The sequence below is a fragment of the Ignavibacteriales bacterium genome (genome assembly GCA_026390575.1).
Taxonomy (GTDB): domain Bacteria; phylum Bacteroidota; class Ignavibacteria; order UBA10030; family UBA10030; genus Fen-1298.
This window is the reverse complement of sequence record JAPLFR010000016.1, coordinates 57,672-519,044: the sequence shown is the minus strand read 5'-3', so window position 1 is coordinate 519,044 and position 461,373 is coordinate 57,672. Positions and strand designations below refer to the sequence as shown.

Here is a 461,373-nt window from a genome sequence, read left to right as displayed (position 1 = left end):
TTACTGCAAATCTTACAGACCAAGGATACGACCCTTCCCATGAAAACAATATCAAATTAGAAAAAACATGTTTGTGAAGAAACACCGGATGAAATATACCGTATTCTGAAAACGAACTACTTGCAATCGTTTTCAGATGAATCCACGGCGAATCAATTGCCATAACTTCTTTACCTTATGAGGATTCAAATATTTTCTCATACTATATGCATCTGCTTGAAGATCAGGCACAACAAAGAGCGGGTGATGAACAGTATCGATACGTGATGTTGCGCGATTGGCAAGTGTGTGAAAATTATCAATCGTATGTGTTGCATTCACATCGAATCCAATATTAGAAACAAGGTTAACATTGGGAAGAATTGCTAATCCATTATTGATAGACACCGCATACTGCCATTGTACATCCCAGGTATCTTTTTTCTTTGTGTATACAAGCTCTATATTTTTCTGCCAATATTTCCTTATGGCCGGATCAGGAAATACAGTAGAAAGCAGATTTTGCTCGAGCAATTGCGGATAGGAAAAGAAATTCACATCATACTTGTCCCAGGCTCTTTTCCATGTTGCCCAACCCCATATATGATTGATTTTTGAAAAATAATAGGAACCGGTTCCGTGAACTTTGCCATCCTGAAGATTGATACCACCTATATGCATGATTCTTTCATCATTTCTATAATACCCAAGCAACGTCTCACAGAAATGAAAAAAGGATGAGTCTGGAAGACAGTCATCTTCAAGGATAATCCCATCGGAAACATGGCTGAAAAACCAATGAATACCGGAACTCACAGCGACACGACATCCCAAATTCTTTTCTGATAAATTTGTCTTGAGGTCGCACCTCCAGTCAATTCTTTTAATGATCTTTCGGGCCTCTACACATTTTTGCCGCTCGCCTATTTTGTCGGGTCGTGGTCCATCTGCTGAAATAAAAAGTTGGCGAGGCTGAATCTCACGGATTTTATCAAACACCTTTTCTGTCGTATCCGGACGATTGAAGATGAGAAAAAGAATTGGCGTGGTAAATGATTTATTTGTCATACGAGTATCGATTCTTAAGGAGTACGAGAAGGAAAAAATATTTTACGATTTTCCACAAAGAACTTGTCCAAAGAATCAACACATGAAATATCTTCCACGGCCAGGGACAAGCAAGCAAAATAAAATTAGAATAGTACACCGGGTGAAGAGCATATTTTTTTGAAAATAAATGTTTCAAAAAATCACTGTATGTATTCTCGTTTTTAAAATTCATAATACCTGTTGCCGATTCATTCGCATACAGCTTGAGATGTTCATCGACTATCAAGGCATATCCTTTATTATATGCACGGACAGTGAATTCATAGTCGGAAGCATAATGGGGCAGCAGACGCGGATAAAATCCTCCAATTTTTACGAAATCCGAAACGTACAAAAATAATCCGCGTGTGGATGCACAATTAATTTTGTCCGGATTTGTTTCAAGCGAAAATTTTAATCTTTTCCAATCGGCATGAATCCCGCCGTCAAAAAGTTGCCGGCTCACCTCTCCATACGCATTTGAAATCAATAATATATTCTGCCGCTCATGTAATATAGCTATTGCTGTTTGAAGATAATTTGCATCAAAGACGGTGTCATCGTTTATCATCAATACCATAGATGATGCTGGAATGTTTTGTGATTTTAGCCAGAGATATCCTTGATGTAATGAACCGCCCCACCACCAATCGCCGCGTCCTTGAAGAATAGTTAAAGATGAAATGTGTTCTTTGACCATGTCAGCGGTTCCGTCAGTGGAGCCGTCATCGATCAGCAGCACATGATAATCCTGAAAGGATTGCTGTTGGAGACATGCAATGATTCGTTGAGTGATCTGTTTCCGACTGTGAACCGGAAGCAGAATGTACAATTTTGGCGTCACTTCTTCCTCAAAACATTTTCTTTATGCCAGACCCTATCATCGCGTAATTCTTCAATGGCCATACCTTTTCAATCACACATCGGACAGTCTATTATTTAAGAATACTCTCATAGAGTCGTTTCGTTTCCTTTGCTGTTCGCCCCCAGGAAAAGGAATTCACTCGTTCCTGTCCTTTTTTACAGAGATCTTCCCTGAGTGCTTTATCTGAGAGAACCTGATTCACAGCATCAATAATCGAAGTCTTGTCTTTAGGATCAAAGCTCAAACAAGCGTTTCCAGCTATTTCTGGCAACGAACTTGTGTTACTTATGATGACCGGGCAATTGCAAGCAAATGCTTCTAGAATAGGTATTCCAAAACCCTCATAGAGAGATGGGAAAACAAATGCTAAAGCGTTTGTGTAAAGGGAAGTTAATATCGCATCGTTCACTGAAACGTAATGGAGTTTGTGTTTTACACCCCATGTGTGGAACAATAGTTTTTCAGCTTGAGTAAAATCTTTCCCGCCGGCACATATAAGAAAGAGAGTTTTGTCCTGCGATAAGAGGGGAAGGATTGATTCAACAAAGAAAAGAAAATTTTTATATAACGCTCTGTTGCCAACATACAACAAGTAACGCTCGGGAAATTCTAATTCCTCGGTTTTGCTGTGTTGTGTATCTGTTCTAATCTTGAGCGAACTTGCGAGGTAGACCACTTCGATTTTCTCGTTCGGTAGACGATATAATTTTATCAAATCCTTTTTTGTGGTTTCTGAAATAGCTATAATTTTTACTGCCTTATTTAAAAGAAGCGACTTGCCATCCAGGAATTTTTGTGTTGACGGATAATATTCTGGAAAAAGCTCATAAATCATATCATAGACTGTTAATACAAACGGTTTGTTGTGAAGAAAATCCAAGAAGTATGGATCATAGTACGTGGGATGGAAAATGTCATATTCTCCACGCCCAATGATTTTCTCAGAATATCTTCTGTTTTCGCTTTTCCGATAGTTGTTAATCTGTTTAACGATGATATTTCTTGCCGCATGGACAGGAAGTCCGAGGCTTACCTTATAAGGAATTCTTTTCAAAAAAGGACGAACATCGACATCCCATTCTGCATTTTTCAAATATTCATTATCCGTGTATTTAAGCGAGAGTCGGAACGCGACCTTGGTATCTTTAGAATAAGAGTTCAAAAGTTCAAAAAATATACGAGACACTCCGCCATAAGCAAAAGAGGAAAACGCCTGATGGTCATAGAGAATATTCATTGTTTTTTTGAACTCAGCATTGTTCGAAAGTCATCTTGCATTCTACTCTTCATTCTCCAGCGCACATAATGATGCAGTCCTAATTTCTGAAAGCGAAACATCCAGTGCAGTATCGAATCAGGAAGTTTATTCTTTGTGAAGAGATGAAAGAATCCATGTGTATAAAAGTGCAGGCCATTCTCGTTTGCTATGTATTGAAGACTCTCTTTTGAGTAAAACGAAATATGCTGTCCATGTTCGAATTGATAGTACCACCAATCTGATGACGGTACAGAAGTGGGTAGCAAAAAGGTTGAGAATAAAATATTATTTGATATGGCGAGCATCTTTTTCATTTCAGTTAACGGATCTGCAAAATGCTCAAAGCTTTCAAAGCTCGTCAAGAGTTCGCAGCTCGGTAAAGGATCACTATATTCAAATCCCCGTGCAAGTAAATTTTGTGTCATTGGATCATCCCAGAAGAAATTAAAACCGATATCTCTCATCAACCGCGTGAAAACACCAAAGCCGCCGGCGTAATCAAGAAACGTTCCATTTTTATCGAACAAAAAGAAAAGAAGGAGTGATGCCGTCTCGCTGAAAAAAATATTGCGAGAGAGAAGTCCGGTATCCTCTGTATTAATTGGATCTTTGTACGCTTCGCCAAGCCAATAAGGATCTTCTGTATGGAGAAAACCACAGTGCGGACAATGATAATAGCATACCTGATACTTACCAAGTACCACAGCTTTGAAAGCATATTCCATTTTTTGCTGACAAATTTTACAGGTCATTGTTTAGCCCAAATTCCCGTTGCTGTGTTGTTGATAAGCTTGATATATTGAATTGGTGACCAGATAGATCCGATAAAGAGGCAGATACAAGTTGCGGCGACCACTCCGGCACTACCCCAATGCAGATATTTTACCAGAGCATAGGCAAGAGGGATGTTGAGAATTCCAATAATTATTGAGCTGTAAAGCTGCAATCGAATTCTTCCCGTTCCATTCAAAAAGCTGACAAAGATACTGTTCCAATTGCTAATGGTCACATACAATGCCATTGCGAGAGAAAGGGCAAAAGGAACCGCCACTTTATTTCCAACCCAGAGTTGATAGATAGGCTGTGATACCGCCAGCATCAATACAGTGACTGCGGCAGCCAGAATCCAAATGCCAACTAATTTTCGCGTCGAACTTTTAATCCAGTCAAACTCTTTTTTATGAAATGCTTCCGTGAACGCCGACCAGAACGGCGCTATTGCAATGCCGAATATCATAGAAACAACACTAAAGTATTTGAAGGCGATATTATATGCTGTCACCTCAGCAGGACCTATAAAATTAGCGATTAAAATATTACTGGTAGAGAAAACTATTAAAGCAGTAATTTGAATGACAAAGAATTGGATACCGATATTCGCAAGCGGTTTTGCATATTTCAATTGAACGAGATGAACCGATGGGGCAACATGTCGGTATCTTTTTGAGAAAAACCACACTGATGCAATCGCCGGCACGAGTACTACGATGGAACTCAGAACGATACCAAAAGTCAAAAGTGAACTTGCAGTCAACTTTGTTAAGCTGAAGACTGCAGCGAGCGAAACAATATTGATAGATACTTCTATCATGCCAGCACGACCTGGCTCTTGATCTGCAGTGAGTATTGTGCCGATCAAACTAAAAACAAAACGCATGCAAAAAGCGACAACAACAATAAGAACGAGAAAATTAAGATCTTGTAAAGGAATAGAATATGCTCGAAGAATCTTTTGCCAATCCAGAAAATAATTAATTCCTCCAAAAATGATAAGTCCGCTGCTCACGATCAGTACAACGAGAAAATATGTTGTGCTGACATAAATACGAGCGAGGTGCGTATTACCAACAGCGAGTGCCTCGGCAAACCGGTTGCGCAATCCATTGCCAAGACCAACGTCAAAGTATACGATCCATGCGACAATAGAGCTGAGTGTCAGCCAAACACCATATTCTGTTGGACTTAAATAATCGAGTGTCAGGGGGACAATGAGAAGACCTGAAATAATACCGATCACCTTCATAATTCCAAGAAGAACGATGTTCTTTTTCACTTTGACCGATCGTTCATCCCCTGAATCTAAAAAGGAAATACCTTGTCGCCGAAGTTTTTGAAGAAAAGCAAGATTATCGACAAGGATAGGTGAAGTAAATTTCATGAGATAGCAGATAAAATTAGTGTCGAAAAAATTTTCGCCTGTAATAAACAATCACAGCTATAATCCCAACAGTATCCAATGATTCAACCGAAGTTGAATGAATGACACCGTCCGGTTACCGAGAAAAAAAGAGGTTCGATTGCACAGTCGAAGTTCTTCAAGGTTCGGATTATTGTAGGATTACTTTGTGATTGCAACTCCTTCTTTTTTAATCATGAACCGGCGAAGCAGAAACCCTATGATGCCACCAAGAACTATGAGATTTGTAATAAGGCTTATTGTCTTTCCAAGCGTGAAAGATGCCGGTTCAAATTTCATCTCTAACATATGTGTGCCTTGCGGAATGATTACTCCGCGGAACAAATAATTGAGCCTGTAGATTTCGGTTTCTTTTCCGTCAATATACGCTTTCCATCCTTTTGGATAGTATGTTTCACTGAGGAATAAAAGGTTATTGCCTGTGGCTGTCGCACGCACCTCGAAATCTTGAATTCCATATTGCACGAACGTCGCTTCTGTGCCTTGTACGGGAGGGTCAATGGTTGAAGGAAGAGCCTTCGAGAGATATGCAATATCGCGCGGATCGAATGACATTGCAGCTATTTTATTCAGCGTACTCACACTGTCACTCACCTCGCACCGGTTGACAAAGAACGCTCTGGGCAGCCAAGATCGGAATGCGTACACTTTTGTTTCCGGACTGTTATAGACTTCTACCAATCCGGGATTCGACTCGTCGCGATTGGTAATGAGATATTTGATATTCATGATCTGCCACACAAGCGGATTTCCAAGCCCGGCAATATCAACCATATCCTGATACGCGCGCATTTTTGCTCCCTGATATCCATAAGCGTTCTGGATACGCCAGTAGGCAAGTGAGTTATCATAGACGGGCTGACCATCAATCATTTTCAATACGCGAAATTGTGTTGTGTCCTGTTCCAATACTTTTACAAAATTCGGTGTTGTCATTGATTGTATAGTTTCCTGTTGACTTTTCGGGTCGGATGGTTTCCACGCCACCCGCCAGAGATCAAAGAGGACTGCAACAATAAGCAAGCCGTACAGGGTTACTGGTTTCAACTTTCCTTTTTGATAATAATAGAAAGCTCCAAAAACCAGGAGTAATAAAATAAATCCAACCAATATATCTGCTAAAACAGACGACACAATAAAATCATAGAACATTCCAATAACGGTTGGATTGAGTTTACCGTAGGAACGTGAAAGCGTTTGTCCAACATCTTGAAGAGGCATGAATGAAGAATACAAATCCTTGATTAAACTTGCTCCAAGGAGCGACACACCGACACCGAGACCAAGTCCTCCAAGAATATATTTCCATTTCTTCTCTTGAGCGGGACTGAGCGTTTTATTCCGTTCATTCATGAAAGATACAATTCCGTATCCGGCAAGAATTGGAGTAAAGAATTGTACAAGGATAAGAATCATCAACGGAATGCGAAATTTATTGAACATCGGAAAAAACCGGTACATAGCGTCGTACACAAACGGAAACTCCTTTCCGAATGCGATAAGTAATGAAACTGCAATCGTAATTCCCATGAATTGAACAAACGGTTCTTTTCGATTCTTAATAAATCCGACGAGAGCAAGCACGACAACTACCACGCCCATATATTGCGGACCATCTACAAAAGGCTGTGGGCCGAAATATGTATTCAGCTTCACTTCTTGATTTTGTGTCAATGGACCTTGATACGGATGAGGACCGAACCCGTACCACGACGGTACAAAAAACGTCATCAATTCACCGGGGCTGAATGACCAGCTCGTTGCATAATCGTAATCAAGACCACCTTCTATGGTTTTTGTCTGATGTGATGAAGAGGTATGAACAATCGGATTTGCACCCCGCATGGAATATGGATTATATTCAAGAGTTGAGAAATATTGGTCTGCGCCCATAAGAAATGCAATAATGGATGCAAGAATTAATGTTGCTCCGCTCGCAAGAATATTTCGCCAATTTTCTTTTTTGATCAATGCGCGCACAAAGAAATACAGCAAATAAAACCCCAGGGATAAATAGAAATAAAATATGAACTGTATGTGCAGCGGTTCAAATAAGAGCCGTATGACAAGAATAAGAATAAGTGCCAGGAATAAATCGAACTTTTCCCGCAGTTTATCAACAATTAAAAAGACAAAGGGAAACCACGCCAAGACGGCAAGCTTTGTCATATGGCCCATCATGATCAGAAGTGCAACGTAGGTTGCATACATGGCCATCAACGACACAATGACTGCAACAGATTTATTCTTGAGTTTCTGAAAGGCGAATAAGTAGATACCAATCCCATACACGAAATAGTACAACAACCAGGTGCCTGATTTACTGCCATCATCAAAAAAGAAATAAGTAAGAATCCGGCGGGCGCCCTGTTCCCAGACGAACGTGGTGATGTCAAACGTTCTTTGCACGGCAAATGTGACACTCGCATATCCGGGCATACCGCAGAAAATATAGGGATTCCAAAGCGGAAAAATCCCTTCCGTATGTGCATCCTTATAGAGAGTTTCCCAGCTATGCGATGCAATGGTATCTGCGGATTGGTACGTTTTGCCGTCAAAAATAATGGAGTGAAAAAATATCAACAGACTAATAAAAATAAGAACAATTGCAGCAAGATGTTGATATTTTGGCGGGATGATAGGATGTTCAACGTGTGCGGTCTTTGAAGTGCGGACTTGTTCCCTTACATTCTTTGCCATAAAATTTTCGAATCCTCATGAAAATTGAGAATAATATATCAGGCGATCAGTGGTTTTTCTGATTCACGACCGAAGATATAATAAAGAGAAAAGGAATCACATTCAATAAATTCATCGCTTCGAACAACGTTACGCTTTCTTCGCCAGCACATTCAATCCAGTACCTGTGTTGTTCTCGCCATGATAATCCAGCCACATCATCGGCAGCATGAGCGGCAAAGCAAGTATGTAGTAGAAGGGAAGCACGACAAAGAAAATCTTGGAGATATTTAGCAGTTGCATCGGAACCTTGATACCGAGCTTCCAATATCGGTTACCCCAGGTGCCGTACGTGTAGTGAATTGATTCTACTTTGAACCCTGCCGATTCCAATTTTTTCTGAATCTCTTCTGCGCCATATCCGTTGCGGGCATGCTCACCGATAAAACTTTCTTCTGTATCGGAATGTGCGTCCGAGCCGCCAAGGTTTGACGGTGTGTTGATGAACAGTGTTCCACCAGATTTTAGTGCATGAAAGAAATTGCTGAAAACGCCGATGTCGTCGGGGATATGTTCCATCACATCTACAGAAAGGATAAAGTCGAATTTATTCGAATGCTGAATTTGCGTGAGATCCTCAACGGCAAATGAACATCGGGCTAGTCCGACGGAGTGAAAAAAAACATTACAGTCGTTCACTTGTTCTTCCTTTAAGTCGATTCCGAAAATGGTTGCGAGCGGAAATTGTTTAGCGATATAATAAGAGTATTGCCCAAAACCACTGCCGGCATCATAGAGAGTAAAAGGATCAATCCGGCTGACAAGCTGATTTCGGAGTTCTCGTTTTACGTACCATTCACGGAGAAACATAACTCCGAGCAGCTTATAAAAAAAAATTCTCAGCCGCGGATTTTTGCGGATAATATCACCAAAAACTTTTTTAATGGGATCGTAATGCATTAAAGTCAAAATTAAAAAGTAAAAATGAAAAAGTGAACCAGCGTGAAAAAATGTAAAATTAAAAATGAACCTACCGAATCATACCCTGATTAGTTATGGCACGTTGGCCTTGATAAGTGAATAAATCTGTTCTGGCGTGATGGAGTTCATGCAATTCGGATTGAAATTGCAGCGCGGTTTGTAGCAGACGAGACAGTCGAGATTCGCCTGCACTTTAACAATCTGCCCGTTGTAGGAATCAATCTCTGTCGCTGATGTTGGACCGAAGAACGCTATAACTTGTTTCTTCAACGCTGTCGCGGCGTGGAGCGCAAGTGTATCACCGGTAAGAAATATATCGCATAATGTCACAAGTGCAAAAAATTGCCGCAGAGAATTATCTGTTCCTGTATTCACAACCCGTGTCGGATGAAGTCTGGAAAGATGCTCATTGCGCTCTTTTTCCGATGGACCGCCGTAGAGAAGAATCGATGCATGTGTTCGTTCAAGGAGCAGTTCGATGAGTTTCTCGAATCCTTCCAGCGTCCATTGTTTAAACTGCCACCTGCCGCTGGCGCCAGTGTTCATACCGATCTTCAATGAATGATAATCGAGAGCAAACTTTTCTGCAAAAGAATGTGCGAATTTCAATTCTTCTTCAGACAACTCCATGATAATATCTTTCTTCGTAGTTTTCAAACAACAAATATCGAGCATCAAGTCTTGGAATGATCGTGTATTCTTCTTCTTCACGTCATCGAAAGCGCCCATCTCGAGCCATGGTATTGCCTCGCTATTGAATGGGAAGACATTACCCCGCACATCGAAACCGTACCCAAATTTCTCTTTGCCTTTTACTGTCGATGCCAGCACCGCACTATCTGGTGCGGAATCAAGATTGATGACAACATCAAATTCCTCAATCATGGCGTGCAGGATTGTTTCTGTCGACTCATAAGCGAAGATGCGATCTACCAACTTGTTGTTTTCAAAGAGTGGCACAGCACTTTTGCACGAAATCCATGTGATCTCACTCTTTGGGTATTTTTCTTTCATTCCGTGAAGAATGCATGTCGTCCGCAGTACATCGCCAATAGCTTCTAACTTGATGATTAATATACGCGTCTGTTCAGTTTCGTAATAAGGACAAACATCGCACTTCATACCTTCGCGCTTATTAAATGCACACGGACGATCGCCGGGGAAATATTTGCAGTCACTCTTGAGAATCATTAAGATATTGTCGATTTAGTGATTTAAAGATTTTGTGATATTAGGATTTCAAATCCTTTTGAATTTCGTCGAACACTTTTCGAATATTGTTGAAGCTATTTTCTTGCCGCTTCGTTTCAATGGTGTGAGAAAAGTCCTGTTCGCGATTCTCTTTGAAGTATCGAATGATAGAATCGGCAAGTTTCGGAATATCATGCGGGGGCACGATGAATCCGGTTTTGCCATCATCTACCAATTCTGCTAAACCACCGACATCCGTTATTACGACGGGCTTCGCAAAGCCATAGGCAATGCTGAGAATGCCGCTTTGAGTCGCTTCATTATACGGAAGAACTGCAAGATTCGCCGCTGTAAAATAGAGATGCACAGCTTCATTTGCAACATACTCATTGAGGATGGTGATATTATCACCGAGATCGAGTCGTTTGATTGTGTCGAGATAAGGTTGAGGATTGTCGTAGAATTCACCGACCACCAGAAGATGTGCGTTGTTCACTTGTTTACGAATCAAGGGCAACGCCTCTATGATGTTCATCAATCCTTTGTATTGCCGAATATAGCCGAAGAACAAAATCACACTCTTCCCTTCTAAACCAAGCTGTTGTTGAGCTTGTTGTTGTGTCCGGTGTTCCGGCGTTTGATAACAATCATAAATTGGGAGCGAAGAACGAAAGACTTTTATCCGCGGATATAATTTTTTAATTCCTTCTTCAACAACTTTTGAGAGAACAAGAAATCTGTCGGCAGTTTGTAATGCGATCTTTGTAAGGAATACATCGATCCATCTGCCTTCGTGTGATATGACATTTTCAGCTACGATGAGAACCGGTTTCTTAACACGTCGCTTGAATGCTGAAGCAATTGTTCTGACAATGACACCGAAGAATGGATTCCACCATGTAAAGACAAGCATGTCGGGATTTATCGATGCGGCGAAACGTGCAGTTTTCCACCAAGTGAACGGATTTAAGCAATCAATGATTGGGGATGATGGATGCTTTTTGAGAGCAACACTACTAATATCTGTTTGACGAACGCCGGGAAATAAAAATCCCGGATATAAGCGTGAATAAGAAATAACCTGCACCTCGTTTGTTGCTGCCAATGATTCATAGAGGTGTGCAACAAAGAGCGCGTTGCCGCCTCGGATTGGATATGCCGGACCGATGAGCACAATTTTCATCGGCTGGATTCCTTGTGTACTGCACTTTTGTCGGATATCGCATTGTAGTTAATGCGGAAAACATAACTTGGATAATGTGAACCTTCTTGGTGCCCCATTTCAAACATGAGCGGATACTTTTCTGCGACCAGCTGAACGTACCGGCGCAACGTGGATGTCCACTGGAAGTCGTCGTAAAGAAGATGTGTCATGTTGAGTGACTTCCACTTTGCAATAATTGAATCTGGATTTGTCTGATCAATTTTATAAGTACCGTAAACGTTGTAATTTCCGGCATAGAGAAGAAACAACTCCGGCTTCCTGCAGATGATTCCAGTCGATTGCATCGGTAAATGTGCTTTGATCCATAGCGATGCTCGAATGTAGTTTGTCCAATCCTCAGTAAAACCGGCTAACTCATTGCCGCCAATATTAGCTTTAAGAATTGGATAGTTTTCGTCAATCGATTGTTTCGCTCCAACTATATTTGCAAATGTCAGTCCGATGACTGCAATAAAAATAAGTGTCTTGGCACGAGTAGAGACTGCCTCTGCATCCTTTACTTTTGCCCAGCGGTTGCCGAGAATGCTGAATCCTTCGAGCGTTCCAATAATAAGATAAGGGATAATAGGGATAAGCATACGCGGCGTAGCAAAAATATTTTGCAAGGCAACCGAGATAAAAACCACATACGCTACGACGAAGAAACCAAGAAATGCCAGCATCGATTTGGGTTTACTTACGATTGGCACAATACACCCTGCCAATAAAATGATAGAAACGAGGATACCGAAAAAGGCTGATGCATTAGGTATGAACTGACCATTAGCAACAGATAATTCTTGGGGCATCGGAATACCGAGTGTTGAAGGAAGCTGATAGTTTGCATGATTAAAAATGTTATTTATAAAACGATCAATAAAACCGCTTACAGTTTCCGACCCTTCAGTTGTATTGTAAGGATTTTTTAGCATGAGAACAGAGGCTTGTCCGAAAGCAGAAGAGCCTGATGTCAATTCATATATTTTCATTGGGCTGTAAAGCGCGGCACATAAAATCAAATAAACAACAAGTTGTTTCCAATGCCGTTGGTAAGCAAAGAAGAGTAAGGCAACACCAGCAATTGTAGCACCAGCTGTGCGAACATAGAAACATGCCATTGTTATGATACCTGCAATAAGTACATATTTCGTCGCTTTTCTCTCGTTCGCAAGAAGTATAAAATGAATTGCCCAAACAAGTAAAAGAGTGAAAAGAATCTCGCTGAAAGTTTGATGCGAGTATTTTAGCATGAACGGGTTGATTGCAACCAGCAACAGGAGTGAAGAAAGTAATATCGGTTGAAGGCGATTTCTGAACACGTAGAATAACGAAACGATTATACAAAGGAAGAAAAGGAGTGAGGTAGCTTTTAACATTACGAGGTTCACACCGAACATCCAGATAAATAATGATAGAACGATCGGGTAACCCGGTGTTCGGAATCCAAGTGGTAATTGTCCGGAATGAACAATCCTCATTGCCGAGAGCACATACGATGTATCATCGCCATCGACACTTGGTTTAATATCGAATGATAAGATGCTTGCGATTAATCCTATGGCTAGCATTCCGACAAGCCATCGATAGTTGTTTTTTTCAAACCAACGGTTCAACCGATCGTACGCTGTATTCCTGGTTTGGTTTTTCTCTTTCATATTTTTTGATTTGTGAGGTGTAGCCATGGAAGAGATGTACCTTAAACAAATTTCAGCCGGCGCGCTGCAACTCCTACCATCTTCAGGAGCAGCAATCCATGCCGCCAGCGTTGAATGTTAGTTTCGCCGTATGTGCGTTCCGCATAACGGATGGGCATTTCGACAATTTTTAAATTTTGTTTTGCAGCGCCGAAGATAAGATCAAAATCACCGAACGGATCAAATTCGCCGAAGTATGAACGATTCGCTGCAAGTTTTTCGTAATCCGATTTGAAGAGCACTTTTGTTCCGCAGAGAGTGTCTTTGAATTTTTGATCAAGCAAGTACGTGAACATCATACTAAAGAATTTATTACCAAGCAGGTTCAGAAAACGCATCGCCTGCTTTTCCATTGGATAGACAAGCCGGCTGCCGTTCACAAACTCTCCGCGGTTTGCGGTAAGGGCATTATAAAATTTCGGCAGGTCCTCCGGTGCAACTGTCAAGTCGGCATCTAAAATCATCAGGATGTCGCCGGTTGCACGGGCGAAACCTTCGCGGACAGCATTTGCTTTGCCGGTGCCACTTTGTATACAGAAGCTGATTGTGCGTTTTTTCTTATACGTTTTCACAACGCGTTTGATTTCATCAAGAGTTCCATCTTTTGAGCCACCTTCAACAAAAATAATTTCTGTTTTCCTTCCCATCTTTGGAATGCGCTGCACAGCTGTTTCAATGTTGCCGCGTTCGTTGCGCGCAGGAATTATAATGGAAACAAAAAACTGTTGAGGTTGTGATACTTGGACACGCGGTCGTGCTACGATAAAACGAACGATGCAGAATTTTCGCAGAAAAGGAAGTTGTGACAGATATTTGTTGAAGAGCCAAGAGACAATTGGAATGTTCTTGGGCAGTAACAGACGATAGCCACTCCGGATGATTTCAAAATTTGCTAGGTCGAGCAAATTATGTAAATCATGTGTGTTGACCCAGTTCTGGTGCGGCTGCGGAGTTTTCAACCAAAGTTTTTCCGCTAGAAGCAGGATTGGTTCCCATATAAAATTGTAATAGGTGATAATGAGGCGTGAACGCTGCGTCATCACCATGTGCGATTTTTCAAGTGCTTGTTGAATGTCATGCAAATGACCGACAAGATCGGACATCACTACATATTCAAACTTTTGCTCAAGCGATAACTGTTCAGCGTTCATCGTGTGAAATGTAAGGTGAGGATATTTATTCTGTGCACGCTGAACCATTTTAGAACTAATGTCTATACCAACACCAACGAATGGTTGCACGGCATGAAGGAGATCGCCGGTAGCACAACCGAGTTCAAGCACAGACGCATGATGGGGAATAAGGAATTGAAGCAGTTGTTTTACGTTTTGGTGGTAGTACTGATTGCGTTCTTGCCAGCGATCCCAACGTTCAGCAATTGAGTCGAAGTACTCTGTGAGGAGAAGCAACGTGTCTGTGTTCTGTCTCATGCCGGGGTCAGCCCTACTAAACAACGTGCTGCAAACAATGACGGGACATGTGAAAGCATTGAATCCATTTTTTGTAAAAGGGGCAGAGCAGTTTCAGGATATATTGCCGGTTTGCTGTATCCGCCTGAAAGCAAATAACTGAAACAGACAACCGGCCGTTTATGAAATACTTTCCAACCTTTCAGCCATGTTTCGGTTTCGAGACGGAAAAAAAGGCGTGTAGCATTTCCCTGTGCTGCATAATAGCGATCTTCCGCTGGTGAGTCGTCCGAATAATTAATGGATGCGTTCCATGCGACCGGTTCGTGGTGCAGAAGTCCATACACCGCCATCGATGATGCGCTGATGTAAGGCTCAAAGATTATAACACGTCCGTCATGGGTCAAGACACGCCCCGCTTCTTTGAAAAAAGCATTCGGACGTTCAAGGTGATGGAATACATCAAAGAGCACAAGATGCGAAACTGAACCGTTCTCGAAAGGCATCGCATATGCACTGCATACAGCGTCGAGCCATGGATTTGGAAAAAGATCGGTACAAATTGCATGAGGAATAGCAGATTTCAAATTCCCAACTCCTGAACCAAGCTCTACAATTTTTCCCTGTAACACCGGGTCAATAAGCGCGACGATCTGACGGTAGAATGAATTGTATATAGTACGCAGCAATCGTTTTGATTCCCATGCATGTTTATTCCGCAGAATTTCAATCTGATGCTGTTCGATGTCCATCATTCCGCCATCCCGACTGGAATGATCCAGTTCATGCTGAAGATATGGGAATTGGAGAAAGAAGATTGGTTTGGCACGGAATCTTACTTCAAACTTTCGCGGATGGAGTACGTCTCTTCGTTGCGCTCGTGCCGCGAAATCATCTCGCCTAATAAACCAAGAGAAATGAATTGAACGCCGATAATGATAAAGAGAAACCCGACAAGGAAGAGCGGACGATTGCTGATGGCAGTCAAACCCAAGAACCATTCAATGGAGAGATATCCGTCGATTGCGGCACCGATGAAAAACGAAACGATTCCCCAAACGCCAAAGAGATGAAGCGGGCGGCGGATATATTTTGCTGTGAAGAGAATCGTCAGTAAATCAAGAAAGCCGCGGTAAAATTTTCCTACGGTATATTTTGAATGACCAAACTTTCGTGGATGATGCTGAACAATTTTTTCTCCGACTCGAAATCCTGCTTGATGCGCTAATATAGGAATATAGCGATAGAGATCGCCGTAAATTTTTAATTCCTTCGCTACTATTTTACGATATACTTTCAACCCGCAATTTAAATCATGAATGCGCAGCCCTGTTATTTTACTTGTGACGGTATTGGCGATTTGCGATGGTACTGTGAAAATAATTGAATCATGCCTTTTCTTCTTCCATCCCGACACGAGATCGTAAGAATCACCAAGTGTTTCAATAAGCAATGGAATTTCATTTGGGTCGTCTTGTAAGTCTGCATCCATTGTGATGATGTATTCGCCCTGCGCTTCTTTGAAACCTGCCGAAAGTGCTGCAGATTTCCCAAAATTACGTCGGAAACGAATCACTTTTATAATTTTCGGATATTCAATATGCAGTGCAGTGAGAACTTCAAACGATTTGTCAGTACTGCCGTCATCCACAAAGATGATTTCATAGGACATCTTGATCCGCCGCATCGTCTCATCAATGAGCGTGAATAATTCGCGCAGAGATTCTTCTTCATTAAGGAGAGGAATAACAACAGAAACTTGCGGAATATTGGTTGTGACAGATTGTTTTGTGTTCAGTTTTGGCATCGGTAAGTTCGCCGGTGTTCATTTTTGTTCATCAAAATTAAAGTAACGGAAAAACGAGCAATATGCAAGGTAGAGAAAAAAAGAAGGATAACAGGAGGGAATTACTTTCCAACTCGTGGACCCGTCCGCTGTTCGAGTTCAACGCGCTCTTTATCTTGGGTATATGCCATCATAAATACTGTTTCTAATTTTACAAAGTCTACGCCGGGTTCAATGGTGATAGATTTGAAAAGAGAACCTGGTTGTTCGCGCACTTCGCTGACGAGACCAATACGAATATCAGATGGAAACGTATTGCTGTATTCAGAGGTCGTAACAACATCGCCTACTTTGACATCACGCATTTTTGGAACATTCTTAAGGGCAAGATTTTTTCCATCCCACATAACAATTCCGTCAATACGGCTGCGCTGCACTTTGCCGCTTACCCGAAATTCTGTATTTAAAAGAATATTGATGATAGAATAATGTTTGGTCACGGTTGTGACGATGCCGATTAATCCTCCGTCGCTTACGACCGGCATATATTGCTGTACGCTGTCATTTGAGCCAACATCGACTGTAATTGTATTCCGTAAAAGTGTAAGATTTTTGTTGACAAGGTGGGCTGCAATCAGTTTGTAAGGCAGTTGAACTTTTAATCCAAGTAATTGCCGCAGACGGAGGTTTTCGAGTTTCGCTTCACGGAGCCGCTGTGCTTCATCAGCAAGTTCAATATTGATGTGATGAAGAAGTTCGTTCTCTGCTTTCAGTCCAAAGTACGTGGGAATAAAACTCAGTTGTTCTTGTACTCCACCGAACAGAACTGTCGAAATAGCTCTGACCTGTTTGATCTGAGAATTGTCATTCATCGCCATCAAAATGAAGGATGCAACAATGAAAACAGAGAGGATAGCATATTCTCGGAATTCGTACAAAAAGTCGTATAGTCGTTGGAGCATCTTTTAATTTCGAATTCCGAATTTATAATCGCGAAATGGAAATTTCATATTGATCAAGATCTCAGAATAAAAATTGCCAATTAAAGTCCTTATGATTTCCTTTTAGCGGTTTTACCTGAAGCCGTAAAAATCGCTGTTAGTTCCTTTGCCTCTTTAAGTAGTGGATCAATTGCCGTTGGCTTACTTTTTCCAAGTTCCAATAAAAGCTCAAGCCAATATTGACATTCATCTGCCTCTTCTTCAACAATTGTGATCTTTGAGATAAAATCAGCTTTAGAACGCGCCTTGTAGCCGAACGGTAATTTGCTCCTATTGAAGTGGCAGACCTGATTAATTGCTTCCCGATAATATCAGATGTCCGATTGGAGGGTATTGAATCAACCATGTGAATAATGTCAATAGCAAATTGTTTGGTCCTATTTTGCAATACATTTGAATCCATCTTGTCGTTTCTCAGTTCACATCTGACAAGTCACACTTTATAATTCGCAATTTACAATTAACAATTCGAAATTATCAATATCTCTTTCCCTTCAACAAGACCTTGGAATATTTGTCCATGTTCTCCATAACCTTACCGGTACCGCGCACAACGGCGAGCAATGGCTCTTCGGCAACGTGAACGGGAAGATTTGTTTCAAGTCGAAGACGCTCGTCAAGACCCTTCAACAATGCACCGCCACCGGTGAGCATAATGCCGCGGTCAAGAATGTCGGCGGAAAGTTCCGGCGGAGTCCGCTCTAATGTGACCTTGACGCCTTCGACAATTTGAGCGATCGGTTCATTCAACGCTTCGCGAATTTCCACAGAACTGACTTCCGTTGTCTTCGGTACACCGTTCACGAGATCACGTCCCTTTACTTGAATCGTGATTTCTTCTTTCAACGGCATCGCAGAACCGACCTCGCACTTAATTGCTTCCGCTGTCCGTTCGCCAATAAGGATATTGTGATTACGTTTAAAGAATTGAATGATAGCGTTGTTCATTTCGTCACCCGCCACGCGCCGCGACTCTTCGTTCACGATGCCGGACAATGCAATGACTGCGATTTCCGTTGTGCCGCCGCCGATATCGACAACCATATTTCCCACCGGTGCATCAACATCAAGTCCAATACCGATTGCCGCAGCCATTGGCTCGGCAAGGAGATGAACTTCTTTCGCGCCGGCGTGTTCTGCTGAATCGCGCACAGCGCGCTTTTCCACTTCCGTAATTCCGGATGGCACTGACACGATAATACGTCTGCTTGGTACCCAGCCTGCGCTTATTTTTTTTATGAATTCACGCAGCATACCTTCCGCGATTTCAAAATCCGCAATCACGCCATCCTTCATAGGACGGATGGTGCGGATGTCTTTATGCGTACGGCCGAGCATGGCACGCGCTTCATTGCCGATGGCGATAATGCGCTTCGTGTTCCGGTCGAACGCGACGATAGAGGGTTCGTTCAGGATGATTCCTTTGCCCTTCATCCAGATAACGGTGTTTGCCGTGCCAAGGTCGATGGCAAGGTCGGCAGAAAACATTGAAAAGAGTCCCATGAGTATCCAATGACAAAATTATGAATGAAAAATTAAAAATGAATTATTTTAATGCCTAAAATGTCTAATACCGGTGAACACCATTGCGACACCATTTTCGTCCGCCGCTTTGATAACTTCTTCATCGCGCACAGAGCCGCCTGGCTGAATGACTGCTGTTGCGCCTACCTTCACCGCTTCTAACAATCCATCTGCAAAAGGGAAGAACGCGTCGGAAGAAACTGCGCAGCCATGCAAATCAAATCCGGCTTCTGCTGCTTTCATTGCTGCAATTTTGGAGGAATCGACACGTGACATTTGACCGGCGCCGATACCGAGTGTTCGGTCACCCAGTGTGTACACAATCGCATTCGATTTCACGTGTTTTGCGATCCGCCACGCAAACAACAGAGCCTGCATCTCTTCATCGGTGGGTTGACGTTTTGTGACGATTCGTAGATCACTTGGATGAATCCTGTGCTGATCCGGTTCTTGTACTAAAACGCCGCCAACAACTTTTCGTACATCTAACTCCCACAATTTTCGCAGGTTTGATGTCTGTTTGATCAAACGACGATCCCGTTTCTTTGTCAGAAATTCCAGCACGCCGTGTTCATATTCGGGTGCGATAATCACTTCAGTAAAAATTTCGTTGATGGCTTCTGCAGCCGCTCTATCCAGCGGACGATTCACACAGACGATTCCACCATATGCAGATTTTGTATCTGTTGCAAAGGCTTTTCGGTATGCTTCAACAAGTGTTGTGTCGGTAGCGACGCCGCAAGGATTATTATGTTTGACGATAACAACGGTTGGCTCGTTAAACTCCGTGCAGAGTAATGCCGCTGCGTTGATGTCGAGAATATTATTGTAAGAAAGTTCTTTGCCGTGCAGTTTCTGAAAATGATTGCCGAATGTTCCGTACAGCGCCGCCGCTTGATGAGGATTTTCACCATAGCGCATGGGTTGTTCTTTTTTCAGTGAAAGAGTGATGGAATCCGGCAGAGTCTTTTGCGGTGCGAGTCCGCTCAGATATGAAGCTATCACTGAATCATAATGTGATGTGTGTTGAAATGCACGGCATGCAAGATTGAATCGAGTTTGCATTGTGAGTGCGCCGTTGTGCTCGCGCATTTCTTCAATGACGATACCATAGAGATCTGGATTGACGACAACAGCGGTGTGCCGGAAATTCTTTGATGATGAACGCACCATCGCCGGTCCGCCTATATCGATTTGCTCGATCGCTTCATCTAACTTCACATTTTCAACAGCGATAGTTTGTTCAAAAGGATAAAGATTGACAACAACAAGATCGATCGGTTCTATGTCGTGCTTCTGTAATTGCTCACGATGCGCAGGATTATCCATAACAGCAAGGATGCCTGCGTGAATGGCCGGATGAAGAGTTTTGACGCGGCCATCAAGAATTTCGGGAAAGCCGGTAACATCTGAGACTGATTTCACTTCAATGCCGGCGTTGTTCAATGCGGTAAATGTTCCGCCCGTGGAAATAATCTCTACACCAAATTCTCGCAGTGCCTTTGAAAATTCGACAATTCCCTTTTTATCCGATACACTAATCAACGCGCGCTTAATGATGAGCGGTGCGTCACTCTCCGGTGAAGTTGATTTTGAGAACGGATCTATAACTATGACGTTATCCAAGCTTTTCTTCCTTCGATCTTTACCCGCCCTTCAGCGAATGCTTTCAGCACGAGCGGGAAAATCTCATGTTCAATCTTTAATACTTTTGCTGCGAGCGAATCTGGTGTATCATCGGAAACGATGGTGACAGTCTTTTGCAATAGTATTGGGCCGCGATCATACTCTTCGTCCACCAAATGCACCGTTGCGCCGGAGACTTTTACGCCGCTTGCCAGTACCGCTTCATGGACACGACGACCGTACATTCCTTCACCGCCAAATGATGGCAGCAGTGCCGGATGAATATTCACGATCCGGTTCCGATATTGTTGAATCACATGCGCTGGTATTTTTTTCATATATCCGGCCAGCGCAATGAATTCTGCGTGTTCTTTTTCTAATATTTCCAGCATCGCATCCGCGAGCGCCTCTTCCGACGAAAACATTTTTTGAGAAAGATGTTGTGTCGAAATATTATATGCGCGCGCAATCTCTATCGCGCCTGCATCGAACTTGTTGCTGATAAGTACAACGATCCTCGCCGGAAGCAGTCCAGCGTCGATTGCATGAAGAATTGCTTGGAAATTTGAGCCGCGCCCTGAGGCGAAGACCGCGATGTTCATTCCACTATTGCCAGAGTTTTTACCCTACGATAATGTGGAAATGTAATGAGAAGTTGAAGGAGAATCAACGAAAAGCGTGCGTTTTTCATGATTATATTTAAATATAACAGGAGAGTATCTCGTTTCACTAGAGAGAATGTCGTTCCTGATGTGAATAAGTCCTTTCTTTTGTGGAGTTCAATCCTCGATCGGGAGCCTAAGGTGTGAGAATTCGTTGTTCACCGGTGTTGAGAATAAGAACGCGATCTTCCAAATGGCGTTCAGTAATAAGCCGTTTCATCTGGTCTTGTGCGAATGTCAGCGAAGAATCTAATCCTTGTACAAACGTACGATGATGAATAGGAATCATGATTTTCGCATGCACGTCATTAAAAATTTGAAGGGCTTCTTCTGGATCGGCGTGCACAAGTTTCATGAAATCGTGCGGTTCAATCGGTGCAATGGGAAGAAAGGCAACGTCAACGGCAAATTTTCTGCCGATCTCCTTGAACTTTTCAGGATCATATCCTGTATCGCCCGCAAAGAAAACTGTTGTACCTTGATACTCGATCACATAACCGGTGTACGTGTTATGATTCAACCAACCGCCATCGAATCCGTACCGTCCATTAAAATGTTTGACAGGAACAGCAGTAATTCTCACGCCATCTGCTTCGAATGTTGTCCACGGGCCCATCTCACGATACGTAGAAAAACCAAACTCCGGCGTGTACTCCGCACTGCCAACAGGCAGAATCATCACTGCAGATTTGGGCAGCATGGATAAACTTCCATAACTCAAATGATCAAAATGAATATGGGATATGAGAATATAATCCAGTTTATCAATGGAAGACGGCAGAATTCCCGGCTCAATTCTGCGTTTGGATATCATACCCGCCGTCTCAGTAAAAATCGGATCAGTAAGAAATATTTTATCACCGATTTGAATGAGACACGTTGCATGACCAACCCATAACACCGACAGTCCAACATTCCGAAAAATTGGATGCGTTATTTTTGCGGCGACAGTGTCGGGCGAACCCGGAAGATTCTCAAAAGATTTTGTAATGAATCGGGTGACAAAAGAACTGCAGCCAGTAGTAATGAATGAGCTGTGAAAGGAAATAAGTGAAAAAAGAATGAAACGAAGCAAATGCTTTTTATCGTTCATAACAGCGCATCAGAAGAAACGAAATTCGATTGCATGCATCCAAATTGCATCGGCAGGACTGTACTTAATATTATAATGAAGAAAACCAAACAGTGTCGAACATCCTCCAACAAAATAGTTTGAAGATATACCGGCGATGTTGTATCGTGCAACGCCAAGATTCAGTCCGAGATATTCACCGTGTTCCACGAGCGGCAGATGTGCCAACAGTTGTCCGGAAAATCCCCAATGGCTTGATCCGACTTTGCTCGTGTAAAGCTGTGTGGAGATATTGAATTCGACCGAACCTGCAAACCGTTCGGGTTGAGTTACGAAGAAAAAGTGCAACGGCGGATCGAGCTTCGTCATTCCCCACGTATACAAGAGAGGCGTTGCTTCCCATTCAAAAGAAAAGTGAGTTTGTGCCGGAAAGCATGTCCATGAAATACTTGGCACCGCCTGCATAACGAGCCATGAAGTAGGAATTCCACTTCTCTGCTTAAGCTCTTGTGCGGTCGCCTTCTGCCAACTTGTAAGAAAAAGTATTCCTATGAGAAGAACGGAACCTCTGCGCCATGTTGTTCGTTGTAGTACCATTGTTGCTGAATGTAAGGAATATTCCCAGTTGAAAAAAGTGTGCTCTATTTTTTCACATGTATTGATTGCATCGACAGATTGTTCTTCATACATTTTAATTATAAATATTAAATTCACTAAATGAGGTCTGTATGAAACATGTTCTCTTGAAGTATAGTTTCGTGTCTTTTGTTGTCGTAGTGATTTTGGCGGGCTGTTCAACTCAGCAGGCAACGAGAAGCGATATGTCGCGTCATATCGATCTCGAAAAAGTTCAAGCCGGACAGTATGATACAGGCAAAATGTGGACGTTCGATTTCCCGCCCGTAGATTATTTTGCCAAGACATATAACTTTACTCCGTCAAAAGAGTGGTTTGATAAGGCGCGCTTATCTGCACTGCGTCTTCCAAATTGCACGGCATCATTCGTTTCGGAAGACGGTTTGGTCATGACAAATCATCATTGCGCCCGTTCTGCTTTGGATAGTGTGAATAGAGAAGGTGAACGGTTAACGGAAGCTGGATTCTACGCAGCTACATTGAATGACGAAAGGAAAGCATCCAACATCTTTATCGACCAATTGCTTGTGATGGAAGATGTTACGAAAGAAGTACAAGAAGCGTTTGACAGCGGTGCAACAGAAAACGCCAAGGTAGAAAATCGCATGGCAAAGATGCAGGAAATCCAGAAACGGTATGCAGCAAACTATAAAACGAGTGCCCCGCAAGATTCGATGGTGTTTAGTGTCGTTTCGTTCTACAATGGCGGGCGCTATTCACTGTATGGATACAAACGGTACACAGACGTACGTCTCGTGTACGCGCCGGAAGAGATGATGGCATTCTTCGGCGGTGATCCGGATAATTTCACCTATCCTCGGTATGATTTTGATTGCGCATTCTTCCGCGTTTATGATAACGGCACACCATTGAAGACTGCAAACTTTTTTCGATTCAGTCAGGATGGTGCGCAAGAAGGGGAAGCAGTGTTCGTGATCGGAAATCCCGGCAGAACGAACCGTTTGAAAACGGTGGCACAGTTAGAATATCTGCGTGATGTTTTGTATCCGACAAATATCGAGACGTATGAGAAGGTCGGAACAATCTATTCATCGTATATTGCAGCACATCCTGAAGCAAAATTGAAATATCTCAACACAATCTTTGGATTAGAAAATTCGCGGAAAGCTGTTACAGGATATTTGAGCGGTCTGCAGGACCCTGTGATGATGGCGAAGAAAAAAGATTTTGAAAAGAAGTTTCACAATGCAACGCTTGACAGACCGGCACTCAACAAGAAGTACGGCGATCCGTGGAGCGATATTAAGCAGTATCAATCCGAGCTGACAGAGCTCTATCCGGAATTCGACGCGCTGAGGTTACGCGGACGTAACTTCCCCAAGTATTTATCATTGACAGCGGATCTTGTAAATGTAGCGAATCAGTCTAAGGATTTGATTGCAGATTCGACAAGAACTAAATTCTATCCCTCTAAATTAACGCCGGAAGTTGAGAAACGGCTGCTCGCATTCCGATTAGGTATTATGGCGCGTGCGTTAGTGGGGAAAGATAAGGCGTTTGACAAACTGATGGCGGGACGCACACCCGAACAAGCAGCAGAAGATTTAAGCGCAAATTCAATCATTGCATCGAAAGAAAAAACACAAGCGCTGCTTGCCGAAACACCGGATGCTATTCTCAAGTCAAACGATCCTTTGATAGCGTTTGTTGTTGCCGAACGAATGCACATCAATGAACTTCAAAAGGGATATAGCAACATCAATGAAAAACTTCAAGCATGTGAACAAATGCTTGGCAATGCAATGTACGAAGTCTATGGAACGCAAATTCCACCGGATGCTACATTCACGCTTCGCATTGCTGATGGCATAGTAAAACGATACGAATACAATGGCACGATCGCTCCGCCTGTAACGACGTTCTATGGATTGTACGATCGGTACTATTCGTTTGGTATGAAAGATCCATGGAAGTTGTCGGAGCGCTGGATGAATCCACCTGCAGCGTTTCATATGAATACACCGATGAACTTCGTCTCAACGAACGACATTACCGGCGGTAATTCCGGCAGCCCGTTGATCAACAAGAATTTGGAAGTGGTTGGCTTGGCGTTCGACGGTAACATCGAAAGTCTGCCGGGTGATATCATCTTTGATGACACGAAAAATAGGACTGTCTCCGTTCACTCTGCTGGATTGCTCGAAGGATTGGAGAAAATCTATAAAACTGAAAGAATTGTAAAAGAATTACGCGCAGGGAGGATTGTGCAGTAAAAGAACAAGTTTCTCTTGCGAAGGGTACTTCGTGCAGCTTTTGATATCCTTCGCAAGAGTGAAAAACGCGTATTTCCTTATCCGCGCGGGTGAAATGTGCGGTGAACTTCTTTCAAATACTCGCGGTCGATGTGTGTATAAATTTGCGTTGTAGAGATGTCGGCATGGCCGAGCATTTCCTGTACAGCTCGGAGATCAGCACCTCCTTCCAACAAATGTGTTGCGAACGAATGACGGAATGTATGCGGGTGAACTTTCTTTCCGATGCCTGCCGCTAACGAATATTTTTCCACTAATTTCCGAATCATATCACGCGTTAACTTTGTGCCGCGCACATTCAAAAAGAGAACATCCTGCGACGTGCCCGTTTTAACAAGATGCACGCGAGATTGTTTCTGATATTCTTCGATCCATTGCCTTGCCGAACGTCCAATGGGGACTAACCGTTCTTTTGATCCTTTACCATAGACAAGCACCAGGCCGTCTTCAATCATAAGGTTTGACTGTTTCAGATTCACTAATTCTGAAACTCGAATGCCTGTCGCGTAGAGTGTCTCGAGCATGGCGCGGTCGCGGATACCAAGCCGGTGGGACGTATCCGGTTGTTTTAATATTTCATCCACTTCAAAAATATTTAATACATCCGGCAGATTTTTTTCCTGCTTGGGTGAATCAATAATCTGTGTCGGATCGTCCCTCACCTCTTCCTCGCCAAGAAGGTAGCGGTGAAATCCGCGGATGGTAGAGAGTGTGCGTGCCACACTTCGCGGCGAAAGCTTCTCCCGATGCAGCACAGCTAAAAATTTACTGATATGCTCTTCCGATACGTCGGATGCTGTCTGAATTCCGATAGTAATAAGAAAACCGCGGTACTTGGTAAAATCGAACTTATACGATGTCAAAGTATTTCGCGAAAGGTTTTTTTCGAGACGAAGGAAATCTAAATAGTTGCGAATTTGGCGGTCAAGATTTGTCGTGATAAGTTTTTGTTCTGACGCTTGTTTCACTATGGATGATCTTGTTTTCACGAAGCATGCTTAATCCGACAATGACCAATGCAAATTACATTGATTCCGATGAAGGTGCAAGATGGATATGAAGAGAAAAAAAATAGCAGAATGTATGAACAGTACATCAGCATTCCGTCGTGCGCAGAAAGCGAAATGAGGATTATCCTTTTGCTGCTTTCGCCAAAGTATCAAAAATCTGAAACGTGCGGTCGAGGTGGGAAATTTTGAGAAGGGAAAGGACTTTCTTTTGTACACCAACCAGTTTTACTATGCCGTTATTCTCGCGCATCTGGCGTTCGGCGATGAGCAAAGCGCTCAAGCCGGTGCTGTCGCAGAACTCAACATCGGAGAGGTCTATCACCAATTCCTTCAGCTGCGGTTTGCACAGCATCAGGAATTTTCCTTTGAGTTCCGGTGAAGTAGTCGCATCAAGCTTTCGCTCTTGGACTTTGAGGATCGTTGCATTTCCCTTTTTCTTGGTTTCAAAACGCATAAGCAGACTCCAACAAAAACATTAGAACATATCGAGACATTTCAGGAGACTCCGATAAGAGTATTTATTACTATTTCCTCTGGTTTTAACTTGGAAATTGTAAAAATGATCGCTATTCTTTTTTACAAAACTGATGCGTAAAGGCGCTTGAGAAGCTTTGCAAAGAAACGCGCTCGTGAGAGAAAAATTTAAGTTGAGATCCAACGCAACATCGAAATTATTGTTTTCCATTCTTTGAAGCAGTTCACGGCGAGGCACAAACCACTTGTTAATATCGCGCACTGAATATGTGAGGGTTTTCAGCGGCGGGGCAGATGCCATCGCAAAAAGTTGATCATCTCGGATCACTACCATCATTCTTTCTGAAGAAAATTTTCGAAGCAGATACCGAAGAAAAGATGAAGCCAATTCACCATCGAGTGATGATTCTGGAAATATAACCAATGCACGCCGTGACCGTCTAAACGCGTCGGTGAAATTCATTATCCGGTCATGGTTATGACGAAAATGCAGCCGCGAGTATGTAAGCCCTACTTTGAGTCGAAAACCCTCCAGCATTGTTATTCTGCACTGCAGATATTATTTATTGCGTCTCGATCGCTCACGTTGAGCCTCAAGAAGTTTCGTTATAAAAGCCGAATCAAACAAATAATATCGGACTTGAATGCTCGCCCGCATAAAACTGTCATTGTTAGAAATATTTTTAATTCCTCCAGCACTGCCTGCATAATATGCAGAATTTGTAAGCACATATTCACCCATCAAACTGGCAGACCAGAATTCGCTAAAAAAGTAGTCGATACTTAATCCACCCATCATCTGAAAATCAAAATTTGACACCGGGATTGCTCCAACATAAGCGCGCTTTCCATTGTCATCTCTTGGATCAAATATCGCCACTCCCCCTCCGATAAAGGGAAAAATATTGAAAGTACTATTCGGCATTAAATCTGAACCGGCATAAAGATTAAGGGACATCATGTCGGTTGTAAAGGTAGTCGGTGTACCGCCTTTCCACGTAATAGGAGAGTAACAAAATTTACCACGTAACCCGAAATATTGCATCACAGAATAACTTAGACTTACTCCTCCTCCAACTGCTGGTGAAGGATTTGTGGCCCCTGCACCAAGCATGTATTGTATCGACGCGTCAACACCAACGCCGAGTTTTCCAACGCGTGTTTGACTAACTCCTGGAATACTCATGACCAGTATAAGAATCAGTATTATAAAATAACTGAACGAAAATTTCGACATAGGACCCTCACAATTTAGTAGGTGATGGTGAATTGCTACTCGTTCTGTAACATGTTAACAAACTTCTTTTCATCAATCAACTGGATGCCGTGCGTTTGCGCTTTCTCTAATTTTGAACCGGCATCGGTTCCAACGACAACGAAATCAGTGTTTTTACTGACACTGGCAACTACTTTTCCTCCGAGGGATTCGATTTTTTGTTTCGCCTCATCACGCGTCATCGTAGCCAGTGCTCCGGTAAGGACAAATCTTTTTCCGGAGAATTTTTGCACAGAATGAACCAGCTTTTTGACCGCTGCCATTTGAACACCAGCAGTTTGCAGCCGAGCAACAATTCGCCGGTTGTGCTTAACCTCAAAGAATCGAACAACGCTTTCAGCAATCTGCGGGCCAATGCCTTGCAGAGATTGCAATTCGGTTTCTGTTGCCGCCATAAGTTGCTCAATTGTTTTGAAATTATCAACTAAAAGTTGTGCAATACTTGCACCAATGTGACGCAGGCCAAGTGCATAGATTACTCTACTAAAGGGGCGTGTTTTACTTTCTTCAATGGCATCTAACAAATTTTGAGTACTTTTCTTTCCCCATCGATTAAGCGAAAGAATGGTTTCTTGACGGGTGTGAAGATCGTATAGTTCGGAACAATTCTTCAGTAAGCCGACATGGACAAACTGATCTACCACCGATTCCCCAAGTCCTTCAATATCCATTGCTCCGCGGCTTGCGAAATGTTCGATCCGTCCTTTCACTTGAGCAGGACACTCGCTGTTCTCACAGTAGTAATTCGCTTCGCCTTCAGAACGGAATATTTTAGAATGACATTCGGGACATTGATTTGCAAACCGGAAAGTTTTTGCACTCGCTTGCCGTTTTTCAATATGAATACCACTGACTTTGGGAATGACATCGCCCCCTTTTTCTACAACCACCATGTCACCAAGGCGAATATCTAACTCACGGATATAATCTTCGTTATGGAGTGTTGCCCGGGAAACAGTACTGCCGCCAAGAAATACCGGCTCTAATTCCGCTACAGGCGTGATAGTCCCGAGTCGTCCGACTTGGAGTCGTATGGCTTTCAACCGTGTCTCTGCTTGACGGGAAGCAAACTTAAATGCTACTGCCCATCGTGGGCTTTTCGCAACAGCGCCAAGCCGTTCCTGTTGTTGAAGAGAATTAACTTTTACAACAATACCATCTATATCAAAGGGGAGCTCGTCGCGGCGGCGCTCCCATTCTTTCCAATACTCAATCACGTTCTCTATAGACGGGCATATCGTTGTATGTTCACTGGTCGGGAAACCGAGTTCGCGGAGGAGTTGCAGGTTTTCGTGTTGACTTTTCAATTCGATGTCGTCCGTGCGTAGGAAGTAAGAGACAAAATTCAACGGCCGTTGTGCAACGAGTTTTGGATCTTGGAGTTTTAATGTTCCCGCTGCTGAATTACGCGGATTAACAAATATTTTTTCATCGGCAAGCTGGCGCTCCTCATTCATGCGTTGGAAATCTGCTCGCTTCATAAACGCTTCGCCGCGTACCTCCAATGTGCGCGGTCCATTTCGGACAGAACGAAGTCGGAGGGGAATCGAACGGATTGTTTTTAGGTTTTGTGTGATGTCGTCCCCCTGCGTTCCATCGCCGCGTGTGGCGCCTTGCACGAAAACGCCGTCCTCGTACCGCAGACTAATTGCGATGCCGTCGAATTTCAATTCGCATACGTATCGATACGTATCATTTTCCAATGTTTCCTGCACGCGCCGGTCGAAGTCACGTACCTCGCTTTCGCTGTAAGAATTGGAAAGACTCAGCATTGGCACAGCATGAGTTACCGTGGAAAATTCTTTTGTGATTTGACCGCCTACGCGCTGCGTGGGAGAATCGGGTGTGGCCAGTGCGGGATACTGCCGCTCGAGTTCCTGCAAGCGGCGCATTAATCTATCATATTCTTCATCCGATATTATTGGCTGGGCAAGGATATAGTACCGGTAATCGTGGTTGAGGATTTTCCGGCTCAGTGTTTCAATTTCTTTTTGGATAGATGAATTCATACCAGCTTTACCATGCCGGTGATCAATTCTTAAGGTTGGCTTCGGAAATGACAGCGTTGCGGACGACAGCTCCCCGTCTGCCGAGAGAACCAATATCTTTGCCGTTTAATTGAAACGTTGCGCTGCCCGCATTTCCCATTGTTACGACAAAGCGCTCTTTTGCAGCCCATGCTCGTTTTCTTTTTGGTCCAAAAAGATATGTTCCGCCGGTCTTGCCGTCAATAAGAATATTAATCCAAACCGAATCTCGGGTGGTCATCTCCAATCGCAAACTATCGGGTTGGTGTGTCATGGCAATCGGAGCAGAATCAGCAGCGGCAACGGGCTGTAGAATTGATGCGGCTTCACTTTCACGCACGACGCGATCGAATGGAACTTCTTCTACAGAATTACCGGAGCTCGACCTTCTATTCATATTTGCCAGAATGGCAACCAAGCCAATAGCTGCAGCAATGAAAATTCCGAAGGCAATATTACGTTGAAGAGGTGAAAGCGAAAACGGTTTTTTCTCGCTGTCCTCCTCAAGTGTCTTTTCTGGAAGAGAATTTTGCCGGGGCACGGCAGTTTCCGATTTTCGAGAGGAAGATTCCCGCCGAGCAGATTCATATCGTTCCATAACATCGTTCGGATCAAGACCGGTCATCAAGGCATATTCACGAAGAAACGCGCGTACATACGTCTGAGGAAGAGTCTGAAGCTGTCCACGCTCAATCGCATCGAGAAATTGTACACTGATGCGCGTCTCGGCAGAAATATCCATCAACGATAATTCTTTTTCCAGGCGAGCCTTTTTCAGCTCTTCACCAAATTGTTCAAGGTTCATACGGGAAAGCCCATGCTACGTGCCGCTTCATAGAATGCAGGTTCTACGTTGTCAAAATAGTAGCAATTATTCCAACCACTTTCAAGAAAAGACTTTTTTTTCTCGTCAACAAAGAAATGGGTAACAATTAAAAATTTCAGGATAGTGTTTTTTAGAAAAGGTTTCTTCGAATTTCATTTACGAAACTGGAAGGGACAGCTATTCCAAGTTGCATTGCTTTTTGGCAGTGATCCCATGCCGATGTATATTGACTGGCTTCATAATAGAGAAATGAAAGGTTAAGATGTGCATTGCCCATTGCAGGATCTATTCGCAAGGCGTCTTGCCATGCTTTTTCGGCTTTGCTTCGCATGTCGGCACTGTAATAGAGGATACCAAGATTATAGGGAATGGCTGCATCTTGTAGCTTACCTCGCATCGCAGTAAAAAAATTCTCTTCGGATGAAAGCAATAATCCCCGCGCAAAGTATGCGACAGCGAGAGCATGATGCAATTCTGGATCCTGAGGATTTGATTTTAGTTCGTCTCTTACATTATCAATGATTTTCCCTAATTCTTCTTTCGTCACCGATGTGTACTTGATTTCTCGTGATTGCGATGCATCTTGTATTGTGCGTATTTCAGAGTCAAGCTTTTTAGGAATATTCATTCTTGTAATATCATAATACCGTCTTGGATCGTTCGGTGATGTAGCGGCATCGTATTCGCTCAGCGCAAGAGAGTTCTTGAAATCGAAGGTGTGCGCATAACTGAGCCAGCTGAAAACACAAATGATTACCATGGCAGCGTATGGAATGATTCGTGTGAGGAATTGTTCTCTGTGTGAAAAAGAAAAGGAAAGGAGCACAAAAAGGATTCCTATCAATGGAACATATATTCGGTGCTCATAAAATTTTAGCGGCATGCGAACGGTTATATCATAATAGAATGTCGGAATGAGGAATGCAACAAACCACACCACACCAAAAATGATCAGCTTCCAATCTCTTCGTTCAGACAGGAGGAGGGCGAGGGAAAGCAATCCGGTAGAAATAATTCCGGCAGTGATGTGGATGTCGCTTGAGATAGGAGCAAAAGCAAGATGGATTGGCCAGAAAACATTTCCACAGTAGTGAAGTGCAATAGGCAGACTTGATAACACCAACGCAGCAGCTTGAAACTTGTCTCCTACAGGTGTGATCATTGCAGCAGACCGCAATATGTGCCAGTTGAACAGGACAATTCCCCATCCGACAACGAAGAGAATTGTTGTGATGGAGATTATTTCTTTTCCCTTTCGACAATAAAAAAACAGCAAGGCAAGAGCTGGAAACACAACACTCGTTTCCTTTGTGAACATGGCAAGCAGGAAAAAAAGAAGATGAAAAAAATACCATTTTAGACAAGAGGTTGAAAGGAATTTTATGAATGATATAAAACAGAGCAGAATAAAAACAGCAAGGAGAGAATCGTTCCGCCCTGGAATCCATGCAACTGCTTGCGTTAATGCAGGGTGAACGCAAAACACAAGCGATCCGAAAAATGATATTGATCTTTTAAAACCCATCATCTGAAAAGTAACAAAAAGAAGACAGCAGCTTATGCAATGCAGAATGATGTCAATCAAATGGTAGCCAAAGGGCATTATTCCACTGATTTGTGCACTGAGCATGAACGAGATAGTCAATAAAGGGCGGTATAAGTTACCCCCTTGTCCCTGATGACTCACATCTTCTAAAAAAGCATGACCTATATCAGAAAGCTTGTTGATATGTGAAAAGCTTCCGACTATGAGATAGTAATCATCATGATGAGTGTATTCAGAGAATGTAAGAATCTGCACATAAAGTAAAGAAGCGATAAGTACAAGCCAGAAGTAAGGATGCCACGAGCGTAGGAATATATCGCTCATAACAAAGTGTTTTTCTGGTGAATTCATTTACAGTTCTCTGATCTGAGTTTGATTGTAGGCAATGGAGGACATTCTCGGTATTACATCAAGCAACACTCAATACAGTATTCAACGAGATGTTTTTTCTCTATCACGGTTTAAGGTAAGGCGCATTATTTTGGAAAGTTCTTCAATCTGATACGGCTTTTGTAGGAATGTATCGCCTGCGGCCTTTCCGAGAGAAGCATCTATTACTCGGTCCCCATAACCAGTGGAAATAACGACACGGATATTTGGGTCGATTTTCTTCAACTTTATGAAAGTTTCCTTTCCGCTCATCTTAGGCATATTGAGATCGAGAACAACAACGTCGAACCGTTTTTTCTTTTTGTACAAGTTGATTGCTTTCTGTCCGCTATCAACATGCGTTACTTGATATCCGAGACTATCTAACATTCCGCTAATAATGTCTGCAACATCTTTTTCGTCGTCAATCACCAGTACCCGTTCAGTACCATTTTCGATTTTTGAAGGTCGCACATACTGTTGAAAATTTTCCGCTGCGGGTATAATGGGAAAATACATAGTAAATTCGGCGCCATGACCTAGTTCGCTCTGAACAGTAACGAAACCATTATGGGAATTGACAACACCGTACACGACAGAAAGTCCTAATCCTGTTCCTTTTCCTATATCTTTCGTCGTGAAAAATGGCTCAAAGATATGTTGTTGAGTTTTTTTATCCATCCCAACACCTGTATCGGTAATGGATACGGCGACATAGAGTCCTTTACGTATCTCGGGCGTGGCGGTTGTGTCCTCTTCAATCGACTTGCGTTTGCTGTGGATAGTGATAGTTCCTCCATCAGGCATGGCATCCCGAGCGTTGATGAGCAGGTTGAGAAACGCTTGCTGAAGCTGTCCGTCATCTCCATGAATGATGCACACTTCATCTGTCAATTTTTTCTCAACAAGAATCGTTTTATCGGTGCTGCGTTCGAAAAGCCGCAATGTTTCTTCGATGATATCGTTCACGACTATTGGCCGGAATTGCACATTGCTCTTGCGTGCGAACGTTAACAGCTGTCGTGTTAAACTGGCACCGCGCCGAGCGGCGGTTTCAATGATGTCAGCGAAGCGATACCAGCGGTCGTCTTGTTTCATCTTTCGCTTCATAATTGAGGTGGAGCCAAGGATTGAGGTGAGGATATTGTTAAAGTCATGAGCAATTCCTCCCGCAAGATTTCCAATGCTGTCGATACGTTGAGCGTGAATAATCTTCGCCTCGAATTTTTTTTGCTCTGTGATGTCGCGTGCCACTGCGCGGACCAACGGCTGTCCATTTTCATCCAGAATGATAGAAGCATTGATACTTACATCAATTAACTCTTCGTTTTTTGATGTAAATTTTTCCTCTATTCCCTTGATTTCTTTATTCCGATCAAAAATATCAAAAATATTGCGTTGAGCTTCTTTGTGGTATTCCGGTGGATAGAGTTTCAGAATAGACTTGCCGACTAATTCCTCTTTATTATATCCCAATCGTGTTGCTTCTGTTTGGTTGCAGCTGATGATGATGCCATCTTTATTAAAGATATGGGACATATCAGGCGAGTTTTCAAAGAGATCGATGTAGCGTTCTTCCGATTTGCGGACTCGCTCAAAGAGCATTGCATTTTCCATTGCAATGCCGATTTCGTTGGCGAATGCCATGATCAAAGCAATTTGTTTGTTGGAGAAGGCCTCTCGATTTCTGCTTGCTAAAACAATCAGTCCACACAGCTGGTCCTTCATCATAATCGGTACTGATGTTAATGATTCAATAACACCATACGCCCATGGAGAGTCCTTCCTTGAATCAGATTTCTTTGGCCGTTTTACAATACGAGGAGAATGAATCCAATTCATTTTTTCGTGATGAATTCCCAGAGAGGTATCCACGACAGAGACATTCAATTCTTCAGTTCCACGGAGAGCTTTGAGCACAAGTTGATTGTTTTCTACGTTGAATATCCATCCGTACTCTACCTCCAGTAAACGTTTCATTTCGGAAAGAGCATTGTGGAGAAGAAATTGAACACCGATAGCACGATTGACAGATTCCGCAAATGAATTTAATGCAAGCAATTCTTGTTTTTGCGCTTCAAGCAGGCGTCCATATCTTAGTGTGAAGAAAACAATAATAAATCCAAATACACCAACGGCGAGAACGCTCCCGAATAATAACAATTCAAGTGTGTGACCGCTCGTTATTCGTACAACGACAATTGTTACGAGGGTTACTACCACAGCAGTAGAGGCTACAATCTGTGCTTGTTCAACAGGTCCAAGAGATGCGCGGAATTTTAAAAAGTTACGGAAGTTTGCCATTCTTATAACTGGATCTTTATATTCGGACGGTCTATGTTTGACAAACAGAATTATGGTACTGCAGGCTTCTTAAAACTAGAAAAATGCATTTGAGGAATCATTCAAATATTCTTTCCCTCACCGCAAACCATGTAACATCACCATGTTCATGAAAGTAACTATTTTCTATCGTATTTTTCAGATGAAATGGGTAAATGCCTCGAAAGAACGGAACTCACTTCGTCTTCATTGAACGGCTTTATCAAATAGTCAACTGCGCCAAGCGTGCGTGCAACCTTGCGGGCATCATAATCATCGATGGCAGAGAAGAATATCACTGGAGTTGAAGAAGTCAAAGGATTGCGTTTCAAGTTATCTACGAGTTCGAAACCATTCATATCCGGCATACGTACATCACTAAAAATTAAATCCGGTCTAAAAGTTTTTAATGCTCTTAACGCTTCTGCGCCACTTCCAGCGGTCAGAACGTCATACCCATGGCCTCGGAGTATATGAGAAGTAATCTTCAGCCAAGCTGGTTCGTCGTCTATAACGAGTATATTTTTTTTTCTTTTAACAGGCAACTCAGGCTCTGGAGTATTATTTCCAAGATACAAAGGAGGAGAATAGAAAGCAAACCTGATTTGAGAATGCAAAATAATTGATAAAATGAAGATAAATCGTGTTTGAAAACTCACACGGAGTATGAAACTCAGCGTTCGTAAAATTTGTCGTTGTGTCAAAGAACATGATGAAATCCCGAATTGGCTCCATGGCTACCCATGCTGCTGATTTCGTATTGGATTTCTCGGACTCGTGGGTCATTGACATGCAACCGGTGAATCATTTCAGAAACATCTGATGAAATCTTTCCATGGCATCAAACTCATAAAGCCTTGGTAAAAACGGTTGAGTGTGAAGCTAAGATTGTGCATATTCTGTCTGAAATATTGGCAAGAATTGATGAAGAATTGCGCGGCAGTTTAATTGACGATAAGCCAGCAAGCGTTATTTCTGATACTTCAAAGATAAAGAGATTCGTCCAAGGATTTACCGCTGTCGTCCATTTCACCATGGTATACGAAGAACTCTTGAATGGTTTGAATCAAATTCTGCGAGAAGAATCAAATGACCGAATGTATAAGATTGTCAAACCATATGAGAAAGCCCTCAATCTCTACAAACTATAAATTTGATTTCATAAGGCATTATTAAAATTATTAACAATATATGAGGATTGACATATGCTTCGAGATATTGGTTCTATTAAAACGTTGCCTATTGTTATTATTGTTTTTTGCTTTCAGCTCAACAGTCAATCTATTACTCTGAAAAAAGAAATCTTTCAACCGCTTTCTTATGAGTCAGCCGATATAAAGGCTGACTCTGTGTTGGCACTCATGACGCTGAATGAAAAAATTGATTTGGTCGGAGGTGATAGATCGTTTTTTATCAGGCCGTTGCCAAGATTAAATCTTCCCGAAGTGTATATGGCTGACGCAACGCAAGGTGTGCACATACGGGAAAAATTCAGAGATATAGACCTGACGAAATATCAATTGGAAAAATCAACAGCTTTTCCCTGTCCAATTTCATTGGCGGCTACTTGGAATCCTGGACTTTCCTACAATTACGCCGAGGCTGTTGGTGAAGAGTGTCGAGCAGGCGGCATTGGCATTTTACTCGGGCCCGGCATTAATAGTTATCGACAATCTCAGTGCGGTCGAAATTTTGAATATTTTGGAGAAGATCCTTTTTTAAGAGCACGAATGGTTGAAGAATATGTAAAAGGAGTGCAAAGTACTGGAACAATAGCGACATTAAAACATTTCGTCGCAAATAATACAGAATATTTTAGGAGAAAGAGTAATTCCCTCATCGATGAGAGAACGTTACATGAAATTTATTTGCCCCCATTTCAAGCTGGAATTGATGCTGGCGCCAAAGCGGTCATGACTTCTTACAATTTGTTAAATGGAGAATGGTGCGGACAAAGCGAGTATGTCATTAATAACATCCTGAGAAAACAATTGAGCTTTCAGTGGTTGGTCATGACAGATTGGAGGTCGGTGTACAACGGCGAAAAACTTGCGAAATCCGGTCAGGATTTGGAAATGCCACATGCAATCGCTTTAAAGGATGCTCAGCAGTTTCTTCAAGAAGGGAAAGTAAAAGTCGAGGATCTTAATCGAATGGCAAAAAGTGTGTTAAGAACATATTTTGCCATGAAATTCGATGAACGAAGAATGAATATTCATAATACTGCGCAGTATGAAAATCATGAACTTGTCGCTTTGCAGACAGCATGCGAAGGAATTGTCCTTCTCAAAAATGAAAAGAATATCCTCCCTCTTCAAGAAGATATAAAAACTATTTTGTTAACAGGTGAGTACGTGGAAAAACTGGCTAAGGGAGGCGGAGCTGCGGAGGTGAAGGGATATAACAATAGACTGATGCTTGATGAATTGAAAAGTGAATTCGGCGACAGGTTGACCTATGAGAAAAATCCAGGTCTCAGCCAAATTAAATCTGCGGATGTCGTTTTATGTAATATCGGAACGGGGGACAGTGAAGGATGGGATCGTCCATTTGAATTGCCGGAAGACCAGGAGAGAAAAGTAGAAGAGTGTGTGAGTAATAATCCCAATACTGTTGTCATCGTTACATCCGGGAGCGGCATCAGAATGACGGGGTGGAACAATAAAGCGAGAGCAGTTATCTATGCTTGGTATGGCGGTCAAATCGGGAATAAAGCATTGGCGGAAATTCTTGCCGGAAAAATTAATCCCTCAGGAAAACTCCCTATAACAATTGAAAGAGAATTCAAAGATTCACCGGCCTATGGATATGTTCCTGAACATGAATCGTTGTATCATACTTGGAGTGATAATGAGGAGAAAAATCATTCTATATACGATGTTCGATATTCAGAAGGAATATTTGTTGGGTACAGATGGTACGAAAAGAAAAACATCGAGACGCTCTATCCGTTCGGACATGGTTTATCTTATACAACCTTTGCATACAGTGATCTTACAATAACAAACGACAAATTTCGTGAGAATGGCGTTGTGAACGTACGCTTTACGGTGAAAAATGTAGGAACGAAAACAGGATTGGAAACAGCTCAATTGTATATTCAGGATGTTGAATCTACCGTTCCTCGGCCGGTAAAAGAACTCAAGGGATTTAAAAAAGTGGAATTGGAACCGGGTCAAAGTAAGACTGTTGTGATAGAATTACATAAGAAGGATTTTTCTTTTTGGAATCCGGAATCAAAAGGTTGGTTTTTCGAGAAAGGTACATTCATTATTCATATAGGCGCATCCTCAAAAGATATTCGGTTACAAAAACAAATGGAATTATAACGACTTTTTCAGCTCGTATTCTTGAATAAACCGAATATTTTGTGGATGAGATTCTGTCAGCATGCAGATTCAGTCGCAACAATCTTTTCTGCAGCCATGTATTTTGGAATAATGATTCTTAAATTGACAATGAATTTTTCAATTGAACCAGGAATCATAAAACAGGTGTAATATGATGATCTATGCTCCAGAGATAAAGAGATATGATGAAATGAAGTATACCCGATGCGGTCGAAGCGGGCTAAAGTTACCGGCCATTTCTCTGGGATTGTGGCACAACTTCGGAAGTGTTGACAGTATTGGTACTGCCCGAGCAATGATTCGATGTGCTTTTGATTTGGGGATAACTCATTTTGATCTAGCAAATAATTATGGTCCTTCTCCCGGATCTGCAGAAGAAAACTTCGGAAAGATTTTGAAGAAAGATCTTTCATTGTATAGAGACGAATTGATTATATCAACAAAAGCCGGTTATCTCATGTGGCCTGGCCCGTATGGAGAATGGGGATCACGGAAATATTTAATCGCAAGTTTGGATCAAAGCTTACATCGCATGGGAATAAATTATGTAGATATCTTTTATCATCACCGGCCGGATCCTGAAACTCCATTGGAAGAAACGATGCAGGCTCTCGATCAGATCGTCCGCAGCGGTAAAGCGCTCTATGCTGGAATCTCGAATTATCCACCGGAACTTACCGCCAAGGCAGCAAAGATATTAAAATCCCTTGGAACGCCGTGTCTTATCCATCAAGCAAAGTATAGTATGTTCAATCGGTGGGTGGAAAATGGTTTATTGCACACTCTTAAGAAAGAAGGAATCGGCTGTATTGCATTTTCACCGCTGGCGCAGGGATTGCTCACTAATAGATATTTGGACGGCATTCCCGTCGATTCTCGTGCAGCAAAGCCGCATGGTTTCTTAAAAAGAGAAGAAGTCGAAAATGAAAAAATTTTGAAAGTACGTACACTGAATACCATCGCTATTCGGAGGGGGCAAACCATGGCGCAAATGGCGCTCGCGTGGGTTCTTCGCCATCCGGAAATGACATCTGTTGTTATCGGAGCCAGCCGTGTATCTCAGATCGAAGATGCAGTTGGTACTTTGCAGCATCTCTCTTTTTCGAAGGAAGAATTAAAAGAGATTGAAGTTGTCTTAGCAGGTACAGAGGAGAATCGGCAGGGAATGCCGAAGCTCTAAAACCTGCCCGATACTGCCAGTGTGTAGTAAAGCTTGCGCTTGACCTATTCCGAGAACGTATTTTATCGACACAATCACAACAGGAGATTTCAATGGTAACTGTCTCTCAAAAACTTACATTCAAAGAAAAGATTGGATATGGATTTGGTGATTTAGCTTCGTGCCTTTTTTGGGCAACGATTATGTCGCAGCTCCTTTTCTTTTATACTGACATTTTTGGCCTGACTGGAAAAGCTGCCGGCATCATGTTTTTTATTTCAAGAATCCTCGATGCTTTTTTTGATGTGGTGATCGGAATGACCGCGGATCGTACGAAAAGCCGATGGGGAAAATTCCGGCCATATATTTTATTTGGAGCAGTTCCATTGGCGATTGCTGCTGTCTTAGCATTTTCTACACCTCAATTCAGTGATGTAGGAAAACTTGTCTATGCGTACTGTACGTTTATCCTTTTTATGTTTCTCTATTCGGCAATCAATATTCCTTACACAGCATTGTTAGGTGTTATTAGCGGTGATCCGGTCGAACGAACGAGCGCGTCATCGTTTAAATTTACGGGAGCATATTTAGGCGGTATTATTGTCTCCGCCACGGTCCTTCCCTTAGCATCGTATTTCGGACAAGGCGATGCAGCAAAAGGCTGGCAAATGACCATGGGGTTGTATGGAGTTGCAGCAATTTTGTTCTTTATGATTACGTTCCTTTCAACACGCGAACGTGTTCAACCCATTGCAAAAGAACGAACCTCCGTGAAGGATGATTTAAAAGATTTATCGAAGAATTTTCCCTGGATGATGTTATTCATCGTAACAATTCTTTTTATCCTCTTTGTTTGTATCCGGTTAAGTGTCACAACGCATTATTTTAAATATTATATCGGTGAACAGGCAAGCCCCTTGCTGGCGCATATATCGAATTTCTTTATCCAGTTCCTTCTCAATCCTATCAATGGAATTTTAGGAAAGGAACAGATCGTGCTGTTGGATGTGACGCACAAATTCGGCTTTGAAGTGCTGACATCAGTGTTTAATACATTAGGCCAGGGATTATCGCTCGTCGGCGTTCTTATTGTTCCATGGGTTGCAAAAAATTTAGGCAGAAAAGGAAGCGTTATAATTCTTTTCATTGCAGCATTAATCTTTACCGGATCGTTTTATTTCATCCAACCAGAGAACGTTCTCTTGATACTGGTTCTCCAATTTTTTGGATCGATTACGGGCGGACCTATTTCCGCATTGTTGTGGGTCCTCTATGCCGATACTGCTGACTATTCCGAATGGAAAACTGGAAGAAGAGCCACGGGCCTTGTCTTCTCTGCATCCATTATGTCCAACAAGATTGGCTGGGCGATAGGTAGTATGGTCGCTGCTTTTATTCTGGATCAAACTGGTTTTGTCGCCAATGCTCTACAAAACATAGATGTGAAACATGGGTTGAGGGATATGATGAGTATCATACCGGTTGCAGTGGGAACGGCCGCTCTCCTTATCTTGGCATTCTTTTACAAATTAGATGAAACGACAATGAAAAAAGTGAAAGAAGAACTGGATGTAAGACGGAAAGCGAGCGAGGCAGAACCAACAACCGTGTAATACATCCGTTCAAAATTTTAAAAGGAGAAGGTAACAATGCAGTTCGGATATTTTGATGACAAAAATAAAGAGTACGTCATTACACGGCCTGATACACCAAAATCGTGGAGTAATTATTTAGGATCAACCGAATACGGTGCGATCATTACCAACAATGCAGGTGGATATAGCTTTGTGAAATCTGCTGCCCAGGGCCGCTTTACTCGTCTCCGCTTCAATGTCATTCCTATGGACCAGCCGGGACGATATCTCTACGTACGAGACAAAGACAGCAAAGACTATTGGTCTGCATCGTGGCAGCCCGTTGGAAAATCTCTCAAGCAATATAAATCAGAATGCCGTCATGGCTCTGCGTACACAAAAATTTCATCTGACTATTCTTCCATTAAAACGGAAACAGTGTACTTTGTTCCGCTTGGCAAAATGTACGAATGCTGGCTATTGAAAGTGAAAAACACGGGGAAGAAAAAAAGAAGATTGAGTGTCTTTACATTTGTCGAGTATGCAAATAATTGGAATCTTTCTCAGGACATGAACAATCTTCAATATTCACAGTACATCATGAAAATGGATGTCGTTGGAAATATCATCGATCATGGAACCAATGTCTTTATGCCTTCGCTGCCAGATAAATTCGAAGACGATGGGCAAGGACGTCATACGTTTCTGGCAGTTTCCGGTGCGAAGGTAAAAGGATTTGATACTGATAGAGAAATATTTATCGGACCCTATCGTACATACGCGAATCCCCTCGTTGTTGAGAAAGGAAAATGCAAAAATTCAAAGGCGGTTGGAGATAATGCCTGTGGAACGTTGCAAGTCGACATCGATTTGAAACCGGGAGAATCAAAAGAGTTGGTTGTCCTTATGGGTATCGGTGCAGCCGGTGTTGAAGGAAAACAAGCCGTACGAGAAATGGGAAATCCGGATAAAGTCCGAGAGGAATTTACAAAACTGAAAGAATACTGGCATGCAAGAATTGCAGGGATGACCGCCGAGACACCGGATAGTGAATTCAATAGTATGTTCAACACATGGAATCCGTACAACAACTTAATGACATTTGCCTGGTCGCGTGCGGCGAGTTTAGTGTACTCTGGTGAAAGAGACGGACTCGGGTATCGTGATACGGTTCAGGATATGCTGGGCATTCTTCATTCGATACCGGTTGAAGTGAAAGAGCGGCTTGAACTCATGATCACCGGACAAGTCTTCAGCGGCGGCGCGATGCCTGTCGTAAAACCATTTGCACACACACCTGGAAAGGAAAAAGCGCCTGACGAAAAAGACTTTCGCTCAGACGATTGTATGTGGCTCTTTAACACTATCCCGGCATATGTAAAAGAGAGTGGAGATATTTCATTCTATCTTAAAGTCCTTCCGTACGCCGATAAGGGAGAAGATACAGTACTTGGGCATCTTCGCCGTGCAATACAATTCAATCTTGATCATTCAGGCAAGCATGGATTTCCGTGTGGCCTCTCGGCTGATTGGAATGATTGCTTAGCTCTGGGGCAAGATGGCGAAACAACGTTCGTCGCATTTCAACTTCGCTACGCGTTAAAAACGTACATGGAAATTACGACGATGCTGAATAAACCGGAAGAAACAACATGGGCAGCGGATCATTTGAGTACTCTTGATGAAAATCTTAAAAAATATGCATGGGATGGTGAATGGTATTTGCGGGCCTATAGGGCTGATGGTTTGAAATTTGGTTCAAAGGATAATGAAGAAGCATCAATTTTTATTGAACCGCAGCCATGGGCGGTCATGAGCGGTCATACGGCCAAGGAACATTCTGAGAAATTATTGAATGTCGTACGAAAGCGCCTCTCAACTGATTATGGCCTGATGCTCAACGATCCGCCTGTCGAAAAAACCGATCCGCATGTCATCAAAGCAAGATTGTTTAATAAAGGCATGAAGGAAAACGCTTCGATATTTCAGCATACACAGAGCTGGGTTGTTGCCGCTGAAGCGATGATCGGCAGAGGAAATATTGCGTATGAATATTATAGAAAATTTATGCCTTCCGCCTACAACAAAAAAGCGGAATTGCGTGAAACCGAACCGTATGTCTATTGTCAATTCACCCACAGCAAACACAGTCCGCGGTATGGTGCTTCTCGATTACCGTGGTTGAGTGGAACGGCGTCTTGGGCTTATTATACAGCTGCGCAATACATTCTTGGCATTCAACCTGATTATTCCGGATTACGAATTGATCCATGCATTCCCTCGAAGTGGAAGGAAGTAAAGATTACACGAAGATTTCGGAATAAAAATTTTACTATTGTCATTAAAAATAAAAATGGAATTCAAAAAGGTGTGAAAAAGATACTATTGAACGGTGAAATTATTGACGGGAATCTAATTCCTGCTGATAGAATGATGGAGAGCAACGAAGTTCTTGTTGAAATGTAGGAATTGAAAAATATAAGTTTGTCAAATGTAATACGCTACGCCGCGGGTTTGTAAAAGGGGCGAGAACCGATCGGGTCTTGCCCCTTCACATTTATTGTACTTTATATACTGCATACATTATTCCAGGTACCTCAATTTTCAGTGTCTTCTCATTTTTTGTCACTTTAATTTCTTTTCCTGCTAACAGTTGCAGTTTCTTGTAAGGCATATTGACTTGAAACTCAGCAGTTACCGTCTTTTCAGCAGGATTGAGAATAATCAACATTTCATCTTTTCCATTGGCTCTAGCATACACAAGGGGATATGTGTTTTCTTTTGCATAGAGCGGAACAAATTCAGCAAAAGCAGCTAATGCAGGTTCGGTATGCTTTAATTCAATCAGCTTCTTAACGCGGCTCAGTAACGAATTCGGATCCTGTTGTTCTGTCTCGACATTTGGTGCGTCGTTGCTCGTATCTATTGGTAGATAGAGTTTGGAGAAATCAGCAGTAGAAAATCCTCGATTCTTTCCTGGTGTCCACTGCATAGGTGTGCGCGCACCGGCGCGCGGCTTATATGCCCCTTCTATTTGAGGCATGTCATATAATTCCCGCATACCAATTTCATTACCATAATAAATGAAGGGAATTCCTGGCATGGTTATACCAAAGGCCATAATCATTTCAAGTTCATCATCCGTTCGGTTCACATTCATTCTGGCATTATCATGGTTTCCAAGAGGCAGCAAAATATATCCCTTGGTTTTTGTTTCATTGTATTGCTCCATGTATTTCGATAGGAAATAAGCAATATTCCCTTTGCCTTCCTTATCGAAAAAGCTGTGTCCTTCAGAGTAGCCGTTCAAAATACGCCAGCTTTCTTTTTGTGCTAAATCGTTGTACCCGTCGAACCAATGGAAGAAATCAGCGTGAAATAATCCGTCAAGAGCATCTTTTGGATATGACCATTCTGATACCATAAATGCCTGCGGATATTTTTTCTGAACGATCTGGCGAATTTCTTTCCAGAATTTCTTTGTGTCGCCATTGACATCGTTTCCCTTGACAAGAGCTCCCGCCATATCTGCGCGAATGCCGTCAGCTCCCAAATCCATCCAATAGCAGAATATTCTTTTTAATTCTTCACGCATTGCAAGAACATCAGGATGGTTCGTTGGCATCTGCCATTTTTTATTTGTATCAGGTTGACCGAAGCCGAAATTCAATGCAGGCTGTGACCAATAAAAATTCCGCATGAAATTTCCGTTCCGCTGTCCGTATCCCTGAATGAACCTGTTGGCAAATTCACCTTCTTCCATTTTCCAGACATTATCATTCCAGACATACCAGTTTGTATATTTATTGGGCTTCTGTTTACAGGATTCAACAAACCACGGATGATCTATGGCAGTATAAGTGATGACATAGTCGAAGATCACCTTCATTCCTCGTTTATGCGCTTCTTCGAATAAGCGCTTTGCATCTTCGTTGGTGCCGTATCGAGGTGCGACTTTATAGTAATCCCGAATATCATATCCGGCATCGTTGAATGGCGAATCGAAGAACGGATTGAGCCAAATGGCATTCACACCTAAACTTTTGACATAATCCAATTTTTGAATGATACCAATAAGATCGCCAATACCATCTCCATTGGAATCGTAGAACGTTTGGGGATAGATCTGATAGAATACGGCATCGCGAATCCATTCTGGTCCATCAGGGATGGTACACTTGCCGGTTATCTCTCGTGCTTGTCCAAGCATAAGTGACAAACCTACGGAGAGAAAAAGTCCTGTAGTGACGAGTCTCTTGATCATAGTATGTTCCTTTTCCTAAAGGGAATGTTTAGCGAAAAGAAGATGCTTAATATATTGGTGAAATTGTTTTTCATTATCTTCGTTCATGAATTGCGAAATGATAAAAATACCTCACTGAAGTATCCCGAACTTCAGTGAGGCGAAAAACGAATGATGCAGGACACCCTGCTGAAGTTTAATGTACAATACCCAACGGCGAGAAATAAACAAACACAGCGACGATGAAAACGAGAACAATCAACGAGAGAACAAGATCCGTTATATTCCAGCTGGCGCGAGATTTTGCCTTATCCGCTGCAACGGTTGTCGCATACGTTAGCCCGTTCAACTGTACGTCAGACGGTTTTGCTGTGAGCAGACTTACGACAATCAAGAGACATACAGAAAAGACGAAAAGGAAAATGCAGAAATAAAGAAAGTTAAGTGTTGCAAATGCATACAGGAACCCGCTCAGATTATCTTTGATGAGTTCAAGAAAGATACGAAGAAGGCCGATGATGAATCCGACAACCATCGTGGTTAAAGCACCTGTACCGTTGATCCGTTTGAAAAATACGCCAAGGAGAAAAACGCTTGCGATAGGCGGAGCAAGATACGATTGAACACTCTGTAGATATTGATACAGAACGGGGGAAATTCCTTTCATCATTGGAATCCAGACCATTCCTAAAACAACGACGGCAGCAGTGGTTATACGTCCTACTTTGACCAATTCTTTATCAGTGGTCTGTGGTTTAATTTTTTTATAAATATCCAGTGTGAATAATGTTGAGCAAGCGTTATATACTGAAGCGAGAGAGCTCATTAGTGCTGCGAGAATACCGCCGGCAAGAATGCCGCGTAATCCTACGGGTAGTAATGTCTTTACCAATGTAGGAAATGCCTGGTTGGAATCAGCAAGCTGAATTTTGCCGCTGTTGACTAACGCGTATGCTATTAATCCAGGAATCAAAAATATGAAAAAAGGAAGGAGTTTTAAGTATGCAGCAAAAATTGTTCCTCTCCGTGCTTGTTGTTCATCGCGTCCTGCAAGGCACCGCTGCACAATGTGCTGGTCTGTGCACCAGTACCAGATACCAACAATGGGAGAAGCGAAGATAATTCCTAACCATGGAAAATCCGGATCTGATAACGGGCGAAACATATTGAGATGATCGGATGTTACTGAGTGCACAAGAGTGTTCCATCCGCCAACTTGAATAAGGCCGGATATGGTTAGAATGATTGAACCGCCTAAAAGAATAATTGCTTGCAGGGCTTCTGTGTACATAACGGCATGAAGCCCGCCAAAGATTGTATAAATTCCGGTAATGACAATGAGAACTATGGCACCAGTCCAAAAATCTACTCCCAAAAACGATTCGAATACAACGGCACCTGCGAAGATGGTCACAGAAACCTTTGCGATGACATAACTCAGCATTTGTACAATAGAGAGCAGCCAGCGAGTCTTCTCGTTATATCGTCGTTCCAAGAATTCCGGCATGGTAAAGACCTGGCTTCGCATATAGAAAGGGACAAACACCCATCCCAGCATGAGAACAATCCAAGAATGGAGTTCATAATGTCCCATCGCTAATCCGGATTTTGCTCCTGTACCGGCTAATCCTACAATGTGTTCCGAACCAACATTGGATGCAAGAATAGAAGCGCCAATAACAAACCAACCAAGATTGCGATTAGCTAAAAAATAATCAGTTGGAGAATCTTTCTTTCGCCTGATCGACCATACCGATATACCGCCGATAAGAAGAAAATAGAGTCCAACGACAACCCAATCGATGAAACCAAGAATTTCCATGCGCGTTCCTTTCCTGTCATTATTTGGTTGAGAATTGATACATTGTTGTTTGATGATATATATCGTTTGCTTTTAAAACAACAGACGGGAATTCAGGTCTGTTTGGAGAATCAGGAGGGCATTGAGCTTCCAAACAAAGCCCCGTTCTGTTTTCATAGATAAAACCGTCTTTTCCTCTTACCGCTCCTTTCAGAAAATTCCCGGAATAAAATTGAAGCCCCGGTTGATCCGTGAAAACAGATAATAAGCGTCCGCTTCGTTGTTCATAAACTTCCGCAACTTTTCGAACCTTGCCGTTGTAGTTTCTTAAAACCCAATTGTGATCATATCCGTTTCCGAGCAGCAGTTGCTGATCACGCTCATTGATGTGCAGCCCAACAGCAGTAGGAATGCGAAAATCCATTGGTGTATTCTTCACCTCAAGGCATTCGCCAGTTGGAATGAGTCCATGGTCCACCATTGTGATTGCATCAGCTTCGATGCTGAGCGCGTGATCGAGTATCGTATTTCTGCAAGAACCGGACAAATTAAAATAGGAATGATGCGTTGGATTGAGTATGGTTGTTTGATCAGTTGTTCCACGGTACTCAATGCGTAATTCATTTTTCTCTGTGAGTGTATACGTAACCGTGAGAGTAACTGTTCCGGGGTAACCCTCTTCTTTATCAGGACTGATGTATGTTAACGCAAGAGACGGTTCACTTCGCTCTTCAACGATTTTCCCTGTCCAAAGTTTTTTATTAAATCCATCGATTCCTCCATGGAGGTGGTTCTTTCCATCGTTGATTGTCAACTGAAAACGATTTCCATTCAACTGAAATTGGCCTTTCGCAATACGGTTTCCATAGCGACCGACGATTGCACCAAAACAACAGTGATCACTCACATAACTTTGCAGGGAGTCATAGTTTAATATAACATTCTCAAACCTGCCATTCCGATCTGGCACAATGATCGAAGTGACTATCGCTCCATAGTTGATGATCTTAATACAGATTCCAGTGCTGTTTTTCAAGGTATATTGGTTCACTTCTCGGCCGTCCGTAAGTGTACCAAACAGTGTTTTTTCAATCATAGTACGGACCTATGGGATTAATGCTGAATATAAAAACCTAGTTGAACATCAGCGGAATAATAATAAATAATTTTTCTTGTTTAAATATAGTCGTTGATAAAGGTCTCAAATAATTCTTGTTTGCCGCTTATCTGTTTTGGTTCTCCATTGGCAATTGCTATGTTGCGAAGGTTTTCGAGAGTAAGTTTGCCTTTTTCATAATCGGCACCTTTTCCTGAATTGAATGAAGCATAACGTTCAGCACGCATTTTCTTATATGGCGACTTGGTAAGCACGTCGTTGGTGACCAATAAAGCGCGTGCAAAAGCATCCATACTTGCAATATGAGCTATGAAAATATCTTCCAAATCGGTAGAGTTACGACGGGTTTTAGCATCGAAATTGATACCACCGGTTTTAAAACCACCTGCTTCAACAATGACAAGCATAGCTTCTACCAATTCGTATATATTGATAGGGAATTGGTCGGTATCCCAACCGTTCTGATAGTCTCCACGGTTAGCATCAATACTTCCAAGTAAACCGGCATCTGCGCATACCTGTAGGTCATGCTGGAATGTATGTCCAGCTAAGGTTGCATGGTTCACTTCAATATTCAATTTGAAATCTTTATCCAAGCCATATTGTTTTAAGAAAGCAATGACCGTAGCTGCATCAAAGTCATATTGATGTTTGGTTGGTTCCATTGGTTTGGGTTCAATGTAGAAACAGCCTTTGAAACCATTTTTGCGACCGTAGTCACGGGCAATGGTTAAAAATTTTCCAAGATGTTCAACTTCACGTTTCATGTTCGTATTCAAAAGGCTCATATAACCTTCACGACCACCCCAGAATACATACCCTTCGCCACCTAATTTAATAGTAGCATCAATTGCATTTTTAACCTGTGTACCTGCATAACAAAGTACATGAAAATCAGGATTAGTAGAAGCACCATTCATATAGCGCGGATTTGAGAAAACATTTGCTGTTCCCCAAAGTAGTTTAACTCCTGTAGCTTTTTGTTTTTCTTTAGCATAATCTGTGATAGTGTTAAGGTTCTTTTCGTATTCAGCAATACTGTTGCCTTCATCAATTAAATCTAGATCATGAAAGCAATAGAAAGGAATACCGATTTTCGTAAGAAATTCAAAAGCAGCATCCATCTTATTTTTTCCACGGCTTAAAATATCACTGCCTTCACACCAGGGAAAATTCTTTGTACCGGGACCAAAAGGATCGCCACCTGTTCCACACAGTGTGTGCCAGTAAGCCATTGCAAAACGAAAATATTCTTTCATCGTTTTTCCGGCTACCTTCTTATTTTCATCGTAGTACTTAAATGCCATCGGATTTTTTGAATCAGATCCTTCAAAGAATATCTTGCCGATTTTCGGAAAGTATTCTTTGCTGCCGATTGTCATTTTTGTGCTCATGACTATTGTCCTTTAGATTGTAAAGTTCGTTGTAAGGCAGATGACCAGTGTTGATAGTATTCTTGGTATGCTGCCGAACGGGAATTTTGCGGTTCTATGATTTTTAGGCGTTCAAGTCCTTTAAATGCTTCTTGTCTGGATGTAAAATGTTTTACTCCTAAGGCGGCTCCACGCGCTGCGCCTTGCGCACCGTTTGTACTGTACAGCTCAATACTCACTTCTGCTGTTTGCGCCAGGGTATCAGCGAAGATTGAATTGAGGAAAAGATTAGCAAAACCGGCGCGAATAACTTTTGGTTTTATTTTCATACCGTGCATAATGTCGATTCCGTAGTTGAAGGCAAAAGCAATTCCTTCCTGCACGGCACGCACAAGATGAGCCTGAGAGTGAATATTAAAATGGAGATTGAATATGCGCGCCCCGATATCGCGATTCTCCAGCATGCGTTCTGCACCATTGCCGAAAGGCAAGACGATGACTCCGCCGGATCCAACGGGAGCAGTCGAGGCTAGTTCATTCAGTTGAGAATACTCTAAAGATTGTTGCCCTGTCATACGACGAATCCAACTGTTCGCGATTCCTGTTCCGTTGATACACAATAATACTCCGATACGTTGTGCATCTGAAGAGTGGTTGACATGAGCAAATGAGTTTACACGTGATGCCGGATCGTACTTACGTGTCTCACTGACGCCGTACACAACACCGGATGTCCCTGCCGTTGCAGCGATTTCGCCCGGTTCCATCACGTTCAACGAGAGTGCATTATTGGGTTGGTCACCTGCACGGTACGTGACAGGAATTCCTTCCGGCAAGCCAAGTTCTTGCGATGCCGTGCGGTTGAGACGGCCCTGTTCTCCAAATGTTGGTACAAGGTGTGGAATCAAATCGGATGCTATACCGTATTCTCGAAGTAAAAAAGATGCGATGGAGTTCGATTTAAAATCCCAAAGAATTCCCTCGGATAAACCAGAAAGTGTTGTCACAGCTTCGCCGGTCAACTGTAGTGCTATGTAATCGCCCGGTAACATAAATTTGTCAATTCTATCATAGAGCTTGGGCTCATGTTCTTTTACCCAGCGAAGTTTGGAGGCCGTGAAATTACCGGGTGAATTCATCAGTGAACTAAGGCATTTTTTTGCGCCGATTTTTTTGAATGCTTTTTTACCGATTTCCACAGCTCTACTGTCGCACCATATAATAGAGGGACGTATCACCTGTTTATTCTTATCGACTATGACAAGTCCATGCATTTGATAAGAAATGCCGATTGCAATAATTCCCTCTTTTTGGATGTGGGAAGTAGAGAGAATCTCAAATGTAGCAAGCTTTAAATTTTCCCACCACATCAGTGGTTCTTGTTCGGCCCAACCGATACGATGGGCTGTTATAAGCATTTCGTTTTTTGGAGAGAAGGCACTGGCGACAACTTTGCCTGTCTCTAAATTGAGGAGGGTCGCTTTGACAGATGAACTGCCAACGTCATAACCGAGAGTATACATCTTTTTTCACTATTAATTTAATAAATATTATTGAGTGCCCATGATAAAAAAAGGATAGTCCAGAATTATTTTAGTGATTCATGCTCGCAATTCTTTTGTGAGAAGATTAACTTTAGGTTAAGTGCTTTTCTTTCATTGGATTTGCGTTTAACGGCTGCAACGCCATTGTCGATTGTCGCACGATGAATTCGGCATCAAAAACTACATTTTCAATCGGCAAAGTCATAGATGATTCTATATTCTTGATTAAAATTTCGGTTGCTTTTCTGCCTAATTCCAGCATAGGGGCACGAATAGTTGTTAGTGGTACAGGAATGTACTTTGAAAACGGAATATCGTCATTACCGACGATAGAAATTTCATCCGGTATCTTGATGTGCATTTCATTCAACGCTGATATAACACCGAGAGCAACAAGATCGTTGTAACAAACAATTGCTGTCGGATACTCTTTTCGACTTCTGTCCTTGAAATATGCAAAACATTGTTTATACCCATCGATAAGATGCGCTCCAGTCGAAATGATCATATCGCTGTTGAATACAAAATGGCTTTCACTATATGCCCGGCGAAATCCATCAATTCTTTCGTACGTATGAGAAGCATGGGTGGGTCCAGCGAAGTGCACGATCTTTGAATGCCCGTTGTTCATCAAATATTTGATGGCTTCTTTCATCGCCTTTATATTGTCTATGCTTACAACATTCGCTTGAATGCCTTTGACATTTTCTAAAAGCACGAATGGAAAATTGATCATCTTTAAAGTGAAGAGATGCTCAATCTCAGCCGTCCCTTCTAACACGGGTGCAATAATAGCGCCTTTAATGTCTTTTCCTGAAAAACCTTTGATAATTTTTTCTTCAAAGGTGTGATCACCTTCCGAACTGGCAATGCTGACTAAATACCCTTTGCTTCTTGCATATTCAATGACACCCAATGCAATTGCTGTATAAAACGGATTATCCAATTCGCGGATGAGGAGGCCGATACTGTCTGAATACGTATCTGCGTTTTTTAAATTTCGGGCGCTTCCATGAGGTCGGTAATTCAATTCCTTCATTGCGTTCAGAACAAGTTTTCTTGTTTCTGGCTTGACGGTATTCTTTTCATTCAGTACTGCCGATACTGTCCCTATGGAGACTTCGGCTCGTTTAGCAACGTCACCGATTGTCACTTTGTCCACCAATAACCTCCGAAATTGATTGCCAGATTTTCAATAAAAAGAACTTGACTTTTTTTAAAAAAACTATTTATATTGGATTGAAACAATTCAATCTATTTTCAAACGATACAATTTATTTCAAAAATATTTTAAAGTCAAGAAATCAAGTTATAGTTTTAAGCTTTGTTATTGTATCAAAAGAAAGATATACAGATGTTGCTCACGCTCGACACGGATAAAGAGAAAAAGAAAGGAAAACAACATACACGTTGCGAATAGTTGTTGTCCATTTCGAGTGAAGTCTTAATTTCCAGTCCGGTGTGATCACCTGTGTACCTGTCCATGCTTTCCTAAAAAAACATTTGAACGCAGGATCGAATTTCTAAACTGTGAAGATAGATATTGTTCCTTACCACAGATGTTTGAGACAATTGATGCAATTCTTTCCAAAAAGAATCATGTGTGTTTCGTCTCTCTAAGTTCTTATAAATATTTTTAGATAAGTATTTTCTTATGACTTTCTAAGGTTAATCACTTAGGGCTTGTATTTGAGGAATCAAAAAGGAATTCTCATTCGATTATTTTTAAGAGCACCCCGTTTTAAATGCACAGAAAACCCTCGCCTTGAGGCAAGAGCAGTATACTAAACCGTAAGGAGAAATAGGATATGAAACAACTGAAGAAGGAGATCGCATACATTCTTCTGCTGACAATTGTATTGACATCTCTGCTATGGTCAGGAACAACAGGAAAGATCGCGGGCACGATAACGGATAAGGCAAATGGGGAATCCCTGATTGGAGCGAATGTTGTTGTTGTCGGGACATCGTTCGGTGCGGCGGCAGATATCAATGGTCAGTATTCCATTTTATCTGTTCCGCCGGGTACGTATAAGGTTCAAATCTCTTTCATCGGATATGAAACGACCGTCATCAATGATGTACGCGTCTATATAGATCAAACTGCACGGATAGATGTTGCTTTGGGACAGCAAACAATTAATGCAGACGAGGTCGTTGTTGTAGCCGAAAGAACCACCATTAAGCCAGATGTCGCCACCAGCGTTTCAGCGGTATCGGGCAAAGAAATTGAAAGCTTGCCTGTGAGTAACGTTGTGAGTGCTATTGGCTTGCAAGCTGGTGTTCGTGGAGGTTGGAGTTCCAACCCTATTGGCGCGGCGCAACCGACATTCGCCCGAAGCTCAAGTAGCGGAAGAGTGAGTGTTCAAGGGGGATTAAGTATCCGCGGCGGTGGAGGCGATAATATTCTTTTCATGGTGGATGGTGTTACCATGCGAGACCCCAGAAACAATGAACCAACAACTGAAGTATCGTTGAGTTCTGTGAAAGAAATTTCTGTGGAACGAGGTGGATTCAGTGCGGAATACGGTCAAGTTCGATCCGGTGTTATCAATGTCGTCACTCGAGAAGGAGCTAGACAAGGTTATTTCGGAAGTGTTCAGACACGGGTCAGTCCACCCGCACCGAAGTACTATCGAGGTACAGGGATTTTGGATATTCTCGATCCTAATTCTTTCGTCCTGCGTCCCTATTTCGATCCTGCCGTATGCTGGACAGGGACAGACAACGGAGCTTGGGATGAATGGACTAAAAAAAAGTATCCTTCGTTTGATGGTTGGAACAATATCTCGCAGCAGCTAAACTCGGATAATAATCCGAATAACGATTTAACACCTATGGGAGCGCAGCGGGCTTTTGAATACGAAATTCGTAAAAGACAACCTAACAATCAGCCGGATTATGACATCGATGGCGGGTTTGGCGGTCCGATTCCTTTCGTCAGTGAAGTACTTGGAAACCTTCGATTTTTCACTTCCTATCGTAGTACTCGCGAGATGCTGCTGTTCCCCCTAACGAGACCGGATTACAGTGATTACGATTGGTCGCTGCAAGTTAATTCTGATATTACATCTTCGATGAAACTTCGAGTTTCTGCCACTCTTGGAAAACAGTATACCATCGAAAATAACTGGGATTATAACGGTTCTTATTTTTATCCACGTACACCGGGTGATATTGCCGGTGTTGTTGGTAATAATTTGATGGCAATATTCTCCGATTACAACTTCTGTCTGGCTGATATCGGGAAACGATCTCTTTCTGCTAAACTGACGAATGCTATTAATTCCCGTACCTTCTATGAAATATCTTTAGAAAATTTCAGACGTGATTACAATGTACGCCCAACTGCATTACGAAATACATCGCAGATTGACCAGATTCTCCCGGGTTTTACCGAGAATGGGAATCCATTTGGTTATTATCCGATTAACGACTACACAGATGGTGTTTATATAAAGGGAGGTTCGCAATTCTCCAGAGTGCGAGATTTTACTGTTGTCAATTCGACTACTTTGAAAGCAGATATAAGTAGTCAAATCAATTTTCAAAACTTAGTAAAAGCCGGAGTTGAGTTTCTCTATAATGATCTCAACTTCGATTATGGACAAATAGCAGATGCCGGACAGCCTGCTGAAAAATACATAAACAGGGTTCAGATGCGTGCTTTCCCTGTCCAAGCATCTGTTTACTTGCAGGACAAACTTGAATTTAAAGAGTTTACTGTAAACGCCGGATTGCGTTTGGATTATATCAATTCAAATACCGATTGGTGGAATGTTGATCCTTATAGCTCTTTCTTTGCCGATACTGTGATGTCGACGTCATTTTCTAAAACAAAATCCACGGCACAGTGGCAATTAAGTCCTCGTTTGGGCATTTCACATCCCATATCAGAGAATGCAAAATTGTTTTTTAATTACGGCCATTTTAAACAAGTTCCTCAATATGAAAGCATATTCCGAATTCAGCGGAAAAATTTCCAACAAATGACGAGTTTTGGTAATCCCAATATTATTCTTGCTAAAACCATCTCTTATGAGTTGGGATTTGATTACGTCGTGTTTAATGATTACTTGATACAAATGGCTGGTTTTTACAACGATATAACGAACCAACAAGGTTTTACAACGTATACTGGCTCTGCTGGATTTTCTTATACCGAAGCTACTTCCAATAATTATCAAGATGTCCGCGGATTTGAATTGACCATTCGTAAAACTACCGGGCGCTGGTGGTCTGGTTTTGTCAATTACACTTATCAGGTTTCCACCTCAGGACATTTCGGTAGTGCACAGCAGTTTGACGATATAGGGCTACAAAAAAGCTATGACGAAACAACAGTCAATATATATCAAGATCGTCCACTTCCGCAACCTTATGCAAGAGCAAATCTTAATCTATTTTCACCGCAGGATTTTGGTCCAACAATATTTGGACACAATATTTTGGGTAGTATCGGATTAAATATTGTATTGGATTGGCAAGACGGTCCTTGGACCACTTGGAATCCCGGTGATCTCTCCTATGTAGCGTACAACGTAAAGGCAGTGGATTATTTCAATACAACTTTACGAGTGGATAAAACGGTGAGCATTGGAAAATTTAGAATTCAACTCTTTATGGATGTAAACAATCTCTTCAATACGCTCCGGCTAAGTAATAACCCTGGTGGAGACCAAGATTATATGAAATCATTGCATTTTCCAAAGAGTAAAGATTATCCCAATATGGTTGGAGATGATAAGGTAGGCGACTACCGTACGCTGGGCGTAGAGTTTCAACCTATGCAAAATGGCGTTCCCTTTGGCTCGGCTGGAAAAGCGCGATTAATATATTATGATAATAACGATAGAAGTCAAACATATGGTAAGTATTTTGAATACATGAACAATCAATGGTCCCAGGTCGACCAAAATCGGATCGATAAGATCATTTCAGATAAAGCTTACATTGATATGCCGAATGCTTCTACCTATTGGTTCTTGGATCCGCGAAAAATATATTTTGGTCTGAAACTATCTTTTGACTTCACCGATTAGCAAACGAATAGAGGCATTTATGAAAGAGCGAAAAATGAGAAATCGATTTTTTGTCATCACAGCGTGTTGCTTGATCTTTTGCAGTTTTCACACGATGAATGCTCAGCAAATCAAATGGCTGCGTGTCGGTGATTTGCAATCGCCTATTAGTGAATTAGGCATGGAGTATGAAGTTGAATGGAACGTCACAAATACGAGCAGCAATTTTTTTTCGTGGCCCGTTCAATATAATTTTGATCAAACTGTAATGCGACACAGAGGTTTGATGATTGGCTGCAAGAATTTTAGCGATCCGGTAGAAAAGAAAGTGAAAAGTGTAAAGGTGATTTCCACCGGTTTTAAAGGTCCTGCCGACCCCACTCAAATCTTTCCACAGGAACTCAAACTGATCGGGAAGAGCTCTCATCCAAAAGTATTTGTTGACGGCCAGCGTGCAACGGTTCTCGATACCTATGATGTTTTGGATGAAGTGGATCCATATCTCCCATGTGATCGTATGGTATTGGTGAAATATAATACTTCTATGGGAATCTCAGTAACAAAAAAGGTTATGTCATTTGCCAATTCAAAGCACGGCAATTACTTTATCTACGACTATGTCTTCAAGAATACAGGTATTATTGACGGCGCAGGTACTATTCAACAACCGAGGCAGACGATGGATAGTGTTTGGATATATTTCGAGTATCGGTATGCATTTGCCGGCGTGACTGTTGGTGGATCTGGTGCAACGTGGGGGGCATTTGAATCTGATTGGGGACAAAATACACTGAATCACGCTTTTGGAGAGGATCCGGGCGCCACTGAGTTTAATGATCCGACTTCTCCTCTTTATCAATTGAGAGGTTTCTATTCTTATTATGGTCCATGGGGTACTTCCCCTCGGACGTCTGTATATGAAGAAGATTGGGGATGCCCTAAGTTAACTGATCCTGGAAGCGGCACACTGGGTTCAGCTAAATATGCAGGTTGTGCAACTTTGCATGCGGACTTAACTCCACAGAATCAGACAGATGATCCCAACCAACCAAGAACGACATGGTATATTAGTGGTGATTACAATCCTCTAGGGAACACTACCCCGAGCCAGTATGATGAAACATTTATGAGTCTTCGATATGCCGTGATGACTGAAGGACATCCACCAGTACAACATGATGACATGCTGGGTAACGCTTACCCGGATAATTATAGGGAACCAAAAAGAAACGAGGGTGGCGGTGTTGCTATGGGTCAGGGATTTGGTCCTTATAACGGACTTGCCCCGGACTCTAGTATTCACATCGTTTTTGTTGAAGGAGTATCCGGACTCTCTTGGGAAAAGGGTCGAGAGGTTGGTGCGAACTGGCTGCAATGGCATAATAATACCGGTGCACCGCAACTTGTCATGCCAAACGGATCCACCACGACAGATGAAGACTTATACAAACGCAGATGGTGTGAAACGGGAAAGGATAACATACTGCAAACTTATCGGAACGCAAAACAAAATTATGATGCTGGTTATGTCGTTCCTCAGCCTCCTTCTCCACCAAGTCAGTTTACGGTTACTTCTGGTAGTGATAAGATTATGCTTGATTGGACTAACAACGCTGAGGGTGCAGCACACTTTGGCGGCTATGTAATCTACCGATCTGTAGGGACCGTCTTGCAGTGGACAACAAATTATGAAAAAATCTTTGAATGTAATAAATCCAATGCCGTCAATCATTTTGATGATGTCACTGCAAAAAGAGGATTTGACTATTACTATTACATCCAGTCGAAAGATGACGGCACACAGGTACCCAATGAGATTCTTTACAGCAGTCTGTTTTGGACGGTGACCAGCCGGCAAGCGAATCTGCAGCGACCGGTTATACCTCCAAATTTTCCTCCAGATGTTAATACTAGTTTTTGGAAATTAATAGTAGAATATAAAGGAGCTTGGGTGAGTGGCACTAATTATAGCAGCAATACTCATGATGTTGTATCCTATCAAAGTTCGTTTTATATTTGCAAACTTCTTATTTCTGATACGACAAGACCAACGCTTGATAATACTCATTGGCAATTGCTGACATCTCAAGGAGATTCGGTTGCATTTAATAAAGGATCATGGATTTCTAGTTCTGGCTATGCTGATACTACACATGATATTGTATCCTATAATGGTTCGAGTTATCTTTGCATTAGCAGAATTACTCATGGCGTGATAACTCCAGATATTGATAAGACTCATTGGCAGTCGATGGCATCTCGAGGAGACTGGGTCTCTGGTTCTCATTATAGCGCTCATGATGTTGCTTCCTTTAGCGGTTCAAGTTTTGTTACCTTATTTGCAATTGCCAGTGGTCATGGGTTGGATTTAGTTCGAGTTGTTCCGAATCCTTATGATATTCGTGCTCGGTTCTTGCAGTTTGGCGACCAATCTCAATATGACCGATTAGCCTTTTACGGATTACCGGGTGTATGTAAACTGAAAATCTTCACTGAGCGCGGCGACCTTATTTGGGAGAAAAATCATACGAACGGTACGGGTGATGAACTTTGGGATTCGAAGACTTCGTCAGGGCAGATTATTGCCAGTGGTATTTATATTCTCTATGTTGAAACGACCGATCTTGGATCAGTATTTCGCAAGTTTGTTATCATCAGGTAAGGAGATGATCAATGAAAAATAAGGTATGTGCATTATTCGTAGGTGTTCTGATGGGAAGTCTGTTGTTGACCAGCGGGTATGCTCAAGACAATCAAAAATTAGCCCAGACAGGCTTTCAATTTCTCAGCGTGGTATCGGACGCGCGGTCGGCTGCAATGGCAGATGCGTTGACGAGTCTTCAGCTGAATTCCAGCGCGTTATTTTCCAATCCTGCAGGTATGTCAGGGATGGAGAAATTTTTTGATATGTCGGCTAGCATCAATCAATGGATAGCGGATATAAAACACTACACATTTAGTGTGGCTATCAGTCCGGCAAAAGGAAATTATGGAGTTATTGGTTTTAGTGTCCAGAGCGTGGATTACGGAGAATTTTATGGTACGCGTGTGAATAGATCTGTTCCTCTGGGATATGATGATACGGGCATGTTCAAGTTGAGCTCCTTAGCTCTTGGTGTCGGGTATGCCAAACAATTAACGGATCGTTTTGGCGTAGGGGCTCATGTTCGTTGGGTACATCAAGATTTAGGAGAATCAATGATCGCTGTGAATATCCGGACCGACACAACTGATCCTACCGGTCAACGTCGTATTGCAGATACCTCTCTTGTAACAAATAAACTTTCGCCGTTGGTTTTCGATTTTGGAACACAATTTAAAACAGGTTTTAAAAGTCTCGTGTTTGGTATGTCAGTGCGTAATTTTTCCGGAGAAGTGAAATATGCAGAAGAAAGTTTTCAAGCTCCTTTGGTATTCACTCTTGGAATATCGATGGATCTGATGGATCTTATTGGTACGGGCCTATTGGATCAGTCGCTTATTCTGAGTATTGATGCAAGCCATTACAATGATCATCCTGAGCAACTTAAAATAGGTGTCGAATATCGAATCATGCAAATACTTTTCCTGCGTGGTGGTTATGCGAATGACAATGGTGGAAATGGACTTTCGTTTGGATTGGGTGTTTCCCAATTTGGCTTTGCTGTTGATTATGCCTATACACCGTTTGGTGTATTCGATAAGGTGCAGCGAATGACCGCCAGAATTTCTATGTGAAAATGGAAGGAAAGAAAGTATGAATATGAATATCTTTTATATACGAACAACTGTTATAGCATCACTCTTACTGGCGATGGCTAGCGGATGTAAGTATGATGTTGCCGAGCCTTTGTGGGATAGTCCTCCAGTGGCATCCACAGAGGTTACTATTACGAGCATCGATCCAGCGCAGGAGGCAGCCCCTGGTGTGAATTTCATTACGATCCATGGAACCGGATTCAAAGGCGCACTAGATACAACAGTCATTCATCTTTTAAATGGAGATACAACGAACATCTATAAGGGCGTCTATTTTGACAATATAGCTGCAAATATTATCGAATGTACACCAACTGCAATAAAAATGCTAAGACCAAATTTGTCCGGTGATTCGATTAGAATAAAAATAGTTTCGGATGCGGCATTAGTTGCTGCAAAATCTGATCCTTACAAAATTGATCCGGTGATGCAACGATTCGGTTCTTTTAATGATAATTTTCAAATAAATGCTATTGCCGTTGATAAAGATGAAAACGTGTACGTATTGAAAGGGACAACTCCTTTTAGCGTGTTTAAAATAACACCGGCTGGTGGAAAAACGATAGTAGGAACTGCAACGAAAGAGCCGTCGGATGCAATAATTGGCACTGACGGAAAACTCTATTACCTAAACAGTATCTTCCCAAACACAAAAGAAATTCATATGGTGGACTTACAAACGGGAATAGATTCTACTTGGTACACTTTTGCTCCTGTTAAAAATGTTATTTGCGGTGACTTTGACGCCAACGGTTATTTATACACAGCCGGTCGAAAAAGTGGTATTCAAGTAATACGTCCGAATCGATCAAGAAGAGATGACGGCTATTATGCAACTGATTCGGTTTTAAGTATGCGCGTGTTCAACGGATATGTTTATGCTGCGACTAGAAAGGCAATATATCGCCATTCGATTACTGATTCAAGTAAGATAGGCAGCCCGGAATTAGTACTCGACTTAACTAATACTGCATTCGGTCCCATTCCATTAAAGGCATTTTCCTTTTCTGCAGATGGAAGTAAGATGTACATTGGAACAAATTCACAGTATTCAATCCTGATTGTTGATGCAACGAGTACACCAATATCACCTAATCAAGTGGATATTCTTTACAAAGCTATTCTGCCGCCCTATTGCAAACAGTTTTGCTTTGGAGATAAACTCTATATGATAAGTGGAAACGTGACCCCAGCAGTAAATTGGATTGTCTATAAGGTTGATGTAGGAACATCCGGAGCGCCAAATTATTGAGAGAATATTGAATCATTCCAATGAGGCGAAGGAAACTTATGATGATTTAAAATGATAAATGATTCTGAAAAATATTCTGAATTAAAAGGGTCGGTTCAGCTTCTCTTAAACCGACCTTTTTGTTCTTTGTCTGGTTATTCAGATTTGAAATGAACATATCTTTCCATATATAAAATCCTCAATATGGTTTACTAAAAACATTGTCACTCAAAAGTTAGGTGATGATCAGCATTGACTCAAAGTGAAATTAACTGTAGAATAGTTTAGTTAAAGTTCTTATCCAGAGGAGTCTGAAAATGAAAATTCGGTACTTAATGAATATGTGTTTTATCGTTCCAGTTTTAACTCTCCCTTTATTCGGCCAGACCGGAGGTATTACACATGTTGGTAAACTCTCCAAGCTGTCGGCTGATAGTATTGCAGCTGACACAACAGGGATGGGTACTTTGACCTCTGTTGAATTGGCTAAAGCGATGATTCCGGGATGGAATGTTGGTAATTCATTAGATGCTATAGGCGGCGAAACATCATGGGGAAATCCTATGATATCTCAAAGCCTCATCGATTCAATAAAAGCGGCTGGGTTTCATTCAGTCCGTATTCCTGTTGCGTGGAGCAGCCATTTTTCTGATGCATCGACATTTACAATTGATCCAGCGTGGTTGGACCGTGTTGAACAGGTTGTCAGCTATGTGTTAGACGACGGTATGTTCGCAATTATTAATGAACACTATGACGGCGGTTGGATACAGCCGACGTATGCACAGCAAGCATACGTAAATGATCGTTTAGCAGCTATGTGGCGTCAGATTGCGATCCGTTTTCGTGATTATGGTGGTCATCTCCTGTTCGCAGGCATGAATGAAATCCATATTACAGACGTCTATTCAGGACCAACAGTTGAGAACTATACCGTTCAAAATAGTTTTAACCAGACCTTTGTCACTACAGTACGTTCAACGGGTGGGTGTAATGTATATCGTTATTTAGCTGTACAAGGCTATAATACAAATATTGATTATACTTATAATTATTTTGCAATACCTACGGATGTAACACCAAACAGGTTAATGGTAGAAGTTCATTATTACGATCCATATGATTTTACATTAAACACTAGTAGTACAATTACTCAGTGGGGGAAGAATGCCACCGACCCTAGTAAAACCGAGACATGGGCAAATGAATCATACGCTGATGGTCAGTTCCAGAAAATGAAAACCAAGTTTATCGATAAGGGCTATGCTGTAATATTGGGCGAGTATGGTCCTATGGCCCGTTTAACTCTAGGAAGCGATGCTCTCAATGCTGAACACGCAAGATATCGTCTCTATTATATGGAATATATTACACGGTCTCTTGATAGGCATGGTTTAGTACCTATTTATTGGGATAATGGGTATACCGGTGATACCGGTGAGGGTATTTTTGACCGTTCGACAGGAGCTCAGGTATATCCTGATATCATAAAAGCTATGATCGATACGCTTATTACAACCACTGGCGGCAGCACAGGCGTAAATATCCTTAATGTTAACCCAAACCCGGCAATATTTTTCTTAAACCAGAATTATCCAAATCCATTCAACCCAAGCACAAAGATTGCTTATGCATTAAAGAGAAGCGGTCCTGTCCGTCTTTCAGTGTTTGATGTATTGGGTCGGGAAGTAGGGGTTCTTGTACATGGTGTTCAAACTGCCGGAGATCATCAAGTTATATTTTCTGGCAGGGATGTAACGAGCGGTATTTATATATACAAGTTGCAAGCAGACGATGAAGTACAGCTAAAGAAGATGGCGCTCGTAAAATAAATAGTAAGACTTCTGAATAATATGCTTCTATGATTATATTTAACATTTGTGGAATAACTCTTCAAAAGTGGTTTTAAAAACGGAAAGGAAGCGCACCTGATGATCCGATTTTATATTTTCTCTTTCGTTTTATGGATTCCGAGCCTTTTCGCGCAGCAAGCACCGTATGGTGGAACTCCGCACTCTATTCCGGGAATAATTGAAGCTGAGGAATATGATCTGGGGGGTGAAGGAATAGCGTATCACGATCTTGACACGGCGAATCAAGGGGGACAATTCCGATTGAGCGAGGGTGTTGATGTTGAGACTTGTTCTGCAGGTGGGTACAGCGTTGGTTGGATGAGTACGGGGGAGTGGATTGAGTATACGGTCTCTGTTACAAAGGCGGGAAATTACACTCTGCGAATCCAGTTGGCTTCGGCTTTAACCGGAGGTACCGGCCACATCTCATTCAATGATAAGGATGTAACAGGTATTCAGACTGTGCCGAACACAGGGGGGTGGCAACAATGGGTATTGGTTGAAATTCCGCATATTCAACTTGACTCCGGCCTACAAGTCATGAAGCTTACTGTTGATAATGCAGGTTATAATATTTCGTACTTCCAATTTAAGGAAGAAATCGATTACGGGGAACTTCCAGATATGCCGCATTATTCTGCAGAACATGGATTCTTTACGTCGCCCTTTGATCTTACGATATCAAGTGATTCTATAGGATCGGTTATCCGCTATACATTAAACGGATCTGATCCGCGAGAAGATACGGGCGCGATTGAAATAGCCTCACCGGCAACGATTCGAATCGATCCGGCTCTTACGCAAAATCGAACATCTACGCCAGCGGTTGTTGTGCGTGCATATGCCACGATCAATGGGGTTCCGGTAACGAACGTTGGATCTCAAACCTATATTTTTATTGACCAGGTAAGGAATCAGGCAAATCCGGGCGGTGCATGGCCTCAAACATCATTTGGCACGACACCTGTGGATTACGAAATGGACCCTGATATAGTGAATTCCGGGGCCTATAATTATTTGATCGATGACGCATTGTTACAGATTCCGACGATTTGTATCAATACCGATATTGGAAATCTTTTCGATGCAAGTACTGGGATTTATAATCACCCAACAGGGAGGGGCATTGAGTGGGAGCGTCCAGCTTCTGTCGAACTGATTGATCCACATAAAAAAGAACCTGGTTTTCAAATAAGCTGCGGATTGCGTCTGCGGGGCGGGTACAGCCGAATCGGTGCACAGCCCAAGCATGCCTTCCGGTTCTTCTTCCGGAAAGAATACGGCAAAGGGAATTTGGAATATCCGCTGTTCGGAGATGAAGGAGTGTCAAAGTTTGATTGCGTGGATCTCAGAACGGCACAGAATTATTCCTGGAGTTATCAAGGCAGCCATATTGCTATTTTTACAAGGGATTTGTTTTCCCGCGACTGCCAGCGCGACATGGGACAGCCGTACACACGAAGCCGTCAATATCATCTTTATCTTAATGGTATGTATTGGGGTTTGTATCAGACTCAAGAAAGATCAGAAGCATCGTATGCGGAATCGTATTTCGGTGGTGATAAGAGCGGTTATGATGTGGTAAAAGTGGACATGAATAATGGATATAGTATTGAAGCAACGGATGGAACTCTCGATATCTATAATCAGCTTTGGTCGGCTTCGAGTTCGGGGTTCGTATCAAACGAGGCATATTTTAAAGTGCAAGGAAGGAACATGGATGGTTCGGTGAATATCAATTATCCTGTTCTTGCTAACATAGATAATTTGATAGACTACTTGCTCATAATTTATTACACCGGAAATTTCGATGCACCATTAAGCGCGTTTATGGGTAATCAGCGACCGAATAACTTTTACGGTATATATGACCGGCTTGGCCGTAACGGGTTTCTGTTTTTTATACACGATGCGGAACATACTTTGATGGATCAACGATACAGCGAGAACAGTGATTATGGACTTGACCGCACAGGACCGTATTTCGGTACGAGTATCGACCAAACGTATTTCAACCCGCAGTTTCTCCATGAAAAACTTTCCAAAAACATCGAGTATCAAGTGTTATTCTCAGACCATATCTATCGTCATTTTTTCAATCACGGGGCACTGACGCCGCTGGCCTCTCAGCAGCGAATGGCTGCACGGAGCAGTGAGATCGATACGGCGGTGATCGCAGAATCTGCACGTTGGGGAGATACAAAAGTGCATCCTGCGCGCACCAAAGATGATGATTGGGTACCGGCGGTATCATGGCTCATGAATTCTTATTTCCCAACTCGCACAGGGGTCGTTCTTCAACAGCTTAAGAACGACATCCTCTATCCATCAATTGATCCGCCAGTGTTCATGTCTGGTACTCTAGAAATACAGGATAACATTTTGGCTCTTCATGCAGGTGGCAAAGTCCGCTTAGTGAACAACAATTCATCTCAGGTAGGCTCCATTTTCTACACACTCGATGGTACCGATCCGCGCGCCATAGGAGGATCTCCAAGTCCGTCGGCTACAGATGCGGGAGACGAAATTGAATTGTCAATCAATTTTAATATGGTAATAAAGGCTCGCGTGAAAAATGGCACTACATGGAGTGCTTTACATGAAATTTTACTCAACACCGGAGAGGCTTTGAGTGGAGTAAGAATCACAGAAATTCATTATAATCCGCTCGCTGAAGGAGATATCAGTAGTACCGAGTTTGAATTTATTGAATTGAAAAATATTGGATCAACATCTCTATCCCTTGCAGGTGCACACTTTGTACAAGGCATTGAATACACTTTCCCCAATGGGCCCGTACTTTTACCGAACAACTTCATTGTACTGGCTTCGAACGCCGGTATGTTCCAGAAGCGATATGGATTCGCTCCCACCGGTGAATATAACCAACAGTTAGATAATAGCGGAGAGCGTCTGACGTTGGTCGACGTGGCAGGCGATACACTTTTCACTGTTCGTTACAACGATAAAGCGCCCTGGCCTGATGCGGCGGATGGCAGCGGGTATTCGATAGTGGCTAAAAATATTAACGGTTTTGGAAACCCTGATTCAGCTGATTATTGGAGAGCTTCTTTATACATTCATGGATCACCGGGGAGAGATGATATAGTCACTGGTATAGAGGATGCATCAAGCCGGCCGCCTGGTAAATTTCAACTCAATCAAAATTTTCCGAATCCATTTAATCCAACAACAACGATCGGTTATCAGCTGATGGCAAACAGTTCTGTCAGGATCACCGTGTGCGATTTGCTCGGGCGGGAAGTTGCCGTGCTGGTAAATCAAGAACAATCTGCCGGAAGTCATTCAATTGAATGGGATGCAACAAAATATTCAAGCGGGGTTTATTTTTATCGTTTACAAGCTCACGAAAAATCTGGTGGGCAGATCGGTTCTTTCATCGATACGAAAAAACTCGTGATAGTAAAATAGTGCGCTCTTGTTTCACATTATTCGTTTTCTGTGTTCAAATAATTGTCGATGGTTCTTGATACTATCTCTGTCGGAAAAATTATGAAGAAATGGTTATGGATTTTATTTCTGAGCATGCTCATTCATACTTCTCTCATTGCTCAATCACTTACAAGCATTGTCCTTCCGCAATACATTCAGGGAAACACCGGAACGAACGCTAACCGCATTCCGTTCGCGTATCGAGCGAGATTATCCGGATTATCGGCAAATGCCATATATCGCTATTACAATCAAGTCGTCATTTCGACAGATGCAGCTACCGCAAATGGTGCAGGAAACTGTATTTTTGCTTCGAAGACAGGTAGTTTTGTTAGAACAACAAATCCAGGTCTTAAAACAGCAGGAACCTACGATTCACTCACAACAGATGGTACAGGTGCATATGAAGGATGGTTTATTATTGAACCCACTGGAAGCGGTAAGTTTGTGCCTGGGAAGTACATTTTTATGCGTATCATTCTGAATGATGGCGCTGCTGGATCAACAGCAGTGACACGAATTACGACCACCGACTCAGTACGGGTAGTAAAACTTGATCCTGCCGTCAGTGACAGCACCGGAACGTGTCTCCGAGGCACAAGTTCTGCAAGTCCAAAGGATTTTATCTTTACGTATGACAATACAACCGGCACCGGTCGCCCCATTTCTGGGTCATTTGTGGAGAGCGATGGAACAGACAATACGACCGCTAAAAGCTATGCGTCTTTTTACGGTTCCAACGTAAATGGTGTAAATGGTGCCTTTGGAGTTGTCCTGCCAAATGCGCTGGCGAATGGTGTCCGACGAATTGAGCAGCGTTCTCTATTGACAGGTTCTATCATTGCTGCTGCAACCGATGCAGATGGTATCTGGCCGAGTGGTGTAAACACCGTAAACCCTGCTGGAGGAACGACTGAAATTGTCCTTGCACCAACAGACGTGCAATTAACAACTGATGTACAACACATGAGCAGCAAACCTGAAGACTTCGCATTATTCCAAAACTATCCGAATCCGTTTAATCCTTCAACAATGATCAAATACCAGCTGCCTCAGATGAGCAATGTTACGTTGCTGGTATATGATATCCTCGGACGAGAGGTGACCACGTTGGTCCATGAAACAAAAAAAGCAGGGTATTATTCCGTCGAGTTCAATGCTGCTTCATTGCCGAGTGGAATCTATTTCTATAAATTAACTGCCGGCAAATCTGCACAGACAAAACAAATGATTCTTGTGAGATAAATAATTAAGGGAAGATATAAGGACGCTTCGAATGTATAATTTAAGATTATTCTTTTTTATCGGAATGATGCTTACGGTTCATTGCAATAGTTTTGCACAGCATTCCAGTCTGTACATCAATGAATTCATGGCTTCTAATATACTTGCCTATGAAAATACAAATGGAGATTACGAGGATTGGATCGAAATATATAATTCCAGTGCATCGTCGATAGATATTGCCGGTTTTTATTTAACTGACAATCTTGGAAGTAACAATCATTGGCAAATTCCGTCCGGGCAACAGACGAAGACGACTATCCCTGCGTATGGATATTTGGTCTTGTATGCAGACGAACTTCCTGGACTTGGAGCAAATCACCTAAGTTTCAAATTGTCTGGTGCCAGAGGGCAGATTGTATTACTCGGCACAGATAACACGACAATTCTTGATAGCATTTCTTATGAGTCACAGTTCAGAGACATTTCTTACGGTCGTTCTCCTGATGGCAGTGGGCAGTGGATGTTCATAACGGACTTTACTCCTGGGAGGACAAATAAACCGGGTTATAAGACATTCGTTTTACCACCAACAATAGATCAAACAGCGGGTTTCTACCAGAGTCTTACTGTTACAGTTCAACCTGCTGCGATTGGGGACACTATCCGCTTTACGCTCGATGGTTCTGATCCTACGGGAGCTTCAACTCAGTACACAATACCAGTGGAGATAACTCAGACTTCAATATTCAAAGCTCGATCATTCAAATCAGGTACACTGCCAAGTCAAATAACGACTAAAGCATTCTTTGTTGCACATCACGATTTGCCGGTTCTTGCTCTGATGACCGATCCTAAGAATTTGTACGATCCTGCGACTGGTATTTATGTGAATGACAAGGATGGCCGTGCATGGGAGCGGTACGGTGAGATGGAATATTTCGAGAATCAATCTCTTGCATTTCATATTCCATTGGGATTGCGGATTCAGGGCAATACCGGTCCTACGGATTACCATAAAAAATCGTTTCGTACATACTTTCGAAAAGGGTACGGCAATGAGAGGTTGGTATATCCGCTGATCCCCGATAATCCTGTCACTTCATTCTCGGAAATTGTACTTCGCTCCGGGTACGATGATAATATGGAACCGGTACCATATAAGGGGACACTTGTACGGGACCCGCTGGTCGGAAAGCTTTGGCGAACAATGGGTGCACTTTCTCCTTACGATCGTCTCGCTGTTCTTTATCTCAACAACAGTTACAATGGTATCTACGATCTCAAAGAAAGTATTAACGATGCATACATCAGTGATCACAAAGGATATTCTGATATAGATATGTTTCGAACGCGATGGGATTCTCTCGAGACCCAATACGGCAACAGGGTCAAATGGGATGAGTTGGTAAGATTCTTCAGCAGCAACTCGTTTGTCAGCGACACAAAAATTGCGGAAGCTTCCCGACTTCTTGATCTCGATAATTACACCGACCTTCTGGCACTGACTCATGCCACCGAGTATAAATCATATGCATATGGCACATTTGCCTTCCGTCAGAAAACCGATAATGCACGATGGGAATGGACGATATGGGATACTGATCGCACATACACAGAGGTTACCTGGAATGGGTTTACCACGCGATATAATCCCATCGATGTATATCTCGACACACTCATCACAAAAAAATTACTGCAGAATCAATCGTACCGGGTTAAGTTCATTAACAGGATCGCTGATTTATTGAATACCACATTCCGACCTGAGAACGTAACGATGATCATCGATTCTTTAGTCGGGATTATTGAATCTGAAATCCCGGCGGATGTTGCTAAGTGGAACAACACAGTTGCTCAATGGAACATAAATGTAGAATCCGTAAAGAGTTTTGCCAACCAGCGGCCTGCCATCCTCCGGCAGCAGATTCAGACATATTTCGGTCTTTCCGGAGAAGCGAATCTTACTGTTAACATTTCCGGGAGCGGCAAGATCCTTGTCAATACCGTTACAATAGCAACTTCTCCATGGTCGGGAAAATACTTCTGCGGAATACCAGTTACGGTAACAGCACTTCCTGATCCAGGATATCAATTCTCCGGCTGGGGAAGTACTTCGCAAACAGCGAATAAGACGGTCAACGTGAATCTTACTAGTGATACAACCATTTCTGCTGTATTTACTCCAATTGGATCTGCGAATGCAGAACTTATCGCTCCGAAACGAATAAAGCCAGGGCAATATCTTCCTTTTGTAGTGCGGATTCGAGATGCAAACGGAGAAATTAATCCGATTGAGCAAACGCCGATGAATATAATATTCAATGGTGCTCATACGGATACTGTGATAGCGATAAAGCGGGGAGCTGGGACGGGCTATGTTCAATTCAATGCGAGTTCTTCTTTTATGTTAAGCGTGCAAAATGCTCATGTTTCTGCTGCAGGAAAACAAATCGAGATCTCAACAGTCCCTACTCTCTCGTATTCTGGTAATCTTCCAGCGGGAGAAGTAATCTGGGATAATACTGCGGACAGACTTCTTGAAGGAGATATTACAATTCCCGTTGGTTGTCATTTGATTGTTCATCCTGGAACATGGATCATTGTGAAAAAGTATGTCAATTTCTATGTCCGAGGAGAATTCACAGTTCAAGGAAGCGCAGAGGAGCCAGTTGTTATCACTTCAGAAAATCGATCAGAACCTTGGGGCGGGATGGAATATGATAATGCAAATGCGACATTTGAGTATTGTATGATATTCAATGGTGGGGGAGATCTTTCAAAAGGATATCCAACCAATGACGGATGGCATACGGGACACCAGCATATATTCTTCGGGAAAAATAATTCGGCATTCACATTCAACCAGTGTTTCTTTCTCTATTCACCGGGAAAGGTCTTCGGTATGCAGGATGGCACAGCAACCGTACAAAATTCCGTCTCTTCATTCGTCTGGCACGGTGGAGAATTTCATAGAGTGCTGTTGCGATACACCAATAGCCATCTTATGAATATGCCTGACGACAACAATGCAAGTTATACCGAAGACATCGATACCGATGGTTTTCACATCGATTATGTAAATCCAAAATATCCACAATATTCCATCATCGATCGATGTTATTTTATTACGGGTAAGGATGATGCCATCGATCAACATAGTTCACGATTGAAAGTTTCCAACTGTTGGTTAGAAGATTTTGTTCATGAAGGTGTTGCTGCTTCTGGTGGCGATACGATCATGGTCTTTAATACGGTTGCGTTGAAAAATGATCAAGGATTTGAAGCCGGCTGGACGGACAATGGAGTAAGCAAGGGGCCATTTTTGTTTGTCGATCACTGTGTTGCCGTTGATAATCGAATCGATGGACTGCGTGTTGGCGATAATTACACCGGTACAAATTATAAGGATTTCTTAAAAGTAACCAACACCATCGTCTATCATAACAGGGATCACAACGTTTGGAATTACCTCTACGGTACGAATGCACCGGTTGCAGGCGCTTTGAATATTTCATACTCGATGACCAATGATTCTGTTTATGATGCTTCGCCGTCTTGTATAACTGGAGTACCGCAATTCGATCCTTATTATTATCTCCTTCCGGGTTCACCTGGAGTACATATGGGGATGCGTGGAACAAATATGGGGAGAGCGGATTCAACAGCGCTGACTATCGGTTCTATCGTGGTGAACGAGATTATGTACAACGCACCGACGAACATGGACTCAAAAGATTGGATTGAATTATACAATCCACAGTCGACGGATCAAGATATTTCAAGGTGGATTATCAAAGACGAGGATAATGCACATGCTTTCAGTCTTCCTGATGGTACTATAATTCCTGCTCAGGGGTACTGGATATTATGTGGCGATACTGCAGCATTCAAATTGGTATACCCGGATGTGATTACTTTTTCGGGAAATATTCCATTTGGATTTGGAGGAAAAGACCAGGTTCGTCTCTTCACTCCGAACAGTATGCTCGTCGATAGTGTTGCATACACAAATCAATCTCCATGGCCTCTCGAAGCAGATGGTCAAGGATATAGTCTCATTTTATTGGATCCTGAAAAAGGACATACACTTCCGGAAAATTGGAACAGATCAGGGCAATATGGTGGTTCGCCCGGAAGACAAAACTATGTAACAGGCGTGGAAGAACAAACAGAACGAATTCATCCGACCACCTATGTATTGGAACAAAATTACCCCAATCCCTTCAATCCGACAACATGTATTACATTTTGCATACCGGACAAAAAAATGGTAACATTAAAAATATTTGATTTACTTGGACGCGAAATAGCATTATTGGTCAATGAACAAAAACAGGCCGGCGTTCATTCTGTTTATTGGAATGCCGTTGGATTTCCCAGCGGTATTTACTTTTATCGCTTGCAAGCAGGTTCCTTTATTGAAACCAAAAAACTCGTTTTATTGAAATAAAGGGATTCTCTTATAAGGATCAAATAAGTCAGGAATATTCCAGGACAAGTATCTTTCAAGAATAACAAAAAAATAAAAGAATTTCTTTTACACAATTTAACCGTATTGATAAGCTGTAAAATATAACATTCAGTTCAATATATACTCAACGCTGCTCTTTATAATTACAGATTCCAATAATCATACAGTTCTATTACGATGCTTAAAAAAAGATCAAAAAATAGTATCTATGTTAGTTCTCTTGCAGTAAGTCTCCTTCTTGTACTCATCATGTTTGAAGTAAAAGTTCCTCATAGTATACGTACATATTTTGAGGTGCAGCCCATTCAAAAATGGGTGTTGGCCAAAGGCGTAGAAGGCCAGATCGTATCCAGTGTCATTCATTTCAAATCTGGTGCTTCTAACAACATCTCTGTTGTTCAGTTTGAACGCGGGGAATCGATGAACTTTAATTTCGTCCCTTCTATAGAATCAAAAACCTCTCTTATGGCTGGTGATACAGTTGGTATTGTCTATTCGAGCCGATTACATGAACGCCTCACACAATTGAGAGGCATCATCTTAATAGCACAAGCAGATTTAGTTGCGAAGAGTACAGGTGAAAAACAAGCTTTGATAGATGAAGCGAAGAAAAAAATAAAATACTCTGAAGCAAAAACTCAAGAAAAGACTCTGTTATTTGAAAGAACAAAAGAACTTTTTAAAAAGGAATATATCTCAAAAGAAGAATATGATGCTGCACTCTGGGAACTGAGACAAGCTGAAATTGAAAATGAAATTGATAGGGCGCAGCTTGAAGTATATTTAACAGGTAGTAAAAATGAAGATATCAAGGTATTGAAGACGACGATAGATTCGTACCTTGGCGAGATAGAACTTCTCAAGAAAAGACTTAAAGATTTTGTGCTCACGTCGCCTATCTCCGGAGATATTCTCAGGGAATACTCGAAGGATACTTTACTTGTTGTTAACAATACAACAAAGCTTATCCTCTACGCTCCTGTCCGATTTGAAAACGCACAGTATTTAAGAGAAGGTGAACAAGTACAAATTGAGCTCAGAAATGTTCCAGACGAAGTGACGGGAGTTTTACATTCCCTTTCAAAGGAAGTCAAAATTCTTAATGGCGTACAGATTCTTTATGCACGCATCATTATCGATCCACAAAAATTAAATATGGTGCCCGGTCTCTTGATTGGAGGCGAGATTATCCTTCCCAAAGTGACTATCACACAATACTTGATTTCGCTTTTAGAGAATTGATAACACTTTCCTTGATACTACTCGTTACAATTGCTTAAGAAGATAGTGTTGAAAAAATGAAAAACAGGTTGGAATACAAATATCTTGTTCCACTGCGTTCAATGGATCATTTGCGTAACGATTTGTTAAAATATCTCGATTATGACGCATATGCGACAGCGCGTCCGGAAAAGGAATATACCGTGCGCAGTATTTATCTCGATACGCATGACTATAAATGCTATTATGAAAAATTGGACGGCCTCCACACGCGAAAGAAATTCAGAATTAGGGGGTACAATACTCAGGATGAAAACAATCAGATATTTTTTGAAATAAAGCGTAAACATGATAACTTTATTTCGAAAAGTCGGGCAGGAATGTATTATCATGATTTGCATGAAGTGTTAAAGAATACGCAGAATGTTCCAAACCTTATAGAAAGAGGCGAGGATGACTTCGAATATTTTTATTATTATTATCAATTGAGGCATCTTGAACCTAAGGTATTGGTTGTCTATGACCGTGAACCATTTGAGTGTAAATTTGGCTCACAATTGAGAATAACATTTGATAAAAATTTGCGGAGTAAGTCGGTTAATAACTATTTAGAACTCTATGATGAAAGCAACCTGAGAAATGTTTACAGAACGGAATTTGTTTTTGAAGTGAAGTTTTTTCAAGTATTACCTCAATGGATTAACCGTGTACTTGGAAAATATGATTTGACACGTTTGGCAGTATCAAAATATACATCCTCGATTGACAGGCAAGATTCATCGACTGTCAAGATGAATACATTCGTTCGCAATGAGTATTAACAAAGGAATAGAGTACCATGCAGAATCTTCAAGGAATTGACCTTTTTTCCCCGACACTGTCGCAGATTATAATCAGTTTCACTATAAGCCTGCTCTGCAGTTTGATTATCTCGATGGTGTATCGTTTGACGTATAGAGGACCCGGGTACTCAAACAGTTTTGTCATTTCCATTATAGCCCTTTCTCTTATTACTTCGCTTGTCCTGATGGTCATTGGAAATAATCTCGCACGGGCATTTGGATTGGTCGGGGCACTCTCCATCATCCGTTTTAGAACGGCAGTGAAAGATACGATCGACATTGTGTACATTTTCTTTGGACTTGCCGTCGGGATGGCTGCTGGTGTGGGCTATTTTAAAATTGCAGTCGCGGGGACGGTATTCATTTCTTTTGTCCTGTATCTCCTGTCAAAAATTAACATGGATATGTTCCGGGGCGAACAATTTTTACTCCAGCTTCAATATTCCGACGACGATGTGTCAACGATCAAGAATATTATGCATACATACTGTTCCTCGTTCGAACTCATTAATATTAAAAGTCCGTCAGGCGGTGTTTCAAAAGAATTTTCTTACTATGTCAGCCTCAAGCGAAATAAGGATTATCTTGAATTCGTGAAAGACCTCAAGAGTGTCAGTGCTGTTCAATACATTAATCTTTTTAGAGATGAAGAGCATATTTAAGGCGCCTCAATTTTTATTTTCCCTACTCTTCCTTGGAATGATAGGTGTCTCTTGCAAAAAGAGCAATTCTTTGGAAACGAATTTTCCACAAAAAGAATTACAGTTGCTTGCAGAAATTACCCTTCCGTTTGCTGAACCATCAGGAATCGCTTTTTCAGAAACGCTGCAAAAAATGTGGGTTGTCAGTGGAGGCGATCAGCACGTCTATATGCTCGATACTGCCGGAAAGGTCGAAAGGAAATTACTCTATACTGGAATTGATCTGGAGGGAATTGCGTTTGATGTTACAGACTCAACGCTATGGATAGTAGATGAATACACAAAAGAAATTGTGCATCTGGATCTTAATGGAAACGTGTTATTTCGTAAAGCAGAATCATATTCCTCAAAGTCAAACAAAGGTCCGGAAGGAATTACAATAGGTAAAGATCACATCATTTATATTATCAATGAACGTGATCCATCGGTATTGTTTGAATTGGATAGCACATACGCTATTGCGCAGTCCTATCCATTGAATTTTGCGCTCGATTATTCAGATGTTTCGTACGATCAGTTAACCGACACATTTTGGATTTTAAGCGATGAGACCAATGCATTTTTTAGCTGGAGTAAACAGCATGGTGTAATAATTAAATATCTGCTCCCCAATGCAAAGAATGAAGGTATTGCTTTCGATAGAGCGAGAAACATATTCTACATTGTGAACAATGATACAGCGAAGCTCTATTTTTATAGATAACAAAAATTCCTCTCGTATTCCCTGACATCAATTATTGTTACCGAAAATCAGATCATCGACAAACGTCGATGAGGGATGAATGTGCCCGATTTATACACTATTCGTGCTGTGACATCGAATTGATAAAAGACGAACAAACCAAACAACGAAAATGGTAACGGTCGATTATCTCGCGATTATTTTATTCCATTGTCCGATCATACATGTGCGTTTCATCAAGATTCTATTTTGCCGTAATAATAATTGAGGTCTCTCGTACTCCGTCCGACGTTGCATGCACAGTTATTGTACCATGCTTTTCATTTGACTGCACAACGGCCAAACAAAGGCCATGAAAAGCCTTTCGTTCACTTGCTTTGAAAGATTCCATGCTTGTTTGAAGTCCGTTATCGGTACCAATCAGCCTACCCTCGCCTGAAACATTAAATTTAATGAGGTTATCAGCCAATGGTACTATTGTACCTTGTTCATCGAGAATTTTGACTGTAACAAACGCAAGATCTGTTCCGTCGGCAGTAATGATGTTTCTATCGGCTTCAAGTATGATTTTTGCCGGAGTTCCGGCCGTCTTGATTTCCTGAGTGAGAATTTCTTTCTCTCCAGTGCGGCCGATGGCTTTCAAGATGCCCGGTGTGTAAGGCAACCGCCACATACGATGAAGATCATCGCCAATCTTTTTCTTGGCTCCAAGCGATTTTCCATTCAGCATTAATTCAACTTCTTCGCAATTAGAGTATACCCATACTTCAACAGTGTCGCCCGCTTTCCAATTCCAATGTGGAAATACATGCAGCACCGGTTGATTCGTCCATTCGCTTTGATACAAGTAGTATGCGTCTTTTGGGAAGCCTGCCAAATCCACAATGCCGAAATAGGAACTACGGGCGGGCCATGGATAGGGTGTTGGTTCACCGAGATAATCGAAACCCGTCCAGATATATTGGCCTGAAATGAAATTAAGCTTTTTCATCAGTTTCCACGTTTCTTCATGTGTCGAACCCCATGGTGCGCTACAATTATCATAGGAGGAGCATGTCAGATCTGCATTTCCGGTTATCAGTACAGAATCCCAGCGAACAGGCCATCGTCGTATGCTGTCTGACGGTATATCGTAGCAGCCGCGTGAGTTTAATGATGAAACAGTTTCAGAACCAATGAGTTTTTTCCCGGGGAACCTTGTATGAAAATTTTCATACGCATTTTGATTATAACTATATCCGATTAAATCGAGAGCATCAGAACGAATCACCGGATTCAACGAATCGATGGAATTGCAATTGGCCGTGATGGGGCGGCTCCTATCAAGCTTTCGAATTGAAGAGCACAATTCTTTCGCAATGATTGTACCGCTGCTATCCTTTTGATCCCATTGTTCGGACACTTCGTTACCAATACTCCAGATGAAAATGCTCGGATGATTGCGATCGCGCAGCACCATGTTCTGAATATCTCGTTCATGCCACTCATCCCAATTCAATGAATAATCGAATTTTGTCTTTCCTTTTTTCCACATGTCGAACGCCTCGTCCATCACGATGAATCCCATTTGATCGCAAAGATCCAGCAGTTCCGGAGCCGGCGGATTATGGGATGTGCGAATGCCGTTCACGCCCATTCCTTTCATGATTTCCAACTGGCGCTCCAGCGCACGTCGATTTATTGCGGCCCCGAGACAGCCAAGGTCATGATGAGTGCATACTCCGTTGATTTTAACATGTTTTCCATTCAGGAAGAAACCTTGTGCTCTATCGAATTCAAATGTACGAATACCGAGCGTGGTCTCGTATTGATCTTGTTCTTTTCCGTTGATGAGGACGGTCGAGAGGACTTTATACAGATAGGGATTTTCAATAGACCATCGGATAGGATGAGTAACAACAAGATGATGTTCTATATTTTCAGCAGATGCTTTAGGGAGAGAGTGTTTTGTTTCGACGGCAGTAATTTTCTTCCCACTGTTATCTACAATCGTAGTTTTTAAAGTAATTGCCTGGTACTTTGTTGAAACATTTCTTACTTCCGTTTGAACAACGATTCTAGCCGATTGTTCGTTGACTTCCGGTGTTGTAACATAGGTTCCCCAATGATCCACAAATATTTTTTCTGTCGTTACCAACCACACATTTCGATAAATTCCCGATCCGGAATACCATCGTGAATTCGGTTGTTGTGAATTATCGACTTTTACAGCAAGCAGATTTAATTCTTTCCCATATTTCAAATAAGGAGTTAATTCATAACGGAAGGAGCTATATCCGTAAGGCCGTTTGCCAAGATAGTGGCCATTAATCCACACTTCACTGTTTCGGTAGACACCATCGAAGTCGATAAATGTCAATTTCTCATTTGCACTGAGAGGGAGGGAGAAAGCTTTTCTGTACCAACCAATACCTCCCGGTAATGCACCACCGCCCGGAGTTGCCGGATTATCAATACTGAATTTTCCTTCGATACTCCAATCGTGAGGGATGTCCTGCAGGCGCCATTGCGAATCGTCGAGATTCGCTTCTTGTCCATTCTGGACGTCCCCAAGGTTAAATTTCCAGCTCTTGCCAAAGTTTTCAATCTTTCGAGGTCCCGATGAAAAAGCTGTGGATGCAAGAAAGAGAATGAAGAGAGAAACAAAGCAAAAATGGAAATACCTTTTTCTGGTTTTTTCAGTTGCTGTGTTCATCGTCGGTGTTCCTTCCGATAAAGATTTTATATGATTCAAATAAAGAGTTCTGTAAGTACTTCACGAAATTCCATTCGCAGTCATCCGTACATTATTTGTTGTTTTTATATGCAATCACATGGATCTGATTTTTCCCGGGCATGAGTTCTATGTGCTCCCAAATGATTTTGTGAATATCGGAATTCATGCTCTTTTTCGATATCAAAGAACCATTGATGAACAATTCTACTGTTTTTCGATCCGTCTGAACTCTCGCGAGGTTTGTTGGACAGTACGTGATTTAATATTATCAAACTTCATTAGATACGCTGGAGACTTTCATCTAATTCAATTGATTCATTTGGTTTCATCTGTAGTGCAATAATATGTTCTCCGTAACGCACTTTACAGGCGGTACCCGAAATATTTTTGATTGTTGCCTTCAAAAGTTGTGCTTGCTTCCATTCAATGTCCACCTCGAAACCGCCTCGGGCTCGTAATCCTTTTACACTGCCTTCGGACCATGCTTTTGGAAGAGCGGGGAGGAGTTGGATTTCACCCGTATGTGACTGGAGAAGCATTTCGGCGATCCCTGCGGTTCCTCCAAAATTACCGTCGATTTGAAATGGAGGATGAGTATCGAAGAGATTATTCAATGTGGATTTTTGAAGTAATGCTACAAGATTCTCATATGCTTTTTCACCGTCTTCAAGCCGTGCAAAAAAATTAATAATCCATGCGCGGCTCCACCCAGTGTGTCCGCCGCCATGAGCGAGCCGGTAATCGATTGTCTTTCGTGCTGCTTGTGCCAGATCGGGAGTCTGACGCATAGTGATCTGTTTACCGGGATGCAAACCGAAAAGATGAGAAATATGACGATGTCCCGGCTCCGCTTCTTTAAATTCCTCAGTCCATTCCATCAACCGACCGTCGCTTCCGACTCGTAAAGGACTTAAATGAGAGCGAAGTTGCATCAACTGATTTCTGAATTCTTCATCAGTTCCAAGTATTTTTGAAGACTCAATGGTATTCGTAAGTAAATCCCAAATAATTTCCATGTCCATTGTTGGACCCATGGTAATGTTGGAGGTATCACCATCTTTGGTGATAAATTTATTTTCCGGGGAACTTGACGGCCCTGAAACCAAGTATCCAGTCCTTGGATCTTTTATAAGGTAATCGACAAAAAACAATGACGCTTCTTTTAAAATAGGGTAAGCATATTCGAGAAATTTCTTGTCGCCGCTGAATGCGTAATGTTCCCACAAATGCTGGCAGCTCCACGCGGCACCCATCGGCCACATGCCCCATTCAGCTTTGCCAGTGGCAGTTGTCCAATACCATGCATCGGTACTGAAATGTGCTGCGAATCCGCGGCTGTTATACATGTGTCTTGCTGTTTCTCTTCCACTTCTTCTAAGACTATCCACGAATGCAATGAAAGGGAGATGACATTCGGCAAGATTGGTCACTTCAGCAGGCCAATAATTCATTTGAATGTTGATGTTGATATGATAATCGGCATTCCATGGTGTCGTTAATCCATCTGCCCAAATACCTTGAAGGTTTGCCGGTAAATCACCTGGGCGAGAACTACAAATGAGGAGATACCGTCCGTACTGGAAATAGAGACTGAGCAATTGAGGATCGTTGGCGCCCTTTTTCAAATCCTCTAATCTTTCATCCGTTGGTAAAGTAGAATTATCGCTGGAACCTAAGTCAATCTTGACACGATTAAACAGTCGTTGGTGCTCTGCAATGTGATCCTTAATAATTAATTCATATTTCTTTCCCGCAAGCAGCTTTAGATTTTGTTCGCAAACCGCATGTGGATCTTTTCCCCAATAATCCGTCGCCGCTACAAAATGGAGGGTAATCGTATCGGCATTTCGAATGATAAGGCTATCACCGCTGATAGAAATATTTCCGCCATCATTATGAACGGTCAATTGGGCTTCATAGTGCACACCCGGATTCAATCCGATGACATTGACATCACCTGCCGTTACTTGTCCATTCATAACTATGGAATGATTGGAAGCAACGATCTTGGCATCTTTTACCCGCACCAGACGCGCTGATAGATTTAACGCTCCTGGTTTACTGCACGTGAATCGAATCACTATTCCCTGGTCAACAGGTGTTGAGAAATATTCCCTTTGATAATTGACATCACCGGATTTGTAAGAAACACGCGCGAGTGCCTCACTAATATTTAATTCTCGCCGGTACTCCGAAATAGTTCCCGGGTGATCAACCTTCAGAAATAAATTTCCCAACGATTGGTACATATTCCAGGTGCCTTCAGTCATCATATCGTGTTCGGTGATTCTTTGCGCTTCAGCATATTTCCCTTCAAACAATAACCGTCTTACTTCCGGCAAATATGTATAAGCATCTGGCTTGTCGGTAACAGTTCTACTGCCCGACCAGAGAGATTCTTCATTCAGTTGAATGCGTTCGTAGTCGATCCCACCAAACACCATTCCACCCAATCGACCGTTACCAATCGGAAGCGCCTCAACCCATTCACTGGCAGGCTGTTTGTACCATAGTACATTCAGACTGAACTGACTCGATTGTGTATCATCAGAACATCCTGTACAAAGGAGGCTGTAGGGTGAAATACAAAGAAACGCTGCCGTGATATATCGGAAGATCGGCTGCAAACCTGAATGTTGATTCATATATTTTATTTTTCTCAATGAAAAAGAAAATCTGTTGAAATAATTTGCTTTTGTAACCTGGAACCTTCAATACTTACGTCGAATGCTTTCCCTCCACCGGCTTGGAAAAATCCAACCTTGATTTGATGATAGCCGGCTTTCAAAACAGCTGTACCGGACTGCTCCACTGGTGCATGCTGACCGTCATTATCTACAACCAAATTATCGTCAATCACCAATTCGGTGCCGTCGTCAGAATTGATATAAAATGTATACAATCCATCGACCGGGATCTTAATATATCCATTGTAACGGACTGCAAAATTTTCTCCAGAATTGTTTTCTGGAATGACGAATTGATCAATGATTCCGGACCATTTTGCAGGTAATCCATTAAAAGCCGGAAGATTCTTCCAATATCCTTCATAGTAATCGTAATGGATTCCTGGTTTTGGATTTTTGAGTTCCAGGGAAGAAGAAAGCTCGTATGTTCCTTCCAACTCAAGCACCACAACAGACATCGGTGGAAGAGAGACTGTTAATCCGCTTTTACTTAATTTGTAACCAGTGAAATTTTGAGGCACGACAACATCTGGCTCTTCGAAAGAGTTGTGAGCATTCATTATCTTCGCAGTTAAAATTTGTCCGGCTACAGATTGTGGCATATATTTCTTTAATTCACAAGTCACTTGTTGTGACGACTTTGGATCGATATTGCAGAGCGAAATATGCAGTTTTCCATTTGCATCGATAGAAGCGGAGCTGCTGACTGCTGGAAGTTTTTCATTGTTATATACATAATCGGGAGATTGCAATGTCGTTTTAACCCATAATGCATTTTGGTGAACTTTGAAAAGGTCGAATACATGATAGGTGGGGGTCAGAATCATTTTATCTTCTTTTGTTAAAATCATCGCCTGCAACACATTCACCATCTGTGCTATATTTGCCATCCGGACACGATCGCAATGGTTATTGAAGATATTAAGATTGCAGGCGGCGGAAATTGCATCGCGCATGGTGTTCTGCTGAAAAAGAAATCCCGGATTGGTGCCGGGTTCTACTTTGTACCACGTACCCCACTCATCCACCATAAGCGCAACTTTTTTATTCGGATCATATGCATCCATCACGGCACTGTGCTTGGTGACATATTCTTCCATCATAAGAGTATTTTTCATCATGGCAAACCAACCGCCTTCGTCGAAGTCTGCAGCAATCTTACCGTCATTAAAAGCGTAGTGGTGGAGCGAAAGACCTGACATATACCCAAGAGCGTTTTTCATCATGACTTCGGTCCATTGATAATCACCGCTGGCAGCGCCGCACGCTATCTTAAACAGCTTGTTCTGGCCGTATTCTCGCATGTACGTTCCGTAACGCCTCGTTTGGTCAGCACAAAATTCTGGCCGCATATTCCCGCCGCATCCCCAGCTCTCGTTTCCGATTCCCCAATACTTCACTCCCCACGATTTCTCACGGCCGTTCTGCTTTCGGAGTTCGGTCATTGGACTCACATTGTCAGAGTTGACATATTCAACCCATTGTGATAATTCCTGCACAGTGCCGCTGCCGACATTGCCGCTAAAATAAGGTTCGCAGCCGATTTGCCGGCATAATTCTAAAAACTCATGCGTGCCAAAACTGTTATCTTCTGTCACGCCACCCCAATTGGTGTTAATCATGGTTGGGCGCTTATCTCGAGGGCCGATACCATCCTTCCAGTGATATTCGTCAGCAAAACATCCGCCTGGCCAGCGCAATACTGGAACTTTAATATGCTTCAACGCCTCTACCACATCATTCCGGATTCCATTTGTGTTGGGAATTTTAGAACTTTCTCCAACCCAGATACCGCCGTAGATACAGTTTCCCAAATGTTCTGAGAATTGACCGTAGATATTCTTATTAATTTTGAGCCGGAGGTTCGAAGCATCAACCACTAATGTGGTTGTTTGGGACAGTGCTGCAGCAGAAAGTATGAGTGAAGATAATAATATTGCAAGAAACTTCTTCATACTCTAACCTCTTCAAACTAAGTGGAATATTTGTTATTGAACTATTAATGTATCGCGAACCACATCCAGAGAATTTTTTCCAACCATAATTTCATACGCACCTGCCGGAACGATCCGTTTCATGTCAAATCCGATGGCGGCTAGTTTATCGAGAGTGAGAGTGAATCTCATAGTTCGGAGTTCACCCGGTTTGAGATGTATTCTGGTGAAGTCCTTTAACTCTTTAACTGGTCGTGTAGGAAGACTGATGATGGCATGGATGTACAGTTGAACTATTTCATCTCCTTCCACGGCCCCGCTATTTTGGACATCTATCGAAACTTCAACTGTTCCGTTTGTTTGTATGTTCTTCGGTGCAATGCGTAGATTGGAATACTCGAAGTGCGTGTAGCTCAATCCGAAGCCAAACGGATAGAGCGGCGAGGAATCGGATAATACATAACTTCGGAAGCGAGACGGCTTATGATCGTAATAACAAGGCAATTGTCCAACGGAGCGGGGGAACGTGACCGTAAGTTTGCCGGAAGGATTGACCTTTCCGAAAATTACATCAGCAACAGCATGGCCGGTCTCCTGTCCGAGATACCAGCATTCAATAATTGCTGGTGCTTTTTTATGTATTTCATTGATGGTGATTGGTCTACCGTTAATCAGGAGAACTACAACCGGTTTTCCGGTTTGCAGAATTGCATCTGCCAAATCGTTTTGTCGCCCAACAAGGTCCAGATTATCGCGATCGCCTAAATGATTTTCCGACCAAGCTTCGCGGCATATCAATTCATTCTCACCTAATACAAGCACCACGGCATCGCTCTTTTGTGCCGTCTTCACTGCTTCAGATATTAACTTTTTGTCATTCTCTGGATCGCCCAATATTGGATTTTCATTTACCTGCCAATGACATTCTTTATTCAAAGTTAACTTGCATCCTTCGGCATATTGTACCTCGAATTTTCCTTTGGCAAAATCCTTTATACCCTGTAATACACTGACGCCTTTCATGGGAATAGCAGAATAGCCGCCAAGATGAATGTCTGCAGCATTAGGACCTATTACAGCAAGTTTTTTGATCTTTGTCTGATCAAATGGAAGAGTTTTTTCATTTTTCAGCAGCACCATAGCTTCATTTGCGGCTTTTAAGGCCAGGGCCTTATGTTCCTTGGAATTAGTGACACGCTCCATTAAATCAACATCTGCATAGGGTGCTTCAAATAAACCGCATTCAAATTTCACTCGCAGCACATTAGCTGCTGCACGGCGGATGGCTGACTCATTGACTTTTCCTTTTTTAACCTGCTCAGCAAGACCTGCAAAGCAGGTACCTCTGCCGAGTTCGTAATCAAGGCCGGCATTGAGTGAGAGAATTCCCGATTCAATCGAATCTGAGGCCGCATGATGCTCACGATAGGTTACATCCATTCCGCCGCCGTCACTCATAACATATCCGTTGAAACCCCATTCTCCGCGCAGGATATCGGTAAGCAGCTTGTGATTGACGTGATTCGGGACTCCATCCCATTCATTATAGGAAGCCATCAGGGAACGAGCATGGGCTTTCGTCACCGCCATTTCAAAAGGGTAGAGATGATTCTCGCGGAATTCCCGGTCAGAAAAACTCACCGGCGCTATATTGCGGCCTCCTTCAGACTGCCCATGTCCGGCAAAATGTTTGAGTGTGACAGCAACATGATGATTGTCAATAATTGAATCGCGTCCCTGAAAACCAAATACAGCAGCCATTCCGAGCCGGGAGACTAAATACGGATCCTCACCATAACATTCTTCCGTGCGTCCCCAGCGGGGGTCGCGTGCCAGGTCGACAACGGGAGATAAGACCTGCCTGGTTCCGCGGGAGCTGGCTTCAAGTGCCGCAGCAGTGAACAATTGCTCGATCAACACAGTATCCCATGTACATCCTAATGCAATTGCCTGGGGAAAAGAAGTAGCCCCGTCGGCCATGAAGCCATGAAGCGATTCACCGAATGTGAATATTGGAATCCCGAGCCTGGTTTTTTCCATCATATATCGCTGGATTCCGTTGAAGCACTGAACCCGGCGTCTGAGAGAACGTTCACGCCACAATGACCAGGTTCCCAAACTGCCCGCACCATGATTAATAATTGCCGTATCAAGAGTGCTGACAAAATTTCCATATTTGTCGAAAGCAGCCGTATCCCTGGAGAAAATAGAAAATAGCTGAGCTGCTTGCTCTTCTATGGTCATTCTCTGAAGAAGATCGTTTACCCGAACTTCAATTGGCAGGGAAGAATTTTTATACGCTTGCTGTTGACAGTAAGCTGTGTTTACTATCAGAACGATGATGAGAATACTAAAGTATTTTATCATACTGTTCAATCCCCTTTCTTTATTTCATCTTAATCGATTGCTTAGTACCGTTGTATATAATTTGAGCATCAGGTTTCGATTGGAAATCAAGCCCGGACGGCTTTTGTTCTCCAATGAAAACAATTTCAAATGTGCGCTTCTTTAACATACCGGCGAATGAACCTTGAAGTTTCCCGATTGTAAATTCTTTTTTCTTCTCGTTGTAACTCAGTGGAATAGTTGCAAATTTCCCTTTTTCGTAGTTGTAGTTCACATTTTCATCTTCATACAAAGTAAAGGAACCATCGGAGCCGGTATAGACAAACAAGCGAATTGGATCTGCCGGTTTCTCAGTTGTGTGTTGAATCTCCGGACCACATGGAATGATAGAACCTGCTTTAATATAGAGAGGGATTTCCGTATACGGTGCATCAGCTTGAATAGTTTGCCCACCTGCAAAATATTTTCCAGTCTTAAATTCATACCAGCCGCTCCCGGAAGGAAGATACACCGCTCGCGAACGCGACTTGTATTCTGATACTGGGTTCACCATCAATGCCGGACCAAACATGAATTGATCGTTTATATTGAGCACGTTCTTGTCCGTACTAAAATCCATCACCAATCCACGCATAATTGTATAATCCTGCTGTGTAACCATGCCTGTCATGGAGTAGATATAGGGCATTAAACGGTATCGCAGTTTGTTATACGCCAGCATCGATTGATATGCGGGATGATCCTCAGGAGCGATATTATAAATTTCACGCAATGGAAATTGTCCGTGGACACGGAAGATTGGACAGAAGGATCCAAATTGATACCATCGAGTATTCAGCTCACGCCATTCGTCAAGATCTGCTTCCGTCGGATGTTCATAGCGGGATTCCACAGAAAAACCACCGATGTCCATCGACCAGTAGGGAATGCCGGAGAGAGTAAAATTCATCCCGGACGAAATCTGTGCTTTGAGATCGTACCATCGGGAGGCAATATCACCGCTCCAAGTTGTTGCGGCGTACCGTTGCTGCCCAGCAAATGCAGAGCGGGTAAGTATGTAGACGCGCTGATTATTGTTTATCGACCGTTGACCTTCGTAGACAGCTTTTGCATTCATCAACGAATAAGCATTCAGGCAGCGATTGGCAGAACCCAATGCAGTTGGATTTTGTCGCAGGATCGTTTCGGTTCTGGAGAGATTGGAACAAATATCCGGCTCTGTGCAATCTAACCACCAAGCATCCATACCGATACTGAAGAGTTTTTCATTCATCAATTTCCAGAAGAGCTTTCGTGCGTCACCATTATACGCATCATAAAATGTGGAGATATAACCTGGTCCGACCCAGTCCTTCTGTCTTTTCTCGACATTGCGCTTATAGAGCCACCCCTTCTCACTGAACAGGTCAAAATGCTTTATTCCTTCATAGAATTTTGGCCAGACGGAGATCATAATCTGCGTATGATAATCATTGTGCAGCGATAGTATCATACCTTTTGGATCGGTATATCGCGTAGGATCGAATTCGTGGCTGCCCCACTGATCTTCTTTCCAGTAAAACCAATCCTGAACAATGTTATCAAGTGGGATGTGACGTTTTCGGAATTCCTTCACCGTGGAAAGAATATCATCCTGTGAATTGTAATGTTCGCGCGACTGCCAAAAACCCATCGCCCATTTCGGCATCATCGGCGCTTTGCCGGTGATAGTACGATAGCCGCTTATAATTTCATCAAGATTATCCCCATGAACGAAATAATAATCGATCTGGTCAGCCACCTCAGAATAGAGGGAAAGCTTGCCCTTCGTTTCTTCGCTCTCCGGCGTTAAACATTTCAACCCGATGTAGCCGTCGGAATGAATCCATTCCAATTTGATCTGATATTTTTTCCCGGCTATCATATCCAATGCAGGTAACTGAATCCATGGATTCCAGTTTTGCCGCCACGAGTCTACAACGAGTTTCCCATCCAGCCAGAGTTTCGTATATCCGGAAGAATATAATTTAAACTTGTGCACACCGGTCTCTTTGCTTTCTATCTCACCGCTCCACCGGACTGCAGCGACATTATGAGCGAAGCCAACAGGGAATTCATCATTGACATCGATGAACTCATGTTCGATTCTCGATTCCTTACGAGAAATGAAAAGGGAATCAAATTGTGCATCCTTGAAATATTCTGCGGTAAGATTTCCCTGGATGCTGTCTTTATCATATAGTTTCAGTGTCGAAAGTGATTGAAACTCTCGAATGTCACCGAATTTTGAATGTGAAGTGTTGTCCCAAAGGATTCCATAGTTCTTAGTAGAGACAAAGAAGGGGATAGATACCACCATATTATGCTGCCAGAGATCCACATCATGGCCTTTGTAATTCATAATTGAATTCTGATGGCCGCCAAGTCCATAAAACGCTTCATCATCCGGCGAATTAAAAAGCTGCTGCACATGAAATGTCTTCTCTTCCATGACTTCGGCAGGTGTAATAATCTTTCCGCCTCCACCGATTTCTTGTAGAAGCGCTTGTCCTTTGGAATCAAAGAAAGATGTTTCACCGGTTTTCGAATGAACACGAACTGTAACTAACGATGTGGATATCTCTGTCCAATCACTTTTTTCTTTTAATGTCCATTTGACCGGCTTCCAGGATTTTCTCTCTACGATGAGACTCGGTCGAGAGGGAAAAGATTTTTCCGGAGATGCAATCACCCGGATAATATTTTCAGTGCAGACCTGGATCTTCATCCATTGAGGATCGGTTTCTTTTTGCTTCTTGAGTTCAAAAAGAACACCGTCTGATTGTTTTTCAATAGCAAAAGAAAGCATGGAACATAGGAGAAAAGAGCAAATGATCGCCAACGTATGCCAACGATATAAATTCATAGGGTGAACCTTTCGTGCAATATGTAGCTTATGAAAAATGAAATATAAACTCTATTCTGAGAACTTTACTACAAAGCCGCCATTTCCATTTAAGGCAACGAAAAATGGTTTCTCTGGTGTGACAGTGATAGACTTTGTTGTGAATGATCGGTTCGTGTTACCATCGGAAATTTGAATGCCGTTTGTTACTTTCGTTAAAAATGGAAGTACTATCTGAATCTGTTTCTCGATTTGCTTGCCATTGATTCCGGCAACGTACCAAGTGTTCCCAGATCGTCGGGCAAGGAGAACAAATTTTCCTGGATAGCCAGCGATGAAGCGAGTCTCTTCCCACGCCGGAGGAATTCGTTAAGTGGAATACCCGCCGATGGGCGATATAGGAACACGATCAGCTAAGAATTTTATATGTATCTGTTACTACTTCGATACGGGAAGTCGAATCCAGCTTAAGGCCTTGAGAAAAATCATTATCTCCTCGAATGAGCCCTAGTTTTGATTCCGTAAAATGACAGTTCCAGTATATTCTATTCTATATACTACACTTTGATTAGATGCTAGATTGATAGAAACAGAGATATTCTTGTCGGGACTCTGAACAGCATCATCAGATTCCGCATGAAGAACATGAATGGCAAGAGTAAAAAATAGAAGTAAGGAAAATAAGTTCTTCACAGATATCTCATTTTATTATCGTTACTGGATGAGGGTTTGGCATCAATTTCATTGTTCCAAAATAATCTGCATTCTTCCAATGATCATTATAGGCTGCTGCCGGAACCCAGACTGATCCAAAAAATTTATCGCGGACTTTGGGCTCTTTCTTGGGATGATCATTATCGCAATAGGCGAGTGTTAACCCCATCACCTTGCCGGCTTTTAATTGCGATCGAGCCGCATCGTTATTGCTTATTGTATCATTGTAGGTGTCATTGTAAACGATCAAAGAAAATTCCCAGACTGCTTTTGTTCCTGTTCTGCGTAAAGCGAATTCGGGTATATGAGATGAGTAATTAACCCTTCTGATGTCCGACCAGCTTGTTCCGGCTATATCACCTGCAAAATGTTCTGTTGTTACCTTATCTTCCTTAGGAAAAGGTGCATAGATGTGATAAGAAAAAGCATTCTCGGCATTTGTTCCCAATTCAATGCTAATGCTGTCTTTTGCATCGAACACATGGAGTCCACCGGATTTGTTCTCATCGATGAATACTTCGATGATATCATAATTAAATACTTCGGCAGTTTTATTAGGTATGAAACCATCGATGAATACATTATCGGTCACTTCAACGAGGAAATAGAGAAGATTGGTTGTAGAAGACCATACAACTTTATATCGTCCTGAAAAATCACTCGAATCTATTTTCGCTCCGTAAGGAATCCACACTTGAGCAATACTCTGCCATGATGCATCCTGCCAGCCGGAGTCATCTTTCTTTCCATCAACGATAGGAGGGATGGGGGCGTCAAAGACAAGTACGGTATCATCCTGCACAGCGGTTTGTTGAGAAACCGCTCGAAAAGTAATAAGAAAATGTAAGGAAACGATAAGCAGAAAAAGCCTAGAGTGATGTTGATACATTCTCATGCAAATAGACTTTCGGTTGATAAGGGTATGAATAAGTTGTACTATGAAGCATGGATTGTAGAGAGATCACTTCATAGAAAAATATACTTCGTGCATGAATGTCCTCCACAAAATACTTGGATAATAGCAATATTGCAATCATTCCTGCAAACGTTTGTATGGAAAAAAAAGTATTCTGTATGATAGAAATATGTAGTTTTTTTTATAATTATAATTTCTTCCTGAAGTATTGATGATATCTTGAGATGTGACTGTAAGGGAAAGTTAAAATAGCGATAACGGCACGAAGCAATATTGGTTTTCATCAAATCAAAAAGTCTCATCTGTTGGGAATCTTTCTGTAGGAAGAGTTTGATAACAGGGGCATCGCAGATGATAAGGATGATTAATAAAAAGAATCCATTGATTTTCTTAATTGATTCACAAAGGTAGCGTCCACAACAATATATTTTATTATTTCAGAAGGAAAATAGAATGGAAGCGATAGGACTCACTCTGATAGATTGGATTATCATCTTCATCTATTTTGCTTTTGTGCTTGGTATCGGTTTGTATCTTCGGCGATATACGAAAAGTCAAGAAGATTTCTTTCTTGCAGGAAGAAAAAATTCTGCTTGGGTTGCCGGTCTTGCATTCCTTTCAGCAAACCTGGGGGCGCTTGAATTACTCGGTATGACCGGGAATACGTTCAAGTATGGAATGTATGTTGCCCATTTCTATTGGATAGGTGCCATTCCTGCTATGCTTTTTCTTGGCATTTATATGATGCCTTTCTATTACAGCAGTAAAATCAATTCTATCCCCGGATATCTCAAACTCCGTTTTGATGAAAAGACAAGAGTACTCAACGGTATTTCCTTTGCTATCATGACACTCCTTGTTTCTGGCATCAATCTCTACGCTATGGCTCTTGTTCTTCATACATTCCTGGGTTGGAATTGGGATTACAGCATGTGGGCATCGGCCATTACGGTGGCAGGATATGTCACCTTGAGCGGCTTGCTGTCGGCGATCTTCACAGAAATCATTCAGTTCTTTTTGATTTGGTTTGGATTATTTCTTGTTTCGGTTCTTGGGATCATCGAGATTGGAAGTCTCAGCGAAATTTTGGCACGGATAAATGCGGATCCAATTTACGGACATATATCTTTTACTACTCTTTGGTCGACCTCCTCAAACCCGAACCTGAACGGTATGCTCGTTCATTGGGGCGGTATCGTCCTTGGTCTTGGATTCGTCTTATCCTTTGGCTATTGGACAACAGATTTTCTTGTTGTTCAACGTGCGTTTTCTGCAAAAGATTTACGTTCGGCACGCATAACTCCGATACTTGCATCATTTTTTAAGATGGCATTGCCCTTTATTGTGATTCTTGCAGGATTGATTGCCATCGCTCTTTCGATCGATCCAAAAAGCGGATTCAAATTACTGCAAGATGGAGGACAGGCGAATTACGACTCTGCGCTGCCGCTGTTGATAGCACGATACTATCCGCCGGGATTAGTTGGCTTAGGAGTGACAGCATTGCTGGCTGGATTTATGGCAGGACAGGCAGGGAACATCAGTGCTTTTAATACAGTATGGACCTATGATATCTATAAATCCGTGTTGAACAGAAAAGCATCCGACGCACACCTTCTCTGGATGGGACGGGCATCAACAATTGTCGGTGTCATTCTTTCTCTGGTGACTGCGTACTGGGCAAAAGGTTTTCCCAGTATTATGGATTATATGCAGGCAATCTTCTCGTGGGTGAATGCACCGCTGTTTGCAACCATGCTGCTTGGAATGTTTCTCTGGTGGATAACACCGGATGGTGCTTTTTGGGGACTCATCGCTGGTATGTCTTCATCATTCTTTATGTACATGGCAGTAAAATTCCATTGGTTTGCAGAAAGTATCATTACCCTGTCGAGTGTGCAGAGCGACATGGCAGCAAACTTCTGGCGTGCATGGTGGGCTTGGCTGATTTGCGCTGTTGTAACAATTCTCGTAAGCCTGTTTACAAAAAAGAGACCGAAAGAAGAACTCGTCGGATTGGTGAAAGGATTAACCAAGGAGAAACTCGATCAGGATATCCCGTTCATGAAGAGGCCGGAATTCTATGCGATTATTTCTTTGATCGTCTTTATTTTATTGAATATTTGGTTTTGGTAATCAAGGAGAAACACTATGTCTGAGCAAGGAATGAAACCCATTTGGTATTTTGTCGGATTGATAATCCTGGTGATCGGAGGATTGGTCTTTTGCAGCGGGATCTACATTTTTTTTAATCCCCCTGCTGTCAAAACAGTATTGGCTGAGACGCATCCCAATTTATGGTGGGGAGGCCTTATGATTCTTTTTGGAGGCGGTCTGTATTTTAAAATGAGAAAACAAACAAGGTAAGAAAATCATGAGCCTTGCAAAATCTGTCGAATCCGTCTTTCAGCAAAAGTTCAAGGAACAACCCATGCTGTTTCGTTCACCGGGAAGAGTAAATCTTATCGGTGAACATACGGATTATAACAAAGGGTATGTTCTTCCGGCGGCTGTTGACAAATCCATTTATTTTGCGATTGCTCCACGAAAAGATCGGCGCTGTATTGTGGTTGCCATGGACATGAACGATGAGCACGAGTTTTCGATCGATGCTCTTCCATCCTCACCAAAGGGTTGGCCGAACTATTTGATGGGTGTCGTGGATCAACTTATCCAGGCGCAGTGTGCTATCCAAGGATTTAACTGTGTCTTTGGAGGAGATATTCCCATAGGTGCAGGAATGTCGTCTTCAGCCGCTCTCGAAGCAGGTTTGGCGTTTGCCCTCAACTCTATATTCAAATTGCGAATTGATAACCTTGCATTGGTAAAATTTGCCCAGAAAGCAGAGAATGTATTTGTGGGTGTTCAGTGCGGCATTATGGACCAATACATAAACATTTTTGGTAAGCAGGACAATGTTCTTCGTATTGACTGCCGCTCGTTAGAATATAAATATTATCCATTCGCTTTTCACAATATCTCTATTGTTCTTTTTGATACGCGTGTCTCGCATTCGTTAGCATCGTCAGAATATAATCGAAGAAGAGAAGAGTGCAATGAAGGAGTCGTAATTATAAAAACAAAAAATCCGGAAGTGGATTCTTTGCGAGATGTCTCTGTAGAAATGCTCCAGAAATGCAAAGACAAGATGGATGCAACGATCTATCGAAGGTGCAAATATGTTGTAGAAGAGAATGACCGGGTTCTTCATGCATGTCAGGAGTTGGAACAGGGAGATTTAAAAGCTTTTGGAAAGTACATGATAAAAACTCATGAAGGATTAAGCCGCGACTACGAGGTAAGCTGCAAGGAACTCGACTTTTTGGTGGAACTGGTCCAGAACGATCCGCAAGTCTATGGTTCGCGGATGATGGGAGGTGGATTTGGGGGATGTACGATTAACCTCATTGAAAATAATCATGTTGAAGAAGTAAGTAGCATGCTGACTGAACGGTATAAACAGCAATTCAATATAGATCTCAAAACCTATATAACATCGATCGGTTCCGGGACGAATATCATCAAAGTGTAGGACATGAATCAGCCAGAATTATCTCAAATTCCTCATCGCAGAAAAAATATCCTTACCGGGGAATGGGTGTTAGTTTCTCCCCATAGGACGAATCGTCCTTGGCAGGGGGAAATTTCACTTTCGGCCAACGAGAAAAGAAAACCATACGTACCGGATTGTTATTTATGCCCCGGAAACAAACGGGCAAATGGTGCTATCAATCCTCAATATGCAGGTACATTTGTTTTCACGAATGATTTTTCTGCTTTGCTGGAAGATGTTCCCTCTGGTAAATCGATAAAAAATAATTTGCTTTTTATGAAGTCTGAAAGAGGCATTTGCAGAGTTGTGAATTTTTCACCTCGCCACGATTTGACTCTTGCGGAAATGCAGGAAGGTGAAATAGAAGAAGTCATCACTGCCTGGCAAAATGAATTCAGTTCGTTAGGTTCTCATCCGCGAATTAACTATGTGCAGATATTTGAGAATAAGGGTTCTCTCATGGGGAACAGTAATCCTCATCCTCATGGGCAAATCTGGGCACAGGAAAGTATTCCGATGGAGCCGATGAAAGAGCTGAAGCAATTTAAATCGTATTACACGAAAAAAAAGGGCAGCCTTCTATCGGATTATCTCAAGCTGGAATTGAAGGTGAAAGAAAGAATTGTCTATGAAAACGGTTCGTTTGTTGTGCTGGTTCCATTTTGGGCAATCTGGCCGTACGAAACCATCATCATTTCTAAAAGAAGGATTTCTAACATTCTTCAATTGAAGAATACGGAAAAGAAGAATTTTGCCAATGCATTGAGTGTGTTGACAATAAAGTATGATAATCTTTTTAAAACATCGTTCCCCTATTCTGCAGGGCTGCATCAGGCACCGACTGATGGAAAAGACCACGCTGAGTGGCATTTTCATATGCATTTCTATCCGCCGCTGTTACGTTCTGCAAGTATTAAAAAATTTATGGTCGGATATGAAATGCTTGCGGAACCCCAAAGAGATATTACTCCAGAGTATAGTGCGGGTATACTGAAAGAACTATCTTCGATCCGCTATTAAATTATCAAAAAGATTTCGAACCGGGTCGACGAAAACAATTGGGATTAAGAAAATAGATATTGGAAGAAAACGATATTTGTTCTATGAGTTTTTAGTACGCTAAGAGTGGATTTGGGCTGAATATCTTCGTTTTGCATAACCTTTCATTTATTCTCCTGCAAAATATACTTTGTAGTACAGGCTATGCTAAGACGGTAAATGCGATGTAATGATGGAATCATCAAGAATAATGAGCAATTCATAAGGGATTATAGTATGTCAGAAGTTTTAAAAAGGATTGGCGAAATACGATTGGTGCCTGTCGTTATTTTGGAAGATGCAAAAAATGCCGAACCGCTAGCAGAAGCTCTGATTGCCGGCGGATTGCCTTGCGCTGAAGTAACGTTCCGGACTGCCGCAGCGGCAGAATCGATTAAGCGTATTTCAACGTATAAAGAAATTTGTCTTGGAGCAGGAACTGTTCTTTCGGTCGATCAAGTAAAATTAGCCATCGATTCTGGTGCAACGTTTATTGTGTCTCCCGGTCTCAATCCAAAAGTTGTAATGTATTGCGTCGATAATAAAATTCCGATTACCCCTGGAATTTGTACTCCAACAGAAATTGAAATAGGTCTTGAGCACGGCTTGAATATTTTTAAGTTTTTCCCTGCAGAAGCCTACGGCGGCTTGAAAACATTGAAAGCAATCAGTGCACCTTATGGCATGATTAAATTTATTCCCACAGGCGGCATTGGTCCGAAGAATGTCCGTGATTATCTTTCCTTGAAACAAGTATTTGCTTGTGGAGGAAGCTGGATGGTGACAAAAGAGATGATCTCGAACGGCCAATTCAAGGAAATTACTGCTCTTGTAAAAGAAGCTGCAAACTTGATCAAAGGAATCTAAAATTCAGGCCAAACAATGATTGCCGACCTGACTGAGAAAATCTCAAACTCTCAGCTAACCAGATCGATGCATAGTGGCACTGTCAAGCTGGAGTTCTTTTTCGATAAAGGAATTACCACTTTGCAATAGTAGGTTTATATTAAGTATAAGTATTTCCGAAAATATTCGGATGTACAAATCCAATCCGCTTAAATCCTTCTTCAACGATCATTCTTATCAGCACCGGCATCATACCAAAGTGCGTAGTCGATTACTGTTCCTTGGTTGAGGAGAAATCGACCAGTCCATCTGCCTTACTCAGTTTAGGCCAGTAGTAGGCATATAAAGTGATTATTGCGAAGCAGAAAAGCGGGACGATAAAACCACGAGACATGCCGTATTGGTCGGCAATGTGCCCCATCAATTTAGGCAGGATGGCACCGCCCATGATTGCCATGACGATGAAGGAGGATGCTTTCTTCGCCCGAGTACCAAGACCGAAGATGCCAAGTGCAAAGATGGTTGGGAACATAATCGACATGAAAAAGTAGCACAAGAACACGCACACCACAGAGAGCCAGCCCAGCTTCAAGAAAATCAAGAAACATATCACCACGTTAAAAATTCCATACAAGCCAAGCACTTTATGAGCAGAGAATTTTTTAAGAATAGCAGCGCCAGAAAACCGTCCTGCGAGGAAGAAGAAAAAACCTAACGACGCCAGGTTGGCAGCACCTTGGTTGCTGAAATGATAAATGCCGTCTTTGATTTCAAACCAATTCTGCATCCATCCCGATGTCAAGGATTCAGGAAGAGCGGGGACTTCTGATGTCATGTAATTGATCAAGAAACTGAAAATGCCTGCCTGGGCGGCGACGTAGAAAAATTGTGCAAGCGTTGCCGATGAAAAGTGCGGATGTGACCAGATGCTGTGATGCGAAATCTTTTTTGCAGTTTGGATAAGCACCGCGGCAGCGATGATGAGCGACGCACTACATCCAATCCATAGTGTGCTACTCATGACAGATTCACTTGCACCGAAAGTTCCGAGTAACACCCAGAGGATCATTCCGAAAACGCCGATAAGCACAGCAACATTGAGCAGCAGCAAGAAATAAATAAGTCCGCGGTTGACTTGTCTTTCGGGAATCCTTGCAGCACCGGTATGAGCATCTTTGTCGTCTAAGTGGTAATCATCCTCGCTCTTGATGTCAGGAACATTGGCAAAGTAGAAAATGATTGCCAGAACAATAACTACTCCAGCAACAGCAGCATAAGGAATCCACAGTGTCTGACTTCCGGTGCTTTGCCCTGCTTCGTTCTTGGAATAAAAGAATAAGCCTCCGGCAATCGGACCAAGAATCCAACCGATGCCATTGCAGGACTGGGCAAGATTAATACGCGTGGCTCCGTATTGCTTCGGTCCAAGTACGGTCGTATAGGGATTAGCTATGGTCTCGAGAAATGTAAGACCGGAAGCAATAATGCAAACACCTATCAAGAACGCCCAGAACGACGCTATATGCGTTGCGGGAATAAACCACAGACCGCCCACAGCAACCATGAGCAAACCGGTAATGATACCTCCCTTGTAACCTAACTTTACCGCCAGCCATCCGGCGGGCATCGACATTAAAAAGTAGCCCAAATAGTGCGCGAATTGCACCCAGGTAGATTGAGATAAGGTCAAGTGTAACTCTTCCTGGAAGTGCTTATCCATAACGTCAATCATTCCATTACAGATACCCCACAACAAGAACAGTGTGCTTACAAGTGCAAACGTAAAGAAATAGTTTTTACCGTCTTCCGTCTTAAATAATTTCGAAAAATTCATTAAGATTTCCTTTTACCATTCTGTACTTGTAGATACCTATATAGTACATTCATGAAAAAACTATTCCTATTCTCATGCTCACGAACAATTTATATTTCAGAAAATATTAACTTTAGACCCAATTCGGTGTGTTCGGTAAGCACGTGTTGAATTCTTCAATCAACTTTTTCTCATACGTACCTGCAAACGAACCTTTAATAAAGCGGTCGATGCCTTCTTTGTATAATTGTTCCCAAGAATCCTCTTCATGTCCAGGATTGATCGGATAGAACAGCGCACCATTTGATTTTGCCGCCTGCATATCTCCTGGAGCATCACCGACCATCAATACTTTATCATCGGGATATTTTCCTTTTGCGGCGTATTGAATATGCTCGGACTTTGTGCCATACTCCTGCCCGCAAATAATTTTAACATATTTATCGATGTTATGTTCTACCCACTCACGATTCAGCGCCTCGCCTGGAGTTTGAGAAACAACTATGACATCAGCATGTTCATTAAACTTCACAAGGGATTCACGAACCCATGGAAAGGGAGGAATGCCATAGACTATTTCACTGATTGATTTGTTGACTCCATTCGACCATGCAAGGGCTCTATCGATAATTGGATTATTTACTTCTTTTGCATAGCGCGCGAGTGCGGGATTACCAAGTTTTGTTTCTTTCTTTACCCATTCAATCAAAGGAGTAACATCCGGAAGTTTTGCACCGCGTGCCCTTACCTCCTTTCGTTCAGCAAGCAAACGAAGCGATTCTATAACTGCATGGAACCGGTTGCATCCTCTCGTCTGAGAGTACAAATTCACAAAATCCCATGCCTCACGCGCATACTTAGAAATATTCTGTAATTCCCAATACCTAATAAAGTTTGGGCAAAAACATTCTTTATGTTTTATTTCCATCGTATCGAATACACAACCGTCGGAATCTATTCCCACAAAGAAATCCATTGTGGGCTTAATATCTTTAAGAGTGTGGTGTGGATCTTGAGTCATTGTATTGTCTATCCTAATATTAATAATAGTCAGTTTTTGTAAGCTAGAAAAGAAAGCATCCCCGTAGATGTATCATCCTAAAAAAGTTAACATATAATAATACAAATTTCTTTTTGAATAATCGGCATATATTGATAACACAATTATGGCGCATATTGCATCGAAGGTGTCAGAGACCTAAACGCAAGTGTAGTCTCACGTTATTGTACGTCTCGATTGCTTCTTGAGCCGTACGCTGGGCATCGTGCACTGCTTGCAACATTTCGTTTTATAGAAACCCGGTCTTGAGAATTCCGTTAACCTGTTCTGCAAGAGCATTATCATACGAATTGGCTGTTTCTTTCATGCTCAACCGCACACCAGGTTGGTGCATCAGTTACACAGAGACCACGTAACAATCGTGAACACCGCGATCCGAATGATAGATCAGTCCTTCATACCATGCAGCACCATCGGAGCAATTCGTACCGTGTCATCCCTTCGACATTCTTCGGATCGGTTTTGGAGGAAAGTGTGGTAAGGATGGAGTGTTTTTGAAAGTTCATACGAGTTGTATGTTCAAATTAGTTTTCATTACCTGAAATTGAACACAACTAAAGTACATACTTCTTAAGCGATCTGCAATCAAAGCCGAGGGAGGAAAAATAATTGTTTAAAATGATATATCCCGTTTGAACAACGCAGTATATGAAAGAAGAAAAACTAAGAACTAATTTATTTCCATACGCCGAATATCAATCCCATGACGGTAAATGAGACGACCCAATAGAAACCATTTATTAGAATCCATGTCCAGCTTTTCAACTCAAACATTGCGACGACACCGAATGCCGGTAACACCCAGCCAAAGCCGGTAAGAAATCCATAGAGCGTTCCGTTCACAGCATTGATAGACGGATCAGCGAGAAAGAAGCCAAGATTGACGGCAGCGAAGAAAGTCAAAAGAAATGATACACCAAAGATTTTTGCCTTGTTGCCCGCACGAATCTGATTATCAGTCAGGTTATTTACCTTTGCCCATACCTTGCCAAATAGTACCGGCGAATACCAAAGCGCCCCTATGATAAATGAACTGATAGTGGAAACTAGAACTGCAAGCCAATTAACGTTTGCTGGATTCATAATTTGCTCCTCTTTTTACGGAATGTTGTTGGGCTTATATGTGAATCCGAACAACTGGCACTGTGAAATTGTTCCTGTTATCGATTCTTGAAATCTCTCGTCTCACATCAACCATCCTTTACCTTAGAGAACCCCACTTTCTATCACTTCAATCCGGTTACGCTGGGAGTCGAGCATTGCTTGAAGTCCAATTGGCACCGTCAGTTTGCGGGGAACATGGCCGTATTGAAAATTAGCAATGACGGGACATATTATTTTCTCGGCATATTCTTTTTGTATCTGCGTGAGAGTAAGATGCGGCTCGGAAGGGTTGCTCGGATTGCAATCTGTGAATTTTCCAAACACCAATCCAGCAAGTTCCTGCAAAATTCCGGCGTTGAGCAACTGCGCTAACATTCGATCAATACGATGCGGCGCTTCTTCTACATCTTCAAGAAATAGAATTGAACCGCGCAATTCCGGCAAAAATTGTGTTCCCATAAGGCACGCAGTCAGTGAAAAATTACCGCCGAGCAATCGTCCATGTGCTTTACCGTGTTTCAGTATGTTCAAAGGTTCATCGCTCGGATTTTTCATTATGCCAATCTTTTTTATTGATGTGAGCAGCCGCCAAAAATGTTCTTCGGTGTAAGGGTCAAAATCCTTCCACATATCTGTGCCAGTCATCGGTCCGGAAAATGTTACCAATCCAATCTTGCGGAAGATGGCAAGGTGCATGGCCGTAATATCGCTGTATCCGACAATTATTTTGGGATTTTGTTTCAGCGAACGGTAATCAATCGTTTGAAGAATGCGTGGTGTGCCGTATCCGCCGCGAATAGCAAAAATGGCGTTCACATCTTTATCTCGTACCATTGTGTTGAAGTCTGCGGTCCGCTCTTCATCCGTTCCGGCAAGATAGCCATGCGTATTGCGAATGTGTTCGCCAAACTTCACGCGATAACCGAGCTGCTCAAGATAGGCGGCGCCTTTCTCAATCTTCTCTTCCGATGAAGGAGTACTTGCCGGCGCAATGAGACCAATAGTGCCGCCCTTACGTAACCTCGGTGGTTTGATAATAGTCATGTCTTTCTCCGAACAATGGTACTATGCATAACTTTCGTGTGCGCAATTTTATAACTATAAACAGCAATTTAGGAAGAAAGAAGAAGAAATCAATTGGTAATTTAATTACGCATTACTCCATGCTCATATATTAATAAAGGACCCGTTGTTCGCCGATCTCCAGTCTGACAATCCGATTGGAAATTCCTTGATTTGCTGCAGCTGCACGAAGCAGCTCAAGCGGATTTTCCGGATTTGCAGTGGATCCAAAAAGCATTGTGCCGAAATGGATTGGCATCATAAACGTAGCACCGACATCTTTGAAAATTGCCAATGCCCCAAGTGGACCAACATGCACTCGTGATCCGACACCGTTACCCGAACTCGGAGCAATGGGAATAATTGCCAGATCGATTTTGAAACGGCGGCCAATTTCTTTGAAGAGTTCGGGGTTGTACCCGGTATCCCCCGCGAAGAAAACAGCTATGCCTCGGTATTCGATAACATATCCAGTGTACCCGATGTCTCCCATCCAATCACGATCAAAACCGTATCTGCCTGTAAAGTGCTGTGCCGGAACTGCGGTGATGTGGACGCTATCGCTCTCGATGACATCCCATGGTTTCAGTTCGTTAATTTTATTAAAACCAAAATCCGGAACGTAACGGGCAATGCCATCCGGGAACACGAGTGTTCCGTTTTTAGGAAGAACATCAAGACTGCCATAACTGAGATGATCAAAATGCATATGAGAAATAAGTGTGAAGTCCATTTTTGTGAGGAGCGACGGATCGAGCCCGGGTTTGACAAAACGTTTTACGACCATGCCAATGGTATTTGTAAAAAGCGGATCAGTGATAATAAGCTTATCGTAAATCTGAATAAGAACCGTTGCATGCCCGACCCAGGACACACTCAGCTTCACGTTTTGAAGTATCGGTGTTGTGATCATATGAGGAGCAGGAGGGATTGGCTCACCGATTCTTGTGAGCGACTGCCATACGGTGCGTTGAACATACGAATTGCAGCCGCATAACACAAGTGGTATCATGAAAAATTGGAGAATAAAATATCGATGCTTCATGAGAAGAAGGTACGCATTTCTCGCAATCCTTTCCATTTAAAGCTTGATTTTGTATTCAGGGAACTGTCATGAGGGAAACAAATCATTGAGCTATGTCACGCATGTAAATTGTTCAATGTTGTTTTAAGTTTATCTGCGGATGCGCGGAATCCTTCCTGCTCTTCAGTATTCATCGGCAACGCCAATATTTCTTCAACGCCGTTTTCTCCAACCACGGAGGGAATGCTGAGGCAAATATCATGTACACCGTACTGTCCGGTCATCAATGTGGAAATGGAAAGCACGGAACGGTAATTGCCGAGAATTGATTCAACGATGGAAAGCAATCCAAGCCCGATGGCATAGTAGCTCGCGCCTTTTCGTCTGATGATTTCGTATGCAGCATCCCGTACGCTGATGAAGAGCTTGTTCATTTCAGCTTGATCATATTGTTTATTCTTCAGCGGGGCAAATTCTTGTAAACGTACGCCGCCGATGTTTGCCATACTCCACAAAGGTATCTCACTATCGCCATGCTCGCCTACGATGTACGCATGCACGCTGCGCGTATCAACTTCATAGTATTGTCCCAGCAAAAACCGGAAGCGCGAGGTGTCAAGAATAGTTCCGGAGCCGATGAGTTTTGCAGGCGGCAGATTCGATTCTTTCAACGAAATGTGTGTGAGAATGTCGACCGGATTCGTTGTGATGAGAATAATACCGTTGGGATTATATTTCACCACTTGCGGAATAATGGAACGAAAGATGGCAGCATTTCTAGAGAGAAGATCAAGGCGGGTTTCTCCGGGTTTTTGAGAAGCGCCTGCGGTGATAACGACAACCTTTGCACCGGACAGATCAGAATAATTCCCTGCTGTAATTTTCATCGGTTTAGTAAAAGAAAGTCCATGGTTCAAGTCCATCATTTCACCAATTGCTTTATCTGCGTTTGCATCAATGAGCACCAGCTCTGAAGCAATACCGCGATGCATCAATGCATACGCAAATGATGAACCGACGAATCCCGTTCCAACCAATCCCACTTTTTGTGAATGATTATTTTCTGCGATCATAGATGTATTCCCTGATTATCTGCCGAACAAACGGCACTATTTCACATCGTCGTTATATTTCAAACGTGAAATACTGCTTGATGGTTCCAATTCGGGATAATCTTACTCGGAGGGTTCGTTGCATCGCGAATGATTTCTTTGTACATTTCTTACGGTTGCTGAACAGAGTGCCGCCGAGCCGCCCGCAGGTTCATTTTTGAATTTGTCGCGTGGCTCGATTCGTTTTCGTAAGAATTTATGGGAACAGATGAAGTCTTTTCTTCGTCTGTATTAAGTTAAGAATTTGTCAATTATGCTGGAGGAAAAAAGCGTGGATATCAAAACCATCAACGAAATGATTCAGCGCGAAAGCGCATTTGTCGAATCGCTGACATCGGAAGTCGGCAAAGTTATCGTCGGCCAAAAACATATGGTGGATCGATTGCTCATTGGCTTGCTGTGCAACGGCCATGTTCTGTTGGAAGGCGTGCCCGGACTGGCGAAAACACTTGCCATTAAAACGCTGGCGGCAGCAATCAATGCAAAATTTCAGCGTGTGCAATTCACGCCGGATTTACTGCCTGCCGATCTTATCGGGACGATGATTTACAATCAAAAAGATGGAAAATTCTTTACGCGCAAAGGGCCTATCTTTGCAAATTTCATTCTTGCCGATGAAATCAACCGTGCACCCGCGAAAGTGCAAAGTGCTTTGCTCGAAGCGATGCAGGAACGTCAAATAACAATTAGCGAAGAGACGTATAAATTAGAAGAACCATTCCTCGTACTTGCGACCCAAAATCCCATTGAACAAGAAGGGACCTATCCACTTCCCGAAGCGCAAGTCGATCGATTTATGCTGAAAATAAAAATCGGTTACCCATCACGCGAGGAAGAATTGAAAATTATGCGGCAGAATATAGCCGGCGACGATAAAGTCGTGAAGCATGTTGTATCCACCAAAGATATTCTCTCCGCACGCGAAGTGGTAAAACAAGTGTATATGGACGAGAAGATTGAACGGTACATTCTTGATATCGTCTTTGCGACCCGTGAACCGAAGAATTTTAAATTAGATAAACTCGCACCGTTGATTAGTTATGGTGCATCGCCGCGTGCGTCCATCAATTTGGCGCTTGCATCAAAAGCGCATGCGTTTATCAAGCGGCGTGGCTACGTCATCCCTGAAGATGTGCGTGCGATCTGCCCCGATGTCATGCGTCACCGTATTGCTGTCACCTACGAAGCTGAAGCGGAAGAAATTACGCCGGAGCAAGTGGTAATGGAAATTTTAAATCATGTGGAAGTTCCATAGACAATTTTGTGATTTTCTGCGTCAAAGGCGCATCCGCTTTCGCGGAGAATGAGTGATTTGTTGATTGAAAAACGTTTTGACATTCTATCGATGGACTGATAACTGATAACTGATAACTGACAACTGATAGCTACATGGAAACGAAAGAGCTTCTTAAAAAAGTCAGACAACTGGAAATTCGAACACGGGGACTGGTGAACCAGGTCTTCTCCGGTGAGTACCATTCCGTCTTTAAAGGACGCGGCATGGAATTTTCAGAAGTACGCGAGTACCAGTTTGGTGATGACATGCGAATGATTGATTGGAATGTGACTGCGCGGTTCAATCATCCGTTCGTCAAGATTTTTGAGGAAGAACGTGAACTGACAGTGATGTTAGTGGTCGATATGAGCGGCTCGCAGTTTTTCGGTTCGCAATCTGCGTTGAAACGGGACACAGCTCTTGAGCTGAGTGCTATCCTTGCATTTTCCGCAATGAAAAATAATGATAAAGTTGGATTGATCCTTTTCACCGACCGGATTGAAAAATTTGTGCCGCCGCGCAAAGGCCGCGGCCATGCCCTGCGAATTGTCCGCGAACTGTTATCGTTTGAACCTGCACGCCCGGCAACAAGCATCAAAACAGCGTTGGAATATCTTAATCATGTCCAGAAAAAACGCAGTATCGTATTTGTTCTTTCCGATTTTATGGATACTCATTATGAAGCGGCTCTGCGTATCGCCGGTAAGCGTCACGATCTCATCGGCGTTGTTTTACAAGATCCGCGCGAGAATGAACTGCCCAATGTTGGTCTTATTGATTTGCGTGATGCCGAATCCGGCGCGACCAGACTTGTGAATACATCCGATGCACAAGTTCGATTTCTCTATAAACAGTTAGGTGAACGGACACAGGAAGCACGTAAGTCGCTGTTTGTCAAATCACGCTTAGACGATGTCCTCATTCGGCTTGATCAACCTTATATCAAACCGTTGGCAGACTTTTTCAAATTAAGGGAAAGAAGAAGTTGATGGTGAGAAAAGCACTCTTTTGTTTCTTTCTTCTTTCAAGCACGGTGTTTGCCCAGCCACTCCGCCTGACTGCTAAAATAGAAGTGGATACTTTTCGGCTTGGCAGTTGGATCGATGTGCACGTGGAAGGTAAGTGTGATACGCCGATCGATACAATTGCGCCTGTAGTGAAAGACAGTATCGGCTTATTTGAAGTTGTAACAGTAGAACGGAAAGGGACAGAACCAACGTGGTTAATTCGATTAACGACGATTGACTCTGGAAAAGTATTTCTGCCGCCCATCGAGTTTAGTTACAAAGTGAAAGGGGACACCGGCACACAAAAGGCGTTTACCAATTCGCTGATGTTGAATATCACAGGTGTTGCGATCGATCCTAAAGGCGACATCAAAGATATCAAACCGCCGATGAGTGCGCCTTGGCTGTTTGAAGATTTTTTGCCCTATCTTATCGCGTTTCTTGTTCTTGCAGCGCTTGCCGGTGGATTCTATTATTACCGGCGGAAGAAAAAACAACAACAGGATTTGCTTGCAACTATCAAAGTAATAATTCCGCCGCACCGTGAAGCGCTGACAGCGCTGCGTGTGCTCGAAGAAAAGAAACTTTGGCAGCAGGGAATGGTAAAACAATACTATTCGGAAGTAACTGAAATTATTCGGTACTTCTTTGAGCGGCGATGGGACATCATCGCGTTGGAGTTGACGACAGACGAAATTCTTACTCAGATGAAACACATTCCGGATGCATTGAAGGTGTGGAAAGAAATGGAATCGTTCTTTATTACTGCGGATTTGGTAAAATTTGCAAAGTACGAACCTTCACCTGCCGAGCATGAAAATGAAATACGCTCGGCATACGAAATTGTACGGATGATGGTGCCAAAAGCGCCGGTTGCAACCGAGACGCGACTGCTGGAGGCCACTGCCGATGTTGGGTGATAAGTTTGCCAATCCGATGTTTCTGTGGCTCTTGCTGTTGTTGCCGGCAATCGGCTATTACCTTTGGTGGCGCCGTAAGAAATTCACTGTGACACTGCAATTCTCGTCGCTTCAGATTTTTAAAAACATTCCGCACACATGGCAAGTGCGATTGCGCCATGTTCCTCTTGCCCTGCGCTTGCTGGCAATTGCAGCTTTTATTATTGCGCTTGCGCGTCCGCAGTCAGTATCAGACAAACAGAATATTTCAACTGAGGGAATCGATATCGTACTGGAACTTGATCTTTCCGGCAGTATGTTAGCGGAAGATTTCAATCCGAACCGCATTGAAGCGGCAAAGCAAGTTGCATCGGAATTTATCGACGCACGTACAAATGATCGCATCGGACTTGTCGTGTTTTCCGCGGAAAGTTTCACGCAATGCCCGCTCACAACAGATTATCCTGTACTCAAAAACTTGTTGCGTGAAGTGAAGAACGGAATGATTGCCGATGGTACTGCCATCGGGCTCGCCATTGCCAACGGTGTGAATCGATTGAAAGACAGCAAAGCAAAAAGTAAAGTCATGATTTTGCTAACGGATGGTGTGAACAATCGCGGTGAGATTGATCCGATCACTGCGGCAAGGATTGCGGCAACGTACGGCATTCGAATTTATACGGTTGGCGTCGGTGCACAGGGTGAGGCGCCATACCCGGTGCAGACGCCATTTGGAATTCGCAGGCAATTAATCCCCGTCGATCTGGATGAAAAAGGACTGACGCAGGTTGCAGATATGACCGGTGGAAAATATTATCGAGCTACAGACAATCGAAAATTGAAAGCAATCTATAAAGAAATCGATCAGCTTGAACGAACAAAGATTGAAGTAACTGCCTACAAACGGTACTCAGAATTATACGGCGGATGGTTGTTGGCGGGATTGTTAGCAGTGCTGATCGAGGTTGGATTGAGCGTTACTGTGTTGAGGAGAAATCCATAAGAGCTGTCAGCCGTTGGCAATTGGCGATTAGCATGAGGAATCTGTAATTAAGAAAAACGCCTATGAAAGATTATAGGAATCTAGAGGTATGGAAACGGGCACACGAACTAGTTATAGAAGTATACAAAATTACATGTCAGTTTCCGAAAGAAGAAAAATTCGGGTTGACAAGTCAAATGCGAAGATCCAGTTCTTCTATTCCAACGAATATAGCTGAAGGATGTGGAAGAGCTGGTGACACAGAGTTTCATCGATTTCTTATTATCGCAATGGGTTCATCAAGTGAATTGGAATATCAAGTTTTACTATCTCATGATTTAGGTTATTTAAAAACACAACAGTATGAGGAACTGGAACAAGAAATTATTGTAGTGCGAAAAATGTTGAATGCTCTCATTCAAAAAGTAAAGCCAATAGCTAAACGCTAATTGCTAAATGCTTAGAACTGAACACTGACAACTGATAACTTTATGCTACGTTTCGAACATCCTGAATATCTTTGGTTCTTGCTTTTGATTCCAGCACTTGGCGTTGGATTCTTCTTTCTCAATCTATGGCAGAGGAAACAGCTGCGCCGGTTCGTTGGTGCAGTTCTCATTCCACAGCTTGCGCCCGAAGCAAGTCTGGCAATGCGCATCATAAAACAAACGCTCGTGTCGCTTGCGCTAGCATGTTTGATTCTTGCAGTCGCAAATCCGCAAGTTGGAACTCGTCTGGAAGAAGTAAAACGCGAAGGCATCGATCTGTTTGTCGCCTTGGATGTTTCTCTGAGTATGAAGTCAGAAGACATTCGTCCAAACAGATTAGAAAAAGCGAAGCGTGATGTATCGGAACTATTACGAAAACTTTCCGGTGATCGCGTCGGTATGGTCGTTTTTGCAGGTGATGCGTTTGTGCAATTTCCACTGACCGCTGATTACACTGCGGCGGATTTATTTCTCTCTGCTATCGATGTTGATGCAGTACCCGTACCTGGCACGATGATCGGCAGTGCTATAGAGGTTGCGCTAAAATCTTTTTCTAAAGATGTGCCCACGCAGAAAGCTATTGTGGTTGTTTCCGATGGTGAAAATACCGAAGGTGATGTCATGGGCGCAGTAGAAGACGCGAAAAAAGCCGGTGTGCGTGTGTATTCTATTGGCATGGGAACACCCGAGGGCGGACCAATTCCCGTTCTCAATCAAAACGGTGTTCGTGTTGATTATAAGCGCGATCAATCGGGAAGTATTGTCCTGTCGAAATTAGATGAAACAATGCTGCAGCAAATTGCGGCTGCGACCGGGGGATCCTATCACCGTGCGACAAGCGGCGGCAATGAGATTGAAGACATTTTTAAAGAATTAGCGTCGTTAGAAAAAGTAGAATTCGGAACAAAACAAATCACGGGATATGAAACGCGGTATCAATATCCATTAGCATTCGCGATTTTATTATTAATTTTCGAAATAATGCTTTCTGAAAGACGGACTAAACTGGCCAAATGGTTTAAAAAACTTCTGCCTGCTGCGGTAACAGTGTTGCTGTTTGCAGTTTTCTCGGCACCTGCGACAGCTCAGACGGTCCGTTCTCACATTAATGAAGGCAATCATATGTATGATAAAAGCAAATACACTGATGCTGAAGTCGATTACAAAAAAGCATTAGAGAAAAATCCGAAATCGAAAGAAGCGCAATTTAATCTGGGAAATTCGTATTATAAACAGCAGCGGTTCGATGAAGCGATGCGGGAATATGGCAACTCAGGTGTTTCGATGAAATCACCGGAAGAACGTGCCGCAATGTATTACAATACTGGAAACTCGTTCTATCAATCCAATAAATATCAGGAAGCGATCAATGCGTATAAGCAATCGCTTCGCTTGAATCCGAACGATGAAGACACACGCTACAACTTGCAAATGGCGCGCGCAAAATTAGCACAACAGCAGCAACAAAAACAACAGAATAAAGATCAAAAACAGGATCAGCAAAAACAAAACCAGCAGCAGGATCAGCAACAGAACCAACAGCAGAATCAAAAACAGAGCCAGCAGCAAAAGCAAGAAGAAGCAAAGCAAGATCAAACACGCCAACAAGTTCAGAAGAAGAATCAAATGCCGAAGCAGGAAGCTGATAGGATTTTGGATGCAATGCGCAATAACGAAAAGGAAGTTCAGAAGAATCTTCGCAAGCGGGAAGCAGTGCATGTGAAAGTGGAGAAAGATTGGTAGAAAAGTTATCAGTTATCAGTTGTCAGTATTCAGTGATCAGATAAAAAAAAGGACTGATAACTGGTGGCTAATAACTGAAAACTAACAGAGTATTTGTAAAAATGAATGATGTGAATAAGATTCTAATATTCTTTTTCGTGGTACTCTCTTTGAGCATTGGTATGTCCAAAGCCAGTGCACAAGACGGCACCTTCACAGCTTCGGCAGAGCCGTCGCAAATCGCAGCAGGTGAACAATTCCGAGTTACGTTCACATTCGATGGAAGCGATTACAACAGTGTGAAGGATTTTAAAGCCCCAGATTTCGGACAATTTGTTGTACTCTCCGGCCCAAACCAGTCAACAAATATGCAGTGGGTGAACGGCAAGATGTCGGCTTCTATTAGCTATACGTACATTCTCTATGCGCGCCAGGCTGGAAAAATGACAATTGGTTCAGCAACAATGGATTATAAAGGAAAGATACTAAAGTCTAATCCAATTCAAATTGAGGTCTCACAGGGAAAACCAAAACAACAGCAATCTCAATCTAACCAATCCACCCCTGATGCAGGCGACAATCTCATCATCAAAGCTTTTGCCGACAAACAACGTGTGCGGCAGGGCGAACAGTTGATCGTTACATTCAAATTATATACGCGTGTTTCTGTGACGGGATATGATTTAGCAAAAGCACCGACATTTGATGGGTTTTGGAGTGAAGATTTTGAAATGCCAAAGCAGCCGGCTCAAACATCGGAAACGTTGAACGGTAAACAATATCGTTCAGTGGTGATAAAGAAGACAGCGTTATTTGCGACACAGGCTGGAAATTTGAAAATTGCTCCACTCGAAGCCCGCTGTGCTGTACAGGTGCAGTCCAAGCGGCGCAGCAATGACCCCTTTGATCAGTTTTTCAATGACCCATTCTTCCAGCAAGTACAAACTGTGAATATGGATGTGAAATCTAATCCGCTGGCAATTATTGTTGATCCGATTCCATCGAATGTACCATCAGGATTTTCGGGGGCCATCGGACGATTCGCTTTCAATGCAAACGTAGACACGCGAAATGTGAAGGCAGGAGATCCCATTACGCTTCGTGTTTCAGTGCTTGGGTCCGGCAACATTAAGTTAGTGACACTGCCGAAACCGCAACTGCCAGCCGACATGGAATCGTACGAACCGAAAATTTCGGAGGAAATTTCGCGCGACGGAGGTATTATTCGAGGAAAGAAAACAGCAGAGTATCTTCTTATCCCGAGAAATGCAGGTCAACGGGTATTAGAGCCGATCCAGTTTGTGTATTTCGATCTTGATAAGAAAGAATACATCACTCTTCGTTCATCAAAATTTGAGTTCTCCATCGCGCCAGGCAAAGATTTTTCAAGTTCCGGTGTCAGTCTGGCTGCCAAAGAAGATGTGCGGATGCTTGGTGAAGATATAAGGTTCCTCAAACTCTCTCTCGGTCATCTGCAAAGTGCGGATGAAATCAAATCGTCACAGTGGTTTCTATTTGGAATTATTCTCCCGCCGTTCGTCTTTGCCGGTGCATGGCTCTACCGTAAACGCATGGAAAAAATTTACGGTGATATGCCGCTGCTCCTATTTGAGACGGCTGGACGCGAAGCATCGCGACGCTTGAAGAAGGCACGTGCCTTGCTTGAACAAGGGAACACCGAAAGTTATCACGCAGAAATTCTCAGAGCCCTGATGGAATATCTTGAACATAAACTTCGAACACCGAAAGCAAAATTTGTGATGGAAGAGGCAGTAGTACAGTTAAGGCAACAAGGCGTCCATGAAGATGTTCTTCAATCGTTGAAAACGTGTATGGAGCGGGCGGAATTTATCCGTTATGCGCCAGGATCAGATACAACAGATGCCCGTAAGGAATTGCTCGATACCGGTGCCAGTGCCATTAATAGTATCGAACAGTCGTTTGGCAAGAGAGGGAACGCATGAAACATGTACGCTGGATGTTGTTTGTGTGTGTCATTGCGTTCTTCCATAGCGTGGTGTTAGCGCAAACGCCGGATGATGCATTCAACCGCGGTAATGAGTCATACCGCGCCGGTAAGTATCAGGAAGCGGAAAGAGAATACGAAAGCATTGTGAAACAAAGTAAGTTCAGTGCCGAGTTATATTTCAATCTCGGCAACGCGTATTACCGTGATGGACAGCTTGCACGAGCAATCCTTTCGTATGAACGTGCCGCGCTGTTAGATCCAAATGATCCCGATATAAATCACAATTTAAAATTGTCGTATCTGAAAACAGTTGACCGCATTGAACCTGTACCGGAGATGTTTCTCGTTCAATGGATGCACGCCGTCGGATCACTGATGCCGCATGAAACTGTCCGCATTATTTTTATTCTTAGCTGGGTATTGCTCTTTGGTTCGCTCGCCACGATGTACTTGGTTCTCCAACCGGCTTTTCTTCGTACCGCACGCATGGTGTTCTTCATTTCTTGTATGTTTGCTGCGCTCTGTGCGGCTATGTTAGGTGTTCAATCGTTTCGGGATACAGCGCAGGACAAAGCCATCATCATTGTCCAGACGGTAACCGCAAAATCATCGCCGGACGCAAAAGCTGTTGATGCATTCGTTATTCATGAAGGTGTGAAAGTGAAATTGACTGATGCAGTCGGCGAGTGGGTGAAAGTAACACTCGTTGATGGAAAGATTGCATGGATTCGGGCTGACCAGTGTGAGCGGATTTAAATTATCGTCCTCAAAAGAATAGTTATTCCGCCTTATTCGATTTCCTTTGCTTGTATCGGACGTACCATGGCTGTGTCTTTTTCCAAAAACCAAATGTATCTGTCCATGGAAAAATCTGTGTGCGGCGAACCTCGAATAGATCTTCATAAAACTTCAACGGGCCACTGTTGGTCGCGATGCCAAATTTGTATCCTGTTTCGGCAGCGATATATTTCATGATTTCATTGACGGCACCATACGGATATGCAAGAGAAATAATTTTATTCCCTGTCAGTTGTTCCATCATGTGTTTTGATTCTGTAAGTTCAGACCTGATCTGTTCAGGTGAACATTGAGAAAGGTTTGGATGCGTAACGGTATGCGATCCGAACTCGATGCCCGCTGCCGACATTTCGCATATTTGTTCATTCGTCATCAATGGTACCTGTGGCTCGTCGGCATCCCAGAAATTCGTTCGCCGCGTTTCGTCGACAACAACGAAGATGACAGCCGGAAACCTAAATTTTTTCAATAACGGAAATGCATAGATGTAATTATCTTCGTATCCGTCGTCAAATGTGAGGATGATGGGTTTCTTTGGTAAGGCGATTTCACCATTGAGAAAAAGTTGGTACTGCTCAAAGGTCATGGGTGAATATCCGCGTTGTTTGAGCGAAAAAAGATTCTGTTCAAACGATTGTGCTGTGACCCATATACCATGGTGTGAATGTCTTGGAGCTTCTGGAATAACGCGATGATACATTAACACAGGAATAGTTGCGGGAGTTTTTGCAGCAGCGAGAGCGGATTGATACACTGCGTTGATTTTCGATTCGACGACTTTGATATCGCATGTTTCCTGCACACGTTTTCTTAATAGTTGTATATCTGTGGTCGTCTGAGGTTTGTTGAGAATCGCAGCCAGATCATCCACAACCAATTCAGCATTCATTGACTGCCGAATTCCTGTGTCGCCAAAATTTGTCCGGCGTGCTGCTTCATAATTATCCGGTGTAATGAATCCTTCATAATTACTTTCGCCAAAGGCAATAGTAGGTCTACCTGCCAAAAGTGATTCCATGACAACACGTCCAGATCCGATGACAACATTCGCAGCGCGTAGAAAAGGGACAAGATCGCTCCGAAATTCTCTGAGTACCACACTGGTAGTACCAAAACGTTCTTGCATGTGTTGAACACGCTGCGGAATATCTGCCGGAACATTTAATCCGCCGATGATTTGCAACGAGCAAGGCGCTTTCTTGATCAATTCAGGAAAAATTTCTGAGACAAGAAATCTCACAATATCGCCTTTTGGACCGGAGAATCTTCCTATAAAGAGAAGAATTGGAATCTCTGGAGATACTCCGAAAATACCTGAATCTGGCTGATGTAACGCCGCGCTTATCCAGCGTTGTGTTTCAAATCCATTTGGGATGGTGGTAATGTGTTTGGGATCCAGATGAAGCTCGCGAATGAGATGTTCTCTCAGGCTTTCACTGACCGTAATGATATTGGTTCCGTACACGCTCCAAGTTCTGCTGCTCACATGCAGATGCTGACGACCATGGATTGTGGAAACAAATGGAATGCCGGTGAAGAGTGCTGCAAGGTTGCACACCCAGCATGCCGCTCTCGAATGTCCATGCACAATGTGGATGTTTTTTTCTTTAATTAAACGTATAAGAAAGACGATATTCCGAAGTCGCTGAAGGTATGATCTTTTTCCGATGGGCTGCGAAATGAAACTGCCATCGAACGGTATATGAAGTGAATCAGAAGCGAGAGTGACAGAATGCCCGAGACGACGCTGTGCCGAAGCGAGTGTCACTGCATACACCTCCGCGCCAGTCACCTCGAACTGAGAGAGGACATGGAGAATATTCATGCAATTAAACGCTCTCCATTAGGCAAGTGCGTTTTTTACCGTTGCTTCTAATGATTCACGCGTGAATGGTTTTGCGAGATATGCTTTGACACCCATTTGTTTGGCACTTCGGACAAAGAACTCGTCTTCCAGAGAACTCACCAACACGTACGGAACAGATTTTAACTTTTCGCCGTATGTGCCGGCGACAATTTTTTCATAGAAAGTAAAGCCGCTCATCACGCCCACGCCCAGATTGACGTCGCTGATAATGAGAGACGGTGCTGCCTTCTGTATCTCCGGCAGAGCAGTCTCAGCGGAGGCTGCGGTGATAACAGTGTTGTATGTTTTTTTGAGGATGTGATCAATGTATTTGCGGATGGAGGGATCGTCGTCGATAACAACAATGACAGCTGTATCGTCCGCCATGCCCAATTCTTTTTTGACGCGTTTTGTAATAGAACCATGTTCGTCGTCTGATATTTTAAAAAACTGCTGGAGATTTTTGAGATGCATCAAATCTTCATCGGACGGACTACCGCTTTGCCAGAGTTTGCGTACCGCATCAATATAAGCGCTTACCTGTACCGAGCGCTCTGCGTCCATATGTTCCGTGTCACTGATCGAGAATGATATTTTGAGAGATTGCAACAGTGAAGACTGCATTTCCGCAGGAACAGCTAATTGCATCATCAATTTCATCAATGTTCGGTAAGAATCCAGTTCCTGCTGTTTCGTTTTTTCGCGTTCGCGCTCTAAAAGTGCATTTCGCTCTTCTTCCATCTGATGCATCAACTCGTCTTCTGCGCGTTTCTGTTCCTCTTTCAATTTGAGAAACGCCTCATCCTGAATTTTTTTCCGTTCTTCTTCAGCGATTCTATATTGTTGAAGTTTTGCTTCGTACTCTGCCCGGAGAGCATCAGCACCGGCTGTCGTACCTGCAGAATACGTTCCCGGTGCTGTTTGCTGGAATTGTGTAATCAATCTCTTTTCAAGCTCTTCAAATTTTCGCGCAGTATCTTTTTCAATAGCAGTAATATCTTTGTGTGCCACCTCTTGTACTTCATTCACAGAAGCTTGACGCGCACGATCTTCCAGAAGTTGTTCCGCTTTATCTTCTTGCTTGCGTTTGTGCGATTCAAGTTCCTGTTGTTTGTAGAATTCTTTAAGCCGCTTCTTGACCTCTTCATCCACTTGTTCTGCTGCTTGCTGCTTTGCCTCCCGCATTGTGGTTTCGCGATCTTTCTCCATCATCATTACAAAAATACGTTCTTCATACGCGCGGGCATAAATATTCTTTATATCGAACTCATATACTTTTCGAATACGATCCAGCGCTGCATCTAGGTTTTGTGCTTTCACATCTTCATCCACCTGGCGCAGTAAGGCGGATACACGGGCATTTCGTTCTTCAGGTTTCAGCGTCGGTAAAGGCATAAGAAATTCTCCTCTCTTAAAACTATTCATACGAAAGTAGACGAAAAAGCCAAAAGAGTCAACTTTCGCTTAAGAAAGTTCTATAAGTGATAGGTGGCTGATGTTGCCAAACAGTTTCTGAAGTGAGGACTAAATCGTAATACTGTACGCCTTCTGTCAATAACGTTCAAAATAGCGCAATTTGCACCACTCGTAGATGGTTACAATTGTTCGACGAAAAGCCGAATTCGTGATGAAGCATTGGCAAAGAGGTCCGATGGAGGCAGTAAACTAAGAACAATGCAGGACGTTTGCTTCATATCAAAAAAATGTCCTGGATGAACAAGAATATTCTGCTGTTGCAGTAATTCAATAGCGCAATCACCATCGTTGCGAATCTGCGGTAGCTGAAGAATTGCATACCATCCGCCTTCTATTTGAAATAGGGACGCGCTTGAGCCGGCAAATATTTGCTGCAACAATGTATAGTTCGTTTGAATTCTCAAACGAATTTGATTTTCGATATCTGAAGCATAGGAAAGAAGCATTGGAATTGCCGTTTGTACTGGTGTGTTGACAGAGAGAAATGTATCAGCGATGATATCGAGCCGGTTAAGTGCTTCGACAGTATGCAGAGAAGTACCGTTGATGACGATCCAGGAAAGTTTAAGCTGGGGAAGTCCCAAGAGTTTGGATATGCCGTTTAACGAGAACAACAATGCTGAAGATTTCAACGCCAAAACATTTGCACGGCGTGCGTCGGGAAAATATGAATACGGTTGAAATACTTCATCGGCAATGACAGCGCATTGATGTTCGTCGGCCATTGTACACACCTGCTCGAATTCATTTTGTTTGAGGTATGAACCGGTTGGATTATTCGGATGGACGAGAACAATGGCACGTGTGCGGCTGGTGAATGCTGATTGAAGCGATTCGAAATCAATATGCCACTCACCATCGTACACCAGGCGATATTGTCGGAGCGCGACATCGTTGAGTTGACAAAGGTATTCTAAGAGCGGATAACTTGGCTGAGGAACGATTACTTCATCACCTGCATTGCAGAGGAGTTTGAAAAGAAACGAATACGCTTCACTTGTGCTTGCCGTGAGCAGAATATGTTCCGGTGCTACTGATGCACCGAGCGTTGTGTAGTAATCTGCTATTGCTTTACGTGCAATGAGAAGTCCTCGTGGCTCTGGCTGATACAACAACGATGATGCGTCGGCAAGAGCAGCGATGATTTCTTTTTTAGGATACGAGATTCCACAACGCGTTGGATTTGATTCAGTGAGGTCAATAATGACTTCTCTGCGCTGTCGTTTTGCCGCAATCAAATCGGAGAGTTGATTGGGAGCCATATTCCAGTTTGTGCGGGAAGAGAACATATTAGAAGGAAATCAGGAGCCAGAGATCAGGATTTAAAACTTAGAAAATTGTATTTAAAAAAATTGAAAACAGTTCATGAACAATTTCACATGACCAATGAGTCTTAACCGGTTACCAGGTGATCAATCTTAATCGGGCAATTACTAAATTACTCATCCTCAATCTTCTATTGTTTCTGCTTTTTTCTTGGACATGCGATTGCGTTCGTTATGATCGAGATATTTTTTACGCAGACGCATAGACTTGGGCGTCACTTCCACGTATTCATCTTCGCCAATCCATTCGATTGCCTGTTCCAGTGTGAGATTCCGCGGCGGTTCCAGACGAACGGCTTCGTCCGAGCCGGAAGCACGCATATTGGTCAATTGTTTTGTCTTGCAGACATTGACCACCATATCGTACTCGCGGGAATTTTCACCCACAATCATGCCGGCATAAACACGCATACCAGGTTCGATGAAGAACGTAGAGCGTTCTTGCAACTTCCACATACCGTACGCGACCGATTCACCCTCTTCCATGACAATCAATGCGCCGCGTGTTCGATGGGACAGCTCGCCTTTGAACGGTTCGTAACCGTGAAAAATATGATGCATAATACCGGTACCTTTGGTTTGCGTCATTAATTCCGAACGGAATCCAATCAGTCCGCGTGAAGGCGCAAGAAATTCCAATCGCGTGTTACCCTGGCTCTGCATCATTTGCCGCATTTCGCCTTTACGTTTTCCAAGATTTTCTATCACTACACCGACGTGTTCATCGGGTACATCGATGATGACGTGCTCGATTGGTTCGCAAGTGACATCAGCAATACGTTTGAGTATTACTTCAGGGCGCGAGACCTGAAATTCATATCCTTCACGCCGCATAGTTTCGATAAGAATACCGAGATGCAGTTCACCTCTGCCGCTCACTTTGAATACATCCGGTGAGTCTGTCAATTCCACGCGCAAGCTGACGTTGGAACGAAGTTCTCTCGCCAGGCGATCGCCAAGATGACGCGTTGTGACATACTTGCCATCCAACCCGGCAAAAGGTGAGTTGTTGACTATAAAATTCATTGAAAGCGTCGGTTCTTCAATAGCAACAAAAGACAGCGGCGTCGGATCGGAAGCATCGGCAATCGTCTCTCCGATATCGACATCTTCCATACCGGCAACGGCTATGATTTCGCCTGTTCCGGCTTCATCAACTTCAGTACGTTTCAATCCCTGAAAAGTATAAATTTTTGTTACACGCGCATCTTCCACTATTCCATCGCGGTGAACAATTTTCATTGGAGAACCAAGCCGAATTTTTCCGCGCGAAACCCTTCCAATTCCAAGTCGACCTAAATAGTCGTTGTAATCGATGGTTGTTACCAGCATCTGGAACGGTCCTTGCGTATCGCCGCTGGGCGATGGGACATATTTTATAATTGCTTCAAAGAGCGGTTCAAGATCTGTGCCTACATCTTCTAATTCGTTTTTTGCGATTCCCTGCTTTGCAATGCTATAAATCGTCGGAAAATCTAATTGTTGATCGTGTGCGCCGAGTGACAGGAACAGTTCGAATACTTCATCTAACACTTGATGTGCTCGTGCATCCTTGCGGTCAATTTTGTTTATAACGACGATAGGAAGCAGGTTGAGATCGAGCGATTTTTTAAGAACGAACTTTGTTCCGGGCAACGGACCTTCGGCGGCATCCACCAACAAGAGAACGCCATCAACCATTTTTAATGTTCGTTCTACTTCACCGGCAAAATCGGAGTGACCGGGCGTATCCACAATATTAATTTTATAGATTTCACCGGTTTTGGGCTCTTTATACAGTACGGCAGTATTCTTTGCTAAAATTGTAATGCCGCGTTCGCGTTCTAAATCGTTGGAATCCATGACACGCGTGCCCATATCCTGGTTGGCACGGAAGGTTCCTGTTTGCCGAAGCATAAAATCTACAAGTGTTGTTTTGCCGTGATCAACATGCGCGATGATTGCGATGTTTCGTATATGTGTGACTTCTTGCATTGTGCCTTTCAATAAATGTAAAGATTCCCGATTTCTACCAAAGTTCTTACGGTGATAGAAATCGGGAATCCATCTAATAAAAAATGCCCCAGTCTCGACTTGCTCCCTGAGGCAATCATAAGATACGAAATTATTCCGAGAAAGGAAAATCGGTTCCCTGAGATAGATTCCCGATATCTATTTTATGTTTAACAGGATAAGATATCGGGAATCTAATACTTGTATAAAAAAAGCTGATCCTTGTGCAGGACCAGCTTTTTTATGAGATAAACAGAATTATTATTAGCGGATTGTAATACCAGCCCCAATGGCTATAACTGGATTTTTTGCAATGCTGTATTCTGCATGCACATTAACGATAAGCAACAATAATCGTGCGCCGACAGTGAAGCGGGATTTATTACTTCCCTTCACCTCAAATCCGGGAATCGTTACATTTTGTCCTAATTCAGCACTGTACCCCTGGAAATCAGCAAGGGTTAACGTTGAACTTTCCAGTTGGAATCCGCCGTAGAGAGTAAGAATAAAAAGCTTCTTGCTCACTTCAACTCCATAGGCAGTTCCAGAAGCAGAGAAGATATCTTTATCATCTTTCGATTTGAAATTCATCTTCTGTGTCATAAAGTGAGCGGCAATATCAACCGGGAACAACGGCAGCCATTGGCTGATACTGTACCGGAGACCGAAGCCCGAATAGTTAAATTTACCGACATCACCTGCCGAGATCGTTGGGACATAACGTAACATGAATTCCAAACCAAATGGCAAACCTAAATCAAGTTGAGGCATTGGTAATGGAACACCCAGTGTACCTAAATCAAACCCGCCGGGAAGCGTTAAAATTGGCTGATTGGCTGGGACAGATACGGGTTGATTGTTTAGTAGGGGATTAGAAGAACTAATATGTCCAACAGAATTACTATTAGTTTTAATTATAGTATTATCTTTTGCTCCGACAGCCGTATTCGCTGTTACGCTTGATGGATAATTAACGCCGGATGTAAGAACAACCTTAGTGCCAGTGGGTACAGGATAATTTGTGCCACCAACATTAATTGAGTTTATTCCCAGTGCCGATGGATCTACACTTATTGAAGGAATTCCCAATGAATATGTTTTATCTGCATCAACGAACCTTGACATCGCAACTTTAACTCCAACATCAAAACCAAGAACATCATGCAAGTCTGCGGAATAATACATCGCTGAGTTTAAATCGTTGCCCCATCCGGCTAAAATTGGAGTAACGTAACCAACTGCTGCGTCATGCCCCAATTTTTTTAATTGTTCTTGCAGATCCTGTGCTGCTGCAAGGCTGCCTAACAGTGCAACAACACATGCAGCAATCAAAATGTATCGAACTATAGATTTCATATGAAACCTCCTGTGAGTGGTGGAAGAGAGTTATTAATAGATGAATTGTTTGTAATTCAAATTCATGATTTATTTCATTGAAATATATGAGAAGATTATCGAGAAGCAATACTCTTTTCTATTATTTACAGGTTTTGTGCGCTATTTCACATGGAAAACGGATAACTCACCACTCACCTCCCTTTTGAGTGCAATTGGATAATCCATTGTCCTGTTAGTGCCTTTTTTATTAGTCATGAGTTGCTTCATTTGCACAGATATCAAATCCCAGTTCCTTTGTCTCACCGAGCACAAGTTGAACGGGAATCCGCCGGCAAATCTGCATGGCCGTTTCACGATCAGTTGCCGTCATGATGCCGAATCCCTCACGACTCAGAAGTTCTCTGAGTTTTCGTAATCGTACGGTATCCGGATCGACAACTAAAATGAGTTCGTTCATCTTCGCTTGTATTGATTAAACAACTTGATTCATATAAAAAAGAATCAATCTCCGTACCATCTATATATGAGAGGAAAAGTCTGGAAATCGAGAAAAAAGGATGTATTCCTCAATGGTTGTCGTTAGATACAAACAAGATAATCAGGAAGAAAAGTCGGTGAAATGCGACAAAAAAAAGGGGAAGAAGCAGTTGAGTCGATGAGTCAACGAGGAGATAACCGGATAGTGGAACGCGGGTAAAGATACTGTTGAATAGTACACTCCTTCATCAATTCAATTCTATCCTGCGTTCACTCTACATATTTTTTAAAGAAGGGCAAAATGTTCTGCAAATCTTTCTTGAGCGATAGACGAAGTGCCTCGCCAAAGGAGCTCAATACGATGAGTGCATTGACATTGGCATCAAAACTCGAAGCATGTGAAAGCCGGTTCCACATTCCTTTGTTCACCGTGCCGACTTCCTTATAGATTTGTTCTAATCCCTCCATGCTCCAATCCGGTTCAAGACCTTTCTGCTTTCGGAAGTACTGTGCTACTAAATACATAGATACAGCGCGGAAAACAGTCTCTGTCGCTGTAGCAAACGGAAGGTGAAAACGTACCATCGGGCGAAGGTAGTCAAGAATCGGACAGTCGCTGGTCACCATATAAATGCCGAGAATGGCACTGAGGCTGTTTTGCACCGATGTATCTTGTGCGTAGGTGCGTTCTGCAGATTCCACTGTCACCCATGTCCTATCGAATGAAGTGGAAAATTTAAATTCATCAACGAGATGCGCTATACTCACCGCCACCGGACAGAACTCAACATCATCCTTCAACGGACAGTTCCTGCACTTATGAAATTTTAATTTTGTCCATTCAGGATTTTTTGCGAGCGGGGCTTGTTGAACACGCAAGGTCTGTGCATCGAGTGTCACATCGAACGATTTCTCCGATCCATCTTGTAAGAGAAACTTATATTGAAACATCAACATACCTGGCGACTTAGTTTCTGGCATAGAATATTCTCTGAGGAAGTGTCGGATATTGTTATGGTTGAATATCGAGTTGCGAGAGCAGTTTGTAAAAATGTGTTCGATTGATGCCGAGCATTTGTGCTGCCTCGGTATTCGATTTGGCTTTTCGCAAAGTCTTGATGATAAACCAACGACGGAACTCTGTCTCAGCATCCAAAAGGCTCTTCCCAAGTTTTATGGACGGTCCATCAGCTTGTTGAGCGAGCAGTTCCGGAGGCAGGTCCAATGGCTGAATCTCATTTGTTTTTACGAGAACAAGAGCACGTTGAATTACATTTTCCAGCTCGCGCACGTTGCCGGGCCATGAGTACTGTTCCAGAACATCGATCGATTCTTCTGATATGGTAAATGATTGTTCCGGCCCAGCGTACTTTGTTAAGAAATACTCCGCAAGATCGATAATATCTTCCCGACGTTCACGCAGCGGTGGAACGGTCAATTCGAATATTTTTAATCTATAGTATAAATCTTCACGGAACGAACCGGCACTGATCATTTCCTGGATGTTCCGATTCGTCGCCGCCAGAATACGTATATCCACTTTTTTTGTCTGGACGCTGCCGAGGCGTTCCAGTTCTTTCGTTTGAAGAACACGGAGGAGTTTCGCCTGCAGGTTTACACTCATCTCGCCGATCTCATCAAAGAAGACAGTTCCGCCGTCGGCGAGTTCGAGTTTGCCGGGTTTTGATCTCGTTGCCCCGGTGAATGCGCCGCTTTCGTATCCGAATAACTCCGACTCCAGTAAATCGGCTGGAATTGCACTGCAGTTAATAATCACGAACGGCTTACTGGCACGCCGGCTGTTTTGATGAATTGCTGTTGCCAGCAAATCTTTGCCTGTGCCATTCTCGCCCAGCAGTACTACGGAGGCATCCGTTGGAGCAATCTTTGAAGCGAGTTTGAGCAATTCAAAGAGTTTCTTGCTGGAGCCGATGATGTTCTCGCACTTGAACTCTTTCCGCAGGTCTTCAAATTTCATCGAAGCTTCGAGAATAAGTCTCTTCTCCAACGATGATATTTCCAGCGAGACTTCAAGGCCGCGCACAATTTGCTTTGCGAAGGACAGGAGAAAAATAAGATCGTTTTCAATGAACGGCTTCTCCCTGTTTCGACGGTCGAGATATACTGTGCCAAGCACGCGTCCCTTAGAGATCAACGGTACACACAGCGCCGCAGTAATACCGAGCCGGATAACACTCTGCTGTTTCGCAAAAGTCTCATCTGATTCTTCGGACAGATGTGTCGGTTTTGACTGCGAAATTGTTGTGCGGATAACGGTCATACTCATCTCCTTCGCTTCTGGTTCGTTCTCCGGATCCATATTGCGGGAGAAGATTGAATCAACTTCATCGTTGTTATTCACAAGAACAATGAATCCTGCGTCGGCAGAGAGTTCCTTGACAACGGTGTCGATGGCTTTCTCCATCAACGACCTCATTTCTGTCTCGGACGAAAAAAGAATGCCGGAGGCGTACAATACTTCAAGCCTTCGCCTTTCTTCGTTCAGACGCTCGTACTGTCGGTCCGTTTTTTCCAGATGATCAACGAGCGTGTTTATTTCTGCTGTTAACAAACGGCTGGAGTCTAACACTATGTGGAATAATTTGTCTACTTTGCGGGAGGCATCGGTAAGGGTTTCAGGTACCTTCAACTGTGCGCTGAGATCCATAAAGCCAGCCGAGAGCGTGCTCATCGAGTCGCCAATGAGTTTCTGCAGCCGTTGTTGAATTTCTATTGTTGAAGCCATTTACTTTTCCAAGATGGATGTTCCTAATGTAGCAACGAGAAACCGTAACAGCAATGAAAACTATGCATCATCAAATTCTACCATCGTCATCCTTGCGGGGTGTTCTATTGCGTCAGGTTAGCACCGTTTCTTCTATCGCTGTTCTTACTTCCTCTGCTGAGCCATATCGTTCATGTGGATTCTTCGCCAGGCATCTTGCCACAATCGAATCCCATGCAGACGTCACATCCGGCCGGAGAGTAGAAGGCGGCGGCGGAACAACATTGAAAATGGAATGTATAAGCGCGATCTCATTCTCACCTTTGAACGGCAGAGTATTGGTCAGGAGTTCGCTGATGATGACACCGAGAGAAAAAATGTCGGTACGCTGATCGACACTTTGATTCGTGATTTGTTCGGGTGCGACATAACCGAGTGTGCCAAGCACTGTGCCGAGCGAAGTCATCGTTGTCACCAACGGCGACTTTGATAATCCGAAATCCATAATCCTTATGATTCCACTGGAATCAAACATGATGTTGCCTGTCTTCAAATCGCGATGAACGATTCCGTGCCTGTGTACTTCCGATAACCCATTGCACACTTGTAGAAGCACGCGTTTTATCTCCGCCAGCGGCAGCGGATGCAAGCGCTCCAGCGTTTGTTTGAGAGTTCCGCCGGCGAGAAATTCCATTGCGATAAATCCGCCCGTACTGGTATCTGCCACTTCCAGTACATGGACAATGTGCGGATGCGAAAAAGAGTTCAGCAGTTGTCCTTCGCTCAGCAGTCGTTTTTTGTTCTCCGTGTCCTTGACAATTTCAGGATTGAGAACCTTGAGAGCCACCGTCTGTTTTGTGTTGATGTCTATGGCTTTGAAGACACGTCCCATCCCGCCCTGGCCGAGCAAACCGAGCAATTTGTAGTGTGATACATACTGAGCTTCATGTCTTCGAATAATCACCCGGGCAGCACCCACCGATACTCCTCCTCCAATGAGAAGCACGCCGAATGAGACAGCCGTCGAAAAGAATTGGCCGTCTATGATAGTGAAATGAAGAAGGACGAAATACGCAACAAGACCGGCAAGCGGGAAATACCAGCGGCGCGTGAATTTCCCCGCACCGACTTTTATTCCACCGCCAACCATCAACAGGACCAGGGCTATGACAGCCGCAAATTTTACCAGTTCTACAGGCAAGTCTATCATCTTCAGAGTTCGGCCGATAGATTTTGATGTAAGGATTGCGACTCGTGGAATGATAGATGATTCGATAAAGTCTAATCGGCTTCCGGCAAGTACTTCTTCTTTCGTTTGTTCTATGCCTGAAGGAAAAATCACTCGTAGAGTGTACCGCCTTCCCGGCTGAACACCGAAATGCACTTCGGAAACATCCTGCGGCACCATCGGATTAGAACCAATGCCGACAACACGAAGCTGCCGAATGGAAGGCTGCAACGGATCTTCGACAAATACCTTGGCGCCTATGGCCGCTCGATTGCTCCTATCGCCAAGGATATGAACTTTGATGAAATTATTGTCGTTTAAATTATTTCGGAAAAGTGCTGTTCGATCGCCCTTGCCAAGAGACCGCTCTGAACTGCCGATAAAGAGATCAAGGTCGCCGTCATTATCGATATCTGCGAATGAAGGGTGACCGGTGAATTGAATACCGGTTTGTTCGGATACTTCAATGAATCGTTCGCAATGCTGGTTCAGGAATAATTTTGAAGCAATAAAAACATCGATCCAGCCATCATTGTTCACATCGCCTGCTGCAATAGTTCCGTTTGTCGGGTCGGGCTGGAAGATCGGAGCGGAAAAACCGACCTCTGAAGAAAGTCTGCGGAAATGCGCGTGACCATCATTGAGCAGCAGCCACGGCAATGAACCTTGATTATGGACAAGAAGATCGAGGTTGCCATCGTTATTGAAGTCGGCTGCAATACACACAGTTGGAGCGGGATTTTCTTTTGAGACAAAGGTAGAATTAGGAGAAGCGTGAAATTTGAAGTTGCCGTCATTCAGAAAACAATCGATAAATCTCCCATCCTCACCTACGTAATAGGGGATAACGATATCGACTAGGCCGTCGTTGTTGAAATCGCCGAACGTTGCGCCGAACGAACGATGTTTCAGTAATTTTGTAATCCCGGATGAAAGAAAGACATTCACAAATTTTCCTGTGCCGTCGTTACGGAACAACATATCACTGCCGTCCTCATTGGAAGTATATGCGTCGAGGTTGCCGTCATTATCAAAGTCGACGAGTCGTACAGCGCTGCCGGAACCTGAGACATTCTCTTGAATTTGGACCCTCGTTCGATCGGTACTGTTGCGAAATCGTCCGCCTTCAGTTCCGAGGAACAGATGGTACTTCAGGCTGCTGCCAAGTTCCAAAATGTCGAGTGAACCGTCGTTGTTTACATCCCCAATGGCCATTGCCTGCCATTCACTAGCAACGCTTTCAAAACCGGATTCCAGAGTCGCATCTGAGTACACATTTTGTCCGTTGTTACGAAAGAGGAGACTTGGACCGCCGTCTCCGAGTATAAGCAAGTCGGGACAATTACCTCCTGTTCGATTGAAGAAAATACCGGATCTCCCGGTGCGTCTCAGCGCAGCTTGTAAAGTAATGTCTGTGAACGAGAATTCGAGCGATTGTGAATTTGTATATATTCCCCTATCGCCAATGACCCAAACATGAAACGTACCGGAAGAATCATAGGTAGCGTCCACGTCGGAAAAAGTATCATCGTAAGTTTTAATAGATTCATCGGTCATCCATGTCTTTCCATTGTACACAAGAAGTGTCGAGCCGGGTCCCACGATCCAAACGTGTGTCGAATCAACTGCCCTCACCGATGTCAATAACTGTTGCGTACCGAGCGGGACGGAATGCCATGCATTGCCGTCGAATTCCAATAGGGTTCCTTTATCTCCAACTATCCATCCGTGGCGCTCATCCGGCAGACTGATTTTGAAAAGATCGTTCTGTGTCGGAGAGTTGAAACGCTTCCACTGTCCTTGAACGCATTGCAGGATGACACCATCGCGTCCCACAGCCCAGCCGGATAAGGACGAAAGCATACAGACGTCATTAAGGTCTCCTTCGTATGCATTCGTACGTTCATCATGAATCAGCGGGCTTGGCGATTTTTTCCAATGATCGTCGTCAAGTGCAAGAATATGTCCCTGTTGACCTACCATCCACATACGCTTGTTAGGCAGTTGCGAGAGACTTTTAAACATTACATAATCGGTTTGATCCCACATCACTTTCGGAAGAGGGATTTCTTTTACGGTGCCGCTCCGCCATTCCTCGAGAACAGGGCGGCAGTTACCAGAATGAACAAGGTGATGAACAAGAAAAACCGTTGTTGTGTCTGCGGCAGAGATGAGAGGAGAATCAGAGTACGGATAGGTAAGAATGGGATCCCATTTACCGTTGGTGAAACGATACATACGTCCAGGTACTTCTGGGCCTCGTCCGCGCGATGACGCAAAGCCCGATACAGGTGTTAGCATCTGAATGTGAGCGCCCAGATCAACAACTGCCTGGCGAAACCATCCTCCGGAATGGTTCGGAGAAGGAACATGTACTGCCGCCGATTCGTCTTTACCAATGCACCCGTTTAACAAGCAAGCGGCAGTTGCAATGGATAGAACAATGGTTCGTATGGTGGTTGCACGGCTGTTCATCTAATGATATACATAGAATAATTGAAATCTACAAAAAAGCGATGCAAATTTCATTAGTTAAGCACATTGGAAATTCAGCGCTTTTCTTCTATCTTAATACCAAGCGGAAGGATGCTAAACTTTTATAGGATAGCAACCAGTACACCGCAAAATTATTATTCATTCTCTCATGATGTATTAAACAAAAGGAGTGTTGTATGCGGAAGCTCGTATGTGTTTTTATGTTGATTATTGCTGTCATGGTCTCGCAGACAATGTTTGCACAGGATAAACCCGTGGAGAAGAAAGTTGAAAAAGTTGTAAAGGTTAAAAAGAACGTGATGAAAGAATGCAAAGAGAAAATGGATTGCTGCAAAGACAAGAAATGCTGCGACAAATGCACAGGCGAAAAGTGCGACGGTAAGTGCTGTGCAAAGTGTGCAGAATGCAAGAAAGCATGCAAAGAGAAGTGTGAAAAAGGAAGCAAAGGAACCTGCCCAAAAGATACCACGGCAAAGTGTGAGAAGCAAAATATGAAGAAGCACATGGAAAAAATGGGCGAGAAGCATGATATGAAAAAACACATGGAAAAGAAGACTATGATGAAGGAAGAAGTAAAGACAGAAGAAAAAAAATAATCATCCTCAACTGTTCGATGTAGAGCCGTTCTGATCCGACCAATGCCGGGAAGAACGGCTTTTTTATTGAATTGTTTGAATGTCGCCCGACTTTTCGGTAGCTTTTAATCACCCTGACTGTCCGGAATTTCTGTGATGGTCGGGGTAAGGTGTTTTCTGGAAGAACAAAAACTGAAATTTTGTCGACAAAAAACAACTGATGAAGAATGATCAGTGCACAATGAAACAATATATTGTCGTTCTGAAAACCGACCGCCGAGTGCTGATAACTGAAAGATAGTTGTGTGATTGAACAAATTAGAAAACGAATTACCGATAGTGAGCCATTCCGGCAATTGTCAGCAGCGATGACGTCGCTTCAGCCGGGAAGTCCCATGCAATTGCAAGGCATCAGCGGCTCACTGATTGCATTTGCGGCGGCGCATCTCTTTGAATTGCGGAAAACACAGGTACTGCTTGTGGCAGCAGACAGAGACCGCGCAGAGCAACTCCGCGACGATTGCGCCATCATTCTTGGTGATGAGTACGTATGTTCGTACGTTTCAGGGCCGGCTCACGCTGCAATGAATCTTGATATGAGTGCACCCATTGCGCAAATGGAAACTCTTCGGTCGCTTTCGCGTTCCGAACGTGTGCTTATCGTTGCCTCCGCAGAAGCCTTGACAACAAAACTGCCGTCCACAAAGCAATTTGCCGAGCGTGCAGTCGAGTTAGAAGTCAGCAAAGAATATCCGTTTGAAGAATTGATACAGAAACTCACAGCTATGAGTTTTGTGAAAAAAGATTTCATAGAAGAATATGGCGATTTCGCAGTGCGAGGAGGAATTCTCGATATTTTTCCATTTGTTGGCGATAATCCAATCCGGTTCGAATTCTGGGGCGACACCGTGGAATCCATTCGAGAATTTGACGTGCTTTCTCAGCGTTCCATCCGCGAATTACAGACTGCACAGATAGTAGCAAGTCTCTTTCATGATGACGCTGATTCTGTAGCTGTATCACAGATACCAGATTTTGCAAATGAAAAAGAAATGCGCGTATCTGTATTTGACTATCTCTCAAGCGATGCGCTTCTTTTTTTTGATGAACCGGTGCTGATTGAAAAAGAAATTGAGGAACTGCAGCAAGAAGGATATTCGAATATTCTCAATTGGAAAATGATTGAAGAAAATGCAAATGGTTTCGTAAAATTTGATCATACTACACTTCAAAATTCCCAATCTAAAATTCATATAGATTTTCAGAGTCATCCGCAACCTCCAATTGCGGGGAGCATCAAGCGATTGATTGAACAGATTCGCAAGTATTCCAGCCAAGGTCATACGATCTATCTTGCCTGTGACACAAAGGAAGAAGGCGAACGTCTCGACGGATTAATTGAAGAGGAACTAACGGCACCGGATGAGTCAGGAGTCAAAGGTCAGAAATTAGAAACTATACGCCGGGAATTGGAAGAAAACTCTCAACAATGGGAGAACGTCGATAAAGAAGGAAGTCAGGATGAAGATACTCTTTACGCGATTGTCCAACCGCAAGTCTCTGCGCCGGAGGCGTATCCGCCTCTGGTGGAAAATCTCCCATCTCCCGTCACGTATCAACTTTTACCTGAGGCGCTTCATAAGGGTTTCATCTATTTCCCTGCAAATATCGCCATCTTCACCGAGCACGAAATTTTCGGCAGATTGAAACGGCGCGGTACGACAACACGGAAGAAGTTTAAAGGTTTTACGCAAAAGGAACTCCAGCAGCTCAAGCGCGGTGATTTTGTTGTGCATCAGGACTATGGTATCGGAAGGTTTGCGGGATTACAAAAGATAAAATTGCGCGGTGTCGAAGCGGAAGTGATGAAATTGGTATACGAAGAAAACGATGCTCTCTACGTTCACCTCAATTTCGTCGACCGCGTGCAAAAATACTCATCGCAGGAAGGACACACGCCAAAGCTCAGCAAACTTGGCGGTTCAGACTGGGATCGTCTCAAGTCGCGTGCGCGGAAGAAAATCAAGGATATTGCCCGCGATCTCATCAAGTTATATGCGCGGCGTAAACATGAGCAGGGTTTCACCTTTGCATCTGATACGCATTGGCAGAAAGAAATGGAAGCTTCGTTCCTCTATGAAGATACGCCCGATCAGGCAACGTCCACGCTCGACGTGAAGCAGGATATGGAACAGCCGTCGCCGATGGATCGTCTTATTTGCGGCGATGTTGGGTTTGGCAAAACGGAAGTTGCTGTACGCGCGGCGTTCAAAGCTGTGATGAATGGCAAACAGGTTGCCGTGCTTGTGCCGACAACGATTCTTGCGCACCAGCATTATCATACATTCCTCGATCGTATTGGACGGTATTCAGTGCGCGTCGAATCCCTCACACGATTTCGACCAAAGAACGAACAAAAGGAAGTGTTAGAAGGGCTCACAGAAGGGAAGGTCGATATTCTCATCGGTACACATCGATTACTCTCGAAGGATGTTGCGTTTAAAGATCTTGGTTTGCTCATTATCGACGAGGAACAGCGTTTCGGCGTAGCTTCAAAAGAAAAGCTGCGTCAGCTTCGCGCAAATGTCGATACATTAACATTAACTGCGACGCCGATCCCGCGCACACTACAATTTTCGCTGATGGGTGCGCGCGATTTGTCGCTCATGAATACTCCGCCTCGCAACCGTATTCCTATTCAAACAGAAATCGCACAATTTGATCTTCAACTGATTCACGAAGTTATTATGAAAGAATTGCATCGCGGCGGGCAGGTGTATTTCGTCCACGATCGCGTGCAGAACATTGACCTTATTCGAACAATGCTCGAAGAACAAGTACCAAAGGCACGCTTTCATGTTGCGCACGGACAGATGAAAGGGCATGAATTAGAACGAGCGATGATGGATTTCTTAGAGAAAAAGTACGATGTCTTATTGTGCACCAAGATTATCGAATCCGGTATAGACATTCCGAGTGTCAATACGATAATCATAAATCGTGCAGATCGATTTGGATTGGCGGAGTTGTACCAGTTGCGTGGGCGCGTTGGACGGTCAAACATTCAGGCGTACGCATACCTTCTTACACCGCCACTCTCCGTTCTGCCGCGTGTAACGTTGCGCCGTTTGCAGGCGATTCAGGAATTCACCGAGCTTGGATCCGGGTTCAATCTGGCAATGCGAGATTTGGAAATCCGCGGTGCCGGCAATTTGCTTGGCGGCGAACAATCCGGATTTATTTTAGAAATGGGATTTGAAATGTACCAACGCGTTGTGGAAGAAGCTGTTGCAGAATTGAAAGAGGAAGAATTTAACGATCTGGTAGAAAAGAAAATTGGAGATGGAGAAAAGAAAAAAACTGAGACAGTAATCGAAACCGATATCGAGGCACTCATTCCAGATATCTACATTGAACATGATGCAGAGCGATTGGATATTTACCGCCGTTTGTACAGGTGCGAATCGTTGGAAGATATCTCTATGATGCGCGCAGAATTGAAAGACAGATTCGGTGAATATCCGGAAGAAGTGGAATACTTGTTTCAGCAAATCGAGTTGAAAGTGATTGCAGCGAAAATAGGTTTTATCAAAGTAGAATTGGACGGTGATGTCCTTGTATTGCATTTTCCTCCGCCGGAAGAAAAAACTTTTTATGAAGATAAAGATGCACCATTCCAGAAAATTATTGAGCATATTCAGGAACTAAAACCGTTCCACCCACGCTTGAATCAAGACAACAAACAATTGAAATTAACCGCAAGAATTAAGCTCATTGGGAATCACAAAGAACGATTAGGTGCAGTAAGAGGTTTTTTAGAAAAATTAATGTTATTGTCACAGCCGCTGGTATTACCCTCATAGCAGTCATAATAGTCCGGGTGTATCCCGTTAAAAACACTTTGAAGATTACCCGAAATTATACAATATATCACGAACATAGGGGGCTCATACCTCATGTGAGCTTCTCGCGGGTTTTATTCATTGCCGACCTGATGAACATATCGGCGTTGACATTCCGTCAAAAAGGACGTATCATTTTACTAAAGGTCCATTTGATTCAAGAAACTCCTGTCCTAAACGAGGATATGCCTATGACAATCAAAGAAAAAATGCATGGTTCCATTGCTGTGATTAGTTTAAAAGGAAACCTGATTGGTGAACCGGATACAGACAACTTGCGGGATAAAATCTACAGCCTTTTGCAAGAAGGTTTTAGCAAGGTTGTAGTGGATATGAAAGGAGTCCGGTGGATTAGCAGCTCCGGTTTGGGAACGCTTATTGCCGCATTAACATCCGTCCGCAACAAATCCGGTGATTTACGTCTGGCAAATATTACTGAAAAAGTAGAAAGTTTGTTTGCGATTACTCAATTAGTTAAAGTATTTAAGACATACGAAACGGTTGATCGCGCTGTCGCAAGTTTTAAATAACATGTTTTTAAACACAAGAAACAAACGCAGATTTTACCGTAGAGTCAACTCGTCTGTATTTTTTGTGATACACGAATCATTACTTCTGCAATGGAACAATCCCCTCGGTAGAGGGGATATCTGTGGAAGCTTACCGCAGTTCTCAAACTGAAGCGTCGTTATTTCACGGCATTATTGTGTACTTAATCTTACCCATAGCGCTCACTGTTCTCATCCTTACGTGGATCCTACTGCGCAAGTTCACGCTCATCTGGATCGATAGGCCACCCTCTCTTACTGAATCCATTCTTGCGGGTTTTTCAGCTTGGCTGTTTCTTCTTTCAATTATAACATGGTTCGGCGGGATAGTTTTTTTGGTGTTAGATTTTTTGTCTTCGCATGACACACTCGAAATCTGGACGGTTGTTTTTTCTGCCTTGGTGACGGGATATGGCGCGGATTTTTATCTTCGATCAAAATCTGATTTTAGTACGAGAGATACGCAAGATTATTTAAAAGAGGCGATTCAATTTCGCCGTTCAGCACAAAGCCGGTTGGATCTTCTTGCATTGATACGGCAACGGCAAAAAGGGCGGATGAAGCCTGCCGCGGGAAACGACCCTGAATCTCTCCAGCGCGCACGTCTCCAGGTGAGCTTAAGCAAGGAAAAGAATCTGGATGCTCAACTCGCTTTGCTGCGGGAAGGAACGACGGTAGATATTAGTGAAATATGGTACATGCAACCAAAGATACATTCGCTCCATCCGTTCTATGAAAAAGTTCACGAAGCGCGAATTGAACCAAAGCGAAAACGATTTTCCATTATCATCGACTTTCCAGAATTCGAGGAAGCACAATTCAAAGACGAGATGGTGGTTTTGCGTTTCAATCGTCAGGTATATGATTTTTTCCAATCGATGAACACAGAGTCTTGGTTGAAACCATATGCCCCGTTCTTCGAAAGTTACTTTTTGATGTGCAGGGCTAAACGTTTGAGCAAAGATAACACGGAAGTGTTCTATCCCTTCATGAAAGCAGGAATGCCTATCTCTGAATTACACAAGTTAGAAGGTTTTTATTTCAATCCACGAAAGCTGTCCGAAATTGCAGCAATAGCCTTCAACCATGGTGCACCAGTATGAATGAAAATCCAATAAAACCGAATAATGGCCAGCAGTCATTTTCATTTGAATGGTACCATCGGGAAGAAATTCAAGTACTCGTGATCCTTGTTGGATTAATCGTATTCTTTGCTCGATCTTTATGGGTGTTGGGAACTCTGGCGGCATTAGTCGTTTGTTTTCTGTTTGTGCTGTATCTCATACGGGTCCTTGAAATATATTTGATGAAACGTGAACGGTATCCACGGCTTGTGCGGAGATATCATAATCTTAAAACAGCACTGCACGGCCATTCAGTAGAGCGTTCCCGCATTGCGATGGCGCTTTTAGCAGCCTGGGTTGTAGGTGTTCTGTTTTTACACCGAATTCATCTAGCAATGCTTGATCCCGAGTATAAGACGCCGACCGACATCTACTGGATTCTCTTTCTTGGTTGGTATGGTCTCATCTGTACAGTCACTGCGATGTACTTGATATGGTTGTGGAATACGTGGAGCCAGAACGAATCGAAGCATGTACCATTTCTTGACGGGCTTGTTGCAAGTCTTTTTTTCTATCGTGGGTTATCACGGAAGAACCGCATTGTAACATTCATTGCGACATTCTGGTTAGGCGGTTTGCCGTCGTACGTCGCTATCCGGCTGACGCCGGGAACCCCTTATGGCTTTTGGATTGCATGCGGTTTAATCATTCCAGTCATTGGACTTTTTCTAGGCGGTGCGTACTACACAATGCTGCATCTGGAGAATTCTTCTGCAAAGAATTCTTGACCAATCTTACTATATCTGATTTGACTCCAACTTGTTTGTTGTTCCGGCTATCAATGAGCTCACACATCTTGTGTATTATTATTTGCTTTGAGTCTACGAACGCACCACTCGAATTGAATCAATAGTACTGCCATTGAAGTCCTGACGAGGTTTGACTAAATTCTTCTGTTTGCTCATAACGTAATAAACAAGACACTCAAGAAATTTCATGAAGTCATTTTTGAAAATGGAGACAATATGAAGACAAGCACCCTCGTTTTTCTTATTCTCATCGGATTGATTGTTGTGACAATGGCTGCGTGTGTGCCGGGTGGCGGGGAATTCCATAGAGAAAATCCTGCTGGATTGTTTTTCGGAATATGGCACGGCTGGATTGCACCAATATCTTTAATAATCAGTTTCTTTAATTCTTCAGTCAGAATTTATGAAGTGAATAATACAGGATTTTGGTACGACTTTGGTTTCTACATTGCCATCATAAGCGGGTTTGGCGGAGTATCACTGACGCGCAACAAATGGAAATCAAATCATCAAAGTTAAGAGGTACGTTTCACTCTGTAACATAATATTTTTCATGGAAGCAAAATCCCGAACCAGCCATAATGACCATTACAGGATTTCTGTTTGTTTATCTTTCTACATCAATGAAAACAATAAACCGACTCCACCGAAGATCCATTCGTTTAAAAGAATACGATTACTCCCATTCAGATGAATATTTTGTAACCAATTCAGGCCTCCGGCTGCATAATCATATACACGGTATCATTGTAATCAACAATGAATCGCCAATTCTACTCGTAAGGACACACAGCTGTGCATCTTGCACCATTAAAGAGGAAAACGTACTTTAAACCATGAATAGTTGTCTTCATTAAAATGAAGAGGCAGGAAAAAATGATCATTGCTAAGGAATCCGGTTCTGTCTCCTTATCGAAAATAAAAGTTGGTCCATCGATTTTTTTCTTATAAAGGAGTTTCAAATGAAAAAGCACAATGGCAGTAAAATTACAGAGGAAAATTGTTCGAGAAGAAAATTTATAGGCGCGGTTGGTGCGACAGCAGCGGGTTTGCTTCTTGCTCCTTCGTTGAATTCAACAAAACTTTTTGGCCGCGGGCTAAAAGGTAAATCTTCGTACGTAACACAAGTTGCCGTCACTCAAGCAACGAGTTACGACAGAACATTGATTAAGCAGAAAGTGCAACATCTTTTTGATTCGATTGGAGGTATTGGGGATATTGTAAGTGCTGGAAAAAAGGTTGGTATCAAAGTTAATCTTACGGGTGGAAATACAGACACCGACCATATGTGTACTCATCCAGAGGTGTTACGAGCTGTTACTGAGTTAATCATTGCTGAGGGAGTCAGTAAATCAGATATCTATGTCGTTGAAGCACTGTGGGCAGATTGGCCGTCAAATTATAAGACGATACTTCTAGACCTTGGAGTCAATACGGTGGATTTGAACAAACCGGCTCCATCTGCAAGCTTTATAACGAGAAGTGTAGGTGATAAATATATTAATTTTGCTTCTTTCACCCAGAATAAAATTCTTTCTGATATCGACGTCTATGTCTCAATACCTAAATTGAAACAACATTATGAAGCCGGTTTTACCGGTTCTTTAAAGAATCAAATCGGCTCCACACCAAAACAATTATACACACTCTCGGATAATACAAGCTACAGATCTGCACTTCACCAAAAGGATAATGCACATCCTGCCATCCACACCTATCTTCCTGAAACTATTTGCGATCTTAATCTCGCCCGGCCTGTTCATCTTGCAGTTATTGATGGAGTAATGAATGCGCATGGATCGGAAGGCGATTGGAATCCGGTATGGATTGAAACTGAAGATAATATTCTATTTGCAGGGAAAGATCCTGTTGCAACCGACAGTATTGCTGCCCATTTTATGGGCCTTGATCCGGAAGCCGCCCAATTAAAACTTCCGGAACCCGTAGGCACAGATCGAGGTTATTGTGACAACCACTTATACTTGCTTCATGAAAGAGGAATGGGGACAAACCTTCTGAGTGAAATAGAAGTTGTCGGCGACGGCGCCCACCTTGTATCTGTACCTTCACAGAATGTGTCAGCAAATCCGGAATCTTATCAGTTATGTCAGAATTTTCCGAATCCATTTAATCCTTCAACCTCGATAAAATATTATGTTCCGCATTCGGGACAGGTAACGATACATATCTATAATATAATGGGTCAAAGAATTGAAACTCTTGTGGACACAAACATATCTGCAGGCACTCATGAACTTCACTGGGTTCCTCAGAATTTAGCAAGTGGCATCTATTTTTGTGAAATGCATGCAGGAAATTTTTCTAGCACAAAGAAATTGATCTATCAGAAATAAAATAAGATTGACGATTATACGTCGACTTTTTTTGACCTGGATGTAAGATAAGTTTTAATCTCTTCGTTGTTTGGAAGTTGTTCTTCCGGCAGAGGAGAATGTATAGCTTGTGCTCAATGTCGATATCTGGAATGTACCGATGCTTCAGTCTCCGATGATGTCGGTTATTCAAACCTGTCTGTTCGAACAGAATTACCGTATCTATCATTAATAGTTCGGCGGCATTGCATGTTTAAAATCTTAAGTTGAATCAAGAAATCTTCCGATCTTATTCCCCTCGATTTTTTTGGGTCCGACAGCGCGGTCGACAGAATACGATTGAACAGACTTCTTGATAAAAAATATTTCCAGACCAATACTCCCAAGGAGGAAAAAGTTATGCATCACATCGAAGAATGCAACAACAAAAACAATAATCTGTCCCGAAGAGGTTTTGTAAAATCTGGTCTATTAGGAGGTTTGGCTGCTGCAGCACTCCCGTCTCTATCGCTTACGGAGAAAGCCATTGCATCTCCTGCAACGCATGTCGACATTTCATCTTTTGAGTTGGAGGAAACAAGCATCTCCGAACTTGCGGAAGGGATGGCTTCGGGTAAATACACCGCGCGATCCATCGCGGAAAAATATTTAGCACGCATTGAAGCAATTGACCGGCAAGGTCCAACACTCAGGAGCGTGCTCGAATTGAATCCTGACGCTCTTGCAATTGCCGATGAACTCGATAAGGAGCGAAAAGAAAAAGGTGCACGCGGTCCATTGCATGGAATTCCAATTCTCATCAAAGATAATATCGATACTGCGGATCGGATGGCAACAACCGCCGGCTCTCTGGCATTGGTGGGCGCAAAGCCGCCGAAGGATTCATTCCTTGTTCAGCAACTGCGTACTGCAGGAGTGGTGATTTTTGGAAAAACCAACCTGAGCGAATGGGCAAACATACGTTCGAACCGTTCCACCAGCGGATGGAGCGGCAGGGGCGGACTGACGAAAAATCCCTACGCGTTAGATCGGAATACATCAGGTTCCAGTTCCGGATCGGGCGCGGCTGTCTCTGCCAATCTTTGCGCGGCTGCAGTTGGAACAGAGACAGATGGTTCCATTGTAAGTCCATCATCAATCAATGGAATTGTAGGCATCAAGCCGACTGTTGGACTTATTAGCCGCACGGGAGTGATTCCGATTTCACATACGCAGGATACTCCCGGTCCCATGGCACGCACGGTACGGGATGCGGCGATCCTCCTTGGTGCTCTCACTGGAATCGATTCAGAAGACAAGGCAACCAGTGACGGTCGGGGAAAATTCTCGATGGACTATACTCAATACCTCAATCCAAAGGGTTTGAAGGGGGCAAGAATTGGTGTTGTGCGAAAACATTTTGGCTTCCATCCCGGCGTCGATAAAGTCATCAACGAAGCATTGAATGTTCTCAAACAGCAGGGGGCAACACTGGTTGATCCTGCGGATATTCCGACAATAGGAAAATTTGATGATGCTGAACTGATCGTTTTGTTGTATGAACTCAAAGCGGATCTGAATGCATATCTTGCGCGACTCGGCGCAGGCGCACCCGTTCATTCGTTGAAAGAACTCATTGAGTATAACGAGAAAAACGCAAAATCAGAGATGCCGTATTTTGGCCAGGAGCTTTTCCTGAAAGCGGAAGCAAAGGGTCCGCTGACGAGTAAGGAATACATCGATGCATTGAAGTTGTGCCGCCGGATGTCCCGCAAAGACGGAATTGATGCAACGATGAAGAAATGTAAATTAGATGCGCTCGTTGCTCCAACCGACAGTCCTGCTTGGCTCACAGACTTGATCGATAGTGATCACTTTCTTGGCGGAAGTTCAACTATTGCCGCAGTTGCAGGATATCCGAGCATCACTGTTCCGGCAGGATTTGTTTTTGGTTTGCCTGTTGGGATCTCGTTTTTTGGCCGCGCATGGAGTGAACCGACACTTCTAAAGTTTGCGTACGCCTTCGAGCAAGCGACGCACTCGCGCAAACCGCCGAGATTTTTGCCAACAGCAGAAGTCTGAATATAATAAAGAAGAATATCTATTCTGTAAGGTTTGACCCATGTTCCGCAAAATCACAGAGTATCTCGCGCTTCAGAAAAATACAGCAGTCCTTTTACTGATGGTGGTTCTCGTCGGAATCGGTGAGCGAATAGCCGAACGATTTCTGCCTCTCTATTTGCTTGCTCTCGGCGGAGGAATCGTTTCCATCGGAATTTTTTCGGGCGCGAACAATCTCACGAATGCTCTGTACTCGTTTTTCGGCGGCTACGTTAGCGACCGCATTGGCTATAAACGTGCGCTTTTCCTTTTTAACGCCATGACTATTGCCGGGTACCTGATCGTCATTTTTTTCCCGTACTGGCAGGCTGTGATTATCGGTTCGTTTTTCTTCCTCTCCTGGACTGCGATTTCAATGCCCGCAACACTCGAGCTTGTTACGCGCAGTGTTCCGTCAAACAAACATGCCATGGGTGTGTCGCTCAATTCCCTCACACGCCGTGTGCCGATGATTCTTGGACCGCTGATTGGCGGGGCACTCGTTGAATGGTATGGTGAAACGGACGGCATCCGATATGCCTTTATCATTGCTACGGTTCTTGCTGTTGTTTCCACACTTATTCAACAGTGGCTCATCAGCACCCCGGCAGAAATTAAGAACCAAGCACAGGTAAATCCGGCTGCGCTTTGGAGGGAAATGTCTCCTGGGCTGAAACAGCTTCTTTTTTCAGACATTCTTATCCGCTTCTGCGAACAGATCCCGTATGCATTTGTTGTGCTCTGGTGTATAAAAGGAGTTGGTGTTACTCCGGTACAATTTGCGGAGTTGACAACCGTTGAAATGCTCACTGCACTTTTTATATATATTCCTGTTGCACACTTTGCAGATAAGACAACAAAGAAACCGTTCATCATTACGACATTCGTTTTCTTTACTGCATTTCCTGTTGTTCTTTTGATCTCGCATTCCTTTACAGTACTGGTATTTGCTTTTCTTATCCGCGGATTAAAGGAATTTGGCGAGCCGACACGCAAAGCGCTCATCATAGAACTCTGTCCGGAGAACAAGAAAGCCGGTATGTTCGGTTTCTATTATTTGTTGAGGGATAGTGTTGTAGCACTCGCTGCGTTTGCAGGTGCGTGGCTTTGGGGAATTTCTCCTTCTGTGAATCTTCTTTCTGCGTTCGCGTTCGGTATTGTCGGGACAGTATGGTTCGTTCTGAAAGGTAAAGAAAATACAATATGATAATGTGATGGATTCATTAACAATATTGGAGGTGTATGATGAAAACGCGAAAAATAAAAAAGGTTTTTAAGAGTCAATCCGTTCTTGAAGGAGCAGGTGTCCGCCTTAAGCGAGCAATGGGGAATAAGGAATTACCTCAATTCGATCCCTTCCTTCTTCTCGATGATTTTCGGTCCGATCATCCGAATGATTATCTTAAAGGATTCCCCTGGCATCCGCATCGCGGAATTGAGACAATTACATATGTGCTCAAGGGAACCGTAGAGCATAAAGACAGTATGGGGAATAGCGGGATTATTTCTGCGGGCGATGTTCAATGGATGACGGCAGGAAGCGGCATTATTCATCAAGAAATGCCGATGGGAGATAAAGCAGGAGCGATGTACGGGTTTCAACTTTGGGCAAATCTTCCAGCTTCACACAAGATGATGGATCCGCGCTATCAAGAAGTGAAACAATCTGACATTCCGGAAGTGGTTTTGGACAACGGAACGAAAATAAAACTTATATGCGGATCCATTAAAAATACAAAAGGGCCTGTGCGTGATATTGTTGTCGATCCTGAATATCTCGACATTACAGTACCGGCACACGCGGAATTTGTCCATAAAACCAAAAGAGGGTATACGGTCTTTGCCTATGTTATTGATGGGCAGGGATTTCTATGCAAAGAGAGAAAACCGTTTTCCTATGAAGCCGACGGGGAAAATTATTTTGATATCCAGCGCGAGCCGTATGCTTCCAACGGAACACTTGTACTGTTTGATGATGGCGATGAAGTATCGGTTCAGACAGAAAATCAAACGGTCAGATTTCTCCTGATATCCGGGAAACCAATTGGCGAACCGATTGCCTGGTACGGTCCTATCGTGATGAACACACAAAAAGAGCTGGAAATTGCTTTTCGGGAATATCAGAATAATACATTCATAAAGAAGAAATAAGCTATCATCGGGTATAGAATATTTGGAAAGTGACTATGCAATAAAATAAGAAGGGTATGATATGCAAAGTAATAATATTCTGAAAAATATTCTCTGTTTAGTCTTTATAATGGCAGGACTGAGTCCGGTAAGGGCAGAAGTAAAAGATTCTTCTGCTGTCGGATTCACAATCCAGGATAGTGTGATTATTGCGGCAGAACCGAACGACGTGTATCATTCTCTGGTGGCGGAAGTTGGTCGTTGGTGGGATTCGGCACATACATTCTCGGGAAATGCGAACAACCTCTCCATCGATGACAGAGCCGGAGGATGTTTCTGCGAGAAATTAGAAAATGGAGGAAGCGTTCGCCACCTCGAAATTGTGTTTGCTGATCCGGAGAAAACGCTCAGGATGATTGGAGGTCTTGGTCCTCTTCAAGCGATGGCGGTGACAGGTAGTATGACGTGGTCACTTTCTAAGACGGATACCGGCACAAATGTAAAAGTGACGTATAGTGTCGGAGGATATCGCCCCGGCGGTTTACAGAAAATGGCGCCGCTTGTAGATAAAGTTATGTTCGAACAACTCAAAAGGCTAAAAGAGTACATAGAAAAGAACGTATTGAAAAGATGATTTTGATCCAGAGACGTTTATTAATATTAATCGAGAGTTCATTAGCAATAAGTTCACTTTTTTTACGAAAGACAATATGAAAACAAAGTATCCAATCGGGCGATTCGTTGATACGCTTGAAGATCCGTCTACGATCCCGGAAAAGATTGCAAATGGAATTCGAAAAACAGTGGAGGATTTTGTAAAGCGCCTTGAAAATTTAGACGAAGCACAAGCTTCTCAAAAACCCCAACCGGACAAATGGTCAAGAAAAGAAATTCTGGGGCATTTAATAGATTCCGCCTCCAACAATCACCAACGGTTCGTTCGCGCACAGTATATGAAAGATTTGACCTTTCCTTCGTATGAACAAAACGAGTGGGTGCACATTCAACAATACGGCTTGCGCACGTGGAAAGAATTGTTGACACTCTGGAAGTCTTACAATTTCCACCTCGCTCACATGATCAGTCACATGCCGACAGAATGTTTGGAGAAATCGTGCATAATCGGTTTCAGCGAACCAATGACCATCGGGTATGTTGTTGTCGATTATCTCGGACATATGCAGCATCATATCCGGCAAATAGATCAGATGTGACGGAAAAGAACTTAAAAAAAGAATTCAAAACAACGATTTATGGCAGGATTCTTGCTAATCTTACTTAAACTCAGGCAATTCATCAATTATGAAGGATAATACTATGAAGAAGTTAACTCCAGGATTTTTTTGCAATGGGTTGATCCATCGTATTCTTGTTCTTGCGTTCATCAATGAGATACTCGTATCATTTGCGTTTTCACAATCGTCTCTTTTCCGGCTTGCTCCCCTCTTCCAGGACAATATGGTGATTCAGCAACAAACGGATGTCCCCGTTTGGGGAAAAGGAGATCCCGGCAGCTCGGTGACCATTCAAACATCCTGGGGAAAGAAGGCAGATGTCATAGTTCAATCAGATAGTACTTGGATGACGAAAGTGTCAACTCCCAAAGCAGGCGGACCGTTTCAAATGACATTCCGCCATGGAAAGTATGTGACGGTTGTGCGGAATATTTTAACCGGTGAAGTATGGCTTTGTTCCGGGCAGTCGAACATGGAAATGCCTCTGGAAGGCTGGCCGCCATCCGATACGATCGCAAACAGCGCGAGTGAAATCGAGAACGCACTCTATCCTTCCATCCGTATGTTCACAGTGATGCGTTCGTTCGAGCCGGCACCGATGACAAATTGTGTGGGAAGTTGGAACGAGTGTTCGCCGCTCGATATTCGGAGTTTCAGCGCGACGGCTTTTCATTTTGGAAAGATATTGCACAAGGCACTTAATGTCCCTATCGGGTTGATCAACTCAAGTTTCGGAGGAACATTTGTAGAAGCATGGATGGATAAAAAATCTTTGAGCGCATTTAAAGAATATGCCGGTACTTTGAAACAGCTTGATGAAAGCCGCGACAAATTCCAGTCGTTAGTGCAATGGATTACAAAACATCCAGCAATTCCAATAACAGAACAGGATCCGCTGCGCCGCTATGCGGGGCTAAACTTCAACGATGAACAATGTAGTAATAAAAACTTTAACGACAAAGCATGGCCTGAAATGAAACTGCCTACGCTATGGGAACAAACGGAAGTAGGTAATTTTGACGGTGTGGTATGGTTTCGAAAACTCGTCGACCTTCCATCTGCATGGAAGGGGCAAGATCTCACTTTGTGTCTCGGGCCAATTGATGATATAGACGAGACGTATGTGAACGGAAAAAAAGTGGGTGATCATACAAGTGATGGATTCTGGAGCGTTGATCGCGTGTATAAAATTCCGGGTTCGCTCGTGCAGGATTCACTGCTGCAAATTGCTGTGCGTGTGATTGATCTGCGCGGCGGCGGCGGCCTCTGGGGAAAAAATACGAAAATGGTTTTGATACTGGATTCATTGAACATGATTTCCCTCGAAACAAACTGGAAATACTTGCCGGTGGCAGAATTACGCTCGAACACATTTTATGTCTTTGGCGCTGATGGCAATGAATATGCAAACCGCCCGAAATATCCGCTTAACTTTTCGCAGGATACACCGACGTCACTTTTCAACGGAATGATCAATCCGTTAGTACCATTCGCTCTCAGAGGGGCAATCTGGTATCAAGGTGAAAACAATGTTTCTAATTCGTGGCTTTATTCGAAACTGTTAACTTCGCTCATTACCGGCTGGCGAACAGATTTTCACTGCGGCGAGTTTCCGTTTTACTACGTCCAAATTGCTCCGTATGATTATGGCAAGGATTCAAAATCACAGCTTCTGCGTGAAGCACAGCTGCAGACAATGTCTATCACGAACACGGGTATGGTTGTGATTATGGATATTGGCAATCCGAAGAATATTCATCCGGCAGATAAAGAAAATGTCGGCAAGCGGCTCGCAGCATGGGCGTTGGCAAAAACGTACGGCAAGAAAGTTCCATTCACCGGACCAATCTATAAATCGATGAAAGCCGAAAAAGGAAAGATTGTACTCGCGTTTGATTATGCTAATAAGGGCTTAATCATAAAGGAACGAAATAAGGAAAATAACTTCCTGATCGCCGGCGAAGATAGAGTGTTCAAGAAAGCTGTCGTTCAGGTACAAGGAAAGACTTTAATCATATCGAATGCGGATATTGCAAAACCAGTTGCAGTACGCTATGCATGGAGCAATATGGAAGAGGGTACACTCTATAATAAGGAGGGTTTGCCGGCCTCGTCGTTTAGAACAGATACTTGGCAGGAGTAATAGATTCTGAATGTGCGTATCATAAAATTATTTCCGGAGGTTGTCATGAAAAGATGGCTCATTGTCACTTTTTTCATCGGTGTTCTTTGTCAATTACTTGTTGCTCAGAAGTTCGAAGGATTGGCGTTAACGCCGCCTATGGGTTGGAATAGCTGGAATACATTCGCTTGTAATGTCGATGAAGCATTACTGCGGCAAGTGACGGATGCCATTGTATCGAGTGGCATGAAAGATGCCGGATATCAATATGTTGTTCTTGACGATTGCTGGGAAGCAATGGAAAGAGACAACGCAGGGAACCTTCTCGCCGATCCTAAAAAATTTCCTTCAGGTATGAAGGCGTTGGGTGATTATATCCATTCGAAAGGATTAAAATTTGGTATTCATAACTGTGCCGGTACCAAAACATGTGCTGGTTATCCGGGAGGCAGGGGACATGAATTTCAAGATGCCCTTCTCTATGCATCGTGGGGTGTCGATTTCCTAAAATACGATTGGTGTTCCCACGGGACTGCCAATTCGGAAGAAACATATAAAACAATGCGCGATGCGATTCGTGCTGCTGGTCGACCGATAGTGTACAGCATATGCGAATGGGGCGATACAAAGCCATGGGAGTGGGGTAAAGATGTCGGTCACCTTTGGCGTATCACCGGCGATATTACTGATTGCTTTGACTGTGAGATAAACCATGGTTCGTGGTCCTCATGGGGAATCGTCAAGACAATTGAAATGCGAAAAGGTATTCGACAGTATGCTGGTCCTGACCACTGGAATGATCCTGACATGATGGAAATCGGACGCGGGATGACACTGAATGAAGACCGCGCGCATTTTTCACTATGGGCGATGCTCGCTGCTCCTCTTATTGCAGGAAATGATCTTCGGAATATGAAGAAAGAGATTCTTGAAATACTCACTAACAAAGATGTTATAGCAGTTGATCAGGATTCTCTCGGAGTGCAAGGATTAAAATACAATGATAATGAGAGCGGTGTTGAAATTTGGATAAAACCTTTGAAGAACGGCGATTGGGCAATCTGTTTCTTCAACAAGTCCGAACAAAAACAAAAGATGAATTTTTGACTGGTCAAAAAACACTATTGCCGATGATATCTCAAAGAATACATTGAATACAAATGATGTTGCGTATTCAATAAAAGACCTGTGGACTAAAAAGAATCTTGGTACGACGAAAAAGAATTTGATTGCAGAAATACCTTTACACGATGTATTGATGGTGAGATTGATAAGACAATAAGCGCTGTTTTTTCCAAGATGTGTCGACTTCAAATAGTATAAGGAATCATACCCAAAAGATGGAAAACAGTAAAACGAACATGAATAAAATGTAGTTTTCATTTGTGAAAGGAGATTTCCTCCATGACAAACCGCGAGATAAAAGTTGTAATTGCAGTACCAACATTCGGATCGGCTTTTCAAATTTCTATGATCGCAAACTTCAGGAAGTTATTCAAACCGGAAGAGATGGCTTTGCGGTCTTCAACAGAAGATGCTGAAAAGCAAATGGAATGCCTGCACCAATTACTTATACAAAATAAACCCACTGCCTTGATTGCTATGGATATACGGCCGGATTTTGATACAATTTCAACCTATAGAGCTGCGAATGTACCTATCGTTATATTTGACGAAGAAGCGGCTGGTGTGTCCACGATCGCAACAGATAACTTCAAAGGCGGGCGAATAGCAGGAGAATATCTGATTTCAAAGGGCAGGAATAAAATCGCAATTGTGACCGGTAGAACTCAAGTGAAAGGCGGCTACAATGCAGTACTAAGACTCAAGGGGTTCCAACAGGCGCTCAAGGCGAAAGGACTTTCAATACCGCAAGGGTGCGTGATGGAGGTGATGCATTATTCTCGTGAGGATGGTGTTGAGGTAATGCCGAAGTTGTTGGCCCTAGGCGTGGATGCCGTTTTTTGTGCAGCGGGGGACAATTGCGCGCAAGGATTACTGAATGTAGCCAAAGATAAAGGAGTGCGGGTTCCCGAGGATGTCGCAATTGTTGGCTTTGACGATTTACTTATCGCGCGACTTTCGACCCCGACACTTACTACTATTCGGCAGCCTTTGATGGAAATGGCTGAAGCCGCGTACACTATGGTTGTAATCCAAAGAGACGAAATTCTCCGCAACCCTCAAAATGCTATATTTAACCCTGAGCTCATAATTCGCAAATCGGCATAACAGCAAAAGATATTATCTAACTGATGTTATGCAAAGCAATAAAAAGAAAGAGTAGTACATTGAGAAAGACCAGAGCGGAGAATATCAATGGATAAAACTCTTTTGGACATGTACAGCGATTACTTACTCAGTTCCTATAGCGCAACACCATCGACACGATTGTCTGCCCTTTTACAGGGCGCTATCAGCCATGACAAAATCACACGATTCTTGACGGAAGATATTCCTAAGTCCCGAGAGTTATGGCACATCGTCAAGTCTCACGTTCGAGCAGTCGAGTCTACCGATGGCGTTCTCATTATTGACGATAGCATCGAAGAAAAGCCCTACACGGATGAGAACGATATTGTCTGCTGGCATTATAATCATAGCACTTCTTAAAGAAGATTCGCAGAGCCAAATAAATCGGTTAATTGCTCATTGGCGCTCAATTGAAAGCCGCCGTTAAAATAAAAAACCTGCTGTCATCAAACCACAATTCTGATCAGCAGGCCTTCATGGCTCAAAGCAGAGGAATTATTTCTTCGTTGCCTCACTATTTCTTTTAATGAGTTGAATACGCTGATGCACACTTGATCCAGTCCGCAACCCATCCTCCGGTGTATGCAAGACATAGTCCAACAGTCGTTCCACTGTGGAAACAGCGACGTGCATACGTGTATCCGAAGAACCATAGTAAATAAATACCCTGCCATCAGATCGTTCCACCCAGCCATTGCTAAATGTTACATTGGATACATCACCGATTCGTTCTTCGCCTTCGGGGGCTAAGAAATAACCACCCGGCTTTGCTATAACTTTTGATGGATCTTTCAGATCAGTAAGAAACATAAATAAAACATAGCGGAGACCGGCGACTGTATTCCGAACACCATGCGCCAATTGCAGCCAGCCTTTTTCCGTTTTGATCGGTGCAGGTCCTAAACCATTTTTTACTTCTTTAATTGTATGATACTGCCTGTCGTCGATGATAATCTCGCTATCGATTTGTGCCGATTCCATGCTTTCTGAAAGACCCCAGCCAATACCGCCGCCAGAACCGGCCTCGATAAACCCATCTTGCGGTCTGGTGTAGAAGGCATATTTTCCTCTCATAAATTCCGGATGGAGAACAACATTCCGCTGCTGCGGTGATTTTGTGATGAGGTCGGGAAGTCTCTCCCAGTGGAGAAGATCCTTTGTCCGCACAATGCCGCATTGGGCAAGTGCTGAAGAAGTATCGGTTCGAGCAACATTTGTATCTTTGCGTTCGGTGCAGAATAATCCGTAGATCCATCCATCTTCGTGCTTCACGAGCCGCATATCATAGACGTTGATGTCCGGATCATTCGTTTCCTGCAGTTGAATGGGGTAATCCCAAAATCGAAAGTTATCAACTCCATTTGGTGATTCTGCAATTGCGAAAAAAGATTTCCGATCAACCCCTTCCACACGAACAGCCAAAACAATTTTTCCCTTGAATTCCATCGCTCCTGAGTTGAATGTTGCGTTCACTCCCAACCGTTCCATCAGGAATGGATTTGTCTTGAAATTGAGATCGTAGCGCCAGGGAATTGGCACATGGTCGGCAGTCAAGACAGGATTGATGTACCGTTGAAACACACCATTGGTTTTCTTTGAAGGAGTGTTCTTGTTCCGAAGTAATTTTTCTTGGTCCTTCAATAATTGCTGAACCTTTTTCTTGAAGACTAATTCTTTGGATATGTTCTTCTTCACTTGAATTGTTCCATATTATTTTGAGAATGAAATTGTTTCAGCAGCTGATGAAACCTGAGTCGTCGCCGAAGTCGTTCCTAAGACACGTTCGTCAAAATCCGCTGGTAAGATTTCCTTGCTCGCGGCATCGAGATTATTCCACCAAGTAAATTTGAGAATAATGGATGTCATCAATACTATACTTAAGGAAACTGTAAATATCAAATGCTCCTGAGTTACTAAAGCAATAGGGATAATAAAGACTGAAGTTTGCCAAATAATTCCGACAATTACATTAAAGAAATCTCGGGTAAAATTTGTATATTTTTCCATTCGTGCAGGTATCCTTGGGTTATCAACTTAATAATCCTTTACGGATTTAATAACCAAAATGAAGGAGTCTGAAAGAGTAAGACGAGAAAGTCCTGCATCAGCTTTATGAATACTGCTGAGAGTGATGTGAATGAATTTGTGCAAAGATTCACATTACCAGAGAGTGAGGGATTCTTCCGGCAACCAATGAGAGGAAATATGCGAAAAAAGATTTATGGATAATAAAAATTTTCAACCGGTAATTTCTATTCAACTGGAGAAATCCTATGATATATTCAATGAATTCTTAAAACGACTCAGAATTCTTCTTGATATAATCGATGAGTTCGTCGACTTGTGCAAAAGCAAGGGCAGTACAAGTATCGGCTGCACCGTAATAGATCGCGATTCTTCCGGTTTCTGAATCGTAAAGATTTGCACAAGGGAAAACAACATTAGGGACAAAACCCGTTGTCTCGTAAGGCTTTTCAGGCGTAAGAAGATAGTCACGCGTTCGATATAATACTCTACTGGGATTGTCAATATCGAGAATGACGGCTCCAAAACTATAGACAAATCCATTGCACGTTGTCGATACACCGTGATAAAATAATAACCACCCCTCGGTAGTTTCAATCGGAATCGGTCCAGCGCCAACTTTAACACCCTGCCACCATCCTTGTCCTCCTTTTCCCATGACAAATTTGTGATTTCCCCAATGGATGAGATCAGGACTTTCACTTAAAAATATATCGCCGAAGTGTGTATGTCCGCTGTCGCTTGGCCTGCTCAGGAGGAGGTATTTTCCATTTACTTTTCGAGGAAACAAGACTCCGTTCCTATTAAATGGCATCAGTGGATTTGACAAGCGCACAAAGGAACGAAAATCTTTTGTTTTCCCCAATCCTATGGATGCACCATGCATATCATCACACCAAACGATATAAAAATTATCATCAATGCGAACTAGGCGAGGATCATATGCGTAACTTGTTGGATCAGGTTTCCCATTTTCGTCTACCCATTGGATTGGATCGGGGCTGATCTCCCAGACGATGGCATCTTTACTTTTACCAGAAAACAATGTTGCTCTTCCATTTTTTTGATCAGCTCTAAAGATACCAACAAAAGCCCCCTCATGAGGCGAAACCGCACTGTTATAGATTCGGGCAGCTTTTGGAATTGGATTCCAGTCAAGAATCGGGTTTTTGCTATATCTCCAGACAGCATCACCACAGTTTGATGGTTTGTTTTCCCAAGGAATATTCCGCAATTCTTTGCCAATGATTGTTTTTTTCATATTTCTTTCCTCAAATAAGATTAATGTTCATACTTGGTGCAAGCAGTCATACGTCATTGATACGTGATGCATTCATTATTTTTTAATAAACTATATACCACTAGTGTCCAACTGTTGGTCTTTGTAGTAGCTGTAACGTAAATATAATAAATGTGTTAGAGAATAATATGACCGTTTTCGATTTGAAATCAAAACCGATAAAATGCTATCCTATGAAGGAATCAATCATTCATAAGGAAACATATGAATATCGGGCGGACAATATTTTCTCAAATAATGGATCATATACCTATACACGAATTTTACCGTTGCGTCGAACGATACCATGATTCATATAAAGTTCAACAGTTTTCCTGTTGGGATCATTTTCTTTGTATGGCATTTGCACAACTAACATATCGTGAAAGTCTCCGAGACATCGTCCATTGTTTGGGCGCTCAACAATCCAAGATGTATCATCTTGGATTTCATAGCCGTATAACAAAAAGGACTTTGTCGTATGCAAACAATAAACGCGATTGGCACATCTATGCAGACCTTGCTGCCGTATTAACCAAAACGGCAAAAGAACAGTATCATGATGAACCCTTTGCTGTTGATATTGCCAATGCCGTGTATGCTCTTGATTCTACAACCATGGATTTATGATATAGACACAATTGGGTGTTACTGATTTCTAAAGTCTGAAGATGCAGGGTCATGCCGGGTTATAAAAAAACCGATTTTCGAACGAATCGGTTTTTTATTGTCTCAGTTTAACTGGCCTCAGCTTTTGCCAGCACTCGTTTCCTGGTGTAAGGAATTAATCCACCCGCTTCAATAATTGCCTGCCGTGCTTTGGGCAGAGGAATAACAGGGAATGATTTGCCGGAGGTTGTATTCGTTACTGCGGTTGGTGTTATTTCAACACTATCGCCGTTGACCACTTCCAGAGTCGGACAGGTTATAGTCTGCAATCCCAGATTAATACTGTTTTGCAGGAAGATGCGGGCAAAATTCTTTGCAACAATGATCAGTTCGTAACCTTTCAGCGCGGAGACTGCTTGCTCGCGTGAAGAACCGCAGCCAAAATTTTTTCCACCTACGATAATGCTGCCCGCCGGAACCTGTTTCGACTTTAACAAGTCGTTCAAGTCTTTGATGTCGGCAAATGCAAATTGCGGCGTTTCAGTCGGTAAAACAGTTGCCATATAGCGGCCGGGATAAATGATGTCGGTGGAAATATCGTTGCCGAGTGTATAAATAACCTTTGCCATATTATTTTTTTCCTCCTTTCATTGTCCGCGGATCGGTAATGACACCCGTTATAGCCGACGCAGCTGCTACTGCCGGTGAACAGAGATAAACCTCGGATTTTGGATTGCCCATTCGTCCTTTGAAATTTCTATTCGTTGTTGAAAGAGCTACTTCACCATCTCCCAGCGCTCCTTCATGCACACCAAGGCATGGCCCGCAACCGGAATTCATCACGACGGCCCCAGCCTTCATAAACGTGCCCATGTATCCTTTCGCCAGCGCTTGATTGAAGATTCGCCCGGAAGCAGGGAAGATAAGCATGCGTGTTCCTTGAGCAACCTTTTTACCGCTCAGAATTTTTGCCGCAACAGCTAAATCATCCAATCGACCGTTGGTGCACGAACCGATAACGATCTGATTCACCTTCGTTCCAATTACTTCTTTGATCGGTTTAACATTGTCCACGGTGTGCGGACATGCTATCTGTGGTTCCAATCGAGAAACATCGATGTCAATGATCCGTACATACACTGCATCTTTATCCGGCTTGACCAATTCAATCTTTCCTTTAACTTTTGCTTCTTTGCGGAGATAACGATCAGTTTCCTTATCTGATGGAACGATGCCGCTTGTCGCCCCCGCTTCAACGGCCATATTGCAAATGACAAGCCGCCCTGACGTAGACATCTTCTTAATAGTCGGACCATGGAATTCGATCACCTTGAAATTTGCTCCTTCAGCGGTCAATATACCGATGATATCTAAAATAAGATCTTTAGGACCGACAAATTTCTTAAATGTACCGGTGACGTTGACTTTGATCGTTGCGGGGACTTCGACATTGAGCACTGTACCGAGCGCCCACACACTTGCCATTTCAGTAGCTCCGATTCCGAAAGCAAAGGCCCCCATTGCACCATGACTAGTCGTGTGGCTATCCGTTCCAACGACCACATTGCCAGGAAGCACATAGCCATTTTCCGGCAGCACCTGATGACAGATACCACCGACATCGCCACGGATATCGTGAAACTTTGCAATGGAATTCGCCTGGACAAACTCCCGAATCTTTTTTTGGTTGGTTGCTGTTTTGGGAGATTCGGCTGGAACGCGATGATCGAAAATAATGCCGATTTTTAACGAATCCCATAGCTTAGGCGCGATCCCTGTCCCCTGATAGATTTCCATGAATTGATTTATAACCAATGCAGCATTTTCATGCGACATGGCAAAATCTACTTTTGGCTCGACAACATCACCAGCTTTGACCGATTTCAGACCGGATGCACGTGCGAGAATCTTTTCAACAATAGTCATTCCCATTGACTACTCCTTTATTGTTTGATTTTCGTCTCTTCGGCTCCAATGTATCTTGAGAGTTACTGTCGTATTAACCATTCTTGGGCATCTGAAAAATCCTTTGCGATATAAAAATCTCTTCCAGTAAAAGTTTTCACAGCATAGAAAATTACCTTTTGCATTCCTGAGAGACCAACGAGAGCGCTCGCTTTGATATAGGGATTGTTGTGCTTTGCATACTCCTTTAATGTTTCAACAAAATCAGTATCGAATTTTGTATTTGTAGTATCAGTAATGATGAGAACTGATTTTGGAGGTTGTTTTTGGATTACTTCTCCAGCATGTGCGATATATTTTTTAAATTCTTCACGATCCTTTAATATAAGATAAGAGATATCCAATAAAAATATTTGTTTCCCTTTATAGCTGATAGTAGAGATACCTTTCATCTGTTACCTCCTTGTTTTATGTAAGTTGATGGTTAAATATTTGATTCCTTATTTTCAAAAGCCATTCTTTTTTTACTCGTAAATAATCTTATCCGACAATTTTCTTCATACCTTGATACTTATCATCAAGGCGGTTATTTGGAAGGAACTCATTTTCCATCAACCGGTATTCTTTTAATCCGACAAAGTCTGTATAATCTTCGAACGAAGATACCCATTGTGTTTGTCCGGGTAAAATGCCGCTCGGTGAATTCTTCAAAGTAGTAAAGAAGTTCATTAATGCTTTATGTGCGACCATAATAGACGCGACGGGAATTGATACACGCCCGACTTTCATCTTGGCGAGCTCGGGAATTGGAATGAGTTCGGTTTTCATTCCAGAAATTGCATCCATTAAATTAACAGAGAGAGGCCCTTTTACTTCTTTCACAGCCCGCTGAATATCGGCTTTCGTTTTAATACCGTCGATGAATGCGAGATCGGCACCGGCTTTGAGATAGAGATTACAGCGACGAATAGCTTCGTCTAATCCTTCGACAGCAAACACATCTGTACGCGCATTGATAACAAAATCCTTATCTCTGCGGTCTCTCAATCGAGCGCATGCACGAACTTTTCCCGCCATTTCTTCTGCTGGAATGACTTCTTTGCCTGACATATGTCCGCAGCGTTTCGGGAATACTTGATCTTCAATATTCATCCCAGCAACACCCATCTGAAGCAGACGTTCGGTAATCCATGCAGCGTTGACTGCATTGCCACCACCGGTATCAACATCTGCCATAACAGGAATGTTCACTGCCTGTGTAATATTCCAAGTTATATCGAGTACATCTTTCATCTGAACGAGGCCGACATCCGGTTTGCCGATAAGAGAACCTGCAATGCCATACCCTGATATCTGAATTGCCTCAAATCCACACAACTCGATGATTTTCGCGCTGAGTGCGTCATGTGCTCCGGGAACGACAACAGCACGTCGTTTCATAATTGCTTTTCGTAAAACAGTTGTTTTTTTCATATAATCTCCCATGAATTCATGTTACGGGTTTATAGATTGCTTACACGTTTTTTTAAACACATGTTTTGTTTGATGGTTCATTATAATAGTTCGGCAATTGCATGAGCCATATCGAGCGTACTAGCATTCCCACCCATGTCGTACGTTCGCACTTTGCCTTCTTTAATAACGACAGCAACGGCATCTTCCAATCGGCTGCCTTTTTCAGTCTCACCGAGCCAATCGAGCATCATTTTCACGGCAAGTATAGTTGCGATGGGATTCACTTTGTACTGACCGGCATATTTTGGGGCAGAACCATGCGTTGGCTCAAAAACAGCAAGCTTCGTTCCGATGTTGCCGGAACATCCAAATCCGAGTCCGCCTACCATCTGCGCACAAAGATCAGAAATAATATCGCCGTACAGATTCGGAGCTACAAGAACATCGTAATTGAACGGATTCTTCAACAGCCACATGGTCATTGCATCAATATTGGCATCATCCATCTGAATTTCTGGATACTGTTTTGCCACTTCCTTGGCAGCCTCGAAGAATAATCCATCGGTTGCACGCACGACGTTGGCTTTGTGAACGACCGTAACCTTTCTCCGTTTAAACTTCCGGGCAAAATCGAATGCTGCGCGAACGATCCGTTCACTTCCCGCTTTCGTGTTGATCTTGCACGACACAGCATATTGATCCAATGGAAGTTTTGCAAATGGAGCAAAGGGTTTCGAAATTTTGGTTAACACATCTGCAACTTCCTGCGGCACCGGATTAAATTCGACACCGGAATAGAGATCTTCAGTATTCTCGCGGAACACAACAAGGTTAATACCTTCCTTAAAATTCAGAGAATTGCCAGGATATGCCTTACAAGGACGTAAACAATTATACAAATCAAACATCTGCCGCATGCGAACGATGGGCGAGCGATAGATTAAGCCCTTAGACTGCAATTCCGGCACAAGCTCTGCCTGTGCTGCCTTGACAGGTTTGGAAGTGATCGCCCCAAAGAGTGCAGCGTCAACATTCTTCAGCAGGTTCACCGTCCGTTCCGGAAATGCATCTCCTTCCTTGCACCAGAATTCCCAGCCGATATCGCCGTGAATATATTCTGCATTCAGGTTGATTTTATCGAGAACGATCTTCGCTGCATCCAGCACATCGATCCCGACACCGTCGCCTGGCAGCCACGCAATCTGATATTTAGCCATAGTGCACCTTCCTTTTCTTATCTCACAATTTCTTTAAGGCAGCTGCGGATTATAGCAATGCCTTCGTCTACCTCTCTTGTCGAAATGTTCAAAGGCGGCCGGAAGCGGATGGTACGCTCGCCGCAGCCGATAAGAATCAATCCTTTTTCGTATGCTTTCGTTTTCAATTTCTCGCGGCGTTCCTTTGTATCGATATCAATTGCACAAAAAAGCCCGAGCCCGCGGGAATTGCTGATCAGTGATGGAAAATCCTTTTCCAGCTTTAACAGGTCCTCAAGCAAATAGGTACCAACGATTCTTGCATTCTCCACGAGATTTTCTTCCTGAATAATCTCCAGCATTCTCGTTGCGCGCACCATATCGACAAGATTACCGCCAAAGGTTGAATTGATGCGGCTTGGAACTTGAAAAACGTTCTCAGGTACTTCATCAACCCGCTTGCTGCAGACGAATCCGCAGACCTGCATCTTCTTCCCGAAAGACATCATATCGGGCTCGGTATAATATTCATGCGCCCACATTTTTCCGGTCATGCCGACACCGGTCTGAACTTCGTCGAAGATAAACATAATATCGTTCTCGCTGCAGATCGTGCGCAGTTCGACGAAGAATTCTTTCCGGAAAAAACAATCACCGCCTTCGGCCTGGATCGGCTCTATGATGAGCGCCGCAATATCATCCGGATTATCAACAATTGCCTGCTTAATTTGCCGGATCGCCAATGCTTCCTCCTTTTGTGCCTTTTCCAGATGTTCCGCCGTGAGAGGAAATGACAGGATTGGATTATGAATACGCGGCCAAGAAAATTTAGGGAAGTACCTGATCTTGACAGGGTCGGTGTTGGTCAACGAGAGCGTGTAACCGCTTCTTCCGTGAAATGCATTGCGAAAGTGTATCACCTGCAATCCGATTTCTCTTGAATATCCCTTTTTAAAATTTTTCTGAACTTTCCAATCGAAAGCGGTTTTGAGTGCATTCTCATTACCCAGCGTACCGCCATCGATGAAGAACGCATAGGGCAGGTACGACGGTTGTGCTGTGCGAGCAAATGTCTCGACAAACTCCGCCATCTCCACTGTGTAGGCATCGGAGTTCGACGTTTTGTTTACAGCAATCTTGCCTAACTTTTCAATAAATGCTGACTCTCTTAATTTTGGATGGTTCATTCCCAGCGCGCCTGATGCGAAAAAAGTAAAATAATCCAACAGCGTACGATTTGTTCGAGAGTCATAGACATACGTTCCATGGCTTTTTTCCAAATCAAATACTATCGCAAAACCATCTGCGAGCATATGGCTGCTGAGGACGGAGTGAACTTCAGACGGCGAGATCGTTACCGGATGGCATGTCCCGGATTTTTCATTCTTGTTCGTGAACATAGAACACCTCGAAATTCTTTTGTGAATGGATTATGGAAAACATCGTGCATTTCCATTCCCTCAGAAGAATTCCTGATGTTCATACAATGAAACGATATAGAGGCGGATTATAGACACAACTGCATTTCTTTCAACATAAGACGTATAAAATCAACGTTTGTTACCACTCATGATTCGGACGAATAATTATCGATTTGTGCACGCTGCAAACGGCCGCTGTAATCGATATAGACCGATTTCCATTCCGTAAAGAAATCGTACACTGCCCACCCGCCTTCGCGATGGCCATTGCCGGTTTGCTTGACTCCGCCAAACGGGAGATGGGCTTCGGCACCGATGGTCGGGACATTAATATATGTGATGCCTGCTTTGATATCGCGGATGGCAACGAATGCTTTATTCACATCACGCGTATAGATTGAAGATGACAAGCCGTAGAGCGAATCATTCAATATCATGATTGCATCTTCTAAGGAATGTGTACGAATAACGGAAAGCACCGGACCAAATATTTCTTCCCGGGCTATGCGCATAGAAGGGAGGACACCGTCAAATATTGTCGGTTCAAAGAACCAGCCCTTTGCTAAGTCTCCATGTGCGGCAATTCTTCCCCCGCAAAGAAGCTTTGCACCTTCGTTCATTCCGATCTCCACGTATGACTGTACAATTTTCCGCTGGCCTTCATTAATGCATGGTCCTACATCCGAAGTTTGAAGAAGGCCATCGCCTAAACGCAGCTTTTGAGTCCGGTCAACAAGCATGGTCAAAAATTTATCATAGATTTTTTCATGGAGAATAAGCCTGCTAGTTGCTGTGCATCGCTGGCCTGTTGTACCGAAAGCGCCCCAGAGAATGCCGTCGAGAGCCAGGTCAAGATCAGCATCGTCCATAACAATTTGTGCGTTTTTGCCTCCGAGTTCCAGTGAAACCCGTTTGAGCGTAGCACTCCCATCGCGCAAAATTTGTTTGCCGATTTCTGTCGAGCCGGTAAACAGTATCAGATCGACGTCCGGGTGAGTGACGATCGCAGTTCCAACATCCCTGCCGCTGCCGTACACAAGATTAATGACGCCTTTCGGTATGCCTGCTTCTATCATGATTTCAACGAGGCGAGATGCTGTTTTCGGTGTATCGCTTGCCGGTTTGAAAACGACAGTATTACCGGAAAGCAGTGCAGGGAAAATTCCCCACGTTGGAATTGCCATAGGAAAATTCCACGGTGTAATGATTCCCGCCACTCCGACTGGAACACGAATTGCCATTGCAAATTTATCCGGAAGTTCAGAAGGAACGGTGTGGCCGAAAAGGCGACGACCTTCCGTCGCTGCATAGTACGCAGTGTCAATGCCTTCTTGAACATCGCCGCGGGTTTCAGTAAGCACTTTGCCCATTTCCCGTGTCATTTCGCGGGCGATCTCTTCTTTATACTTTACCAGAAGATCACCGATCTTCCGCAACATGTCGCCGCGTGCGGGAGCAGGAATTAAGCGCCATTTCTCAAAGGCGATTCGTGCAGCGCTGACCGCCTCGTTAACATCTTCTTTCCCCGACTTTGGAAATATACCGATAACATCATTCCAATTTGCCGGATTTCTGTTTTCAAAAGTCTTGCCTGACTTTGCTTCAACCCATTTCCCATTAATAAAATTTTGAAATTGCTGCGGCATAATTTTTATTTTTTTTAGTAACTGTAAGAGCTACTTATTCTCTCTTTTATGTTACATGCATCTCCATCCAATGACATCCCGCTGTTTCTTGCTTTGTTATCGTTGATGGGAAAGATACTAGAAAAGATTCAAAAACAAAACCATATCGAAAAAATTGCGTCTGATTGTGTGTTTTTGACAAAAAAAGGGAACGGTTTCTGTGCTCTATATTCTAAATCCCGTTCACTCATCAATCAGCGGAGAGTTCGTACACAACACTTAGCGTAAACTTTAACCTGTCGGATACAGCGAAAAACGCCGACGCCTCCATAAAGGAGATACGTCGCTTATTTGTATCGGGGCCAGGAAATGTAACCTTGGGAAAGATTTCTACCATCGCTTTACGTGCTAACATAAAGGTCTCAAAATCGGAATTATCTCCATTTTTGCAAAATAATAGAGTTTCTTGACCGATCCGATTTCCAAAACCTTTTATATCAAATTTTCATTATTGAATTATTAAATATGTCCACGCCGCGTTTTCTTTGATATATTTTCCTTTTCATAAAATTTGGATCAAGGCAGATTGCATCTGCTCACATATCAAATATTGAGCCTCCTTGAGGATTAATTACTTTTTCATCCTTTCGGACGATTCCCGATTACATAAATCATGAGTATTCTGACTTAAAGTATACAGAGAAGAACCGGAATTATTCTATTCTCGAATGAAATATTCGTATTCAAGCTTGGAAGTTGAATCAATCGGATTGCGTCTGGGTAAGCCTCTGCGTTGAAAAAACTCAACCATAAAAGAAAGGATATGTGTTATGCTATATACCATCGCTGTTATTCTAGTCATATTGTGGCTGCTGGGAATAGTCTCTTCTTACACAATGGGTGGGTTCATTCACGTTCTTCTGGTGATCGCCATTGTGGTTATCTTGGTCAATGTTATGAGAGGGCGAAAACCCGCGTGACTTTATGTGGGAGTACAAGAAAAAAATATATTAGAATAGTTTCTATAATAATTAGGAGATTCCACCATGAAAAGACATAAGTCGTTTGTTATGAAAGTTGCGCTCTATTGCTCCATCGCCCTGATGGCTGGTTGCACATCATCCAAACTTGTCGACATTTGGAGCGACCCTTCATTTCAACCTCCATCTTTGAATAAGATGCTTGTTCTTTCCGTTAGCAAGAATCCTGTGCAGCGCCGTACTTGGGAAGATGCTTTCAGCGTCGAGCTTGCAAAACATAACGTTACAGTGACGCCTTCGTATCTTTTGTTTCCGGATGCGGTACCGGATACAAATCAGATTATTCAGATCATGCAATCAAATGGCTTTGATGGAATCCTGGTCTATCGCAGGCTACTTCCGGAAACGAAAACTAAGTACAAACAGGGATTTGGAATGAGCGAAAATAATACAGTATATGATCGATTCAGTAGAAGATTTGTAGCTTCCTATTTTCGAGATGTAGATTATGCTGCGCACGTCGATTCTCAAAAAGTCGACATGCGCGCTATTGACGTATGGACAACAAAGGACGAAGGACAGATAATATGGAGCGCCACGAGCGAGACTCCAGAACCGAATTCAGTACAGGAAGTCCGTCCAGAAATCGTCAAACTTGTTATGTCTGATTTGACAAAGCGGAGAATGATCGCTTCTAAGCGATAAAAGGATTTCTTTACCTTGCGCGGAAATGTCCGCCGCAACAGTTTTGCTCCAAAATATCATGAAGATAAAAAAGATATTCGGTATTGTAGAGAACATTTGAAAGAAAGAAACCAATGGAAATTTTAATTGCCATCATTCTGTATCTACTCGCAATTGTATTATCTATGACGCTGGGGAATATTTTCAAAAAAGCCGACGATTCAATGTCAAATGATATAATGAATAATAAAACCAAGAACAGGAGTCGATCCTATCATCCGGTACATAATATGTTCCGAGATTTGCGGCATTAGCGGTTATACCATGCTCTACAAGGAGATATTGAAAATGTACATTATGAAAGGATTACAATCATGAAAACAGCTGGCATCATCATTCTTATAGTAGGTCTGTTAATGACTATCTATACAGGTTTTACCTATGTCACTAAAGAGAAGGTTGTGGACTTGGGGGAACTCGAGATAACAAAGGATAACCATCACACTATAAACTGGCAACCGTACGCTGGAATCGGAATGATGGTAATTGGTGGTGCTGTTCTCATTCTTGGTAGAAAAAAATCACTGACCGCCTGATACGAATATGCAGCAGGTTATGGTTGAACAATGCGCTCACAAATGAAGTCAGAGATATGTTCAACAAACAAAACATTTATTGTGAAGGAACAATTTAGTTGCAACAGCGACGGAGTCGCGTCATGGTTAGCTTCTGCGTTGAAAAAATTAAACCAGAAAAGAAAGGATACTTGTTATGCTATTTACTATTGCTGTTATTCTTATCGTGTTATGGCTTCTTGGATTAGTCACTTCATATACGATGGGTGGTTTAATTCACATTCTTCTTGTTATCGCCATTGTGGTTGTTTTGCTAAGAGTCATTCGCGGACGAAATGTAGTGGACGGGACAAAGAATTGAGTTCGATATTTTGGGCATGCTCTGTATGGGCACTCTGACCGTAGGAAGAACATATACACGGCACCTTTTTGATAGAACATAAGATTAAAACTTACATACGCCATGTCATCAAGATTGTTTTATGGATATTTGCTGGCATGCTGTGTCTGATCATTCTCGCTGTGGTGGCGCTTCAGTTCCACGGGGTGCAGCACTATATTGCACAGAAGGTATTGTCATCGATATCGGAGAAGACACATACCCGCATCGAAGTTGGTTCGGTCACGATCGCTTTTACTCATTCGGTTGTTCTCCAAAATATATTCGTTGAAAGCCGACAGCGGGATACTTTGTTGTCTATTCAAACGCTGGCAGCGGACGTGAACCTGCTCAGACTTTTCTCGCACGACATCGTGTTGACTAATGTCCGGGTTGACTCGCTCGTTGCCCACATCACTCGCACTTTACCAGACAGCAGCTTCAATTTCGATTTCATTCTCAATACAATTAGTCCCCATCCGACTACTACTGATGTCAATCCTGATACAACTTCAGGTCCCGATTGGAGAATTCGGTTTGGCAGAGTAAGTCTCAACGGGTTCCATGGTACATACGATGATGAAGTGAGCGGATTAAAGCTGCGACTTCAGCTCGGCACTCTGAAGGCTTCGCTCGACAAGTTTGATATCAATAAAAAGCACTTCCATGCCGACGAATTATCTCTTGCGAATGCTACGGCGAGTGTCATACTGACAAAAGAATCACAACCCGATGAATCGCAATCTAAAGATATCGACCTTGGGGTCGAAGCCCTATCGCTGATAAAGGTTAATTTCATTTATGAAAACACCGTAACGGGAGAACACTACGGCGTTGACCTTGGAACGTCGACTCTCCTTGCAGAGAAGATTGATCTGCCATCGCATCATATCGCGGTCAAGAATCTCCTGCTCAAAAACACGATCGTTGTTATCGTACAGCCAAAAAGGAACGAATACAAAACAGAAAATTCTGGCGCTACTGGTTTGCCCTGGGTTATCAGTCTCGATCAATTAAATCTCAGCGGCAACGGCGCTCAATATGATGTTCAAGGAACGGCGAGGACCAAAGGAGTGGATCTGAATCATCTCCGACTTGACGGTTTGACAATGCGGGCAGAAAACTTATACTATAGTGAAAACCGCATGAGGGCAGACATCAGTCACACATCTTTTCGGGAGCAGTCCGGCCTTGAGTTGCGTGAACTATCGGGCGGATTCACGCTTGACTCTCTGCATGCGCAACTCACAGACTTCACAGTGGAAACTGCGGCAAGCCGCATTCACCAGAATATTCTCTTGGGTTACTCGTCGCTTGAGGCACTCAAAAACCTCCGGGGCACTGTAAACGTGAAAGCGACAATCGGTGATTCTCACCTTGCCGTTTCGGATTTGCTTTTTTTCCAGCCTTCTCTTCCGATAAAGAACAAACCGGGTGCGTCGATAAGATTCACCTCCCAACTCTCAGGGCTTGTAGGGGACTTACACGTGGAAGAGTTTCGGGCTACGGTGGGCGATTCCACCACAATCGATCTCACCGGTTCAATCCGCGGATTACCGGAGGCGGACACGGCGTATTATGACGTGAACCTTAGTCTATTGTCTTCCAGTCGAAATGACATTCAGGCTCTTATTGCAGATACGCTGTTGCCAAAGGGTATCGTTTTTCCTGCTTCCATCAGTGTGAGCGGAAACTTCAAAGGCACATTGAAGAATTTCTCTGTTTCAACTGATATCGCGACGAGCATCGGGAACGTGAAGGGAAATCTGGAATTAAACTCCAGTAATAGACCTGACTCAAAAACCGATCAATGGAAGACAAATGTTATCGTTGAGGAGTTCAATGTCGGTTTGCTTCTTAACGATCCGGGAACCTTCGGTCCTGTTTCATTGAAGGCATCCGCCGACGGAACGGGATTAAACATAAATGACATCAAAGCGAAGCTGAATGTACAAGTGGACAAAGCGGTTGTGAACGGGTATCCGTACAGGCGGATCTCGATCGATGGAACTGCAGGCCAGAAAATGTTCGAAGGGAAAGCTGAGATCCAGGATTCGAATCTCGCATTCATATTCAACGGCATCGTTAATGCAAACGGTGAAAAACCGACGTACAAATTCACATTCGATCTGAAAGGCGCCGATTTGCACCGGCTCAACTTTACCTCCGATGACATTCGGGTATCAGGTATGATAACATCCGATCTTATAGGACAGGGCGTAAACGATATCAATGGCAATATCGATGTTCGTCAAGTCGTGATCGTCAAAAACAACAAACGGTATGTCATCGATTCCCTTGTCTATGTATCGGTAAACATAGAAGCACAAACCCACATCAGTATCGCATCCACGATCTTCGCAGGGCAATTCGATGGCACAATTACACCGGGTCAATTGCCGGAAGTGTTGAAAGAACATTTTGATCATTATTTTACACTGCATGAAATGCAACGGAAAAGGAATCTTAAACCACAGTCTTTTTCGTTTCACATATCCATACGTGATCCATCCACTATCACGGACGTATTCTTTCCGGAACTCCGCCGGCTTTCGGCAGGAACCATTGAAGGCAATTTCGATAGCGACAAAAGAATCCTGAATACGTACATCGATATCCCCGGGATTGACTATAATGATATCACGGTCGACAGCCTCACTGTCAAGGTCACATCAGATCCCGATCTGCTACAGGCAACATTGAAGGTAGGATCTATAACTGATTCGACATTTCGGGTAACGAATCTTCAAGTTGCCGGAAAGGCCTGGCACGACAGCATTGATATTACATTGCAGAGTACTCGCGGAGATGGTTTCATGAAAATATTTCTTGCAGGAGTATTCAATAGTCTTCCGGATGAATACAAGTTTCGATTCAATACCAATGGAATTGTGTTTCAAAACCTTCCGTGGATTGTTCCTTCTGACAATTTCATGCTCTTTGACAAAAACAAATTTACCGCTCATGATGTCGTGTTGCGAGGCGCTGGGCAATCCCTCTCTCTCAAAAGCACGGATGAGAAGAACGAACGCTCACCGTTAAAGATTGAATTCAACGATTTTGATCTTGCCACGCTATCACAAGTTGTTGAGCGTGAGAGCGGTTTGCTCGGTGGAACTCTCAATGGAAATGTCGTTTTGCAGAATCTGGAAAAACAAATGGCATTCACGTCTGATCTGACCATCAAAGACTTTAGCTTCTATCAAAAGCATGTAGGTGATATCACTCTACGTGCAAACAACCAAACGCAAAATGTCTACGATGTCACCATGGATATTGCCGGTCATGGAAACCAAATTGCCATGCAAGGAAAATACCGGAGTGAAGTGGGCGGGAGTGCGCTGGATCTGAATTTTGATTTCATGAGAGTGAATCTTGCCAGTATTGAACCTTTTACATTCGGCAGTGTGAAGCGTCTGTCAGGAATAATGACGGGCGGATTACATATGACAGGTACAATGAAGAAACCTTCAGTGAACGGGGAGTTGAATTTTACCGATGCATCATTCAACCCGACATTCCTGGATACATACCTACATCTCAACAATGGCAAGATAGTGATTGATGCTCAAGGAGCAGAATTCATGTCTTTTGATCTTGTCGATACTCTCGGTAACATTGCTTCATTGAGCGGCCGTTTGTTTACCGAGGACTTCCGCAATTACAGTTACGATTTGCGAGTGCACACCGATAAGTTTCTTGTATTAAACAAGCCCGCAAGCAGTGACGCTCTTTACTATGGCACAGTGATCCTTGACAGTGATATATCCGCAAAAGGAGATCAGAAACGATTAATGGTCAGCATGCAGGCAGAACTGGATAAGGGAACCAATCTTGCAATAGTCTTGCCGGAATCAGAACTCGCTGTGGAGGAGCGTCGTGGAATTGTGAGATTCGTCGACTTGAACGCTCCGACAAACTCTATTATGTCACGGCAGAACCCCGGAATTGAAAAAGACACGACGGGATCGAAGTTTTCATCAATAGACCTCACATCAAATATCACCGTGAACAAGGATTCCAAGCTTCGGATATTGATCGATCCCATTGCGGGCGATTCACTGGTGATCCAGGGAGAAGCGACATTGAGCTTTACCATTGACCCGAGCGGAAAACTCACTCTCACAGGACGGTATGAAATTCTTAAAGGTTCGTACCAACTTACGTTTGGAGACATTATCAAGAAAGAATTCGCCATCGAAAAAGGAAGCAGCCTTACATGGTTTGGTTCGCCCTCTGAAGCTGACGTCGATATCACTGCGATGTACACAGTGAAAGCCGCAGTTCTGGAATTGGTTCAGGATCAATTATCCGGCATCAGTCAGGAAGAGCGGAACAAATACAAGCAGGTACTTCCCATTCAGGTCTACCTGATGATGAAGGGAAAACTTCTGAAGCCGGATATTCACTTCAAGCTCGATCTTCCTTCAGACCAACGAGGTGTGTTGAGCGGTACTGTTTACGCGAAACTGAATGAGTTGAATGGCCAGGAATCCGAACTCAATAAGCAGGTATTTGCACTTCTGGTATTGGGCAGGTTCATCGCAGAAAACCCACTTGCATCCGTGGGTGGAAACGGGGAGCTTTCCGATTTCGCCCGGTCAAGTGCCAGTCAAATTCTCTCCGCGCAGCTAAACCGTTTATCTGAACAATACATTGCCGGCGCGAATCTCAATGTGGGTTTGGATTCATATCAAGATTACTCTTCAGGTACTGCCGAAGGGCGGACTCAATTGAAACTGGCTCTCTCAAAACAACTCTTCGATGAACGTGTGACCGTTCAGGTGGGAGGGAATGTGGACCTTGAGGGGCGGCGAAGTCAGCAGAATTCGCTCAATAATTTTGCTGGCGATCTCAAAGTATTGTATAAACTTACCGAGGATGGCCGCTGGCAATTGCAGGTCTTCAGACAAAACTCATACGAGGGCGCCATTGATGGAGATATTATCAAGACGGGTGTTGGCGCCGTATTCATGATCGATTTCGACAAACTCTTCGGCATTACGCTCAAACCGGTTCCTGATAAGGAAGAGAAATAAATGCGAAGTGGATTCTCCATGACTGATTCTCTTGTGCTTCTTGTCGTTGCAGGCCTGCTCGCAGCATTCGCTACAGGTTGCAGCAACACAGCGTATCTGACGAAAGGTGAGAAGCTGTATACAGGCGCAGATGTGAATATCGAAGAGAAGGAAAGTATTCCGGACAAGGGTAATCTGAAAGGACAATTGGATCTGCTTGCCAAACCGGAACCGAATGGAAAATTCCTCTGGCTCTTCCACCTTAAGTTATGGTTGTACAACATCGGGTTTTTCAAAGAGACTTTCGGTGAACCGCCGGTGCTGTTACAATCTGTTGTACCCGATCGAGTTGCCGCGAGAATGCGCAACCTGTTGGAAGGCAAAGGATACTTCGGGGCGGACGTACAATACTCGGTACATGAACAGGAAACCACCGCAGACATTCAATATAATATTGCAATCCGATCACCATACAGAATCAATGGCATTACTGCAAAAAGCGACAACTCCACGCTGGTAGAAGCAATTCGTGCCACTATGGGAAAAACAGTTCTCACCGCAGGAGACCAATATGATCTTGTGAAACTGAAACAGGAGCGGGAACGCATTGATGTCTCGCTTAAAGAAAAAGGATATTTCTATTTCTCTCCCGACTTCATTGATTTTCAAGCGGATAGTACTGCCGGGAATAAGACGGTTGATCTTTCTCTTCAAGTCAAAGGTGATATACCCGTCGAAGCAACGCGCGTCTATACAATTGGCAATATCTACATCTATTCCGGTTATTCGCTGACACGTGACAGTGTTACCATATCTGTCGGCGATACAGTAAGGGTTGGTGGCTGTTACTATATTGATATCGATAAGAAGTTTGATCCTGACGTCATTGCCCGGTCGATTTTCTTTAGAAAAGGCACTGTATATAATAGAGACGACCACGATATCACATTGAACAGGCTCATGAATCTTGGTGTGTTCAAGTTCGTGAACATACGATTTATTGAGGCCGATTCGGCAGGCATCCCACTTTTAGATACCCATATATATCTGACGCCGCTGTCGATAAAAAACATTCGCTTTGAGTTACAAGGCGTTTCCAAATCTAACAACCTTGCAGGACCGGTTCTTAATTCCAGCTTCCGGAACAGGAATTTGTTCGGCGGGGCAGAACTCTTTACGCTGAGTGGTGAAGTTGGGTTTGAGTTGCCTGTTGGTGGAGGACAATCGGGAGGGAATTCGTATGTGATAGGAACGCGTGGAGAGTTAGATCTGCCGAAGTTCCTTGTTCCGTTCAAACTCACCAATGTATCGAGCCTCTTTGTGCCAAAGACACGCATTGTGCTTGGATTTAATTTGCTGAATCGATTATCATACTATCAGCTCTTCTCGGTAGATGCTTCGTTTGGATACAACTGGAAAGAATCCATCAGCAAGGAACACAATTTTAATCTGCTTTCGATTACGTCTGCGCATCTGGCAAATGCAACCCAGAAATTCAACGACTTGTTGAGTATAAATCCACTGTTGAAAAAGAGTTTCGAGCAACAGTTTATCATTGGACAGAATTATTCCTTTACATACAATGACCAGCTTGAGAAGGAGCATAAGAATCACATATATTTCAAAGGAAGCATAGACCTTTCGGGAAACCTGTTGCAGCTTGTGCAATCATTGTTTAACAAGCAACAAGCGACACCTGATACTCCCTATAAAATCTTCGGGACAGCATATTCAGAGTACTACAAATTTGATATCGACTTGCGGCATTACTACAATACTATGGATCAAAGAGCGTCACTTGCCAGCAGGTTGATCGCAGGAATAGGTGTCGCTTATGGCAACTCTGCGACTCTACCATACGTGAAACAGTTTTATATCGGGGGAAGCAATAGCGTGCGTGCCTTTGGTGCGCGCGCTCTTGGTCCCGGTTCGTACAAAATTCCTGATAGCCTCGCTGCAAAATCCTTCATTGATCAGGCCGGGGATATAAAGCTTGAAGCAAATACCGAGTACCGCTTTCCTATCATCAGTATTCTCAAAGGCGCACTCTTCGTTGATGCCGGTAATATCTGGCTGCTGCAGGAAGACCCTGGCCGACCCGGTGGTAAGTTCTCCGGCAAGACATTTCTCGATGAGATAGCGGTTGGAACAGGATTTGGCTTGCGGCTTGATCTGTCCTTTTTTATTCTTCGGATTGACCTTGCGTTCCCATTGCGCGTCCCATATCTGCCCCAAGGCGAGCGCTGGGTCATCAATAAGATCAATTTCGTCGATCCGTCGTGGAGAACGAACAATCTTGCATTCAATATTGCCATTGGATATCCGTACTGAGTTGTGTGAAAAATTGGGAATTCGGAATATTATCTCCATACGAGGAATATGTACATCTCCAGGCAGGATTAATTACTTTTTCATCCTTTCGGGCGATTCCCGAATATGTAAATCATGATTATTCTGTTATGAGAAGTACATAGAAGAAAGGGGATTTTTCCATTCTCTAAGGTGGATGAAATATGCGTATACATGCATGGAAGTGGATTCAATTAGATTTTAAGATGGACGCGATAGGATTGCCAAAGAGGAAGCCGAACGTGAAGTTGATGAGTATACTATCCACACCTCGACAACAATTGGGTTGCATCATAGTTTGCCACTGCGTTGAATACTAACCTAAGAAAGAAAGGATACGCGTTATGTCATACGTACTTTACGTCGTTGGATTTGTGATCGTAATCGTTGGATTGATTTACGGTGCCGTGCTGCTGCATGTACCAACACAGTGGATTGTAGTGGGTTCTGTCGTGCTCTTAGGCATCGCGATTTTGACGGGTGTCAAGGCTACACGACAAAAAGATCGGACTGAGTAATCGTTATATACGAATAGTCTCAGCGCTGTCATCAGTTGGTAAGCGAAAGGAATACAAACTTCAAACGCTCGTGTTGTTATGAAAACTTTTCACTGGAAAAATATCTGGCTGTTATTGAAGGATTCAGCAATTGCCTGGGATGATGACAATATCGGGCAGCAAGGTGCTGCGCTATCGTTCTTTACTATATTTTCTCTGTCGCCGCTGCTCATTCTCGTGATCGTTCTCTCAAGTTTCGGGTTCGGCCAGGAGGCGGCAAGCGGCCATCTCGTTGCTCAAATTCGCGGACTGATTGGCATTGAAGGAGCGCAATTTGTTCAAAGCCTGATCACAAACGTATATAAATCTCATTCTAATGTTCTGGCAACGATTTTCAGTGTGGTCATGTTTATGCTGGGTGCATCGGCTGTGTTCGTACAACTGCGCGATTCGCTTAATACAATCTGGCATGTTCAGCTAAAACCGATAGGCACGATTCATGCGTTCCTTCGAGTCCGGCTCCTCTCTATCGCCCTGATAATAGGAATCGGTTTCCTTCTGCTGGTATCTCTTATTCTCAGCGCAGTTCTCGCAGCACTGAGCAGTTACCTGCGTGACTTCTTTGTTATCCTTGCGAACCTGGTCAGCCTTCTTAATTTTATAATATCATTTGCGGGCATCACTGTTATCTTCGCACTTATGTTCAAGTTTGTTCCGGCCGTCATTCTGAAATGGAAAGATGTATGGGTTGGAGCGGCGGTAACTTCACTATTGTTTTCTGTCGGAAAGATAGTGATCGGATTGTATCTGGGTAATGGTTCCATAGGTTCAACATTTGGTGCTGCGAGTTCGCTTGTCATCTTCATGATGTGGACGTTCTACTCTTCGCAAATAATACTCTTCGGTGCTGAATTCACTCGCTTGTATGCAACAAGATTCGGTGCGAATATTGTCCCGAGAAAGAATGCAACTCATATCGTTATACAGAGAGTGGAACCCAAGGAAACATCAGTAAGCAAAGAGTGATTGGATAGTACTTATTGAGCGAAAATTCGAAGTCTTGGAGTATGACTTCATAAGTTTGTCAAATCTTTACAATCACTGCAATCTGGACATTGTATATATCATCACAGTTGTTGAAGAATCCGTCGACACTCGATATATATGCGCTTTGAGAAACCCTCATCCATTAAATTGTGTTTAGTGAATAATCATCATACCAACAAAGAGATAGAGCTATGAACCAGACAAGATCAACCAAGGTGAAAAAGAAAGAGGATGCTGTTGAATTCTTTAATCTCATTCAGCAGCTCCATCTGAATGGTCAAGAGAAAAAGGATCTTGTTGCGTTTCTGAGGCAATTGTGATCTGATGAACTGTCTGTCCACTATACCGGACAAACCATGATAGAAAAACTTCTTCCTGTTACGCATCACGCGGAAGATACACTTCGCAGATCTATTGTAAAAGCCATAAGTTACCGAGTGATTATTTTAATTCTCGTCTTCACTGCAATTTATCTGTTTACTGGAAAAATAAAAATTGCTTTGGGTTTTATGATTGTGAGTAATATCTATACTACACTGGGTTACTTTTTCCATGAGAGAATCTGGGATAAAATAAAGTGGGGGATAATAATTGATAAATGAAGAATTATGAAACGAACCAACTCCCTCCGGCTTTTTGGAGTATCTCTGTAATAGAGTTGCTCCAAAAGATTGAAACTACAAAAGATGGTTTGACAAGTAATGAAGCTAAACAACGGCTCGCGCGCTATGGCGCTAATCTCCTGAAGCCGCCTAGGCGGTCGGATGTTTTGACGCTTCTGCTTAACCAATTTAAAAGTCCGATCATCCTCATCCTCTTCTTTGCAACAGGATTATCATTTTTTCTCCATGATTCGATAGATGCCATTATCATTCTTTCCATCATTCTCATCAGCGGTCTGCTTGGATTTTGGCAGGAGCGCGGTGCTTCGAACGCCGTGGCGAAACTACTCTCCATCGTGCAGATTAAAGCAATGGTGTTGCGTGATGGAAATTCCAAAGAAATACCAGTTGAAGACATTGTGCTTGGTGATATTGTCATCCTGAACGCCGGTGATATTGTTCCTGGCGACGGGATGATTCAGGAATCCAAGGATCTTTTCGTGGATGAAGCAATGCTCACGGGTGAAACGTTCCCTGCGGAAAAATCGGCGGCAGTCTTGCCGGTAGAGACACTATTGGCCCAGCGGACAAATGCGGTTTGGATGGGAACACACATTGTGAGCGGTAGTGCAACAGCACTGATTGTCCGTACGGGCAAGGAAACTGAATTCGGTAAAGTGTCGGAACGGCTCAAACTGAGGCCTCAGGAAACAGATTTTGAGCATGGGATCCGGCGATTCGGATATTTTCTTATGGAGATTACAATGGTGTTGGTGGTTGCCATTTTTGCCATCAATGTATATTTAGCGCGTCCGGTATTGGACTCATTTCTTTTTTCGCTTGCGCTCGCTGTTGGATTAACACCGCAGCTGCTGCCGGCAATTATAAGCATCAACCTTGCCCATGGCGCTAAACGGATGGCTGAAAAGAAAGTCATTGTCAAACGGCTCGCTTCGATTGAGAACTTCGGTAGTATGAATGTGCTTTGTGCCGATAAAACCGGTACACTGACGGAAGGAACCGTACACGTACAATCCGCCAGTGATGTGGATGGCGCCTCGAACGATAAAGTTCTTTTTCATGCGTATCTCAATGCTTTTTATGAAACGGGATTTACCAACCCGATTGACGAAGCAATCCGCACCCATCGCCAATTTGATTTGTCTGGTTATCAGAAGCAGGATGAAATCCCATATGATTTTCTTCGTAAACGTTTGAGTATTCTGGTTTCGCATGATGAAAAGCATCTGATGGTGACCAAGGGCGCGATGCTGAATGTACTCGATGTCTGTTCATCAGCGGAATCTGGAAACGGGACTATCGTCGATATCGCAACCGTGCGGGACCGAATCCAGCAGCACTTTGAGGAATTCAGTAAAAAGGGATTTCGTACGCTGGGTATTGCTTACAAAAACATGGGATCAGAATCACGCATCAGTAAAGATCACGAAACGGGTATGACCTTTTCCGGATTCCTTGTTCTTTTCGATCCTCCGAAACCCAATATCGTAGAGACGATTACTAACCTCAAGAACCTCGGTGTTGCGCTTAAGATTATCACAGGCGACAATCACCTTGTTGCGTCCAACGTGAGTCAACAGATGGGATTGTCAGATACAAAAATTCTTACGGGTCAGGACATTCATCAACTGAGCGATGCTGCGCTGCTCAACCGTGTGTCGAATGTGGATGTCTTCGCTGAAATCGAACCCAATCAAAAAGAACGAATTATCCTTGCTCTCCGAAAAGCTGGAAACGTTGTGGGGTACATGGGTGATGGTATTAATGATGCCTCCGCACTTCATTCTGCCGATGTTGGTATATCCGTTGACAGCGCAGTGGATGTTGCCAAGGATGCGGCGGATATCGTCTTGCTCGAAAAGGATCTGGGCGTCTTAGTGCAGGGTGTGCGCGAAGGAAGGGCAACTTTTTCCAACACACTCAAATATGTCTTCATGGCAACCAGCGCTAATTTTGGAAACATGTTTAGCATGGCCGGAGTATCCCTCTTTCTGCCGTTCCTTCCATTGCTCCCCAAGCAGATTCTGCTTACGAATCTCATGACGGATTTCCCGGAGATGACTATTGCAACCGACAGCGTGGATAAAGAATTGATTGACTATCCGCGGCGCTGGGATATTAAGGCAATCCGTAAATTTATGATTACATTTGGCATTGTGAGTTCTGTGTTTGATTATCTCACGTTCGGCGCCCTTTTGCTCATTCTTCATGCAACTCAGATTCAATTCAGAACCGGCTGGTTTTTAGAATCCGTTGTCTCAGCGTCTTTGATAGTGCTCGTTATTCGAAGCCGGAGACCTTCCTTCAAGAGTCGACCTGGGAAATATCTTTTTATGGCAACTCTGTCAACTGTAGTCGTAACATTGATTGTTCCTTTCACGCCATTCGCCGGGATTTTCGGATTCAGCCCGCTGCCAATACCGTTTCTTTTGTTCATCGGGCTCATCGTATTGTTCTACATTATTGCGGCGGAAATGACGAAAAAGGTTTTCTACAAAAGGGTGAAATTATAACCAGAAAAATCAAAACACTGATATTCTCGGATCAATAATGTTCATGCTGACGAGCATCGCTGCCGTTGCATTGATATATTTTCAATTCAAGTAGAAAAATGTAATGACAAAGTCTCATTTCCATTTCGATTACTTTTCCATTTTGGAAAGTAAGCAATCAATCTTCCATTTGATCAAACAGCGTTTTATTTGTAAAAAGGATTAATCACTTTCTCATCCCTTTAGTCTATTGTTTAGTTTTACAGATGTTTCTATAATTCATTGAGGTAAAGAGTGTTTCTATGGTCAACAGGTGCAGTGAATAATAGACCAATGCAGGCCTTCCATGTTCACCGCAATACATTATAAACTATAAAGGGGCTCTCATGAAATATTCCAATTTTACAGGTACAGAATGTATTATGAAACTGATTATTCGGTTGTTTCAATATTCAGTTTTCATTATTACACTCACAGCATTGACGAGCACATACACGTGCGCGCAAGTGAACATTAAACTTGGCGGCGGATTCGGGGTCATGAGTCCGGCTGCAGATTTCGGCGGCTCGACCATTGAATACTATAACGGTTCACGTTATGGACTTAGTGGCGGCCTTAACATCCATGGAAAAGCGAAGATAGGATTTTTCGGATTTAATCTCGCCGGGGAAATTGATTACTCTTCGTTAAGTAACACAGGAAATTCTGAGCCGGGACAAGGACAAGTAGATATATCGCAAAAGATTGTGTCACTGAAAATTGGTCCTGAATTTCGTCTGAGCCTGCCTGTGTTACCCGTTACTCCGTACCTCGGTTTAAATGTAGCATTGAATTCGTTCAGCGGCGAGACAACGTTTCAAGGAGTTTCGAAAGTTCCGAGCGCAACGTATAGCGTGCAAAGTGCAACGCGGTTTGGTGTAGGATTCTATGCGGGAACGGAAGTGAGCATAGGTCCTTTCCTATCACTTGATTTTAATCTCTCATACAACTTGATGAATCTCTTCGGCAAACAATGGAACGACGTAAATCCGGGAGTAAATCAGCGTATCGATTCATATCTTTCTTTAAATGACCAAAGTGATCCTCTGTACGCTGCTGGAGACGATAAACATTTCGTGTCAAATTCACGAAGTATTAGTTCGATTCTGTTTACCGTCAGCATCTTGTTCGGTTTGTAGAAGTATCAAACGATTCAATAACCCGTCAATCAACAGAGCATTCCCTACTGTTTGAAGCTGCGGGTTAATCTTGAGGCCTTTTATAAAAAAAGGGGGGGCGAAACTTTTCAGAATCGGACTTTAGTTTAGCTGGGGCCACGCCTTCGCAGCACTCCGCTTGAACGTGAATCTTCCTGGTACTATAAAGAATGGAAACGCCCGGACAAGCCGGGCATTTCCATTCTTGTAGCGGGGGCAGGATCCCGCCTTCGGCGGGACTTCACAATCAACATTCAGCTTGAACTTCTGTCTACCCAATTACTAATAAAAACAAAAAATCCCAGACAAGCTGGGAATTTTTGTTTTTTGTAGCGGGGGCAGGACTTGAACCTGCAACCTTCGGGTTATGAGCCCGACGAGCTACCAATTGCTCCACCCCGCGATCATTGTATATCTAATATACGACCATTTAAGTGCCTAGTCAAGATTCTTTTTTTGGTGAACATGCCGGAGGGTTTGCCCAGAAATTATAATGAGTGTGCGATGTAACCTTTTTCATTTACATTTTTTAAATGTCTGACTTCTGCATCCTGCTTTTCGCCGCTTCAAACATCACGAGCGCGCCCGCCACAGATGCGTTGAGCGATTCAATCTTGCCATGCATTGGAATCTTCACCAAGAAGTCGCATTTCTCTTTAACGAGCCTGCGCATGCCTTTTCCTTCATTCCCAATAACGATGGCAAGCGAGCCGCTATAGTCGTGTTCATAGTAAAGTTTATCGCTTTCCATTTCGGTTCCAACAATCCATACCCCACCTTTTTTTAGCTCATCTAATGTCTGGGCAATGTTCGTTACCCGCGCAATTGGAAGATGCGCTGTTGCACCGGCTGACGTTTTTGCAACGGTAGAATTGACCGACGCGGAGTTGTGGAGCGGAATGATAATACCATGCATGCCGGCACATTCTGCAGAACGAATGAGCGCACCAAGATTATGCGGATCTTCAATTTCGTCAAGAATGAGAATGAACGGCGGCTCGTTTTTCTGTTGAGCAGCAGCAAGAATTTCCTCAATTTCTGCGTAACGATACGAGTCAATGATTGCGATAATTCCCTGTGTCATCGTGTCGCCGGCTAATTCAGCAAAACGTATTTTATCTGTTTCTTTTACAGGAATAGCAAGTTTCCGCGCAAGCTGTTTTGCTTGATCGATATGGCTTCCCGATGTGCCATGGAGAATTAAAATTCGTTCGATTGGCTGGCGTGATTTAAGCGCTTCCAATACCGGTTGTCTGCCAACGATAAGGTTATCCATGCTGCTGCCACTTTTATAAGTCGTATGAATGGATATAGTGCTTGTTCCTCGTTCAAATATTCTTGGACGCAAACACAGTGTGCTCTATTTACACCGGTACTATTTTGAAGGTGAAACTGTTGCGAACTTCCACCAGCCGAACAACCCAATTGCAATCAGAACACATGCAATGAGCTGCGCTTCACTCAATCCTAAAATAATTCTCGGATTGGGCCGGAGAAATTCAACGGCGAATCGTTCGATCCCTGCTAACATCAAGTACATCATAAAGAGCTTTCCGGTTGGTATGGTCTTCTTCCGAATACTCCAGAGGAACCAGCACATCAACGCACAGACAATGAATTCGTACACAGGCGTTGGATGGCACGGAATATTGTTGGGAACGATGCCGCCTGTGAAGTGGCTGGTGATTTCCGGAAAATCTTTGAATGCAACAGATGGCGGATACGTTCCGTTTGAATAATCTGTTCCCCAAGGAAGCGTTGTTGGAAAACCGTAATCGCCGTCTCCGGCAAGGTGACAGCCAAGACGCCCTATGCCGTAACCGAGCATCAAACCAGGGGCAATTGCATCACAAATCGTGAAAAACGTAATTCCTTTTCTTCTTCCGTACACATAAATAGAAAATGTGGCGAGCAGAAATCCACCGTAGAAAGTCAGTCCGCCGGGATTGAATGCCGTACCGACAGGGTCGAGGACAAAAGAAGACCAATTCTCAATCAGGTAAAGAATCTTAGAGCCAGCCACTCCAGCTCCGAGTGCAATGAGTGTGATATTATTTGCAATATTCGGATCCAATTTGCGGCGTTTGAATTCGCTGACAAGGAGATAACTGCCTGCAATGAAACCGAACGCAAGCATTAATCCATAACCGTATACAGTAAATGGTCCAATATGGAAAAGTCGAGGGCACATAGTTACTCAAGGGAAAAGTTAAAAGTGATAAGTAAAAAGATAAAAGTAATAAATGAATAATAATTATGTAAGATTCACCGGGTCGCTGGAGACAATGATGAATGTATCTCGCGATTTTCGTTTAATGTCGATTTTTTCAGGTGAAATTTGCACCAAGAATTCATTAACCGTTTTGTCCTGTTTCGTAACTCTTAATTTATAGAGTCCATCAAGATTTGTATAATCACACCGTCCTTGAGCAGGCCCGGTCTGCGGCATGAGCAGCTCCGGGACGTGCAATCCCGTGATGAGCAAATTGATGTTATGTTCGGTCAGTTCATGTTCCAATAAAATCTCATACCGGAAGCTGACAAAAATTTTTGTAGTCTGTACCAGAAAAATTACAACGTTTCGCTTGGTCTTCTCGTCGTAGTGGTGAAAAATATTAAGCGTATAATCAGGATCGCGTTTTTTTTTATTTGCCATGGTCACGAAGGTATTTCGATCTTATCGAGCAAGACAGTACTCTCTACGCCAGTCTGCATGTTTTTCAGTTTGGCGATTTTCGTTTTCAACTCCTGCTCTCCAACCACGATGACATACTGCGCCTGCTGACGGTTCGCTTCCCGCATTTGGGATTTGACGCTTCTGCCCAGATAATCAACCTCAGCACAGATGCCTTGCCGCCGCAATTCACTTGCTTTTGAAAACGTCCAGATGCGCGCGGTTTCATCCAATCCAACAAAGTAGATCACTGGAGCGGATGATGAGAATTTATTTTTATTGAGTTTTGCAAGGACAATGAGCAGCCGTTCGATGCCGGCAGCGAAACCAACGCCCGGTGTTTGTTTCCCGCCAAGTTCTTCTACCAACAAATCGTATCTGCCACCGCCGGCGAGCGCGTCTTGCGAACCAAGCGCAGTGCTCGTGATTTCAAATGCTGTCTTTGTATAATAATCTAATCCGCGGACGAGCCTTCCATCAACTTCGTAAGAAAAGTTGAGTGCATCGAGAAGTGAACGGACTGATGCAAAATGCACCGCACATTCCTCGCACAAATGTTCATTCATCAGCGGCATGCCGGCAGTCAATGCCCGATCTTTCTCATCTTTGGAATCGAGCACGCGGAGCGGATTTTGTTCGACACGTATCTGACTATCGTGAGAGAGCTGTGCAAATATTTTCCGTAATTCTGTTTGCAGGAGTTGTTTGTACGCAGGCCGACACTGTTCACATCCGACTGAATTGATTTTCAGCGAATACTGATCGATGCCAAGCTGTTTGTAAATTTCAATCGGCAGTACCATCATCTCAACGTCAAGCTGCGGTGATGATGCACCGATCGCTTCCGCGCCAAACTGGTGAAATTGGCGCATTCGTCCGGCTTGCGGGCGTTCCTGCCGGAACATCGGTCCGATGTAATACACTTTTGTGAGCGGTGATTGCTCGCCAAGATTGTTTTGGAGGTATGCCCGCAGTGTCGCAGCCGTCCCTTCAGGACGAAGCGTGATGCTTTCCTCACTACGATCGAGAAATGTGTACATCTCTTTGCTGACAATATCCGTCAGTTCACCGATGCTGCGGGCGAATAATCCTGTTTGTTCAAAGGCAGGTGTGCGGATTTCTTGATAATTGAAGTTCTGCATCACGCGGCGGATAATAGATTCCACGTACTGCCATCCGGCGGTTTCATCCGGTAGAATATCTTTCGTGCCTTTAATTGTACGGAATTTCACAATACAGTCCTTCTTGCTATGTCACCGTAAGTCGATGAGCAGGACATCAGAATAAAGGGTGGAAACACGCCTAACGAGTCTATCCTTCGGAAATTGTTGCCTCTTCCTGGCGAAAAATTTCTAGAATTTCTTTTGATGTTTCTGCCTCGAGAAGACGCTTCCGGAAATCTTCCTTGTTCATGAGACGCGAGATGCGGCTTAGGAGTTTGATGTGCGGACCAACCATATTATCGCGGCCTACGAGAAGAAACACGAGACGCACCGGTTGATCGTCAAGCGATTGATAATCGATGGGCTGGGCAGTAACCGCGAATGCTGCAACAATATCGTTGACGGCATCTGTTTTACCATGGGGGATCGCGAACCCAGAACCGACGCCGGTGGACATTATTTTTTCTCGCTCAAAAATTGCCGCACGCATGCGATCCTTGTCGGCAACCTGCTTTTGAGTGCCGGCAAGTTCAATCATCGCATTGATCACTTCTTCCTTTGTGGCGCCTGGAAGATTTGTTCGCACGACCGATTCATTTAAAATATCAGTAATTTTCATCAATGTCTCCAAATTGGCAGAGCCGCGTAGGAAGCGTCGACTCGTACTTCCAAGCGGCTTTCGTATCAAAGATTACAGAATTTCTCTCAAAATACAAATGAATTTACAACGCCTATTGCTGCTCGCCGTCAATCCATTTTTTAATTTTTGATTCGTATTCATCCGCAAGCCGTTGTGCCACAGCAACATCAATAGATTCTGCATTAATGTGGAATACAGGCCTCGCGCGATCAGGATTTAATAATATCGAGGTATGCCCGCCCATGTCAGCTGGATGCAGCTTTATTCCTTCAATCAAGTCGCGAGGAATTCCTTCGGATTCCTCTGTCAGCTTGCGCATAATTCGACCTTTGACATGCCATGGGCACGAAATATTTTTTTTAACGAAATGGAGCCGCGGAGTTTCGTTGTCGAGTTCGCCGATCCGCTTTTTTGTCTTGGCGATGCATTCAAGCAGCTTTGCAATTGAGTACATTGCATCGGAGGCAAAGAGGAAATCATTGAAAATGAATCCGCCTTTTGTACCTCCGACGAACTTGCTTTGTTTATCCCCTGCAGCATCCATCAGCGCGAGGTGACTGTCCCGCGTTTTCACAACCTTCAAATTGAACTCTGCTGCTATGATATCAACTTCGCCGCTTGCGGAAATCGGTACTGCAAATTTGGACATATCTTTATCGGCAAGAGCGATAAACTTCAACATGAGAGTCAGTAAGCGATCGCTATCGATAATGGAACCATGTTCATCAATAATAAACATTTTTTCTGCGCCGGCATCTAACATACAGCCGATATCATATTTTAATGAAGTGACCACATAAGCAAGCTGATGAAGCGATGCATCGAACTCTTCTTTTGTTCGTGTGTTTTTGCGGCTGTCCAGATAGGCGTTGAGTGCTACGACCTGCACGTCTAAATTTCCAAGGATGTTTGGGAAGATTGTGGATGCGATTCCATTGGAGTAATCAATCACCATTTTGAGTTTTGAAGAACGGATTGCCTGCGTGTCCAGCGTTTCTAAGAAACGCTGGATGTAACTCTCTGTTGTGCGTTCCGGGAATGAGATAGATCCAACTTGATCGTGGTGTGCACGGCTGAAATCTTCGCCGAAGAAAAGGCGTTCTATTGATTTTGTTTTACTTGACGGCAAATCCTTGCCTTGTGCATCAAAGAAAATAATGTCTGTGCTGCTTCTATCGAATGGGGATTTGCGGACGTGAATACCGCCGCGTTCTTTCCCTGTTCGCAATTCGTGCCGGACGATAGGAATTGAAGTTGTGCGTAAATCCATACAATGAACGCCTGCCGACATGATACCGGACATAATTGCACGGTTTATCATGCGAGAGACATTATCGGCATCGCGGCTGGTTACAACTGTCGAACCTGAACCGACAAAAGCGCCGAATGCTGCTCCTAACTTGGCGCCAAACTCCGGGCTGATTTCAACATTGGAAATACCGCTGATGCGCGCGTCAGTGAACAATTCGCGCAACCATCGATCTTCCCACACTAAACTCCGTGTTACGATGGAGCCGTCTTCAATATTCTTTTCCGGCCAAATTTTAATATTTGACAGGAGTTTGCTCCGTTTGCCTACTGAGCACGAATCACCGATGAAAACATTTTCGAGAATCACGACATCGTCATTGATGACACAACTGTTTCCAACGACATCGAGCGTCAATTCAGACCGAGTGCCAATTTTGGAATTCTTCCAAATGATGGAATTTCGGATAACAACACCGGGGAGGATTTCACAGTTGTCGCCGATGATAGAATTACTAATAACCGCGCCGTTATGGATATGACAGTTTTTCCCGACAACGCTTGTTCCTGTACAATTGCGGAGTTCTGTCTCAATGATTGTACCATCTCCGAGAATGAGATTGCCCTTTCTTACTCCATCAATCTGAAGTTCCACATCGCCTCGCATTGCATCCATATGGGCGTCTTGATACTCATTCAAACTGCCAATATCCTTCCAGTATCCTTGAGCGATATAGCCGTACAATCCAAGATCACGCTCCAAGAGAAGAGGGAAAAGGTTTTTTCCGAAGTCAAATTCATGTTTTTCCGGCACGAGATCCAGAACATCCGGTTCAAGAATGTAAATTCCAGTGTTGATGGTATCGCTGAATACTTCGCCCCATGATGGTTTTTCAAGAAATCGGGTAATTTTTCCATCGGTCTTCGTTAAAACAACTCCATATTGAAGAGGATTGGAAACATGCGTCAGCAGTATTGTAGCTTTCGCTTTCTTTTCTTCGTGGAAGCGAATCGCCGCAGTTAAGTCGAAATCGGTAAGAACATCCCCGCTGATAATTAAAAATCTCTCATTTAAAAAGTCTTTTGCGTTGCGGACACTGCCTGCTGTTCCGTAATCGGCTTCTGCCTTTCGATATTGCATCTTTATGCCGAAGGCGCTACCATCACCAAAATAGCCAGTAATAGCATCCGGTTGATAGAAGAGAGTGGAAACAATATCTACAATACCATGATTTTTTAGCAATTCGACGATATGTTCCATAATGGGTTTGTTCACCATTGGAACCATCGGTTTAGGAATGCCGCTCGTGAGTGGCCGCAATCGCGTACCAAAACCCCCAGCCATGATGACAGCTTTCATTGAGAACTTCCAATTCTTGGCTATGAAAGAGACAACTAAATAATAAAAAGTTATGCAAAAAAAGATACTGCTGCAAGCATCGGTAATTTTAAACTCGAGACCAAAAGTGTTTTTTGTGATTTTATTTGAAAATGATTAATATCGATATGATTCATTGACTTTCCGGCACAAAACAGGTAAATTTAATGCAATTTGTGGGCAACTATAAAACGTTCTATACTCAATGAAATGACTGACGCCCGAAGGTTCAACTCAATTTTTTCCTTACTGCATTCTTTAACGTTTGCGGAAGAATTGATTGTGGTGGTGGGCGTCGTTTCATTTTTAGGGGGCCTTGCTCTTTCATTCGTGTTTGCGAAGATAATGCTCTTTCTGCTTTCTGGAGCATCGATTGCGTACGTGATTGTGAGAACGGGAAAACGCAGAGGGCTTACTGCGCAAGCAGAGGAAAGTAGTCATTCTCTCACAGCAGAAGAGGAGCGTGACAATCAAATGAAGAAACTTGTTTTTGATGATTATCAAGCTTCCGGTAAACAATATAAAATTGATTTTATTGATGAACCGGAATCTCCCCAACCAGAACTCCTTGAAAGAGAAAGTATGGCTCCGGAAAAAAAAGCTTCAAAATCAGAAAAATCAACAACAACAGTATTTGAATTGAACGAGTTCATCGAATCTCCAGATGGCAGCGGACAAGCCGAGGATGGACCCCGCGCAGAATTTAATACTCTCATCCAACGTGTATTAGGCGTTGTGAAAGATGTGCATTTCGCGCATACCGTTGCTCTTTTCTGGGTGAACAGAGAAAAACAGCAGTTGGTGCTTGAAAGCCATCTCTCTGACAGCGGGCAATTCATGAAAAATAGACGTCTTTCTATCGGTTCTGATTTAGTGAGTCAAATTGCTATCAGTGGAAAGCCGCAGATCGTCAATTATGTAAATGCTCTGGGACAGAGTGATATCCTGCCGTATTATGAAACAATTGAAGCGGTCAAAACATTTGTCGGTATTCCGATATTTTACAGCGGCGCATCACAGGACCCGGTTGCGGTTCTTATATTGGATTGTTTAGAGTCCGACGCTTACGGCAACGAAACAATCACTTCACTTGCTCAAATAGCGAAGTTGATATCCACTCTCACGCGCAGTTATACTTCAAAATATGATCTGTTGCTGGATTCTGAAGTCTTACGGTCGATTAATCGTATACGTGAACAATTGAGCATGGAATTTGATGCTCATTCTATAACAAGGTCGCTTGCTGAAGAAGTATCGAGACTTATTCCATGGGATTATGTTACAGTGGTTTTGTTTGATGACAACCGAAAATCGTGGATTGTCCATTATCTTCTGAACCGAATGAACGATCCGTATGTTTCACTAATGTGTGAACTGGACGCCCAGCAGAGTCTTGCTGCAGGTGTGATCCAAGCTGGTATTCCGAAAATCATAGACGACATTTCAACGGCATCGATGCCGCGGTTCTTTCAAGCAGAACGATGTGATGCGAAAGGCGCCTTGATGATTATGCCGCTCAATTCATTGAGTCGGTGCTATGGCGCGTTGGTGGTCGAAAGCAAAGACCCCAAAACGTATTCCGATGCAGATGTGAAGCTTGTTCAAAAACTTACTGAAACTTCGTCTTGGGCTCTTGAGATTCTCAGTTTGACAGATGTTATGAATAACTATGTCTCGCTTGATGAAACCACTGGAGTAGCAACACGTAAAAGCTTTATGGGGCGATTACAGGAAGAAGTGCAGCGTGCTAATGATTTCTCGAACGAATTATCGCTGGTGATGATTTCCATAGACCGGATGGATGAGCATATTACACGGTATGGAAAGGATGCATTTGATTTCATCCTGCAAAATGTGAGCCGCATGGTAAAAGTTTCCATTCGTCCATACGATGTTGTTGGCAGATTCGACTTCAATTGTTTTGTCGTTCTTCTCGTTCACACAACATCGAATGAGGCGTCGCTGTGGGCAGAGAAAATTCGCAAGAATGTTGCCAGCAACATCCTCAATATCGAGAATAAGAGTTTTTCAATCACCATCAGTGTTGGTGTTGCCGGTGCGCTGGAAGAAGCATCTGACGTTGATTTACTGGAGAATGCTGACCGTGTTCTTCGGAAAGCCATCGAAGCAGGCGGCAATATTGTAAGAGTATATTAAATAACAAATCAGTAATTCTTTTTTTGGAGATGTAAATGGCGAAAAAAACTGACTTTGCGGAAAAAGCAAAAAAAGCCGCACAGGAAAAAGGCGTGAGGTGCCCAAAATGCGGCACTATGAAAACAGCAACGCTCTATGTGCAATCGGTGCGTTCAGCCCATGGATCCTATAAATTCAACCGACAGCGGGTGCAGATTTGTAAGTGCAACGAAAAGGAGATTTTAGGATAGCAGTTCACTGCGCAATCCTCACACAGAAAATTTCGGATAAGGTTAAAGCAGACGAAACTCATACTCATTGTTCTTGATAGCGTTGGCGTTGGTGAATTACCCGATGCCGGAGTTTACGGGGACAGAGGTACGAATACGATATCACACGTTGCTCGTGACGTAGGCGGATTGCGATTACCCAACCTTGAAGCACTCGGACTTGGAAACATTACGAATATAAACGGTGTTTCAAGAAACAAGAATGCTATTGGTTGCTTCGGCAAAATGGCAGAAGCATCGGAGGGCAAAGACAGCACAACTGGACATTGGGAAATCGCTGGCATTATCACTCACAAAGCATTCCCTTTATATCCGAATGGTTTTCCGAAAAAACTGCTTGAGAAGTTTCTTCGTGTCACAGGGTGCAAAGGATATTTAGGCAACAAACCGGCATCTGGCACAGAGATCATCATAGAGTTGGGCGATGAGCATGTACGTACTGGTTACCCGATCCTCTATACTTCCGGTGATTCTGTTTTTCAAATTGCTGCACATCAGGATGTGATTCCGCTTGAGCGTCTGTATGATATTTGTCAGAAAACACGTGAACATGTTGTAGTGGATGAGCATCGTGTTGGTCGTGTCATTGCGCGTCCATTCATGGGAACCGCCGGCAACTACATACGCACACCGTATCGGAGAGATTACGCAGTTGAACCTCCAGCAGAAACTGTGTTGGATATTTTGCACGCAAGCGGCGTTTCAACAATTGGCATCGGTAAGATTGACGACTTGTTTAGCGGGCGCGGATTACAGGAAAAGACACATATAAAATCAAACGCAGAAGGCATCGAAGAAATTATTAAAACCGGAAAATCGATGCAGTCTGGATTTCTCATGGCGAACCTCGTTGATTTCGATATGCTCTATGGTCATCGCCAAGATGCAAAAGGATATGCTAAAGCGCTTGAAGAGTTTGATCTGAAGATTCCGGAAATCCAGAACTGCATAAGTGATGGTGACCTGCTTATCTTGACTGCCGATCACGGCAACGATCCGACAGATCAGAGTACAGACCATACGCGAGAATATGTTCCGGTGCTGTGTTATACAACATCCGGCAAGAAGAATGTAAATCTCGGTGTACGCAGTTCTTTTGCCGATATCGGTAAAACCGTAGCGGAGTTTTTTAACATCGCGCAAGCTCAATCGCTTTCGGGTCAAAGTTTTCTAACAGATATTTTATAAGTTCGGAAGATACTGCTGCAAACGGAAACAATATCGTGTTTGCAGAGTCTAATAAAAAGGTGAATCATGATCCTCGGGAAAGTTATTGGTACGATTTGGGCAACACGCAAAGACGAAGAGATGGTTGGAATGAAGCTTCAAATCGTCAAGCATGTAGATCTTGATTATAAGCTCAAAGATTCATTTGTTGTTGCCGTTGATACAGTGCAAGCGGGGGTCGGTGATATTGTGCTGGTGGCATCTGGGAGTTCTGCACGCCAAACGGCAGTGACAAAAAACAAGCCCGTAGACGCCGTCATCGTGGCGGTGGTTGACAAGTTAGATATTTCTGAATAATGCGAGGCGGTTGTGTTTTTTGCAAAGGTTATTGGAACTCTTTGGGCAACGCAAAAGGATGAGACTTTGAAGAGCTTCAAACTTCAGATCATTCAACCGTTGAATGCCAAGCGTGAGCATGCCGGCTCGCCGATTGTTGCAGTAGACACTGTTGGTGCCGGACAGGGCGAAACAGTTTTTTATATCACATCGCGCGAAGCGGTAATTCCATTGCCGGTAGAAATGGCGCCGGTGGATGCAAGTATTGTCGGGATTGTGGATAGAATCGATCTTCAGCAATCGTGAACTTTCCACCCACTTTTACGTGTTATATATAGGAACTATCGCTGGAACACCCGTAGTCCCGCCCAGTGCGGGACGGGAAACAAAAGTTACATTTAGGCAAAGAGTCAATGGTGAAAATAAGCAAACAATATACAAATCGTGAAAGCCAATCGTTAGATAAATATCTCCAGGAAATTGGCAAAGTCGAATTATTAGTGCCGCAGGAAGAAATTGATCTCGCCCGGCGTATCAAAAAAGGCGATCAAAAGGCGCTGGAGAAATTGACAAAGGCAAATCTTCGCTTCGTGGTCAGCGTAGCAAAGCAATACCAGAACCAGGGTTTGTCACTCGGCGACTTGATCAACGAAGGCAATCTTGGTCTCATAAAAGCTGCAAAGCGTTTTGATGAAACACGCGGATTCAAATTTATTTCGTATGCCGTTTGGTGGATTCGTCAATCCATACTTCAAGCACTCGCGGAACAGTCGCGTATTGTGCGCCTGCCGCTCAATCGTGTTGGCGCATTGAATAAAATTGGTAAAGCGTTCAGTACGCTGGAACAGGAATTTGAGCGCGAACCGAGTGCGAGTGAATTGGCGGAAGAATTAGATATGTCGCTCTTTGAAGTTTCCGACACGCTTAAAATTTCCGGCCGGCATTTATCGATGGATGCACCGTTTGCGCAAGGTGAAGATAATCGTTTGCTCGATGTTATTCAGGATAATAGACAGCCGACTCCAGATTCCGGTCTGTTAGAAGAATCGTTGAAGAATGAAGTAAAGCGTGCACTGGCAACGCTGAGTGAACGCGAAGCACAAGTGATCAAACTTTATTTCGGCCTCGATTCTGAGCATTCGCTCACACTGGAAGAGATCGGGGAAAAATTTAACCTCACGCGCGAACGGGTTCGGCAGATTAAGGAAAAAGCAATTCGCCGTTTGCGGCATGCGTCGCGAAGCAAAGCATTACGCGCATATCTTGGATAATCGAAAAAACGTATTGGAACACAAACGACATTTTGATTCAAACTCTTAGCAAGCCCCATCTGTACGGGGCTTCGTCGTAACGAAAGCATTTTCCCTATCGACTGCAAACATTCAATATTGTTATTGATGGGAACTGCCATCGCAGTCTTCGTGCTTGAAGGGTGCGGCGCATCGTCCCCGCGATTTGGCAGCAAAGAGAGAAAATCTACGCGAACGGAAACAGGATCGACTCATGGTGCGCGTTTCGCGTCGAAGGAAGCGGAAGAGGAAACCAAAGAGAATGATAAAAAGCCGAATGCAAAAGAAGTAGAACGCGTGACGAGCGGCACACGTGATTTTCGGAAAGAAAAAAACGAAGCACTGAAACCGCTCGATCAAAGCAAGATGATGCGGGAGATTTCAAAATTTATGGGTGTACCGTACGTGCATGGCGGCGCCGGAGCAGATGGCATGGATTGTTCAGGCTACACGATGACGGTGTACAAGAACGCCATCGGCAAACAGCTTCCACGCTCAAGCGTGGAACAATCGAAGCTCGGCAAGGCGGTTGAATTGAGCGATTTGAAGTTTGGTGATTTGATCTTTTTCAACACCACGGGGGAGAACGCATCACACGTTGGTATTTATTTGGGGGACGATCTCTTTGCGCATGCGAGTGTCTCCTTCGGAGTAACAATTTCTTCGCTGCAGAGTTCATACTTTGCCAAACGGTTCGAGACAGCACGGCGGATTGTTAGTGATTAGAGGCCGTAGGATACAGAATGCAGACGACAGAATGAAAATATAAAAGTAGAGTTATTTAAAATCTATTAAAATGGATCAGGATTAACGAAGGTTTAAGTGTATGTCTATTCTTCCAATTTATCTTTTCGGAACAGAAATTCTAAAGAAAAAAGCCAACCGTGTAGACTCACTGGATGATTCAACCGTCAAACTTATTTACGATATGTTTGAGACGATGCACGAGGCCAACGGCCTCGGTCTTGCCGCAACGCAGGTGGGTGATCTTCGGCGTGTGATTACTATCGATATTTCAGATGTCACCGAGCCAAATGCTGAGGGTGAAACGGAGGATACGATGCATCCAACGTCGCCCGATCTTCCTAAAACACTCGCATTGATTAATCCGGAAATTCTGAGCGAAGATGGCACGTGGGTGATGGAAGAAGGGTGCCTGAGTCTCCCGAATCTGCGTGGTGAAGTAGAACGTGCAGAAAAAGTACATGTTCGTTTTCATGATGCAGAATTCAAAGAACAAGAACTTCTTGCCGATGGATTACTGGCACGCGTCCTTCTTCATGAACTGGACCATCTGAATGGAGTACTGTTCGTCGATCGTGTCAGTAAAACAAAACGAAGTATGCTGCTGCCAAAGTTGAGAAAGATTCGAAAAGGGGAAATCGAAGTGGATTATCCGGTGGTGACGGCAGAGGAGGAATAGCCGTATGCGAATCCTTTTTATGGGCACGCCGGAATTTGCTGTCCCAAGTCTTCGCATTCTTCTGGATCATTCCTATGAAGTTGCTGGCGTGGTGACCGCGCCCGACAAGCCGCGAGGGCGCGGTCAGCACGTGTCTTCTACGCCGATTAAAGAGTTCGCACTCCAGCATCATCTCACAATACTTCAGCCTGGAAATCTCAAAGATTTAGAATTCGTTTCGGATATCCAGCAATTCGCACCCGACCTCGTCGTTGTCGTAGCGTTTAGAATTTTGCCGCGAGAAGTATACACAATTCCAAAACTCGGTACTTTTAATCTTCATGCATCACTCCTTCCGAAATACCGCGGTGCAGCGCCCATCAACTGGGCGATTATGAACGGCGAAAAGGAATCTGGAGTGAGCACATTTTTTCTCCAGGATAAAGTGGATACAGGTTCTATTCTTCTCCAGGCCCGCGCAAAAATTGGCGAGGATGAGACCGCCGGAGAACTCCATGACACACTTTCTGAAGTTGGTGCCGAAGTAGTCCTTCAAACCGTCCGGTTGATCGAACTTGGTAAGGCACAGCCGCGTTTGCAGAATGATGCACTTGCATGTGCAGCACCAAAGATCTTCAAAAACGACTGCCGCATTGATTGGAAGAAATCATCTCAGCAGGTTCATAATTTTATCAGAGGACTTTCACCAAGTCCAGCTTCCTGGACAATGCACAACGATAAAACTCTCAAACTGTACTCTACAAAGATTTCGGAAGCACAATCTCAAGCAGCAGGAATTGTTCTCCAGCGAACGAATGACACACTGCTTGTAGGAACCGGCAATGGAACGGTTTCTATTCTCGAAATTCAACAAGAAGGGAAACGCCGTCTCGGCATCGAAGAATTTCTCCGTGGTTATAAGATTGAAGCGGGCGAAGTGTTCGAATAATTATTCCCTGCCGCTGACGGTGCTGAAATATAATTATTCTTGAGATTTGGACAAGAACACGCGTTTCTTGTTAGACTTGTTCATATACATAATAGATTTCTCTAAAAGTAAGAACGTGATCGACTTTTCGCCTGAATCTCTTGTAACTCAAAATAATTCTCGTATATTGACACAGACAGTTATTGAAAACTGTCTCGGAAAAAAGAATGGACAAGCAAACGATTCTTCATCTCATCGAACAAGTTCTCAACGAGACCAATGCCTACACGTGCACGAAAGATGGCATTTGTACAGACAATCTTTGCGTCATCCATAATAAAGATGGTGTAAAGAATATCGTCAAGAGCGGCGCAGATCGAATCTCTACAGGTGTTGGATTGGAACAGGATGCATTCGATCCCGGCCTTGCGCGGATGATTGATCATACACTGCTTAAACCGGATGCGACACAAAAGGAAATTGAAAAACTCTGCGCAGAGGCAAAACAGTACGGATTTGCAAGCGTGTGCATTAATCCATCACATGTGAAACTGTGCGCAAGACTTTTGCGCGATACGGATGTGAAAGTATGCACGGTGATTGGTTTTCCATTAGGAGCGACATCGAGCGCAGCAAAAGCATTTGAGACTGATCGCGCAATCAAAGACGGCGCGCGTGAAGTGGATATGGTGATCAATGTCGGGATGCTGAAGTCCGGCGAGTATGGGTATGTAGAAGAGGATATTCTTTCAGTCGTCAGTGCGGCGCATAGCTTTGGAGTGCTTACGAAAGTGATTATTGAAACCGGACTGTTGACCGACGAGGAAAAAGTGAAAGCGTGCATGCTGGCAAAACATGCCGGAGCAGACTTTGTAAAGACATCGACAGGTTTTGTAAAAGGCGGGGCGACTGCTGGCGACATCGCATTGATGAGGAAAGTTGTTGGACCGGAGTTAGGAGTCAAAGCGTCCGGCGGAGTGCGGTCGCAGGAAGATGCACTTGCGCTTATTGCAAGCGGTGCTGATCGCATCGGTGCGAGTGCAAGTGTTAAGATTGTCATCGGGGAGAAGGTCACCTCACTATCCTCCTAATAGAAAGCAGCATGTGGTGAATCAACGTTTTCTCATGTTCATATTATTTTTTGTCGGTGCAGCGCTGACGCTCATTGGCTGTGTCCCGTCTGAAGAAACCGGTGCAGGCCACCGGGCGAAAAGCCCAGTACAGATTTTCGGTCCTATCGATACGACACATCGTGTGGTGCATCGTGCAATGAGTCAAGATACTACTTCCAAACTGAAGGTTGATTCCGTGAAAATTGCACTAGCAAAGAAACCGCGCATTGCTCCAAAATTCAGATCGCGGCAAGATACTGTACGTGCATCCGTTGTCACGAAATCAAAATCATATTCACATCCGCTGATCAAAATTGTACGTCCGGAACATCCGATCTACACGGTACAGGTCGGTGCTTTTGGTCAGGTATCGAATGCCTTACGTGCACAAAAGAAAGCTAAAGAACATTTTGCAAACCAGCCGGTATTTAGTACGTTTATCAAGCGTGCAAAATTGTACCGCGTCAGTATCGGCAGGTACGAAAATCGGAACGATGCATTTGCCCTCTGCGATTCCTTAAAGCAGCAATATCCTCATGAGTACAAGCTATGCTGGATCAACTTTATCCCATAAAAACTCATACACAGTTAATTGCCGGAATTATTTTATTGATGGCGTTCATGACCGGGTGTACTGCGTCGAAGCCGTTTCAAGTGGAAGAGAAACCGAAAATCGAAAAGCCGAAGGAAAAAAAACTTCTACTTTCTGAATATGAAGCAACACTCAACCCTGTTGAATTCGACCGGGAGATTGAAATTGTGCAGAAGGTGCGGAGTTCGGAACAGAAACAGCAGAACCCTTTGGAAATTCCGAAAGACAGTATGATTGTTCAAGAAGAAGTTGTGCAAGGATACCGCATTCAGATATTTTCGTCATCCAACGTGGATGAAACTATCTTGATGAAGAATCTTGCCGTCGAAAAATTTGTAGGTGATTCGATTTATGTTGTGTACGATGCGCCGGTGTATAAAGTGCGTATTGGAGATTTTATTAATCGATACGAAGCCAACCAGCGGCTGCCGGAGTTTGTTGAAAAGGGATACCGCGATGCGTGGATTGTACCGGATAGAATTGTTCAGCGGACGTTGGTACGTGTTTCAATTTCGAAGTGACCGCATTGCAATTTTAAAACATAGCAAAGTTCAAGATACTTACTTAACTCCCCGATCTATTCTTTCATCTTTTTCACTTTGTTACTATCCAGATCATTCTTTCGAAGGCGGTGAAATGTGTATTTGATCCGTCTATTTTCTCGTTTTTCTCAATAATTTTTTTTCGTACCTGGGTTTCCCCATTTTTTTAGGAAAATCTTGCTCCAGAAGAGATTCGTGGAGTAAGAATGTGAGAACTTTTTTGCCCTGTAGTGTGTTAGGAAGAATAATTGATTTTATATCAAAATTATATAAAATGAATTCACACTGCTTTTAACCGGACATCGAAGTGCCAGAGATGTTCACACAACAAGAATAGAGATCGGTCGATATATGAATAATGTTCTTCTTGTCAAGTGTTTTTTTACCCTTAAAAAGTGATTTTTTTTCTCTTCAATTTTAACTTGACAAAGGGACTGTAACCGAATATATTTACAACCAGTTGCACACCAAAAAAATCTAAAATGACATACTCCTTTAATACTGTTTATATGATATGGTGTGCAATGACCATTCGATTGTTTTGTTATCACCTGTAATTTGAAAATTGAAATCGGACACGTCAAGCCGTCTGAGGGCGTACTTGTCGTTATATTATTTTTGATTATTAACACTTCGCTGCACTTTATTTAGGTAAGGAGATACAGATGCGAAATTTGCAACCCACCAATGTTTCAGTCGATTCTCACAACAATGAACATTCAGCTGCGAAACGTGGACTGCGTTTCGAGCGGTACTTTACGCGTCGAGGTGTTCATCCGTTTGATGAAGTTGAATGGGAACTGCGCACTGCAATCATCTCGAACGATCGAGGCGAAAAAATCTTTGAACAGAAAGATGTTGAAATCCCAAAATCATGGTCGATGACCGCAACAAATGTTGTTGTCTCGAAATACTTTTATGGCCAATTAGGAACTGCAGAACGCGAAACGAGCATACGCCAGCTTGTTGATCGTGTTGCCAAATCATATTACACATGGGGATTAAAAGACGGCTATTTCGCATCAGAAGAAGATGCGGAAATATTTTATCATGAGCTGCTCTTCCTTCTCGTCAATCAGTATATGTCTTTCAACAGCCCGGTATGGTTTAACGTGGGCGTGGAAAAAATGCCGCAATGTTCGGCGTGCTTTATTAATTCGGTGAAAGATTCAATGTCCTCTATACTGGAGCTTGCAAAAACAGAGGGCATGCTCTTTAAATACGGTTCGGGCACAGGTTCTAACCTTTCAACCCTTCGTTCTTCAAAAGAACGTATCACCGGCGGCGGTACTGCATCCGGCCCTGTCTCGTTTATGAAAGGGTACGATGCGTTTGCAGGTGTAATCAAATCTGGAGGGAAGACACGCCGCGCTGCAAAAATGGTCATCTTAAATGTTGACCATCCGGATATTGCCAGTTTCATCAATTGTAAAGCGGAAGAGGAGAAAAAAGCATGGGCGCTCATCGACGCGGGTTATGATGGCGGCTTCAATGTTCCCGGCGGTGCGTATGATTCTGTGTTCTACCAGAATGCCAATCACTCCATTCGCGTAAGCGACGAGTTTATGAAAGCCGTGCTGGAAGATAAAGAATTTTGGACCAAGGCTGTCAAAGGTGGAATGCCGGTAGAACGATTTCACGCGCGCGATCTGATGAAACAAATTGCCGATGCGGCATGGATCTGCGGCGACCCGGGTATTCAATTTGATTCGACCATCAACAACTGGCATACGTGTTCCGGTACTGCACCGATTCATTCATCGAATCCCTGCAGCGAGTACATGTTCCTCGATGACAGTGCGTGCAACCTCGCATCGCTGAACTTGATGAAGTTCCGGAGAACGAATGGCGATCTCGACGTGGACGCATTTAAAAAAGCTATTCAGGTTACGATTACTGCAATGGAAATGTCTGTTGATAATTCGAGTTACCCGACACCGGCAATCACACAAAACAGCCATGACTATCGCCCGCTTGGACTCGGGTATGCGAACCTCGGCGCCCTGCTGATGTCGCGCGGCGTTGCATATGATAGTATTGAGGGCAGAACGCTTGCCGCAGCAATCACATCGCTGATGTGCGGCGAAGCATATAAACAATCGGCCAGAATTGCTGAAGCACAAGGTCCGTTCAGCGGATTTGCAGTGAATAGAGATCCGATGTTGAACGTGATGTCGAAACATGGCATTCACGCGGAACGCATCGATAAGAATGCGGTAGAACCCAGTCTTTGGGAGGCGCAATGTAATGTATGGAAGGATGTTGTTGAGCTTGGACGAACGCACGGCATCCGCAACTCGCAAACGACCGTTCTTGCTCCGACAGGGACCATCGGTTTCATGATGGATTGTGATACCACGGGAATTGAACCGGATATCGCGCTTGTGAAGTACAAGAAAATGAGCGGCGGCGGTTTGATGAAGATCATCAACCAAACGGTGCCGGAGGCACTTACGAAACTGGGCTACGACGACGAACAGATCGAACATATTATTTCCTATATCGATAAGAACGATACCATAGAAGGTGCACCGCACCTGAAAGAAGAACATCTTCCTGTATTTGACTGCGCATTCAAACCGGCAAACGGGAAACGCTCTATTCCTTATATGGGGCATATCAAGATGATGTCGGCAGCACAGCCATTCCTCTCTGGTGCGATCTCTAAGACAGTGAACATGCCGACCGACGTAACAGCGGAAGATATTATGCAGTCCTACATCGAAGCATGGAAGCTCGGCCTTAAATCGATTGCCGTCTATCGGGATGGATGCAAGCGGACACAGCCGCTGAGCACATCGCTCGATAAGAAAAAGGATAAACAGCAGGCTGCAGCAAAACCTGCACGGCGGCACTTGCCGGATGAGCGCCAATCTATCACGCACAAGTTCAGTATTGCCGGACACGAAGGATACATCACTGTCGGTATGTTTGAAGACGGGTCACCCGGTGAACTGTTCATAACGATGTCCAAAGAGGGCTCAACGATTTCAGGATTGATGGATTCGTTGGCAACATCGGTTTCGATAGCCCTGCAGTACGGCGTACCGCTGAAGGTGCTGGTGGATAAGTTCAGTCACGCGCGCTATGAACCGTCCGGATTCACAAACAATCCGGATATCCCGATAGCAAAATCGGTGAGCGATTATATTTTCCGATGGCTTGGCAAGAAGTTCCTTATAGAAGATCGCGGTGAGGCGCCCATGAGCGGTGTGCAGATCAGTGCAGAAACCGCGAAAAAGCCAGCTGCAATTCTCAACGCCGCGGCGACAAAAGCCGCATCAGTGCTGGAAAAGAATGAAAAATTTGTGTTTGAGACACAATCCGATGCGCCCCCGTGCCACGAGTGCGGCAGTATTATGATCCGCAGCGGCTCGTGTTACAAATGTCTTGAGTGTGGATCAACAAGCGGATGCTCATAAGATGTGATAACCTTGCGAAGGATTTGAAACCTTCGCAAGGTTTACCAAATATACTCACAACAATAGGATGAGGCTATGAATTGTTGGGGAATAAAATAAAGTTGGATAATAACGAACGCCGGTGGTGGTAACATCACCGGCGTTTTGTGTTTTAGTATTGTATTGATGATAGAAAAGCGCCAAAGAAAATCGATTCGTCTCAAAGAGTTTGATTATTCTCAACCAGGAGAATATTTTGTAACGATTTGTACAAAGAATCATAACTGCATATTTGGTTCAATCGTAAGCGGTAAGATGGATTTGAATGATAGAGGGAAAATAGTCGATAGATGTTGGAAGGGAATTCTGGAACATTTTTCAAATGTCGAATTGGATGAATATGTTGTTATGCCGAATCATATACATGGAATATTAATATTGAATGAATCAGTAGTAGGGACACGGCATGCCGTGTCCCTACCAGAACGATTTGGGAGACCTGTTTCAGATTCCGTTTCAACAATTGTGAGATCATTCAAATCTGCAGTTACAAAAAGAATCAATGAAATGCATTTAACAGGGGATGCCCAGTTCTGGCAGCCAAGATATTACGACCGCATCATCCGCAGCGAAAATGAATTGCAAAACATCCGTGATTACATTGCTAATAATGTTGTTACATGGGCGTTTGACAAAGAAAACCCAGAAGATGTACCGTTATTTTTACAAAGCGAGAAATGATAACGCCGGTGGTGGAAACATCATCGGCGTTTGTGTCTCAACTGAAATCGTTCTACCGTTTCTGTACAGAGGTAAGGCATAGAGACGTAGTGCATTCGTATTCAAACTATATTTTTATTTCAAGGCCATGCAATATTCAATTCAAAAACAAATAATTATCAGACTCAGCGCACTCATGACGTTGACGAGTTTCTTGTCAAATCTCATCATCCATATTGTAAGGGCATCACATTTCAATTTAAGTCATTTTCCTGCCTTCTTACTGGGAATTGCTCCTAATTTCTTGGCATCAATTGGGTTACCTTTTTTGCTAGTGTCGCTCGTAGATACATTCCCTGAAAAAAGAATGGTGATGAATGTGCCTTTATTGAGAAAAAAGTTGATTCTCTATTGTTTCATCGTTTGTATCGGATTATCGCTTTGGGAAATAGTGTAATATCTTTTTTGGCAGTATCTGATTGACGCACTGGACATACTTGCATCGTTTGTCGCATCTCTAGTGGCTTATTTTATCGGATGGCATTATATTAAAGCAAATCAAGAAAGGCATGTCGAGTAAAAAACTTTTACACAACAAAAATAAAAAAATAAATTTTGAGTGTATACTTCTATGCCATTTACTCTTGCCCATCCGTTAGCTGTCTTCCCCTTTCGAAAAACACGATTGGATATGACGTGTCTTGTCATTGGCAGTATGGCTCCGGATTTTGATTATCTGTTTCGGACGCAAATCGGTACTTTGATTAGTCATTCACCGAATGGTATTATACGTTATTGCATTCCCGTCACCCTCGGTGCCGCATGTGTATGGCATTTCATCATCAAGTCAAGCCTTGCATCTGCTTTGCCTCGATCGTTGGCGCTTAAATATTCAGATTGGTTGACAAATAGTTGGGAATATAAATCCCTCTTTCGTCTCTTCATAATTCTCTTTTCGGCTTTTGTTGGAATCATAACGCACCTTGTCTGGGATAGTTTTACACATAGCTCCGGTTATTTTGTCCAAAATATTTCCTTTCTCACTGAGAGAACATTTATCTATCAGATTCCCATATTCAAGCTCCTGCAATATGGCTGCGGTATATTAGGCGCGGTTACGGTTCTCTTTGTCGTCATTCTCCATATCTCCGAAAAGCCTCTACTTGTTGTTCCCCGTCACCCAAAAAGCTTCTGGATAACTGCATTATTTGTTCTCGTTGTATTTTGTATTGCCCGCTCTTTTACACTGCCCCATGTTTCCTTTGTGCGATTACTGAGGTACACGATTGTTAACTTTTTATCCGGTTCTGCTGTTTCAATCACTGTTGCCTCGGTGGTAGTGAGGATCTATGATAGATTTCGAACGTCTTCGAAAACGTACACGAAATAACAATAAAAATAATATAAAAATAATAAGGGTGACAACATGAAGAAAGTATTATTATTCCACGTACCTTTGCTTTTATCGTTACTGATTAATGTTCACTATGATGTTCTACCGCAAACGAATTTCGTTTGGGGGCGACAATTCGGCTCGGAGAAGGAAGAAGCAGGTTTAAATGCGGTAGCCGATCAAGTAGGAAATGTCTATGTTGCGGGAAGCACGCAAGGAAATTTATCCGGCAGCAATTATGGGAAAGCAGATGGGTTTCTTACAAAACTTGACAGTACAGGAGCTATTCTCTGGACAAAGCAATTTGGGACGAAAGAAGATGATAATATTAATTGGCTTACAATAGATAATCTGGGAAATATTTATTTGACCGGAGCGACAGGCGGCGTAGTAACACAATCGTATGGATCAACAGATATCTGGGTCGTTACATTTGATAGTTCTGGCAACCTAAAATGGCAGCAGCAATATGGATCCGATAGTGTTGATGTCGGGAATGGAATCTACGTGGATGAAAAAAGGGATATCTATATCTCAGGAGTGACAAAAGGATGTATTGGTAAAACGTCTTTCGGCAAGACCGATGGTGTTCTCTTGAAATTGGACACAGCCGGAAACAAAATATTTGCCGTTCAATTTGGGACACCAGAAAATGATGATTGTTTAGGAGTAAGCGGAGATGCTACGTCGGTTATTTATGTTTGCGGCAACACTTCCGGCGACCTCGCGTGCAAGAATAAAGGAAAGTGGGATGCTTTCGTAGGATTATTTTCTACTCATGGTGAGCAAATACGATTTATTCAATTTGGCACGGACAATTATGATAATGCATCACATACTGTAGTGGATAAGAAAGGGAACCTTTATATAGGAGGTTCAACCGGCGGAGATTTTGCGGGTAAAAACCAGGGAGAGGGTGATTGTCTTCTTATAAAAATGAATAAGAATGGTGAAATAGTCTGGTCACACCAATTTGGTACAGAAAAGTGGGACGGAATTCTCGGTATCGATATGAATGAAAAAATATCGGATAATATTGTCGTCAGCGGTTGTCAGCATTGGCCCGATTGCCAGTCGTTTGTCCGAATGTTCACAAAAGATGGCGACTTGTTATGGACCAGAAATAGTGTCGCGGCAGGAAAATTCGGTGGTACATGCGGCAAAGGTGTCTGTTTCGATAGAAAAGGAAATGTCTATCATACGGGATTGACGGGAGGAAATCTTTTTAATTCTGTCGCTGGGGAACACGATATTTTTGTCGTGAAATATGAGATGGAAAAGAAATCGATCCAACCTTAATTGCGCTTCACTTCAAATGAAGTTGAAAGGAGAATCCACAATTCTTTCGCTGAGTTCGAAGGATAGAGCTGCGTATACTCATGTTTGAAACAACAACGCTGCTTACGTACATAACAGCAAGTATTATTATCATTCTTGCTCCAGGTCCGGCACAGGCTCTTGTTATTGCAAGAACCATTGGTGAAGGAAGGAAAGCAGGTATCATTACAGCCATCGGACTTAATACAGCTGTATTCGTTCATGCTATCGGAGCTGCCATAGGATTATCAGCTATCCTGTCAACATCGACAATGGCTTTTAACGCTGTTAAATATATAGGAGCTGTCTATTTGATATATCTTGGAATCAACGCGTTTAAGACACACCAAGATTTAAATATAGTATCAGAATTATCCAATAAAGAACCTACCGGACATTTTACGAAAGCTTTTATCACCGGCGTTCTCAATCCGAAAGTTGCTCTCTTCTTTCTAGCATTTGTACCTCAGTTCGTCGATCCTCGTCGCGGATGGGTCATTATGCAATTTATATTATTAGGAGGGATTCTCGCGGTGCTGGATATCGTTTACGAATCGCTTTTGGCTGTCCTTGTTGCGAAGACGAGCGATTGGTTTGCAGGGAACAGCAGTATCCACAAATGGCGACAAAGAGTGACAGGTGCAGTACTGATGGGATTAGGAGTACGGCTATTTTTTATGCAGCAAATATGATCATCCGCATCTGACCGCTTCATTTCACTTGAGTAACAACGAGAATATGCGTGTCGTAATAAGGATATACTGATTACAGAAATAAAAGGAATGTTGTTATGGAAAACACATCGGGACAGGGAGAAACGGCAGATGTCCCACGAGAAATTATCCGATGGAATTGGGGTGCCTTTTTCCTGAACTGGGTTTGGGGAATTCGTAACAAGACCTATATTGCTTTTTTTTGCATCGTACCGATTGTCGGATTTATCATGATGATAGTTTTGGGAATGAGGGGAAATGAATGGTCGTGGCAGAATAAACGGTGGGAGAGCGTGGAACAATTCCAACTGGAACAAAAGATCTGGTCGAAATGGGGAATAAGATTTGCCTCTTTAATACTTTTTCTTGGAATATTGGAGTTCATTCTAAATCCGTTTTTGGAGTTGCTGAAATCACTGCAACTTACGTAAATATTGAGCTATTTCTCAATCAATGTAAATCTTTGGAACGCAAGAAAGTATGCCGGAAAAAAAAGCAATCGATCTCGGAAGTGTTCAGAAGACACTCCTGCTTCCTCTGTGGGGGCGTGCGGTCGAAACCCGCAAACAAAAGCCATTATTGGTAGATACAGCTGCTGTCCAAATAATTGAAAAGATAAACTACGACTTTTCAACGATAACAAATAACATGAGTGAGATCACGCGCCTCGCTTGGATAGTCCGTTGTTTGCATGTTGATCGAACAATAAAGCAATTCCTTTTAAGACACCCCAGAGCGACTATTGTCAATATTGGCTGCGGTTTAGATACGACCCTCAGTAGGATAGATAATGGGAATCTCCGGTGGTACAATTTGGATTTGCCGGACGTGATCGAACTTCGCAGGAGTCTTATTCCGGAACCCAGGAGAAGTGAATGTATCGCTGCTTCTTTTTTGGATGAAAGCTGGCTTCATCATGTGAAGGTCGATGATGCAATTTTGTTTATAGCTGTCGGTGTATTCTACTATTTTAATGAAGCTGAAATGAAGAAGTTCTTCGTCCGGCTTGCTGATAAGTTTCCATTAGGTGAATTAATATTTGATGAGGCTTCACCCTTAGGTGTAATGGTTGCCAACAAAAAGGTCATTGAAGCCGGCGGTATGGATAAGACTGCTTTTTTAAAATGGGGAATTGAAACAGCAAAACACATTCAAACCTGGGATAAAAGAATTACACTTATTGATGAATATCCCATGTTCAAAGGGATGAAGAAGAGGTTATCACTTAGAAATAAGTACGGAACTTTTCTTTCCGATCGTTTAAAAATTATGTCGATGGTCCATTTGAAGTTCTCAAACTAATTCATGACCGCAGACTCCAACGGTGTACTGTTTTGTCGATGATGCGTTTATCATCAGGATCTTCTTCTGAATAGGAGTAAAACACAAACGGCGCCTTCTTGACGCCGTTTGTAGTGTTCGTGGATATGTATTGTGCGCGGTAATTTTTATTTCATCAATATCATCTTATTGGTTTGTGAGAATGATTTCCCATCCCGCACTGTCACATTGAGGCGATAGAAATAAATACCACTCGTAAATTTAGAGCCATCAAATGTTGCCGTAAACTGTCCAGCAGGCTTCTCCTCGTTTACCAATATTGCCAAAGTTCTTCCCATAACATCATAAATTTCCAGGCGGACCATACTCTCAGTTGGCAGCTGATACGTAATTGCCGTCGATGGATTGAACGGATTCGGATAGTTCTGTGAAAGTGCAAACCCGGCAGGTTTTTCAGAGACCGACTCCTGGACGCCTGTTTCAGAACCGAAACTAAGGTCATCAATATTATAAGTGGTGCCAAGATGATATGCCCCTGAAGAAATGTTTATAATTTCAATCATAGCTGCATCCGGTACCTCTGATGAAAAATACGTCATGGGCACATTGAATTGAGTGTAGCTTGATACACTCACTCCAGTAAAGAACTGCGCACCTGCGATTGGATTCGTACCTTTATATAAAATGGCATGGAAATAAAGTGTATCTCCTCCTACAGAAGTAAATTTATACCAACCCTTGAAAGAACTATAGCGAGCGCTGATCGAGAAATCAGCTGAGACTTCGGCAGGGTAATTATTTGTTAGATACTGAATTGTCGCTCCTTGCATAGACGATGTTCCGGAATGAGCGTCATTCGACTGGGTAATAGGTATAAAAAGTGGTGCAACATTATCTGTAACCCAACCGGTTGGTGTACCGTCTGTCCACGTTTCAAATCCAGCGTTTGGAATTTGCGCGTTCGAAACCGAAAGCGTTGCCAAACATAAGGAAATGAGAAAAAATAATTTTAACCATTTTCTCATATTGGCTCCTTCTGTTTAAGATGAAAGATCAATTGTGGAAATACTATGTTGAATAGTAAGGAACGCATTATCGAAATGCAATACTATCAGAAATATCCTATTCATAATTCAGAATTATCTGATTCTTACTATTGATTGTAAATGTGTATGAAAAACCGCCAAAAAATGGATAGTAACCGTTATTCTGAGGAGCGGAAAGGCGAAGGATCTCGTATTTTTGGAAGTATCTATTAATTGAAATATTAATTCCAGCGAGTCAATGACAAAATAAAAAATGCGATTGAGCTGAAAAGATATTTTTTAAAGAAATAGCGAGGTTAGTATACCTATTGTTTTTCCATCATCTCTATGAATTGGGCGAAGAGATAATCGCTGTCGTGTGGGCCGGGGGAAGCTTCCGGGTGATATTGAACGGAGAAGATCGGCAGCGAACGATGGCGGAATCCCTCGTTCGTATGATCGTTCCAATTCTCGTGAGTGATCCTGATAGATTTCTCATCGAGTGAATCCGGATCAACGGCAAAGCCATGGTTCTGCGAAGTAATTTCAATCGATCCGGTTTTCAGATTCTTTACGGGATGATTGCCTCCACGGTGTCCAAATTTCAGCTTAAATGTTTTTCCACCTAATGCCAATGCGAGTAATTGATGTCCGAGGCAAATTCCGAAGATCGGCTTCATTCCAATAAGTCTTTTGAGGTTTTCAATTGCGTACGTTACCGCCGCTGGATCACCAGGACCGTTTGAAAGAAAAATCCCGTCTGGTTTCATTTTTAGCACATCTTCTGCCGAAGTGTGCGCAGGTACTACTGTAAGATTGCATCCGTAAGAAGTCAGCCGGCGCAGGATATTTTGCTTCACGCCATAATCGTACACAACAACATTCCATTTCTTTCCAGGAATAGCCTTGGATAAAGGGAGCGCGAACTGTGTCCTATCAATTTCATCCCATGTGTACGATTCGAGTGTAGTAACGCAGCTGGCAAGATCGAGTCCTGCCATTTGCGGTGATTTTTTCACTTTGACAAGCAAACTTTTATCATCTAAATCTTGCGTAGAAATAATTCCGCGCATTGCACCGACGGAGCGGATCATCTTCGTCAGCATCCTCGTATCTATACCTTGTATGCCGACGATATTATGCTTTATGAGCCAACTGCCGAGACTTTCTGTAGAGCGGAAGTTGCTTGGAAATTCACTATATTCCTTCACTACAAATCCTGCTACTTGCGGTTTGACCGATTCGAGATCTTCCGTATTCACACCGTAATTGCCGATGAGTGGATATGTCATTGTCACGATTTGTCCTGCGTACGATGGATCGGTAAGGATTTCTTGATATCCAGTAAGACTGGTGTTGAAAACCACTTCACCGGTCGTTTCACCGTTTGCGCTGAATGATTCGCCCGTGAAGATAGTGCCGTTTTCGAGAACAAGTTTTGCTTTCATAACTGTTATGAAGATAAGAAGAAATGCGAGGCGATGCAATTTCCCGCAAATTTTAGCTGTTGCAAGATTTCGTTCGCTGCACCAGAAGCACTCACCATCATCGAGTGCTTACCTTGACAAAGGAGTGTTTAATGGTTAATTTTGTATTGGAGACACAGGTGCAGGATGACAGAAGTACCGAACAAAAACCAAAAGTTGACCGAACGTGAACAGAGTATTTTACATCACGTGGTATACAATTATATTCAGACGGCTGTTCCAGTCGGCTCGCGGTATATTTCCAAACATTTAGAGAAAAATCTCAGCGCAGCTTCTATCCGCAATGTCATGGCGGATTTGGAAGAAACCGGATTTTTATCTCATCCGCACACCTCGGCAGGCAGAATACCGACCGATCTCGGGTACAGGTTTTACATTGATTATCTGATGGAGATGCAGCAGTTAGGTGACGATGAAAAACTGCGCATTCAACAGCAATTGAACCAGACGAATGATGCAGAAGAAATGCTGAGGGAATCCTCAAAATTGCTTGGGAAGATTTCACATCAACTCAGTATAGTAACATCACCGCATTTCAGCAGCGGTATATTTGAAAAAATTGAATTGATTCCCATAACCAGTTCAAAACTGCTCGTGGTGATTTCTATTCGCACCGGTATTGTGCGAACAATTATGCTGGAAGTCGGCGCTGAAGTCCCGCGCGATCATCTCGATCAGGTTGGCCGTCTCATCAACGAGCGGTTGTTCGGATTGACGCTCCGAGAAATCCGCGATTCGTTTATTGACCGGCTTCGGGATGTGCAGAATGAAAAAACCGGATTGATCCGGCTCTTTGTTGAATCGGTCGACCAGTTGTTTACCGATTCCAAAGACCGTGATAAAGTAATTATCGGCGGAACGAAAAACATAGTAGACCAGCCGGAATTTATCGATCCAAAGAACTTTCGTTCTGTCATTGAATTGATTGAAAACGAAGACATCATCGTTCACCTGCTGGAACGCCATGATGAATCGCAGAGAAATTATGTAGTAACCATCGGCGCAGAAAATAAGGACGAAACAACCAAAGAATACAGCTTTGTTACAGCGACGTATGATGTTGGCGGAGTGACGGGTCGTGTAGGCATCATCGGCCCAACGCGTATGAACTACGGCAAAGTCATTCCGCTTGTCGACTACGTGGCGCAGGCGATTGCAAAGATGTTAAGTTCATAAGAAACAATAACCGCAGGAATTGCCATGCGGATAAATTCATTAGATAAGAAATGGAAAAAGCGATTTGGAAAAGAAGATACATGGAACTGAAAAAGAACAAAAACCGGAAACACCACCACAAGCTGAATTAACAAAAGATGCGGCATCGAATGTTCAGATAGAAGAACTGCAGAAGCAGGTAGATCAATACAAAGATATGCTGTTGCGAAAGGCCGCTGAGTTTGACAACTACAAACGGCGTATCGAAAATGAAACGGCAAACATTGTCAGGTTTGCAACGGAATCTCTGATTGATGATTTGCTTCCGGTGCTGGATGACTTTGAGCGTTCGCTCAAGCACAGCAAAGAAATCAAAGAGTCTGATGCCTTAGTAAAAGGTGTCGAATTGATTTATCTGAAATTAGTGAAAGTGCTGGAGGGGCGAGGTGTGAAGGCGTTCGAGACGGTGGGAAAAGAATTCAGCGTCGAATATCACGATGCGCTGATGCAAATCCCGAGAAAAGACCTGCCGCCGCATACAGTGATCGAAGAAATTGAAAAAGGATATATGCTGAACGATAAAGTTATTCGCCACGCAAAAGTGGTTGTGTCTTCCGTTCCGCCAGAAGAGCAGAATGAAGCACCACAATCGGAATCATCCACCAGCATTTCGAGGGACTAAGCAGGTATGGCGAAAAGAGATTTTTATGAAGTCCTGGGTGTTGGCCGAAATGCTTCACAAGATGAAATCAAAAAAGCATATCGCCAAATGGCAATGAAGTTTCATCCAGACCGCAACGCTGGAAATAAAGAGTCGGAAGAAAAATTTAAGGAAGCTGCAGAGGCATACGAAGTACTTGGTGATCCGGAGAAGAAACAACGGTATGACCAGTATGGACATGAGGGATTGCGCGGCACCAACTACCGAGACTTTAACGACATCAACGATATTTTTAGTACCTTTGGCGATATTTTTACCGGTGGTTTTGGCGGCTCGATTTTCGATGAAGTATTCGGCGGTGGTCAGAGGCCGCGGAGGCGCTCTTCTGCACAGCATGGACAGCCGGGTTCTGACTTGCGTGTACGGCTTTCGTTGACACTTGAAGAAATTGCCGGCAGTGTCGAGAAGAAACTCAAAGTGAAGCGGCAAAAAAAATGCGATATTTGCAACGGCAGCGGCGCAAAAACATCCAACGGAAAAACAACGTGTCCGCAATGCGGTGGCAGCGGCGAATTACGGCAGGTGTCGCGCTCGATGTTCGGTCAGTTTGTGAATATTACCACATGTCCGAATTGCGAAGGTGAAGGACGCATTGTGAAGGATCCATGCCTCACCTGTTCTGGCGAAGGACGGGTGCAAGGCGAATCGACTATCAAAGTTACCGTACCTGCAGGCGTATCGGAAGGAAATTATATTACGCTTCCCGGCCAAGGCAATGCCGGACGGCGGGGCGGCCCTGCAGGCGATTTAATTGTTGTTATTGAAGAAGAACCGCATGAAAGCTTCAAGCGTAATGGCGATGATATTGTGTATGATTTGTGGATCAGTTATCCAACCGCAGTAATGGGCGGCGACGTGGAGATTCCAACGCTGACGGGGAAAGCGAAACTTGCGATTGATTCTGGAACACCAGCAGGCAGGTTATTGCGGATGCGCGAACGCGGCATTCCGCATCTCAACAATTACGGCCGTGGAGATGAATTAGTGCGCGTGAACGTATGGGTACCGGCAAAAATTAACGGTAAAGAGAAAGAATTGTTGCGTGCTCTTTCTTTATGTGAACACGTCAACCCGAGCGAGGAAGAACGCCGTAACAGCGATCGAACTTTTTTCGATAAAGTAAAAGATGTCTTTTCTTGATCGGACATGCTAAAGCGCATCGCAGACTGGATTGCATTGACGAATACAGAACGGAAAGTGATTCTGTTCCTCGTTGTGACACTGCTTGCGGGCGCAGGCATTCGATTGTATCAAGCAACGTTTCCATCTGCGCCGCAATTTGATTACCGTGCATCCGACAGTACGTTCGCTGCACTGAATGCGGTACCGGAGGAAGGTTCCATTGGAGCGATCAACGAAGAAATTGAACATGTGTCAGGCAAACTTAATATCAACGCAGCGACAAAGCAGCAGCTTTTAGATTTGCCCGGCATTGGTGAAGTAACAGCAAAGCGCATTCTCACCTATCGCGCAGAAAGAGGTAAGTTTTCCACTGTTGATGAATTACGCGCTATAAAAGGAATGAGTAAGAAAAAAATAGAAAACCTTAAATCGTTGATTACAACTCAATAGCACTCACTCATCGAGAGATTCTTCACATGAAATCAACCAGTTATATCGGCGTTTCGTTCCTTAAAGGAAAAATTCAATTAGCCGTCGTGGAACACAAGAGGAAGAAACGAACTGTTACGGTATTAACAGAACGGGATACTGCAATAGATTTTGCACAGGAAGGGGCGAATCTCTCGGCTACACATCCGCATTTGGGAACATTTGTGTCGGAGCTGAAGAGTATTATCAAACAACAGAAGGTAACCGCAGAAATTATTTCGTTTGCACTCCCGCCTGATCCGATGTTCATCAATATTATTCCTGTTGATCCTGCATTGAAGGGAAAAGATTTATCTCAATATCTTCAATGGGAAATGAATCAATATTTTCCAGATGCATCGCCGAAAGATTTTATCATCGGTGCAGACGGGCTGCCGCTCGAGAACAAAACAGCGCAGCAAACATTTATGGTGGCGGTACGGCGTGGCGTAGCGGCATTCTTACAAAAGGCCGTGGCGGGATTGAAGTTGAATCTGAATATCATAGACATTGATCAGTTTAGCACGGAGAAAACACTCATCACGAATTATCCAGAGATTCTTGATCATGAAATTGTACTCTTCGGGCTTCGCAAAAACGGCGTCGATGCAAGTCTCATTCACAAAGGTGCGATGACGGACTACAGGGCATTTCTTTATTACGGTGATTCCGACCCGACAAAACCGATCATGGAATATCTGAAATACCTGAAACAGAAAGACATTGACACGCCGGCGGCAATTCTTCTGCACGGTATCGACATTACCCAGGATTTTGTTGTGTCACTCCGTTCAACAACTGGCATTAAACAGACGCTTGCGATGAATTCGTTCCGAAAAATCCGTGCTGCGGATAAATTATCTAAACCATTTATGAAGGAAAGCTACCGGTTCGCTGCGGCAATCGGTTTGGCGCTGCGCGCGAAATGAGAATTATTGCAGGCGAATTCCGCGGCCGTTCAATTGAGTCTGTGCCTGATTTGTCCGTCCGCCCGACGACTGACCGCGCGAAACAGACTATCTTTGACATTCTATCGAACCGAATCGAGTTTGACGGTTTGGATGTGTTGGATTTATTTGCAGGTAGCGGCAGTCTTGGATTGGAAGCGTTGAGCCGCGGCGTCAAGAGTGTCACCTTTATAGACAAAGCCCGCAAATCGTTGGAAGTGTTGGAAAAAAATGTTGCTTCGCTCGGATGCGATTCGCAATGTTCTGTGTACCAGGCGGATGTTTTTTGGTATCTGAAGAATATTACTCATGTGTACGATCTTGTCTTTACCGATCCGCCGTATAAATTGGACAACATCGGTGTACTGCCGAACGCAATTTATGATTCTGGTATTTTGCGCAACGGCACGTATGTGGTGATGGAACACAGCCGCGAATCCGTGATTGAATTGGACGAGCAGAAATACGAAATTCTCAGAAAAGGGTTCGGTCAAACGACAGTACTCATTTTAAAAGCCATTGTCCCACCAGCATCGCCAAGGACGTGAAATGAAAATAGCCATCTATCCCGGAACATTCGATCCTGTCACGAATGGTCACCTTGATATTCTTGAACGCGCATTGAAACTGTTCGATAAAGTCATTATCACGATTGCGCGGAATACAGAAAAAAACCCGCTTTTTACGGAAGAAGAACGAATCACACTTCTCCGGCAGGTGACGAAGCGTTATAAAAATGTCGAAGTGGATTCCTTTGAAGGATTGCTTGTAGAATATGTTCAGAAGCAGAATGCCATTTCGGTCGTTCGCGGCTTGCGCGCAATGACGGATTTCGAGTACGAGCTGCAAATGGCGCTGATGAATCGGAAATTAGACGAGAAGATGGAAACCGTGTTTCTGATGCCGAATGAAAAGTACACCTACCTGAGTTCGAATTTTGTCCGGGAAATTGCCCGCCTGGGCGGCGACGTAAGCAAGTTTGTCCCGCCAGTAGTACTGAAAGCTCTCCGGCAAAAAAGCAGGCGATAAAGTCTATCTCATCTTATCACACATCTGTTTGATTGCTCAATCGATATTTTTAATAGTTGTTTTAAATGGAAATTAGCGCGAGTTGAATAAAAAAATAATGGGGAAAATATGAAAAGTTGTTTATTCTATATCGGTATCTTAATTCTATTCTGCGAAGAGATGAAAGCGCAATATTCATGGGAGACAGTGACTCTTCCCACGGGTGGAATTGTGTATTCGATCTTATGTGTCGATAATAATTCTGTATTGTGTTGTAATAATCTAGGGGTTTTTCTTTCTACCAATCAAGGTCTTGATTGGAGTGGCTCATTGACATCAGCTTCGATACGATTAAGGTGTGATACTTTAGGTAATATCTTTGCTGGGGGAGGTGGCTTAAAAAGAATAAATGCGAAGAATGTGAACAATTCAAATGCCTGGACTAATATATCTCTGGGGCAATCTAATGGTTTAGGCTTTGCTGATTTTTTAGTTACACCTTCAGGGAATATTTATGTCGCCACAGGGTCTAATGGCATATATTTTTCAAGTAATAATGGCAGCTCGTGGGTTCGTAGAGATACTGGCTTATCTGGAAAGAACGTTAGCCAGTTGTACAGACTTCCGAATAATTATTTAATTGCGGCAACAAATAAAGGCGTCTATCTTTCAAAGGATAGTGGCAATACTTGGTTACTTAGTGGATTGGATACAGCCCTAGTAAATACAGTTGCGTTTAGTAAAAGAGGTAATCTTTACGCAGGAGGGAGTTCATTAGCAGATAATATGTATAGCTCATATATGTATAAATCAGTTGACACAGGCAAAACCTGGAACAGGATTTCAGGTGATATAACAACGATATTTTCTATTGTTGTGGACGATAGTGAGTATATTTATGTTGGCACAGATATTGGATTGTTTAGATCAATTGATAGTGGAAGCACGTGGGAGCAGAATTCTCACGGTTTAGATCAAGATAGAATATTGGAATTAATTTTTGGGCCAGGCAATAAAATGTATGCTGGAACGAAAAATGGAATATTTTTATCTCCTGATCGTGGTCAAAATTGGTTTTCTATAAACGCAGGACTATCAAATGTAGTAGTATATAATATAGTACCATATAAAGATACTACACTGTTTGCGGGAACTTCCGATGGAGTGTTCCAATCGACAGATCGCGGATACCATTGGATTAAAAAAAGTAATCAATCTACCGCACAAATTGCGGTGGGCCTTCAAGGTGAAATTTATCCTTATAATTCAGCATTTATGCGACAGACATTTGATGGAGGATTTTGGAATTATTACTTCAATACGAGTATTTATTCTGCTCAAGTTAGAGATTTTGATATTGATACTGCCTCTGGGAAATACTATGCCACAACCTCCAATAAAGGGATTATGGTTTCATCTGATTTTGGTTCTACATGGAATTCTCTTGACCAATCCTTAGATACGATGCGATTTTGGCTAAGCATTTTTCCTGCCAAGAATGTTATATATTCTGCCAGCGTAAATTGGTCTTCTAATGGATATTTTTTTAATGGCGATATATATCGAATCTCTTTCAATGGACTAACTAAAATAGAAAAAATTGCCAGTTTAGGGGAGTATATTAATACAATGATTTCGGTTGATGATCATACTTTCTATGCAGCTTGTGATACAGGTGGTGTTTATTTTTCACAAGATACTGGAAAGACGTGGAGCAATTTAGGCCTTGGAGGAGCCTATTCACTTTATTTTGATGGAAGTAATATCATTGCAGGAACTTCCCGCGGATGTTATACATTACCCGTTAATGGGAATTCTTTACATAAACAAAGCACAAGTTGGAATCTAATGTTTAGTGGTGCAGTCCGTGGCATCATTGCATTAAAAGATCGATCACTTTATGCTGGTGGTACATCGGGGAGAATATTTAAAGGTACATTAATTCCAACAAATATTTCTTCTGAAAGAGATTTGATGCCACAATCATATTCGCTTTTGCAAAATTATCCCAATCCTTTTAATCCATCTACAACTATTTCCTTCAATCTTCCATGTAAATCGTTTGTATCACTTAAAATATTTGACCTAATAGGAAGAGAGGTGGCAACAGTTGTATCGGAAGAGTTATCTGCTGGCAGATACGCGAAGCAATGGATTGCGACTGGAATGCCAAGCGGTGTGTATTTCTATCGCTTGCAGACAGGCTCGTTCACTGAAACAAAAAAACTTGTTTTGCTGAGGTAGGGTAATTGCAAATACTTTCTAACTGAACCCAAATTGCTCATCGGCTCAAAGGCTCAATAGCTTTCTACAAAATCGGCAACCGAACGATAAACGTACTGCTTTTGTCTTCTCTGCTTTTCACTTCAATTGTACCATTGTGTTCTTCAGTACCCGTAGAGTCCGATCATCAGATCGGACAATATGAGGGCAATAGAAAACGTCCAGTCGGTGACTGGACTCTACAGAACCGGCAACCGAACGATAAACGTACTGCTTTTGCCTTCTCTGCTTTTCACTTCAATTGCACCGTTGTGTTCTTCAGTACTGGTAGAGTCCTTGCCTGCCGCAGGCGGGCGATCATCAGATCGGACAATATGAAGATAATAATGCATAGAATGTCCAATCACTGACTGGATTCTACCTCAGTATCACTCGAAAATCTCTGATTATTCACTCAATTAGCACAATAGGAATAATCCTAACTAAAACTCCGCAATTTTCGGATTCCTTTTTAAGCAGAATTATGGCTTTTTGTATTGCGCGGAAAATAATGTGAAACGTTTTTTTGTATTAAACAGTTAAGAGTTAGCACATGCAAGAAGGAAAGCAATGGGTCACGAGGGAAAATTGAATTGACTATGCCGGATAAAAATAGGATGGTCGCAAAGGATCATCTTCTTGCTTCCGATAAGTATCTTAAGAATAACCTCTTTGACAAGGCTCGTGAAGAAATACAAAATGCTAGTCAGGTTGATCCTACTAATCCGTACATCTCCGCTTTTGAAGAACGCTTAAGGCTTTTTCAAGAGACATATACAAAACGACATGCCAATATAGAAGCACAAACCACCGAGCAAGATCGCAACGTAATAGATACAAAGGTCATAAATCGGCCTAAACCCGTATTGTTAGTGAACCCGTCACCGACTTCTCTTATCGAACCCCCTCAAGTTTCATCGAAGGAAGAACTGCTCACATCAACGATTATGGAGATGCGTCAGCAGATTGCTGAACTAAACCGTACACTCAATATTGAACGAGTTGCTCGCGAGGAAATAGTGACCCAGCAGCTTGAAGCATCGGTGCGCCAATTGAGGGCAGCGCTTGAGAAGGCGTGGCAATTCGGAGCGCCCAAAAACAACGAATCCGATGAGCTTCAAAGATTAGTGCGAGTTCTTAATATACCTCCCGAAGTAGAAACGTCGGTAATGCGCGAAGTCAAGCTGATGATGTACAGCAAAGCAGTAAAAGAAGTAATCGCCAAACGAAAATTATTGCGAAGTTCATCATCTACGCTTGAGTGGCTGCGGAAAATATATCAAGTATCAATAAATGAATACTTGGAATACGAATCTCATTTCTTAACAGAATTGGTGACAAGTCAATTTCGAGGCACAATGCTGTTTGTATCACCAAATGAAAAGCTACGAGGAGAGTTCGTTCCGCGATTTAAGGAAACCGGATTTGCAGTTGCTTCAGCTTCAAGTGCCGAAGAGGCGCTCGAAAAAGTTGAGAAACTTAATCCAGCAATTATTCTCTGTGATACAATGTCTGAGATAGGTGGATTGAGCGGTTTTAAGTTTCTGCATTTTTGGCGGACCCGGTCAAAAAATCAAACAGTGCCATTCATTTTATTGTGCGAACCTTCTGAGGAAAACCAAATTAGTGCTTCTGAATTAAAAAGTGCCGAAGGTTATATTTCCAAATCCTGTGAATTCGATGAGATCAACACATTGGTCAATGAAAAATTACAGCATATTCGTGAATATATCGGATCGCTTGTATGATCCTTCATAAAGAAAAAATATTTTATTACTCAACGCTCACATGGAGGTTTAGTCAATGAGCAAAGTAGTTCTATTAGTGGATGATGACGAAGATAATCGTGAATTAGTGAAGTTTGTTATCTCCCGAAGTCGTCTCGATATCGAGCTCGTGATTGCGGTGAACGGTCAGGAATCAATTGATCTTATCAAAATAAAACGCCCTGATTTAATCTTGATGGATATGCAAATGCCTGTTATGGATGGTTATGCGGCAGTGTCAGTCATCAAGGGGGATCCAATGTTCCACACAATTCCTATAATTGCATTTACCGCTCAAGCCCGTCCGGAAGATATTGCACGAACGCGTTCGATTGGTTGTGTAGAACAATATACAAAACCAATGGATCCAGAGGAATTGCTGAACACTATTCAAAGATACATAGGTTCCTAATGAACCGAAGTATACAGGATGTCAATATGAATACTATTGTGTTGTCAGAAAGAGGTGTTTGAATGAAAGCTTCAATTCTTGTTGTTGACGATCAGGAAGCGATTGCACGGTCCAGTCAATACAAACTAAAATCACAGGGATATGATGTCGATACAGCGGCGAATGGTGAAGAGGCATTGACTCGTATCGAACAAAAAAATTATGATATCGTGCTTCTCGATATCAATATGCCGCTCATGAATGGAATACAAGTGCTGGAATTTATTACATCAAAACATCCCTATACGGACGTTGTAATGATGACTGCCCTTGACGATTATTCTATGGCTACAGAGTGTATAGAAAAGGGAGCGAAGGACTATTTATTAAAACCCATTGACCTCACAGAGTTGGTATCACGAATTAAGTCATTGCTCCGCGTGCGTGATTCTGAACATCGATTCTTAGCTCTCAGAAATTTATGGCAATCCACCATATTGTTTGACGTATTAGGATCACTTCGAAGTATTCAATTTATAATGAACCATACACTAGGATCTATGAAATCTGTGTTATCGGAAAAAGACAGGGCACTGCTCTCCCATGCACTCGAACTGAACGATCAAATTGCTCATACCTTGAGAGAAAGCACAAAAGTCAATGATTTTGCAGTATGCAACCGCTCTCATAAATGCGCAGATTGTGCACTCAAAGATAAAGAAAACGTAAAAGAATACGATCGTACAGACGGATTTTTTCTTCTCCGTCAAACAGAGACGGATCTTGGTCTGTTAGTAAAACGGATAGCCGATCGTTATGAATCATGTATTCTGGAAAAGAAAATTGTGTTTAAGCTATTGAACGATTCGCAACTCCCTCATGTACAATGTGATGCTGAACGTGTTGAGCAAGTTGTGAACAGTATTTTTGAGATCGGCATAAATACTTCAAAACAAAATGATCTCCTTAGTGTAACCCTCGCGAAATCTCAGATCGGTTTACTTGGAGAGCCATCTGAATGTGCGATTTGCACGATCGAGTACTCAAATCGTTCGATAACTCCTGAAGAGCTTTTGGTAGGTATGACCGAAAAAGAAACCGAATGGAAAAACATCAATAACACCTTAACGGCAAGCACTTTAAATCTTACAATCTCTCGGAGAATCATAGAAGCTCAAGGAGGTTCGTTCCAGGTGAGTGCAAGTGAAAATAATCGCATCCAAATAAAAATAACGCTGCCTCTGGCGTAAGCAACGGTACCTAGCAGAATGCAAATGCACATCGGTTCAAAGGTTATATAACGGCAACCGTACGGTAAACGTATTATCCTTGTCTCCTCTACTTATTTCTTCGATTGTACCGTTGTGTTTTTCAGTACGCGTAGAGTCCCTGCCTGCGGCAGGCAGGCGATCATCAAATCGGACAACATGAAGGCAATAAAAAATGTCCAGTCAGTGACTGGACTCTACAGAATCGGCAGCCGCACAATAAACGCGTTGCTTTTGCTTTCTCTGGTTTTCAATTCTATTGAGCTATGGTGCGCTTCGGTATCCGTAGAGTCCGATCATCAGATCGGACAACATGAAGGCAATAGAAAATGTCCAGTCGGTGACTGGACTCTACAAAATCGGAAACCGCACGGTAAATGTACTCCCCTTGCCTTCTCTGCTTTTCAATTCGATTGAGCCATTATGTGCTTCAGTAATCCATTTGGCAATGGAAAGACCGAGCCCGCTTCCGCCTGCATCTTCCGTGGTATCCTCACTTCTGTCCACACGATAGAATCGTTCAAAAATTTTGGTTTGATCTTTGCGTGGAATGCCAATGCCGTTATCCTTTACAGACAACACGGCGTCGCCTTCTTTTTTCGCCAGTGTCAATGTAACCTGTCCGCGCGGCGGCGTGTACTTTAAGGCGTTGTCGATAAGATTGAGGAAGAGCTGCTTCAAGCGTACAGCATCACCATTGATTTGGATTGGCTGTGTGTGTTCTAATTGCACTTTTATTTTCTTTGATTCTGCAAGTACTTTCGTCTCTTCAAAAAGTTGTTCGATGAACTCGTCGAGAGCTATTGGCTGCATATTGAATACCAATCTGCCTGTATCAGATTTCACAAGAATCATCAGACTTTCTACAATAGAAGAAAGCCGGATAAGTTCATCGTTGATGCTTTTGAGCAATTCGCGTGAATCTTTCGATAATCGTTGGTTGCGAAGAGCTACTTCTATTTCGCCGCGCATAATCGTGAGCGGCGTGCGTAATTCATGCGACGCGTCGGCAGAAAATTGCTGGATTTGTGTGAACGATGCCTGGAGCCGGCTGATCATATCATTGAATTGTTCTGTCAACCTGCCAAGCTCGTCATTGACGCGGTGGGTTGGAAGTCGGCGGCTAAGATTTTGCGCAGTAATTTCTTTGGCGGTCCTCGTCAATTCATCAACGGGTTTGAGCGATTTATGCGCCAGAAACCATCCGCCAATGATAGAGATCAATAACGCTAACGGTGTAATGAAGAGAAAGTTGTAGAAAACATTATCTGTGATTTCATATATAGGCTCCAGCGGGTAGGCGACAAAAATTTTCACATAGTCGTTTTGAGTTAATGCAAGGCGAATTCCTTGGTCATCCGGACCCTTTGTGCTGACGACATTGATCCATTGATATGGGATTTCGCTGTAGCTGATTGTGTGGCCGCGCAAACTTTGCGACCTGTAAAGCAAATCACCATTACGGTCAAGAATCTGAATATAATGCCGGCGCGGACTGAGAAGCGTGTGTTGGTAAATTTGACTCCACATCTCATCTATTTCCGTCCGTTTGCCGGCGCTTGTATCAATTACTTCCGGCTGTTCTTCCTGCTGTGCGGCTGTGCGCTTGAGTTCCCGCAGTTCTTGGAGTGCGGCACGTTTTAGTTTTACTTTTTTTGCTTTTGGTTCGATAAACGCATTCACCCACGTTACTTCATTCTTCAGCGACCCATCGAGATTGTCTAAGAGTGTTGACCGCGATACGACATAAGCGATTGCACCTGAACCTATGAGTGTTACGCACAGGATTGCAGCATACCACAACGAAAGCTTGGTACGAATGGAGTGAAGAATTGTCATGCGAACTTGCCCGACACCGTTCCTTTGGCGGGCTTGAATATAATCTTCTTGTCCGAAAGGTAGTACCCTTTGCCGCGTTCTGTCTGCATGAGTTTTATTGTGGAATCAGCATCTATTTTATTTCGGAGGTGATTCACATAGACATCAACAACGTTTGTTCCCGGGTCAAAATTATATCCCCAGATTTCCTTTGCCAGTTCTTGCCGTGAAATCAATTTACCGCGATTGCGCATAAAATATTCTATCAAAGCGTATTCACGGGCAGTGAGTTCGATCTGTTTACCGGCGCGGCTGGCTTTATGTGCGATTGTGTCCAATGTCAAATCGATATATTTGAGTTTTGTCTTCACTGTTCCGCGACGCATGAGAGATCGGATGCGTGCCAGCAATTCAGTGAAGGCGAACGGTTTTGTCAGGTAATCGTCGGCGCCATGGTCTAATCCGCCAACGATGTCTTCCGTCGTGCTTCGCGCAGTCAGCATGAGTATCGGAATCCGGATTTCATCTTTGCGGAGGTCGCGCAATATCTCAAAACCGTCCTTTTTTGGCAAGAGGACATCAAGCAGGATGAGATCGTATGCTTCTGTGCGGGCTAACTTCTCGCCGGATTTTCCATCAGCGGCAGTTTCAACTTCATATCCTTCAGCTTCCAAACCCTTTTTGAGAAAACGGGCGACTTTTAGTTCGTCTTCAATTACGAGGATGCGCATAACGATCCTGTTCTTGGTGAGGTTGTTGAATATTTCTTGCAGGGAGAAGTTACTCGTTTATCGGAAAAGTGTCAAATGCAGAAAGAAAAAAGGTGATGGGGGACAATAACTTGAGCTAAAGAATAGAGCTAAGGTATTTCCCCCTCCATGGTACTATGAATTGGACTTCCTGTATTTTCGTATAAGTGTATTCGTGGAGCTGTCGTGCTTCAGCACAGGTTCATCCGTGGTTTCAAGTTCTGGTATCATGCGTTTCGCCAGCACCTTCCCAAGTTCAACTCCCCACTGGTCAAATGGATCAATATTCCAGATAATCCCCTGAGTATAAACGCTATGTTCGTAGAGGGCAATCAATGCACCAAGCACTTCGGGCGTCAGTTGTTCTGCCAGAATCGTATTAGTCGGCCTGTTTCCTTCAAACACACGGTGAGGGGCTAACCACGCTGGTGTTCCGTCTGCTTTTACTTCCTCTTCAGTTTTCCCGAAGGCAAGTGCTTCTGTTTGTGCAAAGAAATTTGCCATAAGCATCGCATGCTGGCTTCCACCAGCGTTCAGGGTTCGGCAGAAACCGATAAAATCGCACGGCACTAATTTCGTTCCCTGGTGGATAAGCTGGTAAAATGAATGTTGTCCATTAGTACCTGGTTCGCCCCAATATATCGGACTTGTTTGGTAATCGACATTCATACCATCAAGAGTCACATGTTTACCATTGCTTTCCATTGTCAATTGCTGGAGATATGCAGGAAATCGTTTAAGGTATTGATCGTACGGAAGGACAGCAGTTGTCTCGACGTCAAAGAAATTCGTATACCATACTGTTAAAAGTCCCATCAGTACTGGCAGGTTCTTCTCGAACTGCGCCGTTCTAAAGTGTTCATCCATTGCATAGAATCCATGAAGCAAAGCACGAAAACCTTCCGGTCCTATTGCTATCATCGTCGAAAGTCCGATTGCCGAATCCATCGAATAACGTCCGCCTACCCAATCCCAGAACCCAAACATATTCGCGGTATCGATTCCGAATGCTGCCACCTCTTTGGCGTTGGTCGAAATGGCAACAAAATGGTTGCGCACTGCTTTCTCATCGCCGAGGGCTTTCAGACACCATGTGCGTGCATTGTTGGCGTTCGCTAACGTCTCGAGCGTCGTAAATGTCTTCGAACAAATAATGAACAACGTCTCTTCAGGATTGAGATCACGCGTCGCTTCCGCGAAGTCGGTACCATCCACATTGGAGATAAAACGGAACATCATATTCCGCTGACTATAAAATCGTAATGCTTCATACGCCGTCACGGGACCTAAGTCAGACCCCCCAATACCGATGTTGACAATATTGCGAATTGGTTTGCGAGTATATCCCAACCATTCGCCATTGCGAACTTTTTCCGCGAACACTTCCATTCGTTCGAGTACTGCATGTACTTCAGTCACTACGTTCGCACCATCCACCACGATCTTTGTTCCCTTCGGTGCACGTAATGCTGTATGCAGCACCGCCCGGTGCTCGGTCGTATTAATATTCTCACCGCTAAACATGGCATCGATGCGCCTGCGCAGGCCGCATGCTTCCGCAAGCTGAATCAGCAAAGGGATCGTTTCATCAGTAATTCGATTCTTGGAGTAATCAAGATACAATCCTGCCCCTTTAGCCGTATACTTCTCCCCTCGATGAGGATCATCAGCAAACAACTGCCGTAAATGCATGGGCTGCACTTTTATATAATGAGCTTCTAATGCCTTCCAAGCCGGCTTGGATGTTAATGAGGATATCTGTTCTATCGGGCTTTTACTCATAGTCGTTTTTTCTTTTCTCAATAATTAGATCTATTTTTAATAGGAACACAATAAATATAAGTCATCTTCATCGTAAAGACTATCCCAATTCCCTTCATTTATCAATTACATACAAAATAGGAAGGGTGGCCTGTGATATGGTATGAAAAAAGAATTCTTAGGGAATTTGGCTATATGAAAAACTCTTCATACTCTCATCTTTGAATCACACACATTTTTTCCTATATTTTTCTGTATTTTTTACCAAGGACAATGATATGAAACGAATATTTTTGTTTATCGCGACTGCATTTCTGTTTGAAGGCTGCATCCAGACCATTGCGTTATATTCGATGGGCGGTATTCTCGATAATGGATTTGCATCGTTCAACGAGGAATCTGACCTGCAACTTGCACACGAATCGCTCGGAAGTAATCTCAAACTGATCGAGGCAATGATCAAGAGCGATCCGGAGAATGAACGATTTCTTTTATTTGCTGCACAGGGATATAATTCCTATGCACTTGCTTTTTGCGAGGATGATAGTGTGGAACGTGCCCGCGTTTTTTATTTGCGCGCAAAAGAGTACGGGATGCGTATTCTGGTGAAAAACAAGAGGTTCAAGGAGGCAATGGATGGAGATATTACGGCATTCCGTGAGGCGGTAAAAACTTTCGACAAAGATGATGTACCTGCAATTTTCTGGACGGCATTTAGCTGGGGCAGTTATGTCAATATCACACGCACGGATGTTGCGGGCCTTGCCGATTTGAGCAAGGTGCAAGCTCTCATTGAATTTGTGGCGGAAAAAAATCCATCCTTCTATCACGGCGGAGCATATTTATTCCTTGGTGTTATCGAAGGTACCACACCCCGGTCGCTTGGCGGAAATCCCGATAAAGCAAAAGAATACTTTAAGAAAGCTCTCACGATCAACGGCGGCAAGTTTCTCATGACACAATTGTATTACGCTAGAACGTACGCTGTATCAACACAAGACCAGCCGTTGTTTGAATCGTTACTGAAACAGGTTGAAGATGCTTCGATAGATGATGTACCTGAAATTCGACTTGCGAATGTTGTCGCAAAGCAGAAAGCACGAAAATTATTAGCACAGGAAAGTGAATTGTTTTAATCAAAAAATTACTCGAAGGAACACTAAATAATGAAACGGTTAATTTATCTTTTACTTTTTACTTCTTACTTTTCTAATTGTTACTCCCAGCAGTACACTATTAAATTCGCCTCCATTGCCCCGGAAGGCAGTACTTGGATGAATGTCATGAAAGAATTAGACGCTGCTGTCCAAAAAGAAAGCGGCGGGCGTATAAAATTTCGAATGTATCCGAGCGGCGTTCAGGGGGATGAGAAAACAGTCATTCGCAAAATTGGTGTTGGTCAATTGCATGCAGCAGGTTTCACCGGTGTCGGCATGGGTGAAATAGTGCCAAAGGTGCGAATACTCGACACGCCTTTTCTCATTCGCAGCAGCGAAGAAGCAGATAACCTTTATCAGATGTTCAACTTTGAAATGGAACAAGCTTTTGAAGCGAATGGATACATACTGCTCGGTTGGGCAGAAGTCGGATTTGTGTATGTCTTTAGTAACTCGGCGATCAATAAGCCGGACGATATAAAACATATAAAAATGTGGGTGTGGGACGGCGACCCGGTTGCGGAGACAGCGTTTCATGCGTTGGATCTAAAACCGATTCCTCTTTCGTTTGACAACGTTCGCACGTCACTGCAAACAGGACTTATCAATGCGTTCTACACAACGCCTTATGCCGCTATTGCTCTTCAATGGTACACACAGGCAAAGTATATGGTAGATTTTCCATTGACATGTTCAGCCGGCGCTGTGCTTCTCTCAAAAAAATATTTTGATACGATGCCGAAAGATTTGCAGGAGATTCTTCTGCGTAACGGCAGTATTTATATGAAGAAACTGACTGAAGCGGGTCGGTTAGATAACAAGAAGTCTTTGACGGAATTGCAGAAACGCGGTATCACGTTTACAAAAACCGATGATAAAGAAATCCAGAGTTTTGTCGAAGCAGGGATCCGTGCACGCCGGATGCTTGTCGGTAAGATGTACGACGAGGATTTTATGAAGCGTGTTGAGAAAGCTACAGAAGATTTTAGAAAGAGTACAAAGAAAAAATGAAGACACTCAAGACAATCGATTCCATCTTCAACAAAATTGAAGGTGCGGTTCTTATATTTCTCCTTCTTGTCATGCTGTTTATGGCATTCGGACAAGTATTACTGCGAAACATTTCCTCCGGCGGTTTTGTGTGGGGGGACGTTTTACTCCGCCATCTCGTGTTGTGGATAGGATTTCTTGGAGCAGCGCTCGCCACGAGCGGTGAGCGTCATATCAATATTGATATTCTTACTCGATACCTTCCCACGCGGTTGAAAGGAGCAGTGGCAGCACTGTCCGATGTATTTGCGGCCGTCGTTTGTTTCCTCTTGTTTCGGGCGTCGTTGACATTTATCAAATTTGAAATTACCAACAATAATACAATTTTCAGCGGAATACCATCATGGTATGCACAAATTATTATTCCTGTGGGATACGGTTTGTTGGCATTCCATTTCATTGTCCGCGCGATTCTTGATGCAGGTAAAGCACTGCAGAAAGGATCGGCGGTATGAGTATCTGGTTGATTGTCGCAATTATTGTTCTCGTAGCGCTTTGCGGTGCCCCGCTTTTTACAATTTTTGGTGCATTGGCTTTATACTTGTTCTATGGTTCCGGCATTGATACATCGGCAGTGATTATCGAACTCTATCGCCTTACCGATATGCCGCCGTTAGTAGCAATTCCGCTCTTTACGTTTGCAGGCTATATGCTCGCCGAAAGTAACGCACCAAAACGTTTGGTGAATCTTGCACAAGCGTTGTTTGGCTGGATCCCCGGCGGTTTGGCAATTGTAGTCTTACTTACATGCGCGTTCTTCACTGCTTTCACCGGTGCATCCGGCGTTACGATTGTTGCGCTCGGCGGATTGCTCTATCCGATGTTGATAAGAGAACATTATCCCGAACAATTTTCACTTGGTCTTGTAACGGCTTCAGGCAGTATCGGATTATTGTTCCCCCCGAGCTTGCCGATCATAGTGTACGGCATGGTTGCAGAAGTAAGCATCGATAAGCTATTTATAGCGGGCATCATTCCCGGTATTATATTGATTTTAATGCTCGGTGCATATAGTGTGCGCAAAGGTGCCCAGGCAAAAGTGCCGCGCATTCCATTCGTCTGGTCAAATGTTGGTAAGGCACTCAAAGAAGTAGCATGGGAAATCCCATTGCCGTTCATTATTGTCATTGGTATTTATGGCGGATTTGTCACTGCCACAGAATCATCTGCCATCACCGCGTTCTATGTGTTCATCGTTGAGGTGTTCATCTATCGCGACCTGAAAATGTTCAGCGATTTGCCCCGTGTGATGAAAGAATCGATGCTGCTGGTGGGCGCGATTATTTCAATCCTCGGTGTAGCGCTGGGACTGACAAATTATCTGATCGATCAACAAGTACCGCAGCGTTTGTTTGAGTTAGTGCAGACTCAAATTTCAAGTCAAGTAACATTCCTTCTCATTCTCAACGGGTTTCTTATTATTGTTGGAATGATGCTGGATATTTTCTCTGCAACATTTGTCGTGGTACCGCTCATTCTCCCGATTGCGCGCGCGTTCAATGTCGATCCGGTTCATCTCGGTATCATCTTTCTCACGAATTTAGAAATCGGGTACCTGACGCCGCCTGTGGGATTGAATCTCTTTATGTCGAGCTTGAGATTTAAGAAGCCTATGCTTCATGTCGTTAAGTCGATTCTTGTTTTTATCGTTCTCGAGCTTGGCGCATTGATGATGATTACCTACTGGCCTGACTTGAGTCTTTGGCTGGTACGACTGATGGGGACACAATAGACAACACATTTGAAGATGTTGATTGAAGGGTGGAGCAGAAGAAAATAGATGCTTCACCCTTTTTTATACTTATTTATTCTATCGCTCGAACCTTTGGTATCAAAAACCAAACGAGGCATGCAATAAAAAAGGCCACTCCTGCGCCCAAGAGAGCCGCTTCTGCTTCACCAGCATGTTCAGCAATGGTTCCGAGCAGAAGTGCACCAAGCGGCATCGATCCCATAAACACCGTTGTGTACACACCCATAACACGTCCTCTCAGTGAGTCGGGCACAATCGTTTGTATGGTGGCATTAGAAAAATTAACAACAAATATCATTGCTATGCCCACAAAGACCATGAAGAGCAGCGAGAGCGGCAGCCAATATGTTAATGCAAAGAAAATAATAAAGACAGGAAAGCAGAGGGAGCCGAACGTAATAAATTTACCACGAATATGAGATCTTCCAAGCGTAGCTATCGTCAATGCTCCAAAAAGAGAACCAACACCGCGGGCAGAAAAGAGAAGGCCGTTTGTCGCCGCGTTACCATGGAGTATTTTTACCGACCATGCAGGGAGCAATGTTCCTAGAGACATTCCGAATATACTTGTCGTTGCAACCAACCCAATGAGCGCAAGAATGGTCGGTTGATGACGTACATAATTAATCCCTTCTTTTAATGCCGAGAGCGTGGAACTGTGTTGCGAAGTTTCTGCTGGTGGCAGCAAATGCATCGATGTCAATGCAATAATGACGGCAATAAATGAGATGCCGTTGACAGCAAAACACCACCCAGGTCCAAAAGCGGCATAAATGATGCCGGCAAGTGCCGGGCCAATAACAAGAGCAGTGTTAAACATCGTTGCGTTGAGCGCAACAGCATTTGTTAAGTCTTCACGATCCACTAATTCTGAGACAAACGCCTGGCGCGCCGGTGCATCGAAAGCGTTGGCCAATCCCAAACCAAATGCCAGCACGAGAATATGCCATGCTCGGACAGTGTCTGTGAACACAAGTGCTGAAAGGACAAATGCAAGGATCATCATAATAGATTGCGTTATGATGAGGAGCTTGCGTCTTGAGACGCGGTCTGCAACAACGCCGCCATAGAGCATAAAAAACCACGATGGTACTCCATAAGCAAATCCCACATACCCAAGATATGCCGAAGAATGCGTCACTTGATAAATAAGAAATCCCTGGGCAGTTGTCTGCATCCACGTGCCGAACAACGATACCATTTGACCCCAGAACCAGAAACGGTAATTCCTATGTTTCAACGCGGCGAAGGTTTTTCGCCAGATGGGTTTTCGGGAAGGTGCGTTTCCATTCATTGTTTCATCAATCGTTTAAGCAATTGAATTTGTGCGGTATGGTACACATCATGGCAGGCAATTCCGGAAATAATGGATGCATTTGTGAATTTACTGCCGGCAGGTTTTCGATTGAGATCGGATGGCTTGAGCAGAGCGATCGCTTCGTACATCGAGCAATGCATTTCATCAAGTAAACGGAGGTCTTCACGCCACGCATTCTCGCTCATGACAAGCGGGCGTTTAATCCAATTACTTCCTTTTAATGGAAATGAGCCTTTCTTCTCTCCAAGTATGCGCCGCCTGACGATGTATTTCCAATAAGCCGCATGAAGCACAATCTCCCATATGTTGTGCCGGTCTGATCCCGGACGCCATGCCGCCTCTTGTGCGGATAATCCGCGAAGAGAGCCGCGTAGATTTGTTCCTTGCCACGCGCGCTTCTCGTATGCCTCACCGATGAGTTGAAGCAAGAGATATATTTCTTTGTTTGATTTCATAGTATTTGTAACATACGGAGCAAAAAGGAGTCTGTCAAGATTTTGAGTGTCCTTTGAACAACGATTTAGTATTTTAATAGTGTTTTTAGAAAACATCCTAATGATTCCGAGATAAAATAAACCTATGGCAGATTTTGAAATTACAATAATTGGTGCTGGTGTGGTTGGACTTGCAATTGCTGCGCGCCTTTCTGAACGACATCCCAATCTTCTTCTTCTCGAAAAGAATGAAAAGTATGGAATGGAAACTTCAAGCCGTAATAGCGAGGTGATACACGCAGGCATATATTATGAACTAGGCTCGTTGAAAGCGCGGTTATGTGTTGAAGGAAGGGATGAGTTATACGCTCTCTGCAAAGCGCACGATATCGCTTTTAAACCGTTGACAAAACTGATCACCGCAACAACGACGACAGAATTGGCGAAGCTTGAAGGTATTCAGCAGAATGCAGCAAAGAATGGAGTGGAATTACAGCTTCTTGATAAAACTGCAGCGTTGAAGTTAGAACCGAACATTCGAACGGAAGGTGCGCTCTTCTCGCCGCTCACAGGTGTTATTAGCGTACATGATCTGATGGATTATTATTTCCATACGACGCAATCATATGGCGGAACGATTCAGCATCGGTGCCACGTTGTTGACATTCGGCAAGTTCATAGTGAACATGAAATTGTTTTGGATGAAGCAGGAAACAGGTCGAGTATAACAAGTGAGATCGTCATCAATGCGGCTGGACTTGGTTCCGATCTCATCGCACAGATGATCGGCATTGATATCGATAAAGAAGATTTGCGGTTGAATTATGTCAAAGGGTCGTACTTTGCAATAGCACCATCCAAGGCAAAGCTTATATCACGGCTTGTGTATCCCGTTCCGGTGAACGAAGGGCTTGGCATACATGCACTCATGGATTGGGGAGGAAGGTTGAAGTTCGGTCCCGATGTAGAATATCTTGATGGCCGCACGCTCGATTATTATGTAGCAGAGAACAAGCGGCATGCGTTTGCCGAATCCATTCGCCGAATTTTACCAGGCATCACTGATGAAGATATCTCGCCGGATATGAGCGGTATTCGTCCGAAACTCCAGAAGAAAGGGAAACCGCCGCGCGATTTTGTCATCGTTCATGAAACGGCTCGCGGTCTCTCAGGATTTGTGAACTTGATTGGAATTGATTCGCCGGGATTAACGTCATCGCCGGCAATTGCGCGGTATGTGGAGAAGTTGCTGTTTTAAATTAAGAAGAGAATTCGGGATTTTACCCTAAGCGCCTGGCATCTGGTAGTGTGTCAGGCGCTGTTGTTTTTAAAGAGTCGGTAGGCAAAACGCTTGATGCCAAGAAATGTTTTGGCTACATTACTTATGCAAGTCGTCCAATACATCGTATTGAAATGAATCAAAGAGGACGACAGAAGACTACTTATACCAATCTCTATGAATGATCCAGAATATTCCACCGAGAGAAAAATTAAGATCGAGAAAGCTCGTCTAGGTTGGATAAATCGGCTTATTGATAAGAGCAGGAGAAACAATTTACTTTATTATAAAGATCTCAAGACGGGAACATTAATGCTGGGAGATCTTGATAATGAAAACCTTAGAAAATTCTTTTGTGGTGCTTCATTCAATCTCTCCAATTTATTTAAGGAAGAAGATCGTATTCAGCAAGCCGCGAAATTGCGAGAGATTATTAAACGTAACACCGCTAATGTGGAGGAAAAAGGTTTACAGACTCTTTTTATGGCAATTGGATTAGCAAGCTGGGATTCGGTAGATGGAGGGATACCGACTCGCGCCCCACTTGTTTTGTTTCCCTTAAAGATTGAAAAGCGAGGAAGGGAACAAAAAGATTTCCTCATTTTACAGGATGGCGATCCTCAATTTAATATTGTCCTCATTAAGGTTTTAGAAGACAACTATGGAGTTGAAATAGATGGAGATGCCATCATTGACACTGCTTCGAATGATTGTTTTAATCCAGCAGAGTTGATCGGAGGTGTAATAAAGAAATGTAATAATGTCCCAGGTTTTAAAGTAGAAGAGTGTGCGGTAATTGGGAATTTTTCTTTTCAGAAGATGGCAATGGTTCGTGATTTACAGGATTGCGGTGAACTGATGATCTCTCATGATCTGATCGCAGCAATAGCTGGAGACTTAAAGGCGCAGGAATTATTAAGCAAAAATCGAGAGAATTTAAATCCGATTGAATTTGATAAAAATGAGCCAAAGAACGAATTATTAATTATCGATGCTGATTCGAGTCAGCAAAATGCAATCTTGGCAATTCGCAAAGGTCAAAACGGTGTTGTGCAAGGGCCGCCAGGAACAGGAAAAAGCCAAACTATCGCAAATACAATCGCTGCATTAGTAGCAGAAGGAAAGAAAGTTCTTTTCGTTGCAGAGAAGCGTGCAGCGCTTGAAGTAGTAAAACAAAGACTTGAAAGGTCTGGATTAGAGCATTTAGCATTGGATTTTCATGGTGCTGATTTCTCTCCAAGAAGGATTATCGATCAATTAAACTCTTGTCTTGATAAGATTAAACTTTCCTCTGCGATAGATTCGCATCTTGATCATCAAAAGCTTATTAATCTGAGAGAAAAACTCAATAAACACGTCCAAGAACTTCATAAGCGAAGAACACCTTCAGGTTTCTCAATTTATCAGCTCCAGGGAAAAGTACTCCTCACGTCAGTTGAGGCAAGATTGGAAACTCGTTGGAATATACAAGAGCTCAAAGAATTTACACCCGAAGTATTACAACGTCTGAATAATTTATTTATCGATGCATCAGGATTCGAAGACCTCTTTCTTAGAACCAGTTATTCAAAATGGAACGGAGCTAAGATTCCAAATGGACATATAGCCGATGATGTTCTGAATCTTTCCAAAACCATTTTTGAATCAGCAATTCCAAATCTTGAAAAAGCGCTGCAAAAATCTTTTAGCGGAACTACGCTTATTATTCCAACAGAGATTATGAGTATTGAGAAAATGATTACGATTGTTTGTGGATGTAACACTATTTTAAAAGATTATAAACCGGGATTTTTTCGGATTAATTTTGATGACATAACGACTTCGCTAAAACCTTTGGAGCACAGATATTCTACCATCTGGCACTATATTACAGACGAAAGATTTAGAAAATCAAGAAAAACAATAAAAGATATTCAGACAAAAACGACATTCCTTGGAAAAGATATTTTTAAAGACCTCAGGCAAGCAAAGAAAATGCTCGAGGATTGGCGTACTATTTCCAAAATAAAAGATTCTTATCCGACGCGGCAAATTGATGTAGATGAAATCTGGCGATGTTTAACACACCTCGCAGTATTAGTAAAAAAGCACGACAATTTTTTTGAAGAAAGCCGTGTGGGACTAAATGAATTAAATAGCATATATCAAGTCAGCAAAGAACTTTATAATGATAGTCAAACGGTTAGGACAATGCCTAAGCTTTATAAAATCGAAAACGAAATCAGTTCTCTTGGGGCAAATGAATTAGTATCAGAGCTTCGGCGAAAGAAAATTGGTTCTCAATATTGGACTGAGGCACTTTATTACATTTGGTATCAATCCTGTTTAGATGACATATTTAAATCAGATGCTGATTTATCAGGATTTAAGGGCTCGGCACATTCAAAATATGTTGAAGAATTCAAAAATCTAGACAAGAAACGTCAGAAAATCGCTGAAGCAATTATCAGACATAACCACGCAAGTAATGCAATAAAGAGAATGAATAATTGCTATGCCCAAACACAACTTATTCAAAGGGAATCACAGAAAAGAAAAAGACTGATGCCACTAAGGAAGCTACTCGCTGAAGCAGAAGATGTTGTAACAGCTTTGTTCCCTTGCTGGATGGCAAGTCCGTTATCGATCAGTCAAGTTACTAAGGTAAGCAACCAGCTATTTGATGTTGTCCTTTTTGATGAAGCCAGCCAGGTATTACCAGAAGATGCAATTCCGGCTATCTTGCGTGCAAAACAGGTCGTTGTTGCAGGTGATCGACACCAGTTACCACCTACAACCTTTTTTGCATCTATTGATGACGATACGGATAAGGATGTTGATTTTGATTCAGTAAGCGAAGGATATGAAAGTATATTAGATTTAATGACCACATTTCTTGAGCCATGGTGGTTGGAATGGCATTATCGTAGTAAAGATGAAAGACTTATTGCGTTTTCTAATCACCATATTTATTCGGATCGCCTTGTTAGTTTCCCAAGCGCAAGAGAGGAAGAAGCGATACGACATGTCTTGGTTGAACAAAAGTTCTTATCTGATATAGATGAAGACAGCTCCTCTGATGAAGTGAAAAAGGTCGTTGAACTTATAATGGATCACGCGGAAAAGAGACCTAATGAAAGTCTAGGTGTTATTACTATGGGGTTAAAGCATGCAAAAAGATTAGAGGCGGAATTTGAAAAGCGAGCCGAATTAAGAGCAGACCTAGATTCATTCTTCAGTTCGGAAAAAACGGAACGATTTTTTATAAAGAATTTGGAACGGGTACAAGGTGATGAACGTGATGCAATCATTATTTCAATTGGTTATGGGAAAGATCGGAGTGGGAAATTGCCCCATCGATTCGGACCACTTTTGTTTGAAGGAGGGGAACGTAGATTAAATGTCGCAGTAACACGTGCAAGAAATCGGTGCACTCTTGTTTCCTCTTTTTCGCATCACGACATTGATCTGCAAAGAGCTAAGGGAAAGGGCATCGAGCTTTTACATCATTATATTGAATTTATGCAGAGTGACGGCAAACGTCTTAGTGACGTGGGAAGCTCTGGAATATTAATGAATGAATTTGAAAAAGATGTGTACGATACTTTGGGCAGTCACAATATAAGATTGATACCACAATACGGATCCTCTAAATATCGAATTGATTTTGCAGTTGTTCATCCTGATAAACCAGGTCAAATGATAATGGCATTAGAATGTGACGGTGCTGCATATCATTCTTCTCCAACTGCCACTGAAAGAGATAGAATAAGACAGAATCATTTAGAAGCTCTCGGTTGGAATTTTTATCGCATATGGTCTACAGATTGGTTCTTAAGAAAACATCAAGAGAAAGAGCGATTCCTTTCAGCTTATGGTGATTTAATGAAACGCTTTGAAAAAGGGAATGTTTTCCCAAGAGGAGAGGAAAAGAGTAAAGAAGAATTTAGTAATTATGCCCCCACAAATGGGATAAGGCGAGGGAATCCGCCAAGAATTGCAAAGGGAATACCAATAGATAACTACAGATATGAGCAACTTGTTGCCCTTATTGATTGGATTATGTCAGATGGAATGATGAGAACAGACCAAGAGATTATCAATGAGGCAGTACAATTTCTTGGGTACAAACGAACAGGGTCAAAAATTCAAGAGTTTCTTAAAGACGCAATTAAATCTTCAAAAAAGGGTAAATAAATAATCGTCAAGTTCAAAGTCGGCTATATTCTTGAGCTAAGATACACAAAAGAAAAACTTTAAATAGAATAATCCTAGTTTAGCAATACATTCCTAAACAGTAAAATCGAAATCGGCAATTCCGATCACTCGATTTTGCAAAACAGATTTAAGCATTACCTGTGTAGTTTCATCTAGTCTTCCCCGATACTTCCTAAAAAAGCGAATCTCTATTGGCTGGTAGAAATTCACCACCGCACAAGAATTATTGTCGGGAGCAAATCCCTGAGCGATATCTTCATAACCCTTCGTAATCGGAATAATGAGCGCATCTGGGTTGGAGGATGTTGTAAGAGGCACAACATTAGCAACACCAATTTTCGAAATATCAATTTGAGGAGCCATTAATATAACAACAGGTCTCGGTCCTTTCTCTTCTCTACCTTCTACATGAAGTCTCACTTCATCATCGTCGACTGACCACACTTCGCCTGTCTTCGGAGGATGTTGCAAGATATTTGTCATGCAACAGATGGTCTTAGAGAGGAAAGAGGAGCAAATTCTTCAGCTAACTGTCGATGTTGAGCGTAGTCGATTTCTGGATAGGTTTGGAGATGAAGTAATGCTTTTCGGCGACCTTCAGTAGTCGGATTTCTATGATCCGATATTTTGATGCAATCACTTGTAAGTATATATCCACCCGTCTCTTTTTTATATAGGGAATTCACATAGTTCTTCATCGGAGCAGTCGAGTATACGAACGATTCTAAACTTTCGACGCTCATGGTCGAAAACTTGTCGCAAAGTTCTCTTGTGAAAGAAAGCAACATTACATCTCTAAAAGTAAAATTCTCAGTTAATTCAGCTTTATAAATAGAAATTTTACCGCCATAACCTTCATCTAAACAACGTTTCGTTTGCAACTTTGTGATATCGGTATTTGCAATATGTTTATCCACTAAGGATTCAATATGTCCCTTATAATTAATTATTACAGGACCGTGTGGATATTTTATGAAAAGTTCTTGTGTGTATCTCTTCCCAAAGTTTTTTATATGGAAATACTCAAAAAGGTATATGAGTTTATTGTAATGGTAGACACCCAATTCTTGAACGAAAGACAGAATAGTTGCTGCTACCTGGTTGAGATTGTTCTCATCCCTTTGAATAGGAGGTGTCATAGATAGGATTGATTGTAATTTCATCTGTGCCTCCTTAAACAAGAGCGAGACACAAATAGTTCTTCGTAAAGTTCGTTGAAATAATTAATTAATTATAGTTATCGTTTTTTGCATAGTCAATAGTGGCCATCCTTTATACTAATTATAGGCCTTATTTGCGAGATAAGTAAAGAAGTTGCTGTTTTAAATCAGTGTGTGGTCAAGTCGGTATCTGTTTTCTTCATTCGGTAGTCCATTATTGCTTTTATCAATCCGGCGCCTGCTCCGAATCCCCCGAAGAACAACAACAGAATATCAACAACCCTTATTCTGTCAATCATCTGGATGACACCGAGAATGGCCGCCAGTACTCCAATGACTGCCGCAATAAGACTAAGTCGTTTTCCAATAAAAGTATTTTTCATTTGATGCCTTGTTACTATTGGATGAGATGCTGCATGTTTTGAATGCAAATCTTTGACCAGTTCTCAAATTTCTCGATATCTTTTTGGAGTTCGTTGATGCCGAGAAATTTCGTTTCATTAATTGATTTTTCCCGTGGTTTAACTAATGGCTTTTCCAGAGTAAGAGCATGTATAATGCCGAAGTGAACCTTCCCGACATCATTGGAGTCGTCGTTCAATAAGGCGACAATTCGCTGTGTATAGGGACAATCAATAATGACCTCTTCGTTTACTTCTCGTTTCAGCCCATCCTCATATGTAGATCCAAATAAACCTGGATCAGTGACAGAAATATGCCCGCCGATGCCTAATGAATAATTGCCAAGAAGTCTTTTCTCGTCCAGAAGTTTCCCGCGCCGATAAACAAATACGTCGCTTCCACAATGCAGCAGGGCATAGGGAATTAATTGTTTGTAGGCAGGGTTTGTTTCTGCTTCTTTTCTTTTAAGGAATGTATGATTTTTTGGATTAAGAATGATGTCTAAGTATTTATCCAGCTCAAACGTAACTCCCTGAAACATACCAATGTGTTCCAGCAATTGAGTGGGAAAGACCAAAACATATTCTTCTAAATATTTTTCATCTTGCACGATGGTTCCTTTTTTAAATTAAAAAAAATGGCCGTCACTATCTGGGTTCATACAAAACGAAAGGACGGTCACTGAAAAAATCGGCTTCGTATAATAACATCTTCTTACCAAGCCTGTGTGCAGTTACTTACCCTTTTTCCAATTGTAAGGTTTTCGTGGTTGAATCGCATACTTCACTTGGCCCAAAGTATTGGATCGGTCCGGGAAAAACATAGGAACTCTTAATAGACCACTCGGCCCTGTTTTTCGCAAATTCTTTAAATGGTTTACCGTCCAATTTCACCAGCGCTTTTTGAATAACAGGTTTCATGCAACCGTGCCTTTTTTCCATGTTCATCAACATGGTAATTGGCACACCTCCGGCGATCCATTGTTCAGCCGGAGCAGTTAGATTTCGAATCGATGCCATATACCCTGTCTTTCCCGATTCAATAATGACGGCAGCGACATACCCCAATGCATAGGTATAGTTGGCATCAAAATTAGACGGTGCAGCACAGCGGCCTTCGTACCCAAAGAAATTTGCCAATGCAGTAAATTTCCCTTTGAATTTTCCTTCGGCTTTCCATTCCTTCAGTTTATCGGAGACCATATCGATGAGTAATTTTTCAGTCTCAATACGCGAAACCATGACATTGCCATGCGGATCGCGATCCAGTATGAGTTGAGTCTGTATTTCTTTTGGAAAGGAATTAAATGCTTTGGATGAATCAGCGCTTATATGACTGTTAATAAACTGGAATTTATCATCGTCGGTCTCTAAAGCGTTAAAAAATTCGGCTTTGTGAGCTATTAAATCATTCAGCTCGGAAATCAATATTCTAATTTCAGGTATGAATTCAATTAAACCTTCCGGTATCAGGCAAATCCCAAAGTCTTCATTATTATCAGAGCGTGTTTTTATCACTCTGGCAATGTCTTCAACAATCTGGTTCACTGTCAGTCTTTTTTCCTGTACTTCTTCAGAAATGATAGCATAGTTTGAATGGGTTTGAAGGACACACTCGAGTGTAATATGTGAAGCAGAACGCCCCATGAGTTTAATGAAATGCCAATATTTTTTTGCAGACATAGCGTCGCGTTCGAGATTGCCAATAAGCTCACTGTACACCTTACATGCCGTATCAAAGCCAAAGGATGTTTCGATCATGCCGTTTTTCAAATCTCCATCAATGGTTTTGGGGCAGCCTATGACCTGCACACCGGCATTGATCGACTTATAATATTCAGCCAACACGCAGGCATTTGTGTTTGAATCGTCTCCCCCAATGATAACGATAGCATTGATACCAAGTTTTTTGCAGTTCTCGAGACTTTTATCAAACTGTGATTGTTCGTCCAGCTTCGTCCTGCCGCTGCCAATGATATCAAATCCTCCTGTATTTCTGTATTCATCAATCAGTTGAGCAGTCAGTTCAATATATTTACCGGCTACTAATCCTGAAGGACCGCCCAGGAAACCGAATAATTGGCTGTTGTTATTCATAGCTTTTAAACCATCAAAGAGCCCGGCAATTACATTATGTCCTCCTGGAGCCTGACCTCCGGAAAGAATAACCCCAACTTTTATTGCAGGTGACTCCAAATGCTTTGAACCGGTTTCGATATTTAATACCGGTAAACCGTAGGTATTTGGAAACATCTTACTAATTTCTTGTTGATGGTCAATAGATTGAGTTGCAGCACCCTCTTGAATCAATATGTTGCCTGTTAAGGCGGCTGGTAATTTTGGTTTATAGTCGGCTCTTGCTATTTGTAACACACTTTTTGTCATAGGATTGAATTTTATATGTTTTTACTTTAGTGAGTTTTATTAACACTGTATCTAATTAAATCAATTATTGGCAGAAAATCCAGATGGAAAAAGGGTGCGTAAAATCTGTTTTTGATTTCAAGAAGAAGTGTTATTATTCCTTGAGAGCATATCGTTTCCGCACCGCGGGAATAAGATATTCTGCAAATGCTCGTTCCATATCGTACTTCGGCTGCCAGCCCCAATCGGTACGCGCCGCAGAATCATCCACGTCTGCCGGCCAGCTGTCGATAATTGCCTGACGCCTGTAATCAGATGCAAATGTAACACTAGGTTTCGGGAACGCTTTCTGGATAATTTGAAATATTTCCGATGCCGATGGATTGAAAGCTCCTACGTTATAGATCATCCTTGTCAGTTGCTCGCGCGGAGCAGATTGAAGGTTTAGTAACGCAGTAATAGCGTCGGGCATTGCCATAAACGGAATACATGTATCCTCACGAACGAAACAAGTATAGGGTTTATTTTTAGCTGCCATATGCAGCATCTCAGGAGCAAAGTCACTTGTTCCTCCTGTCGGCAGAGTAGCCGCGCTAATCAGTCCGGGGAACCGCACTCCGCGGAAATCAACCTGACCTTTGGGCGGCTCTGCATCCAATTGACGATAGAATTTTGCATAATACCTGCCAAGCTGTTCAGTGTACAGTTTGTTGATGCCGTACATCGTGCGCGGCGTCAGCCATTGATCTTCTTTGATTTTGCCGGCTCGTTGTTTAGTTGCGATGTCGGGAAGACCATAAACAGCGATAGAACTTGGATAGATGAATTTAATTTCGCGTCCTTGCAAACGCGATTGCGTGACTGCGATTTCCAGAAGATTCATTGAGCCGTTGACGTTCACACGATGTGCCAATGTCGGTTGACGTTCGGCGCGTGTAGAAAGCAGCGCAGCAAGATGATAAATTGTATCGAAGTTATGTTCGGTAGAAAGTGTTTCTAGTAAATGTGAATCTAAAATATCTCCTGTGACGATCCGGTGACAACGTAATCGCACTGATTCTTCGATGGAGAGCATATCCATTGCGACGATGTGCATGCCGCCTTGTTCGGACAATTGTTCAATCAGTCCGTGACCAATTTCGCCGTTTGCACCGGTGATGAGAATGGTTTTGATTGACATAGATATTCCTAATTCACATTAAATAATTATTGAAGGAATAGAATGGCATAGTAATTAGGTAATCTTTCTTTAGCGAGAAAGGATTGCTGTTTGTTTATTCTTCATAGAGATCGTTTATATCGGCGGCTGAAAGTTCTACGAAGAAATCGGCAATGCGATTTGTCACATCGAGAAGGAATTGTTTTCCTTTTTCTACAGAAGCCTTCTTTGGATTACCGACACCCGTGTCTTCTGATGCTTTCGTCCATTCGCGCGGTGCCCACGCTAATCGTTCACGCAATCCTCGGAGTTTAAACTTCTTTTCTTTCCCTGCACCTGCTTCAGATAATGGTAGAACCAAATCTGGTGCGATATTTAACAGCACGCTCGTCTCCATCTCGCCTGCATGATCGTCGCGCTCCTCAAAATACTTCGCCTGTTCGAGTATTTGATACCAGTTAATCTGACAAATAAACATTTTTGGAAATTGAGGCTTCAATTCGCGAATCATTTGTTTGAAGTCGTTACCGCCGTGACTATTCAGAATTACTAGCTTGTTCAATCCATGACGATGAAGCGAGTCCACGATATCATGCAAAACAATGAACTGAGTGCTTGGTTTCATGTTGATGGTCAGCTTGATATCAAGTTGACCAGTGTTTACGCCGAAAGGAATAGCCGGCAAAACAATGACTTTTCCACCTCGTTCCCAAGCTATTCGTGCCGATTCTTTTGAAATGTATTCGCTTTCTATAATGTCAGCAGCATAGGGAAGATGATAGTTGTGCGGCTCGGTTGCTCCCCAGGGAAGGATGGCAACTTTGTAACTGCCGCTTTTGACAGCTTTCCAATTGGTCTCGGAAAGAATATATTGTCTGGTGTTCATATAAGAATAATTCTTAATGTTTATGTTGTTCTGCCGGTTTGATTTGTTCGGCGTTTTTTATCTTGCCTGTCAATCTTTGCGGCGCATGAATGAGTATCGGCAAGCACTGCGAGCAAATCCAAAGTTCTTCACCGTTGTAATGCAGATATAGAAGCGGTGTCTCGCGTTCAGATCTCTCACAGTTCAAACAGTGTAATTCTGATTTCATAGCTCGTATCTTATTCTCTAAGATTTTATTTGTCGTTCCAGTGTATTTATCGTTTTGCCATCCTGTGCTTGGATCGATGGCGAGGATTCTACGGGATTCAATTTATTGATAAGATTAAGAGCTTCATCTAAAAGATCACCAATCGTATGAAGAGATTCTTGAACTTCATGAAGTTTAGTGACGTCCGTATTTTTCATCAGCAATTGTAGGTAGATCTTCGCGGCGGCTATTGGGTTGCCGATTCTATCTGCGGCAGAAAGCGCCATTTCCAGCGCCGTTGACCGTCTTGTCTCTTCCGAAATGCGCTCCTCGAGCGAGCGAATACGTAATCCCGAACGAATCCGTGCTAACAATTCATCGAGTTCAAGACGTTTGTCAAAATAATCATCCGCACCTGCATCCAATCCTCGTACGATGTTCTTCGTTCCAGAATGACCAGTAATCATAATTGTATAGCGGCTGCGATGAACAAGATCGGCTTTAATGAGCTTAACTAATTCTATGCCGTTCGTTCCCGGCATTTCCCAATCAACAAGAATAATATCTGGTTGGCATCGTTCCATTTCCCTCCAACCGTTGATCGAATTCAGTGCAGAAGCTACCGCATATCCTTTCGCTTCCAAACCCATCTGCAACGAAGAGACGAATTCAGCATTATCATCTATGATTAGTATGGTATTCGGCATTGTCTCATGTAGTATGTAAAGTTTTGCTGCATTACATAAAACTGCAGTTCGTCTAGAAATAAGCTAACAATTTGCATCTTGAAGCGCAATGCATAACTCTCTTTAAGATAGTGGAATGTGTTCTAAATCAACGGTAATACAAATGCTGCTACCTCGGTGCGTTCTTTCCAGCCGCGCTCTTCATAGAACTTGCGCTGATAGGATTCGCGAGTTCGACTGTTAATGAGTGATACGCGTGCACAGCCGTGTCTTCGTGCTTCTGCAATGACTTGTTCCAGCAAAGCCGTGCCGACACCTTGTCCGCGGGCTTTTGCAGAAATAAAAAGTTCAGAAACGTATCCTTCCGGCCCAGGGAGAAAGAAGTAAGGAAGATAATGCACCGAGGAATATCCGATGACTTTATGTTCTTCATCTTCCGCGACAAAAGCAGAATGGCTGTCATCTGCGAGACAGTGGGAAATATGCTGACGGACACGCTCTGCCGTCGTTTGAGCGGATTCAGATTTTAAATGTTCGAACCAGCCGACTTCGCGGATAATATCGGTTATATCTTCGGCATCCTGGAATTGTACGTTGCGTATCGTGATATCCATCTTTGCCTCATACTTCATTGTGCGAGGCACTTTGGAAGTGCCTCGCACGTTACTGCGCACTATTTCTCTTTCTTCAGCGGTAAGATACCGCCTGCTAATTCACCAATAACATTGACCAGTTCGGTGTTTGCCGGTACAACAATTTTCGCGTTGTGCTGCAAAGACACCTGAACGGTTTCAAGACGTTTTAATAATTGCGCGTTGCCAACAAAGAATTTGTTAGCAGCATCATTCACAAGCTTAATTGCTTCTGCTTCACCTTCAGCCGCAAGAATTCGTGCCTGACGAATTCCTTCTGCTTCCTTGATAGCAGCACGTTTCTTTCCATCTGCTGCTGTTTCGGCGGCAGTGGCAAAATCGACTGCCGCAAGTTTTTCGTTTTCTGCCTTGACAATCTTGTTCATGGTCTCTTGAACATCTTTCGGCGGATCAATCTGTTTTAATTCTGTGCGGACGATGTCAATACCCCAATTCGTTGTCTCTTGAATGAGAATTTTATGAAGATCGTCGTTGATGCGGCCGCGCTCGCTGTTGGCGGATTTAAGTGTCATCGTGCCGATGATATTCCTGAGCGTGGTGCGCGCAAGGTTCACTATCTGGAAATTCACATCGTTGACGTTATAGACAGAGTTCTTTACATTTTCTTCATCGTGCTTCACTTTAAAATAAACCTGCGCATCGACGACAGCATTCAGATTGTCGTTGGTAATGATTTCCTGCGGTTCGGCATCAACCATCTGCTCTGTAATATTGATCCGATATATTTTATCAATTCCCGGCATAATCCATTGAAAGCCGGGCTGCGCAAAGCGGTTGTACTTTCCTAAGCGTTCTATGAGTGCTCTGTGCGTCGGGCGAATAATTCGGATACCGATCAAAAAAAGAAAAACAATAAGAATTCCACCTACAACCCATAAACCGTTCAAGGTCGCTCCTGATTCTTCCATCATAGTCTCCTTATAAGTGATTAGACATGAGTCGAATAACACACTCTTTCACATTGATCAGACGAGACTGCATGATCTCGTCTGAATGCATCAATCATTTCACTTTACATATTCTTCTGCAAAGAACTTCGCCGAGAGCGGTTCTCCTGTTGCTTCTTTTATCAAAGCATCCCAGCGTAAACTGGCGCCTGGTGCAAATACCTTTGCTTTCAAATAGGTGCCGACTTCCGGTTTGTTCGCAAAGCAAACTTCGTTCATACTTTCTTGCTTTAATACATTTTTTGCAATCTCATGTTGAAGCTGAGACGCTGTCAACTCACCAAGCTGGTAATTATGATAATACGCTGGGTATTGTGCCAAGTGAATTTTTGCCGCCCAATCCGGTGCATTGCGACCTTCCGGTGGAGTGACCATTTGATATTCTTTCACTAAAGACCACCAGAGTTTATTCAAGTCTTGATCGGGATTTTCATACATAGCTTTCTCAAACCTCATCATCACCTGTGTCCACCTGCAGAAGATAAGAGCATGCATCCGTAAATTCTCCTGTCCTACAGCGCGGATCATTTCTTTGTCTTTATTGCTGATGCCCACCATCGTTTGTAGCCAGTCGGCATTGCTTGGCTGCCGTTCCATCAACATGGCAATGGCTTCCGTAACGAATGTATGTGTTTCGATGCGAAGGAGGAATGGGAGGTCGCGTGAAACGTTCTTGCTGTACGCAGCGTGACCTAATTCGTGCAGCATCGTACTCATCCAGTCCTGATTATCAATGACACTCAGCATAACTCGGATATCACCCGATCGATCAATGTCGTTCTCAAACGCATGCTGGTATTTCCCTTTTCGTCCATAGATGTCGCTATTCTTCAAAATGTCGTCTACAGGTAAACCGATGTTTGCGTAGAATGTTCGACCAAGTTCATCGATTTTCTTGCCTTTGAAGTATTTATCAAGATTCACCGAGCCCATCTGAGGCGCTTCCTGGAAAAAGCGGTCTTGATAATGCCAGGGCATTATGTTTTCCGGTTTTATACCGTACTTCTTTGCCAGAGTTGCATCGATCTCGGTTTTAAGTTTTTTAAACGGCTTATCAGTGAGAGTTTTCAATTCGTCGAAAATAGAAACGATTTCGTTCACAGTCTGCTCACTGGTGGCTAAGGACATTTCGTAATAATTCTTAAAACCCAACTGATGCGCAGCTTCATTGCGAAGTTTCACTAATTCTACCACCATTGGTGCAACTGCTTTTCCGACTTCTTTGCTTGCTTCCCACGCCTTCTGGCGTTTTGTGCAATTGGTTTCGTTTTTCAGGATATTGTTGATAGTATTGTCATCCACTTCTTTGCCATCGAGAATTGGACGAAATGTGTTAAACTTGTTGGCAATTTCTGCGTTCTTCTCAACGATTTTGCGCATAAGCGCCGTGTCCATTTGGTTCTTTACATAGTTATTATAGAGGAGAATAAGCTGACGTTGGAGAAGCTGATCTTTAATGTTACCGGCTTCCTTCCATTCCTTTAAATTTTCATATTCATGCTTGTTGGAATATATCTTGTTGATCTCTACTTCGATTGCTGCTCTTTCATCATAATATTTTTTTTCGCCTGTTGCATTAGCATTCCAATCGGCAAGGTTCATCGCCCTGAACTTTGGCTCATAGATCTTGAGGTGCCTGTCAATGAACGCGCGTAAGTCTTTCTCGTCGTTGCGCATCGAACAGGATATCAATGCAAACGAGAAGAGAATGGGTAGAAAGAGAACGATGTATTTCATAAACACTCCTTTAAAATAAAGTAAGAATGGAAGGATTTGTAGATAATCTATGGAGAGGATTGCTGAAGCGCAAGCGCTTTTGATTTATGTTAGAATCTTCGAATCCTCAAAGTACATACTAGATTCAGTGAAAAATCCTTTTGAATATCGCACTCAATGTTTGTGCAGGTCTTTGTGCATAATCTTCCGTGTTTCATGGAGACGGTCGTCAGCCGGGAGATCGATGAGAGTACGGTTCATGTTCTCGTCGTTTTCTTTCGCTAGTAACCTTGCAACAAATTCGATGACGCTTGGCGGGAAAATACCATTACGTTCGTACAGATTCCGTTTTTCCAAGAGTAAACGTGATGATCCCATACAACTCGTTGGGAGGGCAAGAAGTGAATTCAGGAGCTTCTCATCTTTGAATATGTTGCCTGTCACATAGACTTTCTCCGCTGATGCAACCGAATCATCGTGCGTCATTCCCCATTCAGCAGCCATAGTGATTCCTGCCAGCAACAAGTGAATAAGAGCGCTCCCATCCGGACTTCGCAGTTCAACAGTCTGGCATCCTTCATTCTGATAGGATGTTGTCCTTTCCTGCGGGTTGAGACGTAGAGCAAGGTTGTTTAAATTCGACCAGCCGAGCGGTACGCGGATCATAGCACTGCGGTTCATATCGCTCCAGCACACTCGTGTAGGCGCCTCATGGTCAGGTATTAATCTCAAATATGCCGATGAGACGGTGTTTCCGAACGCTGTGAGAGAATCCGCGTAGGTGCACAATCCACCGATAACCTGTTTTGCGATTTTAGAAAGCTTTCCATCAGGATCGGTCATCAGATTCTTTCCGTTCTTCATCACTTCCATATGCACATGCAAACCGTTGCCTGCGATGCCTTCTTCAATCTTGGGTGTGAATGTTGCAACACATCCATGCCTATAGGCGACATTCCGGATGAGCCATCGGGCGAGGACAAGGTAATCGCCCATATCTTCGATCGGTGCCGGTAAAAATTCGATTTCCAATTGTTCGGCCTGCTTATCCTTGATTTCATCGAGATCGCTGCGGACATTTGGTACGTATCCTACTTCACCGTGTGCGTACTTTACCGATTCAGTGATCTGCGCAATATATCGCACCATCTCATCAAGAATGACGCCGCTTTTAAGAAATGGTCCGGACGAATGGTACCCGTGCTGTTTCTTCGAAAGAAAGATGCGTGATGCCGGTTCGCTGAGAAGGAAGAATTCCAATTCACCCATGGCATACAATTCAGCCCCGGTATTTTTCTTAAAGAGCATGCTCGCGTTGTGCAAGATTGTATCGAGTGTAAATGGCGCGAGACTTCCGTTTCGAAGAAGGTAACGGCATGTAAAGTCGAGACTTCCTTCATCGAATGGATTGAGAAAAGCGGATTTATAAACCGGTACAACATAGAGATCAGAAAGCGACGTGTCTATCATGCCTTTAAAGAGCGAGGATCCATCCACGCGCTCTCCATCAGCAAGAACACGTTCAGCCTGTTTATGGCTGCCGACAGGAATTTTTAGTTCTTTATACTTGCCATCGAGAGCTGTGTAATGGAACGTGATTCGTTCGACCTTCTTTGTTTCGATGATCTTAATAAGATCTTCACGGCAGAATTCTTCTCGTGGTTTGCTGAGAAACAACGACAACGGGTTGGTGAGGGCGTACGGGTCGTTCATAAACTATCCTCTCTTCCAGAAAAAAAACTACAATTTGTGTGAGAAAATTTGTGGCAAAATGATACTAAGAAAAGGGAGGAGAAGCAAAGTGTAAGACCAGGAAATAGTTGCTGAGAGGCTGTTCTCATGCTGGAAAAAAGCGATTATTCTACACTTTATAGTCCGGCATACGCCGTTCAATGCGTATAAGCGGAACTTATTATTGAACCGTTAAAACTTGTCGGTTTCCGCTTTTATCAATTCCCATACACGCTTTAGATGTTGTTCTGTTGTTGCAGGATTTCCGATCGCCAAACGGATGGTATATTTTCCGTGAAGCTTTGTATGAGAAAGAAATGCTTCACCTGTTGAATTTATTTGATCAATGATTTTTTTATTCATGTGTTCCAATTTTGTTTCATCAGAAATTCGATGTGGATGATAGCGAAAGCAAACAACACCAAGGGGAACCGGCGCCAGCAATTCAAAATCTTTGTCTGCTTTTATCCAGGACGCAAATTCCAGAGCCAAATTGCAAGGTTTGCGCAATTGTCCTACAATTCCATTCACACCAAACGAACGAATGACAAACCAGAGTTTCAAAGCCCGGAATCGTCTGCCAAGTTGAACTCCCCAATCCATATAATTATTTACGCTATCGTCCGAGGTTGTAAGATATTCAGGTATGAGACTGAACGCTTGTTTCAGTGTGGCAACGTGACGAGTATATAATGCACTGCAATCAATCGGCGTAAAGAGCCATTTGTGCGGATTTGTTACAAAAGAATCAGCACGGTCGCAGCCATCAAGCAAATATCGCATTTCTGGGATAACGCCAGCCATTCCTCCGTATGCCGCGTCAATATGCAGCCAGAGTTTTTCTTTCTGACAGATATCTGCAATTGCCGGCACCGGATCGATGCTCGTGCTGGAAGTAGTTCCGACTGTTGCAACAACTGCAAAAGGAAACCAACCATTGTTCCTGTCCTCTTCAATAGATGCGGCAAGAGCTTTCACATTCAATTTAAATTCTGCATCAGAGGGAATCTTCCTTACACCTTCTTGACCAATGCCAAGCACAATTGCAGCTTTTTCTACTGAAGAGTGTGTTTGATCTGAACAATACAATCTGAGTTTTGGTAAATCTCTCCTGCCTGCTAATCCTTCCTCGCGTATACGTTTGTGGATTGATTCGCGTGCGGCTGCGATTGCGATAAGGTTTGAAGCAGAGCCGCAGTCAGTAATAACTCCGCGAAATTCTGCAGGTAATCCAAGCATTTGCCTCAACCAATCAAGTGTAACCTCTTCCAATTCTGTCGCTGAAGGCGAGGTTCGCCAAAGCATTCCATTTATATTCAATGCTGCGCTCAACATTTCCCCAAGAATACCAGGGGCAGAGCCGGTAACTGAGAAGTACGCATGGAAACCGGGATGATTCCAATGCGTAATTCCGGGTATAATGATTTTATTGAAATCTTGAAGTATAACATCCATCTTCTCCGATGACGAAGGAGGAACTGTTGGTAACTGCTCCTTAATATCACCTGGTTGGATGTTTGGAAATACTGGATAGTTTTCTGGTTTTTTTAGATAATCAGCAATCCAATCGACGACTTCTTTTCCGATCGTACGAAATTCTTCAGGATCCATTCCACCAAAAGTGTCTTTAGCCATTTTTCATTTTAATTATTTTGAATTTTTCATTTTACTTCAACAGGCGGACCATCCGGAACACCGGAATCAAGAACGATCTTCCAGGAACTATCGGGTTGTTTCTTCCAGGTGGTCGAATACGTGCCGGTGGATTTCATCCATTTTCCGGCTTTGTTCTTCCGAATTCTTTCCCATCGTCCCACGGTATATCCAATAACTCCGGGTATCATCATTTCGGCCTTTGTGGGATGCCAGCGGAGTGTGAACGATGAATCTCTAAAAACAGGTTCCATCTCTGCACGAATTTCGGCAGGGCCTGTCGTCGGCTTGCTTGTGTCCTCCAACATTGAGCCGTTCGGTGCGAAATATGCAACCCAACCCTCAACACCTTTCTCGGCAGTCGCTTTATCAAAATCACGGTCGAGTTGCATAAGCAAGGATGCTTCATCTTTTGCTTTTGTGTCTTGTGCCATAAGAATTCTGATTGGAAAAATGAAACACAACGTCATAATAGAAAATAGTTTTTTCATAATTGTTTCCTTGATTAAGAATTACATGTTTCAATAAGAATCTGAACAAAAACTAGCATAAGTGCAAGGACTTGAAATTTCATGGATAAATATGGAATTACTGACACAAAAGGTCTGCGAACATTGTGCACGGGAAGCAGTGAAGATTGTAGAGAAGATACAACAGGGCAATTAGAGCATTGTCTTCAGCTTATCGTACCCGGCACGGCTGATAAGGAGTTTTGTGCCGTCTTTTAAAATTGCCATGCGGCTGTCTTTGGCATAGAGCTCAATGCGTCCGATGCGTTCAAGGTTCACGATATATGAGCGATGGACACGCACGAACTTTGTTGGATCGAGCAGCTTTTCCAACTCCGCCATGCGCTGTTGTTTCAGATGAGATTTCCCTTCCACTTTGATCGCTACGTAATCATCTTGTGCTTCGATGTAATCGATTTTATTGGCAGGAATGACATGCACTTTCGAACCGTCTTTTACGAGTACGCGTTCCAAAGCCATGGGTTTCATGCCAGCAGCTTCCACAAGTGCTTCTAAGGGCAGAGATTTTTTCTTTTTTAGATGCTCGGTAACGTGTTTCAAAGCTTCGTCTAATCGGTCCTTACTGAACGGCTTTAAGAGATAATCTACTGCATGCCGTTCAAATGCTTTTACTGCATATTGATCGTATGCAGTCGCAAAAATTATTGTCGGTGGATTTTCAGCAAGTTCCAATACTTCGAAGCCGTTCAGTTTTGGCATTTGAATATCAAGAATGGCAAGATCGGGTTTCAATTCCGTCAGCGCCTTTACTGCTTCAAAGCCGTTAGCACATTCGGCAACAATTTCGATATCGCCGCGCTTCGAAAGAAATTCACGCAGCACCATACGTGCAGGTTCTTCATCGTCGACAATAATAGTGCGGATAACAGATTTGGACGCCATACAAATATTTCCTGGTTATGTGGTACACTCTTTTGTCGGAAATGAAAGCTCAACCTTAAACATGCCGTTGCTTTTTTCCACGCTGATTCTTCCTTCATCACCGTAAAGTGTTTGAATACGTGAGCGGACATTCCTTATCCCCAGGCCGGTGCCTTTCTTGGCAATGTAATCTGGATCAAAAGGATTTTCGACAGAAATAATAAGTGTACTGCTGTTCTTTTGTGCTTTCAATGTAATCGTGCCGCCTTCAACAAGCTGGGAAATTCCATGACGAACGGCATTTTCAATCAGGGGCTGAAGGAGCAGCGGCGCAATTTTGCACTCGAGTGTTTCGCTTGCGATTTCGCGCTGTACTTGCAGGCGTGAACCGAACCGAACCTGCTCGATTGTAAGAAATTTATCGATGATGGAAAGTTCATCTGAAAGAGGAATACGATTCTTGGAGCCAAAATCCAGGCTGTTCCGGAAAAAATCCGCCAGCAAAATGACCATGGTACGCGCTCGCTCGGGATTCGCCGTCGTCAATGCGCTGATAGAATTCAAACTATTAAACAGAAAATGCGGATCGATTTGAGCGCGGAGGGCACGGAGTTCGGCATCCTGTGCGAGCAATTGTAATTCCAGTGTTTGTTTTTCTGCTTCCCGCGACTGTTCAATTGCAATTAAAGCATAATGAAGCGTAGCAACTAATAAGAAGATCAAAACAAGGGTGCTAAAAATCCCCATAATCCAGGGCTCATACAATGGCGCAACAGAAGCGGAAAGTTGCAAGGAATCGATAAAATGCACCCATACATATCCAAACGCTAATTCAATACCGGCAGCAATACATGCCGCAACAAGAAAGAGAGTGAGCAAATTGTACCACTGCGTTGTGCGAATAGGATAAATTTTGCAAAGATAGTAGGAGGAAAGACAAATAAGAGCAAAGAATAGAGTGTTGGGAACATCCGCCGCAAGTAAGGCGAACCATTGATTGGGAAGCGAAAGCAGATAGGGAATCTCTATCAGCATTCCGACAAATAGCCAGACTGCGAGATAGAGGAAGAGCGTACGTCTGTTGGAAAGAATGGGATGCATGCTAATTTTTTATCTCGATGCCGCCCATCACGGCTGTTCCTTTGACGATTAATCGTTTGGTTGAATTTTTCTCCGGACGCGTTTTATCTTCAAAGCCACCCATGAATGGAAATCCTTCCACGATAACAATCCAATCTTCCGGTACGCGAACTTCCATTCCACCCATAAATGCGAAGATATCCAGCACTGCTTCTTTTTCAAATGACGCTTCACGCAAATCAATTTCTAATCCACCCATCACGGCAGTGAGCTCACCGCCTTTGAAATTCCGCGAATTGTTTTTGCGTTTATATCCACCCATCACAGCGATCGCTTTGATGAAATCGTACGCATCCGATGTATCGACAATGGGAATCGTGGTGCGACTGCGAAAGACAGAACTGCGTACGATCATAGAAAGTCCGACAAAAACAAGAATGAGAGGCCAGTAATCCCAGATATTAAAATTAATAAAGTACATTCTATCAAGAAGCATGGCCGATCCGATAAAGATGAGAATGAAACCCCAAACTTTTCCAGGGCCGCGCTGACATTGAAGTACATACGCAATGCCGATGACGACGAGTATGGCAGGCCAGTATCGCAGATAATCATGTGGATCGATCATGCCGATGTTCCCGAGAAGAAAAAGAACACCGACCAAAATGATTGCTGCACCGAGCACAAGGCGCGGAGCGAAGAATTCATGTTTAGATTCCATGACAATGCTCCTTCATTTCATGATGAGAAGGATAAATAGATTTCCACAGCATTCCGATGCCTGCACCGATTAGAAGAATAGGCCATGAATTGCTGTAGCTCAATCCGAATAGATGAAGCTCGGAAACGAGAAACCATCCGCCCATAAAAAGCATCCAAAAGGCTTTACGATATTCCCACCCAAATTGTGCGTCGAGTAGTTTTCCTAACCCGATGGCAATAAAGATGAGCGGCCAATAATGCCAAATGGGCCCGTAGGCAAATAAGTCAAGTTTATTGAGAAGTATCGCAACTCCAACGAAAACCAAAAAGATACCAATACCCAATTGGCCGTATGAGCGATGTGTGTGATGTTCCATTTTTTACACTCCTTATGAAAAATGAATCTATGCAATAATACTGAAAATTCAAGAGGAGGTTGCGATAATTTCGGCAGACAGGGAAGTGGAATCGGTAAGTGGTGGGAATCTCTCTAATCCATCTCAAAAATGTGTTTATAAAAGCGAAGTCATACTGATCTTTTCGAAACGAGATATCACAGCGCACGTCAGGCCCTAACAAGCTTCACCTGATTTGCAAATTGTTTTTGAGATGACTAAAAAGCTTCCCGGGGCTAGAAACCTGTGAGGCTTCATGAGGATTATTCCTGCGCCGGCATACCAAACTGCGACCATTCCTCGCGTGATGGTCCATAAACGCCAGGAACTGTAAGTCCTGCTTGCCGCATCAGAACGGTCATCTGTGCACGATGGTGGATCTGATGTTTCATGATCGATGTGAGCGTAGCGGTACGAGTCCACTTTTGTCCATACATATCGATTTCATCAAACAGCATCCCGTCGTTCCATTTTTGTTTTATCTCTGATGCTAATGATGCCCCTGCTTTCTCGTATGCTGCAATGATTATCGATGCAGAGTTTGGATCAGGTGAGTTTTCAGGTGGCGCATCGACTTTCAGGCCGGCTTTATCTCCCATCTCGCCAAGTGTCAGAACAATGTGCCATGCGAGATGACCTAATGAGCGGCCTTCCGATGATACTTTCTGTTTGAGTGATGTGTCGGTAAGATTCTTAAACACTTTGAGTGTAGAATCATTCTCTTGAGTCCAATCAGTGAGAAAATCTTGAATTGTGCGGTACATTTGTTTCTCCTTGAATTACAATGTGTTATAGATTTACACCAATTTTTCTCAGTTCATTTGCTATGTCGGGATGAAGTGGGATTCCATGCTGCAAGTTCTCTCGGCGTGACTGCCAGCTTCTATCGCCGGGGAAAGTGATGAGAACACCCGGTTCTGTTTCGTGAAGCCAGAGGGCGAATTGTTCGATCTTTATTCCCATAGCTTCAAGCGAACTGAATGAACTTACATCTAACGCAATAAACAGCTTGGTAGTACCGGGGTTGAGAGCGCCGCGTTCAATTTGGAGAATTTCATGCGAGAGCTCGGTCCCGGCAAGAGCTCCAGTGAGAAGCTCCATCATCATAGCAAGACCGGCACCTTTATGGCCGCCAAACGGGAGAAGCCGATGGCTCTTCAATATTTCGTTTGGATTGGTTGTGGACTTCCCTTCGGAATCTAATCCCCATCCCAGCGGTACTTCTTTTCCTTCACGGGCGTATATTGCAATTTTCCCATGCGCTGCTTGACTCATTGAAATATCGAGAACAATAGGATCTTGACCGGGTCTCGGTACACCGATACTAAGCGGATTATTGCCTAATAATGGTTTTGTGGAATTCCAACCCAAGGTATTCGGGATCGTGTTTGTTGTGCAGATACCAATTGTACTGGCTTGAGCCGCTCTGAATGCATACGCAAAAGCGCGTCCCCAATGAGTTACGTTTGTCGCAAGGCAAGCACCGATACCGAATTCCTTTGCACGCTCAATTGCAATATTCATTGCGTAAAGCGATACGTAACGGCCCGGACCGTTGTCGCCGTCGATAACGCATGTTGCCTTATGTTCTTTCACGATTCTCATATTTGGATTGGATGTTGCTTTGCCCTTCTCCATTCCCTTCAACAAAGCAGGAAGCATACAGACTCCGTGTGAAGGAACTCCCATCAAGTCTGATTCCGTCATGATCTCTGCTTCGATGTGAGCGATATGCAACGGTACGCCGGCTTTTTGAAGTATCTCTTCAACCTGCCGTATCAATGTTGTCTGTTCAATACGAATGTGCTCAGCCATGCCAGGTCCTGTGCCGGTCGATCCAATATCCCCATGGAATAAACAGCCACATGGATAATGCCATCCATCCGACCGGATCGGCATTTGGCGGTGGAGGGCCAACGATATTCGCTACGTAGCTGACTGCAAGGAAGATGATGAGCGTCCACAGTGTAATAACAACGGTTTTGTCTTTTGCTTTAGTTGTTCGAAGATAGAAATAGATGCCGAGTAAAAACAACGCAGACTCGATACTAATTGTCGCAAGAGTCGAATTCCACAATCCCAGACCAACGAAAGTTGACAAGCCGGGTGCAAGCGGTAAATCGGGAGTGTGAGAAATAAAATCCAATAGCCAATGACTGAAGACGACACACCCAACGATGAATGCATTATGTTTGCTTTTGTTGATGAGAAAATATGCGCCGCCGATCAGTCCCGACCACATCAACGATGTGAAGAGACTATGCGATATGGGATAATCATATAAATCAAGGCGCAAGAATGGTATAACATGAGGATTGATGCGGACATGCTCGATTCCTGCAATGATGAGCAGCGGCCAAAGAAGATCGAGAAATTGAGCCGCAAAGAACAGAGTTCCGAGTTTGACCTGGGGTGCAGCGTTCTTCGCACCGAGTCCGACAGCGAAGTGGCCGAGGAACATAATAAGTTCTTCTTTCTTAGTTTGCGCTATTCAACGAATTTGTTCTTGGTCGGTCATGCTATCAATATCCATCTCTCCGCCCAAAAAATCAATTTCAATTCTTTCTATCACGTGTCGTTCAATTATTTTTTTTGCACCATAATCGCCTTCAAGCGACAACAATTCAGGGAAGATGCGACGGTCGAACAACGCAGGCACACCAACAGTCCCCGCATATTTGCACGTGACGATAGGTGTTCGTGTTGAAGTGTATGTGTCGATCAGTGTATTCAAAATGTCTGTTGACAACTTTGGTTGGTCGCACAGAACGATGATTACTGCGTCGATGTTTGTTTCAAGCGATTGTATTCCTGAGCGAATAGATGTGCTCATGCCGCGTTGCCAATTCGGATTTATGACAACGTCGACCAGTACGTTTTCAATTTCCGATTTCATTTTCTCTGCTTCGTACCCAAATACCACACGAACAGATTTCGCCTTTGACAGCAAAACTGTTTCCACTGTTCTGCGAAGAAGAGTCATTCCATTATAGTTAAGAAGTTGTTTTGGAGCGCCGAGCCGGGTGGATGCACCGGCGGCGAGAATTATTATAGCGATTTGTGGTGGTGTGGACATAAGAGAAATCGAACCGCCAAGAGCGCAAAGTCCTTGCGTCCCTTCGCGACCTTGGCGGTTTCAAAAAAAATACTACTTCTTATCTAATATTTTTTCCATCTCATCCATCACGCGGTTCATTTTTATCATGGTGAGATCGAATGGCTCGGAGGTCGTCATATCGACACCGGCTTTTTTCAATAATGCAATTGGATAATCGGAACCGCCGGAAGAAAGGAATTCGATATACTCTTTTGTCGCGGTTTTGTCACCGGCCAGCGTACGCTCAGACAATGCCGAGGAAGCAGTGAATGACGTGGCATACTGGAAGACGTAGAAGTTGTAATAGAAGTGTGGAATAAACATCCACTCCGATTTTATTTCGTCGTCGACGATGCAGATGTTCTTGTCATGCCCGTAATATTTTTTGACAATTTCGTCATACATCTGATTCAATACGTCCCCGGTGAGTGGTTCGCCCTTTTCTGCCTTTTCATGAATGCGCAGTTCAAACTCCGCGAACTGCGTTTGCCGAAACACCGTTGCTTTGATGCCCTCGAGATAACTGCCGAGCAGCGAAAGCCGTACATTGTCGTCTTTGATTTGCTTCAGCATGTAATCAATGAGCAACGCTTCGTTAAATGTGGAAGCAACTTCCGCAACAAAGATCGGATATTGCGACGTGGCATAGGGTTGATTTTTATTGGAAAGATAACTTTGCATCGAATGCCCGAATTCATGCGCAATTGTGCTCATGTCGTCATACTTGCCGTTGAAGTTGAGCAGTATGTAGGGGTGTACATCGTAGGCGGAACCATTGGAGTACGCGCCTGAACGTTTGCCTTCGGACGGATAAACGTCCAACCAGCGTTCCGCAAATCCCTTTTTAAGGACATTGACATAATCCGAACCTAACGGCTTCAACGCTGCAAGAATATGCTGTTGTGATTCTTCGTACGTGTATTTGAGATCGACATCTTTTAATAATGGCGCATAGAGATCGTAATAATGCAGTTGATCGACGCCGAGGATGCGCTGGCGCAGTTTGAGATATCGGTGGAATGTGGAAAGATTTTTATCCACATTCTCTATCAAACTGTAATACACTTTTGTGGGAATATTATTCGCATCTAAAGAACTTTCCAAACACGAGGAGTACTTGCGTGCGTTCTTGTAGAACATGTCTTTCTTTACTTCGGCATTAAGCTGCGTGCCGTATGTGCGGCGGTATTCGTTCAACTTACCGAAGAATGTTTGAAATACTTTCTTGCGGTCTTCGCGATTAGTGGAAGCGCGGTTTAAAACGTATCCTGATTGATTGAGTTTCACGGTTTTACCATCGCTCAAGGTAACTTCAGGATACGGAAAATCCGCATTGGAAAAAATGCCGTAGATATTATCCGGCGCATCAGCCATCAATCCCGCATCGGCAATAATTTTTTCTTCGCCTTCGGTTCCGGTATGCGCTTTGCGGCGGAGAATGTCATCCAGATAATGTCTATAAATTTCCAGTTTCTTCTCATCTTTGATAAAACCCTGTACTTTTGCCGGATCGATCTTGAGAATTTCTGGTTCGATAAATGCTGCTTGTGCATTGAACGATGCTCCAAGCTGACTCATTTCTTGCTGCATTCCAAGATACGATTGTACCTTAGTGTCTTGGTCCAAACTCATGCTTGCATAGGAGGAAAGACGTGAAAATTCCTTGTTGATTTCAGTGTAAAGATCGAGACAGCCTAACAACTGCTGAGCGGATGTACCTAATGTTCCTTTATATTTTTTGAGCGCAGGAATTGAAATGCTTCTTTCGGTTGCTGGATTGGTCTCTGTAAGCCGTTGCTTCGCTTCTTTCCATGCTGCATCGGATGAATAAAGGTCGGTAAGGTTCCATTTATATTGGTCGGCAATTTTACTGCGGTCGCGTTCCTGTGCCAGAGATATGTCTGGTGTTATAACTGCCAGACCGAGAAGTGGTAACGCGAATTTTGCAAATGGATGCATTTCATCACCTTGAATTTGTTGGGACATAATGAATTACTACCTCAATACGTTGATTGATGTGTGTGGGTTTCAATGTACGGGATGGAAAGGACGGAGGCAACAAGAAGATTATTCCCGTTGATCTACCGTGCAGCGTACTACCCGATGGTACGCATTGTATAATCATTATGTAAGGATTATAACTTTTCATAAGGTTCTCTACCTCTCCTTCGTTCCAAGATGGAGATATTATTTATTGGAAATAATTATCAAGCGGATGGGATTTGGCAACCAAAATTTGATTCAGTTCGAAAAACCGATTTCTTTTCCAATAAGTGTCAGCACTAAATCTCTTGCTCCTCCATCATTGCGATGTTCGCAAAAATAAATTCCCTGCCATGTGCCAAGATTCAACCTTCCATCTGTCACTGGAATGAACACACTGCTTCCAAGTATCGATGATTTGAGGTGTGCCGGCATATCATCGGATCCCTCGGTGTCATGTCCGTAATATGGCGCATGTTCCGGCGCCAATTTGTTAAAGTGTTTTTCAAAATCTTCACGGACGGTGGGATCGGCATTTTCGTTCAGCGTGAGTGATGCTGATGTATGTTTGAGAAACACATGAAGCTCTCCGTGCTGAATTGTTTCCAACTCCGGAATTTGAGAAATGATCTCCGGTGTGACCAGATGGAATCCACGGGTGCGTGCACGGAGTTGTATTTCTTTTTGGATGATAATCATTATCGTGTGAATTACCGTTTCTTCTTCTGCTAGAATAACAGAGATAACGGTTACCTTATCTCAATGTTAAATCCTTAAGCATATATGACTGTCGGTATGGCTATTCATAGATTTTATTGATTTACCAGCCACTCCTGCGCTTCTTCCATGGTGTCTGAAAGATGGAAATCCCTCCCTGTCGCAGTTTTAATTACGGTTAAGATAATTTTTGCCCATCCTGCTATTCCAACTACTACACTTGCCTTGACATATGGCGTGTTGTGCTGTGCATATTCTTTAATAAGGCCGGCTATCTCTGCATCAAATCCCGTATTTGTTACTTGTGTAATGACAAGCAATGATTTTGGAGGTTGCCGTCGGATTATTTCTTTTGCGTGTTCAACATGTTCATGAAATTCTGGTTTATCTTTAGATTGCAAGCCTGCAATATCCAAGCATAGTATTTTCTTACCTTTATGATTGAGTTCATAGACACCAGCCATGTTATTATCTCCTCATTATTGTTGTATCAGCCACTCCTGTGCTTCTTCCATAGTATCTGCAAGATAAAAATCTCTACCGATCATCGCTTTGATTGCAGCCAGGACGACTTTCTGCACGCCTGATACTCCAACCAAAGCACTGGCTTTTACGTACGCAGTGTTGTGGTCGGCATATTCCCCCATGATCGCAGCAACCTGTGTATCAAATCCGGTGGAAGTAACATTTGTAATAATCAATAAGGATTTTGGAGGACACTTTCGGATTTGTTCCTTAGCTTCTTCTACGTGTTTCTGAAATTCCGGTTTGTCCTTTAATTTTAGGCCTGCAACATCCAAACACAGAATGTTCTTACCTTTATAGTTGAGTTCATAGACACCAGCCATTCGATTGCCTCGTGTGTTTGTGTAGGGTTCACAATTCGTAGCAAATATAGAAATATTTTTCGGGACTTTCATCATTTTATATCGTCAATTTGTTCGCTTTCTCATTGTCAAAGAAAAAACTTCCGCAACATGAACCTTGTCAAGGGTTTGAAACCTTGGCAAGGTTCACAGAATTTTGGAAGTCTTTTCTTTCAATCCGATAAACATTTTTGCAAATTGTCCGTAAAATATAATCGTATTTGTCCTTCATTCACCTGCCAATGCCAAGGAGAATTTATGAGACCTAAAATATTGTTTGCACTGTTGTCCATTATTATAGTGAATATCGCACTGGCACAGTCCACAATCACTCCATACCACGAACGCAACGATTTTCTCTTCACATCACCCGGAGCAATGAAATTCGGATTATATGGGTATGATAATCCCGCGCTGCTTTCGTATGTTCGCCAGCCGGATCTTTTAGTGACATGGAACGATGCGAGCGATCCAACAAATCGTTGGGGTATGTTTGTCGGAGTACCGAGCGCAGGATTCGGTATGGTGCGCGAAAAAATTGGCGGCGTCGCAGTTGCCGATTATCATCTTTCACTTGCCGCAGGTGATAGAACTCTCAGCACGGGAATTTCATACGGTTGGACGATTACCGATAATCCGACTCTTGATAAATCCAGCCTGCTCACGTTAGGTACATTGTATCGTCCGCTTCCGTTTATTTCCACCGGCGTTACTTATACATCGGCATTGAACACGAAGGGGTATGAACTCGCAGGAGATATCGCAGGGCGTCCATTGGTAAGCGAACTGGTCACCATCTTTGCAGATTATATTCTTCATCGCACACCGCAACTCGACCAAAACATGTGGAGCGCCGGAATCGCCCTCGAAGCAATGCCCGGTATCCGTATCATAGGGCGCTACTTCAACACCAATGCATTTACTCTCGGTGTACAGTTCAACTTTGGTCATCTTGGATTGGAGACACAGGCGCACTATGACGGCAGCAAGAACCATGCATATAACTCGTATGGTATTCGTCTCGGTGCATATGACAGGAATATTTTTGACGGCGCTCTCATAACAAAAAAAGTATTTGTCGAAATGAATCAACCAATGCATGTCGATTATCAGCGGTATATCCTTTTCGACAAAACACAAACGCTGCTCAGCCTTCTTGAAGCGTTTGATGCAGCAAAGGATGACCCCGCCGTTGCTGGAATCGCCTTGAACACTTCTGGGATGGAAACAGATGCTGAAAAGTTATGGGAATTGCGCGAAAAGCTGAAAGAATTAAAATCCAGCGGTAAGAAAGTCTTTGTTTTCATTGACCGCCCAGATATTAATTTGTACCACCTTGCATCAATTGCAGATAAAATTGTCATGGACCCACTGGGGATGATCATGATTGATGGGTTCGTTATGGGGCGTACGTATTTAAAAGGGACGCTGGAAAAGATCGGTCTTGGATTCGATGAATGGCGGTTCTTTAAATATAAGTCAGCAAATGAAGATTTTTCACGGGACAAGATGTCGGATGCGGATCGTGAACAACGGCAGAAGCTTGTGGATGATTGGTACAAAATTGTTAAAGAAGAAATTTGCGAGGCTCGGCACTTAACCTCTTATCAATTTGACACGATAGCGAATGAACATGTGCTGTTTCTTGCTCAACAAGCGAAGGAAAACGGGTTGGTAGATTCGATAGGACGTTGGGAAGTAGTGAAACAGCTTGTCAGACAGGAAACAGGAAGCGATGCATCGTTTGTTGTTGACGGGTCGCTTAAAAAATTCAATGCCCCATACGACAATCACTGGGGGGAACCGCCGCAAATTGCAGTCATATATGCACTTGGTGTCTGCGATATGGATCAGGGAATTGCTGCCCGCAGATTAGTGAAAGATTTTGAAGCTGCTGTAGATAACTCGAAGGTAAAAGCAATTGTTCTTCGCGTCGATTCACCCGGAGGCGACGCGATGGCTTCCGATTATATTGCAGAAGCTATAAAAAAGGCAAAAGGCAGGAAACCCATCATTGTATCGCAAGGATTTGTTGCAGCTTCTGGCGGGTACTGGCTTTCTATGTATGCGGATACAATTGTTGCAGCCCCGCGCACTATAACAGGTTCCATTGGTGTCATTGGGGGTTGGATGTACAATAAAGGATTAAAAGAGACACTCGGTATGTCGACGGATTTTGTGAAAGTGGGCGCGCATGCAGATTTAGGATTCGGTATGCGATTACCGCTGGTGGGAATTCAAATTCCCGATCGTAATCTAGCCCCGGAAGAACGTGCCGTCGCTGAATCATCCATAAGGACGATGTATAAAGAGTTTGTTGAAAAAGTCTCTCTGGGACGGAAGAAACAGGTAAGTGCCATTGAACCGATTGCACAGGGACGTGTATGGTCTGGCTTAGATGGAAAACAGAATGATCTTGTGGATGTACTTGGCGGATTGGAAACAGCAATCAACATTGCAAAGGAGCGTGCCGGTATCCCAAAGGATCATGATCTCACTATAATAGAGATGCCGAGGAAGGGATTGATAGATTTCAGCAAGTTTATACCGAAACTTTTTGGCATTGAAAATAACATTGCAAGTGATCCAACTGTCGAATTATTGAAGTTCCGGTTACGGCATAACGGAGAGCCGCTGCCTATGCTGCCACTAGAAGATTTGGATATGATGAATCGATAATAAAAAATTCATGCGGTGAGACGTTCAATTGAACGTCTCTACCTGTAACAAATATCCTGCTCAAGGCAGGATCTTTCAATTATTCTATAGTAATCCTTGCTATGCAGAGCGAGTTATAACAACATACTTACGTCTATCAAGCTCAGCAGGATCATCCGCTGACGTTTTTCGAATTGCCGCCGTTATAACTAAAAGTCCATTCTCTTGTATTATGAAGAGAATGGACTTGGCTGTATCAACGAAAAAATAACAAATGCCTGAACTAGGTCTTTGTCACAACGGGCTTTTTCCTGACATAGCGGCTCAGTGACCAGATGACTATCGCAATAAGAATGACGACGAGGCCATAGACAATCGGGGAGACCGGTGTTACAGCACTATGCCATAAGTCGACCTGCTTTTCGATATCTGCTTTCTGATCGGCGGTTATTTTACCGGACTCCGCTAATACCGGCAGCCATATGGGCTTGAGATCAGTTTTCCATACCATATCATTGAATGTATTATATCGTTTTGCCCGTACATCATCCGGTTCTTGTTTTGGATTATTTATTTCAGTGCCAACGTATTCTGAAAAGTTTGTGGTCAATTCAGTGCCACTCGAGAACGGCTTAAGTTGAACTCCACCTTTCTCCAGAAGAGAAGCAAGCGTTTTCCATATGCTTTGGTCTACTTTTGCAGACCACGTTGAAAGCATAGAATCTATCAATGCTACCTCGTTCTTTTTCTGCTTTCCGCTCAAATAGATGCTTGCCAATTTCGGTCCAAGTCCTTTCCACTGACTGGTAAACCGTTGATGTTGGCGTGTTATCTCTGCGTAATCGTTTGGTGTAAGGTTCGTTGATTCAAGAAATTGTAAATTATCTGCAATAGATTTCTTAATACTTGTCAATACGTTTCGCCGTTCGAGTTTTCCGGAGATACCCTGTTTCTCAACATCGTTCATCGAAGCGACGTTCTTGTCATATTGCATGAATAAACTGTCAATAAGGGCAAAGATCAAGTTGTCTCGATCTTTCAAGTTTTGACGGAGCTTGGTAATGACCATGTTCAAAGAGTCGAACATTGCTTTATCAGTTTCTTTACTCATCGCGTATGACGTTGATAGCGTTTTTACGGTCCCCATGAGTCTTTCATTTTCCTGAGAGAGGTTCGAAATTTTTCCGGAGAGCTCCCGTACTTGACCTTCGAGTTCGACAATTCGGGTAAATTGTGTTTCGATAACACCAAGGTCTTTCTGCCGAACGAGCAATCGCCCTTTGAGGTTGGCGATTGTCTTTGTATAATCGTCCGGATAGAGGGCGCGGTCAAGCAGTGGTTTATAAGTTACAAATTGTCTTTCCAGCTCATCTATAGTCGCATTGATGTCTGCACAATCTTGTACCGTTTTTGCGGAATCCGCAGCTTGAGAGAGCCCTTTCACGGTTTTTTCAAACTTATCAACTATCGCTCGATCAGATTTCTGCTGTGCGGTTAACGAGACCGCAGCGATAATAAGCAGAATGATAATATTCTGTGCGGTTCTCATTTCTTTCCTCCTTCCACAATTCCATCTTTCGTTAGTACTACAGGCACCTCGTTCTCGTTATTTTCGTTGATCAAATGTATGTATGGTGCTTTTTGATTCAGGGCCGGTGCTTCAAGCCCCTTCTCTGAAACATGTATTTTCTTTTCAAGTTTTAGCGCGCCATCACTCTGGCCAAAGACATATACATTCTTAAAACCTTTGGCAGTAATATAATAGTATCCGGCGTGATCGCGCAATATGTGAAGTGTATGTTTGGTAACAGCAACCGAGTCTTGCAGTTCTTCAAACAAGAGCGCTTTTACATTGAAGCTCACCTGATATCGTGCTTCCTGTATATTTCCTTTTCCGTCTGGTTTGACAGCAACTTCAATGGGCCATGAAAAATCTGCCGGACGAAGCACCAACGAGGAACATCCAGCAAGAGTGATTGCGAGTATACATATAAAAACATTGCGAGTGATTCTCATACGTCCTCCATGAATTAAGGTGTGGTTTGCACGCGTGGAAAAGAAATCAATATCAATGTAAATAACTGCAGAATAGGATTCAAGGGTTCCTATCACAGTGAGTGGATTTGCAGAAAGCAATTCTTTATGGTAATGCTGTTATTACTGTGTTTGCAGGAAAAATGAGATATTGCCCAATAAAAAAATCCCGCTCAAGGCGGGATTTTCAATTATTCCATTGGAAACAGTGCTTACGCTTTGCCGGCACTGCCAAGCACGTTTGTGACTTTGTGCTTGTAAAGCACTTTGAGCGCATCGCGGGCTGGTCCTAGATACTTGCGCGGATCAAACTCGGCAGGGTTGTCTGCTAATGTTTTACGAATTGCCGCCGTCATAGCCAAACGTCCATCCGAATCGATGTTTACTTTGCACACTGCCGAAGCTGCCGCTTTGCGAAGCTGGTCTTCAGGGATACCAACTGCATCTTTCAACTTACCGCCGTTAGCGTTAATAATATTTACCAAATCGACGGGCACAGAGGAAGCACCATGGAGAACGATCGGAAAACCGGGAATTCGTTTTTCCACTTCTTCCAGAATATCAAACCGTAATGGCGGTGGATTCAATACACCATCTGCGGATCGCGTGCATTGAGCAGGCGTGAATTTATTCGCACCGTGCGATGTACCAATCGAAATCGCCAGCGAATCCACGCCAGTCTTCTTCACAAAATCTTCCACTTCTGCCGGCTTCGTGTAATGGGTAACGGCGCTGGAGACTTCATCTTCAATGCCAGCCAAGACGCCCAGTTCGCCTTCAACAGTTACGTCATACTTATGAGCGTATTCAACGACCTGGCGGGTCAGTTCCACATTCTTGTCGTAGGGATGATGCGAACCATCGATCATTACCGAAGAAAATCCGGATTCAATACACGATTTGCAAAGTTCAAACGTATCGCCGTGATCTAAATGCAGTACGATAGGAATTGCGTAGCCCAATTCTTTTGCATATTCCACTGCACCCTGTGCAAGGAACCTGAGCAAGGTCTGATTTGCGTATTTACGCGCACCGCTCGATACTTGAAGGATGACAGGCGATTTGGTTTCCACACACGCTCCGATGATTGCCTGCAATTGTTCCAAGTTGTTAAAATTAAAAGCCGGAATTGCGTATCCGCCTTTTATAGCTTTCTGGAATAACTCTTTCGAATTAACCAATCCTAATTCTTTATAAGTTGTCATACGATATATTCCGTTGTTCTGAGTTTAGCCACATATTGATGAACACCATTTTCTGAAAGAGAGTTCTCTTACAACCGGAAAAACCGAAGAGAAAAATCATGGTTTCGACCGATAACGGAGTGGCGTTGCCGTACCGAACGTTCTGTTTTAAAATACTCGAAAATGTGAAAGAATGCAAACGCGCTTTTACATGCATCTATTCACACCTCTCCGATCGCTATAAGCGGTCGGAGAAGTGTACGGATATTATCTTCTATTCTGTCTTGAGCTATTTCGGCGGTGATATCCTGCGTGTTCCTCTTTTTCAGTTGAACGATGCGGTGGGAGTGGAGGAATGGGAGCGGTTAAATTTTCATCAGGATACGTGCACTTGATTTTTTTCCCTAAATATTCTTCAAGTTTCACGAGTTCGTACGCATCATCTTCGTCAGCGAAGTTAATTGAAATTCCGTTCGCACCGGCGCGCCCGGTACGGCCGATACGGTGTACATACTCTTCCACATCTTGCGGCATATTATAATTGATAACGTGGGAGATTCCTTCGACGTGAAGCCCGCGCGAGGCGACATCCGTGGCGACCAGCACACGGATCTTTCCTTCACGGAACCGTTCCAGTCTGCGGATGCGCTGATGTTGTTCTACATCGCCTGAAAGAAGTGCGCAGCTGACCCCATACGTCTCGAGCAGTTCCTTCACACGGCGTGCCTCATCTTTACGATTGACAAACATCAGCACGCGATCTAAGTGCTTCTGCATAATCAGATTATAAACGAGCGCTGCCTTTTGATTGTAGGTGGTGATATACGTGATTTGTTCAACACTTTCTACGGCAACCTTATCCGGCATAATGTTTACTTCGAATGCCTGCCGAGTCCAGGTTTCGGCTAACCGTTTGACCTCGGATGACATGGTCGCTGAAAAGAACATGGTCTGCCGTTTTGCTTTCGGCGGCGTGCTTAAGACAATGAAACGAACAGCATCTATGAATCCCATATTGAGCATACGGTCGGCTTCATCGAGAACGAGAATTTCTACTTTGCTTAAGTCCACTAGCTTCTTTTTCATAAAATCGATCAGACGGCCGGGAGTGCACATAAGAATATCGCATGGTTCACTTTTCAAAACTTCCGCTTGTTTCGTATAATCCATACCGCCGAGAATAGACAGAATACTGCAAGCGATATATTTGCCGAGCCCGCGCGCATCTCGCTCAATTTGCATCACAAGCTCACGTGTCGGTGCGAGTATCAGTGCACGTGGAGTGCCGTGATGCCGTTTCCCTTCGATGGGATGTTTAAGAAAGTGAGTAAAAATGGTAATGAGATAAGCGGCGGTTTTTCCCGTTCCGGTTTGTGCCTGCGCAGTCACATCCTCACCAATGAGCGACTTGACGAGGGTCTCTGCCTGCACAGGAGTACAATAGTGAAACTTAAGATCGTACACTGCGTGCATGATCTCACGTGGAAGTTCGAAATCATGAAAACGTGTTTTACCATCGACGACAGGAACTTTGAAGACCGAACTATCCCATGGTGCAGACGGCACGATCGGAGGAGGAGGAGAGGATAGTGCACGCTGTACAAGTTTTGCTCTTCGCGCTGCATACTCTGCATGGGTCTCGCGTTTTCGTAGATCACGCGGATGGTGTGTCCCTTCTGGCTTTTCGTGTGGAAATCCTATAGGTCGCCCTGAAGATGATTTCGGTTCTTTTATCGTTGCTGCTAATGGCGGTGAAATAGGTTTTGAAGTTACACCGAACACATTCTTAATTCTTGTAACAATTTTTCTAAACACTTGAACGTTGTCCTTTATTCAACAGTAATTTCTGTTACAATATACAAAAAAAAGAGAAAGGATTGAGCGGACGTTTGCGATAAAGATACGACCCGTAATGCCAGCTACAGATTGGCCCCAAAATCGATCACAATTAATGCTTCACAATACAAAGCAAATGTATCATAGCACAGTCAAGTCAACTAATTCTCTTGAATCTGGGTCGCAATTATAAGAATAACTTGATAGCCTTATTCAGCAATCATCTTAGAATTCCACTGAAGGCGCATTGTCCCATTCGTCGTCGATTCCATCCCTCTTGTATCGCCATTTCTACCGCTTATCGAAAATAAAGAACTTCTCATCTCGGCTCCCGTACTATTTGATAAGCTAATAAATTCCAACTTTTTTTCGGATGTTTATCAATTTTTCAAGGAGGTCGTTATGAAAAAATCAATCATTCTGCTTGCGTCACTTTTAGTGATCGCATTCACAATCCCTGTGGTAGCGGAGGAATCAGTCCTTCCACCGAACGCCAATAAGGCGCTTATCGAAGATAACTTATTCGTCGGGTTGGCAAACGATAATCCAGGCCTTCAACGAAGTTGCGTACTGATGCTTGGCAAAATACAATCGTCTCGGGCTGTCGTTCCCCTGATGGCTATCCTGCATAATCAAACCAATGATAATTTGCGTGTTGCCGCGGCGTGGGCGCTCTGCAAAATTGGCGATGCACGGGGTGTTTATGCGGTGAAGATGGCAGTAAAGTTTGACGAAAGCACGAAAGTTCAAGCGACGTGTGCATGGTATTATGAGAACTTGGTGAAGCAAGGAACTTTTAGTTTTGCACAACCCGAAGCTCCGGTTATTGCTGCAACGGAATAACTACCTAGTTTTGTTAATCCAGTGTTTTATTTCAAGGCTCGTCTTTACTGTTTGAGACGAGCCTTTTTTTATGTATGTCGGGATTAACTCGTTATGTTGGAATACACGACAACTTTGTCGGTTTTCCCGAAAAAGGAGGAAAACGACTTCTCTTTTATGTAGCGTAATCCTCTAATAACCACAAAATTGTCAATTCTTATTCCGAATTATTTTGGCAAGGTTCTTGTAAAAGGAGATGCAGATGCAGGAAAAATACGAAAGAACCTTAAAATAAGGAGATAACCATGTTTGACTTGAATGATCCAAACACATTCTGGCTGAATGTTACGAACATTGCTCTTGGCGTTGTTACACTCATCTGTTGTGTGGTTGTTGGATACGGAGTGATTCAGGAAGTTCTTGTGCGTGTCCGAAAGCGTAAAGCGAATCTTATTGAAGTTGATGATCACGCACTGGTTGTTACCGATCTTGGTATCACAATGGCAGACGGAGGTGAGCGCGTTGATGAAAAGCCACTCGCAGTATCCGAAAAAGGTTTAACGCGCGATTCCAAGCCAAAACAAAAACGTCGAGGGAAGAAATAAATTCCAATGAACAAGTCTCAATTGCATTCATTCAATATTGTGATTTTTGATGTTCAATGACAGGGACGAAGTAAATGCGTTGTCCTTTTCTGCGTGAAGCGCAGGTGAAATATTGTCAGGGATCGGCAATCAAGAAAATGATTGCCAGCATGCCTCACGAAACACTGAATGAGAGATGCTCATCAAAAGACTATGTGAATTGTCCTTCGCTGAAGCAGCATCACGAGGAACATCCTCAACAGACGCGCTGCCCATTCCTTCAAGAGTCGCTGGTGCAGTATTGTTCCGCTTCATCGGTAACGAAATATGTACCGTACAGCGAATCATCTATTATCCGATGCGGCAACGACGGACACCGATATTGCGATCTCTTTCTTTCAATTGCGGCACCGGATAATGTTGGCGCTGCAAACGAAACCGCACAAGAGACGGTAAGTGACGGTATTCATCTTCCGGCACACCTTGCGTATTCTATGAACCATATGTGGCTGGATCAGGCGAACGACGGAATGTGCCATATCGGCGTAGATGCATTTCTCACTCAAATCTTTCAACGCATCGACGCTATCAACTTTCTTCCATCAGACAGTTCCGCACACCCAACAGTTGTGCTCACCATGCACGGCGTTGATATACAACTGGTCTTTCCAGTTCCTGTCAATGTCACCAGAGTAAACTCCTATATACGTGCCGATTTACACAAGCTGGTCTCACACCCGTACACTTCAGGATGGCTCTATGAAGGAACGTTATTAGAAACGAATTCTTCTCAATCCATGGCTCTCGCATCTACAATGGTACGTGGAGAGGAAGCAGTTCAATGGATGAAGAGGGAGGTTCGTCATCTCTCTGAATTCATCCATGATCAGATTATTCCGAATCAAGGCGATGATCAGCCCATGATGATGGATGGCGGATTCGCGCATCCCGATTTTTTAAATCACCTCAATAGACAAGAACTCTTACATTTATTCAATGAATTCTTCTCGCCATATGCTAATTGGAGAAAAACATAGTAATGAAATTTCAGTTTCTTTGGTTCCTCGCCGGGTTGTGTATTATGCTGTTTGTAGGGTGGGTTGTGTTCCCGTATTTGTTATATGAAAGAAAAGAACAACCGCTTCAATTCAGTCATAAGATCCATACTGAAACTGCCGGAATGACATGCGACAATTGTCACGCATTCAAAGATGATGGACGGTTTACGGGAATTCCAACACTCAGCAAATGCAGTGAATGTCATGCAGACATCATCGGTACATCACCTCACGAAAAAAAGCTCGTTGAAGAATACGTAAAGCAGAATCGCGAGATTCCTTGGCTGGTGTATGCGCGCCAGCCGCAGAACGCATACTTCTCTCACGCCTCGCACGTCAAACTTGCCAGCATAAAGTGTGATCAATGTCATGGTCCGCATGGAACAACCGACAGTTTACGCACTTATGAACGCAATCGCATCAGCGGGTACAGCCGCGATATCTGGGGAAGTTCCATCTCCGGGATAAAGTCTGCATCATGGGACGGAATGAAAATGGATGATTGCGCTGGCTGCCACACCAAGCACAATATTCCCAATACCTGTTTGAAATGTCATAAGTGAAATTGAAACCTATGGAAATGAATATTACACGAAGAGAGATACTGCGTTTTGTTGGAGGGTCTGCCCTCGGTTTTCTTTTAACTCCGATTCCATGGAAAGCCTTAGACGATTCGGCTATCTGGACACAAAACTGGCCGTGGATTCCGGAGCCAAGCCGTGGAGATGTTTCGTATAAACTCACTACGTGCTCGCTGTGTCCCGCTGCCTGCGGGATGCGTGCGCGCTGCATTGGCAATCAACCGGTGAGTTTGAGCGGCATGAAAACTCATCCGTTGAATCAAGGTGCCCTTTGTCCAATCGGCATTGTAGCACATCATCTTCGATATCATCCGGCGCGTGTTTCGCGGCCGCTCCGCATAGATGGTACGAATGGTTCCTTTCAATCAACGACGATGACGTTTGATGAGTCGCTGAACGAGATTTCTGTCGCAATCAAAGATGCGAGCGGTTCCTCGCAATTCATTGCATGTGTGGATGGAAGACCAAAACGAACCGCATCGTCTCTCTTCCAACAATTTGCAGCCAATATTCCGAATGGAAAGTACATTCCCGTCGGTGAAGCTTCACTCGATGTGCTTGCCTCACTGTTCGAGAAACCATGTGGACCATTCAGTTATGATCTTGATAACGCACAGACGATCCTCAGCTTTGGAGTTCCGTTGTTTGACAGCTGGGGCACACCTGCACGCACAGCGCGGTATATAGAAAAAAAGTCCGAAGCGAAACAGCGCGTTATTCAAGTTGAGACGTTCCAGTCACGCACGGCAGGAATGGCAGATCAGTGGATTCCCATACGGCCCGGGACTGATGCAGTGTTCGCGCTTGGATTAGTACATGTTATTCTAATAGAAAATTTGTTTCGAGTAAAACCAATCGACATTGCAGCACTTGAAACGATGATCTCCGCTTTCTCGCCGTCTGTCGTTGCGGAAGTGTGCGGTGTTTCGCAAGAGATTGTAAAAGAAACAGCGCGGGCGATTTCTGCGAATGGGCCATCGGTTGCTGTGATTGATGGATTTGCAAGCTCGCGTGAAGCACAAATTGCAGTTATGGTGCTGAATCTCCTTACCGGAACTATTGGACGGAAGGGTGGAATAGCAGTGCGTCGCGAGATTCCATCCGCAGTTTCTATGCCGAAAAATAGCATGTCTGTACATTCTAGCATGAATTTGATTCCGGATCATTCAATTCGAGTGATGCTGATTGATGAATCACTTTCCGGATGTCGGCTTTCCGATGCTCTTCTTCAAAAGAAACTTGCTGAAAACGGAATTATCGTTTCGCTTTCGCCGTTTGTCACAGAGAGATCCTTTTGCACACAGTTTGTTATTCCAACACCTGTGTTCCTTGAGTCGTATACTGAGCTTACAAGTCCATATGATAGCGCGCTGTCATCTCTCAGTATTTCTGCTCCTCTTGTTCCAGTACCCGCTGGTGTGGTTGATCCAATTCAATTTATTCAACGTCTTGCTGCAGCAGCAGGAATCCAGAATATCGAACAGGGAACGACAGAAGAATTACTGAAGAAGCGCATAACTGCACTCTATAATGAAAAACGGGGCAGTGCATTCAATGCGTCGAATGGACAGTCAACCGAAGTGAAAAATCTAGTTTCAACGGATGAGTTATGGAATGCATTACTTGCCGGTGGATGCTGGATGGATTCTGCCTGGACCGCGAAATCGCTGTCTGCATTTCGCATTCCAGCATCACTTTCGGCAATCGACATCAATAAAATGAAGATGGATAAAAATCAACTGATGCTTGTTCCATTCGTTGAAAGAACAATATATGGGAGTACAGAAATCTCACCACTGATGAGCAAGACCGGTCAAGAATCGCGACTGCGTGCTTTCGGCAGCCGAGTATATCTGAATACAAAGACGGGCTTTCAATTTGGCATTGTACATGGTTGCCGAGTGTTACTGCAAACCGATCATGGGTCCATGCACGCAGAAGCACGCTTCGATGACTCCATCATGCCGGATATTGCCGCGGTGAGCGACACCATGAATCTGCAAAACCTTTTTTCGCTGTTTGAGATGAGCAATGACTCTTCAATCCGACCAACTCCTGTGAAAATTCAGAAAGTGTAAGTGAATGGAATCGAATCAAAACAAGCCGCGTTATGGAATGGTGATTGACCTCGACAGGTGCAACGGATGCGGCAATTGCACACTGGCCTGCGCTGTAGAGAACAATGTTCCCCCTGCACATAAAGAGGCAAACGAACGTACCGGCATCACGTGGATGCGTGTGTATAAAGTAGAAAACGATAAATCATTTCCTGAAAATCGCGCTGTCTATCTTCCGCTGACATGCCAACAGTGTGATCATCATACACCCTGTGAATCCGTCTGCCCGCAAAAAGCTGTTGAGTACGATACGGAGACCGGCATCGTGGCGCAAATTCCTGTGCGGTGTCTCGGCTGCCGTTATTGTATGACAGCGTGCCCTTATCACGCACGGTATTTCAATTGGTGGGATCCGGAATGGCCCAAGGGAATGGAGACAACCTTGAATCCGGATGTCTCTACACGAATGCGCGGTGTTGTAGAAAAATGCAATTTCTGCCACGGCCGCTTGCAGGCAGCGCGCGCAAAAGCGGCGCTCGAAGGCAGGCGTGAGATTACAGATGCCGAATATATTCCGGCATGTGCAGAATCGTGCCCGACGAATGCAATACACTTCGGCAATCTTGCAGATGCCAATAGTGAAATTTCACGGCTTTCAAAAGATAAAAATACTTTTCGGTTACTGGAACAATTGGGTACGGAACCCAAAGTGTATTTTCGCTCGGAACAACCGTGGGTGCATACAAAAATGGATACAAAACTTACAGCCGCAGTGAAGGAGAATATTCATGGATAAGAAGTTCATCACGCGCGGTGTATCTCGAACATCGATGAAAAATTTTGGACTCTGGATTTTGCCATGGGCAGTGATGCTGATCATCGGTCTCTATGCCGTGTTTCTCTGTCTGGTAAAAGGATTGAATCAGACAAATATGGATAACCGTTTTGCATTCGGTTTGTGGATTTATCTCGATCTGACGGTAATTGCACTTGGAGCTGGAGCGTTCTTTACCGGATTCTTGCTGTATATTTTGAAAAGGAAGGAACTAAAGGCGGTTATTAACAGTGCCGTTGTCATTGGTTTCATTTGTTATAGCGGGGCTGTGGGAGTTCTCATGGTAGATGTCGGGCAACCGCTTCGAGCATGGTTCACATTCTGGCATCCAAACGTTCACTCCATGCTGACGGAAGTTACGTTTTGCATCACCTGCTACCTCATGGTACTTGCTATTGAATACGTGCCGGTCATTTTAAAGAATCGCAAGATCAAACAAGTTTCTTCTATGCTTGTGTTCGAACACGAATTGCACAAACTCATTGTGGTTTTTGCCGCAGTTGGCACATTTCTTTCGTTTTTCCATCAGGGTTCTCTGGGCGGGTTGTACGGTGTTCTTATCGGGCGCCCGTTTGCATTCCGGCCGGCACTTGGCATCTGGCCAACGACATTTTTCCTTTTTATTATTTCAGCGGCTGCAGTCGGACCGAGCTTTATCCTTCTTACAACATCGCTTGTTTCGAAGATCTCACGCAAGCAGCTTGTCAAACAGGAAGTGTATCAGTTGCTGGGAAAAATCTCGGGCAGTATCTTAATCTTCTACGTTCTGTTGAAAACTATCGATACGCTTGTTTGGATCAATGCTACATCACCGTCCCTTGGATTCAGCGCAGCAAGTTTCTATAAGTATTCCGGATTTGGCACGTGGATTATGTTTACGGAAATCGTTCTCTGCGGGCTTGTTCCGGCACTCATATTTCTCAACCGGAAGATGCGTGAACATTTCGGATGGCTGGTAACGGCAGCACTGCTTGCCTGCACCGGTATTGTCATCAACCGTTTTGTTATGACGATCCAAACACTGGCTCTGCCGACTCTGCCATTCGACGCGTTTTTGTCCTATATCCCCAGTTGGCAGGAAGTGACAACATTCCTCGCCGTGCTTGCGTATGGGATGCTGGTGTATTCGTTCTCATTCAGATATCTGACGCTCTTTCCGCAAGAGCGCGAACTTCAGTCAATGTAAAGGAGATTGGTTATGTTTCCGTGGGTATATGGTTTTTCTTGGACAATAGGTAATATTATTTTTCTAGGCATTTTCTTCGCCATCGTAGTAATCATCGGAACGACCGTTCTCCTATCTCTTCTGCGTACGTATCGGGCTCTGCGGGTCAACAATGCAGAAGCCATCCGATGGGAATCGGAATTTCATGATCTTCCGATCTCGGCGCGGAGATGCCGGCATGAGTTCACCGGTGAATTCATGCAGAGGACATGCGCTAATGGTTTTGATTGCCGCAGTTGTACTACCCATGCAAAACTGATTCAAAATAAGACAACGAATTCTGATGATATCGAACTGCCGATTCATGTGTTCGGATTTACAATACCAACAGACCGCCTGTATCATCGCGGACATACATGGGTCATGCCAGATGCAACCGGTACATATACAGTAGGGTTGGATGATTTTGCATCACGGTTGGTCGGTACTCCGGATGGTATCGAGCTGCCAAAGCCCGGAACGCGTATGCAGGTAAACGGCAGCGCCTGGAGCTTTAAAAAAGGGAAATCGGCACTGCGCATCCTTTCACCGCTTGACGGTGAGGTCGTTGCAGTAAGTGACGGTTCGGAAGGATGGTACTTAAAAATAAAGCCCCTGACGACGGAAGTAAACACAAAACATTTATTACGGGATCGCGAGGTCTCTGCATGGTTTCTCAGAGAATTTGAACAACTGCAGCAAAAACTGGCAGATCCGAAGGTTGGCCTTACACTTGCCGATGGCGGCACGCCTGTGCAGGATTTTGTCAAAGCATATCCTGATAAAAACTGGGATGGAATTTTAGGAGATGTATTCTTAGAGGCGTAAATCTGTAACCTTGTCAAGGCTTTAAGTCTTGACAAAGTCGACTCACCTAGGAATCTTATAGTACTTGATTTTATCGTACAGTGTCGAGCGATCGATGCCGAGTTGTGAGGCGGCTTCTTTTACATTGCCTTCCGTCCGTTTTAACGCAGCAATAATGGACTCCCGTTCCATTTCATCCAATGTCATGAGCGGCGCAATCCATGCCGTCTCTTTTTTCCCGCTGTTGAGAAATTGGAAATCATTCTCGGATAAAACGCGTTCCTTGCATGTGACCATGGCGCGTTCGATCGCATTCTCGAGTTCACGCACGTTGCCTGGCCAGGTATGTTCCATGAGCTTCTTCAGAGCGCCCTCGGAAACATCGGCTATGTCCTTTCCTAATTCGTGCGAAAGCCGCTCAACGAATCCTTTCGTGAGCAGAGGAATATCTTCAAGCCGCTCGCGAAGCGGTGGAATATGAATGTTGATGACGTTCAAACGGTAGTACAAATCCTCCCGGAATTTTCCTTGTTGCACGGCTTCTTGCAAATCCACATGGGTTGCAGCAATCACACGAACATCTATCTTGTTTTCTTCAGTACCGCCGACGCGGTAAAAAGTTCTTTCCTGAAGAATTCGCAGTAAATCGAGTTGTAACTTTGGCGAGATGTCGCCGATCTCATCGAGTAAAATAGTCCCGCCGTCGGCAAGTTCAAACTTCCCTCGCTTCTGGGTCATTGCGCCGGTAAATGCTCCTTTTTCATGGCCGAAGAGTTCCGATTCTAATAATGTCTCTGCAAGTGCGGCACATGAAACCGCGATGAAGGGCTTGTCGCTGCGGTCACCGGAATAATGAATCGCACGTGCTATCAATTCCTTCCCGGTTCCGCTTTCACCCTGGATGAGCACGGTACTTCGCAAACTGGCAATCTCTTGCACGAGAGAAAATATCTCCATCATCTTTGCATTTTTACTGATGATGTCATGAAAAGTGTATTGTCCAAGAAGTTTCTGACGAAGGATGGCATTCTCACGCTCGAGATTTTTTACTTTGATGATACGCCCGACAAGCATGGAGATCTCTTGTGGATTGCATGGTTTGACAATGTATTCTAATGCACCTTCTTTCATTGCGCTGATGGCAGTATCCACCGTGGCATAGGCAGTAATGATGACGACGGAAGCATCCGGATAGATCTTCTTAATTTCCATCATTGTTTCGATGCCGTCAATACCTTTCGGCATTTTTAAATCAACAAAGTAAATAGCGTATTCCTTCCTGCGCGTTTTCTCGAGCGCCTCTTTCCCAGACGCAGCAGTATCAACCGAGTAGCCGTCTTCGCGCAGCCATGCCGCCATGGATTCACACGTGATTTCTTCGTCGTCAACAACTAAAATATTCCATTGTGCATTCATAGAGGTTCCTTTTCTGCGTTCATTGCTTATGCGCGTTGTGCATCTCGTAATAACACGGCACAACCGCCGCAAAATTCAATTTCTTTTATATCCACATGCTGGATGTCGTTTGCAAGCGTCATCACACATGATGAAGTCGGGCAATGCACCAAACCGAAAGTATGACCAAGTTCGTGCAGTGCTTCTTTGACTACCCTCGTCATCATCAATTCTTTGTTCGCAGGCAATCCATAAAACTCCTGCCGTAAACGTGCAAGCGACATAAGTGCCACGCGCCCGCGAAGCTGCGCCTGTCCGAAGACAAATGTCAGCATGGGAATCGAAAGATCTTCTTCCATGATGCCCAGCACGCGTGCCGCATCATCTGGAACTGCTTCCGCTACTGTGCGCATCACCTGCAAGGCTTCGTACTGTTTTCTCTCCGCGTTAAACGCTGCCGCTGGCGTTTGCAATGGAACGCCTCTTCGGATTTCCCAATCAAGCAACTGATGCAATCTCTGTCCGAGCACTGTCAGTACTTCATCCTCAACGGAACCTACAGGAAGAAGGTAAATACGACTCATCAGGTGATGCCCGAAGATTGAGGCGGTATTTTTTCTGCTCCGCCGGAAATCGGCAGATCCACGCGGAATATTGTTCCTTCTCCGACTTTCGTATCTACTTCTATTTCGCCGCCATGTGATTCGACAATACCATAGACGACAGCAAGTCCAAGCCCGACACCTTTGCCCTCGCCTTTTGTTGTAAAGAACGGATCGTAAATCTTTGCAAGGTTTTCTTTCGGAATACCATCACCGTTGTCTTTCACTTCAAATCGAATTGACTCTCTGTTTGTGTTCACCGTTGTTCGAACCGTTACTTTGCCGTGGTCCCGGTTATGAGTTGCTTCAGAAGCATTCATGACAAGATTGACGATGACTTGCTGGATTTGTGAATTGTCGCATTTAATGTTGGGGAGGGTTTCATCAAGCTGTAATTCCAATTCAACGTTTGCAAGTTTGAGCTTGTGATCAATAATAGAAACAGTACGACGGATGATCGCGTTTAAGTCGGCCGGCAGACGCTGTGGCGATGGCCGCCGGGAAAAAGCAAGGAGGTCGCCGACAATACGGCCCACGCGTGTGGTTTCACTGGAAATTTGTATAAGATAGCGCCGGACTTCTTCAACTCGTTCAGGCGGAATGCCGTCTTCTTTTAAAATACGTTCAACAAGCATGGAAAGGTTAAGAACACCGGCGATGGGATTGTTGATTTCATGCGCGACGCTGGCAGCAAGTTGTCCCAGCGATGCCAAACGGTCGCTTTGGAAAAGCTTCTGGTTCATCGCTTTCAATTGTTCTGTTCTTTGCTGGACTTTTGTCTCAAGACTCTGTGTCAATTCATTTAGTTCGCCGACTGTTTTCATCAATTGCTCGCGCATGGAATTGAAGGAATGGGCAAGTTCACCAATTTCTCCATCTGCCTTGATATCGACGGGGTGATCAAGCTGCATTGCACTGAGTGCTCTTGTCCCAGCGATTAGCTTTGCAATAGGTTTGTGAACGGTCGCACGTATAAAAAAGAAGATAAAGATGCCGATGACAATGACCGTGATTGTGGTTGTAAATATTGCGCGCCGCTGAATGTTCTCGACAATCTGATCCACATTTTCTAAACCATAGGTTACGTCAAGCACCCCAAGCACTTTTACTTCCACTGGATGTGCATGACACGCTGCATTACTGCACGCCGGTTCGTTGTAGATGGGTGTGACCATCGCAAGTTCGCGTTTACCCTTATCATTGGTAAATATCCGGGAGCGGTCCGGAGGAGTGATATTCACTTGCGGTGTCGGCGTCGAATGACATACTGCACATTCTTTACTGGTTCGTTCCACGACACCGGTTACCGTTGAATCGGTAGAAAACATGATCCGTCCTTCACGGTTAAAAATGCGGATGTTTGCAATTCCCTGCCGCAGTGCGATCGTATGCATGATTTGGTAGGCGGCTTCACGATTGTCCGAGAGCATTGCATGCCAGGTAGCGCTTGTGATGCCGTTGGAGAGCTGGTCTGCACCGTTGATAATGGTATTCAGGATCTGGTCCTCTTGTGTTCGAACCTGTAAATAGCCAGAGATCATTCCGACACTGATCAATACGAGTGTAAGAAATAGAATTAACTGCTGCGCTAATTTTGGAGGCATTATCATAAATTAAACTTTTCTATGTAGGGAAAGCCGATTGTCATATTCGGAATTCTCTACTGGAAAAGTTACTCTTATTTCGATGAAAACACAATGAAGTCGATTTTTTGGTAGCGGGCTATTTTCACAAAGTTAATAATTAAAAGATAGATTCCCGATAATCCCGACAAGTCGGGACGGGAATGACAAAGAGGGCTCTGTCATTCCCGCGGATTGTAAGCGGGAATCTTATTGAAGTTCTCGGTAAGATTCCCGACTAAAACTTTCGGGAATGACAAAAGGGGCTCTGTTGAACATAGTCGGTTAGTGATGTCAGTCCAGAGATTAACTGAAAAACTAATTGATATACTATGCGTTGTTTGAAAAGGTGGTTTTTCGTCAACATTTATTATATTATCCATGTAGTTGGATATCATCAAATAGAGGAGAACTCTTGTGGGAACAAATGATCTTGATAGAAGAGAATTCATACGAAAGACGGTTTTTGGCGGCACAAGTGCATTGCTTGCGTCTGCTTCTTTTACGAGTTCCAGCTTTGCAGCCAGCCGTGCTGAGACGAAAGATAAACCGATCATTACGCGTAAACTCGGAAAAACGGGAATTGAGATGCCTATTGTGAGTTTTGGCGTGATGCGTGCTGACAATCCTGCTCTGGTGCAAGCCGCAATTAAGGAAGGTATAATTTTTTATGATACCGCGCATGGATATCAGGGCGGAAAGAACGAAGAGATGCTTGGTGAAGTATTTAAAGACCATCCACGCGATTCCTTTGTCATTGCTACGAAAGTACAGCCGGAAGAAACCGATCGGAAAACCGGACAACTTACTTCCGCATCCACAAGCAAAGCATTTCTTGAAAAGTTGGATAAAAGCCTCATTCGGCTGAAAATGGATTACGTGGATATTCTGTATGTCCATGCCATCGCAACACGCGATGCAGTGCTTTTTCCGGAAATGCTCGACGCGGTAACAGAGGCAAAAAAATCCGGGAAAGCGAGACACGTCGGCGTTTCCACGCACAAGAATGAACCAGAAGTGATTCAAGCAGCAATTGACAGCGGTGTCTATGAAGTAGTGCTCACGTCAATCAATTATAAACAGGAACATTATGCAGTACTAAAAGAGACGATAGCACAAGCAGCGAAGGCAGGCATAGGCATCGTTGCAATGAAAACGATGGCAGGCGGCTTTCACGATAAAGAACGAAAGCAGCCGGTCAATTGCAAAGCGGCGTTGAAATTTGTTCTGCAGGATGAAAATGTTACGACTGCCATTCCGGGAAATACTAACTTCGATCATCTTGCGATGAATGTAAGCGTTAATCGCGATTTAACAATGACCGCACAGGAAGAAGCAGACCTCCTCGTAGGGAAATCACAAGGCGGTTTGTATTGCCAGGGATGTGAACATTGTGTACCACATTGTCCTAAAGGATTGCCGATTCCGGAAATTATGCGTGCGTATATGTACACGTACGGGTACCGCGACAGCCGGCAGGCGCAAGAGCTGCTCATGAGCCTCAATATTCCGACTGCTCCGTGCGCGGATTGTGCGCAATGCTCGGCGACATGCGCTAAGAATTTCGCGATCTCAGAACGAGTAACTGATGTAATGAGATTAACGACCGTTCCCGAAGAATTTATTTCATAACTGATGTTGCGCAAACCAATGTATATGCTTATAAATATAAAATGCAATAAAACAGATTTTACCACAAATCCCGAAACGATATTATATCGTGTCGGGAAGGGGAGGTGGATAACTTTAAAGAATATGCAACGCGCAATATCATTATACGGAAGCACTGCTCTGTTCATCTTATTATCTGCGGTGTCATTTTCGTACGGTCAGGAATCATTATTTCCGCAAATTCCTGACTGGAAAATCACGCTAGATGATCCTGTCTATAATGCAAATAATCTTTGGGATATTATCGACGGAGCAGCCGATTTATATCTCGAGTACGCTTTTGTCGATCTTCATATTGCACGTTATCTCAGCATAGATAGCATAGAAGTGAAAACGGAATTGTACAGACACGCTTCGGATGTGGACGCGTTTGGCATGTATTCTCAAGAACGGGATACGGGATACAACTTCATTCAATTAGGTGTGCAGGGATATCATCAGCAAGGTGTACTGAATTTCCTCACCGGTTCTTATTACATCAAGCTCTCAACGTATCAAACGGGAAGCAAACCACAAGAGGCGATGCTGATCATTGGCAGAATGCTTGTAGAGCACTTGAAGCAAAACAATGTAATGCCTAAACTCTTTCAGGTGTTTCCAGCAGAGGGGAAGCGGCCGAATACCGAACAGTACGTTGCCCGTAATTTTCTTGGATACAGTTTTATGAATTCTGCCTACACGGTTCTGTACAAAGACAGCACTGCATCCAAAATATTTGTGATTGAGTCGGCGGCGTCGGAAAAGGCAAATGAGATGCTTACAAAATATCTCAATACTATTCCAAAGGAAGCCGTGACAAAACTTGAATCGGATAAATATCAGATTCGTGACCCGCATAATGGATTGATTGGACTGCAGGTAATCAATCGATATATCTGTGGTGTTATTAACTGTCCTGACGGCAAGATTCGAGACCAGTACCTCAAAGAAGTGGTTGCCAACCTTTTCAAGTAAGAGCGAGGATAGGTTTTTCGTCATCGGAACTAAAATGTACTTTATAGCGTCTTACTATCATATAGAAATATGATAGGAGGATGTAAGCTATGAAGACACTTCTTATGGGAGTGCTAATCCTACTTTGTTCTGCACAAGTTTTCTCGCAGCCCGGTGTTCCACGAAATGTTGAATCTGCACTTTTTAGGATTGAACGGGCAATTCGTGATGGTTACCCTGCCTCTATCGAAGATATGATACAGTCAGGTATAACAATGAGGATTGAGGACTCGCTGTATCAAAGCATCTCCAGTATCGCAGCAATAAGTCTCCTTAAGGAATACTTTGCTGATAAAGATTCAATTGATTTTCGCTTTGGATTGCCGGGTCAGGGCACGATGAACTATTCATCAGGTGGAAAACGAGAATCGACTCAGGTCGATGTATACCTCAGAAGAGACCATGGTGAAATCGGAATGTATGCACTCAATATCAGCAATTACCCCGTTGCGACGATGTTCTTCAACATTCATCTGGATAAAAACAAAACGGAGAAGTGAAGGGTCTTTACCTGCCGGAGGTTCTTATTTTGTTTTCCCGGTTATGGGTTCGTAAATGAATCGAATCCATTGCGCGAAAAACTCTAATCCATGACTTCGCCAGCGATTAATCGGATTGTTAATATCTATATTAGCAGGCAGCTGAACGTCTTTTCTTCCGGCCGATGCATCTCTTTGGTATTCTTCCACAAGCCGCTGTGCTTCATATTCGGGATGCCCTAAGTGCATCAGGTAGCGATGGTCGACGCTCTCGAAGATAGTGTAACCGCCATTCTCGGAATGAGCGAGCAGGTTGATTTTTCCGCGCTTCTGTTCATCTTCCAATACATGATCGGAAATTCCGGAATGCCTGCTTTGCGCGCACCAAAACACATCATCTAACTCTCCGGTCACAGGGTGCGAGCGGTCAAGATTGCGCGTCTCGAATGCACCAAAGAGTTTATCCTTGAATATTTCCTTTTCAATCCCCAGCATTTTTGCCAGCGCCATGCCGCCCCAGCAGATTCCGAGTGTGGAAGTGATGTTCTGCTGCGCAAATTTCAAGATGCTCATAATCTCATTCCAGTAATGAACATCTTCGTAAGCAAATTCCTCTACCGGCGCACCGGTGAGAAGAAGCCCGTCCAGTGGAGCATTGGCAATAGAGTTCTCGAAGTAATCGTAAAAGAGATCAAGATGATCATGATCGCTGCTCTTATAGCTGTGCGAATGCAGCCGGATCCAAACCGGCTCTATTTGGATAATCGAGCGGCTGAGCGGATAGAGAACAATCGGTTCGTATGTCTCACCCTTCGGCATAATGTTCAGAATGCCGACCCGCAGCGGGCGAATGTCAGCACGATTGGCTTCTTCTTCGGTAATGCAGAGCACGCCTCGCTGTTCTAATTTATTGCGATGCTCATATTTGTTTGGAAGTACAACGCTCATAAAAACTCCTTGGGTGTCACGGTCCCCCGTAAAATACACGGGGCAGGCGTACCGTGACACAAAAAAAAGAATTGTTTTCATTGACTCAGCGTCACGAAATGGTTCGTTACGCCCCGGTGCAAAAACTCCTAGCTAGTGCCACTTCTAAAAAGAAATCTTGTGTTTTTATTAAACAAATAATAAAAAAGGCAGTAGTGCTCGTTTCCATTTGCAACCGCATTATCTAAAACACAAGATTATTTAATGGAAACGGCACTAGAATATATTTCGTTGATATTATGCATTTCTTATATGACCTCACCCTAACCCTCTCCTATGAGGAGAGGGAATTGGTTCGCTTTTTATTCAAAATCTCTCAATAGGTTTTTCTTTTATAATTTGTGGTTGACCAAAAAGTACCGAAAACATGGTAGTCGAAGACTTTAGTCTTCGTTTATTATCTGACAACGAAACCTGAAGGTTTCGACTACCGTTAATTTTACACTTTTTGGTCAACCTCATTAAGATGGGGTCATTTCTTTTCTTTGACCTCAACCTAATTAATTTTTTATCTGCGAAGGATCAATTATCCAGATTTCTGCCAAAGGCATCCCTTTGGGAAAATCACAAACAAATTCCAAATCCAAATATTAAACTTCTTGAAAGTTAACACATCAGCTCATTGAATGTGAAATATGCAAAATGTCGTTAAAGAGTCCGGATGCTGTCAGCCGCGCTCCTGCTCCGCCGCCGCGTACGATGAGAGGCTGTCGATACAGACTGCGTGTTGTCAGAGAAACGATATTGTCGTTGCCGGTAAGATGATAGAACGGGTGCGAAGAAGAAATCTCTTCAACACCAATATGAGCTTTACCGTTTTCATATCGCGCAAGAACCATAAGTGAACATCCATGCTGATTTGCCGATGCTTTCTTCTGGTCGATAATTACATCAGCTTCACCGAGAGCTTTGTCAAGGTCGGTTTCTTTAAATACTTTGTCAGGCAAGTACGGTTCAATGATAATATCTTCCATTTCCATTTTGATGCCCGCTTCTCGTATTAAAATTAACAATTTCCGCCCAACGTCTGTTCCGCCAAGATCAATACGTGGATCCGGTTCGGTGAAACCATGCGCTTGTGCTTCCCGTACCGCTTTGCTGAACAGCGTACCCGCATTGACACTATTGAAAATGAAACTAAGTGTGCCGGAAAGAACGGCTTCAATCCGCTCGATAGAATCACCATTGTGCACAATACTCTTGATTGAATCGATGATGGGCAGTGCGGCGCCAACGTTTGTGCTGTACCGAAACTCTGCTCCATGCTCTGAAGCGGTGGTGCGGAGCCTCTTGTAGAAATCATACGTGAGCGTATTCGCAACTTTACTGGAAGTGATCACTGAAACGCTTGCGTCAAAGAGCGGGAGATATTGCTGAACTGTGCTCTCGATTCCTGTGCAATCAATGACGATTGAATTCGCAGCGTTATATTGCCGCACCGTTTTTGTGAATTCATCAAGGTTGGATTTCGTGCTGCTCTCTTTGAGAAGCTGGCGCCATTGAGTGAGATCGATTCCGTTTTCATTAAAAAGCATTTTACGGCTGTTCACAATACCGACGACGTTAAATTGCGTGCGCAGCGTTGTTTGCGCATAGTCTTTTTGATCCTGAAGAAGTTCCAGCAGTGCGCTCCCAACCAACCCCGGACCGATAAGAAATAAATTGAGCGTTTTCTGCTGCGAGAGGAACAGTTGATCATGCAATGCATTCATTGCTTTTTTAAGATCGTTCTGAGAAAGTACCAGGCCGATGATCCGTTCCGATGATCCGTACGCGATCGCTCGCGGATTAATGCCGTTGCGACCAAGCGCTTCAAAAACTTTTCCTGTAACGCCGGGAATGTTCTGCACATGTTCTCCAACCACAGCAACAACAGAAGCATCTGTCTCCACCGCGATTGTTGAGATTTGTCCAAGATGAAGTTCTACACGGAATTCTAATTCTAATTCCTCCCGCGCAGTCCTTGTCTGTTCAGGTGCGATAGCAAGGCAGATACTGTGTTCCGATGAAGATTGCGTTATCAGTATGACTTCGATTTCTTTGCGCGCAAGTGTCGTGAAGATACGAGATGCAATACCGACAGTGCGCAAAATGCCTTCGCCCTTAACTTTCAGCAGACCGACGCGATCAATACATGCGATGCCTTTGACCAATGAAGGGCTGGAAGATTCTGCCTGCTCAGAAATTAACGTACCGGGAAATGCAGGATGAAAGGAATTACGAATTCGAATGGGAATCTTTTTTTGCAGTGCCGGCAGCATCGTCGGCGGATGAATTACTTTCGCTCCGAAGTGCGAGAGTTCCATCGCTTCTTCGTACGTGAGCGATTCGAGCGAGAACGCACCGGGGACTTTTCGCGGATCCGTCGTCAGAACACCGTCAACGTCGGTCCAGATTTCGATCTCATCTGCATTCAACGCTGCACCAAGAATGGATGCTGTATAATCCGAGCCTCCGCGGCCCAGCGTTGTCGTTTCGTTCTCCGGTCCGCATCCAATAAACCCGGTAATGACTTGTAGGGCAGTATTACCCTTGAAGTGGTTGAGAATATTCCAATTTGTCAGATCAAAATTCACATTGGCTGCACCGTACGTCAAATCGGTGCGGATGAGTGTTCGACTGTCGACATATTCCGCGGCGATGCCGGAGGAATTCAGCGCTTCTGCGATAATGGAGCATGAAAGCTGTTCACCGTAACTCATCACATAATCAAGTGTGCGGTTCGTGATCTCGCCAAGAATCCAGATACCGTGAATAAATTCTCGCAGCTCACTGAACATTTTTATAATTAATCGATGTACATGCGAGTTGTTCTTGTTTCCCATGAGTTCGTTTGCTGCTGATATGTGCTGATCTTCCAGTTCTTTTAAAATTTCTTCGTAACTCTCACCGCGGAATGCCTGCCGGCTTGCCTCGATTAATTTATTTGTTACACTTTGCATCGCAGAGCCGACTATGACGATCTCGCCATGATGGTTTTTCGATTGTCTTATAATTTCGACAATAGCTTTTATTCGTTCTGCAGTGCCGACGGATGAGCCGCCGAATTTTAAAATCTTCATCTGATCACCATTGATGGGTGTCACGGTCCGTACCGTGACACCGAAAATGAATTGTTTTCAATGCCTTGCGTCACGAATTCCTGCCCGACTGCTGACGCAGTCACGCAGGCGGGGGTTCGTGACGCCCTGGTGCATTTTTAAATTTGTTATTTTATAAATGTCAGGAATCCCGACAGTTGTTGGCAGTCGGGACTGACATCACTAAACATACACATCAAGCAAGAGCACGGAATGCTTGTTCAAAATCGGCGATGATGTCGTCGATGTGCTCGAGTCCAACCGAGACGCGAATCATTTCTGGTGTAACACCTGCCGCCTTCTGTTCGTTCTCTGAAAGCTGCTGATGCGTTGTTGATGCCGGATGAATAATGAGCGTCTTTGCGTCGCCGACATTTGCCAGATGGCTTGTCAGTTTCAATGCCTGAATGAGTTTCTTTCCTTCTGCAATTCCACCTTTTATACCAAACGTAACAATACCGCCAAAATGTTCCGCGCGAAGATATTTCCGAGCATTAGAATATGAGGGATGATCTTTTAATCCAGGATACCAGACCCAACTGACGGATGGTGATTTTTTTAACCAGCGCGCGAAGGCAAGAGAATTCTGGCAATGACGTTCGGCGCGGAGTGAGAGAGTTTCCAATCCCTGAAGCAACAAAAATGCATTGAATGGCGACAACGCGGCGCCGAGATCGCGCAGCTGCTCAACACGCGCCTTCAGAATAAACGCAATATTTCCTGTAGGACTGCCCGCGCCGAATTTATCCCAGAATATTAAACCATGGTATCCGGGACTTGGCTCGGTGAATGCGGGGAAATGCCCGTTGTTCCATGGGAATTTTCCGGAATCGACAATGACACCGCCAAGTGAAGTACCATGCCCGCCAATCCATTTTGTTGCAGAATGAACGACGATGTCCGCACCATATTCTATAGGCCGGCAAATGTAGCCGCCCATGCCGAATGTATTATCGACGACAAGCGGGATGCCGTTCGCGTGTGCAAGTTTCGCTAATGCAGCGATATCGGGAATATCCAGGCGCGGATTGCCGATGGTTTCAACATACAACGCTTTTGTTTTTTTGTCGATAAGTTTTTTGAAGTCGGATGGTTCGTTGCTGTCGGTAAAATGAACATCGATGCCGAATCGTTTGAAAGTCACTTTGAACTGGTTGTACGTGCCGCCGTACAAATTGCTGGAAGAAACAATATTTTCTCCCGCCTGTGCAATTGTCGTCAAAGCGATGAGCTGTGCCGCGTGTCCGGATGAAGTTGCCAGCGCGCCAATGCCTCCTTCAAGAGCTGCTACGCGGTCTTCGAATACCGCAACAGTGGGGTTCATAATGCGGCTGTAGATGTTGCCGAATTCTTCCAAACCGAAGAGCCGTGCCGCATGGTCGGCATCGTCAAAAAGATATGAGGTGGTCTGGTAAATAGGGACTGCGCGCGAGTTGGTGGCTGTATCTTTCTTTTGGCCAGCATGCAGCTGCAGTGTCTCGAATTTGTATGACGGTGATTGTTGATTGGACATTGATAACTCCTTACGATAAATTTTATATTAAGAACGTTGCCAGTAATTACTCAACAAAGAAAATGGAAAATATTCGACCACCCCGTCCCGATGCATCTTCCGATGCAATCGGGACACCCCTCCTTGGTAAGGAGGGGAAATTTTCTCCCCTTTATAAGGGGAGATGTCCCGATGAATGTCATTCATCGGGACAGCCTGCCCGCCGTCGTTGTGGCGGGAGGGGTTGAAAATAAAATGAAAAAAGCCTCTTCGGGAAACGATAACCGGAAGAGGCTTGCTTAGAGCATCTTCTCTTATCTTTCCCTCGTCCGATTCCTCGTCGGGGGCAGGATGGAGCACCAGCATCCCGATAGAATCGGGACCGGTTGCTAAGGCGTCCACGGGCCTGTGCCCTCAGCCTTTCTCAATAAGAGGCGTATGTCAAATTGTTTATCTTACTTTACTGAACTCCAATCTTGTTCTTCAATAATATACAATCTGGCAGACGACTTGTCAAGTGCTGCAAGAAAAAAGCGTAACCTTCGGAAAGTCCACACAGCATACGCTAAGTAACTTTCCGAAGGTAAACAATGCAGAATGAACATTAGCAGGTGGCTCATCGGCATTCGACTCAATGGTTATCAGCTCATTGGCTTTCAGTATTGACTCTGATTCCAAACAGAGCTACATTATCACCCAGTAGTTGCGGCTACACGGGAGTACGAAACAACTACTACTTTTCTCCATCTTCAAGAAAATCCTAAAATGATAGAAGCGAGGTCTGCCTATCATGCATTTAACGAACAAAATATGGACTCATTCTCCTGAAGATGGCGAAGCCATGCCTTTGGCAGATACCTTCGGTATATCTAATCACATAGTAGGTTACATCGCCACCATAGAGACTTGATTACATTTTCTTGGAGGTCATAATGAAAAATCGACTTATCCTTTTCTGTTTGTTCGTTTTTCTACTTCCAAATTTTCTTTATACTCAAACAAACAATCCTCTTACACATGAGCAAAAATCTTGGCTTTCAAAAGCCAACCGTCACGAGAATAACGGCTGGATTTACCTCCATATTGAAGGTGAGCCAAGAGAACGTGGTTTCCAGCATGGATATCTACTTGCAAAAGAAATAAAGGAATCGATACGAGTATTGAGCGAGGCATGGAAATACGAAAGTGCTATGGAGTGGAAGTGGCTTGTTCATGAAGCCGGAAGGATGTTTACTGCCAAAGTTGATACGGAAAATCTTGTCGAAATAGATGGAATAGTAGAAGGGATGGATGCAAACGGTGACTCCACAAGCAGGGATGAAATTGTAGCACTCAATAGTTATATGGAACTGATTTGGTATTGGTGGCCAACAGTGAAAAATACAGTATCACCCAATTCGCCGGATCCAAAGAAGCAATCGTGTAGCTCGTTCATTGCTACGGGAAGTATGACTGCCGATGGTGGAGTCGTACTTGGACACAATACAATGACTGATTACTATTATCCTCTCTTTAATATTATACTGGATATCCATCCCGATATAGGTCACCGGATGTTCATGCAATCCTGTGCAGGCTTCATTCATAGCGGAACAGATTTCTTTGTAACAAACGCCGGTCTTGTCGGATCGGAAACAACAATTTCTAATTTCTTCCCATTCGATGAAAAGGGCGTTCCCGAGTTTGTTCGAATGCGTCACGCCACACAGTATGCATCTTCAATAGATGAGTGGTGTGAGATGATGAAAAAGGGAAACAATGGCGGGTTAGCAAATGCATGGTTGATAGGTGATGTCAATACAAATGAAATTGCCCGGCTTGAGCTAGGATTGAAATATGTTGGATTTGAGAAAAAGAAAGACGGCTATTTTGTTGGGTCTAATGTTGTTGAAGACCTAAAAATCTTACGCTTCGAAACCAAAACAGCCGAAACAAATATCAGATCGTCGGATGTTGCCCGCCGTGTTTGCTGGAAACAATTCATGGGAAAAAACAAAGGCAAAATAAATTTGAAACTTGCGAAAATGTTTATCGCCGATCATTTTGATACGTATCTGAAAAATAATAATCCCGGTATGAGAGGCCTTTGTGCGCATTGTGAACTCGATCCACAGTTAACGACTCGTTCGAATCCTTTCATTCCTATTGGGACTCTTGATGGAAAAGTTGTCGATTCAAAGATGGCAAAGAAAATGTCTTTCCTTGCACGCTGGGGTTCTGCCTGCGGAAGAGCATTCAATGCGAAGAAATTTCTCGAAGAACATTCGCAATTCGAATGGATGGCCGGTTTGCTCAAAGATCGTCCAACGCAGCCGTGGACAGAGTTTAGAGCTGGAGAGAAATAAACAACAGTCTGCAGTTCAAGGAATATTAGATTTCAACAACATTATGAGGGCAAGGTTGCCTAACTTGGCACTTTCCACAAACAGAGCGGAGTTTCACACAAAACGTTCAACAAGTCCCGCTATCATTTATTATTCTAGTGTAGCGGGATGTCGAAGATGGCGCCATAGGCGACAGCACCTTCGGCGCTCACTCGGCTTGTCCGGAAGAATGAATCGCGCAGCCGGAGGCCTGAGAATGAAATTGCACGAAGTGCAATACAACTTTTATATAAAGATACTAAATATGAATGAGTTGGGTACGTTAAGTATGGCGAGCATAGGTCGGTACAGGATTGAAAGAACTCAGTATAAACTTGTTTTATTTTCAACAATTTGAAAGTTATCACCTGCCTGCCGTAGTGCCTACGGCACGCAGGCAGGGCGCGGCAGCTTACTTGTCCGCCATCTTGTTGGGCGGAGCGCCAGTTCGTTAGGTTGCGTGCAATTAATTTAAAAGTTATGAGCAAATCAATAAAATGTTTCGTTGCAATGGCATTCTCTAATGAAGAGACTGAAGAGCTTTATAATAATTCTATCGAGCCAATCATTTATAAAATTGGATTCGAACCCCGTTGCCTTAGCTACATTGAACATAACGACGACCTAAACAATCGTATCATGAATGAAATTACGAATTCTCAATTAGCTATAGCAGATTTAACATTTGCAAGACCTTCAGTTTATTATGAGGCTGGCTTTGCAGAGAGGTTGATTCCTGTCGTTTATACTTGTCGCAAAGACCATCTAAAACCACAAAAACATGATAAGTATGGTAATTTTAAAATTCACTTTGATCTTCAAATGAAAAACATTATTCCTTGGACTAAACCAAACGATTCATTATTTAGAAAGAAACTTTTTAATAGACTTAATTATTTATCCAAACCGTTAAGAACCGAAATATTGGTTCAGGAAAAAGAAGAACAACTCACCACACAATTCAAAGGCCTTTCAATTCACGCACGTATTTCGCAATTGAATGGTGTTGCGAAAAAGGTGGGCATAAATCTAAGGTTCAAAGAGGTAAACTCAGCGCCTCCCTTTATACATTGGTGTGGTATGCGAAATAGAAAAGGAATATTTGAAATAGCTCATGTTTTCGTTTCTTCAAAGTTTTTAAAATCCTTATTTGTTCCTTTCCGGTTGAGTCTTTATTCTACAGAATCTGATATTCAGCGAATAATCCTAGCTGAACATCCTAGGCTAAATAAATTAAAAATAAAATCAAAAATTATTCTCTGCTCTCTCGAGAAAATTCCTCTTCAAAGAATTCGGGATCAATATCCAGAAGCATCAATTGGTTCCTTAGATAATATGCTTGTTTTCAGTGAATTCGAACCTAAACGAGAAGCATCATTCACTCGTACTCATATTCCTGACGTTCATAAGACTTTTGAAATTCATATAATTGACTCTATTCCATTTATTAGTAATTTTAAAAAATCTCTTTCTCAACGTCTTCAGTGTTGATATCTATTAAATGGACACGCAACCTAACCAGGCGTTCCCCGCAATCCCGCTTGGAAAACAGCGGGACGTAAAAAAAGCGAAAGCAGTAGGGCATCCCGATTTATCGGGAGCCTATCCGTTAGACGTAATTTAAAAATATATTTAGAAATATTTCGGTTAAGAGATTTGCTTTTATTCAAAGGAAAGGATTTGGGAATGGCGCAATTGATGACAAGAACGAAATCCCACTATCGAAATAGTACATACAAAACTATTACCCGAAAAAATAAGAGCAAGAAGGTTGTCCGTGTACGTTCAGCGCATGTTAAATCTTATCGACGAAAAAAATAAGCCCGTGATCATGCGCTCCCAGATAAAAAACAGTAGGGTTTCGTACCCATCCGTTAGGCACAAGTATCAAACATCTTAATCAGAGGATATATGATTTTGGCAAATATTTCACGTTTTACAGGGGGTTGGTCAAAAATCAACAAAATGGGCGAACAACTCAAAATTTCTCGACTTGGACTTGCTAGGTGTGTTATGACAGTTGGGCAATCAGGTTATAGTAAGGTCCTTAATCAGGATTTTTGGCGTCTTTGTTCCCTTTTTTCTCTTACTTATAGTAATGTAGATTCAATAAAAGGTAAACTGACTCTTTCTGACACTTTTAATAGACTTCAACAAAGCGAAAAGACGACAGTCTCTTATCATCTTGGAATGGGTTTGACAAAAGCGTGTTCTGAAATTCTAATGAAAATTCCTTGGTTGATTCATCTAAAAGACATCTCTGGTGTTGTTTTGGGAACTTCGCTAGGTCAAGTTCCGACTAAATTTCAACTCTATGCGTCCAAAAAAACTGCAAGAGAACCCGACCTTATCGGTTTTGATTCTAATAAGAACTCACATGTGTTTGAAGCAAAAGGGTATTCAAGCGGAGTAAACACATCAGAACTCCAACATGCAATTGACCAAGTATCGCAAGTTGTCGCAATCAATGGTGTCCCGCCATCGACAAGAACAGTTGTTTATTCGGATTTATCGTCATCTCCATTTCTTGTTACAATAATTGATCCCGAAGATAATGAATCGCATGGATATCGCATAGAATTCAAATTCAATTCTTTTCTACGATCCTATTATTCTGTTTTTGCTGATATAGAAAAATGGACGGATACTTTGTTTGAAGCCGAAATTGGTGGCTACAGTTTTCGAGTATTTCCTATTGGCAATTCCGATTACTTTTTCGGAATTGCAACTTATGTTCTGGAGCAATTGAAAGATGTGTTCCATTCAGACACAACAGATTCTTTCTCTATTCTTAACACCGTAAATCAAGAAATTCTCGATGATACATTATCTATTGGATATGATGGTACAATCCTATTTAATATTCTTTCAAAGAGTATTCTTCATTTAAAATAGATATATGATTAGTGCTTGCACCTAACCAGGCGCTCCCCACTATCCCGATACAAAACAGCGGAACGCGAGAAAGGCTCAAATGAATAAGCAACAAATCGGTCGAAGTGGAGAATTATTAGTTCAATATAAACTCTTGCTCCATGGAATCGAATCCGCTCCAATGACGACGGATTATGGAATTGATATAATTGCCTATTCGTCAAGAACCAATCATGCGTTGACAATTCAAGTCAAGACGAATGAAAAGCCCAAGAAGGCTGGCGGAAAAGGGAAGCTTGCACTTGGTTGGTGGTTGGCAGATGATTCTCCAGCCGACCTTATCGCTTTTGTTGATTTATCTTCAAACTCCGTCTGGCTGTTTAGGAATATGGAAGTTGCTAAGTATTCTCAGCAACATTCAACTGGCAAATATCAATTCTATATGTACGTTGATTCACAAGTTGCAGTGAAACATATTCGGCCTGTGTTTCTTAATCAGTTCGCGGATTTTATGTTGGAGAAAAGAATTTCCAACTTGTTTTAGCATGTGTGGCGCCAAACCAGGCGCGTCCCGCTGAAAAGCAGCGGGGCATCACTTAAAACGTTCAACAGCTGACCCCGACTCCGTTGGGCAAGTCGAATGAGCCTGCCTGCCGGCAAGGCAGGCGTGGTGCTTTACCAAATGCTAAAATAAAGTTATCAATCAGTACGAATGTCCATACCAAAAATAAGGTGCTATGAAAAATCGATTACTATTTCTTTTAACTCTGTTTTCCTTGCTTTTTCCATATAGGTCCATGGCAGGTTGGGAAAAACTTCTCAATACCGGAATGAACATCAGCAGCCGTTTCCTTTCTTTCGAAAATGTAATTATAGTTACTTCAGACAGCGGGATATACCGTTCAACTGATTCCGGAATAAGCTGGATGTTTTATATTATAGATAAAATAAAGATTCCAGATCATGAGGACATACTTATAACACCTGGTATGTTCAGCAAGAATGACAATTTTTTATTTGCTTCTACAAACGCCGGTGTATATGTTTCGCAAGATACGGGAAGAACATGGAAGGCGCTTGGGCCGTCACCGGAGGGAAAAGCTTTGTCGATGATGTCGATATTCGCTAAAGGCTCGTACGTCTTTACAACCATGGCAGGCGGAGGAGTTTTTCGCTCTACAGATAATGGATTAACATGGGTTTATCTAGGGCCGCACCGTTTTTACAATTACATGGATTATCGTGATAAGTTTTTTGCCGCCGCAATGGATGGCTTATGGTATTCTCTTGATTTAGGCCAAACATGGAATTTATGTCATGATTTCGATGTCTATCCGATGTATATAAGTGCATTTTCTCTTGCTTATACAGATAAGTACATGTTTACCGATTGCTGGGATAAAATTTACCGTTCAAGCGATGCGGGAGCGACGTTTCAGATTAAAAATACCGGATTACCTTTTAATAATCATAACATACTTGGTATGTACTCTGTAAACAATTTACTATTCGCGGGGCTTACGAATAACAGGATCTATTTGTCAGAAGATCATGGGGAATATTGGAGGGATATAAGTATTGGACTTGATACACTTGGTATTGTCAATTGGTATGGCATGAGCGGTGAGAAGCTTCTAATAAGTAAGAATGGATGTTTATGGAGTCTCGATTTATCGTTATTAAATCCAGTAACTGTACGAGAAAGTATAAATCCTGCAACGTATGAGCTTTCTCAAAATTATCCCAATCCGTTCAATCCGAAAACAACTATCGAATATCGTCTGCCAAAACAATCACACGTAAAAATGATGATCGTTGATATGCTCGGCAGAGAGTTGAGAACGCTTGTCGATGAAGATAAAACAAACGGTGCCTACAAATTGGAGTTCGATGCAAAAGATTTACCGAGCGGAGTTTATTTCTATCATCTGCAAACGAATGAATTTTCTCAAACAAAAAAACTTGTTCTGATGAAATAAATAATGTTACACCTCAAAATATTTCTTTCACGAAAGGATGCGGCGGCCTTGCCACTTAGCGCCCATCGGGCGGCTTAAACATACAATTGTATTAATTATTTTCAACCCTTATGAAGAGCCATTTTATATTTTATGTGTTTGATCAAGCCCGCGCGACTGCTTTTTATTCTAAAGTTTTGAATCAGCAGCCCGATTTGAATGTACCAGGAATGACCGAGTTCTCACTTTCAGCGACGAGTGTACTTGGGCTTATGCCAGAAGCCGGCATCGTCAGGCTCCTTGGATCGGCATTACCTAAATCAACTGCTTCATCGCATGATGCACGAGCCGAACTTTACTTAATTGTTTCGGATGTGGATGAAGTGCATTCACGAGCGCTTGCTGCAGGTGCAACAGAGCTTAGTCCACCACAACTGCGAGATTGGGGACATCGTGTAGGTTATTCTCTTGACTTGGATGGTCACGTGCTTGCAATCGCGCATGTTGAACAATGATTTATGATCGGCCGCCTAACCAAGCGCTCACCGCCAAAACGCATGATAGGTAGAGCGCCTGTCCGTTAGGCCGCGAATAAAATAAAATACTATTATCCAATTGGGAGCATCCATGACTGAAAGTAAATGTAATGACTGCAATTTAAGAGCAAAGCATGATAACAATCCAAAATCCATTGCTGGTCGATTCTGGCGTTGGCATATCAACTTTTGCCCAGGTTGGAAGAAGTATTTCACCGCGCTTTCTCCTGAAGAAAGAGCGAAAATAGCAAACCAATACAACTTTAAGAAATATCAATAGTTGAGCGCTTGATATTTTTACACAACAATTATTCGCGGTTTCATCAAGCGCTCCATGCAATCCCGATTGGAAAACAGCGGGACGCCAGCCTCTATTAAAAGGCAGACTCCGGGCAGGCACAAAACGTGAAACCAGCGGTGTATCCCGATTTATCGGGAGCCTATCAGTTTGGGCGCAGACATTTTAAAGGGATATTGAAAATGAAAGGCGAAGTGAATTTGTTTTTCATTCTAGTACTTGCAATGAGCTTCATCGGATGTTTTCGGGAGGTCTTGCATGATCCTTCGTCCCTGAAGAAATCCGCTGAGGAGAATATCGTTGTTATTACAAAGGATAGCTCTCGATACTATTTCGAAGGTGGATCATACAGTGTCTCTCCAGACACAAATAGTGTTCAAGCTGTCAGCGGATATGCCAAGAAATATCACCGTAAGGAATCCAAATTCACGAGATTTGAAGGATCTATCCCATTAGGTGACATAGAGAAAATATCTTCTGATGAGAAGACTCCATTTTTCTATATCTCTCTTGGAGTGGCTACAATCGCAATAGGATTAACAATCTGGGTATCTATAGCCTTTTCTCACATTGGGACTGGTGGGTAATAAATTGCTTCATTCATTTTCAGAAGCTGCGTCTTAACTAGGCGCTCCCCAGACGGAGGATTAAAAATGTATCGTGCGAAGCGCGAAACAAATTCTTATAGAGCAATACAAATTATACTATGCGAAAAGAACAATGTGCGAAAGCAGCGGGGTAAACTCTTCGAATATGATTCTTTACATACAATCGCTCTATCATCAACAAACTTGAAAGGAGAAATACAATGGCAAAACCTCAACGTGTTACAATCCTGAAAGCGAATATTAAGGATCAACCCGGTACGGTACTCGGTATCATGAAAGATTTGAAATCAAAAAATATTGCATTGAAAAGTCTTTGGGGTTCTGGGAAAAGCGAAGGAGCCGCAGATCTCTACGCGATCGCAAAAGATCCGGATAAATTACGCAATGCATGGAAAGCTTCGGGTGTGTTTGCAGAAGAAGGAACGGGAATTTTCATTACAGGTGTGGACAAAACAGGCGTTCTCCTGAAAAGTCTTGAAGCACTGGCGCAAGCCAATGTAAGCATGAAAGCATTAATCGCGATTGCAGTGAGCGGAAAATATGGCTCGATCATTTGGGTTGATGCCATGGATGTCGAAAAAGCAGCGCAAGTATTGGGAGCCAAATAAAAGCGTTACAGCAGTAGTGAAGTGAATGATCTATAGAAGGAGTAATCCCGCCCGACGATGACGGACGGGATTACAGTTACAGGGCTCCGCCTGTTAGGTTGCCTGACTCGATGCTTATCTTAATAGCATAGTACATTCTTTAAAGGAACGTATGTTACATCCAGAAGAAATTAAAAATGCTATTGGTGCTCATGGTAAATGGAAACAACGTCTTCGGCGGGCAATAGAAACAGGGAATAGTGATTTCATCGTTGACAAATTAAAAATCGATAACCAATGCGAATTTGGTAAATGGCTATATTCATTATCTTTAGATGAAAAGAGTTCGTCTTACTGGCCCACCATCCAACAATTGCATGCAAATTTTCATATCGAAGCTGCCCGTTTGTTAGAACTTGCAACACAAGGGAAGCAGCAAGAGGCTCTGGATGCAATGCTCATTGGAAGCGATTTTGCTAGACTCTCTAGCCAATTAACAATGGCGATGGTGAAATGGAAGTGTTCATTAACATAAACAGGCAACCTCACCATGCGCTCCCCGCTAGAACGCCCGACTTCATCGCGGTCTTGTCCCAACGGTGTCGGGACGGACTATGCGGGATTAAATTTTAGGCCGCTGGCTGTTAGGGCACAACGTTTAATGATTAAACAAAGGAGGATCTATGATATGTCCCTCGTGTGGTAAGATGGCATCCACATGGATGCGAAACTCTTTTTCCTTGCAAGGTGTATCATTTGTACAATCACTCAAAGGACAATTGAGGTGCCAACAATGCGGAACACTCTTGCGAAATAAAAAGTATAGCAAGCAAATGTGGTATCTATTGGTTGCAATGGTGGTTGTAATGGCTCTCATAATATTGTTTTCGAATCATCTTCGCCAGGTATTTGGCATGGGTGCAGTTGCAATTTATTGGATTGTACTTGTCATAATGGTCTTTTCATTGTTTGTTTATGGGATGTGGAAGTTTTCCGTACTGGAAATTGTCAAAGAAGATAAAGAAAAGGAAAAATAGTTATTTGTCTGTTACACCCTCACCAGGCGGTTCCCCGCTCGCCGACCTGCCCGCCGAACAGGTTCTTTGGCAGGCGGGCGCACTTCGTGCTTTGGCGAACAAGCCAGAACGCATGGCGGGTATAGGTTTTGTGAATTAGGAAATTAATTACATTATTAGACCGCTGACTGCCTGCCCGCCATGTTTAGTGGCGGGTTAGGCGGTCATCTAAAAAAATACTATGCTCAAAGAATTAAACAATGTCACTCAAATTCAAGGTGAACCAAGACGACGATGGTTTGCTGATGAATTCTTCGACCTCATAGTCTGGTACGACGACAAGAATGAAATCTCGGGATTTCAGCTTTGCTATAATAAGGAAGATGATGAGCATGCCTTAACATGGAAACGAAAATCATCTTATACTCATCATCGAGTGGACGATGGCGAGTCTAAGCCTCACCGCAAAGCGACTCCAGTTCTCGTAGCGGACGGTATGTTTAACCACAAGAGTGTTGCTGAACGATTTAGCCGGGAAAGTAAAAATATCGAGCAAGCTTTGTCCGAATTTGTGTTAGAAAAGATTCTTCAATACGAAATCAGCGATGACCGCTAACCAGGCACTCCCCGCTGGCTGCTTGCCCGCAATGGTATTGCGCGTTGTTTTCTAGAAAACCGTACAAAGTTAAACCACTATTTCGGAACAAGAATATGGAACTAACAACAATTGAACACGATAGAAAAGAAATGCAAGCACGGAGAATGTTTGACCAGCTGAGATGGCAGCGGATTACCCTGCTCGGCGTTCTTGGTTACGAGGCGATAGGCGCCTTGTTGGGTGGCAGCCTTCTCGTCGCGGCACCAGACGGCCGATATATGGACATGCCAGTCGGCATCATGCATGGCGTCTTCCGTGATTTTCTGATCCCCGGTATCATCCTCATTGGATTGGGTATCCTAAATGCAGCTGCCTTTGTCGCAGCCTTTCGCAAAAGCCGAGCTGACTGGGTTATGGCGGGTCTCGCTTTGGGCGGGCTGGCCATCTGGTTCGCTGTTGAAATCGCCATTTTGCAGGAACTGCACTGGTTACACCTCATGTGGGGTCTGCCTGTCTATGTGGGTGGCTTGGCGGCCATTCCGCTGATTCCTTCCCAATACGCGACGATGCCAAAAGCCCTGCTCATTTGTGGTATCCTCTCTTCACTGCTTTATGTTGCGATGAACGTTGTTGTGCCGATGCAATGGCCAGCCTATAATTGTGCCTCTCAAACGATCAGCGAGCTTTCTGCGGTTAACGCTCCGACATCGCCAATATGGGTGTGGCTGGGCATTCTCTACACCTTGCTTGTGACTGCTTTCGCGTGGGGAGTGTGGAAATCGGCTGGTCAAAATCACGCTTTGTGCACTGCAGGAAAATTGTTAGTTGCCTATGGCGCCCTCGGTGTCTTTTGGCCGTTTGCTCCGATGCACCTTCGTGAAACGCTGGCAGCGGGTGGAAGCACAGTCAGCGATACCATGCATATCACACTGGGAGTGGTGACCGAGATTCTCTATCTAGCCGCGCTTGGTTTCACAGCAGCGGCATTCGGAAAGCGGTTCCGTCTCTATTCCATCGCGACTTTCGTCATCCTTCTTATCTTTGGCATCCTGACTTTTTTGGATGCGCCGGGCATCTCCACAAATCAGCCCACACCATTCATCGGAGTTTGGGAGCGGATCAACATCGGCATTTTCCTGCTCTGGGTCGTAGTACTTGCCATTATCCTCCTGCGGTCAGAAAAGAGCCGGACGCAGTTAACGGCAGCAATTCCTAACGAGGAAGGGAAGGAAAGAATATGAAATTGAAAGTACTTGTAGGAAGCGGAAAAAAAATTGGATTGCTCACAATGCCTTTTATGATAATTGGTTTTATTCTCAATATCATGATTCCATCTTTATTCAGTGTGGGTGGTCCATCAATTGTTTTACAAGTGATTTCAATAATTATTTTAATTCCTGGAATTACTATTTGGATATGGTCGGTAGTTTTGATATTAATAAAAGTACCCCGAAAAGAACTGATAACAAATGGACCTTACTCTTTAGTGAAGCACCCATTATATACAAATGCGGCTTTCCTTGTGCTGCCATGGATTGGTTTTCTATTGAACACATGGTTAGGAGTCTTGATTGGAATTATCGTATATATTGGATCTAGAATATTTTCACCTGAAGAAGAAGAGATATTGTCAAAGATTTTTGGTACCACCTGGAATGAATACTGCAATAAGGTAAAAATACCGTGGCTATAAGGAAGGTCAAGAAGAAGGCAGTCAATATTGAAAGTGTACTGAATGAACTATAGAAGCAGTAATCTCACCCGACTTCTTCGCGGTTTCGTGGCTGACTAAAAAGTCCGGAGTTGTCATGCTGAACTCGTTTCAGCATCTGTTTTTTGTAAAGAATTAGACCCCGAAACACTTGCCTGCGTGCCGATGCACTTCCGCTTGCACTTCGTTTCAGCGGACAAGTCGGCAGGCAGGAGTTCGGGGTGACATTTTCTTTCTTTTTGGACAACCCCGGATATGGCGGACAGGCACACAACAAACAAACATATCAAGGAGTTATCGCAATGAAAGGAAACATTTGTCCTCAATGTGGAAAGCCAGTTATGCCTTATGGTCGATTCATACGCGAAGCAGAACCATACAAAGTTTCAAACTGTGGAAGCTGTGATACTAAACTAAAACGAAGTCCTCGCGTGTACCTCTACCTTCTGATTATGTTGGTTCTTCTTTTAGCGATAAGCTTCCCACTCTATTATGCTATGATTGCAGCGGCTATTGCGTTTAGCATCATCTGGCCCGTCATGATACTATGGCTTTTCTGTTGGAGTATTTTAGTGAATTATTTTTCTTGGCGCTCTATTGGATGGGTGATTGCAGACGAGAAAAACAAATGAGGATGATTATTTCTCATTAATTTTCATTCGTAACGTTAAACGAGGCGTTTCCTGCCACAAAACAGCGGGACGGTCGGAGCACCCACACATGAGCCAGCAATAATAAAAACTATAATCACAACTTGGAGGCATTATGCAATGTCCATCCTGTGGTCAACAAGCAATAAGTTTATTCCAATTCTGTTCTTTGCGCAGGCGCGGTGTCAGTATTCCACAAGCTATCAAGGGTTATCTTAAATGTCGTAACTGTGGAGCACTTCTTCGAATAGTAGGCTTTACTCCAACGTTATGGATTTATTTCGGTTTGGTGTTCGCAGCCTTTTTTGTCTTTTGGATGTTGCTTCCTCGACTAATTCCCAATATTGGATATAAAGTTACTATGGGAATAATAGTATTGTGGCTTGTATTCGTACTATTCGGTTTAACCTATGTTCGGTGGAAAAATACGCTGATCGACAAAACGTAACAATTATCGATTGAATCTGTTGCGCCCCTAACGAAGCGTTCCCCGCTATAAACATTTAAAATATTCAACACTTTGATGCAACTAGCCCGGATATTAATGCGTAATACATTAGAAACAAAAAAAGGAGTATAAAATGAATAACATTATAAAATTTGGAGAAGATGTAGAAGGATATAACATTCCTGTTTTAAATGAACGAGAAATAAGGGCATCAGCAGGAATATATTTTTTATTTGTCTTTATGTCTTTAATGCTCATTATCTTTAAACAGGATTTTATAATGATAAAGTATGTTATCACCATCTTCCTTACAGATTTTATAATACGTGTTTTTGTTAATCCTAAATTTTCTCCTTCGTTAATCATTGGGCGTTTGATTGTTGGGAATCAAGTCCCGGAATATGTCGGGGCTCGACAAAAAAAGTTTGCATGGATCATTGGCGTGGTGTTATCGGCACTCATGTTCGTTTTTATGGTGCTCGTAAATTCCTATAGCCCGATAACAGGTATTATCTGTCTCATCTGCCTGATATTTTTATTCTTTGAATCAGCGTTTGGTATTTGTTTGGGATGTAAATTTTATCCAATGTTTTTTAAAGATAAAGTTCAATACTGCCCCGGTGAAGTATGTGATGTAAAAGCAAAACACGACATTCAAAAAACCTCCAAGATTCAGTTGTTTATTATTGTTGGACTTGCTGCATACATTTTCCTTGTTGCCTTATTCTTCAATGATAATTTTAGTAAGCAACCATATGACTTATTTGGAATTTCCGGCTCTACGCAAACCAAATAAAAGAATAAGCCTGCCAACCAGCGGGAAGGTGCGGGTACATTTTGCATGGCTGTTCGAGGTGTAGAATAAATTTGTAAGCCAGAGGTCTACGAACCTTCGGTTCATAAGTGCGGTGGGGAAAAACAAAAAAGCCCAATTGATTGCTCAATTGGGCTTTTAATTTAAAACCTTGCGAAGGATATTAACTCTTCGCAAGGCTGAAGAGTGAGTTATTTTGTTTCTTCAGTATCGAGATCATCGGTTTCTTTTTTGCTTTCATAAATTGCCCAGCCAATGGCTGCCGCTGCAATAACCGCAACAACGATACCGGTCAACAGATCAGTTCCGCCAATATTCGCTTTCGTAATGTTGAATTTCAACACCAATCCGAGCGTGAGCAAGCTGACCATATTCATAACCTTGATCAACGGGTTAATCGCAGGTCCTGCTGTATCTTTTAACGGATCGCCAACGGTATCGCCGGTAACAGCGGCTTTGTGCGCTTCTGAACCTTTACCGCCGTACAATCCGTCTTCGATCATTTTCTTAGCATTATCCCATGCGCCGCCAGCGTTTGCCATAAACACAGCAAGCAGTTGACCGACAAGGATCGTACCGGCAAGGAATCCACCGAGCGCGTATGGTCCAAGGATGAATCCGACAAGAATCGGCGTCATGATGGCGAGGAGACCCGGTCCAATGAGTTCTTTCTGTGCAGTTTGAGTACAGATATTAACAACGCGGCCGTAATCTGGTTTCTTCGTACCTTTCCAAATTTCAGGATCGTGGAATTGAATGCGGCATTCTTTGACAATCCAGAAAGCGGCACGGCCGACGGCACGAATAAGCATTCCGCTGAAGAGGAACGGCACTGCGCCGCCCAGCATGAATCCGATAAACACTGTCGGATTGGCAACAGTAATCTTACCGGCTTCTTCGAAATATTGTGAAATCTGCATCAGGTTAATTTTATCTTCGCTGCCGACTGCAATGACGGCGATGAAACTTGCAAACAACGAGACCGCCGCGATAACCGCAGAACCAATTGCAATACCTTTGGTTTCAGCTTTCGTCGTGTTACCGACGGCATCGAGATCGGCAAGAATTTGTCGGGCGCGTTTGTAGCTGCCCGGTTTTTCTTTTTCCATCTCATCTTTTTCGTAACCCATTTCGCCGATACCATTTGCATTATCTGCCACTGGTCCAAACACGTCCATCGAAATGGTGTTGCCTGTCAATGTTAACATGCCGATACCGGTCATGGCAACGCCGTAGGCGATGAAGAGAGGAGGAGTGCCTGCATAGACCAACACGGAGAGGAAAATTGCAACGGCAATAACAACGATTGCCGCAACGGTGCTTTCATAGCCGAGCGCAATTCCCTGAATAATGTTTGTTGCATGTCCTGTAGTGCAAGCTTTTGCAAGACCTTTTACCGGTGTATGGCTTGTATGCGTGTAATAACTTGTGACTTTATTCAATGCAACGGCAAGGAAAATACCAATCATGCAGGTGATCGCAGGACGTAAATCAAGATAGGGAATACCAAAATTTGCAATCCAGGGAAGAGAGATTGCCGTTCCATCAGCATGAAAGAATCCTGCAACGGCTGTTGGGTTGCTTGCGAGGTATGCTGGATCAAAATAGAGATAGCCAAATCCGAGTGCAACGAATCCAACAATACTGATAATAGAACCGATCCAGAATCCGCGATGGACGCTTTTTAAAGCTGTATCTGAAGTATCATCGGCACCGGCTTTCACCGTGTACGTGCTGATGATGGAACCAAGAACGCCGATACCGCGAACGAGCAGCGGGAAAATAACGCCCTTGTGTCCGAAGCTTGCCATACCAAGAATCATTGCAGCAACGATGGTGACTTCATAACTCTCGAAAATATCTGCTGCCATACCAGCGCAATCGCCGACGTTATCACCGACGTTATCGGCAATCGTGGCTGCGTTGCGCGGATCATCTTCCGGAATATCTTTTTCGATTTTACCGACAAGGTCGGCACCAACGTCTGCGGCTTTTGTGTAGATACCGCCGCCAACGCGCATAAACAATGCGATCAGTGTTCCACCAAAACCAAATCCTAAAAGAGCTTCGTATGCGTGTTCACCGAACATCATGAAGATCAAGGTTCCGCCGAGCAGACCCAAGCCATCCGTGAGCATACCGGTGATAGTTCCTGTGCGGTACCCAAGTTGAAGCGCTTCGCCATAACTGCGTTTTGCAGCTGCTGCAACACGAAGGTTTCCCTGTGTGGCAAGGCGCATACCGACAAAACCAACGAGGAAGCTAAAGATGGAACCTACGAGGAACGCGCCTGAACGTCCCCAACGGAAGACATCGATCGTTCCTGTGTACGTGAAATAAAGGAACAAAGTGATAATAATGATCAATGGTCCGATCTTTTTAAACTGCGCTGCGAGATAGGCGTTCGAGCCTTCACGCACAGCGGCTGCAATTTCTTGCATTTTCTTTGTGCCCTGGTCGGCTTTACGCACTTGCTTGACCAGCAAGAGAGCATAGAGCAAACCGGCAATGGCAACGCAGAGCACTGCAAGTAGTCCATAGACTTCAATGGGTTTAAAACGCGCATCGCTGAAAAGAGCAAATGGGCGAAATGACTCTTGGGCAACCGTTTGTTCGGTGCTCTGAGTGTAACCGGTGTATGGCATGAAGGCATACGCGGCAACGAAGAAGATCATCATCGCAATAAGATAATTGCGGCGTGTCGTCTTCGAGGTATTGACAAAAAGATTACGTAAGGTGTTCATTGTACATCCTATAAAGTGATTAAGAAGTTGTCAAATACTGAAGCAAATAAACGATGGGTATAATTATCGCTATCATAGTAAATTGAGGTTTTTTTAGTAAAAAATCAAATAAATTATTTGTCTTTACATGGTGGGAATAAAGGAACAGCAAAAGAATCGAATCATTTACATGAGGCCGTGCTTCATGAAGTTTTTTACATTTTGACGGATGGAGTCCAAAGTCAGAGTCTGAGATTGCTGCGCCCATTGACCCAGCAGATTCCGCAGCCCTCCTGTGATGAAATGACGAAAGAGTGTTATATCTATATCGGTTCTGAATATTTTCTTTCGTACACCTTCCCGGATAATTTCTTCGGCAAGGTCGAAAAAATCGTTATAGTGCTTAGCAACATTTCCTCGTTTGTTGTTGATCAAAAGGTGCTGTTCGTTAACAAACACAGAGGCGATAGATGGATTTGCGATGAAGAGCCCGAAAAAATTATCAATCACAAGGTCGAGTTTTTGTGCAGGGTCTATATCTGAACGTTTTACGATAATCCGCAATCCATTGGTTAATTCAGACCACAGACGGTCGAAGATTGTGAGTAAAATACCTTCTTTATTCTTGTAGTAAAGGTAGATGCTTCCGGTAGCAACACCGGCGAGATCCGCTATGGACGATATTTTCGCATGGTAATACCCGTCCTTTGCGAATACTTTTACTGCTGCATCCAAAATCGCCTGTTCTTTGTTCCCTTCGCGCTTCCGCATGTTTTTATTCCTCTGAATAATGAAGCACTATTCAAAAATGATAAACTATTTCTTCCTTGTCAACCTCTATGATCGTAAGTGTTTATTGTCTGTCCTGTCTTCGTGCATCAATATGAGAAATTAATTGAAAGAATTTTTAAATGTGTTCTTGACTTTTTTTGAAAGATTTATTATTCTAATTCCAGAATGAGCAATGAATTAGAATATCGCAGTCAGCAACAGGCTTGGTGGTGGCGCTGGATAAAGTCCGCGCTTCCTCTGAGGTAGCTCATTTACATCGATTACCCAGCAAAGGTGGAAACGCGGACGAGAGCGTTCCCACTTTTTTCGTTTCATGCCGAATCGATCTGTCGTGGGAACCTCTGTTCACAATTATTAATCACATAAACAACATCAACATTCAACAACATGGAGGTCGTTATGCCACGTAAATTTATGCTCGAAGAAAAAGAAATTCCGACTCACTATTACAATATCCTTGCGGATCTGCCTACACCTATGGACCCGCCGCTTCATCCCGGCACCAAACAGCCGGTTGGTCCGCAGGATCTCGCACCAATCTTTCCCATGGAATTGATAAAACAAGAAGTAACCACAGAACGGCTGATTGAAATTCCGGATGCAGTGCGGAACGCATACGCCACGTATCGTCCAACGCCGCTCATCCGTGCCCTTGATCTTGAAAAAGCACTCGATACTCCTGCGCAAATATATTACAAATATGAAGGTGTCAGTCCGGCAGGAAGCCATAAATTGAATACGGCACTTGCACAGGCGTACTATAATAAAGAAGCCGGGATAAAGCGCATTGCCACAGAAACGGGAGCCGGACAGTGGGGAAGTGCACTGTCGTTGGCATGTAAAATGTTCAAGATGGAATGCAAGGTATATATGGTCAAGGTGAGTTATGAGCAGAAGCCGTATCGCCGTTCTATGATTCACACGTGGGGAGCGGAAGTGGTTGCGAGTCCGAGCACCGACACAAAAGCGGGCAGGGATGCACTTGCAAAGAATCCAAATTCAACCGGCAGCCTTGGCCTTGCCATTAGCGAAGCAGTAGAAGACGCCGCAGGCCGTCAGGATACCAATTATGCACTTGGCAGCGTGTTGAACCACGTGCTGCTGCATCAAACAATCATCGGACTGGAATCGCAGAAACAAATGGAGAAAGCCGGAGTGTATCCTGATATCGTCATCGGTTGTGTGGGCGGCGGATCGAATTTCGGCGGTATTGTACTGCCGTTTATTAAAGATAAAATTGGTGGGAAAAAACTTCGAGCCATTGCAGTTGAACCGACCACGTGTCCGTCATTAACAAAAGGCGAGTACCGGTACGACTTGGGGGATGTTGCCGGAATGACGCCGTTGCTTATGATGTACACGCTCGGACATGATTTCATGCCGCCCTCGATTCACGCCGGCGGATTACGCTACCACGGCATGTCTCCTATCGTCAGCAAATTGTATAAGGATAAACTGATTGAAGCGCAGGCATACAGCCAGACTGAAATATTCGAAGCTGGAGTGCTGTTCGCGCAAACAGAAGGAATTATCCCTGCGCCGGAATCATCGCATGCCATCAAATCGGCAATTGAGGAAGCAAAGAAAGCTAAGGTTGAAGGAACAAAGAAAATTATTCTCTTCAACCTGAGCGGTCACGGCCATTTTGATATGAGTGCTTACGACGCATATTTCGCCGGCAAGCTTGGCAACGGCAATGGAAACGGGAAGTAAAACACCGCTTAATTAATTTTTCAGAAGGGGGCGAATCGAACAATTCGCCCCCTTTTTTATTTAGAGTTATAAAAATGGAATAGTAAACTATAAATGGCAGCATGCGCTATTCCGAAAGATGTTTTTTATCTGTATCTTGCTCGCAACAATTCTTATCACATAACAGGATTTATTATGAAATCATCAGCACGATGGTTAACACGGACGAAGCTCCAGTTGATCATGACATTGACGGCACTGACGGCGATATTTTGCCAGCCGAAGACCATCACCATTTTGCATACGAACGATATGCATGCAAGTTTTATTCCGCATGAAGCTTTTTGGGTGAAAGAAAATCCCAAGCCGCTGGTCGGCGGATTTAATGAACTCTCGTTTGTCGTCGACAGCTTGCGACGCGTGAAATCCGCATCCCTGTTGCTTGATGCCGGCGATGTAATGACGGGAAATCCGATTACAGAATATACATACGGCGGTGCTGAAGGTGGAGCGTTATTTGAAATGATGAACCGCATCGGTTATGAACTGTGGACGCCGGGCAACCATGATTTTGATATTTCGGTGGCCAATCTTCGCAAGCTGACGAATGTTGCTAAGTTTCCGACAATTTCTGCAAATATTCTCGATACGTTAAACAAATTTCCCATCAACAATAAGGAATACATCATCATCGAGAAAAACGGATTGAAGATCGGCATTATCGGCATCATGTCCGATGACTTCTACAATCTCGTGAATCAAAACAGCGGTGCAGGTATCAAAATCCTTCCATCGATTGAGACGGTGAAACGGCTTGCTGCATTGCTTTTTCCGCAAACAGATTTACTGATTGCGCTCACACACCAAGGTGTGGATGAAGATTCAATTCTGGCGGTGAATGTACAAGGGTTGGATGTAATTATCGGCGGACATTCACATACACGGCTGAAGCACCCAAAAAGAGTTAACGGCGTTTTGATTGTACAGACTGGATCAAATTTGGAAAATCTTGGCGTTCTCGATTTGAAAGTAGAAAAACATCATGTGATTTCGTACGATGGAAGTTTGGTACAACTATGGCACAATGCTGCCAGACCAAAAACGGAGCTTTCTGCTTTTATTGATTCTATCAAAATGATGATAGATCAGGATTATTCAAAAGTTATTGCCACACTGAAAACCGATTGGAATCGCGGCCGCGGCGAAAGCGGTATCGGTAACTTTATTGCCGATGCGCAGCGTGAAGCTGCGGGTGCGGATGTCGGTTTTATGAATTCCTCGGGCATCAGAAAAGATTTGACAGCTGGGCCCATTACAAAACGGGATATATTTGAGATACTTCCATTTCGCAACATCCTTGTGAAGTTTGACCTTACCGGGAAACAACTCCGTTCCATGGTAGAATTCTTTCTTAACGAGCACACCGGTGTTCAGACATCGGGCATTCAATGTGAGTGGCGGAAAAAGACCGGTGGCGGAATTGAATTTACTACATTTCTTGTGAATGGCAAGCCGTTGGATGAAAATAAAACCTATATCGGTGCAGCAAGCGATTATATGATGGGAGAATCTGAAAAATATTTTGGGTTTAAACTATCGAAACTCACCGTGCTCAATCAAACAGTCTTCTCTGCTATCGAAATGAAAGTACGGGCTGTAAAAGAAATCTCCTCCGAGATCGAACACCGTATCAAACTCGTGAAATAAAGACATTGAAAGGAACAACCATGAGTCAACATTTTCCTATCCTTATTATCACCGGCCGTCCGGCAGCCGGAAAATCTGAAGTCATCGACTTTTTAAAAAAATGCGATCCGATACTACGGCTTGAAAAATTCCACATTGCTAACTTTGAAGAGCTTGATGATTTCGTCTATGTATGGGAAACGTTTGAGTTGGATGATTTGATGACGCGATTCAAGAAGCCGCGTATCTGGAGCGATGAAAAGTATTGGTTCAAGGATCAGTATATCTGGGATTTGTATATGGATCGTATGGCACTGGATTACAAGAAGAAAGTATTGAAAGACCCTGCATATCACGATAAGATGACGACGCTCGTGGAATTTGCGCGAGGCGGTGAGAACGCTATCCATCACGCGTTGACATTTCTTTCTGATGAGATGCTCAGCAAGGCTTCGTTGGTGTATATTAAAGTACCATACGAGGAATCTGTTCGCAAGAATCGCAGACGCGCGCGGCCCGGTCAGGAAGATTCCATTCTCTATCATTCTTTGCCGGATGAGAAGATGGAGTTTTATTACAAGACAAACGATTGGGAACAATTGACGGCAAAGGATCCGAATTTCATCGAAGTGAAAGGACACACGATTCCCTATTGTGCATTTGAGAACATGCCGGAGAAGACAATGGATCCAGCGCTTATTGCTCCCGAGCTTGAGCGTGTAACAACGAAGTTGTGGAGTTTACAGAAGTAGAACAGGATAACATAAATGACGTAGCATCCGATCACCAGATCGGATATTCTTGCGTGAATAAATCCGATCGGTGACCGCCTGCCTGCTCGCCGACGCACTTTGTGCTTAGGCGAGCCTGCCGCAGGCAGGGATTCTACCGAATCAATGGGGAAATGCTAATGAAACCGTTTTCGAGAAAACCTCCAAGATGGCAAGATCCTAATTCTTTATATTTTCTCACGTTTTGCACTTTTAATCGACAACAACTTCTTCATAAAAATCAAATTCCGGAATATCTTATCGAAGAATTACGATTCTATTCGAAGAAGCTTAAGGATATAATAGCATTTACTATTATGCCCGATCACATTCATCTCTTGGTAGAAATTAAAACTGTTCTATCAATGTCCGTGTTTTTGAGAGACTTCAAGAAATTTACATCACATGAGATCATGAGGCATGGGATAGAAAAGCATGTCTGGCAGAGAGGAACGATGGACCATTGCATACGGATTTCATTAGAGAACAAGGATTTTGAAAATCATCTTTCTTATATCTTTTCAAATTCGTGGAAGCATCTTGGTATTAAACCCAAAGATTTTCCATATCATAATTTTCGTGAGATTGTTAAAAAAGGATGGCTCAAAGATGTTTTCTGCGACTTCGATGCGCCAAAGGAATTTGATAGATACGAGTAGCATCCGATCACCAGATCGGATGATGATGGAATCCGGTCGGTGACCGGATTCTACGGATTAATGCCCTGACCTTCTTTTTGGAATCACATTCTACGGACGAGATATCATAATGTAGCATCCGATCATTAGATCGGATGATGATGGAATCCGGTCGGTGACCGGATTCTACGGATTAATGCCCTGACCTTCTTTTTGGAATCACATTCTACGGACGAGATATCATAATGTAGCATCCGATCATTAGATCGGATCATCGTAGCATCCGATCACCAGATAGGATATTCTTGCGTGAATAAATCCGGTCGGTGACCGCCTGCCTGCTCGCCGACGCACTTTGTGCTTAGGCGAGCCTGCCGCAGGCAGGGATTCTACCAGTTAATGTCCTGATCTCCCCTTTGGCATTACATTCCACAGACGTGACATCACATAAGCGCCAATGAGTGCAAATGGAATTGGTGTCCAATGCCACGCTTCCCAGCCCCAGTTTGTAGTAATGTATCCGACACCCATTCCAACAAATGCGCCGGCGAGGTATTGCATTCCATCGAATAATCCTGCAGCTGTTGCTACAGCTTTCTTTCCGCCGAAGTCCATCGATGCTGCACCACCAATCATTCCATGCGCACCGTTGACGCAGAAGGAGAGTAGCACGAGACAGCATGCTGCCAACACAGGGCCGAAGTTAAGAAGATCCGATATGCCGAAGAGGGCGAGGACTATTGCCATGCCGATGAATCCGAAAGTGATCACCGGTGCGCGCCGTCCACCGAAGGTGCGGTCCGAAGCGATACCGAACACAAAACCGCCAGCGATGCCGGCGAGCGCAATTCCCCATGTCGCAATGATGTATGGAAGGTACGTCGCGAAGTGGGCTTTGTCTGCGCCATAGAAATCCACAAAATATTTAGGCCACCACGCATCCACGACACTCCGGCGCACAAAACCAATCATCATGGAACCGAGCGCGATCATCCACATAACGCGCGATGCAAAAACTTTTCTGAGAACATACTTGACAGACGACGGTTTGCCATCGCTGTCTTCTGGATCGTCACCGGTTTCAAAGTCACCCAATCCAGCATCTTTCGGTGAGTTGTGCATAAAATAATAGTTGATGACAAAGAGTACTAACACGCACGCACCTGGAATCCAAAACGCGTACTGCCATGGAAGAAAGAGCAAAATAATCGGGACACCCTGGAATGCCAACAGCAATCCCAGGCGAATCAGTACACCGAATATTCCAGCGAAAGTGCCTCGTTCACGAACATGGAACCATTGCGCGTTCACTTTCACAATCGAAAGCGCGCCGAACGATTGGAAGAATCCATTCAATCCCCACACAATTGCCATCAGTGTCAGGATCATCCCACCGGATAAACCAAACTTGAGGGAAGCAGGGATAGCAACGTGCCGAGCTATGCCGATTCCTTCCCAGACTGCAGGAGAAATAACGGCGAGACCCGCAAGACCGAAGAGAAAGTTCATAATTGCAACACCGACGGCTCCGAAGAGGAATGCTTTTTTCCCGCCGATGCGATCAGCGAAAGGACCATTCAAGACAACGGAAAGTCCATACACAAGCGGCATAATCGTTTCGAATACACCCAGCTCTGTATTCTTCCAGCCAAGCAAGTCTGCGAGAGCGGGAGCAACCGCGGTATAATTGTAACGCGTCATATAGAAGAACGCGTAGAGAACTCCAAGCGACATCCAGTTGATGACGCGCTGTTTGCGGAATTCCGGACTGTGAACAGGGAGATCAGATGAAGTCATAGGATTCTTTAGTATAGTTCTTTGATGAATGTCGTTGTTAGAATAATTGAAAATGATAATTGACGGCAAAGCGAAGAATAAAACCGGACAAGTCTAAAGCAAAATTGGGCCAGGTTTGTCCATTGACTGTGACTGTATTTATTTTACCAGAAAAATATCCGGTCCCTGCCATGATGGACCAATTATCTGTCATAAAATATTGTGCACCGAACATAAACCGATAGGCGGTTGTAGAACCGGTTTTGTTGAAATCTTGTCCATAGTAATTTTCCATCACTTCGGTCGCCGAAAGGGATCCGACATCGATGCTGCTAAACAATGATAGATTCTGAATCGATTCAAGCGGTATGCTTCCACGGAGCGATCCATAGAAATAGGTACTGTTGATCTGATCGCCTGTGGTCTCGATCGTTGAGACTTTTGAGGTGAAGAAAAATTCATACCCAATCGCTGCTTGAATATAGCTGTTTATAACCCAACCTGCCTCTGCACCAAAAACAATATTTGTTCCTGAGGGATGTGTACCGTCGGATAAATGGAGTTGGTTTTTCCAATCTGTCAATGAAGGATAAAGTCCGCTTGTATTGAACTGAAGGTATATGCTGCTCTTTGAGCTTTCCGGTTGTCCATTCTGCGGCTGGTCTTGAAGAGTGGATGATGGATGAAACAAGTACTCTTTTCTCTCTTCCCCCACGGCGTGTGATATTCTGAAAAGTGTGATAGGAATTAAGTAAAAGAGAAATCGACGCATTGTCTTTATTTTATTGACCATACCGTTACAGGAATAAACTTCCTTGACCGGTTTGTTTAAGCTGCCAACAATCCTTGCCGACACGCTCGCCGATGTGTTCAAGAACATTCAGGATTGTCTGTTTCTCCGGCGTTATTCCGTTTCTGAGCAACGGCATAATATGAAGAACAATCTCATCAAATGTCGGTTGCTTTCTTTCTAGCTTCTGCCGACGGAGGAATGAAATAAGATAATACCGGACACGCAAGTTCAGGTCAATATGTGTTTTGAACTTCTCATTATTCTTGATGGAAAAAAGATGTGTTACTTCGTCAAAGTCGAAGGATTCTAGCAACAGCGGCGTTAAATCGGAGTATTCTTTTTTCAATAAATCGAGGAACCCAAGTTCCAATCCTTTGATAATAATCTCATCATTAATCTGTTCGAGTGTAGCACCGTGATGTTTCGCAATGATGCCTTCCATCGTTTGCATAATGATGTCGCCAATTTTCATTCCAAGATTTGCTTTTAGAATAGCTTTGGGCTTTCGGACTTTTTTGAAGTTGATGATTAACTGACCGGAAAGGACGGTAAACGGATTCTGTCGTTTCTTAAAACTTGTTTGTCCGTTTGCCTGCTTCACAGCTCCTGCGTATTCAAAACCGGCTCTCTCTGCAGTATCGACAATGAGATGCCAGAACTCCGGGTCTTTATGGGCAAACACAAAGCTCATCCAGCGATCAAACTTGAGTACGCGGTACATTTCTTCAATGGACTTGCCGATGAGATCGCCGTATTCTTCCTTGCTTTTGTTATGCTCGCCGCCTTCGATGGCTTCTTCTTGATAATCTTTTTCTGTTACCTCCAGATCGAGCCATGCATTCCACATAACCGATAGATCGAGGTATGGGATTTTCTTCCCATAAGGCGGATCAGTATAAATGTAATCTACACTCTTAGATTTGATGTTTTTGAGATCGGTCGCAGTGCCTTTAATAACGTTGGCATTAGCAATAGTGGAATTATTTATTTTGGATTCAATATCTCGCTTGGCTGAGGAAACCCGTCTAAATTTTGTTTCAAAGATATCGATTAGTTCAAGTTCACCTGGATCTGGAGCCATTCGATAACGGTAGTATCTGAACGGTCCGCTATCACCGCCACCTTCACTTTTTGTATAATGAAAAGTCAAATTGAATTTATTGACACTGCTTGAAAATGCAAGAAGTAATGATTTCCGAATATCTTTATCTTTTTCTTTGAGAATGAGACTTTTAAGTAAAGCCAATTGAGCTAATTGTTTCTCACTGAACAAGTCTTCAACCGTTTTAACGTCAGAACCTTTCGGAAGTGTAAATCCTTTTGGATATGGATATTTCTTGAGTGCTTCTTTGATTTCTTTTTTTGTAGTCGGTTTCTTCTCGACAAAAGCCTTCTTCACTCTGTCAAATGCTGCCGTTAACTCCGAAATCTTTACCGGAGCAATCAATGCATCCACTATAAATACTGACATCGGATTGAGGTCGATATTGATTGCCCGCCGGTCGGTCATCAATGCTTCAATCAATGTAACACCGCTTCCGCCAAATGGATCAAGAACCAAATCACCAGCTTGCGTAAAATTACGGATGTATTCCTGCACAACATTCCACGATTGCTTTGTAAAGTAGCCATGCACACCAAAGTGCCGTTTGGCTTCCTGTTTTCTCACCGGAAATTCTTCAGGAAGAGGCCGGCTGAGGTAATCGAATTCTTGGACAGATTTTTTCTCCGCACTCGGGAGTGGATAGACAATACTTTTTCCTATATGGAACGAGGCGGGTGAAAGGAAGGTCTCAAGTTTGTCCCAATTTCTTTCGATGTCGCGCAACTGAAAATGAAGTATGGGTTTTTGAGTGTCTTGTCGGAAGAGTGTGAATTCTTTGCCGTTGCAGAGAGCAAAAAACTTGGTACGTATCTCAGGATGCATTGAATAGCTAAAAACTTGCTCTACATTTTCACCATGAAGAATATTTTCTGTTGGAGCTTTTGCGTCTAAAACCCAGGCGTACGTGTCCTCGATCTTTAAGAGGTAATCCGGTACAATGTTGATCTGCCGTTTCTTTGAGCCAATTTTGACAAAGGGATGAGAGAGGGACTTACTGCGGACAATCTGCTGGCCTGAATAACCGAGTTCTTTGAGAATAGGAAGTACCAGTTCTTCACGAACGCTATCTTCTTTGAAATCGGAAGAATTGAGCCTGCGAAAATCGAAATTAGAAAAAAGGTTCTTTCTTGTGCTCATAGAATTCCAATGATATCTCTACCAAAAGAAATTCATTATGATGCGATACGATAAATTGCTGGACGATATTTTGGCAAAGGGACTTTTTTACCTGTAGATCGGGCAGTTGTAAGCCATGCTCGTTTTGCCCGAAGGACTTCTTTTAGCGCCTCATCGGGAGTTTTGCCGAAAGCTGAACAATACTTTAAATCGGGAATATCGGCGATGTATCCATCGTCGTCCTCGCTAAAGAAAATGTTGATATGATAATCTTTCATTGCTTCTCTCCGATTTGCAGATTGTATTTTTCAATCAATTCAAGAAACTGTTTGATTTGATAGGGTTTCGCTTGTCCTCGAACATTTTGGATGTTGATGAGTTCTTGAATACCAATATGCTGAAAAATATGATGACTTCCCTGCGCCCGTGTTAATTGAAAGCCGAATGCACGTAATAAAGATACAAAATCCCGGAATGAAATGTTCTTTGAGCCGGCAAGTATCTTTTTTAGGAGCTTCTTCTCTTTCAATGAAATAGACCTTTCGTTAATGCCATGTCACAATTTTCACTGTATGCTTTTTTCCCAACCCCTCTGTCCCGAAGAATTATCAATTCTCCGGGACATCTCCCCTTGGCAGGGGAGAAAAAAAATGTGCTCTTTTTTCATTTCTTGTAATGCTTCCCAAATCTGTGTCAATACACCGTAAAGATTTTCTTTCACATCAGAGTTGGTAAATCGAAGAAATTTGATTCCGTATTGCTTGATAAAAACTTCGCGTTCCGCATCACGCTTTTCAGCGCCCAATTGGAAATGACTGTCTCCATCAACTTCTATGACGAGCTTTAATTCAGTGCAATAGAAATCAACAATAAATTTACCCACGCTATATTGTCGTCGAAATTTCAGCCCGTCAACTTGGCGACGTTGAAGTTTTGACCAAAGAATAACTTCTGCTTCCGGCATCGAATGTCGCAATGATTTTCGTCTTGATTTTACTGCTGACTTGTTGAAGACGCGTATCATTTAATATTTTATTACACTTTTCTCCCCCTCAGCGAGGGGGAGTGTTCTGCCTGCCTGAAAAAGGCAGACGGAACAAGGGAGTAAAAAATGGATTACAGGATCTCTTTCGCTGTTTTTACAACGTTCTCTACCGTGAATCCGAAATGCTTGAAGATGACATCCACCGGCGCAGAAGCACCGAAGGAATGCATGCCAACGAATCGTCCGGCATCGCCGATATATTTTTCCCAGCCCATCGAAACTGCTGCTTCAACAGCGATGCGTTTCTTGACGTTCGGTGGAAAAACGGAGTCGCGGTACTCTTTCGATTGCTGCTCGAACAATTCCCATGACGGCATGCTCACCACGCGGACTTTAACGCCTTCTTTCACTAATTGTTCATAAGCGCCAAGTGCGAGCTGGACTTCGGAACCGGTGCCGATGAGAATGAGATCGGGAGTGGGGGAATTCTCGACGAGAACGTATGCTCCCTTTGTAAGATTATCCGCTGACGGATATTTTGTCCTATCGATGGTTGGCAGTTTCTGCCGTGTGAGCAATAACGCAATAGGCCCGGTTTTATGTTCGATTGCAAATTTCCAAGCAGCAACTGTTTCGTTTGCATCGGATGGACGCAGAGAAATCATATTCGGAATGCAGCGCAATGCTGCAAGCTGCTCAACCGGTTCGTGCGTTGGTCCGTCTTCGCCGACACCGATACTGTCGTGCGTGAAAACATAAATCGGCCGAATGCCCATGATGCACGCAAGCCGAATTGCCCCGCGCATATAATCCGAAAAAACGAAAAATGTACCGCCGTAAGGTATAACACCATCCGTGACAGCTAAACCGTTCATGATGCCGCCCATCGCATGTTCGCGTACACCGTACCGCAGATACCGTCCGCCGTAACTGCCAGGTTGAAACTCGCCCATACTTTTAACAAATGTATTATTCGACGGCGCAAGATCAGCGGAGCCGCCGATCATCGATGGAAGAAATGGGGCGATGGCATTCAATGTCTTACCCGATGCTTCGCGCGTTGCCATTGCATCGGTGAATGTCGGTAATGCTTTTTTCCATTCCTCGCCATAATTTCCTTGGCGAATATTTTCTAATTCGGTAGCTAACTCGGGGAATTTCTGTTTGTATGCAGCCAACTTCTCGTTCCATTTCGCTTCTTTCTTTTTTCCTGCTTCAATTGCTTTTCGGAATTGAGCGAGCGCCTTCTCCGGAATGTAAAACTGTTTTTCCGGATCCCATCCGTAAAATTCTTTCGTCAACTTGATTTCCGCATCTCCGAGAGGTGAGCCGTGGGCTTCGGCAGTGTCGTGTTTATTCGGACTTCCGAAACCAATATGCGTTCGCACCATTATAATAGATGGACGGCCTTTTTCTTTCTTGGCACGTTGAATAGCATTATCAATTGCTTTCAGATCATTACCATCTTTTACTTTTTGAACAAACCATCCGTATGCCTCGAACCGTTTTGCCCGGTCTTCAGTGAATGCAAGTTCCGTAGGACCGTCTATACTGATATGGTTATCGTCATAAAAATAAATCAGGTTATTGAGTTTGAGATGTCCGGCAAGTGACGCAGCTTCAGATGTGATTCCTTCCATCAAATCACCATCACCAAGGGTTGCGTATATCTGATAATCGACAACTTTGAATCCATGTCTATTATAACGGGTAGCGAGATATTTCTGGGCAATTGCCATTCCTATGCCATTTGTAAATCCCTGACCAAGCGGTCCGGTCGTTACTTCCACGCCATCGGTGTGGCCATATTCAGGATGGCCTGGAGTCTTGCTCCCAAGCTGGCGGAAACTTTTCAAATCATCGAGTGAAACTTTATAGCCGGTAAGATGAAGCAAACTATACAGCAGCATCGAACCGTGTCCGCCGGAAAGAATAAACCGGTCGCGATTCTGCCAGTGCATATTCAGAGGATTATGGTTGAGATGTTTTGTCCACAGTACATAGGCAACGGGTGCCATGCCCATGGGCATACCGGGGTGACCGGATTTTGCTTTTTGGACCCCGTCCATAGCAAGCGTTCGAATCGTATTGATACAAAGTTGATCTAATGGTCTTGAAATCATCGTGTTTTTCTCCGAAGGTTTTTCAGCCATAGAATGAAAAATAAGTGGAAATAAGATAGTGAAGCTTTGCAGAAATTCAAAGCCGCGAACGAATGACGAAGATGCTCAGGGAGAATTCTGAGGTGTATATTCTTCGTTAAAGCGGTACGGAAATACGGACTTATGAACCGGGTGTGTAATAGTGAGAACGGGTGTGAGCGTACGTCGCACGACTTCTTCTGTTACATTGCCAATTTGCACTCGCCGCATGCCGCGGGCGCCATGCGTACCCATAATAATGAGATCCGCTTCATATTCCTCTGCGAGTCGGACGATGGAATTCTCCGGCTCAACATCGCGTCCAACAATTCGTTCCACTTGAATTTCATTTGCCTGTTTGTGATACACACTGAGGTCGGGAAATTTTTGCACAAGCAACTCCGGATGCTGCACCGTTAAATCGACAATGTGAAGAAGAATAATTTTTGCATGATGCCGGCGGGCAATTGAGACGGCATACGGGATCGCATAATTAGCGTATTCCGAAAAGTCCGTAGGGCATAGAATAGTTTTAATTTTCCATTTCGGTTCATGATCGCACGGGCGTACAGAAATCACCGGTGCACGGCAGAGACGAACCACACGTTCCACGGTGCGCCCTAGTAAATACGGAGATGCATGTCCCAATCCTTCTGTAGCGATCACGACCGCAGCAAACCTGTTGGTTTCTGCTTCTTGTATGATTTCGTGATATGCGGTTCCAAAATGAATATGTGTGCTTGATGTTTGCGGATCAAGTGCAGCGCGTTCTGAAATTTCTTTGAATTTACGCTGCGCAAACGTAGTCACTGTCTCACGGTAGAGAGCTTGATACTGCTCATCGGGCACAAAGAATCCCAACGGATCCTTTTCGTTTTCATCAACATATAATAACTTAATGTGCCCGTGTTCGCTTTTCGCAAGAAACACGGCAAATCGGATCGCTTGCAGCGATGCATCGGAAAAATCTGTGGGACACAAAATTCGGTTGAGTGTGTACATGAATAGAGCCGATATTAATATTTCTATCCAAGGGTGAAGCTTTTTTTGCAAAGAAGCAAGCGGCAAGTTATCGATCCGTAGTCATGATCGGTGGGTTGTTGAGGGTATCAAATTGTAAATTTCAATTTTCCTCCACATCAATTGCTTTGTTTTATTCAATGTCTATTGCATAGGGAATATCACGTAATTTGGGTTATTGTTCGCTAACGGCTGTTCCATCTTTTTATCAACCCTCATGCACTTATGGATGGTTCGTTATTTTCTTGCAATAAATTTGATAGAGACGTATCTTCCGGTATGAACTATCGGCCCATAAAATGAAAAAAGGATCAACGATACTTGTTGTAGAGGATGAAGAAATCCATAGCTTAATTCTTAGGCGGGTATTGGAAAACAACGGGTATGTGGTATTAGATGCAGCCAATGGCGCCGAGGGATTAGAAGTAATGCGGACGTTGAAAGTTGATCTGGCAATAGTTGATTTGGAAATGCCGGTCATGAATGGAATGGAGTTTACAAAATGGGTAAAGGAAACAGATCCGGACTTTCCTGTGATTATTGTCACTGCTCATGCGGCAAATTTTTCTCCGCAAGATATTCTTGCTGCGGATGTTGAAGCTTTTATTCAGAAACCGATAGTGACGGATGAATTATTAAAGATTATTGAACACATTTAATAATAATCGATATAAAATGAAAATAAAAAGGCTCTGGATTGCTACAGAGCCCTTTTGTTTTTTAATAAGGCGAGTTAGGAAGAAGAAGAGCACACCTTTGACACCATCTGTTGACTGTTATCGAGAGAAACTCGCAGTACCGTATGTACCATCCGAACGCATTACTGTAACCGTATATGAAGCACCGGCAGTCAATGTTCTCCCTGCGGTGCCCTGTGTTGTTTGAGTAGTTCCTGACGGCACGGTTCCATGTGTTACAGGCGAGGCAATGTTGTTAGATCCGGAATTACTAGCAATTCCCCAAACGAGACCGGCTGTGCCTGACACCTGCGTAACATTAAGTTGAAGAACGCCACCTCCAGCCCATGTGTAAGTTGGGGTTAATCCGCTACCGACATCGACTGTGATGGTGCCCGTCTGTGTTTGTGATGAATTATCGTTTGAGGATGGGGTTGATGAATCATCCTTTTTGCATCCTCCGATGAAAATGCTTAATACCATCACCACTACCAATCCAAACAATAAAATGTTTTTCATTTCAATAGCTCCTTTTTGTCATTGGTTAATGATTAGTTTATTAGTTGAGATAATGCGAATATCCTTTTGGGATCCCATCAATCAGAAATTTTGTGCACCGATAAATGAGGCGCAAATAATGGAAATAAAGAATAATCGTACGAAATTCAGGCTAATGTCTTTCATGTTTATGATGAAGTAATTATTTCAGTAATGTCATTTTCTTGACTTGGGTGAAATTACCTGCTGTCAATTTGTAAAAATACATACCGCTGGTATGATTATGTGCATCGCATGTGATCTCGTGAGCACCGGCATTCTGGACTTCATTGACCAGTGTGGTTACTTCACGTCCAAGCAAATCGAATACCGTTAGTGTAACATGACCGGCTTGACTCAATTGATATTTGATAGTCGTTGTTGGATTGAAGGGGTTAGGATAATTCTGATCTAAGGAAAATTGCAATGGTTGTCCGGATTTTTTATTCGATACACCGGTTGAACTTGAAAACTCAAGATCGTCTATCAATGCGAATGAACCTACATGCGGTATAGTCTGGCTTCCGACTAAAGGACCTCGAATATTAATATAAATCATGCACACCGCAGGATTGCCATCCTGAAGATATACTATCGGGATTGAAAATGGAACATACGATGACGCCGCCGCTCCTATTCCAATTGTTCCTCCGCCAAATGCTGATCCGGTTGCATCGGTTTTGAAGAAGGTTACTATAATTGTCAGGGAGTCGTTGCTCTGCGCAACCGGTGAGAACTGATAATACCCATTAAGCGAAGCAGGTCGGGTAGCATAGGGAAATCCTTGCATTGATGATCCGGTTCCTGAAATCAAGATGGGCGGGAGCGTTTGGCCGAAAAAAGATATGGCTTCAAGTCGCACGGCAGATGACCCTGAATGAGGTACATTTGATTGAGTCACTGTTCCCGCCCCGGGAATATTAGGACTGAAGTACCAGCTATTCGGAGCCCCGTTCATCCAATTCTCAAATCCACCATTCGGAATTGGGCCTTGAGCCAGAAGCGGGAGAGAAAATAAACCAAAGAGAAAAAGTAATTTCATAATTTTCATTGTGAGATCCTCTATATTATTGTGGTTATTTAAATGAAGTGCGGTCCCGTACACTTCTCAAGACCGCACTGTAGTTATTAACAACTTTATTTTTGTTTCTCTAATTCATAGCCCTTGATTACCTCTTCATCGATCGTGTAGAGATACTTCTCGCTGGGAGCGCTGAAGAAGAGCGGTCGTTTTGCTTCCTTCTGCTGCCAGAGTGTTTCGCCATTACTTATATCTACACACGTTAATTGGCGATCGAGACAATAAACGAGCTTATTGCCCAGGATTTTCGGAACGAATTGCAGATTTGAAGGATCGTAATCCCAAGGGAGTTTCCATACAACTTTACCATCGGACGCATCGAGCAATGCAATAGATTCTTCTCCGATCGCAAACAAGTGCGTGCCGGCAAATACGACTCGTAGAGTCTTTTTTGCTGTCGCACCCCATATGATTCCACCTCCCCAGCTTGGGTAATGACAGGAGGCGTCGGCTTCTTCTTTCTCAGAAATGAATTTGTTGTAATCAGCGCCACCGATTTCGGTGCGTTTCGTCGTTGTTGTATAGGTTGTTGATCCTATACTGTAAGAACTCGACGTGGTTGTCTTTTTACCAATTGGCCATTCCTGTATCGCGTAGATTTTTTTGAATGGCATTTCTCCTACGCCAATTTTTCCGAGCTTGAGAGTGTAGTCGTACTTGCCACCATCAGGCCGGCATTGGAGTGCGTAAATATTTTCCTCGTCTGCAAAGTATAATCGTTTGGTCGCCTCATCGTAATTATTCTTAAGAGAAAAATTGGGTGTTAAGAAAGAGGGATCCACTTTTGTTTCAACACGCCAGAGTTGCTTACCACTTGCGAGGTCGTACGCAGCAAATCCATATGGATCGATATCGTAGCGGCTATCGATTTTCATGCTTGCCTGTCCACCAAACAATCCCTTCGGTGGTTCAAGGCCAACATTAAATTTCCGTTCGCCGAACTTAATAAACAACGTTTGATCGATAAGCATCGCTTCGCGTGGAATGCCTTTCAGCAGTTTCTCGCTGAACCACATTCTCTTTTTCGATGTCAAATCGTATGCAGCAATGCTTTCATCTCCGACGAGGAACATCTTATTTTCGACAATCATTGGTTTCATCGCCGGTGCCTGAGAAGGAGAAGATGTATAATCCGATACACGCACATAATCCTTAAACAGAATTTGTCCTGTCTTTGGATCGACGATGACAACACCGTCACCGGGTTCGTCTTTTGTGTCGGGATTGCGCAACAAGTAGGTAGACACTAATCCAAACACGAGATTCCCTTCGAATTCGTCTGTCGTATAATCGTAGCCAATGTTCTCATAGCCGAACATATCTAACGGTCCTGTCTGTGCATTCGTAAACAAGGTCTCTACTGTTTTCTTCATAAACTTAGCGGCCGATCGTTGCCAGTTGGGCGTGTAAAGCTTCGAGTTGAAAATCGCAGGTGTCCTATAATTTACTTTACCTGTCAGCGCGTTGACACTCATGACATGGACATTTGTTCCGTCGTCGGAATAGCCACTTCCTCTCGTATATGCGAGAATTAAATTGTCACCGTCTAACTTAAGGTAACGATGTGCATATCCTTCAAAATTTTTATCTTTTTCTGCTGTTTGCCACAGAACTTTTCCATCAATAAGGTCAATTGCAAACATTGCATCCGAGAGACCGGCAAAGAAAATATCTTTTGTACCTATTGTTCTAATATCATAGGTACGGAAATCACCCACATCGGCTTTAACTTCTGTGAGGTCACCGGTTTTATCGTTCACAAATACAATCTTTTCTTTTCCGAGCACGATACAGCCATGAGGAGTTTCAATGATGGTTCCAAAGTCGGTATCGTATTTCATCGGAACGCGTTTCAATTCCTTTCTATCCACTGCATCGACAACGGCTATCTGATCGTCAAGAAGAAATACAAGATACCGTTCGTCCGGTGAAGTATAAAAGTACTTGCGCGATTTTTCAATCAATTTGCCATTGATCTCATATTTTTCGGCGTCAAAAACTTGCTTGCCATCGGCAAATTGGAACAGACCCAGTTTATCATCATCCATGAATACGAGTAAAAGATTTTGTTTTTCAAGTTTTTTATAGTTCCACCCACCTTTTTTACTGACATCTCCATTATATGCGATTTTAGATCTCCATAATTCCTTACCGGTGGTAAGATCGATGCCGATGTGAATTTTGTCATATCGTACGACAAGCACATTACCGAGCCAATCAAGATCGCTGAATTCATCCTGGTCAACCTTGGGATATTCTTGTTCCCATAGTAATTTGGCAGTAAGTGCATCATAGCACTGAAGTCCTTTACTCGTGCCGATGAGAAACTTTTCACCGATGAGCTGATGTACGCCTTTCTTTTCCCATTTTTTTACTTGCAGCTCATAGACTTTTGCACCGGTCGCTGCATCGTAGAGCCACGAATATTCATAGTTTGAGAGGAAAAGAAATTTGCCATCCTGCAAAAAGCTGTAATCCTTAATTTGCTCGCCAAAATCAAGTTTCCATTTCGGCACCTGTGCAGGTACAAAGAAAGAGGGGACGAGCCCGCAAAGAAGAAGCCACAAAAGACGTGTTTTCATGAAGACCTCCAAATATGTGAAGGAGAAAGAAAAATCCTGCCCTGGGAGAGCAGAGTGATAACCGCCGGCAATATAATCAATTGCTATGCCGCTAATTAAAAGGAAAGAACCCTATAAACAAGCTAAATTATTATGAATTCAAATTATCATGTTCGCAGATAACGACAGAAAGAATAAAAACGAGTGTCGCTTAATAACGACAGAGAGCAACAGGGAGAGATGTCTTTTCTGCAGGTGAAAGGCCGAATGTAACGCGTCATGTATCAATAAAGACGCTTGTCATTGTCCCATATAATTATATTACAGATAATCTCGGTACTCTTTATAAAAAGGAATTGCAGGAAGAACTTGGTTGCACAGCTTTTTCCTGGCAGGGATTTCATCATGATAATTCGGGTGTGATGTTTTGGAATTCCAGAATCAATTTCAAAAATATAGAGCAAACCTTGGAGACATTTACAGTTATCCCTACCTGGCTCTTACGGAAGATGAATACAGAAACTGGTTTCAAGATGCAATAATACCGGTGAAATCATTCCCTTGCTCGAATGCAGAACAGTTGATCGATATCCAGCCCAACGGAGACGCAAACTTCTGTGTCGATACTCCTGACTATATGTTCGGCAAAATAAGGGAATCAACTTTGCAGGATCTTTGGAACAGCGCGCGCGCTGAGAAATTCCGGGAGTATCGACGCAAAAATCGATGAGGCGCATGCTATCGATGTGTCTCTAAGTATATGTCTGAAATTGTAAATTGATTCAGGATGCTGTTGCATTCAGATCGACGCATTATTTCCGTGACACTTTAGAAGAAGAGAATCAACAGAAAGCATGATCATGCAAAATGTTTCATTGTTGGTTCGATGCGATATGAATGTGTCAGTTTAGCGCTTGCCGAAAGAATTGCCGAGACAGAGCAGTACTTCGTTACCGAAAGATCAATTGCCCGTTCCACATCCTCCGGTTTGATACCGTCGCCGTAGAAAACATATTCAATGTGAATCTCTGTAAAAATTTTTGGATGTTCGTCCCGCTCGATCCCCTTGACATTGCACTCGTAACCAATCACTGGTGACTTTTTCTTTTTGAGGATGGGAATGACGTCCATCGACGTACATCCGGCAAGAGCCATCAGCAGAAGTTCTTTTGGTGTTGAGGCACTATCGCTGCCGCCGACTTCGGCTTTCGTATCCATTATCACCCAATGATTGGACCCGGCTTTAGCGGCAAACGTGTTGCCTTTCAGTTGTTTGAGGAAGATTTCTTTGATCATAGGGTGACCTTTTTAAACAGTGAGTGGTCAATTGTGCATGTAAAAAAATGATGCTTCCGTGAATCCTTCTCTTATAAGATGCAGATCAAAGAAAAAGGATTCAGATGAACATAAGGATTGAAAAATGCGTGTCTGTGAACCGAACGATTGTCTCGGCCGCTGCTTGTCATCCGAATTAAAATAATCTACAAGGCCGCGTGACAAAGTTGATGTATGAAGTCAATGGTTAGAAAGTGGCGGTTGTTCACTCAATTGGGTCTACACTGTCATCGAGATGTATTTCTGCGTCAATTTCTTCTATAGGAGTGATTGGTGTTCCGTCAGGAGAAATCAATGGCGCCTCTTCCAGTTTTCCTTGTTTCTTTTCTAACTGACGCTTCCGCTTTTCTTCCTGCTTTTTCTGGCGTGCGATTTCTTTCTTTCGTTTCTCAAATTTATATGAGGCAGAATTTTTTTCCACAACTGGTCTCCTCTAAGATACAAAATAATAGTATCCGCGCAGATTCCGCGCAGGTATTTTGTATAACGTAGTTATCTTTTTCTTTAAGTCAAAATAAAACCTTCCGAATGTTATCGCGTGTATGCTGATGCATTCGGAAGGATAAAGTTGGTGTTACGTCCCAGCTGAATAATCGTCGTTGTATTTCACTTGTTCTTTTGTGAGCTTATCAATCTTATAACCCATTGTTGCTAGTTTCACACCGGCAATTTCCTGATCTTGTGCTGCAGGAATATCATATACTTTGTTTTCTAGCCGCTTGCCCTTCCTATGACTTTCCACGAGCCGGAGTTGAGACATAAATTGATTCGCGAACGACATATCCATTACTTCCGACGGATGTCCTTCTGCTGCGGCAAGGTTGACGAGACGTCCTTTTGCAAGCAAAAAAACACGCTTGCCATTCTTCAATGTGTACTCCTCGTTGTCCTTCCGGACTTCGCGCTTACTCTTCGAGACTTTTTCTAGATCCGGAATGTTAATCTCGCAATCATAATGTCCCGTATTGCAAATGATCGCACCATCTTTCATCGATTTGAAATGCCGCTCAATGATAATATCTTTCACGCCGGTGGCGGTTACAAAAATGTCGCCAACTTTTGCGGCATCGTCCATTTTCATGACACGAAAACCTTCCAATGTGGCTTTCAATGCGGCGGTTGGTTTCACTTCTGTAACGATAACATTTGCGCCAAGTCCCTTGGCACGCAAAGCGACGCCTTTCCCGCAGTGACCGAAACCGGCGACAACGAAATTCTTTCCTGCCAACAAGACACTTGTTGCGCGGAGAATACCGTCAAGCGTCGATTGGCCTGTCCCGTACACATTGTCAAAGTCCCATTTTGTTTCGGCATCGTTCACAGCGATCACCGGATATTGAAGCGCACCGTCATTTGCCATCGAACGGAGGCGATGCACACCTGTGGTTGTTTCTTCTGTTCCGCCGATGACGATTGGAATTAATTCCTGATGTTTGTTGTGTACGGTGAAAATGAGATCTGCGCCATCATCGAGAGTGAGCTGCGGTTTGAATTTGAGCGTCTCTTCAATGCACCAGTAAAATTCTTTCACGTTCATTCCGTGCCAGGCAAAGATGCTGATACCCTCGGCAGCGAGCGCTGCGGCTACATCGTCCTGTGTGGAAAGGGGATTACATCCGCTCCAACTGACTTGAGCTCCAGCTGCAGCAAATGTTTTCACGAGCACAGCTGTTTCTTTTGTCACATGCAGGCATCCGGCAATTTTGTAGCCCTTGAATGGTTTTGTCTTGCTGTATTTTTCCATCAGAGCCATCAGTACTGGCATGCGGGATTCCGCCCACTCGATGCGGAGTTTGCCGGCTTTCGCCAGCGAAAGATCTCTCACTTTATACTTATTTTTTTTCTCGTTCATAGTTTTTCAAGAAGTTCAATTGTTCATTCATTAATTAGTTAATTGGTTCATCTGTTCAATATCGCTCAGCAATTCTACCTTGCTGCTTTCTGCAAGGTTTTCACTAAATCCAAATTTTCCCAAGTGAAATCCTTTTCAGTACGGCCGAAGTGACCGTATGCTGCTGTTTGACGATAAATAGGCCGGCGCAGGTTGAGCCGTTTAATGATACCGCGCGGCGTCAGATCGATTTCTTTCATCACGAAATCCGAGAGCTGCGCATCGGGAATTATGCCAGTACCGAACGTGTTGATCTGGATAGATACTGGTTCCGAGACGCCAATAGCATAGGCAACCTGAATTTGACATTCAGTGGCAAGTTTTGCTGCGACAATATTCTTAGCAATATGCCGTGCTGCATACGCCGCACTGCGGTCAACTTTCGTTGGATCTTTGCCGGAGAATGCACCGCCGCCATGTGGAGCGCGTCCACCGTATGTATCGACCACAATTTTTCGCCCGGTCAAGCCGCTGTCACCATGCGGTCCGCCGACTTCAAATCTGCCTGTAGGGTTAACAAAATAGCGCGTTTTATTATCAAGCATTCCCGATGGAATAACGTTACGGACGATCAATTCAATAACATCTTCTTTGATTTTCTTCTGCGTGACTTCCGGATCGTGCTGTGTAGAGACGACAATAGTATCAACACGGATCGGTTTTCCGTTATTATCATATTCAACGGTCACTTGAGATTTTGCGTCAGGACGAAGATACGGCATCATTGTCGGCTGTTTCTTTCGCACATTCGCCAAACGAAGTACAAGTTTATGCGCGTACATAATCGGTGCCGGCATCAGTTCTGGAGTTTCTGATGATGCATATCCGAACATCATCCCTTGGTCACCTGCACCGCCTGTATCAACACCTTGCGCAATATCAGGAGATTGGGAATGAATGGAAGAGAGGACTGAACACGAATCCGCATCGAATCCAACGCCTGCTTTCGTGTAGCCAATGTCGCGGATAACGTTGCGCACAATTTCCTGAACTTCGATATAACCTTTCGTGGTGATCTCGCCGCCGACGAGAACCATGCCGGTCGTTACAAATGTTTCGCATGCAACCCGCGATGTCTTGTCTTGTTCAAGCAGTGCATCAAGCACTGCATCTGAAATCTGATCGCAGACTTTATCAGGATGTCCTTCTGACACAGATTCCGATGTAAATAGGTTTCTCATTCTTTCTCCGTACATATTTGATTGTTTAGTATATTTTTTTATGCGAATCGATAAGTCAATTCAGGATCGCCGTGAACGGCAGGGGAATCAATAAAACTCTAACTCAGATGAATCGCCGATGTTAATTCGTTTGTAATTACCACGTACAATAGCATTGATACCGATTAAAGATTCTTCGAGAAGAGAGTTCACGACTGTCGCCCCCTCGCCGATTATAGAATTGCGAATGATGGAATTTTCTATGATCGCATTATCTGCGATCGTAGCATTCGGCCCAATAATTGCATTACTCACTTTTGCGTTCTCTGATATAAATACCGGTGGTCGAATCACGACACCTGTGATAGGCGATGGTACCGGCTGAAATCCGAGAAGATGCTGGTTTGTGGAAAGCAGAGTTTCCGGTTTGCCGCAATCAAACCATCCCTCCACGAGGAAGGTCTTCATCTGTTCGCCGCGCGCGATCATCATTTGAAGTGCATCGGTCAATTGAAACTCGTTCTTCGTGCGTGTGTTGCTTTTGATCATTTCTTTTAAACATTCCACCAAGAGTTGGGGCCGTGTAATATAATAGAGACCAACGATAGCGAGATTGCTTTTTGGATCCTCAGGTTTTTCCACCAAATGTACAATGTGTCCATCCGTCGTTTCAGCTACTCCAAACCTTCTCGGATCATCAACACTTTTAACACCGATTTGTGTCTGTTGGTTCGCAATCATCAATGTAAGGTCAACATCGAAAATCGTGTCGCCAAGGATGATCAGAATCGGATTGCTGGAAAACGTGTGCCGAGAGAGGTAGATGGCATGTCCTAAACCGAGGCGTTCTTCTTGTTCCACAAAATCAAATTTAATTTTGTAGTTTTTCAAAACATATTCTTTGATCATTTCACCGAGATACCCGACAATAATCGTGGCTTCATCAAAGCCAGCTTCGATAATTTTATCAAGAATGTGCCCGATGATCGGTTTCCCGGCAACATTGAGCAGTACTTTCGGCACGGAGTACGTGTGCGGACGCAGTCGGCTGCCAACACCTGCAACGGGAATGATCGCTCTCATAATCTGATTTCGTCTTTCGTTGAAAAAATTCATTTAAAAATACAGAAGAATTCTCTCACAAACAAACGCCATACTTCAGTCAATTGCACCACCGTGAACGCCATGTGAGAAAAGTAATGCCCAGTTTCTCTTACACCAGGAATACAGAATTGAAAAGGAGGCGCAGTACAAATCCATGCAAACAAGATTTTATTAAAATAAATTAAGCTGTCTATTGACAGTTTTATAAAACTTCCTTACAATTATTATAGTAAAGTAAAGTGTTACGCTTTGCTGTTTTACAAATAGTGGTTATCTTTGGTCACTCGGCAATATCTAACAGGAGGATACTTATCTTATGAGTATCAGTAAACTTGCAGGATCTATTACTGAATCGCCCACGCTCAAATTAAATGAAGCAGCGGCAAAGCTTCGTGAGAAAGGTGAAGCGGTTATTCATCTCGGAGCGGGTGAACCGAAGAATAAAGCGCCCATCAGCGCAATTCTGAGTGCTGCCGCAAAGCTCAATACAGGTGATATCAAATATACGCCAACGGACGGCATTGGTTCATTGAAGAAAGCTGTGGTCCGATACACAGAAGAGAATTATGACAGAATGGTCAGTCCAGATAATGTCATTATCTCTCAAGGAGCAAAGCAAGCGCTCTTCGCTCTGCTCTACACGCTTATCAATCCGCAAGATGAAGTAATTGTCTTAGCGCCGTATTGGGTGAGCTATCCGGAGATGATTCGCATGGTGTACGGTGTACCGGTCATTGTGAAACCGGATGACGGACGTTTCGTACCGGCAATGAATGATATTAAAGAAGCTGTCAGTTCATACACAAAGATGATTATCGTGAATAGTCCGAATAATCCTTCTGGTGTTATCTATCCGGAATCACTTATTGCTGAGTTGGTAGAGTTCTGTGAGAATAAGGGAATCTATTTAGTAATGGATGACATCTACCAGAAACTTGTTTTCGAGGGAAAAAAATCGCCTGTCGCATACAAATACACAAAGAAAGATATCGAATCCACAAAAGTTATTACCATCAATGGTATTTCAAAGTTGTACGGGATGACAGGCTTTCGTGTCGGTTGGGTTGTTGCCAGCAAAGAGATCGTTGAAGTGATGGCAAATGTTCAGGGACAAATTTCTTCCTGCACATCCATCTTGCTCCAAGCCGGTGCCGAAGGCGCATTGAATGGACTGCAGAGCGCAGTGGAGAGTTTGCGCCTGACACTCGAAAATAACCGCAACGTGATGATTCAAGAATTGAATTCATTCACCGGCATCAAGCTTATTCCACCGGATGGTACCTATTACTGTTTACCTGATTTTCGTGCTTACAGCAACGATTCTGTAGCGCTCTCGGACTTCCTGTTGAAAAAAGCGCTTGTGGTAACGGTACCGGGAAGAGAATTCGGTATGGAAGGTCACTTACGGATAAGTTATTCCACGACAGTGAAAGATGTGAAAACTGGTATCGAGCGTATTAAATGGGCGCTGGATCCAAGTTCACCTAATGAAATTTATATTGGCGAACGTAAACTTGTGCGAGATTGGCTATGAACAATATCTTGAATATCAAAACTCCCGCTGAAAACGAAGCGTCAGCACTCAAAGGCGATTATGGATTGGACAATCTTGGTCTTAGCAATCTCCGGAAGGTGTATTGGAATTTAACCACGGAAGCACTCTATGAAGAGATCGTGTTTCGCCAGGAAGCGAAGATATCCCATCTTGGTCCTATCGTCGCGAATACAGGCAAACATACAGCTCGATCGGCAAACGATAAGTTTGTCGTTAAGGAAGCGAGCACGGAAGAAAATGTTTGGTGGGGTGAGTATAACCGGCCCTTTAGCACGGACAAGTTCAACGGTCTTGTAAATCGCATGCAGGGATTTTTGCAAGGACGCGATGTATTCGTGCAGGATTGTTATGCTGGCGCTGATCCAAATTATAAGATGCCGATCCGTATTGTAACAGAGTTAGCCTGGCATTCGATGTTTGCCCGCAATATGTTCATCCTGCCGCAGACAGCGGAAGAGTATAAGCGTCACGTGCCGGAATTTACTGTGTTGGCGCTTCCTTCGTTCAAAGGCATATCAACAATAGACGGCACTCCGACTGAAACTATGATTGTGCTGAACTTTGAACAAAAGCTTTGCATCATCGGCAATACCGCGTATGCAGGTGAAATTAAAAAATCGGTTTTCACGATTCTCAACTACTTGCTGCCGCTTCAAGGTGTTATGACGATGCACTCTTCTGCGAATGTCGGAACAAATAACGATTCGGCAATTTTCTTCGGACTCTCCGGCACGGGCAAGACAACACTTTCGGCTGATCCGAAACGCGGTCTCATCGGCGATGACGAACACGGATGGAGCGATGAAGGAGTTTTCAATATTGAAGGCGGCTGTTACGCGAAAGTCATTCGTCTCTCACCGTCGGCAGAACCTCAAATTTATGCGACGACGCGGCGGTTCGGTACGATTTTAGAAAATGTTGTATACGATCCGGTCACACGCTATATCGATCTCGATGATGAGTCGATTACCGAGAACACCCGTGCATCGTATCCACTGGATTATATTGATAATGCAATTCCGGAAAAGATGGCAGGTCATCCGAAGAATATTGTTTTCTTAACCTGCGATGCTTCCGGTGTATTGCCGCCGATTGCAAAATTATCACCCGAGCAAGCGATGTATCAATTTATTTCCGGCTATACATCTAAAATTGCAGGGACAGAAGTTGGGCTCGGCAAAGAGCCGGAGATGACATTCAGCACGTGCTTCGGCGCGCCGTTCATGGTACATCAGCCGTCGTTTTATGCCGATCTGTTGAAGAGAAAAATATTGAAGTATGGCGTTCATTGCTGGCTGTTGAATACCGGCTGGATAGGCGGACCGTTTGGTATTGGCAAGCGAATCAGCATCAAGTACACGCGTTCAATGCTCAATGCGGCGCTCGATGGCTCACTGTTGAATGTGAAGTACCGCAAGGATTTTGTGTTTGGTTTTGATGTGCCGCTCTCGTGCCCGGATGTTCCGGAAGGCATCTTAAACCCCGCGGACTCCTGGCCGAGCAAAAAAGCGCATGAAGATAAGTATAAGAGTCTTGCAACGCGGTTCATAGAAAACTTCAAGAAGTTTGAAGTGAACTGTCCACCGGAAGTGATCAAGGCGGGACCGAAGATTTAAAGCGACCATGACAAACAAGGCAGCCTTCGGAAGGCCACTGAGTTTATCTGAGAGAATCTTCCGAAGAGCTGGAAGCCTGAGAATGTAATACGTGAAACGTATTTCCCTTTTTAATACATTCCGAAGGTAACCAAAAAGCCGCTCCGTCATTCGACAAAGCGGCTTTTTTATTGGAAAGAAATCCAGTGTCTGCCAATGCTACAATAAAGACAGATGGTACAATTTTTTAGTCGATCATCATTTCCTTGCGCCAAGTTGGCGGTCAGCCATTATCAAGCTTACAGACGAATCGCCGATCATCTCTAACATATTAATAATGTCGGCTGCGTTCTTTTCTTCTTCCACTTGTTCATTGATGAACCATTGTAGAAAACTCTGCGCAGCGTAATCTTTTTCCTTCACCGCTAATTCGTACAGCTTGTTGATGAGCGATGTGACTTTTTGTTCATGCTCAAGAACTTGTTTAAAAACCTCTACAGGTGTTTTAAATTTTGTCGCTGGCTGTGCAAGAGCTTTCAGCGTGACGACGCCGTTGCGGTCAAACACATACTTATAAAATTTCATCGCATGCCCGGTTTCCTCTTGGTATTGCACACGCATCCAATTCGCGAAGCCGGAGAGATTCTGTGATTCGAAATGTGCCGACATGGAAAGGTACAGATATGCAGAAAATAGTTCGAAGTTAATTTGCTCATTAAGAGCGTCTTGTAAAGATTTGCTGATCATATAGTCTCCTATTTAATTGGTTGTGATATCCTATGAACGATCATGAAATGTTTTTGGTTCCAAGTCCCGTTCATCTCATTTGGAAAATCTCATTGTAATCTTGGTAAATCAGAAGTATATTTTATCAGGTTAAAACTATAAAGCCAATAGTAGAAGGAAAGAATGCCAACATACGAGTATCGTTGTAAATCTTGTGGTCACGAATTTGAAGAATTTCAAACTATGTCATCAGATCCGTTGATAATGTGCCCGAAATGCGCTAAACCGACCCTCAAACGATTGATATCGAGCGGCGTCGGTCTTATATTTAAAGGAAGCGGGTTTTATTTGACGGATTATAAGAAGTCCAATACATCCTCGAGTTCTAGCACGAAATCGGAATCGAAACCTGACTCCAAGCCTGAATCCACATCCGAGTCCAAGTCTGACTCAACATCAAAACCGGAGTCAACATCTAAACCCGAGTCAAAATCTTCTCCCGATTCATCTTCTTCGACAGACAAAAAAAAATAACCGAAGCTACAACTATCAACCTGAATATTCTCAGTAAAATTGTATGACTGCAGGTAATATGTAAGTGTAGTTATACCAAGGTAGGCGATTTTATGATTGGAGAAAACAAAATGATCTATGTTAAAGTATAAGGTATTCTTGCAGCAATCGGCACGACTAGTTCTTTTATTCCACAAGCATACAAGGTTTTCAAGACAAAAAAGACGGAAGATCTCTCTTTAGGAATATTTCTCCTTTTTTGCGGTGGCACTGTTCTCTGGATTATTTATGGTGCCATGATAAAATCTTTCCCGGTGTTGCTGGCCAATAGTGTCACATTTGTTCTTGCCTTTTATATTCTCATGATGAAAATCAAACATAGATAGATCCAAGAGAGATTGAAGTTGAGGTCGATGGATAGAATTCAATGTTCTCCCGGGAAAATATTGTTCCATCGAGGACTGCCTCGCCCGAGGTATTTTTAAACCTTCAAAGTGATCTGACAACTCTATAGTACCAATACAAACCAGGAGATAGAAGCGTGGGAATACTTTGTTTATTGTTACTTCCCGCTGACATCAAAACCAGCTCGTTGAAGTATACGCGCAGCTTCGTGAGAGACATTGTGATTTTCAAACGAGAGACGGAATGTCCCGCCGCGTCCTTCCCGTACTTTGAGCAGTTCCATATCTTTTATATTAATTTTCCGTTTTGCCAAGGATGAAGTCAAGCGTGCAAGCTCGCCGGGTTTGTCTTCAACGAAGATAGACAAGTCAACAAGCGGCGACATAAATCCTTTCATCGATTGAGGAATGTGTAGTCGCAGGTTGCGTGATGTTTTAAATTCCGTCGAGAGGCGCGAAGGATTGGATTTCACATCTGCCGCCATCTTTTCTAATTGATTGATGAAAAGCCGAAGTGCCTTACCGATTTCTTTTTGGTTGCCGGAGAGAATATCCTTCCACATGAGAAATCTACTTGATGCGATACGCGTCATATCACGGAAACCGCCGGCAGCAAGTGAGAGATGAGCCGGTGAGTCCGGATGTCGTTTACCGACGGTGTTCATCAGCGCGACCGCGGCAAGCTGCGGAAGATGACTAACGGCAGCGATAATGCTGTCGTGCGTCGCAGGATCAATGGTGAAGATGCGTGCATCAAGTGAAGTGAAAAATTTTGCAATAATTCGAAGCGATTTTTTGTTCGTCGTACGCGTTGGGGTGAGGATATAAATTGCGTTCTGAAATAATAAAGGATGCGCCGCATCGATGCCGGAGAACTCTGAACCTGCCATTGGGTGTCCACCGACAAAGTTGCCGTTGGGAAAAAGTTTTTGGGCTTTTTCAACTATTGCCCGTTTTACACTTCCGGTATCAGTCACGATCGTGTGAGGTGCTGTGTTCTTAGCAACGAGAGGCAGAAGTTTTGTAATTGCGAAAACTGGAGCGGCGATAATCACGAGGTCAGCAGAGCATACAGCCCGCTCCACCGAATGTTCGGCAATGTCAATGACATTCCGTTGTAACGCACGTTTGAGAATTTTCGGTTTATCGACGCCAATAATATGAACAGAAGGGAAGCGGTGCTTTATTGCAAGTGCGAGTGATCCGCCAATGAGTCCGACACCTATGATGGTGACGCGCTTAAATGAAAGCGGCTGTTGTTCTGCCGATGTTGCGTTCATGCGATGTTGCGGTTTATGGCTTGAGCAATCAAACGGATTTCTTTCATCATTTGTATAAACTGATCCGGATAGAGCGATTGCGGTCCATCCGATAGTGCATGAGCAGGATTATGATGTACTTCTACCATAATGCCGTCCGCACCGGCGGCAACAGCAGCGCGTGCCATTGGAATCACTTTGTCACGAATGCCAACACCATGCGATGGATCGGCGATAATGGGCAGATGGCTTTTCTTTTTTACGACCGGAATAGAACTTATGTCCATCGTATTGCGCGTAGCAGTCTCGAATGTGCGGATGCCTCGTTCGCAGAGAATAACCTTTTCATTGCCCCCAGCAAGAATATATTCTGCGGACATCAGCCATTCTTCAATAGTTGCAGCAGGACCGCGTTTGAGCATGACCGGTTTTGATGCTTTGCCGAGATCTTTCAAAAACATGTAATTTTGCATGTTTCGTGCGCCAATCTGTAAAATGTCCGCGTACTTTTCCACGAGGTCAATCTGGCTCTTGTCCATCACTTCCGTAATAACTTTCAGGTTGTATTCATTTGCCGCTGCGCGCATGAGTTTTAATCCATCTTCACCAAGTCCCTGGAAGGAATAAGGTGATGTACGTGGTTTAAACGCGCCGCCGCGCAATATTTTTGCACCGGCATCCTTAACATATTTTGCAATTGTGAAAACCTGTTCCTCGGTCTCAACCGCACATGGTCCTGCCATGACAATAACTTCCGGCCCGCCGATTTTCACGCCGCCAATATCGAATACGGATCCTTCGCGTTTGAATGCATGGCTGGCAAGTTTAAACGGTTCGGTAACGCGTACGACTTCCGCAACGCCCTCCAGCAGTTCGATCTGCCTGTGGTCGAACTCCGGGTGAACGCCAATGGCGCCTAAGACTGTATGTTGTACGCCCGTAGAACGATGGACATCGAATCCGTGATCGTGCAGAATGCGGATGATTTCTTCAATTTGTTTTTCAGTGGTACCTGTTTCTAAAACGACAATCATAGTTTTACTGCTTCGTTAATTGGTGATTGGTTGATTAGTCAAATTGTCATGAGCCGTTTGTCGCTGCTATTCGTATCTATCTAATTTAAAGTTCTCTCCAAGATACAATTTCTTTGCTTCAGGATCGTTGGCAAGATATTCCGCCGTGCCGGATTTCAAAATTTTTCCTTCAAACAATAAATATGAACGGTCCGTTATGGAAAGTGTTTCATGCACGTTATGATCTGTTATGAGTACGCCGATATTCTTATTTTTCAATTTGATGACGATCTGCATTATATCTTCCACGGCAATGGGATCGATGCCGGCAAAAGGTTCATCCAATAAAATAAATTTTGGGTCAAGTGCCAATGCGCGGGCAATTTCTGTTCTACGACGTTCACCGCCGGAGAGCATATAACCTTTGCTTGCCTCGATAAGCGTAAGTCCGAATTCTTCCATCAACCGATGACACTTCTCTTCCTGCGCTTCGCGCGTAAGCGATGTGGTTTGCAGAATCGCCATAAGATTATCCCGAACTGATAATCGTCGAAATACGGATGCCTCTTGTGGTAAATAACTAATGCCATTACGCGCCCGTTTATACATCGGCATCTTGGTAATCTCGGTATCATCCATAAACACTCTGCCGGCGTTCGGCCGAACCATTCCGACTATCATATAGAATGTTGTTGTCTTACCTGCACCGTTTGGCCCAAGTAATCCGACAATTTCTCCTTGCTTCACTTGTATGCTGACTTCATCCACCACCGTGCGTTTTTTGTACCGTTTCACCAATCCGTCTGAGCGAAGAATGATTTGAGGAATTGTTGGTGCAGTCACGATAGGTGTTATCGATTGTGGAACTTCAATGACTGAGACTCGGCGCACCCGCTTTTCAATGAGTTTTGCTGCCCGGAGCTTCGTTGTCTGTGATTTGCGGCGCACAACGATTTTTCTTTTTACCGATGCGGCGGATCGCTTTGTTCGTGAAATAGGTTTATGAATCTGTTTTGCCATGTTATTCGCTTATAATGTGTACGCCTTGTCGAATTGGACGATTTTCATACCACCGAAAGCCGTCAAGATTGTAATCCTGTTCGTGCTTACCAAGCATTTTCTCGGGAAAATATTGTCCCTGCACGCCGCCTACAATTTTTATACGATCCACAGCTCCTGTAACAAAATCGATGAAGATACGGTCGCCGCTTGATTTGTTGGCGCCGTTCGGTTCTTTGTTGTCAAATAAATAATAGAGACTCGTTGCATTCTTCTGCACATCTACCTGTTCCAATTTATTTGCCCGGAAGTACATTGTCAACTCCCTGCCTGTTAATTGATTGAAACGGTTGGGCAGTGCTGTATCCACGCGGGAGATTGCCATCGCCCGGTTTTTAACCCACATGCTTTTGATTCGTTTGTCTTCCATCCTGACACGAATGGAGTCGCCGGTGATTTGATTCTCGCCGCTCCAAATGATAGGATGTGTTTGAAGTGCGATGAAGTCGTTTTTCACGAAGTATGTTGCTTTGCCGCATCGTGCAGACATGTCTCCTTTCACTAAGCGTACACTATCAATTGCAATAAAGCGTTCTGCAGTGTCTTGAACGGATTGCATCTCGCGGCTCACGACAACCATTGTGTCGATGATGCCGCCGGCGGATGTGTCTATCTTCATGAGACGAGGCTGCTTCAATACGAGCGTGAATTTTTTCTGCTCGATGTGAATTAATGAATCGCCATAGATATTGACACCGTTTGTATTCTCGAAAACATGCACAGTACCAGTAGCGACGGACCGGGTCTCTGCCTCAAAATAATTCATCTCACTGCATGTGATTATTGTGGAAGTGTCCACTAGTACGACGTCACCGATAAAATGGGAACGCTTCTCATCCACAAAATATTCTCCGTTCCGTGCCGTTAAAGATGTCTTGCCGCGGTTCAGTTGCACACCGTTTTTTCCTTCCATCATCCTGCGTTCGGCATAGTACACGCCTTCTTTCGAGCGGATGGTAACGCTGTCTCGGATGACTTTCACATTTCCGTACAATTCAATTATATTTTGTTTCATAAAACGAAGCGCCCTGTCACACCAGACATTCACTAATCCGCCTTCCGATGCAATTTGGTCAAAATGAACCCTGCCAATTAATTCGCGGACATCTTCACCTTTGATTGTCCTTCCTTTTAGCGTGTCAGCAGAACGAAGCTCGATGATTTTACTCTGCTGAGCCGGCACAGGATATGCCAGGCAAACAATGGTGATGGCAGAATATAAAAGATGGAGCCGCATAAAAATTATTCCGCCTGCGTTTGCCCGGTGACACGGAAGACACGGTAATGTTTCAAACTTTGGTCCGATTCAAATCCGTGTCCCTGCATTTTTTCTTTCGCCGTTTTGATTTGTACATATTCCGGCGTATAAATGAGCTGGCGCTGATTATCCCAAAATAATTGTTCGGTTGTCATACGTGATGAGTCGCTGGACACAACAACTACATTCTTGCGTGCTTCTAGGTTGTTGGTTGTCTCGTCCACGCTTCCTTCGTCACTCGTAAGAACGGAGGTTTGTTTACCTTCGCGATTGAAGAAGCGCACTTTCACGCCTTGGCTCATTTGTGTTTGCCGGCTCACATCAGATACTCGAATATATCCGGCATCGATGATGGCGCTGATGCGGCCCGAATCTGATACAACGATAGTGCTGTTCCAGCTTTCTTGTTGCGGGAGTGTTCGGCTATCAACTGTTGAAATAACGGAAGGCAGAGTTTTTTCTTCACAACCCAAAAATGAAACTGCGACAGCACAGTACATCCAGATACAGAATGATTTCATGCTCCGGACTCTCCACCTAATCCTGCTTCAACTAAATCATGAAGATGCAATACGCCAATAGGATGCTGACCGTCGTCCACGACAACCAGCTGTGTGATCTTGAACGTCTCCATTACTTTGAGCGCCTGAACGGCAAGAATATTCTGGTGGATTGTTTTAGGATTCTGCGTCATCACTTGGCGGGCAGTAAGATTTGTGATGTTCGTGGTTCTCTGAAGCAGACGTCGAAGATCGCCGTCGGTGAGGATACCGCAGAGAACGCCTGCGTTATCAACCACACACGTGGCACCCAATCGTTTGGAACTGATTTCAATAATAGCATCGGAAAGGGAAACGCTTTCTTTAACGACCGGTACATTTGCACCGGTAATCATCATCATTTCAACTTTTAAGAGCAGTCGTTTACCAAGATTGCCGCCCGGATGGAGCATTGCAAAATCTTCTTGCGTGAAATTACGCTTTTGCAGAAGCGTAATTGCAAGCGCATCGCCCATGACTAATGCGGCTGTGGTAGAAGAAGTTGGTGCGAGATCATACGGGCACGCTTCCTCTTTGACGCTCGCGTCGAGAACGATGTCGCATTGTTTGCTGAGCGGTGAGGTGACATTGCCTGTGATCGCAATAATCTTCACACCAAGTTGATGAAAGCTCTGGAGAAGCTGCCACAGATCTGCCGTATCGCCGCTTTTAGAAATGAAGATCACTACGTCGTTCGGTGTCACCATTCCCAAATCGCCATGCAGAGCATCGGATGGGTGCATAAAGGCAGATGGTGTACCGGTCGAGCTCATCGTCGCGGCAATTTTCCGAGCGATGATTCCGGATTTTCCTATCCCTGTCAAGACGACGCGTCCCTTGGCGTTGAATATGAGGTCTACCGCTGAGGCAAAGTTTCCATTGATGCGCGATTCGAGTGCTGCAACTGCTTCAGCCTCTACGCGAACAATTTCTTTTCCCTTTTCTATTGCGGCATGTGCGTTCATAGGGTTCTCTCGTTACCTCTGATTCTTTAAAATCAATTCGATGACTTCGCGCACTGCACCATGACCGCCACCGTGCGTGCAGACATACTGCACGTGCTTCTTCACAACAGGCATTGCATCTGCCGGCGCAGCAGAAAATCCCGCGCGCTTCAATACGGCAAGATCAAACTCGTCATCACCGATATAAGCGATGCTTGCATCGGTAAGATCAAATTTCTTTTTGATCGATTCGTATGCCTCTAGTTTATTATCGAGATTCTGATAGACTTCTGTAATTTCTAAATCGTGTGCGCGTTTCTCGACAATCTTTGACGTTCGCCCTGTGATGATGCCGACCTTTATTCCTGCCTGATGCAGTTTCCTTATTCCATATCCATCTTGAATATTAAATTTTTTGAACTCATCTCCGGAATTGGAGTAATAAATTCCACCGTCTGTCATCACGCCATCCACGTCAAGGAGAAGGAGTTTAATGTTTTGCAAAAAGTATCTTAAGGTTCGTTTTCGCGGCATTGCTATCGATTCAATATCTTTTCACAACTTCATCAATCGCTTTTACCTGCTTCACCAATTCTTCAAGCATATCTAATTTCAACTGGCTGGCAGCGTCGCTGTACGCTTCTGCCGGATTCGGATGTGTCTCGATGAAGAGCGCATCGCAACCAGCGGCAACGCCGGCGCGGGCGATGGGGAAAATGAATTCGGGTTGACCGCCGCTCTGATTCATTGCGCCTCCCGGTAACTGCACAGAGTGCGTCACATCTAACACGACGGGGTATCCGGATTTTCGCATGATCGGCAACGATCGTATATCCACAACAAGATTATGATAGCCGAACGTTGTTCCACGTTCCGTAAGCAGAATTTTATTGTTGCCGGTGGCGGCAACTTTTTCTGCGGCTAAGTGCATATCCTCCGGCGCAACAAATTGCCCTTTCTTGATATTCACAACCCTCCCTGTTCCTCCAGCAGCTTCAAGTAATTCCGTTTGCCGGCAGAGGAAAGCAGGAATCTGTAAAACATCTGCAACCTCGGCCGCTCTCGTTGCTTCGGCAGGGGAATGAATGTCGGTGAGGATTGGCACACCAAACTCGCGTTTTACTTCCGCAAGAATTTGCAGCGCTTTCTCATCGCCAATCGATGCAAAGGAATTGCCGCTCGTACGGTTTGCTTTTCTGTAAGAAGACTTGAATATAAACGGTATCTGATAGCGATCTGCAATGGATCGAATAATTTTTGCCGTTTGAAGAATCATCTCGCGGTTTTCGACGACACACGGTCCGGCGATCATGACCAATGGATGATTGCCGCCGATGTGAATCGCACCGATCGCTATTGCTTTCGTCTCAGGGATATTCATAGCACTCAAACTCGTTTGTTAAAAAACATACGAAAAAATGGCTGAACAATCAAAGAACCCAATACTGCTCAATTCCTTGCATCTACCGGGTTATTCCATTATTTTCTTTTGTGCTTACTTTAATTGCCGACTTGTTCGCTGTAGTCCTGCCAGGATGCAGCAAGAGACGAAGATTTTTATATTATTTTCTTCGCATTGCCGGCAGGTGATGAAATAAAATGAAACTCCGCGCATACGCAAAAATTAACATCGGGCTTAATGTTCTCGGGAAGAGATCGGATGGTTATCACGATCTGGAAACAATTTTTCACGAGATCGATTGCTTTGATGAAATTGAATTGGAACAGCACTCCAAGGTTGCGATGACCGCAGATTCCATCCTTGTTCCTATTGACGGATCAAATCTCTGCCTGAGCGCCGCAACTCTCCTGCAAAAAGAAAAACATGTTCGACAGGGAGTGATGATTCATTTGAAAAAAAATATTCCTGTTGGTGCTGGGCTCGGCGGCGGCAGCAGCGATGCGGCGGCAGTGCTTTGCGGTTTAAATAATTTTTGGGAATTAAAATTGTCGAATAATCAATTGCGTGCGCTTGCAGTGCGGATCGGTTCAGATGTCCCATTTTTCATCGATGGTGGAACTGCGTATGCAACGGGACGCGGAGAAATTTTAGAGCCATTTTCTCTTACGTTGCCATTTTGGATTGCTGTTGTGACACCTCTGATTCATATTTCTACGCGTTGGGCTTATACTCACCTTGTATTGAAGGGTAACGGAAAAGCAAGCGGATTGCAGGCTAAACTTCTGAAGCAGATATCCAATCCTAAAAAATTGGCATCAGTTGTTCAAAATGATTTCGAGCCGCCGGTGTTTCAAACATATCCAGAACTCAATCGCATCAAAGAGAAGTTGAACGAGATGGGTGCTGTGTTCTCATTGATGAGCGGCAGTGGTTCATCCATATATGGTTTTTTTGAAAACGATAAGAAAGCGCTCGCGGCGCTCTCATCGTTCCCGAAAAATTATCAAACTTCGATTACAGCACCTTCATTCAAACCGCTCCACCAACCCGAAACCAAATAAATTTTGAAATTCATTATCCGTATTTTTTTCATTATTGTCGTTGTACTGTTTGATGCAGCACTCGTCTCTGCGCAGCATACCGAAGGAACAACATCACCTCTTGTGCCCCAGAGGTCTGAAACTCATGTGGATTCAACGAACTCTGGCATCATCTCAATGCAGCAGAAACATTCTTCCATGGTCGACACGCTAAAGAAGGGGATCGATACAGCATCACTCGCGCATGCCGATTCTACAGTCATAGATTCAGTTCGAATTCGGTTTCTTCCTGGAATGGGACAGATCATCGACGAAGTTGATACAACAAGTGTGCTGCATCAAAAACAACTCTTGTGGAGCGATGCAAAATATACTGGAGACGTGCTGTGGAAGCTTCCCGGATTTTTCTATCGCGATTTGGGTGAAGCGGGCAAGTGGGGAGAACTGAACGCGTTTGGTGTTGACGGACGCGGTATTGGAATTTTCCTGGATGGGCGCCCGATGAACGATCCGGTGACCGGCACGTATAATCTTTCAGACCTCCCATTGGAATTTATCGATCACACGGAAATTCTTTCAGGCTCAACATCGATGTTGGCATCCGGCGGAGACGGCACGGCGTTGAATTTTGTTTCACGTTCGTACAACAGTTACCGTCCGCTGACAAAACTTCGATTTGTTCAGGATCCGAAGGGGACTATTCTCACCGATGGCCTTTTTACACAGAACGTTGTCCGCGGTTTAAATTTGATGATTGGTTTTCAACGCACGACAACGATGGGGCGGTATGCAAACGCGGATTTGGATGCATGGAATGTCCGCACGCGGTTACGCTATAATTTCTCCGATCGCTTGAATATTGCACTTACTGATTTCTACACGAAAGCCGGTAACGGACTTAATGGCGGAGTAGATCCGTTAAGATCGACGACACTCTTTGATGAGACAAGTGCCAGAGTGTTCAATCAACGTGCACGGGATGATCGCTCGCGCCGCGATGTAACGTTTTCGGCAATCGCGCGCATATTCTCAGATTCTTCTTCCACCACGCAGGCAAGTGTCTATTACAGCACATTGGAACGCGAATATTGGAATCCGTCAATCTCCATTGATGATTCGACCAGCGCTTCGTTCTGGGGAATTCGTTTTGAGCAGCAACTTTCGTTTGATCCTGTGCGGCTGACAGTTGGCGGAAATTTTGAACGACGGCAGAGCGATTCCACGCGAACACTTCCAGGGCATATCGAATCTGAACAATCTCTGTTTGCACAAGCGGAACTACGGTTGAACCATGTTTTCGTACCGTCGGTGTCTTTACGCTCAACTTCACTAGATGGCGAAAGTAATTTTAGCTCTGGTGTCGGAGCGAAATCTTTGCTTACAGATTGGCTGACGCTCTTTGTCGATGCATCGTGGTATAACAGATTCCCAACTATACAGGAACGGTACTGGAGAGACTCAATAGTTGTTCGTACAGGTGAAATCCTGAAAGAGCAGCACGCGTTTATTCAAGGCGGCGTCACTATAAGTGCCGGCTCGAATTTTCAATTGAATCTTACCGGTTTCCAGCGAACGGTGAAGAACGCGATTGTTTTTCAACCAGCAGTAACGATAAACGATTCTTCAGCCATGAGCATTTCGAATATAAATGAAGTCAGATCGTCGGGACTCAACGGCAGGGTCGTGTTTTGCTGGCATCATTTTGAAGTGCTCGGTGTGATGACGTTGACGCGCTATACGCAAGGGGAAGTCTTGGTGACGCTGACGCCGGACGTTGTTCTTGCCGGTGAAGTAAGTTATCGCGATACATTTTTCAAAGAAAAACTTGATGCGAAGTTCGGCATGCGGTCGCGCTTCTATAATCGTCAACAAGGCATGCAGTTTGACCCGCAAACACTTTCGTATGTTCAATATAGAACCGATTTGCTTGGCAGGTCAACAACACTCGACCTGTTTATGATTCTCAAGCTTGGCGATGCGCATATTTCTCTTTCGTGGAATAACATTCTGAATGCCGGATATATGCTTGCGCCAATATATCCGATGCCGGGAAGAAATGTTCGGCTGGGAGTCAATTGGGTCTTTATGGATTAAAGAAGGAAGAAATGAGACACGTCTTGTGTCATTCAACTGATAAATGGCATCTATATCAATCTTAATTTAAAATTTCCACTCTTCATTGACTCAACAACTCTGCTTCGTCGCTTACCTTGCTTTCCCCTTCACTTTTCCGTAATTTTCTTCAAGAAACAAATTTATCAGCCACAATTATAGTATCCTTATTCCATGATGTTACTCATCAGCATTTTTGGAGGGTATCTTTTTGGTTCCATCCCAACGGCGTATCTTATAGTTCGCCGAAGGGCTGGTATTGATATCCGCAAAACCGGCAGTGGAAATGTCGGCGCTTTCAATTCGTACGATGTAACACAATCGAAACGAATCGGCATCATCGTCGGTGTACTAGATGGAGTAAAAGGATTTCTCGTGGCATTGACAGTCGGGCAGATTCTTGGCGGCTCATTTTGGAACCAGTCTGCGGCGTTGTGCGGTGCGCTGATCGGCCATAATTATCCCGTGTGGCTTCGGTTCCGAGGCGGAAGAGGTTTAGCACCGGCGGCAGGCGGAATGTTTGCGATTGGTATCAGTTATACGATTGTTTGGTGCGCAACGTGGGCTATTGCATTTGGTCGTGTAAAAGATATCTTGAAAGCGAATATTGCAGCCATTATTCTTGCCCCAATTATTCTGTTAATAATTCCATCCATGTGGATTGAGGCTGTGATGGTACGCAATATTTCTGCAACTGATTACCGGATATTTTCATTTATCATGAGTGGCATCCATTTATTGAGTCATTGGCGGCCGATGAAAGAAATAATTCAACACAAATATACTGTGACCTGATTTTTGTTTTCTCAATTTCGAGGTTTGCTATGAATAATCCTTTCATTCGTTTCTTTATCATCTCGATAGTTTTATTGCTTATAGGTTTTGGCATTGGATACTTCGTCAAACCTTCCGGTGTCCAACCGGCACGTGCCGCCGATACAGCTTTTGATCAGTCATTTCCTCAGACAGTAAATACTCAGGATAAAGCCGGGCAGGATGACGATCAAATCCATGCATCAAGGCAAAATGCAATAACACGGGCAGTGGCAAAAGTTAGTCCAGCCGTTGTCGGTATCAATGTTATTGCCGTAAAGCAAGTAACAGTCCGCGATCCATTCTCAGGATTTTTCAACGATCCTTTTTTTAAACCCTTCTTTGGGGATCGTACCTATAATCAAACAGTGAAAGAACTTGGCTCCGGATTTATCATTTCGCCGGATGGTTACATCGTCACAAACGATCACGTCGCGGGTGATGCCACGGAAATCACAATTACATTATCCGGGGGTAAGCAGATGAAAGCAAGTGTCGTCGGTTCCGATCCGGCAACTGACATCTGTCTCTTGAAAGTCGACGGAAAAGATCTTCCGTACGTTACAATCGGCAATTCAGATGAAGTGATGATTGGTGAATGGACGATTGCGTTTGGCAATCCCTTTGGCTTATTTGAAATTAACGATAAGCCGACCGTGACGGTGGGTGTTATCAGCGCGACAGGTATGAAGTTAGGACAACTGGAAAATCGGTATTATCGCGATATGATTGAAACGGATGCAGCGATTAACGGCGGCAACAGCGGCGGACCGCTCGTGAATAGCTATGGAGAGGTCATTGGAATGAATACGCTCATTTTTACAGCAGGACAAACCAGTACGTACATCGGGTACGGTTTTGCCATTCCTATAAACAAAGTTAAAAAGATTGTCACTGATTTAAAAAAGAAGGGAAAAATTTCGCGCGACATCACTGCTGGATTTGACGTTCAGCCTGTGGATGCACGCATTGCCCAATATCTTGGTATGAAACAACCACAAGGCGTTATCGTGAGCGACATCGCTGCCGGTGGGCCGGCTGTCGCTGCTGGATTAAAAATCGGCGACGTCGTTCTCGAAGTTAATGGCGAGAAAGTGAATTCAGACAAAGATATTCTTGCTGTGATGGTTGAATCAAGTCCCGGTGATTACTTAAAATTTTTGGTGTTTCGTGAACATAAAACGATCAACATATCTCTGAAATTGGAAGCGACACAGAAGGAACGAAAATGATAGAACGATATACTCGCCCGGCAATGGGAAAAATTTGGGAAGAAGAAAACAAATTTCGTATTTGGCTGGAAATAGAAACACTGGCGTGCGAAGCACAGGCTGAACTCGGAATTGTTCCGAAAGAGGCAGTGAAAGTAATTCGGGAAAAAGGAAATTTCAATATTACCCGTATTCTCGAGATCGAGCATGAAGTCAGGCACGATGTCATCGCGTTTCTGACGAATGTTGGCGAAAATGTCGGTCCGGAATCACGCTTCATTCATCTCGGTATGACTTCGTCGGATGTGTTAGATACTGCGCTTGCGGTGCAAATGAAACAATCCGCCGAGTTGCTCCTCAAAGATATGGAGGAATTGAAGGATGTTCTTGCACGGCGGGCAAAGGAATTCAAACACACTGTCATGATTGGCAGAACGCATGGCATCCACGCCGAGCCGATTACCTTCGGATTAAAACTCGCGCTTTGGTACGCAGAAACAGTACGTAATATTGAACGATTGAAAGCTGCACTAAAAACAATCTCTGTCGGGAAAATTTCCGGCGCCGTCGGTACATACCAGCATCTTGATCCTTTTGTCGAGCGCTTTGTGTGCGAAAAGCTCGGCTTGCAGCCGGCACCGATTTCAACACAAATACTTCAGCGTGATCGTCATGCAGAGTTTATGAATGTACTCGCCATGTGTGGGTGTTCGTTAGAAAAGTTTGCTACAGAAATTCGGCATCTCCAAAAAACAGAAGTGCTTGAAGCGGAAGAATTTTTCTCAAAAGGACAAAAGGGCTCTTCGGCAATGCCGCATAAACGAAATCCTATAATCTGCGAGCGCATCGCAGGGTTGGCACGTTTGCTTCGCTCCAACGCGCTTGCGGCAATGGAGAATGTTGCGTTATGGCATGAACGCGACATCTCGCATTCATCGGTCGAGCGTATCATCGTTCCCGATAGCTGTATCATTTTAGATTTCATCCTTGCCGATATGACAAAGATTGTCGATCGTTTGCTGGTCTATCCGGAACATATGACACGCAATCTTAACGCGACACGCGGATTGATCTTTTCACAAGAAGTGTTGCTTGCGTTGACCAAGAAAGGCATGAAACGCGAAGATGCTTATCGTATTGTGCAGGAACAAGCGATGAAAGTGTGGAAAGAAGAAAAAGATTTCAAAACACTGCTTCTCGGAAGCGAAGAAGTCATGAAAATAGTATCGCCAAAAGAACTCGATGAACTATTCGCTCCGGAACGAAGTTTGAAACATGTTAATTATATTTTTGAACACGTGGGAATTCAGTAAGACAAATCATGCCTGGCAGGGGCATGAAAAATCAACGGCAAAGAATTCAGTGATCGTCCGACCATCGAAAGGCCATGCCGTTCTTCATCAGCATATATGAATGAAGAGATTCACGAGGAAGGCGTCGGACAAACGTTTCCGGAAAGAATTATTGTAAAGGTTAAATATGGAAACCTCGCAGCGTGCACATCGGGCAGATCTGAAACTCAACACAACAATTGTGCGGGAACTGCTCGTGAGATTCATCAAAGACCAGACAACGAATGCCGGATTCACCAAAGCAGTTATAGGCGTTTCCGGCGGTGTTGATTCGGCCGTGTCGGCGGCACTTGCGGCAGAAGCCCTCGGCAAAGAAAATGTGCTCGGTGTCATGATACCGTACCGCACAAGCAATCCGAAAAGTGTGGAAGATGCAACGTTAGTCATTCAGACCATGGGTATTCAATCAGAATTAGTCGATATCAGCAAGATGGTAGACGGGTATTGTGAGGATAATAAAATCACGGATGCACTTCGCCGCGGCAACGTCATGGCGCGTATGCGGATGATTGTGCTCTACGATCTTTCCGCACGCGAAAAAGCGCTCGTCATCGGCACGAGCAACAAGACAGAAATTTTAGTCGGATACGGGACACAGCACGGCGATCTTGCAAGCGCGATCAATCCGCTGGGCGATCTCTATAAATCGCAGATCTGGCAGCTTGCCGAAGCGATTGGAGTTCCGAAACAGGTGATCGAGAAAGCTCCTTCGGCTGATTTATGGGAAGGACAAACCGATGAAAAAGAAATGGGTGTCACGTACGCCAAACTCGATGCATTGTTGTACGAGATGATCGACGAACGGCATTCCGATGAAGAATTAGTGAAAATGGGATTTGATGCAGCATTCATCCAGAAGATTCGCGTTATGATTCAGAAAAATCAATTTAAACGCCGTCCGCCGGTAATCGCAAAAGTTTCATACCGCACCGTCAATGTCGATTTCCGCTATGTAAGAGATTGGGGAATATAAAAATGTCGGAGTCCATTCACGATGGCACTCTTTACCTCGTCGCCACTCCCATCGGCAATTTAGAAGATATCACGTACCGGGCAGTGAAGATACTGGCATCAGTCGATCTTATTGCTGCGGAAGATACACGTAAGACAAAAATACTGCTTGATCATTACAACATCAGCAAACCAATGATGAGCTACTATAGCTATAATGAACAGGCACGTGCACCGCAATTGATCGAGAAATTGCTTTCCGGTCAATCCATCGCACTTGTTTCCGATGCCGGAACACCGGGAATTTCGGATCCTGCGTTTCATGTTGTTCAGCAAGCGCTGGAAAATGGAATATCCATTATTCCCATCCCTGGTCCAACCGCGTTTATCACGGCGCTCATTGCCAGCGGTTTGCCGACAGACCGTTTTGTGTTCGAAGGATTCCTTCCGATAAAAAAGGGACGCAAGACGAAGTTTGAATCATGGAAATCCGAATCCCGGACGATCATCATGTACGAATCGCCGCATCGTATCATCAAAACGCTCTCCGATATTCAGACCTATCTTGGCAGCCGCAATGTTGTCGTTGCTCGCGAGTTGACAAAAAAATTTGAAGAGATTGTGCGCGGCCCCGTGCAAACTGTTCTCACAGAACTATCCAAAAAATCTCCGCGTGGCGAGTATGTTGTTATTATCGAAGGTGCTCCGAAATATTCGGATGCTGCTACCGATACCGAGTGATTTATACAGCATCGAATGACATAGCTAATCATGTAAACCTACCGGCAACATTACGTCGAATTAGTTGATCCAATATTTCAATTTTTTCCCCCCACTCATTGCAAGGATTTAAAAACATTTTTGTTTTTGGCTACACATACGACAGAAATTGAGTGTTGTCTTTTTTTGGGTGATAAAGAGAAGGAACTTTATTGTTTGCGGATTGTTTTAATAATAAGAGAATATGTCAATAATATAAAAGAGAGTTTCCTTGAAACCAGAAAGCCAGTATTCTAAAATAATCCCTTTAAACCAATTCTGTATGATCGTATCTAATAGTACAAAGAACGTTCATACAAAATAAACAGTACACGTTTAAAAGGAGAATACTATGAAACAAAAGATCGCCGTTATCACAAGCGCATGCTTGCTTATCCTGTTTTACTTTGAGGGATGCGAAAGATCGTCAACTATGGCGACTCAGCCTGATCAAATCAGGCCTGTAGCGCAGCAGGATCAATCTGCAATGGGGAGTATCATCGCACAGGATCCGCTCTTTACGACAGACGCTGCTGCATTGAATGATGCTGATCCATCGCTGGCAAAAACAGATGCAGCAATCGTTCCCAATGGATGGGGACGAAAAATTCAAACCTCATCACGTACTGTTACTTACAACCATGTGAATGATTCCACAGTCATTGCCACAGTAACCAACACGTTAACCGGACAAGTATGGATTCGGGTCAAGCAGACACCTAAAGACACAATCATCTTTAAACCGCTGGCAGAAACCCTTGTGCACAAAGTAGAGTTTATGCGCGTTCCTTTACGAAAATTTTCCCAGTTGTCGAATTGGAAAATAGTTGCTGTATCGGGAACACAAGGTGGAACAAGTACCATGGGTATCTCAATCCAAAACGTCACACTTTTCTCCGGTCAGGACACTGTACAGATTATGAATCCGCTCGATTCCCTCTTCCAAATTCCTTTTGCATCGATGCATCAGCATTGGGGATTACGGGAATGGAATGCAAATCCAGCTGGCATATTTAAAATTGTCGTTACAGTCAAGAGCACAGACCCGGATAGCGACGTTGTAACAGCACATCGACCCCTATGGTTTGAATTTGCAGACCGTTTCATGCGGGCACAAATGAGCCTTGTAAGTTCCGTAGCGAATGGTGATGGAACCTTCACGCGTGTGTATGAAAACAACTGGAATGGTTCTTTCGCGGGTAGATTCAATGTGTTTGTCAGCGTACTGACCCGTCAATCGATTTATGATAATCAAGCTCAGTTTGCATCTCAAGTGTGGGGAATTCCCTTCATCATTCAATAAGAAATTCACAGAGTCCCCCTCTCTGTGATGGTGGAAGAAAGCAAAGCCCTCGGTTGATCATACAATCGGGGGCTTTGTCGTTGATTGTGTGTAACACCTCAGTATGACAAGTGGACCATGACATATAAATCGAATCCGCCAAATCGAATGAGTGAAACTCCTACGGAGTTTTGTGATTTTTTTTTGGAGGTTTATAAATGTTCAATCCCTACGGGATTTATGGATTTCAGCTTTGTATGGGGTTGTCCAAAAAGAATGAAAATGTCACCCCGAACTCCTGCCTGCCGAAGTGCATCGGCACGCAGGCAAGTGTTTCGGGGTCTAATTTTTTATAAAAAAACAGATGCTGAAACGAGTTCAGCATGACAACTCCGGACTTTTTAGACAGCTTCGTTTATAACAAAACCGAAAAATTTATGAGAACTCCGGTAGGAATTCAACGGAAACATTTCAGATAAATCGAAATTACTAACCCGAATATGTGAAACTCGTCTGGAGTTCTACATTGCTGTTGTTACGGAGGGTTATAAACGGACAATCCAAGCTCGCGGCAGGTTCGTCTAAGTACGAAGTGTATGTTCAAGAAGGCTGGCATACGAGATTTGTAGATTTTTAATTTACAGGTACGACTCCGTAGGAGTCGCACGTTTGTAACAAAAACCAACAAATGCATGAGAACTCCGTTAGGAGTTCAACACTCAATGCCGACAATGAACCTGTTATCTCGTTCACTGATTAGCTAAAATAATTTTTAGAATGGAAACTCGTGATCGTACCAGTACTTCGTCATTTCCAGCCAGAAGAAAAGTCCGCGCCATTTTCCCGTATATCTTCGTTCGATCGTACGGTCACTGACGATTCTCCCGTTGTGATACATTTTAAAGTACTGAGCTCGTCCCCATGAATCAAGTCCAAGATAGTCATATCTGCCGAGCAGTTTGAGCATGTTTCCAGCCGAGTACGCACCAACACCTTTGATGGAGCGAAGTTCTTTAAAGAGTGCCTCTGTTGAAAGTTCAGATGAACGCCAGCATTCAATATCCAAACTGCCGCTCGCAACTTTTTCAGCAAATTCTAATAGATACGGAGAACGGTAACCGGCTTTAATGTGCTTTCGCAGAAACTGATCTGTTGTGCCGGCAAGTGCTTCCGGCGAAGGAAAAGATTTAAGGCCATGATCAAATGATTCGCCAAGTTTTTCAACAAGATTGTTTGTCATGATTTCGGTAAACGCCCAGCTGCAATTTGTTGTGCAAATCATTTTTACAACATCTTCAAAGACCGAAGGCGAGCGAAGCATGCGCCCGGCCTTTATCTTAGCAATCCATCGATAGTTCGGATAACGTCGAGTTTCACGATAGAAATCAGAGAAATCTTCTGTCAATCGCAAACACGATCCAATTTGCCCGATAACTTCGGAACGGTGAGCAACAGTAAGCAATAAAGCACTCTCCGTTTTGATGTTCAGCAATGATTCTTTTTTTTCTGATATCTCACAGAGAACGAGTGAGCCGTTGGTCAAAGTAAGAATACGGTTCAATGCCCGATGTTCTTTATCCACATTGAACGGGCGTAAAGAACACCAGCCATGGCTGTACACTGTTCGCCAAAAGTCGAAATCCTTAGGTGCATCAAGTGTGATTATCGCAGTTTTCAAAACGCTTTTTCCTTTGTCTGATACTATGATAATTTTAATGTACCACCCGTACAATCGAGATGCAAAATTACATATGAATTGCTTTTCCGCTAATCCTTTCCGATTTTTTAGAAGTCGATCACACTGACTCAACAATTCAAAGGAGTGTTTTATGCCGAGAGGCTTCTTTATACCACAAGGATATCGTCCGATTTTAGATTTATATGAGACTGAACACGCCATTGCAAAAATCAAAGATTTTTTTCAATTAAATCTTGCCCTTGAGTTAGATCTTACTCGTATGACAGCTCCATTATTTGTTTTGAAGGGTACCGGAGTAAATGACGATCTAAATGGTGTTGAACGTCCGGTTGCATTCAAAATACGACATTTAAAAGATCAAGAGGCTGAAGTTGTACAATCTCTGGCAAAATGGAAACGGATGGCATTAGCTGATTACAAAGTGCCTATTGGTTCTGGCATTTATACTGATATGAATGCAATTCGTTCAGATGAAACGCTGGATAACCTTCATTCGTTGTATGTCGATCAGTGGGATTGGGAAAAAGTCATCACTGCCGAACAGCGGACGCTGACATATCTTCAAAGGATCGTTCAAACGATTTATGATGTTATTCGCCGTACAGAATTATATGTGTATCATGAATATCCTGAAATCAAGCCGGTTCTTCCGGAAGAAATTACATTCATTCATTCGGAAGAATTACTAAAACGTTATCCAACTTTAACACCGCAGGAGCGGGAGGATGCAATTGTCCGTGAATACAAAGCTGTGTTTATTATTGGCATCGGCGGAAAGCTTACCGACGGAACAAAGCATGATGGACGTGCTCCTGATTACGATGATTGGACTTTGAACGGCGATATTTTTGTTTGGAATCCCGTTACAGAATGCGCCTTTGAGCTGTCATCTATGGGAATCCGTGTTGACAAGGCGGCACTTGATAAACAACTCAAACTATCCGGACAAGAACAGCGTTTGAAATTAAAATTCCATCAACGGCTTATGAATGACGAGCTGCCGCTTTCCATCGGCGGCGGTATCGGCCAGTCACGCTTATGTATGTTGTATCTTCGTAAAGCCCATGTCGGAGAAATTCAAGCAAGCATCTGGCCGGAAGAAATGATCGCAGAATGCAAACAAAACAATATCGTTTTGTTATGAATAAGCTGATCTTCTCGCGATTCGTTTTTATCCCATGGATCAGAAGAAAACTGCTCTCTCCATTGCAGTGAGAGTATACTCTAACGGCCCTATCCATGCATCTTCACTATACTGCATATGGTTCGGAGTCATTACCGGCGCTCATCATACTTCATGGATTATTAGGCTCGTCAGATAATTGGCATTCATTTGGAAAAATATTTGGCGAGCGCTTTCGCACATTTATTCCAGATGCCCGAAATCATGGACGTTCACCGCATAGCGATGTGTTCAACTACCAGGCGATGGCAGAGGATGTAGTAGAGTTTATGATGCAGCATTGCATTCCTTCAACTTCGTTGATGGGGCATTCCATGGGTGGAAAAACTGCAGCGCTTGCGGCATTGCTTCATCCGGAACTTGTTGATAAACTCATTGTTGTAGATATCGCACCGAGATCATATCAAGCACAACACGACCAAGTTTTTAATGCTTTGACTTCTCTCGATTTGAATGCCTTTCGATATCGGAAAGACATCGATGAAGCACTTGCTTTGAAGATTCCTGAAGCGTCGGTCCGGCAATTTCTCATGAAGAATCTGATGCGGGATGACTCCGGCTTGTTTCATTGGAGACTGAACCTTGATGCAATTGAAAAGAACTATGCACAGATCAATGAAGAACTTCCGCGAGATCGTCAATTTCAAGGTCCGGCACTTTTTATCCGTGGTGAGAACTCAGAGTATATCCAAATGGAAGATTTACCATTCATCGGCCAAATTTTTCCAAAAGCGGAGCTTGTCACTGTCAAAAACGCAGGCCATTGGGTGCATGTGGACGCACCAGAAGAATTTTCCGATACGGTTCTCGACTTCTTGTCTTTCTAATTGTTATTCGGTAGTTTTTGATAAAACCAATATCCTGGTCCCCTTTATAGAAACAGTTTATACATTCTTATAAATGAGCTTATAGCTAAAATGTGAAGTTCATGAAGGTGTTTTTATTCATCGATTTCTATGACCGTTAATCGAAAAAATGTGAAAAATATATCTCTTATTTCATATACTGCGTTGTTATTAAATAATTCTATGAGTCGAACCACTCTTGGAGAAACTTATCATGAAGCTCACACTATCCATTCAATTGTTTCTACTACTGGTTCTTGTTATGACGTCTCCTAATGCTCCAGCTAGTGAATTCAAGAAGGGAGAAACCTTCCACGGGTTTAAGCTCCTCGAGAAACGTTTCGTGAAGGAAGTAAATGCCGAATGTCTTTACTTCGAACATATAAAAAGCGGGGCGCGCCTTCTTAAAATAGCTGCAAATGATCCGAATAAAACATTCAGCATTGCATTCAAGACAGACCCGGAATCTGATGCAGGTACACCACACATCATGGAGCATTCCCTACTGAATGGCTCTAAGAACTTTCCTGTGAAAAGTCCGTTTGATCAGCTGATGAAGGGATCGCTGATAACGTTTCTCAATGCATTTACCGGTAATGACCTTACGTGTTTTCCCTTTGCAAGTATAAACGACAAGGATTACTTCAATGTCATGCATGTCTATTTAGATGCCGTATTCAATCCTCTCGTAGTGAGTGATCCTCGCATTTTAAAACAAGAAGGCTGGCATTATGAGATGGACTCGGTGAAGGCTCCTCTTGTCTATAAAGGGGTTGTCTATAACGAAATGAAAGGTTCCTATTCCAATCCGACGCGAGAATTGAATTATCAAATCTATAAGAACCTTTTTCCGAACAACGGATATCGGTTTACTGCAGGCGGGTATCCGCAAGCGATTCCACAATTGACATACGATAAGTTCGTGAAGTTTTACAAGAAATATTACCACCCGGTGAACAGCTATATTATGCTGTACGGTAATGCAGATTTAGACCAAGAACTCGCCTACATCGACAAGGATTATCTCTCAAAATACGATAAAGCTTCCTGTCCAAAAAGTTTTCCTATTCAAAAACCATTTTCAAAGATGAAAGAAGTTACAGCATTCTATGCCACAGCGGAAGGGAGCAAGGCTGAAAATCAAACCTATCTGACCTTCAATGTCGTTGCAGGACTCAATACGGACAGAGCAACCACAATGGCGCTGAACATTTTATGCGATCTTCTCGTGAATCAGGAAGCCGCACCGATCCGGCTGGCATTACAGAAAGCAGGCATCGGTCAGGATGTGAATGCATCTGTGGACGAGCTTCAGCAGAACGTGTTTCAGATCCAGGTGCAGAATGCCAATCCAACGGATAAAAAGAAGTTCTTTGACATTGTCATGTCAACACTTCATGAGGTTGTAAAGAATGGACTGGATAAAAAAGCGGTCGAAGGAGCGATCAACCGCACTGAATTTCAATTGCGTGAAGGGAATGATGCGCAAAAAGGTATTACCTACAATTTCCAGATTCTGCCGGGATGGTTCTTTGCCGATGATCCATTCCTAACTCTGGAATACGAAAAACCACTGGCGAAAGTGAAGACTGCACTCGATAGTAAATACTTTGAATCCGTTATACAAAACTATATCATCAAGAATCCGCATGCACTTCTCTTGGTGCTAGAACCAAAACCGGGTTTGGAAAAAGAGAATAATGCAAAAACCGAGCGGGAGTTAAAGAAATATAGAGCTGCACTTTCTGTAAAAGCAAAGGAACGATTGGTCAAAGAAACTCAGGAATTGGTGGAGTATCAGAAGCGGGAAAATACACCTGAAGCGCTTGCAACGATTCCTCTGCTGGAGAGAAAAGACATCAATCCGAAAGCAACATGGTACGCAGTTGAGGAACAAACCGTTTCAGATGTTCCGGTTTTGTATCATGAAGAATTCACAAACGACGTTGTTTACACGCGAATGCACTTTGACCTGCGCGCTCTGCCTGCGGACTTGATCCCATACGCAGCGCTCCTTGCCGAAGTGCTTGGAAGCCAGAATACAGATAATTATTCTTTTGGTGATTTGGATATAGCATTGAATACCCATACAGGCGGATTTAATGCATCTATCGCTACATACCTGGAGAGCAATAGTGATACCCTGATGATTCCGAAATTTGTGCTCAATGCGAAGGTCATGAACACGAAGACTGCTAAGTTGTTCGAACTACTCACTGAAATCACGAACCACACACGTTATGCAGATATAGAGCGCCTCAAATCAATTGTCACGCGCCATCAAGCAAGGCTCGATGCTCAGGTGAAACAGGATGGGTACGGATATGCTCGGCGGCGACTTCTGTCTTATTTTACCAATACGGGAATGTTGAATGAATTGATAAATGGATTCGAATACTACTGGTTTGTCACGGATCTGGCTACGAACTTCGATAAAAAATCAAAAGAGATCAGCGAGAAACTCGCTCAAACTGCCTCGCTATTGTTCAAGAAAGGCAATTTTGTTACTGCCTTAACGTGCGGAAAGAATGATATGCCGGCTGTCACGCAGGAATTTACAAAGTACGCAAATGCTCTTTCTCCTGGAAAAGAAGAGCTCAAAACCTGGAAGTTTACTTTCGAAAAAAAGAACGAGGGATTTCTTACTGCTTCCAAAGTGCAATATGTAATGAAAGGATATGATTTCAAGCAACTCGGCTATTCCTGGAATGGAAAGATCCATGTACTCAGCCAGATTCTTTCTTCCGATTGGCTGCAAAACCGTATTCGGGTGATTGGAGGTGCGTATGGAGGATTCAGTAATTTTTCAAAAAATGGACAGGTGATATTCAGTTCCTACCGTGATCCAAATCTTAAGGAGAGTCTGGATAATTACGATGCAATTCCTGATTATCTCGACAAACTCGAGGTTACCGACAAAGAGATGACAAGGTACATCATCGGCACAATTGCCGGGTTGGATCATCCATTGACACCTTCACAGAAAGGTGATGTCGCTGTAAGGTACTATTTGGAAAAGTCAAAACCGGAGGATCAACAACACGAACGTGACGAGGTTATTGGGACAACTCTGAGCGATATCAAAGCGATGAGGAAGATGGTTGCGGATGTTCTTGCCCAGAAAGTCATTTGTGTTTACGGAAACGAGGAAAAAGTCAAAGCTCAAAAAGATTTGTTTGGAAAGATTGAACAGATCACTCATTGACCGGGTATTCACACTGGCAGCCTGTGGTCTGAAAATGAATCCTGCAGGACTGGATATTAATTAAAAGTTACCAATCATCATTTTTCAGTTTGCAGTAAGTTGAAGCCCGCGTTGAGAAATCAGCGCGGCCTTTTTTAAAAGCATTATTCTTTTACTGATAACTGATAACTGAAAACTGCTTTCTCCTTTTCACACCACCTGTCCCGCCGCCCATCCGGATGACCAGGCCCACTGAAAATTGTACCCTCCAAGCCAACCGCTCACATCAACCACTTCGCCAATAAAAAAAAGACCGGGGATTCTTTTTGATTCCATGGTTTTTGAAGAGAGTTCATTCGTGTCGACGCCGCCGATAGTCACTTCAGCTTTTGCATAGCCTTCTGTTCCGGTCGGAACAAGAAGCCAGTTCGTAAGCGATGCGGCAATCGATTTCAAGTCATCTGTCGAATATCGATTCATCGGTTTCGATTCTCCTCTTTGTGCAAACCACGCTTTCGTAAAGCTCGCAGGGAGAAATTGTTCCAGGATCGTTGCGGGCTGTTTTTTGCTATGATGATGTGTTTTCAACAAGTCGAGAGCGTCAATGTCTGGAAGAAGGTTGACTGATAGAGAATCTCCGGGATTCCAGTAAGATGAAATCTGTAAAATAGCAGGACCGCTTAAACCGCGATGTGTAAGCAAAATGTTTTCCCGGAATGAAATTCCCTTGTAACTCACTTCAGCATCAAGCGAAACACCGCTCAGTTCTTGAAATGAATTGAAATCTTTTGAATCGAATTTTAATGGCACGAGCCCCGGCTTTGGTGGAATGATATTGATGCCGAATTGTTCAGCAATTTTGAGGCCGTAATTTGTTGCGCCCATCTTTGGAATCGAAAGTCCGCCGGTAGCGATGACAAGATGAGCAGTGATCAATGTGGAGTGATCAGTGATCAATTCGAAGCCATCTTCCAGCTGTGTGATTCTTTTAACCTTCGAGTCGGTCTGAACAGTAACTCCGACGCTCTGGCATTCTTTTACGAGCATGTGGATGATTTGTTCCGCACTTCCATCGCAGAAGAGTTGGCCGTGTTTCCTCTCGTGATAGTGAATGCAATGTTTTTCAATCAGCGAAATAAAATCTGTCGGTGTATATCGTGCTAATGCAGATTTACAGAAGTGTGGATTCTGTGAGATGAAATTCGACGGATTCACATTTCTGTTTGTGAAGTTGCATTTGCCGCCGCCGGAGATTCGGATTTTCTCGCCGATCTTCTTATTATGATCTACAACAAGGACGGAGCGTCCTCGCTTGCCGGCTTCGATAGCGCACATGAGTCCTGCTGCGCCTGCTCCAATGATGATAACATCTGTATTCATAAGTACTTCCAATATCGATGAAATTCTTTTATCCAGCAAATCACGGGTTGCAAACAAGCCAAGGGTTTGGTAGATTAACGGTGGAGGTACGGAAGTCTCATCGTATGATAGTATCAAGAAACGAATAGAATCAAGAAATCCATGGCGATAGACAGAATTGCTGCGCGGCAACAGATAGAAAAATTAGTTCAATTCTTCGAATCCAATATTTACCAATTCAAATCTTCTACATTCAACGAAACTCAAGCACGCGGGCAGTTGATTGATCCTTTCTTTGAGGCGCTTGGCTGGGATGTGCATAATCGCTTAATGCTGCCGCTGTTTCGTCAAGAGGTGATGCCTGAATCGCGGGTGAAGACGAATGTTGGCAAAGAAGTGAGGGAACAGGAACCGCTCTTTCCGAAAAAAGAAACCCTCGGCAAGGAATATAAAGAGTACACTTCCATTCTGGATTACATTGCAGAGGACGAATATAAAGCGAGTTCCAAAGAAGCAGTTAAAAAACCTGATTACAGATTTCGCATTGGCGGGCAAACAAAATTCTTTGTTGAAGCAAAGAAACCCTCCGTCGATCTTGTGAAAAGTCAGGGAGCGATCTTTCAAGTAAAACGGTACGGATTTTCCGGGCGCGTGCCGCTTGCCATTCTTACAGACTTTGATGAGTTCCGCACATTCGATTGCACCCAGCGCCCTTTATTTGAAAAACCGAAATTAGGCGTTATACACGATTTTGATTTAACATATAAACAGTACCTGGATCGATTCGATCTTCTTTACGATACGTTCTCGCGCGAAGCTGTAGCGGGAGGTTCGCTTGAAGCGCTGACAAAGAAAATGATGCTCAAGCGCACAGGTGATTTTGCGCTCGACCGTGAATTTTTGGAAGACCTATCCAAGTGGCGCGAAGAGTTGGCACGGGATATTGCAAAGCATCCGAAGAACCGCCGGCTCCTGAACGATTACACACTCAATGAAGCCGTACAGCGCATCCTCGACCGTATCGTGTTCATCCGTGTATGTGAAGACAGAGAAATCGAAGTTGAGAATACTTTGCTTGCCATCTTGCGAATGTGGAAAGAACGCCGCGGGTTATCGTTGTATTCGTTGTTGAATGATTTGTTCAAACAGCGGCGGTCGTTGTATAACGGTTTACTCTTCAGCCAGCATCCATGCGAAGAGATGGAGGTTGGCGACGAGGTATTGATAAAAATTCTGGAGAATCTGAATTATCCGTTTTCGCCGTATCACTTCAATGAGATCGGCGTCGAGATACTTGGAAGTATTTATGAAAAATTCCTCGGCAAGACAATTCATCTCGCACCGAAGAATGTCGTCATAAAAGAGAAGCCGGAAGTTCGAAAGGCAGGCGGAGTCTATTACACGCCGCAGTATATTGTTAAGTACATCGTGGAGAATACAATAGGGAAAATGTTATATGAGGAACCAGAGAAACCTTCCGAAGGTATCTCTGCTCATTCTCAGGAACCTTCGGAAGGTAACAAAAGGCTCAAGCTCTCGCCAAAACAAGTTTCAAAATTAAAGATCATCGACATTGCTTGCGGAAGCGGTTCGTTCCTGCTTGGCGCATTTCAGAAACTGATCGATTATTCCATAGAATGGTACACCGCGCATCCTGAAGATATTAAAACGGAAAACAATGTGCCGGATGCATATAAAGACACAGACGGCAATTACCATCTTTCGCCGCGTAAGAAGCGGGATATTTTAGTGAACAATATTTATGGCGTTGATATCGACCGACAGGCGGTGGAAGTAACGCAGATGTCGCTGTATTTAAAAGTGTTAGAAGGAGAAAATGCCGAAACGCTCAATCCACAAATGACACTTGCGCTGAAGGAAGTATATCTGCCTTCGCTTGCAAAGAATATCAAATGCGGCAACTCGCTGATTGGGACAGATTTTACTTCGCAGGGAGAAATGTTCGACGATGAAGCTCGACGTAAAGTAAATCCGTTTGATTGGGAAATGGAATTTCCGGAAATTCTTGGCGGCGGCGGGAAACCTTCTGAAGGTTCACCAAGCGAAACAAAGAAACCTTCGGAAGGATCACACGGCTTCGATGTCGTGATTGGGAATCCGCCGTATGTAAGACCACATAACATAGAAGAATATGCAAAGGAATACTATTGGTTACATTACAAGACTTTTGTAAAGAAATCAGATTTATACTGTTGCTTTCTTCAAAAAGCAATATACATCCTAAAAAACAGAGGGATGTTAGGATATATCATTTCAGATGGTTGGATGAGGCTTGATAGTTTTGAAGTATTAAGAAATCATCTCTTAAATAGTTGTATCGTGTCAGAACTTACCGAGTTGCCTGATAAAGTTTTTGAAGATGCAACTGTGAAAACTGGTATAGTCTTGCTTGAGAAGAACAAATTAAAACAAGAGAGATCTTCTAATGAAATATTAATTATTCGATTTGATGAAGATAAAAAAGTTTTTGAGAGAGAAAGAGGAATTGAACAAGAACTCTTCGAAAATACCTATAAAAATGTTTTTGATACATCTCTTAGTCCCCAAGTTCAAAGATTTAAGAATCGTATTTCTGTTGCTTCTACTCCATTGGGGAATTTAGTCGACATCAGATTCGGGCTAAAGACAGCTGATGATGAAATGTTTATTGGGACAAAAAAGGCGTCATCAAAACATAAACCTCTTTTAAGAGGCGACAATGTAAGTCGATATGGTTTTCAGTTTTGTGGTGAATATGTTTGGTATGTGCCAGAAAAGATGAGAGAACATAGGAACACGGCAAGACCAGGAGAGCCTACACGATTCGAACAGCCTAAGATTTTAGTGAAAGACACGTCTAGCCGATTAGGTGCTACGTTGGATGTAGAAAGCTACTATGTTAAGGACGTACTTTTAGTAACGAAAAAGTCTTCTGTAGAAATTAGTCTCCAATATATACTTGGCTTGATTAATTCTAAAATGATGAAATACTACTATGAAAGTACTTTTCCTACGTTGCACGTCCAAAATGAGGAGCTTGCAAGTCTTCCCATTCACACAATTGATTTTGCGCAATCTGTCGAAAAGAAAATGCACGACGATCTCGTGTCGCTCGTGGAAAAAATGTTGGAGTTCAACAAGCAATTGCAAAAAGCTCATTTTGACAGCGAGAAGGAACCCATCGAGCGCCAAATCGCCGCTACAGATAAAAAGATTGATGACATTGTTTATGAGTTGTACGGATTGACAGAAGAAGAGATAAAGATTGTGGAAGGCAAAACATCGTAGAGACGTATAATTATACGTCTCTACACCTCCAATTGTACTGATTGATTACATGGTAGAGACGTAACAATGTTACGTCTCTACAAAAGCAAAAACCTTGTTTGCATGGGGCATGACAAAGAAAAAAAGAGGGAGAGATAAAGATTGTAGAGAGGCGGTCTGTTCGGGTTGTGAAGAAGATTTTAGGGATGTGAGGCAGGCAATTTACCGATCCACACGCCAGGAGCTCAAATTATACCGATTAACCGTGGTAGAGGCGTAACAATGGTAAAATGTATTATTAATAAAAATATATCGCTGTAGAGGCGTAAAAATTTCATTCTTAAAACGATTAAACCCGGTAGAGACGTAATATATTGCGTCTTTAAAGATTATGAAAATATTGCTATCGTAAATAATATTATTGAATCATCATAGTAGAAACATGCATGTAGAGACGTAGCATGCTACGTCTACAAAGAATTGAATGACATTATTTAAAAACACATTTCGGATTGAATCGACGCGGTTGAAGGGATATGATTATTCTCAGCCAGGGGAATATTTTGTAACAGTAAACACGAATAATCATGAATGCCTATTCGGTACGGTGATAGAAGAAGAAATGAGATTATCGCCTGTTGGCAAGATCGCAAAAAATTGTTGGGAGGAAATTCCAAAACATTTTCACAATATCGATTTGGATGAATTTGTTATCATGCCAAACCATGTCCATGGGATCATAATTATAAACGAAAATGATACGACCGTTGATTCCAAATTTAAAGGCAGAGACGTTCAATTGAACGTCTCTACGGGGAAAATGGTATGGAAATCACCGAAACGAGGCTCATTGGGTACGATCATTCGTTCGTACAAATCTGCCGTTTCAAAATGGTGTCATGATAATGATTTCGATAATTTCGAATGGCAATCCCGTTATTATGATCACATTATTCGAGGTGAAAAAGAGCTGCAAAACATTCGCGATTATATTATCAACAATCCAATAAAATGGTTTTTGGAGAAAGAAAATCCAGATGGAGATAAATAATATTTTCCTACAGTTTTAACATCCATATGTACGATTTCAAGAAATATTTTTTAATTAGATTATTTTTTAGGAACTCGCAATAAAATTTCGTATCTTATTTCAGCCGCAGATCGCGGCTAACCGCATCCGTGCAAATAGGCATCGGAAGCGGGCATTTGAGACTCGCTCTCTGATGATAATTTAGCAAGCGCCCATAACGAAGAAGCAATTCTATCAATGCGGCGAAGTGATGGTTCTGAGTTAAAAAGAACCGGCACTAAGGTACAGCACGGAAGAACCAACCAATGATGTGTTCTTCTTTCTAAGTCGCCTCAAAAGCGCACTTGTACGCACTCTGTAATAGCGTATCCGCCACCGGCGGAGTTTATCTTCTGCAAGTTTTCAATACTGTTCAGCGTGTTTCCTCATTTTTATTGTAAGGATATATTTATGCCATTTTCAAAACTTGGCCTTGCCGATGAATTAGTGCAAGGCATTCTCGCTACAGGTTATACTGCGCCTACAGCAATACAAGAACGTGCTATACCATTAGCAGTAGCAGGCCGCGATATTATCGGCTGCGCACAAACAGGCACCGGCAAAACTGCAGCTTTCGCTCTGCCGATGTTGAATCATTTTATAAAAGAAAGACCGCAAATGAAGGGACATTTCACCCGCGGTCTCGTTCTCACACCGACCCGTGAACTTGCCCAGCAAGGAGAAGAATTTACTGCAGGCTACGGCCGCTTTGCCGGTTTGCAGAGTATCGCTATTTTTGGCGGTGTCAATATGGAAAACCAGATCAGGCGTCTTCGACGCGGCGTGGATATTGTATTTGCCACACCGGGGCGTCTGCTTGATCATATCAGTCGGCGCACGGTTGATTTATCACATGTTGAAATTCTCGTACTCGACGAGGCAGATCGCATGTTCGATATGGGATTCATCGATGATGTCCGCAAGATTATTGCAAAAATTCCTGCGAAGCGGCAGACGCTGCTGTTCTCCGCAACGATGTCGAAGGAAGTGAGAGGGCTTGTCGCTTCCATTCAAAACAAACCTGAATTGATCGAGATTGGAGAACAACGGCGCCCGGTCGAAACCGTGAAGCAGCATTTTTATTCGTCGCCGCAGGATTCAAAAATGGATTTGCTTTTCCACATTCTCAAGACAGAGGAAATGGACAGCATTTTGGTTTTCTCCCGCACGAAACATGGTGCGGATAAAATTTGCACTAAACTTGAACGGAGCGGTATTAAAGCGGTTGCCATTCATTCTAACCGGACGCAAGCGCAACGACAGCGGGCACTGGCAGGATTCAAACAGGGGCAATATAAAGTGATGGTTGCAACCGACATTGCAGCTCGCGGCATCGATGTTGAAGGAATTTCACACGTGGTGAATTTCGATACTCCAACATTTGCAGAAGATTATATTCACCGAATAGGCCGCACAGGGAGAGCGTCTGCAACCGGCGATGCCATTACATTTGTCTCTACTCAAGAACAAAAATATCTGAAGAGCATCGAACGTTTTACCGATAAACATTTTGAGTTGAAGCGGTATCCCGGATTCGATTATGCAAAAAGGCCGCCCGTTGTGGGGAAACACAGCGAAGAAAAGTTTCCGCGAGAACGACGCGATGGCGGTCATGGCAGAAGAGATGATCATCGAGAACGCCGCCACTCAGAATCTTCCGGAAAGCCACACGGCGAGCACCGCGGCACAGAGTCCTCACGACGGCCATATAGTGAACAGCGACGCACTGAGTCCACAGAACGGCCACATCGTGAAGAGCGGCGGACAGAGTCTACAGAACGGCCACGTAGTGAACAACGACGATCAGATTTCACAAAACGACCGCATACTGATCAGCGGCGATCAGAATCCACTGGACGACCACATAGTGAGCAGCGGCACTCGGAGACAACGGCGCGACCGCACGGTGAGCAAAGGCGTTCAGAGTATTCCGGCAAACCACACAGTGAATTTAAACAGAGTGATCACCGGAATGATAACAGAAGCCGACAAGCAATTTCAGATGAGAAACCAAGATTCGTGAAAAAAACATCTTCTTCAACATCTACGCATGCGGCACCGGAAGGTGACTGGCGTACTCTGATGGCATCGATGGAGGAAGGTCGCGGCGGCATTAAGAAGAAGCTGAAGCGGTTATTCATCCGCGATAAAGCATAAGGAACAAGTAATTATGAACTAACGCTTGGATATTGGACTCTTAATCTTTTTTGGTTTAGAGTCCTTTATCAAAACTACCAGAAAGCGTTTCATGATTTCCTTCATCTTTCCGTGTCGCTTCCTTACTTTGGCATTCATAGTTGATCAAAACTGTTTGTCTCTATTGAGCATACGAACTGGTTTGCTTGTCTTTGGGGCCAAAATACATACTAACTGATGTTACGCAAAGTAATTTGATTTATAGCCACGACGTTTACGTCGTGGACAAATAATAAAAAAGCAGCATCGGCTTTAGCCACATTTTGAATCGCTTTGGCTAAAGCCCAGATTTTTTGGGAGATAATAAAACCACGACCTGAAGGTCGTGGCAATATTTTATTGCATTCTGCGTAACTTCAAATACTAATTAATTTTCATTCCTACCCTATGTTTGTTAGGTATTGTGGTGTCAATCCATGATTATTCGATATGGACGCAACTTAAACCAGGAGATCCTTGTTAGTATAGTGTCAGTCCATTGACAATTAAATAGAGCTGATGAACCTATTTCTCAGATTTATTAAACTAACGAGGTTGATGTGAAAAAGCTTTATTTAATGTTTGCAATTCTCTCCATTTTTTTATTTAGCTCAAACACATTCGCTCAGCCAGCTTCTATTACTTGGCCGCTTGATAATACAAATCAATTATTTCCTTCTAATCTTGGTAATGTAACGGGATCGGCTGAATCTATTAGTCCGGGTTCCGGCCAATTTGGAATGAGTGTTTTCGACTATAATATCAACGGTCAAAGACTGTGGGAAGGTACCGCAGGCTGGATAGCAGGTGCCGAAGAACTTAGCCGTTATATCCAGTTTAATGCTTTACCCGCAAGTGGATATAGTTTTACTGTCACTAATGTTTCTTTTAACTACGGTGATAATCAAACCGGGTATAATTTTAACATTTTGAATTCTAATGTCTATTATTCAACTGATAATTGGAACAACAGAACGCTGCTGACTGCTGGTTTAGCATATCTCAACACAACGATGTCAACATTTACTCAAAACGTAAATGTGCAAGTAGCTGCCGGTTCAACTTTTTCTCTAAGGATCTATCCTTTCGCAGTTCAAAATAGTAATGCGGGCACTCCTACTTTTGCTATTCACAATAATGTTGTTATTAATGGTACAACCACTCTTGCACTCGGCTCTCTTTGCGGTATGAAATTCAACGACCTCAATGGCAACGGTGTGAAAGACGCGGGTGAGACAGGCCTTCCGGGTTGGTTAATCAATTTGTCGTACAGCAATGCGGCCGGACATGTGACATTGGTCGATACGACAGATGCAAACGGCAATTATTGTTTCAACAGTTTGCAGGGCGGAGGGACGTACACTGTCTCAGAGACAAACCAAAGCGGATGGCAGCAAACAACCCCATCAACTCCGGGCACCTACACGGTAACACTTGCGGATGGACAGAACATCGACAGCCTCAACTTCGGGAATAAACTTAATCCTGCGGAGTCATGCATCACATGGGATCTATTGAATTCAACTTCTGTAACTTCTGTTGTAGGTAATATTACGGGGCTGCCTGAGTCTATGGGTGTAGGCTCGCCAACTTTAAGCACAGGGTTCCCTGCAAATTTAATGTCAATTTATGGCTACAGTAGCAACGGTCAAGAACTTTGGGTTGGTAATACGGGCGGAACTTGGGTTCCGGATCCTCCGCTTACTCCTACGTTCGATCCTTTGCGTTATATTCAGTTTAATGCGAGTCCTAATAGCGGAAATACTTTTACGGTTACTAACGTTTCATTTAATTATGGTGATGATCCTAACATTGCCAACTTTAACATTTTAAATTTTCAAGCTTATTACTCAACGAACGGCTGGCTCACCAAGATTTTATTGAATTCAACTCCGTTAGTTTACTTAAACTTGACTATGTCTACATTAAATGTTTCGGGCTTAAATGTGCCGGTAGCGAGCGGTCAGACTTTTTCTTTAAGAATCTATATGTACCCGGTTCTGCATGGTATAGCTATGGCTCCTACTTTTGCTATTCACAATAATGTTGTTATTTGCGGTACTACGGCACCTGAAATTATAAAAACCGGTTCCATGTGCGGTATGAAATTTAATGATCTGAATGGCAATGGTGTAAGAGACACGGGTGAGGCGGGACTTCCGGGTTGGATAATTAATTTGTCGTACAACAATGCGGCGGGACATGTGACTTTAACCGACACGACAGACGCAAATGGCAATTATTGTTTCAATAACTTGCAAGGCGGGGGGACGTACACTGTCTCAGAGACAAACCAAAGCGGATGGCAGCAAACGGCTCCACCAACACCGGGCACTTACACAGTAACGCTTACGGGTGGACAAAATATCGACAGCCTCAATTTCGGAAACAAATTAGTTCCCACACTTGGCTGTGTAGAACCACCGCCGGGAATGGTTGCATGGTGGCCCTTCGATGAAACGTCCGGCTCGACATCGATTGATCTTGCAGGATTCAATAATAGCGGCACGCACATCAACGGCCCTGTACCAGTGCCAGCAAAAGTTTCTGGTGGATTACAATTTGATGGAATAAATGATTACGTGGCAGTGCCCGATCATTCTGAACTCAACTTCGGCACTGGTGATTTCTCCATCGACGCGTGGATTAAGACATCCGACAGTACAAATCTCAAGATCATTGTTGATAAACAAACTCTAAACGGGTACATTTATCAAGGATATTCCTTCTATCTCAACTACGGCTACCTCACTGTGCAATTAGCTGATGGTGTGCCTCCGACCTATTTTACGAACTGGAGCCCATTTGTTTTTGTTGCTGACGGAAACTGGCATCATGTCGCCGTAACTGTTTCGAGAAGTAATAACAACGGGATTGTGTTTTATAAAGACGGTGTGGCTACACAGTTCGGAGATCCAACAGTACGCTCAGGCTCACTCACTACTACGAGCCCGTTAACAATAGGCAGGCAATCGTACACGGATCAATTCGAATTCAATGGAATTCTGGATGAGATTGAATTGTTCAACCGTGCGCTCTCTTCGCAGGAAATTGTCTCAATATTTGCCGCCGACAGTGCCGGAAAGTGTAAGCCAAGTAAGCCTACAAACGTAAAGAAAGCTGAAGACGTACCGCAAAGATTTAAGCTTATGCAATCGTATCCCAATCCGTTCAATCCGACGACGCAGATCGCGTACGAAATCCCATTTGGAGAATTTGTGAGCCTTCGCGTCTTTAATTCGCTCGGTCAGCAAGTCGCCGTGCTCGTGAACGAGCAGCGGCCGGCAGGAGCTTATACGGTTACGTTTCATGCGAGCGATCTTCCAAGTGGAATATATTTCTACCGCTTGATTGCTGGTAATTTTCAGCAGACACGCAAGATGTTGCTGTTGAAATAGATTTGCAGTGTAACAGTAAACTGAATTGACTCGCACTCTGTTGGCATCTTTGGAAGAAGGTCTCGGCGGCATTAAGAAGAAGCTGAAGCGATTATTCATCCGCGATAAAGCGTAAAGAAGATATTTCTAAAATATCAAGAAGCTGGGAAAGAGTTCAACGTTCTCTCCCAGCTTTTTTGTTCAATCGTATTTTCCTTCTTGCTTTTGCCGCCTCCATTTCTGAAATTGTTATAAATATAAGAAACTATGAATTAATAACTCTATGAAGAAAAGTTATGATAAATCCAATCTTCTTTATCACACTCAATATCTTGCTTGCAGTTTCGTTTGTTGCGAGTGAAGCACAAGAATTGATCAAGATAAAAACAGCAATGACACTCGAACAGAAAATCGCCCGCTTTGCTCCAACAGAAATTTCTGCTGACATCACAAAACTTTCTCCCGGCGATGTTAAAGCGTTAAATAAAATCATTGAAGCGGCTCAATTAATGGATCCGATATTCTTTCATCAAGTTTGGAGCGGTAATGCAAAAATGCTGATGAAGTTGGAAAAGGATTCCACAACAGCTGGACAAGAACTGCTCCATTACTATCGAATAAATATGGGTCCATGGTCGCTGTTGGATAATAATGCACCATTTATAGATGGGGCGCCAAAAGAAAAACCCGCCGGAGCGAATTACTATCCGGAAGATATGACGAAGCAGGAATTTTCCAAATGGATTGAAGGATTACATGAAAGTGAACGTGAGAAGGCAACGGGTTTTTTCTATGTTGTCCGGCGCGCGGAAGATGGAAGAATGCAGACAATTCCATACAGTAAAGAGTACCGTGAATGGCTGGAACCTGCGGCAAAACTTCTCAAGGAAGCCGCTCAATCGACTGAAAACGTAACCCTGAAGAAATATCTTACTTCGCGTGCAGATGCGTTTGCCAGTAACGATTATTATGCAAGTGACGTTGCATGGATGGAACTTGATGCGCCGATTGAACTCACCATCGGTCCGTATGAAACGTATATGGACGAGTTGTTCAATTATAAGGCAGCATTCGAAGTGTTTGTCACGTTGCGCGATGAAGCCGAATCGGCGAAGCTGGCAAAGTTCAGCAGCTATTTGCAGGATATTGAGAACAATCTTCCGTTTGACGCGAAGTATCGCAATCCAAAACTTGCAGCTCTGTCACCCATTCGCGTGGTAGATGTGATTTATACGGCGGGCGAAGGCAATCGCGGAGTGCAGACAGCAGCGTATAATTTACCGAATGACGAACGGGTGATCCGCGAAAAAGGTTCAAAGCGCGTGATGCTGAAAAATATGCAGGAGGCGAAATTCGACAAGGTGCTTACGCCGATTTCTAAAATGGTGCTTGCTCGGTTACAGCAGAAATATTTGTCATTCGATGCTTTCTTCACGCATATACTTGCGCACGAGCTGATGCACGGTCTCGGCCCGCATAATATTATGGTGAACGGAAAAGAAACGAATGTCCGGCAGGAATTGAAAGAGTTGTATTCTGCAATCGAGGAAGCAAAAGCTGATATAACAGGACTCTTCGCACTTCAGTTTCTTATCGACAAAGGACTTCTTGATAAGAAAATGGAAGAAGAAATGTACACGACATTTCTTGCCAGTATGTTTCGTTCAGTGCGGTTCGGCGTGAACGAAGCGCATGGGAAGGGCGTAGCAATCCAATTCAACTTTCTGACAGATGCAGGTGCCATCAAGATTGATGAAGCGGCAGGAATATTCAGCATAGACAATCTCAAAATAAAAAATGCCGTGAAAAAATTAACGGGTGAAATACTCACGATTGAAGCAGAAGGATCGTATACAAAAGCAAAAGCGTTGATTGAGAAATATGCCGTTATCCGTCCTGCGATGCAAAAGGGACTCGACAAACTCGGATCTATTCCGATAGATATTGAACCTCACTTTACGCTTGTGCCGAAAGCAGCAGGAAGCATTCGATAAGTTTAAACTGTTTCACTCAGAATGGAAAAATATGTCAAAGAAAAGTATTTCCATAGATCAACCCAATGACACTCCATCGAAATCAAGGCGTCGAATGCTGATAGGAATTATTGGGGCAGTCATTGCCATTGCACTCATTATGATCTTTATGCCAAAAAAGACAGGAACCGATAAGTCGACATCACCCATCGCCCCAATGTTCAATAAGCAGGGCGAGTGTACCATCACGAATCGTCATGACAAGCCAATTGTATCCATCGATATTGAAATTGCCGATGACGATAACAAACGAGAGATAGGAATGATGGGACGTCCGGTGATGGATGAACGTCAGGGAATGCTCTTCGTGTTCGAGGAGGAACAAATGGCATCATTCTGGATGAAAAATTGCATTCTTCCACTGGATATGATTTTCATCAACAAGCGTGGAGAGATTGTTACAATTTGTAAGAATACGACGCCATTCTCCGAGCAATCGTACGCTGCCACTGCGATGACACTCTTGGTGCTTGAGGTGAATGCTGGTTTTACCGACAAGTATGATATTAAGGAAGGCGATAGAATTAGTTGGAAGAGGAATTGATTTATGAATCTCTCCGACCGCTTACAGCGATCGGAGAGATAAATTCATCCGGAAAGTTACTTTACGCGGTACCTTCAGGACTCCCGTCTTGTTCTTTGTTGGTGTCCACAAAACGTGATTCATTATTTGATTGATAGCGCTGTTCCAGCTTCTGACGCATCGACTCAATCGCTTCACCCAAACCATGTAAATCTTTCATTGCAGGAATCTGAATTGTCTGCGTGAAATCCAAATTGTTGATCTGCTGCACATCCTTGATAAGACGAGCAATCGGACGTTTAATTTGGAGGCAAAGTATCCAGCCAACAAGACACATGATAAACGCTAGACCGGTTATGGAAATAGTGGAGTAAAGCAATAAGTCTTCCACTGGTTTGAGTATCTTTTTTTCTGGAACTGCAATGATCATCCACAGCTGAACAGTTTGAAATGCACTTGTTAACACTTGCCAGTGAGATTCATTCTGTCGTACGCTTTGCAGCGATATCGCACTTTCCGGCATACCATGTACTTCACTCGTTTTGAAAGAGGATGTATTTTGCAGCAGTATCGATGATGCACTTTGAATGCTTGCGGAATATCCTTCACCGAGCGGTAATTCGGCAAATATAGTATTCAACTTTTTTGCATCCCACACAACAGTTAAAATGAATGGAATATTTCCCAGCTGAAATCGTGTCTGGGTTACGAAAAATTGCTGGTGCGCTGATGTGTCGTTCAGCCAAGCTATTTGAAGCGCGGAATCCATCTTCGAGTGAACCCAATTGCTGTCTTTGACCTGCGGATTCGGCGGTGGATACGCTGTGTTCTGACTCGTCAGTTCATCAGAGAGCTTCAGTGATCGAATTTTTATTTGGATAATTTCCGGATGCAGCGTGACCATAGAACGGAGAACGATTTCCCCTTCTTTAGGGCGTTCCATGACCTGCAAGGCGATGAAGCGTGTAACATCCGACCAACTTGCGATGATGTGATCCAGATCTTCAATGGCATAGGATTGCACATGCCGGATTGTATTCATGCGCTCGGTGATTACCGATGCTTCGTACTTTGAGCGCAGGACTGTCCACACAGCGAGAAGCGCAAGAACTGTAAAAATCCCAACGATGATGAAAATTCTATTTTGAAGAGAAAGTTTCATGTGCATTGTACCCTTCGAACTGAATCATAAAATCATTATCACGAATATAAAAATAATACGAAGAAATTTCTTCAACCTCCACCAGTCTGCAGAAGTACTGAGAATTTGGTCATCAGAAATCGGCGGTCGGTCATATCCGGTTTGGTCGCTGTTGGTCAGGAGGAGAGTCTGATAGTTATGTGCGTAGAATTTTATGGCAACTTCTTCGCTCCGGGAGCATTTAATATGAGGCAATGACTTATTGCCAACCTGTTCGGTTCTGTTTGGGAACCATCACCAGGAAACTTGCATTGGCAAAACGCTGATTATTTTGGCCATGTGAGATTGGTTGCTGGGAACGCAACCAGCATTGAAAACAAGCAACCGATATCTGCCAACGTTCTGAAACTCTCTCTTAACCCACCTTCATCCTCTTCTCGGGTAGAAGTAGAAAATATTTATCGCGGCGAGGTTTCGATCCAGCTCTTCAATCTTCTTGGTCAAGAGATTTTTCGAACATCAGCATCAAAAGTAAATAATCAATTTGCATACACGCTCCACTTACAGCGGCTGCCGCCAAGTCTGTATTTTATCCAGATGAATATGGGGCGTACTGTTTGTAGTGAGAAATTACTGGTCATTTCCAGGAGATCATGAACGATCTGATGTGGTAAGGTATATATTAATCCACCGAATTTTACTAACAAGCGGAGGGCATTCTCGTGATTTAGTAACTCCCTCAATTGCTATCCATTCTTCAAACGAAACAATTTTTTGTATTCATTCATCCTGCAAACTCTCTATGAAGTGCGTTCTGCATTACGGTTGAAATATATTCCTCAAACCCTTCCATATTTCGAGAAACGTGTAAGTCCGACCATGTTCCATTTGGAGTTAGAGACAATTTTGTATATTTTCAATGATGCATTTATCCATAATACGGTTAAAAAGAATGAACCTGTTAAGTGAAAAATATCGACTTGCGCAAATAAGTGTCTGGGTTCAAGAAGGCATTTTTCTTCTGGCATGTTTCTTTTACCTTTTACTTCGAATTCATCCCATTTTCATTCTCGAAGTACACGCACCTGTCTTCTTAAGCGGATCTGATTTTCTATATGATTTTTTTAAAACCCCAGGTGGGTTAGTCAATTGGCTCTCGGCATTTCTAATGCAATTCTGGTTTTCCGATTTTTTAAGTTCCTTATTTTTAGCTGTTTGTTTTTGGATCGTTGGGTTCTTAACCAGAAAATGGATAGAAACCCTGACAGAAAATCATACACTTCATACATTCCATCTGATTCCGGCTTGTCTTTTAATCGTTCTTTACAGCAATTACGATTTTGATCTGAGTGTTACATTAGCAATAATTATTAATTTATTCATTCTGGTTTTATACATTCGTTGGTCACCAAAACAGCAGGTGATTCGTTTAGGATTGGGCTTGGTTATTATCGTTTTATTATATTGGTTCACTGGTGGTGCTTTTCTCTTGTTTGCAGTTCTCTATGGATTGGAGAATCTTCTTTTTAAAAGAAATTTTGTCAACGGCTTTTTATTTTTGTTGATCTCTGCCCTTCTGCCCTTCGCGGCATCGAGGTCTGTTTTTCTCATCAATCTGAAACAGGCATATTTGCATAACTTGACTTTTGAGAATTCGATCGATTTCTGGATCATCGCATACAGTATCCCTGCTTTTTTTCTACTAACACTTTTGATCACATTTATTGTAACGTTACCCGGAATTCGGAAACAATTCTCAAAATTGACCAGAATTGCCTATGGTTGGAAATTGGCGGCTGGAACAATCTTCTTGTTAAGTGGAACAATTCTGTTGGCGAAGGATTCTACCAATGACATAAAAAAGCTTGTTATCCAAGTCAACCGGGCTGTAAGTGAGGAACATTGGACGGACGTGCTCGAGTTGACTCGTCATAGTACGATCGAGACTCCTCTCCTTTTATGTCAAACCAACCTTGCTCTCTTTCAAACAGACAAGCTTCTTGATAGTATGTTTGCCTTTCCTCAATCTAAAGGAATGGCCGGTCTTTTGATGAATCAAACATGGTGTCTCGCATGGTCGGAAGAAGCGAGCAATGTGAGCTGGAAACTAGGGTTGGTGAATGAATCCCAACATTGGGCATCCGAAGCTCTTGAGCATAAGGGGCACACTCCTGATCTTTTAAAACGGCTTGGGATGGTTTATATGGTGAAGGGTGATCATAAGGCAGCTAACCGGTTTTTCCTGAATCTAAAGAAAGTTCCTTTCAAGGAAAAAATCGCAGAGGACCTCATACGGCTCAATGAAAATCCATTAGAACTTGATCTCAACAGCGAGTACAAATACATCCGGTCATGCATGCTCGTCGAGGATTTAATCTCGGTCGCGGGACCGACTTTACCTGAACTCGAGTTATTGCTAAAGCAGAATCCTAAAAATAAAATGGCATTTGAATATTTAATCGCATGTTATTTATTGAATGGCAATGTAAAGGAAATTTGGAATCTTATTCCTTATATAGCTGCAATGACATCTTTCAAAATCCCTCGCCATGTTCAAGAAGCGCTGATGGTTAACGCAGCATTAACTCCAAAATTCGATCTGAGTCAGTTGAAAAAAATAGTTCATCCGCTCAACTTCAATCGATTTGTTGAATACGAACAAATTTTTCGCAAATATGGAGGAAACAAAAACAGCGCACAGCAATATCTGAAAATACAATTTGGCGATACCTATTGGTATTATTTGATGTTTGTCAAACCTTCTTCAAGGCAATCGGAAAATCAAAATGAATATCAATAGTAATATCAAAACGACTGTCCGCTGGATAACATTTATTGGGATTCTCTTTCTGTGTGTTGGTTGCTCAACAACACCTGAGGGAAGAACAGACGTTCAATCCATAGGCCGACGCGCGGTCATTGAGCCTGATTATTCCGGCATAGAAATTCCCCCTAACATCACACCTCTTAATTTTTCTATTAAAGAATCTGGCCAAGAGTATTTCGTCCGGATACATTCCCATCATGGGGAATCGATTCGAATTCAAAACAATTCTGGGAACATCCATATCCCCAAGGAGTCATGGAATAACTTGCTTGCAGAAAACCTTGGACAACAACTCATCTTAGATATCTTTATTAAGAATCAGGCTAATCAATGGATTCGTTTCGATTCCGTAGTGAACCGGATCGCACAGGAATCTATGGATGGCTATCTTACGTACCGAAGATTCGGTCCCCTGTATAACCATTATAGAAAAATGGGTATTTTTCAGCGCAGCCTCGAAACCTTTGACGAAAAACCGATTCTTCTCAACCAGATGACGTCGAACAATTGTATGAACTGTCACAATTTCTGGCAGAACGGAACCGATCGATGGCTTCTCCATTTACGAGGAGCACCTAGTACTTCAATGCTATTGATCGTGGACGGCAAAGTCCAAAGAATCGATACGAAAACCAAGTTCAACGGAGCAACCGCTTATCCAGCGTGGCATCCGTCCGGTAAATTAATTGCGTTTTCAGTCAGCAAATTGCAATTGTTCTTCCATCAGATAGGTGAATGCCGCGATGTGCTTGACACATATTCGGACATTGTTCTGTACGATATTCCAACAAACACCATTACAACGACACCGGAGATTTCCAGCCCTGAACGCATGGAAAATTGGCCTGCGTGGTCCCCTGATGGTAAATTCCTGTATTTCTGCAGCGCTCCGAAATTAGAAACATTTGAAAACCTTCATCAACCCGATGATTTCGTATACAATAAAATCAAATACGATTTAATGCGGATTGCATACGATCCCGTAAGTCGCGGCTGGGGAAAACTCGAAACCGTAATTTCTTCCAATGATATTGGATTAAGCATCACTGAACCAAGGGTATCACCAGACGGCCGCTTTGTTCTCTTCACGGCAGCTCAATATAGTCAGTTCCCGATCTATCTTCCGAGCGCCGATTTATATTTGTTGGATGTAGCAAGTGGTACATGGAAGAAGTTAGATATAAACAGCGATAAGGCTGATTCGTTTCATTCATGGTCAAGTAACAGTCGATGGTTTGTATTCTCGAGCAAACGATACGATAATTTAATCACCATGCCATATTTCAGTCACATTGATTCAATGGGAAATGTATCCAAGCCGTTTGTTCTCCCACAGGAGAATCCTTTGTTTTACGAAACCTGTTTAGAACTTTATAACGTTCCGGAATTCACTAAGGAACCAATTCGTGTTAGTCCACAAATTCTTGCAAAGGCGGCTTTTTCAGAAAAGGATGCTCTGACAGCGAAATTAGATCCGAATGTGCTTTTAAATAGTAATGAGAACAAGTTAAAATCTGTTGCCCCCGATGATCTATCGGGCAAAAAGAATACGACAAACCGCAAAGCGAGCAAATGAGATGATTCAACGTTCTTTCGAGTTACATCCCACATATAAACTTTATAGTACATCATTGCATAATCAGTTGTTTCTTAGTATCTCTATCACAGAAAAAGATGCAAATCCGGAAAAAACAATAGAGGAAATCTACAGCAGAATAGCCGAGATATTGACAGCTTCTTCGAGCCAGATTATTCATGAACGATGCTTCGCCAGCGTGGAACTGCAGCGACAAATCCAACAAGCTCGAGTTCGCGCATTGGAGAAGCATCACATACAAAGTAATACTCCTGTCACTTTTATTGAAGGGGAATCATGCTTTGAGAATACAATAGCCGGTTTCCAAATAAGAGCTTTAAACCCTGCCTCGGGTACAGATATCCGGACCATTAGCGATGATGGTATTCCGAAAGGACGAACATGGAATATCAATGGCTCAACATTTTATATGCTCCAGAGTATTGACGGCGGTAATACCAACGGAGTCGGACATTCAAATAAGAAAGTTCAATCAGAAGCAATGTTTCATCAAGCAGAAAGACTTCTTCGTGCTCAAGGATCTGCATACCAAGATGTAGTGAGAACATGGATTTACATATCGGATATTCTTGATTGGTACGATGATTTCAATGTTGTACGAAATCATTGTTATTCTGAGTACGGTTTTATCGGTAAGACCGAACAAGTACAGGCAGAAGAGATCTATCTTCCCGCGAGCACGGGGATCGAGGGAAGAAATCCATCGGGACGTGCGGCTGTGATGGATGTACTTGCCGTCCACAGTTCTCCAAAGAGTACGATCAAGGTACGTCCTATCTATGGCACAAAACAGAGATCCCCGTATCGATATGGATCTGCGTTTTCACGCGCTGTTGTCATTGAAGAAGCCCAAAGTAAATTGATACTTGTTTCCGGCACAGCTTCAATCGATGAAGAGGGAAGAAGCGTTTTTATCGGAGATCCTGCTGCCCAAATGAAACAAACGTTGAAAGTGGTTTCTGCTTTAATCGCTCCTGAAGGAGCAACACTGCAGGATCTCTGTGAGGCGACCGTGTTTTTAAAACGCAAGCAGGATTTTTCTATTTATCAAAAAATAGCTGAGGAAACCGGTATTTCAAGCGCTCCTTCCGTACATGTCGTAGCAGATGTTTGCAGAGATGAATTATTATTTGAAATCGACGCCGCCTTTATTATTGAAAAATAAACGGCGTAATCATATTCGGAAGCATCTATTGTAGGGGTTGAATATATTCATCCCCGATGGATTCATTCAAAATTATTATTCCATGCACATGGCTTGGCGGCCGGAGGCATGAAAATGTCGTCCCGCTTTGTGGTACAACTTTTTTTGAATTCGTCTCATTCAATATTTTGAAAATGTTTTGGTATATCCTCTCGACACTGAGCGATGAAATTTCCGATTTCAATGAATCACCTCTGTTCAAGACGGTATAGCTGCCAAAAGATTGATTCTGCCTGCCCGTTTTGCTAAGTTGTCAGAGAAACATTTGAGTCGAATATGAGCACGAGCATCACTCTAATAAACCATGCAACGGTACTTATCCGGATCGATGATGTGCATATCATCACTGATCCAATCTACACCAGATCTGTCGGATGGATTGCGCCCCGCTTACAGAAACCGGGCATACCATTTGACGACCTCCCGCGTATCGATTATATACTGATCTCACACAACGATTATGATCATCTGAGCATGAGAACACTCCGCAGGTTATATCGGCGAAACCAATCGACGGTTCTTGTCCCTTTCGGTGATGCCAAGTATGCCTGCAATGCCGGCTTTACAACAGTTGTAGAAATGAACTTGTGGCAGACGATTGACTACAATCAAATACGAATAACCTGTGTTCCGGCAAAACATAAAAGCAACCGTATGCCTCTTCAGCGGATCAAACAACTATGCTGCGGTTATGTTATCGAGAAAAATGATAGCGTGACATATTTCGCGGGCGATACAGGGTATGGCGAACATTTCAAAGAAATCTCTTTACGCTTTTGCATCAAAGCCGCTCTTCTTCCTATTGGCGCCTATAAACCGTATGAATGGTTTCGTGAAATCCACCTCAATCCGCAAACAGCGGTCAAGGCGTTTCTTGATCTTAAAGCTGAGGTTCTTATCCCCATTCATTGGGGTACATTCAAAATAAGCGATGAACCGCTCAATGAACCGCCTGTTCTCCTTCTTGAACAAGCAAAGCGATATGGCGTGGCCAGCAAGATACGTGTTCTTGAAAACGGTGGACGAGTGGACCTGTGATCATCAAATACTGCAGTGTTCGCTTCTCATCTATTTTAATTTGAACGAAATCTGAATAGGTTTCAAAACATCTTGTTGATGGATGGTCAATTCGAGAATAGGGCCCGCCATCGGTCGAGGTTTGCTGCCGGCACCCTTGAAGGGCATGGTTTCTTCTTGAAGTTCAGACTGTGTGATCAGAACTGCTTCATCCGAGGAATTGAGTTCCAGTTTTTTTTCATTGACCTTAATGTTTTTTGGGTTGCTGTTCTCCGGCAAATTCAACCTGATGACCCAATCTCGTAAAGAAATTGCGCCGTTATAGTTTCCTTGTTTCCTGTCGATGACAAACTGTATCTCGTCCTTGTTCTTTGCCAGAGTGACCGGCGTTTTACAGAAAGCATCTTTCTGATAATCAGGCGATAAACCATCGTCTTCGTAGAGGATGCGTGATGTACTGATAGTGTTTTCTGAAGAGACAAAAGCATCGACTATTATTTTATTCCACGCCTGTTCCGTGGTGTATTGCATTTGCGGCAAAGAAAAAACAATACCGCCGGTACGGACATAGACAGGGCACTTCCATAACTCCGGTTGCAAAATGATCATTTTTGGACCTTTCAGTTCTTTTCCCGTCCAAATATCCTGCCAACTTCCGGGTGGAATCCATGCTCTAAAAACCTGCTCGGTATCGATAGTTCGTATAAGTTGAAATTGTGCACCGCCTGCATTTTCAAAATATTCAATTCGTATTGAATAGGAATGACCTGGTTCCAAATTCACTGCAATGGGATAGTCAGTAGCAGCCTGATCGTGCCAGGCATCGACAATCAAGCTGTCGTCAATCCAAACTCGAACTCCATCATCCGAGACAACCTTAATCCTGAATACTCCATTATCTTTCAATGGAAAAATTTTTCCAGTCCAGCGAATAGAGAAGTGATCGGCAGGGATTCTCGGATCTGGACTCACTGTTCTCCAGATAAAATTTAAAGTGGAATCCATACGGACAAATACCGGATCACCTTTTACGTCTTGGTTATCAAAGTATTCACCACGAAGTCCCGGCTTTCCGTCGGGAGTTTGTAAGTTACGAATCGGCACTGCAACGTCTTTTGTTTTGCTGAGAGCGAAGGGTGCGATAAGTAAATCTTCTCCGAAGAGAAACTGCAGATCCCGTTTGGCATCAGGTTCATTGGGCCATTCAAGATCACAGCGGCGCATAATGGGTGTTCCATCATCATACGCTCGGCGAGCTGCTGCATAGAGTGTCGGCAGAAGCCGATACCGCAGCCGGATGTAATCGGTCGTAATTCGTTCGGCTTGTTCTCCATATTCCCAGGGGTAGCGTGTTAATCCACGTGTACAGTGCAGCCGTGTAATGGGTGAAAAAACTCCGTATTGCACCCACCGTACGTATTGATCCGGTTCCGGATTGCCGCCCGTATGCCCTCCAAGGTCTTCATTTACATAAGGCAGCATTCTATAAATACCGCTGTTGACACCATTGGCGATACCGGTTTCCAGATACTCCCATCGTGATTTTTGATCACCGGTCCACCAAATTGGAAATCTGTGGGAGGCCGGATGTGAAGGAGTGTTCCATACACCGTTATCGATGCCATCAACATTTGACATTATGAGAGGTCGTCTCTCAGGATGAAATTTTTCTGTTATGTCATGGTACAAACGCATACCCCAGACCTCTTTACTAATACCCGGCATAGGTTCTTGGAGTCCGGTGTACCAGTTGCGGTCGTACCACCAGATATCAATACCCTTATCGAAAAGGCTCGTCAATCCGTTCCATCGATATTGAATTTCTGCAGGATCCAATGCTGTCTTGGTTTGTGCTTCAGGGTGGTCATTGTACATGAGACGCACATGTTTTCCATGTGCTCTGCTAATAAATCTTTTCATATCGGGGAACAATGAATCATTCGTCGTATAACCGTGGGAAGCTCCAAGCCGCCAGTCGGTATCCACAACGAACATATCTAACGGTATCTGTTTTTTTCGATATATGTCGATGGTTTGAAGCGCCGTCTCTTCGGTGTAAGGATGGTAACGGCTGTCCCATAAACCAAAAGCAAAAAGCGGAGGCAAAGGAGTCGGTCCGGTGAGTTTCAGGAAATCTTTTCTAAAGTCATTATAATGCCCTGATTCAATAATGAATATATAGACATCATCTGCATTATTTGTTGTATCCCAGCCGGAAGCGGGATGATCCTTGAATTTTTCAGGCGGCGTCGTCGCGCCCCATTCAGGCGGTACCAATCGTGGATTGTCGGAGAGAATCCATATCTGATCATTACTGACAGGATCCGGAAAAAATCCCGCGGGTGGCATTCCTTTAAATCGATATTGATTTTTACCGTTCTTCAACTGAATGAAGATTCCTTCGAGTGAATGGCAATTCTTGGGCAGCTCGATCTGGCATTTTGAAGTTGTGAGAATTGCTTGACTTCCCAGCTCTTGAGTCTTTATCGATTCTCCGGTCCAGTTCCGATCGACCACAGTAAAAGTGTTTCGGTCTTCAAAGCCCTTCGGTCCTTTTTGTTCAATCCTCATAAGATTTTCAGATAGGGCTTGAATTCGAATGTTGCCCACGATCGCTTCGCTGGATTGGGCCTTTGCTGGTTGTATGAGAATAATTCCAATAAGGCAGGAAATGCAGAGGAATAAATTTTTTAATGAATTCATGAGAAATTTTCTTTCTCTATCGAATCTCGAAACTCATTTGAATTTTTTACTTTTATTCCTCTTCACGCCCACAAAATTAATCCTTCGCGGAATGGGCTGTCAATGTCCGGGTGTTTTGGCAGCACGCGAACAGTATGCCCCATTCGTCCGCTGGATTCAAGTTTGATGTTCCCGATAAACTCAAACGTATCATCATTTATTTTTTTATGGAACTGCATTGGCAATGTTTTTGCTGCATCGATGTCGCCTTTTGCGTCGAGCGGTCCAAAAAACATTTCTACCGATACATCTTCCGGATTGAGTTTACCCAAATCCAGCCAGGTGTGAACAATACATTCATCGCCGACTTTGAAGCCGTCGTGTTTATCTATCTTGATATCGAGAATTTTGAGTGTGTTCCAATTATTACGGAGATTTTGTTTCCAAGCAGCGAGTTGCTTCGCCCGTTCTAGTTTATTTTGAGAAAGAGCTTCGGCACGCTGAAGAGCCGGCAGGTACATTTCCTCTGTATACTGGCGCACCATCCGGTTGGTGTTGTACTCCGGTCCAATGACGCGCATAGCGCTTTTCATCTTGCTAATCCACGGGCGGGGCAGGTTATCTGCTGTTCGGGAATAGAACAATGGAATGATTTCTTTTTCAAGAAGATCGAAAAGTGCATTCGATTCCACTTCGTTCTGGTATTCTTCATCGCGATATTCTTCTCCGCGGCCGATCGCCCAGCCGGTGTTCGCGCAGCATGCCTCAGCCCACCAGCCATCGAGAATGCTCACGTTTATTGCTCCGTTGAGCGTCGCTTTCATACCGCTTGTTCCGCTGGCTTCCATAGGACGGAGCGGTGTATTGAGCCACACATCAACACCCTGTACGAGGTAGCGTGCAACAACCATATCATAATCTTCGATAAAGACCATTCGCCTGCGCGCTTCAGGACGGCGCTCGAAGTGAATTATTTGGCGAATAAGTTCCTTGCCTGGATTGTCATTCGGATGTGCTTTACCAGCGAAGATGATTTGCACAGGCCGTTCTTTATTGTTCAAGATATTGATGAGACGCTCGGGATTTCGGAGAAGAAGAGTCGAGCGCTTGTATGTTGCAAAACGCCGCGAGAAACCGATGGTGAGCGCTTCCGGATTGAGAATCTCGTCGGATTGCGATATTTCGGAAGGAGTTGCACCGCGGGCTTCAAGCTGTGATCGCAGACGGTTGCGTGCAAAAGCAACTAGCCGTTCGCGCCGGCGTTCGTGTGTGCGCCATAGTTCTTCATCAGGAATATGATGCACACGTCCCCACAGTCCATATTGTTGTGCAGCATCTTCGCGCCAACCGGGACCAAGATAGCGATCGAACAACCCAACCATATCGCGGCTGATCCACGATGGTGCGTGTACGCCATTGGTGATTGAGATAATTGGGATGTCCTGTACGGGGATACCGGGCCAGACATTTTTCCACATTTCTCGCGATACTTTGCCGTGCAGTTTGCTTACGCCATTGCTATGTCCGGACATTTTAAGTGCAAGAATGGTCATGCAAAAACTTTCGGCGGCGTTGTTTGGATTCTCACGTCCGAGTCCGAGAAATTCTGCTTGTGTTAATCCCAAGTCCCGATAGTACTGGTTGAAATATTGTTCCATCAGCTTTGGATCAAAATAATCGTTGCCGGCAGGCACAGGTGTGTGCGTCGTAAAAACTGTACTTGCGATTGTTCCTTCACGTGCTTCAGCAAAACTTATTTTATACTCCTGCATCAAATTGCGGCAATGTTCCAGTGTAAGGAATGATGAATGCCCCTCGTTTAAATGAAAGACCGATGGTTTTAAACCGACTGCTGTCAATGCACGGCAGCCGCCGATGCCAAGGAGAATTTCTTGTTTGATGCGCAGTTCCCGATCGCCGCCATACAACTGATCGGTAATATTCTGGTCTTCCGGAGAATTTTGAGGAATGTTTGTATCGAGAAGATAAAGCTTCACACGTCCAACCTGGACTAACCAAATTTGGGCAAATACTTGCCGACCAGGTAAATCCACAGAAACAGTCTTTGGCTTTCCATCAGAGTCAAGCGCTTGTTTCAGTGGAAGCGCGTAAAAATCATTTTCCGGATTTCGTTCTTGCTGCCATCCATCAGCGTTCAGGTATTGACGAAAATATCCTTGCTGATATAATAATCCGACACCGACAAGTGGCAGTCCCAAATCGCTGGCAGCTTTTAAGTGGTCGCCGGAAAGAACTCCCAATCCGCCGGAATAATTTTGCAAACACTCGGTTAATCCAAACTCCGCGGAGAAATACGCAAAGCAGCTATCTTTTTCTGCCGGATGAGTTTTGAGAAACCAACTCGATCCGTTTTCCTGATATTCAGCAAAACGCCTGCATGCACGTTCCGCTTGGGCGAGAAACGCATCGTCCCGTGTTAGTGTGATGAGACGTTCCTGTTTAATCATTCCCAGCATCTGTACTGGATTGTGATTTGTTTGTTCCCATAAATCCAGATCAATCCGCATAAAGAGTTCCATCAGTTCGTGATCCCACACCCAAAGCAGATTATATGCGATGGATTGAAGGCATTGAAGTTCTTTTGGAATTGATGGGGCAACGGTGTAAGAAAGGATGGGTCGAGTCATAAAAATAACTCACTTTCTATGTGCTGAATAATATCGGTCAGCGTTCAGCAGATGTATAAATAAGAGAAATAAAACTCGTTCAACGACAACATTTTGTAAAATCATAGTAAACATTCGGCATAAAAACCACTAAATACATTCGAAATTCCATTGCTTTCGCTGGTTTTATGTATTATATTAAGATGATTTTGGGCGATGCCGTTATTGAAAGCGGCAACCTGGCTTTGTCGAGGTTCGATGAAGTCGACTTCCTCGCACATCAAGTTCATTAAATTGGCAAAAAAACCTCATATTTACTGTGTCTTTTCTGCGTTCCTCGTCCTTTCCATCGTTTCGAGTTTGTGCTCAATTGTAGTGTCTCAACCACTTATTCTTACAAATGGCCAACCAACACTCGAGGGGTTAGACGCAGGAATGCATATCGATTCGCCCACACGCAAGAAAATTGACTTGGCAGGGACCTGGCAATATTCCATCAGCGGCGACATATGGCGGGATATTAAAGTTCCAAGTTCAATTGCCTATGAAGGACAGGTAACATTACACCGCACCTTCGCTGTGAGCGAAGAACTTCTTAAAAAGTCTGCATTCAAGTTTGTGGCGCTTGGAATTAATTACGAATGCGAAATTTTTATCAATGATGTATTCATCGGAAAACATGTTGGCGGATATACAAGTTTTGAGTTTGACGTCCCGGATGATGTATTGCAGATTGGCCAGGAAAACACAATCAAGGTGATGGTGAGTAACCGGTTGAGTGCCCGTAAAACTCTCCCTGTATGGAAACAAATTTGGGGATGGAAAAATTACGGTGGTATTTTACGTGATGTCTATATACTAGCAACACCACGGCTTTGGGTGGACCATGTCCGTTTTCAAACAAGCTCTAACATTCAAATGAATCAAGCAACTGTTCGGCTTGAATGTGTTTTGAGCAATAAACAATTCGGTCCGTTGAATCGGGATTCGCTTTCATCAAGATCAAAACAATCTTCCTACTTCCTCAACGTCGAGTTACATGAACGGTTCTCAGATCTACTCATTGCGCAAGGGACGTCAGCACCTATAACACTCGAATCAAATAAAAATGCAAATGTCCAGCTTGCGCTCACTGTGAACGGACCGAAGCTTTGGAGTCCCGAAAATCCAGAACTCTATATTCTGAAAACAAGTGTCGTCGCTATTGAAGGAAAGCAAAGAGTAGCGGTTGACCAATATAATTTGAATATGGGATTTACATCCGTACAAGTGCAAGAAAACGCATTCATACTAAATAGCAACAAAATAAAACTGAAAGGTGTCGTGTGGATGGAAGATTCGCCGAGATGGGGGGCGTCTCTTTCGTATGAACAGATGGAGAAGGATGTTGTTCTCATCAAAGCACTTGGCGCCAACGCAGTTCGATTTGCGTTTCATCCGCCGCATCCTTATATGCTGAACCTTTGCAGCCGCTATGGATTACTCGTCATTGAAGAAATGCCTGTGTGGAATGTGCCGGCGGAAATATTAAATGAAGAAGCTTTCCAATCAATGGCAGAAATCCAGACACGGGAAATGGTGGAACGAGATGGCGGGTATCCGTGTGTGCTTGCGTGGGGTATCGGAAATCAGTTTGATTCTGCAGATGAACAGGCTCTTGGCTTTGTGAAGAAGATCTCCGAAGTAATTCACCAGCTTGATGATCGTCCTGTGTATTACGGCTCCCCTATGCTGAAGAATGATGTTTGCACATCTGGTGTGGATTTTGTCGGTATCACCTTGCCCCAGTGCGATTTAAAAACTTTCCGACGGTTGTTATCGGAATGGGAAAGAAATCATCCGAGCCAACCGCTCGTCGTACTCAGTTACGGAAAAGAAGTCGAGCAAAATAACCGGAACGGTTACAGCGATCCGATGTCGCAGGAAGCACAAGCGAGGTTCTTTATTCAATACTATGCTGCACTCAAGGAGGCAAACACCGCAGGCAGCTTTGTGCTGGCTCTCACGGACTGGCGCGGTGATCGCCCTCTGCTCAATTTTGGACTTGGCGATCGTTATCTTCATCCCGTCGGTTTGCTCAGTCAGTCGCGGGAGAAGCGATTGGCATACGAAGTTGTTCGTGTGCTTTATAACGAAGAACGCATTACTGCTATTCCGGCAGGAAACCATCGCATGAATTTTCCGTGGGTGCATGTACTCATCGGATTTTTGGTAATTGTTCTTATTGGATATGAATACACGAACCGAAGGTTTGGTGAAAGTCTACAGCGTTCGTTGATCCGATCGTATAATTTTTTTGTAGATTTACGCGACTTGCATACGGTTTCCATCGGGCATACTCTTATTCTGTCTGGCGCTATTTCAACTACACTTGCATGCTTGCTTTCTGGTATTATGTATCATTATCGCGCGGATAGATTTGCAGATTATATCATTACGTATCTTTGCACTATGGATTACGTGAAAGAACAATTCATTCGCGCAACTTGGCACCCGTTTGCAGGCATAGTCGTGTTGACCTGTTTATTCTTTCTTGCTGGAGCAATTCTTGCCTTGTTGATGTGGGTGCTTGCATTATTCATAAGAATCCAAGTTTCTTGGGTTCATGTTTATTCGGTTTCTGTTTGGGGCGCAGCACCTATTATTTTCTTAAGCCCACTTGCAATGAGTCTCTTTAAAATTATGGAGAATCCTTCGTATGTGCTTCCGTCGCTCGTGCTTATTGGTCTCTTTCTCTTCTGGACATTGTTGCGCGTGTTGAAGGGAGTTTCTGTGATGTACGATCTGAGTCCGGTGAAAACGTATGTCGGCGGATTTCTCATGTGCATTATTCTTTTGGGCGGATTGTTCCTCTACTACGATTCAATCTTTGCACTGAGTTCGTATCTAAAATTCATCATTCATCTCGCGCAGAACCTTGGGTAATGTACCTCTCCAAATTAGAAATATTTGGGTTCAAGTCGTTTGCCCAGAAAGTAAGCATGTCGTTTGACGAAGGGCTTACTGCAATCGTCGGGCCCAATGGCTGCGGTAAAACAAATGTGGTAGATGCAATCCGCTGGGCTTTGGGTGAACAGAAACCTACGACGCTACGGTCCGACAAAATGGAAGATGTTATTTTCAACGGAACAAAATCACGCAAGCCGCTGAATGTTGCAGAAGTTTCCATCACCATAGAGAACACAAAAGGGATCCTCCCGTCTGATTACAGTGAAGTAACAATCACACGCCGTGTGTTTCGCTCAGGAGAGAGTGAATATTATTTAAATAAGACACTCTGCCGATTGAAAGATATCCGAGATTTGTTTATGGATACGGGGATGGGTTCGGATGCGTACTCCGTCATCGAGTTGAAAATGGTGGAAAGTATCCTGAGCGACAACTCTGACGAGCGGCGCCGTTTGTTCGAAGAGTCCGCTGGCGTCACGAAGTACAAATATCGGCGTAAAGAGGCATTCCGCCGCCTTGATGTTGTTCGTCAGGATCTGACACGCGTGAATGATATCATTCGCGGCGTGGAGAAGGCAGTGAATTCGCTCGAACGTCAAGCGCAGAAAGCGGAAAAGTACAACGAACTTGTTAAACAATTGCAAACACTAGAATTGGGTTTACTTGTTCGCGAATTCTCAAATGTGGTTTTGAAAATTGAACCGCTGACACAGCAGCTTTCCGTTGCAGTAGATGAAAAAAACCGGTTAGAAGTAGAAGTGAAGCAGGAAGAAACACTGTTAGATGTGCTGCGACAGGAATCGGAAGAATTAGAGCGACAACTGACTGCAACCCAAGAAGACCTCATAACACGACAGACGGCAATTCACGAACTGGAACAGCACCGTGCCACTTCGGTAGAACGCAGGCGGTCACTCCAGGAAAACATAGAACGATTCAATAGGGAAAAAATTGAACTGAGCCAGCAGCGCGTGGAGTTAGAAAAAAAACAAGCTGAATTGGCGCATGTGTCGGAACACCTTCAGGCAAAAATTACTGCCGCAGAAGAGATATATCGTCTTAAGAAAACTCAACTCGATGAATTTGAAATCCAGTTAAACGCTCAGCGTGCCGAACTGAAAGCAAATCAAGAACAAGTGATTGCGCTCATGCATGAACTTGCAGAACTGCGTAATCGCGAGAACCAGGTAAAAGCGCGCATTGAAAATATCCGCGGCCGCGTGAGCTACACAGCTGAAGAGAATACAGGATATCACCGCGACATCGAGAAAAATTCAAGTCTCATCGCCGCGCTCACAGCGGAGAACAAACAGCTTCGTCTCTCATTTGCGGAAGCAGAAGTGCGAACGCATAAGATGGAAGATTACAAGCAAAAGCTTCAGGATGAAATTGAACAACTGCGCAGGCAGGATCACGAAGTGCTGGGTGATGTCGAACGCAAGCAGGCCCGCATAGATTTTCTGAAAGGATTAGTCGAGAGTTTCGATGGGTATTCTGAAGGTGCAAAGTATCTCATCACGAGCAATGAGTGGAGCGCAAAAATTCAGACGACGGTGGGCGAAGCTGTCCAAACAGAACCACAATATCGCATTGCCATTGAGACAGCTCTTGGTGAAACGGCCGGATTTGTTGTCGTCGATAATGTACAGGAAGCATATGCAGCAATCGATTTCCTGAAAAAGAACAACAAGGGAAAGGCAACGTTCATCTGTCTTGACCGGTTGCCAAGTCTTTCCAATCATCGTGTTCCCATTCAAAGCGTGGGAGTGATCGGGTGGGCGAGCAGTCTGGTGCAGTTTGAAAGTCAGCATGAGAGATTATTTAATTTTCTTTTTGATGAAACGCTTCTCGTGAACGATGTTCCCGCTGCGCTCACTATTGTCAACGATCATCCTAATGTCCGTTGCATTACACTAGAAGGTGAAATTGTCACGGGGAAGGGTGTTGTTCGCGGCGGCAGTGTCCGGCAGGATGAAGGCGGGCATATAAGCAAGAAGTCACAACTGGAAGAATTTACCGCCGATGTCAGTAAGCTGCGTGATCGGCACGAACGCATTATGCATGATCTTCAAAAGAAAATAGAGGATTTGGAAAATGTCAATTTGAAGAAACTTGCGGAAGAAGCGCGCGCCATCGAACAACAAAAAACTTCTGTGGAAATCCGCATTGCACAAATTGAATTTGAAAAGAAGCGTGCACAGGATAATATTGATCGCAACAACACGGAAGCGAAAAAACTTGGGCAGGAAATTGAGTTGTTGAATAAGGAAATTCAGACACTCACGCCGTCCGTTGCTGCATTGGAACGCAGGCAGGCGGAAGCGGAACAGCAGGTGGGCGCGGCAATGAGTGAAGTAGAGACCATGGATGCGCTTTGGAATGAATATTCCGGCGTTGCAAATGAAGCGAACCTATCGGTACTTGCGCTGAAAAGTGAAGAACGCAGCGTTCTTCAGGAAAAAGAATACACCATTGCAACAGTGCAGACCGTCGCAACGACATTCGACCAGCGGACAGAAGAAATATTTAAGGCGAAAGAAGATATCGGAACGATCGCAGCCGATCTGGAAGCGATTGCCGTTACGCTTCGCGAAGCACGACAGGAATATAACAATATACTTGAACAGAAAAAAACCGTTGATCAGGAATTTTCTATTAAGCGCAGTCAGATTCATGAAATTGAATTGAAGTTAAAAGATGAACGGCTCAAGCAGGAAGGGTCTTTGAAATCGGCGCACGATCTTGAGATCAAGATTCAAGAACTGACAATGAAAGCAGAAAATCTCAAAGCACGTGCCAAGGAAGATTTTGAAATCGATATTCAGCCGCAGGAGTTTTCCGATGCGAACCCGTATGATTTTACAGCAGCACGCGAAGAAGTCCACAAGCTCAAAGAAAAAGTCAATGTACTCGGCGCGGTGAACTTTGCTGCGTTCGACGAATACAAGAGCGAGAAGGAACGGCTTGATTTTATGTCTGCCCAGCGGGACGACCTGGAGCAATCCGAAAAGACGGTGCTGGAGACGATCAATGAAATTAACGCCACAGCGCAGAAACAATTTCTGCAAACGTTTGAATTGATCCGCGAAAATTTCATCACAACATTTAAGAGTTTGTTTGATGAAGGCGATGAATGCGATCTCCGGCTCGATCCAGAAGAATTGGACCCCCTCGAAGCACGCATAGAAATAACCGCAAAGCCGCGTGGCAAGCGCCCGACTTCGATTGATCTGCTCTCTGGCGGCGAGAAAACTCTGACTGCAATTGCATTATTGTTCGCTATTTATCTGGTGAAACCGAGTCCATTTTGTATTCTCGATGAAGTAGATGCACCGCTGGATGATTCCAATATTGATCGGTTTGCGCGCATTCTGCGCAAGTTTTCAGATAATACACAATTTGTCGTTGTCACACATAATAAACGAACTATGGAAGCGACAAACGCAATGTACGGCGTCACGATGGAAGAAGAGGGCGTATCGAAACTTGTTTCAGTGCGCTTTAATGAAGTAGAAAAGAATTAAAATCTAAAAACTCAAAATTACAGACAACAAATAACAAACAAATTCCAATAATAAAAACCAAACATAAAAAGATCTTTTTTTTGTCAATGAGCAATTGAGATTTTCCCAAAGGGATGCCTTTGGCAGATCATTGTCTGAAATTATTCCGAAGGGATGCCTTTGGCAGATGTTTGGAACTTGAAATTTTACAGAAGTTTATATGATTCGTGTTTTTTGTGATTTTGATGGCACTGTATGTTCGGAAGATGTTGGTGAGCAGTTCTTTCTAAGATATGCAGGTGAAAAAGCGGAACAAAACATTCAGCGTTTGCTCAGCGGCGAAATCACCATGCAGGAATGGTTGACGGAATTGTGCGAAGCGATCCCTTCAATCCGTCAAAAGGATTTTTGGGATTTCATAGATCAGTTTGTCACTGATCCGCACTTTGCAGAATTTGTTCGTTTCTGTAAAGAAAAAGAAATCCCGCTCATGATTCTCAGCGACGGGTTGGATGCGTATGTAGAACATGTTCTTTCAAATGCTGGATTAAGTCACGTACCGTTCTTTGCAAATCACGCGGAGTTTGTCGGAGAGAGACTAAACGTTTCTTTTCCATACACGGATGCAGAATGTCACTCGTGCGGCAATTGCAAGCGCAATCACATACTCAATGCATCAGCCGATGAAGATATCATTGTGTACGTCGGCGACGGATATTCTGATCGGTGCCCGGTGAGGTATGCAGACTTTGTTTTTGCCAAGCAGCAGCTCATCAAGCATTGTCAGGAACAGAACATTACATATTTTGAATTCAATCACTTTGGCGATGTGCAGACAAAGATGGAAGAAATTGTTCAACGCAAGCGTATTCATCGCCGGCAGGAAGCCGCTATGTCGCGCCGCGAAGTCTTTATGCAAGGATAAAAGTTGAAGTCTTTTCGAGAAAGATTGTTTTCATTGCGCAGCTATACGCCTATTCCATTCCTGTTGGCGATGGTTATCTTCGCTCAACCAACAGCAGTGACAATGGCGATTGGATTTGTCGTGGTGGCGATTGGTGAATATATTCGTTTTTGGGGTGTTGCATACGCCGGAAGTCTTACACGCGTCACCGGCAGTGTTGGTGCGCCGGAAGTAATTATGGCAGGACCATTCGCACGTGTTCGCAATCCGCTGTACGTTGGCAATTTACTCACGTATGTCGGTATCGGCATTATGTCAAATGCACTCGTACCGTGGCTCGTACTAGTCGCGGCAATATGGTTCAGCTTTCAGTATTATCAAATTGTGATGGCGGAAGAAGAATTTTTAGAAAAAGAATTTGGTACAGCATATGTAGAATTCAAACGAAACGTTCCGCGTTTTATTCCGCGCGTGTCGGCGTACGTTAATCCGATTCAGTCAAAACAATTGGCGAACTGGAAAGAAGCGATACACTCCGAGCGGCGAACGTTTCAAGCATTGAGTTTGGTATTTGTTATTCTCATTGTTCTTTGGTATGTGAGGTAGTGCGTGGATCAGCGTGTGATGATCATTGCTGGTGAAGCATCGGGTGATTTGCATGGCTCCGGTGTCGTGCGGGAGTTGAAACGCCTTTCTCCTCGTGTCGATGTGTATGGCGTTGGCGGCGACAAGATGAAGCATGAAGGCATGGATCTTATTTATCACATCAACGAGCTCGGGTTTATGGGATTTAAGGAAGTGCTGCAACATCTTCCGTTCATCAAGACAATGGAACGCACTCTTGAGCAAATCGTGAGGTTCAAAAAGCCGGATGTGCTGCTGCTGATCGATTATCCCGGATTCAATCTCCGGTTTGCACGCATTGCGAAACGCTATGACGTCAAGATCGCCTATTATATTAGTCCGCAGGTGTGGGCGTGGCATAGGTCGCGTGTGAAAAAGATTCGCTCACTTGTTGATAAGATGCTGGTCATTTTTCCATTTGAAGCGGATTTCTATCGAGCGGAAGGAGTCGATGTAGAGTTCGTCGGTCATCCTTTATTGGAAGTGTTGGAGTCGAAACTCGACCGGAAGAATTTCTGTAAACGTTTTTCATTGGATGAGCAGAAACCAATAGTGGCATTGCTCCCCGGAAGCCGCAAGCAGGAGATCGATTCAATCTTTCCTGAAATGCTTTCTGCCGCGCGCATGCTTTCTGCCCAGAATAATGCAGAAATTGTTATTGGTCTTGCACCGACCTTGGACGAAGAATATTTCAGAACACTCTACAATTTAAAAGGAATTCATTTTATTAAAGGATTAACGTACGAATTGATGGCAAATGCTGATTTTGCATTTGTCACTTCCGGCACCGCGACGTTGGAAACGGCATGTTTTGGAACACCGATGTTTGTAGTGTACAAAACTTCTTGGTTGACGTACTTGATAGGTCGTGCGCTTGTGCATGTGAAGAATATCGGACTCGTCAATATTGTAGCGGGGAAGATGATTGCGCCGGAGTTTATTCAGTATAAGGCAACTGCGAAGAAAATGGCAACGTCGGCGTTGAGATTGTTGCATGATGAGAGACAACTTGCAGATATGAAAGCAGAGCTTTCCAAGGTGAAGGTTATGCTGGGCACAGTTGGTGCCTCGCGGCGAGTTGCAGAACAAATTATGAAGATGGCGTAAATGAAGCGCGCAAGACTTTTTCTCTTGCCGTTCTCTCTGTTTTATTGGCTGGGAGTTACTGTTCGCAATTGGTTCTTTGACATAGGCATTTTAAAAACGAAAAAGGTAAGCGTACCGGTGATTTCTGTCGGTAATATTTCTGCGGGCGGGGTTGGCAAAACACCGTTTGTGGAACTGCTGATAGAAAAATTAGCAATCAATGGCCAGTTATCAGTTGTCAGTAGAGGATATGGACGAAAATCTATTGGAACGGTTGTTGTCAGCGATGGACGCGGAAAATTAGCGTCGGTTGAAAATTCTGGAGATGAACCGATCCAGCTTGCGCTCAAATATCCCGAGTTGATAGTTGTTGTAGATGAACAGCGTGTTCGAGGAGCCCAGAAAGCCGTCGCACTTGGTGCAAAAATGATTCTGCTCGATGATGGATTTCAACACCGGTATGTACATCGGGATCTTAATATCGTTATTCTCACAGCGGAAGAAATTCTCAAGGGAGATGTATTACTGCCTTCTGGAAATAGACGCGAGCCATTGACCTCGTTGAAGCGCGCAGATGTGATTGCAGTGACACGATGCGCGGATACTAAAGAGTATGAACACGTTTGCACAGTTGGACGGGATTGTAGCTTGTTTCCGACTAATACGCCGACGATTGGATTGACAACAACACTCAAAGCATTGAAGCGTATTTCATCCAATGATATCGTACAAGCTCAAGAATTTAAAAATAAAAATGTCATTGCGTTTTCTGGAATCGGTAATCCGAAATCGTTTGAAGATCTACTGTTGAAAGCGGACATAAACATTGTGAAACATCTTTCTTTCTCAGATCATCACTGGTACAAGGATAACGATCTTAAGGTGATTATTGATGCAAGAAAACAAACACAAGCCGAATTCATTATCACGACAGAAAAAGACGCTACGCGGCTGAGAGAACGATTTACACAATTTCTGGAAATGGAATCGGTGATCGTTGCTGAGATTCAGATGGGAATATTATCTGGAGAACAAACTTTAGACGAATTGTTCAATCGTCTCAATTAAAATATTATGGATAGAAAATCTTATTTACAAAACTTGTAGGAATACTCCTGCAAGAATTTCTTTAATTTCATTAAACAAACAAGAAATAATATTCAACTGAAAGGATAAAAGTCAAAATGGCAAAAGTAACAAAATATGTGTATTTCTTCGGCAACGGAAAAGCCGAGGGTAAAGCCGAGATGAAAAATCTTCTCGGCGGCAAAGGTGCAAACCTTGCCGAAATGGTGAATATCGGGCTGCCGGTTCCGCCGGGTTTCTCTATCACAACGGAAGTATGCACAGCCTATTACCAGAATAAAAAACAGTATCCGAAGTCGTTGCAGAAGGAAGTTCTTGCCGCGCTTGCAAAAGTAGAAAAAGCGATGAATGCGAAACTTGGCGATGCAAAAAATCCACTGCTCGTTTCCGTACGGTCAGGAGCGCGTGCGTCGATGCCCGGCATGATGGACACGATCCTCAATCTTGGTCTCAATGATAAAACGGTTGCAGGCCTTATTGCGAAGACGAAGAACGAACGTTTCGTGTATGATTCATACCGGCGGTTTGTGCAAATGTACGGCGACGTCGTGCTCGGATTGAAACCCGTAAATAAGGACGACATCGATCCGTTTGAAGAAATCATCGAAGCGAAGAAGCATCAGAAAAATGTAAAGCTCGATACCGAACTCACAGCCGAAGATCTCAAGGAACTCGTTGTGAAGTTTAAAGCGGCGATCAAAGAAAAGACCGGACACGACTTCCCCGAAGATCCGCTTGAACAGATGTGGGGTGCTATAGGTGCAGTGTTTAGTTCCTGGATGAACGATCGTGCAATTGCGTATCGTAAAATGTACGATATCCCAGAGTCATGGGGAACCGCAGTAAGCGTGCAAACGATGGTATTTGGTAATATGGGTGAGGATTCCGGAACGGGCGTTGCGTTTACTCGTGATGCAGCAACCGGCGAAAATTATTTTTACGGCGAATATCTCATGAACGCGCAAGGAGAGGATGTTGTTGCCGGTACGCGCACACCGCTGCCAATACTCAAACTGAAAGAACAGGATGCGAAACTGTATGGACAGTTAGACAAAATTCGCAAGACGCTGGAGAAGCATTATCATGATATGATGGATGTCGAGTTCACCATCCAGCAAGGCAAGTTGTTCATGCTTCAATGCCGTGTTGGAAAGCGGACTGCATTTGCCGCTATCAAGATTGCGGTAGATATGGTTGTTGAGAAACTTATTTCAGAAAAAGAAGCACTGATGCGCATCGAGCCGGATCAATTGAATCAATTGCTCCGACCGATTTTTGATCTCAAGGAAAAAGAAGCAGCGGTCAAATCTGGACGTTTGCTCGCGAAAGGTTTGAATGCGGGGCCAGGAGCGGCCACCGGACGCATCGTGTTCAACGCTGTTGATGCAGAAGCGTGGAAGAATCGCGGCGAGAAAGTTATTCTTACCCGTATCGAAACATCACCGGAAGACATCAAAGGGATGGATGCGTCGGAAGGCATTCTCACGGCGCGCGGCGGTATGACTTCACACGCGGCGCTCGTTGCCCGCCAAATGGGCAAGGTCTGCGTCGCAGGATGCGATGAGCTGAATATCGATTATGCCAAGCATACGATGACGGTGAAGGGCAAAGTGTTGAAAGAAGGCGATTGGATTTCGCTGGATGGCTCAACCGGCCAGGTAATAGAAGGCAAAATTCAGACGAAGCCGTCCGAAGTACTGCAAGTGCTTGTTGAAAAGACTCTCGATCCGAAAGATGCACCGGTCTATCAGACATTCGCAAAAGTTATGCTATGGGCTGATAAATATCGGACGTTGAATATTCGCACAAATGCCGATCAACCGGATCAAGCTGCGAATGCAATCGCGTTTGGCGCCGAAGGTATTGGCCTCTGCCGCACAGAACATATGTTCTTCGGCGAAGGAAAGATTGGACCGATGCGCGAAATGATTCTCGCTGATACTGTCGACCAGCGAAAACTGGCGCTTGCAAAACTTCTTCCCTTGCAGCGGAAAGACTTTGCCGGCATCTTTGAGGCGATGAATGGAAGACCGGTCACGATCCGAACCATTGATCCGCCATTGCATGAATTTGTACCGCACGAAGAAAAGGAACAACGTGCGCTGGCACAATCGATGGGCATCAGTTATGAGAAGGTGAAAGAGCGTGTAGAAGGATTGCACGAGTTCAATCCGATGCTTGGTTTCCGCGGATGCAGACTTGGCATTATCTTCCCGGAGATTACCGAGATGCAGGCGCGCGCTATTTTTGAAGCAGCTGCCGAAACGCAAAAGAAAGGCATACCTGTCGCACCGGAAGTCATGATTCCTCTTGTGGGCAATGTGAAAGAATTACGGCATCAGGAAAAACTCGTTCGCGCAACTGCGGAAGCAGTGATGAAGGAGCAAGGCGTGAAGTTCAAGTATATGGTCGGTACCATGATCGAAATTCCGCGAGGCGCTGTAACGGCGGATGAGATCGCAGAGGTTGCCGAGTTCTTCAGCTTCGGAACCAATGACCTGACACAGACGACACTCGGTGTCAGCCGCGATGATGCGGCACGGTTCCTTGTTCCTTACGTTGAAAAAGAAATGTACGCGAAGGATCCGTTCGAAGTTCTCGATCGCGGCGGAGTCGGCAAGTTGATGAAGATTGCCGTTGAGAAAGGCCGCGCAACGCGACCCGGTATTAAACTCGGCATCTGCGGTGAACACGGTGGTGAACCATCGAGTATTGAATTCTGTCATCTTATCGGTTTGAACTATGTCAGTTGCTCGCCATTCCGCGTACCAATCGCGCGTTTGGCTGCCGCACGTTCAGCGCTGTTGAATCCGATAGCGCCTGCGAAAACAGCGGGCAAAAAAGCAAAGACGTCGCGCAAGAAATAAACCGGCATAGAGTTCATTAATTCACAGGAGGCGGAATATGGATCCACCGCCTCCTTCAACTTAAATAAATTAGAAGGGATATGAGCAATGAAGCTCTCCGATTTCAAATATCCGCTTCCTCGTAACTTGATAGCGAAGCAACCGGCAAATCCGCGTGACCACTCAAGGTTAATGGTGATGAACCGCGTTGATGAAACTATTGATGAACGAAAGTTCTATGAAATCGCAGATTATTTTCAAAAGGGTGATTGTCTCGCAATCAACGAGACGCGTGTATTTCAGGCGCGGCTCTATGGGAAGAAAGAAAAAACGAATGCAAAAATTGAAGTCTTTCTGCTGCGCGAACTGAACGCTGAAGAAAATATCTGGGACGTTATCGTCGATCCGGCTCGTAAAGTCCGTATCGGCAATAAAATTTATTTTGATGACGGCAAACTGTGGTGCGAAGTAATCGACAATACAACTTCGCGCGGGCGCACGGTTCGTTTCAATCATAAAGGTGATTTTTTCAAGATCATCGATCGTATTGGACTGACACCGCTGCCTCATTATATCAAGCGTGATGCAACGAATAAGGACAAAGACAGTTATCAGACTGTCTATGCCCGCGTGGTAGGTGCTGTTGCTGCACCGACTGCGGGACTGCATTTTACGAAAGCACTGCTGAAAAAGCTAGAAGCGAAAGGTGTGAAGTTTGCGCCGGTTGTCTTGCATATTGGTCTTGGCACATTTCGTACTGTAGAAGTGGAAGATCTTACGAAACATAAAATGGATTCGGAATATTTCGAGATTTCCAGCGAAACCGCAAATATCATCAACAAGACAATCGATTCGAAACATAATGTTTTTGTTGTCGGCACGAGTACGTGCCGTGCAGTGGAATCCAGCGTCACCGTTGACGGTCACGTGAAGCCGGCGAGAGGATGGACAGATAAATTCATTTTCCCGCCGTACAGTTTCAAGGTGACGGATAAGCTGATTACGAATTTCCATTTGCCTGAATCAACATTGCTGATGCTGGCAGGTGCATTTGCCGGACACGAATTCTTGATGCACGGATACAAGAAAGCCATCAAGGAAGGATACCGATTTTACAGTTATGGCGATGCAATGTTGATTGTCTAAGTTATTCTGTATTTTCGTTTTTAAGAAGGGGGTTTTATTTCTGAAGAATTTGTCATTGGGAATGAAATCCCCTCCTGATTTTTTGTTGCATGAACTTTTTGCTTTTAAGGAATAGTGTAGAAATGTCGAGATCAAGGCCCAAAGTATTTGCAATTGTTCCAGCGGCAGGCTCAGGCACGCGAATTGGTGGAGATATTAAAAAACAGTTTCTCCCGTTGAAGGGGAAACCGATCATCGTGCATACGCTTCAGCAATTCGAACATTGTTCGGATGTTGATGAAGTCGCACTGGCTCTTCCGGAATCGGCAATGTCTGAAATGGTAGCCATCGTCGAACGGTACCGGCTGCACAAAGTCAGCAAAATGGTACTGGGCGGCGTGAAGCGGCAGGATTCGGTTCGCAATGTACTCAACAGGTTGACACTAAAAGAATCGGACATTGTTCTTGTGCACGATGGTGTGAGACCGTTTATTGAAACAAAACGCATTGCGCATCTTTTAAAAGTTTGCAAAGAATATGATGCGGCGGTGCTGGCGGTTCAGCCGAAAGATACGATTCGGCGTTCAACAGGAGGCGGTTTTTTCGACCAGACATTGGATCGTACAGCGCTATGGCTGATTCAAACACCGCAGGCATTTCGCGCGAAATTATTGGTGCAGGCATTCGAAAAAGCGAAAAAGGACAAGTTTTATTCAACCGATGAAGCTGCGCTTGTTGAGCGATTAGGAGTAAAAATTCGGATTGTAGAGGGAACTTATGATAATATTAAGATCACAACTCCGGAAGATTTAGAGTTAGGTTTGATGATCTTTGAGCGTTGGCATATGAAAGGATGGCTGTAAGTTGCTTCTTGGCGCCAAAATGAATATCTTATAGTTGTACTGTTGAAGTATGAAGAAGGAATGATGTATGATAAATATGGTTATTGTTGTGCTTTTGAGTTATATCGTGGGATCGATTCCGACAAGCGTCATGCTTTCCAAGTGGCGGCATGGTTTTGATATTCGCAGCAAAGGAAGCGGCAATGCAGGCGGCACAAATGTATTCCGAGTCCTTGGCTGGAAATCGGGTATGTTCGTTATCATTGTGGATGCATTGAAAGGCGTCATTGCAACCACGGTTGTTGCTCGTTTATTCTGGGATCCAACATTGCCATTTTACAATCACACACCATTTGATGATTTCACCATTATCCAAATGATTTGCGGCGGCGCTGCGGTTATAGGGCATGTTTGGACAATGTTTGCCGGATTCAAAGGTGGAAAAGGTATTGCGACGGGTTCAGGCATGCTCATTGGCATCGCACCGACAGAATTTGCAATTTCAATTGCAGTGTTCTTAATCTTTTTATATGCATTCAAATATGTCTCGCTCGGTTCCATTATGGCGGCGGCATCGTTTCCGCTATCGCTCATCATTCGATACAATATTCTCTCGGATGAAATTCACAGCTATAAAACATTGGTGTTCTTCAGTACCGGTATCGCACTCTTCCTTATCTATTCGCACCGCGCCAATATCAAGCGGCTGATCGAAGGAACTGAACGGAAAATTACAGGTTTAAAAAGGAAAACTGACTCAGTCGAATCCTAAATCACGCGCAATTCCAAGGAAGGCACTCATGTTCTTATCTCGCGTGCCGTCAATGATATGAAGATTACTGTTCTTGGTGCAGGCAGTTGGGGAACGACGCTTGCTCTTGTGTTGTACGACAACCATCACGACGTTAATCTTTGGACGTTCGATACTGAGCAAGCGGATCTTATCCGCGAAAAGCATGAGAACCTTCAGTTTCTTCCCGGTGTTATTCTTCCTTCTGAAATTAAAATTGTTACCGACATAGAAGCTTCGTGTCACGAACGCGATATGATTGTCGCGGCCGTGCCGTCTCAATTTCTTCGTTCTGTTCTCCAACGCATTGCTCATCTTGATTTACAGCATACGATTATCTGCAATGTCGCCAAGGGAATCGAGAACGGCTCGTTGATGACCATGTCCGAAGTTTTATTGGATGTGCTCATGCATGAACGCCGCGAGAATATAGCGATCCTTTCCGGACCCAGCCATGCGGAAGAAGTCAGCTTGAAAATACCGACAATGGTTGTGTCAGCTTCTTTTAAATTGAAGACAGCAAAGAGTGTACAGGAAGCGTTTGTGAATGACTACTTCCGCGTCTATGTCAACGAAGACATTCGTGGCGTTGAATTGGGCGGCGCTATAAAAAATGTCATTGCCATCGGCGCCGGCCTAAGTGATGGCGCTGGTTTTGGGGATAATACGAAGGCGGCAATTATGACGCGCGGCATCTATGAGATTACGCGGCTTGGCGCTAAAATGGGAGCGCAACCAATTACATTCGCAGGCCTTTCCGGCATGGGAGATTTGATAGTCACGTGTATGAGCCGGCACAGTCGTAACCGTTTTGTCGGCGAGGAAATTGGGAAAGGCAGAAACGTTGCTGAAGTCCTCAGCGACATGACGATGGTTGCAGAAGGCGTTGCGACGGCAAAATCTGTTCATCAACTTGCGCAAAAACATCGCATCGAAATGCCTATGGCGGAAGAAGTCTATAAAGTACTTTTTGAAGATAAAAATCCACGTCAGGCAACACTCGATCTAATGCTTCGTGATACACGCGGTGAAGGCGCACATTGATCAGTGATCAATGAAGAATGTGTATTCAAGGTTGATCAATTCTTAACTCTTACGCAATCCCTTTCATTCAGATAAAATAAAAACATTGGAATTCCAATGAACAAAGTAATAACGGTTTTTGGCAGCTCACGTCCTATAGAGGGCGATGAAGAATATCAATTAGCGTACGAAGTTGGAAAACAACTTTCACTTGCCGGTTTTACCGTATGCAATGGCGGTTTTGGCGGTATTATGGAAGCGTCAGCCCGTGGGGCGAAAGAGGCAGGTGGCAAGACCATTGGAGTTACTTTTAATATCAAAGGACGTGCGGCAAATTCATGGATTGATGAAAACATTCATGTCCCTGCGTTAATCGATCGGATGATGAAGCTTGTGGAACTTGGTGATGCATATGTTGTCTTGAAAGGTGGAACGGGGACATTGCTGGAACTTGCTGCCGTGTGGGAATTTATTAACAAAGGTCTCCTTGCCGAGAAACCGATTGTGATTATCGGGGACTTCTGGAGCGGAGTTGTGGAGACATTACGCGAAGAATTGTTGTGGGAAGGTGTCGGCGATTGCACAAAATTTATTCATTGCGTTTCATCGCCGATAGAATGCGCCTCATTTTTGAAACGACAGCTTACCTCGTAGAATCCGATCACCGATCGGATTCTAATACTTTGTTGTGCCGGAATTATTCACGCTCACAAACCCCGCTTGCGGGTAATGTTAATAAATGCATCACGCATACGCGTGTTCCATTTTTAGACCTCCGGCTACCGGAAGCTTTGCTTCCATATACTTATGTTTTCTTAATATTATTTCGAAGCGGAGCTTCAAAGCTTTGTGTTCCCGATCGAAGATTGGGAATGAGGAAAAATGTTATCCACCTCGTTCTTTGTTTAATCCTTTTGGGTGTACAAAGCTCTAACCTCCATTGGCTCCAAGTCTCTGAATAAACCGCGCTGTTTTTAAACGTTCATTCATTAATTTCACATCACCAAATCTAATGCACCAAACATCGATATATCCTTTTGAATATCTTTCGGTGTTATAACTTTTCGGCATAGCGAAAACCATAGATACTTGATGTATTGTGGCAAATATGCTTACACCTAATGTTTGCATTTTGCTACCGTGTGGCATAACAACAATTCTGTGAGTGAATCGATACTGACTATAAATACCAGAAAGGTTGAGGAAAGCCTTCTTGTAATCAAAGGTACTTACTAGTGACCACTTGTCACCGGGATGAATAATTGGTGATGCAAATGATTTTGCCATATCAATTCTGTATGAGTTAGAAGATAGTTCATGAGGTTCTCCGAAAAACCACATTCTTGCATCTGGCTCAAGCTCCGCCAGTACACCATCGGTTCGTTCGGTGTTAAATGTTGGGAAGAGAATTAACAGTACGGGATGTTCACCAATGTCATCAGATTGTAATTCAGTGGGTTTTGCAACAAATCGAACTCCCGCAAAGGGTCCTTGTACTCTTTTACTTGGAGGGACAAGTTTTCCAGATTCCCACTCGTCACGTGACGGGAAGTATTCTGCAGCCTCCGTATATAAAATAGTGAGATCGCATTGAAAACCAAACAATACAGAGAGTGTTTTCGACAGAATCAATGAGGGACAACTAGTACAGTCAAAGACAATTTTTGGGGATTTTCCTTTGGATAGAGTCTTCAATAACGATCTGAATCTTTCTGAAAAAACTGGATCAGGAACACCAACTGGAGCGTTGATCGGTCGATGTGGCTTTCCTGAAGCAAGTTGTTTTAATAAATCTTCATACTCTTGCCTTCTTTTCTCGTTCGCTTCGTAATAGATATCAAATTCAAACAATAGCGAATGATCTACAGTGACATTTCTGGCAACAAGTTGTTTCAATGCTTCAGTGGTTCTGTCTTCGAAACCGATAGCACCTATAAGGATATCAAAATGATCATTTTCGTGAATCGAATCCGCGATATGCGTTATATCTGGAAGAGTTTCTACCGCCTGCAGAGAACTCTTTGGAACAAATGCTTCGAAATCAACTTTATTTCGTTCCTCGGGTAATGATGCTGAGATTGTAAATTCATCTTCTTGGATTGTAGATGGTTGTTCATCTGACCAAAAGCTAGTTTGATCGGAAGCGTTTATTTCTTTCCGATAATAATCATTGCAGAATTCTTCCGGTTTATCCATGAGCCACTCAAATTGATCTTTGGTGGTCTGAAGATGTTCGCTACTAGTTAAAGTGGTTCGGAAAGCAGGGCAATAGATTCTACGTAATGTGGCCCGATCAGCTACTACACTTCTTTGGGAAGGAGCAAGTCCAATATCTACAAATACCGAGGCTTTCTGAAGTCGTTCCCATATTGTTCTTGCAGATCTAGACGCCTTTGTGAGGTTATCCACATAAACAATAAGCAAGTCATAAGGATCCTTTCTGGCTTTACCACTCTTAAGTTTGCCTTGGCCAACCAAATTCCGATCATATAATAGCTTCTGCGAAAGTTTTCCAAATGAATTGACGACATCAAAGAGTTTTTGTCCATCTGGTCTAATATGACGTATTCTGCCTAAGTATTCCCGCGATACTCTCACGATCGCCCTATCTTGAATATGTGATGGTATCCTTTGTACTGGTGAACTAGGATGTATGTTTGCTTCTCTGAAAATCTCTCCAACCATCCGTATCATTTCACTGTAGTCACCTGTACATAGATTCATTAGACATTCAATTCCGTGGTACAAAACCTTTGGTCGTGTCATTTTATCATGCAAGGCGTGGCTTAATGTTCTACCTCCAGGGTAAGAGGTCTTCCCTAGCCACTTCTCAATTGTTCCTCCATAACCTTCAGAGTTCTTGAATCGACCATTTAGAATTTCGAGTAATAATTTGCTTTCTCTTCGTTTTCGATTTAGGCTCAAGTAAACAGAACCCAAGTTAGATACAATAATATTCCTACCCTCATCAAGTACAAGAGGTTGAGGAAAACTGTATATTGATCCGAACATATGCGCAGATATCTTGAAGCTAAGTTCAGGTGATCTTTGACAGACAATCGGATGTAAAGCTTTCTGAAGTGATATTGGAACACGTTCCTCTGTATAATCATCGAGGAAGAACACAAAGTGACGTGAAGAAAGCGATGGAACCTCATGTTTAACTATTTGAACCAATCTTAAGATGAAATCCCCAGATCCCTTCGGTAGAATATGATTGCCAAATGCAATAGATTTTCTTATTTGTCGCATTATATGCTCTGCACAGTTTGCAATTTCTGCTAAGACAGTAAAAGAATCAAGTGATTTGTATGCATCGTCAAGACTGCCTATCTCATCTTTAAGAAGTGTACCAATTGAATGTGCGAGATTACCAGAAATTGGACCAAGTGACTTGGGGATAATACCAATCGTTGAAGAAACCTCATGGAGGATAGCCATGTTGAAATAGAGTATCAATGCCTCTTTGTAATCTTCAATATTAACTTCAGAAAGATCAGAGAATCTCATATAGAATAAAGATTCACAAGGAATGTAAAATCCAATATAATTATCTGATAATATCTCGTTTTGCTTTGATGCAAGTATCTTTGTCTTAAGTCGCAGTCGTCGAAAGATCATTGTTTTACCGCATCCTCGAGGTCCAATGAGAAGTACATTATTATTCTTTTGGAGTTCGTTAGTCCACCACATATTTGTGTAGCACAAGTCCGCTAATAGTGCATCATTTGCAATGTACTCAGCACTGAGAGGATAGAAAGGGTCAAGTAGCTTTCGAGGAGTGTCTTCGGCGGATTTGAGTGCGTCTTTAAAATTGTCAAGAATTATTGAAGCCTTTGTGAAACCATGTGTTTGCAGACTATCCCCTTCCAAAAGTCCTGGAATATGAGAAATTGCACTCAAGAGTTTCTCATCCTCTCTCGAAACGATATCTCTTCTATAGATGGAATCATAAAAGCTTCGAAGATGGCGTCCAAAGTTTGCGAGATCAGGAGAAAGTCCTTCCTCGACAGCTTCAGAATGATGAGCTTCGCTGAAGTCAATGATCACATATCGTACTTCGGGGATTGGTCCTCCCTCACCAATAACTTCACGCATAATATTACGGTCGTGGAGATCCCCATGATCAAAACCTAATCTTTGAAGTTCCTCAAGCGCGGCTGTGAGATTTTCCATGTATCTGAGAATCTCAACACGGGCAGAAAAGTTAGAATTGTCTTTGAGAAAACCATGCAGCGTTTTTCCTCTTACACATCTACTTTTAAACCAAATGAATTCATGTTCCTTACCACGGAGCTTTAGAGTAGTTTCCCCAACTTCTTTAGGAAAAACCAAATATCTTTCATCCTCAACCTGTGCAAATCTACCGATCTCTCTAAAGGGAGCTCTTTCTCCATATGATTCACGGGTTACAATCTTAAGTGCCCAATTAATATCGTATTTATCCTCAGCTTCATACGTTACAGCAGTGTTGCCAGAACCAAGTAGTCTCTTTAATCGTAGATTACTTATTTTTTCTCCTAGCATGTTGTTTTCTAAGTGAGTACGTAGTGCCTTTGGCATGTAAATTTGTTCAGCCATCGAATATTCCCTTTCTTCGTTGAAATACGACGATAGTTTCAGTACGCGTAGCTCTGCCATTTCGTCGAGCGCGTTTGTGAGATGGTATTTTGTCTTTCCAAGCTTCCTTTATCACGAGGGATTCAATTTTTTCTTGTACGAGGTTTATTATTATTTTTGGTAAATCGTGTACTTTGTTTTTCTCTCGCACATCACCTAGGACAAGAACACAATATCCTCCAATCTTCAATGATTGTGCTATGGTATTTAGGGAATTTAAAATATCATCTTTAAAAGATGAAAATCTACCAATTTCATTGACCTTAATCGTTTTATGATCAGAAATCCCGAGGAACCATAACCGAAGGCGATTGTCTCTTGCATAATCTAGGTTATTTAGATAAGGTGGACTAGTTATAACAGCATCAATGATTCGTTTTGGTGGATCTGATTTAAGTACGGATTGTTCGATTACCTTGAAACTCACATTACTTTGTGGCGGAGGATTGTTTAATACCCTTTTTATTTTAGCTTGTAAGCGTGGAATTGGATCACGATAATAATACATTTCAGGGAATTCTTCACGAGGAAATGCCCTATCCCGAAGATATGGAACAAGATGGCTTGCAGGATAAGATAAAAAACCTGGACGTTGATGATGAAGTATGTGAAGAAGACATCCTGCGAGGAAATACATCCGATGTTTTTTGAAAAGTTCCATTAAGATGATTGATTCTTGTAGCGTTTGTGGATTAAAAAAGCTTTTTACCCATTTTGGGGCAATGCTTCTATCTTTCTTATCAACCATGTTAAAATGCGGCAAGAGAGATTCTAAAGACCTAAGCCCTTGTTGAATTGATGTTGGGGCATGTAATTTTGCTCTAGTAAGAGTGCAAGCATATGGATTTGTATCTGATGCCAACACATTTCGAGAAAGGAGTCTACATTCCAAAGCAACGGTTCCTGATCCACAAAATGGATCCCAAACCCAATCTCCTTCCTCCGAATATGCAAGAACCAAATTACGCGCTAGAGATGGGCGAATCTTCCCAATATACGGCCCTATTTGATGAAGATAATATCCAGGATATTTATCGTTCAAAGATGTTTTCAGTTATTCCATCCTCTCGTCTAATAATAATGTCCGTAATATATTTGTTATCAGGATATTGCTGTCTTTTTCTTAGTTTTTTCTATGGTGTGAATAGTTGTTGCTTCCACCTGTCCTGAAAGCCTCCAACTGTAGCAGGTGTCTGCGAAAATGTTACTATTTTTTCTATTTAAGCACAAGCAGTGACTAGCGTCTTTATTTGTTATTGGCCTAATAAGCCGTTGCTTGCTGAAGGAGTCATTTAATCAAACATCGATTTTCTTGCTGCATCCCGCATTTCTTTTCCGCCGAACTGCTTCGCGACTTCATCAAAGTGCTTCGTGTGATCGTCAAACTGCTTCGTGCAATCGTCAGATTACTTCATGCAGTTGTCAGATGTCTCCGCGTCGTTGTCCAATTGCTCCGTGTCATCGTCAGATGTCTTTCCGTCAACGTCAAAGTACATTTCTCGCCTGGATTTTGAAATTACTACAATGCAAAACACCTCCGCACGGTTGCAAAACTGCTTTGCAACAGCATCAGAAAGCCAATAAGCCAATGATTCTATGAGCCCGTCAGTTTTGTAGCCGAGGTTGACGACCTCGACCTAACTTGCGAAATTTTTTATAGATCGCAATCAGCAGTCACAGCTACAAATGGCGCTGCAGCACCCGTTCAATTACATCGAGCATAATTTCTGCCGACTTATCCCAGGTGAGAGAATGAGCGTATTCCAACGCGCCGTTCGTGAGACGCGTGCGGAGGTTTTCGTCGCGAAGAAGGAGCAGAATTTTTTCCGCAAGCTGTTCGATATTTCCGTACTCATAAAGCAATCCGGTTTCGCCATCTTTTACAGCATCACACAATCCGGGGACATCGCTCGCAACCGCAGGTGCACCGCATGCGTTTGCTTCCGTTACCGTTAAACCCCATCCTTCTTTTGCAGAGGTATTAACGACTATTTGCATTTGGTTAAGAAGCCGGACTTTTTCTTCCAACGGGAGAAATCCGGTGAATGTTGCGGCGTGGTTAATCTGAAGTTCATGCGAGAGCCGTTCAAACGCCGGCTTGCCGTCCCCGTCGCCAATAATAACAAGCTTTGCTTCCGGTAAAACTTTTAAAACGATGGCAAAAGCGCGCAGTAAGTGATCGACGCTTTTATACTTTTTTATTCTTCCTACATATCCGATGATCGGTTTAGATCTTGTTACGCCAGGAAGCTGGCGATATGCCGTATGATTGACGGCGCAGGGAACAAGAAAAATGTTCTCCTGCTTGCATCCATGCGAAAGCAATTCCGTGCGTGTACTTTCGGAGATTGCAACTAACGGAGTATTCCGATAGACCGATAGGGCAAGCCGCTCTGCACAGTAGACGTACGATGCGGCCGGAATGGAAGCTTCCTTAAAAATGCTCGTATCAAACAAGTGCATCACCATTCCCAGGAGCGGTTCCCGCACATACATCGGCGTATAGAACGGAATTTTATTGATGTCGTCGATAACAATGTCATAGTGTTCGCGGCGGAAACGCCTTTCGTATTCAATCGGGACGATATAATTAAATAAATTACGATTTCCTCTGCGCACTATGTGAATACCATCTATCATTTCTTCTCTTTGGGCATCTGAAAATTGTGTACACAGAAGCGTGATGTTATGCCCTTGAGCGGCAAGCCGTTGGAAAATTTGGTGAAGATAGACCTCCGCACCGCCGCCTGCCGGATTCTTAATGTCCTGCCAATTCAGAAGAAGTATGTTCATTTATTTATGGTGCCGAATACTGTATTCAATTTTTCAACCACCCTTTTCTCACTTCATCAACGCGAAGGGGACGTGGGGAGGAGTGCTTTTTAATTTGACTGATTCTTTAGCTGTTTCATCTGGTGTTCGACCATCATCCTCACGAGATCGGAAAACGATGTGTGGGGCGACCATCCCAATTCTGTCTTTGCTTTTGTTGCGTCGGCGACCGTGGTACCGGTTTCGGTCAGCCGGATAAATCGTGGATCAACAACAATATGTTTCCGCCAATCCAAACCGACACTTCCAAATGCTTCTTCGCACAATTGCCGTACGGTTCTTACATCTCCTGTGCCAATCACATACGTCTCCGGTGTTTTGTGCTGTAACATCATCCACATTGCTTCCACATAATCGCCGGCAAATCCCCAGTCGCGTTTTGCATCTAAGTTACCGAGCGCAATCATTCCGTTTTTGACAATAGGTTCACCTTGTTCATTCAACTCCGGAGAGTTCAGAATTCCCAGTTTGATGCACGCCGCGCCGTATGCCACCTTTTGTGTGAGGAAATGTATTCCGCGCCGCGGACTTTCATGGTTAAAGAGAATACCGCATGAGATAAAAAGTTTATAACTCTTGTTGTAGATTTGCGCCATTGAATGCGCATAGAGCTTGGCAGCACCGTATGGATTAACCGGCTCAAACGGAGTGTGCTCATTCTGCGGCACAATCGTCGGCGTGCCAAACATTTCGGATGAAGAAGCTTGGTAAATTCGGCAATCCGGTTTTACACATCGAACAGCTTCATATACCCGTTGAGCGCCAACGCCAGTTATTTCCGCTGTTTCGATAGCAAGCCGCCATGAATCACCGGGGGATGATTGAGCGGCAAGGTTGTAAATTTCATCGGGCTGGTATAAGCGAATGGTATCCATGATAGAAACCATGTCCAACAAATCTCCATAGGCAATAGTTATTTTATCGGAGAGGTGTGCAATGAGTGAACTTGACAGGACAATGGAATTGAGCATTAATCCAACTACATGGTAATTCTTGGAAAGGAGGAACTCGGCAAGATAAGAACCATCTTGTCCTGCAATGCCAATAATGAGCGCTGTTTTTTGTTTCATTCTATTTTTCTTTTAATTCAAATTCTTCATAGGCTTTACAATGGAAAAATTCACAGTTAATGTATAAGGAAAAGCGTTGAACTTCAAGGAGTTTCAGGCGGGTTGAGGAATGAAAATGACTGACAAATTTCATCGCACACAAGATACCCTTTTGCGGTGAGCCGGAATAATCCGTCTTCCATCCGTGCTCGTCCTTGCTGAATCAATTCAGAGATGATGGATGAATTTTCTGCTTGAAGGTCGCGTGCAAAACGCCGGTGAAATTTTTTGAAGTCAATTCCTTCGCTCCGCAAACCGAGAAAGATTGACTCTTCCATCAATTTTGATTCAGAAAGATGTTCGCCACCCGATAATGGTAATGTGCGTGTGCTCAATTGTTCGATGTATGCGGCAATATTTGAAACATTCCACCAGCGCTCATGTTCCCAAAATGAATGCGCCGACGGACCAAAGCTGAGATAATTTGAATGGTTCCAATAGTTGATGTTGTGCCGGCATTTGAAATTTGGTTTTGCAAAATTTGATACTTCATATTGCTCGAAACCATGAGAGGTGAGAAAATCAATTGTCATTTCATATAATTCGGCGTCACTATCGGTATCGAGCAGTGTCACTTGTTTCGATTGAACCATATTGAAGAGCGGTGTTCCGGATTCAACAATGAGACTGTAGCATGAAATGTGAGTTGGTTGGAGTTCCATTGCTTGTTCCAGATTCGATTTCCACCTCTGCAAAGATTGATGAGGTAAAGAGAAAATGAGATCAAAGCTGACATTCTTAAATCCTGCTGCGTACGCGTCGATTACGCATTGTTTGGCTTCAGACGCGGTATGGATGCGTGTCAGAAATCTCAGGTCATCATCATAAAATGATTGAATGCCCATGCTGATTCGGTTAATACCGGCGGATTGGAACGCTTTGAGCTTTTGCTTATTGACAGTTCCTGGGTTCGTTTCTAACGTGATTTCCGCGTTCTTTTGAATCAAGAAACGCGATGAAAGAAGGTTCAGAATCTTTTCTATGTCAGATGGATGAAGGAGAGACGGTGTCCCGCCTCCGAAGAAAATGGTCTCGACTGATTCGTGGAAGCGCTTGTCTTCTGCACGCAGGTGGATCTCCGTTCCCAAGGCAGAAAGGAATCTGCTGACAAGCGAAGTGTGCGCCTCCCCCGATTCTGCCGGAACTATAGAATAGAAATCACAGTAGATACATTTATGTTCGCAGAATGGAATATGGAGATAAAGAGAAGCCATGTGCACTCTATTGATGTATGAATATTTTAGTTAAGGCTGTTGCAAGGTACTAACCTGTTCGCATAAATCATAGATATAGTTGACTATTCAACGTTATCTATATTCTGTCGTTGGTAGTGACTCAGTTTATTACAATTGATGGTGATGTCAGGAATTTCTTCCTGACATTCAATAATATCGGTCAGGACGTAAGTCCTGACCGCACAAAATTGAGTCACTATCCTGTCGTTCCTTTTTTGTCTTTTCTCCGAAAAACTTTCTATATTCTCATATCAATATATTTCTCACAAACGAATGAAGCTTTGACTATGTCAACTAAACCTCCAGCATCAGTTGCCGAATATCCAGCGGAATCGCTGGAGAAACTCGCTTACAATGTTGTTGCAGAAATTCCCACGGAAGAACCGAACGACCGCAACCGCCTTGGATATTGTCTCTGGGGCTGGTTGAGTGAGCGGCGCGGAACACTTCTGCAGACTATTTGTGCAGCAGGTACACGCAGCTCGCTTACACCAGAAGAAATGTACGATATTATTCAGAAGCGGCTTCAGGAAAAAGGAATCAAAGTGTCCTAAGTGTTTAAATTATACGGAAAAATATTTTAACTAAAATTCCAAATAACAAAAGACAAAACACAAACAAACGATAAGCTCCAAATTCCAAATTATATTTAAAAAGATGGATTTCGATAATTGTAACTTGAAATTTGTTTGTTCTTTGTGATTTGGTTCTGGAATAGTATCACACCTCCTTTTTCTTCGAATAAGATGAGTTAAGAATTGCGGGATTATGGCATACGAATTTAAAATATTTATCCTTTCATTTATCCCGATCTTTGTTGCAATTGATGTGCTTGGGTTGGTTCCTATTTTTCTTTCACTCACGAGTAATATGAAACTTCCCGAGAAAAAGAAATTGATCACCGAGGCGACATTTACTGCACTTGCTGTTTCTCTGGTGTTTCTTTTTGGTGGCAGAATGATTTTTAATTTTCTCGGAATCACAGAAAATGATTTTCGTGTCGGCGGTGGGATTGTCCTTTTGGTGCTTGCCGTTGTCGACCTTACCGTTACCGGTGAGAAAAGTCGGGAGCCCCAGACATCCGTCGGTGTCGTTCCTATTGGTATTCCGCTTATCATTGGCCCTGCCGTACTCACGACACTGCTGATTGTGGTAGATTCCTATGGATATCTTGCAGCTGTGGTTGGGCTGTTGGCGAATTTATTTCTTGTCTGGGTGATATTCCGGAAATCCGATTACATTATTCGTGTTATGGGAGAAGCAGGATCGAAGGCGTTTGCAAAAGTTGCCGCACTCTTTATGGCAGCAATCGCGATTATGATGATCCGTATTGGACTGACTGCTATGATTGCAGCGAAGTAAATCTTTACTCCCATTCTGAATTTCATGGAAACGATGCGATATATCTTGCCGGACATCTACAGTGAAAGAGTAATATGAATTTCGAACTGAGAGATTTGATCAAACAGTGACGGGTCGATCGGGAAAAGAAAATTTAAAGGTCATTCATTGAGATACACTCAGGGTTTCGCTATGGAAAAGAAGGTAATGAAAATTATCTTGAGTATAATTTTCATTCTTGTAGGAATCCCGCTCAACTACAGTACAAGCTTCTGCCAAACCAGTGTCCGCGGTCTTGATCCATCCATCGATATTTCTCAATACGTTTTAGATGTATGGACAATTGAAAATGGACTACCTCATAATACAGTCGATGCGATTTATCAGACACGCGAGGGATATATCTGGGTCGGTACATTTGGCGGGTTAGCACTTTTTGATGGCGTACATTTTACCGTCTACGATAAAGGAAACACAGACGGGATCAAGCATAATCATATTTCTACATTCTGCGAAGATGTCGATGGAAATCTTTGGATTGGTACGAATGGCGGCGGTTTAAACAGATATTGTAACGGTGTATTTGAAAGTTTTACGACTGCCAATGGACTTTCCAGCGATTTCATTCGGAGTTTAGCTGTTGATAAAGAGAAACGGCTTTGGGTAGGAACAGAAGGAGGGGGAGTAACGATTATCGATTTCCGTAGTGAACAAACGAGGGATTGGAAATACACTCACTATACAATGAAGACCGGACTCTCCGATGACATCATCCGAACGTTTTGTCTGGGGAGTGATGGTTCTATGTGGATAGGGACAGGCGGTGGAGGATTATGCAGATGGAATAAAGGACACTTCACAACGTATACCAAGCACGATGGACTTGCTGATAACACGATCTTCTCCTTGTACCAGGATACTTCCGGTTCATTATGGATTGGCACAGGCAATGGTTTGAGCCGATTCCGTGATAACAAATTTACAAACTTCACTACCCGAGATGGCCTCTCGAGTAATGTCATTCGCAGTCTTGTTGCAGATGCCCAACATACGCTCTGGATCGGAACTGATGGGGGAGGAATTAATAGGTTTCGGCCTGAGAGTCAAGCAATTCAATTTTCGATCTATTCTGTGCAGCAAGGATTATCGAATAATTTTATTCGAACAATGCATTATGACAGAGAGGGCAGTATTTGGGTCGGTACAAGAGGCGGTATCAATCGCCTCAGTCAGGGGAAGTTTACGAATATCAATACAACCAATGGCCTCTCCGATAACTTTGCACGTTCTGTTCTTGAGGATCGCGACGGAAATATTTGGATTGGTACAAATGGCGGCGGACTCAATATGATGAGAAATGGTATTATTCGTCAATATACTGTCAAAGACGGATTGTCAAATAATTATATTCGATCCTTATTTCAGGATTCTCAAGGAATTATCTGGATTGGTACTGATGGTGGTGGATTGAATCGATTAGACGCTCAAGCACCAAGCGGAAAACAATTCACGCTCTATTCATCGAAGCAAGAATTAGATGAAAATTTTGTACGCGCCATCTGCGGTGATGAAAAGGGATTGTGGATAGGAACATACGGAGGTGGATTGGTACGATTTGAAGACGGGAAGTATACAAAGTTTACCACAGGCAATGGCCTGTCGAACAATTTTGTTTTTTCTCTTCTCAAAGATAACACAGGAGGTCTCTGGATCGGTACCAATGGTGGTGGAGTAAACTTCTATCACGATGGTTCCTTCAAAGCGTATACCACGAAAGACGGCTTATCGAGCGACTTTATTTTTTGTATCTATGAGGATTCTGATGGCGTGTTGTGGATAGGAACAAATGGCGGTGGATTAAACCGGTATTCTGTGAAGGATGGTAAAATTACCCAAATTCTGAAACGGCATGGATTATATGATGATGTGATCCTCGAAATTGTAGAAGATAATCTTGGAAATTTTTGGATTGGCACCGATCGCGGAATTTTCCGTGTGAGGAAGAACGACTTAAACAGTTTTGCCGATGGCAAAGTGAATAAGATTACTTGCGAATCGTACGGACGTCGAGATGGAATGAGGAGTGCGGAATGCAGCGGGGCTTCCCAACCCGCAGCGTGGAAACTGCATGATGGCAGATTGTTTTTTCCTACGCTCGGTGGTGTTGTCATTATCAATCCTGCGGATATTCGTATGAACCGACTCCCACCATCGCTGGTGATTGAACAGTTTATCGCAGATGAAGAGAATATCCCTATAAAAGAGAAAATGGAAATCTCTCCGGGACGTCAGAAGTTTGAAATCCACTATGCAGGATTGAGCTATGTTGCACCAGAAAAAGTCCAGTTCCGATACAGATTGGAGGGATTTGATAAAGATTGGGTATCGGCCGGTAATCGTCGTAGCGCATACTATACAAATATTCCACCGGGGAAGTATGTTTTTCGGGTCATCGCCTGTAATAACGATGGTATATGGAATACGGCGGGTGCTTCACTCCAACTTCGTCTTAAACCGTTTTTTTACCAAACGGTTTCATTCTATCTGGTTATTCTACTCGTCATTGTAGTGTCTGTATTTGTGATGCATTGGATGCGCGTCCGATATTTGCGTCATAAAGCCGAAGCGTTAAGCAAACTTGTGGATGATCGAACAAAAGAATTACAGGAAACGAAAGAGCAGATTGAGCACGTTCTAGAAGATACCAGGCAAGCGAGAGATTTGCTTGCGGAATCCAACAAGGCTCTTGCACTAGTGAACAAAGATAAAACCGATTTATTAAATATTGTTGCACACGACCTCAAAAACCGGCTTGTCACAATCAATAGTCTGGCAAGCATCATTATCAGTAATGCGGCTGAGCAGAATATAGTGAAGGAAAAATCTGACCTCATTCAAATTTCTTCTGGCCAAACGTTAGAGCTCATCAAAGACCTTCTCGATTCGGCTGCTCTTGAAACCGGTATTATGGAATTGAAGAAGAAACCGGAGGATCTTACGCGTATCGCTGAACAGGTCATCCTGCACATCAAACCTCAACTCGATAAGAAAGAACAAAAACTTTTAGTGAATTTTGCTCCTAAGGGAGAGTGTATTGTCGAGGGGGATGAACATTGGTTGAAAGAAGCGATATATAATCTTCTGAGTAACGCTCACAAATTCTCACCTCGAGGGACTGATATTTCAGTATCTGTTCGAGTGATGGACAATGAAGCTCGGTTCGATGTTCAAGATCAGGGACCGGGTTTGACGGAAATTGATAAATTGAATTTATTCGAGCGATTTCAGCGCCTCTCTGCTCGTCCAACGAATGGAGAAACAACCTCAGGTCTTGGGCTCGCAATCGTTAAGAAATGCATTGTCATACACGAAGGTCGTGTCTGGGCGGAAAGTGAATTAGGAAAAGGGAGCACGTTCTCGTTTACGCTCCCCCTGAAGAAGAAAATTTAAAGCGCACTATATCTAACCATACATCTACGGTGAAATAAAATGAATTTCGGACTGAATAATAAAATAGCAATTGTGACGGCGGCAAGTCAGGGGCTTGGCAAAGCATCAGCAATGGCGCTTGCTCAGGAAGGAGCGACTGTTGTTATTGGCTCGCGCCGTCAGAAAGAAATTGCTGAAGCTGCAAAAGAAATTCATGAGACAACCGGCGCAACGGTTGTGCCCATGGTGGTTGATGTTTTGAAGTTGGAAGACATTAAACGATTAATAATGGAAACGAAACAGCAGTTCGGCACGATCCATGTTCTCGTCAATAATGCCGGCGGACCGCCGACCGGGACAATTTCATCGCTCACCGATGATGATTGGCACAAAGGTCATGAGTTGACATTGATGAGCATGGTACGATTGACGCGGGAAATTCTACCGATGATGATTCAACAGAAATGGGGAAGGATTATCACTATCACATCGATTGCAGCAAAACAACCGATCAATGAACTGCTTCTTTCTTCTGCGATTCGTCCGGGAATTCTTGGACTCACAAAAGTGCTGGCAAATCTTCATGCAAAAGACAACATCACAATCAATACAGTTTGCCCCGGAAACATTCTTACAAAGCGGCAGGAAGAACTCAGCATTTCTCGTGCAAAACAAAAGAATATCACATTAGATGAATATCTTAAAGAGACAGCGAGCGCAATTCCAGCTGGTCGCCTGGGAAGACCTGAAGAGATTGGCAATACAGTTGCGTTCCTCGCTTCCGAGCAGGCGAGCTACATCAATGGTGTGAATCTTTTGGTCGATGGCAGCGCGGCAAAAGGAATTTATTGAACAAAAGCATCTAGAGTCCTTCATTGAAGAGATAAATTTCTCACGATATACTATTGTATGCGTTCGTAATCGACGAAAGAGAATCCAGTATTGTATTCTTCACGTACGAGTTTGAAATTTTTCCGTACGTAATCTTCGTATGGCGGAAAGAAGGTATCTCCATCAACCTCTCTGTTTACCAACGTTAAACGCAATTCGTCAGCCAACTTCAGAGCCTCTGCAAATAATCGGCCTCCACCGATGACGAATACCTCCTTCTTATTACTTAACGCTTGCAAGGCGAAATCTAATGAAGGATAGCTCGTTACACCGTTGATGACTTTTGAAGAGATGACTATATTTACTCGGTTGGATAGCGGTCCGTCAAGAGAAGCATATGTTTTGCGTCCCATGATAACGGTATGTCCGGTAGTAAGCTGTTTGAATCGGGCAAGGTCTTCGGGAATGTGCCACGGTACGGCCCCGTTCTTACCAATAACTCGATTATTGGCAATGGCGGCAATGATAATGAGTTTCATGGAATTCGGCTGTCATTTCTCTCCCGATTGATAAATCCAATCGGAACGCAAGAGCGTTATATTTCGCGATATTTATGGTTCCAGCCAGGGCGGGTGAATGCCAAGCAGCGCGAGCTTTTGTTCTATCTCGCTGCGTTCAAGATTGAATTTAATTTTTTCTCCCTTCGGTGGAAGGAACCCAAATTTCTCTGCCAGTGCCCATGCACCATCCGGGTCGCCGGCCTGCAAGCGTGCAATAATTTCAATCTCTTGTTTCGATAATTCCATTGCACCGAATTGATAGTCTTTGAATGCTTCCCACACCATCGGACACCACCTGCTGACAATTTCGCTGCCGATGGTCGATGCATACGTGCGGATTTCTAATTGTGCATGCTTTTCCATCCGAAGCGCAAGAAAATGGAGAAGGTTGTGCAGATTTGTTTTCCAATACGCTTCGGTATATGTGCTCAGCGGTAAATCCTTGCGTGCCTGCTCGCGAGCAAGTCCGGCTTCGATGCGTTCGTTGTACACTGCACGGGCAAGTTCGTGTAATTCATGTTCACGTGCAGAAAATATTTTTCCTTTATCAAGCTCAAGAAATCCTTCGCTTCCTTGCCGGTTACTTGCTGCCTGCAGACGCCATGCATCCGGTGTCGTATTTTGTGCTGCGTCGATAGCGAGCGAGTAACGGGTTGAGTATTCGTTAACGCTTGCTGTGCGGTGCCGAATCCATTGCCGCCAGCAATCCATTGGTACGCGGACGTGCAGTTTGATCTCGCACATTTCCAGCGGTGATGTGTGATGATGGCGTATCAAATAGCGGATGAGCCCTTCATCTTCCCGGAGCTTCTTTGTTCCTTTTCCATACGAGACGCGTGCGGCTTGAACGATGGAATAATCAGATCCCATATAGTCGATGACGCGTACAAACCCATCATCCAGCACGTTAAAGGGAACTCCCAGGATGTTATCTAAATCCGGGACGCTTGTGCGTTCAAGTTTTTCAAAAGTCTGTTCCATCGTTTCCTGTGAAAGAAATGTTGAAGATATGTGAAACCACAATATTACAGCGCGTAGTTGAGCATCTTTGATACTAATTTTGCCGCCGTCACATCGGCATAGTGCAATCCCTTAATTGGCGCAAGTTCAACAACGTCAAAACCGACAATGTGCTTTTTACGTGCAACCTTCCGCAGGCATCGCATCACTTCATCCCACAATAATCCGTTGGGCTCCGGTGTTCCTGTCGCCGGCATGATGGATGGATCGAATGCATCAACATCGAATGAGATATAAACGTTCTCAGAAAGTTTTTCCACAACGAAATCATCCCAGTACTTCAGCACTCTTGTATAATGGCCGCGGCGAATCTCGTGCGCATAAAATGTATGGATTCCATGATCGCGTATAAATTCCGCTTCTTCTTTACATTGCGCGCGAATGCCGACCTGCACCAGCCGGCGTGGATCGAGAAATTCACACACTCTCGCCATGACTGATGCGTGGCTGTACTTATTTCCTAAGTACTCGGCACGGAGATCAGAGTGTGCATCGAACTGAAGGACAGAAAGATCGGGATACAATTTCGCGTGAGCGGCAATCGTGGAAGAAGAAATTGTATGTTCACCGCCAAATGTCACGACAAACTTTTGCCGTTCGACCATTTCAAACACGGTGTCGTATATGAGCTGCAAAGCAGATTCATCTGTCTTCTTTTCGAAGGCCAGAGGAGGGAGAGTTGCAATACCATGTTCCTTGTAGATTTCGCGTTTTGTCTCTTCATCAAAAAACTCAACTTGCCGTGATGCTTTCAGAATTGCTTCAGGCCCGTTCTTCGTTCCGGTACCGTAGCTCACGGTGTGTTCATACGGCGCCGGTAAAATGACGACTTTTGAGGTTTCAAATGCAGAATATTGTTTTTCAATACCGAGAAAATTCCGTTTGAGATCGAGTGCCTTTACCATAGTGCCTTCTCCAAAATTGTGCTTCAATATATCTCAAACCAGACGGAAAAGCAAGCTTGACCGATGCTTGATAAAGTGGACTTTTGTTCCGATAATAACACCACAACATTATGAATACATCAATCAAAATCAGAATTTACATCGTCTTCACTGTCCTTGTTGCGGTTTGGTGTTCGGGAATTTTTGCCGCACCCGTGCTGAAGCATGCCGGTTTGAACGGCAGTGCAGACATTGCATACTCCGTCTTCTTACGAGTCTGTCATCAGAGCGATGCGCGTTCATTTCATGCTGAAGGAGAAAAGCTCGGTGTATGCATCCGATGCAGTGCAATTTATTTTGGATTCCTTGCAGGATTGCTATTCATGCCATTGTCAGGTGTGCTGAAGAGGATGCAAATGCCAAAACCGATGATGATCATTGCTGTTTTGATTCCTATGGCTCTTGATGTGGTGCTGAACGATACCGGCCTTTATGCCAGTACAACAATGACGCGAGTAGCAACCGGTTTATTATTTGGCGGCGTGATGCCGTGGTGTATTGTTCCACTTCTCATTGAGGCGTATTCGCAGCTCATTAATAGGCATAAAAAGAAAATTCATTCACTAGATTCCGGAGTATATACGTATGATCGAAAAACCCAGTAAACTACGTTCAGCCCTTCTTGGCGGGCTTATCATCGGCGCGATCTCGGGCATTCCGGGTCTCAACCTGCTTAATTGCTGCTGTTGCGCCGGAATTCTCGTGGGCGGTGCGATGTCGGTGTATCTGTATAGGCGGGAATTCACAAATGAAATGCCGCCGATGGAATCATCCGATGCGCTGATTTTGGGAATCATCGCCGGTATTATCGGTGCATTGATAACGACAACCCTCAGTGCGATGATTACTCTGATTCTTGGGCCGGTAGAAACGGAAATGATGCGTAACTTTATGGAGAAGTTGACACAAAAGCTGGAAGACCGCGGATCTGTTCCGCAGGGCACATTGGACAATATGCGCGATCAATTTGAACAGTCGCTGAAAGAAGCAGGCACCATCGGCGGAATCCTTCGTTCTCTCGTCTACGCGTTAATTCTCTATCCGATCTTTTCCATGCTTGGCGGACTTATCGGCTTTGGAATTTTTGGGAAGAAGAAACCAACACTTCCTCAAGAGCCGCCGATGCAGCAATAGTTTTCCAAAATTTCTCTTCATAGGGAGGGGAAAACATGCCATATAGAAAGGAAAGTCCCGACGTACACGAATTCTACCATATTTACAATCGTGGAAATAACAAAGAGCAGATTTTCTTTGAACGTGAAAACTATCTTTTCTTTCTGCGACAATTCCTTAAATTTTTTCCTTTGGCTATTGCAGAAATACATGCTTTCTGTTTGATGCCGAACCATTATCATTTTCTCGTTCGATTCATCAAAGAAATTGACATATCTACTCGAATGAAATATTTTGGAATTTCTTATGCGAAGGCAATAAATAATCAATATGAAAGGACGGGACATCTTTTCGAGGGAAGATTCAAAATAAAGCATGTTGATTCGGACGAATATCTTCTTCATCTTTCTCGCTATATCCATTTGAATCCTTTCTTTGCGAAGTTAGTTTGTAAGGCGGAAGAGTGGGAGTTTTCAAGCTATCGAATATATCTATCCGAAACAGATTCCCGAAGTTTCTCATGAGAACCTATAGGAAAACTTCGGGAATCTTTTGTGTCCGATGATTCGACAGAGTTGCGTTTGATTAATCTCTCACGTACTTTGTTTACAATTGTTTCACTCGTGGGGCTGTTGGTGATACGATAAGAGGCTTCAATTCTAAAAACCTTAAAGAGAAAAGACATTGTGGAGGGCAAATGAACTCCATTGGCCCTTCTCGCTATTACGCACAAAAAACAGACTAAGTCTGTCTAATCACATGTTGCAATTGCCCTTCAATATTTCACGAAAGGGGAAACAGATGAATAACACTTTCCAATTTCTCTTTGTGGTGTTTTGCCTTTTCACCAGCACAAATCCATTGCATGCCCAATGGAACCAAACCAATGGACCTTACGGCGGTTCCGTTTCCGCCCTCGCCTTCTCAGGCTCGAATCTTTTTGCTGGAACTAATGGCGGAGGACTTTTTCTTTCTACCAACAACGGCACAAGTTGGACTGCGGTCAATACCGGCCTGACGGCCTCTTATGTCAGCGCTCTTACCGTCTCCGGCACGAATATTTTTGTCGGCACTAATGCTGGTGGTTACTGCGGGGTCTTTCTTTCAACCAACAATGGTACAAACTGGACTTCGGTCAATATTAGTTCGTCGAGCATGCAAATCAGTGCTCTAACCGTCTCCGGCACAAATCTTTTTGCCGCTGCTGTCGATGCATTTGGTGCCAATGGTGTCTTTCTTTCTACCAACAATGGCACAAGCTGGACAGAGGTCAATACCGGTTTGCCGGACACTTATGTCTATGCTCTTGCCGTCTCCGACAAAAATCTTTTTGCCGGAACTAATGGCGGCGTTTTTCTTTCTACCAACAACGGCACAAACTGGACAGAAGTCAATACCGGCTTAACGAACACCTTAGCCATGAGTCTTGCTGTCTCAGGCACGAATGTCTTTGTCGGAATTGCTGGCGCTGGTGTTTTTATTTCTACCAACAATGGCACAAGCTGGACTGCGGTCAATGACGGCTTGACGAACAATGGTGTCATTAGTCTTGCCGTCTCCGGTACGAATCTCTTTGCCGGGACTTATACGGGCGGCGTTTTTCTTTCGACCAACAATGGCGCAAGCTGGACAGAGGTCAATACCGGCTTAGCAAACACTGATGTCCGCGCTCTTGCTGTCTCTGGCACGAATCTCTTTACCGGGACTTGGGGCGGTGTGTTTCTTTCCACCAACAACGGCGCAAGTTGGACAGAGGCCAATACAGGCATGACGGCCACATCTATCTATGCTCTTACCGTCACCGGCTCAAATCTCTTTGCGGGGACTTGGGCGCAAGGCATCTTTCTTTCCACCGACAACGGCACAAACTGGTCTGCTGTCAATAACGGTTTGGCGAATTCTAATGTGAACGCTTTTGCCATCTCCGGTACGAATCTCTTTGCCGGGACTTGGAGCGGCATCTTTCTTTCTACCAACAACGGCACAAGTTGGACTGCGGTGAGTACCGGCTTGACGAACACTGATGTCATGTCTCTTGCTGTCTCCGGCACCAATCTCTTTGCCGGGACTTCTGGCGGCGTCTTTCTTTCTACCGACAATGGTACAAGCTGGACTGAGGCGAGTACTGGTGTGACGAACCCCTATGTCTATGCTCTTGCTGTCTCCGATACGAATCTCTTTGCCGGGACTTATGGCGATGGCGTCTTTCTTTCTAACAACAACGGCACAAGCTGGACTGCAGCGAGTACCGGCTTGACTGGTACTTATGTCCGTGCTCTTGCCGTCTCCGACAAAAATCTTTTTGCCGGAACTAATGGCGGCATTTTTCTTTCTACCAACGACGGTACCAACTGGACTCCCGCAAGTACTGGCTTAACGAACACAGATGTCCGTGCTCTTGCCGTCTCTGGTACGAATATCTTTGCTGGGACTTCTGGCGGCGTCTTTCTTTCCACCAACAAAGGCATAAGTTGGACAGAGGTCAATACCGGTTTGCCGAACGCTGATGTCTATGCTCTTATCGTCAGCGGCGCGGATCTTTTTGTCGGGACTCAGGGCCATAATGCTGGGACTTCTGGCGGTGTCTTTCGTTCCACCAACAACGGCATAAGTTGGCCAGTGGTCAATACCGGTTTGCCGAACGCTGATGTCTATGCTCTTATCGTTAGCGGCGCGGATCTTTTTGTCGGAACTCAGGGCGGTATCGCTGGGACTTCTGGCTACGGCATATGGCGCCGATCACTATCGGAGATGATCACGACTCAAGGCGTTGATAATACTAAATTGGCTCCGGCTCAATTTGCACTTCAACAAAATTATCCGAACCCATTTAATCCTTCGACAAGCATTTCTTTTAGTCTTCCATCTAACTCGTTTGTTTCATTAAAAATATTTGATTTGATTGGAAGAGAAGTGTCAACCATTGTCTCCGAAAAGTTAACAGCAGGAACCTACACACGACGATGGAATGCGGCAAATATGTCGAGCGGAATTTACTTTTATTGTATACAAATGGGATCTTTTATAGAGACGAAGAAACTAGTTGTGTTGCGGTAAGGCAATTGCACGTAACCATGCGCTCTCCGCAATCCCACTTGAAAAACAGCGCGGAAAGCAGTGCCGCATCCCGATTTATCGGGAGCCTGTCTGTTAAGTGGCACAGATTGGAATGAACAATGAAAACATTTCATCATTACAGAATTGCTCTTTGTTTTCTATTTATCACAACACCTTTATTGACACTCCATGCTCAAAATAATACGTGGCAAATTGAATTAGAAAATGGTTTGAAGTATGAGGGATTTAACAGCTTTTGTCTTCGTGATGATTCACTACTGATGAACCGGAATGATTCTCTATCAGCGTTTGCTATTAACTCAATTTCTACGATTCGATTTTATCGTAAATCGTTTCTTTATGAACGTATGTTACATGGAGCCGAAATTGGCGCAGGAATAATGGGATTAGGGATGATACTTGAATTCCTTCTGAATAATAAAGATGATTCAAATTCGTATGAAGCAAAACGGGATAACACCAGTGGGACGAAATTTATTTTTGGACTCGTCGCAGTTATGGCTTCAGCCACCATTGGAGGAATTATCGGCGGATTAATAGGTACTCTCATAGATATTGCGAAGTCACAAGACGATGTTTATGAAATGGCAAATCATTCTTTAAAAGCAAAAAGAAATCTTATCAACCATATCATCGTGCAATATTTTCACTGATTGGAGATTTGTGCCAGCTAACCAACAACGAAAGCTTGGCCTGTCCAGAGGAATGAATCGTGCATAACACGATACAATGTTTATCAAGGAGCGCACTACAAAATTCATGCCTGCCTTAGTGCCTACGGCACATAGGCAGGGCGCGCAGAGTTTTAGTACAGGATTATGAACCGGAAGCACATGCGCCTCTAGCACAAAAATATAATACATAGGATTATTGGAGTAGTAACACGCTGTCGAGTGTTTATATGATTAGGCGACAATAATAAAAAATCAGAAGCATCATGGAACCGAAAAATCTTACGATGTTATCTTTTCTGATTCTGGCACCATACGTTGTCGGAGTTTCACCTGCTGACAGTTCATTCGATGAATACGCTTGTGGCATCGGAGGCGGACAATATGCCACTTATGACTGCTCAGGTCATGCTCATCCGAATTCCATTGTTGATGCTGGAGTAAAAGTGACACACAAATTTGAGACACCATTCAGAATTGGCCTCGGTGCCTCAGTTATTTCGATCAACGGAAAGGCAGGCGTTGTCCCTTATCCAGACCTTGCATTCGATTTCAAATATTTTTCACTTGGTACAACTGGTATTCGAGTTGGGGCGGAGGGCGGTCCTTATGGCGAACTAGCAGTATTAGATCAAGTTCCCTTTTTCTCAGGTAAAGGATGTTTCCGCATTGGAGTCGGTATGAATACAAGTGAGTATACTCGGCTCTGGTTAGGAGTTAATACGTTTCCTTATAATAAAAGTGCTTTCGCCGGACAATTTGATTTTCCAATAACGAACAATCAATTTCTTTTTTTTAATGGCCGATATGGAGAATCTAGTGGTATTCCTGAATATGGTTTTTCTGTCGGAACGAGGATACGAATAAAGTAAAAATCATTATTGCCGCCTAACCAAGCGCTCAACAAGTCCCGCTATCAATATTATTAGACCTACTTCCGTGATCCATTCAACAGCATGAGCAGAGTTCTCGTGAATTCGTATGACATTTTTAAAGATGCTGGAGCAACAAGATTCGATCGGTCGTCTCCTGTGTGCATAACGCCAAGAACTTTAGGCGCGTCGAGAGAATCTACTTTATAACCGTTGTGCACGAACTTGCTCAATCGATCTCCGTCGCCTTTCGGCACGATAGAAATGGAAATATTTTCAAGGTTATATTTTGCGAACGATTCATAATCTGAACCGGGATATTCTGAATGCTCAACCAGCGGAAATCCAGTCTTTTGCTCCGCTTCATGCACGTACCGCATCAAAAATCGATTGCCGCTTCCAACCGGTCCCACATACACTTCCTCGCCTGTGCCTTCAACGTCCAGATTGATCATTGCAAGATGTTTTTTGGGCATGATAAACTGATTGACGTAATACCGTGATCCCGTCACATTCGTTTCTTCCTGATCAAAGAAACAAAAATCAACAGAGTAATTCCATTCTATATTCTGCATGTGCTGGATAAGAGCAAGTACGACGGCAACGCCGCTGCCATTATCGTTCGCGCCGGGTGATTCTGTGAACGCATCGTAATGCGCGCCGACAACAAGACGCTTGGTTCCCTGCCCAAGGCGCACAATAATATTCTCGCCTGCAATCACCACCGTGTCTCCCTTCACGCGGGAAATATCTTGGAATGGTGCCGAGACATATCCAACACCCATCTTATGCAATTGTGCCTTAATGAACTCGCCGCGTTCGATGTGTGTTCTGCCTTCGATGCCAAGAACGGAGGCGTACAGTTCGTCTTCTATGGGCATCTGTGCCCGGACAAACGAAAACGCGAATAGAGATATAATCAGAAAAATTCCGAGACGCTTCATATATTTCTCACTTGTTCAATTTGATACGGAATGTAGTTTTGAATCCTGCATTGTTCTCTTTAAGGAAAAGCCTGCCGCTATGGTATGTTTCAATAATGCGTTTTGATAAACTTAATCCTAAGCCCCACCCGCGCTTCTTTGTCGAAAAGCCGGGGCGAAATACATCGTTCCGGTGTTTCGATGTGATACCTTTACCGGTATCGGAGATATCAACGAATGCATGGTTGCCATGTTCTGATAGAGAAAAAGCGATCGTTCCTTCGCCGTTCTCAATGGCATCGAGCGCATTCTTGGTAAGATTCTCAAGTACCCATTCGAATAACTCTCGGTTGATATGTGCACGAACCGCTTTGCTCGATTCGATGACAAGATGAACTTTCTTGCCGGTTTGTGGAATACGCCGTTGGAAGTATTCGGTTACTTTACCAATGACTTCGCTCAGGTCCTCTTCATGCAAGTCTGGTTTGGATCCGATTTTTGAAAATCGGTCCGCGATTTTCTGGAGGCGGTGAAGATCGCTTTCCATATCCAGTAGCGTCTCCGTCGTTTTCTTGTCGCCTTCGGATTGTTCTTTCAACAGTTCTACCCAGCCGAGCATACTGGATATCGGTGTGCCCAGTTGATGTGCGGTCTCTCTCGCCATCCCGACCCAAATGTTGCTTTGCTCGCTGCGCTTGATATAACTGAAGCTGATGTAACCGATAAGAATAAAAAGTGCAGCGACGGCAAGTTCAACATACGGAAGCCAGCGGAGCTGGACTATGAGCGTCGATTCACCGTAGTGGAGATAACTTAATATGATCGTGTCCTGATATGTAACTTTAATGGGGGCGTGAGAGCGGTCCAAATCAGCGGCGATATTTTTCAAGAACTGACGTTGTTCTTCACCTGGTAAATTAGAATTCAGCGAGATGTTCTTAATGTTTTTATCGTAGGGAAGTTCGGGTTCATTGTTCCGATCCGTCAATACGACTGGGAAATCAACTGTGTTGATAATTTCGTTGAAGAGAAAATTATAGTCGCCTTCTCCCGTTTTATTATTTGCGATATACACATACGACTTCGCGTAAATGTCCGCGACTTCTTTTTCCTTCTGGCTCAATGCCTGAACAAGATTGTGTGTGTACCACAAGGTACCGGCAATAATGATAAAGGCAATCACCATCAAAATAATCTTCAATCGGCCGGAGAGAGAAACAGAGCCGGTCGCAGTAGATTTGATAAGCGATACTGTCTTCATATCGAATGAATGCTGTTATCGAATGATGAGCGTCTGGTCGCGGCGTGCACCGACGGAGACCATCCAGATTTTTGTATCGAGCATTTTGCTCAGAGCTTCGATATACTGTTTTGCCTCTTTCGGAAGTTTTCCGTAGCTCTGGATAGCTGAAGTTTTTGCCTGCCATCCTTTAAATGTTTGATACACAGGTTCCACCGCATCGAGCGTCTGAGAATCTGTCGGGTAATGAATTAACTTTTTTCCGCCAATTTTGAAATCGGTGCACACTCTGATCTCTTTAAACTCATCCAAGACATCGAGCTTTGTAATGGCTATTTTTTGAATGCCATTGACACGAATGGAATACCTGAGACTCACCGCATCCAACCATCCGCATCGCCGAGGTCTGCCTGTTGTAGCGCCAAATTCTCCGCCGGTTTTACGCAAACGCTCGCCAATATCATTTGCAAGTTCTGTCGGGAATGGACCGTTGCCAACGCGCGTGCTGTACGCTTTCACAATTCCGACAATGGAATTTATAGCAGTCGGTGGAATACCAAGTCCCGTACAGGCACCGCCGCTTGTTGGATTTGAAGAAGTCACGAACGGATACGTTCCATGATCAACATCCAGCAATGCGCCTTGCGCACCTTCGGCAAGAATTTGTTTTTTGTGTTTCAGAGCGTTATTCAAAAATTCGGAAGTGTCGGTAATATAGGTGTCCAACTTCCTGTCAAATTCCTGATACTCATTGATGATCTCGTCGACATTGAGAGATTGCGAATGATACAATTTGTTGAGAAGTTCGTTGTTCGCTTCAATATTGCGTTTCAATTTTTTGCATAGCACATCGCGGTTCAGCAAGTCCACAACGCGGATGCCGGTGCGCATATACTTGTCATTGTATGCTGGACCGATGCCGCGTCCGGTCGTACCGATTTTTTCTTCGCCTCGTTCACGTGCCGCATCAAGCATTTTATGGTACGGCATAATCAAATGGGCATTATGACTGATAAGGAGCCGGCCGGCGATTTTAATGCCGGCGTCTTTCAACTGTTTGATTTCAGTCATGAGCGCCACAGGGTCAAGCACGACACCGTTTCCAATCACACAAGTTACATGTGAATGGAAGATGCCGGATGGAATAAGATGAAGAACATATTCCTTTTCCGGTTTCCCCTTGGATGGCGGCAGGACAACGGTGTGCCCGGCATTCGCTCCACCTTGATAGCGAGCGACGATGTCGACATTTTCGCTCAAGTGATCAACAATTTTTCCTTTTCCTTCATCGCCCCATTGGGCACCGAGTATGATTTGAACGGGCATGGTATTATGAGTTTAGAAACTGAAAGAATAGTGAATTAAATGAATAACTATGTTTTCCCGGGTTGATAACAGACTATTTGCGCCGAAGGCGCATGCACCTCCGGAACAGAAAAATGATTACCGATAGCTATTTACCGATTTTTCACACGAAAGACAAGTACAACAAAAACCGGCAGTCCAATGCTCCAGAAAGCCGGTTCGGATGAAATTCCCAACGGTATCATTTTAACAAAACAAGTTTTTTTGTTTCCATAAATGAGCCAGCTTGCCCGTTCCGACCTTCAGTCGGAACGAGGTCTCGTCGTGCCGAAGGCACGACGGATAAACGGTAGAAATAAATACCGCTCCGCAGTTTGGATGCGTTCAATTCTACCGTATGTTGTCCGGCGCTCTTCACACCATCCACAAGTGTTGCCACTTCGCGTCCTAACATATCGAACACTTTAATTGCGACGTGACTGGCTTCGGGCAATTGATAACTAATGACGGTCGTCGGGTTAAACGGATTAGGAAAATTTTGATTGAGTGCAAATTGATCCGGAGTGGATCTTTCGTTCTCCAAGACACCAACAGTCGCTGGTGCCGGTATAGCGAATTTTCGATAAAATATTTCGTCGTATCCGGTTGATGTATCAATCCATGCAACACCGATATTTGCGTCGTCGACCAATGCCGTAGAGATGCCAAAATAAAAAGCGTCCTTTTTAGCCGCCGTACCTGTTGTTGGATTCACTTGATAGAATGATGACCACTGCGAGCCATTGAGACTGGATCTGATATAGATATTTGCGTTTTCCACTTTGGTATGGACTAACGTACCGGTACTTGTTATTTGAAGATCGTTGATTGTATTCAGCGATTGACTTAAGGTATCAGCAAATGCCCATGTGCTTCCAGAATTCGTTGATTTGTACAGCACTGTCCCTTCTTTCATTGAATGCATCATTTCCTGACCCATAATAAGCTGCCAGAATCCAAATGCTAAATAGAGCGTTCCATTGGAATTACCAACCAACCGGGTTCGTGTGAAATAACTCCCGCCTCCCGCGATGCTGAGTATCTTCGAAGGTGAACCAGGAGGCCCTGCCTGCGTGTTATGCGTAATGAGATAGAGCGATGTGTCAACGCTATACGCCGAATAAATAATATCATTCATCGGTCCATTCGGTATTGCAAAACAAGATAAATTTTTTGCTTCATGGGTTGCGTCGCCGGCAGGAAAAATCATAGAAAAACTATACATTGCGCCAAATCCATGATTATTCGCCATATGAAAGCGATTGGAATCTGATGGTACACGATAATACAAGAGAGCTGTACCCCCCATCCCTGCACTTTTTTCCAAAACGATATTATCGTAAGGTATAGACAACGCTTCATAAGGAGCAATTTGTTCTATTTGTGTTGGTATAGTCCAGGTCATTCCGCCATCAGGACTTGAAACGGATTCTACAAACCACCCTGGCGTTGGCGATGACTTAGAAATGATGTAGCAAATGACGATATTGTTTCCGCTGCTTTTCATTGCAACATTTATTGGTCCTGAATCAATCGGACGCGGATGAACTGCCGATGAAGTAGCGATTGGTGCTGACGGGCCTGATGCAGGAAATGAATAGAACCAGAAATTCGTATTATGAATGATCCGGGCGGTATTATTTTGAATATCCAGAACTGGTGGATCTAACAATTGGATCCCTTGAATGTTTGTTACTTGGTAATTTTGGCTCAACGCCCCCGTTGAAACCAGAATGACGAACAAAAACATTGTCCCCAAGCGTTTCATAATGTCCTCCATCGTATTTTGTGGGTAAAATAATTCGAAGAAACATCCGACATTAATTATAATTTAATATTAAAATTATTACAGAATAATCAAAGCGATGGTGATCACAATTTTATCTCTATCAAGAATATTTTTGTTTTCTTCGAAAAAAACTCCATTTACCAGCTTTCTTGATGTATTTTTTCGGGATTGAACTTTTCCTTTGGTGTATCTTCGCCTGTCGGATGACCAATGGGAATAACATTGAGCGGAATGATATTTTCCGGGATATTCAAAATGGTTTTTACGGATTGCATTCTGTCGGGATACGGATATGCTGCCGTCCATATTGCACCGAGTCCAATTGCTTCTGCGGCAAGTAAAATATTTTGGCTGGCGAGAGCGGAATCGATCACGGCGTACTCGTCCATCTGCTTGTGCGCTTTTGCAGGTACTCCGCACACGATGATGGCTGCTCCAGCTTTGAAAATCATCTTTGCGTACGGCAGTGCATCGCCAAGTGCATCAAGTGTCTTCCGATCGGTCACAATAATAAATTCCCAGGGCTGACAATTGACCGCGCTCGGTGCTGCCATGGCTGCTTTCAAGAGGATGTCAATTGCATTCTGTGTTATGGATTCACCGGTGAAATGCCGTACGCTTTTGCGATTGTGAATGACAAAGAGTGTATCAGGATATTTTGTCTGTTTCATTTGAATCCTCATAGAAACCTGGTAATATCTTTAAGCAAATCAATAGTGATATAATGTTACTTTGCCTTTCAGTCCATTAACGCATATATTTATTTCACGAATGAACATAATCCTTTTAGATTAAAGGAGCAAGCTGTGGATAAATTTGTCATCAACGGCGGAAAATTTCTTAGCGGGACAGTGACTATTGGCGGTGCGAAGAATGCTTCGTTGGCTCTCATGCCTGCGACAATTCTTGCGAGTGGTATTTCTCATCTTTCCAACACGCCAGACCTGCGCGACGTGATGACGATGAGCCGTCTGCTTGAGACCATGGGCATTCAGATCTCGTCAGTCAATCAGACAATGACGATTGATACAACGTCGATCAACAGCTATGAAGCACCTTACGAACACGTGAAGAAAATGCGTGCATCCATTTATGTATTAGGTCCTCTGGTGGCTAGATTCGGCCAGGCGAAAGTTTCACTTCCCGGCGGCTGCGCATGGGGACCGCGTCCGGTGAATTTGCACGTCGAAGGACTCCGCAGACTTGGAGCCGAGATTGATCTTGAAGCAGGGTACATTATTGCGAAGGCAAAACGTCTGCATGGAGCACGGATTCTTTTTGATATTTCCAGCGTCGGTGCAACTGGCAACATCATGATGGCCGCGGTGCTTGCGAAAGGGACAACACTCATTGAGAATGCGGCTCAAGAACCGGAGATTGTTCAGCTTGCAGAATTTTTATTAAAAATGGGCGCGAAGATTCATGGTATTGCTACAGGGCGATTAGAAATTGAAGGTGTTGATGAATTGCATCCTGCAGACATTGCGACAATTCCAGACCGCATCGAAGCCGGAACTTTTCTCGTTGCCGGTGCGATGGCTGGGAAACCCGGCAATGTTGTGCGGTTAGAGAAATGCAACCCGCACCATATCGGTGCTCTATTAATTAAGTTGGAAGATGCTGGGGCAAAAGTTAAAACTGGTGTCGATTGGATAGAACTCTCACCGCCGGAAAAAATTGCTCCTATTAATGCGACGACTGCGATTTTTCCCGGTTTTCCAACCGATATGCAAGCACAATGGATCGCATTGATGTCGATGGCAGGCGGCACGAGTATCATAACAGACACGGTGTATTTCGACCGCTTCATGCACGTGCCGGAACTTGTTCGGCTTGGCGCTAACATCACTGTGAAAGAAAATATTGCCACGGTTGTCGGTGTACAGAAATTGACTGGAGCAAAAGTAATGTCCACAGATTTACGCGCGAGTGCTTCGCTCGTTCTTGCTGGACTTGTTGCGGAAGGAACAACAGAAGTTCTCCGCGTGTACCACATTGATCGCGGATACGAATCGATGGAAAAGAAACTCCAAGCGCTTGGTGCCGACATCCGCCGTGAACAAGGCGAGGAGTTCTAATTAACCTTCGGAAGGTTACTCTGCTTAAGCTTTGAAACCTTCCGAAGGTTTCCTTCTTGAACGAAGATAATTTTCGGAAGGTAACCGAGACCATGCAAACCCGTACATTCCAAATTTCTGCGCTCGTCCTTGTTCTCTTCGCCATCGTCTGCGCACGCATCCCGCTTTTTAATTATCTCGGATTTGAGTTTTCTGTGCTCACAGTTCTGCTTGCCGGATATATCTCTGGAATTTTTACACTTGCACTTTGGAAACAGACCAATCCTGAATGCAAATTGGATGTCTGGCGTTTTATCGGAAGGAGTGCCGCCGCTTCATCTATTCTACTTACGATTCCGTTTATCATTTCACTGGCAAATATCGTGTTTGTGAAGAATTGTTCTGTCAGCGACGGCGCAAAGCTGTATGTTCTCACTGTCATTCCCGGTGTGTTCTTTTCCATCTCATTCGCTTCGTTCATTGGAGTCGTGTTCGGAAGATGGCGCAAAACTATTTTTGCAGCAATCTACATTCTCATTTTGTTTCACATTCTGATTGTTACTCTCATTCGTCCGCAAGTATTTGCATTCAATCCGATTATAGGGTTCTTTCCCGGATTCACGTACGACGAAACGCTTCAGGTGACTCAGCGGTTACTGACATACCGTTTGACAACGCTTGCCGCCGCTGGGTGTTTCGCGGCTGGATCTGTTTGGTTATGGCAGATATTTCAGAATAAAAAAGAAACATCTCACGCGGCACGATCTGCACTTCCTATTGTTGAACTCATTGTTATTGCCGTGCTTGCCCCCGTTGTTGTCATCGTCTTCACGTTGAGCGATCGTCTTGGATTTTCATCCTCTGAAGATTTTATTAGACAGAAACTTGCGGGCAATTATAAGACAACGCATTTTGAAATTATTTATTCAGCAGGAAGTATCAAGCGCGAGCGCATCGAACAGATCGGTAAGCTGCACGAGTTTTATTATGATAAGCTCACGCATGAAATGAACCTACATTCGCAGGAGCGCATCGTTTCTTTTCTGTATGCTTCGCCTGAACAGAAAGGACGACTTATCGGTGCAGTGTACACTGAAATCGCGAAACCGTGGTTGAGGCAGACGCACATCAATCTTTCAGGTTTTGAAACGTCATTGAAACATGAAATGGTGCACGTGCTTGCGACGGAATTCGGATGGTCGCCTTTGAAAATTGCACCGAATTCCGGATTAATTGAAGGCTGTGCAATGGCAATAGGGCGGACTTCTATGATAGAAGAACCGCTGGATCGGGCGGCGGCATTGGTATTCGCTGCCGGTGTTCACCCGAACCTTGAGTCACTTTTCACGTCCCAAGGCTTTCTTCAAGCCAATCCTTCCGTGAGTTACACGCTTGCCGGATCATTTTGCCGTTTTCTCATCGATTCGTTCGGTATAGATCAGTTCAAGCAATTGTACGCAAGCGGCGATTTTAAAAATATCTACCAAAGAGATTTGAAATCATTGCTCATGACGTGGCACACTTCCATTAAAAACATTCATCTCGATAATGCTGACAGCATAAAAGCTTTATATTTCTTCCGGCGTCCGTCCATTTTTGGAAAAGAATGTGCACGTGTCATTGCGAACTTGAACACCGAAACAAGAGGAGATCTTAACCATCATGATTTTGAAAGTGCATTGCTCTCTGCAGAACAATCTTTGAGATTGAGCAAGACATCAGAAGCCGTCACTCTAAAAGCGACTGCTTTATTTGAGATGCGGCGATTTAAAGATGTCATCGAGTTTGTTGACGTACAGCTCCGCGACACAGCTTTTGGCTATGCTCTTTTACCGCTTCATCTTCGTCTTGGTGATGCTTACTGGGCGTTGGATTCTCTTGCTGAAGCGAGACGAGAGTACGAGGCATTGTCACGTATTCGTTTGAACGCTTCAAACGAAGAAGCATGCATGCTTCGGTTGGAAGCACTGAAAAATCCACTGGAGCGCAGCGAGCTTCAAATCTATTTCTCATATTCTATGGAAGACACCACACGCATTGCGCGGCTGGAACGATTGAAAAGTCCGATAGCGCGTTACCTCATTGCGCGCGAGTATGCCGCGAAAGAACGTTTTGCAGAAAGCGCGCGAATCTTGGAATCGGTCGGATCTCCGGAATCAAAGACGCTCGAATATTTCCGCTTACTCCGATTAGGGAAAGTGTGGTTCGAGCTGCAGGAATTTGAAAAAGCCAAGACCGCATTTGTACAGTCGTTTCCGATCGCATCGAATATTTTTCTTCAATTGGAAACAACTGAATGGATTGAGCGATGTGAGTTTGAATCAAAGCCGATGTAGGAAGGAAAAGGAGAAGATGCCCCGCGTTGCGGGGCAACATTATTAAGCTTCCAGCCCTTCCGAAGGTTACTCAGAAGATTACACACAGAGGAAATAGTAAACGAGGACATACAATGGAATGCAATAAACCGAAAAACCTGAAAAATTGTAATTGCAGTTATGAGCCATGCTCACGCAAGGGAACGTGTTGTGAATGCATTCAGTACCATTTACGCATGCAGGAATTACCCGCCTGCTGTTTCCCGGACAGTATCGAACAAACATATGACCGCAGTTTTCGCACTTTCGCCCAAGCGGTGATGAACGGGAAAATACGATAACGCTTAACAAATGTCTTGATTTCTTATATACATTTCATCTTACCTGAAATTGCTTTTCCTACAAATTTTGGCTTAATTAAAGCAGTAGCAAGATTCCCAAAATCTCCAGTTAGTTATCGCTGAAATATTTTGGGAATCTATCTGAATACAACTGAAAATCACTTATTACCTGGAGCAAAACAATGTCACAAACAATTACAGATGTTTGGGCGCGCGAGATTCTTGATTCCCGCGGCAATCCTACAATTGAAGTTGAAGTTGAATTGGAAAACGGCACGATTGGCCGCGCAGCAATTCCCAGCGGCGCTTCCACCGGCGAAAACGAAGCAGTCGAACTGCGTGATGGTGATAAGACGCGCTATCTTGGCAAAGGCGTTCTGAAGGCAGTCAAGAATGTGAATAACATCATTTGCAAAGAAGTCGTTGGCTTCGATGCTCTTGATCAGGTCGGTATCGACAAGATGATGATTGCGCTCGATGGCACACCGACCAAAGGGAAGCTTGGTGCAAACGCTATCCTTGGTGTGTCATTGGCAGTTGCAAAAGCGGCGGCTCTATCTTTGAAAATGCCCCTCTACCGGTACATCGGCGGGACGAATGCAAAAGTTCTTCCTGCGCCCATGATGAATATCATCAACGGCGGTTCGCACGCCGACAACAATGTGGACTTTCAGGAATTCATGATTTTCCCGGTCGGACTTCCTACGTTTGCCGAGGCGTTGCGCAGTGGAGCAGAAGTTTTTCACACACTCAAAGGTGTGTTGAAGAAAAGAGGATACAACACCGCTGTTGGTGATGAAGGAGGATTTGCGCCAAATTTGAAATCGAATGACGAAGCCATCGAAGTGATTCTTGAAGCAATCACAAAGGCCGGATACAAGCCGGGAAAACAGATTTACATTGCACTTGATCCGGCGGCGAGTGAATTTTATGATACGGCTAAGAAAAAATATGTGTTCGGCAAATCGGATAAATCTGAAAAATCGTCAGAAGAAATGGTAAAATTCTGGGAGAATTGGGTGAAACAATATCCGATCGTATCGCTTGAAGATGGTATGTCGGAAGGCGATTGGGACGGTTGGAAGTTACTGACTGATACCGTCGGCAAGAAAATTCAGCTTGTTGGTGATGACGTGTTTGTCACGAACGTCGAGTATCTCTCTAAAGGAATCAAGATGGGTGTTGCGAATTCCATTCTCGTGAAAGTAAATCAAATTGGAACGCTCACCGAAACGCTTGATGCGGTTGAGATGGCAAAGTGTGCTCATTACACCGCGGTACTGAGCCATCGTTCCGGTGAGACAGAAGATACGACTATTGCCGATATCGCTGTTGCAACAAATTGCGGAATGATCAAGACCGGTTCTGCGAGCCGCACGGACCGTATTGCCAAGTATAATCAATTGATGCGCATTGAAGAAGAACTTGGAACAAATGCAATCTACGCCGGCAAGTCGGCAGTGAACGCAAAACTGTAAAATGTTACAACTTGGCTGGGAGGGAGTTCCAACTCCCGACCAGCCTTCTTAATTTGATACGTGCAGCACCTCAATCATCAAATACCACTTTGTCCACCATTACTCGCGTGCAAACTGAAGCAAAGGCGCGTAATTCTGATTGTCTGCCTCTTGAAGTGCAGACAAGTATCTAGCACGAGCTTCTCCCTTGTTTGTAAGGTTTAATCTTCCCCAAGAAAATACCGGCTTGCCAAACCCGCTGTTGACGAGAATATCTGCAAGTAAGCGGGAATGCCTGCCATTGCCATTAGCAAAAGGATGAATCGTGACAATCCGATGACTGAACCTGACTGCGATTTCATCTTCAGAAAAGATTTTGTTATCGATCCAATAGTTGCAATCATGAAGAAGATTTCTTAATTCAATACTGGTCTGAAATTTATCAACACCAATATTTTTGTTTGTTGTTCTAAACTCGCCAGCCCACTTCCAAACATCAGCAAACATTTGCCTGTGGAGTTCCTTTATGTAATCCTCAGTCAGTATTTGTTTGAGTGCGGGTTTTCTTTTCATCGTCCATGCAATTGCTTTTTCCACACCAAGCTGTTCAAACTCATCAAGTTCGCCGCGAGTAGTAATCGTCGGTATGAGTAAACCTTCTTTCTCATATTCATCAATTGGAGTTTGCCCATCTGTGTAATCGAGATCTAATCCCATAAATATTTCGGCATTTCTTGTTTAATCTGTTCTGCGCGATCTTTGATTGCCTTTTGCAGTCTTTCTTCTCTATTTCCCTGTTCTTCAAGTTTCATAGAGTGCGAGGTTCTCATTACAATTTCATGGGCAACATCCAGAGCACGTTTTTCAATTATTTTTTCGACGGATGATTCTTTGGGAAGAAGCGCATACACAAATTGAAGATCGAGTTTCTCAGCGACTTCCATTAATTTATTCAGCGTGATAGTTTTGTTCTGTTCTCGCTCTTCAATCTCTTTAACGCTGACCGAAGTTTTCTTGAGCCGTTTTGCAAGCTGGACTAACGACATATTCATAGCTGTTCTAACCGCGTTGATCCAACCACGCGGCGGCATGTCTGCTTCTTTTAACACAGAAAATTTTTCAAGCTTTTTATCAAGATGCTCTAATAAAAGTTTTTTATTGAGATCTACCATTAGGTTATACCCTTATATTCGACAATTTAATATAAGGTTATACCCTTGTTTATGCAAGTGAATTATTAGGTTATACCCTTAATTGCATAGAAATCGCCGAAAAAACTCTATAATTTATTCGAAAATTGGCAATTAACTGTTTTGGGATTGTTTCAGTCCTTGTAGCAGATGTCGTCCTGTCCGCCATCTTGTTTACCTGCCATGCTTTATGGCGGGCTGGGCGGATGGCATCGGATTTCTGCAACCCGCGATCGCTGATCGTGGCTACAAAATCATTTTTCTTTTGTAGGGACGTGATTTATCACGTCCTGTTCCACAGAGATTTGATAAATCAAATCCCTACGAGGATTTCTCTTTATCCAACGACTTGTCCGCCGTCTTGCGGGGCGGATGACGTCGGATTTCTGTAAACCTTTCACAATGTCTCACTTCGATTGATCTTGATTAGATTCCGGGAACTTCTTTGGAAAAGATAATAGGGTTTGATTGAAATACGCCAATGACATATAATGTACTATGGTTTTCGTTGAAAAGGAATTGAAATGAAAAAAGAAATATTTACCGAATTATTAGAGAGCCTTCAGCAAGGTGGCAAAATTGTCCGCGGGAAAACAAAGCCAAATCGCGTATTTCAATTGGATGATCCGGATGTTCCGGAAATTCGCAAACACATTGGACCTTCGCAGGAACAATTTACCCGGCTTCTCGGTGCGAGTGTTGCGACATTTAATACATAACTCCAAGTATCTTTGGGATCAATTCTGAGCACATCTATTAAATTGTCCTTTGCTTCTTCAATATTCCCTATTTCCAGATAAGCCAACCCAAGGTTTCTCCGGGCATCTATATGTTCAGGAATTATTTCTAAGACCTTTTTAAATAATTCTATCGCCTTTTTATAATTACCCTTTTCACCTTTTTTAATACCTTCTTGATAGAATTCAATAGCTCTTTTGATTTTACTATCTTCTTCTGCTCGAAAATTTATTATGGCATAACCATTTTCGATTTTAACTTCGACAAGAGAAGCAATAAATCCATATGAACGTTTGATCAGCTTGCAAGCTTCACCAATTGGGAGTGCGGCTTAATCAATTTTATTCTTTGGGTCAATGATAATATCGGAGAGAGAGACAATAATTGTTGACATAGTCAATTCGTTCCTCTCTTTGCTTCTTCAATTGCCTTCTTTTTAAGCGTGGTAACATTCGGAAGGTCAACATAATGATTCCGAGAAACCTTTTGATGGTTTCTTAGTTGTTGGTCATTTCGTGGTTGTGACATCTCGCTCCGTAGAATAATCTTTTCCGCCAGCTTGCCCGCTATTATTTTAGCGGGAGGCGGACACGAGAGCTTCGGTGTGTCTTAAGATTGGTGTAGAGTCCAGTTCGTAACTGGACTTCTATGTTGTCCGACTGCGAGTCGGACTCTACTATCTTTTTTCGGCTTCTTTGGTTCAGGGAGTTTAGGCAAACAGTGTAGAGTCCAGTCACCGACTGGACATTTTCTGTTGCCTTCATGTTGTCCGATCTGATGATCGCCTGCCTGCCGCAGGCAGGGACTCTACGGGTCCACAACAAAAAAGGGTGCATCTTGCGATTCACCCTTCCTGTCGGGATACCACTCCCTGAGACAAAGATGAAACGAAGTGCACCCCTTTCGGGGCGCATCCTCGTTCCGTGTCTGGTCTCTTTGTAATGTGGTATTTTACAGGAAGACAGCAGCCGAAGCTACGCTAAAAATATTTGTGAGTTAAGAGTATTAAGTCGTTGAGTAATTGAGTCCTTTCCGCCAAAGGCGGATGCGCCTTTGGCGCAGAGTAAATAAGTTTTGAGCCACTGAGTATATACAAAATCCTTATTATGAAATCTAAAGATTCGAACGGCTGATGCAATTTAACAAATCAAGCAAGCAAACGGAAATATTTTACCTATTTGGGTTTTGATAGATCGGCTTGAAATTCGCTCACGTTTTGTTTATCTTTTTCAACAGCATTGTCCAAAAGGACGCCTTTGGAGCAGCCAAAGACACCAGTTTTTTCGATACAATTAGATCGAATGGCAATCTATTTACAGTTGAGGAAGAAGAATCATGACACCAAAAATTAAATTCGGAACAGACGGCTGGCGCGGTGTTATTGCCGACGACTTTACATTTGAAAACATAGCGAAGGTTGCGCTTGCGACAGCGAACCATTACAAAAAGCACAAGAAAATCAAGAATGGCATCGTGATCGGTTATGATTCGCGTTTCTTGTCGAGAGAGTTTGCCGAAAAAGTTGCCGAAGTGCTGGGCAATCGCGGCATTAAGGTCATTCTTTCCGATAAAATTTCTTCAACACCAATGGTGTCTTTGCTAACGAAGAAATTGAATGCGGCAGGCGGTATTGTCATTACTGCAAGCCACAATCCGGCAAGGTACAACGGCTTCAAAATCAAAGGTGATTTTGGCGGTCCCGCTTTTCCGGAGACTATTGAGAAAGTAGAGAAAGAACTTAAAAAAGTCATAAAGGTAAAAGTAGAAAGCAAAAAAACGTTTGCAGAGTTAGTAGAGAAGGGAATTATCAAGAAGATCGACTTCACCTCGGTGTATATCGAAGACATCAAGAGTAAGATTAATGTTGATTTGATCAAATCTGCAGGAATCAAGATTGCGTATGACGCTATGCACGGTGCGGGTCAAGGTGTGATGGATCAAATTCTTCCGTTGAAGGTTTCGATTCGCGGCGATTTCAATCCGTCGTTTGGCGGAAGTCATCCCGAACCATTGCCGCAGCACACACCTGGATTAATCGAAGCAATTGTAAAGAACAGCTGCGATATCGGTATTGCAACTGACGGCGACGCGGACCGCATTGGTGCATTCGATGAGAAAGGAAACTTCGTTGACTCGCATCGTATCTTCGCACTTCTCTTAAAATATTTTGTTGAAGAGAAAAAAATGACCGGTGAAGTGGCGAAATCATTCTCTGTCAGTCAGATCATTGATAAGATGTGCAAGAAATACGGTTTGGTTCTGCACGAAACACCTGTTGGTTTCAAATACCTCTGCCGGCTCATGGTCGAAAGCAACATCCTTATTGCGGCAGAAGAAAGCGGTGGACTCGCTGTCAAAGGGCATCTTCCGGAGCGTGACGGTACCTATATCGGCCTGCTGCTTGCGGAAATCATGGCTACCCGGAAAAAGAAATTATCTGAATTGGTCACCGAGCTCATGGATGAATTTGGCTGGTATTACTTCAACCGGAATGATGCCCATCTTACCGAGAAGGAAAAGAATCGCATTATGGCGTTCTATAAAAAAGGACCGAAGCAGATTGCAGGATTTCCAATTCAACGAATCGAAACCAAGGATGGCTTCAAGCTCTTTGTCGAGAACGGCTGGGTGTTGGTGCGCGCATCTGGAACGGAGCCGCTGATTCGGTTCTACGCGGAAGCAGAAACACCGGAAAAAGTAGAAACATTGTTGAAGGCGGCGCGCGGAGTGTGATAAAAGTAGTTGAGTTATGAGTCTTTGAGTATTTGAGACAACCTCCGGCAATATTCGGAGGTTTTTTATTCTTGGAAGAACTGGAATCCTAATAATGAATCACGCAAAGCGTGATACAAAACTATTTAAGAGGACACAATGCTAAAACGCGGCGATGAGGTACAACTTGAAATTACTGATGCCGCATTCGAGGGCAAAGCCGTTGCCCGCCATGAAGGATTGGTCGTCTTCGTTGAAAATGCTGTCCCCGGCGATGTGGTCATTGCGAAGCTGTTGAAAATCAAGAAAAGTTATGCAGAGGCGAAGGTTGTCCGTATTGAACGTCCATCGCCGTTGCGTGTGGAGCCGCGCTGTAAGTACTTTGGAGTTTGCGGCGGATGCAAATGGCAACATATGGATTATCAAGCACAGCTTCGGTTTAAACAGCAGCAGGTGGTTGATTCATTTGAACGAATCGGCGGTTTTTCCAACCTCGATGTCCTTCCTATCGTTGGTGCGGATGAAATTTATTTCTACCGCGGCAAAATGGAATATTCGTTTGCTGAAAAACAATGGCTGACGGAAAAGCCATCTCCGAATGACGATTTTCGATTGCCGATTGAAGAAACCAAAATACAAATTTCTGCGCCAGAGGCGCATGCGTCTTCGGTGCACAATTCCCCATCTCCAATCTTTTTAGGGTTGCACGTTCCGCAGCGGTATGATAAGGTTCTGGATATTGATGAATGTCACTTGCAGTCTGTTGTTTCCAATCAGATTCTGAACTTAACGCGTGATTTCGCTAGGCAGAATCATCTTAACGTATATGATTCGGATCGCAACAGCGGCTATCTTCGCTTCCTCGTTATTCGCGAGAGCAAGAAGACAAAAGAAGTGATGGTAAATCTCGTGACATTTGAAAACAGAACGGATACGATGAAACAATATGCGGCAGAGTTGACAGCACAAGTTGGGCAAGTGACGACAGTAGTGAACACGATTAACAGCAAGAAATCACAAATTGCATTTGGGGAAACAGAGAATGTCTATTTCGGTAATGGGTGGATTCATGAGCGGTTGGGCAGCCATAACTTTTCTATCTCAGCAAGTTCATTTTTCCAGACGAACGTAGCGCAAGCAGAGAAACTCTATAGTGTGGTGAAAGATTTTAGTGAGTTCAAATTGACAGATATTGTGTACGATCTTTATTCTGGAACGGGTTCCATTGCTATTTTCATTTCGGATTCAGTAAAGGAAGTTATTGGTATTGAATCTGTTGAGAGCGCAATTCATGATGCAGAAAAGAATGCACAGTCAAATGGTATTACGAATTGCCATTTCTTGCTTGGAGATTTAAAAGATCGGTTGACCAAAGATACGTTGTGGATGTCATCTCATCCGAAACCGGATGTGCTCGTCATCGATCCGCCCCGGAATGGTATGCATCCGAAAGTTGTAGAGGAAATTCTTGGATTGGCGCCGGAACGTATCGTGTATGTGAGCTGTAATCCTGCAACGCAGGCGCGCGATGTGAAATTACTCTGTGCTGAAAAATATCAGTTGATCAAACTTCAACCGGTAGATATGTTTCCGCATACATTCCACATCGAGAATGTAGCGCTGTTACACAGAAGGTAACTTTGATGATCTTTCCGTGTAATCTCTCCGTTCGCTCAAAGCGGTCGGAGAGGTTCGTGAACGTGACCGTCACTTATCTCGTTCAAACTTGGAGAGTGACGGTCACGAGCTCAGGAAAAACTTACCAATCCGATCGCTGGAAGCGGTCTGAGAGGTTCGTTAACCTTGTCAAGGTTTGAAACCTTGACAAGGTTCTTCATGTAAATTGCACGTTACCGTTTGATGACTTCTGTCCGCCGCACCGTCGTTTGCGGTATAATATTGGTAAGCTCTTTCTCGATTCGTATGGGCTCTATCATCTCCGTAAACTTTGCCTCAATCGTCTCGGTAACGCTGTCTGCTTTCGCCACTCTAAAATGAATTGGTATCATCATCACGGTATCCGGCAATGATTTCCACTGCAAGGAGATAGTATGATCGGTGATATTTACAGCATCCATTGAGGATACGTTCTCAAACTTGTTCTTCCCGGTGCTGTAGGTGAGAGTAAAACTAATAGGACGATATTTGAAGTGAACTTTCGCCAATATATCGAATGTCGTATTTGAGTCTGAAGAAATAATGTTCGTATGCTCGAGATGAATCCAAGGTGCTCGATCGAACGTAAATTCCTTTAAAAGAATTTCTCTATCCCACGATGAAATATTTGTGTCTTTATCAGCAAGATGCACGCGGAGATCTTTGAGATATTCGTTGCTTTTCAGCATCACCTTTCCTTTTTCAGTGTTCAAATCCAACGACTGATTAATGGCGATACTTTGCCGCCATTCATCGGAATAGGAGGGAACAAACAGAAGAATTATTAAGCAGGCCAGGAATGATGCACACAAAGCCAAAAGTCCCCTTCGAGTTCGCCATTGTTTCAGCCATAAGAGATTAATGCTGCTATCAAAATAGATTGCAGCAAAACCAAGCAAAAAGGGAAACGACCAAAGCGCAAAGAACAAAATATAGAAAATGTTCAAAGCAACGTACATCCAAGTCAGTTGAGTGGCATGCAACGCCATAGTTCGTCCAAGAAAAACGAATCCTTCTGAAAACATCAATCGGAACATAAAATGCGGCGAGACAAACCAGAAGAGAAGCTTGAGCCATGGTCGTTTGACAATCATTGCAAGTGCGAGGAAGAAAAGCGCAATTGCCGGATACAACGCCACCTTTGCACCGATTAATGAAAAAAGAAATATAAATATGAAGAGGAAGACAACAATACGGAGAAACCATCGGTACGGGTCGTGACTCAGTCGAATGCGCGGAGTGAGTTTGAGTGAGACTGCAATTCCCATGAGCGCTGCAAAAAATCCAAGAACGAAATATCCTTCCGGATGTGCAATCCAGGGATAACGCAAGCCTTTGATAAGTCCGACAACACTTTCCGAAAGCCATACGCAGGACTGAATAATGATTGCGAATAGAAAAAGTTTAAGCGCTGGTACTTTAGGACGTTGGCTTCTTTCGGCTTCGGTACGCCGCTTCCTTACAACAATGAGAACACCGAGTGCAAGAATGATTGAAAGAGTAATGAAGGCAGTTAATAACCATATCGGAAGAAAGAGCAGGTGGTTTCCGATTTGCAAAAGATAATAGCTGCTGGTTTTTTCTGCTGGTACGCCATTATCAAACCTGTGAACGAGTGCGTTTATAAGATCGCCGCTTTGTTTTAGACCGCTGGGTTTGAAATGCTCGAAGTCATCCTGCTGTGTGTGGATTGGATCGTTTAAACTAGAGGTGAAATCGATGGCAGGAATGTTCTTTTCTAAAAAAGGTTCGTGATCAGATCCGACACCTCCGCCAGGTAAAGAGCTCATCGACGTAAAAAAATGAGTGGGATATGATAATCCGGAGTAACCGAGTTTATTAAACTCATCATATGCCGCCTGCACAAGCCAAACCGGAGTGTTGCCTGTCTTGCAGTCTAACGTCGGAATCAACCAACCGGTGCCATTTGCCATATCTAATTGCAGCATCAGCGCAACGCTGTCGAGGTGCGGAAAATGTCGAACAAAATATTTTGACCCGACAAGTCCGGCTTCTTCTCCGCCGAAAAGGCAGAAGACAAGTGTGGATTGATGCTGTTCTTTTGAGAGAACGCGCGCAAGCTCTATAACAGATGCTGCGCCTGATCCGTCATCGTTCGCACCGGGGATGTCCGGCCCTGCGGAATCGATATGCCCACCAATGACAATAATGCGATTTGTCTTCCCGCGCAGCACACCGATTGCGATACCGCTTTTCGTGTTGACTGATGAACGCGTCATATCGTTTTCAGCTGAAGCTATTTCCATCAAGGACACATCGCTCAACCCGAACTCGCGAAACTTGTTAAGGGCAAAGAGTATTGCCTGCCTTTCATTCGGCGAGCCCATGGGCCTCGCTCCGATTGTCACAGAAATAGTTTTAAGGTAGGAAAGAGCACTATCTGATGAAAATTGTGTTTGCGCACAGAGAGATGGAATGATAAATAGAAGAGTAAGGAAGAATTTCATAAAAGCTCCATTTCTGAAACAATGCAATATGTTTTTCGATAGTGCCATTTTTTGACATAACCCCGCTTGCAAAGCACGCTTTGTGCGGCAGACAGGCTAATCCTTTCCTGCGAGGAGAGGGAATGATTTCTCTATTAGAATCTGAGAAATTTTCCGATGGAAAATTAGAATTTCACGAAGTCGGACAAAAGTTTTAACGATGAGAATACTCATGTGTACTGCTTGTTGACTTTTTAAAACAGTAGCTAACATTGCAATACCATGTTCTGTAAAAGCATGTGGTAGAGCAGTAGAATGTTTAAGTAATTCGAACCGGTGCCAATTTGTCACCAGTTCTTCTTTTTCTTTTATCGTTAATCTAAAGACAAACTCATGAGGAAAACGGTCGCGGTTACGTCTGACTTGTCGATTGAGATATTTTGTCTCTGCTCCATAGAGTTCAGCAATGTCTCTATCAATCATTACCTTTACTCCACGTATTATAAAAATGCGTTGTTCAATCAAATTGACTGGTATGATTGCCTTACTTTTTATTAAACACGTTTGTTTGTCTTGCATGAATTCTCGCTTCAAGGAAGATGTTCTTCAAAAAACGAGGCAAGGGAATTTTCGTACATCTCACCGCCGGCTTCCCACACATCGTTATGGCCGGCGCCTTCGATGAGGAGAAGGTGCTTTGGTTCGTTGGCGGCTTCATACAGCAGCTTGGAGTAGTCAGATTTAATGAACGAATCGTTTTTCCCATGAACGATGAGCACCGGCATGTGTACACGTTTAATGTCTTCAACAGGTGCAACAAGTCTTGCTTTGAAGTTTGCCATTTTTTGAGATTGCACCAGTGCAATGTTCCGCAGGAAATGCCATGGAAGTTTGATAATCCGTTTTTGGTAGTCAACGAAAACAATCCGCAATGCCGTATAGCTTCCCTCTGAAACAACGCAAGCAATCCGGGAATCAAGTGCGGCGGCTTGAATTGCCACTGCTCCGCCCATCGATGTTCCAAAAATGCCAATCTTGCCAATCTTCACATCTGTTCTTGACTGCAAGTATGAAATCACTGCCGAGACATCGTGCTTTTCATAAAAGCCGTAGGTGCAATAATACCCTTCGCTTTGACCATGCGCACGAGAATCATAGAGAAATATATTGAATCCTCTGTTGTAGAGAGCTTGCGCAAACGCTACACCTGCGGTTTTACAATCACCGACACCATGGAGGTAAATGATCGTACCGCGCGCTTTCTTTTTCTGCCGCACAAACCAGCAGTGTAATTTAAATTCATCAAATGTCTCGACAATCACATTTTCTTGAGGAAGTCCGGCATCTTTCGGTTCCAAAAGATTCGTGAATCGTGCATACCAATCCTTCTTGCGCCGAATAGGTTTTAAGAGAATGAGCGGGCCGGCAACGAGAAGTACAAATGTTGCCTGAATAAGAAAGAGGACGGACAGAATGAACAGGTTATAGATGATATTCATTGATATTCTGAATTGATATGTCTTTGATATTAGACTTAAAGAACATTTCTTTTAGAATATATCAAGGCATATCAAAGGATGCAAGTTTATCGGTAGTGTCTCAATTTAGTGCGGAGGCTGACCAAAAAGTACTGATGCTGGAGCGTCACGAACCATTTCGTGACGCGATAATGTTGAAAACAACTCGGTTATGTTGAAAACAACTCGGTATTCGACTTAAAAAACATCTCTTTTAGAATATATCAAGGCATATCAAAGGATGCAAGTTGATCTGATGCATATGATTGCAGTGTCCAACGTTTATGAATGGTCTTTTAATTCTATAATATCCTCCGCAATGAATGGTGCTGTGTGATTGTTCGTGCTGATATATTCTTATCACTTAACCATTGCTTGGAATGTCGAATCATTCTGCAGCGACTTGAGGTCGGGGTCCTTCGAGGCTTGCTGTTTCAGTTTCGGATTAAGACGGAGTGATTTTACTACTGCCTGTAGAGAAGCTTCTTTCTTTCCGGCAGCAAGCCTGATGACTGCAAGGTCGTAGAGCACTTCGGCATTCTCAGGTCCGAGAAGTGCGGTACGCTCCATGAGCGGAAGTGATTTAGCGAATTCTTTTTGCATGAAAAGTGTCCAGGCTTCATTCCACGAATAATTCATCTGAGCATAGTTCAACAGTCTGCCGAGTTCTCTGAACGGCTCAGTATTATCATCGACGCGGATATCTATCGCACGGTCTGTATAACCGCCGTAACCTGCGTTCTTCTTCACGACGAGTAATGCCGCGGATTGTTTTCCTCTCGAATCTCCACCTTGAGAGTCTCCAGCAAGAAGTGCCGCATAAAGTCTCTCCGCAAGAGTCCCCTTCGTATTCAGGAATGCTGATTCCATTGCAATGACAACTGCTTCCCCCGCAAGAATATTTCCCTGAATGGCATAATTGCTTCCGCTGCGGCCGCCAGCCCACTGTAAACATTCAGAGCCGGTGTGTGTGGCTGATGTTCCATTCGCTGAAACTATCCCGCATTGACGCTTCTGACTTTCGGGATCTGATTTCAAAAGAATATCCATCGCTTGTTGAGCTGTCGCTCCTTGTTCAAGCAAATCCAATCCCCGCCATCCAAATGATGTATTCACGAAAGATTGTGTGGCAACCGCGCCTACATCTGCTTTTGCCCATGGAACTACGCTCCCAACTGCAAAGAAACGCGAGGCGACTGCGACACCGAGCTCGCTTGTTACAGAATCACGTCCGACGATCGAAAAGGTCTCGACGAGCTGGTGGCTTTTTCCCGCCGTGGATTGAGCATGAAGAAGAGTTTGAAAAGATATCAGCACAATGAAGATCATGAAAACCACTATAAGAATGGACTGGAGTTTAGTGATGCGATGATTCGTGTTGTTCATACCATCATTCCTTTTCCAAAGATAGATAAAATGATCGATATCATAAATTGTCAAAGAAGTTTTGATTAAATGGTCACTTTCATTGTCCTGTTTCATATTGCTTGCCTTTAGCGTTGTGAGTGGTATGAATGGCGATAAAAGTTAGATATTAGACATTCTAGAAGCAAATAACAAAAACGCCCGCTTTCGGAGGGCTTGAATGAAGCCCCATCACTTATTATCTTCCATTGAAGCCCCCCAACCTTTTCACAGATCAAAGGTCTAATTCTATGTCTGACGAACAAAGGAATTCCGAACGTATGGCAGCCAATGACACTGAACTGATCATGCAAACCCAGCGAGGAAATATGGACGCATTCGAACAGCTTGTGCAACGGTACGATAAGCGGGTTCTGACCATCGCGGCAGGTTATGTAAACTGCTCCGACGATGCAAAAGATATTTATCAGGAGGTCTTCCTCCGGGTGTATAAAGGTTTGCCAAAATTCCAATATAAGAGTGAGTTTTCAACTTGGCTCTTTCGGATTACGACGAATGTCTGCTTGAGCCACCGGATGCGCGGGCGCAGACATTCACATACATCGCTCGATCAGAATGTGAACGATGAAGACGGCCAGCCGCATGCATTAAAAGATACGCTGTCCGACAATACGGCGACCGATCAGTACGCGCACGATGCAGAGATTTCGATGAAGGTAGAACAGGCGCTGAAGGCTCTCTCGCCGCGCCAGAGGATGGTTTTTTCACTCAAGCACTATGATGGTTACAAGTTGAAAGAGATTGCCGGCATGCTGAAATGCAGCGAAGGAACTGTAAAAAAGTATTTGTTTGAAGCGACGGCGCGTTTAAGAAAACAATTAAAAGAATTTGCGGATTGAACAGAAAGCGAGACGGTATATGAAACACAAACAGTTTGAAGAATGGCTCCAGCTTTCCTTGTATGATGAGTTAAGTGAACAGGAACAAACAGTTCTTGATACTCATCTCGCTGCATGCGAACGCTGTCGAGATGAATTACAAGAATTGAAAAAACTCCATGCAACGTTGGCACATCGTCAGCTGGCAGTTATTCAGGAGCCGTTGTTGCAGGATGCGCGAAGAAGCCTACGCATGCGAATCCAGGCCGATTCTGAGCGGATATCTCTGTGGACGAAAGTGCAATCCGCTCTCGATGGAATTCTTGCTCCGCCGCTTCAGGCAGCATTGGGTGGAGTTGCAACGCTCGCGATCGGAATTCTTGTTGGCTATTTCGTTTTCAGATTGCCTGCAGAAAAGAACTTGGCACTGCGGCAAACGGCGTTTACATCGTCTGCAATGGAAGCGGGAGAATCTCAGATAACGAATATCCGCTTTATCGATCGTAACGTGCAGAATGGAGATGTCGAGTTCACATTTGAAACCATTACACCGGTGCGGCTTCGCGGCAACGTCAATGATGAGAATATACAGAAAGTACTGGCGCGGGCACTCGTCAGCGATCAGAATGCTGGCATCCGGCTCCGCGCTGTGAATATGATCGGTACACAAACTGAGCAAAAACAGATCGGCGCTCCGGGGCTTGATACAGAAGTGAAAACCGCTCTTATCACTGCATTGCTGGGTGATCGAAATCTTGGTGTGCGGAGGGAAGCTCTCAATGTGCTTAAGAATTATTTGCCGGATCCTGTCATCGTACGTGCATTTCTGAATGTCTTAGCAAAGGAAACAAATACCGGTTTGAAAATTACAGCAATTAATTCGTTGGACTTGTCAAAATATGAAAACCAGCCGGTGAACCGTGAGATTCTTGATATGCTCAAGAACAAGGCTCAATCGGACGATAACAACTATATCAGAACCAGAGCAAAGTTAGCTTTGCAGGAGGTACAACAATGAAAACATTTACTCGAGTACTCGTTGCCGCAATTACGGCATTATTTGCAATCACCCTTGCCATGGCAAGGGAGGAAGCAGAGAGATCGAAATCCTTTAACGTAAGCAAAGGGGGCACAGTCGAAATCACGACAAGCGTTGGAGATATTCGAATTTCAACATGGGAAAAAAATGAAGTATATGTGAATGTAGAAGGCCTTGATGATGAAGACATCAGTCAGGTGAAGATGTCGCAAAGTGGAAATATTGTGCGTGTATCGTATCGAACCCACTGGGGTGATGGGTCCGGGCATATTCGATTCAATGTGAATGTACCATCTCAATTCAATCTCGATCTTAATACATCAGGAGGAGACTTAGAAGTAAAGGGCGGACTGAATGGGAAGATCGATGGATCGACCTCTGGTGGTGATATCAAACTGGGAAATGTAATTGGCGGCCCTGTTGATGTATCGACGTCGGGAGGAGATATCTCGACGGGAAAGCTTGAAGGAGAAGGGCATCTTAAAACCGCAGGTGGTGATATACACGTCGGTACTGTAAACGGCTCCCTGTATGTCAATACATCGGGTGGCAATATTCAAGTCGAAACTGTGTCGAAAACTCTTGACGCAAAAACGGCTGGCGGCGACATTATTATCGGTGATGTTGGCGGAGAGGCTCGTGTCTCGACATCTGGCGGAGATGTCAACGTGGGTAAAGTTTCAGGCAAGGCAACACTGAGCACAGCAGGCGGCGACATCGAACTAAGAGGCGCCAGTGGGAGAGTCAGCGCGAGGACTTCAGGTGGCGATGTGAAGCTGCAAAGCATTACTGGTTCCATTGATGCAAAGACTGCAGGCGGTGAGGTTGAGGCAGAATTGATCCCGAGCGGCAAAGGAGGCAGTAAACTTGCATCTTCAGGCGGGGATATACGGCTTTATATCGATGAAAATTCTAAAGCAACGATTGAAGCAACCATCCGTCTCGATGGATGGGGCTGGAAAAAAACTCATTACGTTGTGAAATCAGAATTTCCTAAAGAATCGTACGAGACAGATGAAGAAGACGGTGAGATTCGTGCAGTCTACAAGCTCAATGGCGGCGGTGAAATGATCGATCTCAGCACATCAAACTCGAATATCGAGATTCATAAGCTGCGACGCTGATATTAATTTGTATCATTGCGTTGTTGCATTGTTCCCAATCAAAATCAAAAAAGGAAATTATATGAGACAAAGGATCACAAATCTAATCCAAGCGATTCTTTGTCTCATAACAATCAATTCTCCAACCTTCGCTCAACGCTCACTCGATTCATTACTTCGAACATTGCCGGAAACCTGCACATCGTTCATGCAGCAGCGCGGATGGCCAAGCCTCTCTGTTGCCATTGTGCTCGATCAAAAGATAATTTATTCTCAGGCATTTGGTTATGCCGATGTCGACAAGAAGATACCGGCGACGACTAATACGATTTATCGGATTGCTTCAATGACAAAGCTGTTTAACGCGACTATGCTCATGCAGCTTGCTGAACGAGGGAAAGTGAATTTAAATGATCCCCTGATTAAGTATATTCCCGGATACAAACCGAAATATCCCAAAAACACTGGTCCGACAACTTTGCGTCAGCTTGCAACACATACATCGGGATTGCATGTTGATGCGGCTCAGGGCTTCTGGCATTACTTTTCAAATTTTGAATGGGTTGTAACGAAGGGCAAGGAAAAGGTCGTCTGGGGTGTTACGAAAAACGATCTGCTTTCAACATTAGATAAGGTTGAGATAGAATACACGCCCAATAAGTATCCTCACTATTCGAATTTCGGTTTTCAACTTCTTGGCATAGCTCTCGAAAATGCAGCTCATGAGCCTTTTGAGAAATATATCAAATCCAACATTCTCGATCCGCTTGATATGAGGAATTCAGATTTCAAACTTAATGAGGAACAACAGACTCGCTTTGCGGTCGGATATACGTATCTTGAACCGGATTTCCAACGGTATCGTGCTCCGGATTGGGATCTATCAATCCTCAAGTATTCAGGCGGACTTTATTCGACGCCCGAAGACATTGCCCGTTTTATTTCTTTTCAGTTTCGAGATCAAACGGATGGTGATAGAAAAATTTTAAGTGGTGATGGATTGAGATTCATGCGCACTCCACAAACATTGCAAAGTCCAGAATCGTACGATACGTACGGGATAGGATGGGCAATATATGATTATGAAGGTCATTCTATAATGGCGCATGCTGGTGGTCACTGGGGCTTTTCTGCAAAAGCGGAGGTGCTGCGCGATTTGAAACTTGGTGTTATTATCATGACGAATTGCAATTACCCACAAGGAAATATCGGTCCGGACAAAGATTTGACAAGGATTATCATTGATAAGTTTATTCCGATCTTGGAGACAAAGAAATCTGAACCGGTGTTTGATCTTCAAAAAGGGGACATTCAAAAATATTCCGGTCACTATAACGTTCCCGGCGATTATGCTCATGCAGATGTGCGAGTGAAAAATGACACATTGTATTTTTCTTTGAGAGAGAAACCTCAATTTAATACTGCTATCCTTCCAGTAGGTTTGCATCGGTTCTGTTTTGCCATCGATCCGGGGAAAAATCCTATGTTTCGTTTTGGCACAGATGATTCTGGTAAGATTGTTAGTCTTGAATTTATGGAATTTCGTTTCAAGAAAAAGTGAGACGGGCGATGAAATGATCGATCTCAGCACATCAAACTCGAATATCGAGATTCATAAGCTGCGGAAGTAAAGATGTTAGCACACATTAGAGACATCATATGAATAAAATTATGCTCATAATAATTGTCTATTTGATATTACTTCTGAAGCAATCCGAAGCCCAAACAATAAAAGATTCTGATTGTGTTTTTCCTGATAGTACTTGGCAGTACATCGAAAAACCAGATACGATGGGATGGAATATTGCAAAGCTTATTGAATTAGATGAATTTGTCTTAAATAAAACAAGCTTCACTGGATTAATGATTATTCATAAGGGCAAAGTTTTATATGACTATGGAGATGTCAAAGAACTGTCTTATATAGCTTCATGTAGAAAAAGTGTATTGTGCATGCTTTATGGTCGATATGTGGATAAAGGAATCATTGATTTAAATAAAACCATTGGTGAACTTGAAATAGATGAATTAGTTGATTTATTAGAAATCGAAAAAAAGGCTAAAGTTGATAATTTATTAACAGCGAGATCGGGTGTATATCTTCCAAGTGCTGCATCGGGATCAAACGAAAGACTTCCGGAAAGAGGCTCAAAACAACCTGGTAGCTATTATTTATACAATAATTGGGATTTTAATGTTGCAGGTTTTATTTTTGAGAAGGAAACTGGTAAAAATATTTACGATGCATTAAATGAGCAAATAGCTTTACCCATAAAATTGGAAGATTGGGAAAGGAAAAAACAGAAAAAAGAATTCGATCCCAGTTCAAAATACCCTGCATATCACATGTATCTATCAACGCGTGATATGGCAAGAATTGGATACTTAATGCTAAGAAATGGGGAGTGGAATGGCAAACAATTAATTCCAAAGCCTTGGATAAAGAAAACTACAAGTTTAGTAACATCTGTTGAAGAGTTAAAGATATCTGATCCAAGTATTAAAAATAAACCATGGTGGAAGTGGGGTTATGGATATTTGTGGCGGGTTTGGGATAATAATTCAAATATTAGGCCAGAACTTAGAGGTGCTTATTCAGCAACTGGCGCATGGGGACAATATATAACAATTATACCATCAGTTGATTTAGTTATTGCATCAAAAACAAAAAGTGAATACCGCAGATCGACAAATTATGAAACTTATATGAATTTACTTGACATATTAATTGATGCAAAAATGGATTATTTGGCAGTTACAGAGACTCTAAAAAGTAATAGTGCCGAATCTATCGGTACGGTTGTTGATGTCAGAAATAATTTTAATCATTCAGAATATTTCAAATATAAGTATGAATATAATGGACAAGAGTATTATGGGTGGTCTTGTTCACATCAAAAAATCTTTTGTGGCAACATATTTATAGTTTTTTTAAGCCCTGATAATCCCAAGGTAAACAAAATTGATTTAAAAAATAAAATTGATAAATAATATCGTTTGCTAACATCGTGTGTAGCCAACGGCGGCGGTGAGTTGATTGAATTGAGCACTTCAAATTCTAATATCGAGATTCATAAGCTGCGGAAGTAAAAATGTTAACGGCAAGTAAAAAAAAGCTCATCACTCAAGTAAGAAAAATAATATGAAAGAATTATTTATATCAATACTGATTGTCGTATTACATTATTCAAATTTATTTGGACAATGTGAATTTGATTTAAACTGCTTTTCCATTTTGGTGGGAAAAGATGCTTCCGTTGATGGTTCGGTATTTTTTGCCCATAACGAAGATGATGAAGGTCAGAATTTTGTTGATTTGCATAGAGTCCCAAGAATAAACCATAGACCTGGCGAAAAGCAAATATTTGTTGATGCTTTGGATTCCATTGATGAAGTCAATGAAACATATGCCTATTTATGGATTTCAGGTTCAACTTATAACGAAGAACAATATTTAAACGAATGGGGAGTTGCCATTACATCTGATGGAGGTCGTTCTAAAGTTGTCAATGGCGAAGCCAAGATTCAGCATAATCTGAGAAGACTTGTTATTGAAAGAGCAAGGTCTGCGAGAGAGGCAGTAAAAATTGCAGGTACATTGGTTGAGCGATATGGTTATACAAAATCGGGAAGAGATTATTTAATAGTTGACCCGAATGAAGCATGGGTATTTGAAGTGACATATAGCAAACATTGGATAGCCAAGCGACTTCCAGATGATGAAGTAGCAATTATACCTAATTATTATGTTATTGACGACTTCAATATTTCAGATACCTTAAACTTTCTTTCCTCACCCGATATTATCGAATATGCAATAAGTAATGGCTGGTACGATCCTCAAACAGATAAATCTTTTAATTTTAGAAAAGTATATGGTCGAAAAGATAGACAAGAAGCAATTTTTAATATTGCCCGCAAATGGGTTATTTTAAACAAGCTATCTGAAAAACAATATAATCTATACGACGATTTCCCTTTTTCGTTTAAGCCAAAGCAAAAAGTGAGTATTCAAGATCTGATGGGATTCTTGCAGAATCATTATGAGAGTACCCAATTTGCAAAAGACCCTTCGTACAACAATGGTTGTCCTCATAGTAATAGTATAGATACTTTGAGTATATGTAATGGTCTTAATGATTATAGCTGTATTACTCAGTTGCGCAATTGGCTACCTGCTGATATCGGAAATATTATGTGGATTGCTCCCAGACATCCTTGTATTCAACCTTTCATTCCTTGGTACTATGGCATTACCAAAATATTATCAGACTATGAACAAGAAAATTATATAAATGCTTTGCGGGACTATAACATTAAAAACAGAGAATACAAAGCAATGTATCCTCACCATGCTTGTTGGGTCTTTGATGATTTTGCTACGAAAGTAGATAGTTGTTATGGGAAAGAAATAGAATCATTAAAAAAGTGGAAAGACAATTTTGAAATGGATGTTTTCAATACAATAAAACTGAAGGAAAACGAAATATTAAATATTTATAAATCAAATCCTGAAAAAGCGAGACAAATATTAGCAGCTTTGACAAATAGTTTTGCTGAAAAGGCTTTGATTGAAACAAAGGGGAAATTAGAAAATTCCAGCCGCTAACATCGTCTATAAGCAATAACAGGAGAAGTAGGTGTTTCAAATTCTGTAATTCACTCGCAGGTTAGTGCAACTTGATAAGTAAATGCTTCGTAACCCAATATCGTGGAGTCGGAATTCCCCAAAGAATCATATGAAACTGATGAAAAAGCTAACAAAATTCGTGCGTCTTATGTTTTACGTGGGGTGACATCACGTTGGTCTGTAAGTCATATATGATGGAATGGATCGTTTGACCTGATGTTATTTTTACTCAGAAAAACAAATTAATTCTTCACTTTGGAATTGCTCATGAAGATTATTGTTGTGCTATTTTCTTTTCTCACTACCGTTGAATATGCAGCGGCAAGCGATTCAATCCGCATACCACATCCCGATGTTCGGGCAATACGAACGGCACAACCGATTGTCATTGATGGAAAATTATCCGAGAAGATATGGGGGGAAGCTCCTCAAACGTCGGATTTTATTCAGCGCGATCCGGTTGAATGGGCGCCAGCTTCAGAAAAGACAGTCGTATGCATCCTTTATGACGACGATGCTCTCTATGTCGGAGCCCGTCTCTATGACCGACATGCTGATTCCATTATCGCCCGGCTTGGACGAAAGGATGCCGATCAAAACTCGGACGATTTTTTTATCGCTCTTGATCCGTATAACGATCATCGGACGGGATTCTTTTTTGGAATCGATGCAGCGGGTACATATCAAGACGGTGTTCTCTATAATGATGAATGGACAGATAATTCATGGGATGGAGTCTGGGAAGGTAAAGCGACGATCGATTCGCTCGGATGGTGTGTCGAAATGCGAATCCCGTTCTCGCAACTCAGGTACCATAAAAGCGATCAGCAAATCTGGGGGATAGATTTCAAGCGGGACATCAGACGGAAAAGTGAAGATGATTATATCACGTTCCAACCGAAAAACGGGAGCGGATTCACTTCGCGATTCGTTCATCTCATCGGCATCGAGAACATTGAACCGTCGCAGCAGATCGAGATTATGCCCTATGTTACAACCCGCGCAGAATACATCCACTATCCGACAGGGAATCCGTTCCATAACGGATCCAAATATACGCCGGAAATAGGGCTGGATATGAAAATCGGACTCGGCAGTAATCTTACGCTGACCGGGACAGTGAATCCCGATTTCGGACAAGTGGAAGTCGATCCTGCGGTCATCAATCTGAGCGATGTTGAAACCTACTTTCAGGAAAAGCGCCCATTCTTCATCGAAGGAGCATCGATTTTTAATTTCGGGTATGGAGGTGCGACTAATTTCTGGAGTTTCAATTTATCCGTTCCGACGTTTTTCTATACACGGCGGATCGGCCGCGCCCCGCAGGGCAGTATTCCCGATGCCGATTATTCCGATATCCCGTCGGGAACAAGAATTCTCGGTGCCGCGAAACTCACAGGGAAGCTCGGCGAATCATGGAACATCGGAACAATTCAGGCTGTAACCAGAAGGGAATATGGGCAGATATCCAACTCAGGAGTTACGAATGACGTCGAGATCGAACCTGCAACATATTACGGAATCGTCAGGGGACAACGTACGTTCGACGATTCGCGTCAGGGAATCGGTTTCATCACGACCAGTACCGTCCGTTCATTTGCCGACGATAGGTTGCGTTCGGATATGAACAATAGTTCACATGTCGTTGGAATCGACGGCTGGACATTTTTCGATTCAGACAAGACATGGGTACTCTCAGGGTGGACTGAGATGTCTCAAATAAGCGGATCGACCGACCGGATGATCTCGCTGCAGGAAAATTCGCAGCACTACTTCCAACGTCCCGATGCGAAGTCGTACAGCGTCGATCGAAATGTAACATCGATGACAGGATATGCAGGTCGCCTTCTCGTCAATAAACAAAAAGGGAATATTATATTTAATTCCAGTTTTGCAGTTATCGATCCAAGATTTGATCAAAACGATCTTGGCTTTCTCTCGCGAGCCGATGTGATCAATATGCATATCGGTGGAGGATATAAATGGACCGAAGTAAGTGCGTTTTACAGGCAGTTGGGTGCGATTGCAGCAGGATACCAGAGTTATGATTTTGACGGGGATGTCACGGGGCGGGGAGTGTATTACGAAGTGTGGACAGAATTTCTTAATTACTACTATATCGATATTTGGGGATGGTATAATCCTGAAACTATCAACACTCGAAGAACCCGCGGAGGCCCCATAACACTCAATCTGCCTCTTTTTCAATTGAATCTTTACGGGAACACGGATCCGAAGAAACCGGTCGTGATCAGCACAAGTTTCAATGGATACAACGGCAACGGTGCGAATTATTTATACAGTAATATATCAATGACGTGGCACCCGGCAGCCAATATTTCGTTGAGTATCGGGCCGGACTACACACGGTACATCGAAAATGCGCAGTGGGTCGATGCCTTCGATGATCCTACTGCCACCGCGACATTCGGTAAACGATATGTCTTCGGGAAAATGGACCAGACAACGATATCGGCGAATATACGGCTTGATTGGACATTCACTCCAAAACTCAGCCTCCAATTATTCGTTCAACCGCTTATTTCTGCAGGTGATTTTCTCGAATTCAAAGAGCTTGCGCGCCCCGGTTCATACGATTTTAATGACTATGGAACGCGAGGCTCGACCATTTCATTGAACAACGGAACATACACAGTCGATCCAGACGGAAGCGGACCGGCTGCCTCATTCTCATTCGACAATCCACAGTACAATTATACATCGATCCGTGGAAATGCAGTCCTCCGGTGGGAATATATGCCCGGCTCGGTGCTCTTTTTTGTATGGACGCAAAGCCGCTCAAACGATCAGCAGCTCGGAGAATTTGAGTTCGGACCGTCTGCCGAAAAACTCTGGCGTATGGTGCCCGATAATATCTTTATGATAAAAATGACGTACTACTGGAATTAAAAAAGAAAACAAAATAGATATATTCCTTTGAAAACAATTCTCAACGGCGGCAGTGATGAGTTGCTAGAACTGAGCACTTCAAATTCGAATATTGAAAATTACATATTACACTGCTGATTCCTGTATGCGGTTAAATGATGGAAATACCAGCAAGTAAATTAAAAGGAGGATCTCTATGAAAGAGACCACAGCAATCCTCCTGACGGTTCTGGCGATACAGTCTCTCTTGATTTTTTATTATCAGCAAGGGCAAAACCGCTTGGCTTATAATATTTTTACAATGAACATGCGTGAAACATCGGAAAAACCTATCTCTGGTAGAGTTGGTACCATGCACCGCATAAGGTTCATAGCGATACTAATTTTGATTTCATCGATTCCCGTTTTTTCACAGAGCCTTCAATTACAATACGATTTCAGACATTCCATAGATCCGCAGAACAATAAAAGCAATTATCCTACTTTTTCCTTTGAACTTTTTAAGCTTTTAGATGAAGGTTCATTCTTTGTAAAAACGCAAGCTGACTTTTTCGGGGAACATAATAACATTGGCCAGTTTTACATGCAAATATCCAGAGATTTTAAATTTTGGGCACCACCGGTCTTTCTTCATCTGGAATATAACGGCGGTCTGGGAATCGCCGAAGGCACGTCGTACGGCTATTATTTAAACAATGCATACTTGCTTGGAATAGATTATCCGTTTCAGTGGGGAAATGATTGGCAGAGTGTCTCATTGAGCTATCGGTACAGTATTTTAAACGGGCCGAACCATGATGCTCAGGTCACTTTCTATTGGTCAAAACACTTTTGGGAAAATAAATTTACTTTCGAAGGCAGTTTTGTTTTATTTACGCTGAACAGGAACCAGGGCGATGCATTGACAATGAACCTGACCGGGAAGCGGATTCTGTTCTGGGGGCAGCCGCAAATATGGTTCAATTTGGATAAGAACTTTTCGATAGGATCGCAAATAACCCTGTACTATCATATCTATTCCTATTCAGAGAATGTGCTGATATATCCGTCAGCAGCAATAAAATACCGATTTTAGATTAGCAGTAATGGAGATGTTTTTTCCCCGGATATTACGAAATCAAACGGCGGAATTTTTTAACGAACAATTAATGCATGGATGATGTCAATGAAAAAAGTATTTATAATTCTCTTCATGAGTTTCGCAATTGCGAGTCTCACTGTTGCTCAAAATCCGGGAAAAGTATGGATGCAATATGCAACGCCGGAAGAAGCAGGTTTTTCTTCTGAAAAATTAAAATCTGTCATGGATTTGTACGAGAAGAACGGCGCCTCAGCCCTGATGGTCGTTTATAATGGTAATGTCTTGCTATCGAAAGGAGACATCACGCGAAGGTACGATTGTCACTCCATGCGAAAGAGTCTGATCAGTGCGCTTTACGGTATTTACAGCGTCCGAGGAAGGATCGATATTCATAAAACTCTAAAGGAACTTGGTATTGATGATAGAGTGAAGTTGACTGAACTGGAACAGTCAGCGACTATTCAGGATTTATTGAAAGCTCGATCTGGAGTGTATCTTCCTGCATTGGGTGAATCTCAAAGTATGAAGGACGAAAAGCCGGCCAGAGGAAGTCATCCGCCCAATACTTTTTTCTATTACAACAATTGGGATTTCAATGTTCTTGGATCGATTTTTCAAAATGAAACTAAGATAAATTTGTTTGAGGCATTCAATGAATCTCTTGCGAAACCCTTGGTAATGGAAGACTTTCGGCTGATTGATGGAAGGTTCTGGCACGATTCAACTCTTCAAACGAAATATTCTAAATACGATATTAAAATGTCGGCAAGGGATTTAGCACGGTTTGGAGTTTTGTATTGTAATGACGGTATTTGGGATCACTCTCGGATCCTCTCAAATGAATGGATTACGGAAAGTTTCACACCGTACTCAACGATGGATCGCCGAACTTATAAAGAATCCTACGGATATCTCTGGTGGATTCAGATGCTTGATGACAGTATACCAATGTATTCCGCACTTGGCTGGGGCGGGCATATCCTCGTTGTTGTGCCGAAATATAATTTGGTCTTAGTCAAACGCCACGATACGTACGGCGGAAATGGCGACGATACCAAAACAGGTATGTATATTCGAGAGATCATCAAGGCACATGTTTCAGCTCCGATCTCATATCCGAGACTTATTCCGCTTGAAGTACGTTCACGGCAGATGAATTTTGTCGACATGCCGGCGGCAAACCTGAAGAAATATCAGCAACAGATTGAATTGAAGGGGAGAACCAGAAAAATAGAATATGGCAAGTATGGGCTGCTGTTCGATGATTGGTTTATTCTACATCCAGTTTCGGATACCAAATTTTATATTGAAGATTTTGATAAGTACATGTTTTTTAAATTTGTCAATGATAAACCAATATTTGATAGAATTGAATAAAAAAACAACAATTTTTCAACGGAGGAAAAAAATGAAAAAGACCCTGTCGTTCTTTTTAATGAGCTTCGTAGTGCTCTCGCTCTCGTTTGCTCAGAATAAATCGGATGAATCATCTGATTATCAATCAAAATCTTTTGTTGTTCAAAAAGGCGGGCTGCTTGAAGTTGATGTAGAACCGGGCGCCGTTCGTATCGAATCATGGTCGAAGGATGAAGTCTTCGTTGAAGCAGAAGGTGTCAATGAACGCCACCCTGAGCGTCTTGTCATATCGCAGTCGGGGAACAATATTACAGTAAAGTACAGAGATTCAAGACACAATGTTGACCATCTGGTCTTCACAGTGAAAGTTCCATCGAAGTTTAATGTAGATATTCAGACGTCAGGTGGAAGTATAAAACAAAATGATGTTCTTACCGGCAGCTTCACAGCGGAAACAAAAGGCGGCAGTATTAAAATTGATCACATTATCGGCAAGGTGGATGTTGAAACCGGAGGCGGTAGTATTAAGTTAGACAAGGTTGAAGGAGATGCCAAAATGCAAACCGGCGGAGGAAGCATTGAAACCGGAACTGTCACCGGGACATTGAGTGCAAAAACGGGCGGCGGCAGTATTACCCTTCGTGATGCCGGCGGAAAAGTGAATGCATCGACGGGCGGGGGAAGTGTGAATGTGGAAAATGCAAAGGAATGGATTGATATATCAACAGGCGGCGGTGGCGTGCATGTTCGAGGAGCGAAGTACGGAGCGAAAGTCAAAACCGGCGGTGGCAGTGTGGAGATGGAAGACATCACAGGGGTTGTCAATGTCTCAACAGGCGGAGGAAGTATTAAATGTGAATTGATCCCGGGCAGTACAGGAAATAGTTCGATCAGAACCGGAGGAGGAGAAATTGAACTCACCTTACCCGAAAACGCAAAAGCTATTGTTGAAGCCACTATCAACGTCAATCGTGGATGGGGGCGGCATCACAAGAAATGCACGATCCGTTCCGATTTCAAAGCAGATAAGTACGAAAACAAAGAAGAAGATGATCAGATATATGCAGTGTATACATTGAATGGCGGTGGCCCGACGATTACGCTTGAGACGTCGGACAGCGATATTGAAATCCTAAGGATGTCAGGGAAATAATTATTTCTTTTGTCAGAATGACAACAAGCCACTATCTCCGATGGTGGCTTTTTTTATTTTCCTATTAAGTTTTTGTAATTTTCTATATACGCGCTGTATAGATAAATAGCATCCTTCCCCTTTAACCTTTATCTTCTTGTGTCGTATCATTCCAAGAACTTAGACAACGTCGAATGCAGAATAATAAACCAGCTGAATCACTTGAGAAACTTATTGAAGATGCCCAAAAAGGCAATGTAACGGCTTTTGAAAAAATCGTCAAATATCATCAATCATACATATACGCAATTGCCTTCAGATTCTTATGCGACGAAGATGATGCCGAAGATGTTGTCCAGGAAAGTTTTATCAGGATTTGGAATCATCTCAATGTATTCGATCCGAATATGAAGTTTACAACATGGATGTACAAGATCGTCGTCAATCTATGTTATGATAAAGCTAAATCCAACAAGAGAAGAATAAAAGTGTTTTCGAGATTGAATAATAATTCCCTCAAAGAAGACTGTATCGATAGTACCGATATGGAACAGGAATTGATGAATAAAGAAATAGCAGTACTAATCAAATCTATAGCCGATGGATTATCTGAAAAGCAACGAATGATTTTTCTGCTGAGAGATTTTCAAGATCTGACCATTCAAGAAGTTGTCGATATTACCGGCATGTCTGAATCGGGGATAAAAACAAATCTGTTTTTCGCAAGACAAAATATCAGAAAGAAATTAGCAATGTTAGAGGCAAGCGTATGACGTGCAAAGAACTACAGCGGCTTCTTTACTCAACAAGAATCGAAGACTTTGATCCGGTTGATAGAAATTTCTTAAAGAAGCATCTTGCTGATTGCGAAACGTGCAAAACGATCTTTCGAGAAGTATCGAAAGCCGACCGGATCCTTGACAGAATCAAGGAGGCAACACCCCGCATCCGGAATGAGCAAGCAATGACAGAATCCATTATCGCTGCAATCGTTAGCGAAAAGAAATGGGTGGCAGATGCTGATACGAATACCTTCCTCGATCGTTTGAGTGATATATTCAGCATGGAAATCATTAGATTCGCTTGCAGTATCATTCTCCTCTTGTGTGGAATGACATATGTGTTTATGGAATATAACGATACAAAGGCAATTGTGAGTCTGGAACAAAGACTGGGGAAAAAGAGTGAAATGAACCGTGCGTATATATTCCAACAAGAAATCAATGTTCTGAATTTTCTGAGCGATCTTTACAATTTGTCAAATGGAAGTACATCGTCCGTGGAATTAACAAACACCTTGGTTCTTATGAAGAAAACGGATTTGAACGCCCTGCTTAAAGGATACAGGACATTAGATAAAGCGTCGCAGACACGCCTCAACGAGATGTGGGATAAATATAGGAAAGAGGAATCTTCCATTATTGTGACTGAAAAAAATCGCGTAGAAATAACTGCTCTTCGAAATGAAATCGAACGATTAAAGAAAGAATTGCAACAAAGCAATCTGAAGAAGGGACGACAATGAATACTCATATGAATTATCGGTTTGCTGCCCTCATCGTCTTGGTTCTTTTAACCGCATCTGGCTGTAAAAAAGAGAAAAAGACCACGACTAAAATCAATAGCGATGGATCGTGTATGAGAACTATCGTTGTCAATCCCGTCAGTGATACATCATCATCTTTTCCCATCCCGACGGATAAAAGCTGGGAGACTCGGTTGGAAGGAGATACAGAGAAGGTCTATGTTGCCAGTAAGAGGTTCGACGATGTTAACCAAATGAGTAATGAATATAGAAGACCAGGTAAAGTTGGCGTTGACCTAAAGTTTGAAAAGAAATTCCGATGGTTCTTTTCGTACTTCAGTTATCAAGAAACGTATAATCCCTGCTTACAGATTCAGAGAATTCCCATCCGGACATTTTTGACCGCAGAAGAATATGCGCTATACGAACGTGGCGATACCAGCAAAGCGTTCAAGAAGAGAATGGACGAATTCTTGATGGCAAATATTTTAGAAGAATTTTATTGTCGGTTGATCGATTCAGTGAAGAGTCTTCACGATCCATCTCTTCCTGTGAGTATTTTTATCGCGAAGAAAAAGGAAATCGATATTGACAAGGCGGAGCATAACACAAAAGATATTGTGCAATATCTTGAGAGAGTCCTTGGTCTAAAATTGCGGGATAAATTGGAACGGCAAATCGATGGCATCGTGAAATCGATTGACGACAAGATTGAATTTATGATAGGGGCAGGGGGTTATTATATTAACGAAGTAGTGATGCCTGGGATCATTTTAAATACCAATGCGAATACTGTGGAAGGGAACAAAGTAACATGGTCTTTTAATGAGGATAAATTCACATACTTAGCCTATACAATGAATGTCGAGTCCCGTACCGCCAATCCTTGGGCAACATATGCAACCGGAGGAGCGTTGATTGTGATTGTTGCACTCCTGATATTGCCGCGTATGAGAAGGAAATAGCTGGAAAAAACAAAATACAATTGTAGAATATTTGTATTCGGGAAAATACGTTAACAGCTCATCCTTATTTTCGATGCCGTCATCTGCCAAAGGCATGCCTTCGGTATTTGATGACGGCCTTTTTTTTGTTATCATTCTCATGTTCTATTATCTTCCTGTGGTAGGAATACATACGATGAAAACTCTACTCATTACTTTTCTGATTTTCTGCTCCTTGTCAGGTCTTGTTGCTCAGGAAGTCCGGCCGGTACGTGATAGTATTGGTTATTGCTGGAATGCGGAACAAATGAACCGGCTTATCACTTATGTAGAAACCAAGGATAGGGGATCAGTTCCTCAACAATCATTTATTGCCGGAATTTCTCCCCATGATGATTTCCTTTATGCTGCGAGTGTCTATTATCCGCTTTTCCAATCCTTCAGAACAAAAGAAGTAGTTATTTTTGGTGTTACTCACGCAACAGTACGAAAAGAAATCGGCGATCCACAAAACATCCTTCTTCTTGAAGAATACAAAGAATGGGCAGGTTGCGGCCGAAACATTGCAATTTCACCGTTACGAGATTATCTCAGAAGCAGACTTGATACACAATACTTTCGCGTGAACAATCAGGCGCACAGACTTGAACATTCTATAGAAGCGATGGTTCCATGGCTTCAGTACTTCAATCCCGATATTCATATTACGCCAATAATGGTGACCGCGATGCCGTTCGAACGAATGGATGAAATTTCAAAAAATCTCTCTGAAGCTCTTGTTACCTATATCAAGGAAAATAAACTCGTTCCCGGAAAAGATATCTTCTTTCTTTACTCGTCAGATGCCAATCACTACGGAAAAGATTTTAATAATGTTCCGTTTGGAGATGACAGTATAGCTCATGCAGAGGGGACAAAGCGAGATCGACAAATTGCCGATAAATATCTTGCCGGTGCAATCCAATCGGAGAAAATTCGCAACTTTACTTTAGAGATGAAAAATTTTGTATGGTGTGGCAAATTCTCGGTTCCGTTTGGTTTGTTGGCTACTCAAAAAACACTCCAGCTATTATCTGGGAAGACGCTCACGGGAATAATTTTCCGCTACTCTGATTCATATACGGAGGGAATCATTCCGCTCAAGCAGACTGGAATGGGAACTACTGCGCCATTTTCACTGAAGCATTGGGTGGGCTATCTGTCCGCTGGATATTTCATGGAATAGATGTCTTATGAAGAAGGATTCGGAAGAAAATGAACTTACGTGAAACTTCCTCTCATAAAGTTGCACTTGTTCAAGATTGGCTGACGGGTATGCGCGGCGGCGAAAAGATTCTTGAAGTTTTATGTGAATTATTCCCCCATGCCACAGTTTTCACGTTGCTTCATAATGAAGGAGCAATGTCGCCAACCATTGAAGGGATGAGAATAAATAATTCATTCATCCAACACTTGCCGATGAAGGCAACGAAGTACCGTAATTATTTACCGCTGATGCCGCTTGCAATTGGCTCACTGGATTTCTCCGGTTATAATCTCATTATCTCAACAAGCGCTGCTGTTGCAAAAGGAGCAATTCCAAGGGATGGTGCGAAACATATCTGCTATTGTAATTCTCCCATGCGGTATGTCTGGGATCAGTATGAGGAGTATTTTGGAAAAGGGCGCGCCGGATTTATAACGAGATCAGGAATGGCTCTGGTGGCGCCATATCTTCGTCGATGGGATGTTCGGACCTGCAACCGCGTTCACTATTTTATTGCTAACTCACACAATGTTGCTGAACGTATCTCGCGTATTTATCATAGGACCTCGGATGTTATCTACCCACCGGTTAGCACCGACCAGTTCACAGTCTCTGAAAAAGATGATGGCTATTATTTAGTTGTCAGTGCATTAGTTCCATATAAACGGGTTGACCTTGCAATCGAAACGTTTAATAACTATGGTGAAAAACTTCTCGTTGTCGGTTCTGGCCCTGAACGAGAAAAATTGGAGAAGAGAGCAAATAGGAACATCGAATTTCTCGGCTGGCAGAGCGGTGAGAGTCTTGCGAAGCTTTATGCCGGATGCAGAGCACTGATTTTTCCCGGAGTTGAAGATTTTGGTATCGTTCCGCTTGAAGCTATGGCAAGCGGCAAGCCCGTGGTTGCATTTGGGAAAGGGGGCGCATTGGAAACGGTCGTTGCAAATGGTGTTTCGTCAACCGGTGTTTTCTTCTATGAATCAACTGTCGAAGCCCTCACGACAGCTGTCAAATCACTTTCAAAATTGAAAATCGATCCGTATGCTGTTCGTCGACATGCAGAAAAGTTTGATCGAGCGATCTTCAAACAGCACATGATGGAGTACGTCGCACAACGATTCAAAGGATCATTGAAGTGAGTACGGGCTTTATGCCAGCGTTATTTCCATACCTTCAGAAGCGCCGAAACATTGCACAGAAGATTTTTGTGATGAAATTAATTGCTGAGCGTGCTTTACTATTGCATCAACTGCGGCATCGTCGTGCGATGGGTCGTGATGGTACAACGCTAACTGTTTCACATTTGCCTTTATGGCAAACTCCATAACTGATTCGATGGGGGAGTGTCCCCAACCGACTTTTAACCGATACTCTTCGAGAGTGTACTGAGCGTCACACACTACGAAGTCAGCTCCACTGATAAACTCGATGAACTTCTGATCTAACTCTGCACCGTACTGTGAAGCAAGCGGATCTTTGCGCACGGCATGAAGCGTGTACCGATAAGGTTCATTATCTGTGGCGAAGACGAATGTTTTTTCCCCGTCGAAAATTTTATAGGCGAGCGTCATCGCGGGATGGTTCATATAGAACGATGTAATCTGTAAATCGCCAATACGGAATGGTTCGCGGACTTCCTGCATGACGATCTGTGCATTCAAACCGCCTAACGGCACCGGAAAATATTCTGAGTCCATCTGAAATTTAAATAAATCTTTAAGACTTTTATCGCGTGCAGGAGGACCGTAGACGATGATCTGAAAGTTTTTGTTATACGCTGGCATGAAAAAAGGAAACCCTTGTATGTGATCCCAGTGCGTATGGCTAATGAACAGATGCACTGTGACCGGCTGCGATTTAAATTCATGGAGAAGCTGATTGCCAAGATCTCGGATGCCAGTGCCAGCGTCAAAAATGAGTATTTGTTTTCCGGCACGCACTTCCACACAGGATGTGTTTCCACCATATTTCACTGTCGATTTACCCGGTGAAGGAATAGAACCCCGTGTTCCCCAAAACTTTATCTTCATCATAGTTGACTTGCTCGTTTATTCATATGTTCGATGGCAATTTGAAGAAGCTCTTTGGGTGAAAAAGGTTTTACAACATACGCATCAGCACCGAGTTCCATAGCCTTATCGATATCCGGTTTGTACGATTTCCCCGATATGATAATAATGGCAGTACGTCGCATACTTGAATTAGCGCGAAGCATCTTGCATACTTCAAATCCATGAAGTCCTTCCATCATAATGTCGAGAATGATGATATGTGGAGGATTCATCAATGCCAGTTGGACTCCTTCACTGCCTTCGCTCGCAAGGGATACATCAAACCCGTCACGTTCAAAAAGAACCTGCACGAGACGTCGAAGTGAAGGATCGTCATCGATAATTAATACTTTTCGTTTTGGTGCAGTCGCATCCATGAATTATTTTCTTTTATCATGTGATTTGAATTATTTTAGGTACTCTTAAGATGGTACGTCGTTTTTATGAAAAAAGGAATACATCGCTTCAGATTTATCAATGGCTGATTTTGAATAACCACGACGAACGCGAATAAGTTGTGCAACGACACTTATTGCAATTTCTTCTGGAGTAACCGCACCAACCTCAATTCCAATTGGAGATTGAACGCGCTTGAGATCTTCGCTGTTAAAACCGTATTGTAGAAGCCGTTTATATGACGTCAAGACTTTCCGTTGACTTCCCATCATTCCGATATAGTGTGCCGGGGTTTTCAGCGCTTTTTCTAGAACTTCTTCATCATATTGATGTCCGCGTGTTACAATGACAAGATACGTTGTCGGTTTGATGGTAATACGGTTAAAAACTTCAGAAAAATCGGAAACAACGGTTTTGGATGCTTCTGGAAATCGGGCAGGATTGCAAAACGCTTCTCGATCATCGGTGACAGTTACTTGAAATCCGCAGGAAGCCGCTGATTTGCAAATTGC

At 43.4% G+C, this 461,373-nt stretch carries 369 protein-coding genes, 1 tRNA gene, 1 pseudogene and 1 riboswitch (2 of these 372 running past the window's edge); of the genes and pseudogenes, 198 read left to right on the top strand and 173 right to left on the bottom strand.

Annotated elements, in window-relative coordinates; genetic code table 11:
* From NTX44_15060 to NTX44_14965, 20 genes are all read right to left on the bottom strand, one after another.
* Positions 1 to 23, bottom strand: the 5' portion of a protein-coding gene (locus tag NTX44_15060) for a class I SAM-dependent methyltransferase (GenBank protein ID MCX6122929.1). Its footprint begins 781 nt before the window's first position; the window shows 23 of its 804 coding nt (coding positions 1-23); the start codon lies at positions 21 to 23; its stop codon lies off the left edge, out of view.
* 109 nt (positions 24 to 132) lie between these two features.
* Positions 133 to 1,047: a hypothetical protein gene (locus NTX44_15055; protein MCX6122928.1), complete on the bottom strand. Its 915-nt coding sequence runs from the start codon at positions 1,045 to 1,047 to the stop codon at positions 133 to 135.
* Positions 1,037 to 1,912, bottom strand: coding sequence for a glycosyltransferase (locus NTX44_15050; GenBank protein ID MCX6122927.1), 876 nt, complete (start codon positions 1,910 to 1,912; stop codon positions 1,037 to 1,039). Before NTX44_15050 ends, NTX44_15055 begins: the two co-directional genes overlap by 11 nt.
* Positions 1,913 to 2,003: 91 nt before the next feature.
* Complete coding sequence (locus tag NTX44_15045; GenBank protein ID MCX6122926.1) at positions 2,004 to 3,026, bottom strand: glycosyltransferase family 1 protein; 1,023 nt, start codon at positions 3,024 to 3,026, stop codon at positions 2,004 to 2,006.
* Between the two features lie 140 nt (positions 3,027 to 3,166).
* Positions 3,167 to 3,943, bottom strand: a complete 777-nt coding sequence (locus tag NTX44_15040; protein MCX6122925.1) for a class I SAM-dependent methyltransferase — start codon at positions 3,941 to 3,943, stop codon at positions 3,167 to 3,169.
* A complete protein-coding gene (locus NTX44_15035; protein MCX6122924.1) occupies positions 3,940 to 5,349 on the bottom strand; it encodes an oligosaccharide flippase family protein in 1,410 nt (469 codons plus the stop codon). The genes NTX44_15040 and NTX44_15035 overlap by 4 nt, the downstream gene beginning before the upstream one ends.
* Positions 5,350 to 5,529: 180 nt before the next feature.
* Positions 5,530 to 8,088, bottom strand: a complete 2,559-nt coding sequence (locus NTX44_15030) for a YfhO family protein (protein ID MCX6122923.1) — start codon at positions 8,086 to 8,088, stop codon at positions 5,530 to 5,532.
* Between the two features lie 129 nt (positions 8,089 to 8,217).
* Complete coding sequence (locus NTX44_15025) at positions 8,218 to 8,937, bottom strand: class I SAM-dependent methyltransferase (GenBank protein ID MCX6122922.1); 720 nt, start codon at positions 8,935 to 8,937, stop codon at positions 8,218 to 8,220.
* Between the two features lie 183 nt (positions 8,938 to 9,120).
* The gene (locus tag NTX44_15020; protein ID MCX6122921.1) at positions 9,121 to 10,239 is read right to left on the bottom strand and encodes a glycosyltransferase family 9 protein; all 1,119 of its coding nucleotides are present in this window, start codon (positions 10,237 to 10,239) and stop codon (positions 9,121 to 9,123) included.
* 40 nt (positions 10,240 to 10,279) lie between these two features.
* Positions 10,280 to 11,422 carry a glycosyltransferase gene (locus NTX44_15015; protein MCX6122920.1) on the bottom strand — a complete coding sequence of 381 codons (1,143 nt, stop codon included), beginning with the start codon at positions 11,420 to 11,422 and terminating at the stop codon, positions 10,280 to 10,282.
* Complete coding sequence (locus NTX44_15010; GenBank protein ID MCX6122919.1) at positions 11,419 to 13,125, bottom strand: glycosyltransferase family 39 protein; 1,707 nt, start codon at positions 13,123 to 13,125, stop codon at positions 11,419 to 11,421. The genes NTX44_15015 and NTX44_15010 overlap by 4 nt, the downstream gene beginning before the upstream one ends.
* A 14-nt stretch (positions 13,126 to 13,139) precedes the next feature.
* Positions 13,140 to 14,567 carry a glycosyltransferase gene (locus NTX44_15005; protein MCX6122918.1) on the bottom strand — a complete coding sequence of 476 codons (1,428 nt, stop codon included), beginning with the start codon at positions 14,565 to 14,567 and terminating at the stop codon, positions 13,140 to 13,142.
* Positions 14,564 to 15,301 (bottom strand): methyltransferase domain-containing protein, encoded by a 738-nt coding sequence (locus NTX44_15000; protein MCX6122917.1) that lies wholly within the window; start codon positions 15,299 to 15,301, stop codon positions 14,564 to 14,566. The genes NTX44_15005 and NTX44_15000 overlap by 4 nt, the downstream gene beginning before the upstream one ends.
* An 80-nt stretch (positions 15,302 to 15,381) precedes the next feature.
* Complete coding sequence (locus NTX44_14995) at positions 15,382 to 16,353, bottom strand: glycosyltransferase family 2 protein (protein MCX6122916.1); 972 nt, start codon at positions 16,351 to 16,353, stop codon at positions 15,382 to 15,384.
* A 101-nt stretch (positions 16,354 to 16,454) separates the two neighbouring features.
* Entirely contained in the window at positions 16,455 to 17,294 is an 840-nt protein-coding gene (gene mreC / locus NTX44_14990) for a rod shape-determining protein MreC (GenBank protein ID MCX6122915.1), read from the bottom strand.
* Positions 17,295 to 17,810: 516 nt separating this feature from the next.
* Positions 17,811 to 18,821, bottom strand: coding sequence for a rod shape-determining protein (locus tag NTX44_14985; GenBank protein MCX6122914.1), 1,011 nt, complete (start codon positions 18,819 to 18,821; stop codon positions 17,811 to 17,813).
* Between the two features lie 63 nt (positions 18,822 to 18,884).
* Positions 18,885 to 20,483, bottom strand: coding sequence for a bifunctional phosphoribosylaminoimidazolecarboxamide formyltransferase/IMP cyclohydrolase (gene purH / locus NTX44_14980; GenBank protein MCX6122913.1), 1,599 nt, complete (start codon positions 20,481 to 20,483; stop codon positions 18,885 to 18,887).
* Positions 20,468 to 21,085 carry a phosphoribosylglycinamide formyltransferase gene (gene purN, locus NTX44_14975; protein ID MCX6122912.1) on the bottom strand — a complete coding sequence of 206 codons (618 nt, stop codon included), beginning with the start codon at positions 21,083 to 21,085 and terminating at the stop codon, positions 20,468 to 20,470. The genes purH and purN overlap by 16 nt, the downstream gene beginning before the upstream one ends.
* A gap of 196 nt (positions 21,086 to 21,281) precedes the next feature.
* On the bottom strand, positions 21,282 to 22,238 hold the full coding sequence (locus tag NTX44_14970) for an MBL fold metallo-hydrolase (protein MCX6122911.1): 957 nt from the start codon (positions 22,236 to 22,238) through the stop codon (positions 21,282 to 21,284).
* Between the two features lie 9 nt (positions 22,239 to 22,247).
* Positions 22,248 to 22,907 carry a hypothetical protein gene (locus NTX44_14965; protein MCX6122910.1) on the bottom strand — a complete coding sequence of 220 codons (660 nt, stop codon included), beginning with the start codon at positions 22,905 to 22,907 and terminating at the stop codon, positions 22,248 to 22,250.
* A gap of 38 nt (positions 22,908 to 22,945) precedes the next feature.
* On the opposite strand from NTX44_14965, the gene NTX44_14960 reads away from it, so the two are divergent.
* A complete protein-coding gene (locus NTX44_14960) occupies positions 22,946 to 25,087 on the top strand; it encodes a S46 family peptidase (protein ID MCX6122909.1) in 2,142 nt (713 codons plus the stop codon).
* A 77-nt stretch (positions 25,088 to 25,164) separates the two neighbouring features.
* Here NTX44_14960 and xerD read toward each other — a convergent pair whose 3' ends face one another.
* The 9 genes from xerD to NTX44_14915 form a co-directional block, all read right to left on the bottom strand.
* Positions 25,165 to 26,094, bottom strand: coding sequence for a site-specific tyrosine recombinase XerD (gene xerD, locus NTX44_14955; protein MCX6122908.1), 930 nt, complete (start codon positions 26,092 to 26,094; stop codon positions 25,165 to 25,167).
* A gap of 163 nt (positions 26,095 to 26,257) precedes the next feature.
* Entirely contained in the window at positions 26,258 to 26,590 is a 333-nt protein-coding gene (locus tag NTX44_14950; GenBank protein ID MCX6122907.1) for an STAS domain-containing protein, read from the bottom strand.
* 21 nt (positions 26,591 to 26,611) lie between these two features.
* Positions 26,612 to 27,073, bottom strand: a complete 462-nt coding sequence (locus NTX44_14945) for a hypothetical protein (GenBank protein MCX6122906.1) — start codon at positions 27,071 to 27,073, stop codon at positions 26,612 to 26,614.
* 96 nt (positions 27,074 to 27,169) lie between these two features.
* On the bottom strand, positions 27,170 to 27,847 hold the full coding sequence (locus tag NTX44_14940) for a hypothetical protein (protein ID MCX6122905.1): 678 nt from the start codon (positions 27,845 to 27,847) through the stop codon (positions 27,170 to 27,172).
* A gap of 35 nt (positions 27,848 to 27,882) precedes the next feature.
* On the bottom strand, positions 27,883 to 29,895 hold the full coding sequence (gene ligA / locus NTX44_14935) for an NAD-dependent DNA ligase LigA (protein ID MCX6122904.1): 2,013 nt from the start codon (positions 29,893 to 29,895) through the stop codon (positions 27,883 to 27,885).
* Between the two features lie 22 nt (positions 29,896 to 29,917).
* Positions 29,918 to 30,718 carry a DUF4115 domain-containing protein gene (locus NTX44_14930; protein MCX6122903.1) on the bottom strand — a complete coding sequence of 267 codons (801 nt, stop codon included), beginning with the start codon at positions 30,716 to 30,718 and terminating at the stop codon, positions 29,918 to 29,920.
* Positions 30,719 to 30,869: 151 nt separating this feature from the next.
* Entirely contained in the window at positions 30,870 to 32,636 is a 1,767-nt protein-coding gene (locus NTX44_14925) for a hypothetical protein (protein ID MCX6122902.1), read from the bottom strand.
* An 81-nt stretch (positions 32,637 to 32,717) separates the two neighbouring features.
* Positions 32,718 to 34,958, bottom strand: coding sequence for a PAS domain S-box protein (locus NTX44_14920; protein ID MCX6122901.1), 2,241 nt, complete (start codon positions 34,956 to 34,958; stop codon positions 32,718 to 32,720).
* 158 nt (positions 34,959 to 35,116) lie between these two features.
* Positions 35,117 to 35,521 carry a response regulator gene (locus NTX44_14915; GenBank protein ID MCX6122900.1) on the bottom strand — a complete coding sequence of 135 codons (405 nt, stop codon included), beginning with the start codon at positions 35,519 to 35,521 and terminating at the stop codon, positions 35,117 to 35,119.
* A gap of 345 nt (positions 35,522 to 35,866) precedes the next feature.
* Between NTX44_14915 and NTX44_14910 the strand changes: the two genes are divergently transcribed.
* The 5 genes from NTX44_14910 to NTX44_14890 all read left to right on the top strand — a co-directional run bounded on the left by NTX44_14910 (position 35,867) and on the right by NTX44_14890 (position 43,525).
* The gene (locus NTX44_14910) at positions 35,867 to 36,127 is read left to right on the top strand and encodes a hypothetical protein (GenBank protein ID MCX6122899.1); all 261 of its coding nucleotides are present in this window, start codon (positions 35,867 to 35,869) and stop codon (positions 36,125 to 36,127) included.
* A 54-nt stretch (positions 36,128 to 36,181) separates the two neighbouring features.
* Positions 36,182 to 38,305, top strand: a complete 2,124-nt coding sequence (locus NTX44_14905) for a glycoside hydrolase family 3 C-terminal domain-containing protein (GenBank protein ID MCX6122898.1) — start codon at positions 36,182 to 36,184, stop codon at positions 38,303 to 38,305.
* A gap of 175 nt (positions 38,306 to 38,480) precedes the next feature.
* On the top strand, positions 38,481 to 39,506 hold the full coding sequence (gene mgrA / locus NTX44_14900; GenBank protein ID MCX6122897.1) for an L-glyceraldehyde 3-phosphate reductase: 1,026 nt from the start codon (positions 38,481 to 38,483) through the stop codon (positions 39,504 to 39,506).
* 92 nt (positions 39,507 to 39,598) lie between these two features.
* Entirely contained in the window at positions 39,599 to 41,098 is a 1,500-nt protein-coding gene (locus tag NTX44_14895; GenBank protein ID MCX6122896.1) for an MFS transporter, read from the top strand.
* Between the two features lie 36 nt (positions 41,099 to 41,134).
* Entirely contained in the window at positions 41,135 to 43,525 is a 2,391-nt protein-coding gene (locus NTX44_14890; protein ID MCX6122895.1) for a N,N'-diacetylchitobiose phosphorylase, read from the top strand.
* Positions 43,526 to 43,616: 91 nt separating this feature from the next.
* Here NTX44_14890 and NTX44_14885 read toward each other — a convergent pair whose 3' ends face one another.
* The 6 genes from NTX44_14885 to NTX44_14860 all read right to left on the bottom strand — a co-directional run bounded on the left by NTX44_14885 (position 43,617) and on the right by NTX44_14860 (position 52,299).
* On the bottom strand, positions 43,617 to 45,323 hold the full coding sequence (locus tag NTX44_14885) for an alpha-amylase family glycosyl hydrolase (protein MCX6122894.1): 1,707 nt from the start codon (positions 45,321 to 45,323) through the stop codon (positions 43,617 to 43,619).
* A gap of 175 nt (positions 45,324 to 45,498) precedes the next feature.
* The gene (locus NTX44_14880; GenBank protein ID MCX6122893.1) at positions 45,499 to 47,124 is read right to left on the bottom strand and encodes a sodium:solute symporter; all 1,626 of its coding nucleotides are present in this window, start codon (positions 47,122 to 47,124) and stop codon (positions 45,499 to 45,501) included.
* A gap of 19 nt (positions 47,125 to 47,143) precedes the next feature.
* Positions 47,144 to 48,199 (bottom strand): galactose mutarotase, encoded by a 1,056-nt coding sequence (locus NTX44_14875; GenBank protein ID MCX6122892.1) that lies wholly within the window; start codon positions 48,197 to 48,199, stop codon positions 47,144 to 47,146.
* Between the two features lie 80 nt (positions 48,200 to 48,279).
* Entirely contained in the window at positions 48,280 to 49,614 is a 1,335-nt protein-coding gene (gene xylA / locus NTX44_14870; GenBank protein ID MCX6122891.1) for a xylose isomerase, read from the bottom strand.
* Between the two features lie 2 nt (positions 49,615 to 49,616).
* Positions 49,617 to 51,116, bottom strand: a complete 1,500-nt coding sequence (locus NTX44_14865) for an FGGY family carbohydrate kinase (protein ID MCX6122890.1) — start codon at positions 51,114 to 51,116, stop codon at positions 49,617 to 49,619.
* Between the two features lie 112 nt (positions 51,117 to 51,228).
* Positions 51,229 to 52,299: a LacI family DNA-binding transcriptional regulator gene (locus tag NTX44_14860; GenBank protein MCX6122889.1), complete on the bottom strand. Its 1,071-nt coding sequence runs from the start codon at positions 52,297 to 52,299 to the stop codon at positions 51,229 to 51,231.
* A 646-nt stretch (positions 52,300 to 52,945) separates the two neighbouring features.
* Here NTX44_14860 and NTX44_14855 point away from each other — a divergent pair.
* The 12 genes from NTX44_14855 to NTX44_14800 all read left to right on the top strand — a co-directional run bounded on the left by NTX44_14855 (position 52,946) and on the right by NTX44_14800 (position 75,598).
* Positions 52,946 to 56,179, top strand: a complete 3,234-nt coding sequence (locus tag NTX44_14855) for a TonB-dependent receptor (protein ID MCX6122888.1) — start codon at positions 52,946 to 52,948, stop codon at positions 56,177 to 56,179.
* A 34-nt stretch (positions 56,180 to 56,213) separates the two neighbouring features.
* Positions 56,214 to 58,820 (top strand): hypothetical protein, encoded by a 2,607-nt coding sequence (locus NTX44_14850; GenBank protein MCX6122887.1) that lies wholly within the window; start codon positions 56,214 to 56,216, stop codon positions 58,818 to 58,820.
* An 11-nt stretch (positions 58,821 to 58,831) separates the two neighbouring features.
* On the top strand, positions 58,832 to 59,875 hold the full coding sequence (locus NTX44_14845; protein ID MCX6122886.1) for a PorV/PorQ family protein: 1,044 nt from the start codon (positions 58,832 to 58,834) through the stop codon (positions 59,873 to 59,875).
* A gap of 19 nt (positions 59,876 to 59,894) precedes the next feature.
* The gene (locus NTX44_14840) at positions 59,895 to 61,148 is read left to right on the top strand and encodes a hypothetical protein (GenBank protein ID MCX6122885.1); all 1,254 of its coding nucleotides are present in this window, start codon (positions 59,895 to 59,897) and stop codon (positions 61,146 to 61,148) included.
* A gap of 296 nt (positions 61,149 to 61,444) precedes the next feature.
* Positions 61,445 to 62,959: a cellulase family glycosylhydrolase gene (locus NTX44_14835; protein ID MCX6122884.1), complete on the top strand. Its 1,515-nt coding sequence runs from the start codon at positions 61,445 to 61,447 to the stop codon at positions 62,957 to 62,959.
* Positions 62,960 to 63,058: 99 nt separating this feature from the next.
* Complete coding sequence (locus NTX44_14830) at positions 63,059 to 66,412, top strand: carbohydrate-binding protein (protein ID MCX6122883.1); 3,354 nt, start codon at positions 63,059 to 63,061, stop codon at positions 66,410 to 66,412.
* Between the two features lie 81 nt (positions 66,413 to 66,493).
* Positions 66,494 to 67,678, top strand: a complete 1,185-nt coding sequence (locus tag NTX44_14825; GenBank protein MCX6122882.1) for a T9SS type A sorting domain-containing protein — start codon at positions 66,494 to 66,496, stop codon at positions 67,676 to 67,678.
* Positions 67,679 to 67,709: 31 nt separating this feature from the next.
* Entirely contained in the window at positions 67,710 to 72,110 is a 4,401-nt protein-coding gene (locus tag NTX44_14820) for a CotH kinase family protein (protein ID MCX6122881.1), read from the top strand.
* A gap of 198 nt (positions 72,111 to 72,308) precedes the next feature.
* Entirely contained in the window at positions 72,309 to 73,373 is a 1,065-nt protein-coding gene (locus NTX44_14815) for a hypothetical protein (GenBank protein ID MCX6122880.1), read from the top strand.
* Between the two features lie 56 nt (positions 73,374 to 73,429).
* The gene (locus NTX44_14810) at positions 73,430 to 74,173 is read left to right on the top strand and encodes a polyphosphate polymerase domain-containing protein (GenBank protein MCX6122879.1); all 744 of its coding nucleotides are present in this window, start codon (positions 73,430 to 73,432) and stop codon (positions 74,171 to 74,173) included.
* A gap of 17 nt (positions 74,174 to 74,190) precedes the next feature.
* Complete coding sequence (locus tag NTX44_14805; protein MCX6122878.1) at positions 74,191 to 74,856, top strand: DUF4956 domain-containing protein; 666 nt, start codon at positions 74,191 to 74,193, stop codon at positions 74,854 to 74,856.
* 70 nt (positions 74,857 to 74,926) lie between these two features.
* Positions 74,927 to 75,598, top strand: coding sequence for an SdiA-regulated domain-containing protein (locus NTX44_14800; protein ID MCX6122877.1), 672 nt, complete (start codon positions 74,927 to 74,929; stop codon positions 75,596 to 75,598).
* Between the two features lie 223 nt (positions 75,599 to 75,821).
* Here NTX44_14800 and NTX44_14795 read toward each other — a convergent pair whose 3' ends face one another.
* The 6 genes and pseudogenes from NTX44_14795 to NTX44_14770 form a co-directional block, all read right to left on the bottom strand.
* Positions 75,822 to 78,272, bottom strand: a complete 2,451-nt coding sequence (locus tag NTX44_14795; GenBank protein MCX6122876.1) for a DUF4982 domain-containing protein — start codon at positions 78,270 to 78,272, stop codon at positions 75,822 to 75,824.
* A 299-nt stretch (positions 78,273 to 78,571) separates the two neighbouring features.
* Positions 78,572 to 80,938, bottom strand: coding sequence for a glycoside hydrolase family 95 protein (locus NTX44_14790; GenBank protein ID MCX6122875.1), 2,367 nt, complete (start codon positions 80,936 to 80,938; stop codon positions 78,572 to 78,574).
* A 14-nt stretch (positions 80,939 to 80,952) separates the two neighbouring features.
* Complete coding sequence (locus tag NTX44_14785) at positions 80,953 to 81,438, bottom strand: PA14 domain-containing protein (protein ID MCX6122874.1); 486 nt, start codon at positions 81,436 to 81,438, stop codon at positions 80,953 to 80,955.
* Positions 81,415 to 82,935, bottom strand: a pseudogene (locus NTX44_14780) (alpha-N-arabinofuranosidase). The gene NTX44_14785 and the pseudogene NTX44_14780 overlap by 24 nt, the downstream one beginning before the upstream one ends.
* 33 nt (positions 82,936 to 82,968) lie before the next feature.
* Positions 82,969 to 85,281 carry a glycoside hydrolase family 3 C-terminal domain-containing protein gene (locus NTX44_14775; GenBank protein MCX6122873.1) on the bottom strand — a complete coding sequence of 771 codons (2,313 nt, stop codon included), beginning with the start codon at positions 85,279 to 85,281 and terminating at the stop codon, positions 82,969 to 82,971.
* Between the two features lie 19 nt (positions 85,282 to 85,300).
* The gene (locus tag NTX44_14770; GenBank protein MCX6122872.1) at positions 85,301 to 88,144 is read right to left on the bottom strand and encodes a DUF5110 domain-containing protein; all 2,844 of its coding nucleotides are present in this window, start codon (positions 88,142 to 88,144) and stop codon (positions 85,301 to 85,303) included.
* A 37-nt stretch (positions 88,145 to 88,181) separates the two neighbouring features.
* On the opposite strand from NTX44_14770, the gene NTX44_14765 reads away from it, so the two are divergent.
* Positions 88,182 to 88,319 carry a hypothetical protein gene (locus NTX44_14765; protein MCX6122871.1) on the top strand — a complete coding sequence of 46 codons (138 nt, stop codon included), beginning with the start codon at positions 88,182 to 88,184 and terminating at the stop codon, positions 88,317 to 88,319.
* 504 nt (positions 88,320 to 88,823) lie between these two features.
* Here the strand turns inward: NTX44_14765 and NTX44_14760 are convergent.
* Positions 88,824 to 89,732, bottom strand: coding sequence for a hypothetical protein (locus tag NTX44_14760; protein ID MCX6122870.1), 909 nt, complete (start codon positions 89,730 to 89,732; stop codon positions 88,824 to 88,826).
* 474 nt (positions 89,733 to 90,206) lie between these two features.
* On the opposite strand from NTX44_14760, the gene NTX44_14755 reads away from it, so the two are divergent.
* From NTX44_14755 to NTX44_14735, 5 genes are all read left to right on the top strand, one after another.
* Entirely contained in the window at positions 90,207 to 91,889 is a 1,683-nt protein-coding gene (locus NTX44_14755; protein MCX6122869.1) for a sodium:solute symporter family protein, read from the top strand.
* Positions 91,890 to 91,904: 15 nt separating this feature from the next.
* Complete coding sequence (locus NTX44_14750) at positions 91,905 to 92,120, top strand: hypothetical protein (GenBank protein ID MCX6122868.1); 216 nt, start codon at positions 91,905 to 91,907, stop codon at positions 92,118 to 92,120.
* 7 nt (positions 92,121 to 92,127) lie between these two features.
* A complete protein-coding gene (gene galK / locus NTX44_14745; GenBank protein ID MCX6122867.1) occupies positions 92,128 to 93,285 on the top strand; it encodes a galactokinase in 1,158 nt (385 codons plus the stop codon).
* Between the two features lie 3 nt (positions 93,286 to 93,288).
* Positions 93,289 to 94,326 (top strand): UDP-glucose--hexose-1-phosphate uridylyltransferase, encoded by a 1,038-nt coding sequence (locus tag NTX44_14740; GenBank protein MCX6122866.1) that lies wholly within the window; start codon positions 93,289 to 93,291, stop codon positions 94,324 to 94,326.
* 255 nt (positions 94,327 to 94,581) lie between these two features.
* Positions 94,582 to 95,211: a bifunctional 4-hydroxy-2-oxoglutarate aldolase/2-dehydro-3-deoxy-phosphogluconate aldolase gene (locus NTX44_14735; protein ID MCX6122865.1), complete on the top strand. Its 630-nt coding sequence runs from the start codon at positions 94,582 to 94,584 to the stop codon at positions 95,209 to 95,211.
* Positions 95,212 to 95,461: 250 nt separating this feature from the next.
* On the opposite strand, the gene NTX44_14730 is transcribed toward NTX44_14735, so the two are convergent.
* The 6 genes from NTX44_14730 to NTX44_14705 all read right to left on the bottom strand — a co-directional run bounded on the left by NTX44_14730 (position 95,462) and on the right by NTX44_14705 (position 102,326).
* Positions 95,462 to 97,024, bottom strand: coding sequence for an MFS transporter (locus NTX44_14730; GenBank protein MCX6122864.1), 1,563 nt, complete (start codon positions 97,022 to 97,024; stop codon positions 95,462 to 95,464).
* A gap of 112 nt (positions 97,025 to 97,136) precedes the next feature.
* On the bottom strand, positions 97,137 to 98,024 hold the full coding sequence (locus NTX44_14725) for an HAD hydrolase-like protein (GenBank protein ID MCX6122863.1): 888 nt from the start codon (positions 98,022 to 98,024) through the stop codon (positions 97,137 to 97,139).
* A gap of 714 nt (positions 98,025 to 98,738) precedes the next feature.
* On the bottom strand, positions 98,739 to 99,146 hold the full coding sequence (locus NTX44_14720; GenBank protein MCX6122862.1) for a DUF1761 domain-containing protein: 408 nt from the start codon (positions 99,144 to 99,146) through the stop codon (positions 98,739 to 98,741).
* 123 nt (positions 99,147 to 99,269) lie between these two features.
* The gene (locus NTX44_14715; protein MCX6122861.1) at positions 99,270 to 100,211 is read right to left on the bottom strand and encodes an LD-carboxypeptidase; all 942 of its coding nucleotides are present in this window, start codon (positions 100,209 to 100,211) and stop codon (positions 99,270 to 99,272) included.
* Positions 100,212 to 100,341: 130 nt separating this feature from the next.
* Entirely contained in the window at positions 100,342 to 101,274 is a 933-nt protein-coding gene (locus tag NTX44_14710; protein MCX6122860.1) for an MBL fold metallo-hydrolase, read from the bottom strand.
* 95 nt (positions 101,275 to 101,369) lie between these two features.
* Positions 101,370 to 102,326, bottom strand: coding sequence for an L-lactate dehydrogenase (locus NTX44_14705; GenBank protein ID MCX6122859.1), 957 nt, complete (start codon positions 102,324 to 102,326; stop codon positions 101,370 to 101,372).
* A gap of 310 nt (positions 102,327 to 102,636) precedes the next feature.
* Between NTX44_14705 and NTX44_14700 the strand changes: the two genes are divergently transcribed.
* The 8 genes from NTX44_14700 (at position 102,637) to NTX44_14665 (ending at position 111,464) form a co-directional block, all read left to right on the top strand.
* The gene (locus NTX44_14700) at positions 102,637 to 103,620 is read left to right on the top strand and encodes a MoxR family ATPase (GenBank protein MCX6122858.1); all 984 of its coding nucleotides are present in this window, start codon (positions 102,637 to 102,639) and stop codon (positions 103,618 to 103,620) included.
* Positions 103,621 to 103,754: 134 nt separating this feature from the next.
* Complete coding sequence (locus NTX44_14695; protein MCX6122857.1) at positions 103,755 to 104,630, top strand: DUF58 domain-containing protein; 876 nt, start codon at positions 103,755 to 103,757, stop codon at positions 104,628 to 104,630.
* Positions 104,630 to 105,568: a hypothetical protein gene (locus NTX44_14690; GenBank protein ID MCX6122856.1), complete on the top strand. Its 939-nt coding sequence runs from the start codon at positions 104,630 to 104,632 to the stop codon at positions 105,566 to 105,568. Before NTX44_14695 ends, NTX44_14690 begins: the two co-directional genes overlap by 1 nt.
* On the top strand, positions 105,558 to 106,550 hold the full coding sequence (locus NTX44_14685) for a VWA domain-containing protein (GenBank protein MCX6122855.1): 993 nt from the start codon (positions 105,558 to 105,560) through the stop codon (positions 106,548 to 106,550). Before NTX44_14690 ends, NTX44_14685 begins: the two co-directional genes overlap by 11 nt.
* A gap of 62 nt (positions 106,551 to 106,612) precedes the next feature.
* Entirely contained in the window at positions 106,613 to 106,978 is a 366-nt protein-coding gene (locus NTX44_14680; protein MCX6122854.1) for a four helix bundle protein, read from the top strand.
* Positions 106,979 to 107,020: 42 nt separating this feature from the next.
* Complete coding sequence (locus tag NTX44_14675) at positions 107,021 to 108,760, top strand: VWA domain-containing protein (protein ID MCX6122853.1); 1,740 nt, start codon at positions 107,021 to 107,023, stop codon at positions 108,758 to 108,760.
* Positions 108,761 to 108,921: 161 nt separating this feature from the next.
* Positions 108,922 to 110,703, top strand: a complete 1,782-nt coding sequence (locus NTX44_14670; protein ID MCX6122852.1) for a BatD family protein — start codon at positions 108,922 to 108,924, stop codon at positions 110,701 to 110,703.
* Positions 110,700 to 111,464, top strand: coding sequence for a tetratricopeptide repeat protein (locus NTX44_14665; GenBank protein ID MCX6122851.1), 765 nt, complete (start codon positions 110,700 to 110,702; stop codon positions 111,462 to 111,464). Before NTX44_14670 ends, NTX44_14665 begins: the two co-directional genes overlap by 4 nt.
* A gap of 22 nt (positions 111,465 to 111,486) precedes the next feature.
* Here the strand turns inward: NTX44_14665 and NTX44_14660 are convergent, their stop codons facing one another.
* The 9 genes from NTX44_14660 to NTX44_14620 form a co-directional block, all read right to left on the bottom strand.
* The gene (locus tag NTX44_14660) at positions 111,487 to 113,331 is read right to left on the bottom strand and encodes a polysaccharide deacetylase family protein (GenBank protein ID MCX6122850.1); all 1,845 of its coding nucleotides are present in this window, start codon (positions 113,329 to 113,331) and stop codon (positions 111,487 to 111,489) included.
* An 18-nt stretch (positions 113,332 to 113,349) separates the two neighbouring features.
* Complete coding sequence (locus tag NTX44_14655) at positions 113,350 to 114,747, bottom strand: response regulator (protein ID MCX6122849.1); 1,398 nt, start codon at positions 114,745 to 114,747, stop codon at positions 113,350 to 113,352.
* 200 nt (positions 114,748 to 114,947) lie between these two features.
* Positions 114,948 to 116,090 carry a pyridoxal phosphate-dependent aminotransferase gene (locus NTX44_14650; protein ID MCX6122848.1) on the bottom strand — a complete coding sequence of 381 codons (1,143 nt, stop codon included), beginning with the start codon at positions 116,088 to 116,090 and terminating at the stop codon, positions 114,948 to 114,950.
* A 186-nt stretch (positions 116,091 to 116,276) separates the two neighbouring features.
* Positions 116,277 to 118,127, bottom strand: coding sequence for a translational GTPase TypA (gene typA / locus NTX44_14645; GenBank protein MCX6122847.1), 1,851 nt, complete (start codon positions 118,125 to 118,127; stop codon positions 116,277 to 116,279).
* 282 nt (positions 118,128 to 118,409) lie between these two features.
* Entirely contained in the window at positions 118,410 to 119,501 is a 1,092-nt protein-coding gene (locus NTX44_14640) for a hypothetical protein (protein ID MCX6122846.1), read from the bottom strand.
* Positions 119,502 to 119,730: 229 nt separating this feature from the next.
* Positions 119,731 to 119,940, bottom strand: coding sequence for a hypothetical protein (locus NTX44_14635; GenBank protein MCX6122845.1), 210 nt, complete (start codon positions 119,938 to 119,940; stop codon positions 119,731 to 119,733).
* Between the two features lie 290 nt (positions 119,941 to 120,230).
* Positions 120,231 to 120,941 carry a hypothetical protein gene (locus tag NTX44_14630; protein MCX6122844.1) on the bottom strand — a complete coding sequence of 237 codons (711 nt, stop codon included), beginning with the start codon at positions 120,939 to 120,941 and terminating at the stop codon, positions 120,231 to 120,233.
* 31 nt (positions 120,942 to 120,972) lie between these two features.
* On the bottom strand, positions 120,973 to 122,706 hold the full coding sequence (locus NTX44_14625; GenBank protein MCX6122843.1) for a sigma-54-dependent Fis family transcriptional regulator: 1,734 nt from the start codon (positions 122,704 to 122,706) through the stop codon (positions 120,973 to 120,975).
* A 112-nt stretch (positions 122,707 to 122,818) separates the two neighbouring features.
* Positions 122,819 to 126,388: a protein kinase gene (locus tag NTX44_14620; GenBank protein ID MCX6122842.1), complete on the bottom strand. Its 3,570-nt coding sequence runs from the start codon at positions 126,386 to 126,388 to the stop codon at positions 122,819 to 122,821.
* A 197-nt stretch (positions 126,389 to 126,585) separates the two neighbouring features.
* Between NTX44_14620 and NTX44_14615 the strand changes: the two genes are divergently transcribed.
* From NTX44_14615 to NTX44_14540, 16 genes are all read left to right on the top strand, one after another.
* Positions 126,586 to 127,005: a hypothetical protein gene (locus NTX44_14615; GenBank protein ID MCX6122841.1), complete on the top strand. Its 420-nt coding sequence runs from the start codon at positions 126,586 to 126,588 to the stop codon at positions 127,003 to 127,005.
* A gap of 284 nt (positions 127,006 to 127,289) precedes the next feature.
* On the top strand, positions 127,290 to 130,847 hold the full coding sequence (gene mfd / locus NTX44_14610; protein MCX6122840.1) for a transcription-repair coupling factor: 3,558 nt from the start codon (positions 127,290 to 127,292) through the stop codon (positions 130,845 to 130,847).
* A gap of 230 nt (positions 130,848 to 131,077) precedes the next feature.
* Complete coding sequence (locus NTX44_14605) at positions 131,078 to 131,416, top strand: STAS domain-containing protein (protein MCX6122839.1); 339 nt, start codon at positions 131,078 to 131,080, stop codon at positions 131,414 to 131,416.
* Positions 131,417 to 131,538: 122 nt separating this feature from the next.
* The gene (locus NTX44_14600; protein ID MCX6122838.1) at positions 131,539 to 132,537 is read left to right on the top strand and encodes a hypothetical protein; all 999 of its coding nucleotides are present in this window, start codon (positions 131,539 to 131,541) and stop codon (positions 132,535 to 132,537) included.
* On the top strand, positions 132,534 to 133,286 hold the full coding sequence (locus tag NTX44_14595) for a hypothetical protein (protein ID MCX6122837.1): 753 nt from the start codon (positions 132,534 to 132,536) through the stop codon (positions 133,284 to 133,286). The genes NTX44_14600 and NTX44_14595 overlap by 4 nt, the downstream gene beginning before the upstream one ends.
* A 237-nt stretch (positions 133,287 to 133,523) precedes the next feature.
* Complete coding sequence (locus tag NTX44_14590) at positions 133,524 to 133,826, top strand: hypothetical protein (protein MCX6122836.1); 303 nt, start codon at positions 133,524 to 133,526, stop codon at positions 133,824 to 133,826.
* A gap of 443 nt (positions 133,827 to 134,269) precedes the next feature.
* On the top strand, positions 134,270 to 135,661 hold the full coding sequence (locus tag NTX44_14585; protein ID MCX6122835.1) for a DUF362 domain-containing protein: 1,392 nt from the start codon (positions 134,270 to 134,272) through the stop codon (positions 135,659 to 135,661).
* A gap of 378 nt (positions 135,662 to 136,039) precedes the next feature.
* A complete protein-coding gene (locus tag NTX44_14580) occupies positions 136,040 to 137,701 on the top strand; it encodes an amidase (GenBank protein ID MCX6122834.1) in 1,662 nt (553 codons plus the stop codon).
* Positions 137,702 to 137,741: 40 nt separating this feature from the next.
* Positions 137,742 to 138,926: an MFS transporter gene (locus tag NTX44_14575; protein MCX6122833.1), complete on the top strand. Its 1,185-nt coding sequence runs from the start codon at positions 137,742 to 137,744 to the stop codon at positions 138,924 to 138,926.
* 35 nt (positions 138,927 to 138,961) lie between these two features.
* Complete coding sequence (locus NTX44_14570) at positions 138,962 to 139,870, top strand: pirin family protein (protein MCX6122832.1); 909 nt, start codon at positions 138,962 to 138,964, stop codon at positions 139,868 to 139,870.
* Between the two features lie 61 nt (positions 139,871 to 139,931).
* The gene (locus NTX44_14565; protein MCX6122831.1) at positions 139,932 to 140,483 is read left to right on the top strand and encodes an SRPBCC domain-containing protein; all 552 of its coding nucleotides are present in this window, start codon (positions 139,932 to 139,934) and stop codon (positions 140,481 to 140,483) included.
* A gap of 76 nt (positions 140,484 to 140,559) precedes the next feature.
* Positions 140,560 to 141,063 carry a DinB family protein gene (locus NTX44_14560; protein MCX6122830.1) on the top strand — a complete coding sequence of 168 codons (504 nt, stop codon included), beginning with the start codon at positions 140,560 to 140,562 and terminating at the stop codon, positions 141,061 to 141,063.
* 103 nt (positions 141,064 to 141,166) lie between these two features.
* Positions 141,167 to 143,227 carry a glycosyl hydrolase family 2 gene (locus NTX44_14555; GenBank protein ID MCX6122829.1) on the top strand — a complete coding sequence of 687 codons (2,061 nt, stop codon included), beginning with the start codon at positions 141,167 to 141,169 and terminating at the stop codon, positions 143,225 to 143,227.
* A gap of 45 nt (positions 143,228 to 143,272) precedes the next feature.
* Complete coding sequence (locus NTX44_14550; protein ID MCX6122828.1) at positions 143,273 to 144,313, top strand: glycoside hydrolase family 27 protein; 1,041 nt, start codon at positions 143,273 to 143,275, stop codon at positions 144,311 to 144,313.
* Between the two features lie 297 nt (positions 144,314 to 144,610).
* Entirely contained in the window at positions 144,611 to 145,438 is an 828-nt protein-coding gene (locus NTX44_14545) for a substrate-binding domain-containing protein (protein ID MCX6122827.1), read from the top strand.
* A gap of 87 nt (positions 145,439 to 145,525) precedes the next feature.
* The gene (locus NTX44_14540) at positions 145,526 to 145,819 is read left to right on the top strand and encodes a hypothetical protein (protein MCX6122826.1); all 294 of its coding nucleotides are present in this window, start codon (positions 145,526 to 145,528) and stop codon (positions 145,817 to 145,819) included.
* 135 nt (positions 145,820 to 145,954) lie between these two features.
* Here NTX44_14540 and NTX44_14535 read toward each other — a convergent pair whose 3' ends face one another.
* The 3 genes from NTX44_14535 to NTX44_14525 form a co-directional block, all read right to left on the bottom strand.
* Complete coding sequence (locus NTX44_14535; GenBank protein ID MCX6122825.1) at positions 145,955 to 147,154, bottom strand: glycosidase; 1,200 nt, start codon at positions 147,152 to 147,154, stop codon at positions 145,955 to 145,957.
* Positions 147,155 to 147,169: 15 nt separating this feature from the next.
* Positions 147,170 to 147,466, bottom strand: a complete 297-nt coding sequence (locus NTX44_14530; protein MCX6122824.1) for a hypothetical protein — start codon at positions 147,464 to 147,466, stop codon at positions 147,170 to 147,172.
* 286 nt (positions 147,467 to 147,752) lie between these two features.
* Complete coding sequence (locus tag NTX44_14525) at positions 147,753 to 148,745, bottom strand: glycoside hydrolase family 130 protein (GenBank protein MCX6122823.1); 993 nt, start codon at positions 148,743 to 148,745, stop codon at positions 147,753 to 147,755.
* Positions 148,746 to 148,988: 243 nt separating this feature from the next.
* Between NTX44_14525 and NTX44_14520 the strand changes: the two genes are divergently transcribed.
* Complete coding sequence (locus NTX44_14520; GenBank protein MCX6122822.1) at positions 148,989 to 149,393, top strand: DUF4372 domain-containing protein; 405 nt, start codon at positions 148,989 to 148,991, stop codon at positions 149,391 to 149,393.
* Positions 149,394 to 149,500: 107 nt separating this feature from the next.
* Here NTX44_14520 and NTX44_14515 read toward each other — a convergent pair whose 3' ends face one another.
* The 8 genes from NTX44_14515 to NTX44_14480 all read right to left on the bottom strand — a co-directional run bounded on the left by NTX44_14515 (position 149,501) and on the right by NTX44_14480 (position 157,389).
* Positions 149,501 to 150,001 (bottom strand): 3-isopropylmalate dehydratase, encoded by a 501-nt coding sequence (locus NTX44_14515; GenBank protein ID MCX6122821.1) that lies wholly within the window; start codon positions 149,999 to 150,001, stop codon positions 149,501 to 149,503.
* A gap of 1 nt (position 150,002) precedes the next feature.
* Positions 150,003 to 151,304, bottom strand: a complete 1,302-nt coding sequence (locus NTX44_14510) for a 3-isopropylmalate dehydratase large subunit (GenBank protein MCX6122820.1) — start codon at positions 151,302 to 151,304, stop codon at positions 150,003 to 150,005.
* A 56-nt stretch (positions 151,305 to 151,360) separates the two neighbouring features.
* Positions 151,361 to 151,729 (bottom strand): hypothetical protein, encoded by a 369-nt coding sequence (locus NTX44_14505; GenBank protein MCX6122819.1) that lies wholly within the window; start codon positions 151,727 to 151,729, stop codon positions 151,361 to 151,363.
* Between the two features lie 88 nt (positions 151,730 to 151,817).
* Positions 151,818 to 152,750: an isocitrate lyase/PEP mutase family protein gene (locus NTX44_14500; protein MCX6122818.1), complete on the bottom strand. Its 933-nt coding sequence runs from the start codon at positions 152,748 to 152,750 to the stop codon at positions 151,818 to 151,820.
* Between the two features lie 80 nt (positions 152,751 to 152,830).
* Positions 152,831 to 153,949 (bottom strand): isocitrate/isopropylmalate dehydrogenase family protein, encoded by a 1,119-nt coding sequence (locus NTX44_14495; protein ID MCX6122817.1) that lies wholly within the window; start codon positions 153,947 to 153,949, stop codon positions 152,831 to 152,833.
* Between the two features lie 17 nt (positions 153,950 to 153,966).
* Positions 153,967 to 155,328 (bottom strand): L-lysine 6-transaminase, encoded by a 1,362-nt coding sequence (gene lat / locus NTX44_14490; protein MCX6122816.1) that lies wholly within the window; start codon positions 155,326 to 155,328, stop codon positions 153,967 to 153,969.
* 167 nt (positions 155,329 to 155,495) lie between these two features.
* On the bottom strand, positions 155,496 to 156,995 hold the full coding sequence (locus tag NTX44_14485) for an aldehyde dehydrogenase family protein (protein ID MCX6122815.1): 1,500 nt from the start codon (positions 156,993 to 156,995) through the stop codon (positions 155,496 to 155,498).
* A 229-nt stretch (positions 156,996 to 157,224) separates the two neighbouring features.
* Complete coding sequence (locus NTX44_14480) at positions 157,225 to 157,389, bottom strand: hypothetical protein (protein MCX6122814.1); 165 nt, start codon at positions 157,387 to 157,389, stop codon at positions 157,225 to 157,227.
* 415 nt (positions 157,390 to 157,804) lie between these two features.
* Between NTX44_14480 and NTX44_14475 the strand changes: the two genes are divergently transcribed.
* The 12 genes from NTX44_14475 (at position 157,805) to NTX44_14420 (ending at position 172,796) form a co-directional block, all read left to right on the top strand.
* Positions 157,805 to 157,954 (top strand): lmo0937 family membrane protein, encoded by a 150-nt coding sequence (locus NTX44_14475; GenBank protein MCX6122813.1) that lies wholly within the window; start codon positions 157,805 to 157,807, stop codon positions 157,952 to 157,954.
* Between the two features lie 66 nt (positions 157,955 to 158,020).
* On the top strand, positions 158,021 to 158,659 hold the full coding sequence (locus tag NTX44_14470; GenBank protein ID MCX6122812.1) for a hypothetical protein: 639 nt from the start codon (positions 158,021 to 158,023) through the stop codon (positions 158,657 to 158,659).
* Between the two features lie 353 nt (positions 158,660 to 159,012).
* Positions 159,013 to 159,234, top strand: coding sequence for a hypothetical protein (locus tag NTX44_14465; GenBank protein MCX6122811.1), 222 nt, complete (start codon positions 159,013 to 159,015; stop codon positions 159,232 to 159,234).
* Positions 159,235 to 159,409: 175 nt separating this feature from the next.
* Positions 159,410 to 159,574 (top strand): lmo0937 family membrane protein, encoded by a 165-nt coding sequence (locus NTX44_14460; GenBank protein MCX6122810.1) that lies wholly within the window; start codon positions 159,410 to 159,412, stop codon positions 159,572 to 159,574.
* Between the two features lie 68 nt (positions 159,575 to 159,642).
* Positions 159,643 to 164,631, top strand: coding sequence for a translocation/assembly module TamB domain-containing protein (locus NTX44_14455; protein MCX6122809.1), 4,989 nt, complete (start codon positions 159,643 to 159,645; stop codon positions 164,629 to 164,631).
* An 18-nt stretch (positions 164,632 to 164,649) separates the two neighbouring features.
* The gene (locus tag NTX44_14450) at positions 164,650 to 166,941 is read left to right on the top strand and encodes a BamA/TamA family outer membrane protein (protein MCX6122808.1); all 2,292 of its coding nucleotides are present in this window, start codon (positions 164,650 to 164,652) and stop codon (positions 166,939 to 166,941) included.
* Positions 166,942 to 167,303: 362 nt separating this feature from the next.
* Entirely contained in the window at positions 167,304 to 167,477 is a 174-nt protein-coding gene (locus NTX44_14445; GenBank protein ID MCX6122807.1) for a hypothetical protein, read from the top strand.
* A 78-nt stretch (positions 167,478 to 167,555) separates the two neighbouring features.
* On the top strand, positions 167,556 to 168,482 hold the full coding sequence (locus NTX44_14440; GenBank protein MCX6122806.1) for a YihY/virulence factor BrkB family protein: 927 nt from the start codon (positions 167,556 to 167,558) through the stop codon (positions 168,480 to 168,482).
* Between the two features lie 212 nt (positions 168,483 to 168,694).
* Positions 168,695 to 168,823, top strand: coding sequence for a hypothetical protein (locus NTX44_14435; protein ID MCX6122805.1), 129 nt, complete (start codon positions 168,695 to 168,697; stop codon positions 168,821 to 168,823).
* A gap of 36 nt (positions 168,824 to 168,859) precedes the next feature.
* Positions 168,860 to 169,105: a DUF2061 domain-containing protein gene (locus NTX44_14430; protein MCX6122804.1), complete on the top strand. Its 246-nt coding sequence runs from the start codon at positions 168,860 to 168,862 to the stop codon at positions 169,103 to 169,105.
* Positions 169,102 to 171,639: a magnesium-translocating P-type ATPase gene (gene mgtA / locus NTX44_14425; protein MCX6122803.1), complete on the top strand. Its 2,538-nt coding sequence runs from the start codon at positions 169,102 to 169,104 to the stop codon at positions 171,637 to 171,639. Before NTX44_14430 ends, mgtA begins: the two co-directional genes overlap by 4 nt.
* Positions 171,640 to 172,004: 365 nt before the next feature.
* Entirely contained in the window at positions 172,005 to 172,796 is a 792-nt protein-coding gene (locus NTX44_14420) for an outer membrane beta-barrel protein (protein ID MCX6122802.1), read from the top strand.
* Between the two features lie 348 nt (positions 172,797 to 173,144).
* Here the strand turns inward: NTX44_14420 and NTX44_14415 are convergent.
* From NTX44_14415 to NTX44_14385, 7 genes are all read right to left on the bottom strand, one after another.
* Positions 173,145 to 173,217, bottom strand: a tRNA-Met gene (locus tag NTX44_14415).
* Between the two features lie 126 nt (positions 173,218 to 173,343).
* Positions 173,344 to 174,090: a 23S rRNA (guanosine(2251)-2'-O)-methyltransferase RlmB gene (gene rlmB / locus NTX44_14410; protein ID MCX6122801.1), complete on the bottom strand. Its 747-nt coding sequence runs from the start codon at positions 174,088 to 174,090 to the stop codon at positions 173,344 to 173,346.
* 99 nt (positions 174,091 to 174,189) lie between these two features.
* Positions 174,190 to 175,005, bottom strand: a complete 816-nt coding sequence (locus NTX44_14405; GenBank protein MCX6122800.1) for a prolipoprotein diacylglyceryl transferase — start codon at positions 175,003 to 175,005, stop codon at positions 174,190 to 174,192.
* 63 nt (positions 175,006 to 175,068) lie between these two features.
* Positions 175,069 to 175,470 (bottom strand): hypothetical protein, encoded by a 402-nt coding sequence (locus tag NTX44_14400; GenBank protein MCX6122799.1) that lies wholly within the window; start codon positions 175,468 to 175,470, stop codon positions 175,069 to 175,071.
* A 2-nt stretch (positions 175,471 to 175,472) separates the two neighbouring features.
* Positions 175,473 to 176,720, bottom strand: coding sequence for a histidine--tRNA ligase (gene hisS, locus NTX44_14395; protein MCX6122798.1), 1,248 nt, complete (start codon positions 176,718 to 176,720; stop codon positions 175,473 to 175,475).
* Between the two features lie 79 nt (positions 176,721 to 176,799).
* The gene (locus NTX44_14390; protein MCX6122797.1) at positions 176,800 to 177,270 is read right to left on the bottom strand and encodes a PTS sugar transporter subunit IIA; all 471 of its coding nucleotides are present in this window, start codon (positions 177,268 to 177,270) and stop codon (positions 176,800 to 176,802) included.
* A gap of 112 nt (positions 177,271 to 177,382) precedes the next feature.
* Positions 177,383 to 179,899 (bottom strand): sugar phosphate nucleotidyltransferase, encoded by a 2,517-nt coding sequence (locus NTX44_14385; protein MCX6122796.1) that lies wholly within the window; start codon positions 179,897 to 179,899, stop codon positions 177,383 to 177,385.
* A gap of 363 nt (positions 179,900 to 180,262) precedes the next feature.
* Between NTX44_14385 and NTX44_14380 the strand changes: the two genes are divergently transcribed.
* The 19 genes from NTX44_14380 to NTX44_14290 all read left to right on the top strand — a co-directional run bounded on the left by NTX44_14380 (position 180,263) and on the right by NTX44_14290 (position 198,557).
* Positions 180,263 to 182,074, top strand: a complete 1,812-nt coding sequence (locus NTX44_14380; protein ID MCX6122795.1) for a diguanylate cyclase — start codon at positions 180,263 to 180,265, stop codon at positions 182,072 to 182,074.
* Between the two features lie 35 nt (positions 182,075 to 182,109).
* The gene (locus NTX44_14375) at positions 182,110 to 182,304 is read left to right on the top strand and encodes a hypothetical protein (GenBank protein ID MCX6122794.1); all 195 of its coding nucleotides are present in this window, start codon (positions 182,110 to 182,112) and stop codon (positions 182,302 to 182,304) included.
* Between the two features lie 60 nt (positions 182,305 to 182,364).
* Entirely contained in the window at positions 182,365 to 183,531 is a 1,167-nt protein-coding gene (locus tag NTX44_14370; protein ID MCX6122793.1) for a phosphopentomutase, read from the top strand.
* Between the two features lie 66 nt (positions 183,532 to 183,597).
* Positions 183,598 to 183,867 (top strand): EutN/CcmL family microcompartment protein, encoded by a 270-nt coding sequence (locus NTX44_14365; GenBank protein ID MCX6122792.1) that lies wholly within the window; start codon positions 183,598 to 183,600, stop codon positions 183,865 to 183,867.
* 12 nt (positions 183,868 to 183,879) lie between these two features.
* Positions 183,880 to 184,152, top strand: coding sequence for a EutN/CcmL family microcompartment protein (locus tag NTX44_14360; GenBank protein MCX6122791.1), 273 nt, complete (start codon positions 183,880 to 183,882; stop codon positions 184,150 to 184,152).
* 107 nt (positions 184,153 to 184,259) lie between these two features.
* A complete protein-coding gene (locus NTX44_14355; GenBank protein MCX6122790.1) occupies positions 184,260 to 185,117 on the top strand; it encodes a sigma-70 family RNA polymerase sigma factor in 858 nt (285 codons plus the stop codon).
* Positions 185,118 to 185,243: 126 nt separating this feature from the next.
* Positions 185,244 to 185,861, top strand: a complete 618-nt coding sequence (locus NTX44_14350; protein MCX6122789.1) for an NlpC/P60 family protein — start codon at positions 185,244 to 185,246, stop codon at positions 185,859 to 185,861.
* Positions 185,862 to 185,961: 100 nt separating this feature from the next.
* The gene (locus tag NTX44_14345) at positions 185,962 to 186,558 is read left to right on the top strand and encodes a peptide deformylase (protein ID MCX6122788.1); all 597 of its coding nucleotides are present in this window, start codon (positions 185,962 to 185,964) and stop codon (positions 186,556 to 186,558) included.
* A gap of 4 nt (positions 186,559 to 186,562) precedes the next feature.
* Complete coding sequence (gene fmt, locus NTX44_14340; GenBank protein ID MCX6122787.1) at positions 186,563 to 187,486, top strand: methionyl-tRNA formyltransferase; 924 nt, start codon at positions 186,563 to 186,565, stop codon at positions 187,484 to 187,486.
* A 206-nt stretch (positions 187,487 to 187,692) separates the two neighbouring features.
* Complete coding sequence (deoC, locus tag NTX44_14335) at positions 187,693 to 188,556, top strand: deoxyribose-phosphate aldolase (GenBank protein ID MCX6122786.1); 864 nt, start codon at positions 187,693 to 187,695, stop codon at positions 188,554 to 188,556.
* Positions 188,557 to 188,572: 16 nt separating this feature from the next.
* Positions 188,573 to 189,151: an SPOR domain-containing protein gene (locus tag NTX44_14330; protein ID MCX6122785.1), complete on the top strand. Its 579-nt coding sequence runs from the start codon at positions 188,573 to 188,575 to the stop codon at positions 189,149 to 189,151.
* Positions 189,127 to 189,690 carry an SPOR domain-containing protein gene (locus NTX44_14325; GenBank protein ID MCX6122784.1) on the top strand — a complete coding sequence of 188 codons (564 nt, stop codon included), beginning with the start codon at positions 189,127 to 189,129 and terminating at the stop codon, positions 189,688 to 189,690. The genes NTX44_14330 and NTX44_14325 overlap by 25 nt, the downstream gene beginning before the upstream one ends.
* 686 nt (positions 189,691 to 190,376) lie before the next feature.
* The gene (locus NTX44_14320) at positions 190,377 to 193,133 is read left to right on the top strand and encodes a vitamin B12-dependent ribonucleotide reductase (GenBank protein MCX6122783.1); all 2,757 of its coding nucleotides are present in this window, start codon (positions 190,377 to 190,379) and stop codon (positions 193,131 to 193,133) included.
* 165 nt (positions 193,134 to 193,298) lie between these two features.
* The gene (locus tag NTX44_14315) at positions 193,299 to 193,853 is read left to right on the top strand and encodes a transposase (GenBank protein MCX6122782.1); all 555 of its coding nucleotides are present in this window, start codon (positions 193,299 to 193,301) and stop codon (positions 193,851 to 193,853) included.
* A gap of 610 nt (positions 193,854 to 194,463) precedes the next feature.
* The gene (locus NTX44_14310) at positions 194,464 to 195,222 is read left to right on the top strand and encodes a DUF4184 family protein (protein MCX6122781.1); all 759 of its coding nucleotides are present in this window, start codon (positions 194,464 to 194,466) and stop codon (positions 195,220 to 195,222) included.
* A 36-nt stretch (positions 195,223 to 195,258) separates the two neighbouring features.
* The gene (locus NTX44_14305; GenBank protein ID MCX6122780.1) at positions 195,259 to 196,524 is read left to right on the top strand and encodes an SBBP repeat-containing protein; all 1,266 of its coding nucleotides are present in this window, start codon (positions 195,259 to 195,261) and stop codon (positions 196,522 to 196,524) included.
* An 80-nt stretch (positions 196,525 to 196,604) separates the two neighbouring features.
* Positions 196,605 to 197,234 carry a LysE family translocator gene (locus tag NTX44_14300; GenBank protein MCX6122779.1) on the top strand — a complete coding sequence of 210 codons (630 nt, stop codon included), beginning with the start codon at positions 196,605 to 196,607 and terminating at the stop codon, positions 197,232 to 197,234.
* 98 nt (positions 197,235 to 197,332) lie between these two features.
* The gene (locus tag NTX44_14295; protein MCX6122778.1) at positions 197,333 to 197,686 is read left to right on the top strand and encodes a hypothetical protein; all 354 of its coding nucleotides are present in this window, start codon (positions 197,333 to 197,335) and stop codon (positions 197,684 to 197,686) included.
* A gap of 49 nt (positions 197,687 to 197,735) precedes the next feature.
* Positions 197,736 to 198,557: a class I SAM-dependent methyltransferase gene (locus NTX44_14290; protein MCX6122777.1), complete on the top strand. Its 822-nt coding sequence runs from the start codon at positions 197,736 to 197,738 to the stop codon at positions 198,555 to 198,557.
* Between the two features lie 146 nt (positions 198,558 to 198,703).
* Here the strand turns inward: NTX44_14290 and NTX44_14285 are convergent, their stop codons facing one another.
* Positions 198,704 to 199,561, bottom strand: a complete 858-nt coding sequence (locus tag NTX44_14285) for a T9SS type A sorting domain-containing protein (protein ID MCX6122776.1) — start codon at positions 199,559 to 199,561, stop codon at positions 198,704 to 198,706.
* A gap of 326 nt (positions 199,562 to 199,887) precedes the next feature.
* Entirely contained in the window at positions 199,888 to 201,009 is a 1,122-nt protein-coding gene (carA, locus tag NTX44_14280) for a glutamine-hydrolyzing carbamoyl-phosphate synthase small subunit (protein ID MCX6122775.1), read from the bottom strand.
* A gap of 165 nt (positions 201,010 to 201,174) precedes the next feature.
* Here carA and hrcA point away from each other — a divergent pair, with 165 nt between their 5' ends.
* The 8 genes from hrcA to NTX44_14240 all read left to right on the top strand — a co-directional run bounded on the left by hrcA (position 201,175) and on the right by NTX44_14240 (position 208,713).
* Positions 201,175 to 202,224 carry a heat-inducible transcriptional repressor HrcA gene (hrcA, locus tag NTX44_14275; GenBank protein ID MCX6122774.1) on the top strand — a complete coding sequence of 350 codons (1,050 nt, stop codon included), beginning with the start codon at positions 201,175 to 201,177 and terminating at the stop codon, positions 202,222 to 202,224.
* A 64-nt stretch (positions 202,225 to 202,288) separates the two neighbouring features.
* Positions 202,289 to 202,885: a nucleotide exchange factor GrpE gene (gene grpE, locus NTX44_14270; GenBank protein ID MCX6122773.1), complete on the top strand. Its 597-nt coding sequence runs from the start codon at positions 202,289 to 202,291 to the stop codon at positions 202,883 to 202,885.
* A 6-nt stretch (positions 202,886 to 202,891) separates the two neighbouring features.
* The gene (dnaJ, locus tag NTX44_14265) at positions 202,892 to 204,064 is read left to right on the top strand and encodes a molecular chaperone DnaJ (GenBank protein MCX6122772.1); all 1,173 of its coding nucleotides are present in this window, start codon (positions 202,892 to 202,894) and stop codon (positions 204,062 to 204,064) included.
* 6 nt (positions 204,065 to 204,070) lie between these two features.
* Positions 204,071 to 204,496: a helix-hairpin-helix domain-containing protein gene (locus NTX44_14260; protein MCX6122771.1), complete on the top strand. Its 426-nt coding sequence runs from the start codon at positions 204,071 to 204,073 to the stop codon at positions 204,494 to 204,496.
* Between the two features lie 26 nt (positions 204,497 to 204,522).
* Positions 204,523 to 205,443, top strand: a complete 921-nt coding sequence (locus tag NTX44_14255) for a hypothetical protein (GenBank protein ID MCX6122770.1) — start codon at positions 204,523 to 204,525, stop codon at positions 205,441 to 205,443.
* On the top strand, positions 205,440 to 206,009 hold the full coding sequence (rsmD, locus tag NTX44_14250; GenBank protein ID MCX6122769.1) for a 16S rRNA (guanine(966)-N(2))-methyltransferase RsmD: 570 nt from the start codon (positions 205,440 to 205,442) through the stop codon (positions 206,007 to 206,009). Before NTX44_14255 ends, rsmD begins: the two co-directional genes overlap by 4 nt.
* Position 206,010: 1 nt before the next feature.
* Positions 206,011 to 206,490, top strand: a complete 480-nt coding sequence (coaD, locus tag NTX44_14245) for a pantetheine-phosphate adenylyltransferase (GenBank protein MCX6122768.1) — start codon at positions 206,011 to 206,013, stop codon at positions 206,488 to 206,490.
* Between the two features lie 108 nt (positions 206,491 to 206,598).
* Positions 206,599 to 208,713 carry a T9SS type A sorting domain-containing protein gene (locus NTX44_14240; protein ID MCX6122767.1) on the top strand — a complete coding sequence of 705 codons (2,115 nt, stop codon included), beginning with the start codon at positions 206,599 to 206,601 and terminating at the stop codon, positions 208,711 to 208,713.
* Between the two features lie 218 nt (positions 208,714 to 208,931).
* On the opposite strand, the gene NTX44_14235 is transcribed toward NTX44_14240, so the two are convergent.
* Positions 208,932 to 209,084, bottom strand: a complete 153-nt coding sequence (locus NTX44_14235; protein MCX6122766.1) for a hypothetical protein — start codon at positions 209,082 to 209,084, stop codon at positions 208,932 to 208,934.
* A gap of 246 nt (positions 209,085 to 209,330) precedes the next feature.
* On the opposite strand from NTX44_14235, the gene NTX44_14230 reads away from it, so the two are divergent.
* From NTX44_14230 to NTX44_14220, 3 genes are all read left to right on the top strand, one after another.
* Positions 209,331 to 210,479 carry a response regulator gene (locus NTX44_14230; protein ID MCX6122765.1) on the top strand — a complete coding sequence of 383 codons (1,149 nt, stop codon included), beginning with the start codon at positions 209,331 to 209,333 and terminating at the stop codon, positions 210,477 to 210,479.
* 55 nt (positions 210,480 to 210,534) lie between these two features.
* Positions 210,535 to 210,909, top strand: coding sequence for a response regulator (locus NTX44_14225; GenBank protein MCX6122764.1), 375 nt, complete (start codon positions 210,535 to 210,537; stop codon positions 210,907 to 210,909).
* A gap of 62 nt (positions 210,910 to 210,971) precedes the next feature.
* A complete protein-coding gene (locus NTX44_14220) occupies positions 210,972 to 212,138 on the top strand; it encodes a response regulator (GenBank protein ID MCX6122763.1) in 1,167 nt (388 codons plus the stop codon).
* Positions 212,139 to 212,507: 369 nt separating this feature from the next.
* Here the strand turns inward: NTX44_14220 and NTX44_14215 are convergent, their stop codons facing one another.
* From NTX44_14215 to pgi, 3 genes are all read right to left on the bottom strand, one after another.
* Entirely contained in the window at positions 212,508 to 213,995 is a 1,488-nt protein-coding gene (locus NTX44_14215; GenBank protein MCX6122762.1) for an ATP-binding protein, read from the bottom strand.
* On the bottom strand, positions 213,992 to 214,705 hold the full coding sequence (locus NTX44_14210; protein MCX6122761.1) for a response regulator transcription factor: 714 nt from the start codon (positions 214,703 to 214,705) through the stop codon (positions 213,992 to 213,994). The genes NTX44_14215 and NTX44_14210 overlap by 4 nt, the downstream gene beginning before the upstream one ends.
* A gap of 153 nt (positions 214,706 to 214,858) precedes the next feature.
* The gene (gene pgi / locus NTX44_14205) at positions 214,859 to 216,505 is read right to left on the bottom strand and encodes a glucose-6-phosphate isomerase (GenBank protein MCX6122760.1); all 1,647 of its coding nucleotides are present in this window, start codon (positions 216,503 to 216,505) and stop codon (positions 214,859 to 214,861) included.
* A 257-nt stretch (positions 216,506 to 216,762) separates the two neighbouring features.
* On the opposite strand from pgi, the gene NTX44_14200 reads away from it, so the two are divergent.
* From NTX44_14200 to NTX44_14185, 4 genes are read left to right on the top strand one after another with little or no spacing between them, the layout of a single operon-like run.
* On the top strand, positions 216,763 to 217,620 hold the full coding sequence (locus NTX44_14200) for a TRAP transporter TatT component family protein (GenBank protein MCX6122759.1): 858 nt from the start codon (positions 216,763 to 216,765) through the stop codon (positions 217,618 to 217,620).
* Positions 217,621 to 217,650: 30 nt separating this feature from the next.
* The gene (gene dctP / locus NTX44_14195) at positions 217,651 to 218,652 is read left to right on the top strand and encodes a TRAP transporter substrate-binding protein DctP (GenBank protein MCX6122758.1); all 1,002 of its coding nucleotides are present in this window, start codon (positions 217,651 to 217,653) and stop codon (positions 218,650 to 218,652) included.
* Positions 218,649 to 219,146, top strand: a complete 498-nt coding sequence (locus tag NTX44_14190) for a TRAP transporter small permease (GenBank protein ID MCX6122757.1) — start codon at positions 218,649 to 218,651, stop codon at positions 219,144 to 219,146. The genes dctP and NTX44_14190 overlap by 4 nt, the downstream gene beginning before the upstream one ends.
* The gene (locus NTX44_14185) at positions 219,143 to 220,423 is read left to right on the top strand and encodes a TRAP transporter large permease (protein ID MCX6122756.1); all 1,281 of its coding nucleotides are present in this window, start codon (positions 219,143 to 219,145) and stop codon (positions 220,421 to 220,423) included. Before NTX44_14190 ends, NTX44_14185 begins: the two co-directional genes overlap by 4 nt.
* A 73-nt stretch (positions 220,424 to 220,496) precedes the next feature.
* Here the strand turns inward: NTX44_14185 and NTX44_14180 are convergent, their stop codons facing one another.
* The gene (locus tag NTX44_14180; GenBank protein MCX6122755.1) at positions 220,497 to 221,738 is read right to left on the bottom strand and encodes an MFS transporter; all 1,242 of its coding nucleotides are present in this window, start codon (positions 221,736 to 221,738) and stop codon (positions 220,497 to 220,499) included.
* Positions 221,735 to 222,217 (bottom strand): DinB family protein, encoded by a 483-nt coding sequence (locus NTX44_14175; GenBank protein ID MCX6122754.1) that lies wholly within the window; start codon positions 222,215 to 222,217, stop codon positions 221,735 to 221,737. Before NTX44_14175 ends, NTX44_14180 begins: the two co-directional genes overlap by 4 nt.
* Positions 222,218 to 222,341: 124 nt before the next feature.
* Between NTX44_14175 and NTX44_14170 the strand changes: the two genes are divergently transcribed.
* Together NTX44_14170 and NTX44_14165 are read left to right on the top strand one after the other, a co-directional pair.
* Positions 222,342 to 223,454, top strand: coding sequence for an NAD(P)/FAD-dependent oxidoreductase (locus NTX44_14170; GenBank protein MCX6122753.1), 1,113 nt, complete (start codon positions 222,342 to 222,344; stop codon positions 223,452 to 223,454).
* Positions 223,455 to 223,652: 198 nt separating this feature from the next.
* Positions 223,653 to 227,651: an AAA domain-containing protein gene (locus NTX44_14165; protein ID MCX6122752.1), complete on the top strand. Its 3,999-nt coding sequence runs from the start codon at positions 223,653 to 223,655 to the stop codon at positions 227,649 to 227,651.
* Between the two features lie 93 nt (positions 227,652 to 227,744).
* Here NTX44_14165 and NTX44_14160 read toward each other — a convergent pair whose 3' ends face one another.
* From NTX44_14160 to NTX44_14035, 26 genes are all read right to left on the bottom strand, one after another.
* Complete coding sequence (locus tag NTX44_14160) at positions 227,745 to 228,155, bottom strand: type II toxin-antitoxin system PemK/MazF family toxin (protein ID MCX6122751.1); 411 nt, start codon at positions 228,153 to 228,155, stop codon at positions 227,745 to 227,747.
* On the bottom strand, positions 228,152 to 228,835 hold the full coding sequence (locus NTX44_14155; GenBank protein MCX6122750.1) for a DUF4065 domain-containing protein: 684 nt from the start codon (positions 228,833 to 228,835) through the stop codon (positions 228,152 to 228,154). The genes NTX44_14160 and NTX44_14155 overlap by 4 nt, the downstream gene beginning before the upstream one ends.
* A 164-nt stretch (positions 228,836 to 228,999) precedes the next feature.
* Entirely contained in the window at positions 229,000 to 229,215 is a 216-nt protein-coding gene (locus NTX44_14150) for a hypothetical protein (protein ID MCX6122749.1), read from the bottom strand.
* 14 nt (positions 229,216 to 229,229) lie between these two features.
* A complete protein-coding gene (locus NTX44_14145) occupies positions 229,230 to 229,844 on the bottom strand; it encodes a hypothetical protein (protein MCX6122748.1) in 615 nt (204 codons plus the stop codon).
* A 127-nt stretch (positions 229,845 to 229,971) separates the two neighbouring features.
* Positions 229,972 to 231,618, bottom strand: a complete 1,647-nt coding sequence (locus tag NTX44_14140; GenBank protein MCX6122747.1) for a diphosphate--fructose-6-phosphate 1-phosphotransferase — start codon at positions 231,616 to 231,618, stop codon at positions 229,972 to 229,974.
* A gap of 133 nt (positions 231,619 to 231,751) precedes the next feature.
* A complete protein-coding gene (locus tag NTX44_14135; protein ID MCX6122746.1) occupies positions 231,752 to 232,777 on the bottom strand; it encodes an NAD-dependent epimerase/dehydratase family protein in 1,026 nt (341 codons plus the stop codon).
* A gap of 94 nt (positions 232,778 to 232,871) precedes the next feature.
* Positions 232,872 to 233,642 (bottom strand): creatininase family protein, encoded by a 771-nt coding sequence (locus NTX44_14130; protein MCX6122745.1) that lies wholly within the window; start codon positions 233,640 to 233,642, stop codon positions 232,872 to 232,874.
* Positions 233,643 to 233,867: 225 nt separating this feature from the next.
* The gene (locus NTX44_14125; GenBank protein MCX6122744.1) at positions 233,868 to 234,536 is read right to left on the bottom strand and encodes a response regulator transcription factor; all 669 of its coding nucleotides are present in this window, start codon (positions 234,534 to 234,536) and stop codon (positions 233,868 to 233,870) included.
* Positions 234,537 to 234,658: 122 nt separating this feature from the next.
* Positions 234,659 to 235,129, bottom strand: coding sequence for a GNAT family N-acetyltransferase (locus NTX44_14120; GenBank protein ID MCX6122743.1), 471 nt, complete (start codon positions 235,127 to 235,129; stop codon positions 234,659 to 234,661).
* A gap of 59 nt (positions 235,130 to 235,188) precedes the next feature.
* On the bottom strand, positions 235,189 to 236,079 hold the full coding sequence (locus tag NTX44_14115) for an SPFH/Band 7/PHB domain protein (GenBank protein ID MCX6122742.1): 891 nt from the start codon (positions 236,077 to 236,079) through the stop codon (positions 235,189 to 235,191).
* 96 nt (positions 236,080 to 236,175) lie between these two features.
* Positions 236,176 to 237,852 (bottom strand): M2 family metallopeptidase, encoded by a 1,677-nt coding sequence (locus NTX44_14110; GenBank protein ID MCX6122741.1) that lies wholly within the window; start codon positions 237,850 to 237,852, stop codon positions 236,176 to 236,178.
* 153 nt (positions 237,853 to 238,005) lie between these two features.
* Positions 238,006 to 239,544: a glutamine synthetase family protein gene (locus tag NTX44_14105; GenBank protein ID MCX6122740.1), complete on the bottom strand. Its 1,539-nt coding sequence runs from the start codon at positions 239,542 to 239,544 to the stop codon at positions 238,006 to 238,008.
* A gap of 210 nt (positions 239,545 to 239,754) precedes the next feature.
* A complete protein-coding gene (locus NTX44_14100; GenBank protein MCX6122739.1) occupies positions 239,755 to 241,197 on the bottom strand; it encodes a pyridoxal-dependent decarboxylase in 1,443 nt (480 codons plus the stop codon).
* A gap of 26 nt (positions 241,198 to 241,223) precedes the next feature.
* Positions 241,224 to 241,706, bottom strand: a complete 483-nt coding sequence (locus NTX44_14095) for a nuclear transport factor 2 family protein (protein MCX6122738.1) — start codon at positions 241,704 to 241,706, stop codon at positions 241,224 to 241,226.
* 171 nt (positions 241,707 to 241,877) lie between these two features.
* Positions 241,878 to 242,627, bottom strand: a complete 750-nt coding sequence (locus NTX44_14090) for a LytTR family DNA-binding domain-containing protein (protein ID MCX6122737.1) — start codon at positions 242,625 to 242,627, stop codon at positions 241,878 to 241,880.
* A 15-nt stretch (positions 242,628 to 242,642) separates the two neighbouring features.
* The gene (locus tag NTX44_14085; protein MCX6122736.1) at positions 242,643 to 243,707 is read right to left on the bottom strand and encodes a histidine kinase; all 1,065 of its coding nucleotides are present in this window, start codon (positions 243,705 to 243,707) and stop codon (positions 242,643 to 242,645) included.
* A gap of 1 nt (position 243,708) precedes the next feature.
* Positions 243,709 to 244,407: a DUF5668 domain-containing protein gene (locus NTX44_14080; GenBank protein ID MCX6122735.1), complete on the bottom strand. Its 699-nt coding sequence runs from the start codon at positions 244,405 to 244,407 to the stop codon at positions 243,709 to 243,711.
* Positions 244,397 to 244,765, bottom strand: a complete 369-nt coding sequence (locus NTX44_14075) for a DUF5668 domain-containing protein (GenBank protein ID MCX6122734.1) — start codon at positions 244,763 to 244,765, stop codon at positions 244,397 to 244,399. The genes NTX44_14080 and NTX44_14075 overlap by 11 nt, the downstream gene beginning before the upstream one ends.
* A gap of 281 nt (positions 244,766 to 245,046) precedes the next feature.
* Positions 245,047 to 245,547 (bottom strand): DinB family protein, encoded by a 501-nt coding sequence (locus tag NTX44_14070; protein MCX6122733.1) that lies wholly within the window; start codon positions 245,545 to 245,547, stop codon positions 245,047 to 245,049.
* Between the two features lie 25 nt (positions 245,548 to 245,572).
* Entirely contained in the window at positions 245,573 to 246,598 is a 1,026-nt protein-coding gene (locus NTX44_14065; GenBank protein MCX6122732.1) for an Ldh family oxidoreductase, read from the bottom strand.
* Positions 246,591 to 247,244 carry a hypothetical protein gene (locus NTX44_14060; protein ID MCX6122731.1) on the bottom strand — a complete coding sequence of 218 codons (654 nt, stop codon included), beginning with the start codon at positions 247,242 to 247,244 and terminating at the stop codon, positions 246,591 to 246,593. The genes NTX44_14065 and NTX44_14060 overlap by 8 nt, the downstream gene beginning before the upstream one ends.
* Positions 247,245 to 247,274: 30 nt before the next feature.
* On the bottom strand, positions 247,275 to 247,859 hold the full coding sequence (locus NTX44_14055) for a nucleotidyltransferase family protein (protein ID MCX6122730.1): 585 nt from the start codon (positions 247,857 to 247,859) through the stop codon (positions 247,275 to 247,277).
* A 72-nt stretch (positions 247,860 to 247,931) separates the two neighbouring features.
* On the bottom strand, positions 247,932 to 249,866 hold the full coding sequence (pepF, locus tag NTX44_14050) for an oligoendopeptidase F (protein MCX6122729.1): 1,935 nt from the start codon (positions 249,864 to 249,866) through the stop codon (positions 247,932 to 247,934).
* Between the two features lie 255 nt (positions 249,867 to 250,121).
* Complete coding sequence (locus NTX44_14045; protein MCX6122728.1) at positions 250,122 to 250,562, bottom strand: secondary thiamine-phosphate synthase enzyme YjbQ; 441 nt, start codon at positions 250,560 to 250,562, stop codon at positions 250,122 to 250,124.
* A gap of 113 nt (positions 250,563 to 250,675) precedes the next feature.
* Positions 250,676 to 251,044: a hypothetical protein gene (locus tag NTX44_14040; GenBank protein MCX6122727.1), complete on the bottom strand. Its 369-nt coding sequence runs from the start codon at positions 251,042 to 251,044 to the stop codon at positions 250,676 to 250,678.
* 15 nt (positions 251,045 to 251,059) lie between these two features.
* Positions 251,060 to 251,503 carry a hypothetical protein gene (locus NTX44_14035; GenBank protein ID MCX6122726.1) on the bottom strand — a complete coding sequence of 148 codons (444 nt, stop codon included), beginning with the start codon at positions 251,501 to 251,503 and terminating at the stop codon, positions 251,060 to 251,062.
* 201 nt (positions 251,504 to 251,704) lie between these two features.
* Between NTX44_14035 and sppA the strand changes: the two genes are divergently transcribed.
* On the top strand, positions 251,705 to 254,125 hold the full coding sequence (sppA, locus tag NTX44_14030) for a signal peptide peptidase SppA (protein MCX6122725.1): 2,421 nt from the start codon (positions 251,705 to 251,707) through the stop codon (positions 254,123 to 254,125).
* Positions 254,126 to 254,387: 262 nt separating this feature from the next.
* Here the strand turns inward: sppA and NTX44_14025 are convergent, their stop codons facing one another.
* From NTX44_14025 to NTX44_14010, 4 genes are all read right to left on the bottom strand, one after another.
* Positions 254,388 to 255,653, bottom strand: a complete 1,266-nt coding sequence (locus NTX44_14025; GenBank protein MCX6122724.1) for a hypothetical protein — start codon at positions 255,651 to 255,653, stop codon at positions 254,388 to 254,390.
* Complete coding sequence (locus NTX44_14020) at positions 255,650 to 256,120, bottom strand: hypothetical protein (GenBank protein MCX6122723.1); 471 nt, start codon at positions 256,118 to 256,120, stop codon at positions 255,650 to 255,652. The genes NTX44_14025 and NTX44_14020 overlap by 4 nt, the downstream gene beginning before the upstream one ends.
* A gap of 230 nt (positions 256,121 to 256,350) precedes the next feature.
* On the bottom strand, positions 256,351 to 257,343 hold the full coding sequence (locus NTX44_14015) for a class II fructose-1,6-bisphosphate aldolase (GenBank protein MCX6122722.1): 993 nt from the start codon (positions 257,341 to 257,343) through the stop codon (positions 256,351 to 256,353).
* A 246-nt stretch (positions 257,344 to 257,589) separates the two neighbouring features.
* The gene (locus NTX44_14010) at positions 257,590 to 259,137 is read right to left on the bottom strand and encodes a DEAD/DEAH box helicase (GenBank protein MCX6122721.1); all 1,548 of its coding nucleotides are present in this window, start codon (positions 259,135 to 259,137) and stop codon (positions 257,590 to 257,592) included.
* 423 nt (positions 259,138 to 259,560) lie between these two features.
* Here NTX44_14010 and NTX44_14005 point away from each other — a divergent pair, with 423 nt between their 5' ends.
* The 8 genes from NTX44_14005 (at position 259,561) to NTX44_13970 (ending at position 267,127) form a co-directional block, all read left to right on the top strand.
* The gene (locus NTX44_14005) at positions 259,561 to 260,001 is read left to right on the top strand and encodes a HEAT repeat domain-containing protein (GenBank protein ID MCX6122720.1); all 441 of its coding nucleotides are present in this window, start codon (positions 259,561 to 259,563) and stop codon (positions 259,999 to 260,001) included.
* A 284-nt stretch (positions 260,002 to 260,285) separates the two neighbouring features.
* Positions 260,286 to 260,585 (top strand): hypothetical protein, encoded by a 300-nt coding sequence (locus NTX44_14000; GenBank protein ID MCX6122719.1) that lies wholly within the window; start codon positions 260,286 to 260,288, stop codon positions 260,583 to 260,585.
* A 74-nt stretch (positions 260,586 to 260,659) separates the two neighbouring features.
* Positions 260,660 to 261,601, top strand: coding sequence for a hypothetical protein (locus NTX44_13995; protein ID MCX6122718.1), 942 nt, complete (start codon positions 260,660 to 260,662; stop codon positions 261,599 to 261,601).
* 2 nt (positions 261,602 to 261,603) lie between these two features.
* A complete protein-coding gene (locus tag NTX44_13990; protein MCX6122717.1) occupies positions 261,604 to 262,185 on the top strand; it encodes a cytochrome c3 family protein in 582 nt (193 codons plus the stop codon).
* A gap of 11 nt (positions 262,186 to 262,196) precedes the next feature.
* Complete coding sequence (locus tag NTX44_13985; protein ID MCX6122716.1) at positions 262,197 to 264,281, top strand: molybdopterin-dependent oxidoreductase; 2,085 nt, start codon at positions 262,197 to 262,199, stop codon at positions 264,279 to 264,281.
* 4 nt (positions 264,282 to 264,285) lie between these two features.
* Entirely contained in the window at positions 264,286 to 265,056 is a 771-nt protein-coding gene (locus tag NTX44_13980; protein MCX6122715.1) for a 4Fe-4S dicluster domain-containing protein, read from the top strand.
* Positions 265,049 to 266,281 (top strand): polysulfide reductase NrfD, encoded by a 1,233-nt coding sequence (gene nrfD, locus NTX44_13975; GenBank protein ID MCX6122714.1) that lies wholly within the window; start codon positions 265,049 to 265,051, stop codon positions 266,279 to 266,281. The genes NTX44_13980 and nrfD overlap by 8 nt, the downstream gene beginning before the upstream one ends.
* Before the next feature lie 12 nt (positions 266,282 to 266,293).
* Positions 266,294 to 267,127: a glycine cleavage system protein H gene (locus NTX44_13970; GenBank protein MCX6122713.1), complete on the top strand. Its 834-nt coding sequence runs from the start codon at positions 266,294 to 266,296 to the stop codon at positions 267,125 to 267,127.
* Positions 267,128 to 267,169: 42 nt separating this feature from the next.
* Here NTX44_13970 and NTX44_13965 read toward each other — a convergent pair whose 3' ends face one another.
* Genes NTX44_13965 through NTX44_13955 form a run of 3 tightly spaced genes read right to left on the bottom strand, consistent with a single transcriptional unit; the run spans position 267,170 to position 270,713 of the window.
* A complete protein-coding gene (locus NTX44_13965) occupies positions 267,170 to 268,522 on the bottom strand; it encodes a sigma-54 dependent transcriptional regulator (protein ID MCX6122712.1) in 1,353 nt (450 codons plus the stop codon).
* 26 nt (positions 268,523 to 268,548) lie between these two features.
* Positions 268,549 to 269,085 (bottom strand): archaemetzincin family Zn-dependent metalloprotease, encoded by a 537-nt coding sequence (locus NTX44_13960; protein ID MCX6122711.1) that lies wholly within the window; start codon positions 269,083 to 269,085, stop codon positions 268,549 to 268,551.
* On the bottom strand, positions 269,085 to 270,713 hold the full coding sequence (locus tag NTX44_13955) for an ATP-binding protein (protein MCX6122710.1): 1,629 nt from the start codon (positions 270,711 to 270,713) through the stop codon (positions 269,085 to 269,087). The genes NTX44_13960 and NTX44_13955 overlap by 1 nt, the downstream gene beginning before the upstream one ends.
* Before the next feature lie 429 nt (positions 270,714 to 271,142).
* Between NTX44_13955 and NTX44_13950 the strand changes: the two genes are divergently transcribed.
* From NTX44_13950 to NTX44_13940, 3 genes are all read left to right on the top strand, one after another.
* Positions 271,143 to 272,357 (top strand): aldo/keto reductase, encoded by a 1,215-nt coding sequence (locus NTX44_13950; GenBank protein MCX6122709.1) that lies wholly within the window; start codon positions 271,143 to 271,145, stop codon positions 272,355 to 272,357.
* A 123-nt stretch (positions 272,358 to 272,480) separates the two neighbouring features.
* The gene (locus tag NTX44_13945) at positions 272,481 to 273,350 is read left to right on the top strand and encodes a hypothetical protein (protein MCX6122708.1); all 870 of its coding nucleotides are present in this window, start codon (positions 272,481 to 272,483) and stop codon (positions 273,348 to 273,350) included.
* An 89-nt stretch (positions 273,351 to 273,439) separates the two neighbouring features.
* The gene (locus NTX44_13940) at positions 273,440 to 273,889 is read left to right on the top strand and encodes a hypothetical protein (GenBank protein MCX6122707.1); all 450 of its coding nucleotides are present in this window, start codon (positions 273,440 to 273,442) and stop codon (positions 273,887 to 273,889) included.
* 24 nt (positions 273,890 to 273,913) lie between these two features.
* Here NTX44_13940 and NTX44_13935 read toward each other — a convergent pair whose 3' ends face one another.
* The 3 genes from NTX44_13935 to NTX44_13925 form a co-directional block, all read right to left on the bottom strand.
* Positions 273,914 to 274,816 (bottom strand): homoserine O-succinyltransferase, encoded by a 903-nt coding sequence (locus NTX44_13935; GenBank protein ID MCX6122706.1) that lies wholly within the window; start codon positions 274,814 to 274,816, stop codon positions 273,914 to 273,916.
* A gap of 653 nt (positions 274,817 to 275,469) precedes the next feature.
* Entirely contained in the window at positions 275,470 to 277,917 is a 2,448-nt protein-coding gene (gene thrA, locus NTX44_13930; GenBank protein ID MCX6122705.1) for a bifunctional aspartate kinase/homoserine dehydrogenase I, read from the bottom strand.
* Positions 277,918 to 278,131: 214 nt separating this feature from the next.
* The gene (locus NTX44_13925; protein ID MCX6122704.1) at positions 278,132 to 279,448 is read right to left on the bottom strand and encodes an O-acetylhomoserine aminocarboxypropyltransferase/cysteine synthase; all 1,317 of its coding nucleotides are present in this window, start codon (positions 279,446 to 279,448) and stop codon (positions 278,132 to 278,134) included.
* Between the two features lie 290 nt (positions 279,449 to 279,738).
* Positions 279,739 to 279,861, bottom strand: a riboswitch (SAM riboswitch).
* 498 nt (positions 279,862 to 280,359) lie between these two features.
* Between NTX44_13925 and NTX44_13920 the strand changes: the two genes are divergently transcribed.
* From NTX44_13920 to NTX44_13845, 16 genes are all read left to right on the top strand, one after another.
* On the top strand, positions 280,360 to 281,772 hold the full coding sequence (locus NTX44_13920) for a C45 family autoproteolytic acyltransferase/hydrolase (GenBank protein MCX6122703.1): 1,413 nt from the start codon (positions 280,360 to 280,362) through the stop codon (positions 281,770 to 281,772).
* Between the two features lie 498 nt (positions 281,773 to 282,270).
* The gene (locus NTX44_13915) at positions 282,271 to 283,281 is read left to right on the top strand and encodes a hypothetical protein (GenBank protein MCX6122702.1); all 1,011 of its coding nucleotides are present in this window, start codon (positions 282,271 to 282,273) and stop codon (positions 283,279 to 283,281) included.
* 10 nt (positions 283,282 to 283,291) lie between these two features.
* A complete protein-coding gene (locus NTX44_13910; protein MCX6122701.1) occupies positions 283,292 to 283,414 on the top strand; it encodes a hypothetical protein in 123 nt (40 codons plus the stop codon).
* A 599-nt stretch (positions 283,415 to 284,013) separates the two neighbouring features.
* Entirely contained in the window at positions 284,014 to 284,685 is a 672-nt protein-coding gene (locus tag NTX44_13905; GenBank protein MCX6122700.1) for a hypothetical protein, read from the top strand.
* 79 nt (positions 284,686 to 284,764) lie between these two features.
* Entirely contained in the window at positions 284,765 to 285,208 is a 444-nt protein-coding gene (locus tag NTX44_13900; GenBank protein ID MCX6122699.1) for a hypothetical protein, read from the top strand.
* 193 nt (positions 285,209 to 285,401) lie between these two features.
* Positions 285,402 to 286,643, top strand: coding sequence for a T9SS type A sorting domain-containing protein (locus NTX44_13895; protein MCX6122698.1), 1,242 nt, complete (start codon positions 285,402 to 285,404; stop codon positions 286,641 to 286,643).
* 110 nt (positions 286,644 to 286,753) lie between these two features.
* Positions 286,754 to 287,137: a VOC family protein gene (locus NTX44_13890; protein ID MCX6122697.1), complete on the top strand. Its 384-nt coding sequence runs from the start codon at positions 286,754 to 286,756 to the stop codon at positions 287,135 to 287,137.
* Positions 287,138 to 287,563: 426 nt separating this feature from the next.
* Positions 287,564 to 288,043, top strand: a complete 480-nt coding sequence (locus NTX44_13885) for a hypothetical protein (GenBank protein MCX6122696.1) — start codon at positions 287,564 to 287,566, stop codon at positions 288,041 to 288,043.
* 221 nt (positions 288,044 to 288,264) lie between these two features.
* Positions 288,265 to 288,672: a hypothetical protein gene (locus NTX44_13880; protein ID MCX6122695.1), complete on the top strand. Its 408-nt coding sequence runs from the start codon at positions 288,265 to 288,267 to the stop codon at positions 288,670 to 288,672.
* A gap of 151 nt (positions 288,673 to 288,823) precedes the next feature.
* Positions 288,824 to 289,186: a CZB domain-containing protein gene (locus NTX44_13875; GenBank protein ID MCX6122694.1), complete on the top strand. Its 363-nt coding sequence runs from the start codon at positions 288,824 to 288,826 to the stop codon at positions 289,184 to 289,186.
* 331 nt (positions 289,187 to 289,517) lie between these two features.
* The gene (locus NTX44_13870) at positions 289,518 to 289,688 is read left to right on the top strand and encodes a hypothetical protein (GenBank protein MCX6122693.1); all 171 of its coding nucleotides are present in this window, start codon (positions 289,518 to 289,520) and stop codon (positions 289,686 to 289,688) included.
* A 220-nt stretch (positions 289,689 to 289,908) separates the two neighbouring features.
* Positions 289,909 to 290,283: a hypothetical protein gene (locus tag NTX44_13865; GenBank protein MCX6122692.1), complete on the top strand. Its 375-nt coding sequence runs from the start codon at positions 289,909 to 289,911 to the stop codon at positions 290,281 to 290,283.
* Positions 290,284 to 290,378: 95 nt separating this feature from the next.
* Positions 290,379 to 291,506 carry a DUF998 domain-containing protein gene (locus NTX44_13860; GenBank protein MCX6122691.1) on the top strand — a complete coding sequence of 376 codons (1,128 nt, stop codon included), beginning with the start codon at positions 290,379 to 290,381 and terminating at the stop codon, positions 291,504 to 291,506.
* Complete coding sequence (locus NTX44_13855; protein ID MCX6122690.1) at positions 291,503 to 291,958, top strand: hypothetical protein; 456 nt, start codon at positions 291,503 to 291,505, stop codon at positions 291,956 to 291,958. Before NTX44_13860 ends, NTX44_13855 begins: the two co-directional genes overlap by 4 nt.
* Positions 291,959 to 292,197: 239 nt before the next feature.
* Positions 292,198 to 292,608, top strand: coding sequence for a hypothetical protein (locus NTX44_13850; GenBank protein ID MCX6122689.1), 411 nt, complete (start codon positions 292,198 to 292,200; stop codon positions 292,606 to 292,608).
* Positions 292,609 to 293,207: 599 nt separating this feature from the next.
* Entirely contained in the window at positions 293,208 to 293,870 is a 663-nt protein-coding gene (locus NTX44_13845; GenBank protein MCX6122688.1) for a DUF4395 domain-containing protein, read from the top strand.
* 209 nt (positions 293,871 to 294,079) lie between these two features.
* Here the strand turns inward: NTX44_13845 and NTX44_13840 are convergent, their stop codons facing one another.
* Together NTX44_13840 and NTX44_13835 are read right to left on the bottom strand one after the other, a co-directional pair.
* The gene (locus NTX44_13840; GenBank protein ID MCX6122687.1) at positions 294,080 to 296,632 is read right to left on the bottom strand and encodes a sodium-translocating pyrophosphatase; all 2,553 of its coding nucleotides are present in this window, start codon (positions 296,630 to 296,632) and stop codon (positions 294,080 to 294,082) included.
* 165 nt (positions 296,633 to 296,797) lie between these two features.
* Positions 296,798 to 297,382 (bottom strand): TetR/AcrR family transcriptional regulator, encoded by a 585-nt coding sequence (locus tag NTX44_13835; protein MCX6122686.1) that lies wholly within the window; start codon positions 297,380 to 297,382, stop codon positions 296,798 to 296,800.
* Positions 297,383 to 297,802: 420 nt separating this feature from the next.
* Between NTX44_13835 and NTX44_13830 the strand changes: the two genes are divergently transcribed.
* The 4 genes from NTX44_13830 to NTX44_13815 all read left to right on the top strand — a co-directional run bounded on the left by NTX44_13830 (position 297,803) and on the right by NTX44_13815 (position 302,210).
* Positions 297,803 to 299,116 (top strand): TrpB-like pyridoxal phosphate-dependent enzyme, encoded by a 1,314-nt coding sequence (locus tag NTX44_13830; GenBank protein ID MCX6122685.1) that lies wholly within the window; start codon positions 297,803 to 297,805, stop codon positions 299,114 to 299,116.
* A gap of 174 nt (positions 299,117 to 299,290) precedes the next feature.
* Positions 299,291 to 300,802, top strand: coding sequence for a bifunctional UDP-sugar hydrolase/5'-nucleotidase (locus tag NTX44_13825; protein ID MCX6122684.1), 1,512 nt, complete (start codon positions 299,291 to 299,293; stop codon positions 300,800 to 300,802).
* Between the two features lie 20 nt (positions 300,803 to 300,822).
* The gene (locus NTX44_13820) at positions 300,823 to 301,533 is read left to right on the top strand and encodes a hypothetical protein (protein MCX6122683.1); all 711 of its coding nucleotides are present in this window, start codon (positions 300,823 to 300,825) and stop codon (positions 301,531 to 301,533) included.
* 158 nt (positions 301,534 to 301,691) lie between these two features.
* Positions 301,692 to 302,210 carry a transposase gene (locus NTX44_13815; protein ID MCX6122682.1) on the top strand — a complete coding sequence of 173 codons (519 nt, stop codon included), beginning with the start codon at positions 301,692 to 301,694 and terminating at the stop codon, positions 302,208 to 302,210.
* A gap of 375 nt (positions 302,211 to 302,585) precedes the next feature.
* On the opposite strand, the gene NTX44_13810 is transcribed toward NTX44_13815, so the two are convergent.
* From NTX44_13810 to NTX44_13775, 8 genes are all read right to left on the bottom strand, one after another.
* A complete protein-coding gene (locus tag NTX44_13810; protein ID MCX6122681.1) occupies positions 302,586 to 303,986 on the bottom strand; it encodes an MFS transporter in 1,401 nt (466 codons plus the stop codon).
* A 37-nt stretch (positions 303,987 to 304,023) separates the two neighbouring features.
* Positions 304,024 to 304,737 carry an outer membrane beta-barrel protein gene (locus NTX44_13805; protein MCX6122680.1) on the bottom strand — a complete coding sequence of 238 codons (714 nt, stop codon included), beginning with the start codon at positions 304,735 to 304,737 and terminating at the stop codon, positions 304,024 to 304,026.
* A gap of 25 nt (positions 304,738 to 304,762) precedes the next feature.
* Complete coding sequence (locus NTX44_13800; GenBank protein MCX6122679.1) at positions 304,763 to 307,000, bottom strand: type I restriction enzyme HsdR N-terminal domain-containing protein; 2,238 nt, start codon at positions 306,998 to 307,000, stop codon at positions 304,763 to 304,765.
* Between the two features lie 35 nt (positions 307,001 to 307,035).
* A complete protein-coding gene (locus NTX44_13795) occupies positions 307,036 to 307,257 on the bottom strand; it encodes a type II toxin-antitoxin system HicB family antitoxin (GenBank protein ID MCX6122678.1) in 222 nt (73 codons plus the stop codon).
* The gene (locus NTX44_13790) at positions 307,254 to 307,508 is read right to left on the bottom strand and encodes a type II toxin-antitoxin system HicA family toxin (protein ID MCX6122677.1); all 255 of its coding nucleotides are present in this window, start codon (positions 307,506 to 307,508) and stop codon (positions 307,254 to 307,256) included. Before NTX44_13790 ends, NTX44_13795 begins: the two co-directional genes overlap by 4 nt.
* Positions 307,509 to 307,544: 36 nt before the next feature.
* Entirely contained in the window at positions 307,545 to 308,003 is a 459-nt protein-coding gene (locus NTX44_13785) for an endonuclease domain-containing protein (GenBank protein MCX6122676.1), read from the bottom strand.
* 92 nt (positions 308,004 to 308,095) lie between these two features.
* Positions 308,096 to 310,087 carry a transketolase gene (gene tkt, locus NTX44_13780; protein ID MCX6122675.1) on the bottom strand — a complete coding sequence of 664 codons (1,992 nt, stop codon included), beginning with the start codon at positions 310,085 to 310,087 and terminating at the stop codon, positions 308,096 to 308,098.
* 105 nt (positions 310,088 to 310,192) lie between these two features.
* Positions 310,193 to 311,107: a universal stress protein gene (locus NTX44_13775; protein ID MCX6122674.1), complete on the bottom strand. Its 915-nt coding sequence runs from the start codon at positions 311,105 to 311,107 to the stop codon at positions 310,193 to 310,195.
* 317 nt (positions 311,108 to 311,424) lie between these two features.
* On the opposite strand from NTX44_13775, the gene NTX44_13770 reads away from it, so the two are divergent.
* Positions 311,425 to 311,784: a response regulator gene (locus NTX44_13770; protein MCX6122673.1), complete on the top strand. Its 360-nt coding sequence runs from the start codon at positions 311,425 to 311,427 to the stop codon at positions 311,782 to 311,784.
* Between the two features lie 117 nt (positions 311,785 to 311,901).
* Here NTX44_13770 and NTX44_13765 read toward each other — a convergent pair whose 3' ends face one another.
* The 8 genes from NTX44_13765 to NTX44_13730 form a co-directional block, all read right to left on the bottom strand.
* Complete coding sequence (locus NTX44_13765; protein ID MCX6122672.1) at positions 311,902 to 312,321, bottom strand: hypothetical protein; 420 nt, start codon at positions 312,319 to 312,321, stop codon at positions 311,902 to 311,904.
* Positions 312,322 to 312,502: 181 nt separating this feature from the next.
* On the bottom strand, positions 312,503 to 313,390 hold the full coding sequence (locus NTX44_13760) for a T9SS type A sorting domain-containing protein (protein ID MCX6122671.1): 888 nt from the start codon (positions 313,388 to 313,390) through the stop codon (positions 312,503 to 312,505).
* Positions 313,391 to 313,476: 86 nt separating this feature from the next.
* Positions 313,477 to 316,002, bottom strand: a complete 2,526-nt coding sequence (locus NTX44_13755) for a PQQ-binding-like beta-propeller repeat protein (GenBank protein MCX6122670.1) — start codon at positions 316,000 to 316,002, stop codon at positions 313,477 to 313,479.
* 837 nt (positions 316,003 to 316,839) lie between these two features.
* Positions 316,840 to 317,277, bottom strand: a complete 438-nt coding sequence (locus NTX44_13750; GenBank protein MCX6122669.1) for an OsmC family protein — start codon at positions 317,275 to 317,277, stop codon at positions 316,840 to 316,842.
* Positions 317,278 to 317,521: 244 nt separating this feature from the next.
* A complete protein-coding gene (locus tag NTX44_13745; GenBank protein ID MCX6122668.1) occupies positions 317,522 to 317,737 on the bottom strand; it encodes a hypothetical protein in 216 nt (71 codons plus the stop codon).
* 153 nt (positions 317,738 to 317,890) lie between these two features.
* Entirely contained in the window at positions 317,891 to 319,168 is a 1,278-nt protein-coding gene (locus tag NTX44_13740) for an adenosylhomocysteinase (protein MCX6122667.1), read from the bottom strand.
* A gap of 74 nt (positions 319,169 to 319,242) precedes the next feature.
* Entirely contained in the window at positions 319,243 to 320,388 is a 1,146-nt protein-coding gene (metK, locus tag NTX44_13735) for a methionine adenosyltransferase (protein ID MCX6122666.1), read from the bottom strand.
* An 87-nt stretch (positions 320,389 to 320,475) separates the two neighbouring features.
* Positions 320,476 to 321,450, bottom strand: a complete 975-nt coding sequence (locus tag NTX44_13730) for a sugar phosphate nucleotidyltransferase (protein ID MCX6122665.1) — start codon at positions 321,448 to 321,450, stop codon at positions 320,476 to 320,478.
* Between the two features lie 337 nt (positions 321,451 to 321,787).
* On the opposite strand from NTX44_13730, the gene NTX44_13725 reads away from it, so the two are divergent.
* Positions 321,788 to 323,005 (top strand): aminotransferase class I/II-fold pyridoxal phosphate-dependent enzyme, encoded by a 1,218-nt coding sequence (locus NTX44_13725; protein ID MCX6122664.1) that lies wholly within the window; start codon positions 321,788 to 321,790, stop codon positions 323,003 to 323,005.
* Positions 323,002 to 324,642 carry a phosphoenolpyruvate carboxykinase (ATP) gene (pckA, locus tag NTX44_13720; protein MCX6122663.1) on the top strand — a complete coding sequence of 547 codons (1,641 nt, stop codon included), beginning with the start codon at positions 323,002 to 323,004 and terminating at the stop codon, positions 324,640 to 324,642. Before NTX44_13725 ends, pckA begins: the two co-directional genes overlap by 4 nt.
* A gap of 237 nt (positions 324,643 to 324,879) precedes the next feature.
* On the opposite strand, the gene NTX44_13715 is transcribed toward pckA, so the two are convergent.
* Positions 324,880 to 325,368 (bottom strand): ferritin, encoded by a 489-nt coding sequence (locus NTX44_13715; GenBank protein MCX6122662.1) that lies wholly within the window; start codon positions 325,366 to 325,368, stop codon positions 324,880 to 324,882.
* A 162-nt stretch (positions 325,369 to 325,530) separates the two neighbouring features.
* Here NTX44_13715 and NTX44_13710 point away from each other — a divergent pair, with 162 nt between their 5' ends.
* Together NTX44_13710 and NTX44_13705 are read left to right on the top strand one after the other, a co-directional pair.
* Positions 325,531 to 325,881: a zinc ribbon domain-containing protein gene (locus tag NTX44_13710; GenBank protein ID MCX6122661.1), complete on the top strand. Its 351-nt coding sequence runs from the start codon at positions 325,531 to 325,533 to the stop codon at positions 325,879 to 325,881.
* Between the two features lie 146 nt (positions 325,882 to 326,027).
* Entirely contained in the window at positions 326,028 to 326,246 is a 219-nt protein-coding gene (locus tag NTX44_13705; GenBank protein ID MCX6122660.1) for a SemiSWEET transporter, read from the top strand.
* 176 nt (positions 326,247 to 326,422) lie between these two features.
* On the opposite strand, the gene NTX44_13700 is transcribed toward NTX44_13705, so the two are convergent.
* The 8 genes from NTX44_13700 to kdsA form a co-directional block, all read right to left on the bottom strand.
* Positions 326,423 to 327,544, bottom strand: a complete 1,122-nt coding sequence (locus NTX44_13700) for a prephenate dehydrogenase (protein ID MCX6122659.1) — start codon at positions 327,542 to 327,544, stop codon at positions 326,423 to 326,425.
* Entirely contained in the window at positions 327,541 to 328,557 is a 1,017-nt protein-coding gene (gene aroF / locus NTX44_13695) for a 3-deoxy-7-phosphoheptulonate synthase (GenBank protein ID MCX6122658.1), read from the bottom strand. The genes NTX44_13700 and aroF overlap by 4 nt, the downstream gene beginning before the upstream one ends.
* Before the next feature lie 66 nt (positions 328,558 to 328,623).
* Complete coding sequence (gene lptB / locus NTX44_13690) at positions 328,624 to 329,355, bottom strand: LPS export ABC transporter ATP-binding protein (protein ID MCX6122657.1); 732 nt, start codon at positions 329,353 to 329,355, stop codon at positions 328,624 to 328,626.
* A gap of 202 nt (positions 329,356 to 329,557) precedes the next feature.
* Positions 329,558 to 330,832, bottom strand: a complete 1,275-nt coding sequence (locus NTX44_13685; protein MCX6122656.1) for a hypothetical protein — start codon at positions 330,830 to 330,832, stop codon at positions 329,558 to 329,560.
* Positions 330,833 to 330,837: 5 nt separating this feature from the next.
* Positions 330,838 to 331,374 carry an LPS export ABC transporter periplasmic protein LptC gene (lptC, locus tag NTX44_13680; GenBank protein ID MCX6122655.1) on the bottom strand — a complete coding sequence of 179 codons (537 nt, stop codon included), beginning with the start codon at positions 331,372 to 331,374 and terminating at the stop codon, positions 330,838 to 330,840.
* Complete coding sequence (locus NTX44_13675; protein ID MCX6122654.1) at positions 331,371 to 332,357, bottom strand: KpsF/GutQ family sugar-phosphate isomerase; 987 nt, start codon at positions 332,355 to 332,357, stop codon at positions 331,371 to 331,373. Before NTX44_13675 ends, lptC begins: the two co-directional genes overlap by 4 nt.
* 12 nt (positions 332,358 to 332,369) lie before the next feature.
* A complete protein-coding gene (locus NTX44_13670; GenBank protein ID MCX6122653.1) occupies positions 332,370 to 332,840 on the bottom strand; it encodes an HAD-IIIA family hydrolase in 471 nt (156 codons plus the stop codon).
* 40 nt (positions 332,841 to 332,880) lie between these two features.
* Positions 332,881 to 333,717 carry a 3-deoxy-8-phosphooctulonate synthase gene (gene kdsA, locus NTX44_13665; protein MCX6122652.1) on the bottom strand — a complete coding sequence of 279 codons (837 nt, stop codon included), beginning with the start codon at positions 333,715 to 333,717 and terminating at the stop codon, positions 332,881 to 332,883.
* Between the two features lie 218 nt (positions 333,718 to 333,935).
* On the opposite strand from kdsA, the gene ispE reads away from it, so the two are divergent.
* The 8 genes from ispE (at position 333,936) to NTX44_13625 (ending at position 343,279) form a co-directional block, all read left to right on the top strand.
* Entirely contained in the window at positions 333,936 to 334,799 is an 864-nt protein-coding gene (ispE, locus tag NTX44_13660; protein ID MCX6122651.1) for a 4-(cytidine 5'-diphospho)-2-C-methyl-D-erythritol kinase, read from the top strand.
* A 3-nt stretch (positions 334,800 to 334,802) separates the two neighbouring features.
* Complete coding sequence (locus NTX44_13655) at positions 334,803 to 336,872, top strand: TonB-dependent receptor plug domain-containing protein (protein ID MCX6122650.1); 2,070 nt, start codon at positions 334,803 to 334,805, stop codon at positions 336,870 to 336,872.
* Between the two features lie 192 nt (positions 336,873 to 337,064).
* A complete protein-coding gene (locus tag NTX44_13650; GenBank protein MCX6122649.1) occupies positions 337,065 to 337,685 on the top strand; it encodes a glycerol-3-phosphate acyltransferase in 621 nt (206 codons plus the stop codon).
* 29 nt (positions 337,686 to 337,714) lie between these two features.
* A complete protein-coding gene (locus NTX44_13645; GenBank protein ID MCX6122648.1) occupies positions 337,715 to 338,935 on the top strand; it encodes a trypsin-like peptidase domain-containing protein in 1,221 nt (406 codons plus the stop codon).
* Positions 338,932 to 340,227: an adenylosuccinate lyase gene (gene purB / locus NTX44_13640; GenBank protein ID MCX6122647.1), complete on the top strand. Its 1,296-nt coding sequence runs from the start codon at positions 338,932 to 338,934 to the stop codon at positions 340,225 to 340,227. The genes NTX44_13645 and purB overlap by 4 nt, the downstream gene beginning before the upstream one ends.
* 166 nt (positions 340,228 to 340,393) lie before the next feature.
* Complete coding sequence (locus NTX44_13635) at positions 340,394 to 341,239, top strand: NAD+ synthase (protein MCX6122646.1); 846 nt, start codon at positions 340,394 to 340,396, stop codon at positions 341,237 to 341,239.
* Positions 341,240 to 341,241: 2 nt separating this feature from the next.
* Positions 341,242 to 341,958 (top strand): 16S rRNA (cytidine(1402)-2'-O)-methyltransferase, encoded by a 717-nt coding sequence (gene rsmI, locus NTX44_13630; protein MCX6122645.1) that lies wholly within the window; start codon positions 341,242 to 341,244, stop codon positions 341,956 to 341,958.
* Positions 341,959 to 342,328: 370 nt separating this feature from the next.
* On the top strand, positions 342,329 to 343,279 hold the full coding sequence (locus NTX44_13625; protein ID MCX6122644.1) for a hypothetical protein: 951 nt from the start codon (positions 342,329 to 342,331) through the stop codon (positions 343,277 to 343,279).
* A 751-nt stretch (positions 343,280 to 344,030) separates the two neighbouring features.
* Here the strand turns inward: NTX44_13625 and NTX44_13620 are convergent.
* Complete coding sequence (locus NTX44_13620; GenBank protein ID MCX6122643.1) at positions 344,031 to 344,936, bottom strand: hypothetical protein; 906 nt, start codon at positions 344,934 to 344,936, stop codon at positions 344,031 to 344,033.
* A gap of 151 nt (positions 344,937 to 345,087) precedes the next feature.
* On the opposite strand from NTX44_13620, the gene asnA reads away from it, so the two are divergent.
* The 3 genes from asnA (at position 345,088) to NTX44_13605 (ending at position 350,190) form a co-directional block, all read left to right on the top strand.
* Positions 345,088 to 346,101, top strand: coding sequence for an aspartate--ammonia ligase (gene asnA, locus NTX44_13615; protein MCX6122642.1), 1,014 nt, complete (start codon positions 345,088 to 345,090; stop codon positions 346,099 to 346,101).
* Positions 346,102 to 346,196: 95 nt separating this feature from the next.
* Positions 346,197 to 346,967, top strand: a complete 771-nt coding sequence (locus NTX44_13610; protein ID MCX6122641.1) for an alpha/beta fold hydrolase — start codon at positions 346,197 to 346,199, stop codon at positions 346,965 to 346,967.
* A gap of 232 nt (positions 346,968 to 347,199) precedes the next feature.
* Positions 347,200 to 350,190, top strand: coding sequence for an insulinase family protein (locus NTX44_13605; GenBank protein MCX6122640.1), 2,991 nt, complete (start codon positions 347,200 to 347,202; stop codon positions 350,188 to 350,190).
* Between the two features lie 189 nt (positions 350,191 to 350,379).
* On the opposite strand, the gene NTX44_13600 is transcribed toward NTX44_13605, so the two are convergent.
* Entirely contained in the window at positions 350,380 to 351,549 is a 1,170-nt protein-coding gene (locus NTX44_13600; GenBank protein MCX6122639.1) for an NAD(P)/FAD-dependent oxidoreductase, read from the bottom strand.
* A 141-nt stretch (positions 351,550 to 351,690) separates the two neighbouring features.
* Here NTX44_13600 and NTX44_13595 point away from each other — a divergent pair, with 141 nt between their 5' ends.
* The 6 genes from NTX44_13595 to NTX44_13570 all read left to right on the top strand — a co-directional run bounded on the left by NTX44_13595 (position 351,691) and on the right by NTX44_13570 (position 363,993).
* Entirely contained in the window at positions 351,691 to 354,816 is a 3,126-nt protein-coding gene (locus NTX44_13595; protein ID MCX6122638.1) for an N-6 DNA methylase, read from the top strand.
* A gap of 463 nt (positions 354,817 to 355,279) precedes the next feature.
* The gene (locus NTX44_13590) at positions 355,280 to 355,846 is read left to right on the top strand and encodes a hypothetical protein (GenBank protein ID MCX6122637.1); all 567 of its coding nucleotides are present in this window, start codon (positions 355,280 to 355,282) and stop codon (positions 355,844 to 355,846) included.
* Positions 355,847 to 356,275: 429 nt separating this feature from the next.
* On the top strand, positions 356,276 to 358,021 hold the full coding sequence (locus NTX44_13585) for a DEAD/DEAH box helicase (GenBank protein MCX6122636.1): 1,746 nt from the start codon (positions 356,276 to 356,278) through the stop codon (positions 358,019 to 358,021).
* A 578-nt stretch (positions 358,022 to 358,599) separates the two neighbouring features.
* Positions 358,600 to 361,437 carry a T9SS type A sorting domain-containing protein gene (locus tag NTX44_13580; protein ID MCX6122635.1) on the top strand — a complete coding sequence of 946 codons (2,838 nt, stop codon included), beginning with the start codon at positions 358,600 to 358,602 and terminating at the stop codon, positions 361,435 to 361,437.
* 275 nt (positions 361,438 to 361,712) lie between these two features.
* Positions 361,713 to 363,410: a peptidase gene (locus NTX44_13575; protein MCX6122634.1), complete on the top strand. Its 1,698-nt coding sequence runs from the start codon at positions 361,713 to 361,715 to the stop codon at positions 363,408 to 363,410.
* Positions 363,411 to 363,441: 31 nt separating this feature from the next.
* Positions 363,442 to 363,993 carry a DUF192 domain-containing protein gene (locus tag NTX44_13570; protein ID MCX6122633.1) on the top strand — a complete coding sequence of 184 codons (552 nt, stop codon included), beginning with the start codon at positions 363,442 to 363,444 and terminating at the stop codon, positions 363,991 to 363,993.
* 61 nt (positions 363,994 to 364,054) lie between these two features.
* Here the strand turns inward: NTX44_13570 and NTX44_13565 are convergent, their stop codons facing one another.
* A complete protein-coding gene (locus NTX44_13565) occupies positions 364,055 to 365,134 on the bottom strand; it encodes a hypothetical protein (protein MCX6122632.1) in 1,080 nt (359 codons plus the stop codon).
* A gap of 285 nt (positions 365,135 to 365,419) precedes the next feature.
* Here NTX44_13565 and NTX44_13560 point away from each other — a divergent pair, with 285 nt between their 5' ends.
* The 5 genes from NTX44_13560 to NTX44_13540 all read left to right on the top strand — a co-directional run bounded on the left by NTX44_13560 (position 365,420) and on the right by NTX44_13540 (position 371,779).
* The gene (locus tag NTX44_13560; GenBank protein MCX6122631.1) at positions 365,420 to 365,770 is read left to right on the top strand and encodes a T9SS type A sorting domain-containing protein; all 351 of its coding nucleotides are present in this window, start codon (positions 365,420 to 365,422) and stop codon (positions 365,768 to 365,770) included.
* A 295-nt stretch (positions 365,771 to 366,065) separates the two neighbouring features.
* The gene (locus tag NTX44_13555; protein ID MCX6122630.1) at positions 366,066 to 367,913 is read left to right on the top strand and encodes a DUF6057 family protein; all 1,848 of its coding nucleotides are present in this window, start codon (positions 366,066 to 366,068) and stop codon (positions 367,911 to 367,913) included.
* A complete protein-coding gene (locus NTX44_13550) occupies positions 367,900 to 369,516 on the top strand; it encodes a hypothetical protein (GenBank protein MCX6122629.1) in 1,617 nt (538 codons plus the stop codon). Before NTX44_13555 ends, NTX44_13550 begins: the two co-directional genes overlap by 14 nt.
* A gap of 1 nt (position 369,517) precedes the next feature.
* The gene (locus NTX44_13545; protein MCX6122628.1) at positions 369,518 to 370,702 is read left to right on the top strand and encodes a RidA family protein; all 1,185 of its coding nucleotides are present in this window, start codon (positions 369,518 to 369,520) and stop codon (positions 370,700 to 370,702) included.
* 315 nt (positions 370,703 to 371,017) lie between these two features.
* Positions 371,018 to 371,779: an MBL fold metallo-hydrolase gene (locus NTX44_13540; protein MCX6122627.1), complete on the top strand. Its 762-nt coding sequence runs from the start codon at positions 371,018 to 371,020 to the stop codon at positions 371,777 to 371,779.
* A 30-nt stretch (positions 371,780 to 371,809) separates the two neighbouring features.
* Here the strand turns inward: NTX44_13540 and NTX44_13535 are convergent, their stop codons facing one another.
* A complete protein-coding gene (locus NTX44_13535; GenBank protein MCX6122626.1) occupies positions 371,810 to 374,461 on the bottom strand; it encodes a PA14 domain-containing protein in 2,652 nt (883 codons plus the stop codon).
* 62 nt (positions 374,462 to 374,523) lie between these two features.
* Complete coding sequence (gene glgP / locus NTX44_13530) at positions 374,524 to 377,088, bottom strand: alpha-glucan family phosphorylase (GenBank protein ID MCX6122625.1); 2,565 nt, start codon at positions 377,086 to 377,088, stop codon at positions 374,524 to 374,526.
* 237 nt (positions 377,089 to 377,325) lie between these two features.
* On the opposite strand from glgP, the gene NTX44_13525 reads away from it, so the two are divergent.
* From NTX44_13525 to NTX44_13470, 12 genes are all read left to right on the top strand, one after another.
* On the top strand, positions 377,326 to 379,992 hold the full coding sequence (locus NTX44_13525) for a beta galactosidase jelly roll domain-containing protein (GenBank protein MCX6122624.1): 2,667 nt from the start codon (positions 377,326 to 377,328) through the stop codon (positions 379,990 to 379,992).
* The gene (smc, locus tag NTX44_13520; protein ID MCX6122623.1) at positions 379,992 to 383,540 is read left to right on the top strand and encodes a chromosome segregation protein SMC; all 3,549 of its coding nucleotides are present in this window, start codon (positions 379,992 to 379,994) and stop codon (positions 383,538 to 383,540) included. Before NTX44_13525 ends, smc begins: the two co-directional genes overlap by 1 nt.
* A 199-nt stretch (positions 383,541 to 383,739) precedes the next feature.
* Positions 383,740 to 384,444, top strand: a complete 705-nt coding sequence (locus NTX44_13515) for an MtnX-like HAD-IB family phosphatase (protein MCX6122622.1) — start codon at positions 383,740 to 383,742, stop codon at positions 384,442 to 384,444.
* 3 nt (positions 384,445 to 384,447) lie between these two features.
* Positions 384,448 to 385,029, top strand: coding sequence for an isoprenylcysteine carboxylmethyltransferase family protein (locus tag NTX44_13510; GenBank protein MCX6122621.1), 582 nt, complete (start codon positions 384,448 to 384,450; stop codon positions 385,027 to 385,029).
* An 18-nt stretch (positions 385,030 to 385,047) separates the two neighbouring features.
* Entirely contained in the window at positions 385,048 to 386,154 is a 1,107-nt protein-coding gene (gene lpxB / locus NTX44_13505) for a lipid-A-disaccharide synthase (GenBank protein ID MCX6122620.1), read from the top strand.
* Entirely contained in the window at positions 386,155 to 387,201 is a 1,047-nt protein-coding gene (gene lpxK / locus NTX44_13500; protein MCX6122619.1) for a tetraacyldisaccharide 4'-kinase, read from the top strand.
* Positions 387,202 to 387,317: 116 nt separating this feature from the next.
* Entirely contained in the window at positions 387,318 to 390,086 is a 2,769-nt protein-coding gene (ppdK, locus tag NTX44_13495) for a pyruvate, phosphate dikinase (GenBank protein ID MCX6122618.1), read from the top strand.
* Between the two features lie 87 nt (positions 390,087 to 390,173).
* Entirely contained in the window at positions 390,174 to 391,211 is a 1,038-nt protein-coding gene (queA, locus tag NTX44_13490; GenBank protein ID MCX6122617.1) for a tRNA preQ1(34) S-adenosylmethionine ribosyltransferase-isomerase QueA, read from the top strand.
* A gap of 122 nt (positions 391,212 to 391,333) precedes the next feature.
* Complete coding sequence (gene ispD, locus NTX44_13485) at positions 391,334 to 392,053, top strand: 2-C-methyl-D-erythritol 4-phosphate cytidylyltransferase (GenBank protein ID MCX6122616.1); 720 nt, start codon at positions 391,334 to 391,336, stop codon at positions 392,051 to 392,053.
* Between the two features lie 67 nt (positions 392,054 to 392,120).
* On the top strand, positions 392,121 to 392,804 hold the full coding sequence (gene plsY / locus NTX44_13480) for a glycerol-3-phosphate 1-O-acyltransferase PlsY (protein MCX6122615.1): 684 nt from the start codon (positions 392,121 to 392,123) through the stop codon (positions 392,802 to 392,804).
* 57 nt (positions 392,805 to 392,861) lie between these two features.
* On the top strand, positions 392,862 to 393,866 hold the full coding sequence (locus tag NTX44_13475; GenBank protein ID MCX6122614.1) for an NAD(P)H-dependent glycerol-3-phosphate dehydrogenase: 1,005 nt from the start codon (positions 392,862 to 392,864) through the stop codon (positions 393,864 to 393,866).
* Between the two features lie 96 nt (positions 393,867 to 393,962).
* On the top strand, positions 393,963 to 394,499 hold the full coding sequence (locus tag NTX44_13470; GenBank protein MCX6122613.1) for an LOG family protein: 537 nt from the start codon (positions 393,963 to 393,965) through the stop codon (positions 394,497 to 394,499).
* 276 nt (positions 394,500 to 394,775) lie between these two features.
* Here NTX44_13470 and NTX44_13465 read toward each other — a convergent pair whose 3' ends face one another.
* The 5 genes from NTX44_13465 to hemW form a co-directional block, all read right to left on the bottom strand.
* A complete protein-coding gene (locus NTX44_13465) occupies positions 394,776 to 398,426 on the bottom strand; it encodes a hypothetical protein (GenBank protein ID MCX6122612.1) in 3,651 nt (1,216 codons plus the stop codon).
* Positions 398,419 to 399,507, bottom strand: a complete 1,089-nt coding sequence (locus NTX44_13460; protein ID MCX6122611.1) for a DNA methyltransferase — start codon at positions 399,505 to 399,507, stop codon at positions 398,419 to 398,421. The genes NTX44_13465 and NTX44_13460 overlap by 8 nt, the downstream gene beginning before the upstream one ends.
* A gap of 638 nt (positions 399,508 to 400,145) precedes the next feature.
* The gene (locus tag NTX44_13455) at positions 400,146 to 401,258 is read right to left on the bottom strand and encodes a glycosyltransferase family 4 protein (GenBank protein ID MCX6122610.1); all 1,113 of its coding nucleotides are present in this window, start codon (positions 401,256 to 401,258) and stop codon (positions 400,146 to 400,148) included.
* Between the two features lie 89 nt (positions 401,259 to 401,347).
* The gene (locus NTX44_13450; protein MCX6122609.1) at positions 401,348 to 402,367 is read right to left on the bottom strand and encodes a GDP-mannose 4,6-dehydratase; all 1,020 of its coding nucleotides are present in this window, start codon (positions 402,365 to 402,367) and stop codon (positions 401,348 to 401,350) included.
* A gap of 83 nt (positions 402,368 to 402,450) precedes the next feature.
* Entirely contained in the window at positions 402,451 to 403,620 is a 1,170-nt protein-coding gene (hemW, locus tag NTX44_13445) for a radical SAM family heme chaperone HemW (GenBank protein ID MCX6122608.1), read from the bottom strand.
* A gap of 308 nt (positions 403,621 to 403,928) precedes the next feature.
* On the opposite strand from hemW, the gene NTX44_13440 reads away from it, so the two are divergent.
* From NTX44_13440 to NTX44_13425, 4 genes are all read left to right on the top strand, one after another.
* Complete coding sequence (locus tag NTX44_13440; GenBank protein MCX6122607.1) at positions 403,929 to 404,195, top strand: hypothetical protein; 267 nt, start codon at positions 403,929 to 403,931, stop codon at positions 404,193 to 404,195.
* A 214-nt stretch (positions 404,196 to 404,409) separates the two neighbouring features.
* Positions 404,410 to 405,003, top strand: a complete 594-nt coding sequence (locus NTX44_13435; GenBank protein ID MCX6122606.1) for a MarC family protein — start codon at positions 404,410 to 404,412, stop codon at positions 405,001 to 405,003.
* Between the two features lie 171 nt (positions 405,004 to 405,174).
* Positions 405,175 to 408,432, top strand: coding sequence for an ATP-binding protein (locus tag NTX44_13430; protein ID MCX6122605.1), 3,258 nt, complete (start codon positions 405,175 to 405,177; stop codon positions 408,430 to 408,432).
* 39 nt (positions 408,433 to 408,471) lie between these two features.
* Positions 408,472 to 409,263, top strand: coding sequence for an SDR family oxidoreductase (locus NTX44_13425; protein ID MCX6122604.1), 792 nt, complete (start codon positions 408,472 to 408,474; stop codon positions 409,261 to 409,263).
* A 50-nt stretch (positions 409,264 to 409,313) separates the two neighbouring features.
* Here the strand turns inward: NTX44_13425 and NTX44_13420 are convergent, their stop codons facing one another.
* From NTX44_13420 to speB, 3 genes are all read right to left on the bottom strand, one after another.
* Positions 409,314 to 409,781 carry a dihydrofolate reductase gene (locus NTX44_13420; GenBank protein MCX6122603.1) on the bottom strand — a complete coding sequence of 156 codons (468 nt, stop codon included), beginning with the start codon at positions 409,779 to 409,781 and terminating at the stop codon, positions 409,314 to 409,316.
* Positions 409,782 to 409,853: 72 nt separating this feature from the next.
* The gene (gene thyX, locus NTX44_13415) at positions 409,854 to 410,783 is read right to left on the bottom strand and encodes an FAD-dependent thymidylate synthase (protein ID MCX6122602.1); all 930 of its coding nucleotides are present in this window, start codon (positions 410,781 to 410,783) and stop codon (positions 409,854 to 409,856) included.
* Between the two features lie 44 nt (positions 410,784 to 410,827).
* Positions 410,828 to 411,727: an agmatinase gene (gene speB / locus NTX44_13410; protein MCX6122601.1), complete on the bottom strand. Its 900-nt coding sequence runs from the start codon at positions 411,725 to 411,727 to the stop codon at positions 410,828 to 410,830.
* Between the two features lie 110 nt (positions 411,728 to 411,837).
* On the opposite strand from speB, the gene NTX44_13405 reads away from it, so the two are divergent.
* The 5 genes from NTX44_13405 (at position 411,838) to NTX44_13385 (ending at position 417,500) form a co-directional block, all read left to right on the top strand.
* Entirely contained in the window at positions 411,838 to 412,371 is a 534-nt protein-coding gene (locus tag NTX44_13405; protein ID MCX6122600.1) for a DUF2085 domain-containing protein, read from the top strand.
* Positions 412,352 to 412,900, top strand: a complete 549-nt coding sequence (locus NTX44_13400; protein ID MCX6122599.1) for a hypothetical protein — start codon at positions 412,352 to 412,354, stop codon at positions 412,898 to 412,900. Before NTX44_13405 ends, NTX44_13400 begins: the two co-directional genes overlap by 20 nt.
* A 780-nt stretch (positions 412,901 to 413,680) precedes the next feature.
* The gene (locus NTX44_13395; protein MCX6122598.1) at positions 413,681 to 415,936 is read left to right on the top strand and encodes a T9SS type A sorting domain-containing protein; all 2,256 of its coding nucleotides are present in this window, start codon (positions 413,681 to 413,683) and stop codon (positions 415,934 to 415,936) included.
* 119 nt (positions 415,937 to 416,055) lie between these two features.
* Positions 416,056 to 416,610: a hypothetical protein gene (locus NTX44_13390; protein MCX6122597.1), complete on the top strand. Its 555-nt coding sequence runs from the start codon at positions 416,056 to 416,058 to the stop codon at positions 416,608 to 416,610.
* Positions 416,611 to 416,894: 284 nt separating this feature from the next.
* Entirely contained in the window at positions 416,895 to 417,500 is a 606-nt protein-coding gene (locus tag NTX44_13385) for a hypothetical protein (GenBank protein MCX6122596.1), read from the top strand.
* 59 nt (positions 417,501 to 417,559) lie between these two features.
* Here the strand turns inward: NTX44_13385 and NTX44_13380 are convergent, their stop codons facing one another.
* The 5 genes from NTX44_13380 to NTX44_13360 all read right to left on the bottom strand — a co-directional run bounded on the left by NTX44_13380 (position 417,560) and on the right by NTX44_13360 (position 423,467).
* Positions 417,560 to 418,444, bottom strand: a complete 885-nt coding sequence (locus NTX44_13380) for a M28 family peptidase (GenBank protein ID MCX6122595.1) — start codon at positions 418,442 to 418,444, stop codon at positions 417,560 to 417,562.
* Between the two features lie 7 nt (positions 418,445 to 418,451).
* Positions 418,452 to 419,684 carry a HAMP domain-containing sensor histidine kinase gene (locus NTX44_13375; protein ID MCX6122594.1) on the bottom strand — a complete coding sequence of 411 codons (1,233 nt, stop codon included), beginning with the start codon at positions 419,682 to 419,684 and terminating at the stop codon, positions 418,452 to 418,454.
* Positions 419,685 to 419,699: 15 nt separating this feature from the next.
* A complete protein-coding gene (locus NTX44_13370) occupies positions 419,700 to 420,989 on the bottom strand; it encodes an adenylosuccinate synthase (protein MCX6122593.1) in 1,290 nt (429 codons plus the stop codon).
* Positions 420,990 to 421,209: 220 nt separating this feature from the next.
* Positions 421,210 to 422,775, bottom strand: coding sequence for a T9SS type A sorting domain-containing protein (locus tag NTX44_13365; GenBank protein ID MCX6122592.1), 1,566 nt, complete (start codon positions 422,773 to 422,775; stop codon positions 421,210 to 421,212).
* A 158-nt stretch (positions 422,776 to 422,933) separates the two neighbouring features.
* A complete protein-coding gene (locus NTX44_13360) occupies positions 422,934 to 423,467 on the bottom strand; it encodes a nitroreductase family protein (GenBank protein ID MCX6122591.1) in 534 nt (177 codons plus the stop codon).
* A gap of 135 nt (positions 423,468 to 423,602) precedes the next feature.
* Between NTX44_13360 and murA the strand changes: the two genes are divergently transcribed.
* The 3 genes from murA (at position 423,603) to eno (ending at position 428,987) form a co-directional block, all read left to right on the top strand.
* Positions 423,603 to 424,874 carry a UDP-N-acetylglucosamine 1-carboxyvinyltransferase gene (gene murA, locus NTX44_13355; GenBank protein ID MCX6122590.1) on the top strand — a complete coding sequence of 424 codons (1,272 nt, stop codon included), beginning with the start codon at positions 423,603 to 423,605 and terminating at the stop codon, positions 424,872 to 424,874.
* A 92-nt stretch (positions 424,875 to 424,966) separates the two neighbouring features.
* On the top strand, positions 424,967 to 427,189 hold the full coding sequence (locus NTX44_13350; protein MCX6122589.1) for a hypothetical protein: 2,223 nt from the start codon (positions 424,967 to 424,969) through the stop codon (positions 427,187 to 427,189).
* A 502-nt stretch (positions 427,190 to 427,691) separates the two neighbouring features.
* Complete coding sequence (gene eno / locus NTX44_13345) at positions 427,692 to 428,987, top strand: phosphopyruvate hydratase (protein MCX6122588.1); 1,296 nt, start codon at positions 427,692 to 427,694, stop codon at positions 428,985 to 428,987.
* Between the two features lie 99 nt (positions 428,988 to 429,086).
* Here eno and NTX44_13340 read toward each other — a convergent pair whose 3' ends face one another.
* The gene (locus tag NTX44_13340) at positions 429,087 to 429,683 is read right to left on the bottom strand and encodes a mobile mystery protein B (protein ID MCX6122587.1); all 597 of its coding nucleotides are present in this window, start codon (positions 429,681 to 429,683) and stop codon (positions 429,087 to 429,089) included.
* On the bottom strand, positions 429,674 to 430,138 hold the full coding sequence (locus NTX44_13335) for a mobile mystery protein A (GenBank protein ID MCX6122586.1): 465 nt from the start codon (positions 430,136 to 430,138) through the stop codon (positions 429,674 to 429,676). Before NTX44_13335 ends, NTX44_13340 begins: the two co-directional genes overlap by 10 nt.
* 542 nt (positions 430,139 to 430,680) lie before the next feature.
* Between NTX44_13335 and NTX44_13330 the strand changes: the two genes are divergently transcribed.
* The 3 genes from NTX44_13330 to rlmD all read left to right on the top strand — a co-directional run bounded on the left by NTX44_13330 (position 430,681) and on the right by rlmD (position 435,244).
* The gene (locus tag NTX44_13330) at positions 430,681 to 430,875 is read left to right on the top strand and encodes a hypothetical protein (GenBank protein ID MCX6122585.1); all 195 of its coding nucleotides are present in this window, start codon (positions 430,681 to 430,683) and stop codon (positions 430,873 to 430,875) included.
* Positions 430,876 to 432,229: 1,354 nt separating this feature from the next.
* Complete coding sequence (locus NTX44_13325) at positions 432,230 to 433,627, top strand: phosphoglucomutase/phosphomannomutase family protein (GenBank protein MCX6122584.1); 1,398 nt, start codon at positions 432,230 to 432,232, stop codon at positions 433,625 to 433,627.
* Between the two features lie 138 nt (positions 433,628 to 433,765).
* A complete protein-coding gene (gene rlmD, locus NTX44_13320; protein MCX6122583.1) occupies positions 433,766 to 435,244 on the top strand; it encodes a 23S rRNA (uracil(1939)-C(5))-methyltransferase RlmD in 1,479 nt (492 codons plus the stop codon).
* A 212-nt stretch (positions 435,245 to 435,456) separates the two neighbouring features.
* Here rlmD and NTX44_13315 read toward each other — a convergent pair whose 3' ends face one another.
* From NTX44_13315 to NTX44_13300, 4 genes are all read right to left on the bottom strand, one after another.
* Positions 435,457 to 437,730 carry a M28 family metallopeptidase gene (locus NTX44_13315; GenBank protein MCX6122582.1) on the bottom strand — a complete coding sequence of 758 codons (2,274 nt, stop codon included), beginning with the start codon at positions 437,728 to 437,730 and terminating at the stop codon, positions 435,457 to 435,459.
* A 96-nt stretch (positions 437,731 to 437,826) separates the two neighbouring features.
* Complete coding sequence (locus NTX44_13310; protein ID MCX6122581.1) at positions 437,827 to 438,288, bottom strand: ORF6N domain-containing protein; 462 nt, start codon at positions 438,286 to 438,288, stop codon at positions 437,827 to 437,829.
* A gap of 11 nt (positions 438,289 to 438,299) precedes the next feature.
* Positions 438,300 to 439,208, bottom strand: coding sequence for an alpha/beta hydrolase (locus tag NTX44_13305; GenBank protein ID MCX6122580.1), 909 nt, complete (start codon positions 439,206 to 439,208; stop codon positions 438,300 to 438,302).
* 378 nt (positions 439,209 to 439,586) lie between these two features.
* Complete coding sequence (locus NTX44_13300) at positions 439,587 to 440,708, bottom strand: DUF1028 domain-containing protein (protein ID MCX6122579.1); 1,122 nt, start codon at positions 440,706 to 440,708, stop codon at positions 439,587 to 439,589.
* A gap of 173 nt (positions 440,709 to 440,881) precedes the next feature.
* On the opposite strand from NTX44_13300, the gene NTX44_13295 reads away from it, so the two are divergent.
* The 15 genes from NTX44_13295 (at position 440,882) to NTX44_13225 (ending at position 459,553) form a co-directional block, all read left to right on the top strand.
* On the top strand, positions 440,882 to 441,490 hold the full coding sequence (locus NTX44_13295; protein ID MCX6122578.1) for an RNA polymerase sigma factor: 609 nt from the start codon (positions 440,882 to 440,884) through the stop codon (positions 441,488 to 441,490).
* Between the two features lie 19 nt (positions 441,491 to 441,509).
* A complete protein-coding gene (locus NTX44_13290) occupies positions 441,510 to 442,487 on the top strand; it encodes a zf-HC2 domain-containing protein (GenBank protein ID MCX6122577.1) in 978 nt (325 codons plus the stop codon).
* Positions 442,484 to 443,632 (top strand): DUF4097 family beta strand repeat-containing protein, encoded by a 1,149-nt coding sequence (locus tag NTX44_13285; protein MCX6122576.1) that lies wholly within the window; start codon positions 442,484 to 442,486, stop codon positions 443,630 to 443,632. The genes NTX44_13290 and NTX44_13285 overlap by 4 nt, the downstream gene beginning before the upstream one ends.
* Positions 443,633 to 443,693: 61 nt before the next feature.
* Entirely contained in the window at positions 443,694 to 445,172 is a 1,479-nt protein-coding gene (locus NTX44_13280; protein MCX6122575.1) for a serine hydrolase, read from the top strand.
* A gap of 98 nt (positions 445,173 to 445,270) precedes the next feature.
* Positions 445,271 to 446,602, top strand: coding sequence for a serine hydrolase (locus NTX44_13275; GenBank protein MCX6122574.1), 1,332 nt, complete (start codon positions 445,271 to 445,273; stop codon positions 446,600 to 446,602).
* Between the two features lie 151 nt (positions 446,603 to 446,753).
* Complete coding sequence (locus NTX44_13270) at positions 446,754 to 448,220, top strand: C69 family dipeptidase (GenBank protein MCX6122573.1); 1,467 nt, start codon at positions 446,754 to 446,756, stop codon at positions 448,218 to 448,220.
* Between the two features lie 288 nt (positions 448,221 to 448,508).
* Entirely contained in the window at positions 448,509 to 451,151 is a 2,643-nt protein-coding gene (locus tag NTX44_13265; protein ID MCX6122572.1) for a DUF5916 domain-containing protein, read from the top strand.
* Between the two features lie 175 nt (positions 451,152 to 451,326).
* Positions 451,327 to 452,205: a DUF5020 family protein gene (locus NTX44_13260; protein MCX6122571.1), complete on the top strand. Its 879-nt coding sequence runs from the start codon at positions 451,327 to 451,329 to the stop codon at positions 452,203 to 452,205.
* A 90-nt stretch (positions 452,206 to 452,295) separates the two neighbouring features.
* A complete protein-coding gene (locus NTX44_13255; protein MCX6122570.1) occupies positions 452,296 to 453,588 on the top strand; it encodes a serine hydrolase in 1,293 nt (430 codons plus the stop codon).
* 31 nt (positions 453,589 to 453,619) lie between these two features.
* Positions 453,620 to 454,720 carry a DUF4097 family beta strand repeat-containing protein gene (locus NTX44_13250; GenBank protein MCX6122569.1) on the top strand — a complete coding sequence of 367 codons (1,101 nt, stop codon included), beginning with the start codon at positions 453,620 to 453,622 and terminating at the stop codon, positions 454,718 to 454,720.
* Positions 454,721 to 454,893: 173 nt separating this feature from the next.
* Positions 454,894 to 455,472, top strand: a complete 579-nt coding sequence (locus NTX44_13245) for an RNA polymerase sigma factor (GenBank protein MCX6122568.1) — start codon at positions 454,894 to 454,896, stop codon at positions 455,470 to 455,472.
* Positions 455,469 to 456,224 carry a hypothetical protein gene (locus NTX44_13240; GenBank protein MCX6122567.1) on the top strand — a complete coding sequence of 252 codons (756 nt, stop codon included), beginning with the start codon at positions 455,469 to 455,471 and terminating at the stop codon, positions 456,222 to 456,224. The genes NTX44_13245 and NTX44_13240 overlap by 4 nt, the downstream gene beginning before the upstream one ends.
* Positions 456,221 to 457,189 carry a hypothetical protein gene (locus NTX44_13235; GenBank protein ID MCX6122566.1) on the top strand — a complete coding sequence of 323 codons (969 nt, stop codon included), beginning with the start codon at positions 456,221 to 456,223 and terminating at the stop codon, positions 457,187 to 457,189. Before NTX44_13240 ends, NTX44_13235 begins: the two co-directional genes overlap by 4 nt.
* Positions 457,190 to 457,364: 175 nt before the next feature.
* Positions 457,365 to 458,393, top strand: coding sequence for an AmmeMemoRadiSam system protein B (amrB, locus tag NTX44_13230; protein ID MCX6122565.1), 1,029 nt, complete (start codon positions 457,365 to 457,367; stop codon positions 458,391 to 458,393).
* Positions 458,394 to 458,422: 29 nt separating this feature from the next.
* Positions 458,423 to 459,553: a glycosyltransferase gene (locus NTX44_13225; GenBank protein ID MCX6122564.1), complete on the top strand. Its 1,131-nt coding sequence runs from the start codon at positions 458,423 to 458,425 to the stop codon at positions 459,551 to 459,553.
* A gap of 9 nt (positions 459,554 to 459,562) precedes the next feature.
* On the opposite strand, the gene NTX44_13220 is transcribed toward NTX44_13225, so the two are convergent.
* The 3 genes in view from NTX44_13220 to NTX44_13210 are tightly spaced (at most 45 nt apart) and all read right to left on the bottom strand, a layout consistent with a single transcriptional unit that may run on beyond the window.
* Positions 459,563 to 460,447: an MBL fold metallo-hydrolase gene (locus tag NTX44_13220; GenBank protein ID MCX6122563.1), complete on the bottom strand. Its 885-nt coding sequence runs from the start codon at positions 460,445 to 460,447 to the stop codon at positions 459,563 to 459,565.
* On the bottom strand, positions 460,444 to 460,842 hold the full coding sequence (locus NTX44_13215; protein ID MCX6122562.1) for a response regulator: 399 nt from the start codon (positions 460,840 to 460,842) through the stop codon (positions 460,444 to 460,446). Before NTX44_13215 ends, NTX44_13220 begins: the two co-directional genes overlap by 4 nt.
* A 45-nt stretch (positions 460,843 to 460,887) precedes the next feature.
* Positions 460,888 to 461,373: the end of an XdhC family protein gene (locus NTX44_13210; protein ID MCX6122561.1), read on the bottom strand. The gene runs 651 nt beyond the window's last position; the window shows 486 of its 1,137 coding nt (coding positions 652-1,137); its start codon lies beyond the right edge, outside the window; the stop codon is at positions 460,888 to 460,890.

Excerpts from the sequence above, each read along its gene's own strand:
- NTX44_15055 (MCX6122928.1), bottom strand. The coding sequence starts at position 1,047 with ATGACAAATAAATCATTTACCACGCCAATTCTTTTTCTCATCTTCAAT.
- NTX44_15040 (MCX6122925.1), bottom strand. The coding sequence starts at position 3,943 with ATGACCTGTAAAATTTGTCAGCAAAAAATGGAATATGCTTTCAAAGCT.
- NTX44_15035 (MCX6122924.1), bottom strand. The coding sequence starts at position 5,349 with ATGAAATTTACTTCACCTATCCTTGTCGATAATCTTGCTTTTCTTCAA.
- NTX44_15030 (MCX6122923.1), bottom strand. The coding sequence starts at position 8,088 with ATGGCAAAGAATGTAAGGGAACAAGTCCGCACTTCAAAGACCGCACAC.
- NTX44_15025 (MCX6122922.1), bottom strand. The coding sequence starts at position 8,937 with ATGTTTCTCCGTGAATGGTACGTAAAACGAGAACTCCGAAATCAGCTT.
- NTX44_15020 (MCX6122921.1), bottom strand. The coding sequence starts at position 10,239 with ATGATTCTCAAGAGTGACTGCAAATATTTCCCCGGCGATCGTCCGTGT.
- NTX44_15015 (MCX6122920.1), bottom strand. The coding sequence starts at position 11,422 with ATGAAAATTGTGCTCATCGGTCCGGCATATCCAATCCGAGGCGGCAAC.
- NTX44_15010 (MCX6122919.1), bottom strand. The coding sequence starts at position 13,125 with ATGGCTACACCTCACAAATCAAAAAATATGAAAGAGAAAAACCAAACC.
- NTX44_15005 (MCX6122918.1), bottom strand. The coding sequence starts at position 14,567 with ATGAGACAGAACACAGACACGTTGCTTCTCCTCACAGAGTACTTCGAC.
- NTX44_15000 (MCX6122917.1), bottom strand. The coding sequence starts at position 15,301 with ATGATGGACATCGAACAGCATCAGATTGAAATTCTGCGGAATAAACAT.
- NTX44_14995 (MCX6122916.1), bottom strand. The coding sequence starts at position 16,353 with ATGCCAAAACTGAACACAAAACAATCTGTCACAACCAATATTCCGCAA.
- mreC (MCX6122915.1), bottom strand. The coding sequence starts at position 17,294 with ATGCTCCAACGACTATACGACTTTTTGTACGAATTCCGAGAATATGCT.
- NTX44_14985 (MCX6122914.1), bottom strand. The coding sequence starts at position 18,821 with ATGTTTTCTGCCGACCTTGCCATCGACCTTGGCACGGCAAACACCGTT.
- purN (MCX6122912.1), bottom strand. The coding sequence starts at position 21,085 with ATGAACATCGCGGTCTTCGCCTCAGGGCGCGGCTCAAATTTCCAAGCA.
- NTX44_14970 (MCX6122911.1), bottom strand. The coding sequence starts at position 22,238 with ATGAACGATAAAAAGCATTTGCTTCGTTTCATTCTTTTTTCACTTATT.
- NTX44_14965 (MCX6122910.1), bottom strand. The coding sequence starts at position 22,907 with ATGTATGAAGAACAATCTGTCGATGCAATCAATACATGTGAAAAAATA.
- NTX44_14960 (MCX6122909.1), top strand. The coding sequence starts at position 22,946 with ATGAAACATGTTCTCTTGAAGTATAGTTTCGTGTCTTTTGTTGTCGTA.
- NTX44_14950 (MCX6122907.1), bottom strand. The coding sequence starts at position 26,590 with ATGCGTTTTGAAACCAAGAAAAAGGGAAATGCAACGATCCTCAAAGTC.
- NTX44_14945 (MCX6122906.1), bottom strand. The coding sequence starts at position 27,073 with ATGAATTTCACCGACGCGTTTAGACGGTCACGGCGTGCATTGGTTATA.
- NTX44_14940 (MCX6122905.1), bottom strand. The coding sequence starts at position 27,847 with ATGTCGAAATTTTCGTTCAGTTATTTTATAATACTGATTCTTATACTG.
- ligA (MCX6122904.1), bottom strand. The coding sequence starts at position 29,895 with ATGAATTCATCTATCCAAAAAGAAATTGAAACACTGAGCCGGAAAATC.
- NTX44_14930 (MCX6122903.1), bottom strand. The coding sequence starts at position 30,718 with ATGAACCTTGAACAATTTGGTGAAGAGCTGAAAAAGGCTCGCCTGGAA.
- NTX44_14925 (MCX6122902.1), bottom strand. The coding sequence starts at position 32,636 with ATGAATTCACCAGAAAAACACTTTGTTATGAGCGATATATTCCTACGC.
- NTX44_14920 (MCX6122901.1), bottom strand. The coding sequence starts at position 34,958 with ATGGCAAACTTCCGTAACTTTTTAAAATTCCGCGCATCTCTTGGACCT.
- NTX44_14905 (MCX6122898.1), top strand. The coding sequence starts at position 36,182 with ATGCTTCGAGATATTGGTTCTATTAAAACGTTGCCTATTGTTATTATT.
- mgrA (MCX6122897.1), top strand. The coding sequence starts at position 38,481 with ATGATCTATGCTCCAGAGATAAAGAGATATGATGAAATGAAGTATACC.
- NTX44_14895 (MCX6122896.1), top strand. The coding sequence starts at position 39,599 with ATGGTAACTGTCTCTCAAAAACTTACATTCAAAGAAAAGATTGGATAT.
- NTX44_14890 (MCX6122895.1), top strand. The coding sequence starts at position 41,135 with ATGCAGTTCGGATATTTTGATGACAAAAATAAAGAGTACGTCATTACA.
- NTX44_14885 (MCX6122894.1), bottom strand. The coding sequence starts at position 45,323 with ATGATCAAGAGACTCGTCACTACAGGACTTTTTCTCTCCGTAGGTTTG.
- NTX44_14880 (MCX6122893.1), bottom strand. The coding sequence starts at position 47,124 with ATGGAAATTCTTGGTTTCATCGATTGGGTTGTCGTTGGACTCTATTTT.
- NTX44_14875 (MCX6122892.1), bottom strand. The coding sequence starts at position 48,199 with ATGATTGAAAAAACACTGTTTGGTACACTTACGGACGGCCGAGAAGTG.
- xylA (MCX6122891.1), bottom strand. The coding sequence starts at position 49,614 with ATGAGCACAAAAATGACAATCGGCAGCAAAGAATACTTTCCGAAAATC.
- NTX44_14865 (MCX6122890.1), bottom strand. The coding sequence starts at position 51,116 with ATGTATACTCTCGGTTATGACGTTGGCAGTTCATCTGTCAAAGCGACC.
- NTX44_14855 (MCX6122888.1), top strand. The coding sequence starts at position 52,946 with ATGAAACAACTGAAGAAGGAGATCGCATACATTCTTCTGCTGACAATT.
- NTX44_14850 (MCX6122887.1), top strand. The coding sequence starts at position 56,214 with ATGAGAAATCGATTTTTTGTCATCACAGCGTGTTGCTTGATCTTTTGC.
- NTX44_14845 (MCX6122886.1), top strand. The coding sequence starts at position 58,832 with ATGAAAAATAAGGTATGTGCATTATTCGTAGGTGTTCTGATGGGAAGT.
- NTX44_14840 (MCX6122885.1), top strand. The coding sequence starts at position 59,895 with ATGAATATGAATATCTTTTATATACGAACAACTGTTATAGCATCACTC.
- NTX44_14835 (MCX6122884.1), top strand. The coding sequence starts at position 61,445 with ATGAAAATTCGGTACTTAATGAATATGTGTTTTATCGTTCCAGTTTTA.
- NTX44_14830 (MCX6122883.1), top strand. The coding sequence starts at position 63,059 with ATGATCCGATTTTATATTTTCTCTTTCGTTTTATGGATTCCGAGCCTT.
- NTX44_14825 (MCX6122882.1), top strand. The coding sequence starts at position 66,494 with ATGAAGAAATGGTTATGGATTTTATTTCTGAGCATGCTCATTCATACT.
- NTX44_14820 (MCX6122881.1), top strand. The coding sequence starts at position 67,710 with ATGTATAATTTAAGATTATTCTTTTTTATCGGAATGATGCTTACGGTT.
- NTX44_14815 (MCX6122880.1), top strand. The coding sequence starts at position 72,309 with ATGCTTAAAAAAAGATCAAAAAATAGTATCTATGTTAGTTCTCTTGCA.
- NTX44_14810 (MCX6122879.1), top strand. The coding sequence starts at position 73,430 with ATGAAAAACAGGTTGGAATACAAATATCTTGTTCCACTGCGTTCAATG.
- NTX44_14805 (MCX6122878.1), top strand. The coding sequence starts at position 74,191 with ATGCAGAATCTTCAAGGAATTGACCTTTTTTCCCCGACACTGTCGCAG.
- NTX44_14795 (MCX6122876.1), bottom strand. The coding sequence starts at position 78,272 with ATGAACACAGCAACTGAAAAAACCAGAAAAAGGTATTTCCATTTTTGC.
- NTX44_14790 (MCX6122875.1), bottom strand. The coding sequence starts at position 80,938 with ATGAATCAACATTCAGGTTTGCAGCCGATCTTCCGATATATCACGGCA.
- NTX44_14785 (MCX6122874.1), bottom strand. The coding sequence starts at position 81,438 with ATGTCTGTTGTGGTGCTTGAGTTGGAAGGAACATACGAGCTTTCTTCT.
- NTX44_14775 (MCX6122873.1), bottom strand. The coding sequence starts at position 85,281 with ATGATAAAATACTTTAGTATTCTCATCATCGTTCTGATAGTAAACACA.
- NTX44_14770 (MCX6122872.1), bottom strand. The coding sequence starts at position 88,144 with ATGAATTTATATCGTTGGCATACGTTGGCGATCATTTGCTCTTTTCTC.
- NTX44_14765 (MCX6122871.1), top strand. The coding sequence starts at position 88,182 with ATGAAATATAAACTCTATTCTGAGAACTTTACTACAAAGCCGCCATTT.
- NTX44_14760 (MCX6122870.1), bottom strand. The coding sequence starts at position 89,732 with ATGAGAATGTATCAACATCACTCTAGGCTTTTTCTGCTTATCGTTTCC.
- NTX44_14755 (MCX6122869.1), top strand. The coding sequence starts at position 90,207 with ATGGAAGCGATAGGACTCACTCTGATAGATTGGATTATCATCTTCATC.
- NTX44_14750 (MCX6122868.1), top strand. The coding sequence starts at position 91,905 with ATGTCTGAGCAAGGAATGAAACCCATTTGGTATTTTGTCGGATTGATA.
- galK (MCX6122867.1), top strand. The coding sequence starts at position 92,128 with ATGAGCCTTGCAAAATCTGTCGAATCCGTCTTTCAGCAAAAGTTCAAG.
- NTX44_14740 (MCX6122866.1), top strand. The coding sequence starts at position 93,289 with ATGAATCAGCCAGAATTATCTCAAATTCCTCATCGCAGAAAAAATATC.
- NTX44_14735 (MCX6122865.1), top strand. The coding sequence starts at position 94,582 with ATGTCAGAAGTTTTAAAAAGGATTGGCGAAATACGATTGGTGCCTGTC.
- NTX44_14730 (MCX6122864.1), bottom strand. The coding sequence starts at position 97,024 with ATGAATTTTTCGAAATTATTTAAGACGGAAGACGGTAAAAACTATTTC.
- NTX44_14725 (MCX6122863.1), bottom strand. The coding sequence starts at position 98,024 with ATGACTCAAGATCCACACCACACTCTTAAAGATATTAAGCCCACAATG.
- NTX44_14720 (MCX6122862.1), bottom strand. The coding sequence starts at position 99,146 with ATGAATCCAGCAAACGTTAATTGGCTTGCAGTTCTAGTTTCCACTATC.
- NTX44_14715 (MCX6122861.1), bottom strand. The coding sequence starts at position 100,211 with ATGACTATTATCAAACCACCGAGGTTACGTAAGGGCGGCACTATTGGT.
- NTX44_14710 (MCX6122860.1), bottom strand. The coding sequence starts at position 101,274 with ATGAAGCATCGATATTTTATTCTCCAATTTTTCATGATACCACTTGTG.
- NTX44_14705 (MCX6122859.1), bottom strand. The coding sequence starts at position 102,326 with ATGATCGCAGAAAATAATCATTCACAAAAAGTGGGATTGGTTGGAACG.
- NTX44_14695 (MCX6122857.1), top strand. The coding sequence starts at position 103,755 with ATGGAAACGAAAGAGCTTCTTAAAAAAGTCAGACAACTGGAAATTCGA.
- NTX44_14690 (MCX6122856.1), top strand. The coding sequence starts at position 104,630 with ATGGTGAGAAAAGCACTCTTTTGTTTCTTTCTTCTTTCAAGCACGGTG.
- NTX44_14685 (MCX6122855.1), top strand. The coding sequence starts at position 105,558 with ATGTTGGGTGATAAGTTTGCCAATCCGATGTTTCTGTGGCTCTTGCTG.
- NTX44_14680 (MCX6122854.1), top strand. The coding sequence starts at position 106,613 with ATGAAAGATTATAGGAATCTAGAGGTATGGAAACGGGCACACGAACTA.
- NTX44_14675 (MCX6122853.1), top strand. The coding sequence starts at position 107,021 with ATGCTACGTTTCGAACATCCTGAATATCTTTGGTTCTTGCTTTTGATT.
- NTX44_14670 (MCX6122852.1), top strand. The coding sequence starts at position 108,922 with ATGTCCAAAGCCAGTGCACAAGACGGCACCTTCACAGCTTCGGCAGAG.
- NTX44_14665 (MCX6122851.1), top strand. The coding sequence starts at position 110,700 with ATGAAACATGTACGCTGGATGTTGTTTGTGTGTGTCATTGCGTTCTTC.
- NTX44_14660 (MCX6122850.1), bottom strand. The coding sequence starts at position 113,331 with ATGAATATTCTCCATGTCCTCTCTCAGTTCGAGGTGACTGGCGCGGAG.
- NTX44_14655 (MCX6122849.1), bottom strand. The coding sequence starts at position 114,747 with ATGCCTTTACCGACGCTGAAACCTGAAGAACGAAATGCCCGTGTATCC.
- NTX44_14650 (MCX6122848.1), bottom strand. The coding sequence starts at position 116,090 with ATGGCTCCCAATCAACTCTCCGATTTGATTGCGGCAAAACGACAGCGC.
- typA (MCX6122847.1), bottom strand. The coding sequence starts at position 118,127 with ATGCAAGAAGTCACACATATACGAAACATCGCAATCATCGCGCATGTT.
- NTX44_14640 (MCX6122846.1), bottom strand. The coding sequence starts at position 119,501 with ATGAAATCTATAGTTCGATACATTTTGATTGCTGCATGTGTTGTTGCA.
- NTX44_14635 (MCX6122845.1), bottom strand. The coding sequence starts at position 119,940 with ATGAACGAACTCATTTTAGTTGTCGATCCGGATACCGTACGATTACGA.
- NTX44_14630 (MCX6122844.1), bottom strand. The coding sequence starts at position 120,941 with ATGCCAGAAACTAAGTCGCCAGGTATGTTGATGTTTCAATATAAGTTT.
- NTX44_14625 (MCX6122843.1), bottom strand. The coding sequence starts at position 122,706 with ATGGCTTCAACAATAGAAATTCAACAACGGCTGCAGAAACTCATTGGC.
- NTX44_14620 (MCX6122842.1), bottom strand. The coding sequence starts at position 126,388 with ATGAACAGCCGTGCAACCACCATACGAACCATTGTTCTATCCATTGCA.
- NTX44_14615 (MCX6122841.1), top strand. The coding sequence starts at position 126,586 with ATGCGGAAGCTCGTATGTGTTTTTATGTTGATTATTGCTGTCATGGTC.
- NTX44_14605 (MCX6122839.1), top strand. The coding sequence starts at position 131,078 with ATGACAATCAAAGAAAAAATGCATGGTTCCATTGCTGTGATTAGTTTA.
- NTX44_14595 (MCX6122837.1), top strand. The coding sequence starts at position 132,534 with ATGAATGAAAATCCAATAAAACCGAATAATGGCCAGCAGTCATTTTCA.
- NTX44_14590 (MCX6122836.1), top strand. The coding sequence starts at position 133,524 with ATGAAGACAAGCACCCTCGTTTTTCTTATTCTCATCGGATTGATTGTT.
- NTX44_14585 (MCX6122835.1), top strand. The coding sequence starts at position 134,270 with ATGAAAAAGCACAATGGCAGTAAAATTACAGAGGAAAATTGTTCGAGA.
- NTX44_14580 (MCX6122834.1), top strand. The coding sequence starts at position 136,040 with ATGCATCACATCGAAGAATGCAACAACAAAAACAATAATCTGTCCCGA.
- NTX44_14575 (MCX6122833.1), top strand. The coding sequence starts at position 137,742 with ATGTTCCGCAAAATCACAGAGTATCTCGCGCTTCAGAAAAATACAGCA.
- NTX44_14570 (MCX6122832.1), top strand. The coding sequence starts at position 138,962 with ATGATGAAAACGCGAAAAATAAAAAAGGTTTTTAAGAGTCAATCCGTT.
- NTX44_14565 (MCX6122831.1), top strand. The coding sequence starts at position 139,932 with ATGCAAAGTAATAATATTCTGAAAAATATTCTCTGTTTAGTCTTTATA.
- NTX44_14560 (MCX6122830.1), top strand. The coding sequence starts at position 140,560 with ATGAAAACAAAGTATCCAATCGGGCGATTCGTTGATACGCTTGAAGAT.
- NTX44_14555 (MCX6122829.1), top strand. The coding sequence starts at position 141,167 with ATGAAGAAGTTAACTCCAGGATTTTTTTGCAATGGGTTGATCCATCGT.
- NTX44_14550 (MCX6122828.1), top strand. The coding sequence starts at position 143,273 with ATGAAAAGATGGCTCATTGTCACTTTTTTCATCGGTGTTCTTTGTCAA.
- NTX44_14545 (MCX6122827.1), top strand. The coding sequence starts at position 144,611 with ATGACAAACCGCGAGATAAAAGTTGTAATTGCAGTACCAACATTCGGA.
- NTX44_14540 (MCX6122826.1), top strand. The coding sequence starts at position 145,526 with ATGGATAAAACTCTTTTGGACATGTACAGCGATTACTTACTCAGTTCC.
- NTX44_14530 (MCX6122824.1), bottom strand. The coding sequence starts at position 147,466 with ATGGAAAAATATACAAATTTTACCCGAGATTTCTTTAATGTAATTGTC.
- NTX44_14525 (MCX6122823.1), bottom strand. The coding sequence starts at position 148,745 with ATGAAAAAAACAATCATTGGCAAAGAATTGCGGAATATTCCTTGGGAA.
- NTX44_14520 (MCX6122822.1), top strand. The coding sequence starts at position 148,989 with ATGAATATCGGGCGGACAATATTTTCTCAAATAATGGATCATATACCT.
- NTX44_14515 (MCX6122821.1), bottom strand. The coding sequence starts at position 150,001 with ATGGCAAAGGTTATTTATACACTCGGCAACGATATTTCCACCGACATC.
- NTX44_14510 (MCX6122820.1), bottom strand. The coding sequence starts at position 151,304 with ATGGGAATGACTATTGTTGAAAAGATTCTCGCACGTGCATCCGGTCTG.
- NTX44_14505 (MCX6122819.1), bottom strand. The coding sequence starts at position 151,729 with ATGAAAGGTATCTCTACTATCAGCTATAAAGGGAAACAAATATTTTTA.
- NTX44_14500 (MCX6122818.1), bottom strand. The coding sequence starts at position 152,750 with ATGAAAAAAACAACTGTTTTACGAAAAGCAATTATGAAACGACGTGCT.
- NTX44_14495 (MCX6122817.1), bottom strand. The coding sequence starts at position 153,949 with ATGGCTAAATATCAGATTGCGTGGCTGCCAGGCGACGGTGTCGGGATC.
- lat (MCX6122816.1), bottom strand. The coding sequence starts at position 155,328 with ATGTTCACGAACAAGAATGAAAAATCCGGGACATGCCATCCGGTAACG.
- NTX44_14485 (MCX6122815.1), bottom strand. The coding sequence starts at position 156,995 with ATGCCGCAGCAATTTCAAAATTTTATTAATGGGAAATGGGTTGAAGCA.
- NTX44_14480 (MCX6122814.1), bottom strand. The coding sequence starts at position 157,389 with ATGTTAGCACGTAAAGCGATGGTAGAAATCTTTCCCAAGGTTACATTT.
- NTX44_14475 (MCX6122813.1), top strand. The coding sequence starts at position 157,805 with ATGCTATATACCATCGCTGTTATTCTAGTCATATTGTGGCTGCTGGGA.
- NTX44_14470 (MCX6122812.1), top strand. The coding sequence starts at position 158,021 with ATGAAAAGACATAAGTCGTTTGTTATGAAAGTTGCGCTCTATTGCTCC.
- NTX44_14465 (MCX6122811.1), top strand. The coding sequence starts at position 159,013 with ATGAAAACAGCTGGCATCATCATTCTTATAGTAGGTCTGTTAATGACT.
- NTX44_14460 (MCX6122810.1), top strand. The coding sequence starts at position 159,410 with ATGCTATTTACTATTGCTGTTATTCTTATCGTGTTATGGCTTCTTGGA.
- NTX44_14450 (MCX6122808.1), top strand. The coding sequence starts at position 164,650 with ATGACTGATTCTCTTGTGCTTCTTGTCGTTGCAGGCCTGCTCGCAGCA.
- NTX44_14445 (MCX6122807.1), top strand. The coding sequence starts at position 167,304 with ATGTCATACGTACTTTACGTCGTTGGATTTGTGATCGTAATCGTTGGA.
- NTX44_14440 (MCX6122806.1), top strand. The coding sequence starts at position 167,556 with ATGAAAACTTTTCACTGGAAAAATATCTGGCTGTTATTGAAGGATTCA.
- NTX44_14435 (MCX6122805.1), top strand. The coding sequence starts at position 168,695 with ATGAACCAGACAAGATCAACCAAGGTGAAAAAGAAAGAGGATGCTGTT.
- NTX44_14430 (MCX6122804.1), top strand. The coding sequence starts at position 168,860 with ATGATAGAAAAACTTCTTCCTGTTACGCATCACGCGGAAGATACACTT.
- mgtA (MCX6122803.1), top strand. The coding sequence starts at position 169,102 with ATGAAGAATTATGAAACGAACCAACTCCCTCCGGCTTTTTGGAGTATC.
- NTX44_14420 (MCX6122802.1), top strand. The coding sequence starts at position 172,005 with ATGAAATATTCCAATTTTACAGGTACAGAATGTATTATGAAACTGATT.
- rlmB (MCX6122801.1), bottom strand. The coding sequence starts at position 174,090 with ATGGATAACCTTATCGTTGGCAGACAACCGGTATTGGAAGCGCTTAAA.
- NTX44_14405 (MCX6122800.1), bottom strand. The coding sequence starts at position 175,005 with ATGTGCCCTCGACTTTTCCATATTGGACCATTTACTGTATACGGTTAT.
- NTX44_14400 (MCX6122799.1), bottom strand. The coding sequence starts at position 175,470 with ATGGCAAATAAAAAAAAACGCGATCCTGATTATACGCTTAATATTTTT.
- NTX44_14390 (MCX6122797.1), bottom strand. The coding sequence starts at position 177,270 with ATGAAAATTACTGATATTTTAAATGAATCGGTCGTGCGAACAAATCTT.
- NTX44_14385 (MCX6122796.1), bottom strand. The coding sequence starts at position 179,899 with ATGAAAGCTGTCATCATGGCTGGGGGTTTTGGTACGCGATTGCGGCCA.
- NTX44_14380 (MCX6122795.1), top strand. The coding sequence starts at position 180,263 with ATGCTCTTTCTGCTTTCTGGAGCATCGATTGCGTACGTGATTGTGAGA.
- NTX44_14375 (MCX6122794.1), top strand. The coding sequence starts at position 182,110 with ATGGCGAAAAAAACTGACTTTGCGGAAAAAGCAAAAAAAGCCGCACAG.
- NTX44_14365 (MCX6122792.1), top strand. The coding sequence starts at position 183,598 with ATGATCCTCGGGAAAGTTATTGGTACGATTTGGGCAACACGCAAAGAC.
- NTX44_14355 (MCX6122790.1), top strand. The coding sequence starts at position 184,260 with ATGGTGAAAATAAGCAAACAATATACAAATCGTGAAAGCCAATCGTTA.
- NTX44_14350 (MCX6122789.1), top strand. The coding sequence starts at position 185,244 with ATGGGAACTGCCATCGCAGTCTTCGTGCTTGAAGGGTGCGGCGCATCG.
- NTX44_14345 (MCX6122788.1), top strand. The coding sequence starts at position 185,962 with ATGTCTATTCTTCCAATTTATCTTTTCGGAACAGAAATTCTAAAGAAA.
- fmt (MCX6122787.1), top strand. The coding sequence starts at position 186,563 with ATGCGAATCCTTTTTATGGGCACGCCGGAATTTGCTGTCCCAAGTCTT.
- deoC (MCX6122786.1), top strand. The coding sequence starts at position 187,693 with ATGGACAAGCAAACGATTCTTCATCTCATCGAACAAGTTCTCAACGAG.
- NTX44_14325 (MCX6122784.1), top strand. The coding sequence starts at position 189,127 with ATGCTGGATCAACTTTATCCCATAAAAACTCATACACAGTTAATTGCC.
- NTX44_14320 (MCX6122783.1), top strand. The coding sequence starts at position 190,377 with ATGCGAAATTTGCAACCCACCAATGTTTCAGTCGATTCTCACAACAAT.
- NTX44_14315 (MCX6122782.1), top strand. The coding sequence starts at position 193,299 with ATGATAGAAAAGCGCCAAAGAAAATCGATTCGTCTCAAAGAGTTTGAT.
- NTX44_14310 (MCX6122781.1), top strand. The coding sequence starts at position 194,464 with ATGCCATTTACTCTTGCCCATCCGTTAGCTGTCTTCCCCTTTCGAAAA.
- NTX44_14305 (MCX6122780.1), top strand. The coding sequence starts at position 195,259 with ATGAAGAAAGTATTATTATTCCACGTACCTTTGCTTTTATCGTTACTG.
- NTX44_14300 (MCX6122779.1), top strand. The coding sequence starts at position 196,605 with ATGTTTGAAACAACAACGCTGCTTACGTACATAACAGCAAGTATTATT.
- NTX44_14295 (MCX6122778.1), top strand. The coding sequence starts at position 197,333 with ATGGAAAACACATCGGGACAGGGAGAAACGGCAGATGTCCCACGAGAA.
- NTX44_14290 (MCX6122777.1), top strand. The coding sequence starts at position 197,736 with ATGCCGGAAAAAAAAGCAATCGATCTCGGAAGTGTTCAGAAGACACTC.
- NTX44_14285 (MCX6122776.1), bottom strand. The coding sequence starts at position 199,561 with ATGAGAAAATGGTTAAAATTATTTTTTCTCATTTCCTTATGTTTGGCA.
- carA (MCX6122775.1), bottom strand. The coding sequence starts at position 201,009 with ATGAAAGCAAAACTTGTTCTCGAAAACGGCACTATCTTCACGGGCGAA.
- hrcA (MCX6122774.1), top strand. The coding sequence starts at position 201,175 with ATGACAGAAGTACCGAACAAAAACCAAAAGTTGACCGAACGTGAACAG.
- dnaJ (MCX6122772.1), top strand. The coding sequence starts at position 202,892 with ATGGCGAAAAGAGATTTTTATGAAGTCCTGGGTGTTGGCCGAAATGCT.
- NTX44_14260 (MCX6122771.1), top strand. The coding sequence starts at position 204,071 with ATGCTAAAGCGCATCGCAGACTGGATTGCATTGACGAATACAGAACGG.
- NTX44_14255 (MCX6122770.1), top strand. The coding sequence starts at position 204,523 with ATGAAATCAACCAGTTATATCGGCGTTTCGTTCCTTAAAGGAAAAATT.
- rsmD (MCX6122769.1), top strand. The coding sequence starts at position 205,440 with ATGAGAATTATTGCAGGCGAATTCCGCGGCCGTTCAATTGAGTCTGTG.
- coaD (MCX6122768.1), top strand. The coding sequence starts at position 206,011 with ATGAAAATAGCCATCTATCCCGGAACATTCGATCCTGTCACGAATGGT.
- NTX44_14240 (MCX6122767.1), top strand. The coding sequence starts at position 206,599 with ATGAAAAGTTGTTTATTCTATATCGGTATCTTAATTCTATTCTGCGAA.
- NTX44_14235 (MCX6122766.1), bottom strand. The coding sequence starts at position 209,084 with ATGCATTATTATCTTCATATTGTCCGATCTGATGATCGCCCGCCTGCG.
- NTX44_14230 (MCX6122765.1), top strand. The coding sequence starts at position 209,331 with ATGCCGGATAAAAATAGGATGGTCGCAAAGGATCATCTTCTTGCTTCC.
- NTX44_14225 (MCX6122764.1), top strand. The coding sequence starts at position 210,535 with ATGAGCAAAGTAGTTCTATTAGTGGATGATGACGAAGATAATCGTGAA.
- NTX44_14220 (MCX6122763.1), top strand. The coding sequence starts at position 210,972 with ATGAAAGCTTCAATTCTTGTTGTTGACGATCAGGAAGCGATTGCACGG.
- NTX44_14215 (MCX6122762.1), bottom strand. The coding sequence starts at position 213,995 with ATGACAATTCTTCACTCCATTCGTACCAAGCTTTCGTTGTGGTATGCT.
- NTX44_14210 (MCX6122761.1), bottom strand. The coding sequence starts at position 214,705 with ATGCGCATCCTCGTAATTGAAGACGAACTAAAAGTCGCCCGTTTTCTC.
- pgi (MCX6122760.1), bottom strand. The coding sequence starts at position 216,505 with ATGAGTAAAAGCCCGATAGAACAGATATCCTCATTAACATCCAAGCCG.
- NTX44_14200 (MCX6122759.1), top strand. The coding sequence starts at position 216,763 with ATGAAACGAATATTTTTGTTTATCGCGACTGCATTTCTGTTTGAAGGC.
- dctP (MCX6122758.1), top strand. The coding sequence starts at position 217,651 with ATGAAACGGTTAATTTATCTTTTACTTTTTACTTCTTACTTTTCTAAT.
- NTX44_14190 (MCX6122757.1), top strand. The coding sequence starts at position 218,649 with ATGAAGACACTCAAGACAATCGATTCCATCTTCAACAAAATTGAAGGT.
- NTX44_14185 (MCX6122756.1), top strand. The coding sequence starts at position 219,143 with ATGAGTATCTGGTTGATTGTCGCAATTATTGTTCTCGTAGCGCTTTGC.
- NTX44_14180 (MCX6122755.1), bottom strand. The coding sequence starts at position 221,738 with ATGAATGGAAACGCACCTTCCCGAAAACCCATCTGGCGAAAAACCTTC.
- NTX44_14175 (MCX6122754.1), bottom strand. The coding sequence starts at position 222,217 with ATGAAATCAAACAAAGAAATATATCTCTTGCTTCAACTCATCGGTGAG.
- NTX44_14170 (MCX6122753.1), top strand. The coding sequence starts at position 222,342 with ATGGCAGATTTTGAAATTACAATAATTGGTGCTGGTGTGGTTGGACTT.
- NTX44_14165 (MCX6122752.1), top strand. The coding sequence starts at position 223,653 with ATGAATGATCCAGAATATTCCACCGAGAGAAAAATTAAGATCGAGAAA.
- NTX44_14160 (MCX6122751.1), bottom strand. The coding sequence starts at position 228,155 with ATGACAAATATCTTGCAACATCCTCCGAAGACAGGCGAAGTGTGGTCA.
- NTX44_14155 (MCX6122750.1), bottom strand. The coding sequence starts at position 228,835 with ATGAAATTACAATCAATCCTATCTATGACACCTCCTATTCAAAGGGAT.
- NTX44_14150 (MCX6122749.1), bottom strand. The coding sequence starts at position 229,215 with ATGAAAAATACTTTTATTGGAAAACGACTTAGTCTTATTGCGGCAGTC.
- NTX44_14140 (MCX6122747.1), bottom strand. The coding sequence starts at position 231,618 with ATGACAAAAAGTGTGTTACAAATAGCAAGAGCCGACTATAAACCAAAA.
- NTX44_14135 (MCX6122746.1), bottom strand. The coding sequence starts at position 232,777 with ATGTCAATCAAAACCATTCTCATCACCGGTGCAAACGGCGAAATTGGT.
- NTX44_14130 (MCX6122745.1), bottom strand. The coding sequence starts at position 233,642 with ATGAACACCAGACAATATATTCTTTCCGAGACCAATTGGAAAGCTGTC.
- NTX44_14125 (MCX6122744.1), bottom strand. The coding sequence starts at position 234,536 with ATGCCGAATACCATACTAATCATAGATGATAATGCTGAATTCGTCTCT.
- NTX44_14120 (MCX6122743.1), bottom strand. The coding sequence starts at position 235,129 with ATGGATATCACGATACGCAACGTACAATTCCAGGATGCCGAAGATATA.
- NTX44_14115 (MCX6122742.1), bottom strand. The coding sequence starts at position 236,079 with ATGATGGAAGAATCAGGAGCGACCTTGAACGGTTTATGGGTTGTAGGT.
- NTX44_14110 (MCX6122741.1), bottom strand. The coding sequence starts at position 237,852 with ATGAAATACATCGTTCTCTTTCTACCCATTCTCTTCTCGTTTGCATTG.
- NTX44_14105 (MCX6122740.1), bottom strand. The coding sequence starts at position 239,544 with ATGAACGACCCGTACGCCCTCACCAACCCGTTGTCGTTGTTTCTCAGC.
- NTX44_14100 (MCX6122739.1), bottom strand. The coding sequence starts at position 241,197 with ATGGCTAAAGACACTTTTGGTGGAATGGATCCTGAAGAATTTCGTACG.
- NTX44_14095 (MCX6122738.1), bottom strand. The coding sequence starts at position 241,706 with ATGAAAAAACTATTTTCTATTATGACGTTGTGTTTCATTTTTCCAATC.
- NTX44_14090 (MCX6122737.1), bottom strand. The coding sequence starts at position 242,627 with ATGGCGTCCAAATCTGTTATCCGCACTATTATTGTCGACGATGAAGAA.
- NTX44_14085 (MCX6122736.1), bottom strand. The coding sequence starts at position 243,707 with ATGCATCCCATTCTTTCCAACAGACGTACGCTCTTCCTCTATCTCGCA.
- NTX44_14080 (MCX6122735.1), bottom strand. The coding sequence starts at position 244,407 with ATGGAATCTAAACATGAATTCTTCGCTCCGCGCCTTGTGCTCGGTGCA.
- NTX44_14075 (MCX6122734.1), bottom strand. The coding sequence starts at position 244,765 with ATGGAACATCACACACATCGCTCATACGGCCAATTGGGTATTGGTATC.
- NTX44_14070 (MCX6122733.1), bottom strand. The coding sequence starts at position 245,547 with ATGTACCGCACAATTCAAGATTTTCTCACTGATTGGACTCAAGAGAAT.
- NTX44_14065 (MCX6122732.1), bottom strand. The coding sequence starts at position 246,598 with ATGGCTGAGCACATTCGTATTGAACAGACAACATTGATACGGCAGGTT.
- NTX44_14060 (MCX6122731.1), bottom strand. The coding sequence starts at position 247,244 with ATGTTCCTCGGCCACTTCGCTGTCGGACTCGGTGCGAAGAACGCTGCA.
- NTX44_14055 (MCX6122730.1), bottom strand. The coding sequence starts at position 247,859 with ATGTCCACACCACCACAAATCGCTATAATAATTCTCGCCGCCGGTGCA.
- pepF (MCX6122729.1), bottom strand. The coding sequence starts at position 249,866 with ATGTCCCAACAAATTCAAGGTGATGAAATGCATCCATTTGCAAAATTC.
- NTX44_14045 (MCX6122728.1), bottom strand. The coding sequence starts at position 250,562 with ATGATTATCATCCAAAAAGAAATACAACTCCGTGCACGCACCCGTGGA.
- NTX44_14040 (MCX6122727.1), bottom strand. The coding sequence starts at position 251,044 with ATGGCTGGTGTCTATGAACTCAATCATAAAGGTAAGAAAATACTATGC.
- NTX44_14035 (MCX6122726.1), bottom strand. The coding sequence starts at position 251,503 with ATGATGAAAGTCCCGAAAAATATTTCTATATTTGCTACGAATTGTGAA.
- sppA (MCX6122725.1), top strand. The coding sequence starts at position 251,705 with ATGAGACCTAAAATATTGTTTGCACTGTTGTCCATTATTATAGTGAAT.
- NTX44_14025 (MCX6122724.1), bottom strand. The coding sequence starts at position 255,653 with ATGAGAACCGCACAGAATATTATCATTCTGCTTATTATCGCTGCGGTC.
- NTX44_14020 (MCX6122723.1), bottom strand. The coding sequence starts at position 256,120 with ATGAGAATCACTCGCAATGTTTTTATATGTATACTCGCAATCACTCTT.
- NTX44_14015 (MCX6122722.1), bottom strand. The coding sequence starts at position 257,343 with ATGACAACTTATAAAGAATTAGGATTGGTTAATTCGAAAGAGTTATTC.
- NTX44_14005 (MCX6122720.1), top strand. The coding sequence starts at position 259,561 with ATGAAAAAATCAATCATTCTGCTTGCGTCACTTTTAGTGATCGCATTC.
- NTX44_14000 (MCX6122719.1), top strand. The coding sequence starts at position 260,286 with ATGTTTGACTTGAATGATCCAAACACATTCTGGCTGAATGTTACGAAC.
- NTX44_13995 (MCX6122718.1), top strand. The coding sequence starts at position 260,660 with ATGCGTTGTCCTTTTCTGCGTGAAGCGCAGGTGAAATATTGTCAGGGA.
- NTX44_13990 (MCX6122717.1), top strand. The coding sequence starts at position 261,604 with ATGAAATTTCAGTTTCTTTGGTTCCTCGCCGGGTTGTGTATTATGCTG.
- NTX44_13985 (MCX6122716.1), top strand. The coding sequence starts at position 262,197 with ATGGAAATGAATATTACACGAAGAGAGATACTGCGTTTTGTTGGAGGG.
- NTX44_13980 (MCX6122715.1), top strand. The coding sequence starts at position 264,286 with ATGGAATCGAATCAAAACAAGCCGCGTTATGGAATGGTGATTGACCTC.
- nrfD (MCX6122714.1), top strand. The coding sequence starts at position 265,049 with ATGGATAAGAAGTTCATCACGCGCGGTGTATCTCGAACATCGATGAAA.
- NTX44_13970 (MCX6122713.1), top strand. The coding sequence starts at position 266,294 with ATGTTTCCGTGGGTATATGGTTTTTCTTGGACAATAGGTAATATTATT.
- NTX44_13965 (MCX6122712.1), bottom strand. The coding sequence starts at position 268,522 with ATGAATGCACAATGGAATATTTTAGTTGTTGACGACGAAGAAATCACG.
- NTX44_13960 (MCX6122711.1), bottom strand. The coding sequence starts at position 269,085 with ATGAGTCGTATTTACCTTCTTCCTGTAGGTTCCGTTGAGGATGAAGTA.
- NTX44_13955 (MCX6122710.1), bottom strand. The coding sequence starts at position 270,713 with ATGATAATGCCTCCAAAATTAGCGCAGCAGTTAATTCTATTTCTTACA.
- NTX44_13945 (MCX6122708.1), top strand. The coding sequence starts at position 272,481 with ATGCAACGCGCAATATCATTATACGGAAGCACTGCTCTGTTCATCTTA.
- NTX44_13940 (MCX6122707.1), top strand. The coding sequence starts at position 273,440 with ATGAAGACACTTCTTATGGGAGTGCTAATCCTACTTTGTTCTGCACAA.
- NTX44_13935 (MCX6122706.1), bottom strand. The coding sequence starts at position 274,816 with ATGAGCGTTGTACTTCCAAACAAATATGAGCATCGCAATAAATTAGAA.
- thrA (MCX6122705.1), bottom strand. The coding sequence starts at position 277,917 with ATGAAGATTTTAAAATTCGGCGGCTCATCCGTCGGCACTGCAGAACGA.
- NTX44_13925 (MCX6122704.1), bottom strand. The coding sequence starts at position 279,448 with ATGTCCAATCAACAATCACCGTCATACAAATTCGAGACACTGCAGCTG.
- NTX44_13920 (MCX6122703.1), top strand. The coding sequence starts at position 280,360 with ATGAAAAATCGACTTATCCTTTTCTGTTTGTTCGTTTTTCTACTTCCA.
- NTX44_13915 (MCX6122702.1), top strand. The coding sequence starts at position 282,271 with ATGAGCAAATCAATAAAATGTTTCGTTGCAATGGCATTCTCTAATGAA.
- NTX44_13910 (MCX6122701.1), top strand. The coding sequence starts at position 283,292 with ATGGACACGCAACCTAACCAGGCGTTCCCCGCAATCCCGCTTGGAAAA.
- NTX44_13905 (MCX6122700.1), top strand. The coding sequence starts at position 284,014 with ATGAAAATTCCTTGGTTGATTCATCTAAAAGACATCTCTGGTGTTGTT.
- NTX44_13900 (MCX6122699.1), top strand. The coding sequence starts at position 284,765 with ATGAATAAGCAACAAATCGGTCGAAGTGGAGAATTATTAGTTCAATAT.
- NTX44_13895 (MCX6122698.1), top strand. The coding sequence starts at position 285,402 with ATGAAAAATCGATTACTATTTCTTTTAACTCTGTTTTCCTTGCTTTTT.
- NTX44_13890 (MCX6122697.1), top strand. The coding sequence starts at position 286,754 with ATGAAGAGCCATTTTATATTTTATGTGTTTGATCAAGCCCGCGCGACT.
- NTX44_13880 (MCX6122695.1), top strand. The coding sequence starts at position 288,265 with ATGGCAAAACCTCAACGTGTTACAATCCTGAAAGCGAATATTAAGGAT.
- NTX44_13875 (MCX6122694.1), top strand. The coding sequence starts at position 288,824 with ATGTTACATCCAGAAGAAATTAAAAATGCTATTGGTGCTCATGGTAAA.
- NTX44_13870 (MCX6122693.1), top strand. The coding sequence starts at position 289,518 with ATGGCTCTCATAATATTGTTTTCGAATCATCTTCGCCAGGTATTTGGC.
- NTX44_13865 (MCX6122692.1), top strand. The coding sequence starts at position 289,909 with ATGCTCAAAGAATTAAACAATGTCACTCAAATTCAAGGTGAACCAAGA.
- NTX44_13860 (MCX6122691.1), top strand. The coding sequence starts at position 290,379 with ATGGAACTAACAACAATTGAACACGATAGAAAAGAAATGCAAGCACGG.
- NTX44_13855 (MCX6122690.1), top strand. The coding sequence starts at position 291,503 with ATGAAATTGAAAGTACTTGTAGGAAGCGGAAAAAAAATTGGATTGCTC.
- NTX44_13845 (MCX6122688.1), top strand. The coding sequence starts at position 293,208 with ATGAATAACATTATAAAATTTGGAGAAGATGTAGAAGGATATAACATT.
- NTX44_13840 (MCX6122687.1), bottom strand. The coding sequence starts at position 296,632 with ATGAACACCTTACGTAATCTTTTTGTCAATACCTCGAAGACGACACGC.
- NTX44_13835 (MCX6122686.1), bottom strand. The coding sequence starts at position 297,382 with ATGCGGAAGCGCGAAGGGAACAAAGAACAGGCGATTTTGGATGCAGCA.
- NTX44_13830 (MCX6122685.1), top strand. The coding sequence starts at position 297,803 with ATGCCACGTAAATTTATGCTCGAAGAAAAAGAAATTCCGACTCACTAT.
- NTX44_13825 (MCX6122684.1), top strand. The coding sequence starts at position 299,291 with ATGAAATCATCAGCACGATGGTTAACACGGACGAAGCTCCAGTTGATC.
- NTX44_13820 (MCX6122683.1), top strand. The coding sequence starts at position 300,823 with ATGAGTCAACATTTTCCTATCCTTATTATCACCGGCCGTCCGGCAGCC.
- NTX44_13815 (MCX6122682.1), top strand. The coding sequence starts at position 301,692 with ATGAAACCGTTTTCGAGAAAACCTCCAAGATGGCAAGATCCTAATTCT.
- NTX44_13810 (MCX6122681.1), bottom strand. The coding sequence starts at position 303,986 with ATGACTTCATCTGATCTCCCTGTTCACAGTCCGGAATTCCGCAAACAG.
- NTX44_13805 (MCX6122680.1), bottom strand. The coding sequence starts at position 304,737 with ATGCGTCGATTTCTCTTTTACTTAATTCCTATCACACTTTTCAGAATA.
- NTX44_13800 (MCX6122679.1), bottom strand. The coding sequence starts at position 307,000 with ATGAGCACAAGAAAGAACCTTTTTTCTAATTTCGATTTTCGCAGGCTC.
- NTX44_13795 (MCX6122678.1), bottom strand. The coding sequence starts at position 307,257 with ATGAAAGATTATCATATCAACATTTTCTTTAGCGAGGACGACGATGGA.
- NTX44_13785 (MCX6122676.1), bottom strand. The coding sequence starts at position 308,003 with ATGATACGCGTCTTCAACAAGTCAGCAGTAAAATCAAGACGAAAATCA.
- tkt (MCX6122675.1), bottom strand. The coding sequence starts at position 310,087 with ATGATTTCAAGACCATTAGATCAACTTTGTATCAATACGATTCGAACG.
- NTX44_13775 (MCX6122674.1), bottom strand. The coding sequence starts at position 311,107 with ATGTACACACTCAACCGAATTTTGTGTCCCACAGATTTTTCCGATGCA.
- NTX44_13770 (MCX6122673.1), top strand. The coding sequence starts at position 311,425 with ATGAAAAAAGGATCAACGATACTTGTTGTAGAGGATGAAGAAATCCAT.
- NTX44_13765 (MCX6122672.1), bottom strand. The coding sequence starts at position 312,321 with ATGAAAAACATTTTATTGTTTGGATTGGTAGTGGTGATGGTATTAAGC.
- NTX44_13760 (MCX6122671.1), bottom strand. The coding sequence starts at position 313,390 with ATGAAAATTATGAAATTACTTTTTCTCTTTGGTTTATTTTCTCTCCCG.
- NTX44_13755 (MCX6122670.1), bottom strand. The coding sequence starts at position 316,002 with ATGAAAACACGTCTTTTGTGGCTTCTTCTTTGCGGGCTCGTCCCCTCT.
- NTX44_13750 (MCX6122669.1), bottom strand. The coding sequence starts at position 317,277 with ATGATCAAAGAAATCTTCCTCAAACAACTGAAAGGCAACACGTTTGCC.
- NTX44_13740 (MCX6122667.1), bottom strand. The coding sequence starts at position 319,168 with ATGAACGAGAAAAAAAATAAGTATAAAGTGAGAGATCTTTCGCTGGCG.
- metK (MCX6122666.1), bottom strand. The coding sequence starts at position 320,388 with ATGAGAAACCTATTTACATCGGAATCTGTGTCAGAAGGACATCCTGAT.
- NTX44_13730 (MCX6122665.1), bottom strand. The coding sequence starts at position 321,450 with ATGAGAGCGATCATTCCCGTTGCAGGTGTTGGCAGCCGACTGCGTCCG.
- NTX44_13725 (MCX6122664.1), top strand. The coding sequence starts at position 321,788 with ATGAGTATCAGTAAACTTGCAGGATCTATTACTGAATCGCCCACGCTC.
- pckA (MCX6122663.1), top strand. The coding sequence starts at position 323,002 with ATGAACAATATCTTGAATATCAAAACTCCCGCTGAAAACGAAGCGTCA.
- NTX44_13715 (MCX6122662.1), bottom strand. The coding sequence starts at position 325,368 with ATGATCAGCAAATCTTTACAAGACGCTCTTAATGAGCAAATTAACTTC.
- NTX44_13710 (MCX6122661.1), top strand. The coding sequence starts at position 325,531 with ATGCCAACATACGAGTATCGTTGTAAATCTTGTGGTCACGAATTTGAA.
- NTX44_13700 (MCX6122659.1), bottom strand. The coding sequence starts at position 327,544 with ATGAACGCAACATCGGCAGAACAACAGCCGCTTTCATTTAAGCGCGTC.
- aroF (MCX6122658.1), bottom strand. The coding sequence starts at position 328,557 with ATGATTGTCGTTTTAGAAACAGGTACCACTGAAAAACAAATTGAAGAA.
- NTX44_13685 (MCX6122656.1), bottom strand. The coding sequence starts at position 330,832 with ATGCGGCTCCATCTTTTATATTCTGCCATCACCATTGTTTGCCTGGCA.
- lptC (MCX6122655.1), bottom strand. The coding sequence starts at position 331,374 with ATGAAATCATTCTGTATCTGGATGTACTGTGCTGTCGCAGTTTCATTT.
- NTX44_13675 (MCX6122654.1), bottom strand. The coding sequence starts at position 332,357 with ATGAACGCACATGCCGCAATAGAAAAGGGAAAAGAAATTGTTCGCGTA.
- kdsA (MCX6122652.1), bottom strand. The coding sequence starts at position 333,717 with ATGAATATCCCTGAGACGAAAGCAATAGCGATCGGTGCGATTCACATC.
- ispE (MCX6122651.1), top strand. The coding sequence starts at position 333,936 with ATGAAACTCCGCGCATACGCAAAAATTAACATCGGGCTTAATGTTCTC.
- NTX44_13650 (MCX6122649.1), top strand. The coding sequence starts at position 337,065 with ATGATGTTACTCATCAGCATTTTTGGAGGGTATCTTTTTGGTTCCATC.
- NTX44_13645 (MCX6122648.1), top strand. The coding sequence starts at position 337,715 with ATGAATAATCCTTTCATTCGTTTCTTTATCATCTCGATAGTTTTATTG.
- purB (MCX6122647.1), top strand. The coding sequence starts at position 338,932 with ATGATAGAACGATATACTCGCCCGGCAATGGGAAAAATTTGGGAAGAA.
- NTX44_13635 (MCX6122646.1), top strand. The coding sequence starts at position 340,394 with ATGGAAACCTCGCAGCGTGCACATCGGGCAGATCTGAAACTCAACACA.
- rsmI (MCX6122645.1), top strand. The coding sequence starts at position 341,242 with ATGTCGGAGTCCATTCACGATGGCACTCTTTACCTCGTCGCCACTCCC.
- NTX44_13625 (MCX6122644.1), top strand. The coding sequence starts at position 342,329 with ATGAAACAAAAGATCGCCGTTATCACAAGCGCATGCTTGCTTATCCTG.
- asnA (MCX6122642.1), top strand. The coding sequence starts at position 345,088 with ATGCCGAGAGGCTTCTTTATACCACAAGGATATCGTCCGATTTTAGAT.
- NTX44_13610 (MCX6122641.1), top strand. The coding sequence starts at position 346,197 with ATGCATCTTCACTATACTGCATATGGTTCGGAGTCATTACCGGCGCTC.
- NTX44_13605 (MCX6122640.1), top strand. The coding sequence starts at position 347,200 with ATGAAGCTCACACTATCCATTCAATTGTTTCTACTACTGGTTCTTGTT.
- NTX44_13600 (MCX6122639.1), bottom strand. The coding sequence starts at position 351,549 with ATGAATACAGATGTTATCATCATTGGAGCAGGCGCAGCAGGACTCATG.
- NTX44_13595 (MCX6122638.1), top strand. The coding sequence starts at position 351,691 with ATGGCGATAGACAGAATTGCTGCGCGGCAACAGATAGAAAAATTAGTT.
- NTX44_13590 (MCX6122637.1), top strand. The coding sequence starts at position 355,280 with ATGACATTATTTAAAAACACATTTCGGATTGAATCGACGCGGTTGAAG.
- NTX44_13585 (MCX6122636.1), top strand. The coding sequence starts at position 356,276 with ATGCCATTTTCAAAACTTGGCCTTGCCGATGAATTAGTGCAAGGCATT.
- NTX44_13575 (MCX6122634.1), top strand. The coding sequence starts at position 361,713 with ATGATAAATCCAATCTTCTTTATCACACTCAATATCTTGCTTGCAGTT.
- NTX44_13570 (MCX6122633.1), top strand. The coding sequence starts at position 363,442 with ATGTCAAAGAAAAGTATTTCCATAGATCAACCCAATGACACTCCATCG.
- NTX44_13565 (MCX6122632.1), bottom strand. The coding sequence starts at position 365,134 with ATGAAACTTTCTCTTCAAAATAGAATTTTCATCATCGTTGGGATTTTT.
- NTX44_13555 (MCX6122630.1), top strand. The coding sequence starts at position 366,066 with ATGAACCTGTTAAGTGAAAAATATCGACTTGCGCAAATAAGTGTCTGG.
- NTX44_13550 (MCX6122629.1), top strand. The coding sequence starts at position 367,900 with ATGAATATCAATAGTAATATCAAAACGACTGTCCGCTGGATAACATTT.
- NTX44_13545 (MCX6122628.1), top strand. The coding sequence starts at position 369,518 with ATGATTCAACGTTCTTTCGAGTTACATCCCACATATAAACTTTATAGT.
- NTX44_13540 (MCX6122627.1), top strand. The coding sequence starts at position 371,018 with ATGAGCACGAGCATCACTCTAATAAACCATGCAACGGTACTTATCCGG.
- NTX44_13535 (MCX6122626.1), bottom strand. The coding sequence starts at position 374,461 with ATGAATTCATTAAAAAATTTATTCCTCTGCATTTCCTGCCTTATTGGA.
- glgP (MCX6122625.1), bottom strand. The coding sequence starts at position 377,088 with ATGACTCGACCCATCCTTTCTTACACCGTTGCCCCATCAATTCCAAAA.
- NTX44_13525 (MCX6122624.1), top strand. The coding sequence starts at position 377,326 with ATGAAGTCGACTTCCTCGCACATCAAGTTCATTAAATTGGCAAAAAAA.
- smc (MCX6122623.1), top strand. The coding sequence starts at position 379,992 with ATGTACCTCTCCAAATTAGAAATATTTGGGTTCAAGTCGTTTGCCCAG.
- NTX44_13515 (MCX6122622.1), top strand. The coding sequence starts at position 383,740 with ATGATTCGTGTTTTTTGTGATTTTGATGGCACTGTATGTTCGGAAGAT.
- lpxB (MCX6122620.1), top strand. The coding sequence starts at position 385,048 with ATGATCATTGCTGGTGAAGCATCGGGTGATTTGCATGGCTCCGGTGTC.
- lpxK (MCX6122619.1), top strand. The coding sequence starts at position 386,155 with ATGAAGCGCGCAAGACTTTTTCTCTTGCCGTTCTCTCTGTTTTATTGG.
- ppdK (MCX6122618.1), top strand. The coding sequence starts at position 387,318 with ATGGCAAAAGTAACAAAATATGTGTATTTCTTCGGCAACGGAAAAGCC.
- queA (MCX6122617.1), top strand. The coding sequence starts at position 390,174 with ATGAAGCTCTCCGATTTCAAATATCCGCTTCCTCGTAACTTGATAGCG.
- ispD (MCX6122616.1), top strand. The coding sequence starts at position 391,334 with ATGTCGAGATCAAGGCCCAAAGTATTTGCAATTGTTCCAGCGGCAGGC.
- plsY (MCX6122615.1), top strand. The coding sequence starts at position 392,121 with ATGATAAATATGGTTATTGTTGTGCTTTTGAGTTATATCGTGGGATCG.
- NTX44_13475 (MCX6122614.1), top strand. The coding sequence starts at position 392,862 with ATGAAGATTACTGTTCTTGGTGCAGGCAGTTGGGGAACGACGCTTGCT.
- NTX44_13470 (MCX6122613.1), top strand. The coding sequence starts at position 393,963 with ATGAACAAAGTAATAACGGTTTTTGGCAGCTCACGTCCTATAGAGGGC.
- NTX44_13465 (MCX6122612.1), bottom strand. The coding sequence starts at position 398,426 with ATGGCTGAACAAATTTACATGCCAAAGGCACTACGTACTCACTTAGAA.
- NTX44_13455 (MCX6122610.1), bottom strand. The coding sequence starts at position 401,258 with ATGAACATACTTCTTCTGAATTGGCAGGACATTAAGAATCCGGCAGGC.
- NTX44_13450 (MCX6122609.1), bottom strand. The coding sequence starts at position 402,367 with ATGAAACAAAAAACAGCGCTCATTATTGGCATTGCAGGACAAGATGGT.
- hemW (MCX6122608.1), bottom strand. The coding sequence starts at position 403,620 with ATGGCTTCTCTTTATCTCCATATTCCATTCTGCGAACATAAATGTATC.
- NTX44_13440 (MCX6122607.1), top strand. The coding sequence starts at position 403,929 with ATGTCAACTAAACCTCCAGCATCAGTTGCCGAATATCCAGCGGAATCG.
- NTX44_13435 (MCX6122606.1), top strand. The coding sequence starts at position 404,410 with ATGGCATACGAATTTAAAATATTTATCCTTTCATTTATCCCGATCTTT.
- NTX44_13430 (MCX6122605.1), top strand. The coding sequence starts at position 405,175 with ATGGAAAAGAAGGTAATGAAAATTATCTTGAGTATAATTTTCATTCTT.
- NTX44_13425 (MCX6122604.1), top strand. The coding sequence starts at position 408,472 with ATGAATTTCGGACTGAATAATAAAATAGCAATTGTGACGGCGGCAAGT.
- NTX44_13420 (MCX6122603.1), bottom strand. The coding sequence starts at position 409,781 with ATGAAACTCATTATCATTGCCGCCATTGCCAATAATCGAGTTATTGGT.
- thyX (MCX6122602.1), bottom strand. The coding sequence starts at position 410,783 with ATGGAACAGACTTTTGAAAAACTTGAACGCACAAGCGTCCCGGATTTA.
- speB (MCX6122601.1), bottom strand. The coding sequence starts at position 411,727 with ATGGTAAAGGCACTCGATCTCAAACGGAATTTTCTCGGTATTGAAAAA.
- NTX44_13405 (MCX6122600.1), top strand. The coding sequence starts at position 411,838 with ATGAATACATCAATCAAAATCAGAATTTACATCGTCTTCACTGTCCTT.
- NTX44_13400 (MCX6122599.1), top strand. The coding sequence starts at position 412,352 with ATGATCGAAAAACCCAGTAAACTACGTTCAGCCCTTCTTGGCGGGCTT.
- NTX44_13395 (MCX6122598.1), top strand. The coding sequence starts at position 413,681 with ATGAATAACACTTTCCAATTTCTCTTTGTGGTGTTTTGCCTTTTCACC.
- NTX44_13390 (MCX6122597.1), top strand. The coding sequence starts at position 416,056 with ATGAAAACATTTCATCATTACAGAATTGCTCTTTGTTTTCTATTTATC.
- NTX44_13385 (MCX6122596.1), top strand. The coding sequence starts at position 416,895 with ATGGAACCGAAAAATCTTACGATGTTATCTTTTCTGATTCTGGCACCA.
- NTX44_13380 (MCX6122595.1), bottom strand. The coding sequence starts at position 418,444 with ATGAAGCGTCTCGGAATTTTTCTGATTATATCTCTATTCGCGTTTTCG.
- NTX44_13375 (MCX6122594.1), bottom strand. The coding sequence starts at position 419,684 with ATGAAGACAGTATCGCTTATCAAATCTACTGCGACCGGCTCTGTTTCT.
- NTX44_13370 (MCX6122593.1), bottom strand. The coding sequence starts at position 420,989 with ATGCCCGTTCAAATCATACTCGGTGCCCAATGGGGCGATGAAGGAAAA.
- NTX44_13365 (MCX6122592.1), bottom strand. The coding sequence starts at position 422,775 with ATGAAACGCTTGGGGACAATGTTTTTGTTCGTCATTCTGGTTTCAACG.
- NTX44_13360 (MCX6122591.1), bottom strand. The coding sequence starts at position 423,467 with ATGAAACAGACAAAATATCCTGATACACTCTTTGTCATTCACAATCGC.
- NTX44_13350 (MCX6122589.1), top strand. The coding sequence starts at position 424,967 with ATGCAAACCCGTACATTCCAAATTTCTGCGCTCGTCCTTGTTCTCTTC.
- eno (MCX6122588.1), top strand. The coding sequence starts at position 427,692 with ATGTCACAAACAATTACAGATGTTTGGGCGCGCGAGATTCTTGATTCC.
- NTX44_13340 (MCX6122587.1), bottom strand. The coding sequence starts at position 429,683 with ATGGGATTAGATCTCGATTACACAGATGGGCAAACTCCAATTGATGAA.
- NTX44_13335 (MCX6122586.1), bottom strand. The coding sequence starts at position 430,138 with ATGGTAGATCTCAATAAAAAACTTTTATTAGAGCATCTTGATAAAAAG.
- NTX44_13330 (MCX6122585.1), top strand. The coding sequence starts at position 430,681 with ATGAAAAAAGAAATATTTACCGAATTATTAGAGAGCCTTCAGCAAGGT.
- NTX44_13325 (MCX6122584.1), top strand. The coding sequence starts at position 432,230 with ATGACACCAAAAATTAAATTCGGAACAGACGGCTGGCGCGGTGTTATT.
- rlmD (MCX6122583.1), top strand. The coding sequence starts at position 433,766 with ATGCTAAAACGCGGCGATGAGGTACAACTTGAAATTACTGATGCCGCA.
- NTX44_13315 (MCX6122582.1), bottom strand. The coding sequence starts at position 437,730 with ATGAAATTCTTCCTTACTCTTCTATTTATCATTCCATCTCTCTGTGCG.
- NTX44_13310 (MCX6122581.1), bottom strand. The coding sequence starts at position 438,288 with ATGCAAGACAAACAAACGTGTTTAATAAAAAGTAAGGCAATCATACCA.
- NTX44_13305 (MCX6122580.1), bottom strand. The coding sequence starts at position 439,208 with ATGAATATCATCTATAACCTGTTCATTCTGTCCGTCCTCTTTCTTATT.
- NTX44_13300 (MCX6122579.1), bottom strand. The coding sequence starts at position 440,708 with ATGAAACAGGACAATGAAAGTGACCATTTAATCAAAACTTCTTTGACA.
- NTX44_13295 (MCX6122578.1), top strand. The coding sequence starts at position 440,882 with ATGTCTGACGAACAAAGGAATTCCGAACGTATGGCAGCCAATGACACT.
- NTX44_13290 (MCX6122577.1), top strand. The coding sequence starts at position 441,510 with ATGAAACACAAACAGTTTGAAGAATGGCTCCAGCTTTCCTTGTATGAT.
- NTX44_13285 (MCX6122576.1), top strand. The coding sequence starts at position 442,484 with ATGAAAACATTTACTCGAGTACTCGTTGCCGCAATTACGGCATTATTT.
- NTX44_13280 (MCX6122575.1), top strand. The coding sequence starts at position 443,694 with ATGAGACAAAGGATCACAAATCTAATCCAAGCGATTCTTTGTCTCATA.
- NTX44_13275 (MCX6122574.1), top strand. The coding sequence starts at position 445,271 with ATGAATAAAATTATGCTCATAATAATTGTCTATTTGATATTACTTCTG.
- NTX44_13270 (MCX6122573.1), top strand. The coding sequence starts at position 446,754 with ATGAAAGAATTATTTATATCAATACTGATTGTCGTATTACATTATTCA.
- NTX44_13265 (MCX6122572.1), top strand. The coding sequence starts at position 448,509 with ATGAAGATTATTGTTGTGCTATTTTCTTTTCTCACTACCGTTGAATAT.
- NTX44_13260 (MCX6122571.1), top strand. The coding sequence starts at position 451,327 with ATGAAAGAGACCACAGCAATCCTCCTGACGGTTCTGGCGATACAGTCT.
- NTX44_13255 (MCX6122570.1), top strand. The coding sequence starts at position 452,296 with ATGAAAAAAGTATTTATAATTCTCTTCATGAGTTTCGCAATTGCGAGT.
- NTX44_13250 (MCX6122569.1), top strand. The coding sequence starts at position 453,620 with ATGAAAAAGACCCTGTCGTTCTTTTTAATGAGCTTCGTAGTGCTCTCG.
- NTX44_13245 (MCX6122568.1), top strand. The coding sequence starts at position 454,894 with ATGCAGAATAATAAACCAGCTGAATCACTTGAGAAACTTATTGAAGAT.
- NTX44_13240 (MCX6122567.1), top strand. The coding sequence starts at position 455,469 with ATGACGTGCAAAGAACTACAGCGGCTTCTTTACTCAACAAGAATCGAA.
- NTX44_13235 (MCX6122566.1), top strand. The coding sequence starts at position 456,221 with ATGAATACTCATATGAATTATCGGTTTGCTGCCCTCATCGTCTTGGTT.
- amrB (MCX6122565.1), top strand. The coding sequence starts at position 457,365 with ATGAAAACTCTACTCATTACTTTTCTGATTTTCTGCTCCTTGTCAGGT.
- NTX44_13225 (MCX6122564.1), top strand. The coding sequence starts at position 458,423 with ATGAACTTACGTGAAACTTCCTCTCATAAAGTTGCACTTGTTCAAGAT.
- NTX44_13220 (MCX6122563.1), bottom strand. The coding sequence starts at position 460,447 with ATGATGAAGATAAAGTTTTGGGGAACACGGGGTTCTATTCCTTCACCG.
- NTX44_13215 (MCX6122562.1), bottom strand. The coding sequence starts at position 460,842 with ATGGATGCGACTGCACCAAAACGAAAAGTATTAATTATCGATGACGAT.